The organism is Streptomyces uncialis, assembly GCF_036250755.1.
Classification (GTDB): domain Bacteria; phylum Actinomycetota; class Actinomycetes; order Streptomycetales; family Streptomycetaceae; genus Streptomyces; species Streptomyces uncialis.
Map to the genome: position 1 here is coordinate 7,310,001 of NZ_CP109583.1, position 461,373 is coordinate 7,771,373.

Sequence of the window (461,373 nt, forward strand, 5' to 3'; positions counted from 1 at the left end):
CGGTACCCGCTGTGAAGCGTCAAACATCGAATCAGGCGATGCTAAGCCCGTGAAGCCGTTCCGGACCCTTCGGGGAAAGGAAAGTGGTGGAGCCGGTGACCCGGACTTGTAGTAGGTGAGTGATGGGGTGACGCAGGAAGGTAGTCCATCCCGGGCGGTGGTTGTCCCGGGGTAAGGGTGTAGGCCGAGTGGTAGGTAAATCCGCCGCTCATCAAGGCTGAGACCTGATGCCGAGCCGATTGTGGTGAAGTGGATGATCCTATGCTGTCGAGAAAAGCCTCTAGCGAGTTTCATGGCGGCCCGTACCCTAAACCGACTCAGGTGGTCAGGTAGAGAATACCGAGGCGTTCGGGTGAACTATGGTTAAGGAACTCGGCAAAATGCCCCCGTAACTTCGGGAGAAGGGGGCCATTTCTGGTGATAGCACTTGCTGCTTGAGCTGGGGGTGGCCGCAGAGACCAGCGAGAAGCGACTGTTTACTAAAAACACAGGTCCGTGCGAAGCCGTAAGGCGATGTATACGGACTGACGCCTGCCCGGTGCTGGAACGTTAAGGGGACCGGTTAGCTCACTTTCGGGTGGGCGAGGCTGAGAACTTAAGCGCCAGTAAACGGCGGTGGTAACTATAACCATCCTAAGGTAGCGAAATTCCTTGTCGGGTAAGTTCCGACCTGCACGAATGGCGTAACGACTTCTCGACTGTCTCAACCATAGGCCCGGTGAAATTGCACTACGAGTAAAGATGCTCGTTTCGCGCAGCAGGACGGAAAGACCCCGGGACCTTTACTATAGTTTGATATTGGTGTTCGGTTCGGCTTGTGTAGGATAGGTGGGAGACTTTGAAGCGGCCACGCCAGTGGTTGTGGAGTCGCTGTTGAAATACCACTCTGGTCGTGCTGGATGTCTAACCTGGGTCCGTGATCCGGATCAGGGACAGTGTCTGATGGGTAGTTTAACTGGGGCGGTTGCCTCCTAAAGAGTAACGGAGGCGCCCAAAGGTTCCCTCAGCCTGGTTGGTAATCAGGTGTTGAGTGTAAGTGCACAAGGGAGCTTGACTGTGAGACCGACGGGTCGAGCAGGGACGAAAGTCGGGACTAGTGATCCGGCGGTGGCTTGTGGAAGCGCCGTCGCTCAACGGATAAAAGGTACCCCGGGGATAACAGGCTGATCTTCCCCAAGAGTCCATATCGACGGGATGGTTTGGCACCTCGATGTCGGCTCGTCGCATCCTGGGGCTGGAGTCGGTCCCAAGGGTTGGGCTGTTCGCCCATTAAAGCGGTACGCGAGCTGGGTTTAGAACGTCGTGAGACAGTTCGGTCCCTATCCGCTGCGCGCGCAGGAGTCTTGAGAAGGGCTGTCCCTAGTACGAGAGGACCGGGACGGACGAACCTCTGGTGTGCCAGTTGTCCTGCCAAGGGCATGGCTGGTTGGCTACGTTCGGGAGGGATAACCGCTGAAAGCATCTAAGCGGGAAGCCTGCTTCGAGATGAGGACTCCCACCCACTTGATGGGGTAAGGCTCCCAGTAGACGACTGGGTTGATAGGCCAGATATGGAAGCCGGGTGACCGGTGGAGTTGACTGGTACTAATAGGCCGAGGGCTTGTCCTCAGTTGCTCGCGTCCACTGTGTTGTTCTCAGACAACGAACAGGTTGTGCTGGCTGAACAGTTTCACTACTTAATTAAATAGTGTGCTTGTTCGCTGCCCTGTTCGTGTCCCGTGTCATAACGGGGCGAACTGATAGGGTTTCGGTGGTCATAGCGTGAGGGAAACGCCCGGTTACATTCCGAACCCGGAAGCTAAGCCTTACAGCGCCGATGGTACTGCAGGGGGGACCCTGTGGGAGAGTAGGACACCGCCGAACAATCTTTGGAGGACCTTTGGTCCCAGCGTTCATGCTGGGACCAAAGGTCCTTTTTCGTTTTTCCGAAGCGCGCCGGCCGAACGGCTGCGCGAGAATGACTGCGGTACCTAAGACAGGAGTCACCCATGTCCACCAACTCTCCCGACGACCGTCCGGAGCGCGACCCACACCGACGGGACAGCGGTGACCGAGGCGGGTACCGCGGCGGTCCTCGCCGCGACAACGACCGTGGTGGATACGGGCGTCGCGACGACCGTGACCGAGGTTCTGGCAACCGTGAGGGCGACCGCGGCCGGGGCGCCGGCGACCGTAGTGGCGGCGGCGACCGCGGCGGGCGTCCGCCGTTCAAGCGGGATGACCGTGGCGGTAGCGGCGACCGTCCCCCGTTCCGTCGCGACGACCGCGGTGGCGGGGACCGTCCCGCGCACCGCCGTGATGACGACCGTGGCGGCTTCCGCCGCGATGACCGTGGCGGCAGCGGAGAGCGTCCCCCGTTCCGCCGTGATGACCGCAGCGGTGGTGGGGATCGCCCCGCACATCGCCGTGATGACGACCGCGGTGGTTTCCGCCGTGACGACCGGAGTGGTGGCGGCGACCGTCCCCCGTTCCGGCGTGATGACCGGAGTGGTGGCGGCGACCGTGGTGGTTACCGAGGTGGCCGTGACGACCGCGGTGGTAGCGGTGAGCGTCCGCCGTTCCGCCGCGACGACCGTGGCGGCAGCGGTGGCGGTGACCGTCCGGGCTTCCGCCGCGACGACCGCGGTGGCAGCAGTGACCGTCCCCCGTTCCGCCGTGATGACCGCAGCGGTGGTGGGGATCGCCCCGCGCACCGTCGTGATGACGACCGTGGCGGTTTCCGTCGTGACGACCGGAGTGGTGGCGGCGACCGTCCCCCGTTCCGGCGTGATGACCGCGGGGGTAGCGGTGGCGGTGACCGTCCGGGCTTCCGTCGTGACGACCGTGGTGGCAGTGGTGAGCGTCCGCCGTTCCGCCGCGATGACCGCAGTGGTGGGGACCGTCCTCCGTTCCGCCGTGACGAGCGCGGTGGTGGGGATCGTCCCGCGCACCGTCGTGATGACGACCGTGGTGGTTTTCGCCGTGACGACCGGAGTGGTGGCGGCGACCGTCCGCCGTTCCGGCGTGATGACCGCAGTGGTGGCGGTGACCGTGGTGGTTACCGAGGTGGCCGTGACGACCGCGGTGGCAGTGGTGACCGTCCCCCGTTCCGCCGCGACGACCGTGGCGGCAGTGGCGGCGGTGACCGTCCGGGCTTCCGCCGCGACGACCGCGGTGGCAGCAGTGACCGTCCGCCGTTCCGGCGCGACGGCGACCGGCCGGCCCATCGCCGTGATGACGACCGTGGTGGTTTCCGCCGTGACGACCGGAGTGGTGGCGACCGTCCCCCGTTCCGTCGTGATGACCGCAGCGGTGGCGGGGATCGCCCCGCGCACCGTCGTGATGACGACCGTGGCGGCTTCCGTCGCGACGACCGGAGTGGTGGCGGCGACCGTCCCCCGTTCCGGCGCGACGACCGTGGCGGCAGTGGCGGCGGTGACCGTCCGGGCTTCCGCCGTGACGACCGCGGTGGCAGCAGTGACCGTCCCCCGTTCCGCCGCGACGAGCGCGGTGGCAGTGGTGAGCGTCCGCCGTTCCGGCGCGACGACCGCAGCGGTGGGGACCGTCCTCCGTTCCGTCGGGACGAGCGGGGCGATGACCGTCGGCACGACCGCCGCGACGACCGTCCCGGCGGCTTCCGCCGTGACGACCGCAGCGGTGGCGGCGACCGTGGCGGCTACCGAGGTGGCCGTGACGACCGGCGCGGTGACGACGACCGCCGTGGTGGCGGCCGGTTCCGTGATGAGCGGGAGCGGGAGCCGATCAAGCGGCTGCCGATCCCGGAGGACGTCACCGGTGAGGAGATCGACAAGGATGTGCGGCAGGAGCTCCTGAGCCTGCCGAAGACCCTCGCCGAGGATGTCGCACGGAACCTGGTGATGGTCGCCCGTCTCATCGACGAGGACCCCGATGGCGCCTACGAGTACTCCAAGATCGCTCTGCGGCTCGCGTCGCGGGTCGCCGCCGTACGGGAGGCCGCTGGTTTCGCCGCGTACGCCACCCACAAGTACAGCGAGGCACTGTCGGAGTTCCGGGCCGCACGCCGGATGACCGGCAACGCCGATCTGTGGCCGCTGATGGCCGACTGCGAGCGTGGCCTCGGCAGGCCGGAGAAGGCGCTTGAGATGGCCGGCGCGCCGGAGGTGCAGAAGCTCGACAAGGCGGGTCAGGTCGAGATGCGGCTCGTCGCCGCCGGTGCCCGGCGGGACCTGGACCAGATCGACGCGGCCATCGTGACGTTGCAGAGCCCTGAGCTGGCGTCCAGTTCCATCCAGCCGTGGACCGCGCGACTGCGGTACGCCTACGCCGACGCCCTGCTGGCCGCGGAGCGTGAGGACGAGGCGCGTGAGTGGTTCGCCAAGGCCGTCGAGTCCGACAAGGACGGGACGACCGACGCGTCCGACCGTCTCGCGGAGCTGGACGGGGTCGAGTTCGTGGACGCCCTGGACGAGTCCGCTGACGACAGCGAGCAGGACGCGTCCGAGAAGGCCGGGTCGGACACCGTCGTGACCGATGCGTCCTCCGATGAGCCCTCCGATGAGCCCTCCGACGAGGACGACATCGCTGACGAGGACGACATCGACGATGAAGACGACATCGATGACGACTCCGATGACGACTCCGATGACGAGGTCGCCACGGACGAGCTCCGCGAAAACGGCGACGCCGTCGCCGACGCTGAGGTCGACGCGGATGACGCCGGGACCGAGGGTGTCGCGGACCGTCAGGCCGACGAGGACGCCGACAAGGCCGGCTCCGGGGACCGTGAGAGCGGTCGTACGGAGCGGGACTCCGACTGACGTTCCGTAGGACCGTCGCTCCGCGTCGGGCGCATGGGTAAGGGGCAGGCTCCATGGAGCCTGCCCCTTACCCATGTCCTAATTGCCGTGCCCCGGCTTCTCGGCGAGGGTGCGCAGCACCAGTCCGGTCGCGGGCTTCGGTCCGAACGATGTCGACTTGCGGGGCATGGTGACACCCTGCTGTGCCAGCTCCCGGACGACCTCCTCGCGGACAGGATGCAGCAGGACCGCCGTACTGCCGTCCTGCTCCGCCTTGGCGACGGTGGCCGCCGTGTCGTGGATGTAACCGATCCGGTCGGCGCTGTCCGGGATGCCCCACACCTGGTCGAGCAAGGTCGAGTGCAGCACCGTGGCGTCGAGCGCGCGCCAGGCCGCGGGCCGGTCCGCGGGGACCGTCCGGGCCAGCAGGCCGGGATCCGGCCGGTCGACCAGATGGAACGCGCCGTCGCCGGTGATCAGGAACGCGTTGCCCTTGGCCGATGCCTCGCCGAGCGTCTCCATCGCGTGTGCCAGCGGGCCCTCGACCGTCCGCACCCGGAAGTGGCCGTCCAGCGCGGCGAGGGCCTTCCCCACCGGGAGCCCGTGCAGCAGGCGGTGGATGGCGCGGACCCGCAGCGGATAGCGGACGGTGTCGACGAGGAGCACCAGGCCGTAGTCCCAGGGGCTCGGCGACAGGTGCTCCGCGCGGAGCTTCAAATAGGTCGCCCACCGGTGATGGCCGTCCGCGATGAGGGCCTGGCGGCGGGCGAGGTCGGCCTGGATCCGGGTGATCTCCGTCGGGTCCGTGACGTTCCACAGCCGGTGATGGACCCCGTCCTCCGTGACGGTGTCGAGCAGCGCCGGGCGGTCGATCACGCTCTCGACGACCTCGGCGGTCCCCTGACCGCTGTCGTCGCCCCGGTAGGTGAGCAGGAGCGGCTCCAGATTGGCGCTGGTCGCCCGCATCAGTGCCGCCCGGTCGGCGACGACCGGCGCCATCACGTCCTCATGGGGCAGCACCACGCCGTCCGCCGCCTCCGACAGCCGCAGTGCGCCGATGACGCCACGCTGGAGGTGCTCGCCCTGCCGCTGCTCGTACACGTACAGGCCCGGGTCAGGGTCGACCGCGAGGACGCCTTCGGAGAGCCAGCGGCCGAGGGTGTCGGCGGCGCGTTCCGTGCGGGCGCTCGGGGAGACGGCCTGGGGGAGGATGAGCCGCACGATGTTGTGGGGGTCGGCCGACTCCAGGTGGTGCAGTCCGTCGGGGCGGACCACCACGTCGTACGGAGGTGAGGTCACCGCGGAGAGGCTGCCGACCCGCTCGGGGACGTAGCGCACCCCCCGGAACGGGACCAGGTCCAGGCCCTGGGCCGTTGGTTCGTCCACCCGAGGCTGCCCGGGACCCGCGTCGCTCATTGGGGCATCGTAAGTCTGTCCCCGGGGTGCGGGATGATCGGGGGAGTGCGACCGACCGAGGAGCGATGCGTGATGAGCCAGACCGTCAGGACCCGGCCCGAGGGCAGTGCGCGTGCGCTGAACGAGGCGTACGACACCGCGCTGCTCGATCTGGACGGAGTGGTGTACGCGGGCGGCAACGCCATCGCGTACGCCGTCGCCTCCCTGGAGACGGCGCGTGACGCGGGGATGCGGCTCGCCTATGTGACGAACAACGCCCTGCGTACTCCTGACGCGGTCGCCGCGCACCTCACCGAGCTGGGCATACCGACCGGCGCGGGAGAGGTCATCACTTCGGCGCAGGCGGTGGCACGGCTCATCAGTGAGGAGGTGCCGGCCGGTGCCCGGGTGCTGGTGATCGGCGGTGAGGGGCTGCGGGTCGCGCTGCGGGAGCGGGGACTGACCCCGGTGGAGTCGGCGGACGACGACCCTGCGGCGGTCGTCCAGGGGTTCGGAGGGCCTGAGCTGCCCTGGGGGCGGTTCGCCGAGGCCGCCTACGCCGTGGCGCGCGGGGTGCCCTGGTACGCGTCGAACACCGATCTGACGATCCCGAGCGGACGGGGCATCGCCCCCGGCAACGGTGCGGCGGTGGAGGTCGTACGGATCGCCACCGGGGCCGAACCCCGGGTCGCGGGGAAGCCGTTGCCGCCGATGCACCGGGAGACGATCCTGCGTACCGGCGCCCGGCGGCCCTTGGTGGTGGGTGACCGGCTGGACACCGACATCGAGGGCGCGTTCAACGGCGATGTCGACTCGCTGCTCGTCCTCACCGGGGTGACCGACGGGGCGGGGCTGCTGGCCGCGCCGCCGCAGCATCGGCCCACCTATGTCGACGCGGATCTGCGGGGTCTGCTGACCGGGCAGCCGGAGGTCGTGCCGGGGGAGGCCCCGGCGGGCGTCGAAGGGGCGGCGGGTCCGGTCTTCCGTTGCGGTGGCTGGATCGCGTGGGCCGGGCCGGACCGGCTGGAGGTGGCCGAACAGGGGAGCGGCAAGACCCTGGACGGGCTGCGGGCGCTGTGCGCGGCGGCCTGGACCGCCGCCGGGGACGGGGTCTGCGAGCTGGACGGTGGGAAGGCCCTGGCCCGTATCGGCCTGTGAGGCGCGGCCCTGGGTGAGCGGCCGGTCCTCGGTGCGTGCCTGGGGCCCGGCGCGCCCGCGCTGAACCGGCGGGACACCTCGGGCTGTTCGGCCCCCGCAGTCGTGCCGCTGGGCCGGGGCGTCCTGCCGTGCCCAGGTGGGCTCCGGTGCCGGGGCCGACCGTGATCGCGGTGCCGGGGCCGGTGTCGGCACCGGCATCGGTGCTGGTCGCGGGGACAGGACAGGGCGCTGTGCCGGGCCGGCCTGTGGTGTCAGAGCAGGGTGCGCAGTCGCAGCAGATCCCGGAAACCGGCCTCCAGTTTGATCCGGCCGGTGCCCCATGCCTTGGCGAAGTTCAGCCGGCCGGCCACCAGGGCCACCAGATCGTCGCCGGTCATGGCCAGCCGGATCTGCGCCCGGTCCGGGGGAGCGCCCCGCACCGTGTCCACCACATGGATCCGGCCATCCGTGAGTCGCCCCACGAATGTGGTGTCCAGGTCCGTGATGTGGCAGCTCAGCGAGCGGTCCATCGCCGTGGCCGCGCGAACACCGCCGTCGGCGGTCGCCAGATTGTCCGAGAGTGTGTCGAGTGCCGTACGGCACTCCTCGATCGTCGCCATCGGGACCGACGTTACCCCAGTGCTTCGGGGTAGCGTCGGGGCATGAGCAGTGACTTCGCGGGCCGACACGTGGCGTTCCCCACGCCGTCCCCGGCCGGGCCCCGTGATCCGGTGGCCACGGCACCGTCCGCCGGTGCGCCGGGCGCGGCGCCCTCGCACGCCCCGGCCACCCTGGCGGCCGGGGTCCCGGAGGACGGCACGCCCGCGGACGCGGCGCCGCTCGGGGTCGGGCGCGCGCCCACCGGGCATCCGGAGGTCGACGCCCGGCTCGGCCGGCTGGCCGACGCCGACCACCTCGCGACCGAGGGGCATCTGGAGGTGTACGAGGATGTACACCGGGCCCTGCGGGACACACTGACCGCACTCGACAGCCGTCCCGGCCCACCGGTCCCCGCACCCCAGCGGACGCCCGCGTCCTCGTACGACCACAGGAGCTGAACCGAACGTGGCAGGAGTGGCACGCCGCCGCCTCGACGCCGAACTGGTCCGCCGCAAGCTCGCCCGCTCGCGTGAGCAGGCCAGCCAGTTGATCGCCGACGGCCGGGTGACCGTCGGCGGCGCCATCGCGGTGAAACCCGCGACCCAGGTGGAGACCAGCGCCGCCATCGTCGTCAAGCAGGACGACAACGACCCCGACTACGTCTCGCGCGGTGGCCACAAGCTCGCCGGGGCGTTCGGCGCCTTCGTCCCCCTGGGGCTGGTCGTCGAGGGGCGCCGCGCTCTTGACGCGGGTGCCTCCACGGGGGGTTTCACCGATGTCCTGCTGCGTTCGGGCGCCGCTCATGTGGTGGCCGTCGACGTCGGGTACGGACAACTCGCCTGGTCGCTCCAGAGCGATGACCGGGTCACCGTCAAGGACCGGACGAATGTGCGGGAGTTGACGCTGGAGGCCATCGACGGCCGGCCGGTGGGCCTGGTGGTGGGTGACCTGTCGTTCATCCCGCTGGGGCTGGTGCTGCCCGCCCTCGCGCGCTGCGCCGCCGCCGACGCCGACCTGGTGCTGATGGTGAAGCCGCAGTTCGAGGTGGGCAAGGAGCGGCTGGGCAGCGGCGGGGTGGTGCGCAGCCCGGAGCTGCGCGCCGAAGCGGTGCGCGGCGTCGCGCGGCAGGCCGCGGAACTCGGCCTCGGGGTGCGCGGGGTGACCGCCAGTCCGCTGCCGGGTCCCTCGGGGAACGTCGAGTACTTTCTGTGGTTGCGGGCGGGAGCACCGGCACTCGACCCGGCGGATGTTGATCGGGCAGTGGCGGAGGGGCCGCGTTGACGCAGAACCGGATTCGTACTGTTTTCCTTCTGGCGCACACCGGACGGCCCGCCGCCATCCGCAGTGCCGAACTCGTCGTCCAGGGGCTGCTCCGGGCGGGGCTGCGGGTGAGGGTGCTGGAGGCGGAGGCTTCCGACCTGCCGTTGCCTTCGGAGGTCGAGCTCGTCCAGGAGGCCACTCCGGCGTCCCTCGACGGGTGCGAGCTGCTGATCGTGCTCGGCGGGGACGGCACGCTGCTGCGGGGTGCCGAGTTCGCCCGGGCCTCCGGGGTGCCGATGCTCGGGGTCAACCTCGGGCGGGTGGGCTTCCTCGCCGAGGCCGAACGCGACGATCTCGACCGGGTGGTCGACCGGGTGGTCACCCGCGCCTACGAGGTCGAGGAGCGGATGACCATCGATGTGGTGGTCCACCGCAACGGCGATGTCGTCCACACGGACTGGGCGCTCAACGAGGCCGCGATCCAGAAGGTGTCGCCCGAGCGGATGCTGGAGGTGGTCCTGGAGGTCGACGGACGGCCCGTGACCGGCTTCGGCTGCGACGGCATCGTCTGCGCCACGCCCACCGGCTCCACCGCCTACGCCTTCTCCGCCGGTGGACCTGTCGTGTGGCCAGAGGTCGAGGCGCTGCTCATGGTCCCGATCAGCGCGCACGCGCTCTTCGCCAAACCGCTGGTGACCTCCCCGAACTCCGTGCTCGCCGTCGAGGTGCAGCCGCACACCCCGCACGGAGTGCTGTGGTGCGACGGCCGCCGGACCATCGAGCTGCCCGCCGGTGCCCGGGTCGAGGTGCGGCGGGGCGCGGTGCCCGTACGGCTCGCGCGGCTGCATCACGCGTCGTTCACGGACCGGCTGGTGGCGAAGTTCGCCCTGCCCGTGTCCGGTTGGCGGGGCGCCCCGCAGTGATCCGCGGGGCCGGCCGGGCCCACGACCGGGCACCGGCCGGGCGGCGCGGGTGGCGTGGGTGGCGGCGGGGTCATGGCGGGCCGTCGTGGCCGGTCGGCTGTTCACGCTTCCCGGACTGCGGCCCGGCCCCCTCCCGCCACCATGAGGTGTCCCGCAGTGTTCACCTGCGGAAAACCACACCCCGTGCGCTTCCCGGCTCCCTCGCCGGGCACCTGGCACCGGCACCCCGCGACATGTCCGGGTCCGGTCGGGCGGCGGCGTCCCCTTCCGTCTCCCCGGCGCCGTACGGACCGTGCCGTGCGGGGCCACTCCCAGGGGTGACAGCCGCCTCGGAGCGGACCTTCGCCACCTGCGTCTTCCCCGAACCGGGGCAGGTGCCGTCGCACATCGGGTCCGGGACCTCGTAAGGTCATGTCCGTGTTGGAGGAGATGCGGATACGGTCGCTCGGGGTCATCGACGACGCGGTGGTCGAGCTGTCGCCCGGATTCACCGCGGTGACGGGTGAGACCGGCGCGGGCAAGACGATGGTGGTCACCAGCCTGGGCCTGCTGCTGGGCGGGCGCGCGGACCCGGCCCTCGTACGGATGGGCGCGAAGTCGGCGGTCGTCGAAGGCCGGATCAGTGTGCCCCCGGGCGCCGCGGCGGCCCGGCGGGCCGAGGAGGCGGGGGCCGAGCTGGACGACGGCGTCCTGCTCATCAGCCGTACCGTTTCCGCGGAGGGCCGCTCCCGGGCCCATCTGGGGGGCAGATCCGTTCCGGTGGGCCTGCTCGCCGAACTCGCCGACGACCTCGTCGCCGTCCACGGGCAGACCGATCAGCAGGGGCTCCTCAAGCTCAGCCGTCAGCGGCAGGCCCTCGACCGGTACGCGGGCGACGCGGTGGCCGTCCCGCTCGGCACGTACAGCGCCGCCTACCGCAGGCTCCGTGCCGTGGCCGGGGAACTCGCCACCCTCACCACCCGCGCGCGGGAACGCGCTCAGGAAGCCGATCTGCTGCGTTTCGGACTGGACGAGATCGCCGCCGTGGAACCGCGCGCGGGCGAGGACACCGAGCTCGCCGCGGAGGCGGAACGCCTCGGGCACGCGGAGGCGCTCGCCTCCGGCGCGACCGCCGCCCACGCGGCGCTCGCCGGGAACCCCGAGGACCCGGAGGACATCGACGCGGCGGCGCTCGTCGCGGGCGCGCACCGCGCGCTGGACAGCGTCCGTTCGTACGATCCCGCGCTGGCCGCGCTCGCCGACCGGATCGGGGAGATCGGCATCCTGGTCGGTGATGTGGCGGGGGAGCTCGCCGGATACGCCGACGACCTCGACGCCGACCCGCTGCGGCTGGCGGCCGTGGAGGAGCGCCGTGCCGCGCTGGGACAGCTGTCCCGCAAGTACGGCGGCGCGGAGCCGGGCGTGGCCGCCGTGCTCCGCTGGGCGGAGGAAGGCACGGCCCGGCTGCTGGAACTCGACGGCGACGACGGCCGGATCGGTGACCTCACCACGGAACGGGACACCCTGCGCGCCGAACTCTCCGGCCTGGCGCAGACCCTGAGCGACGCCCGGCGGGAGGCGGCGGCCCGGTTCGCGGACGCCGTCACCGCGGAGCTGGCGTCCCTGGCGATGCCCCACGCGCGGGTGACCGTCGACATCCGGCACACCGACGACCCGGAGGGCGTCGAGGTCGGCGGCCGGACCGTGGCCTGCGGCCCGGCGGGCGCCGACGAGGTCGAACTGCTGCTGGCCCCGCACCCCGGTGCCCCGCCGCGGCCCATCGCGAAGGGCGCGTCCGGGGGTGAGCTGTCCCGTGTGATGCTCGCCGTGGAGGTCGTCTTCGCGGGGACGGACCCGGTGCCCACCTATCTGTTCGACGAGGTCGACGCGGGCGTCGGCGGCAAGGCGGCCGTCGAGATCGGGCGCAGGCTCGCCCGGCTCGCCAGGTCCGCGCAGGTCGTCGTCGTCACCCATCTGCCGCAGGTCGCCGCCTTCGCGGACCGCCAGCTCCTGGTGGAGAAGACCAGCGACGGCTCGGTCACCCGTTCCGGGGTGAAGGTCCTGGAGGGCGAGGAGCGTGTCCGGGAGCTGTCCCGGATGCTCGCCGGGCAGGAGGACTCGCAGACCGCCCGCGCGCACGCGGAGGAACTGCTGGCCACCGCCCGCGCGGACGCCTGACCGCACGGCGACACGCGCGCACGCGCGTCCCGTACGAGAGGCCACGCGGACGCCCGCGCGTGAACGGCGTCCGCGCGGGCGAACGGGAGGGTCCCGGCCCTCGGTCGGGGCACTGTCCGCCAGGGGCCGGGACGTGTCCCTGTGAGGTGTCCGCCGGTGATGCGTTGGTCACAGCGACGGTCCCGCGGCGGTGGTGCCACCGGTGCGGCACCCGGCATGTGCCGTTCCGGTGGCGGGTGAAGCGTCCCAGGCGGCGGCGGTATGACGGCATGTCACCTGAACGGGTGACGGTGTTCGGCGTGACCTCGGCGCCGACACCTCACGGAGTCGAACCGTGACGGAACGCTCGTACGGGATGGCATCCTTGGCGCGGCGCCTCTTTGCGTACGACGTGCTGTACGTTCCTTCGCGTCGCTCACTTCCGTGACCGTTCCACCCATGTTCCTCCCGCGACCTTCCCCTCGTGACGCGACCCTTGTGGCCGTCGCCCGCCGAAACAGGAGTTCCGCCGCCGTGAGCAGCCATGCGCCGCACGGTCAGACCCCGCTGCGTACCGTGCAGGTGCTCGGTGGCGGGAGTGCGGGCAGCGGCGCGCATGTGCGGTCGCTGTCGGCCGGTCTGGTCGCGAGGGGCGTGCGGGTGACGGTGTGCGCCCCCGCCGAGGTGGGGGAGAGCCATACGTTCGACGCGGTGGGTGCCCGGTACGCGCCGGTGGCCCGGCGCGGCGACCCCGCGTCCGTGGCGGCGCTGCGGGCCGAGTGCGCGGACGCGGACCTCGTACACGCGCACGGGGTGAACGCCGGGCTGCGGGCCGCGCTCGCCCTGCGCGGGCTGAGGGTGCCGCTGGTCGTCACCTGGCACGCGCGCGTGCACGCGCAGGGGCCACGCGCGCAGGTGGTGCGGCTGATGGAGCGCCGGGTCGCGCGGGCCGCGTCCGTGGTGCTCGGTACCTGCTGCGATTTAGTGGACCGGGCCCGGCGGCGGGGTGCCAGGGACGCGCGGTTGGCGGCCGTGGCGTTCCCCGCGCGGGACACGGACCCGGCCGAGGACATGAGCCCGGAGGACCGTGAGGTCGTCCGGGGCAAGGCGCGGGCCGAACTGGGCGCGGTCGGACGGCCGCTGCTCGTCGCCGTCGGCTCCCTCGACGCGCACCGGGGCTACGAGACCCTGCTGGACGCCGCGCACACGTGGCTGGGGCTGGACCCCGTGCCGCTGCTGGTCATCGCGGGGGAGGGGCCGCTCAGGGGGCAGCTCCAGCGGCGGATCGAGGCGGAGCGGCTGCCGGTCCGGCTGCTGGGCCGCCGGGACGACTCGCCGGAGATCCTGGCCGGGGCCGACGCGGCGCTGCTGACCAGTCGCTGGGAGGCGCGCTCGCCGGTGGCACAGGAGGCGCTGCGGGCGCGGGTGCCGCTGATCGCCAGCGCGGTCGGCGGTACGCCCGAGCTGGTGGGGGACGCCGCGTCGCTCGTGCCCTACGGTGACGCGGGCGCCCTCGGGGACGCCGTCGCGCGGGTCCTGGGCGACGCCGCGTACCGTGACGCGCTGCGGGACCGGGGGGTCGCCCAGGCGGCGACATGGCCCACCGAGGACGAGACCGTGGCGCAGGTCCTCAGCGTGTACGACGAGCTGACCCGGCCGCTGGTGCTGCGCTGAGCGGACGCGTCCTCAGCCGACGTGCCGACGGGCCCGCAGGGCCAGGCTCAGCGCCAGCACGGTCTGCGGGTCGTCGAGGTCGGTGCCGAGGAGTTCCCCGATGCGGGCGAGCCGGTTGTAGAGGGTCTGGCGGTTGAGGTGCAGTTCGCGGGCGGTCTCCGCCTTGCGTCCGGCGTGCGCCAGATAGGTCTCCAGGGTGGGCAGCAGCGGCGGCTTCGCCCGGCTGTCGTGGGCGCGCAGCGGGCCGATGGCGCGGTCGACGAACGCGGCGAGGTCCGGGTGGTCCCGCAGCCGCCACAGCAGCAGGTCGATGTCGAGTCGCCGCGCGTCGTACCAGGGGCGTTCGCCGAGGCCCTGGGCGGCGGTCGCGGTCTCCGCGGCGTGCCGCAGCCCCGCGGAGGCGGCCGTCCAGCCGCCGGTGGCGCCGACGACCACGGTCGGGGCGCGGGTGCCCGTGTGCCGCAGTCCCGCGCGTTCGACGCCCGCGCGCAGGGCCGCCGCGACCCGGTCGGCGACCGCCTCACGGTCCTCTTCGGTCCGTAGTGCGACGAGCAGCGGGACCCGTCCTTCGACGGGGCGGACCCCGAGCAGGACCGGGACCCCGACGGAGGCGAGTTCCTCGTTGACCGCGCGGGCGAGGACGGCCCAGCCGCCGCCCGCGGACAGTCCGCTGCCCTCGGGGAGCCTCATCACCACCGGCAGCAGGGGGGAGGCGCCGGGCCGGAAGCCCAGGACCTGGGCCTGCGCGGGGGCGTCCCCGGGGGTGACGCGGCCCTCGGCGAGGTCGGTGAGGAAGTCGCCGCGGCCCCGGGCGGCCAGTTCCTCGTCCTGCCGGGCCTGCATCAGGACCACGGCGAGGGAGGCCGCCGCGCGTTCCGCCGCCATCCGGTGGACGGGTGCGGGCGGGCCCGTGACGGGCAGCAGGACCAGCCGCGCGCGGGGGGAGGCGGGCCCCTGGCCGCCGGTGCCGCCGCCGGGGACGTCGATCACCACGGCGCCGCCGGGCGGGTCCTCGCGGGCGGCCCGCCCACCGCGCAGCTTGTCCCACACCTGGAGCGGGTCGGCGCCCTCGGTCCCGGCGCCGGCCGCGTACAGGAGCCGGCCGTCCGGGGTCTCCAGGAAGACGGGGTTGCCGCCGAACCCGGCGAGGATGGTGAGCACCTGGGGCACCCCGCCGCCGTCGAGGAGTGCCTCGGTGCAGCGCCGGGAGACCTCCTCCGCGCGCTGGAGCAGCGCGTAGTGGCCGTTGACGATCTCGGTGTGGACCTCCTCGGTGACCGTCACGAACGGCACCTCGCGGTGGAGCTGGACGAGGGGGAGTCCGGCGGTCCGCGCGGTATCCACCAGGGCGGGGGGCAGCCGGGGGAAGCGGGGGCCGAGTTCGACGACGAGGGCGGCGATGCCCCGTTCGGCGAGTCCGCGGACGAAGACGCGCTGTTCGGCGGGGCGGGTGCTCAGGCCGAGGCCGGTCGTGAGGAGGAGCTCGCCGCCCTTCAGCAGGGAGGCGATGTTCGGGGCCTCGCCCGCGTGGACCCAGCGGACGGTGCGGTGGAGGCGGTCCGCGCAGGCGACGACCTCCGGGAGGCCGCCGCGCAGCCCCGGTAGTTCCAGGGCCCGCTGTACGGTGATTCCGCCCGTGGTGCCCAGCACGTCCTGTCTGTCCATGCTGGGACGCTACCCGTCCGGTGGCGCCGGGCCCAGTGTGGACCCTGAGCAGCGGTGATCCCCGACCTCCGGGGCCCGTGGTGTGCGAGGCACGGAACACGGGGCACGGCGGCCGGGGATCGGCGGGAGCGCGCTCAAGCGCGCGGGGTCAGCCTCCGTAGGCGCCCGACGCGGTGAGCCTGAGGGCGGTGTCGATGAGCGGAACATGGCTGAAAGCTTGCGGGAAGTTGCCGACCTGACGCTTCAGATGGGGGTCCCATTCCTCGGCGAGCAGGCCGAGGTCGTTGCGCAGGGCGAGCAGCTTCTCGAAGAGCTTGCGGGCCTCGTCGACCCGGCCGATCATCGCGAGGTCGTCGGCGAGCCAGAAGGAGCAGGCGAGGAAGGCGCCCTCGTCGCCCGCGAGGCCGTCCACACCGGCGTCGTCGCCCGCGGTGGGGTAGCGCAGGATGAAGCCGTCGGAGGTGGACAGCTCGCGCTGGATGGCCTCGATGGTGCCGATGACGCGCTTGTCGTCGGGCGGCAGGAAGCCCATCTGGGGGATGAGGAGCAGGGACGCGTCGAGTTCACGGGACCCGTAGGACTGGGTGAACGTGTTGCGTTCCTTGTCGTAGCCCTTCTCGCAGACATCGCGGTGGATGTCGTCGCGCATCTGCCGCCAGCGCTCCAGGGGGCCTTCGGCGTCCCCGGACTCGATGAGCTTGATGGTGCGGTCGACGGCGACCCAGGCCATGACCTTGGAGTGGACGAAGTGGCGGCGCGGGCCGCGGACCTCCCAGATGCCCTCGTCGGGCTCCGTCCAGTGCTTCTCCAGGTAGCCGATGAGGCGCAGCTGGAGCAGTGAGGCGTAGTCGTTGCGGGCCAGCCCGGTCATATGGGCCAGGTGCAGGGCCTCGGTGACCTCGCCGTAGACATCGAGCTGGAGCTGGTGGGCGGCGCCGTTGCCGACCCGTACGGGGCCGGAGTTCTCGTAGCCGGGCAGCCAGTCCAGCTCGCTCTCGCCGAGTTCCCGTTCCCCGGCGATGCCGTACATGATCTGGAGGTTCTCCGGGTCGCCCGCGACGGCCCGCAGCAGCCACTCGCGCCAGGCGCGGGCCTCCTCGCGGTAGCCGGTGCGCAGCAGCGAGGAGAGGGTGATCGCGGCGTCGCGCAGCCAGGTGAAGCGGTAGTCCCAGTTGCGCACCCCGCCGATCTCCTCCGGGAGGGAGGTGGTGGGGGCGGCGACGATCCCGCCGGTCGGGGCGTAGGTGAGCGCCTTGAGGGTGATCAGGGAGCGGACCACGGCCTCGCGGTAGGGCCCGTGGTACGTGCAGTGCTCGACCCACTCGCGCCAGAAGTCGGCGGTCGCCTCCAGGGCCGCCTCGGGTTCCCCGACGGCCGGGGCCTCGCGGTGCGAGGGCTGCCAGGACAGGGTGAAGGCGACCCGTTCCCCGGCGGAGACCGTGAAGTCGGCGTAGGTCGTCAGATCCTCGCCGAAGGTCTCCACGTCGGTGTCCAGCCAAACCGAATCGGGTCCGGCGACGGCGACCGTGCGGTTCTCGACCTTGTGCACCCAGGGCACGATCCGGCCATAGGAGAACCGCATTCGCAGCGCCGAACGCATCGGAACGTGTCCGGATACGCCTTCGACGATGCGGATCAGCTGTGGTGCGCCGTCCCGGGGCGGCATGAAATCCGTCACACGGACGGTTCCGTCGGGTGTGTCCCACTCGGATTCCAGGATGAGCGAGTCGCCGCGGTAGGTCCGGCGGTCGGACCTGGGGGGTGCGGCGTCGCCATGTGCGGGGCCCAGCCGCCAGAAACCGTGCTCCTCGGTACCGAGCAGCGCGGCGAAGACGGCATGGGAGTCGAACCGGGGAAGGCACAGCCAGTCCACGGTTCCGTCCCGGCAGACCAGGGCGGCGGTCTGCATGTCCCCGATGAGTGCGTAATCCTCGATGCGCCCGGCCACGTGCAACTCCAGTAGAACGGCCGCCGCCCGGCCCCCGGAGCGGGGGCTGGCTCTGCGGTCAGATGATCCAGTCAAGGGCGTGCCGACGGGCTCGTGTTACCGGGGGACGGGCGGGGGTGGTGCCGTTTTGCCGGCCTGGCTCGGCAGCAATGTCCGAAGAGGATACGACGCGCTCAGGGGTTGCGGTGCCCGCTCAGGTGAACAGGTTTGCGCCATCGGGGTGAGCGTCCGAAGCGTGTCGCTCGACTGCGGTGCGAAGGGTGTGCGGGGCTGGTGTGACTTCTGTGGTGGGCTGGAAGCGGAGTGTGGCCGGACGCGGTCGCCTCGTGTCGCTGATACCCTGGTAGCCCGTGGACCGGTGGGCTCGCAGGAGTCCCAGCGACAGCGACGAGACCCCCGAACCGCAGCGCAGGCACCTCCCGATTCTTCCGGGCCGGGCGCCGATCCGCATCTCAGACCGCGACCACGGGAGCCCCCTCTTGCCCATGCCGAACCGATCCGCGAACTCCTCGACGACCAAGCATCTCTTCGTCACCGGAGGAGTCGCCTCCTCCCTCGGCAAGGGCCTGACGGCCTCCAGCCTGGGAGCCCTGCTCAAGGCGCGGGGTCTGCGGGTCACCATGCAGAAGCTCGACCCGTATCTGAACGTCGACCCCGGCACCATGAACCCGTTCCAGCACGGTGAGGTGTTCGTCACCAACGACGGCGCCGAGACCGACCTGGACATCGGGCACTACGAGCGATTCCTCGACGTCGACCTCGACGGCACCGCCAATGTCACCACCGGCCAGGTGTACTCGCAGGTCATCGCCAAGGAACGGCGCGGCGAGTACCTGGGCGACACCGTCCAGGTGATCCCGCACATCACCAACGAGATCAAGCACCGCATCCGCCGGATGGCCACCGACGACGTGGACGTCGTCATCACGGAGGTCGGCGGCACGGTCGGCGACATCGAGTCGCTGCCGTTCCTGGAGACGGTCCGCCAGGTCCGCCACGAGGTCGGCCGGGACAATGTCTTCGTCGTCCACATCTCGCTGCTGCCGTACATCGGCCCGTCCGGTGAGCTGAAGACCAAGCCCACCCAGCACTCGGTGGCGGCCCTGCGCAACATCGGCATCCAGCCCGACGCGATCGTGCTCCGCGCCGACCGCGAGGTGCCGGTGGCGATCAAGCGCAAGATCTCCCTGATGTGCGACGTGGACGAGGCGGCCGTCGTCGCCGCGATCGACGCGCCGTCCATCTACGACATCCCCAAGGTGCTCCACACCGAGGGACTGGACGCCTATGTCGTCCGCAAGCTGGACCTGCCGTTCCGGGATGTGGACTGGACGCTCTGGGAGGACCTCCTGGACCGGGTCCACAACCCCGACCACGAGGTGAACGTCGCGCTGGTCGGCAAGTACATCGACCTGCCCGACGCCTATCTCTCGGTCACCGAGGCGCTGCGCGCGGGTGGCTTCGCCAACAAGGCCCGCGTCAAGATCAAGTGGGTCGCGTCCGACGACTGCCGCACCCCCGCCGGGGCCGCCCAGCAGCTCGCCGACGTGGACGCGGTCTGCATCCCCGGCGGCTTCGGCGACCGGGGTGTCAGCGGCAAGGTCGGCGCGATCCAGTACGCCCGAGAGAACAAGATCCCGCTGCTCGGTCTCTGCCTGGGCCTCCAGTGCACGGTGATCGAGGCCGCCCGCAACCTCGCGGGCATCCCCGACGCCAACTCCACCGAGTTCGACGCCGCCACCGCCCACCCGGTGATCTCCACCATGGCCGAACAGCTCGACATCGTCGCCGGCGAGGGCGACATGGGCGGCACCATGCGGCTCGGCATGTACCCGGCGAAGCTCGCCGAGGGCTCCATCGTCCGTGAGGTCTACGACGACAAGGAGTACGTGGAGGAGCGCCACCGCCACCGCTACGAGGTCAACAACGCCTACCGCGCGGAGCTGGAGAAGAAGGCCGGACTCCAGTTCTCCGGCCTCTCCCCGGACGGCAAGCTCGTGGAGTACGTCGAATACCCGCGCGAGGTGCACCCGTACCTCGTGGCGACCCAGGCGCACCCCGAGCTGCGGTCCCGCCCCACCCGCCCGCACCCCCTGTTCGCGGGCCTGGTGAAGGCGGCCGTGGAGCGCAAGACCGCGAAGTGACCCACCGCCGTCCCCTCCGCCCGGCCGGGCGCGGGGACGGACGGCGACCCGCGATACGGTGAGCCGGGGCGCGTGCCTTCACGGGCACGCGCCCCGGTTTTTCGTCGACGCCGGTGACGGTACGGAGGACAGCTCGAAATGATCATCAAGGACACCCCGGAGGAGTGGGAGACCCGGGCGAGCGTGACCCCGTTCACCGGTGCCAAGACCTCGGTGCGCACCGACGACGTGGTCATGCCCGACGGCTCCGTCGCCCGCCGCGACTACCAGGTCCACCCCGGCTCGGTCGCCGTCCTCGCCCTGGACGGCCAGGACCGGGTCACGGTCCTCAACCAGTACCGCCACCCCGTACGGCAGCGGCTGTGGGAGATCCCGGCCGGACTGCTCGACGTCCCCGGCGAGAACCCGCTGCACGCCGCGCGCCGCGAGCTGTACGAGGAAGCCCACATCAAGGCCGAGGACTGGCGCGTCCTCACCGATCTGTACACGACACCCGGCGGCTGCGACGAGGCCGTCCGGATCTTCCTCGCCCGGGAGCTCTCCGAGGCCGAGGCCGAGCGGTACGCCGTCGAGCACGAGGAGCTCGACATGGCGGTCACCGCGGTCCCCCTCCAGGATCTCGTCCGGGGCGCCCTCGCCGGGGACCTGCACAACAACTGCCTGGTCGTGGGCGTGCTGGCACTGGTCGCGGCCCGCGCCGGCGACGGACTCGACGCGCTGCGCCCCGCCGACGCGCCCTGGCCCGCCCGGCCCTTCGAGGTCTGATCCGCCCGGCCCCTCGCGTTCCGCTCCGCGGCCGGGCCGCCCGCCCCGGAACCAGGCGGTCCGAACATCCGTCCGGCCACCGGCCCGGATGAATCGCCCGATCGGCTGATCATCCGATCGGGCGACGCTCCCGCCCCGCCCGCCGTGCTCCTCACTGTTCGTCGCAGAGCGTGAACTAGGCTCTGAAAGCACCCCGTCCGGAGCCCCGGCGGGCACCTGCGCGCAGTGGAACGGGAGCGTGGCCCGTGACGGATCAGGCGGTGGACACCGACGGCACCCGGCTTTCCGGGGGCGGGCGGCCCCGTGCGTCGGCGACCGCCCCCACGGAGAGTCAGTTCCTCGGACGGACCCGGGAGTTGAAGGAGCTGCGCGCCGACATCGAACGCGCCGGCCTCGACACCATCGCCGGGAAGAAGGCGCCACGCGCGCGCGTGCTGCTCATCGCCGGACGCCCCGGCTCGGGCCGCACCGCCCTCGCCGACGAACTCGTCCGGCAGGTCGCGCACCGTTACCCCGACGGGGTGCTCCGGGCCCGGCTCACCGAACCCGACGGCACCCCCGTCCCCACCGACCGGGCCGCCCGCGCGCTCCTCGACGCATTCGGCGTCCCCGCCCCCGCGGGGGCGTCCGCCGACGACCTGACCGCCGATCTGCGCGAAGCCCTCACCGACCGGCGCGTACTGCTCCTCCTCGACGGCGCCGCCGACGCCGAACAGGTCGACGAACTGGTGCCGCCCACCCCGTCCAGCCTGGTCCTCGCCGTCACCGAGGGCCCCCTGACCGGCGTCGCCGACGTACGGCCCTGCACCCTCGGCGGCCTCGACACCAAGTCGGCCGTGGAGCTCCTCACCCGCTGGACCGGCTCCGTACGCGTCACCGTCGACCCGCTCGCCGCCGAAGGACTCGTCGAGGAATGCGGCGCCCAGCCCGCCGCGCTCGTCCTCGCCGGCGGCTGGCTCGCCGCCCGCCCCAAGTCGTCCGTCGCGGACCTCGCCAAACGGCTGCGCGCCCGGTCCGAGGACGGCCCCGTCCTGGCCCGGATCTTCCACCACTCCTACGAGGCCCTGCCCGCCGTCGCGGCCCGGATACTGCGACTGCTCAGCCTCACCCCCGGCGGCCTCGCCGACCCGCACACCGCGTCCGCCCTCGCGGGCTGCTCGGTCTCCGCCGCCCGGTCGACCCTCGACGACTTCACCGCGCTCGGCCTGCTGCGCCGCGTCGACTCCCCGCTCCCGCAGTACGAGGTCCCCGACTGCCTCGTCCCCCTGCTGCGCAACCTCACCGAGACCAAGGACCGGCCCGCCGAGGTCCAGCTCGCGCGGGCCCGCATGCTGGAGCGGACCGTACGGCTGCTCCAGTCCTGCCGCGCGATCACCCAGACCGACGACGCCCTGGCCCAGAGCCGGCTCGCCGGGCTCCCGCGCGCGCTGCGCTTCCCCAACCCGCGGGCCGCCGCCGACTGGCTGCGCATCCGGCGGCCCGCGCTGCTCGCCGCCGCCCGGACGGCCGTCGCGGACGGCGAGCTGGACACCCTGGCCCGCCGGCTGATGGCCGCGCTGACCCGGGCGCTCGTCGCCCATGAGGGCACCGGGGCCGCCGCCCCCGATCTGTACGGCATCCACGCGCTGGTCCTGGACGTGGCCGAGCGCCGCGACCTCCCGCGTGAACGGGCCGCCGCCCTGCTGAACCTCGCCGACCTGGACGCCCGGACCGGCCGCACCCAGGACGCCCTGGTCCGCTACCGGGCCGCGCTGGACGCCGGACGGCAGGCCCGGGACCCGTACGCGACCGGCCGCGCGATGGAGTCCGTCGGCGGCGCCTATCAGGAACTGGGGGACTGGTACCGGGCCGCCGACTGGTACGGACGCGCGCTGGCCCAGCGGCTGGCCCGCGGTGAAGGGGAGGACGCGGCCCGGCTGCACGGCCGGATCGCGGGCGTGCAGACCTACGCGGGCCGCTACGGCGACGCCCTGCGCAACTGGCGTTCGGCGGTGTCCGGGCACCGCAGGACCGGGGACATCCCCGCGGTGGCCCGCGCGCTCAGCGAGCTGGCCCGGGTGCAGGAGTACGCGGGCCGTCCCGACGAGTCGCTCGGTACCTGCCACGAGGCCGTCGAGTGGGCACGCCGGGCCGACGACGCCCGGCTCCAGGCCGCGCTCCAGCTCCGGCTGGCGGACACCCTCGACCGGCTCGGGGACTCCTCGACCGCGCAGCTGCACCGCAACGCGGCCGAGCGGATGCTGGGCGAGGACCCGGCCGGGCCGGACGGGTACGAGTACGGGGGCACGGGCACGGGCGTGGCGACGGCCGGCCGGACGGCGGGGAGCACGACGGTGTCCGCCCCTGGTGGTGGGATCGGCCCGGACGACCCGGTCACCCCGCACGACGGCCCGGACAGTCCGGACAGCCAGGACGGCCTAGGTGTTCAGGTCGCTGTGGGTGCTGTGGGTGCTGTGGGTGCTGTGGGTGCTGTGGGTGCTGCGGGTGCTGCGGGCGGTCAGGGCGCTCCGGGTGGTCAGGCTGGGCAGGGTGTCCCGCAGGTGCTGGACGTCTCGGGTGTCCCGGACGCCGCGCACGCCCCGCGGGCCTCTGATGCGCCTCAGTCGCTGGATGCCTCAGGCGCATCGGCCGCCTCGGGTACCTCGGATGCCCTGGCCGCCTCGGGTGTCCAGGACGGTCCGGACAGCGGCGGCACCGGGTCGGACGGCAGCCGGACGAGCCGGGACGAGCACGCGGCCTCGGTCGACCTGGGCGGGCCGGACGACCTGGGCGGGCCGGGTGGCCTCGTCGGGCCGGAACCGGAACTGCTTCGCGAGCCCGCCGCGGAGCCCGTCGCCCCGACGCGGGCGGAGGCCGTCCCGGAGCCGGTGGCACGTCCCGGTGCCGACGGCGCGGACAGCGCGCCGGACAGCGCGCCGGACAGCGCGCCCCGACCCGACGCCCGGCCCGCCGCGCCCGCCGCGCTCGTCGTGGAGGAACCCGGTGCCGCACCGGCCGCCGGTGGCGCGGACCAGGCGAGGCCCGCGCTTGACGTGAGCGGACCTGCGGCCGGGGCGGGTGCTCCCGGACCCGCCGTGGCGCCGGACCCGGGCGGGGCGGGACCCGGCGAGCCGGAGACCGTGGAGCGCGCGGGGGACGCGGCCGCGGAATCCGTCGTGGTACCGCTCACGCCGATCGCCCCCGCCCCGGAAGCGGAACAGCGGTCCGGGCCGACGCGCAGGCGGAGCTCACGCGGTGGCAAACCGCGCGGCCGGTCCTGAGCCGCCTGGCGCTTCGGGTGCCGAATGCCGGGGGCCGGTTCTGAGCCCTCCGGCACACCGGGTGCCGTCGCCCGTCCTGCGACCCCCGGCATACCGAGAGCTCACCGCAGCCCGGCCGACCGACTCGCCGGCCGACCGACTCGCCGACCGGCCGGACGGGCTGGTCGAGCTGGTCGGGCCGGGTGGTCGCCCGTGACGGGTCGGAGCGGGGTGGGGCGTGGCGGGGCGCAGGGTGGCGTGCGGGGGCGCGTGGGGCTGTGTTCCGGCGGCCCTCTACCGGGGGCCGTGGGGCACCGGAACGCCGTGCCGATGACGGTGATCGGGCCCGTAATCAGGGAGGTGTAAGGCGGAATCACCGATTCCACCTACGAAATCCGCAGTGCATCCAGGAAAGATTGATGCTTTGGAAGGCTAGACAGCTGGAAGTCCTTCATTAGACTGGCTCCGCCGCGTTCTTTCGTGGTGCCGCTCGATGTGCCCACGCATATCCGGGTGTGTAGTGCATTGCCCCGAAAAAACCCCTGAGTCAAGGACCGTGATCGACGATGAAGGTCGGCATCCCCCGCGAGGTCAAGAACAACGAGTTCCGCGTCGCCATCACCCCCGCCGGTGTGCATGAGCTGGTGCGCCACGGCCACCAGGTCGTCGTGGAGCAGAACGCCGGTGCCGGGTCGTCGATCACGGACGCCGAGTACGTCGCCGCCGGGGCCGTGATCCTCGCCACCGCCGACGAGGTGTGGGCCACCGCCGACCTGCTGCTCAAGGTCAAGGAGCCCATCGCCGAGGAGTACCACCGGCTGCGCAAGGACCAGACGCTCTTCACGTACCTGCATCTGGCGGCCTCCAAGGAGTGCACCGACGCCCTCGTCGCCTCCGGCACCACCGCGATCGCCTACGAGACCGTCGAGCTGCCGAACCGCGCGCTGCCGCTGCTCGCCCCGATGTCCGAGGTCGCGGGCCGGCTCGCCCCGCAGGTCGGCGCCTACCACCTGATGCGCCCGGCCGGTGGCCGCGGTGTGCTGCCGGGCGGGGTCCCGGGTGTGGCCGCGGGCAAGGCCGTCGTCATCGGTGGCGGGGTCTCCGGCTGGAACGCCGCGACCATCGCCATCGGCATGGGCTTCCACGTCACGCTGCTCGACCGTGACATCAACAAGCTCAAGGAGGCCGACAAGCTCTTCGGCACCCGCATCCAGACCGTCGTCTCCAACTCCTTCGAGCTGGAGAAGGCGTGCCTCGACGCCGACCTCGTCATCGGCGCGGTCCTCATCCCCGGCGCCAAGGCCCCCAAGCTCGTCACCAACGAGCTGGTGTCCCGGATGAAGCCGGGAAGTGTTCTTGTCGACATCGCGATCGATCAGGGCGGCTGCTTCGAGGACTCGCGTCCCACCACGCACGCCGAGCCGACCTTCCCGATCCACGGCTCGGTCTTCTACTGCGTCGCCAACATGCCCGGCGCGGTGCCCCACACCTCCACCTACGCCCTCACCAACGCGACGATGCCCTACATCGTGGAGCTGGCCAACCGCGGCTGGGTCGAGGCGCTGCGCCGTGACCCGGCGCTGGCCAAGGGCCTGAACACCCATGACGGCAAGGTCGTCTACCGCGAGGTCGCCGAGGCCCACGGGCTCGACCACCTGGAGCTCGACACGCTTCTCGGCTGAGCCCGACCGCGCCCGGCGGCGCGGCCGGTGACCTGCGGCGCCGCGCGTCGCGGTCAACGGATGCCGCCAAGCTCACGCGTACGGCCGGACCTTGTGGACGAGGTCCGGCCGTAGGCATGTCGATGTGTGGATCGCGCCACTGTGCGAAGCGCTGTGAGGTGTTCGTACCGACCGGTCCAACTCGCCTCGAACGTAACCCTTTAACCGATTCGTACACCCGTGAACAGCGGTGGAGAGCCGCCGTACGCCCTTGACAGGGGCGGGTTCCGATGCCGACACATCGTGCCGGGTCCGGCGGATTGTGTTGCTGCGGAGCGGTGACACGCCATAGAGTCGCCAACCGTCGGCATGGTGCCACGCTGACCTATCGAGAAGTTTCCTGGTCACCAAGGAGGTAAGACGACTTGTGAATGAGTCGACATTTACTCCCGGGGGTGGTCAACCAGGAATCCCTGGGCGGGGCCAGGGCCCCGTGGGGTTCGAGGCTGTCGGCTCGGTCGCTGTCCGCACCTTCGCAGCCCACCAGCAGAGTCCCCAGCGGATTCAGACAGCACACCAGAGCATGGATGGCCCTCACGTGAACGCCATGGCCGGCGACCGAAACGGCGACAGCCACTTCGCCGACTACGACCTGCCCGACGGGCACTTCTACGACCCCGACGCGGAGTACGAGCCCGACCCGGAGTACGCGGCCACGCTCGCGCCCGACGCGGCACGGCAGCGCCGGGAGCGCATCGGCCCCACGGGCCGCCCGCTCCCGTACTTCCCGATCCCGGGCCCGCTCACCGAGCACGGACCCGCGAAGATCATCGCGATGTGCAACCAGAAGGGCGGCGTCGGCAAGACCACGTCGACCATCAACCTGGGTGCCGCCCTCGCGGAGTACGGACGCCGGGTCCTCCTCGTCGACTTCGACCCCCAGGGCGCCCTTTCGGTCGGCCTCGGGGTGAACCCGATGGAGCTGGACCTGACGGTCTACAACCTGCTCATGGAGCGGGGCATGTCGGCCGACGAGGTGCTGCTCAAGACGGCCGTTCCGAACATGGACCTGCTGCCGAGCAACATCGACCTGTCCGCGGCCGAGGTGCAGCTCGTCTCCGAGGTGGCGCGCGAGTCCACGCTCCAGCGGGCGCTCAAGCCGCTGCTGCCGGACTACGACTACATCGTGATCGACTGTCAGCCCTCGCTCGGTCTGCTGACGGTGAACGCGCTCACCGCGGCGCACAAGGTGATCGTGCCGCTGGAGTGCGAGTTCTTCGCGCTGCGCGGTGTGGCCCTGCTCACCGAGACGATCGAGAAGGTCCAGGAGCGGCTCAACCCGGAACTGGAGCTCGACGGCATTCTCGCCACGATGTACGACTCCCGCACGGTGCACAGCCGCGAGGTCCTCGCGCGCGTGGTGGAGGCGTTCGACGATCACGTGTACCACACGGTGATCGGCCGGACGGTCCGCTTCCCGGAGACCACGGTCGCCGGTGAGCCGATCACCACGTACGCGTCGAACTCCGTCGGTGCCGCCGCCTACCGCCAGCTCGCCAGGGAGGTGCTCGCCCGGTGTCACGCCGAGTGAGTCTGCCGGGAGCCGACGAGTTGTTCCGTACCACCGGGGGGACGGCGCTCCAGTCGTCCTCCCCCAGGCGCCCGCCGAACGGCGGGGCCAGGGTGCCGGGTCCCGCCGCCGAGGGTGACGGGACCGCCGCCGACGGGAGCACGGAGCCGTCGGCGGCTCAGCCGTCCGTACCGTCGCCCGCCCGCTCCCCGCACACGCCGCAGCAGAACGGGCGGCACGGCGAGGGCGCGGCCGAGCACGGTTCCGCGGCCGACGCGGAGGCCGGGGAGTCCCGCACCCGGGGCGCTGAGCGCTCGTCTGACGGCATGGAACAGTCTCCAGGGCATCCTGGGCGCCGTACGGCCCCGGAGGCCGCCACAGGGGCGACAGGGGCCACCGCCACGGCCGGCCGGGGCGCGGTCGCGCCCGCGTCCGGCAGCGCGGCCCGGCGGCGGGGCCGCGCGGCGCGCAGGCCCAGCGGCCGGGAACGCCACGACGAGAAGATCACCGTGTACGTGTCCGCCGAGGAGCTCATGGACCTGGAGCACGCCCGGCTCGTGCTGCGGGGCGAGCACGGTCTCGCGGTGGACCGGGGGCGGATCGTGCGGGAGGCGGTCGCCGTCGTCCTGGCCGATCTGGAGTCACGGGGCGACGCGAGCATCCTGGTACGGCGGCTTCGTGGTCGGTAGCCCTCGGCGGGGGCGACGTGTACTGGGTACGGGACCCGCGGGGTCCGACGGCCACGACGGGTCCGACGGGCTCGGTGGGTCCGAGGCGTCCTGGCGGCCCGGGGAGCCCGGTGGGCCTGCGGAAGAAACGCCTGATGACGCGCTCGTGTCCGATGACGCGCTCGTGCGTGAAGAGGTGCCGGAGGCATCCGGCGGCACGGGCGCCGCGAGCGGGGGCGACACCCGCTTCCAGGTGCGGCTGGTCAACTTCGAGGGGCCGTTCGATCTGCTGCTCCAGCTGATCGCCAAGCACAAGCTGGATGTGACCGAGGTCGCGCTGTCCCGGGTCACCGACGAGTTCATGGCGTACATCCGGGGCCGCGGACCTGACTGGGACCTGGACGAGACGACCGAGTTCCTGGTCGTCGCCGCGACCCTGCTCGACCTCAAGACGGCCCGGCTGCTGCCGACCGCGGAGGTTGAGGACGAGGCGGACCTGGCGCTCCTGGAGGCGCGGGACCTGCTCTTCGCCCGGCTGCTCCAGTACCGCGCCTACAAGCAGATCGCGGACATCCTCGGTGCCCGGCTGGAGGCCGAGGCCCTGCGCCGGCCGCGCACCGTCGGACTGGAACCGCACCACGCGGAACTGCTGCCCGACGTGGTGATCAGCATCGGGCCCGAGGGGTTCGCGCGGCTCGCCGTCAAGGCGATGCAGCCCTGCCCCGAGCCCCAGGTGTACGTGGACCACATCCACGCCCCGCTGGTGAGCGTGCGGGAACAGGCCGCGGCGGTGGTGGCACTGCTGCGGGAACGCGGCGAGACGAGCTTCCAGGAGCTGGTCGCGGACGCGGGCGACACGCTCACGGTGGTGGCGCGGTTCCTGGCCCTGCTGGAGCTCTACCGGGAGAAGGCCGTGGCGCTGGAGCAGGAGGAGGCCCTCGGTGAACTCCTGGTGCGCTGGACCGGCGGCGACGGGGACGAGCCGCCCCGGGTCACGGACGAGTTCGACCGCCCCGCGGACCCGGACGCCCGTGGACGCGCCACCGGCCGATCGGACGGCGACGGTACGGCGGGCGGCGAGGGTGACCAGGGCGGCAGACGCGACAAGGCTGGGAGTGCGGTGTGAGTGACAGGGACGACCACATGGCGGCCGGGGGACCGGCGGGGGCCCGGGACGTCGCCGCGCTGGAGCTGAGGCCCGCGCTGGAGGCCGTCCTGATGGTCGTCGACGTACCGGCCACCGAGGAGCATCTGGCGAAGATCCTCCAGCGGCCCCGGCGGCAGATCGCCGACACCCTTCGGGAGCTGGCCGACGAGTACACCGTCCAGGGGCGCGGCTTCGAGCTGCGCCTGGTCGCGGGCGGCTGGCGCTACTACACCCGGCCGGCCTACGCGGCGGCCGTCGAGGGCTTCGTCCTGGACGGTCAGCACGCGCGCTTGACCCAGGCGGCGCTGGAGACCCTGGCGGTCGTCGCGTACCGGCAGCCGGTCAGCCGTTCCCGGGTCTCCGCGGTGCGCGGGGTGAACTGTGACGGGGTGATGCGGACCCTGCTCCAGCGGGGTCTGACCGAGGAGGCGGGCGCGGAACCCGAAACAGGTGCGATCCTGTACAGGACGACGGACTACTTCCTGGAGCGGATGGGCCTGCGAGGCCTGGACGAGCTTCCGGAGCTCGCGCCCTTCCTCCCGGAGGCGGCGGCGATCGAGGCCGAGACCCAGGAGGGTGTCCCGTCGTTCGATCCGGATGCACCCGATTCCGGGACCTTCGAGCACGCAGACGACAAGACGGAACTTTGATGCGAAGCAGCGGCAGCGGTGGCGGCAGGACCAGCGGACGCGGTGACAACCGCGGCGCGGGTGACGGGCGCGGTAACAGCCGCGGCGCGGGTGGCGGACGCGGCACGGGCGGCGGACGCGGTAACAGCCGCGGCGCGGGCGACGGGCGCGGCGACAAGCAGAAGCGGACCGGGCCCCCGCGCCCGGAGGAGCGGCGCTACGAGGCGGGCGGTTCCGGCGGGTCGGGAGGCGGCTCCCAGGGCGGCGGCACCGGTCCCCGGAGCGGCAAGGGTGCCGCCGCGCGCGGTGGCGCCAAGGGCGGCCCCCGGCAGTCCCCCCAGCCGCGCGGCGGCCGGACGGCTCCGGCGCGCTCCCGCGAGTACGACGCGCGGGCGGAGGAGCGCAACAGGGAGCGGTACGCCGACAAGAAGGACGTGAAGCCCCCGAAGACGTTCCCGGGCGCCGAGCAGGAGGGCGAGCGGCTCCAGAAGGTGCTCGCGCGCGCCGGATACGGTTCCCGGCGGTCCTGCGAGGAGCTGATCGAGAACTCCCGGGTCGAGGTCAACGGCTCCATCGTGATCGAGCAGGGGCTCCGGGTGGACCCCATGAACGACGAGATCAAGGTCGACGGGCTGACCGTGGCCACCCAGTCGTTCCAGTTCTTCGCGCTGAACAAGCCGGCCGGTGTGGTCTCGACCATGGAGGACCCCGACGGCAGGCAGTGCCTCGGTGACTACACGAACAACCGGGAGACCCGGCTGTTCCACGTGGGCCGCCTCGACACCGAGACCGAGGGTGTCATCCTGCTCACCAACCACGGCGAGCTGGCCCACCGGCTGACGCACCCCAAGTACGGCGTCAAGAAGACCTATCTGGCGCACCTCGTCGGACCCATCCCGCGGGACCTGGGCAAGCAGCTCAAGGACGGCATCCAGCTGGAGGACGGCTACGCGCGCGCGGACCACTTCCGGGTCGTGGAGCAGACCGGCAAGAACTACCTGGTCGAGGTGACCCTGCACGAGGGGCGCAAGCACATCGTGCGGCGCATGCTCGCGGAGGCGGGCTTCCCCGTCGACAAGCTGGTGCGGGTGGCCTTCGGGCCGATCACCCTGGGCGACCAGAAGTCGGGCTGGCTGCGCAGGCTGTCCAACACCGAGGTCGGGATGCTCATGCAGGAGGTCGACCTCTAAGGTCCACCGAGTTCCACGCCTGGTGGCGGTACACCGCCCGAGGTGTCCGAAGGCCGGGTCCGGGGAGTTCCCCGGGCCCGGCCTTCGGCGTGTCCCGGCCCGGGCGGGCCCCGCGCACGGGCGGGACCCCACCCGAGGTCCCGCGCGCGGGCGGGCCGGCGGAATTTCCGGTGTGCCGACGGAAATCCCCCGGGCAATCGCCTTGTGGCGGACCCCTCTCCCTCTTTATAGTCGAAGCGACCATTAAGGAGGCGGGTGTGGAACTCGCGAACCTCGTCGAGCCGTTGCAGCGTCCGCTGTTCACCCTGCTCGGCACCCCTGTGAGCTGGACCGAGGTGCTCGGGTTCGGCAGTGGCGCGCTGTGCGTCTGGCTCGTCACCCGGCGGCACATCGCCAACTGGCCCGTCGGCATCGCCAACAACCTGTTCTTCGTCCTGCTGTTCAGCGAGGCCGGGCTGTACGCCGACGCCGGACTCCAACTGGTCTTCATCACCCTCGCCGTGTACGGCTGGCGGACCTGGGCCCACGGGGGTGGTCCTGGCTCCGGCCCCGTCCGGGTGCGGCGCACGAGCCGTACCGAAGGGGTCCTGCTGCTCACGGCGGGGGTGGTGGGCACACTCGCCCTCACCCTGCTCCTGGACCGGGCGACCGACTCCACCGTGCCCTTCTGGGACGCCCTGACGACCGCGCTGTCCCTCACGGCCACCTACGGCCAGTGCCGGGGGCTGGTCGAGTCCTGGTGGCTGTGGATCGCGGCGGACCTCGTCTACATCCCGCTCTACGCGCACAAGGAGCTGTATCTGACATCACTCCTGTACGCCGGATTCCTCGCCCTGTGCGTGATCGGGCTGCGCAACTGGCGGCGCGCCCTGCCCGCCCCCGCGCGCGTCGCCGGGGCCCTGGCATGAGCGCCCGCGCGGGAGGGGCCCACCGCTACCGGCACGGCCTCGTGCTCGGCAAGTTCTATCCACCGCACGCGGGCCACCACCATCTGGTCCGCAGCGCGCTGGAACACTGCGCGGAGGTCACCGTCCTGGTGTGCGCCGCCTCCGTGGAGTCCGTCCCGCTCGACGCGCGCGTGCGCTGGATGGCCGAGGCCCATCCCCGCGCGCGGGTCGTCGGCGTCGTCGACGACATCCCCATGGACACCGGCGACCCCGCGATCTGGGACGCCCATATGGCGGTCTTCCGCTCCGGGCTGCGCGGACTGCCGCACCCCGTGGACGCCGTCCTCACCTCGGAACGGTACGGCGACGAACTCGCCCGCCGGTTCGGCGCCGCGCATGTCTGCGTCGACCTGGAACGCACCGCCTTCCCGGTCTCCGGCACGGCCGTCCGCGCGGACCCGGTCGCCCACTGGGACCGGCTGTCCGGCCCCGTACGGGCGTGGCTGGCCCGCCGGGTCGTCGTGCTCGGCGCCGAGTCCACCGGCACCACCACCCTGGCCCGCGCCCTCGCCGCGCACTACCGGGACCGGGGCGGCGTATGGGCGGACACCCGGTGGGTGCCCGAGTACGGCCGTGAGCACAGCGCCGCCAAGCTCGACGCGCTCCGCGCGCGGTGGGCCGAGGCCCAGTGGGAGGACGTCGAGTTCACCTCCGACGAGTTCCCGGTCATCGCCCGGCGGCAGAACGAACGCGAGGAGGAGGCGGCCCGCGCGGGCTCACCCGTCCTGTTCTGCGACACGGACTCGTTCGCCACGACCGTCTGGCACGAGCGGTACATCGGCGGACGCCGCCCCCAGGTCGAGGAGATCGCCGACCAGGTCGACCACCATCTGTGGCTGCTCACCGACCACCACGGGGTGCCGTTCGAGGACGACGGGCTCCGGGACGGCGAAGAACTGAGACCGTGGATGACTGAACGTTTCCGCGCGGAACTTCTCCGTACCGGACGGAAGTTCATCCAGGTGACCGGCTCGCACGAGGAGCGCGTACGCACCGCCGTGACGGCGGTCGACGCCCTGCTCGCGGCGGGCTGGGACCTCGCCGACCCGCTCCCGGAGAGACAACGATGACGACGCGCCCGGACCAGTCCGCCAGCCGCTCCGACGACCGGAACCCGGCCGCCCGCCCCGACCCCGCAGCCCGCCCCGGCGACCTCGGCGACGCCGGTGACGCCGGTGACGCCGACGGCAGCCCCGGCAGCCTCGGTACCCCCGGCGCGTCCGACGGTGGCCCCGGCGCGCCCGAGGGCGTCCGAGCCCCCGAGGGGTACGACAAGTACGCCTTCGAACCCTTCGCCGTCACCGTCGACCTGGCCGTCTTCACCGTCCGGGACGGCGCGCTCCAGATCCTGCTCGTCCAACGCGGCCAGGAGCCCTATCTGGGCCGCTGGGCGCTGCCCGGCGGCTTCGTCCTGCCGCGTGAGTCCGCCGGGGTGGCCGCCCGGCGCGAGCTCGCCGAGGAGACGGGACTGGCCGCCGACACCGTCGCCGGACTCCACCTCGAACAGCTGCGGACGTACAGCGACCCCGACCGGGACCCGAGGATGCGGGTCGTCTCCGTCGCGTACACCGCGCTCGTCCCCGACCTGCCCGAGCCGCGCGGCGGAGGCGACGCGGCACACGCCCGCTGGGTACCGCAGGGCCGCTGGGAACCCCTCGCCTTCGACCACGACCGCATCCTGGCCGACGCGCGCACCCGCGTCGGCGCCAAGCTGGAGTACACCTCCCTCGCCACCGAGTTCTGCCCGCCCGAGTTCACGCTCGGGGAGCTGCGCCGTGTCTACGAGACGGTCTGGGGCACCTCGCTGGACCCCGCCAACTTCCGCCGCAAGGTCCTCGCCACGCCCGGCTTCGTGGCACCCGTCCCCGGCGCCGCCAGACTCACCGGCGGCCGGGGAAAGCCCGCCGCGCTGTACCGCGCCGGTACGGCCACCGCCCCGCACCCACCTCTGCTGCGCCCGGAAGGACGGCCCGTATGACCGCCTCACCGACCATCACCCCGACATCCCGTGGCCCGCAGCCGGCAAGCGCCGCCACCGGGGCCCTCGTCGGCCTCGCCCTCGGGGACGCCCTCGGCTTCCCCACCGAGTTCAACGACGTTCCGTCGATCCTCGCCAAGTGCGGACCCTGGCGGACGATGGAGCTGCCCACCCCCGCGTTCATCACCGACGACACCCAGATGACGCTCGCTCTCGCGCGCGGGCTACGCACCGCCCAGGAGGGCGGCACCCTCGGACCGCTGCGGATGGAGCGCCCGGTGCGGGAGGAGTTCGTCGACTGGTACCGGTCGCCCGACAACAACCGCGCCCCCGGCCGCACCTGTCTCCAGGCCTGCGACCTTCTCAAGACCGAAAGCCGCGCCTGGCAGGACGCCAGCCAGATCCACTCCAAGGGCTGCGGCGCCAACATGCGCGTCGTGCCCGTCGGACTCGTCCCCGGACTCGACGACGAACAGCGCGCGGGCGCGGCCCAGTTGCAGGCCGCCCTCACCCACGGCCACCCCACCGCGCTCGCCGCGTCCGACCTCACGGCCCACGCCGTACGGCTCCTCGCCCGCGGCGCCGAACCGGCCGGACTCGTCGGGCGCTTGCGCTCGTACGTGTACGAGAACCGCACCCGCTACCACGAGCGCTGGCTGGGCGATCTGTGGAGCCGCGCCGACGACCGGTCACCGCAGGAGTTCATCGCGCGCGGGTGGGACGAGTGCGCGGCCGTGCTCGACCGGCTCCGTGCCGCGCTGCGGTCGCCCTCCCCGGAGACCGACCCCTGCCTCGCCACGGGGGAGGGCTGGATCGCCGAGGAAGCCCTCGCCACCGGACTGCTGTGCTTCCTGCTCTTCCCCGACGAACCGCTGACCGCGCTGCGCCGGGCCGCCTGCACGTCCGGCGACTCCGACTCCCTGGCCTGTCTCACCGGCGCGTTCGCGGGCGCGCACCTGGGCGCCGGTGCGTGGCCCGCGTCCTGGGCCGACCGGGTCGAGCACGCGGGTGAGCTGCGGGAGTTCGGTGCGCTGTGGGACGACGCGGGCTGAGTGGGCCGTAGCCGGTTCGTGCCGGGGCGGGGGCGGCGGGGGTCGCGCCACCCGGACCGGCCGCGCCACCCGAGCCACCTGGACCGCCGTACGTCCAAGCCGTCGGGCCGGGCCGCCCGGCTAACCGGCTGTACCGGCTGCCTCGCTACCTGCCTGAACGCCGGACCGGGCGGACCGGGCGCGGGTCCGGACCAGGAAGTCCTCCACCCGCGCGCGGTCCGGCGCCTCGGGCAGCGGGCTGCGGGACAGCGCCTCGTCCGCCCGGGCCGTCAGACGGTTCATCCGGGCCTGCACCTCGGGCCAGGGCACCTCACCGCGCCGGACCGCGAGCAGCGGCTCGCGGTCCTCCCCCACGTCGAGGGTGAGGGCGCCCGTGCGCAGCAGGGCCTCGCAGCTGCTCAGCAGCCGCAGCAGATGCATCGCGTGCTTCCAGCGCGGCTCACCGTGCCGCCGGACACCCGCCATGAGCTTGTCGCGCTGCCCCAGCGCGTACCCCGTGAACGTCACATGGACCTGCCGGGACAGGAACGCGTCCCGCAGGGACAGCAGCTCGCGTCCGGTGTCGTCCAGCCGCTCGACCAGCGGGGAGTGCAGGCACTCCAGGATGTTGGGATTGGCGCGCAGCGCCAGCTCGCAGAAGCGTTCCAGCTCCCAGCTGAACTGCTCCTCGGCGGGTCCGTCGACATGGGTGGGCGGCTTCTCGAAGCGCCAGAACAGCGGGGTCGGGGCGAGGAACACCCCGCGCCGGTCCGTGTCGCTGGCCCCGGTCGCCAGCCCGAAGGCGCGGGAGCCCATCACACAGGAGTAGATCGTGTGGTCGCGGATCAGGTCTTCGGGCGCCATGCCGGACAGGCTACGGCGTGCGTTCCCCCAGGTGGCGGAGCGGGAGGGATCGGGTGACATTGGCAGGGTCCGCGGCCGGTGTCCCAGTCCAGTGGCCCGGCCCCTCTCGGAAGGCGTGGTCATGGCGGGAAACGATCTGGGAAGCCTGCTCGGCGGACTCCTCGGAGGTGGTCAGAGCGGTCAGGGCGGCTCCGGTGGGGCCGGGAAGATCCTCGGCGCGCTGCTCGGCGCGCTCAGCAGTGGCGGCCAGGCGGGCCAGGCGGGCCAGGCGGGACAGGCGGGACAAACCGGCCAGGCGGGCCAGGTGGCACAAGCGGGACAGGCGGCACCGAGCGGGGCGGCGGGCGGCGGGGGCAATCCGCTGGGTGGTCTGCTCGACCTGCTCCAGAAGTCGGGCCTCGCCGATCAGGCGAGATCCTGGATCGGGACGGGGAACAACCAGCCGGTGAGCGGCGCCCAGGTCAAGGACGCCCTGCCCGACGACACCCTCCGCAAGGTCGCGGACGAGACCGGGGTCAGCACCGACCAGGCCGCCGACCGGATCGCCGAGTCCCTGCCGCAGGCCGTCGACAAGCTCACACCCGAGGGACAGGTCCCGTCGGGCTCCCTGGAGGACGCGATCCGGACCCAGCGGCTGTGACCCCACCGGCGGTGACCCACCGGCGGTGACCCACCGGCGGTGACCCACCGGCGGTGACCCACCGGCGGTGACCCACCGGCGGTGACCCACCGGCTCTGATCCGGCGGCTCTCACCCAGCGCCTGTGACCGGGCGTCCGTGACCAGGCGCCCGTGACCGGGCGGCTCTGATGCGACCGGGCTGATCCGGCCCACAGGCAGTGCCCCACCGGCTGTGCCCCGGGCGCAGACCGGGGCTCCCACCCACCCGGCCGCCGCGACCCGGCCGCCGCGCCCGGACCCGCGACCCGGACCCGGGGGGGGTGCCCGTCTCGGCACCCGGTCGCCCGAACCGGCCCGCTCCCACCTGGCTAGGCTTGTGGCATACGGCGGGCCCCGCCGGGCCGATCCAGGGCCCCAGGTCCGGCCCAGGTCCGGCACCGGGCCTCCCGGCCCGGTCACCTGACCACGGGCGACGGCCCGATCAGCGCCGGACGGACGACAAGGAGCGGTGAGCGTGGCGGTACGAGCGGTCCGCGGAGCGGTCCAACTGGAACGCGACGAGGCCGGGCACATGGCCGAGCGGGTCGGTGAGCTGCTGGGGACGATCCTGGAGCGCAACCGCCTCACCGCGGACGACCTGATCAGCGTCTGGTTCACGGCCACCCCCGATCTGCACAGCGACTTCCCCGCGGCCGCCGCGCGGGGCATCGGCATCCTCGACGTCCCGCTGATCTGCGCCCAGGAACTCGACGTCACCGGGGCGATGCCCCGGGTCGTCCGTGTCCTCGCCCACATCGAGTCCGACCTGGCCCGCCCCGACATCGCCCACGTCTACCTGGGCGCCACCGCTGCCCTGCGCAAGGACATCGCCCAGTGAGAACCGCCCTTGTCATCGGTACCGGTCTGATCGGTACCTCCATCGCCCTCGCCCTCGCGGGCCGGGGCGTCACCGTCCACCTCATGGACCACGACCCGCAGCAGGCGCGTACCGCCGCCGCGCTCGGCGCGGGCACCGACGACCCGCCCGCCGGGCCGGTGGACCTCGCGATCGTCGCCGTCCCGCCCGCGCACGTGGCCGCGACCCTCGCGGGCGTGCTGCGCGACGGGGCCGCGCGGGCCGCGCTCGACGTCGCCAGCGTGAAGGGCGGGCCCCGGCGCGAGCTGGAGGCCCTCGGGGTCGACCTCTCCGCGTACATCGGCACGCACCCCATGTCCGGGCGGGAGAAGTCGGGGCCGCTCGCCGCCACCGACAACCTCTTCGAGGGGCGCCCCTGGGTGCTCACCCCCACCCGGGACACCGACACCGAGGTGCTGAACGTCGCGCTGGAACTGGTCTCGCTGTGCCGCGCGGTGCCCGTCGTGATGGACGCGGACGCCCATGACCGGGCGGTCGCGCTGGTGTCGCACATGCCGCATCTGCTGGCCAGCCTGGTGGCTGCGCGACTGGAGCACGCGGAGGAGTCCGCGGTACGGCTCAGCGGCCAGGGCATCCGCGATGTGACCCGGATCGCCGCGTCCGAGCCCCGGATGTGGATGGACATCCTGGCCGCCAACCCCGGCCCCGTCGCGGATCTGCTCTCGGAGGTGGCCGCCGATCTCGACGACACGGTACGGGCGCTGCGGGCGCTCCAGTCGTCGGACCAGGAGAAGCGGCTCGGTGGCGGGCTCGCGGTCGAGGGTGTGCTGCGCCGGGGCAACGCCGGGCAGTCCCGGGTGCCCGGCAAGCACGGGTCGGCCCCCGCGTCGTACGAGAGCGTCGTCGTGCTGATCGGGGACGAGCCGGGCCAGCTCGCCCGGATCTTCGCGGACGCCGACCGGGCCGGGGTGAACATCGAGGACGTCCGGATCGAGCACGCCACCGGGCGCCAGGAGGGCCTGGTCCAGCTGATGGTCGTCCCCGCCGCGATGCCCGCCCTGATCGTGGCCCTGCGCGAGCGCGGCTGGTCCCTGCGCCAGTGACCCCGCGTCCCGCCCCGGGTGACCCGGCACCGGGTACGGGTGACCCGGCGCGGCGGGGGCGGGCGGGTCCGGCGCGGCGGGGCCGGGCGGGCGTGGCCGTCCCCGGGGTGAGCGGTCAAGGCGTCCCCGCCGGAACCAGTAACCTTGTGCGAGGCCGACGATCGGCCCACCCACCCCGCTCCACACCTGGAAGGTGCCCCGTGGAAACCGTCGCCGGAAGCCCCGCAGTCATCGTCGCGATCGACGGTCCGTCCGGCACGGGCAAGTCCAGCACCTCCAAGGCCGTCGCCGCCCAGCTCGGGCTCCGCTACCTGGACACCGGTGCCCAGTACCGGGCGATCACCTGGTGGATGGTGCACCACGGCGTCGACATCACGGACCCCGCGGCGATCGCCGCCGTGGCCGGGCAGCCGGAGATCGTGTCCGGTACCGACCCGGCCGCCCCGACGATCAGCGTCGACGGCACGGATGTCGCCGGGCCGATCCGTACCCAGGAGGTCACGGCGAAGGTCAGCGCGGTCAGCGCGGTGCCCGAGGTGCGCACCCGGATCACCGAGCTCCAGCGCACCATCGCCCGCGCCGCCGAGGGCGGCATCGTGGTGGAGGGCCGGGACATCGGTACGACCGTCCTGCCCGACGCCGATCTCAAGATCTTCCTCACCGCCTCCCCGGAGGCCCGCGCCGCCCGCCGCAGCGGGGAGCTGAACGGTGCCGATGTGAAGGCCACCCAGGAGGCCCTGGTCAAGCGGGACGCGGCGGACTCCAGCCGGAAGACGTCCCCGCTCGCCAAGGCCGGCGACGCGGTCGAGGTCGACACCACCGACCTCACCCTCCAGCAGGTCATCGAGTGCGTCGTCACCCTGGTCGAGGAGAGGCGCGAGGGGAAGACCCTCGTCGAGGGCAAGCGGGCCGCACGGTGACGCCCGGGGTCCAGGTCCCCTCGACGCGGAGCGCCGATCTCGGCCGCCGGATCGGGGTCGGCCTGATGTACGGGCTGTGGAACCCGAGGGTGCTCGGCGCCTGGAAGGTGCCCGTCGGCGGTCCCGTGATCTTCGCGGTCAACCACTCGCACAACATCGACGGTCCGATGCTCATGGGCACCGCGCCCCGGCCCGTGCACTTCCTGATCAAGAAGGAAGCGTTCATCGGCCCGCTCGGCCCCTTCCTGGAGCGCATCGGCCAGCTCAAGGTGGACCGCTCCATCGCCGACCGGTCCGCGATCACCCGGGCCCTCGGGGTGCTGGAACAGGGCGGCGCCCTCGGGATCTTCCCGGAGGGCACCCGGGGCGAGGGCGACTTCGCGTCGCTGCGCGCGGGGCTCGCGTACTTCGCGGTCCGCAGCGGTGCCGCGATCGTCCCGGTCGCGGTGCTCGGCAGCACGGAGCGCCGCAGCAGACTGATACGGGCGGTGCCCCCGCTGCGCAGCCGGGTCGACCTGGTGTTCGGGGACCCGTTCCAGGCGGGCGACGGCAGTGGACGGCGGACCCGCACGGCGCTCGACGAGGCGACGGTCCGCATCCAGGAGCACCTGACCACCCACCTGGAAAACGCCAGGCGGCTCACCGGCCGCTAGGCGACACTTGAGTAGTGGATCTCCCGGAACGGGCCGGTCCACCGATCACCACGATGAACGAGGTACGGACTTCATGAACGAGCACATTCCCTCCGAGGGCGCGGGCGACGGGCACGACCACGGGGCGCTCGGCGACGCCGAGTACGCGGAGTTCATGGAGCTCGCCGCCGTCGAGGGCTTCGACCCCGAGGATGTCGAGGGCGCGATCGACGAGGCCGGACACGGTCCGCTGCCCGTCCTCGCCGTCGTCGGCCGCCCCAATGTCGGCAAGTCGACCCTGGTGAACAGGATCATCGGCCGCCGTGAGGCCGTCGTCGAGGACCGCCCCGGGGTGACCCGCGACCGGGTGACCTATGAGGCCGAATGGGCCGGCCGCCGCTTCAAGCTGGTCGACACCGGCGGCTGGGAGCAGGACGTCCTCGGTATCGACGCCTCCGTGGCCGCGCAGGCGGAGTTCGCGATCGAGGCGGCCGACGCGGTCGTCTTCGTCGTGGACGCCACGGTCGGCGCCACCGACACCGACGAGGCCGTCGTCCGGCTGCTGCGCAAGGCGGGCAAGCCGGTCGTCCTGTGCGCCAACAAGGTCGACGGGCCGAGTGCCGAGGCCGACGCCGCAGCGCTGTGGTCGCTGGGGCTCGGCGAGCCGCACCCGGTGTCCGCGCTCCACGGCCGGGGTACGGGCGACATGCTCGACGCCGTGCTGGACGCGCTGCCCGAGGCGCCCGCGCAGACCTTCGGCACCGCGATCGGCGGGCCCCGCAGGATCGCGCTGATCGGCCGCCCGAACGTCGGCAAGTCGTCGCTGCTGAACAAGGTGGCGAACGAGGAGCGGGTCGTCGTCAACGAGATCGCGGGCACCACCCGGGACCCGGTCGACGAGATCATCGAGCTCGGCGGCAAGACCTGGAAGTTCGTGGACACCGCCGGTATCCGCAAGCGGGTCCACCTCCAGCAGGGCGCCGACTACTACGCCTCCCTGCGCACCGCCGCCGCGGTCGAGAAGGCCGAGGTCGCGGTGATCCTCATCGACGCGTCCGAGAGCATCAGCATCCAGGACCAGCGCATCGTCACCATGGCCGTCGAGGCCGGGCGCGCGATCGTCCTCGCCTACAACAAGTGGGACACGCTGGACGAGGAGCGGCGCTACTACCTGGAACGGGAGATCGACACCGAGCTCGCGCAGGTCGCCTGGGCCCCGCGGGTGAATGTCTCCGCGCGCACCGGACGGCATATGGAGAAGCTCGTCCCGGCGGTCGAGGCGGCCCTCGCGGGCTGGGAGACCCGGGTGCCCACGGGCCGGCTGAACGCCTTCCTCGGTGAACTGGTCGCCGCCCACCCGCACCCGATCCGCGGCGGCAAGCAGCCCCGCATCCTGTTCGGGACGCAGGCGGGGACCAAGCCCCCGCGGTTCGTGCTCTTCGCCTCCGGCTTCATCGAGCACGGCTACCGCCGCTTCGTGGAGCGCAGGCTGCGGGAGGAGTTCAGCTTCGAGGGCACCCCGATCCACATCTCCGTGCGGGTGCGCGAGAAGCGCGGCCGGAAGAAGTAGCGGGAAGAAGCGGTCGGGCGGGCCGGGGCGGCCCCGCCCGCCCGGACCCGGGTCAGGACTCCCGGCGCGGGGCGGGCGGCAGGGCCGGCAGATGCGAGCCGCGCCCGCCCTGCCACACGGGAACCATCCCGGTGGGATGGGCCTGCGGCGCCGGGCCCTGACCCTGTCCCTGTCCCTGGCCCGGCCCCCCGTTCTGACCGTGGCGCTGTTGCTGCTCGGGCCGGTGCTGCTCCGGCCGGTGGTGCTCGGGCCGCTGATGGTCCGGCCGGGCGTCGTAGCGCGGTCCGGGACCGGGGTCGTAGCCGGGGCCGTGCCGCAGCTCCGGCTGGTACATCGTGCCGTGCTGGGTCATGCCGTAGCCGACGGACGACAGCCCGCCGGTCATCCCCGAGGGCGTGCCGCCGTACGACATGCCGTAGCGGAGATCGGGGAACGAGCCGTGGGGGCCGGTGCCGAACGCGGTGAACCCCATCCCCTCCTCGCCGTGGCGGTCACCGGGCAGGGTCCGGAACAACCGGCGGTACTCCGCGTACAGCGCGTCGTAGATCGGCGTGGCCGATACACCGCCCGCCTGTTCATGCGCGGGGCGCATGGACGGGATGGGGCTCTGCTGCGGCGGGCGGCGGGTGGGGTCGTAGGTGTGCACGAACTGCCAAACGACCCCGGGCCCGGACGGATGCGGCCATCGCGCACCATTTCGCCGACCGCGGCGGACGTACCCGGCGGGGCCCGGTCCGGGCCGGCAGCCCGCTCCGGACCGGCCGAGCGTGACGGCCGTGCGGGACCGCGGTGCGTACGGCCGTCACGCACCCGCCGTCGCGCACGGCCCGCGGGGCTCCGGCTCAGGTGCCCGCGAGGGGCATCGCGCAGCCGACGAGGGCGCCGTTGACGGCTGCCTTGTCGAGGGCGTCCCGCAGCAGGTCCTCACGCGGCTGGCGGCCGATGGCGCCCACCGGCGCGGCGAACACCAGTACCTGCTGGAGCTTGTTCGCCGCCGCCCGCCAGCCCTCGGTGACCTGGAGCGGCCGGTGGGCCTGCCACCAGGCGACGGGCTGGCCGCCGGTCGGGCCCGGCTGGAGCACGGCGTGCAACTGGCCCATGGCCAGCAGCACCGACCAGCCGTGCAGCACCGGCGGTACCGAGTCCACACCCGACGCGGGATGGAAGCCCTGCTCGACCAGCAGGGCCAGGAACTCGTCGCCGTTCTCCCCGGTGGTACCGGCCCGCGCGATGGGCGCGGTGGGTTCGACGACCAGTGCCGGGTGCAGTTCGCCCTCGATGAGGACCAGACCGCTGGTGATGCCCAGGACGGCCTGCTCGGGTCCGGTGTCGCCGGGCCCGGCCCCGTCGCCGTCCCCGGTGATGGAACGGACGGCCCCCTGGAGCTGCTCCTCGCTGACCTTGACGATCTGTGAGGGCAGGCAGGTGGCATGGGCGAAGGCGAGGACGGCGGTCTCCTCGCCGATGAACAGGACGGTGCTGGTGCGTTCCTGTTCCGAGTCGCCCGGGGTGCGGCAGGACGTGCAGTCGTAACTGCCCGGGTCGTTCTCTCCGGCGAGCAGCCGGTCGGCTTCTGCGTCGCCGATCTCGGCGCGTACGTCGTCGCTGACGTCGAGCATGCGCGGCACGGTGGCTCCTCGGGATCTCTGTGTGCGTCGCCGGGTGGCTCCCGGCCCGTGCCGGGCGGTCCCCGGCTCATGACAGGGACAACGGGGAAGCTGTGGCCATGGTCACGCCCGGCGGTCAACGGAATCGAACCATCCGGAGCGGAGCGTGAGATGGGCCGCCGATCCGGCTACACCGCGTCAACTTGTTTACGCCCAAGGTGTGTTGAGCCGGTGAAGTGAGTCACAGGCCGGTTGACCGGGTGGCGGGAAAATCCCGATATGGGATGAAGAAGGGGTTGACCGGAAAACGCCGCTACCCGGGGTAACTATGGACTGGCCTGGCGGGACAGGCCGTTGGTTGATGCCGGACCGTCCGCTTCCCTAGGTTCCTCGGCGGTGCACCGAGCACCACTCGGGAATGTCCACCAGCCGGTTCGACCGGCGAGCCCGGCGCCCAGCGCCGGGTGGCGGACGGGGTGGAACGGGCCTCCGCACGCCGAACGCGTGAGGGAGCCCGCGACATCTCGGGGGAACCCGGGGCTTCGGAAAGGGAACCTCATGTCCGGACATCCCGTTTCCACCCGCAGGATCGCCGCGTTCGCCGGGGCCGCGCTGCTCGCCCCGCTGGGGCTGCTCGCGGCTTCGGGCACCGCCCAGGCCGCCGACGGCGGGGTCTGGGACCGTATCGCCCGGTGCGAGAGCGGTGGGAACTGGTCCATCAACACCGGCAACGGCTATTACGGCGGGCTCCAGTTCGCCGCGAGCACCTGGCGGGCCTACGGCGGCACCGCCTACGCCCCCACCGCCGACCGGGCCACCCGGGCCCAGCAGATCGCCGTCGCCACCCAGGTGCAGCGCGGCCAGGGCTGGGGCGCCTGGCCCGTGTGCTCGGCCCGCGCCGGAGCGACCGGCGCCGCCCCCTCCGCCGCGAAGCCCCCCGCCCCCGCCGCCCCGAAGCCCGCGGCCCCCGCGCCCGCCAGGCCCGCGGCCCCCGCCGCGCCCGCGCCGGCCGCCCCGGGTTCCGCCGCCGCGCCCCCTCCCACGGCGAGCGCTCCGCGCCCCGCGCCGCGAACACCCCCCAGCGCACCGCCCCGGCCGCCGCCCCGCGCGCCCCGGAGCGGGCCGCCGACGGCGCGAGCCGCGGCCACCACACCGTCCGCGACGGCGACACGCTCAGCGCGATCGCCGAGCGGTACGCCACCGACTGGCGACGGCTGTACGACGCCAACCAGCGGGTCATCGGCGCCGACCCGCATCTGATCGTGCCGGGCCAGCGACTCGACATCTGACCGGGTCGCCCCCCGCACGCACGGCCCCGCCCCTGGGCTCGGAGGCGGGGCCGTCCGCATGCCCGCGGCCGGGCGTGCGGGGCATCTGTTCGGGGTACCCCGGGTTGGCCTATCGTCCGTCAGGCGGTACCGGCGCGCGCCGGTCGCGGGAATGGTTCCCGTCCGGCGCTATCGATCAGGCAACTCTTGCAGCACAAGATGATGTTCCTCGCCGAGCGGACGACGTGGGAGCGATTCCAAACCTACGGTAGGCGGAGGAGCGGGACGGTTCGGCGGGGAACCGTCCCAAGCGGGAGGAGAGCGGGGGAACGGCAGAGACCGGGAAAGCCTGGTCAATCCTTGGAAACCGCCCGGACGGTCCGCCGTACGGGGGCCGACGGAAGCCGCAGAGAGGGGGAGAGGAGACGCGGATGCACATCTCCTTCCCGACCCAGCACGCCCACGGCACAGCCCGCACACTCCACACAGCCCGCACACTCCGCGCGACCCGCACCGCACCCGTCCGCCACGCGTTCCCCGGCCGCGCCGTCCCGCACCGCGCCCGCCGCACCGGGAGCGTCCCGCCCGCCGCCCCTGACCCGGGCGGCGCCGTCCCGAGAGCCGTCCACAGAGAGGCACGTCCCGTATGACGACGTTGGTCCCCGCCGCCGAGCGGCCCGACGGCGACGGCCGGGAACGGACGCCCCGCGCCCACTGCATAGCCGACTCCGCGGGCGGCCTCACCTTCGACGTCCGCGACCCGGGAACGCCCGGCGACGCCCATCTGGTGCTGCTGCGCCGGGGCTCCGGACACCCCGCCGAGGAGGTGCGGCTGCCCCTCACCCCCGCCTCCGGCGGCAGTCTGCGGGCCGCGCTGCCCAGCGGGGTCGCCCTCACCGAGGGCCGCTGGGACGTCCACGCGCAGGTCGCGGGCGGACGGCTGAGACGGCTGGCGCCCGGCGCGCACGATCTGCGGTCCCTGCTCGACCGCGTCCCCAGCGGCGCACTCGGCCATGTCGCCGTCCGTATCCCCTACGCCACCAAGAACGGCAATCTGTCCGTGCGCAGCTGGTGGCGCGCCCCGCACGCCGAGGCCGGGGAACTCCTGGTCGCGGACCCCGGTCTCACCGTCAGCGGCCGGATGTACGGCACCGTCCCCACCACCGCGGCCCACGCCGAGTCGGTGTTACGCGCCGATCCGTCCGTCCTCGTACGCGCCGGGGTCACCGTGCGCCAGCGGGACTTCGTCTTCACCGTGCCGTACGCCGAACTGATGTCCCGGCCCGGACTGTGGGACCTGTGGCTGTGTCCGGACGGGGCGGACGGGCCCCGGGTGCGGATCGCCCGGATCATCGACCGGGCCGCCGACATCGCCGACCGCCGGGCCGTCCACGGCTACCCCGCCGTCCGGCCGGCCGCCGGGCAGGGCGTGTTCGAGGCCCGCGCCCTGTACACCCAGGACAACGATCTCTCGGTACGGGTCACGCCCGTGCGCTGACCCCGCGCCGGGGCGGACGATCCCCGGGCAGCCCGCCGTCGGGGTACCGGGACCCGCCGCGCCCGTTCGCCCCGTCAGCCCCGCCCGGGACCCGCCGGTCCGGGTGCCGGTGCGCTCCGCCGGGTGTCCCGGGGGCCGCCGGGGAACTCCGGATGGGCCAGGTCGAACGCGGGGGACTCCGAGCGGATCACCGGCATCGTCACGAAGTTGTGCCGGGGCGGCGGGCAGGACGTCGCCCACTCCAGCGAACGGCCGTAACCCCAGGGGTCGTCCACGGTGACCCGCTCGCCGTGATGGGCGGTCCGCCAGACGTTGTAGAGGAACGGCAGGGTCGAGGCACCCAGCAGGAACGCGCCGATGGTGGACAGGGTGTTCAGCGCGGTGAAGCCGTCGGCCGACAGATAGTCCGCGTACCGCCGGGCCATGCCCTCCGCGCCCAGCCAGTGCTGCACCAGGAACGTCAGATGGAACCCGGTGAACAGGGTCCAGAAGTGGATCTTCCCGAGCCGTTCGTCCAGCAGCTTCCCGGTGAACTTCGGCCACCAGAAGTGGAACCCGGCGAACGTCGCGAAGACCACCGTCCCGAAGACCACGTAGTGGAAGTGCGCCACGACGAAGTACGAGTCGGTGACATGGAAGTCCAGCGGCGGCGACGCGAGGATCACACCGGTGAGCCCGCCGAAGAGGAACGACACCAGGAACCCGGTCGCCCACAGCATCGGCGTCTCGAACGACAGCGATCCCTTGAGCATGGTCCCGGTCCAGTTGAAGAACTTCACCCCGGTCGGCACCGCGATCAGGAACGACATCAGCGAGAAGTAGGGCAGCAGCACCGCGCCCGTCGCGAACATATGGTGCGCCCACACCACCATCGACAGACCGGTGATCGTCATCGTCGCCCCCACCAGCGTCACATAGCCGAAGATCGGCTTGCGGCTGAAGACCGGGATGATCTCCGAGACGATCCCGAAGAACGGCAGCGCGATGATGTAGACCTCGGGGTGCCCGAAGAACCAGAACAGGTGCTGCCACAGCAGCGCGCCCCCGTTCGCGGCGTCGAACACCACCGAACCGAAGCGCCGGTCCGCCTCCAGGACCAGCAGCGCCGCCGCGAGCACCGGGAACGCCATCAGGACCAGGATCGAGGTGAACAGCACGTTCCAGGTGAAGATCGGCATCCGGAACATCGTCATCCCCGGGGCGCGCATCACGATGATCGTCGTCAGGAAGTTCACCGCGCCGAGGATCGTCCCGAACCCGGCGAGCGCCAGCCCCATGATCCATATGTCGGCGCCGATCCCCGGGGTGCGCTCGGCGCTGTTGAGCGGCGCGTAGGCGAACCACCCGAAGTCGGCGGCCCCGCCCGGGGTGAGCAGCGACCCCAGCACGATCAGCCCGCCGAACAGGAACAGCCAGTAGGCGAACATGTTCAGCCGGGGGAAGGCCACATCGGGAGCGCCGATCTGGAGCGGCACGATCTCGTTGGCGAACCCCGCGAACGTCGGGGTCGCGAACAGCAGCAGCATGATCGTGCCGTGCAGGGTGAACAGCTGGTTGAACTGCTCGTTCGACACCAGCTGGGTGCCCGGCCGGGCCAGCTCGGCGCGCATCACCATCGCCATCAGGCCCGCGATCAGGAAGAACACGAACGACGTGATCAGGTAGAGATGGCCGATCTTCTTGTGGTCGGTCGTGGTCAGCCAGTCGACCACCAGCCACCCCCGGCGCGCCGCCCGGTCCTTCCCCGCCGCCTCGTGGCTCTCCGGGGCCCCGGAGCTCCTCGGCTCTTCGGCCGTCCGCGCGCTGCCGGTCACCATCGTCTGCCCCCTTTGTGGTCCGCGCCGGGCCCGCGTGCGGGGATGTCCGGCCTGACCGGCCATGGCCCCGAGCCCGCTGCCGGACGGATGGTGTTCCGGGCTTCCCGGAGCTCACGTCATGATGCGCGGGAAGCGGCCCCCACCCCTTGAAGGCGTCCGGGTGTTGTGTGGGGAAATCGTGAAACTCCGGCACTCGTTCAGCTTTTCCGAAGAGCTGTGGAATGCCTCGTCCCGCTCCTCCTTGAAGGGGCCGGAGCGAATCCTTGCGAAGATATTCCGAGTGCTTTCCCGGAAGTCCGCTAATAGGCGGCGGATGACCGGAGGAAGGAATGCGTATGGCGTATGACCGCCAACTACGAGAAGTCGGCCGCGCGGAATCGGGCGTCGTGATCCTGTGACCCAAGCGTGACCCCGCAGGGACGACCCGGCCCCTGCCGGAGTCGACGCGCGGTTAACGTGGCGGGCATGGCACCCAATCCGCAGACACCCGAAGAGCCCCAGGACGACCCGGCCGCCTACGCGGGTCTCGACGCCGAGTCCGCCGAGCGACTGGCCCGTGAACGCGGCTGGTCGAGCGTCCGGTCACTGCCCCCGGGCGCCCTGATCACCATGGAGTACCGCTTCGGGCGGCTGAACTTCGAGGTCGCCGACGGTGTGGTGCGCCGCAGCTGGAAGGGCTGAGGCCACCAGGACGCTCCAGGGCACCGCGAAGGCCCCGGCAAACCCGTGGTGGGGTTCGCCGGGGCCTTCGCGGCGCGGGGCGGGCTGTGCGTACCGTGCCCCGCTGTCCCTGGGCCGTCCGTCAGGGGCGGGTGCCGCCGGGCGGACCGCCCGCCGGTACGGCCGCCGGTGGTGTGCCGTGCCCCGGGCGCTCCTGGTGGTGCGTTCCGCGCCGCCCGCCGACGGGTGTGCCCGGGGCGCGGTCCGGGCGCGGGGTGTGCCCGCCGGGCGCCGGCCGGGGCTGCGCCCGGCCGGTGTGCGGGGCGCCGACGGTCTCCGGCGTGGCGGGCTCCTGGGCCGGACCGGGAATGCGTACCGGCGGTGGGCCGTCCGCGGGGTCCGGTGTGGCGACGGGGGCCGTGGAAGCGGGGGCACCGGCTGCCGCGCGGCGGCGGCGCCAGGTGTCCCGGAGTCCGAAGAGCCAGCGCTCCGCCCGTGCCACCAGCGGCTCGAACCACGGCAGCGCGAGCAGGATCAGCAGCCCGGCCGCCCAGCCGAGCAGGACATCGCTGAGCCAGTGCGTACCGAGATAGACCGTGGTCAGACCCACCCCGAGCGAGACGACGGCCGACAGCGCCGACAGATACCGGCGGGCGCGCGGGGTCGCCGCCAGATACGCGAGGATTCCCCAGGTCACCACCGCGTTCGCGGTGTGCCCGGAGGGGAATATGTCCCCGCCGAGCCACATCTCGTTGGAGCCGATCACGGTCGCGTAGTGCGGACCGAGGCGGCCCATGCCCAGCTTGGCCGCGCCCACCGTCACATTCAGCAGCAGCAGGGACATCCCGAGCGTCAGCATCGGACGCAGGGTGCGCTGGCGCCATGACCGCCAGCCCAGCCACGCGGCGACCATCACGGCGGTCGGGCCGCGCTGGCCGAGGACCACGTAGTAGTCGAGGTAGGCGTGCAGCTCCGGCCACTGCTGGTACGGCCGGAAGAACATGACCTGCCAGTCGAGGCGCACGAGCCAGGACGTGGTGAGCACCGCGACGACGATCGCGGCGTAGAAGCCCAGGGTCGCCGAGAAGAGGACGACCCTGTGCCGGCTCATCCCCGGTACGGAGACATGAGCCGGTCGTTCCGGCTCACGGTCCAGCCGGGCGAACACCCGGTCCAGACGGGTGGGGTTTGGTTCGGTACGCACGCAATCGACGTTACAGGGGCGCGCACCCGGCGACGTCCAATCCCTCGCTTTGTGATGACCATGTGATGTGGCATTCCTCTCAGTTGCCACTGTCAATACGGCATCGGCCTTATTGCATGAGGGACTTCTCATCTATTTCCGCCGCACTATGACAAGCGGGCTTTATGGGCGGGACGAATTCTGTTCACCGGCCGCCGGCCAGGAATTCCCCGGCCGCTCACCGGCGATCTTGGACCGCCCGCTCCTCGTGTCCGCCGGCGCGGCACGGGGCGCACCGGCGGACACGAGTGGCGCACGCCACACGCGCCGACCCGGACGGGGGGAGGTCCGCCACCCGGGGCCCCGGGTGACTCGCGTACGCTGGCCGCTCACTCGCTCTGTGTGACCGGACCGGGAGCGTCCCCACTCCCGACGCCGCGGGAAGCCCCTCCCGCGGGTCCGCCGAGGGTGAGCGACCATCCGGGAGGTACCGCATGCCAGGGACGACCACGGCCGCCGCACGGGCAGCCGCGGACGCGCTCGGCGAGCGTCTCGGCAGGCTGCGCGACACGCTCCTCGCCCGGCCGGGCGACCCGAAGGACCCCGGCGCCAACCGCTGGCTCGTCCTGCTCGTCCTCTGCGTCAGCCTGCTGCTCGTCGCCGTCGACGCGACCGTCCTGCACGTCGCCGTCCCCGCCGTCACCGAGGACCTGCGGCCCAGCGGTGTCGAGCTGCTGTGGATCGTGGACGTGTACCCGCTGGTCTGCGCCTCGCTGCTGATCCTCTTCGGCACCCTCGGCGACCGGGTCGGCCGCCGCCGGGTGCTGCTCCTCGGCTACGCGCTGTTCGGGGTGGCCTCCGCGATCGCCGCCGTCGCGGACGACGCGGGCGTACTGATCGCGGCCCGCGCCCTGCTCGGTGTCGGCGGCGCGATGATCATGCCCGCCACGCTCTCGATCCTGCGGCAGATCTTCCCCGACCGCCGCGAACGCGCCCTCGCCATCGGCGTCTGGAGCGCGGTCGCCGCCGTCGGCGCGGCGATGGGCCCGCTCGTCGGCGGCTTCCTGCTGGAGCACTTCTGGTGGGGCTCCGTCTTCCTGATCAACATCCCCCTGATGCTGATCAGCCTTCCGATCGGGCGGCTGCTGCTGCCCGAGTCCACGGGCGACCGCGACGGACCCTGGGACGTGGTCGGCGCGCTGATGGCCGCCGCCGGACTCTTCGCCCTGGTCCTCGGCGTCAAACAGCTGGGCGGCGAGGGCGCGGACGGCGGCCCGCTGACCCTGCTGCCGCTGATCGGCGGCGCGGCCCTGCTCGTCACCTTCGTACGGCGCCAGCGCCGCCGCACCTATCCGCTGGTCGATCTGCGGCTGTTCGCGCGGCCCGCGTTCAGCACCTCGGTCGGGTGCATCGTGCTCGCGATGCTCGCCCTCGTCGGCCTCGAACTCGTGGCCGCGCAGTACTTGCAGCTCGTCCTCGGGCTGTCCCCGCTGGAGACCGGGCTGCGGCTGCTGCCGCTCACCGTCGCCGCGATGGCCGCGGGTCTCGCCGGAGCCCGGATGCTCCAGCGCTTCGGCCCCCGCACCATGGTCGCCCTCGGCTTCGTGCTCACCGCCACCGCCGTGCTGACCCTGACGTTCATGGGACACCAGGACAATCGCGGTCTGCTGCTCTGCGGATTCCTGATGCTCGGCTTCGGCCTGGAGACCACCCTGTTCGGGGCGTACGAGTCGATGCTCGCCGAGGCGCCCGAGGAACAGGCGGGCGGCGCCGCCGCCATCGGGGAGACCTCCTACCAGCTCGGCGCGGGCATCGGCATCGCCCTGCTCGGCAGCGTCATGAACGCGACGTACGGACACGGCCTCAGCGTGCTGCCCGGGGTGCCCGGCGGCGCCCAGGAGGCGGCGCGCCACTCGCTGGGGGAGGCGTACGAGGTGTCCGAGCGGCTCGGCCCCGGCGCGGGGGAGACGCTGCGCACCGCCGCGCGCGACTCCTTCGTCGACGGGCTGCACATGACGCTCGCGGTGAGCGCCGCCCTGCTGGTGCTCGGCGCGCTGGCCGCGCTGCGGCTGCCGAGGGACATGGAGTGCCCGGCCCCCGCGGCGAAGCCCGTGACGTCCGGTCCGGGCGCGGAGCTGCCCTCGCCCCGCAGCGCGAGCGGCTCGCGCACCTCCGCCGACGCGACGGTGTGACGCTCCGGCCCGGTCGCCGTTGCCACCGGGAGGACCCCCGGCTAACGTCGGCCCCCGAGCCTGGTTACCGCTGCTAGTTTCCGCCGTCGGAGGTACACCCATGTCCGCGCCGCCCAAGCCGCCGCCCTTCGACCCCGCCGACCCGCTCGGCATCGACGACCTCCTGGAGCCCGAGGACCTCGCGATCCGGGACACCGTCCGGGCCTGGACCCGCGACCGGGTGCTGCCGCACATCGCCGAGTGGTACGAGAGCGGCGAGCTGCCCGTCGTCCGGGAACTGGCGCGGGAGCTCGGCGCGCTCGGCGCCCTCGGGATGTCCCTGGAGGGGTACGGCTGCGCGGGCGCGAGCGCGGTGCAGTACGGCCTCGCCTGTCTGGAGCTGGAGGCCGCCGACTCCGGCATCCGCTCCCTGGTCTCCGTGCAGGGCTCGCTCGCGATGTACGCGATCCACCGCTACGGCTCCGAGGAGCAGCGCCGGGAGTGGCTGCCCGGGATGGCCGCGGGGGAACTCATCGGCTGCTTCGGACTGACCGAGCCCGACCACGGCAGCGACCCGGGGTCGATGCGCACATACGCGCGCCGCGACGGTGACGACTGGGTGCTGAACGGCCGCAAGATGTGGATCACCAACGGGTCCGTGGCGCAGGTCGCCGTGGTCTGGGCGCAGACCGACGGGGGAGTGCGCGGCTTCGTCGTCCCCACCGGCGCCCCGGGGTTCAGCGCGCCCGAGATCAAGCACAAGTGGTCGCTGCGCGCCTCCGTCACCAGTGAGCTGGTGCTGGACGACGTACGGCTGCCCGCCGACGCGGTGCTGCCCGGGGTCACCGGGCTGCGCGGTCCGCTGGGCTGTCTGTCGCACGCGCGCTACGGGATCGTCTGGGGCTCGATGGGCGCGGCCCGGTCGAGTTTCGAGACGGCGCTGGCGTACGCCGGGTCACGGGAGCAGTTCGGCAGGCCCATCGGCGGCTTCCAGCTCACCCAGGCCAAGCTCGCCGACATGGCGGTCGAGCTGCACAAGGGCATTCTGCTGGCCCATCATCTGGGCCGCCGGATGGACGCGGGGACGCTGCGGGCCGAGCAGATCAGCTTCGGCAAGCTCAACAACGTGCGGGAGGCGATCGAGATCTGCCGTACCGCCCGGACGATCCTCGGCGCGAACGGCATCTCGCTGGAGTACCCGGTGATGCGGCACGCCACGAACCTGGAGTCGGTGCTCACCTACGAGGGCACCGTGGAGATGCATCAGCTCGTGCTGGGCAAGGCGCTCACCGGACTCGACGCCTTCCGGTAAGGCCCCCCGGCCCTTCCGTCGCCCGTCCGGGTGATCCCCGGTACGGGCGGTGACGCCCCGGCCGAACCGGCCGGTGAGCGGCCCTGCCTCAGCTCTGGTTGAAGAAACCGTCGCTGCGACGGCCCTGGGCCTCGCCGCTGACGATCTCGGTGTGCGAAGGGGTGAGCAGGAAGACCCGCGTGGCCACGCGCTCGATCGAGCCGCGCAGTCCGAAGGTCAGACCGGCCGCGAAGTCGACGACGCGCTTGGCGTCGCCGGGCTCCATGGCCGTGAGGTTCACGATGACCGGGACACCGTCCCGGAACAGTTCACCGATGGCGCGGGCGTCCCGGAAACTGTCCGGGGTGACCGTGCCGATGCGGCGGCCGGTCTCCTCGGCGGTGTCCGTGGCGACCTTCACCCGCGGGTCGGTCACCCAGGCGTTGCCGTGGCTCCCGGTCGCGTCGGTCGTGTCGTCCTCGTAGCTGTCGTAGTAACGCTCATCATCGTTGTCGTCGACGAGGCCAAGCCAGGCACTCGCCTTGCGCACCGATCCCATGGACGCCTCCTCTCACAGCGGTCTTGCGTGGTTCCGCCCCCCTATGGTCGACCATGATGCTGACAACGCGCCAAGGGGTTGGTCGCCGCGCTGGGTTTTCGTGACGGTACTGGTGCACAGCAAATCGGTAGAGGTCCCCTGATTCCAAGGGTCTTGCGGCACAACGCTGCTGACTGTGAGTGAAATATGATTTCTCGCGGCGTTTGGGTGATGCCCGGTGCGTCCGGGTGAACGGACCGGCCGGTAGCATGCGCCGATTCGGTTACGGCACGGGGGGAGCGTCGTCATGTTCGGCATTGTCAGGCCCTGCAAGCATCGCTTGGGGGAGCGGCTCGGAGCCGCGTGGATGGCTCATTTGTGCGGCCTGTGCCTCGCTCTGCGAAGGGATCACGGGCAGTTCGCCCGGCTTGTCACCAACTATGACGGTCTGCTGGTCTCGGTTCTGACGGAAGCTCAGGCCGAGCGGGCCGAGGAGGGCCGGCGCCGGGCCGGACCCTGTCCGCTGCGCGGGATGCGTGGTGCCTCAGTGGCCCGTGGGGAGGGTGCCAGGCTCGCCGCGGCGGTCTCCCTGGTGCTCGCCGCGGCCAAGATGCGGGACCACGTCCTGGACGGTGACGGACTGTTGGCTCGAAAGCCCATAGCGGTCGCCGCACGGCGTGTCGCGGCCAACTGGGACAAAGCGGGTCAACGTACCGGTACGGCTGTGGGCTTCGACACCGCGCTCCTGCTCGACGCGGTCGACCGCCAGCCGGGCATCGAGGCACTCGCGGGCCCCGGCACCCCGCTGCTCACCGTCACCGAACCCACCGAGACCGCGACGGCCGCCGCCTTCGCGCACACCGCCGTCCTCGCCGGCAGACCCCACAACGCCGCGCCGCTCGCCGAGGCCGGACGCCTCTTCGGCCGGCTCGCCCATCTCCTGGACGCCGTCGAGGACCGGGACACCGACGCCGCCACGGGCGCGTGGAACCCGCTCACCGCCACCGGCACCGACCTCACCGAGGCCCGCCGCCTCGCCGACGACGCGCTGCACGGGATACGTCTGGCCCTGCGCGAGGCCGACTTCACCGACGGCGGACTCGCCCATGTGCTGCTCGCCCATGAACTGCGGAACTCGGTGGACCGCGCCTTCGGGTCGCGCTCCTGCGGGCACCCGGGCGCGGGGGACGAGGCCGCGCCGGGCACGCACGGGACCCTGTCCGGACCCGGCGCCGCCCACACGGTCGGCGCCCACACACCCGGCGGGCCGAACGGGCCTTACGCGCCGAACGGACCGTACGCCCCGAACGGGCCTTACGCGCCCGGCGGACCCGGTGACCCCGGTCCGGGTGGTCCCTTCCCGCCCGGACCGCCGCGCCGGGACCGGCGGGGGATGCTCGCGGGCTGTCTGGTCTGGGCCGGACTCGCCTGCACGTGTCAGCTCTGCTGCGGCGAGTACGAGGACCCCTGGTCGCGTGAGCGCCGTCCGTCACCGTGCGGGAACTGCGACTGCGGGGTGTGCGGCGAATGCTGCAACTGCTGTAGCTGCTGCGGCGGGGACGGCGAGGGCGGCTGCTGCGACTGCGGGTGCGACTGCTGATCCTTCCGTCGCCCGGTTCGCCTCCTGCCCGGCCGGATACGGTCCCGTACGTGGGCGGGCAGGCGTGCGGGACCCGTCCCTGGGCGGGCGGGCGTGCGGGACCCGTCCCTGGGCGGGCGGGGCGCGGGTGCGGGACCCGCACCCGGGCGGGAGGGGTACGGCACCCGCACCGGGACGGCAGGGGTACCGGTCCCGTACCCCGGGTCGCCCGTACCTCGGGTCGCCGGGTCGCCGGGGTGCCGGTCCCGTACCCAGGGCCGCCGGGGTGCCGGGGTGCCGGGGGTGTCGGGTGGCCCTGGGTACGGGACCGGCGGCCGGGGTGTGCTCAGCCCTTGGACTCCGGCGGGGAGATCTCCGAGGTCTTGATGGCGGAGCCCTTCGTGCCCCACTTCGCCAGGATCTTGTCGTACGTCCCGTCCTCGATGAGCTTGTTGACCGCGGCCTGGAAGGCGGGGGCCAGCGGGGTGTTCTTCTTGAAGGCGAAGCCCACGTCCAGCCGGTGGAACTCGCTCAGGAACTTCAGCCCCTTCTGATGGGACACCGCGTACCGCAGACCGTTGATGGTGCTCATCACCACATCGGCGCGGCCCTGCTGGAGCGCGGACCAGATCGCGCTCTGATCGCTGTACGTCTGGACGCTGTACGCCTTCTGCCCGTCGCACACCTTCTTGTTGTCCTGGAGCGTCGCCTCGAACGTCGTGCCCGCGCTCGTCGCGACCTTCAGCCCGCAGAGCTGCTTGAGATCGTTGATCTCGGGCAGATCGCTGTCCTCGCGCGCGGCGAAGCCCTGGCCGTCGTTGATGTACGTCACGAAGTCGATCGTCCTGCGGCGCTCCTCCGTCACCCCGAAGTTGCCGGTGCCCAGGTCGTACTTGCCGCTGCCGAGCGCGGGCAGGATCGCCTCGAAGCTCGCCACCTCGCGCTTCAGCTCGATGCCCAGCACCTTCGCCACCGCGTCCGCGAAGTCCACGTCCTGACCGACGAGCGTCTTCCCGTCGTCCAGGTACGCCGAGCCCGGCGGGTTGCCGCCGACGCTGGTCGCGAGGGTCAGTTCACCGTTCCCGCGGACCTCCGCCGGCAGCAGCGCCGCGGCGGCCGGGTCCTTGGCGAGCGAGGACACCACATCGGTCGTCGGGAGGTCCGCGTTCTTCGCGGCGCCCGTCCGGGTACCCGGGTCCGAACCGCCCGACCCGTCCGAACCGCACGAGGTGAGCGTCAGCGCGGTGGCCGTGATCAGGGCGAAGGTGGCGAAACTGCGATGGCGGGACAGCGTGGACGTACTCATGGTGTGGCGTTCTCCAAGTACCGACAGATGAGACGGACGACCGGAAGGTGAGAGGCCCGGCGGGAAGGCGGTGCGCGCGGCCCGGCCCAGGCGCGGCCGGCCGGCCCGTCCGGGGTCGCCGGTCGGGCCGCGCGGGGCGCGGCGGAGCTGTCGGGAAGCGGTCGGGAAGCGGCCGGCCGCGGGTCCCGCCGGAGCGGGTCACCCGCCGGCGGTCACCGAGGGCACTGCGGGAAGGGCACTGCTGAGGGGAGGGGCCGAGCTGGCGAACGTGTGTGAAGGCACTGCGGGCACTGCGAAAAGGGAAAGGGCGCCGGAACGGCGGGAACAGCGGGAACGGCGGGGCGGACCGTGCGCGGGACGCGGAAGGTGGCCCGGTGCCTCGGAGAACGCGTGACGGCCGTCGCGCGGAGAGAGAACCGCGGGGCCGGGCAGCGTGGCGTCAGCTCAACAAGACGCCGACCACACTCGACCGAAGTCGATGTGGGAGCGTGTGACCAGCCACTGCTGCGGATGCATGGTCACAAGTGGAACAGGCATCCGGGTCGCCGTCAACCGACTTGAGACGTACGGCTCAGAGTGTGGACACCCTTGACAGCGTGGCGGACAACACCCTTAGTCTCAAGGCGTATTGGGACGCCCGCCGCTGCTGAGGGGCTCGGTCGGTGTCCATGTGTGAAGGCCAGTCCGTGCCGACTTCCCGTGCCCGCGGAGCCTTCGCATGTCCTTGCCCACGCTCACCAAGAGCTCCCCCGCCCGACCACGTGATCCGTCCGGCGGCCCGCCTCTCACCCTGTCGATCGTGCGCCGGCCCAAGGCCGGTCAGTGGATCGCCGCCGTCGTCCTGCTCGTCCTGCTCGCGGCCGCCGTCCGGTCCGTGGTCCGCAACGACGCCTTCCAATGGGGCGTCGTCGGTGAGTACTTCACCTCCGCGTCCGTACTGCGCGGCCTCGGTCTCACCCTGTGGCTGACCGCCCTGGTGATGGTCCTCGGCTTCGCCCTCGGCACCCTGCTCGCCGTGATGCGCCTGTCCGACAACCCGGTACTGCGCGCCGTGAGCTGGGGATACGTCTGGCTGTTCCGGTCCATGCCGATCCTCGTCCAGCTGCTCTTCTGGTTCAACATCGGCGCCCTGTACCCGCAGATCCTCGGGGTCAGCACCGTCAATCTGCTCGACCCCATCACCGTCGCCATCATCGGGCTGACCCTGCACGAGGCCGCGTACGCCGCCGAGGTCGTCCGCGGCGGCATCCTCTCCGTGGACCGCGGACAGATCGAGGCCGCGCAGGCGCTGGGGCTCGGCCGGGGGCGGCGCTGGCGGCGGATCGTGCTGCCGCAGGCCATGCGGGCGATCGTGCCACCGGCCGGGAACATGCTGATCGGCACCCTCAAGGGCACGTCCATCGTCTCCGTGATCGCGGTCGCCGATCTCCTCTACTCGGTGCAGCTCGTCTACCACCGCACCTACCAGGTGATCCCCCTGCTGCTCGTCGCCACCGTCTGGTACGTGGTCGTCACCTCCGTGCTCAGCGTCGGCCAGTACTACGTCGAACGGCACTACGCCCGGGGAACGGAGACCCGCCGATGAGACCCACCCTGGTCATCGTGGGCGCCGGCCCCCGGACCACCGGCCTGCTGGAACGCATCGCCGCCAACGCGCCCGGACTGCTGTCCGGCGACGGCGCCGACGCGCTGGACATCCATCTCGTGGACCCCTATCCGCCGGGCAGCGGCCGGATATGGCGCCAGGACCAGTCCCCGCTGCTGTGGATGAACTCCATGGCCGAGGACGTCACCATGTTCACCGACGAGACCGTCCCCCTGGACGGGCCCGTCCGCCCCGGACCCACCCTCCACCAATGGGCGGGACTCGACGGCGCCGCCTTCCCCGGCCGCCGGCTCGGCGGTTCCTATCTGCGCTGGGTGTACGAGCGGGCCGTGGCCGCGCTGCCCCCCGGGATCACCGTCCACCACCACGCGCGCCGCGCGACCCGCCTCCAGGGGGACCGCGACGGCAGCCAGCGGGTCTGGATCGAAGGACGCGCCGAACCGCTCACCGCCGACCTGGTGATCCTCGCCCTCGGCCATGTCGAAGCCGAACTCGACGCCGAACAGCGCGGGTTGCGCGCCTACGCGGACCGCCATGGCCTGCTCCATCTGCCGCCCGACTACACCGCCGACATCGATCTGTCCGCACTCGCGCCCGGCGAACCGGTACTGGTGCGGGGCTTCGGTCTCGCCTTCGTCGACCTGATGGTCCTGCTCACCGAGGGCCGCGGCGGACGGTACGAGGAGGGCCCCGGCGGGGAGCTGACGTACCTGCCCACCGGACGGGAACCCGTACTGCACGTCGGTTCCCGGCGCGGGGTGCCGTACCACTCGAAGATCGGGTACTCCTGGTCGGGGGAGCGCCCGCCGCTGCCCCGGTTCTTCGGCCCCGCCGAGGTGGACGGGCTGCTGGCCCGGCCCGGTGGCGCCGACTTCGTCCGCGACGTGTGGCCGCTGATCGACAAGGAACTGGGCTTCGCCCACTACCACCGGCTGTTCGCCACGCACCCCGAACGGACCCGGGTCTCCTGGACCGACTTCGAGGAGAAGTACGCCGCCGCCGGGCCGCTGAGCAAAGAACTGCGCGCCCTGGTGGCGTCCTCGGTGCCCGACCCCGCCGACCGGCTCGACCTCGCCGCCCTCGACCGGCCCCTCGACGGGGTGCGCTACCCCGACGGCGACGCGCTCCAGGACGGGGTACGCGCCTACATCACCGCCGACCTCGCCCGCCGGCACGACCCCGCGCACAGCCCCGACCTGGCGGTCTTCCTCGGACTGCTGTCGGTGTACGGGCAGCTCATCCGGCTCGGCGACACCGGTCCCTGGTGGCACGGCTTCTTCAGCTACCTCGCCTCCGGACCGCCCGGACCCCGGCTGCGGCAACTGCTCGCGCTCTCCCGGGCCGGGATCGTCCGGTTCCTCGGACCCGGTATGACCGTCACCGCCGAGGACGGGGTCTTCCGCGGCTCAGGCCCCTCGGTGCCCGGACGGTCCGTCACCGCCCGCGCGCTCATCGAGGCGCGGCTGCCGCACCCCACCCTCCAGGACACCAGCGACTCCCTGCTGCGCGGGCTGTACACGGAAGGCGTACGGGTCACCTCCGCCGGACTGCTCGCCGTGGACCCGGCGGACGGCCGGGTCCTGGACCGGGACGGCGTACCGCATCCACGGAGGTTCGCCCTCGGCCCGCACACCGACGCCCGGGGCTCCGGGGCGTTCACCCGCCCCTGCACGGGCGGCCCCTCCTTCCGTCAGAACGACACCACCGCGCGCACCGTGCTCGCCTTCCTGCGTGACGTGTCCTGTCGCGCCGCCGCCTGACGGCACCGGCCCGTCCGGCCCTACGCGAACCCTCCCGCGCGCGTGCGCGAACCCACAGGCCCCGAGGAAACCTCATGTCCCTGACCAGCGATCCACCTCTCGACACCACGACACCACGACCCGTCCCGGCCGACGACGGCTTCGCCTCGCTCAAGGTCGTTCCCGTCCGGCATCCCTGGCGCTGGGCCGCGGTCGTCGCCACCGCCGTGCTCCTGGCCCAGTTCGTCCACGGGCTGGTCACCAACGCGGGCTGGGAATGGGAGGTGTTCGCGGAGTTCTTCACCGCGGACGTGGTCCTCAGGGCGGTGTGGGTCACCCTTCAGCTCACCTTCTACGGCACCGCCCTCGGCTTCGCGCTGGGGATCGTGCTGGCCTTCATGCGGCTGTCGGCCAGCCCGTTCCTGAAGGCCGTCGCCTTCGGCTACATCTGGGCGTTCCGCTCGATCCCGCTGATCGTCCAGCTGCTCTTCTGGTTCAACCTGGCCTATCTGTACAAGGAGTTGCAGTTCGGTATCCCGTTCGGGCCCGGCTTCTTCACCTTCGACACGATGGGCCTGGTCGGCGCGATGAGCGCGGCGGTCCTCGGACTCGCGCTGCACCAGGCCGCGTACGCCGCCGAGATCGTCCGCGGCGGGGTGCTCGCCGTGGACACCGGGCAGCTGGAGGCGGCCGCCGCGCTCGGTATCCCACGGCTGCGGCAGATCCGCCGGATCGTGCTGCCGCAGGCGATGCGGTCGATCCTGCCCAACGCCGCCAACGAGGTGATCTCCCTCTTCAAGGGCACCTCGATCGTCTCCGTCATGGCGATCGGCGAGCTGTTCTACCAGGTCCAGGTCATCTACGGCCGCAACGGGCGCGTGGTCCCGCTGCTGATGGTCGCCACGGTCTGGTACATCCTCCTGACCACCGCGCTGTCCGTCCTCCAGTACTACGTCGAACGACACTTCTCGAAGGGGGCCACGCGATGAGCGCGCCCGTACCCGCTTCCGCGGTCACGAAGACCGCAGGCACGGTCGGTCCGGCCGGCACGGTCACGAGCACCACAGGGGAACCCGCCGGGGGTACCGCCGGGGAGGCCGGCGGCAAGGTGGCCAGCGACAACGCGGCTGTCGGCAAGGCGGCTGCCGGTGAGGCGGTCGTGGCGGACGGCCCCGGCGACCAGGTGGCCGTCGAGGAGGAGTCCGGGGCGCCGGTCATGGTCGAGATCCGCGGTGTCCACAAGAGCTTCGGGACGCTGGAGGTGCTCAGGGGCATCGATCTGGACGTCCCCGTGGGCGAGGTCACCGTGATCCTCGGCCCCTCCGGCTCCGGCAAGTCGACCCTGCTGCGGACCATCAACCATCTGGAGAAGGCCGACAGCGGCTGGATCAGCGTCGACGGCTCCCTCATCGGCTACCGCCGCTCCGGCGACAAGCTGTACGAGCTCCGCGAGCGCGAGGTACTGAGGCAGCGCACCCGGATCGGGTTCGTCTTCCAGAACTTCAACCTCTTCCCGCATCTCACCGTGCTGGAGAACATCGTGGAGGCTCCCGTCTCCGCGCTGAAACGGCCCCGCAAGGACGCCGTCGCGGCGGCCCGGCGGCTGCTGTCCCGGGTGGGGCTCGACGACAAGGCCGACGCCTACCCCAAGCAGCTCTCCGGCGGTCAGCAGCAGCGGGTCGCGATCGCCCGCGCGCTCGCCCTCGAACCGAGGCTGCTGCTCTTCGACGAGCCGACCTCCGCGCTCGACCCCGAACTCGTGGGCGAGGTGCTCGACGTCATCAAGGACCTCGCCCACCAGGGCACCACGATGATCGTCGTCACCCATGAGATCGGCTTCGCCCGCGAGGTCGCCGACACCGTCGTGTTCATGGACGAGGGCCGGGTGGTCGAACAGGGGCCGCCCGCGGCCGTCCTCGACGCGCCCCGGCACGAGCGCACCAAGGCGTTCCTGTCCAAGGTCCTGTGACCTGCCCGTAGCTGTCCGGTCCGTATCCGTACCGTCCGCTGATCGTTTTCGCAGCTCCCTTCTCCCTTCTCCCTTCTCCCTTCTCGCTTCTCAGGTCCTTTCGCTGTTCCCGCCGCTGTTCCGTTCGCGCGGCGGCTGCCCGGTCCGTCCGGGTCCGCCGCGCGTGGAACCGCCTCATCCCACCCTCATCGGTCACCAGTTCAGGAGTACGACTGTGTCTTCCCGTTCCCCTCGTGGTCCCCGGTCCGTCCGGCGGCCCCGCCGCGCTCTCGTCCTGTCCGCCGCCGCGCTGGTGGCCGCACCGCTGCTGGCCGCCTGCGGAGGTGACAGCGACGCCGCGTCGTCCGCGACGGGGCAGGCCAAGGGCGACAAGGCCGGCGGGATCAACATCGGCCCCGACCAGAACCGGGTCAGAGGCACCAAGGACGAGAAGATCGCGGCCCTGCTGCCCGACGGCATCCGCGAGAGCGGTCTCCTGCGGACCGGGCTGGGCGCCGACTCCTCCCCGCCGCTCGGCTTCTTCGCGACCGACGACAAGACCCGGATCGGCTCCGAGATCGACATAGCGACCCTGGTCGCCGACACCCTCGGACTCAAGGTCAAGCCCCAGACGGTGTCCTGGGAGAACCTCTTCGTCGGCCTCGACAGCGGCAAGTTCGACGCCGTCTTCTCCAATGTCACGGTCACCGAGGAGCGCAAGGAGAAGTACGACTTCGCGACCTACCGGCTCGACAACATCGCGTTCGAGGCGAAGAAGGACGCCGACTGGAAGATCACCGGCCCGAAGGACGTCGCGGGCCGGACCATCTCGGTGTCCTCCGGCACCAACCAGGAACGCATCCTGATCGACTGGAGCGAGCAGAACGAGAAGGCGGGCCGCAAGCCCGTCGACATCAAGTACTTCCAGAAGGACACCGACTACTACCTCGCCCTCCAGTCGGGACGGATCGACGGCCACCTCGGCCCCTACCCCACGGTCGCCTACCACGTCGCGACCTCCGGACAGACCAAGGTCGTCGGTTCGCTGTCCGGCGCGGGTGACGCCCTCCAGGGCAAGATCGCCGCCACCACGAAGAAGGGCAGCGGGCTGGTCGACGCCTATGCCGCCGCCCTCGACCACGTCATCGCCGACGGCTCGTACGCCAAGGTCCTCAAGCGCTGGGGACTGTCCGGTGAGGCCGTGAAGAAGTCCGAGGTCAACCCGGAGGGGCTGCCCCGGACCTGACCCGGTGCCATGCGGGGCCCGTCGGCCTACCCCCGACCGGTCCGGCGGCCCGTCCGCCGGCCCGGTCCGCCGCCGGGCCCCGCGTGGGACCCCCACCCCCACCCGAGAGGTACACCGACATGACCGCTTCCACCGGCCGGGGGCTGCTGCACCTGGCCGCCGCCCTCGATCTGCCAGGCGCCTACGACCCCCAGCCCTACACCGAACTGGTCCGGCTCGCCGAACGGGGCGCCCTGGACTTCGTGACCCTCGGCGACTCCTTCGGCCGCCCCGGCCCCGACGCGCTCGCCGTGCTCGCCCGGCTCGCCCCGGTCACCGGGCGCGTCGGACTGGTGCCGACCGTGACGACCACCCACACCGAGCCCTTCCACCTCCAGGCCGCCGTGGCCACCCTCGACTGGGTGAGCCGGGGCCGGGCCGGCTGGCAGGCCGAGGTCTCGCAGGGGGAGCACGAGGCCCGGCTGTTCGGCCGCCGCGACGCCGCGCCCCCCGAGGCACTGTGGCGGGAGGCGGCGGACGTGGCCGAGGCGGCCACCCGGCTGTGGGACAGCTGGGAGGACGACGCCGAGATCCGCGACACATCGACAGGGCGCTTCATCGACCGCGACAAGCTGCACTATGTCGACTTCCAGGGCGCCACCTTCTCCGTGAAGGGCCCCTCGATCGTGCCCCGGTCCCCCCAGGGCCACCCCGTCATCGTCGTCGACGCCACCGACCCGCACGCCCGTGACACCGCCGCCCGGTACGCCGATGTGGCGCTGGTCCGCGCGGCGGGCCCCGCGCAGAGCGCTGCCCTGCGCACCGGACTGCGTACGGCCGCCGCCGCCCACGGCCGTGACCCCGACACCCTGCGGGTCCTCGCCGCCCTCGCCGTCGACCTCGGCGAGGGCGAGTACGCGGCCGAACCGGGCCACGGCGGCGGAGGCCCCCGGCCCAGCCCGTACGGTCCGCTCTACCGGGGCGGGCCCGTCGACCTCGCCGAGCTGATCGCCGCCTGGCACTCCTCGGGCGCCGCCGACGGCTTCCACCTCACCCCCGTCGAACCGCGCCGTGACCTGGAGCGGCTCGTCAACGGAACCGTCCCGCTGCTCCAGCACCGCGGACTGTTCCGCACCTTCTATCCGGGCAGCACGCTCAGGGAGCACCTGGGACTCGCACGGCCCGCCAACCGCTACGCCCTCGTGGGGGACCCCTCATGACCAGCACCCACCGCGGCCCCGGCCGCGCCCGCAGGCGGATGCATCTCGCCGCCCACTTCCCCGGCGTCAACAACACCACCGTGTGGTCCGATCCGCGCTCGGGTTCGCAGATCGACTTCGCGTCCTTCGAGCATCTGGCCCGCACCGCCGAGGCGGGACTGTTCGACTTCTTCTTCCTCGCCGAAGGGCTCAGGCTCCGCGAGCACAACGGACGCGTCCACGACCTGGACGTGGTGGGCCGCCCCGAGTCGATCACCGTGCTCAACGCGCTCGCCGCCGTCACCGACCGGCTGGGGCTCGCGGCCACCGTCAACGCCACCTTCAACGAGCCCTTCGAACTGGCCCGCCGACTGGCCACCCTGGACCATCTCAGCGGTGGCCGCGCCGGATGGAACGTCGTCACCTCCTCGGACGCCTTCACCGGCGAGAACTTCCGGCGCGGCGGCTACCTCGACCGGGCCGACCGCTACACCCGGGCCGCCGAGTTCGTCGCCACCGCCCGGGAGCTCTGGGACTCCTGGCCGTCGTCCGACGAAGCGCCACGGCCCTTCGTCCACCAGGGACGGCAGTTCGACATCGCGGGCCGCTTCACCGTGCCGCGCTCCCCGCAGGGCCACCCGGTGGTGATCCAGGCCGGGGACTCCTCGGACGGCCGGGAGTTCGCCGCCTCCTCCGCCGATGTGATCTTCAGCAGACACGGAACGCTGGAAGGGGGCCGCGCCTTCTACACCGACGTCAAGGACCGGCTGGCCCGCTACGGCCGGGAGCGCGACGAGCTGAAGATCATGCCGGGAGTCACCGTCGTCCTCGGGGACACCGCCGCCGAGGCCCAGGAACGCGCCGCCGAGATCCGGCACCAGCAGATCTCCCCGCAGAACGCCCTCCACACCCTGGAACAGGTGTGGGGCGTCGACCTCTCCGGCCACGACCCGGACGGCCCGCTCCCTGCGTTCGACCCCGATCCCGACTCCGCGCTGGTGCAGGGCCGGGTGCGGCTCGCCGACCCGGTCACCGCCGCCGCGAAATGGCGCGCGCTGTCCGAGGAGAAGGGGCTGTCGATCCGGCAGACCGTCATCGAGGCGACCGGACGGCAGTCGTTCATCGGGACGCCCGAGGCGGTGGCCGCCGAGCTCGTCGAGTTCGTGGACTCGGACGCGGCCGACGGATTCATCCTCGTCCCGCATCTCACCCCGGCCGGGCTGGACGGGTTCGTCGACCGCGTGGTGCCGCTGCTCCAGGAACGGGGGGCGTTCCGCACGGAGTACTCGGGCCGCACCCTCCGGTCCCACCTGGGGCTGAAGGCGCCCGCCGGGGAACGGGCGACGGAACCGGTGTCGGAACGGGTGGAGGATTCGGTGACGGAGCGGGTGGGGGAGTCGGTCTCCTGAGCAAGTGCCGGAAGCGGGATTCCTGAACGGGGCCCGGGTGCCGGTGCCGGAGACGGGTTTCCTGAGCGGGTGCCGGGTGCCGGGTGCCGGGTGCCGGGTGCCGGGTGCCGGGGGTGCGTGAGGTGGGAGCTGCGGGCCGGATGCCGGATGCTGCGGGGCGGACTGGGCCGGGGCCGGGGCCGGGGCCGGGGTCGGGGTCGGGGGAAAGCGGTCGGTCGCGGTGACGTGAAATGTGTCATGAGGACCACATAAGAGGACGGAGCGACAGATGAGTGACGAGGGACAGCAGGGGTCGGCCGAGGACGCCGTGCACGAGTGGAAGACATGGCACGCACGGCGGACCGAATCCGTCGCCGCGCCCTACGGACCCCTGGCGTTGAGGGGTACGCACTGGCTCCAGGACCATCCGGAGGGCCTAGTTCCGGCCATCCCCGGTCGATGGAGCACCGCGTCGGACGGCACGGGAGTGGTTCTCGACGCCACCGCCGACGACGGTCTGACCCTCGACGGGCGGCCGTTCGCCGGTGAGGTCGTACTCACGGCCGACCCGGGCGGCCCCGACACGGCCCGAATCGCCCAGGGGGACCGCCGCTTCGTGGTCCTCGTACGTGAGGGGCTCTGGGCGGTACGGGACTTCGACCCCGCCTCGGACGCCCGCACCCGGTTCCGGGGGATCGACGCGACCCCGTACGCGGCGCGCTGGTCGGTTCCCGGGCGCTTCACCCCGTACAGCGGGGACCGGCGGACGGTTCGGGTCGAGAACGCCGACGGGCGCAGCCGTGGCCTGGGGCTCGACGGTGAACTGGCCTTCTCCCTCGACGGACGGGAGCACACGCTCCAGGCGGGCGTGGAGGCCGACGGCTCGCTGTGGGCCGTCTTCGCCGACACGACCAGCGGCAAGGCTCCGGAGGCGGGCGGCAGCCACCGATTCCGGTTCCTGCGCCCCGGGCCGCCCGACGCCGAGGGGCGTGTGACGGTGGACTTCAACCGCGCGCAGCTGCCGCCGTGCGCCTTCGCGGACCATTTCCTCTGCCCCTTCCCTCCCCCTGGCAACGCCCTCCCCGTGGCGGTCGCCGCAGGGGAACGGAACCTGCTGGGGCGGTAGTCCGTCTGTGGGGACAGTGGGCCCCGGACCGTGAAGAGCGTTCCGTGCGAAACGGGTGCGAAAGGTCCGGGGATGCCACCGGGGTTTGTCGGCATGTCTATGGTGGACGGCTGAAAGGTGCCCTTGTCCGTGACTGTTGAGGCTCGAAATACTCCCGGCAGCGCTTGTCAGGGACACGGCGTGTTCGGATAGCGGACGCACTCGCCCCTGACTGCGCCTCACGGGCCCAAACCCCACGCGGGCCCCAGACTTCCCTCGGGAGGAACGACAGTGAGGAACAAGCGCACCACCCCCCGCAGTACGACCACGAGACGCACCCGGCTCGTGGCGATGACCACCGGACTCGTGGCCGCGGCCGCGATGGCCCTGCCCTCGGCGGGCTCCGCCAGCGCGGACACCGCCCGCGCCTATGACGCCGTCGAGCTCGCCAAGGCGACCAACTCCGTACTCGAAGCCGATGTGGCGGGCACCGCCTGGCATGTCGACCCGGCCACCGGCCGTGTGGTCGTCACCGCCGACAGCACCGTCTCCGCGGCGGAGATAGCCGGGATCAAGCGCGCCGCCGGGGACTCCGCCGGTGCCATCACGGTCAAGAAGGTCAAGGGGACCTTCAAACCGCTCATCTCCGGCGGCGACGCCATCTACGCCAGCGGCTGGCGCTGTTCCCTGGGCTTCAACGCCCGCCGGGGGACCACCCAGTACTTCGTGACGGCCGGCCACTGCACCGAGGGCGCCGGTACCTGGTACTCCAACTCCGGACGTACCACGGTCCTCGGCACCAGCGCCGGGACCAGCTTCCCCGGCAACGACTACGGGCTGGTGCGCTACACCAACACCTCCGTCAGCAAGCCCAGCGCGGTCGGCGGCCAGACCATCACCCGCGCGGCCAACCCGACCGTCGGCACCGCGGTCCAGCGCCGCGGCTCCACCACCGGTCTGCACAGCGGCCGGGTCACCGCGCTCAACGCCACCGTGAACTACGGCGGCGGCGATGTCGTCTACGGCATGATCCAGACCACGGTCTGCGCCGAGGGCGGCGACTCCGGCGGCGCGCTCTTCGCCGGTACCACCGCGTACGGACTGACCTCCGGCGGCAGCGGCAACTGCTCCTCCGGCGGCACGACCTTCTTCCAGCCGGTCGTGGAGGCGCTCAACGCCTATGGCCTCACCATCGGCTGATCCCGGTGGCCGACGGGGTGACCCTCCAGCGATCGGCTGACACCCCGTAGCATCGCGAGCCTCCGCCGGGCCGTCCCGGCGGAGGCTCGTCGTGTGCCAGGTGTGCCGGTTGCGCCCGGTAGCGCAGGTGCGCCGGGACAGGTCCGGGGACGGCGGGCGGAGGCGGGGCGGGCTGCCGACGGGCCGGTCGGTACGGTCATGCGCCGCGTCCCGGGTCCCCGGGCCGCTCTCCAGGGCGGTGCCCCGGGCGCCGGGCCGACTCATTACCCTGGCGCCATGACACCGGTCGCCGCCAGAGACGTCCCCCGGGGCGACGAGCTGCTGCTGCTCATGCGCTGCACGGGCTACCGCTTCAACCGCAACGGTGTGGCGACCGGGGCCACCGCCCCACCGCACGAGGACGACCTGGCCGAGGCCCACCGGCTCGGCAGGCCGATCGGGGTCAAGGAGGAATGGGCGGCTGGCGAGATCGTCGCCCGCTCGGTCGCAGCGGCCCGCGCCCTGGACCCCGATGCCGTGCTGTCGGCCTTCGTCGCCGGTGTCGGCGGCAGCGCGCCGCGCGGCAGGCAGATCCTCATCTCCTACGCGTGGGCGCGGCATCTCGCCGAAGCGCCTCAAGGGCCTCACGGTGTGCCCGATTGCGGGCTGAGCGAGGCCGAACGCCTCGATGTGACCGAGGAACTCGTCCGTATCGCCTGCGGATGGGCCTGGAACGAGATCCCCGCGCGCTGTCTGCCCGATCTGGAGGCGGCGGCGTCCCATGGACTGCCTGAGGCGACCGGCGCGGACCTCGACGCGCTGCGCGCGCTCCTGGACCTGGTGGCCGCGCAGCCGCAGGGCACCACGCCCGGCCAACTGGAACGGACCGTCGCCAGGGCCGGTCTGCTGGCACGCACCGACAAGTACCAGCGCTACGGCATCCTCATCGGACTCGCCGAACTCGGTGTGCTGCCGAACCCCCTGCTCGCACCCTCCTTCGACCGGTTCGTCCCCCGGGCCGAGGTCCATGAGGCCCACCGGGGGATGCGGGGCGCGCCCCGCTCGGACATCACCCTGCCGCTCGCGGCCTGGCGTGGCGGAGTCGACGCGGCCCGTGCGGCCCGGCTGACCGACGCCTGCCGCTGACCGGCGCCTACGGCTGATCCGCGCCGGACCCCGCGCTTCCCGGGGCGGCCCCGGCGGAGCCGTTCTCACCGGAACCGCCCGCTGCGGGGGTCGCGCGGAGCTGCCGCTCCTTGTTTCCGGGACGGTTCGATGTGCCACTTCAGCCTCCTTGTCCACACAGTGAATTCCGGTCTCAGCAGGGCGAGAACAAGACAGGACTAGTCCTCACCCTCTGCCGAACCATTCGTCGCACGCGGTGTTTGCACAGGGAATCGCGACCGCGTGACCAGGGGCGCCCGATGCGCGAGGAGCGCGTATCGCCTCTCGTGCGCGCGTCCTGAAGTCGACCTTGTGTGCTACCGGGCGGTATCGGAATAGTGGGCTCCGCCAGTTGGCATGGACGCGGCTAGTTCTTGTTCGCCGGTTTCCTGCCTTTATGCCCTTCGGTTCCGGAGGCCCCACGCACTCCGGGACCGACCCCCCACAGGAGGACGTGAGTTGACGCACCGACGTATACCCAAGCGGCGGGCCGCCCTCGCCGGCGCGGGTGTTCTCGCACTCGTGGCCGGAGCAGCTACTTTCCAGAGTGCGAACGCGAGTACGGAACGACCCCTCGACACCCCGAAGACACTCTCGGCCGTGACGGCCGGAAAGCTCTCCAAGACCCTGTCCCGGGATCTCGGCGCCGACGCGGCGGGCTCGTACTACGACAGCGGGACCAGGCAACTCGTCGTCAATGTGGTCGACAAGGCGTCGGTCAGGACGGTCGAGGCCGCGGGGGCCAAGGCCAGACTCGTGGAGAACTCGCTCGCCGAACTGAGGAGCGCGCGCACCACACTCACCGACAGGGCGAGCATCCCCGGGACCTCCTGGGCCGTCGACCCGACCACCAACAAGGTCGTCGTCACCGCGGACCGCACGGTCCGCGGGGCTGAGCTGAACAAGCTGAACCGTGTCCTCGAAGGGCTCGGCGGCACCGTCGAACTCCAGCGGAGCGCGGGGGAGTTCAAGCCCTTCGCCGCCGGTGGTGACACGATTACCTCCGGCGGAGGGCGGTGCTCGCTGGGCTTCAACGTCGTCCGCGACGGACAGCCCTTCTTCCTGACGGCCGGGCACTGCACCAACGGCACGACCGCCTGGTCGGACAGCTCCGGACAGCGGATCGGGCAGACCGCCGAATCCAGCTTCCCGGGTGACGACTACGGGCTTGTGCGCTACGAGTCCGGTGTCGCGCATCCCAGTGAGGTAAACCTCTACAACGGGGCCACCCAGCCGATCGCCCGCGCGGGCGACGCGACCGTCGGTATGCAGGTGGTGCGCAGCGGCTCCACCACACAGGTGCACGAAGGGGCGGTCACCGGGCTGGACGCCACCGTGAACTACGGCAACGGAGATGTCGTCAACGGGCTCGTCCAGACCGATGTGTGCGCCGAGCCGGGAGACAGCGGAGGGTCGCTCTTCTCCGGTGACACCGCGATCGGGCTGACCTCCGGGGGCAGCGGCAACTGCTCCGCCGGGGGGACGACCTTCTTCCAGCCTGTGACCGAGGCGCTCCAGGTGCTCGGGGCGCAGATCGGCTGAACCAGGGGGCCTGGTGAAGCGGTGCGCGAGGCTGTCCGAGAGCCTGCGTGCGAGGTCCGCCACCGGGCCCCTTCCGGCTGCCCGCACGAGCATTCGTCCGGTCCGCCCGAGCATTCGCCCCGCCTGCCCGAGGGTCCGTCCGGCCCGCCCGCCGAGCATCTGTCCGGCCCGCCCGAGTCCTCGTCCGGCCCGCTCGGCCCCTCCGGTCCGCCCTGCCGTCCGACCCGGCCTTCGCCCAGCCGCCCCAGGCGCCCCCTGGACCCTCCGGCCACCGATGTCCGTGACCGCTCCCCGGCTGCTTCGCCCCGCCCTCGACCGACCCATGAGGTGCCCCCTCCCTCGTGACCCGGACGGCCCTTCCGCACCGCGTCACTTCTGGTACACCGCCCACCACCCTCAGGTTCCCGACCCGGGCCGACCTGTTCCACCGGCACCCGCCCCACCGCCACCCGTACCCGTACCGCCTGTACCGCCCGTACCGCCCGTACGGGCACCCATGCCCGTACCGGCACCCGTACTCGTACCGCTCGTACTGCCACCCGTACTGGCACCCCCACCCGTACCGCCGCCCCCACCCGCCCCCGAATCCGGGGTGCCCGCGCCCGTACCCCCACCCGAATCCGGGGAACCCGCCCCCGGCGTAGCCCCCGCCGCCCCCGGCTTCCGCCGCACCGCCGTCAGCATCGTCAGGCCCGAGCCCGCCACCGCCCACGCGGACAGTACGAGCAGGGGGCCGGTGACCGCGTTGCCGTGGAAATAGGCGATCGAGCGGGCCACCCAGGTACCGGCGCCCGGTGGCAGGGCGGGGCCGATGGCCTTCCAGAACGGGGGCAGCATCGGCGACGGGAACGCGCCGCCCGCGCTGGGGTTGCCCGCGATCACCACGATCAGGATCGCGAGCCCGATACCCACGATGCCGGTGAGGCCCTGGAGGGCGAGGGTCGCGGCGCCGACCGCGAAGGTCACCAGCGCGCCCAGTCCCCACAGCGCGAACACACTGCCGGGCAGCGCCCCGAGGATCGGCCCGATGATCACCGCCCCGCCGATCCCCCCGGCGAGCGAGGCGAGGGCGAGGGCGCCCAGCCGGATCACCGCGCGCTGCGCGTTCGCGGGGCGCGCGCCCGCGCTGATCGCCAGGATCGACGCGCACAGATAGCCGCCGACGCACCAGCCGACGACCAGATAGAAGGACGACAGTCCTTCGAAGTCCTCCGGTGACGCGGGCGCCACGTCCTCCGTCCGGACCTCCCGGTCCTGCGGCGCCAGGGCCTCCGTGACCAGCTTGACCAGCGACGCGGACAGTGCGGCGCCACCGCCCGACGCCACCAGCAGGGTGTCCGTCCGCCCCGCCGGATCGACCACCAGGGCGCCGTCGATCTCCCGCTCCATGATCTGCGCGCGGGCCTGCCCGGCGTCCCGCACCGTACGGGTGTCCAGCGGATCGCCGGGCAGCGCGTCGAGCCGCGCCATGGTCCGCTCGGCCGCCCCCGCGGGCGCGGCCACCCCGAAGGCGACGTCCGTCGGCTTCGGGTGGTGCAGGGCCCCCACGTAGGAGGCGATGAAGAGCAGTTGCAGGGCGACCACCCCGATCACCAGCAGAGCCGCTCGCGGGGTCACCGCACTCTTCAGTTCGTCGACGAAGCGCATGCCCTCACCGTCCGGCCGGGCCGCCCCTCCCGCAGTCGGGGCACGGCCGAATGGCGCAGCCCCGTACCGCCGCGGCTCCCCCGTACCGCTGCGGAGCGGTCCCGTACGGGCCTCTCGCGGGCCTCGGCCCACCCCCTGATCGATATCGTACGTGCGTTCGAAAAGTGGTCTATGGTGGAAGACGGGGGTCGTTGCCGGAGCGGAAACGGAACAGGAACAGGAACTTTCAGGAGGTGCGTGTGCCAGGGTTCACGCATCTGCACACCGCCTCCGGCTTCTCCCAGCGTTACGGCGCCTCCCACCCGGAGCGGCTCGCCGAACGCGCCGCTGAGCGGGGCATGGACGCCCTCGCCCTCACCGACCGGGACACCCTGGCGGGCAGCGTCCGGTTCGCCAAGGCGTGCGAGAAGGCCGGGATACGTCCGCTGTTCGGCACGGAGCTCGCGGTAGCGGAACAGGAAGCGGAATCCCCGCGCCGGGCGACGGCCGGCCCCAGGTCCGCACCGCGCGGCGACCGCACGACACCATCCGGCCGCACCGCGCCCGCCGACGCCCGCGCCGCGTCACCCGGCGACCGCACCGCACCACCGAGCACCGCGTACCCCCCAGGCGCACGGACCGCGCGGGCCACCCGCGACGCGTCCCCCCATACCTCCCACGCCCCCCATACCTCCGACCCCGCCCGCCGGACCCCGGTCCACGGGGGTGCCTTCGTCGACGAGTCCGCGTCCCGTGTCACCTTCCTCGCCCGCGACGGCGCCACCGGCTGGGCGGAGCTGTGCCGGCTGGTCACCGCCGCGCACGCCACCGGGGGCGGCGGTCCGCTCCTCGACCGCGCCGCGCTCCCCGCCGACGGGGTGACCGTACTGCTCGGACCCGCCTCCGACGTGGGCCGCGCCCTCTCCGCCGGACGTCCCGACCGTGCCGCCCGGCTGCTCACGTCCTGGCGGGAGCTGTACGGCGACGCCCTCCGGCTGGAGGCCGTCTGGCACGGCCGCGAGGGCACCGGACCCGGCTCGCTGCGGCTGGCCGCCCGGACCGTCGGCCTCGCGGCCGAGCAGCGGGTGCGTCCGGTGCTCAGCAACGCCGTCCGGTACGCGGACCCGGGCATGGGCCCCCTCGCGGACGTCCTGGACGCGTCCCGCCGGCTGGTGCCCGTCGGCGCGCTGGGCGGGCCGGACAGCGGTGAGCGCTGGCTCAAGGACGAGGGCGCCATGCTGGCCGCCGCCGAGCGCGTCGTGGAGGCCGCGGGGTTCCGCCGCGACACCGCGTACCGGCTGCTGGAACAGACCCGGGCGACCGCCGCCGAGTGCCGGGTGGACCCCGGGGACGACCTCGGGATGCGGTCGGTCCACTTCCCCGAACCGGGGATCGTCGGCGCCGGACGCCGTACCGCGCAGCGGGTGCTCGCCTCCCGGGCCGCGGCGGGCATGGTCCTGCGCGGTTACGACCGGGGGCCGGGCGCGCGCGCCTACTGGGAGCGGGTGCACCACGAGCTGGACATCATCGCCCACCACGGTTTCGCCTCGTACTTCCTGACCGTCGCCCGGGTCGTCGACGATGTGCGCGCCCTGGGGATACGGGTCGCCGCGCGGGGTTCCGGCGCGGGCTCGCTCGTCAACCATCTGCTGGGCATCGCGCACGCCGACCCCGTCGAGCAGAACCTCCTGATGGAACGGTTCCTCTCCAAGCGGCGGTTCGTCCTGCCGGACATCGACATCGATGTGGAGTCCGCCCGCCGTCTCGACGTCTACCGCGCGATCATCGGCCGCTTCGGCACCGAACGGGTCGCCACCGTCGCGATGCCCGAGACGTACCGGGTCCGGCACGCCGTCCGTGACGTGGGCGCCGCGCTGTCCATGGACCCCGCCGACATCGACCGGATCGCGAAGTCCTTCCCGCACATCCGGGCCCGGGACGCCCGCGCCGCCCTGGACGAACTGCCGGAGCTGCGGGAACTCGCCCGGGAGCAGCGCGAGCGGTACGAGCGCCACGAACGGCCGGGGCCGACCGGCGGGCAGGCCGGTGGACAGAACGGCGGACCGGGGAAGTACGGCAGGTTCTGGGACCTGGTCGAGGGGCTGGACGCGCTGCCGCGCGGGATCGCCATGCACCCGTGCGGGGTGCTCCTCTCGGACGCCTCCCTGCTCGCCCGGACCCCGGTGGTGCCGACCAGCGGCGAGGGCTTCCCCATGTCCCAGTTCGACAAGGACGACGTGGAGGACATGGGGCTGCTCAAACTCGATGTGCTCGGGGTGCGGATGCAGTCGGCGATGGCGCACGCCGTCGGGGAGATCGAGCGGGCGAGCGGTGTCCAGGTCGATCTGGACGACCCCGGGCAGGTGCGGCCCGGTGACCCGGCGACCTATGAGCTGATCCGCAGCACCGAGACGCTCGGCTGCTTCCAGATCGAGTCGCCGGGCCAGCGCGACCTCGTGGGGCGGCTCCAGCCCGCGACCTTCCACGATCTCGTGGTCGACATCTCGCTGTTCCGGCCCGGCCCGGTCGCCGCCGACATGGTCCGGCCCTTCATCGAGGCCAGGCACGGCCGCGCACCCGTCCGCTATCCGCACCCCGATCTGGAGGGACCGCTGAAGGAGACCTACGGTGTCGTCGTCTTCCATGAGCAGATCATCGACATCGTGGACATCATGACCGGCTGCGGACGCGGCGAGGCCGACCGGGCGCGCCGGGGGCTGTCGGACCCGGAGTCGCAGGGCCGTATCCGCTTCTGGTTCGCGCAGCGCGCGGCGGAACGCGGCTACAGCACCGAGGTGATCACCCGCACCTGGGAGATCGTCGAGGCGTTCGGGTCGTACGGCTTCTGCAAGGCGCACGCGGTCTCCTTCGCCGTCCCGACCTATCAGTCGGCCTGGCTGAAGGCCCATCACCCGGCCGCCTTCTACGCCGGGCTGCTCACCCATGACCCCGGGATGTACCCGAAACGGCTGCTGCTCGCGGACGCCCGGCGGCGCGGGGTGCCCGTACTCCCGCTGGACGTCAACAGGTCGGCGGTCGCCCACCGTATCGAACTGGTGTCCGGTTCGGGTGGGGGTGCGGACCGCGACGGCGGGCCGGAGCGCTGGGGGCTGCGGCTCGCGCTCGGCGATGTGCACGGCATCAGCGGGGCCGAGGCCGCGCGGATCGCGGACGGACAGCCGTACGCCTCGCTCCTCGACTTCTGGGAACGCGCCCGGCCCGGCGCGCCGCTGGCCCGGCGGCTCGCCCAGGTCGGCGCGCTCGACGCGTTCGGCGCCAACCGGCGGGACCTCCAGCTCCATCTCGCCGAGCTGCACCGGGGCGCCCGGGGCTCGTACGGGGCGCAGCTCCCGCTCGCGGGCGGGCGGCGGACGGCTCCGGCGGGACTGCCCGACCTGGACGACACGGAACGTCTCAGCGCCGAGCTGGGGGTGCTCTCCATGGACGCCTCCCGGCATCTGATGGACGATCACCGGGCCTTCCTGGACGAGCTGGGCGTGCGTTCCGCGCGTCGGCTGCGCACCGCGCGGCACGGTGAGACGGTGCTGGTCGCGGGCGCCAAGGTGGCCACCCAGACCCCGCCGATCCGCTCCGGCAAGCGGGTCGTCTTCACCACCCTGGACGACGGTACGGGCCTGGTGGACCTGGCCTTCTTCGACGACTCCCACGAGCGTTGCGCGCACACCGTCTTCCACTCCTGGCTGCTCCTGGTCCGGGGCACGGTCCAGCGCCGGGGCCCGCGCAGCCTCAGCGTGGTCGGCTCGGCCGCCTGGAACCTCGCGGAGCTGACGGAGGTACGGGACGCGGGCGGCCTCGACGCGGTGGCCCGCCGGCTGGCCGTGGACCCCGACGGCCGGGGCCCGGGACGGCCGGGCACCCCGGTCGCGACCGCCACGACCGCGACCGCCGTGTCCGGAACCGGTACCGAGGGCCCTGGCGCGGAGGGACCCGGTACGGAGGGTGCCGGGGACGGGACGGGCGACCGTCGTATACGGATGTCCACCGGGTACGAGATGCACGCCTGGGCCGATCTGCGCCCGGCGGGCGAGGACCCGTCGAAGGCACCGCGCGGCCCCGTCCGGAAGCTGTGGCACCAGAGCCAGGGGAGCGCGGGATGACCGGTACGAACGTCCTGTACATACGCTTCCGGCTCCCCGAGCCGGACATCACGGGCACGGGCACGAGACCGGGTGCGGGCACGGAGACGCGCGCGGGCGCGGGTGGTCCGGGGACCGCGCTGCCGCCGCTGCTCGCGCTGCTCGGCACGGTCAGCCCCGTCGTCCAGGCGGTCCCGCCCGACGCCGCGTACGTGGACCTGCGGGGCGCCGAACGGTACTTCGGACGGGACGCCGCCGGGCTCGCCTCGCTGATCCGGGTCCGGGCGCTGGCCCTGTACGGGGTGGAGTGCGCGATCGGCGCCGGACCCGGCCCGATGCTCGCGCGGATGGCCGCCCGCGCCGCCGGTCCGGGGGCCACCCTCACGGTCCCCGGGGAACCGGACGCCGTACGCGGGTTCCTGGCCGGACGGCCGGTCGGCGAGCTGCCCGGCGCGGGCGCGGCGGCTGTCCGCACCCTGCGCTCCTACGGCCTGGACACCGTCGACCGGGTCGCCGCCGCCCCGCTGTCCACCCTGCAACGGCTCGTCGGCGCACGCGCCGGGCGCGAACTGCGCGAACGCGCCCGGGGGACCGACCGCACCCGGGTCGTCCCGGACGCCGTGGCCCGGTCGATCGCCGCCGACCGCTCCTTCGACCGCGACGAGCTCGACCCCTTCCGGCACCGGCGGGCCCTGCTCTCCCTCGCCGGGGAACTCGGCGCCCGGCTGCGCGCCGAGCAGCTGGTGTGCCGCTCGCTGACCCTCACCCTCCGGTACGCGCGGCGGCCGGACCGGGCGGGCCCGCTGGACCCGGTACGGCGGCCCGGGACCGCGCGCACCCGCACGCTCGCGGAACCGACCGCGCACTCCGCCGCGCTCACCGACGCCGTGTACCGGATGTACGGGGCGCTGGGCCTCCAGCGGGCCAGGGTCCGGGGGATGACACTGCGGGCCGAGGGGCTGATCCCGCGGGAGCGGGCGTCCCGTCAGCTCACCTTCGACCCGGTGGACGAGAAGGCCCGCCGGCTGGAGGAGGCCGCGGACCGGGCCCGGGCCCGGTTCGGCCCGCACGCGGTCCTGCCGGGCACCCTCGCCGCGTGACCCGCCACCGGGGGACGTACCCCCGTACCCCGTACCCCCGGACCCCCGGACATACGAACGGAGGTGGCGCACGCCGCGTCCGGCGTGCGCCACCTCCGTGGTGCGGGGTCGTCGTCGTCATTCACCTTCCGGGGGCGGGCGGGTCGCCCCGCCGCCCCGGAAGGTGGTTCCGGGTGGCCGCTCGTTTCAGCGGCCACCCGACCCGGTAGCCATCCCAACCCCGGAGGTGGCCACCCGGCGCCGCGGTCGTCCCTCAGCGACCGCTGCGACCGCCGCCCGTCGCCGCACGGCGGCGGGCGGAGGCGAAGAGACCCGCGGCACCCAGCGCCAGCACCGCCGCACCGCCGACGGCGATGTACGGGGTGGTGCTGGTGCCACCGGTCTCGGCCAGGTTCTCGGTGGTGCCGCCCTGCGCCCTGGCGCCGGCGTCCGCCTTGACGGCGGTGCCCTGGGCGCCGCCGTTCTCCACGGCCGTCACCGAGCCGGGACCGTCCGTCGCCGAGGCGTTCTGCGGACCGTCCTTGATCGTGGAGCTGAGGTCGCCGTGGCCGTCGTGCTCCACGGTGGAGTTGTCGCGCTCCTTCTCGATCAGCTTGTTGCTGGGCGCGGAGGCGACGGGCGCGGCGGCGCCGCCACCGGCGTTGCCGAACACGACGTCCGAGCAGGTGTAGAACGCCTCGGGGGAGTCGGACCGCTGGTAGACCGAGTAGACCAGGTGGCGGCCGGTCCGCTGCGGGACGGTGCCGTCGAAGATGAAGGAGCCGTTCGCCAGCCGCGGGTTGGTCACCTTCGCAAACGGCTGCGACTCCAGGTCCGACCACTTCAGGGCCTTGGTCGGGTCGTAGCCCACCTTGGTGATGTACAGCTCGATGCTGCCCTTGTGGGGCGCGGTGACCCGGTACTGGAACGTGTGCTGACCCGACTTGAGCTGCGAGGACGGCCAGTCGGTGCGGGGAGCGTCCAGGCCCGCGTACTTCGAGCGGTTGGCGCTGCACAGCTTGCCGTCGGGAATGATGTCCCGGTGGGCGCCCGCGGCGTTGGCGATGTTCACCTCGTTCCAGTCGTACAGCGGCTGGGTGCCGCTCGTGGCGACGAGGGCCTTGCAGGCGGCCGAGTCGGGGCTCTCGGGGCCCTCGGCGAAGCAGGCCGAGACCCGGCTGACCGGGTCGCTCATGGACCCGTGCGCCGCCGCCGGCGAGGCGGTCAGGACGGTGAGGGCGAGCGGGGCGACACCCAGTGCGGCGATCGCGGCTACCGTGCGGCGAGCGGTCATGGACGGACTCCTCAGTCTTGCTCAGCGGGGGGACCCGGGAGTCGTACGGGCGGTGTACGGGGCTCCCGGGCGACTCGAAAACTAGCTCGTCCAGACGTTCGATCCAGCCTTCCCGGCGCCCCGGAGGTGATCTTTATGGCGCTCTTAAGGGAGCCATCGGACTCCCCTCAGCTCACGCCCCGATACGCCCGAATCCTCACACCCCGGCCCCGCCGGACCCGGCGCCCCGCCACCCCGGGACCCGGTGCCGCCGCGGCCCGCCAGGGCCCCCGTACCGGGCAGGCCCCGCCATCCCGGAGCCGTTCGCGCAGGTCAGAGGGGTGACGGAAGCGCCCCGACAGGGCCCGGATCAGGAACGCGCCCGGCGGGGGCGCTCGATCCACTGGTAGCGGCGCTCGGGCCGACCCGCTCCGCCGTACCGGAGGGACACCTCCACCCGGCCCGTCTCCGCGAAGTACTCCAGATACCGGCGGGCGCTGACCCGGGACAGCGAACCGGCCAGCGCGCACTCCGACGCGGACAGTCCCGCCGGATGCTCCCGCAGGGTCCGCTCGACCAGATCCGCCGTGGGCGCGGCAAGACCCTTGGGCAGCTCGCGCGAGCCCGGTGGACGGCTCCCGAAGAGCTCGTCCACGTCCTGCTGGCGGGCCTGGTCGAGACCGTCGAGCCGGGCCCGGACCGCCGCCACATGCCGCAGCTGCTCCTGGAGGGTGCCCCGCTCGAACGGCTTGATCAGATAGTGCAGGGCCCCCGCGCGCAGCGCGGCGCGGACCGTCACGGCCTCCCGCGCGGCCGTGATGAACAGAACGTCCACCGGGACCCGCCCCGGATCGATCTCCTCGGCCGACCGGATACCCCGCAGCACACCGATACCGTCCATGTCCGGCAGATACACGTCCAGCAGCACGAGATCGGGCCGCAGCGACTCCACCGAGCGCAGCGCCTCTACCCCGTTGTGGGCCACTCCCACCACCGTGAATCCAGCCATTTCGGACACGTACCGGCTGTGCAACTTGGCGACCATGAAGTCGTCGTCCACTACCAGTACTTTCGTCACCGCCGCAGGCTAAGCGCGTGAACACAAGGACCACAACGTCCGTTGGTTGCGGAAGAGAGACAGGCTCTTAACGCCCAGGCAACATGTGGGCCACCTCACACATAAATATCGTGTGAGCTTCCCATTGGCTCCCCTTGACGAACAGGTGGTGGCACGCGTGCGCCTGCGCACTCCTCTCGCCCTGCTCGGGGCAGCGGTCCTGGTACTCACCGGGCCACCGCTGCTCACGACGGGTAGTGGCGCCGAGACCGGCACGCAGATACCCGGGCTGCGGTTCATGGTCCCCAACACTCCCGGCGGCGGTTACGACATCACGGCCCGTACGGCCGCCAAGAACGCCGAGGACGCCGGACTCACCCACGACATCGAGGTCTTCAACCTGCCCGGCGCGGGCGGCACCGTCGGCCTCGCCCGGCTCGTCAGCGAGCACGGCAACGGCAAGCTCGCCATGTCGATGGGGCTCGGCGTCGTCGGCGCCGTCCACTCCAACGACGCGCCGAAGACGCTCGCCGACACCACCCCGATCGCCCGGCTCACCGAAGAGCCCGACGTGGTGGTCGTCGCGAAGGACTCCCCGTACAAGGACATCAAGCAGCTCATCGACGCCTGGAAGGAGAACCCCGGGAAACTGCCCGTCGGCGGCGGCTCCTCCCCGGGCGGCCCCGACCACCTCGCGCCGATGCTGATGGCACGGGCCGGCGGCCTCACCCCGAAGGACGTCAACTACATCCCCTACGACGGCGGCGGCGAACTCCTCGCCTCCATCCTCGGCAACAAGGTCGCCTTCGGCGTCTCCGGCGTCGGCGAGTACCTCGACCAGATCAAGTCCGGTGAACTGCGGCTGCTCGCCGTCACCGGACCCGAGCGGGTCGACGGGCTCGACGCGCCCACCCTGCGCGAGGCCGGCTACGACATGGACTTCACCAACTGGCGCGGCATCGTCGCCCCGCCCGGACTCACCGACGCGGAACGCGACAAGCTGACGAACCTCGTCACCGAGCTCCACGACTCCAAGGAATGGAAGGAGTCGCTGAAGAAGAACGGCTGGCACGACGCCTTCCTCACCGGCGACAAGTTCGGTGAGTTCCTCGACGCCCAGGACAAGCGGGTCGTGTCCGTACTGAAGGAGCTGGGACTGTGACGACCACCGAACCGCCCGGCCGTCCGGACCCGGGCGCGGGAACCGACGCCGCCACCCGGGCGCCCGCCGGGCAGCAGCCGGGCCGCCGCTCCTGGCTGCGCGAGCACTCCGAACTCGGCGTCAGCCTGCTGCTGCTCGCCCTCGGCGCACTCGTCCTCACCGACGCCCTCACCATGGACGTCGACATCTCCCAGCGCGGGCCCATCGGCCCCAAGACCGTCCCGATCGCGGTCGGCATCGGGCTGCTGGTGATCGCCGTCCTGCTCGCCATCGACGTCCTGCGCGGCGGCCACGGCGAGGCCGAGGGCGGCGAGGACATCGACCTCAGCGAACCCGCCGACTGGCGCACCGTCCTGCTGCTCGCCGGGGTCTTCCTGGCCACCGCTGTCCTGATCGACCCCCTCGGGTTCCCCGTCGCGGGCGCCCTGCTCTTCTGGGGCGCGGCCTACGCCCTCGGCAGCCGGCACTTCCATCGTGATCCGCTCATCGCCGCTGGAATCTCGCTCGCCGCCTTCATCGTCTTCGACCGTCTGCTCGGCGTACCACTGCCCGGCGGACCCCTGATGGGAGTGCTGTGAGATGGATGCCTTCAACTCCCTGATGGACGGGTTCGGCACGGCCCTGTCCCCACTCAACCTGCTCTGGGCCGCCATCGGGGTCCTCCTCGGCACCGCCATCGGCGTCCTGCCCGGCATCGGCCCCGCCATGGCCGTCGCCCTGCTCCTGCCCGTCACCTACGGACTCGACCCCACCGGCGCGTTCATCATGTTCGCCGGTATCTACTACGGCGCCATGTTCGGCGGTTCCACCACCTCGATCCTGCTGAACACCCCGGGGGAGAGCGCGGCCGTCGTGGCCGCCATGGAGGGCAATCCCATGGCGAAGGCGGGGAGAGGCGCACAAGCCCTCGCCGCCGCCGCCATCGGCCACTTCGTGGGCGGCATGATCGGCACCCTGCTGCTCGTCGCCCTCGCCCCCACCGTCGCGGACCTCGCCGTCGACATCGGCGCACCCGACTACTTCGCGATCATGGTGCTGGCGTTCATCGCGGTCACCTCGGTCCTCGGCTCCTCCCGCATCCGCGGTCTCGCGTCCCTGCTGATCGGTCTCACCATCGGTCTCGTCGGCCTGGACCAGATGACCGGACAGCAGCGCCTCACCTTCGGCTCCCTGCAACTCGCGGACGGCGTCGACGTGGTGATCGTCGCGGTCGGTCTCTTCGCGATCGGCGAGGCCCTGTGGGTCGCCGCCCATCTGCGCCGGGGCAACCCCGAGCCCATCCCGGTCGGCCTTCCCTGGCTCGGCCGCGACGACGTCAAGCGCAGCTGGAAGCCCTGGCTCCGCGGTCCCGTCATCGGTTTCCCGTTCGGGGCGATCCCCGCGGGCGGCGCCGAGATCCCGACCTTCCTCTCGTACGTCACCGAGAAGCGGCTCTCCAAGGACAAGAAGCAGTGGGGCAAGGGCGCCATCGAGGGCGTCGCCGGACCGGAGTCCGCGGCCTCCGCGTCCGCCGCCGGAACCCTCGTCTCCATGCTCACCCTCGGCCTGCCCACCACCGCGGTCGCCGCCGTGATGCTCGCCGCCTTCCAGCAGTACGGCATCCAGCCCGGACCCATGCTCTTCGAGCGCGAGCCCGACCTGGTGTGGGGCCTCATCGCCTCCCTCTTCGTCGGCATGGTCCTGCTGCTCGCCCTGAACCTGCCGCTGGCGCCGCTGTGGGCCAAGCTGCTGCGCATCCCCCGGCCCTACCTCTACGCGGGAATCCTCTTCTTCGCCGCGGTGGGCGCCTACGCGGTCGGCGGCGAGTCCCTCGACCTGGTGATCCTGCTGATCATCGGCCTCATCGGATTCGGAATGCGCCGCTACGGCCTGCCGGTGCTCCCGGCGGTCATCGGTGTCATCCTCGGCCCGAACGCCGAGCAGCAGCTGCGCCGCGCCCTCCAGATCAGCGACGGCAGCGCCTCCGGCCTGGTCAACACGCCGTTCTCCGTGACGGTGTACGTGATCATCCTGCTGATCCTCTTCTGGCCGCTGGCCGCGAAGCTGATCCGCAAGCCGGCGGCGGCACCGGCTCCGGCCCGGGTGAAGACCTCGGTCGGCGCCCCGGACCCGGACGCCTCACGCGGCGACGCCACGCGGACCCCGTCCGACGACTCGTCGGACACCCCGTCGGAGCCGGACGACACCCCGCGCGGCCCCGGGGACGACCCGGACGGGAAGGGACCCGGCCCGCGGTCATGAACGGGAGACAGCTCCCCGCGCGCCAGGACATCCGCCACGAACGGCCCGTCCGAAACGCCCCATGACCGAAACGCCCCATGACACGAGGTGCCCGGCGGCACCTCGTGTCATGGGGCGCACGGCGTTTCCCGGCCCCTCGCGCTCACCCCTCGGGCCACCAGGTGCGCTGGATGTCCTTGCGGACCTCCGGACGCTCCCGGGGCAGTTCCTCGGTCTCCTCCCGCCGCACGCGGCGGGTGCTCGTCCTGCTCGGCGTCTTCTGCACGGTCACTCGGCGCATGACTGCCTCCTTGAGGACTACCTTTTCCCGCGATCACACGGAGCTAGACCCGTTGGGGGACAGTGACTCATCCACGTCCCGTTGTCAGTGGTGGATGTCACCCTCGTCGGTGTGAAGCACAACGACCCCGCGCCCCCTTCCGGCGCCGCCCCGCGACCGCCCGCCGACCCCCCGTACCACCGCCCGCGGCACTCCGAGATCGTCGACGTCCATCTGATCGTCCGCCGCGGTCCGGACGTCCTGCTGGCCCGCCGGGCGAACACCGGATACGGCGACGGACTGCTCCACGCACCCTCCGGCCATGTCGAGGCCGGGGAGGACGTCCGCGCCGCCATGATCCGCGAGGCCCGCGAGGAGACCGGTCTGCGGCTCGCCCCCGGGGACCTGAGAGTCGCCCTGGTCATGCAGCACCGCGGCCCCGGCGGCGCGCCCCGGACCGGCTGGTTCTTCGAGGCGGAGCACGGCGCCGGCGGCGAACCCGTCAACGCCGAGCCCGGCAAATGCTCCGAGCTGGGCTGGTTCCCCCTCGACGCCCTGCCCGCCGACCTCGTCGGCTACTGCCGCGCCGGGCTCGACGCCTACCGCGCGGGCGAACGCTTCGTGCTCCACTGGCACCACGACGACGACCCCATCGCGTACGACCCGGCCCGCGACCGCGCCGAGCACCTGCCGGCCACCGTCCCCCGCGCCACGCCCTAACCGGCGGGCCACCAGGGGGCATGGACGGCCGCGGGGTCGTGCGGCGCGCGGGCGAGCCGCTCCAACTCGTCCAGCGCGCGGACGGCATGGTCCGCCGCGACCGGATCGGTCCGGTCCAGCCCGCTCGCCGCGAACTCGTCCTCGTCCAGCCGCAGGACCGCCGACCGGTCGGCGGACACCCACAGATCCAGCTCCAGGTCCGTCACCACGATCTCCCCGGACGGCACGAGCGCGGGCCGCGTCACATCGCAGTACCAGCCCTTCAGCCGCCCCTCCGACGTCCACACCTCCTTCACCGCGTACCAGCGGGTGCGCCAGTAGTGCTCCGTGAACACATCGCCCGGCTCGAAGCGGACGAACCCGAAGTCCCGTACGCCGTCCCCGGCCCACGGCGCGCGTACGCTCACCCGGTCCCCGTCGTCGTCCAGCACCACCGCGGGGTAACGGATCTTCGTACGGCCGCCCTTGACCAGCACCACGTCCACGGTGCGGACGGCCTCCTGCTCAGCCGAGTTCACGGACATACCGCACCTCCGTCGCGCCGATCGCGTACCCGAACCACGTGTTGACCGCGAGCATCGGGGCGTTGCCGGTGTCGTTGCCCGTGAACGCCTCCGTGATACCCGCTTCCCGGGCCCGGTGCAGGGAGTCGTTCTTCACGAGCTTGGCCAGCCCCTGGCCCCGGTGGGAGCGCGCGGTGCCCGTCATCGCCGTCGCGTACCGGGAACCCCCGTCGGTACGGGCCGCGGTGAACGCGACCGGCCGGCCGCCGGCGACGGCGACCGTCGTCAGCGACCGGTCCAGCAACGGGTGACGCCAGGTGTCTTCGAGCCACTGCTCGTAGTCGTCGAACTCCGCCGGGATGTCCCCCGGCTCGTCCAGGACGCACTCCGCGTCCAGCTCGAACATCGGACGCGGGTCGTCCGCGAAGTCGGCCGCCGTCCGCAGCTCCACCCCCTCGGGTACGGGGGCCAGGGGCGGCAGCGTGCCCTCCGCGAGGTCCAGCCGCAGGAAGTGCGCGGTGCGGCTCGGGCGGTAGTCCCTGCGCTCCGCGAACGCGCGGTTCTCCGGCTCGTCCAGGACCCAGGAGTACACCGTCCGCACCCCCCGCTCGGCCAGATGCGCCTCGGCCGTCCGCGCGAGAAGGGAGCCCGCGCCCCGGCGGCGGTGCTCCGGGTGGACGTAGACGTTCAGGAACCCCTGCCCGGGAAGCGGGCTGTCGTACGCGACGCCCGACTGCACGGTGCCGATGATCTCGCCGTCCAGCTCGGCGAGCAGCGGACGGTAGTGGGCGTCCGGGTGGATGTGGGACACGTCGAAGAGGACGGACTCGGCGGTGGCCAGCATGAACGGGACGGCCGCGCGGCGGACCCGGGCGAAACCCTCGGCGTCCGCCGGGGAGGTGGGGAGGAGCTCACGGATGACGACACTCATGCCCCGAACGCTAGGACCCCGCGCCCTGCCCCGCCTCCCAATTTCGCGGCCGTACCTGTGGCCGTGCGGGTGGGGCGGGGGTGGTCTGGTTCGATGGAGGGTCGGTTCCGCCTGCTCTCCTTCCGGGGGTCCCCATCCTGAACGCGTCATCGGCGGAAGCCCTGTCCGTCGTTCTGCTGCTGGCTGTGCTGGCCTGTGCCGTGATGCGGCCACGGGGCTGGCCGGAGGCCGTCGTGGCGGTGCCGGCCGCCGTCGTCGTGATCGCCACCGGGGCGATCTCCCTCGACCACGCCCGCGCGGAGGCGGAGCAGCTCGGACCGGTGATCGGATTCCTGGCCGCGGTGCTGGTGCTCGCCCGGCTGTGCGACGAGGAAGGGCTGTTCCACGCCTGCGGTGCGTGGATGGCCCGCACCTCGACGGGCCGCCCGCGCCGACTGCTGGCACAGGTGTTCGCCGCCGCGTCGCTGATCACCGCGGTACTCAGCCTGGACGCCACGGTGGTGCTGCTCACCCCGGTGGTGTTCGCCACCGCCGCGCGGCTGGGCGCCCGCTCCCGGCCGCATGTGTACGCCTGCGCCCATCTGGCGAACTCCGCGTCGCTGCTGCTGCCGGTCTCCAACCTGACCAATCTGCTGGCCTTCGCCGCCAGCGGACTCAGCTTCACCCGTTTCGCCGCGCTGATGACCCTCCCGTGGCTGGTGGCCATCGGTATCGAGTACGCGGTGTTCCGGCGCTTCTTCGCCGCCGACCTGGACGCCGGCGCGTCCGCGCCGCCCGCTGTCGCGGCGCCCCCGGTACCGGTCTTCGCGCTGGTGGTGGTCGCCTGCACGCTGGCCGGCTTCGTCATCACCTCCGCGTTCGGGATCGGACCGGCCTGGGCCGCCCTGGCCGGCGCGGTGGTCCTCGCGGTCCGCGCCCTGGCCCGGCGCCGCACCACCCCCGCCGCGCTGGTCCGGGCCGCGGACCTCCCCTTCCTCGCGTTCGTCCTGGCCCTCGGCATCGTGGTCCGCGCGGTGGTGGACAACGGCCTCGGCGAAGCGCTCGGTCATCTGGTGCCCGACGGCGGCACGCTGCCCGCCCTCCTCGCGATCGCCGCGCTGGCCGCCGTACTGGCGAACCTCATCAACAACCTGCCCGCAGTCCTGGTGCTGCTGCCGCTGAGCGCCCCGCTCGGCCCCGGTGCCGTGCTCGCGGTACTGATCGGCGTGAACATCGGGCCCAACCTCACCTACGCCGGTTCGCTGGCCACCTTGCTGTGGCGCCGGATCGCGCGCGAGCACGACAGCGACCCGGACCTCAAGGAGTTCACCCGCCTAGGCCTCCTCACCGTCCCCGCCACCCTCGCGGGAGCGGTGACAGCACTATGGCTCTCCCTCCACGCCATCGGAACCTGACCCAGCCCACACCCGAAGAACAACGCACCGGGGCAGCACCCAAGGCGCGCGGACAACCGCGCAATGGACGAGGGCAGCCCCGCACCCGAAGAACAACGCACCGGGGCAGCACCGAAGGGGCGCGGGGAACCGCGCGAGCAACCACGGGCCACCCGCACCCGAACGGGAACCGCAAGGGGCGCGACCGAAGGGGCGCGAGGAACCGCGCACCCACGAGCGACCCGCACAGGAACAAGCACGCCCAGGTGTGGAACCCCAGGGGCGCGAGGAACTGCACAAAGACGAGGGCAGCCCCGCACCCGAAGAACAACGGCTCGGGGCAGCACCGAAGGGGCGCGGGGAACCGCGCACCCCACGAGCGACCCGCACGGGAACAAGTACGCCCAGGTGTGGAACCCCAGGGGCGCGGGGAACTGCGCGAGCAACCAAGGGCAACCCGCACCTGAACGGGAACCGGAAGGGGCGCGACCGAAGGGGCGCGGGGAACCGCGCACCCCACGAGCGACCCGCACAGGAACAAGCACGCCCGGCACAGGAACCCCAGGGACCCGGGGAACAGCGCAAAGACGAGGGCAGACCCGCACCCGAAGAGCAACGGCTCGGGGCAGCACCGAAGGGGCGCGGGGAACTGCGCACCCACGAGCGGCCCGCACGGGAACAAGTACGCCCAGGTGTGGAACCCCAGGGGCGCGGGGAACCGCGCGAGCAACCACGGGCCACCCGCACCTGAACGGGAACCGGAAGGGGCGCGACCGAAGGGGCGCGAGGAACCGCGCACCCCACGAGCGACCCGCACAGGAACAAGCACGCCCAGGTGTGGAACCCCAGGGGCGCGAGGAACCGCGCAAAGACGAGGGCAGCCCCGCACCCGAAGAACAACGGCTGGGGGCAGCACCAAAGGGGCGCGGGGAACTGCGCACCCACGAGCGGCCCGCACGGGAACAAGTACGCCCAGGTATGGAACCCCAGGGGCGCGGGGAACTGCGCGAGCAACCATGGGCAACCCGCACCTGAACGGGAACCGGAAGGGGCGCGACCGAAGGGGCGCGAGGAACCGCGCACCCCACGAGCGACCCGCACAGGAACAAGCACGCCCGGCACAGGAACCCCAGGGACCCGGGGAACAGCACGACCCGCACAGGAAGGACGTACGCCCAGCGACGACAACCTCGCAAGCGCAAGCGAAGGCGACCCGTGGGGGACAATCACCCCGTGAACCCCCTGAAGGTCGTGATCGACCAGGACACCCCCACCGCCCCCTTCGAACAACTCCGCGCCCAGATCGCCGATCAGGCCCGCTCGGGCACCCTGCCGACCGGCTACCGGCTCCCCACCGTCCGCGCCCTCGCGGAGACCCTCGGCCTCGCCGCGAACACCGTTGCGAAGACCTACCGGGCCCTGGAGGCGGACGGGGTCATCGAGACCCGGGGCCGCAACGGCACCTTCGTCGCCGCGGCGGGCGACGCCGCCACCCGGGAGACGGCCGTCGCCGCGATGACCTACGCGGAACGCGCCCTGCGCCTGGGTGTACCCGAGTCGCAGGCCCTCACCGCGGTCCGGGAGTCGCTCCGCGCGACATACGGCCGCTGAGCACGGCCGCCGACCGGCCTCGCGACCGACCCGGCCCCCGACCCCGTACGACCTGTTCCGGCGTCCGGCCCGGCGCCGCCCCGGCTACCGGTGGAGGTCGATGAGCTGCGCGAGGTGACGCCCGGCCAGCTCCAGCGGCACCCCGCTGCGCGAGACCTGCGCGGCGAGCTCCGCGCCCTCCAGCGTGCTGATCACGGTGTGCGCCAGTTCCCCGGCGACCTCCTCGGCGAACCCCGCGTCCCGGAGCCGGACGGCGACCAGCTCACGCCAGCGCGCGAACGCCTCCGCCGCGGCCTCCTGGATGTCGGGCGCCCGGCTCGCCGTACCCAGCGCGGTCGAGGTGACCGGGCAGCCGTCCAGCCACCCGGACTCCCGCAGCCCGGCCGCGAGGCCCACCGCGCACGCGGCGACGCCCTTCGCCGGATCGGCCTCGCTGTCCAGCCAGACCCGCAGCGCGTCGCCGAACTCCGCGTCGCCGTGCCGGATCGCGGCGACGGCGAGTTCCTGCTTGCCGCCGGGGAAGAAGTGGTACACCGAGCCGAGCGTGGCCGACGCCTCCAGGGAGATCTGCTTGATCCCCGTGCCGTCGTAGCCCTGCCGCTGCATCAGCTGTGACGCGGCCCGCACGATCCGCTCGCGCGTCCCGACCGTCCCGCCGGAACTTTCGGGGGCTGTGCTCGTCGTCTTCACGACGCGATTCTATCGAATAGAACGTTCGCTACAGAGACTCTGCTACGGTCCTCTCTAGATAGAGCGCTCGTTCTAGAGCACCCAAGGCCAGTCCTGGGGCTTCCGGGGCGCTCCATGCAGTCGGCAGTCGTCCACGTATGCGTGAAGGGATCCGGACATATGGACAAGCAGGCGGTCACCCTCATCGGACTCGGCCCCATGGGGCAGGCGATGGGCGCGGCGTTCCTGGACCGGGGGCACGCCCTCACGGTCTGGAACCGCAGCCCCGGCAAGGCGGACGGCCTGGTGGCGCGGAGCGCGGTCCTCGCGGACAGCGTCGAAGCGGCGCTGCGGGCCAACGACCTGGTCGTGCTGAGCCTGACCGACTACGAGGCGACGTACGGGGTCCTCGGTCCCGCGCAGGACGCGCTCGCGGGCCGGGTCGTCGTCAATCTCAGCTCGGACACCCCCGACCGGGCCCGCGAGGCGGCGGCCTGGATCGCGGAGCGCGGCGCCACGCATCTGACGGGCGGGGTCCGCGTACCGCCGTCCGGGATAGGGCAGCCGGGGACGTCGACCTTCTACAGCGGCCCCCGGGAGGTGTTCGAACGGCACAAGGAGACCCTGGAGACGCTGACCGGCGCGGACTACCTCGGTGAGGACCCGGGCCGGGCGGCCCTCTTCTACCAGCTCCAGATGACTGTCTTCTGGACCACGATGCTGAGCTGGCTCCAGGCGGTGGCCCTGGCCGGGGCCCATGGCGTCACGGCCGAGGAACTGGCCCCGTACGTCAAGGACACCGTGGACATCGGCCAGTTCCTGGACTTCTACTCCGCGCGCGTCGACCGGGGCGAGCACCCCGGTGACGTCGACCGGCTCACCATGGGCGTCGCCAGCATCGAGCACGTGGTGCACACGGCCCGCGACTCGGGCGTGGACAGCACGCTGCCGTCGGCGGTCCACGACATCTTCCGGCGCGGAGTGGCGGCGGGCCGCGGTGCCGACAGCTTCACGAGCCTGCTGGAGGTGCTGAGGAAGCCTGCCGCGTGACGGCGACGCGCTCCGCGAAGGCGGGCGGGGCGGACCACCGCGGTCCGGGGCGGTGGCGGCGGTGGTGGCGGCGGGAGGTCAACGGCCGGGGCCCGGCCGGGTGCCAGGGGTGCCCGCCGGGCCGGGACCCGGCACCTCGCCCCGCGCCCGGGGCGGCCCGCCCCGGGGCTCCTCCGGTTCGGGGTTCCTCCCGGTCCGGTCGCGGGAGCGGTCCATCTCCCGCCACTCCGGCCGCAGTCCGGTCAGCGTGGTCGTCAGGAAGTACGCCGCCCCGCCCGCGAGCAGCACCGGAGCCAGTCCGAACGCGGTGACGGCCGCCCCCGCGATCAGCCCGCCGAGCGGGATACCGGCCCAGGCCAGCGAGGCGACGAGCGCGCTCACCCGGCCCAGCAGCGGCCGGGGCACCCGCTCGTAGCGGATGGCGCCGAGGATCGGGTTGAGGAATCCGCTGCCGAAGCCGTCGACCAGGAAGACGGCCAGCACCACCCACATCGGGGCACCGGACGCGAGGACCACGAAGCGGGGCGCCCCGGCGCACAGGAAACCCACGAAGAAGACCGGCCTGCGCGGCATCCGGTGCGCGACGGCCGAGGCGATCAGTCCCGCGCAGATCGCCGCCACGCCGCCGGTCGCGGCCAGCAGTCCGATGGTCGCCGGACCGTTGCCCGACTCCTTGGCCCAGACCGGCAGCAGCACGGTGACGAAGCCGCTGGCCAGCAGATTGGTGACGGCGATCATGCCGGACAGGCTGAGCAGCAGCCGGTCACCACGCAGAAAGGCGAACCCTTCCCCGAACCGCCGCCAGTACCCGGCCTCGACCCCCTTCCCCGCGCCGGACCCCGTACCCTTCCCCGCGCCGGACCCCGTACCCGACCCCGTACCCGACCCCGCGCCGGACCCTGCACCCGACCCCGTACCGGATTCCGCGCCGCGATGCTCGCCCAGGAGGGCCGTTCCCCGGCCCATTCCGCGCGGCAGCGTCACCGCGATGATCAGGGAACCGGCCGCGAAGCACACGGCGTTCACGGCGAGCCCGGCCATCGGCCCGGTCACGGCGATCAGCGCGCCGCCCGCCGCCGGGCCCAGGGTGGAGGCGAGCCGTTCGGTCACCCCGGCCAGCCCGGAGGCACGTTCCAGCGGGACCGCGCCGCGCTCGGCCGCCTCGGGGATCAGCACCTCCTTGGCCAGGTCCCCGGGCCCCCGCGCCGCTCCGATCACCGCGACCAGCGCCAGCAGCAGCCACAGGGGCAGGGCGTCCAGATGGTGCAGCACCGGGACCGCCACCGCGGCCGCCGCGCTGACCAGGTCGGTCGTCCAGGACACGGTGCGCGGCCCGGCCCGGTCGACCAGTGGCCCGGTGAACGCCTTGACCAGCACGTACGGCGTCATCTCGGCGAAGGCCACCAGCCCCGCCCGGGTCGCGCTGCCCGTCGTGCTGAGGACGAACCAGGGCAGCGCGATCGCGGATATCCGGGTGCCGACGACCGAGACCGCCATGGCGGCCAGGACGCCCCCGAGGGCACCGGAGGGCCACCGCCCCGGGGCGGCGGTCACGAGGACCCCGCTCCGGGGGACTCCGGTTCCGGCGGCGGACGGGTCACCAGCGAGATCCTCTCGGCATCCGACAGGGCGCCCACGGCGCCGGCCGGGGCGTCCCGCAAGCTACCGGTCCACGGCGGCGCGTGGTTCGCCCTGGTGAAAGACTGCTTCGACAAGGACATCTTCGCGAAGAGGTTCCGTCGGTGCCGTCGTGACTCTTCGCGAAGAACTCTTCGCGGAGATGGGTGCGCGCTACAGATACAGTCCCGCGTCCGCGCCGTCCCGGGCTCCCGGTACCGCCGCCGGGGAACTGCCCCGCCGCAGCGCGAACAGCTCCGCCAGCGTCGCCCCCTCGCGTCCCACGCCCTCCTCCGTACCGAGCCAGTCGACGGCCTCCGGGCGGGTCAGCGGACCGACCTCGATCCGGGCCAGGCAGCGTCCGGGCCGTACGACGGCCGGGTGCAGCCGCTCCAGGTCCTCGTTGGTGGTGACCCCGACGAGGACGTTGCGGCCCTGGCCGAGCAGACCGTCCGTCAGGTTCAGCAGCCGGGACAGGGCCTGCCCCGCCGTGTGCTTCGCGCCGCCCCGGATCAGCTCGTCGCAGTCCTCCAGGAGTAGCAGCCGCCAGCGGCCGTTCCCGGAGCCCTCGTCCTCACCGATCGCGATGTCCATCAGATAGCCGACATCGGAGAACAGCCGCTCCGGATCGAGCACGCAGTCCACCTGGCACCAGTCCCGCCACGAACGGGCCAGGGTGCGCAGCGCGGAGGTCTTGCCGGTGCCCGGCGGGCCGTGGAGCAGCAGCAGCCGCCCCGCGATGTCGTCCGCGGTCAGCTTCATCAGCCCGTCCATCGCCTCCGCGACGGGCGCGGTGTAGTTGGCGCGCGCCCCGGCCCAGGTGTCGGCGGAGATCTGCCGGGTGGTGCGGTGCGGACCGCGCCGCGGCGACACGTACCAGAAGCCCATCGTGACCGTCTCCGGCTGCGGCTCCGGCTCGTCGGACGCGCCTTCCGTCGCCTGCTCCAGCACCCGTTCCGCCAGCTCGGCGCTGGTCGCGGTGACCGTGACGTCCGCGCCCTGCCGCCAGCGGGACACCAGCAGGGTCCAGCCGTCGCCCACCGCGAGGGTGTTGCCGCGGTTGTCGTCGCGGGTGGCCCGCACCACGGTCGCGCCGGGCGGCAGCAGGGTGGCCCCGGCCCGGACCCGCTCGATGGCCGTCCGGTGCGAGAACGGCTGCTCACCGTTCGCGAACCGCCCCAGGAACAGCGCGTCCACCACGTCGGACGTGCTGTCCTCGTCGTTCAGGGCGACCTGCATCGGCAGGACGGCGGCGAACGCGTCCCCCGGTACGGCGGCGGTGCCGGTGCCGGTTACGGTGCCGGTGAGGCCCTCCGGAGGGCCGTTGTCGGCGGTGCCCGCGGTATCGAGGTCGGGGGTGTTCAGGGGGGCATCGGTGGGGCGGTCGTCGTCCTGAGGCTCGTACGTCAGAGTGTGCTCCGTTCGGGTGGGCATGCCGGACATGATGCGGCACCCGACTGCCCCGCGCATCCAGGTTTCCGGCCCGGCCCACCCGTACAGCCCCGCCCGCCCGACGGCCCGGAGTCACGCACGGCCGTCCCGTCGGCACCACCCGGCGCGGGCGTCGGGACGCCCGCTACCGCCAGGGAGTTCCCCGGTGGTCGTGGGCCTCCGGGGAACCCCCCGGTGTCCGGGTGGGGTCGGCTCCCCGGACACGGAGCAGGGCCGCCCGTGGTGAAGTGGGGGGAGGCGGCCCTGCGACGATCGTGCGGGAGTGCTACGGAACCAGCCTGAGCAGCTTGTTCGGGGAACCGGAGCCGGGCGTGGTCACCACGCTGTTGGTGGCGCCGTTCACCAGTGCGGTGGAGACCTGGGCGGGTGTCGCCGTGGGCCTGCTGGACAGATATACGGCGGCGGCCCCGGCGACATGCGGCGCGGCCATCGACGTACCGGAGATGGTGTTCGTGGCGGAGTCACCGGTGTGCCAGCCGGCCGTGATCGAGACACCCGGCGCGAACAGGTCCAGCACACTGCCGAAGTTGGACCAGCTCGCCTTGGCGTCGGTGTTGCTCGTCGCCCCGACCGTGATGGCCTGGGTGACCCGCGCGGGTGAGGTCGAGGACGCGTTGACGCCGCTGTTGCCCGCCGCGACCGCGTAGGTCACCCCGCTGGCGATGGAGTTGCGGACGGCGTTGTCCAGGGTGGTGCTCGCGCCACCGCCGAGCGACATGTTCGCCACCGAGGGGCCGCTGTGGTTGCGGGTCACCCAGTCGACGCCCGCGATGACCCCGGCGGTGGTGCCCGAGCCGTTGTTGTCGAGGACGCGGACCGCCACGATCCGCGCCTTCTTCGCGACGCCGTACGTCGATCCCGCGATGGTGGTGGCCACATGGGTGCCGTGGCCGTTGCCGTCCTGGGCCACCGTGTCGCCCTCGATCGCGTCGTAGCCGTTGCCGGCCCGCCCGGTGAGCTGCGAGTGGCTGATCCGTACGCCGGTGTCGATGACGAACGCGGTCACCCCGGTGCCCGCGCTGTCCGGGTAGGTGTAGGTGCCGTTGAGCGGGCGGGCGGCCTGGTCGATCCGGTCCAGGCCCCAGGGCGCGTTGGTCTGGGTGGCCTGCACCCGCACCCGCTGGTTCTGCTCCACCGACGCCACCTTGGGGTCGGCGGCGAGCCTGCGGGCCTCGGTGGCCGAGAGGGTGGCAGTGAAGCCGTTGAGGGCGCTGCGGAAGGTGGTGCGGACCGTACCGCCGTAGCCCGATATGAGCTTCTTGCCCTGCGGTGTGGAGGCCCGCAGTCCGGCGTCCTTCTTGAGGGTGACGATGTAGCTGTCCTTGACTGCCGTCGGCGAACCGGCCGCGAGGACGGTGCCCTCGGCGGGGGCGGCGTGCGCCGGGAGCGCGGTCAGCGAGCCCATGAGACCGGTGGCTGCCGCGACGGCGACGGCCACCGCGATCCGGGCGGTACGCGTGGTGCGGGGGGTGCCGTGCGTGGTGGTGCTTCGCTGCTGTGCCATGACGAGGGAGCCCTCCTCCGGGCGGGCGCGTCGTGGGACGCGCGGTGTGGGGGGTGTGCGCGGGAGCGCGCACGGCGGCCCGGACGGACGCGTTCCGTTCGGGCCGTTCAGCAGCGTGCGTCATCCGCCCTGGCAGAGCAAGGGTGTTGACGACTTGTCATGGCGTCGTCATCTGAACGTAATTGAATGCATGGCGAATAAGGTGGGTTTGTTTCGGGGAGAATTGACATGGACACTTCCGGTTGAAAAGGCGTCCTGGTACGAAAGTTGAGCCAGAGATCCTGCTAAAGGGTGGTTCCATGAGACGTTCCCGACTTACGTCGTACCTGTCCGCGCTCCTCCTCGCCGTCGGCCTCACCGTCACCGGTGCCGCCACGGCGCAGGCATCCCCCCAAGCCGCCCCCACCGGCTACGTAGCGCTCGGCGACTCCTACTCCTCCGGTGTCGGAGCGGGTGCCTACGACAGCTCAAGCGGCTCCTGCAAGCGCACCCCGCGCGCCTACCCGGCGCTCTGGGCCGCGGCCAACTCACCCTCGTCCTTCCACTTCACCGCGTGTTCGGGCGCTCGTACGGGTGATGTTCTGGCGAACCAGCTCGGACCCCTGGGTTCCGGTACGGGTCTCGTCAGCGTCACCGTCGGCGGCAACGACGCGGGCTTCGCGGATGTCATGACGGCCTGCGTCACCGGCTCCGAGAGCTCCTGCCTGTCCCGGGTCGCCTCCGCGCGCTCCTACGTCGACTCGACGCTGCCGGGTCTCCTCGACCGGGTCTACACGGCGATCGGCGACCGGGCACCCGCCGCCCAGGTCGTCGTCCTCGGCTACCCCCGCTTCTACAAGCTGAGCGGCACCTGTGTCGCCGGGCTCTCCGAGCGGGAACGCTCCGCGATCAACGCCGCGTCCGACCATCTCAACGGCACGCTCGCCAAACGCGCCGCCGACCACGGCTTCGCCTTCGCCGGGGTCGCCGACCGGTTCGCGGGACACGAGATCTGCTCCGGTGACGCGTGGCTGCACAGCGTCAACTGGCTCAGCATCGGCGAGTCCTACCACCCCAAGGCGAACGGCCAGTCCAGGGGCTATCTGCCCGCCCTGACGGCCGCCGCCTGACAATGAGGATGTTCGTGAGCGTTCCCCGGCGGGGTCTGACCCACCGCCTGACTGACTCAGGGTCCTCAACGGGATCTGTCGGCCCCGTTCGGGGGGCGCTCGTGTGCATCCGTCGGGCCGGGGGACGTGACTTCATAAGAGCCTGGCCAGAGGCCCCATCACTGTCTTGTCCGCCCTCCCGGCCGACGGGTGCCATCCCACCCGGTCGAATGGACAGGACGGCACAACCCACGATGGCACAGCACCAGGTCGAGGTCACCGGCGGCGTCGACACCCACAAGGACACCCACACCGCGGCGGCGATCGATTCGGCGGGCCGGGTCCTGGGCTCGGCCCAGTTCCCCGCTTCCGCGCTCGGCTACCGCAAGCTTCTGACCTGGCTCTCTTCCTTCGGCACCCTGCTGATGGTCGGGGTCGAGGGCACCGGCGCCTACGGCGCCGGCCTTGCCCGCTACCTGCGTGAACACGACGTGAGGGTGGTCGAGATCGACCGCCCGGACCGCAAGACACGCCGCTGGCAGGGCAAGTCCGACCCGGTCGACGCCGAGGCGGCGGCGCGGGCCGCGCTCGCCGAACGCCGCACCGGCACCCCGAAGTTCCGGGACGGCCGGGTCGAGGCCCTGCGGGCGCTGCGGGTCGCCCGCCGCAGCGCGGTCCAGCAGCGGGCCGACGTCACCCGGCAGATCAAGAACCTGATCGTCACCGCGCCGGAAGGCGTCCGCACGATGCTGCGGTACCTGAAGGACAAGGACCTCCTGGCCGTCTGCACGGGCTTCCGCCCGGGCCTGGACCAGGCGGGCGATCCGGTCACCGCGACGAAGATCGCCCTGCGGTCCCTCGCCCGCCGCCACCGAGGCCTGGGCCAGGAGATCGACGAACTGGACGAGCTGATAGCCCCGCTCACCCAGAAGATCAACCCTGCCCTGACCGAACTGAACGGCGTCGGCCCGGACGTCGCGGGCCAGCTGCTGGTCACGGCCGGGGACAACCCCGACCGGCTCCGCTCGGAAGCGGCGTTCGCCATGCTCTGCGGCGTCGCCCCGCTGCCCGCGTCATCCGGCCGAACCCACCGCCACCGCCTCAACCGGGGCGGCGACCGGGCCGCGAACGCGGCCCTCTACCGGATCGTTCTCTGCCGCCTGCGCTGGGACCAGCGCACCCGCACCTACATGGAACGTCGCACCAGGCAGGGCCTGTCGAAGAAAGAGATCATTCGCTGCCTCAAGCGGTTCGTCGCCCGCGAGATCTACCACGCCCTGACCACCACGAACGCCACAGCAGCGGCCCCAAGCCACCTCACAACCGCTGCTTGACATCCATAAGAGCATCCTCCGCTCACCCCGACCGCGACGCGGGGGAGGTTCCGTCCGTCGACGGGACCTCCCCCGCGCACGTCACCGTGAACGCCACCTCGTCCGACTCCTTGCGCACCGGCGCGCGCACCTCGACCCGCAGCGCGTCCCGGTACGTGGACCACAGGTCCCGGCGGACCGGCTCCAGGTGCTCCACCCGCCGGGTGAGGTCGCCGTCCGCCGTGAACGTCAGGGCCTTCCAGCCCGGGTCCGACAACTGCCCCGACCGGGCGTCCCGGGCTTGATGTCCCGGTGCGGCACCCCCGCCCCATCGGCTGTCCGCAGCGCGTTCAGCGCCTCGGCGCCGATCCGGGCGGCCCGCGGCGGCGGCAGCGGCCCCTCGGCGTCGAGGACGTCCGACAGGGCGAGCCCCTGGACCAGTTCCCTCACGATCCACGGCCGGCCGGCCGGCCGCCGTCCACGGCCACGTCATGGACGGTGACCACACCCCGGTGCGACACCCGGGCCGCCGCCCACGCCTCGCGCTCCAGGCGGGTGTGCAGCCGTGCCGCCTCGGCCGCCGGGAGCCCGGCCGGGGCCCGGACCTCCTTCACGGCGACCTCCCGGTGCAGCGCCTCGTCCCGGGCGTGCCGCACCGCGCCCATCCCGCCCTCGCCGAGCGCGGACAGCAGCCGGTAGCGCCCGCCGACGAGCCGCTCGGGCACCCCGCCGCCCGCCGGATCACCTCCGGGCGCCCCGCCGCCGCGCTCCTGACCGTCACCGCTCGGTCCCCGGGTCACCGGCGTCCCCCTTCGCAGCGTGCGATTCCTCACAAAAGCAGCCCAGCGGGGGCCGCTTGCGACCCCCTCGGAAGGGTGGGGTCGAGGCGCCCGTGACCTGCGCCGGACCCCGGACGGGTGTGCGGGGTCCGGCGTGGTGTCCGACCGGCGGGCACCGTTCGGGCGGGGCACGGTGCGGACGGGTGCGCTTTCCGGAGGTTTGACGGGGTCGGCCGTGGGGGAATGTCCAACTTGCCCGGTAATCAAGGCGATTGGGGACCGAGGTGTGCGGAGAGCGTCAACCGGGCACCCGAGAGGTGAATCCCGTGGGCGGGATACACGGGTGTCACGGTGGGGCGATAGGGTTAACCTGCCCGGGTCGGGTGCCCTCGTACGGGTGGGGAGAGAAATGGAACAGATAACGATGCGAAGCAGGGCTCGCGTACCCGCGATCACCTGCGGGAGCAGCGCGACCAGCTCGCGTCTCGACCGTCATCTGGCGGTGCTGGGCGGTCCCGCCGTCCCGCAGCGCGAGACGGCCGAGGCGACCTCGCTGATGCGTGAACTGACGACGCGTGACACCGCTCGTGAGCCCAGCGTGCGCAAGGCGCGGGTCCGGCGTGTGTCGCTCTTCGCCCCACTGAGGAGGCTGCGCCGGTCGCTGTTCGGCGACCGCTGAGCGGGCCGCCCCGGCGGCCCCTGCTCGACGGCCCACCCCCGTAAGGCGCCGCGCCGCCATCCCGAAACCGTCATCCCCACGGTGCGCGGCGCCCTTCGGCACCCCCGGCGAGCACGGGTCACACCTGTGCTCACCGTTTCGACATCACCGGCACGGAGCGCCGGTCCGTCACACCCCGCGCGGCGCGGTTCGGTCCCTCCCCGGCCGATCCGCCGCCCCCGGGCCTGTGTCGCGAACCCTCTCCCTCCTCCGTGCCGGACCGGCCCGCGCGCCGCGTCTCCCCACGCCGCCGTGCCCGCTTCCCCCGTACCCGGCGCCCGCACCCGCCGCGCCCACCGGAGGCCGGCCGTGTCTCACAGCAGCGCGAACTGCCCCTCCGGGCCCTCCTCGTGATGGTCGAGCACCGAGGCCGGACGGCGTGCCGCCTCCGGCGGCGGGAGCACCCCGGCCCCGCGCAGTTCCGCCGCCGTGAGCGGTGCGCCGCCCGGGTCCGGGACGCTCGCGCGCAGTTCCGCGAGCAGCGCCAGGACGGTGATCAGCTCCAGCAGCTCCGAGGTCCATGACCGCTGCCAGCCGGCCGCCCGGATCGCCGCCAGCGCCCCGGACCCCTCCGGGACGACTGTCCGCCCCGCGAACCACGACTCCAGGACCCGGGCCCCGCCGACCGTGAAGTCCCAGGCCCCGGCCGGGACGGGGGAGATCCGACCCTCGCCCGCACACAGCGTCTCCCCGTCACGGTCGTAGCGGAGTTCCCCGGGCCGGTCCGGGAGCGGCACCCGGATGTACGGGCGCCGGCCGCCCGGAAGCTTCGGACGCCCGCCCTCCGGGCGGCACATCACCCGCAGCAGCCGGTGGCCCGTGGCGGTGCCGCGCGCCCAGGCGCCGGCATCGGTGGTCAGTGGGACGACACAGCCCCCGGGAGCGGGCCGGGCATACGCCACGATCCACGCGAGGACGTCCACCGGGGCGGGGGAGCCGCGCAGCCGGTCGGCCAGCCGCCCCAGCAGGCCCGGGGCGAGATTCGGCTCGGTGCCCCCGGGCCGCCGGAACAGCGGACGGACCCGCGGCGCCGGGCCGGACGCCGGCGCGGAGACCGGCAGCAGGACGGACACCAGCAGGGCGGGCCCCGGGTCCCCGGACGGCACCCGCTGCTCGACGGCGAAGAGCTGGGCCGGGTCCGCGACCCGCCACAGCTCCGGCCGGGCCGCGTCGATCAGCCGGTGGTCCGGGAGCAGCCACTGTTCGTCGAACGGGCCGCACAGGACCCGCAGCGGCCCGGGGAGCGGACCCGGGTCGCGCGCCAGCCGGGCCGTGGACGTGCGCTGGCCCGGCAGCTGGGCGACCGCCGAGTGCGGGTCACGGGCCCGGGACACCTCGAACAGGGCCGCGCGCTCCGCTCCCCGCGCCCGCGTCAGGGCGTCCCAGCGGGCACCGAGGGTGTCCGGGTCCGGGGCGAGCGGCCAGCTCCGGCCGAGCCGGGGGGCGGCGACGGACCACGGCATCAGGTCCGCCAGCCGCGGAGCTTCGTCGTTCGTCACGCCCGGCATCGTAACGGGGCCCGCCCGGCGCGCCCCAGGTGTCCGCACGGGTGTGCGGGGCCCGCGCGGACCGGGACGGCCGGGTCAGTGGGCGTCCAGGGTGACCGTGAAGGAGAAGCGGTCGCCCCGGTAGTGGATGACGGCGAGGTCGAGCACCCGGCCGTCCTCGCCGTAGGTGATGCCCGTGTAGTGCAGGATCGGGCTCAGCAGCGGCACGTTCAGCAGCCGGGCCGTCTCGGGGTCGGCGAGCCGGGCCTCCACCGTGTCGGTGATCCGGCTGATCCGCGCCCCGACCACGTCCCGCAGGACCTTGGTCATCGGCCAGCGCCCGAGATCGGCGGGGTCCACCCGCGCGGCCAGCTCCGGACGCACGTAGTTCCGGGCGTGGTTGGTCGGCTCCCCGGTCTCCTCGTCGCCGCGCAGCCGGTGGTACATCACGACCTCGGCCAGATCCGGGAAGTGCTCCGCGTACGCGTGGGGCACCGGAGCGCTGCCGTGCTCCAGCAGCCGGATGCCCATGCCCGACTGCTGCGCCACGATCGCGTCGACCGAACCCAGCAGCCGCACCGGGGCCCCGCGCTGCGCCGCCGGTTCGATGAAGGTGCCGCGCCGCCGGTGCCTGCTGATTAGGCCCTCGTCCTCCAGCTCCTTGAGGGCCTGGCGCATGGTCAGCACGCTGACGCCGTAGTGGCCCGCGAGCTGCTCCTCGGTGGGCAGCCGCAGCGGGTCGTCCGCCGACCGTCCGAGTATCGACGCGCGCAGCGACTGCGACACCTGGTACCACAAGGGCAGTTTGCGATTCAGGACGATCGAGTCCGGGGCGAATGCGGTCACGACGCTCTCCGAATCGGTGCAGTGGCCCCGCCGGTCCGGGGGGCCGGTCGCCCGCTCTCTGCTAGGCGTTCCTGAAATGGCGCTCCAGACCTTGCCACACATCGTCGTATCCGCGCTGGAGATGGTCCCCTCCGACGGCCTGCGCGGTCGCGACCACGGGCCAGCGGGTCTCGAACATGAACGCCAGCCCGTCGTCGACCCGCTGCGGGACGAGGGTGGCGGCGCTCGCCCGCTCGAAGGTCTCCCGGTCGGGACCGTGGGCCGACATCATGTTGTGCAGGGAGCCGCCGCCCGCCACGAACCCGCCCTTCCCGCCGGTCTTCGCGTCGTACGCGCCCTCGATCAGACCCATGTACTCGCTCATCACATTGCGGTGGAAGTACGGCGGCCGGAAGGTGTCCTCGCCGACCAGCCAGCGGGGCGCGAACACCACGAAGTCCACCGCCGCGAGCCCGGGGCTGTCCGAGGGCGAGGTGAGCACCGTGAAGATCGACGGGTCCGGGTGGTCGTAGCTGATCGACCCGATGACGTTGAAGGTCCGCAGGTCGTACACGTACGGCGTGTGGGTGCCGTGCCAGGCGACGACGTCCAGCGGGGAGTGGTCGTACGTCGCGGTCCACAGATTGCCGCAGAATTTGTTGATCACCTCCACGGGTCCCTCGGTCGTCTCGTACGCGGCGACCGGGGCCCGGAAGTCCCGGGTGTTGGCGAGCCCGTTGGCGCCGATCGGGCCGCGTTCGGGGAGCTGGAAGGGGCGGCCGTAGTTCTCGCAGACATAGCCGCGGGCCGTCGCGTCCAGCAGTTCCACCCGGAAGCGGATGCCGCGCGGGATCAGGGCCACCTCCCCGGGGCGCACGGCGAGCAGGCCCATCTCCGTGCGCAGCAGCAGACCGCCGCGTTCGGGGACGAGGAGGAGTTCGCCGTCGGCGTCGCTGAACACCCGCCGGGTCATGGAGGTGTTGGCGTGGTAGAGGTGCACCGCCATACCGCTCCGCGTCGCCGCGTCACCGTTGCCGCCCAGTGTCCACAGCCCGGCCACGAAGTCCGTGCCGGGTGAGGGCTTCGGCAGCGGGTCCCAGCGCAGCCGGTTGGGGTCGGGGACCGTCTCGTTGAACGGCGCCGAACGCAGTGCGCCGTTCGCGGTGCGGGAGAACGCGGGGTGCGCCGCGGAGGGCCGGATCCGGTAGAGCCAGGAGCGGCGGTTGTCCGCCCGGGGCTCGGTGAAGGCGCTGCCGCTGAGCTGTTCCGCGTACAGCCCTAGCGGTGCCCGCTGCGGTGAGTTTCTCCCGAGCGGCAGGGCGCCCGGCACGGCCTCGGTGCTGTGCTCGTTACCGAAACCCGTCAGATAGATCAGGCTCTCCGCGGTCTTCCGGGCGGCTTCCCCGCTCATGGGCGCTCCCTCGTCAGCTATTCCTATGCATCACCGTAGGATTCGGTTCCCCCGCGCGCAAGAGCGATCCAGGGCGTGAGACCCGACCGGCCCCGCCGGACCGCTTCCCGCCCGGCCGGACACCCCCGCTCCCGCCCAGGTGAGGGCGTCGCCTAGGCTCCTGTGCCATGTCTCCGGCGTCCTCGGCACCGCGCCCCGTCCCACGACCGGGCGGGCGGCCCGCCCGTGCCGCCCGGGCCCTCCTCGTGTGCGCCGCGCTGCTCGTCACGGCCGCCTGCGGCGGCGGCTCCCCCGACCCCGACCCGGGCCCCGGCGGGACGTCCACGCCGTCCCCGGCCGTCGGCACCCTCCTCGACACCACCGACCCCTCGGGCAACCGGCTGCGGGAGGTCCCCGAGGAGGAGGCGCCCGGGGTCCGGATCGCCGTCCGGCCCGGCTCCGCCGACACCTGGGACGTCCGGCTGACCGTCACCGGCTTCCGCTTCAGCCCCCGGGACACCCGCACCGGGCCCGTACCCGGCCGGGGCTACGCCGTCCTCTTCCTCGCCGACCGCAGGCTCGCCGAACTGCGCGAGCCCGGCTACCGGCTGCCGGACGCGGCCCTGGAGCGCGGCACCCATGAACTGACCGTCCGGCTGCACGCCGACGACGGCACCGTGTGGGCGGTCGACGGCGAGGCCGTGGAGGACATCGCCCGGGTCACGACCGCGCCGCGCAAGGACCGCGCGGCCGGCGAGCGGGCCCGCTCGGCGGCGCCGACAACCGCAACACCTTCGTGACCTGGACTTTCGCGCATATTGCTCGCATGTCAACATCTTGTTAACGCCAAGCAACGCGCCCTAACGTCGCGCTGACCGAAGGCCCTGGTGTGAGAGCCACACGGTGTCAAGGGCGAACGTTAGGTATCCACTCAATGCTGACCATCCTGGGCTTTGCCATGATCGCGACCTTCCTGGTCCTGATCATGATGAAGAAGGTCTCGCCGATCGCGGCGCTGGTGCTCATCCCCGCACTCTTCTGCGTGCTGGTCGGGAAGGGGGCCCACCTCGGCGACTACGTCATCGAGGGCATCGGCGACCTCGCCCCGACCGCCGCGATGCTGATGTTCGCCATCGTCTACTTCGGGGTGATGATCGACGTCGGGCTCTTCGACCCGATCGTCCGGATGATCCTCCGGTTCGCCAAGGCGGACCCCCTGCGGATCGTCGTCGGTACCGCCCTGCTCGCCGCGATCGTCTCCCTCGACGGTGACGGCTCCACCACCTTCATGATCACCGTCTCGGCCATGTACCCGCTGTACAAGCGCCTCAACATGAGCCTCGTCGTGATGACCGGTGTCGCCGCCACCGCCAACGGCGTCATGAACACCGTGCCCTGGGGCGGCCCGACCGCCCGCGCCGCGACCGCCCTGAAGCTCGACGCGAGCGACATCTTCGTCCCGATGATCCCGGCCCTCGCGGTCGGACTGCTCGCCGTCTTCGCCCTCGCCTACGTCCTCGGCCGCCGCGAGCGCAAGCGCCTCGGCTATCTCTCCCTGGACGAGGCCGTCGAGGCCACGACCACCACCGACGAGAAGGTCCTGGTCGGCACGGGCGACGGCAAGAACACCACCGGCGCCGCCAAGCGCACCGGCGGTACGGGCACCGGCACCGGCGCCACGGGTACCGCGGGCGCGCCCACCAAGGGCGCCACCGGAGCGGACGAGGACGACGACGAGCACGAGGGCTTCCATGTCCTCGACCCCAACCGCAAGACCCTGCGCCCCAAGCTCTACTGGTTCAACGCGGGCCTCACGGCCGCCCTGCTCACCGCGATGATCATGCAGTGGATGCCCATCCCGGTCCTCTTCATCCTCGGCGCGGCCCTCGCCCTCACCGTCAACTTCCCCCACATGCCCGACCAGAAGGCCCGGATCGCCGCCCACGCCGAGAACGTCCTCAACGTCTCCGGCATGGTCTTCGCCGCCGCCGTCTTCACCGGGGTCCTCCAGGGCACCGGCATGGTCGACGAGATGGCCAAGACCGTGGTCTCCGCCATCCCCGACTGGATGGGCCCGCACATGGCCCTCGTCACCGGCGTCATGTCGATCCCGTTCACGTACTTCATGTCCAACGACGGCTTCTACTTCGGCATCGTCCCCGTCCTCGCCGAAGCGGGCGCGGCCCACGGCATCTCCCCGGTGGAGATCGCCCGCGCCTCCCTCGTCGGCCAGCCCCTCCACATGTCGAGCCCGCTCGTCCCGGCCGTGTACGTCCTGGTCGGCATGGCGAAGGTCGAGTTCGGCGACCACACCCGCTTCACCGTCAAATGGGCCGCGCTCACCTCGCTCGTCGTGCTCGGCGCCGGATTCCTCTTCGGCATCCTCTGAGCCGGCGGTGGACGGGCACCGGGCGCATCCGTCCGCTGCCGCCCGGTGCCCGTCCGCCGTCTTCCCCACCGCCCGGGTGACCGTGCCGCACCTACCCCGGAGGACCGGTGTCCCTGCCCCCTGACATACCGACGCCCGGCGGGAGCCGCGGCTGGCTGCTCCGCCTCGTCATCGCCTTCAGCTTCGCGCAGGCGGCGGTGTCGATGGCCCGGCCCGCCGTCTCCTACCGGGCGCTCTCGCTCGGCGCCGACGAACGCGCCATCGGCGTCATCGCGGGCGCCTACGCCCTGCTGCCGCTGTTCGCGGCCGTCCCCCTCGGCCGCCGCACCGACCACGGCCGCTGCGCCCCGCTGCTGCCCGCCGGCATCGTCCTCATCGCGGTCGGCTGCGCCCTCGGCGGTACGGCGGACTCCCTCGGCGCGCTGGCCGCGTGGAGCGGGGTCATGGGCCTCGGACACCTCAGCTTCGTGATCGGCGCCCAGTCGCTCGTGGCCCGCCGCTCGGCGCCCGACGACCAGGACCGCAACTTCGGGCACTTCACCATCGGCGCGTCCCTCGGCCAGCTGATCGGCCCGATCGCCGCCGGACTCGTGATCGTCGGGGACGCGGGACAGGACGGCGCCCTCGCGAGCAGCAGCGCGCTCGCCCTCGTCGTCGCGGCGGGGGTCGGCACGATCGGGCTCACCTCGCTGTGGCGCGTGGAGCCCCGGGGCCTTGCCGCTTCCCGGCCCGCGGCCGGTGCCCGGGTTCCCGTCCACCGCATCCTGCGGGCCCGGGGGGTGCCCGGCGGCATCTTCATCAGCCTGGCCGTGCTGTCCGCCACCGACATCGTGATCGCCTATCTCCCGGTGATCGGCGAGGAACGGGGCATCAGCCCCTTCACCGTCGGCCTGCTGCTCAGTCTGCGGGCCGCCGCGACGATCGCCTGCCGGGTGGTGATGGCGCCGATGATCCGGGTCGTCGGCCGGACCCCCCTGCTGGTGACGAGCTGTCTGGTCGCGGGGGTCCTGTGCGCGGGGGTCGCGGTGCCGGTCCCGGTGTGGGCCCTCGCGGTGATGCTGGCGCTGCTCGGCTTCTGCCTGGGCGTGGGCCAGCCCCTGTCGATGACCACCGTCGTCCGGGCGGCCCCCGAGGGCGCCCGCTCCACCGCCCTCGCGCTGCGCCTCACCGGCAACCGCCTGGGCCAGGTCGCGACGCCCGCGGCTGGCGGCCTGGTCGCGGGGTTCGCGGGCACGGGCGCCCCCTTCGTCCTCCTGGGCACCCTCCTCTGCGCAGCGGCCACCCTGGCCGTACGTCCCCCGGAGTAACCCCCACGGGTCGCCTTCGCTCGCGCCTTCGAGGTTTCCTGTGCTGGGCGTACTTGTCCCGGTGCGGGTCGTTCGTGGGTGCGCAGTTCCCCGCGGGTCGCCTTCGCTCGCGCCGCCGGGTTCCTTGTGCTGGGCGTACTTGTTCCTGCACAGGTCGTTCGTGGGTGCGCAGTTCCCCGCGCCCCTGAGGTCCCCCACCTGGACGTACTTGTTCCCGTGCAGGTCGGACGGGGGTGCGCGGTTCCCCGCGCCCCTGAGGTCGCGCCCCTTGCGGTTCCTGTTCGGGTGCGGGTCGCCTGTGGTTGCTCGCGCAGTTCCCCGCGCCCCTGAAGGGGCGCCCCCTGAGGCTGTCCCCCGGCTGCGGGCTCATCGCCTGCGGAACCCTCCTCCTCGCGCACTCGCCCGGCAGCCGAAGGGGGTGGGCGGGAATCTCTGCCCGCAGACTCCGACGCCCCCAGTGCGGCCACTGAACGTCCGTACCGAGCGCGTTGGAGCGAGGACGGAGAATCCCGACCGGCCCCGCCCCGAAGAACCGGCGGAAGGCGCCCCGAAAGGGGCGCGGGGAACTGCGCGAAGACGAGGACCGGCCCGCACCCGAAGCAGCGACCGCAAGAGGGCAGCATCCGGGGGCGCGGGGAACTGCGCAAAAAGCGAGGGCGGCCCCGCACCCGAAGCAGCGGCCGTAAGGGGGCAGCACCCAGGGGCGCGGGGAACTGCGCACCCCACGAGCGACGGCACAGGAACGAAGTGCGCCCACCCGGACAGACCCAGAAGCGCAAGCGAAGGCGACCCGCAGGGAACCGCGCACGGAAAGCCCCCCTACGCCCCCCGGGAGGCCGCCGCCGCGAACTGGACCGCCAACCCGTCCAGCAACGCGGACAGCCCCGTCTCGAACGCCCGCTCGTCGATCACCTGCTGACGCTCCGCGAGAAGATGCGCCTGGCCGAGCCGCGGATACTCCGCCGGATCGTAGGCGCTCTCGTCGTCCACGAACCCACCCGCGAACGACCCCAGCGCCGCCCCCATCACGAAGTACCGTATGAGCGCCCCGATCGACGTGGCCTGCGTGGGCGTCCACCCCGCGTCCACCATCGCCCCGAACGCCGCGTCGGCGACCCGCAGCGCGGCCGGCCGCCGCCCCGGCCCCCGCGCGAGCAGCGGCACCATGTGCGGATGCGCGCTCAGCGCCCGCCGGTACGACACGGCCCAGTCGCGCAGCGCGGTACGCCAGTCCCGCACGTCGTCGAACATCGACAGATCGACCTGCGCGCTCACCGAGTCCGCGACCGCCTCCAGGATCTCGTCCTTGGTCCGGAAGTGGTTGTACAGCGACGGCCCGCTCACCCCCAGCTCCGCGGCGAGCCGGCGGGTGGACAGCGCCGCCAGCCCTTCCGCGTCCACCAGCGCACAGGCCGTCTCGACGATGAGGTCCCTGCTGAGCAGCGGCTTACGGGGTCTGGCCATGCGCCACATAGTAGAGCGGAGGTATCCTCCCGGACCCCTCGCCGGGATACCCCGCAGGGGTCTGAGTACCGAACTGAGTACCCGTACCGATCCGGTCCGCCCCGGGCCGGGCGACCCTGTGCGACATGAGTGACTCACCGGTCAAGCAGCAGTCGACGGCGGCGTTCCACGTTCAGGCCGTCGTGTCGTTCGTCATCGCGATCGCCGCCACGGGCATCGGTATCGCCCGCCTGGACGCGAACTCCTGGGTGCGGGGCTTCCTCGCCATCGCCGTCCTGTATCTCGTCACCTCGTGCTTCACGCTCGCCAAGGTGATCCGTGACCGGCAGGAGGCCGGTCAGCTCACCAGCCGGGTCGACCAGGCCCGGGTGGACAAACTGCTCGCCGCCCACGACCCTTTCGAGAAGCTCTGAGTCCCCGAGGGGGCGCCGGGGTCCGGCGGTGTCCGCCCTCCGTTCGCTAAGCGCTTGCTCACCCGCAAGGGTAAGGTGGCCTCCCTGACCTGCGGAGAGGAGTACGCGATGACTGCGGAGGAGACCGGCCGTGACGCCCAGCCCTGGGGCGAGGTCACACCGGACGCGGCCAGACGGCTGCTGGTGGCGGCCGTGGAGGCGTTCGCCGAGCGCGGCTACCACGCGACGACCACCCGGGACATCGCGAGCCGCGCCGGGATGAGCCCGGCGGCGCTCTACATCCACTACAAGACCAAGGAGGAACTCCTCCACCGGATCAGCCGCATCGGCCACGACAAGGCGCTGGACATCCTGCGCACGGCGGCGGACGGCGCCGGCACCCCGGCCGAGCGGCTCGCCGTCGCGGTCCGCTCGTTCGTCGGCTGGCACGCCGCGCAGCACACCACCGCCCGGGTCGTGCAGTACGAACTCGACGCGCTCGGCGAGAGCGCGCGGGCCGAGATCGTCGCGCTGCGCCGCCGGACGGACGGGGTGATCCGCGAACTCGTCGACGACGGCGTCCGCGCGGGGGAGTTCGACGTGGCCGACCCGGCGGGCACCACGGTCGCCGTGCTGTCGCTGTGCATCGACGTGGCCCGCTGGTTCAACGTCGGCGGACGGCGGACACCCGACGAGGTCGGGGCGCTCTACGCCGAACTGGTGCTGCGCATGGTGGGGTTCCGGGGTGACCCGGCAGAGGTGGCCGGCGCTCAGAAGTAGTACCGGGACACCGACTCCGCGACACACACCGGCTTGTCGCCGCCCTCGCGCTCGACCGTCACCGCCGCGGTCACCTGGACGCCGCCGCCCGCCTCGGCCACCTTCCGGAGCTCGGCCGTGGCCCGCAGCCGGGAGCCCACCGGTACGGGAGCGGGGAAACGCACCTTGTCGGTGCCGTAGTTGAGCCCCATCCGCACCCCCTCGACCTGGAACACCTGGGGCACCAGCACGGGGAGCAGCGACAGGGTCAGATATCCATGGGCGATCGTCGTGCCGAACGGCCCGGCCGCCGCACGCTCGGGGTCGACATGGATCCACTGGTGGTCGCCGGTCGCGTCGGCGAAGAGGTCGACGCGCCGCTGGTCGATCCCCAGCCAGTCGCTGTACCCCAGCCGCTCACCGACCGCGGCGCCCAACTCCCCGGCGGATCGGAAGATCCTCGGCTCTGCCATGTCCCTGTGCCTTCCCCGTACCGCGCAGACGGTTCCGGTCGAACGATCTGCCTAAGCGCTTGCTCAGAATGCGGGTACGGGCGGGCCGTGTCAACGGTGACGCGTTCCCGGCGTTCCGCCGCGTTCCGGGAGCGCGCGGTGCGCGGCGGGCCCGGATGACGCCGTGCCGTACGCCCCGCGGGATCGGTAGGCTGCGAAGGGTGTCCCAGATCCCGGTGAAGATCCATGAACTCACGGTCGGCCAACTCGCCGCCCGCAGCGGCGTAGCGGTGTCCGCCCTGCACTTCTACGAGTCCAAGGGGCTCATCCGCAGCAGCCGCACCTCCGGCAACCAACGCCGCTTCCACCGGGACGCGTTGCGCCGCGTCGCCTTCGTCCGGGCCGCCCAGCGCGTGGGCATCCCGCTCGCCACCATCAGGGACGCCCTCGCCGAGCTGCCCGAGGAACGCACCCCGAACAAGGAGGACTGGGCCCGGCTGTCCCAGGCATGGCGCAGGGAGCTGGACGAGCGGATCAAGCAGCTCGGACGGCTGCGCGACCATCTCACCGACTGCATCGGCTGCGGCTGTCTCTCGCTGGAGACCTGCGTCCTGTCCAACCCGGGCGACGCGTTCGGCGAGGACCACACCGGTTCACGGCTGCTCCCCGCCCGGCTCCAGAAGGCGCGGCCCCCGATGGGCCGTGTCGTCGAACCGGCCCAGGAGACCTGCGACCCGCAGGACGAGAGCTGCTGACGCGGCGGGCCACCCGCACCGCCCGTACGGTGCCCCGGCGCCGCACCCCGGCCCCGGCCCCGTGCCCGTGCCCGGTACCGTCGTCACACCGACACGAGCAGGGCTCCCCGGCGGGCCCGCAGCAGCGCGCCACGGGTCAGTACCGGCTCGGGCACCACGATCCCGCACTCACCGCACACCGGCCCGGAGGACGGCTCGTGCGCCAGGCTCTCCGACCACACCAGACGGTCGCCCGCGCACACCGGGCACCCTTCGCCCGGCTCCCGCTCCAGCGCGGCGATCAGCCGCCGCAGCACCTCGCCCAGCGACTGCCGGGGATGCCGCCGGGGGTCGTCGCACCAGGCGACACCGAAGCCGCCCCAGGTCAGCCGGTGCCAGTCGTCCACACTCCCGGGCCTGCGCAAACCCCCGTGCTTCTCCTTGCGCCGGCGCTCCGCGAACTGCGCCTCGTACGCGAGCCAGACGGCCCGCGCCTCCTCCAGCTCGTCGAGCGCGGCCACCAGCCGCGCCGGGTCGGGTGACCTGTCCTCCGGCCCGAAGCCGGCCCTGGAGCACAAGTGGTCCCATGTCGCGCGGTGTCCGTAGGGGGCGAACCGCTCCAGGCACTTGCGCAGCGAGTACCTTCGCAGCGCCAGGTCGTTGCGCGGGTCGCGCACCTGTCTCGCGAGACTCCGGAATCCGGCCATCGTCCTGCACCTCCGTCACATGTGCGCCAGCACGTGGTCGACGTCGTTCGGGCGTTGAGGAGTAGACGAACGAGCGACCGGATTGGCTCCCTCTCATTTTCCGGGTGGGCGAACGATTGGCTGGAAGGAGGCGTTTGGTCCGGCGTTCATGCCGGTCAAGGCGCTTAACTCAAGGGGAAGTTGACCCGCGCTCTCCTTCGGCCGCCGGTATACGGCCGGTAACGTGCGTCGTGTCACACCCGTGGCGCCAGTGGCTGATGTTCCCGCAGGTCAGGGAGTTGTGGCCGACCCATTGGCCCGCCTATGGGCGATGCCGTCCCGCCGGTCGGGGGGACCTGGCCCCGGCCGACCGGCGGGACGGGCCCTGTCGATGCCCGCCGGGTCCGTCAGCGGTACGCCAGGTACCGCCCGCGCACCGCGCGGAACGCCGACAGCTCGTGCCGCCAGCCGGCCACCACCTCGTCCGTCCCCGCACCCGCGTCGATCATCGTGCGGACCCGCGTGGACCCGGTCAGATGGTCCACCCAGTACGACGACGTGCCGTCCGGCCGCCGGTCCAGCCGCCACACGAAGCCGTCCCAGACCTGCTTGGCGGTCACCAGCAGCCCGATCCCCGTACGCACCGGATCGAACGCCTCGCGGTCGTCCACATGGACCTGGACCCCGCCGATGGTCTGGCCCGAGAACTTGCCGAACGTCGGGGCGAAGTACGCCTCCCGCAGCCGTACCCCCGGCAGCCCGAGGGCGTTCGCGGCGGCGGCCCAGCGGCCGTCCAGCCCCTTGGCCCCGATCATTTCGAATGGCCGGGTCGTGCCCCGCCCCTCGGAGAGGTTCGTCCCCTCGAACAGACAGGTGCCCGCGTACACCAGCGCCGTCTCGGGCGTGGGCATGTTCGGGCTCGGCGGCACCCACGGCAGCCCGGAAACGTCGTAGAAGTCGTCGCGCCGCCAGCCCGACATCAGTACGGTGTCCAGCTCCACCGGCCGCTCCAGGAACTCCCCGTTGAACAGCCGCGCCAGCTCCGCGACCGTCATCCCGTGCGCCTGGGCGATCGGCTCCCGGCCCACGAAGGTCGCGAACTCCGGCCGCAGCAACGGCCCGTACGCCCCACGCCCGGTCATCGGGTTCGGCCGGTCGAGGACCACCATCCGCTTGCCCGCGAGCCGGGCCGCCGCCATGCAGTCGTACAGCGTCCAGATGTACGTGTAGAACCGCGCGCCGACGTCCTGGATGTCGAAGACGACAGTGTCGACCCCGGACGCGGTGAACACATCGGCGAGCTCCCGCCCGCTCAGCCGGTACGTGTCGTAGACGGGCAGCCCCGTCGCCGGGTCGTCGTGACGGCCCTCCGAACCGCCCGCCTGCGCGGTGCCCCGGAAGCCGTGCTCGGGGCCGAACACGGCGGTGAGTTCGACCCGGTCGTCCACATGCATCACGTCCACGATGTGCCGGACGTCCCGGGTGACGCCCGTCGGGTTGGTGACGACACCGACCTTGTCCCCCGCGAGCAGGGCGTAGCCGCTCGCCTGGAGCCGCTCGAAGCCGGTGCGCGTACGGCGACGGGACCGGCCGCGGTCACCGCCGTCCGCCGCGGCGGGGGCCGCCACCGCGGCTCCGGCCGCCACCGTGCCGCCCGTGGCGGCCAGCAGTCCGCGTCTGGAGAGGGTCATCGGAGTACCTCCAGGTTCGAGCGATTCCGCACAGAATCCGTCACATTCGAACCCTGTGGTGATCGCGAAACGGTCATGATCACGCACGGTAGCGCGGGCCGCGGCGCCGCGGAACGTCCCGGACACAAGTGATCGGCCGAGCGGACCGCCCACACCCGCCGGACCGCCCCCCGGCCCGACCGCAGCCGCGTACGCCCCCGCCACGCCCCGCCGGACGCCCTCCCGCCCCTCCCGCCCCTCCGCGTCCGTACGGCCCGGGGCCCGGGACGTGGGGCGATACCGTCCCGCCGGTACGGACCCCGCCGCCGTCCCCCTCGGGGCGATATCCCCGCGCCCACCGCGCCGGCAGATGGGAAGATCCTCCGGCGGGAGCCGAACGGCACCCGGGCGAGCCGGACCGGTGGTCCACGACAACAGGAAGGCGGGCGGCCACGTGCCCAGGACGACGGACACGGACGGGGCGACCGTCCCGCAGCGGCTGCTGGCGGCGGCCACCCGGCTCTTCGCCGACCAGGGCTACGACCGGACCTCGGTCCAGGAGATCGTGGAGGCGGCCGGAGTCACCAAGGGCGCCCTCTACCACTACTTCGGTTCCAAGGAGGACCTGCTCCAGGAGATCTACTCCCGGGTGCTGCGCCTCCAGCAGGAACGCCTCGACGCGTTCGCCGCCCGCGACGCCCCCGTGGAACGGCGACTGCGGGACGCCGCCGCCGATGTCGTCGTCACGACCATCGAGAACCTGGACGACGCGGTCATCTTCCAGCGCTCCATGCACCATCTGAGCCCGGCGAAGAACAAGCGGGTACGCGCCGAACGCCGCCGCTACCACGAACGGTTCCGCGCCCTGATCGAGGAGGGCCAGGCCGCCGGTGTCTTCTCCACCCGCACCCCGGCGGACCTCGTGGTCGACCACCACTTCGGCTCGGTCCACCATCTGCCCACCTGGTACCGGGCCACAGGCACCCTCACCCCCACGCAGATCGCCGACCACCTCGCCGACCTGCTGCTGCGGGCCCTGCGCCCCTGACCCGCCGGACGACTGCCCGAGGCGCCGCCCCGCCGGAACGCGCCCCCGCTAGAACACGACGGCCGCCGCGCACACCGCGAGACCCACCGCGCACAGCGTGCCGACCGCCGCCGCCCACACCATCAGCCGGGGCGGATCCACGGGATCGCCCGTCAGCTCCTGTATCCGCCGGTGCGCCACGGCCAGCAGCCCCAGCCACACCAGCACGCACAACGCGCAGGCGACCGGACCCACCGCGCCCTCCCCGTCCTGGAACGCCGAGCGCGCGGCCAGTACGGTCACCACCGTCGCCGTCAGCGTCGTACGGCGCCACGCCAGCCTGGTGCGTTCCGGCTGGAGCCCCGGGTCGCGTACCCCGGCGCCGGTCATGTCAGCCCGCCCAGCCCGCGAGGACGATCACGACCATCGCCAGGGCCACTATGGCGATGACGACGCTCAGCAGCGCGGGGAACCGCGACACCGGCAGGTCCTCGCCGCGCCGCATCGCCCGCTCGCAGCGCACCCAGTGGTTCACGGCGCGCAGCGCGCACAGCACGCCCGCCGCGAGCAGGGCCAGCGCCAGCCCGACCCGCCAGCCCCAGCGCAGATCGGGCAGGAACTGGTCCACCGCGAAGCCGCCGCCGATCAGCGCGAGGGCGGTACGGAGCCAGGCCAGGAAGGTGCGTTCGTTCGCCAGCGAGAAGCGGTAGTCGGGGGTACGGCCCTCCTGTGCGAGCCGGGCCGGCGCGAACCAGAGCCGTACGGAGGAGAACGCCCGGCCGCCCGGCCGGTCCCGTCCCCCCGGTCCGGTCGGCGCGTTCACGGGGACACGTCCCGCGCGGCCCGGAACGCCTTCAGCCGTCGGTACGCCTCCAGGCCGTCCGGCACCCAGTCCCAGGAGCCGAGCCGGGCGTCGATCTCCTCCTCCGGGACGAAGTCGTGCCAGGCGACCTCGGAGAGCTGGGGGCGCACGGGCAGCGCGCAGCGCACCTCGTACACCGCCGACCACCAGCCGCCCTGGCCCTCGCCCCGGTACAGGAACCGGAACAGGGGGGTGGGCCGGGGGAGTCCGCTGACCCCCAGCTCCTCCTCCGCCTCCCTGAGGGCCGCGTCGTCGTAGGACTCGCCCGCGCCGACGACGCCTCCGACGAACATGTCGTAGCGCGACGGGAAGATCAGTTTCGACGCCGTGCGGCGGTGGACGAAGACACGGTCGCCGGGGTCCCGGGCGAGGACGAAGACACAGCGGTGCAGAAGGCCGCGGGCGTAGACCTCGCCCCGGGGTACCCGGTCGACGACCTGGTCGTCCTCGTCCACCACGTCCAGGACCTCGGCCCTCGCGTCGGCCGCGCCGTCCGTGTCCGTGCCAGCTGCACCCATCCCCCCATCCAACCACCGCCCACCTCCGCTCGCGCCTCCGGGCTACCTGTGCGGGTCGCCTTCGCTCGCGCCTCTGGGTCTGTCCGGCTGGGCGTACTTGTCCCTGTGCGGGTCGTTCGTGGGTGCGCAGTTCCCCGCGCCCCTTAGGTCGCGCCCCTTGCGGTTCCCGTTCGGGTGCGGGCCCTCCGTGGTTGCTCGCGCAGTTCCCCGCGCCCCTTTGGCGGCGCCTCCTGAGGCTGTCGGTCAGGTGCAGGTCCTTGGGGTTGAACCCTCCTCCTCGTGCAGTCGCATGGCTGCGGGAGGGGGTGGGCGGGAATCTCTGCCCGCAGACTCCGATGCTCTTCAGTCGAGTCACGGAACGTCTTACCGAGCGTGTCGGATCGAGGACGGAGAATCCCGACCGGCACCGACCCGAAGAACAAGCAGATGGCGCCCCAAAGGGGCGCGGGGAACTGCGCGAAACCACCGAGCGACGGCACAGGAAGAGGTACGTCACGCCGGACGGACCTGGGAAGCGCAAGCGAAGGCGACCTGCGGGGAACTGCGCGAAACCACCGAACGACGGCACAGCAACGAAGTACGCCCAGCCGGACGGACCTGGGAAGCGCAAGCGAAGGCGACCCGTCCCGTTCACCCCCCATGGAGCTCACCCGCCCGCTCGAACCGCCCCGCCCCCCGGGGCATCGCCGGGTGCAACCCGAGCAGCACGATCCCCCCGACCACCGCGAGCAGCCCCACCACCTCCCCCAGCAGCGCGAGCGGGTCCGTCCGCAGCCGGTCCCCGAGGAACCCGACCCCGCAGACGATCCCCGCGATCGGCTGCGCAGCCGTCAACGCGGGCAGCGACATCCGCAACGGCGCCATCTCGAACGCGCTCTGCACCAGCAGCAACCCGGTCACCCCCAGCACCAGCACCGCGTACGGCTGCCAGGTCGCGACCACCACGGTCCAGCCGTCCTCGGCGAACCGCAGCGCGCTCACCCGGGTGAGCGCGTCCTGGAGCCCGTACAGCAACCCCGCCGCACCCCCCAGCAGTACCGGTGCCATGACCAGCCGGGCCCGCAGGGCCAGCAGTACGAGCAGCGCCGCGAGGCCCGCCACCGCCCCGATGATCAGCCACTGCCGGAGCGGGTCGGTCACGGCCTCCCCGGCCTCCGGCTGCCCCGCGACGATGAACAGCGTCACCCCGCCCGCGAGCACCGCGAGCCCGGACCAGCCCTGCGTACCCAGCGGCTGCCCGGTCACCGCACGGGACAGTGCCAGCGCGAACAGCAGATTCGTGGCGAGCAGCGGTTCGACCAGACTCACCTGGCCATGGGCGAGGGCCAGCGCCCCGAGGACCATCCCGCACACCATCAGCGCGATCCCGCCGAGCCACCGCGGCATCCGCATGAGATCCAGCAGCAGCCGGAACGACAGGAAGTCGCTCAGGGGCGCCCGCTGCGCCGCGTCCTGCTGGAGGACGAACCCGAAGCCCAGGCAGCAGGCGGCGCAGACCGCCAGGACGACAACGAGTACCGACACGTCGTTACCCCTCACGACAGCCGGGCCCGAGCCAGCCGGGCCGCCGGGTACGTGGCCGGTGAGTCACGGCCCCGGGACGGTTGACGCCGGTCACGCCGTCCCCAAGGATCTGACCCACCAGTAACCCCAGTATCCCCATGGGTGCGCCGCCCCGCCGGTGCGGCAGGCGGGAGCGCGGCTGAGAAGAGGGACGGCCCATGGCGTACGACGCCGATGTGATCGTGATCGGTGCGGGTCTGGCGGGCCTCGCGGCGACGGCGGAACTGGTCGACACGGGTCGCAAGGTCGTCCTGCTGGACCAGGAGCCGCCGCAGTCGCTCGGCGGTCAGGCCCACTGGTCCTTCGGGGGTCTGTTCTTCGTGAACTCCCCGGAACAGCGCCGGATGCGGATCAAGGACAGTCACGACCTCGCGCTCCAGGACTGGCTCGGCACCGCCGGATTCGACCGTGCCGAGGACCACTGGCCGAGGCGCTGGGCCGAGGCCTACGTCGATTTCGCGGCGGGGGAGAAGCGGGCCTGGCTGCACCGCCAGGGGGTGCGATTCTTCCCCGTGGTCGGCTGGGCCGAACGGGGTGGTTACGACGCCACCGGCCACGGCAACTCCGTCCCCCGCTTCCACATCACCTGGGGCACCGGCCCGGGGCTGCTCGCCCCGTTCGCCCGCCGGGTCCGCGCGGGTGCCGCCCGGGGGCTGGTCGATCTGCGGTTCCGGCACCGGGTCACCGCGCTGTGCGGCGCGGCGGGCACCGTGGACACGGTGGGCGGCGAGATCCTCGACCGCTCCGAGGTGGCCCGTGGCAGGCCCAGCGGCCGGGATGTCGTCGGCTCCTTCGAGCTGCGGGCCCAGGCCGTGATCGTCACCTCCGGGGGGATCGGCGGCAATCACGAGCTGGTCCGCCGGAACTGGCCCGCGCGTCTCGGCCGGGCGCCCGAGCGGATGGTCGCCGGGGTCCCGGCCCATGTCGACGGGCTGATGCTCGGTGTCACCGAGGCCGCGGGCGGCCGTCTGATCAACGGTGACCGGATGTGGCACTACACCGAGGGCCTGCACAACTGGAACCCGATCTGGGAAGGTCACGGCATCCGGGTCCTGCCCGGCCCGTCCTCCCTGTGGCTCGACGCGCGCGGCAACCGGCTCCCCGTACCGCTCTTCCCCGGCTTCGACACGCTCGGCACCCTCGAACACCTCATGGACACCGGCCATGAGCACAGCTGGTTCGTCCTCAACCGCCGTGTGATCGGCAAGGAGTTCACGCTCAGCGGCTCGGAGCAGAACCCCGATCTCACCGGACGGTCCGTCCGCGGGGTGATCGACCGGGCCCGCGCCGACGTGCCCGCGCCCGTGCGGGCGTTCATGGACCACGGCGAGGACTTCGTGGTCGAGCACGACCTGGCCGCCCTCGTCCGGGGCATGAACGCCCTCACGGGTGAACCGCTGATCGACGAGACGGATCTGCGGCGGGTGATCACCGCGCGGGACCGTGAGGTGGCCAACCCCTTCACCAAGGACTCCCAGATCACGGCGATCCGCGGCGCGCGGTCCTTCCTCGGGGACCGGCTGATCCGTACGGTCGCCCCGCATCCGATCCTCGACCCGAAGGCGGGTCCGCTGATCGCCGTCCGGCTCAGTGTCCTCACCCGTAAGAGCCTCGGCGGACTGGAGACCGATCTGTCCTCCCGTGTCCTCACCGAGAGCGGCGAACCCCTCGGCGGGGTCTACGCGGCGGGCGAGGCGGCGGGGTTCGGCGGTGGCGGGGTGCACGGATACCGCTCGATGGAGGGCACCTTCCTCGGCGGCTGCCTGTTCTCCGGCCGGACCGCCGGCCGTGCCGCCGCCCGCGCGACGGGCTGACGCCTCCCGAGCCCGTACAAGTGCGCCTGGAATCGGGGGAGTACGGGAGGAACCGGGCGCAACGGGATACGTGCTCCGGCCACGCATAGCGTCGGAGGGGTGGGGTAGGACCACTTCCGAACCCCGGGTCGGCGCCTCCGCGGCCCCCGTTCCCGTCGCCCGTCCCGCATGATCACGGGCGCAACGATCAAGCCGCCACGCCGATTACGCCCCCCGGATCGCGGGCGCACTTGGGTAATAAGTGGCATCGAAGGGACAACTCGACCGTCCGATCAGGCACTTGACACGTGTAGGTGGGCTGGTGGCCCTTGACTCGGAGCACCCCCTACCGGTTTGCTGTCCGTGATCATTCGCTCAACACACCGTGTCGGGGAGGAAGTCCCGCGGTGACGCCACCCCCACCGCCACTGGGCCGTTCGCGCAAGCGGGGCTCTCATGTCTTCGACGCGGCCCTCGACGACACGGCACTCGCGACCGCCCGTACCGCGCTCGGTCAGGGCCGCTGGTCCGTCGTCCGCGGGCTGCTCGTCGACACCGGCGACGACTGGGACCGCCGCGGCCACCGCGTCACGGCGCTCGCCCAGGAGACCACCACCTCGGCCTGGGCCCAGGACTGGCGGATCGCCGAGCCCGAGTCCGCCGACGCCGCGGTCCTGTTCGCCCTGGCCGCCGTCCAGCGCGCGCTGAACGGCAAAGCGCGCCCGGACGCGGCGCGCGCCGCCTGCCGCACCGCCGCCGGGCTCGTCCCCGCCGACCCCACGCCCTGGCTCGGACTGCTGATGCTGGAACGCACGGTCGGCACCGAGGAGGACGTCGTCCAGCTCTTCGACGAGGTCCGCCACCGGCACCCCGACCACCACCACGCCCACCATCTGATGATCGCCCGGCTCGCCGAGCGCCGCGCCGACGCCGGACAGGACCCCATGCACGAGGTCTACGACTTCGCCGCCTGGGCCGCCGAACAGGCCCCGGCGGACTCCCCGCTGGCGATCCTGCCGGTCGTCGCGCACGCCGAGCGGTACCGCGTGCTGGCCCTGGCCGGCCGGGAGCCCGCCGACCCGCTGTCCTCGGGGCACTGGGTCGGCCGCCGCGCCCGCCAGGTGATGAAGGCGGCGTTCGACTGGTGGCTGGAGTGGGAGCGCGAGGACCACCCGCGCAACCGCGTCGACCTCAACTTCCTCGCCCACGCGAAGTACTGCGGAGGCCGCGCCGCCGAGGCCGCGGCCCTCTTCCACCGCATCGGCAACCACATCACCCCCGCCCCCTGGTCGTACCCCGACCGGGACCCGTCCGAGGCGTTCAGGGAAGCGCGCAACGCGTCCCTCGGCACCGGATGACCCCCACCCCACATCCCCGCGCCCACCGGCGGTAGGCGCGGACGCACCACCAGTGTCACCAGCACCACCGCAAGCACCATCGCGGAAGAAGGCACCACCGCGCGGAACCGGCACCTCGGGTGCGAACCAGCGGTTCTGCGCGCTGCACGATCGGCGGCAACAGCATTGGCAACACCAGCACCACCGGTGACGTCGTCCTTATCGGCGTCACCCGTCACCACCCGCACCACAGGTACGACGGGCATCACCCGGCACCACACGTACGACTCGCACCACCCGTACCACCGGGTCGTGCACCGCTCGGCCGTACCCCGGTACGGCCGCGGTCCACGTCGGCCGCGCCCGCACGAACCGGAACACGCCTGACCCGCCCACCCGAAAGGACAAACCCCGCCATGACGACGGGCAGTTCGAGCACGAGCGAAGCCAGATCGACCACCGGAGCGAAGTCCGGCGGCGGGATCAACACCTTCAAGGGCCAGGACCGCGCACTGCGCGCGGACCGGCTCGGCACGGCGGGACTCCTCCTGTCGGTGCTCGCCGCGACGGGACCGCTCATGGTCGTCGCGGGGGTCATGCCCACCACCTTCGCGGTCATGGGCATCGTGGGGCAGCCACTGCTCTTCGTCATCCTCGGCGTCGTCCTCATCCTCTTCTCCTTCGGATACGCGGAGATGAGCCGTCATGTTCACAACGCGGGCGCTTTTTACGCGTACATTTCCCGCGGCCTCGGCGGAACCGCCGGAGCGGGCGCCTCGCTCGTGGCGCTGGTCGCCTACAGCGCACTCCAGGTCGGCCTCTACGGGCTCCTCGGCTTCGAGGTCTCGCTGCTGCTGAACGCCCACTTCGAGGTGTCCGTCCCCTGGTGGATACCCTCCCTCGCGGGCGCCGCGATCGTGGGCTTCCTCGCCCTGATGAAGATCGACGTCAACGCGCGCGTCCTCGGTGTGCTGCTGCTGATCGAGGTCGCCCTTGTCGTCGTCTTCGACATCGCCGCGCTCTCCGAGCCCGCCAAGGGCGGTGTGTCGCTCGCCGCGTTCAACCCGGAGACCCTGACCGGCGCGGGCATCGGCACCGCGCTGTGCTTCTGCATCGCCGCCTTCACCGGCTTCGAGCAGGCACCCGTGTACGCCGAGGAGACCAGCCGCCCGCAGGTCGTGGTGGCCCGGGTGATGTTCCTCGCGGTGACCTTCGTCGCGCTGTTCTTCGCCTTCAGCTCCTGGGCGCTGACCGTCGCCGCCGGGCCGGACGGGATCGTCCCCGCCGCGCAGGAGCACACCGCCGGACTGCTGTTCGTGCTGACCGAGAGCAGGCTCGGGGAGACCTTCGCCGACCTCATGCACATCCTGCTGGTGACCGGTGTGTTCGCCGCGACGCTCAGCTTCCACAACGTCGTCTCGCGCTACGCGTTCGCCATGGGACGCGAAGGGCTGCTGCCCGCCGTCTTCGGCCGCACCAACAGCGCCAGCGGCGCCCCCGGCACCGGCGCGCTGCTCCAGACCGGTATCTCCGTCGTCGTGATCGCGGCCTTCGCCCTCACCGACACCAAGGAGACCGGCGACCCGACCGCGCCGATCCTGCGGCTGTTCACCTGGATGGGCAACGTGGGCGCCTTCGGGGTGATCCTGCTGATGGCCACCGCCTCGCTCGCGGTCATCGTCTTCTTCGTGCGCCGGGGCGCCGCCCGCGCACAGCTCTGGCGGCTGATCGCGTCCGGCGTCGCCGGGGTGTCGCTGCTGGTGATCGCCGGGTACACCGCCAAGGACTTCTACCTCCTCGTCGGCGCGGGCCCCGACTCGGCGCTGCGCTGGGTCCTGCCCGGGATCATCTTCCTCGCCGCCGCCGTCGGGCTGTCCGTCGGCGCGTACCTCAAGGCACGCAAGCCCGAGGCGCACGCCCGGATCGGCCTCGGCAACGAGGCGTTCCAGCTGGAGAAGGCGGCCGAGGAGGGTTCCTGACCCCCGGGGCGCACGTCCGGTGACGCAGGGAGGGGCGGTCCGTCGTACGACGGACCGCCCCTCCCGCACATCCCGGCCTTCCCGGTGACCGGCCTCAGACCCCCGGGACCACCCGGGCCACCTGGGCCGTCGAGACCACCTGGACCGTGCGGACCACGTCGGCCACCTGGATCACCTGGATCACCTAGATCACCAAGGACAGCAGCAGGACGATGGCGCCCGCGACCACCGAGATGATCGTCTCCATGACCGACCAGGTCTTGATGGTCTGGCCGACGCTCATCCCGAAGTACTCCTTCACCAGCCAGAAACCGGCGTCGTTCACATGGCTGAAGAAGAGGGAACCGGCGCCGATCGCCAGCACCAGCAGTGCCAGGTGGGTGCTCGACATATCGGCGGCCAGCGGGGCGACCAGACCGGCGGCCGACACCGTCGCGACCGTCGCGGAGCCCGTCGCCAGCCGGATCACCACGGCGATCAGCCAGGCCAGCAGCAGCGCGGGGATGGACCAGTCCTCGGAGATCTCCAGGACCATCTGGCCGACGCCCGAGTCGATCAGCGTCTGCTTGAAGCCACCGCCGGCGCCGACGATCAGCAGCACACCGGCGATCGGGCCGAGCGACTTCTCGACCGTGGTCGACAGCCGGCCCTTGGTGAACCCGGCGGCCCGGCCCAGCGTGAACATCCCGACGATGACCGCCGCGAGCAGCGCCATCAGCGGCGAACCGATCACGTCGAACACCCGCTGCACCATGTTGGCGGGGTCGTCGATGATGATCTCGACCAGCGCGCTGCCGAGCATGAGGACCACGGGCAGCAGCACGGTGAAGACGGTCGCGCCGAAGCTGGGGCGCTTGTCCAGGTCCTCGGAAGGACGCGCCTGGATCATCTTCTCCGGCACCGGCACATCGACCCAGCGGGCCGCGTACTTGGCGAAGACCGGACCCGCGATGATCACGGTCGGGATCGAGACGAGGACACCGAGCGCGAGGGTGAGACCGAGGTTCGCCTGGACGGCGTCGATCGCGACCAGCGGGCCGGGGTGCGGGGGTATCAGCCCGTGCATCACGGACAGACCGGCCAGCGCGGGGATACCGATCCGCATCAGCGAGTAGTTGCCGCGCTTGGCGACCATCAGCACGACGGGGATCAGCAGCACGATGCCGACCTCGAAGAACAGCGGCAGACCGATCACCGAGGCGATCAGCACCATGGCCCACGGCATCGAACGGCCGCTCGCCCTGGCGAGGATCGTGTCGACGATCTGGTCGGCGCCCCCGGAGTCCGCGAGCAGCTTGCCGAGGATCGCGCCGAGCGCGATCAGCACACCGACACCGGCGACCGTGTTGCCGAGGCCGGTGGTGAAGCTGGGGATCACCTTGTCCAGCGGTGCCCCGGCGAAGGCGCCGAGGGCGAGCGAGCCGATGGTCAGCGCGAGGAACGCGTGGACCTTGAACTTGGTGATGAGCAGGACGATGACGGCGATGCCCGCGAGAACGGCGATCCCGAGCTGGGCGTGGCCCGCGGAGGTGATCGGCGCGACGGGGTCCGCTGCCAGCATCTCGACGCTGAGACTGGTCACGGTCGGTTTCCTTGGGGACTCGGTCGTACGGGGAGGTACGGCGGTGAACGGGGCAGGGGGTGGAGCGGGGGGAGCGGGGGAGCGGATGCGCGGAGGACCGGTCGGGTGGGGTCGGGACGGTCCGCGCGGGTGGGGGTGCCGGGAGCGGCGGGTCGCGGGGCGGGGCCCGGACCCGGGGGTCAGCCCTCCGTACCGGCGGGGGCCGGACCTGCGGCGGCCGGGTCGGTGGCGGGCCGCAGCGCCTCGGCGGCCCGGCGCGCGATGTCGGCGGGGGTGCCCGTCACATCGACGGCGACGCCCGCCTCGTCCGGCTGGAGCGGCTGGAGCGTGGCGAACTGCGAGTCCAGCAGGGCCGTCGGCATGAAGTGCCCCTGCCGGTGGCTCATCCGGTCCTCGATCAGCGCGCGGTCGCCCGTCAGATGCACGAACACGAGCCCGGGAGCGGCCGACCTCAGCCGGTCACGGTAGCCGCGCTTCAGCGCCGAACTGCTGACGACCCCGCCGAGCCCGTCCCGGGTGTGGGCCCATTCGCCGATGGCGTCCAGCCACGGCCGGCGGTCCTCGTCGGTGAGCGGGGTGCCCGCGGTCATCTTCGCGATGTTCGCGGCCGGGTGGAAGTCGTCGCCCTCGGCGTACGGGACGCCCAGCAGCTCCGCGAGCAGCGGACCGACTGTTGTCTTCCCGGTCCCCGCCACGCCCATGACCACGATGACATGGGGGGTCGGCGGTGTGTTCTTCACGATCTGGGGTCCTCGTGTCGATGGATGTCCTTGTTGACCTGGCCGAGACCTCGTCGGCATCACCCGTTTTCAACCGGTTCGTTGGCTTCCAAGGGGTCTGGCGGCGAGGTGTCACGACACTGAAACCTATTAGGTCTGATGAATTCAAGAGTCTGTGACATAAAAGTCTGACTTTTCGACTTCGTCTCGCCCGGGGTCAGCTCGTACGCTGAGCGGCATGACCACACCGGGCCGCGGCCTGCACGCCCATGTCCTCGACACCCTCGGCCCGGCGATCACCGCGGGCGAGTGCCCGCCGGGCAGCGTGCTGCGGACCGACGAACTGGCCCAGCGCTTCGAGGTGTCCCGCTCGGTGATGCGCGAGGCGGTCCGGGTACTGGAGTCGATGCGGCTGGTGGAGTCCCGCCGCAGGGTCGGCGTCACGGTCCGGCCCACCGAGGAGTGGAACGTCTACGACCCCCAGGTCATCCGCTGGCGGCTCGCGGGCGCCGACCGCCCCCGCCAGCTGCGCTCCCTGACCGTGCTGCGCTCCGCCGTCGAACCGGCCGCCGCCGCGCTGGCCGCCCGCCACGCCACCGCCGAGCAGTGCGCGGAACTCACCCGGTGCGCCCTCGGGATGGTCGCCACCTCACGCGGACGGCAGTTGGAGGGGTACCTCGTCCATGACATCGCCTTCCACCGGGTGATCCTCACCTCGTCCGGCAACGAGATGTTCGCCCGCCTCGGCGATGTCGTCGCCGAGGTCCTCGCGGGCCGCACCCATCACCAGGTCATGTTCGAGGACCCGGACCCGGCGGCCGTCACCCTGCATGTCCGGGTCGCGGAGGCGGTACGCGAGGGCGACACGGTCCGCGCGGAGGAGCTGACCCGCCAGATCGCGGTGGGCGCCCTCCAGGAGCTGGACATCCTCGCCCCCTGACCCGCGCCCGCCCCGGGTCCACGGCCCCGTACGGCCCGGAAGCAGGACCCGCCCCGCTCGGTCCTCCCCTCAGCCCTCCCCGAACTCCCCGTCCACGTAGACCCACGCGCCGTCCACCCGCGCGAACCGGCTGCGCTCCACCAGCGCCCCGGCCCGGCCGTCCTCCAGGTACGAGGCCCGGAACGACACCGTGCCCACCGCGTGGAACGCCGACCCCTCGCCCGTCCCGGTGATCTCCAGCCCCGTCCACCGCAGCGCGGGATCGAACTCCACCACCGGCGGCCGGGTCGACGGGTGCCAGGTCCGCAGCAGATATCCGGCGTCCCGCACGACGAACGCCGCGTACCGCGACCGCATCAGCGCCTCCGCGGTGGCCGCAGCCCCCTCACCCCGGTGGAACCGCCCGCAGCACTCCGCATACGCCGGGCCGGCGCCGCACGGGCAGTCCACGGGAGCGGCCGGGGCCGGCCCGGCGCCGAGGCCCGCCGCGGCATCACGGGCCGGGCGGGAACGGGCATTGCGCGAGGGTCGTCGAGCCATACGCCCATTGTGCCCGCCCACATCACGCCGACTGTTCCGGCGCCGGGCCCGTCCGGTCGCCGGGGCAGCGTTCTCCCGCGTGCTTGCGGCGACGGGGGAGCCGCGGGCACGACACCGAAGTGACCCGGTAATGGAGTCACTGCCCGAAAATGCAGAAGACCCCTGATCATCAGGGGTCTCAGCTGGTGTCCGAGGGGGGACTTGAACCCCCACGCCCGTTAAAGGGCACTAGCACCTCAAGCTAGCGCGTCTGCCATTCCGCCACCCGGACCGGTGGTGTGTCGCGGTTTCCCGCGGCGACGTGGGAAACCATAGCAAAGAATCCGGACCCTGATCACGCGGGCCGTCCGGTACCCGCGGCCCGGCCGGGGGCGCCCGCCGGGGTGACCCCCGCGGCAGCGTGAACGGCGCATGTCGGGCCGGGCCGGCCCTTGGGGGAGACGGGCAAGGAGGGAGAGTATGGAGGGGAGAGCAGCAGGCAGCGACAGTGGGAGGAACCGCCGTGAGCGAGTCGAACAGGGCCGCCGGGCCCCGGACCGTCACCGGAGAGGACGAGGTCGTCGATCTCTGCCGCGACCTGATCCGGATCGACACGAGCAACTACGGTGACCACTCGGGCCCCGGTGAGCGGGGTGCCGCCGAGTACATCGCGGAGAAGCTCGCCGAGGTCGGACTGGAACCCCGCATCTTCGAGTCCCACCCGGGCCGCGCCTCCACGGTCGCCCGGATCGAGGGCGAGGACCCCTCCCGCCCCGCACTGCTGATCCACGGCCACACCGACGTCGTACCGGCGAACGCCGCCGACTGGACCCACGATCCCTTCTCCGGCGAGATCGCGGACGGCTGCGTATGGGGGCGGGGCGCCGTCGACATGAAGGACATGGACGCGATGACCCTCGCGGTCGTCCGGGACCGGCTGCGCAGCGGGCGCAAACCGCCCCGCGACATCGTCCTCGCGTTCCTCGCGGACGAGGAGGCCGGTGGCACGTACGGCGCCCGGTACCTCGTCGACAAGCACCCGGACCTCTTCGAAGGGGTGACCGAGGCGATCGGTGAGGTCGGCGGTTTCTCGTTCACCGTCAACGAGAATCTGCGGCTGTACCTGGTGGAGACCGCCCAGAAGGGCATGCACTGGATGCGGCTCACCGTCGAGGGCACCGCGGGCCACGGCTCCATGACCAACAACGACAACGCCATCACGGAACTCTGCGAGGCCGTCGGCCGGCTCGGCCGCCACCAGTGGCCGGTCAGGGTCACCAAGACCGTACGGTCCTTCCTCGACGAGCTGTCCGACGCGCTCGGCACCCCCCTCGACCCCGAGGACATGGAAGCCACCCTCGCCAAGCTCGGCGGTATCGCCAAGATGATCGGCGCGACCCTGCGCAACTCCGCCGCGCCCACCATGCTCGGCGCCGGGTACAAGGTGAACGTCATCCCCGGTGAGGCGACCGCGCACGTCGACGGACGCTTCCTGCCGGGGTACGAGGACGAGTTCCTGGCCGACCTCGACCGCGTTCTCGGCCCGCGCGTCCGGCGGGAGGACGTGCACGGGGACAAGGCCCTGGAGACCACCTTCGACGGCGACCTGGTCGACGCCATGCAGACCGCGCTGCGCGCCGAGGACCCCATCGCCCGGGCCGTGCCCTACATGCTGTCCGGCGGCACCGACGCCAAGTCGTTCGACGACCTCGGCATCCGCTGCTTCGGCTTCGCGCCGCTCAAGCTGCCGCCGGAGCTGGACTTCGCGGGGATGTTCCACGGGGTGGACGAGCGGGTCCCGGTGGACGGCCTCAAGTTCGGGGTCCGGGTGCTGGACCGCTTCCTCGACGCTTCCTGACGGCGGCCGGAGCGGCCGGTTCCGTTATTCGGGCGTATGTACGGAGCCGCTCCGGAAAGAGTGAATCCGAAGATAAGCTCGTAGCTCCATTGCGCCCTCCTCGTTACAGGTGGTGCGGTCCGCGTGCTGGGGACCGTTCTGCCAACAAGGAGGAACTCATGATCAAGAAGGTCGTCGCCGTCGCGGCTGCCACCGGTGGCCTCATGCTCGCGGGTGCGGGCCTCGCCATCGCCGACGCCGGTGCCCAGGGTGCCGCCGTGGGGTCCCCCGGCGTGCTCTCGGGCAACGTCGTCCAGGTGCCGGTCCACGTGCCGATCAACGTCTGCGGCAACACCGTCAACGTGGTCGGTCTGCTGAACCCCGCCTTCGGCAACACCTGTATCAACAGCTGATTGCCGCGCCTCCTTCCGTGAGGCCCTGAGGTCCTGGCCCCGGAGTGCCATCCATGCACTCCGGGGCCATCGCTTTTGGGGGCCGGGGGAGGGGCGGGGACGGTACGGCACCAGGCATGGCACAGCGAGTACGGAGCAGGGGCAGGGAACAGGTGGTTATGCGACAGGTCACGCGCAAGGGACTGATCACGATGGTGGCCGCGACCGGCGCCTTGGCGACCGGGGGCGGATACGCGCAAGCGGACTCCGGCGCGCACGGTACGGCGCCCGGATCTCCCGGTGTGCTCTCCGGGAACACGGTCCACGCGCCCGTGGACGTCCCGGTCAACGCGTGCGGAAACACGGTGAACGCCGTGGGGCTCCTCAATCCCGCGTACGGGAACACCTGTGTGAACGCCTCCGCGCGGGGCGGCCCGCAGCGGCCCGGCGGAGCGCACGCGGGCGGACGGACCACCGACTCACCGGGGGTGGCCTCCGGGAACACCGTCGAGGCCCCGGTGCACGTCCCGGTGAACGCGTGCGGCAACAGCGTCGACGTCATCGGTGTCGGCAATCCGGCCATGGGCAACGACTGCGGCAACGGCGACGCGGGCACCCCGCCCGGGCGGCCGACCGAGCCGACCGAGCCGACGGAACCTGGTGGGCCTGGTGGGCCCGGGAACCCGGGGGGTCCCGAGGCGCCCGGCACTCCTGGGAACCCCGGCACTCCCGGGAACCCCGGTGGTCCTGAGGGCCCCGGCACGCCCGGTGGGCCCGGCACCCCTGGGCAGCCGGGGACGCCCGGGACGCCGGGGAGCCCCGGTACCCCCGCGACGCCGGGTACCCCCGGTGCGCCCGGTACTCCGGGTGCTCCCGGGGGGCCCGTCGCCCCGGAACAGCACACGAAGCCCGGGACGGAGACCCGCGGCTGGCCCGCCGGGCCCGCCCGTCACACGGTCGGCTCCTCGGACCGCGGCGCGGCCCGCGCCGCGGAATCCCGCACCGGGGGCAGCCTCGCCGAGACCGGCAGCCCGCTGCCGATCGGAGCGGCCGGACTGCTCGCCGCGGGCGCGGCGCTCGGCGGCGGAGTCCTGTACCGCCGGGGGCGTGTGGGTGCGTGAGGGGCGCGCGCCCCGGCGCCCGTCACCCCGGTGACAGTCGTCGCACGACCGGGCGTCGCCCGTGCGGGGGTCATCCGTACGCCCTGCGGGGTCTGACGGCCCCGCTGTCACGGACATCACACGGCGCGCTCACGGCGGCCGGAACCCCGCAGGTCACCGCCTTCGGCGACCGCGCGGTACCGGGATCTCGTCGCTCTCCGTAAAACACTGAGTGGGCCCCGCGAACGCGGGGCCCACTTCCCTTTCGCCGTGGTCCGTCACCATGTGGCGCGCACCTGGCGGATGATCCGGCGCCGCAACCGCACCCTGCGGCTGCCGTCCGGGTGCAGTCTCAGACGGTCCAACTCCCAGTGTCCGTACTCCGCGTGGTCGGTCAGCAGGCGGGTCGTGTCCTTGCGGGTCACCCCGCGGGGGACATACACGTCGACAAATTCGTATTCCGGCATCGCATCTATTGTGCGGGCACCGGCCCGGTACGGATAGCGTCTGCACTATGTCTGATGCTGCGCAGCCCACGGTTGCCGAGGTACGCGCCGCCGCCGAGGCGGTCAAGGCCGCGCTCGACCGCCACCTTGCCGCGGTCGAGCGGAGGTCGGGGGAGGATGACCCGGCCGTCTACGAAGCGTTCAACGAGTTGGCCGTCGCGGCCGAGGAGTACGACGAGCTGCTCTACGACCGCTACGACGAGGTCACCCCCTTCGAGATCCCCGGTTCGGAGGACGCCCTTCCTCCGTACACCGGCCCCGAGGAGCCGAACGCGGTCAGCGTGCTGATCCGCCGCGACTACTCGGTGGTGGAGCCGCAGCGGCTCATGGCCCAGGCCCAGCGCGTAGAGGCCGCCGAGGCGGACGGCGCGCCGCTCGTCGACACGGCGGGCACCACCGTGCACGGCGCGCTCGGCGTCCTCTTCGGGGAGTTCGAACCCGACGAGATCGCCTCCCGGCACAAGGAGTTCGGGCTGGAGGAGGGCGACTCCACGCTGTGGGTGACGGCCACCGACGACCCGGAGGACCCGGGCGTGTGGCTGGAGAGCCCCTTCGAGCACGCGGACCCGCAGCGGGTGGTGTGCCGCTTCGATGTCAGCGCCGTCTTCGACGACGAGGACATCGTGGACATCGACGATCTGGACGACGACATCGAGGACACCGTGCGGACCGGGGCCGTCGAGCCCCGCACCGACACGGCGGACGCCCTCACGGACCTCGTGGACGCGGCGGTCGACGACGACCGCCCCGGGCTGGAGGACGACCTCGACATCGAGCCCACCTCCGGTCGCGACGACGACCCGGACGACGACCCGGACGGCGAACCCGATCCGGACGGCGGCGATCCCGACGGCGAGGGGCCGCAGCGGCGCGACGGGGGACGCTGACCCGCTGCCCGCACCCCACCGCCACGCACAACCCACCGGCCCCCGGGCTCCCCGTAGAGGGACCCCGGGGGCCGGTCGCCGTTCCACCCTGACGCCCTGACGCCCTGACGCCCTGACGCCGTGACGCCGTGACGCCGTGACGCCGTGACGCCGTGACGCCGTGACGCCGTGACGCCGTGACGCCGTGACGCCGTGACGCCGTGACGCCGTGACGCCGTGACGCCGTGACGCCGTGACGCCGTGACGCCGTGACGCCGTGACGCCCGTTCCGGGCCGAGCGCCGCCGCCGTACGAGGGGTCGGCCCCTCGCGCGCGGCCCCGCGGTCCTACTCCGCCGCCGGTACCTGGCCGCGCAGCAGGTCCGCCAACCGTGTCGTACGCGGCTTGGGCGCGCCCTCAGCCACCGCGCGGGGCAACGCCTGCTCCACCCCGTGCACCACGGACAGATGCCGCTCGCCCCGGCCGAAGGCGGTGTACACCCACGCCCGGCTCAGGGTGTGCGCCGCGTCCCCCGGCAGGACGACGACGGCGGCGGGCCAGCGGCGCCCCACGGCCTGGTGGGCGGTCATCGCCCAGCCGTGCCGCACGCTCTGCTCGACCCGTTCCCGGGCCACCACGACCGGCGCACCGTCGCACTCCAGCCGCAGCCCTTCCGCGTCGGCGCCCACCACGCTGCCCGGGACCGCGCGGCCCGGCACGGGTGACCACACCACCCGGTCACCCGGGTCGAACCCGCCGAACCTGCCCGGACCGGGGTTGAGCCGCTCCTTGAGCGCGGTGTTCAAGGCGCGGGTGCCCACCGCGCCCCCATGGCCCGGAGTGATCACTTGAGTGTGCTCGGCCGGTACCTCGAGGGCCCGGGGGATCGAGTCGGCGACCAGTTGGACCGTGCGGTGCACCGCCTCGCCCGGGTCCCGGACGGGGACGATCATGACTTCCTTGCCGGGGGCCTCGACCTGGGTGAGCTCACCGAACGCGATACCGGAGATCAGTTCACCGATCGGGCCCGGGTCCGGGGTGCGGGAAGCGATCTGGGGGCAGACCCGGGCCGCCAGCAGATCCGCGAAGACCCGGCCGGGACCCGCCGACCACAGCACGGCCGGATCACCGCTCAGCACCAGACGTGCCCCGTCCGGCAGCGACTCCACGAGCATCGCGGCGCTCTCCACGTCCAACTGTGGCGCGTCCAGCACCACCAGCAGATCCGTGACCAGCGCGCCCTCGCCGTCCCGGCCCGGCCCCTCGGCACCGGACAGCAGCCCGGCGACGGTCACCGCGACCCCGGCGGCCCGCGGGTCCGGCCCGTCCCCCTGAACGCCCTGAGCGCCCCCCGGGGCGCCGGCCGCCGCGAGGAGAGCGGCGAACCTGTCGCGTCCGTCCGCGGTGTGCGTGGCCGCGATCACCCGTCGGCCCCGCGCCAGCTCCGCGGTCACCAGGGCGGCGACCTCCGCGCGCGCGGCCTCGCCGCCGGTGTGTGCCACAAGGGCGTGCGTCGCGCAGGCGCGGATCAGCTCGGCGGCGGCGCCGCGCGCCGCTCCGGCGGCCGGTCCCGGCTCCGTGGGCGCCGCGCCGCCGTCCACCGGTGAGTTCACCAGTCGGGCGAGCCCGTCGGCCAGGCTCTCCTCGGCCAGCGCGAAGCGCTCCAGCCCGATGAGGACCCGTACCGGCCGCTCCGGTTCGCCCTCCTCGGCGTCGGTCCCGTCGGTCCCGTCGTTTCCTTCGGGACCCTCGCCCGCCGGTCCGGCCTCGCCCGCCGGTCCGGCCTCGGTCGCCGGGCGCGGTGTCTCACCGGGGGTGGCGCCGGGGATGTCCAACACGTCCTGGAAGACCAGCACCTCGCCCTCGGCGATGGCGCTCTGCACCGCGGAGTCGGGCACCGGAACGGACCGCTGCTCCAGCGCCGCGCTCAGCGCGGGCGCGTCGAGCGCGGTGTGTCCCGCCAGCGCCGCCTGATCCAGCAGCCAGACGGTGACGGCCCGGCCCCGGCGCTCGTCGGCCGGGCCGCAGTCGGGCCCGAGGCAGGCCCGGGCGAAGCTGTCGGCCTGCTCGGGACGGACACCGGGGACCCGGAGCAACTGCCACGGATCGTCCCGCAGCCGCTCGGCCGCGTCCTCCCCGAGCGTGGCGGCCACCGCACCGGCCAGCGACTCCGGGGCCCCGCCCTCGGCCAGGACCGTACCGATCCCGCCCACGGTCGCGGGCGGCGGAGCGGGCGCGGAGGGGCCCGGCGCCACGACCGGACGCGGCGCGGGTGCGACGGGCGGCGCGGCGGGCCTGCGCGGGGCCGCGGCCGGTTCGCCGAAGGTCTTCGCGGGCTTCTCACCGCTCTCGACCGCGCGCACGGCGGCCAGCAGTTCGGCGGCGGTCCCGCTCAGCTTGGCGCCGCTGTCGACGGGCCCCGCCTTCTCGGCCTTGCGCCGCTCGATCCGCTCACGCACCTCGCGCTGCGCGGCGAGTTCGGCCTCGGCCTCGGTGGCCTCCGCCGCCTTCTCGCCGTCCGTACCGGTTGCGACGGCGGCGACGGTGGCTTCACCGGCTTCACCGGCCTCGTCACCGTTCTCACCGCTGGTGCCCGCCGAGCTGTCGCCGTCCGCCGGGGCCGCGTCGTCGCCGGACCCGACCGCGTCCGCCATGTCGTCCGTCGTGCCGTCCGTGATGTCCGCCGCCTCCCCGTCGCCGGGGGCGCCGGCCGCTCCGCTCGCCGGACCGTCCCCCTGCTCGCCCTGGCCATCAGGGTCGCTCCGGCTGACCTGCTCGTCCTGGCCGACCTGGTCGTCACCGAGGCCGTTCCCCCGCGCCCCCGGACCGGACCCGTCCCGGGGTCCGGGCGCGTCACCGTCCTGGCCGCCCGCCCCGCTCGCGGCCTCGGTCTCCGGCGCGGGCCCTGCGGCCCGGGGGTGCGCGGCCTCCGTGTTCACAACGTGCTCCAGTCCTGGTCGGGATAGCGGTGGATGGGCGCCGACACATCGTCGAGGGCCCGGCGGATCTCGTCAGGAAGACTAAGGGTCTCCACTGACAGCGCTGCCGTGAGCTGCTGCGCGTGGCGCGCGCCGACGATCGGGGCCGTCACGCCCGGGCGGTCCCGCACCCAGGCGAGGGCCACCTGGAGCGGGGTGACGGCGAGACCGTCGGCGGCGGTCGTCACGGCGTCCACGATGCGGGCGCCCTCGTTGTCCAGGTACGGCTCCACGAAGAGCGACAGATGCTCGGAGGCGCCGCGTGAGTCCGGGGGAGTGGTGTGCCGGTACTTCCCCGTGAGCACCCCGCGGCCGAGCGGGGACGAGGGCAGCAGCCCCACGCCCAGGTCCAGCGCGGCGGGCAGCACCTCGCGCTCCACCCCGCGCTGGAGCAGCGAGTACTCCATCTGCGTACTCGCCAGCCGGGCCCGGGTGCCGGGGGCGGCGAGCTGCCAGGTGGCGGCCTTCGCGAGTTGCCAGCCGCAGTAGTTGGAGACGCCCGCGTACCGTGCCCGGCCGCTGCTGACGGCGATGTCGACGGCCTGAAGGGTCTCCTCCAGCGGGGTCGTCGGGTCGAAGGCGTGGAGCTGCCACAGATCGACGTGGTCCGTGCCGAGACGGGCGAGGGAGGCGTCCAGGGCACTCAGCAGATGCCCGCGCGAGCCGTCGAAGCGCCGTTGCGGGTCGGGCACGCTGCCCGCCTTGGTGGCGATCACCAGATCCCGCCGCGGCACGAGGCGTTCTATCAGGCGCCCGAGCAGATACTCCGCCTCCCCGTCGCCGTACACATCGGCCGTGTCGACCAGGGAGCCGCCCGCGTCCCAGAACAGCTTCAACAGGTCGGCGGCGTCGCTCTCGTCGGTGTCGCGGCCCCAGGTCAGGGTGCCGAGCCCGATGCGGGACACACGCAGGCCGGTACGGCCGAGATACCTCTGCTCCATGGGCGTTGACACTACTGGCCGGATGTCCGGCGGCGCGGAGCCTGTGGACAACCCACGCCGAACCGGCACGGCCGTCCCCACCACGGGTGACTCCCCAGGTGGCGGGGGACGGACGGGAGCGCGGCGCCCACCGGTCCTGACGGATCGCCCGCCGCGCGCTAGGGTCAGCCGCACAGCCACGTTACTCGTCAGTAAGGGGAATCGGCCATGCAGCTCGGGATCAACCTCGGCTACTGGGGCGCGGGAATGGACGCGGACAATCTCGCGGTCGCCCAGGAGGCGGACCGGCTCGGCTACGCCGTCTGCTGGGCCGCGGAGGCGTACGGCTCCGACGCGCCCACCGTGCTGTCCTGGGTCGCCGCCCAGACGGAACGTATCGACGTGGGCTCCGCCATCCTCCAGATCCCGGCCCGCCAGCCCGCGATGACCGCGATGACCGCCGCCACCCTGGACTCCCTGTCGGGCGGCCGGTTCCGGCTCGGCCTCGGTGTCTCCGGCCCCCAGGTCTCCGAGGGCTGGTACGGGGTGAAGTTCGACAAGCCCCTCGCCCGCACCCGTGAGTACGTGGAGATCGTCCGCAAGGCCATGACCCGCGAACGTCTCTCGTACGAGGGTGCCCACTGGACACTGCCGCTGCCCGGCGGCCCCGGCAAGCCTTTGAAGCTGACCGTCCACCCCGAGCGCGAGCACATCCCCCTGTACATCGCCGCGATCGGCCCGAAGAACCTGGAGCAGACCGGCGAGATCGCCGACGGCGCCCTGCTGATCTTCTCCTCGGCCGACCATCTGGAGGACACCGCGATCCGGCATCTGCGCGCGGGACGCGAGAAGGCGGCCCTGACACTCGACGGCTTCGACGTCTGCCCCACGCTGCCGCTCGCCCTCGGTGATGACAAGGACGTGACCGCGCTCGCGGACACGTTCCGCCCGTACACCGCGCTCTACGTCGGTGGCATGGGCAGCCGCAAGCAGAACTTCTACAACCAGCTCGCCCAGCGCATGGGCTACGAGCGCGAGGCCGCCGAGATCCAGGACAAGTACCTGTCCGGCGACAAGGTCGGCGCCGCCGCGGCGATCCCGCACGAGCTGATCGACTCCACCACGCTCCTCGGGTCCGTCGAACGGATCGCGGACCGGATGAAGGCGTACGCCGCGGCCGGGGTCACCACCCTCACACTGGCCCCCGCCGGGTTCACCCTGGAGGAGCGGATCGCCGCGCTGCGGGCCGGGTCGCAGGCCCTGGAGCACGCCGGCCTCGGCTGACCCCCGGCCCGGCCGTGGTGGGGGCTCGGGGGTCTTCCCCGCCACGGCCGTCACCCCGTACAACGCCTCCGCGCGCTCCTGGTTACGCCCTCACCGGCGGGTCCCCGCGCGCGTGGGGGGTCCTTCGTTCGGCCGAGTGGGCGCCCAGAGCTGTTGCCGTTCGGCCCGTCCCGCATTTGACTCGTGGTGCGCGGACCCCTGCACGGAGGTGGCAGTCATGCTCTCGGCCAAGAGCCTGTTCCAGGAGATCCTCGACAACGACGAGTCGTTCCGCCTGTTCTGCTCCATCGCCGCCAGCGGGGAATCCCAGGGCGGCTGGGAGAACGGTCGGATCGCGGCCCTCGTGCCCGTCACCGAGCGCGACATCGCGCCCAAGGTCGTCCGGCACGGTGCCGACGAGGACAAGCACGGGCGGATCTTCAACGCGCTCATCAAGAAGCGCGGACTGACCCCCGTCGACGTGCCCCAGGACACCGACTACACGATGCTCCTGGAACGCCGGGGCATCGGCCTCGCCCACGACAAGCTCCACCGGGACGAGCCGCTCACCGTCCAGGACATCGTCACCTACCTCGCCCACAGCAGGGTCACCGAACAGCGCGCCTCCGAACAGATGCGACTGCTGCGCAGGTACTTCGCCGACCATCCCGACCTCGGGCGCGCGGTCAGGATGATCTCCAACGACGAGGACAACCACCTCGCGTACTGCCACGAGGAACTGCTGAGGTTCGCCTACGCCGGACACGGCCGTGCGATCCAGCGCACCCTCGAACAGTGCGCGCTCGCCGAGATCCGGATCTACCGTGACGTCAGCCTCGCCGTGATGGCACACATGGGCCGTATCCTCGGCTGGCCCAAGGCCAAGAGCGCGGCCCTCGCCGCCGGTATCCACGCGGTGTACGTCTACGAGCGCGCCTTCGGCTGGCGGCGCATGGTGTCCCTGGCGATGCCCGAACGCCGCGACGCGCTGGGCGGTCCCGCGACCGCCGCCCCCGAGTTCGCCTGAACCCATGACGGACGGTCCGTGATCCGGAGGACGCCGCACGCGCGCGCGTGCGGCGTCACTCCAGAAGGCGTCCGCCGTGAGCCGTCCGCCACAGGTCGGCCGTCGTCAACCGTCAGCCGTCCGCCACCAGCCGGTCACGCGGCTCGCCGCCCCCGCTCGGCGTCACTCACAGCCAGCCGCGCCGCTTGAACGTCCGGTACAGGACGATCTCCAGCCCCACCATCAGCGCGATCACCGCCGGGTACGACCACGTCCAGTGCAGCTCCGGCATATGGTCGAAGTTCATGCCGTAGACGCCCGCGATCATCGTCGGGACGGCCGCCATCGCCGCCCACGCGGAGATCTTGCGCATGTCGTCGTTCTGCCGGACGCTCATCTGCGCCAGATGCGCCGACAGGATGTCCGACACCAGCCGGTCCAGCCCTTCCACGGACTCGTTCACCCGGGTCAGATGGTCGCTGACATCGCGGAAGAACGGCTGTGCGGACTCCGCCACGAACGGCACCGCCGCCGCGAAGGGCCCCGTGCCCGCCAGCCGCCCCAGCGGCGCCCCCAGGGGCACCGTGGCCCGCCGGAACTCCAGGATCTGCCGCTTGAAGTTGTAGATCCGCATCGCCGTGTGCCGGGACCGCCCGCCCTCCGGTGAGAAGACCTGCGCCTCCAGCTCCTCCAGGTCCGTCTGGAGCTCGGTCGCGACATCCAGATAGTGGTCCACGACCGCGTCGGAGATCGCGTACAGCACCGCAGTGGGCCCCTGCTTCAGCAGCCCCGGCTCCGCTTCCAGACGCTGCCGCACCGACCCGAGCGGCGAACCCTCACCGTGGCGCACGGTCACCATGAACGAGTCCCCGAGGAACAGCATCACCTCGCCCGAGGACACGGTGTCGCCCTCCGGCTCGTACACCACCGGCTTCAGCACCACGAACAGCGAGTCGTCGTACACCTCCAGCTTGGGGCGCTGGTGGGCGTTCAGGGCGTCCTCGACGGCCAGTGGATGCAGCCCGAACTCGGTCCTGACGTGCTCGAACTCCTCCTCCGTCGGCTCATGCAGCCCTATCCACAAGAACGCGTCACCCTCGGCGCGGGCCCGCGCGAGCGCGTCGGAGAGATCGGCGGGCCCCGCCATACGGCGCCCGTCCTGGTAGATGGCAGAGTCCACGATCACGCAGCACGTGTTCCCCTCGCCCGAGGAGCGCACACCCCCCACGCCTAGGCTGTCGGTATGCCCACGCTGATCCTCGTCCGTCACGGACGCTCCACCGCCAACACCGCGGGCCTGCTCGCGGGCTGGACGCCCGGTATCTCCCTCGACGAGCGCGGCTCCGCCCAGGCCGCCGCGCTCCCCGGCCGGCTGGACGGCGTCCCCGTCGCCGCGGTCGTCACCAGCCCGCTCCAGCGCTGCCAGGAGACCGTCGCGCCCCTCCTCGCCGCCCGGCCCGGACTGACCCACCACACCGACGACCGGATCGGTGAGTGCGACTACGGCGACTGGACCGGCCGCAAACTGTCCGAGCTCAACGACGAGCCGCTCATGGACATCGTCCAGCAGCACCCCTCCGCCGCCGCCTTCCCCGGCGGCGAGTCGATGCGGGCCATGTCCACCCGCGCCGCCGAGGCCGTCCGCGAGTGGAACGCGCGTGTGGCCGACGAGCACGGCGATGACGCCACGTACCTGATGTGCTCGCACGGCGACATCATCAAGTCGCTCGTCGCCGAGGCCCTCGGACTCCACCTGGACCTCTTCCAGCGGGTGTCCGTCGAACCCTGCTCGGTGACCGTGATCCGCTACACCCGGCTGCGGCCCTACCTCGTCCGCCTCGGGGACACCGGCGACTTCGCGTCGCTGCTGCCCCGGGACGACACGGACGCCGCCCCCACCGACGCGTCCGCCGCCACCGCCGAGGTGGGGGGAGGAGCGGGCGCGCCGTGATCGCCGACCGCAGTAGGGTGAAGCGGTCGGAACCAAGCCAGTGAACCCGGGCGATCCCTTGATCGACCCGTCGATCCCAAGGGAGATCCGGACGTGTCGCGTCAGGTGTTCCTCTACGACCCGCCGGAGCGTTTCGTGGCCGGTACGGTCGGACTGCCAGGGCGCCGTACCTTCTTCCTCCAGGCCTCCTCCGGGACCCGCGTCACGAGTGTCGCCCTGGAGAAGACCCAGGTCGCCGCGCTGGCCGAGCGCATGGACGAACTCCTCGACGAGGTCGTCCGGCGCAGCGGCGGCAGCGCCTCCGTCCCCGCGATGGCACCCACGGAGATCTCCGACACCGCGCCCCTGGACACCCCCGTCGAGGAGGAGTTCCGGGTCGGCACCATGGCCCTCGCCTGGGACGGCGAGGAACAGCGCATGATCGTCGAGGCGCAGGCCCTCGTCGAGCTGGACGCCGAGTCCGACGAGGATCTGGCCGAGGCGGAGGAACGCCTCCTCCAGGACGAGGAGAACGGCCCCCCGATGCTCCGGGTCCGGCTCAGCGGCGTCCAGGCCAGGGCCTTCGCCAAACGCGCCCTGGACGTCGTCAACGCGGGCCGTCCGCCCTGCCCGCTGTGCAGCCTGCCGCTCGACCCGGAAGGACACGTATGTCCGCGCCAGAACGGATACCGCCGCGGCGTATGACCGTCACCGACCTGCTCACCCACGGTGAGCTGACGGTCCGCGGCCGGGTCCAGGAGGCGTCCAACGCGGTCCTGTACTGCACCGTCGAGCACGAGGGCGAGCGGGTCCACTGCGCCTACAAGCCCATCGCCGGGGAGCGCCCCCTGTGGGACTTCCCCGACGGCACCCTCGCCCAGCGCGAGGTCGCCGCCTACGAGGTGTCCGAGGCCCTCGGCTGGGGACTCGTCCCGCCCACCGTGCTGCGCGCCGGACCCTACGGCGAGGGCGTGTGCCAGTTGTGGATCGAGGGCTCGGCCGCGACCCTCGCCGTCCCCGGCACCCCCGACGGCCCAGGTACGGACGACGACCCCGGTACGGGACTGCTCGCCCTCCTCGACACCGAGGAGCCGGGGCCCGGCTGGAAGGCCATCGGCTTCGCCGACGTCGGCGGCGGCCGCACCGCACTGCTCGTGCACGCGGACGACGACCGGCTGCGCCGGCTGGCCGTCCTCGACGCCGTGATCAACAACTCCGACCGCAAGGGCGGCCATCTGCTGCCCACCGCCGCCGGACGCCTCTACGGCATCGATCATGGAGTGACATTCCACACGGACGACAAGCTCCGCACCCTGCTGTGGGGCTGGGCGGGCGAACCCCTCCCCGAGGACGCGCTGACCGCCCTGACGGCCCTCGAAGCGGCCCTGGAGCCCGGACAGGCCCTCGCGGCCCGGCTCACCACCCTGCTCACCGAGACCGAGATCGCCGCCACCCGCGCGCGGGTGGCCGCCCTCCTGGCCGCCGGTATCCATCCCAAACCGGGCGGCGAATGGCCCGCGATCCCCTGGCCGCCGGTTTAAACACCTGGCCACCGGTGTACCGGACGCACCGTCCGGTTACGCTCAAGACATGCATGCCTGGCCCGCTTCAGAGGTACCCGCCCTGCCCGGACAGGGCCGCGACCTCAAGATCCACGACACCGCGACCGGCGGCCTCGTCGCTCTCGACCCCGGTCCCGTCGCCCGTATCTACGTCTGCGGCATCACGCCGTACGACGCGACCCATCTGGGTCACGCGGCGACCTACAACGCGTTCGACCTCGTGCAGCGCGTGTGGCTCGACACCAAGCGCCAGGTCCACTACGTCCAGAACGTGACGGACATCGACGACCCCCTACTGGAACGCGCCGCACGTGACGGCGTCGACTGGGCGGGGCTCGCCGACCGCGAGACCACCCTCTTCCGCGAGGACATGACCGCCCTCAGGATGCTCCCGCCGCGGCACTACATAGGAGCCGTCGAGGCCATACCGGGCATCGTCCCGCTCGTGGAACGCCTCCGGGACGCGGGCGCCGCCTACGAACTCGAAGGCGACGTCTACTTCTCCGTCGAGTCCGACCCGCACTTCGGGGAGGTCTCCCGGCTCGACGCCGCCGCCATGCGGCTGCTGTCCGCCGAGCGCGGCGGCGACCCCGACCGGCCCGGCAAGAAGAACCCGCTCGACCCGCTGCTGTGGCAGGCCGCGCGGGAGGGCGAGCCCGACTGGGACGGCGGCTCCCTCGGCCGGGGCAGGCCCGGCTGGCACATCGAGTGCGTGGCCATCGCCCTCGACCACCTCGGGATGGGCTTCGACATCCAGGGCGGCGGCTCCGACCTGGCCTTCCCGCACCACGAGATGGGCGCCTCGCACGCCCAGGCGCTGACCGGCGAGCACCCCTTCGCGAAGGCGTACGTCCACGCCGGGATGGTCGCCCTGAACGGCGAGAAGATGTCGAAGTCCAAGGGCAACCTGGTCTTCGTCTCGGCCCTGCGCCGCGCGGGCGTCGACCCCGCCGCGATCCGGCTCGCCCTGCTCGCCCACCACTACCGGGCCGACTGGGAGTGGACGGACTCCGCGCTGGAGGAGGCGGTGGCCCGCCTCGCCCGCTGGCGCGCGGCAGTCTCCCGCCCCGACGGCCCGCCCGCCGACGACCTCGTCGAGGAGATCCGCGCGGCCCTCTCGAACGACCTGGACGCGCCCACGGCCCTCGCCGCGGTCGACCGCTGGGCCGACCGCCAGACGGCGGACGGCGGCCAGGACGAGGGCGCACCCGGAGTGGTCTCCCGCGCCGTGGACGCCCTACTGGGAGTGGCCCTCTAACCCTCCCCCCGAGCCAGTAGGTCCCGGCCTCTCCCCCCGAAGAGGCCGGGACCTACCCCACACCCCGGAGTACGCCGAGCACAGGCAACCTCAGGGGCGCGGGGAACTGCGCACCCACGGAGTACCCGCACAGGAACAGGTACGCCCGGCACAGGCAACCTCAGGGGCGCGAGGAACTGCGCACCCCACGAGCGACCCGCACGGCTCGGAGTACGCCGAGCACAGGCAACCTAGGGGCGCGGGGAACTGCGCACCCCACGAGCGACCCGCACGGCTCGGAGTACGCCGAGCACAGGCAACCTAGGGGCGCGGGGAACTGCGCACCCACGGAGTACCCGCACAGGAACAGGTACGCCCGGCACAGGAAACCTCAGGGGCGCGAGGAACTGCGCACCCCACGAGCGACCCGCACAGCCCGGAGTACGCCCAGCACAGCCAACCCAGGCCCGAGCCGAGCGCCTAAGCCCCGCCGGACGGACCGGACGGACCCGATGGACCGGGTGGGCCAGGCGGACCCGATGGACCGGGTGGGCCAGGCGGACCGGACGGATCAGGCGGCCCGGACCGACCGGTCGCCCCGATGGCCGCAAGCTTGCCCCGCAGATGCGCCCGCTCAGGCTCCGTCCCAGCGAGCGCCAACGCCACCCGATAGGCCGCCCCGGCCTCCCGCAGTCGCCCGAGCCGCCGCAGCAGATCGCCCCGCGCCGCCGGATACGGATGATGCCCCCGCAGCCGCGGCTCGTCGGCGAGCGCGTCCAGCAGCGCCAGCCCGGCCGCGGGCCCGTCCCGCATGGCCACCGCCACCGCCCGGTTCAGCGCGACGACCGGCGACGGCGCCAGCGCCAGCAGCACGTCGTACAGCGCCACGATCTGCGGCCAGTCGGTCGCGGACAGATCCGGCGCCTCGTCGTGCAGCGCGGCGATCGCCGCCTGCACCCCGTACGGCCCCGGCGGCCCCGCCGCCAGCGCCGCGGGCACCAGCGCCAGACCCTCGTCGATCATCGCGCGGTCCCAGCGTCCGCGGTCCTGGTCCGCGAGCAGCACCAGCGCCCCGTCCGGCGCCGTCCGGGCCGCCCTGCGCGCGTGCACCAGCAGCATCAGCGCGAGCAGCCCGGTGACCTCCCGCTCCGCGGGCAGCAGCCGACGCAGGACCCGCGTCAGCCGGATCGCCTCCTCGGCGAGGTCCAGCCGCTGCAACTCGGGGCCCGAGCTGGCCGTGTACCCCTCGGTGAAGATCGAGTAGAGCACCTGGAGCACCCCGGGCAGCCGCGCGGGCAGCTCGTCGGCGCCCGGCACCCGGAACGGGATGCGCGCCTCACGGATCTTCCGCTTCGCCCGGACGATCCGCTGCGCCATGGTCGCGGACGGCACCAGATAGGCCCGTGCGACCTCGGGGGTGGTCAGCCCCGCCAGGCAGCGCAGGGTGAGCGCTCCCCGGGCCTCGGCCGGCAGGGCGGGATGGGCGCAGGTGAAGAACAGCGTCAGCCGCTCGTCGGGGAGCCCGCCGCCCGCGTCGGCGGGGGGCGCCGGGGCCGCGCGGTCGGCCTCCACCTGGAGGACGGCGAGCCGGGCGGCGTACGCCTGGTCCCTGCGCAACCTGTCGACGGCCTTGCGCCGTGCCGTCGTCAGCAGCCACGCGCCGGGCCGGGTCGGCACCCCGTCGACCGGCCAGCGTACGAGCGCCGCCTCCAGCGCCTGCGAGGTGACCTCCTCCGCCAGGTCCAGGTCCCCGAAGCGCGCCACGAGCGAGGCCAGCAGCCGTCCGTGCTCCTCGCGGAACACCGATGCCACCGCCTCGTCGGCGGCCGTCGGACCTCCGTGGTCCCAGGACTCCGGCGCGGCCATGACTCAGACCCCGAAGTCCGCGATCGGCCGCACCACGACCGCGCCGGTGCCCCGTGCGCCCGGACAGCGGGCCGCCCAGTCCAGCGCGGTGTCGAGGTCCGGTACGTCGATGACGTAGAACCCGCCGAGCACCTCACGGCTCTCCGCGAAGGGGCCGTCCGTCACGGTCCGCTCGCCGTCCTCGGAGACCCGGACCGTGGTGGCGGTGACCAGGTCGGCCAGGGACTCGCCCGAGACATGGATACCCGCGTCCCGTACCGACTTGTCGTAGGCGATCCAGTCGGAGACCTCGCACCCGGCGGCGCCGCCCTGTGCGTCGACCGCGCCGGCCTGGATCAGCAGCATGTACTTCATGGTCCGTACTCCTGTCATGTGTCCCGTTCATGTGCGGCGACTGCCGCGCACCATGACGACGAACGGGACCGGGCCCGATCGACACCCGGAAGAAAATTCTTCCGCCCGGGAACGGTACGGGCATCCCGGGCCCCGACGCCGCGCCCACGGGCCGGACGACCCCACGCATCCCGGACCCGGCGACCGGCCTCATACGACCGGCCTTCCCCGGGGCGGGCCGCACAGCGCGACCGGCCTCGCTCGCCCGCCCCCGGGGAAGGCCGGAACACGCCACGGGCCGGAACCAGGGGACGGGCCGGAACACGTGCGTGGCCAGGAACACGGGCGCGGGCCGCCGCACCGGGAGGCTGTCCCGGTGCGGCGGCCCGCGTCGATCGCTGTACCGCCGGTGCGCCCCGGTGGGCTCAGCCCAGCTCCGGGGCCGGGCCCGGACCCGCACCGGGGCCCTTGTCCCGCTTTCCGGCGCCGCCCGTGCCCGGGGAGCCTTGGGCCCCCTCGGAGTCACGGCCGCCGTCCGAGCCGTCCGCGTCATCGGTGTCGCCACCGTCGCCGGAGTCTTCCGTGTCCTCGGCGGTGGCGGTCTCGCCGTCCTCCGTGGTCTCCTCCGCGGCGCCGGTGTCCGCGACATCGGTGTCAGGTTCGACATCGCTGTCCGGTGCGGCCTTCCGGCGCGCGGTGCCCCCGGCCGCCTCCGGCGCGGACTGCTCGCTGTCCTCGGCGTCCGTCTCCGCCTCCGGGGTGTCGGACGTGTCCGTGCCCGGGTCGGCCGCGCGCTGGGGGCGGGGCTGGCGGACCCGCTCACCGGACGGCTCCCGCAGGTACGACGTGGTCTCGCCGCCGTCCGTGGCAAGCCCCGGCGCGGTGGCCGCGCCGGGCCCCGCGGGCCCGGGACCGCCACCGTCCCGGCGGCGCAGATAGCGCTCGAACTCGCGCGCGATCGCCTCCCCGGTCGCCTCCGGCAGCTCCGCCGTGTCCCGGGCCTCCTCCAGCGTCTGGACGTACTCGGCCACCTCGGTGTCCTCGGCGGCGAGCTGGTCCACACCGAGCTGCCAGGCGCGCGCGTCCTCGGGCAGCTCACCGAGCGGGATGCGCAGGTCGATCAGGTCCTCCAGGCGGTTCAGCAGCGCCAGGGTCGCCTTCGGGTTCGGCGGCTGGGACACGTAGTGCGGCACCGCCGCCCACAGCGACACGGCCGGGACGCCCGCGTGGGTGCACGCCTCCTGGAGGATGCCGACGATGCCCGTGGGGCCCTCGTACTTGGTCTCCTCCAGATCCATCGTGCGGGCCAGATCGGGATCGGACGTGACCCCGCTGACCGGCACCGGACGGGTGTGCGGGGTGTCGCCGAGCAGCGCGCCGAGGATGACCACCAGCTCCACGCCCAGCTCATGGGCGAAGCCCAGCAACTCGTTGCAGAACGACCGCCAGCGCATCGACGGCTCTATGCCCCGCACCAGCACCAGGTCCCGCGGCTTCTCACCGCCCACCCGGACCACGGACAACCGCGTCGTCGGCCAGGTGATCTTCCGGACGCCGCCGTCCAGCCACACCGTGGGACGGTTGACCTGGAAGTCGTAGTAGTCCTCCGCGTCGAGTGCGGCGAACACCTCGCCCTTCCACTCCCTGTCGAGATGCGCGACCGCGGCGGAGGCTGCGTCGCCCGCATCGTTCCAGCCCTCGAACGCGGCCACCATGACCGGGTCGATCAGCTCGGGTACCCCGTCGAGCTCGATCACCCAGCGCCTCCTTCCGACAAGCCGTCACGTACGCCCCAACCTTACGGCCATCGAGGGGGCCCTCCGCAGCCCCCTCGCACGGGGGAGTGAACGGACACTGCCCCGGTCAACGGCCCGTGACACCCGCTCCGGGGAGGGAGCCCGTCACGGAAGCGGAACCCGGCTCCTGAGCCACCGGCGCCAGGTGGACGGACACCCATGACCTGGCCGCCTCGGCGTCCCGCTCCCGCAGGGCCGCGAGGATCGCCCGGTGTTCGCGCAGGGCGTGCGCGGCCACGCCGTGGCCGGTGGCGGCAGGGCCGGTCCGGGGAGCGGTCCTGGACAGCGCGTCGAGCAGCGCGCAGAGCACCGGGTTCCCCGCGGCGCGGGCGATCCTCCGGTGGAACTCCAGGTCACGGGCGAGCAGTTCCGCCTCCGGCACGGTGTCCGCCGGGACGTCCAGCAGCGCGTGGAGGGCGTCGAGCTCGGGCTCGGTGATCCGGGCCGCCGCCAGCGCCGCCGCGGCGGGTTCCAGGATGCGGCGCACGGCCAGGAACTGGGGGGCCGTGTGGGCCGGGTGGAGGTCCACGGCGAACCCCACCGCCGTCAGCAGCAGCTCCGGGCCGAGGCCGGTCACATAGGTGCCGTCGCCCTGCCGGACGTCGAGGACCCGGATCAGGGACAGCGCCCGGACCGCCTCGCGCAGCGAGTTGCGGGAGAGACCGAGCGCGCCCGCCAGTTCACTCTCCGGGGGCAACCGGTCCCCGGGTCGCAGCGCACCGGTGACGATCATGCTCTTGATCTTCTCGATGGCCACGTCGGTGACCGCCATGGGGACCTCGCCTCGCGGCCGTCCCGCGCGGTGGACGGCCAGGGTGTGGGGACGACGTGGACAGAACCGTGGCGCGGCCCGCGACGAGCCGGGCCGCGCGGTCATTCCCACAGCGTGGAAGGGGCCTCCCGGCGGACCACCGGGGCGATCTCCTCGGCGAATCGTTCCAGCGTCTCGATCTGCTCGCCCCGGGAGAGACCGAAACCGTCCACGGTGACCGACTGGAGGTCGTGCCGGTACGCGGAGTGGTAGCCGAGGATCTTGTCGATGATCTGCTGCGGCGATCCGATGAGCTGGGGGCCGTCCGCGATGGCGTCCTCGATGGTCCGGAAGGGCGTGTTGTAGCCCGCCTTCCCCTCCAGCCGGGGCTTGAAGTTCTGCCGCACCCGGGCCTCGTACAGCTCCTTGTACCGGGACACGGCCCGCTCATGGGTGTCCGCTATCAGCAGTCCGCCGGAGCCCGCCGCCACATGGGCGCGCGCGGGGTCGTGCCCGTACGCCGCGAAGCGTTCGCGGTAGTGGTCGATCAGCCGGACGTACGCCGCGCGCGGCTGGACGGCGTTGGCCGTGAACAGGGGATCGCCGTGCCGGGCGGCGAGTTCGGGGGAGTTGAGGCTGGTGGCGGAGCCGTGCCAGACGCGCGGGGGGCCCGCGTAGGGGCGGGGCACGGTGGTGACGTTCTTCAGCGCGGGCCGGAACTCGCCCGCCCAGTCGACGCCCTCCTCCCGCCACAGCCGGCGCAGCAGTTCGTACTTCTCCTTCTGGAGGTCCCACTGCCGTTCCTCGTCCAGTCCGAACAGGTCGAAGTGGCCCGCCTCGGCGCCCTTGCCGATGACGAGCTCGATCCGGCCCCGGGAGAGCTGGTCGAGGGTGGCGTAGTCCTCCGCGACCCGTACGGGGTCGAGGATCGCGACCACGGTCACCCCGGTGAGCAGCCTGATCCGGCTGGTCCGCGCGGCGAGCGCCGCCAGCAGCACGGTGGGGCTGGAGGACAGGAACGCGCCCGCGTGCCGTTCCCCGATCGCGTAGGCGTCGAAGCCGAGCCGTTCGGCGGCCACCCCGGCGTCCAGCACCTCGTCGAACCGGTCGGCGGGGGAGAGGAGTTCACCGGTCAGCGGGTGCGGCGCGTGGCCGACGATGGAGAGCACCTGGAACTTCATACGACCACTGTCGCCGCGGGACGTTGCGGGCGTGTGTACGTGATGTGGCAGGGGTCCCAGGGGTCCGGGAGACGGTCAGGGCGGTCGGGAAAGCCCGTACAGGCCTTCCCGACCGCCCTGACCGTCGTCGTGCGCGGGGGCCGCTGTCCCCGGACGTCTTCCTAGCGGTCGCCGCCGAGTATCTTCTCCACCCCGGCGCGGACCTCGTCGGTGGCCAGGCCGCGGATGGTCAGGGTGGTGCGGCGGCGCAGCACGTCGTCCGCGGTCTCGGCCCACTCGTGGTCGCGGGCGTAGACGACCTGGGCCCAGATCTCGGGCGCGTCCGGGTGGACGCGCGCGGCCAGCGCGGGGTCCTCGTTGGCCAGCCGCGCGATCTCGAAGGACAGCGAGCCGTAGTGGGTGGCCAGGTGCTTCGCGGTGTCGGCGGCCATCCGGGGGCCGGGGGTCCCGCCGTCCACCAGCAGCCGGTGCGCGACCGCCTGCGGGTTGGCGACGCCCGGCAGCGGCAGCCGCTTCGGGAGCGAGGACATGGGCTCCATGTCCTCGCCGAGCGGCCGTCCGGGCAGCACGGCGAGCTTGTTCACGATGGTGCGCCCGATGTGCCGGAACGTCGTCCACTTGCCGCCCGCGACGGACAGCATCCCGCCCCGGCCCTCACTGACGACGGTCTCCCGCTTGGCCTTGGAGGTGTCACCCGGACCGCCGGGCAGCACCCGCAGCCCCGCGAACGAGTAGGTGATCAGATCGCGGTCGAGCTGCTGGTCGCGGACGGAGAACGCGGCCTCGTCGAGGATCTGCGTGATGTCGCCCTCCGTCGCGGACACGTCCGCCGGGTCGCCCTCGAACGCCTCGTCGGTGGTGCCCAGCAGCAGCATGTCCTCCCAGGGCAGGGCGAAGGTGATGCGGTACTTGTCGATGGGGGTGGCGAGGGCCGCCTTCCACGGCGAGGTCCGCTTGAGGACCACGTGCGCGCCCTTGGACAGCCGGATCGACGGGTCGGCGCCCGCGTGCTCCATCCGCCGGAGGTGGTCCACCCAGGGGCCGGTCGCGTTGAGCACCAGCCGTGCGTCGACCCCGAACTCCGTGCCGTCGAGACGGTCCTTCAGCTCCGCTCCGGTGACCCGGCCCCGGGTGAAGCGCAGTCCGGTGACCTCGGCGTGGTTGAGGACGACGGCCCCGGCCTCGACGGCCGCGCGGACCGTCATCAGGGCCATCCGGGAGTCGTTCATCTGCCCGTCCCCGTACACGGCGACGGCCTTCAGGTTCTCCGTGCGCAGCTCCGGCACGTCCTGCTGGGCCCGCGCGGGCGACAGCAGATGGCCGACGCCGTCCCCGAACGCCGACAGCGCCGAGTACGCGAAGACACCCGCGCCGAGCTTCGCGGCGCCGTGCGGTCCGCCCTTGTACACGGGCAGGTAGAAGGTGAGCGGGTTCGCCAGATGGGGCGCCACCTGACGGGAGACCGCGCGCCGCTCGAAGTGGTTCTCGGCGACGAGCTTCACGGCTCCCGTCTGGAGGTAGCGCAGCCCGCCGTGCAGCAGCTTGGACGAGGCCGACGAGGTGGCGCCCGCGAAGTCACCGGCGTCCACCAGTGCCACCCGCAGCCCCGACTGGGCCGCGTGCCAGGCCGTGGAGATGCCCAGGATGCCGCCGCCGACGACCAGCAGGTCGTACGTCGCCCTGGACAGCTGTTCCCGGGTCTCGGCGCGGCCCGGGTGGGAACCGGCGGAGGGATGCAGCCCGAGCGTGGGGTAGGCGGGGCTGCTGGGCTGGGTGGTCATGGTGTGGTGCTCCTCGTCAGCTCTCGTGCTCGGCGCCGCCGGTGGGTCGGCGGCGCCGCTGTCCTGTCAGCTCTCGTCGTCCTCGATCCAGCCCATGGTCCGCTCGACGGCCTTGAGCCAGCTCTTGTACTCGCGGTCCCGCTTGTCCGCGTCCATGCGGGGTGTCCACTCGGCGGCCCGGCGCCAGTTGGCGCGCAGCGCGTCGGTGTCCGGCCAGAAGCCGACGGCGAGGCCGGCGGCGTAGGCCGCGCCGAGGCAGGTGGTCTCGGCGACCATCGGGCGCACCACGGGTGCGTCCAGGACGTCCGAGAGGGTCTGCATCAGCAGGTTGTTGGAGGTCATTCCGCCGTCGACCTTGAGCGCGGTCAGTTCGACACCGGAGTCCTTGGTCATCGCGTCGGTGATCTCCCGGGTCTGCCACGCGGTGGCCTCCAGGACGGCGCGCGCGATGTGCGCCTTGGTGACGTACCGGGTGAGGCCCGCGATCACACCGCGCGCGTCGGAGCGCCAGTACGGGGCGAACAGCCCGGAGAACGCGGGGACGAAGTACGCGCCGCCGTTGTCCTCGACGGAGGACGCCAGCGTCTCGATCTCGGCGGCGGACTTGATCAGCCCCATCTGGTCGCGCATCCACTGCACGAGCGACCCGGTGACCGCGATCGACCCCTCCAGCGCGTAGACGGGCTCCTGGTCGCCGATCCGGTAGCCGACGGTGGTCAGCAGCCCCGAGTACGAGTTGATGATCTTGTTGCTGGTGTTCATCAGCATGAACGTGCCGGTGCCGTACGTCGACTTGGCCTCGCCCTCGCTGAAACAGGTCTGGCCGAAGAGGGCCGCCTGCTGGTCACCGAGCGCCGAGGCGACCGGGATACCGCCGAGGAGCTCGCCGAGCGAGCCGCCCTTGACCTCGCCGTAGACCTCGGACGACGAGCGGATCTCGGGGAGCATCTCCATCGGCACCCCGATGGAGGCGGCGATGGAGGGGTCCCACTCCATGGTGTGCAGGCTCATCAGCATGGTGCGGGAGGCGTTGGTGACGTCGGTGACGTGCCGGCCGCCGTCGGTCCCGCCGGTCAGGTTCCAGATGACCCAGGAGTCCATGGTGCCGAAGAGGATGTCGCCCGCCTCGGCGCGCTCGCGCAGGCCCTCGACGTTGTCGAGCAGCCAGCGGGCCTTGGGCCCGGCGAAGTAGCTCGACAGCGGCAGCCCGGTCTGGCGGCGGAAGCGGTCCTGGCCGACGTTGCGGCCGAGCTCCTTGCAGAGCCCGTCGGTACGGGTGTCCTGCCAGACGATCGCGTTGTGCACCGGCTCACCGGTGTTCCGGTCCCACAGCAGGGTCGTCTCGCGCTGGTTGGTGATGCCGATGGCCAGGACGTCGTCCCGGGTGATCCCGGCCTTGCGGATCGCTCCGGCCACGACCTCCTGGACGTTGGTCCAGATCTCGGTGGCGTTGTGCTCGACCCAGCCCGGCTTGGGGAAGATCTGCTCGTGCTCCTTCTGGTCGACCGAGACGATCCGGCCGTCACGGTCGAAGACGATGCAGCGGCTGGACGTGGTGCCCTGGTCGATCGCGGCGATGAACGGGCCGGTGCCGTGCGAGTGGGCGCCCTCGCCCTGGGCGGGGGCGCTGGAGGTGGTGGCGTCGGTCACGGGTCTGCTCCTGGGGATTCCGGGGCCGCGAGCGGGTCGCTCGGGCCGGTGGGGCGCGCGGGTCGTGGTGCGCGGCGGTGGTCGGCGGTGACCTTAAGTGAAGGCGATGTTGTAGATACCGCCCGCGAGTACCCCGCCAATCAGCGGACCCACCACCGGCACCCACGCGTAGCTCCAGTCGGAGCCCCCCTTGTGGGGCAGGGGGAGCAGGGCGTGGACGATACGGGGGCCCAGATCGCGCACCGGATTGATCGCGTACCCCGTGGGGCCGCCCAGGGACAGACCGATACCGACGACCACCAGGGCGGTGATGAGGGCGCCGAGGACGCCGAGGCCGTTGCCCTCGTCGTTCAGGCCCTGGGTGAGGATCGCCAGGACCAGGACGACCGTCGCGATGACCTCGGTGGTGACGTTCTGCACCGCGTTGCGGATCTCCGGAGCGGTGGAGAAGATCCCGAGCACCGGGCCGGGGCCGCTGTCACCGGGGGCCGGGGGCGTGCCGACGATCTCGGGGTCGGTCAGATGGGCCCGGAACTGCCCGTAGTACGTGATCCACACAAGTACGGCGCCGATCATGGCGCCGAGGAGCTGGGAGCCCAGGTAGACCGGGACATCGGCCCATTCCGTCCCGCCCTCCACGGCGAGTCCGAGGGTGACGGCCGGGTTCAGATGGGCGCCGGAGACGCCGCCGGCCAGATAGGCCGCGGTGAGGACCGCGAAGCCCCAGCCGAAGGTGATGGCCAGCCAGCCCGCGCCCCGGGCCTTGGAATGCTTCAGCGTGACGGCGGCGCAGACCCCGCCGCCGAGCAGGATGAGGACGGCGGTTCCTATGGTCTCGCCGATGAAGATGTCGGAGGTGGACACCCGCGACTCCTTTGTTGCTTGTGTCGCCACACTCTAGCGCGTATTGCCGTTAGGTGTTCGACAATGCCGACCGATGGACGGGAGTCTTTCCCTGGGGTTACCGGCGAGTCAAGGGTTGTGTAATCGAGAACACGATCGTTACTGATCGCGGCCGCCTATCGATCGGCCCCGGGCGGCCCCGACGGCCCCGATCGGCCCCGGGCGCACCCTTGGCGGGCCCGCTTCGCGCGCGCGGGCGTACGAGCGCGCGAAAGAACTAACGGCAGGACGCGGCACGACACGGCAGGACGACGGCAGGAAGCGGCCGAAGCCGTCGCCGGGCAGCGCGGAACCCGGGGTGGCGGATCAGCGGGGCGGTGGATCAGCGGGGTGGCGGATTACGCGGGGCGGCGCGGGCGCGGAAGGGCACGGCGCACCCCGGACCAGGGCACCCCGGCGGAGGTGCGGTGCGGTATGGGCGCGGCGGGCCAGGAACCGGACGGGCGGCCAGGACCCGGACGAGTGCCCGACCGGCCGCCGGCAGGCTTTAGAAGCGGCCCGCGCCCAGGTCGCGGGAGACGGACCGCGCACACGCGCGTACCGCCGCGATCAGCTGGGGCCGCAGCTCGCCGTCCTCGCCGCACACCCGCTCCACGGCACCGGTGATCCCCACCGAGCCGACCGGCATCCGGCGCCGGTCGTGGATGGGGGCGGCGACCGACGCGACGCCCTCCCAGGTCTCCTCGACGTCGGACGCGTACCCGCGCGCGCGGGTGAGCCCCAGGGTCTCCTCGAAGGCGTCCGGCTCGCTCACCGTCCGCGCCGTGAACGACTTGCGGTCGGCCTCCAGCGCCTCGCTGTGCGCCACCGGGTCGTACGCCGCGAGGACCTTGCCCAGCGCGGTGGAGTGCAGCGGCTGCATCGCCCCCACCTCCAGCACCTGACGGCTGTCGTCCGGGCGGAAGACATGGTGCACGATCAGCACGCCGTGCTGGTGGAGCACCCCCAGGTAGACGCTCTCCCCGCTGGAGCGGGCCAGGTCGTCCGCCCACACCAGGGCGCGCGCCCGCAGCTCGTGCACATCGAGGTAGCTGTTGCCCAGGCGCAGCAGTTCGGCGCCCAGCTGATAGCGGCCCGAGGCGGGGTCCTGCTCGACGAAGCCCTCCGCCTGGAGGGTCCGCAGGATGCCGTGCGCGGTGCCCTTCGCGAGGTCCAGCGAGGAGGAGATGTCGGACAGGCCGAACCGCCGCTCACCGCCCGCGAGCAGACGCAACATCGCCGCGGCCCGTTCGAGCGACTGGATGTTCTTCGCCATCGCCGCGCCTCCTTGCGTCCTCTGGGTGCTCCACGCCGACCACATGCCGTAGGGCGTTCGGCAATGCTGAACAGTATCGGTCCTTGCCGACCGATTGCCTCCGGGCGGTGAGCGTATGTTTCCACCCGCGGCGCCGCTCCGGGCACATTCGCCGCCGTCGCCGTCCGCGCCGCCCCGGCGAACGGCCCCCGCTCCGCCGCCCCCGGCCGCCCGCGCGCTGCGAAACCACCCGGGCGGCCCAGCGGGACCGCTCACCCGGCCCAGCGCGCACGACCCCGCGCGCCCCGCCGCCCCGCGCACCCGCGGGACCGGACCGGGACCCGTGCGCCCGGGGCGGTCGCGGGGCGAACCGCCACGAACCGGTCCGCCCCCTGGACGCTACGGGCGCACCGGGCGGCGGCCCCGCTACCCTGGGCGGGTGCGCCTTCCCGGAGGAGCCGCAAAGCCGACAGCCGTCGCAACCAGGGAGCCCTTACATGGCCTCGTCGCCGACCCCGCCGACCGCGCCCGTTGACAGCCGTACCCGCATCGACGCCCTGCGCGAAGCACTCGCCACCAGAGTCGTCGTCGCCGACGGCGCGATGGGCACGATGCTCCAGGCACAGGACCCGACCCTTGAGGACTTCGAAGACCTTGAGGGCTGCAACGAGATCCTCAACGTCACCCGCCCGGACATCGTCCGGTCGGTCCACGAGGAGTACTTCGCCGTCGGTGTCGACTGCGTGGAGACCAACACCTTCGGCGCCAACTTCGCCGCGCTCGCCGAGTACGACATCCCCGAGCGGGTCCACGAACTGTCCGAGTCCGGGGCCCGTATCGCCCGTGAGGTCGCGGACGAGTTCACCGCGTCGACCGGTCAGCAGCGCTGGGTCCTCGGCTCCATGGGCCCCGGCACCAAGCTCCCCACCCTGGGCCACGCCGCGTACACCACCCTGCGCGACTACTACCAGAGCAACGCGGAGGGCATGATCGAGGGCGGCGCCGACGCCCTCATGGTGGAGACCACCCAGGACCTCCTCCAGACGAAGGCCGCCGTGCTCGGCGCCCGCCGTGCCCTGGAGGCCACCGGCGCCAATCTGCCGGTGATCTGCTCGGTGACCGTCGAGACCACCGGCACCATGCTCCTCGGCTCGGAGATCGGCGCGGCGCTCACGGCCCTGGAGCCGCTCGGGATCGACATGATCGGTCTCAACTGCGCCACCGGCCCCGCCGAGATGAGCGAGCATCTGCGCTATCTCGCCCGCCACTCCCGTATCCCGCTGTCCTGCATGCCCAACGCGGGACTGCCGGTCCTCGGCAAGAACGGCGCCCACTACCCGCTCGGCGCCCCCGAACTCGCCGACGCCCAGGAGACGTTCGTCCGCGAGTACGGACTGTCCCTCGTCGGCGGCTGCTGCGGTACCACCCCCGAGCATCTGCGCCAGGTCGTGGAACGCGTCCGCGGCCTCACCCCGCCCGGCCGTGAGCCCCGCCCCGAGCCCGGCGCCGCGTCGCTCTACCAGACCGTGCCGTTCCGGCAGGACACCGCGTACCTCGCGATCGGCGAGCGCACCAACGCCAACGGCTCGAAGAAGTTCCGCACCGCGATGCTCGACGGCCGCTGGGACGACTGCGTGGAGCTGGTCCGCGAACAGATCCGCGAGGGCGCCCATATGCTCGACCTCTGTGTCGACTACGTCGGCCGGGACGGCGTCGCCGACATGGCCGAGCTGGCCGGACGCTTCGCCACCGCCTCCACCCTGCCCATCGTCCTCGACTCCACCGAGGTCGAGGTGCTGCGCGCGGGCCTGGAGAAGCTCGGCGGCCGGGCCGTCATCAACTCCGTGAACTACGAGGACGGCGACGGCCCCGAGTCCCGCTTCGCCAAGGTCACCGCGCTGGCCAAGGAGCACGGCGCCGCCCTGATGGCCCTCACCATCGACGAGGAGGGCCAGGCCCGTACCGTCGAGACGAAGATCGCCATCGCGGAACGCATCATCGACGACCTCACCGGCAACTGGGGCATCCACGAGTCGGACATCCTCATCGACACCCTGACCTTCACCATCTGCACCGGTCAGGAGGAGTCCCGCAAGGACGGCGTCGCCACGATCGAGGCCATCCGGGAACTCAAGCGGCGCCGCCCGGACGTCCAGACGACCCTCGGTCTGTCGAACATCTCCTTCGGCCTCAACCCGGCCGCCCGGCTCGTCCTCAACTCCGTCTTCCTCGACGAGTGCGTCAAGGCCGGACTCGACTCGGCCATCGTGCACGCGTCGAAGATCCTGCCCATCGCCCGGCTGGAGGAGGAGCAGGTCAAGGTCGCCCTCGACCTCATCTACGACCGGCGCGCCGAGGGCTACGACCCCCTTCAGCGCCTCCTCGAACTCTTCGACGGCGTCGACACCAAGTCGATGAAGGAGGGCAAGGCCGAGGAGCTCGCCGCGCTGCCCCTCGACGAGCGGCTCAAGCGCCGCATCATCGACGGTGAGAAGAACGGCCTGGACACCGACCTCGCCGCCGCCCTCACCGAGCGCCCCGCCCTCGACATCGTCAACGAGACCCTGCTGGACGGGATGAAGGTCGTCGGCGAACTGTTCGGCTCCGGCCAGATGCAGCTGCCGTTCGTCCTCCAGTCCGCCGAGGTGATGAAGACCGCGGTCGCCTACCTCGAACCGCACATGGAGAAGACGGACGCCGACGGCAAGGGCACCATCGTGCTCGCCACCGTTCGCGGCGACGTCCACGACATCGGCAAGAACCTCGTCGACATCATCCTGTCCAACAACGGCTACAACGTCGTCAACCTCGGCATCAAGCAGCCCGTCTCCGCGATCCTGGACGCCGCCGAGGAGCACCGCGCCGACGTCATCGGCATGTCCGGCCTCCTGGTGAAGTCCACCGTGATCATGAAGGAGAACCTCCAGGAGCTGAACCAGCGCGGGATGTCCGCCGACTACCCCGTCATCCTCGGCGGCGCGGCGCTCACCCGCGCCTATGTCGAGCAGGACCTCCACGAGATCTACCAGGGCGAGGTCCGCTACGCCCGTGACGCCTTCGAGGGCCTGCGCCTCATGGACGCCCTGATCGCCGTCAAGCGCGGGGTGCCCGGCGCGACCCTGCCCGAGCTGAAGCAGCGCCGGGTCCGCGCCACCGCCGCGCCCGCCGTGGAGGAGCAGCCCGAGGAGGGCACCGTCCGCTCGGACGTGTCCACCGACAACCCGCTGCCCACCCCGCCCTTCCTCGGCACCCGGGTCATCAAGGGCATCCAGCTCAAGGAGTACGCCTCCTGGCTGGACGAGGGCGCCCTGTTCAAGGGCCAGTGGGGCCTCAAGCAGAACCGCAAGGGCGACGGCCCCACGTACGAGGAGCTCGTGGAGTCCGAGGGCCGCCCCCGGCTGCGCGGCTGGCTCGACAAGCTCCAGACGGAGAACCTGCTGGAGGCGGCCGTCGTCTACGGCTACTTCCCCTGTGTCTCCAAGGGCGACGACCTGATCATCCTGGACGACGAGGGCAACGAGCGCACCCGCTTCTCCTTCCCCCGCCAGCGCCGTGGCCGCCGGCTGTGTCTCGCGGACTTCTTCCGCCCCGAGGAGTCCGGCGAGACCGATGTGGTGGGCCTCCAGGTCGTCACCATGGGCTCCCGGATCGGGGAGGCCACCGCCGAACTCTTCGAGGCCAACGCCTACCGCGACTATCTGGAGCTGCACGGTCTCTCCGTCCAGCTCGCGGAGGCCCTCGCCGAGTACTGGCACGCCCGGGTCCGCTCCGAGCTGGGCTACTCCGCCGAGGACCCCTCCGACGTCGAGGACATGTTCGCCCTGAAGTACCGGGGTGCCCGTTTCTCGCTGGGCTACGGTGCCTGCCCCGATCTGGAGGACCGCGCGAAGATCGCCCGGCTGCTGGACCCCGAGCGCATCGGGGTGGTCCTCTCCGAGGAGTTCCAGCTCCACCCCGAGCAGTCCACGGACGCGATCGTCATCCACCACCCGGAGGCGAAGTACTTCAACGCACGGTGACCACCGGGGCCGGGCGGTCACCCGTGGCCACCTGCCCCGGCAGTCACGGGTGACGGCCCGGCCCCGGGTGTCCCGGGCGCCCGCCCGCCCCGGACCGTCACCGTGACGGGCGCGGCCCCGCCCGCCGGGAAGCCGCACCGTTCGCAGAGCCATTCCGGCCGCCAAGTCGTACACTGGTCGGTCCAGCGCAGGCCGGCTGCTGTTCCCACGGGAGCGGCGGTCGGCCTCTTCGTCCCTCATGGAGGTGTGCCCGGATGACCAGTACGGTTCCCGCCCTCGGTACCAGATCCGCCGACGGCTCCCCGCTCCAGGCCGTCCTCCTCGACATGGACGGCACTCTCGTGGACACCGAGGGCTTCTGGTGGGACGCCGAGGTCGCGGTCTTCGCCGGGCTCGGGCACCGGCTGGACGACGCGTGGCAGCAGGTCGTGGTCGGCGGCCCCATGACCCGCAGCGCGGGCTTCCTCATCACGGCGACCGGCGCGGACATCACCCTCGCGGAGCTCACCGTCCTGCTCAACGACGAGTTCGAGCGCCGTATCGGCCGCGCCCTGCCCCTGATGCCCGGCGCCGCCCGGCTGCTCGCGGAACTGGCCGCCCACCGCGTCCCCACCGCCCTGGTCTCCGCGTCCCACCGCCGCATCATCGACCGCGTCCTGCACTCGCTCGGCCACGCCAACTTCGCCCTGACCGTCGCCGGGGACGAGGTGGAGCGCACGAAGCCGTTCCCCGACCCGTATCTGCTGGCCGCGGCCGGGCTGAACGCCGAACCCGCGCGCTGCGCCGTCGTCGAGGACACCGTCACCGGGGTCACGGCCGCCGAGGCGGCCGGCTGCCGGGTCGTCGCGGTGCCCTCCGTGTCACCGATCGAGGCGAGCCCGGGGCGGACCGTGGTGACCTCGCTGGAGCAGGTGAACCTGCCGTTCCTGCACGGTCTGATGAGTCTCAACTGACCGGCCCGCACCGCGTCTGATCAGCGGCCCCGCCCCTCGTGGGCATCCCGTCCGGCGGGGTGCTCCTCCGTACCCGTGACCCGCCAACTGTGCGGCCCCGCCGCCCGGTTCGGGTGAATTGCGTCTCACCCCACGCGGCCCCGGACGCTCCGCACTCAAGTCTCCCGTGTGAGCTTTGCCACCCCTAGGGGGGTCGACAGGGGGCCCGCCCCGTGCCGGTACCGCCCCGGTACGGGACGGAGTCGGGGCTATGTGTCCCGATTGGTGAAAGCGTGGACGGATACCTTCCTCCATCGGTCTTTCGGTGTGTCCGCGCCCCGTTCCGGAGCGTGATGGACGGTCATGGGCCGCCCGGTCGGGGCCCCGTCGGCAGCCGCACTAATCTCGTGGCGAGAACATCGCCGGAACCCCGGACACCGCCCTCACACCCCCGTCGCCGGTGTCATGGGATCAACAGCTCTGGAGAATCCCGCCCATGAACCGCAAGACGTTGGTGCTGCCGGCCGTGATCGGTCTGCTCGCCCCGGTGCTCGCCGCGTGCGGCGGGTCCGACGACGGCGGCCGGGCGGGCGGCGCGATCACGGTCGGCACCACCGACTCGTACACGGCCTCCAAGGAAGCTCCGGCACCTCTCGACCCGGCGTACGCCTACGACGCGGGCTCCTGGAACCTGCTCCGGCAGACCCTCCAGACCCTGATGACCATGCCCCGCGGCGGCGGCGAGCCGGTCCCGGAGGCCGCCAAGGAGTGCGGTTTCACCGACAGCGGCAACGAGCGCTACGAGTGCACCCTGCGGGACGGTCTCAAGTTCGCGAGCGGCGACGCGATCACCGCGACCGACGTCAAGTACTCGATCGACCGGGTCCTCGGCATCAAGGCGTCCACGGGCGTCTCGGGCCTGCTGAGCACCGTCGACACCATCGAGACCCAGGGCTACAAGAAGGTCATCTTCCATCTGAGGACCCCTGACGCGACCTTCCCGTACAAGCTCGCCACCCCTGTCGCGGGCATCGTCCACCCCGAGGAGTACCCCCGGGACAAGCTCCGCACCGGGTTCAAGGTCGACGGCTCCGGCCCCTACACCCTGCGGGCCGAGGTCAAGGGCGACACGATCGCCAAGGCCGTGTTCACCAAGAACGACCGCTACACGGGCCAGCTCACCCCCAAGAACAACAGCATCGAACTCCGTCCCTTCGCCGACGCCGACGCCATGGGCGCCGCACTCGACAAGGGCGACATCGATCTCATGACCCGCACCATGACCCCGGCACAGGTCGAGAAGCTCTCCAGCGCTACGACGGGGGATGTCAAGCTGACCGCGACCCCCGGGCTGGAGATCCGCTACCTCGGCTTCAACACCGAGGCGCCGGTCGTGCGCGACAAAGCCGTCCGCCAGGCCATGGCCCAGATCATCGACCGCGGTCAGCTCGCCTCCACCGTGTACGGCGAGATGGCCGAACCCCTCTTCTCCCTCGTTCCGGCCAACATCACCGGACACTCCAACGCGTTCTTCAACAAGTACGGCGCCCCCAGCGCCGACAAGGCACGCCAGATCCTGAGCAAGGCGGGTGTGACCACACCGGTCAGGCTCACCCTGAACTACACCACCGACCACTACGGCTCCGGCACCAAGAAGGAGTTCGAGGTGCTGAAGACGCAGCTCGATCGCAGTGGTCTCTTCAAGGTCGAGATCAAGGGCACGAAGTGGACCAACTTCCGTGCTGATGGGCTCGACGGCAAATACGCGGTCTACGGCCTCGGTTGGTTCCCTGACTTCCCCGATGCCGACAACTTCCTCGCCCCCTTCCTCGACGAGGGCAATTTCCTCGCGCTGCCCTATGTGAACAGCGCCATCCGTGACGACCTGATCCCCCAGTCGCGCCGGGAGGCAGACCGGCTGATCGCGTCGGACAGCATCGAGGAGATCCAGAACATCGTCGCCGACGACGTACCCGTCCTGCCCCTGTGGCAGGGCAAGCAGTACGTCGCCGCGCGCGACGACATCCAGGGAGTCGAATGGGCACTCGACTCCTCGTCGAACCTTCAGCTGTGGGAGCTCAGCCGGGGAGTCAGCGGCTGATCTCCCTTGGACCGACAAGGTAGATCGTGAATAAGCGCACCCAGTGGTCGGTCCTGTCCATAGCGACAGGACTGGCCGCCGCCACGCTGACCGGCTGCGGTACGGAGGACGGCGACTCCGGCAGTGGAGCCTCGGTAGTGGTAGGCATGTCCGACGACGTCCAGACCACCGATCCGGCCTCCGGTTACGACCCGGGGTCGTGGCTGCTGTTCAACAACGTGTACCAGTCATTGCTGAGCTTCCCGGTCGGCAGCACCGAGCCGGAGCCCGAGGCGGCGCGCAAGTGCGGGTTCACGGACACCCGGACACAGGTGTTCACCTGCACCCTGCGTGACGGACTCAAGTTCAGCAACGGCAACGAACTCACCTCCGCCGATGTGAAGTTCTCCTTCGACCGGACCCTGCGCATCAACGACGACGCGGGCCCGGCGATCATGTTCCCGATGCTCGAAAAGGTCGAGACACCCGACGAACGGACGGTCGTCTTCCACCTCAACGTCCCCGACGCCACCTTCCCCAGCAAGATCGCCTCCGGCGCGGGATCGATCGTGGACCGCCGCGAGTACCCCGCCGACAAGCTCCGCACCGACGGAAAAGCCGTCGGCTCGGGCCCCTACAAGCTCGACTCGTTCTCCAAGGAGCGCGCCGAGTTCTCCCGCAGCGGCTCCTACAAGGGCCCCGCGGAGATCAAGAACTCCCGTGTCGTCCTGCGTCTCTTCGACGGTGACCAGCCGGCCCTGAAGAAGGCGCTCCTCGCCGAGGACGTCGATGTCGCCTACCGCGGCCTCGAAGCCCAGGACATCGCGGAGATCGAGCGCGACACCAGCACCGGATCCGGGATCGACATCGTCCCCGGCACCAGCGCCGAGGTCCAGCACCTGGTCCTCAACATGAAGCACCCGGTCACCCGCAAGGACGGCGTACGCAAGGCGATGGCGTACCTCATCGACCGGGAAGCCCTGGTCCAGCAGGTCTACGACTCCACCGCCGCGCCGCTCTACTCGATCATCCCGGCCGGTATCACGGCGCACAACACGGCCTTCTTCGACGAGTACGGGTCGCGCCCCGAGCCGGAGAAGGCCAAGAAGGCACTCCGGGACGAGGGCATCACCGAGAAGGTGGACATCACCCTGTGGTCGACGCCGTCCCGCTACGGCCCGTCCACCGACAAGGAGTTCCGGGCGATAGCCGAACAGCTCAACGCCAGCGGTCTCTTCGACGCCAAGGTGCGCTCCGTCGAGTTCGCCGAGTACGAGAAGGGCATCGCCGCGGGCGAGTACGGGGTGTACGTCAAGGGCTGGGTGCCGGACTACCCGGACCCGGACAACTTCACCCAGCCGTTCTTCGGCAAGGGCAATGTCCTGGAGAACGAGTACGTGAACCGCGTCATCACGGAGGAGATCATCCCCGCGACGGCCGCCGAGAACGACCGTTCGGCGACCAGCGGCGACTACGCCAAGCTCCAGAACGCGGTCGCCCGGGACGTACCGATCATCCCGCTGTGGCAGGCGAAGCAGTACGCGGTGGTCCGTGACAGGGTCTACGGGCTGGAGAAGTGCCTCGACGCGTCGACCGTCTTCCGCTTCTGGGAGATCAGCAAGGGCTGACCCCGACCGACCGGGGGCACCACAAGCGCGCCGGCCCGGGCCGGGGGGCTACTGCGCCCCGGGCCGGACCAGTCCGCTCTCATAGGCGTACACGGCCGCCTGCACCCGGTCCCGCAGGCCCAACTTGGTCAGCACATGCCCCACATGGGTCTTCACGGTGGTCTCGCTGACGAACAGGTCCGCCGCGATCTCCGCGTTCGACAGTCCGCGCGCCACCAGCTTCAGCACCTCCACCTCCCGGTCGGTGAGCGTGTGCAGGGTGTCCGGCACGGGCTCGTCACCCGAAGGCAGATGGTCGGCGTACTTGTCGAGCAGCCGCCGGGTGATGCTCGGCGCGAGCATCGCCTCACCCGCCGCGACGACACGGATGGCCTGCACCAGCTCGTTCGCCGGGGCGTCCTTCAGCAGGAACCCGCTCGCCCCCGCCCTGAGCGCCTCGACGACGTACTCGTCGAGGTCGAACGTCGTCAGGACGAGCACCTTCGCCGGACCGTCCCGGCCGGGACCGGTGATCTGGCGGGTCGCCTCGACACCGTCCATCCGGGGCATCCGGATGTCCATGAGGACCACATCGGGCTGAAGCGCGCGTACCTGGTCGAGAGCCTGGAGGCCGTCTCCGGCTTCGCCGACGACCGCGAGGTCCGCCTCTGCCTCCAGGATCATCCGGAAGCCGGTGCGCAGCAGCGGCTGGTCGTCGACCAGTAGGACACGGATGGCCACGTAAGTCTCCTTCGCTAGTCCCCGCCCATTCTGCCCTGCTCCGGGCTCGCCGCCCCCGGCGCCCCGGGCTCGGCCGGCGGCGGCACGACCGGCAGCGGATAGGGCGGGGGAGTGCCGCCGAACTCCGGGCACACGGCCCGGTGGTCGCACCAGCCGCACAGCTTCGTCGGCCGGGGGCGCCACTCCCCGCTCTCCGTCGCCGCCCGGATCGCCTCCCACAGGGTGAGGACCTTGCGCTCGACCCGCTCCAGATCGGCGATCACGGGGTCGTACGTGATGATGTCGCCGCTGCCGAGGTACACCAGCTGGAGACGGCGCGGCACCACACCCTTCAGCCGCCAGACGACGAGCGCGTAGAACTTCATCTGGAACAGCGGGCCGTCGGCGTACTGCGGACGTGGCGCCTTGCCCGTCTTGTAGTCCACGATCCGGACCTCACCGCTGGGCGCGACATCCACCCGGTCGATGATCCCGCGCAGCTTGAGGCCCGACGACAGCTCCGTCTCCACGAAGAGCTCCCGCTCGGCGGGCTCCAGCCGGGTCGGGTCCTCCAGCGTGAACCAGCGCTCCACCAGCTGCTCGGCCTCCGTCAGCCACTGGGCGAGCCGCGCGGCCTCGACGGGCCCCCCGTCCTCCGCCGCGGCGGCGGACGCGTCCGACCCGGCCGCGGCGCCGCCGGCATCGTCCTTGAAGAGGCCGGCCAGCTCAGGTCTGGCCTCCCGCAGCCGGTCCCACTGGCCGGGGATCAGGGCCTTGGCGCGGGGCGCGGTCCGCTCGGCGGCCGGTGCGTCGAACAGCTTTTCGAGTACGGCGTGCACGAGCGTCCCGCGGGTCGCCGCGGCACTCGGCTTCTCGGGCAGCTTGTCGATCACCCTGAAGCGGTACAGCAACGGGCACTGCATGAAGTCGCTCGCGCGCGACGGCGACAGCGACGCCGGACGTGTGGGTGCCACGGCATCGCCGGTACGGGTCTCCATGAGGACAGACCCTACGACCCGCCACCGACACCGATCCGCATACCATCGACGGCAGACCCCTCCGCCCTGCATGATCGGGAGTGAGGGAACGCCGAACGAGAGGAAACCGTGGACGAGAGCGGCGGGAGCGGTCAGCCGCAGCCGGACAGCGAATCCGGGGCCGGGCACCGCCCGGATCCGGAGGACCGGGACACCACCCCGGACCCCCGGGACGGTGTCGCGCGCGGCGACGCGCAGGCTGACGGCCCGCCCGGCCACCGATCCGCCGAGGAGCGTCCACCGGCCCCCGACGCCCCCACCGGGGACGCCGCACCGGCCCCCGGCGCACCGCGCCCACCCCGCGGCACCGCGACCCCGGACACCCCGCCCCAGGACGTCCCCGGCACCCCCGGTGCCCCGGCCGCTCCGGACGCCCCGGTGACTCCGGACGCTCCCGCAGCCCAGGGCGTCCCGGCCACCCCGGACACTCCCGCCACTCCGGAGGCCCCTGGCACACCCGCCGCCCCGGACGCTCCCGGCGCCCACGTGACCCCGCCTCCGGCCGGTGACGACGACCGGCCCGCCCGGACCTCCCTCACCAAGCCGCACGTCCGCGCCCCCCAGCACCCCTACGCCCACAGCGGTGACCCGGACCGCCCGGCCCACGACGGCCAGGACGCTCCCGTCGGCGGTCCGCCGCCCGCGCACACCCCGGGCTCCCCCGGACACCAGCCGTTCGGCTCGGGCGACGCCCCCGCCCCGGCCCCCGGCCCCGGCAAGGCGCGGCGGCCCAAGGAACCCGGTGGCGGCATCCTCATGGGCCGCCCCTTCGGGGTGCCGGTCTACGTCGCCCCGAGCTGGTTCCTCGTCGCCGCCCTGATCACCTGGGTCTTCGGCGGCCAGCTGGACCGGGTGCTCCCGGAACTCGGCGGACTGCGCTACCTGGTCTCCCTCTTCTTCGCCGTCGCGTTCTACGCCTCGGTGCTCGTCCATGAACTGGCCCACACCGTGGCCGCGCTCCGCTTCAAGCTGCCCGTCCGCCGGATCCAGCTCCAGTTCTTCGGCGGGGTCTCCGAGATCGAGAAGGAGTCCGAGACGCCCGGCCGCGAGTTCGTCCTCGCGTTCGTCGGCCCGCTCCTGTCGCTCGTCCTCGCCGCCCTCTTCTACGGCGGGATGCTGCTCGTCGAACCCGGCACCGTACCGGGGGTGCTGCTCGCCGGACTGATGATCTCCAACCTGATCGTGGCCGCGTTCAACCTGCTCCCCGGGCTGCCGCTGGACGGCGGCCGGATGCTGCGCGCCGTCGTCTGGAAGATCACCGGCAACCCCATGAGCGGCACCGTCGCCGCCGCGTGGGTGGGCCGCGCCCTCGCCGTCGCCGTGCTGATCGGGCTGCCGCTGCTCACCCACTCCGGAGTCCTCGGCCCCGCCTCCGAGGTCAACGGCATGGACACCGTCACGGACGCGCTGCTCGCGGCGATCCTCGCCGCCATCATCTGGACCGGCGCGGGCAACAGCCTGCGGGTGGCCCGGCTGCGCGAGCACCTGCCCGAGCTGCGGGCCCGCACCCTCACCCGGCGGGCCGTCCCCGTGGAGAGCGCCACCCCGCTGTCCGAGGCCCTGCGCCGCGCCAACGACGCCGGGGCCCGCGCGCTCGTCGTCGTCGCCCCCGACGGGGAACCCGTCGCCGTGGTCAGGGAGGCCGCGATCGTCGGGGTGCCCGAGCACCGGCGCCCCTGGGTCGCCGTGAGCGGGCTCGCCCAGGAGCTGACCGACGGGATGCGCGTCTCCGCGGAGCTGGCCGGCGAGGAACTGCTCGACGTCCTGCGCGCGACCCCCGCGACCGAGTACCTCGTCACCGAGGACTCCGGCGAGATCTACGGCGTGCTGTCCGCGGCCGACGTGGAACGCGCCTTCGTCAAGGCCATGGCCCGCCCCAGCTGACCAGGCCCCCGCCCCGGGCGGTCCGCGCCGCGGCGCGGACCGCCGTGGTCCGAGCGTCTGCCGGCGACCGGTAGGCTGGTCACATGTCCGAACCGACCGGTGCCGCCCGCCGCCGCGGGCCCTTCGAGGTCGGGGACCAGGTCCAGCTCACCGACCCCAAGGGACGCCACTACACGTTCACGCTCGAAGCCGGAAAGAACTTTCATACCCACAAAGGTTCCTTCCCGCACGACGAGCTGATCGGCTCCCCCGAGGGCAGCGTTGTCCGCACCACCGGAAACGTCGCCTATCTGGCGCTGCGCCCCCTGCTCCCCGACTATGTCCTGTCCATGCCCAGAGGCGCGGCCGTCGTCTACCCCAAGGACGCGGGTCAGATCCTGGCCTTCGCCGATATCTTCCCCGGCGCGCGCGTCGTGGAGGCGGGCGTCGGCTCCGGCTCGCTCAGCAGCTTCCTGCTGCGTGCCATCGGTGACCAGGGCATGCTCCACTCCTACGAGCGCCGCGAGGACTTCGCGGACATCGCCCGGGCGAACGTGGAGCGCTACTTCGGCGCCCCCCACCCGGCCTGGCAGCTCACGGTCGGCGACCTCCAGGACAATCTGTCCGACACGGATGTCGACCGGGTGATCCTGGACATGCTGGCGCCCTGGGAGTGCCTGGAGGCCGTCTCCAAGGCCCTCGTCCCCGGCGGCATCCTCTGCTGCTACGTGGCGACCACCACCCAGCTCGCCCGGACCGTCGAGTCCATCCGCGAGATCAGCTGCTTCAACGAGCCGACCGCCTGGGAGTCGATGGTCCGCAACTGGCACATCGAGGGTCTCGCGGTCCGCCCGGACCACCGGATGATCGGCCACACCGGCTTCCTCCTCACCGCCCGCCGCCTCGCGGACGGCGTCGAGCCGCCGATGCGCCGCCGCCGCCCCTCCAAGGGCTCCTACGGTGACGACTACACCGGACCCAACGCCGACGGCGGCACCCCCCGCTGATCCCGGCGCGACCCCTCGCGCCCGGTACACCCGACCCCCTTCGGCCCTCGCGGACCGGAGCGCACCGGCCCACGGACCGGTGTCCGGACGCCCCGCGCGGCCGGACCGGGGTCCGTACCGACTTCAACGCACCGGCGCCTTCGCCGAGTTCCCGGAACGCTCCGGGAACTCGGCGAAGGCGCCTTTTCGTTGGCCCGGGAACCCGGGCGGGGTCCGGCGATCCGTGTCGCGGGCCCGGCGGGAATCGCCGGACCCGGCCCAACCCCGGCCCCGCCGTTCCCTGTCCCCGCGCGGTGTGGCACGATGCTGGCCACCCCACCGGCACAGCCCTCACAGGAGACACTCCTCGTGCAGCAACTCGCCGTTCCGGAACTGGCGCACACGCACACACGCCCCATCCACTGGGTGGCCACCGCGGCGGCCCTCGCCGCCGTCGTCGCGGGCTCGTCCTTCGTCCAGCCCGACGCGGCGACCGCGGTCCAGAAGGACGGCCCCGAGGCCGTCGCCAAGAGAGCTCCCGGGCCCGCCCCCGACGCCGCCGACGTGACGTTCCCGATCGACTGCGGGCCCGTGCGGGCCGTCGTCGTCAGAACGGCCGCCGGTGACCTCGACGGCGACGGCACCCCCGAGACCGTCGCGGTCGTCCGCTGCGACTCGTCGATGGGCACCCCGCCCAACGGCGTCTACGTGATCACCCGCTCCACCCGCCCCGACACCGCCCCCCGGGTCGTCGCCACCCTGGTCGCGCCCAAGGACCGGCTCAATGTCATGGACCTCGCGATACGCGGCTCGGCCGTCGCCGCGACGCTCCTCGGCTACTCCTCGTCCGACATACCCAACTGCTGCCCCGACGAACGCCGCCGCACCACCTGGAAATGGCGGGACGGCCATTTCATCGCCTCCGACCCGGCGGACGCCCGCAGCGTCTGACCCGCGCGGGCCGACCCGCGCGCCGAAGGGGCCCGCGGCACCCCGCGCGCGTACCGCGCGTCAGGCGGCGTCCGGGCCGTACACCTCGACCTGGTCCGCGACCCGGCGGACATGGATGCAGTCCCCGGGGCACTCCTTCGCGGAGTCCGCCACGTCCCGCAGCAGCGGCAGCGGCACCCGGGTCGTCGCCCCGGGCTGCTGGAGCAGCTCGTCGTCCGAGCCCTTCACATACGCCAGCCCGTCGATGTCCAGCTCGAAGACCTCCGGGGCGTACTGCACACAGATGCCGTCGCCCGTGCACAGATCCTGGTCGATCCACACCTCCAGATCCGCGCCGTCCTGTGCGCCGGACCGGTCCTCTTGCCCCACCGTCGTGTCTCCTGACCCATGAATGTGCGCCTGCCGGACAGCGGCCGTGCCGGCCACCGTCCCGCGTCCCGCTCGTGCCGGACGACTCGACGATACAACCGCCGGTGCCGGCACCACGGAGCCCGTAGGCGGCATACGCAGCGTCACGGCGGAGTCCGTCCCGCAACCCGCCCTCCTGGCCGAAAACCATGACGGAACACCCACCCTGTACATGTGTCGGCCGTCACACACCGTGCCCCGATCCGGCCGTCGAAGGGGGCGACCACGTCACAAGTCGGCCGCGCCCTGTTGGGTGTTGAACACTTCCCGGGCATACGCGGCCGCTTTCAGACGTGGTTCCTTGGGTATCCCCCTGGCGTGAGGGAGAGCGCAAGGGTGAAGATCGGACACACCCCCACGGTCTTTGTGATCTAGGGGTTTCAATCGACACCCACCCAGGTAGGGTCAGGAAGCGTCCAGCTCCCCTTGGAGGAGGTGAGGACCGTGGCAGCCCACGACGACGACATGAACCGCGGCATCCGCCCGGGTCGAGGGTCCGATGACCCGGCCGGTCAGATCGCTTATCTTGAGCAGGAGATCGCCGTCCTGCGACGCAAGCTCGCCGACTCTCCGCGGCACACGAGGATTCTCGAAGAGCGGATCGTCGAGCTTCAGACCAACCTGGCCGGCGTGTCCGCGCAGAACGAACGGCTCGCGAACACGCTCCGTGAGGCCCGCGACCAGATCGTGGCCCTCAAGGAAGAGGTCGACCGGCTCGCACAGCCGCCCGCCGGCTTCGGTGTCTTCCTCGTGGCCAACGAGGACGGTACCGCCGACATCTTCACCGGCGGCCGCAAACTCCGGGTGAACGTCAGCCCGAGCGTCGAGCTCGACGGGCTCAGGCGCGGCCAGGAAGTCATGCTCAACGAAGCGCTCAACGTGGTCGAGGCCATGACCTACGAGCGCGTCGGCGACATCGTCACCCTCAAGGAGATCCTGGAGGACGGCGAACGCGCCCTGGTGGTCGGGCACACCGACGAGGAGCGCGTCGTGCGCCTCGCGGAACCCCTCCTCGACATCACCATCCGCCCCGGCGACGCCCTCCTGCTCGAACCCCGCTCCGGCTACGTCTACGAGGTCGTGCCGAAGAGCGAGGTCGAGGAACTGGTCCTCGAAGAGGTCCCGGACATCGGCTACGAGCAGATCGGCGGTCTGGGCAACCAGATCGAGATGATCCGCGACGCGGTCGAGCTCCCCTACCTCTACCCCGACCTGTTCAAGGAGCACGAACTGCGCCCGCCCAAGGGCGTCCTCCTCTACGGCCCGCCCGGCTGCGGCAAGACACTGATCGCCAAGGCCGTCGCCAACTCCCTCGCGAAGAAGGTCGCGGAGGTCACCGGCCAGGCCACCGGCAAGAGCTTCTTCCTCAACATCAAGGGCCCGGAGCTCCTCAACAAGTACGTCGGGGAGACCGAGCGGCAGATCCGTCTCATCTTCCAGCGGGCCCGTGAGAAGGCCAGCGAGGGCACCCCCGTCATCGTCTTCTTCGACGAGATGGAGTCCCTCTTCCGCACCCGTGGATCGGGCGTCAGCTCGGACGTGGAGAACACCATCGTCCCGCAGCTCCTCGCCGAGATCGACGGTGTGGAGGGCCTGGAGAACGTGGTCGTCATCGGCGCCTCCAACCGTGAGGACATGATCGACCCCGCGATCCTGCGTCCCGGCCGCCTCGATGTGAAGATCAAGATCGAGCGCCCCGACGCCGAGGCCGCCAAGGACATCTTCGGCAAGTACCTGACCGCGCGGCTCCCGCTGCACTCCGACGACCTCGGGGAGCACGGCGGCGACCGCGGGGGCACCGTCCACGGCATGATCCAGACAGCCGTGGAGCAGATGTACGCGGAGACCGAGGAGAACCGCTTCCTGGAGGTCACCTACGCCAACGGTGACAAGGAGGTCCTCTACTTCAAGGACTTCAACTCCGGCGCCATGATCGAGAACATCGTCGGACGCGCCAAGAAGATGGCGATCAAGGCGTTCCTCGAACACAAGCAGAAGGGCCTCCGGGTCGCCCACCTCCTCCAGGCGTGCGTGGACGAGTTCAAGGAGAACGAGGACCTCCCGAACACCACCAACCCGGACGACTGGGCCCGGATCTCCGGCAAGAAGGGCGAGCGGATCGTCTACATCCGCACCCTTGTCACCGGGAAGCAGGGCGCCGACACCGGCCGCTCCATCGACACGGTGGCGAACACCGGCCAGTACCTCTAGGGCAGGGCGGCCGCGGGTGCCCGTGGGTACCCGCGGCCGGCTGTCCCCCAGGCCGCCGCACCGCGACACGGCAATGACCGGAATGATCTCCCCACCAGCGCGGAGGCGTCATAGGCTCTCGGGTACCGCCGCGTCGCGCAGTGCGGGGACGGGCACCGCACACGCACCGGAGCACCAGCGGTACTTGAGCGCCGCCCCCGCCCGGGGGCGCCGCCGGGCAAGGAGGGCCGCATGACCGTACGGAGAGTAATGGGCATCGAGACGGAATACGGGATCTCGGTCCCCGGCCACCCCAATGCCAATGCCATGCTCACCTCGTCCCAGATCGTGAACGCCTACGCGGCGGCGATGCACCGGGCACGCCGGGCCCGCTGGGACTTCGAGGAGGAGAACCCGCTCCGGGACGCCCGGGGCTTCGACCTCGCGCGTGAGTCCGCCGACTCCAGCCAGCTCACCGACGAGGACATCGGGCTCGCCAACGTCATCCTGACCAACGGGGCGCGGCTCTACGTCGACCACGCCCACCCCGAGTACAGCTCCCCGGAGATCACCAACCCCCGGGACGCCGTCCTGTGGGACAAGGCCGGTGAGCGCATCATGGCGGAGGCCGCGGAGCGCGCGGCCCAGCTCCCCGGTGCCCAGCCGATCCATCTCTACAAGAACAACACCGACAACAAGGGCGCGTCCTACGGCACGCACGAGAACTATCTGATGAAGCGGGAGACCGCCTTCTCGGACATCGTGCGCCATCTGACGCCGTTCTTCGTCTCCCGGCAGGTCGTCACCGGCGCCGGACGGGTCGGGATCGGCCAGGACGGGCACGAGCACGGCTTCCAGCTCAGTCAGCGCGCCGACTACTTCGAGGTCGAGGTGGGGCTGGAGACCACCCTCAAGCGGCCCATCATCAACACCCGCGACGAGCCGCACGCCGACGCGGAGAAGTACCGCCGCCTCCATGTGATCATCGGCGACGCCAACCTCTCGGAGATCTCCACCTACCTCAAGCTCGGCACCACCGCGCTGGTGCTGTCCATGATCGAGGACGGTTTCATCGCCGTGGACCTCGCGGTGGACCAGCCGGTGCGCACCCTGCACCAGGTCTCGCACGACCCCGGACTGCGACGCCTCATCACGCTGCGCAGCGGCCGGACGCTCACCGCCGTACAGCTCCAGATGGAGTACTACGAGCTGTCGCGCAAGTACGTGGAGGAGCGTTTCGGGTCCGACGCCGACGAGCAGACCAAGGATGTCCTCAGCCGTTGGGAGGACACCCTGAACCGGCTGGAGAACGACCCGATGAGCCTCTCGGGCGAGCTGGACTGGGTCGCCAAGCGTGAGCTGATGGAGGGCTACCGCCGGCGGGACGACCTGGACTGGGACGCGGCGCGGCTGCATCTGGTCGACCTCCAGTACGCCGACGTACGGGCCGACAAGGGCCTGTACAACCGTCTGGTGGCCCGCGGCAGGATGCGGCGGCTGCTGGACGAGACGGAGGTCGAGAGGGCCCGTACGAAGCCCCCGGAGGACACCCGGGCGTACTTCCGGGGCCGCTGTCTGCAGCAGTACGCCGACGACGTGGCGGCGGCCTCCTGGGATTCCGTGATCTTCGACCTGCCCGGCCGGGACTCGCTCCAGCGGGTCCCCACACTGGAACCGCTACGCGGAACGCGTAATCACGTCAAAGAGCTGCTCGACCGCTGCCGTACGGCCGAGGATCTCGTCAAAGTCCTGTCCGGCGGCTGACCCGGGGCTGAAAGGGACCGCCACCGGGAATCATGGAAAGGGGCCCCCGACGGTGCAGGAAACACGGGGGCCGATGTCGGACCCTGCTTGTAGGGTCTGATCTTGACCGATCGAACTGAGTCGGGCGAACCGAGCGGGGTGAGGGTTGATGGCGACCAAGGACACCGGCGGCGGACAGCAGAAGGCCACACGAACCAGTGAGGAGACCGAGGAGCAGGCGCAGGACGCGCAGGTCTCCGAGGACCTCAAGGAGCGCCAGGAGAAGCTGAGCGACGATGTCGACTCGGTCCTGGACGAGATCGACGACGTGCTTGAGGAGAACGCCGAGGACTTCGTCCGGAGCTTTGTGCAGAAGGGCGGACAGTAGTTCGCACCATCGGGGCCGGGAGCCGCTGCCGCTCCCGTACCCGGGAGGTCCGGGGTGGGGTGCCCGCACCCGTGCACGAGGCACCCCACCCCGGGCTCGTGGTCCCTTCCGGGGCGCCGCTCGCGCGCCCCGGCCGGGGCGCGGCACCTCCCGGCGGTCCGGCTCGGCCGTCGCCGCTCCCGGTGGGGCGCGTGCCGTCCGGCGGGGCCGGCGGATGATCGTCCGACGACCTCCGCCACTCATGTGGATCAGTGCCCCGCGACGGGTAGGGTCCGTGGCGTACCGTGCTTCAACTGCAATTCGGCCATCGGCAAGTTGGGAGATGATCCCGACGCTGTTCGTCGGGCTGCCGCCTATTTTGGAGGGAATCCCGTGGAAGCCAACAGTCGTAGCACCGGGCGTCTACCAGCGGCCTTCCTGACGCCTGGATCGTCGTCCTTCGTGGACTTCCTCTCCGACCACCAGCCCGGGCTGCTCCCCGGCGGGCGGAACCTGCCCCCGATCCAGGGTGTGATCGAGGCGCCGCACGGCACCACGATCATCGCCGTGACCTTCCCGGGCGGCGTGGTGCTGGCCGGTGACCGGCGGGCCACGATGGGCAATCTGATCGCCCAGCGCGACATGGAGAAGGTCTTCCCGGCGGACGAGTACTCCGCCGTCGGTATCGCCGGTTCGGCCGGTCCCGCGGTCGAGATGGTGAAGCTGTTCCAGCTGGAGCTCGAACACTTCGAGAAGGTGGAGGGCACCCGCCTCTCGCTGGAGGGCAAGGCGAACCGGCTCTCCACGATGATCCGTTCCAACCTCGGTATGGCCATGCAGGGCCTGGCCGTGGTGCCGCTGTTCGCCGGGTACGACGTGGACCGCGAGAAGGGCCGTATCTTCTCGTACGACGTGACGGGCGGCCGGAGCGAGGAGCGCGGCTACGCGGCCACCGGCTCGGGTTCGCTGTTCGCGCGCGGGTCGATGAAGAAGCTCTACCGCGAGGACCTCACCGAGCAGCAGGCCACCACGCTCGTGGTGCAGGCGCTGTACGACGCGGCCGACGACGACTCGGCGACCGGTGGGCCGGACGTGGCCCGGCGGATCTACCCGATCGTCACCGTGATCACCGACGACGGATTCCGCAGGCTGACGGAGGCCGAGTCCTCCGAGATCGCCCGCTCGATCCTGGAGCGGCGTATGGAGCAGCCCGACGGCCCGCGGGCCGCCCTGCTCTGAACCGCCGGCCGAAACCGTTGATCGATACTCACAGAAAGGGACGGACAGCCGGTGTCTACGCCGTTCTATGTCTCACCCCAGCAGGCCATGGCCGACCGGGCGGAGTATGCGCGCAAGGGCATCGCCCGGGGCCGCAGCCTGGTCGTCCTCCAGTTCGCCGACGGCATTGTCTTCGTCGGTGAGAACCCGTCCCGCGCGCTGCACAAGTTCAGCGAGATCTACGACCGGATCGGTTTCGCCGCCGCCGGTAAGTACAACGAGTACGAGAATCTCCGGATCGGCGGTGTGCGTTATGCCGATCTGCGTGGATACACCTATGACCGTGACGATGTGACCGCCCGTGGTCTGGCGAATGTCTATGCCCAGACCCTCGGCACGATTTTCTCCAGTTCGGCGGAGAAGCCGTACGAGGTGGAACTGGTGGTCGCCGAGGTGGGGGATTCCCCCGACGGTGACCAGATCTACCGGCTGCCGCACGACGGTTCGATCGTGGACGAGCACGGCTCGGTCGCGGTCGGCGGCAACGCCGAACAGATCAGCACGTATCTGGACCAGCGCCATGAGGACGGTATGTCCCTGGCGGCGGCGCTGAGACTCGCCGTGCAGGCCCTGTCGAGGGACACCAACGGCACGGAGCGGGAGATCCCCGCGGAGCGGCTGGAGGTGGCGGTCCTGGACCGTACGCGCCCCCAGAAGCGCAAGTTCCAGCGGATCGTCGGCAGTCGGCTCTCCCGGCTGCTGGCGGAACGCGCGGACGGTTCCGCCCCGGACGCCGGCGCGGCCCAGGACGACGCGGACAGCACCGAGGGCACCGACAGCACCGGCGGCTCCGGGGACACCGGTTCCCCGTCGGCCGACGGCACGGACCCGAAGGACTAGCGCCCTCCCGCGCGCGGGAGCAGCGGGAGCACATGCAGTACCGGACCCCGGTCGGCAGCCGCCGGCCGGGGTCTTCGTCGTGCCCTTGAGCCGGTGTCCGGGCCGGTGCCCGCCGTCAGCCGGACCGGCCGGGGGGCGGTGCGGTCGAGGCGCGGACGACCAGCTCGACGGGCAGCGTGGTGGACGGCGGCCGGTGACCGTCCAGGACGGCCAGCAGGGCGCGCATCCCATGGGCGCCGACGTCCTCGGCGGGGAGCCGGACCGTGGTCAGCTCGGGCTCCACGGCCGTCGCCAGGGTCAGATCGTCGACACCGGCGACGGAGAGGTCACCGGGGACCCGCAGGCCCAGCGCGCGGGCCGCCTTGAGGGCACCGACGGCCAGGACGTCGTCGTCGCACACGACGGCGGTGGGTCGCCGCCCCGGAAGGCGCAGCGCGGCCGTCGCGGCGTCGCGGGCCGCGTCCACCCGCAGCGGGGCGGCGATCGTCCGGAGGGCCGCCCGTGAGCCGCTGAGGGCGTCGGCGAGGCCGTCGGCGCGCTGGTGGAAGGTCCAGGAGTCGATGTCCGCGGCGAGATGCAGGAAGTCGCGGTGCCCGAGGGCGAGGAGATGCCGGGCCACCTGGCGGAGCCCGTCGGCCATGTCGAGGTTGACCGTGGTGGCGCCGGGGCCGCCGCCCGGGTCGGAGTCGAGCATCACGAGCGGCAGCTCGTCGCCGCGGATGGCCGTGAGGGTCCGCGCCGACATGGACGACGCGATCACCCCGTCGAGGGCGGTCCGCGCGGACGCGAACGGGTCGGGGGCCGGGCCCGTCCCGATGGGGGAGGGGTAGAGGATCACGCCGAAATCGTGCTCGGCGGCGACCCGGGCGGCGCCCGCGTACACCCCGGCGAAGAACTCGCTGGTCAGGGCGGGCACCACCAGCAGTGCCGTACGGGTCCTGCCGAGCCGCAGGGTCCGCGCGGCGAGATTGGGCCGGTAGCCGAGGTCCCGCGCGGCGGTGCGCACCCGCTCGGCGGTGGTCTCCGCGACCCGGCCGCGCCATTTGTCACCGAGGACGAGCGAGACCGCGGCCTGCGAGACACCGGCGGCCCGTGCCACGTCCCGGCTGGTCGGGCGGGTGCCCCGGCCCGCCGCGGAGGGGCCGGACGGGGGTGTGCCGACGAGGGAGCCGGTGGCCGGTGGCCGCGGCCCGCCGCGCGCGGGGCGCGCCGTCCCGTCGCCGTCCGGGCCTGGTCCGCCGGTGTCCAACGCTGCCTCCACTGTGCCGCCCACCGGGCCCGGCGACGCGCGGGGACCGGGTGGCCGCTTTGTCGCCACGGCCGCTTTCACCGAGGTCCACGGGGTGGACCGGCGGGTGGGGCCATGGTACGTATGACGGGCTTCGTTATACGTAACACTTCTGAGGAGAGGGCACGCATGGCCTCGGGATTCGCGGAGATCCTCCGCACACGGCACGCCGGACGGCTGCTGACCGGCACCCTGGTGGGGCGGCTGCCGAACGCCACCGCCCCCATCGCGATCGTGCTGTTCATCCGTGACGCGGGCGGCAGCTACAGCCTCGCCGGGGCCCTGGCGGCCGTCTACGGACTCACCAACGCCGTCGGGCAGCCCCTGCTGGGACGGCTGGTGGACCTGCGCGGCCAGCCGCGCGTACAACTGCCCGCCGCGCTCGCGTCGGCCCTCGCGATGGCCGTCTTCGCGTTCACCGGACCCGATGACCTCGCCCTCGCGTACACCGCCGTCGCCGCCGCCGGCCTCTTCACCCCGCCCCTGGAGGGCGGGCTGCGGGCGCTGTGGCCGAACGTGCTGCGCCGCGAGGACCAGGTGCACACCGCGTACGCGATGGACGCCATCGCCCAGGAGGTGATGTTCACCGTCGGACCGCTGCTCGTGACCCTGTGCGTGTCGCTGTGGTCCCCGCAGACCGCCCTGCTGGTCATCAACGCCGTCGGGGTGCTGGGCGCCCTCTCCGTGGTCGTGTCGAAGCCCTCGCGCGCGTGGCGCTCGGCGCCGCGCGAGGCCCACTGGCTCGGCGCCCTGCGCTCACCCGGACTGCTGGCCCTGCTGGGGGTGTTCCTGTTCATCGGCGCCGCCCTCGGCTCCATCACCGTCGCCGGGGTGTCCTACGCGGACGGGCACGGCGGTGACGCCGTGTACGGCTGGCTGATGGCCGCCCTGGGACTCGGCGCGCTCATCGGCGGCACGGCGTACGGCTCACGCCGGTGGACCGGGGCGCCGGAGGTGCGGCTGCGAGTCCTGACGGTGTTCCTGACCCTGTGCTACGTACCGCTGGTCCTGGTCCCCGGGCCGGTCGGTATGACGCTGCTGTGCGCGCTCGCGGGAGTGTTCCTGGCACCCGCCATCGCCTGCGCCTTCGTGGTGGTGGACCGGCACGCCCCGCGCGGGACCGTGACGGAGGCGTTCTCCTGGCTCGTGACCACCTTCACGGTCGGCGCGTCCGCCGGAACCGCCGTCGCGGGCCCGGTCGTGGAGTGGGGCGGCACCCGCTGGGCGTTCGCCGTCCCGGCCCTCGTCGGGGCCGCCGCGCTGGTCGTCCTGACGGCCACCCACCGGGTCCTCGCCGCTCCCGGTGACACGGCGCGGGTCACCGGGTCATCGGAAAATGATCGGAACGGTGCGGCCCAACCCGGTTTCAGTACAGGGCATCAGGCGTAATGTTCAGTCATGGACCGCCGCATTTTCGGGCTGGAGAACGAGTACGGCGTCACATGTACGTTCAGGGGACAGCGCCGCCTGTCTCCTGACGAGGTGGCGCGGTACCTCTTCCGCCGTGTCGTGTCATGGGGCCGGAGCAGCAATGTCTTTCTGCGCAACGGCGCCCGCCTGTACCTCGATGTCGGATCACATCCGGAATACGCCACCCCGGAATGTGACAATGTGACCGAGCTGGTCACTCACGACAAGGCCGGTGAGCGGATTCTCGAAGGACTGCTCGTCGACGCCGAACGCCGTCTGCACGAGGAGGGAATCGCAGGCGACGTCTATCTCTTCAAGAACAACACGGACTCGGCGGGAAACTCCTACGGCTGCCACGAGAACTATCTGGTGTCACGGCACGGCGAGTTCTCCCGGCTCGCGGACATTCTCATCCCGTTCCTCGTCACGCGCCAACTGCTCTGCGGCGCGGGCAAGGTGCTCCAGACCCCGCGTGGCGCGGTGTACTGCGTCAGCCAGCGCGCCGAGCACATCTGGGAGGGCGTCAGCTCCGCGACGACGCGTTCCCGCCCCATCATCAACACCCGCGACGAACCGCACGCGGACGCGGAGCGCTACCGCAGGCTCCATGTCATCGTCGGCGACTCCAACATGTCCGAGACGACCATGCTCCTCAAGGTCGGCGCCACGGACCTGGTGCTGCGCATGATCGAGGCCGGCACGGTGATGCGGGACCTGACCCTGGAGAACCCGATCCGGGCGATCCGCGAGGTCAGCCATGACATCACCGGCCGCCGCAAGGTCCGGCTCGCGAGCGGGCGCGAGGCGTCCGCGCTGGACGTCCAGCGCGAGTACTACGAGAAGGCCGTCGACTTCGTCGAGCGCCGGGGCATCCGCACCGGCACGGTCGACCAGGTCCTGGAGCTCTGGGGCCGCACCCTGGACTCCATCGAGAACGACGACCTGGACAAGATCTCCACCGAGATCGACTGGGTGATGAAGTACCAGCTCATCGAGCAGTACCGGGCCAAGAACAACATCACCATGTCCCACCCCCGGGTCGCCCAGATAGACCTCGCCTACCACGACATCCACCGCCGCCGCGGCCTGTACTACCTGCTGGAGAAGCGTGGCCGGGCAGCCCGTATCTGCAACGACATGAAGATCTTCGAGGGCAAGTCGGTGCCCCCGCAGACCACCCGCGCCCGACTGCGCGGTGACTTCATCCGCCGCGCCCAGGAACAGCGCCGGGACTTCACCGTCGACTGGGTGCACCTCAAGCTCAACGACCAGGCGCAGCGCACCGTGCTGTGCAAGGACCCGTTCCGCTCGGTGGACGAGCGGGTGGAGAAGCTGATCGCCGGAATGTGAGCGGATCGCGGCCCGGCGGCAGGTCCGCCGCCGGAACGCTCCAGGGGCGTCGTACGTTTTCCCGTACGGCGCCCCTTCCCGTGGTGGCTCCGCGGCCCCGGGGCGACCCTTCGGGACCGGTCCGTTCCGGCCGCGGGCCGGAGCGCCGGGGCGCGGAGGAACCTCAGTAAGGTGGCGCGCACGCCATCCGCAAGATCGACCGATACGAGGCCCCCACCGTGCGCCGACGCTCTCTCCTTCTCGCTGTTCCCGCCGGACTGCTGACACTCGCCGGATGCGGTGACGACAAGCCCGACAAGAGCAGCGCCAGCAGCAGTTCCAGCCCGTCGCCGGCGAACTCGGCCGCCCCGTCCGCGAAGATCGTGTCCGGTCCCGTCCCGGACATCACCAAGGGCACCAAGTTCGGTGAGAAGCCGACCGTCGCCAAGGGCACCGGCAAGCCGTCGTCGGACCTCGCCGTCAAGACGGTCGTCCAGGGCGACGGGGTGACGGTCGCCAAGAGCGATTTCCTCCAGGCGAACTACCTCGGTCAGATCTGGGACACGGCGAAGGTCTTCGACAACTCCTACGACCGGGGCGCGCCCGCGGTCTTCCAGATCGGTGTCGGCCAGGTCATCCCCGGCTGGGACCAGGCGCTGGTGGGCAAGAAGGCCGGTTCCCGGGTCGAGCTGGTCCTCCCCCCGGCGCTCGGCTACGGCGAGCAGGGCAATCCGCAGGCCGGTATCAAGGGCACCGACACGCTGGTGTTCGTCGTCGACATCGTGGACTCGTTCAACGGCAAGAGCTCCGCCAAGGGCGACACGGCCGCGCAGGACGACAAGGCCCTGCCGAAGGTCGGCACCGACACCGACGGCAAGGCCCCCTCCATCGACGTGCCGAAGACGGCCGCGCCCACGAAGCTGGTGTCCGAGTACGTCATCGAGGGCGACGGCGCCGAGCTGAAGGCCGACGACCAGGTCCTCGTCCAGTACAAGGGCGTGCTGTGGGCCGACGGCAAGGAGTTCGACTCCTCCTACAAGCGCGGGCAGCTCACCCAGTTCTCGCTCCAGCAGGTCGTCAAGGGCTGGGCGCAGGGGCTCACCGGCAAGAAGGTCGGCAGCCGTGTGCTGATCGTCGTCCCGCCGGCCCTCGGGTACGGGGACAACCCGCCGAAGGACTCGCCGATCAAGAAGGACTCCACCCTGGTCTTCTCCGTCGACATCCTCGCGAAGATGTGACAGCGGGGATGGCACACTGTGCGGGTTGCTGATCCATCCTGAGCAGGAGCAATTGACGTGAGCATCGAGAAGCCCGAGATCGACTTCCCCGAAGGCCCGGCCCCCACCGCCCTCGACATCGTCGAGGTCTGGGAGGGCGACGGCACCGAGGCCAAGGCCGGCGACACCGTCTCCGTCCACTACGTGGGCGTGGCCTTCTCCACCGGTGAGCAGTTCGACGCCAGCTGGGACCGCGGTCAGCCGCTCCAGTTCAAGCTCGGCGCCGGCCAGGTCATCGCGGGCTGGGACCAGGGCATCCAGGGCATGAAGGTCGGTGGTCGCCGCAAGCTGACCATCCCGGCGAACCTCGCGTACGGTGACCGTGGCGCGGGCGGCCGGATCGCCCCCGGCGAGACGCTGATCTTCGTGTGTGACCTGATCTCGGTCTGAGAACGCCGGAACTGATCACATCCGATCAGGAGCGGGCCCACGCCTCCGGGCGTGGGCCCTCGGCTTTTCCCGCGACACCCCGGGGCGGTACGGTCGACGGGCGGGTGGGGCGAACGAGAGGACGTAAGGCGTCGATGGCCATCTCCAAGGCCGAGCGGCTGATGAATCTGGCGCTGTGTCTCCTCGGGACGCGGCGGCCGCTCAGCAAGCGGGAACTGCGGGGCTCCATCGAGGCGTACGTCGAGACGTTCGGCCCCGGTGACGGCGGACCCGGTTCCGACGACTCGTTCAACCGGATGTTCGAGCGCGACAAGGACGATCTCCGCGAGCTCGGCCTGGTCATCGCGACCGTGGAGAGCGTCGACGGCGACGTCGGCTACCAGGCGCGCCGTGACAGCAACCGGCTGCCGCCCCTCTCCCTCGACGCCGAGGAGGGCGCCGCCCTCGGGCTCGCCGCCAAGGTGTGGCAGCAGGCCCGGCTCGCCGGGGCCGCCAGCGGCGCGCTCCAGAAGCTGCGCGCGGCGGGACTCCCCGAGGAGGTCGACCCCTACGAGGGCCATGGCGCCCTGGAGCCGCGCATCCCCGTCCACGAGGCCGCGTTCGAACCGCTGATGCTGGCCTGCCGCGACCGGCGGCCCGTCCAGTTCGACTACCGCAAGGCGAACGCGGCCCGGCCCGAGCCCCGCCAGGTGGAGCCGTGGGCCCTGGAGTGCTGGCGCGGCCACTGGTACCTCGCGGGCTGGGACCGCGACCGGAGCGCGGAGCGGGTGTTCCGGCTGTCCCGGATCACCGGGCGGGTCCGCAGCCGCGCGGGCGCCTACCGCGTCCCCGTCCCCGATGTCGTCACCGTCCGGGAGACCGTCGCCAGCTGGGCGGGGGAGAGCGCCGACCGCAGCGCGCGGATCAGGCTGCGCGCCGGGTCCGGGTACCCCCTGCGGGCCAAGGCGGAGAACGTCCGGGAACTCGGGAACGGGTGGGACGAGTTGGAGATTCCGTACGGGCACGGGCTGGACGCGTGGCTGGTCGAGTTCGGACCCGACGTGGTGGTCCTGGAACCCGCCGAGCTGCGGGCCGATGTGGTCGACCGGCTGCGTGCCGTGGCCAAGGGGTAGGAGAGACGACCGTGGCAGCGAAACCCGCCAGGCCCGCGCGCCCGGTGAACGCCATCGACCAGACCCGCCGCATGCTGTCGCTGGTGACCTATCTGCGGGAGCGCCCGGGAGCGCGGGTCGAGGACGTCGCCCGTGCCTTCGGGATCACCGAGGACGAGCTGATCTCCGACCTCGACGTGCTGCCCATGTGCGGGACCAGCTTCCGGGGCGGTGACCTCCTCGACATCGACACCGACGGCGACCGCATCTGGTGGCGCAACCCGGGCGCGCTCAGCGCCGAGGCCGCGGCCCCGCTGCGGATCTCCGCCGACGAGGCGACCGCCCTGCTCGTCGCCGCCCGCGCGGTGGCCACCCTGCCCGGACTGCGGGAGAGCGACCGGCAGGCCCTGCTGCGGGCCACCGCCAAGGTCGAGACCGCCGCCGGGGAGGCCGCGGGGCCCAGCAACCGGCTGTCGGTCACCTTCGAGTCCGAGGGCGGTGTCTTCGCCGATGTGGACCGGGCGATCTCCGAGCGCCGCCGGTTGTGGATCAAGTACTACTCTCCCGCCCGCGACGAGGTCACCGAACGCGAGATCGACCCCATCCGCCTGGTCAGCGTCGGCCACACCTATGTGGAGGCGTGGTGCCGCCGCTCCGAGGCGCGGCGCACGTTCCGGCTGGACCGCGTCGCGGAGATCAAGGTCCTGGACGAGCCGTCCGCGCCGCCCGAGATAGAGCTGCGGGACCTCTCCCAGGCTCTGGTGCAGCCCGCCGCCGAGGACCCCGAGGTGGTGATCGAGGTGGGCCCCGGAGGCCGCTGGGTGGCGGAGTACTACCCGCACGACAGCGCGGAGGAACTCGGGGACGGCGGACTGCGGATCACCCTGCGCACCCCGGAGCCGGCCTCCCTGCGGCGGCTCGCCCTGCGGCTCGGCCGGGACGGACGGATCGTCGCCCCGAAGGAGCTCGCCGACAGCGCCCGGCACGCGGCCCGGGAGGCGCTCGCCGCATACGACGGGTACGACGCGGCCGACGTGTCCGGCGACCGTCGGGAGCGACCGTGACCGTGCCGCCCGGCCCCGTCCCACCTGCTTCCGTCCCGTCCGGCGCCGTCCCGTCCGGTTTCGTCCCGCCCGGTGGCCCGGCCGCCGATATGTCCTCCGACATCCCGGACATCTCCAGTCTGGAGCGGGTGACGCCCATGGTCTTCAAGGCGGGCTGCCCCGACTGCCGGGCCCGCTTCGAACTGTCCGCCCCCGCTCTGCGGCTGGCGATCGGCGGCTCCGCGACCACCACCTTCTACTCCTTCACCTGCCCCGAGTGCGGCGCCGGTGTCCGCAAGCCCGCGGGCGAGCGCATCGTCGAACTCCTCATCCGCGGCGGGGTGCGGACCCTGCGTCTGCACTCGACCGTCTAGGCTCGGGCACATGTTCTGGGCCATGCTCGCGATCGCTGTCGGCTTCCTCGGTCTGCTCGTCCTCGGTGTGCTCGCTGTCCGGGTCTTCGTGGCCGCGGACCGGCTGGGCCGCCAGGTCAGCGAGGCCGCCCGGCTCGTCGGCGGCGCCGCCGAGGATCTGGAGCGGGCCGCCGAGGGCGCCGCGCGGGCCGGGAGCGATCTGCGGCGCTGACCGGGCCGTCCCGGGGCACACTCCCCGGGCACTTCCCCGGCCCGTACCGGGCCCCGGGGCACCCCCGGCGGACGTCCGGAAGCGGCGGAGCCGGAGATACCGCTGATCAACCCGTGGTCTTGACCTGTCGGGGGCGGAGGGTGTGCGGGTAGGCTGCTGACACGGTCCGGAGAGCGAGGCGCGGGCCGGCAACCGGGAGTACGTACGGGGATTGCCTCTCGTTCACCCCCGAGCGTTACGATCGCTGCCAGCACGGCGGCCGGACATCGGTCCGGCCGGTCGGGCAGCAACCGCCCAAGGCCGCCTCGGTGAGAAGGTATACGTAGATGTTCGGTGGACGGATCGGCCCGCTCGAGATCACTCTGATCCTCGTCATCATCCTGCTGCTGTTCGGTGCGAAGAAGCTCCCCGACATGGCGCGATCCCTCGGCAAGTCGGCCCGCATCCTCAAGAGCGAGGCCAAGGCGATGAAGTCGGAGGGCGAGCAGCCCGCCCCGGCGGAGCCCGCCGACAAGGAGCAGCCCGTCACGGCCCCGCGCACCATCCAGGCCGCCCCGGGCGATGTGACCAGCTCCCGCCCGGTGAACGAGCCCACGGACACCACGCAGCGCTGACCCACGGCCGGAAGACCACCGGCCCGCCGCACGAGATGAGGACGTGGGTTGCTCAAGTCTGCCCGCAAGAAGGAAAAGGACCCCGAGGGGCGTATGCCCCTCGTGGAGCACCTGCGTGAGCTGCGCAACCGGCTGGCGAAGAGTGTGGTGGCCATCCTGGTCGTCACCATCGTCGCCGCCTTCTTCTACAAGGACATCATCGAGTTCATCACCGAACCGGTGCTGCGCTCGGTGGGCTGCGACGACAGCTTCGCCGAGATCGCGGAGAAGCTGGAGAACAAGGAGGACACCTGCGCCCGGATCACGCTGAACGGTCTGCTGACGCCGTTCACCCTGGCGCTCAAGGTCTCCCTGATGGCCGGTGTCGTCCTGTCGACCCCGGTCTGGCTCTACCAGCTGTGGGCCTTCATCGCCCCCGGTCTGCACCGCGAGGAGCGCAAGTACTCGCTCGCGTTCGTCGGTCTCGGTGTCCCGCTCTTCCTCGGCGGCGCGTACTTCGCGTACTCCAGCCTTCCCACCATGGCCGAGGTGCTGCTGGAGTTCTCACCGGCGTCGGTCGACAACCAGCTGCCGCTCGACGACCTGCTCGACCTCGTGACCCGCATGGTGATCGTCTTCGGGCTGTCCTTCGAGCTCCCGCTGGTCCTGATCATGCTCAACCTCACCGGGGTGCTCACCGGTAAGCGCATGCTCAGCTGGTGGCGGGCGATGATCATGGGCATCACGGTCTTCGCCGCGGTCGCCACCCCCAGCACCGAGCCGCTCACCATGATGGCGCTCGCCGCGCCGATCTGGGTGCTGTACTTCGGCGCCACCGGCTTCTCCCTGCTGAACGACAAGCGCAAGGCAAGGATCGAGGCCGCGGGCCCCGACGACGACGAGGCGTCCGACCTGGACCTCACCCCGGAATCCGTGGACGACGTGGAGCCGGTCAGCGCCGCCCGGGGCCTGCCCCGGCAGGCGTCCACCGACCGGGACCGGATCAACGGCTACGACGACGTCACCTGAGGCCCGGACCTGACGTAGTGCCCCGGCATCGGACCTGATCGTGCCTGGGGGACACCCGACCGGCGAGACCACTCCGCTCGCCGATCCCACCGCGTGACGCGGCCGGGGCGCCCGTACGGCGCGACCGGCCGCTTCCGCGTTCCGGGGCCACCGTCTTCCGGCCACCGTGTTCGGGGCCCGCGCGTTTCGGGTACGGACCGTCCTGGGTACGGACCCCGTCGGCGCGACCGCGCGGACGCTCCTCGGCGTGCCCGGGGCGCCGTCCGCGCGGGTGCCCGGGGCGTCCAGGGTGGCGCCGGTGACCCCGGGGGCCGCTGAGGCCGCCGCGCTGACCAGCGCGGATACCGCTTTCCCGATAATGATCGCCCTCTGTCAGAGGTGGCGGGTAATCTCGAAAGCACGATGACAGAGGATCTCTCCCCGGCCGAGCGGTACGCGGCGGCACGACTGCGCGCCGCCGAGCAGGCCACCGCGCTCGCCGCCTTCCGTGACATGTACGAATTCGATCTGGACCCGTTCCAGACAGAGGCGTGCAAGGCGCTCGAAGCGGGCAAGGGCGTGCTTGTCGCGGCGCCCACCGGCTCAGGCAAGACGATCGTCGGCGAGTTCGCCGTGCACCTCGCCCTCGGGCAGGGCAAGAAATGCTTCTACACCACGCCCATCAAGGCACTGTCCAACCAGAAGTACAGCGACCTCGCCAAGCGCTACGGCGCCGACAAGGTCGGTCTGCTCACCGGTGACAACAGCGTCAACTCCGACGCGCCAGTGGTCGTGATGACCACCGAGGTGCTGCGGAACATGCTGTACGCGGGTTCGCAGTCCCTGCTGGGCCTCGGCTATGTGGTCATGGACGAGGTGCACTACCTCTCCGACCGCTTCCGGGGCGCGGTCTGGGAGGAAGTGATCATCCATCTCCCCCCGTCGGTGACCCTGGTCTCCCTGTCGGCGACGGTGTCCAACGCCGAGGAGTTCGGCGACTGGCTGGACACGGTCCGCGGTGACACCGAGGTGATCGTCTCCGAGCACCGCCCCGTACCCCTGTTCCAGCATGTGCTCGCGGGGCGCCGGATGTACGACCTCTTCGAGGAGGGCGAGGGCCGCAAGCGGGCCGTCAACCCCGATCTGACCCGGATGGCGCGGATGGAGTCGGCCCGCCCCACCTGGGGCCGCGACAAACGCCGCGGGAAGAACATCCGCGAGGCCGACCGCGAGCGCGACCGCCGGCAGCGCTCCCGGGTCTGGACACCCGGCCGCCCCGAGGTCATCGAACGCCTCGACGCCGGCGGACTGCTGCCCGCCATCACCTTCATCTTCAGCCGCGCGGGCTGCGAGGCCGCCGTCCAGCAGTGCCTCCACGCGGGACTGCGGCTCAACGACGACGAGGCCCGTGCGAAGGTCCGGGAGATCGTCGAGGCCCGCACCTCTTCCATCCCCGACGAGGATCTCCATGTCCTCGGCTACTTCGAGTGGCTGGAGGGCCTGGAGCGGGGCATCGCGGCGCATCACGCGGGCATGCTCCCGACCTTCAAGGAGGTCGTGGAGGAGCTCTTCGTCCGGGGCCTGGTCAAGGCCGTCTTCGCCACGGAGACCCTCGCCCTCGGCATCAACATGCCCGCCCGGTCCGTCGTGCTGGAGAAGCTCGTCAAGTGGAACGGTGAGCAGCACGCCGACATCACCCCCGGCGAGTACACCCAGCTCACCGGCCGCGCCGGCCGCCGCGGTATCGACATCGAGGGCCACGCCGTCGTCCTGTGGCAGCGCGGGATGAACCCCGAGCACCTCGCCGGTCTCGCCGGTACCCGTACGTATCCGCTGCGCTCCAGCTTCCGCCCCTCGTACAACATGGCCGTCAACCTCGTCGACCAGTTCGGCCGGCACCGTTCGCGGGAGCTTCTGGAGACGTCGTTCGCGCAGTTCCAGGCCGACCGCTCGGTGGTCGGGATCTCCCGCCAGGTGCAGCGCAACGAGGAGGGGCTGGAGGGCTACAAGGCCTCCATGACCTGCCACCTCGGCGACTTCGAGGAGTACGCCCGGCTGCGCCGCCAGCTGGGGGACCGGGAGACGGAGCTGGCCCGGCACGGGGTCTCCCAGCGGCGGGCCGCCGCGGCCGGGGCGCTGGAGAAGCTCAAGCCGGGCGATGTCATCCATGTGCCGACCGGCAAGTACGCGGGTCTCGCCCTGGTCCTGGACCCGGGGCTGCCGGCCGGGCGTTCCCACGGCCACCGCGGCTTCGACCACCAGGACGGTCCGCGCCCGCTGGTCCTCACCGCGGAGCGGCAGGTCAAGCGGCTCGCCGCGATGGACTTCCCGGTACCGGTCGAGCCCCTGGAGCGGATGCGCATCCCGAAGTCGTTCAACGCCCGCTCGCCCCAGTCCCGTCGCGACCTGGCGTCCGCGCTGCGCAGCAAGGCGGGGCACATCGTGCCGGACCGGCACCACAAGCAGCGTGCCGCCGCCGCGGACGACCGCGAGATCGCCCGGCTGCGCACGGAGATCCGCGCGCACCCGTGCCACGGCTGCTCCGACCGCGAGGACCACGCGCGGTGGGCCGAGCGCTACCACCGGCTGGTGCGGGACACCACCCAGCTGGAGCGCAAGATCGAGGGTCGCACCAACACCATCGCCCGTACCTTCGACCGGATCGTCAAGCTGCTCACCGAGCTGGACTATCTGCGGGGCGACGAGGTCACGGAGAACGGCAAGCGGCTCGCCCGGCTCTACGGCGAACTCGATCTGCTCGCCAGTGAGTGCCTGCGGGCCGGGGTCTGGGAGGGCCTCAGCCCCGCGGAGTTGGCCGCGTGCGCGTCCGCCCTGGTCTACGAGTCCCGGTCGGGGGACGACGCGCTGGCGCCCAAGGTGCCCTCCGGGAAGGCCAAGGAGGCACTCGGCGAGATGGTCCGCATCTGGGGCAGGCTCGACGCCCTGGAGGAGGACTTCAAGATCAACCAGACGGAGGGCGTAGGTCAGCGCGAGCCTGATCTCGGGTTCGCCTGGGCCGCGTACATGTGGGCCTCCGACAAGGGGCTGGACGAGGTGCTGCGTGAGGCCGACATGCCCGCGGGGGACTTCGTCCGGTGGTGCAAGCAGGTGATCGACGTCCTCGGGCAGATCTCCGCGGCCGCTCCCGTGAGCGGTACGGAGGGGTCCACGACGGTCGCCCGGAACGCGCGGAAGGCCGTGGACGGCCTGTTGCGGGGTGTGGTGGCGTACTCGTCGGTGGGGTGACCCCCTGCCGTGGGGTCACCCCACGGTGTCGGTGGCCCGGTCGTCCCCTTGTGCGGGGCGGGCGGGCCCCTTTTTGCGTTCCGGGGGTCTGGCGTTTGCGGGCGGGTCTGTTGCCTGCGGGTCGCCTTCGCTTGCGCCTTCGAGGTTTCGTACCTGGGCGTGCTTGTTCCTGTGCGGGTCGCCTTCGCTTGCGCCTTCGGGGTTCCATGCCTGGGCGTGCTTGTTCCTGTGTGGGTGGTCCGTGGGTGCGCGGTTCCTCGCGCCCCTGGATGCTGCGCCGGTTCGTTGCTCCTCGGGTGCGGGTCGCCTTCGTCGCGCAGTTCCTCGCGCCCCTGGGGGTGCCCCGGTGCGTTGTTCGTCGGGTGCGGGTGATCACTCGGCGTGTGTGTGTGATGGCCCTGTGTGTAAAAGAGGCGAGTCTAGCGGGGTGGGCGGCCTGGTTTCAGGTGCTTGCGGAATATGACACAGCGAAGATGCGGCCGGACTAAGCTCGCCCGCAGCGCGCTGAGTTGAGACGAAATCGGGCGTTTGTTCCCGGGCTTCCCGTTGGTGGGAATCATCCCGGACGCTCCCGCACGTCCAGCACCCGGAAATCACACTGGAAACATCCCTGACCGCTACGAAACCGCGAAGTTCCCCGCAATCCCCGACAACTCCACGAGTCGACTGTCTTAGAGGGCATACATGGTGAGTGTTCAAGCGCCTCCCGGTGGCCGAGAAGTCCCGCGTCTCCGCGTCCAGGTGCTGCCGACCGTCCTGATGGCCGCGGTGACCGGGGGCTGTGTGGCCGCGGTCACGGAACCGGCCCGGCTGGTCGTCGCCCTGTGCGGGGTGATCGGCACCGTGCTGGTGGCCGCGATCGGCGCCGAGACCGTACGGCGCGGACGGCGGCTGGAGGCCCAGCGTGTCGAGCACGCCCGCCAGATCGACTGTCTGGAAGGGCGGATCGCCGCCCATGACGCCGAACTGATCCACCTCGGCAGCCAGCTCCTGCCCGACGCGCTGTTCCGGCTGCGCCAGGGCGAGTCGCCCGCCGAGGTGATGCGCGCGGTCGTCGACGCCGACCCCGCCTACCGCGACCTCCCCGACGCCCAGCGCACCCTGCTCAAGGACGTCCTGACGATCGTCGACAACGAGGAGGCCATGCGGGAGGCGACCCAGCGTGCCTTCGTCAACATCGCCCGCCGGGTCCAGGCCATCGTCCATCAGCAGGCCGCCGAACTGCGGGAGATGGAGGAGGACCACGGGCGCAACCCCGAGGTCTTCGACGACCTGCTCCGCATCGACCACGGCACCGCGCTGATCGGCCGTCTCGCCGACTCCATCGCGGTACTCGGCGGCGCCCGGCCGGGACGTCTGTGGCCCAAGCCCGTACCGCTGTTCAGCGTGCTGCGCGGCGCCATGTCCCGCATCCTGGAATACCGGCGCGTGGACCTGCATTCCATCGCCAAGGTCGCCATCAAGGGCACCCATGTGGAGCCCCTGATCCACGCCGCCGCCGAACTCCTCGACAACGCCACCCGCTACTCGCCGCCCCACACACGGGTGCATGTCACCGCCGTCGAGGTGCAGACCGGTATCGCCATCGAGATCGAGGACGGCGGGGTCAGTCTCAGCGAGGAGGCCCGGCTGCGGGCCGAGCGGATGGTCGCCCAGGCGCAGGCCGGTATCGACCTCAAGGACCTCGGCGAGACGCCCCGCCTCGGGATGGCCGTCGTCGGCAGGCTCTCGCAGATGTTCCATATGCAGGTCTCACTGCGGCAGTCCGCGTACGGCGGTGTCCGCGCCGTACTCGTCGTGCCGCGCGACATGCTCACCTCGGGGCCCGCGCCCGGACTCGCCCACGGTATCGGCGCCACCGCCGTACCCCGGGTGAACGACGACGGCACCCCCATGCAGGAACTGAAGCGGAAGGCCAAGAAGCGCCGTCCGACCACCGGCCCGCGCCGCCCCTCCGACGATCTGACGCCCACGGGCGCCACCGACGACGACGTACCGGTCGTCACCGAATGGACGGCGAACGGGCTGCCGCAGCGCCGCAGCCGGGTCAAGACCCCGCTCAGCCAGCGCTACGCCGAGGCCGCGGCGTCGGCCGCCGCGGAGGCCGCCGGGGAACCCGACCCCTGGCGGGTCCCCGTACCGGCCCAGGCCGAGAAGCCCGACGAGCCCGAACCGGGCCTGTGGGTCGAGGCGTTCATGAACGGCATCAAGGGCGCGCCGACCACCCCGGACACGGCGGGTCCCGACGGCACCGGCCCGACCGGACCGGACGCCTCCGGCGACCCCGCAGCGCACCACGGCCCCGGGGGCACCCGCCCCGGTACCGCCGTCAACGGCAGCGGTGGTGTCGTCAACGGCACCGCACAGGGCCATCGCACCGGCCCGCACCCGCAGGCACGCCCGGAGACCGACGACCTCATGGACGAGGGGGACCGCAAGTGATCCAGCAGCGCGCCAATTTCGACTGGATGCTCAAGGAACTCGCGGACGGAGTCCCGCACACCCGGCAGGTCGTCGTGCTCTCCGCCGACGGACTCCGGATCGCCCGCTTCGGCGGCGAACCCGACGCGGCCGACCGGCTCGCGGCGGCCTGTGCCGGACTCCAGAGCCTCGCGAGCGCCGTGGCCGCCGAGATCCCCGACAGCGACGGCCGGATGCGCATGGTCATCATCGAGGTCAGCGGCGGCTACTTCTATCTGATGGCGGCCGGCGCGGGGGCCTTCCTCGCCGTCCTCGCCGACGAGACCGTCGACGCGGGTCTGATGAGCAACCGCATGCGTGACCTGGTGGTACGGATCGGCGCCCATCTCACCAGTCCCCCGAGGCGGGACGGGCAGGCCGTATGACTCCTCCGCAACGCGAACGCCGCGCCCCCCGATCCGCCCCGGAGAAGGACCCGGAGCGCCTCTACGTCATCGCCGGCGGCGCAGAGGGGACCGAACGGGCGGAGGTGGACCTGGTGACCCTGATCGTCACCCGCTGCGAACCGCCGCCCACCGCCCAGCCCGAACAGGCGGCCGTGCTCCGGCTGTGCCGCTCGCCTCTGTCCGTCGCCGAGATCTCGGCCTATCTCAACCTGCCGTTCAGCGTGGTGACCGTGCTGCTGACCGAACTACTGGCGGCGGATCTGGTCCAGGCACGCGCACCGATCGTGCGTTCCGCGCTGCCCGACCGTTCCCTTCTCGAAGCGGTGATACATGGACTTCAACGACTCTGACAGCATCGGCACGATCACGGGCCCACGCGCAGAGGATCACCTTCCGGACACCGCGACCGCGGCCGTCAAGATCGTGATCGTGGGCGGCTTCGGGGTCGGCAAGACCACCATGGTCCGCGCGGTGAGCGAGATCCGGCCGCTCACCACCGAGGAGACGATGACCCAGGCGGGCATCGGTGTCGACGACAACTACGGCTCCGAGACCAAGACCGCCACGACGGTCGCCATGGACTTCGGACGGATCAGCATCACCGAGCAACTGGTGCTGTACCTGTTCGGCACCCCTGGCCAGGAACGCTTCTGGTTCCTGTGGAACGGCCTGTTCGAAGGGGCGCTGGGCGCCGTCGTGCTGATCGACACCCGGCGGCTGGAGGTCAGCTTCGACGTGATCGGGCGGCTGGAGGAACGCGGGGTGCCGTTCGTGATCGCCGTCAACGACTTCCCGGACGCCCCGTGCTACCCCGTCGGGGAACTGCGGGCCGCGCTCGATCTGTCGGAGGACATCCCCATCGTCAACTGCGACGCCCGGCAGCGGGCGTCCAGCCGGGACGCGCTGATGACCCTGATGCACTTCCTGCACTCACTGACCCGGACCCCCGCCTGACCGGCACCCCTGTCCGACCGGCACCCCATATACGACCGGCACTCCGCCCGACCCGGGCCGCTGTCCGACCCGGGCGGTCACCTGCCTGAACCCCTTCTCCGCCTGCCCCGGACCGCTTGCCCCGGACCGCTTGCCCCGGACCGCTTGCCCGGGAGCGCCCACCCGGGGCGGACCTCCACCTGGGCCGGGCGGTCGGTCCGCCCGCCGCCGCCCGTGCCCGCCCCCCTTCCCGAAACGCTCTTCCCGGCACGCCCTTCCCGCCCCCCTGCCCGTACCCCGCCACCGGCCCGGACTTCTCGGAGCGACCACCGTGATGACTCCCCCTCACCTCCCCGGCACCGACGATCCCGCCGCGTCCCCGCCGCCCGGCTGTCCCGCCCACGGCCTCGCCGCGGGCAGACGCAGGCTGTACGGGCCCGAGGCCGACGCCGATCTGGCCGGCCTCTACGAGAAGCTGCGCGCCGAGCACGGCCCGGTGGCCCCCGTACTGATCCACAACGACGTCCCGATGTGGGCCGTCCTCGGCCACGGCGAGAACCTGCAACTGGTCCGTACACCCTCGACGTTCAACCGTGACGCCCGGGAGTGGCACGCCGTCAAGGACGGCACGGCCGGTCCCACCCACCCCCTGGCGCCGGTCTTCTCCTGGCAGCCCATCTGTAGTTTCGCCGAAGGCGCCGAGCACCAGCGGCTGCGCGGCGCCGTCACCGGCGCCCTGTCGGGCATCGACGCCCGCGGGGTCCGCCGCTACATCAACCGCTACAGCCAGCGCCTGGTCAACGACATCTGCGAGGACGGCCGCGCCGATCTGGTGAGCCAGTTCGCCGAGCAGCTGCCGATGGCGGTGATGTGCGAACTCCTCGGTATGCCGGAGGAGTACGACGAGCGCATGGTGCAGGCCGCCCGCGACATGATCAAGGGCACCGAGACCGCGATCGCCAGCAACGAGTACGTGATGAGCGCGCTGATGAGCCTGGTCCTGCGGCGCCGGGCCCAGCCGGAGGAGGACTTCACCAGCGCGCTGCTCGCCCATGGGTCGGGGCTCACCGACGACGAGGTCGCCCAGCACCTGCGGCTCGTCCTCATCGCCGCGTACGAGGCGACCGCCAATCTCATCTCGAACGTACTGCGGATGATCCTGACCGATCCGAGGTTCCGGGCCCAGCTCGGCGGCGGCCAGATGACCGTGCCCGAGGCGGTGGAGCAGATCCTCTGGGATGAGCCGCCGTTCAGCGCGATGGTGGGCTACTTCGCCAAGCACGACACGGAGCTGGGCGGTCAGCGCATCCGGGCGGGGGAAGGACTCATCTTCGGGATCGCGCCGGGCAATGTGGACCCGGAGGTCCGCCCGGACCTGGAGGCCAATATGCAGGGCAACCGCTCGCATCTCGCGTTCGGCGGCGGCCCGCACGAGTGCCCCGGGCAGGACATCGGCCGGGCCATCGCCGACACGGGGGTGGACGCGCTGCTGATGCGGCTGCGGGACGTGCAGCTCGACATCGGCGAGGACGAGCTGCGCTGGCGTTCGTCGATCCTGTCGCGGCATCTGGTGGAACTGCCGGTGACCTTCACCCCGCAGCCCACCCAGGACGTGATGACCCGGCCCAGCCTCGGGGTGCCCGCCGCGGCGGGCGGCGACTGGCAGGTGTCGTCGCCCGCGCCGCTGTCGGCGCCCGGTCCCGTGGTGGCGCCCGACCGGCCGGCCGGGGCGGCCGGTCCGCTGCCGCCGCCCGCCGAGCCGGTGGCCCCCGCTCCCCAGCCGGTGCCGCGCGGGCTGTGGCGGCGGCTCGCGCGCTGGTGGCGCGCGGCCTGAGCGGGGAGGACGGCGCGGGCCGGGGTTCAGCGCGCGGGCGGTTCCGGTGGCCGCGCGGGGGCCCCGTCGAGCCGCCGGGCGCTGACGAAGCGGTGGCGCAGGCCCGTGACGGGATCCGTGAACCCCAGGACCCGGGCCAGCAGCCGCAGCGGTGCACGGAAGTCGCCGTCCGCCACCGGGTCCAGGACCACCGGGTACAGCGGGTCACCGATGAGGGGGATGCCCAGGGAGTTCATGTGCACCCGCAGCTGGTGGGTGCGGCCGGTGCGGGGCAGCAGCCGGTAGCGCGCCGCCGAGTCCGGTCCGGCGTTGCCGATGAGCTCCACCCGGGTCTCCGCGTTCGGTTCGCCCGGCACCTCGCGGGCCGTGAGGACGCCCCGTTCCTTCTCGATACGGCTGCGGACCGTGCGGGGGAGCTCCAGATCGTCGCGGTACGGGGCCAGCCCTTCGTACTCCTTGTGGATCCGCTTGTCGCGGAACAGGGTCTGGTACGCGCCGCGTTCCTCCGGGCGGACCGTGAACAGGACCAGCCCGGCCGTCAGCCGGTCGAGCCGGTGCGCGGCGCCCAGGGCGGGGAGGTCCAGGTCGCGGCGCAGCCGGGCGAGCGCGGTCTCGGTGATGTGGCCGCCGCGCGGGGTGGTGGCAAGGAAGTGGGGCTTGTCCACGACGACGATGTGCTCGTCCCGGTACACCACGGGAAGCGGGAACGGGACGGGTGTCTCCGGTGTCCGGGGCCGGTGGAACCATACGTACAGCCCTGGGACGTACGGGGTCAGCGGGGTGACGGGAGTGCCGTCTGCGGTGACGAAGGCACCGGCGCCGAGCAGGGCGTCGATGGTGTCGGCGGACGGGGCGAGCCGGTCCACGAGATGGTCCCGTACTGTCGGCCAGTTGGCCGTGTCGGGTCCGGCGGCGGGCAGTCGCAGACGTACCGGGTCGATCCCGTCGCGCTGGGGGAGCGGGGCGGGCGGGGGCGGGGTGCGGCGCCTTCGGCTCATCGGGGTCGAGGGTAGTCCCGGACCGGGTCCGCCTCGCGGCCGGGGCGGGTCGCGCCGGGCGTGGCCGGGGTCCCCGGGGCGGGGCGGCCGGGCTGGGAAAAGTGGTGGTCGGGGCCGGGTGGGTTAGGCAGGATGGGGGGATGCCTACTCTGGTGAACGACGTGGTGGCCGCGGGCACGCTCGCGAGGGTTCCCCAGCCCTCGATGGAGGTCGAGGGCGGGCTGGTGGCCCGGCCGTGGGCGGATCACGACGCCTCCGCCGTGTTCACGGCGTTCCAGGACCCCACTCTGCATCAGTGGCATGTCCGCAGCGCCGACTCACCGGACGAGGTGCTGCGCTGGATCGCCGGCTGGCGGGCCGCCTGGGCCGGTGAACGCGACGCGCAGTGGGCGGTGGCCGACGCGCACAGCGACGAACTGGTCGGCCGGGTGGCCCTGCGGAGCATCGAGCTGGGCGACGGCGTGGCGGAGGTCGCGTACTGGACCGTGCCGTCGGCGCGGGGGCGCGGTGTCGCGCCGCGCGCGGTGCGGGCGCTCAGCCGCTGGGCCTTCGGGATCGGCTTCCACCGGCTGGAGCTCATGCACGCGATCGGCAACGACGCGTCCTGCCGGGTGGCGGCCAAGTCCGGTTTCGTGGAGGAGGGCACCAAACGCTCGGCGGCCCTCCACCAGGACGGCTGGTACGACATGCATCTGCACGCCCGGGTGGCCGGGGACCCGGTGTGAGGGGCGGGCCCGGTCAGGCCGTCTTCTCCTGCTCGGCCTCCACCTGCGCGTTCCACTCGGGCTTGGACGCCTGCCAGCCGTCCTCGTTGTGCCCGAGGCGCCAGTAACCGGAGATCGACAGGTCCTCGCGGGGCACCTGGTGCTCGATCCGCAGCATCCGGCGCAGCTCCTTCACGAAACCGGCCTCGCCGTGGACGAACGCCTGGAGCCGGCCCGCCGGGAACCGGAGGGCTCGCACCGCTTCGAGCAGGGCCTGACCGACCGGGCGCTCGCCCCGGTGCAGCCAGACGACCTCGGCGTCGGTCGCGATCTTCTGCTCCTCCTCGGGGCCGGGGACCTCCACGAAGGCATGGACGACGGCACCCGCCGGAAGGGCCTCCAGCGAGGCGGCGATCGCGGGCAGGGCGCTCTCGTCACCGGCCAGCAGATGCCAGTCGGCGTCCGCCTGGGGGGCGTAGGCGCCGCCGGGGCCCAGGATGCGGACGGTGTCGCCGGGGCGGGCGGCGGCGGCCCAGGGGCCCGCGATGCCCGCGTCGCCGTGGATCACGAAGTCGAAGACGGCTTCACGTGTCACCGGGTCCCACGACCGCACGGAGTACGTGCGGGTCACGGGCCACTGCTCCCGGGGGACCTCCGCGCGGATGCGCTGGATGTCGAACGGCTCGGGATAGCTCACCCCGGCCGGGGGGAACAGGAACTTCACATAGTGATCGGTCCACTCGTCCGCCGCGAAGTCGGCGAGCCCCTCGCCGCCCAGCACCACCCGGTGCATGTGCGGGGTGATCCGCTCCGTGCGCACGACGCGTCCCAGATGGGTCGCCGGTGCTTGGCGTACAGGTCGCTCGGCCATGAGGACTCCCCTGATCACTGGTACTTAGGCTTACCTAAGTTAGCATCTCACGACTGGAGAGTGGAGAGCAGGCGGGCCAGTGATCCACCGAGCCCCCAGCGCTGCGCGAGCGCGTCCAGAGCCGCCGGGTCGCGCGGGGCGCGCGGCAGCGCCGGGTCCACCCGCGGCAGCGGTACGTCCAGCGCGACCCCGACGACCTTGGGGGCGACGGCGAGATAGGGCCGGGACTCGTGCAGCCGCTTGCGCTGGGTCGGGGTCAGCCGGGCCGCCGGACTGTCGATCGCGGCCATGATCCCGGCGAGGTCGCCGAACTCCGCCAGCAGTTTGGCCGCCGTCTTCTCGCCGATGCCGGGCACCCCGGGCAGTCCGTCGGAGGGGTCGCCGCGCAGCAGCGCGAGATCCGCGTACCCGGCGCCCCCCACGCCGTACTTCTCGCGCAGGACCGCCTCGTCGGTGAGCTGGAGGGTGCCGACGCCCTTGAGCGGGTACAGCACGCGCACGTCCCGGGCGTCGTCCACCAGCTGGTAGAGGTCGCGGTCACCGGTCACGATGTCCACCGGGCCCGTCGCGTGGGCGGTGAACGAACCGATCACGTCGTCGGCCTCGTACCCCTCGACCCCGACCCGGGCGATCCCCAGCGCGTCCAGCACCGCCTCGATGACCGGCACCTGCGGGGACAGGGTGTCGGGCACCTCCTCCTCGTCCGGACCGGCCGGGGTCTCCCGCGCCACCCGGTGCGCCTTGTAGGAGGGGATCAGGTCGACCCGCCACTGGGGCCGCCAGTCGGCGTCCATACAGGCGATCAGATCGTCCGGGTGATGGTCCTTGACGAGCCGGTCGATGAATTCGAGCAGACCGCGCACCGCGTTCACCGGGGTGCCGTCCGGTGCCTTCACCGACTCCGGGACGCCGAAGTAGGCCCGGAAGTAGAGGGAGGCGGTGTCGAGGAGCATGAGCCGTCGGGTTCGCTGAGTCACGAGCGCATCATGCCGCACGGCACTGACGGTCCGGGGTGCCCGACGCCCCGGCCGCACCGGACGTTCCACCCGAGGGGGGCGGCTCGGGACGAGTGGCGCTCCCAGGGACGGACCGGGCGAAATGTGACCCGCGCCACTTCTGTGTTTGGTACATGCATCTACGGGCAGGCGCGCTCCCGGAGCGAACCGGGCCCGTCCATCTCCACCGGACGCGCGCACCGGCAGCGGGCCGACCCCGCGTCTCCACGGCCCGCCCGGGGGAAAGGCGGGCCGTATTGGTTCGACCCGAGAGGTTCATGTGTCCAGGCTTGAGGCCGCGCACCTGTACAAGGTGTTCGGCAGACGACCCGATGCCGCCGTCGAGAGGCTCCGCCAGGGAGCGGACCGCGAGGAGCTGCGCGCCGACGGGGCCACCGCCGCCGTCATCGACGCCTCCTTCACGGTCGATCCCGGCCAGATCTTCGTCGTCATGGGTCTCTCCGGCTCCGGCAAGTCCACGCTGCTGCGCATGCTGAACGGACTGCTGGAGCCCACCGCCGGACAGGTGCTCTTCGACGGTCAGGACCTCACCGCGCTCAGCCCCCGCGAGCTGCGCGAGGTCCGGGCCCGAAAGATCAGCATGGTGTTCCAGCACTTCGCGCTGTTCCCCCACCGCAGCGTCCTGGAGAACGCCGCCTACGGCCTGGAGGTCCAGGGCGTGCCCCGGGCCGAACGGGAGGAGCGCGCCGCCGAGGCGCTGGGCCTCACCGGGCTCGCCGGCTGGGAGAAGTCCTGGCCCGACGAGCTGTCCGGCGGGATGCAGCAGCGGGTGGGCCTGGCCCGCGCGCTCGCCACCGACGCCGATCTGCTGCTCATGGACGAGTCCTTCAGTGCCCTGGACCCGCTGATCCGCCGCGATATGCAGGACCAGCTCCTCGAACTCCAGAGCCGCCTCAACAAGACGATCGTCTTCATCACCCACGACCTCAACGAGGCCATGCGGCTCGGGGACCGGGTCGCCGTCATGCGGGACGGCCGGATCGTGCAGACCGGCAGCGCCGAGGACATCCTGATGACCCCGGCCAACGACTACGTGGCCGCGTTCACCCAGGACGTCGACCGCTCCCGCGTACTGACCGCGTCGGCCGTGATGGACGGGGAGCTGCGCGGCAACGAGGCCGACTGCGGCTGCGAGACCGCGTACGCCGACACCGCCTTCGCCGACCTGTGCGGCATCAGCGCCCGGGTGCCGCACGCGGTCGCCGTGCTCGACAAGAGGAAGCAGCTGATCGGGGTGGTGCCCCAGCAACGGCTGGTGGGCTTCCTCGCGGACGGCGACGAGGCGGTACGGGCCGAGGTGCCCTGCGACGGCGCGGGCAAGGCCGCCGCGACGACCGGCAAGGCGGTGAGCACCGATGCCTAGGCTGCATCTCGGTGACTGGGTCGACAGCGGTGTCGAATGGCTGGTCACCCATATGGCGTGGCTCTTCGACGCGCTGAAGAGCCTGGTCGAGGGCATGTACGACGGCACCAACGCCGTTCTCACCGCCCCGGAACCCCTGCTTCTCGCGGGCATCCTCGCCTTGTTCGCCTGGTGGCTGCGCGGACTGGTCGCCGGTGTCCTCGCCTTCGGCGGCTTCGCGCTGATCGACTCCATGGAACTGTGGGACAAGTCGATGTCGACGCTGTCCCTGGTGCTGGTCGCGACCGTGATCGCCCTGGTCATCGGGGTACCGCTCGGTATCTGGGCGGCCCGCTCGCAGACGGTCAGCTCCGTCGTCCGGCCGGTCCTCGACCTGCTCCAGACCATGCCGTCGATGGTGCTGCTGATCCCGGCGATCCTGTTCTTCGGCATGGGCGTGCCCGCCGGAGTCGTCGCCACCCTGATCTTCGCGCTGGCACCCGGGGTACGGATGACCGAACTCGGCATCCGCCAGGTCGACGCGGAACTGGTCGAGGCGGCCGAGGCGTTCGGCACCACCCCCCGCAACACCCTGCTGCGGGTGCAGCTCCCGCTCGCGCTCCCCACGATCATGGCGGGCGTCAACCAGGTCATCATGCTGGGCCTGTCCATGGTCGTCATCGCGGGCATGGTCGGCACCGGCGGCCTCGGCGGCGCGGTGAACGAGGCCATCGGCCAGCTGAACATCGGACTCGGTTTCGAGGCCGGCCTCGGCATCGTCGTCCTCGCCATCTACCTCGACCGGATGACCGGCGCCCTCGGTGACCAGATATCGCCGCTCGGCCGCCGCGCCGCCGCCAAGGCGCGGGCCGCCGGTGAGCTGCGGATCTGGCAGCACCGCCCCCGCCCGGCCGTCGCGGTCGTCGGTGTGGTCGTCCTCGCGCTCGTCGCGGGCGGCATGGGCATCTTCGGCACCCCCGGCGACAAGGGGACCACCGACTCCGCCACGGACGTCGGCAAGGGCGACACCGTCAAGATCGGGTACATCCCCTGGGACGAGGGCATCGCCACCACCTTCCTGTGGAAGGAACTCCTGGAACGCCGCGGCTTCGAGGTCGAGACCACCCAGTACGCCGCCGGACCGCTGTTCACCGGTCTGGCCCAGGGACAGATCGACTTCCAGACCGACGGCTGGCTCCCCGTCACCCACGCCGAGTACTGGAAGAGGTACGGCAAGCAGCTCGAAGACCTCGGCGCCTGGTACGGACCGACCTCACTGGAGATCGCCGTCCCCGGCTACGTCAAGGGCGTGGACTCCATGGCCGACCTCAAGGGGCAGGGCGACCGCTTCAAGGGCCGGATCATCGGGATCGAGCCGAGCGCCGGGATGATGGGCCTGCTCAAGAAGGATGTCGTCGGCGCCTACGGTCTGGGCGACGAGTACAAGGTCGTGGACGGCTCCACCCCCGCGATGCTCGCCGAGCTCAAGCGCGCGTACGCCAAGAAGGAGCCCATCGCCGTCACCCTCTGGTCCCCGCACTGGGCGTACAGCGACTACGACCTCAAGAAGCTCAAGGACCCGAAGGGTGCGTGGGGCGAGGGCGACGAGGTGCACACCCTCAGCCGCAAGGGCTTCAGCGACGACCACCCGGAGGTCGGCCGCTGGCTGAAGGACTTCCGGATGACCGAGAAGCAGCTCACCGACCTGGAGTCCGCCATCCAGAAGGCGGGCAAGGGCAAGGAGCAGCAGGCCGTCCGCGACTGGCTGGAGAAGCACCCGGACACCGTCGACAAGTGGGCACCGGTGCCCGGTGACCGGGCCGCCGCCGAGTAGAGCGCCCGGCACCCACCGCCCGGCACCCACCGCCCGGCGTCCTCCGCCCGGTGTCATCCGCCCGGCTGTGAAATGGCCGGAAATCCGGCTCCGGCGAGCCGAACCGCCGATCATGTCCGACCATGAGGGGCGGGCCCCGTCGCACGACGGGGCCCGCCCCTCACGGGTGATCCCGGCGACGGCCGTTTGCCGAACACGCGTAGGGTGCAGAAACCCGACGGAGACCCCGGTCGGGTCACACGGCACCACGGACACGGGAGGGAGCCGGAGCGATGGACGAGAAGGAGACCCTTCGGGTGGGCGCCGCCGTACGGCGGCGGCGACGGTCCCTGGAACTCACCCTCGCCGTGGTCGCGGAGCGCAGCGGGCTGTCCGTCCCCTTCCTCAGCCAGGTGGAGAACGAACGGGCACGGCCCAGCCGCGCCTCCCTGGAGAAGGTCGCCGACGCGCTCGGCACCACCGCGGTCGAGCTGCTCGCCGCCGCCGATCCCGCCTGCACGGTCGATGTCGTCCGCGCCGACACCCCGCCCGGCCAGGACCTCCGGTCCCCCGGCGGGGAGCGCAGCAGGGCCCGCTCCCTGGTCCGCGGCCACCACCAGCTGCACGCCACCGAGTTCACCGGCGACCATGACACGGCCCGTGAATTCCAGCACCGCAACGACGAGTTGCTGTACGTCGCGGACGGCGCCGTCGAGATCGAGGCGGAGGGCCGGGCCCACCGTCTCGGCCGCGGGGACACCCTGTACCTGACCGGGGGAGTGCGGCACCGCTGGCGGGCCACCGAACCGGACACCCGGGTCCTGGTGGTGGCCGTCGCCGAGCACATCGACGCTGTGCAGGACCGGAGGAGATGAGATCGACTCCCTCCCGTGGCACATTCCGGCTGACTAGTCTGATCCCGTGAAATCTGCCCGGATCGTCTCCCTGGTGCCCTCACTGACCGAAGCCGTCGCCGCCACCCTGCCCGGGACCCTCGTCGGCGTCACCGACTGGTGCACCCACCCCGACGACCTCGGCGCCGTCCGTGTCGGCGGCACCAAGAACCCCGATGTGCCGCGGATCGTCTCCCTCGCCCCCGACCTGGTCGTCGCCAACGAGGAGGAGAACCGCCGCCCCGACCTCGACGCCCTTCGGGCGGCCGGCGTAGAGGTCCTGGTCACCGAGATCCGCACGGTCCAGCAGGCGTTCCGCGAACTGGAGCGGGTGCTCAAGGCGTGCGGCGCCGACGGACGGCCCGCCTGGCTGGATCTCGCCGAGTCCGTGTGGTCCGGGCTGCCCGAACCCTGGGAACGCGTCACGGCCGTGGTACCGGTGTGGCGGCGGCCCTGGATGGTCCTCGGCCGCGACACCTTCGCCGGGGACATGCTGGCCCGCCTCGGGGTCGACAACCTGTACGCGGGCCATCCCGACCGCTATCCCCATGTCCCGCTCGACGAACTGCGGTCCTGCGGCGCCGATCTGGCGGTCCTGCCCGACGAGCCGTACCCCTTCGGCCCCGACGACGGACCCGACGCGCTGCCGTTCCCCGCGGCGTTCGTCAGCGGCCGTCATCTCACCTGGTACGGGCCGTCGTTGGCGGAGGCGCCGGGGACCGTCGGCGCGGGGCTGCGGGAGCTGCTGCGCCGCAGATGACACCCGGCCGGGCCCCGGACACCCGTACGACCCGCCCGGTCAGCGGGGCGCGGCCGGGAGGCTTCCGAGCGCCAGCCCCTGGACCGTCCGGACGGCCGCCACCGTCCAGGCCCCGGCCAGCGTGACGAAGAGCAGCACCGCCAGCGCCCCGAACACGGCCAGTCCCGTCCGGTCGGCCAGCGCCGCCGCGCCCGTCACACAGGTGCCCACCGGGAAGGTGAACGCCCACCACGTCATCGTGAACCGCATACCGCGCCGCCGCGCCCGCACCACCAGCGCGCCCGCGAACGCCAGCCACAGCAGGGCGAACCCCGTCACGGGCACGCCGTACAGCACCGCGAACGCCTCGAACCCGCGCGCGTGGGCCGCCGGGACCGCGTCCGGCGCCAGCTCCGCGAACCGTCCGGCGGCCGTCGTGGACTGCCCCAGCGGCCCCAGCACCAGGAACAGCGTCGGGGTCAGCGCGAGCGGCGGCGGACCGTCCGCCACCAGCGTCGCGAAGACGGCCGGAAGCATCATCAGGGTGCCCAGCAGCCCGATCCCGAACAGCGCGGCACAGCCGAACAGCAGCGTCCCCCGGGCCGCCCCCGCCGGCAGGTACGGCACGAACTGCGGACCGGTCGCCGCGGCCACCATCGGGGCCACCACCGGCAGCAGCCACACCGGCGCCGGACGCGCCGGGGGTGTATGCCGCACCACCACCAGCAGATACGGGATCACCACCGCCACCGCGAGAGCGGTCACCGTCCCCACGGTGAACAGCGCCGCGCCGAGGACCACCGCGACCCGCTCGCCGAGCACGTCCCGGCCCACCGCGACCGTCGAGGCGCCCACCGCGAGCAGGGCCATCGACAGACACCCGTAGAACGGCGCCATCGCCGGGTCACGCAGATGCGCGCGGGCCTGGTCCCCGTGCCGCCGCCAGTGCACCGCGCGCGCGGCCGTCACCGCCGCCAGCGCGAGCACCGACAGCGCCCACACCGCCACGCACACGGGCCGCAGCCCCGGCACCCGGACGGGGAGCGCGGCCCCGGCGGTGGCCACGATCGCGGTCCCCATCACACACGCGTACCAGTTGGGCCCGAGATGACGGGTGCCGGGCCGGACCGCGGCCCCGGCGGCGGGCGGTCCGGCGGGCGGCGGGGACATCCGGGGACGGGCGGCGGTATGGAGCATGGGTCCACCGTCGCGGGGCGGCCGACCGCCCACCAGGGGTGTTGTTGCTATGAGGGCATAAGCTGGATTTATGGGTCAAGGGAGCAAAAGCGGGCAGCGGAGCGGTCCGCTCGCGCACCGGGTGCCGGACCTCGGGGCACTGGAACTGCTGCTCGCCGTGGCCCGGCTGGGCAGCCTCGGCCGGGCCGCCCGGGAGCTGGGCATCACCCAGCCCGCCGCCAGCAGCCGCGTCCGCGCGATGGAACGGCAGCTCGGGGTGGCCCTGGTGGACCGCTCCCCGCGCGGGTCCCGGCTCACCGACGCCGGAGCGCTGGTCACCGACTGGGCGCGGCGGATCGTCGAGGCGGCGGAGGTCTTCGACGCGGGGGCGCAGGCGCTGCGCGACCGGCGGGACTCGCGGCTGCGGGTCGCCGCGAGCATGACCATCGCCGAGTATCTGCTGCCCGGCTGGCTGATCGCGCTGCGCGCGCGCCACCCGGACACCGCGGTGTCCCTGCTCGCGGGGAACTCCGCCGCGGTCGCCGGGCGGCTGCTGTCCGGCGAGGCCGACCTGGGGTTCGTCGAGGGGGTGGGCGTGCCGCCCGGCCTGGACTCGGTGGTCATCGGACACGACCGGCTCGTCGTCGTCACGGCGCCCGGGCATCCCTGGGCCCGGCGCGGACGGCCGGTGGCCGGGGACGAGCTGACGCGGACCCCGCTGATCCTTCGGGAGGAGGGCTCCGGGACCCGGGAGGTGCTGGCCGCGGCGCTCGGTGGGCTGGCGCGGCCCCTGATCGAGCTGTCGTCCACCACCGCGGTCAAGGCCGCGGCGGTGGGTGGGGCGGGGCCCGCGGTGCTCAGCGAACTCGCGGTCGGGGAGGAACTGGCCGCGCGCCGCCTCGTCGCCGTCCCCCTCCAGGACATCGCCCTGACCCGCGCCCTGCGTGCGACCTGGCCCCGGGGCCCCCGCCCCACGGGTCCGGCCCGGGACCTCCTCACCCTCACCCACTGGTGACCCGTGCGGGGCCCGTGCGGGTGGCTGTGCAGGGTGCTGGTCGTCCGCTTCTCGCACGGTTCCCCGCGCGCCTGTGGGTCTGCCCGGCTGGACCCACTTGTCCCTGTGCGGGTCGTTCGTGGGTGCGCAGTTCCCCGCGCCCCTTTCGGGGCACCCCTGGTGCTTGTGTCTTGTTCGACGGGTGCGTGTTGCCCTCGTTTTCGCGCGGTTCCCCGCGCGTCTGGGTCTGCCCGGGTGGGCGTACTTGTCCCTGTGCGGGTCGTTCGTGGGTGCGCAGTTCCCCGCGCCCCTGACGGGCCGCTTCCTGGTGCTGTTGCCTTGTTCGCCGGGTGCGGGTCGCTGTCGTCCTCGGAGGCAGGCGGCGCCGGGGGTCGGGATGCGGAGGCCGTCGGTCGCCTTCCCGGTGGTAGGCATCGGGCGGTCCGACTCCCCAGCGGCGCAAGGTCGCCGAAGTGCTACAGATGGACCTTGAAGAACTCGACGCTCTGCTCACCCCGGCTGCGGTGCCGCCGGAGCCCGGACGGTTCGCGTCGGGTGCCTACTACGGCCCGGGGGACGCTGACGCGATGATCCGACGTGAGTTCCTGCACCTCATGGCGGTTTCGGGCCCGCTCGCCGCCGTGCCCGCGGGCGGGGCAAGTGCCCTGGAAGGCGGTGCCGGTGGCTTCGAGCGGATGAACGGTCATCTGTGGCAGGTCTACCGGCTCGCTCGCGCCAAGCACTCGGTGTACCCCGCGGTGCAGTCGCAGCTCATCGCTTTGAACGATGCGCTGCGCGACGGACGAGGCCGGGCAGGTTCGCTCCGTGTCGCGGCCGGGGACCTGTTCCAACTGGCGGGCGAGCTCGCCTTCGACGCCGATCGGAACCACGACGCCGCCTCCTCCTACGCGTTGGCGGCCAGTGCGAGCAAGGAGGCCGGGGCCTACGACCTGTGGGCGTGCGCCCTGATCCGCAGCGCCTACGTGGATCTCTCCGAGCGTCGCTACCGGCGCGCCGCTGACACCTTGGGGGCCGCGCGGCGCGTCGCCCTGCGCGGGGACAGCGGCCTTGCCACCAAGTACTGGGCCGCGGCGGTGCAGGCCGAGGCGTCTGCCGGCCTCGGAGACCTCAACGCCTGTGAGGCGGCCCTGGACGAAGCCGAGAAGGTGGCCGACCTCGGTGACCGGGAGCCGGCCGCCGGATGGTTGCGCTTCGACGGTTCGCGTCTGGCGGAGGAGCGCGGAGCCCGGTATTTCCAGCTCAACCGCCTCGACCTGGCCGAGGCGGCCCTGAAGGACGCGCTGGAGCTCGGTCCGCCGGCCGTCGGACCTTCCTTCCGGCGCCGGGGCGCGGTACTCGTGGATCTGGCGGCGATCGGGGCCAGACGGAAGGACTCGGAGCAGGTCGTGCGGTACGGACGGGAAGCCCTGGCGCTGGCGCGGGCCTCCGGGTCGGGGTATGCCATCCGTAGACTCTCGACCCTGACCGCCGAGCTGGACGACGTAAGGCGGGACCGGGGTGTCGCCGAACTGAAGGCCGAGATCGGCGGTCTGTCGGCGTGACGAGAGGGGATGGCATGACCACCGAGGGCGCGCGGGTCTTTCGTGAGGCGTGGATCGCGGGAGTGCGCAAGCACTTCCCCGGCGAGCCGAAGCCGGGCTACGTGACTCCATGGGAGCAGACGCCGGACTGGGAACGTGAGGCCGCGGGTGCCGTCTACGAACAGGTGCGCCAGCTGCTCGAACTGAGTGGTGGTCACGCTTCCCGTCTGTCGCGCGAGCAGAAGAGCCGGTTCGTCGCCACGAGCTGGACGGCACAGATGTTCAAGCACTTCGAGGACCCTAAGCCGGGATACGTGGCCGACTGGCCCGACCTGCCGGACTGGCAGAGGGAGACCGACTCGGACATCTTCGATGCCGTCGAGAACAGCCTGGAGTAGGTCCCGGTTCCGCAAGCAAGGGTCCCTGACCGGAAGGCCGGGTGCCTCGTCGGGTGTGGCGGCCCCGCCCCGGTCCACCGGTGACAGGGATTCCCGTTCGCGCGGATGACGCCCCGAAGGGGATCAGCCGCGGCCTTCCGCCGCCGCTGAGACCAACCCCCGTACCACCCGGAGATCGTCCCCCATCTCCGGGTGCCACTGCACCCCCAGCACCCACGGCCCGGCCTCCGGTGCCTCGACCGCCTCCACCGTGCCGTCCTCCGCGAACGCCGAGGCGACAAGGCCCGTCCCGAGGCGGTCCACCGCCTGGTGGTGGTACGTCGGCACCACCGACACCCCGGGGGCCAGCGTCCCGTACAACGTGCCCGGCACCGCCGTGACGGGATGCGTGCCGAACGTGCCGACCCGCTCCACATGGCCGTCGAGATGCTGGACGAGCGTCCCGCCGAGCGCGACGTTCAGCAGTTGCATCCCCCGGCACACCCCGAGCAGCGGTGTCCCGTGGGCGAGCGCCGCCTCGATCAGGGCGAGTTCCCAGGCGTCCCGTTCCCGCGCGGGAGGGCCGGTCCGGGGATCGGGCTCCGCCCCGTACCGCACCGGCTCCACGTCCGGGCCGCCCGCGACGACGACCCCGTCCAGCCGGGCCACGGCCGCCGCCGCGTGCGCCGGGTCGTCGGGCGGCAGCAGTACGGCGAGGGCTCCGGCGGACTGTACGAGCCGGGGATAGCCGATCGCCAACAGCGCCACCTCCAGCTCCCACACCCCCCACCGCGCGCGCTCGCGGTACGTGCTCACTCCGATCAGCGGCCTGCTCACCGGGCACACTCCTTCTGACGGTCCATCACTCCATGGAGTGAACTCGGCGGGGGGACGCGGTCCGGCGGATCGTCCAGGGCGGCGCGGAGCGTGGCGTTACCGGCGGGGTGGCCGGGGGAGCGGACCGGTTCCGACGGGGCAGGATCGGGGAACGTGTCGTGCAGCCGGTACCCGCCCGGCGGCGCGCCGCGGGTAATACCTTAGGCGCCCGGCGCACCGAAGGAGGCCGTCCCCGTGGCAGACCGCACACCCCCGCTCGGCGTCGAGGAACTGCGCGCCCTCGTGGCGGACGGCGGGATCGACACCGTCGTCCTGGCCTTCCCCGATATGCAAGGACGGCTCCAGGGCAAGCGGTTCGCCGCGCGCTTCTTCCTGGACGAGGTCCTGGAGCACGGCACCGAGGGCTGCGACTACCTGCTCGCCGTCGACACCGAGATGAACACCGTCGACGGCTACGCCATGTCCTCCTGGGACCGCGGCTACGGCGACTTCGCCATGCGTCCCGACCCCGCCACCCTGCGCAGGATTCCCTGGCACCCCGGCACCGCCCTGCTGCTCGCCGACCTCGCGTGGGCCGACGGCTCACCGGTCGCCGCCGCGCCCCGCCAGATCCTGCGCCGGCAGCTCGAACGGCTCGCCGGACACGGCTGGACGGCCCAGGTCGGTACCGAGCTGGAGTTCATCGTCTTCGAGGACACCTACGAGCAGGCGTGGGACGCCGACTACCGGGGCCTCACCCCGGCCAACCAGTACAACATCGACTACTCGATCCTCGGCACCGGCCGGGTCGAACCCCTGCTGCGCCGGATCCGCAACGAGATGGCGGGCGCCGGACTGGCCGTCGAGTCGGCCAAGGGCGAGTGCAATCCCGGCCAGCACGAGATCGTGTTCCGCTACGACGAGGCGCTGGTCACCTGCGACCAGCACGCCGTCTACAAGACCGGGGCCAAGGAGATCGCCGCCCAGGAGGGCCGCTCGCTGACCTTCATGGCGAAGTACGACACCCGGGAGGGCAACTCCTGCCATATCCATCTCTCGCTCACCGACCCCGACGGCCGACCCGTGATGGCGGGGGACGGGCCCGACGGGATGTCCGCGGTGATGCGGCACTTCCTCGCCGGTCAGCTCGCCGCGCTGCGGGACTTCGCGCTGCTGTACGCGCCGAACATCAACTCGTACAAACGCTTCCAGCCCGGCTCGTTCGCGCCGACCGCCGTCGCCTGGGGCCATGACAACCGGACCTGTGCGCTGCGGGTGGTCGGCCACGGCCCCGGCACCCGTTTCGAGAACCGGCTCCCGGGCGGCGACGTCAACCCCTACCTCGCCGTCGCCGGGCTGATCGCCGCCGGGCTGCACGGGGTGGAACACGGGCTCGAACTCCCCGAACCCTGCACCGGCAACGCCTACACCGCCGGACACGCCCGGGTCCCCACCACCCTCCGCGAGGCCGCCGGGCTCTGGGAGAACAGCACGATCGCCCGCGCCGCCTTCGGGGACGAGGTGGTCGACCACTACCGGACCATGGCCCGCGTCGAACTCGACGCCTTCGACGCCGCGGTGACCGACTGGGAACTGCGCCGCTCCTTCGAACGCCTGTGAGGAACGCCTTGCCGCACGAGCACGAGGACGACCCGCTCCGCCCGCCCCGCGACCCCGGCGCACCGTACGAACTGACGGTGCTGAACCCGGCGACCGAGGAAGTCGTCGCTACCGTCCCCGGCGCCACCGCCGCCGATGTGGACCGGGCCGTCACCCGGGCCGCCGCCGCCCAGCGCGGCTGGGCCGCCCTCGCGCCCGCAGACCGGGCCCGCGCCCTGCGCCGGTTCGCCGCCGCCGTCGACGCGCGGATCGGGGAACTCGCCGCACTGGAGGTCCGGGAGGCCGGACACACCATCGGCAACGCCCGCTGGGAGGCGGGCAATGTCCGCGACCTCCTCGACTACGCCGCCGGGGGAGTGGAACGCCTCACCGGGCGCCAGATCCCCGTACCCGGCGGGATCGACCTCACGATCCTCGAACCGCTCGGGGTGATCGGGGTGATCGCCCCCTGGAACTTCCCCATGCCCATCGCCGCCTGGGGCGTCGCGCCCGCCCTCGCCGCGGGCAACGCCGTCCTCCTCAAACCCGCCGAGACCACCCCGCTCACCGCGCTGCGGCTCGCCGAACTGGGCCGTGAGGCGGGGCTGCCCGAACATCTCTTCCAGGTGCTGCCCGGCACCGGACCGGTCGCGGGTGACGCGCTGGTCGCCCATCCCGGGGTCGCGAAGATCGTGTTCACCGGCTCCACCCGGGTCGGCAAGGCGATCATGGCGAAGTGCGCCGGACGGGTGAAACGGGTGACCCTCGAACTCGGCGGCAAGAGTCCCAACATCGTCTTCGCGGACGCCGACATCGAGGCCGCCGCCGCGAGCGCGCCGATGGCCTTCCTCGACAACAGCGGCCAGGACTGCTGCGCCCGCACCCGCATCCTCGTCCAGGACACCGTGTACGACCGGTTCCTGGAACTGCTCGCCCCCGGGATCGAGGCGGTCCGGGTCGGTGACCCGGCCGACGAACGCACCCAGATGGGGCCGCTGATCTCCCGCGCCCAGCTCGACCGGGTCCGCGGGTACGTCCCCGGGGAGCTGCCGGGGGTCCGGGGCGACTGCCCCACCGGACCGGGCTTCTGGTTCCCGCCGACCCTGCTGACCGGTCTCGCCCCGGACGCGCCCGCGGCCGTCGAGGAGGTCTTCGGGCCGGTCGCCGTGGTGCTCCCCTTCACCGACGAGGACGACGCGGTACGGCTCGCCAACGCCACCGAGTACGGGCTGTCCGGTTCGCTGTGGACCCGGGACCTGGGACGCGCGCTGCGGGTATCCCGGGCGGTCGCGGCGGGCAACCTCTCCGTGAACTCGCACTCCAGCGTCCGCTACTGGACCCCGTTCGGCGGCTACAAACAGTCCGGGCTCGGCCGTGAGCTGGGGCCCGACGCGCTGACCGCCTTCACCGAGACCAAGAACATCTTCCTCAGCACGGAGGTCTGACCGCCCATGACCGACACCCCCGGGGCCGGCCCCGCCCGCACCGACGACGACAGGCCCGCCGCGGCCGTCTGCCGGCGGCTGGTGGGCCGTACCGCCGTGATCACCGGAGCGGGCAGCGGTATCGGCCTCGCCACCGCGCGCAGACTCGCCTCGGAGGGCGCGCGCGTCGTCTGCGGCGACATCGACGAGCAGTCGGGCCGCGCGTCGGCCGACGCGGTCGGCGGCACCTTCGTCCGGGTCGACGTCACCGACGCCGGGCAGGTCGACGAACTCTTCCGGACGGCGTACGACACCTATGGCTCGGTCGACATCGCCTTCAACAACGCCGGGATCTCGCCCCCCGAGGACGACTCGATCCTCACCACCGGGCCGGCCGCCTGGCGGCGGGTCCAGGAGGTCAATCTGACCTCCGTCTACCTCTGCTGCAAGGCCGCCCTGCCCTATATGCGGCGCCAGGGCCGGGGCTCCATCATCAACACCGCGTCGTTCGTCGCCCGGATGGGCGCCGCGACCTCGCAGATCTCCTACACCGCGTCCAAGGGCGGCGTCCTCGCCATGTCCCGGGAACTGGGTGTGCAGTTCGCCCGGGAGGGCATCCGCGTCAACGCCCTGTGTCCCGGGCCCGTCAACACCCCGCTGCTGCGGGAGCTGTTCGCCAAGGACCCCGAGCGCGCGGCCCGGCGGCTGGTCCACATCCCCGTGGGCCGCTTCGCCGAGGCCGACGAGATCGCCGCCGCCGTCGCGTTCCTGGCCAGCGACGACTCGTCGTTCGTCAACGCCACCGACTTCCTGGTGGACGGCGGGATCTCCGGCGCCTACGTCACCCCGCTGTAGCGCGCCCCGGGGACGCGGCGGGACGGCGTACCGGTCCTGTCCACCGGTACGCCGTCCCTTCGGGCCGTGGGGTCAGGCCCCGCCGAGGTCCGCGGACATCCAGCGCTCGGGACGCATATGGAAGACCACCTGTTCGCCCTGCTCGCTCTCGGCGTGGGCGAGATAGGCGTCCACGCTCTCGGCGGGCAGATAGCGGGACGCCATCTCGTGGTAGTGGTCCCGGGTCGCGGGCATCGTCTTGATGACGGGACCCTCCACCGACACATAGCGCGTGGTCGGCGTGGTCCGGTCCACCAGCAGGGTGAAGCGCCCGGCGGCGGCGATCAGGGTGCTCTTGCGGGACGTGGCACCGGTGATGATCCAGATGTCGCCGCCCGGCTCGTACTGGTACCAGACGGGGACGGTGACGGGGGCCCGGTACGGGTCGCCCGAGTCCAGCGCGATCGCCGCGACATGGGCTTCGGCGAGGAACACTTCGCGCTCTTCACGGGTAAGGGGCATGGGGTCTCCTTGGTCTCGGTACGGGTCGGTCCGGCCCGTCGCGACCGGACCGCACCGGCTCCCGCCGCGCGCGGCGCGGTCCGCCATGGCCCCGGGCGCTCGGCCCTGGGCGCGCCGGGTGGGACCGGCGGGACATGACGGGGAGGGGGACGGTGCTGTCCGGAGCACGGGCGTGCCGCAGGGGCACAGCCGTGCGCGACGGGGTGATGAAAGGTGACGGTGGTGGGGGGAGGGCGCGCGGAACGCTCCGTGCGCGGGTGGCGATCGAGGTACGACGTCCGGTCGGCGGTCACGGACCCGGTGGTGGGCGGGTCCGGCCGGCCGTCGCACAACGGCCGTGGCGTGTCGGGCCGGTGGGTCGTCCGGGTGGGGGGTGGGGCGCGCGCCGGCGTCAGTGGCGGTGCGGGGCCTGTCTCGGCGGGTGGGGGGTGGCGGCCGGGGCCCCGGCGATCGCCGGGGCCACAGGGCGCGGGCGAGCGGGACGGGCCGTCCGGCTCCGTCCGGTGGGGTGGGGTGCTCCGGCGGCGGAAGGGTGGGGCCGCCCCGCCGCCGGAGCCGGTGTCGCGTGGTACATGGGCCGTTCTCTCTCGCTCGTCAGGCGTGATCGAGTTACCGTACGACCGTACCAGCTGTCCATACGGTAGATCGAAACAACTCCGCCGTACGAGTGAGTGCGCGGTTAACGACTTGTGGAACGGGGCTTGACACCGACCCCCGCGGCCCCGTGCACCCGGGCCGCCAGTTCGCGCTCCTCGGGCGTGCCGTCGGGGCGCCACTCCATCAGCTTCGCCAGACCCGGCCTGACCAGGTCGAAGCCGTCGAACAGACCGAGGACGAAGTCCCGGCTGCGGTAGCGGATGGGGTTGGCGCTGCGGGAGTAGATCTCGGTGATCTCCGGTGCCTGCGCGGTGAGGCCCTCGTCGGTGGCGTGGGACAGCGCCAGATGGCTGCCCGGCGCCAGCGCGTCGCGGTACCGGGCCACCAGCGCCCGCGGGTCGTCCTCGTCGGGGATGAACTGGAGCACCGACAGGAACAGCAGCGCGACCGGCTCGTCGAAGTCGATCAGCCGCCGTACCCCGGGGTGGCCCAGTACCCCGTCCACATCACGTAGATCGCCCTGGACGGCCTCCGACAGGGGGTCGTCGGCCAGCAGTTCGGCGGCGTGCAGCGCGGCGGCGTCGTCGTTGTCGACGTACACCACCTTGATCCCGGGGTCGGTCGCGCGCGCCACCTCGTGCACCGGGCCCTGCGTCGGGATGCCCGATCCGATGTCGAGGAACTGGCGTATTCCCGCCCCGGCGCAGTACCGCACGGCCCGCTGGAGGAAGGCGCGGTTGGCGCGCATGATGAGCGGTGTCTCCGGCAGCAGTTCGACGACCTGGCGCGCCAGTTCCACATCGGCGGGCAGATGATGCGTCCCGCCCAGGTAGTAGTCGTACATCCGGGCGGCGCTGGCCCGGCTGGTGTCGATCCCCTCGATCCCTTCGATGGCCTCGATCCCCCGTGGTGTTCCGGGGGCGACGCGGGGTGAGCTCTCCACGGACGGTTCTCCTCGGCTCGGCGTTGCTGATGGGGTTGGCGCGGTCGCGGAACGGGCCCGCGGACCCGGGCGCCGGGCCGGTCGGCCGGCCCGGCACCCGGAGGTTCAGGCGCAGGTGGGCACCGAGGTGCCGGCGGCGCGCCCCTGGGGGGCGGGCGCCCGGCTCGCGTACGGGTCCGCGCGCATCCCCCACTCCGCGGCGAACCGCCGGCCGAACAGGGAATCGCCGCCCGCGACCAGCAGCAGCTCGTTCAGCGCGGTCAGTACGCAGCGGGAGCGGCGCTCCGGCGGCAGCGCGAACACCGGCTCCATCACCTCGTGCGCCTCCGAGGGTTCGCCCAGGGTGAGGAACGCCCTGGCCGTGTCGATCCGGCTCAGCGCGTGCTCGGCGTAGGCGCGTACCTCCGCGGGCGCCTTGTCGAACAGGTCCAGGGCGGTGAGGAGTTCCTGGAGCGCCGGGTGGATGTCGCGGACGTCCAGCAGGGCCGCCCCGACGAAGTAGCGCTGCTGGGCGCTCTGGAGGTGGAAGATCCCGTCGGCCCCGTTCCCGGTGCCGAAGTACATCTGTTTCCTGTTGCCCTCCTCCCATGCCCGCAGGGCCTCGCGTGCCTCGTCGTCCTGTCCGGCGCGGGCGAGCGCGCGGGCCCGGCGCAGCAGCAGATGCGACTTGATGCCGTCGGGCCACTCGCCGCGCGCGCCGTCGTCGGCGATCCGGGCGGACTCCACGAAGTCGCCGTCGGAGAAGGCCAGCCGGGAGCGGACCACGCTGACCCAGCGCCGCGCGTCGTCGTGCTCGGCCTGGCCCGCGAACATGGAGGCGGCCCAGAGGTGGGCGCGGGCGGCCGAGGTGCCGCCGAGGTCGTCGCAGACCCAGGCCGTCAGCGCGGAGCAGCGGGCGGCGAGGGCCTGGAGGCGGACGGTCTGGCTGGGGCGCTGCTGGCCGCGCAGCAGTTCGGCCATGCGCTCGCCGAGCTGGGTGAGCTGGAGCAGCACCGGGGCGGGTGAGGCGTGCAGATAGGCGCGGCCCGCGTCGCGCAGTTCACGGTCGAGTTGTTCGACCGTGACGTCGTCGACATTGGTCGTCGTCACATGGCGGGCGGTGCCCAGCGCGTTCTCGCCGCTGACGGCCATGAGTTCGGCGGTGCCGGTCTCGCGCAGGCGTAACGGGCGGTGCGCGGGGTCGGGCGGGCCGGGGTGCCCGGGGCAGCCGGCGGTCGCCGTCCCCGCGGTCCGCGGGCGGGAGGCGGGCGGTTGCTGGGGGTCCGCGTCACCGGCGAGCCGTCGGTGGTACAGCTCGCGGTCCTCCTCGGGCATGTGCCGCAGGTCCTCGATGTCGACGAGCTGGACCCAGCTCGTGCCGTAGATGTCGGCCAGGGTGCGCAGGGTGCGCACCGTGGGATGCACCCCACGGGCGGGCCACTGCTCGAAGTCCCATATGCGGCTGCCGCGCATCCGGGACTCGGCGTCGTTGCGCAGGGCGCTGTAGCGGGCGGCGACCTCGTCCAGCGAGAGTTCGCAGGCGAGGCGGCGCGCGGTGCGCGGGCGCATATGGCAGAGCTGGGCGAGTGCCGTGGCCACGGCGTCGTTGATCCGGTCCGCGGGGAATCCGAGGGCCTTCAGTTGTTCCCGCAGTTCCCTGCGGTAGGGCTTGCTTCCTGGCTTGTGCTGGAGCTCTTTCACGTAGCGTTCTCCCCCTTGGTGCATCACATGACTGCGTGCAGATGTCGCGGAAGTGCGCTGGACGACCCGTCCCCCGGGCCCGGAAAGGTCAGCAGGCGACCGCCTCGATCAGGGAGATCCGGCCGGTGTCCTGGACGCCGCGGACCGTGAACCCGGCCTCGGACAGCAGGGTGCGGTAGTCGTCCGCGGACCGCTCCCGGCCGCCGATGAGCAGCAGCAGATGGAGATCGAGCAGTCCCCGGGCGCCCGCCGGGTCGGCGGGGCGGGCGAGTCCTTCGGCGATGAGCAGGACGGCGCCCGGCTCCATCGCGCGGCGGCAGGTGGTGAGGATGCGGCGGGCCCGGTGGTCGTCCCAGTCGGCGAGCACCCGGCACAGGATGTGCACGTCGTGGCCGCCGGGCACCTCGTCCAGGAAGTCGGCCGGGGCGAGGGTGAGCCGGTCGCCCCAGCCGCGCGCGCCGAGCGGTCCGGCAGCACGTGTCACCACGTCCGGCAGGTCCACGAGGGTGACGTGGAGCGTGGGGTGGGCGTCGAGCAGGGCGGCGGTCAGGGCGCCGCGGCCGCCGCCGATGTCGGCGACGCGCCGTGCCGTGCCGAAGTCGTGGCCGGTCACGACCAGGTCGCGGGCCTGGCCGATGGAGTCGGCCATACCGGCGTCGTAGGCCGCGGCGGCCGTGTCGTGCTCGCGCAGGTACTGCCAGAAGCCGGTGCCGAACGCCTGCTCGAAGGCGGAGCCGCCGGTGCGCACCGTGTGCAGGACATGGCCCCAGGCGAAGAACTGCTCCTCGCAGACCGTGACCACCCACGCGGCGAGCGAGCCGGGGGCGTCGGAGCGCAGCGGGGCGGCGTGCGGGGTGAGGGAGAACCCCCCACCGGCGGTTTCGGCCAGGAGGCCCTCGGCGACCAGGACGCGCAGGAACCGGGGCAGGACCGCGGCGTCCGCTCCGCAGTGCCGGGCGAGTGCGGCGGCGGACCTGGGCCCGTCGGCGAGCGCGTCCACGACGCCCAGTTTGACCGCCGCGTAGATCACCTGCGAGCGGCGGTATCCCGTCACGGCGTCCCTCAGGTGCAGGTCGGACGCGGGCGGACTGATCAGGGTGTGGTCGGACAAGACAACCCCTTCGTTACCGATGCGTACGATACCGTATGACAGTACGGTACGGCCTACCGGGGCTGCAATACCGGTCGGTCGTATGGTAGGGTTATTGGAACTATTAGGGAGAAGTGTTGGAAAAGGGGCAAATGCGTCGGCGTCGGGCTGGAGGCGAAAGACGGGGCGAGGTACTGCGCGTGGCGGTCGGTGTACTGGCCGAACGCGGCTACGACCGCACCCGTTTCAGTGATGTCGCCACCGCCGCGGGCGTCGCCGTGAGCACACTCCAGTTCTACTTCGGCTCCCGCGACGACATGCTCATCGAGGCGCTGCACCAGTCCACCGAGGAGGAGGTCTGGGCCATGGAGCAGGCCGCCGCCTCGGGAAGCACTCCATGGGAGCGGCTGGTCCAGCTGCTGGAACGGGGCCTCGCCATCCTCCCGGTGCAGACCTGGCGCATGCTGCTGGAGTTCTGGTACGCGGCGGCCCGCGACCCCGAGCTGCGCGCGCACAGCGTCGACATCCAGCAGCGGTACCGCAGGCCGTTCATCGAGGCCATCCGGGACGGCATCGCCAGCGGTGAGTTCACCACCGAGGAGGACCCGGAGGACCTGGTCACGGTCATCCTGGCCATGCTCGACGGCATGCTCATCCCGCGTGTCTGCGATCACGCCTACTTCCGGGAGGACCGGGTGCGCGAGGTCGCCGTCAGCACCGTCGCGTCCCTGCTCGGCGTCAAGAAGAACGTCTCGTACTCGGCCACGTGACGCCTCGCGCGTCATGTCCCGTCCACCGGCACCATTCCTCCGCACGAACCAAGGAGACAGCCATGTCCTCGCGTCCAGGAACCCCGGCCCTGATCGACGTCACCTCCGCCGACCTCGACGCCAGCAAGGAGTTCTACCGCGGCCTCTTCGGCTGGGAGTTCGACGGTTCGCTCGACCCCTCGGGGACCTACACCTACGCGGTCGACGGCGGGAACACGATCGCCGGACTGCGGGCCGCGCAGCCCGGCCAGCCCCCCGCGTGGACCCTCTATCTGCACTCCGACGCCGCCGACGCGACCGCGCAGGGTGTCAAGGACCTCGGCGGACAGGTCGTCTACCAGAACGAGGCGCCCCAGCAGGGCCACGTGGTCATCGCCGCCGACCCGACCGGCGCCTTCTTCGGGGCGTGGCAGTCGCTGCGCGACGCGGAGTTCCGCACCGGCGCCCCCGGCACCCTGGCCTGGGCCGAGCTCAACACCCGCCAGGGCTCCGCCGCCGACGAGTTCTACCGCGGCCTGTTCGGCTACGAGCAGCAGCAGATCGGTGACGGCGTCACCTACGACTACAGCGTGTGGGGCCACGGCGCGGCGCCCTTCCTCGGCCGCCTCCAGCTCCCCGACGCCGTCCCCGCCGAGGTCCCCCCGCACTGGACGGTGTACTTCGGCGTCGACCCCGCGTCCGGCACCGACAAGCTCATGGAGCGCGCGGTCGGCCTCGGCGCCACCCTGGTCTCCGCGCCCGAGGACATCCCGGCCGGCCGCAAGGCCGTCCTCACCGACGTCGCCGGTGCCGTCTTCGCCGTGATCGACGGCTCGAAGGCGACCCGCTGACCGACACCCCGCACGGCGCACCGAGGACCCCGCCCGGACCGGACACCCCGGCCCCGGGCGGGGTCCCCGCCGTACGGGGGAGCGGCCGGCGGGCAGCCGCGCCGGACCACCGCGGCGGCCGGTCGCGCCGATCAGGGACCCCCTACCCGGCCCGCGGCGCGCTCCCGCACCCCGGCCAGCAGCAGCGCGCGCGCCGGGCCGTCCAGCGCGGCGGACGCCGCCGTCCACGCCAGCGCCACCGCACCGTCCAGCACGGCCCGGTCCCCGGACGGCCCCGCGCACACCTCGGCGAAACCCGGCTGATGATTGACGGCGGACCCGCAGTCCACCCCGATGCTCGGCTGGATCGCGGGCAGCGCCCGCGACACATTGCCCATGTCCGTCGACGCCGGGGTCAGCCGGCCCGCCTCCTCGGCGAACGGCACCGGCGAGCGGCCCAGCGCCGTCACCGCCGAGCGGTACGCACCCGCCAGCCAGGGATCGGACACCAGATCCGCGTACGCCGGTGACACCTGCCGCACCTCCTCGGCGCAGCCCGTCGCCACCGCACCGGCCCGCAGACAGTCCCGGATCCGCCGCTCCAGCCCCTCCAGCGACTCGTACGAACCGGCGCGCAGATAGTAGAGGGCCCGGGTGTCGTCGGGGATCACATTCGGTACGGCGCCGCCGTCGGTGACGATGCCGTGCACCATCTGACGGTCCTCCAGATGCTGCCGGGCCAGCCCGATCGCGACCTGGGCGACCGTCAGCGCGTCGGCGGCGTTCACCCCGTGATGCGGGGCGAACGCGGCATGCGCCGCCCGCCCCCGGTAGCGGACCTCCAGGTCGGTGACCGCCAGCGTCCGCGGGGCGCACAGCTCGTCCGGCGAGGGGTGGATCAGCAGCGCGAACCCGACATCGTCGAACACCCCGCGCTCCAGCAGCAGGATCTTCCCGCCGCCGGTCTCCTCCGCCGGGGTGCCGATCAGCTTCACCGTCACACCCAGGTCACCCGCGACATCCCGCAGCGCGAGCGCCGCGCCCACCGACGCCGCCGCGATCACGTTGTGGCCGCACGCGTGACCCAGCCCCGGCAGCGCGTCGTACTCCGCGCACACCCCCACCACCAGCTCACCGTCGCCGTACGTCGCCGTCAGCGCGGTGTCCAGACCGCCCACGCCCCGCCGGACCGTGAACCCCTCCGCCGCCAGCACACCGGCGACCCGCGCCGCCGCGCGATGCTCCTCGAACGCCGTCTCCGGATCGGCGTGCAGCGCGTGCGACAGGGCGAGCAGCCGCTCACGGTGCCCCTCCACCGCGGCCCGGCAGCGCTTGCGCAGTCCCGCCGGCACCGCCTCCCACGCCGCCCCGCCCGCCGCGTCGGCGCGCTCCCGCGCCCCGCCCACGGCCGCGCCCCCGCCCTGCTCCGCCCCGGCGCCCGGTCCGGTGTCCGGCCCGCTCACCGCCGGGCCCCGACGACACAGCCCAGCCGGAACTCCGCGCACTGCGCCCCACCGTCCGACTCCCACCACAGCTCGTCCGGGGCGGGCAGCATCTCCGACACCACGCACTCCCCGCCGCCCAGCCCCGCCACCTCGGCCACGGACAGCGGATCGGCGAAGTCCACGTACAGCGGCTTCGGTTCGGAGGCGTGCCGCAGGAACACATGCCGGGGCAGGGAGTGCCCGGAGCGCCAGCGCTGCACCGCCAGCCAGCGGTCGTACGGCTCCGGGCCCGGCGCGTCCGGCAGCGGGACCCGCCAGCGGGCCCGCTGGTAGACCACCGAGTCGATGACGATCCGGGGCGTGCGCGCGCCCGTCTCCACCGTGACCGGCACCACCGAGGGCAGCGACACCGCCCGGTGCAGCGGGGACCGCAGATCCCCCGGGTACAGCAGCCGCCGTTCGCCCCGCACCTCGATCGCGTCACCCGCCGGGGCCACCGAGACCTCCGCCACCGGCGCCGTCTCCGTCCGCGGCTTGCCCGACAGGCCGCTCAACTCCACCGAGAGACCGGGCAGTTCCGGGGTGACATGCGCGCTGCGGCGGCGCGAGACGATCGTCGCCAGCCCCTCGGGCGGCAACCGACCGGCGATCCGTGCGGTGAACTCCTCCCACAGGCAAGCCGGGTCGCTGTGCGCGCGGTTCTCCAAGCCCCCGTAGACCGAACTCGCGTCGTCGTGCAGCTCCGACAGCAGCCAGGTCGCGCTCCCCGGGTCCCGCCCCACCGCCATCAGGTCCGGACTCGGCAACGACGCCTCGTACCGGTCGGCCTCCGGGACCAGCCGCCACAGCCCGGCGGTCGCCGCGCCGATCTCCTCGGCCGTCAGCTCCACCACCCCGTCGCACGCCGTACGTTCCGCGACGAGATCCCGCAGGGCCGTCCGCAGCAGTTCCGTACGGGGCCGCTCATCGGGCAGTTCCGTCGTCGCGAGCCGCGCCAGCGGCTTCCCCGTCCCGCCGGTCGCCCGGCGCACCACCTCCCGGGCGTCCTCCCGGGCCAGCAGCGCCCCCAGATGGCACACGGGCAGCACCGCCGACAGCGCCCGGCGCATCCCGTCCAGGACCGGGGCGCCGAACGTGACCCGCTCGCTCCAGGGACTCGTCCGGTCCTCGAACACCACCTCCCGGTCCGCGTAGTGCTCGCCCGCGCCCCGCCGCACCACCCCGGTCAGCTCCGCCGCCCGCTCCTGGACCCGCTCGTACGCCGCCGTCCGGCCGGGCCACGGCTCCGTCGCGTACGCCGTCCGCGCCGCCGCGAGCCGTGCCGCGGTGCCCGTCGGGTCGTGCGGGGCGAGCCTCGCCAGTGGACGCAGTTCGGTCGCGGGCAGCGGACGGCCCGCCACGATCAGCGCGGGTCCGAGCGCCCGCGCCGCCGTGTCCGCCGCCGCGATGTCCAGCCCCAGCAGTTCCGCGAGGGCGCCCAGCGTCAGTGTCCCGTCGGCGGCCCGCCACAGCGCCAGCGGCCCGGCGGCCACCCGGAACGCCTTCCCGTCCACGACCCGTTCCAGGACACCGCCGACGCCATGACCGTGGTCGCTGCTACCGCCGCCGCCGCCGTCCCGTTCGCGGAACAGCGGGCTGCGCCGGGCCACCCGCAGCGCCGGGTCCAGCCGCTCGGTCACCGCCCGGCCCAACGCGTCGGTGAGCCAGGTGCTCGCCTCCACCAGGACCCGCTCCGCCCCGGGCTCCCCCCGGACCACCGCCCGGTCCGACTCCCCGTCGAGCGCCGCGAACAGTACCGGGCCGAAGAACGAGATCGTCTCGCAGCGTGTCGTGAACCGCCGCAGATAGCGGTGCGCGGTCGTCAGGGTGCGGCGCAGTCCCCGCGGCGGCACTGCCTCCGTATCGCGGTCCGGCACGTCCCACGCGTCGAGCCGCGGGCCCAGCGGACGCTCCAGCGCGGTACGGAAGAAGGACGGGTTGGAGACGAACACCGCGTGCCGCATCCGCTCGTCGTCCACGGTGCGCGCCGTGTGCCGCCACGCGGCGACCGTCGCCGACCGCAGCTGCGCCGCCGCCCCGGCCCGGAACGCCGCGTCCGAGCGGACCCGCGCGTTCCACGACTCCGCCCAGATCCGGGTCCGCGTGCCGCCGACCGACTCCAGCGCCGCCAACTGCGGCTCGCCCAGCGCCTCGTACCCCTCGATCCGCCGGTGCGCGCGGAGCAGCGCCCGCCACGCCGGATGCCGCGCCGCGTCCGCCGGACGGGCCGCCGCCCGCAGCGCGGGCCAGCGGCCGGTCAGGAAGTCCGCGCGGGCGGCCCGCGCGACCCGGGCCCGCGCCGCCGCGCGCGCCGCGAGGTCCAGGGTGGCCGGGCTCGCCGTGCCCGCCAGCAGCGCCACCGGAAACCCCGGGGTGCGCAGCAGACACGGTGAGAGCAGCTCGACGGCCAGTTCCGCCGGGCCGTGCGGCACCGTCCACCGCAGGGGCGCCGCGACCGCGGGCGCGTGGTTCACCGCACCCCTCCGGCCCGCACCGCGGCCGGGGTGACGCCCGCCGGCTGCGCAGCCGGGACGGTCCGCTCCGCGCGGGCCGCGCGGCGGCGGGCGTTGAGCCGGGCCATCGTCATGACCTGGCCGAGCATCACCGTCAGCTGGGTGTGCGCCTGCTGGTCGACCGGGGAACCGTCGTCGGTGAGGTCCGCGCGGCCCTGCGACAGCGCGACGCCCATCGGGGTGGGCCAGCTGCGCAGCGCGTGCCCGACCGTGCGCAGGGTCTGGAGCGTGGACGACGCGCCCTGTTCGCCCAGCCCGATGGAGACACAGCCGAGCGCCCGGCCGTCGAGGTACGGCTGGGGCGCCCCGGCCAGTTCGTTGACATAGTCCAGGGCGTTCTTCAGCAGCCCCGACAGGGTGCCGTGGTACACCGGCGACACCAGCACCACCCCGTCGGCACGCTCCAACGCGGCCAGGTACCGGGCCGGACGCGGGCCCGGTGGCGGGCTGCCGGGGCGGTAGAAGGGCAGATCCAGCTCGGCGCCGGGGAACACGGTGGTCCGGGCCCGCGGCGCGCACTGGTCGGCGCACCACTGGGCCAGCCGGTTCGTCCGGGACAGCTCGCCCAGTGAACCGCTCAGGAAGACGATCTCGGGGACGGATGCGGTCATCGGTGCTGTTCCTCCTGGGTGGGGGCCACGGAACGGCCGCGGCCTCAAGGACTGCTGTCGTCGGCGGGGCGCCCGGCCGCGAGCGACGGCCGGTGCGGTGCTGCGCGGTGCGGTGCGTCGGGGGGAGGTGTGCCGTGGTGCGGTGCCGCGCGGTGCGATGGGTCGCGGGACGCTGTGTCGTGGTGCGGTGCTTCGTGGTGCGGTGCTTTGTGGTGCGGTGCTTCGTGGTGCGGTGCTTCGTGGTGCGGTGCTTTGTGGTGCGGTGCTTTGTGGTGCGGCGGGGCGTCCTCGTACCGGGCGGTGTCCCCGTTCCGGGCGGGTACGGGCGGTGCGGCGGGGGGACGTGGCGGGAGGTGGGGGCCGGGGGTCGGCCTGAGGGCGGGCGGCACGTCCGGACGGGCGGTCAGCGCCGCCCAGACGGAACCCCACGCGAAGGACCGGGCGTACTCGGCGCTCGGCCCCGGGGGGTGCGGCGGATACAGGCCCTCGGTCAGGACGCTCGCACCCCAGGACCGCAGCCGGGCCACGGACTCCACGAGCGCGGGGTGCGCGAGATGGGCGTCGTTGGAGAACGGGGCCAGGACCAGCGGGGCACGCCGTCCCACGGCCTCCACCAGCACCCCGAGGGCGAAGCTGTCGGAGATGCCCGCGGCCAGCTTGGCCAGGGTGTTGCCGGACGCCGGGGCCACCACCAGCGCGTCCGGCGGCGGCAGCCGGGGCGCCTGGCCCGGCCGGTGCCAGCCGCTCACCACCGGGTACCCGGTCGCCGCGGCCAGCGCGTCGCCGTCGAGGAACCGCTCCGCGTCCGGCGTGGCCACCACGCACACCCGCCAGCCGTCGCGGCACGCGAGGTCCACCAGGGCGCCGACGTCCTTCGCCGGGGGCGCCCCGGTCACCACGGCGTACAGCACCGGGCCCGTCACGGCAGCTCCAGGACCCGCGGCCCGGAATCAGTACGCACCTCGACCGCGCGCACCGCCTCGTGCGCGGACGCCTCGACGGTCACCGGCAGGGCGTCCGTACCGAGCCAGACCGGCAGATCGGCCCGTGAACTCACCACCGTCACCGAGGCGATACCGGTCGGGAGCGTGTCATGGGCGGCGGCGGCCAGATCGCCGGGGACCCGGGCGCGGCGGGCGGGCCAGTTCTCGTACGCCAGGAAGAACGGCCGCGACGGCACCTCCCAGGACGCCGCGAACGCGGCCTCCGCCCACGGCACCACCTGTCCGTCGGCGCGCACCGACTCACCGCGCAGCAGTTCCGGGTCCGCGCCGGTGAGTTCCTTCACCCGGGCGGCGTCCGCGTCGATGTCGTCCGACAGCGCGGCCCAGTTGAGGAAGGCCGGGCCGTCCGCCGTGCGGTCCAGAAACACCCGGCCGAAGTCCGATTCCGCCAGGGCCTGTTCGTCGTGCACCACGAGCAGTTCGAGGTACTGCACCAGCGGGGTGTCCATCGGGACGACCCAGCTCGCCGTGCCGTCCGGGTTCGGGCTGCCGTCGGTGATGCCGAAGCCGTGCGCGTCCCGCAGCCACGCGCGCAGCGGGGCGACGTCCCGCGCCCCGAGGATCATATGGTCGATGTTCACCGGTGCCCCTCCTGGTCGTTCCCGGCGGCCAGGGCGACGGCCGGGCACATGCTCTCCGGGATCTCCTCCCACGCGTCACGCACCAGCCCCGCCGTCATGCCCCGCGCGGACAGCCGCGCCGACAGCAGCCCGTGCCCCGCGTGACCCGCCGCGACATAGGTGCGGCTGCGGTCCGGTATCCGGCCCAGCAGCGGTTCCCCGCCCCGGGTCGCGGGCCGCAGCCCCGCGCGCAGCTCGCAGGGGGTCGCGCCCGAGAGCCCCGGCACCGCGGACACCGCGAACATCAGCAGCCGGGCGACCCCGGCCGCGGTCATGCTCTCGTCGAACCCGGCGTCCTCCTCGGTCGCGCCGACGATGACCCCGCCGTCCACGCCCGGCGCCAGATAGAACGCCGACGAGAAGATCAGCGGCACCTCGGCCGCCGGTTTCAGCACCACCAGCTGACCGCGCTGCGGGAACACCGGCAGCGACGGCGCGAGCGGCCCGCCCGACCAGGCACCCGCGGTGACGACCACCCGGTCCGCGCGGAACGAGCCCCGCGAGGTCGCCGCCACGGCGTACCCGGTGTGCTCGGTCAGCGCGCGGACCTCGGTGTCCTGGTGCCAGGACACCCCGGCCGCGTCGCACCGGGCGCGCACCGCCGCCAGGTACCGGGCGCCGTCGACCATCAGGCCCCCGGGATCGAGCAGGTACCGGCGCTCCGCGGGCAGCTTCATCCCGGGTGCCACGCCCGGCAGATCCTCCGCGCCGACCCACTTGGCGTCCGCCAGCAGGTCCAGCCGTCCGGCGTGGGCCTCCGCGTCGGACGCGCGCAGCGCCCGCAGGATCGGCCGCGCCACACTGAACGGGCCGTGCTCCGGCTCCAGCCGCCGGATGTCCTCGTCCAGCCGCGCCCGCCCCTCGCACAGCCACCGGTACAGCTCCGGGCGGCCGAGGTAGCGCAGCGACGGCACGGCGACCCCGGCCGCCTGCCGGGTCGCCCGTCCCGCCTCGGTCCCGGCGTCGAGCACGGCCACCGAGGCACCGGTCCCCGCGAGTTCCTCCGCGAGACACGCGCCGACGATGCCGCCGCCGACGAGCAGGTAGTCATATGTGGTCAAGGGAGCCCGTTCCTTTCTCCGTCAGCGCGGCGGCGCCCGGCAGGACCAGGGCGGCGGTGGTGACGGTGTGGTCGGTGTGGACGGCGGCCGGGGGACCGGTGAGTCCCCGGGCCGCCTGGAGCAGCCGCAGCGGCCGGCCCCGGAGCTGGAGCATGAACCAGCGGTCCGGCTCGTCGGCGGTCCGGGCCGGACAGGCCAGCCGCAGCACGCCGTCGGCGTGGTAGCGCTGGAGCCCCTCGACGCACACGGTGAGTTCCAGGGCGTCCGCCGGGAGGGGCACCTCCGGTCCGGTGAGCCGCAGCGACGCCGGGAACCGGGCCGCGCAGCCACGGGTGTCGTGGTCCCAGACCATCCGTCCGGCGAGCAGCCCGGTGTCCGGGTCCCGGGGCAGGGCCCGCAGCACCCCGCCCGAGACGACGGCGAGGGCCCCGGCCGGATGGCCGCCGTCGTCGGAGCCGTCCGGCGGTTGGTCCCCGGCCGTGTCGAGCAGATCGAGCCCCGGCAGCACCCGCCGCCCCGCCAGCTTCGCGAGCCGTTCCCGGCTGCCGCCCGAGGTGAACGCCAGCCACGCGGCCGTCACCAACTGGGCGGCGACCGCCGGGCCCAGCAGCAGCGGACGCCGCCGCCAGTGCGCGGGCGGCTCCGGCGCCAGGTCCGTCGACGGGAGTGGCGGCAGCGGCGGTCGGGCGGCGGGCGGGGAGCCGGTGAGCCCCCGGCCGACCGTCCCGGCGCCGATCAGGACCGGGCCCGCGACCGTCTCCAGCCGCGCCAGCACCGACGCCGACGCCCAGGCGCCGTCGCCGTGGTCGCCGGATCGGGGGTCCCGCCGGGTCTCCCGGACCCGGGCCACCGCGCTCTGCAACGGCGCCCCGGGCACCGAGCCCCACGCCCGCTCCGCGCCCGCCAGCAGCTCCCGGACGTACGCGGTGACCCGGGCGCCCGAGCCGTCGTCGCCGGACAGGCGCCGGGAACCGCTGACCCGCTGCCGGTCGTCCCGCAGGACGGTGACGGTGTCGAGGCTCTCCGCCGTGTGCGCGCCGGACGGGGTCGGGGTGAGCAACCCGGTCCCGGTGAGCCGCTGTTCAGCCATCCCGGGCCTCCCGTACGCCGACCAGTCCGGAGGGGATGCGTACCCCCGCGTTGGCGAAGGTCACCACCAGCGGGAACTGTCCGAGCTTGCCGCAGCCCTTGGTCGCCCGCCCGTACTCCACGGCACGGGTGGTGACCGGTGCGAGACCGGCGAGCACGGTGAGCCCGTCGCCGCGCAGATCCAGCGGGGGCAGCCGCCGGACCGTACCGTCCGGGCGGTGGTGCAGCGGGGTGTACGAACGGAACACGAAGGCCCCGGTCGCGATGTTCATCACCTGGAGCTGGAGATCGAGCGGCGCGATCCACTCCCCGCGCGGCACCGGCCACCGGCGCCCGGCCCCGGCGGGGCCGATCCCGCCGGGCGCGTCGCCCACGGCGGTACCGCCAGGCGCGTCGCCCACCAGCGCGGCCGTGTGCGTCATCCGGGGGATCGCCGGATGCCGGTAGTCGAGCCGCCGTCCGTGCCCGGTCGGGGCCGTGCCCAGCAGCCCGGCCGTCGCCAGGTCCGTCATCGGCTCACCGACCCGGCCCCCGTCGATCAGTACGGCGTCCCGGCACGCAGTGCCCTCGTCGTCGACGGCCGACCGCAGCCCACGGGCCGCCCGCCCGCCGCCGTCCACCACCGTCAGCCAGCCGGGCGCGACCGGCAGATCCGCGCGCCGCCCGAGATAGCTGGTGCCCGACGCCACCACGTCGGCCTCCATCGGATGGCCCACCAGCTCATGGAAGAACGCCCCCGCCCGCCCCGGGTCCAGCACCAGGTCGCAGCCCTCGGGCACGGTGTCCGCGAGGGGCAGCGCCAGCCGGGACCGCAGCGCCGCGACGGCCGCCCCGACCCGTTCGGCGCCCTCGGCCGCGTCGCCGTCCACCGGCCACGGCACCACCTCCGTCCCGTGCGTGCCGTCCGCCGCGCGGGCACCGACCTCCACCGTGCACCACAGCCGCTCGTCCACGGTCACCCACGCGTCGTCCCCGGCGGCCACATGCTGGTGCAGCACCCCGAGGGTGAGCTCCGTGCCGTCCCGGGCGAGGTCCCGCAGCACCTTGTCCGCCGCGTCGTCCGGCGCGAACAGCGGACGGTCCGCGAGCCCCCGGGCCCGCTGGGCCACCCGCGCCCCGACCGGCCTGGTCCGGTCCGCGAACAGGTCCGCCCCGTCCGCGAACCGATGGGTGACATGCCCCCGTCCGTCATGGGTCTCCACGCACGCGCCCCAGCGCCGTTCGGTCCGCGCCTCGTCGGCGCCCCGCTCCCGGTACACCCGGCGCAGCCGGTGGGAGTGCTCCGCGAACACCCGGGTCCGGCGGCTCATCCGGTCACCTCCCGGCCCACGACCTGCATCCGCAGCTCGCACGTGTAACGCCGCCCTTCCGCGTCGCGCAGCCACAGCTCCTCCGGACCGGGGGACATGGCCTCCGCCGTCAACCGCCCCGCGTCCCGCGCGACATGGGCCACCAGGTCGGCCGCCAGCGGTGACGCCAGGTCCAGGAGGTACGGCTTGCGTTCCCTCGGCGAACGGCAGAACAGGAACCGCTGCCCGGTGCGGCGCGCGATCCGCCGCAGTTCCAGGAACCGCGCGTGCGGGGCGGGCAGCCCGAGCCGTCCGGTGTCCAGCGTCCAGCGGGCCCGCTGGAGGACCACCCCGTCGACGGTGACCTCGGGCACCTCGGTGATCACGCCTTCGGGTGCGGTGATTCCGGACGTCGTGATCCCGGGTGCGGTGACCTCGGGTGTGGTGACCTCGGGTGTCGCGCTTTCGGGTGCGGTGCTCTCGGCGGTCGCGCCCCGGGACGCGGCTTCCCCGGGTGTCGCGCTCTCGGACGCCGTGCTCCGGGACGCGGCTTCCCCGGACACCGTGCCCCCGGACACCGTGCCCCCGTCCGCCGGTTCCCCGTCCCCGGGGACGAACGCCGGGTGCGCCACCTGCGGATGGGACAGCGCGGCGAACGGCGCGTACTTCACGAAGTCGTTCAGCGGCAGGTACGCCGAGACGGGTTCCCCCGCCGGGCCGGACATCCGCACCTCGGCCCGCCTTCCGTCGCCCACCGCCCGCCCGTCCACGGCCGGGCCGCTCCTGGCCGGGCCGTCCGAGGCCGGGCCACCCCCGGCCGATCCGTCCGGGGCCGGTCCGTCCGTGCCGGGGCCGACGGTCACCGTCACGTCCTCCGGCCGCCAGGGCGCCCGCTCCGCGTCCGCCCAGGAACCCGGGCGCAGCGCCACCTCGCGGCCCGGGAAGCGGTAGTACCCCTTGTTGCGCCGTCCGAAGTCGAAGCCCACCAGCCGCCCGTCCTGTTCGGCCACCCAGCGCTCGGCGTCGGCACCGAAGGGGCGCGGGCCGGAGTGCATCGTGCCCAGCCAGCCGGGCACCAGCAGATGGTGATGGACCCGGGCCACCACCAGCGCCGCGCCCTCCAGTTCCGCCGGGCCGGACGCCTTCACACACAGGTCCACCAGCGCGTAGCGGTCCCCGGTGACCCGCCGCGCGGCGGCGCCCAGCCGGGCCAGTCCGGCCGCCGCGTCCGCGACCGGGTACGTCGGCGCGTACGGCACCGCGAAGGCGCTGCCCGGCGCGGGGAACGCCTCGGCGGCCCGTGCCGCGTACGCGGTGAGGCTGAGCGGTCCCGTGTCACCGAGCGCCGCCCGTACCGCGTCGGTCGCCGCCCGCTGGGTGGCGGCCCCGTGCGCGACGCACACCTCCAGTACCGCGCGCAGCCGTTCGTGCCAGTGCCGGGCCGCCGCCGTGCCCACCCGCAGCGCGAACGGCGAGGCGCCCTCCTCGTAGAACACCGCCCGGTCGGCGTAGGTCGCCCCGGCCGCACGACGGGCGCTCTCCCCGGTCGCCGCCGTGAACGCCGCCTCCAGCGCGGCGATCCGTTCCGCCCGTGGCCCGGGCCCGCCGTCCAGGGGCCCGGCCTCCAGCTCGGCGCGGCACGCCTCCAGCCCGGCGATCCGCTCCAGCCAGACCTCCCGTGCGCCGGAGGGCGGCAGCTCCGCGAGCTGACCGCGCAGGGTCCGCAGCGGCTCCAGGTCGTACGGGCCGCCCCCGAGCCGGACATCGGCCGCCCCGGCGGAGAGCAGCAGCCGCAGCCCCCGGGCCAGGTCCCGGGCGGGCAGCCCGGTCGCCCGGACCAGTCCGCGCAGCGTCGCGCCGTCCGCGCCGAGCCGCCCGTACGCGGCCCCCGCGGCCCGCGTCAGCTCCGGCGCGGTGCCCTCGGGCAGCTCGGGCGGGACCCCGTCCGGGCCGCCGGGGCGCGCCCGGTGGAACACCAGGTCGGGCAGGAGCGCGCCGTCCCGGGCGACGGCCCGGGCGAGGGCGCGGCCCGCCCAGTGGGACAGGAACACCTTCCGGCGGCGCGGCAGATCGGTGCGCAGGGAGGTCGTGACGTCGACGGAGCCGTCGGTGCCGGTGCCGGTGCCGGTGCCGGTGCCAGGGCCAGGGCCGGTGTCGGCTTCGGCTTCGGGGCCGGTTTCCGCGAGGGTGCCGTACGCCATCGGGCCGAAGAAGCTCACCGTCTCGTTCTTCGCGCAGAACCGCTGGACATAGGTGTAGAGCTGACGGCGGGCCCGGCGCCTGCGGGAGTTCAGCGGTCCGTCGGCGGTGAGCAGCGGACGCAGCATGTTGCGGTAGGCGTCCGGGTTGGACAGCAGCACGGCCTCCGCGACCCGCGGCCGCTCCAGCACCACCCGCAGCTCCTTCGTCGCGTCGGCGTCGGCGCCCTCGTACAGGTCCCGGTAGCGGTGTGCCGCGCCGCGCCAGCGGTCCGCCGCGGTCCGCAGCGCGGCCGGGACGGACGGCAGCCGCTCCGGTTCGCAGCCCTCCACCGCCCGCGCCAGCCGTCCGAAGCCCGTCCCGGCGGCGGCCCGCAGGGCGTCCTCCGCGTCCAGCAGCTCGCGCGCGGCGGCCAGCGGGCCGTCCGGCGCGCCGAGCGCTTCGAGCCAGTCGAACGGCATGCCCGCGTGGCGGACCACGAAGTCGCCGCCGAGGGTCCACTCACGGCTCATGGGGTCCTCCCTGGGGCCAGGGCCCCGGCCCGGGTGAGCAGGCCGAGGAGTCGGGTACGGGTAGCCGGGGACAGCCGGTCGAGTCGGTCCGTGCCGCCGGCCGCGAGGTCCGTCACGACCTCGACGAGCCGGGGGTGCAGCCGGAAGGCGCTGCCGGTGCGCAGATGCGCGACGAACGTGCCGGGCCCCTTGCCGTCCACCGCGGCCCGCGCGGTCGAGGCGACCCGCGCCGACGGGTCCCAGACCGGCGGCCCGTCCGCCGGCGGCCCGACCGCGTGGGCGGTCGCGGCGGCTCCGGCGAGCCTGCCGGGGTACAGGTCGGTGTCCCGTGTCAGGTCGCCCAGCAGGGCGTGGATCGTGGCCGAGCGTTCGGCGGGGGCCAGGGTGCCCGGCGCGTCGAAGTCCGTCCAGCGCGGCAGATCGTGCTCCGGACGCGGCCGGAGGCGCAGCGGCACCCCGTCCCAGCCCGCCGGGGGCCTCCCGCCGCCGGACGGCCGGGGCAGCCGGAACGGCCGCAGCCCCGCGAGGACCGGCCGCACCCCGGGGCGGGCCCCGGGCCGTCGGCGATCAGCGCCACGGCCGCCGCCGCGTCCTTGGCGTCGGTGCCGGGCGCCCCGACCAGGAGTTCCACCGCGAGCGGGGTCCCCGGCCGCAGCCGCGCGCACAGCGCCGCCAGATCCGCCCGGCCGCCGCGCGCGCCGACCGCCGTCTCCCACGAGTCGAGCCGTGCCACGGTCACCGTCAGCCCCCGGCAGCACGCCCAGTGCCCGTCGGCCGACGCCGCCGCGTCCACCACGTCCAGCCACCCCAGCCAGGGCGCCCCGGGCGTCCGCTCCCCGGGGACGGTCACCCACCGCACGTCCTCCGTACCGGGCAGCCACCCGGGCCGGACCGTCCGCGCCGGGACCGCCGGATCGAACCGCGCGCCCGCCGCCGACGGCAGCTGCCCCAGGACCGCCCGGTGCTCCCAGGCGAACCGCCCGCACAGCGTCACCCGCGCCGGACCGAGGGCCCGGACCAGGGCGAGCGCGGCGGGCAACTGCTGGTCGGTGTCGACCAGTACCCGCACCGTACGGTCCCCGGCCCACCGCAGCGCCAGCTCCACCTCCGGACCGAACAGCCGGGTGCGGCGCGCGGCGGTGTCCGTCGCCGGGGCGGACTCCGTGGTCCCGTCCCGCAGTTCCAGGTCGTCGACCGCCAGGGTCAGCGCCGGATCGGCGTCACCCGCGAGCCGCAGCGCCATCCCGGTGGCCCGCAGCGCGGCCCGGTCGGCGCGGCCCCGCCGCAGCGCGTCGGCGGCGGCCCGCGCGAACAGCGCCCGCAGCGCGTCGGCCGAGGTGCCGCGCCCGGTGTCGAGCCGCTCGGCACGGGCCAGCAGCTGCTCCGGATCGGCCAGCCTGCGCACGAAGTGCGCCCCGAGGTCGAGGAGGTCACCGCCGGACGCCGCGGAGACGGCCGTCGTAAAGTCGGTCAGCGGCGGGACGATCAGCGGCCCGTCGCCGCCCGGACCCGTGCCGCTCATACCGCCCCCCGCAGATACACGCACCGCAGCTCCGCCGCGATCCGCTCGTCCCCGTCCCGCAGCCACGACCGGCCGGGACCGGGCAGCGTCTCCCCGAGCACCAGCCGCTCATCGGTGGTCGCGAGCCGCACCAGGCAGTCGAGGAGCGCGGGGGACGCGGTGTCCACGTACACCGGCTTGCGTTCGTTCGCGGACTTGGCGAAGAACGTGTCCGGCAGGCCGTGCGCCGCGCACAGCCGGGCCGCCGCCAGCAGCCGCTCCGCGTCGCCCGCCGCCTTGCCGAGCGTCGCCACCGCCTCGGACGGCACCGTCCAGCGGCGCCGGGACAGCACGGCGTTGCCCCAGGTCAGCCGGGGCACATGAGGCAGGTCCGGCAGCCGTGGGCGACGGATACGGGGCAGCGCCAGGGCCGTGTGGAAGGCGGTGTCCAGTTCGCCGTTGTGGAGCATCAGCGGCCGGTCGTGCCCGGTGGCCCGCAGGGTGACACGCTCGCCGTCGCTGTCGACGTACAGCCGGTCGAGGCCGATCCGCGGGGCGTCGTCGCGTTCGCTGGTGCCGCCCAGTTCGAGGACCAGACCCGGGAACTCCAGCGGCGGCAGCCCCGTCGTACGGCGCGCGATCACACTGACCATGTCCTGGTCGCCGAGCACCCGGCGGATCGCCGCGTCCCTCCCCGCCCGCAGCGCGGCCCCGTCCGGATGGAACTGGAGGGCCCAGGGCGTCAGCAGCGCGGCGTCGTGGATGTCCCCCAGCACCAGCGGGGTCCGCCCCGGGACGTAGTCGTCCAGTCCCGCCGTGTCGATCATGACGTCGACGGAGCACAGCACCGGCGGACCGGCGGGCGCGGGGCGCTCCAGCAGGTCCGCGAGATCCACTTCGGCGGTGTCCGCGGACATGCCCGTCAGTATGTCCAGCAGCCTTGAGGGAAGCCCCTCGCTGCGCTCGAACGCCAGCCCCTCGCACCGCCGCATCGCGGTCAGCAGCGGGAACCGGCCGGGGCCCAGCCGCCCGGCCACCTGCCGGCCCGCGAGCGCGCGGGTCAGCTCCGCGTCCTCGGCCAGCAGATCCAGGACCGGGGCCACCCGCTCCCGCAGATCCCGGGCGAGCCCGCCGCCGAGCCGCAGGTCCAGCGTCCCGGCGGCGGCCTCGTGGACGATGACCCGGTCGTTGTAGAACCGTCCGCGCCCGGCGATCGCCCGCTCGTCCCGACCCGGGTCCGCCCCGGGCCCGTCGCCTGGGACCGCGTCCCGGGCCAGCCCCAGGAGCCGGGACTGGAGTTCGACCTTGTGGTCCGGCGCCGCGTCCGGATAGCGCGCCAGCACCTCCCGTACCCCGGCCACCAGCGCGCGCAGCGCGGGGCTCAGCGCGTCCGGCTCCCGGGCGAGCCGCCCGGCCAGCCAGCCCACCGGGTCCGCGACGGTCGCGGGCGGCGCGAAGGAATGCGTGAGCAGCCCCCGGGCCACCGCGTCCCGGAACGCCTCGACGGCGACCGGCGGTTCCAGGTCCAGGGCCCGCGCCAGCGCGGCGACGTCCCGGACGCCGTCGGCCGCGCCCACCAGCCGCGCCCGGACCGAGGCCCCCGGCGCGGTACCGGTCGGCGCCAGCCACGACTTGCGGTCCGGCACCAGCGCGGCGACCACCGCGGGGTCCGCGAGCACGGCCTCCTGTATCCGGTCGACGACCCGCGCCGCGGTGAACGCCGTACGCCACGGCACCCGCTCATGGCCCTCCCACGACCAGCGCGCCACAGCGCCCGGAGCCGGGTCCAGCCGCCCGTAGTTGATCGGCCCGAAGAAGCTCATCGTCTCGCACTTGGCGGCGAACCGCTGGGCGTACGAGGCGCTCTGACGGCGCAGCCGCGCCCCCTTGGCCCCCTTGCGCAACTCCCGGTAGGCGGGCGGCGACGAGCACACGACGGCCTCCAGGAACCGCTCGTCGGCGGTCATCCGGGCCAGCACACCGGTGACGGCGGCGGACTCCTCGGCGACCGCCGCCGTGAACAGCTCCCTGGTCCGGGCCAGCCGCCCGGTCAGCTCGTTCCACCCGGCCAGCCACTCCTGCGGGAACGGCGCGTCAGCGGGCATCGGACGCCGATTGCGCAGCCTGGCCGCGAGCGCGCGGGGCAGCCGCCGCTCCGGCGCCGCCCGCCGGGCCAGCGCGGCGGCCCGCTCCTCCAGTACGACGAGCTCCGCCGCGAGCCGACGGGCGGCGCCGTACCCGAGACGCTCCACCAGCCGCCACGGGAACCCGGCGGTCCGCACCACGAACGTGGGCAGCGTCTCCCACTCCCCGGCCGCCGCCGGGGCGGCCGTCCGGACGGGGGAGGACCGCCGGGACGGTGCCGGGGCGGGGGACGAGGAGCCGGACGGGACGGGGTCCGGGGCGCGGGAGTCGGGCGGGAGGGACGGGGTGGGGGAGGGGTGCGAGGTCGTCGGGGAGGGGTGCGAGGTCGTCATCGAACCTTCCGAAGGGGGGTTCATCCGGGTTCCCGGTGCAGGGCCAGCCGGAACTCCGAGGTCACGGCACGGCCCTGCCTGCGCAGCCACAGCCGGTCCGGCGCCGGACGCATCTCGGTGAGCGCGATCCGCTCCGTGCCCGACGCCGTGGCCAGTGCCGCGAGGGTCTCCACCGCGAGCGGGGCGTCGAGATCGACGCCGACCGGCTTCGGCTCACCGCTGATATGGGCGAAGACGTACCGGGGCAGACCGAGGGCCACCCGCAGCCCCTGCACCGCCCGGAACACCTCGTCCGCCGACGGCTTCCCCGCCCCGGGGCCGAGATCGGCGGGCGTGATCCACCAGCGGGCACGCTGCGCGATCAGCGCGCCGACACCCCAGCGCGGCATCATCCCGTCGACCACCACCGGCGGCAGCACCGCCGTCGGCGCGGCGAACGCCCGCAGATGGACATGGTCGTCCTCGCCGGCGTACAGCACGAGTTCACCGTCCGGACCCATCAACCTGGCGCGTGAGCCGTCCAGTTCGACGCTCAGTGCGGTGACCGGCACGGCACGCGACCGGTCGTCGGTGGCGACCGCGGTGATCTCCACGAACCGGCCCGGGAACCACTCACCCACCAGCCCCTTGTGACGGCGCCTGCGGATCACGGTCGCCAGCCGCGCCGCGCCGCCCCACGGGGCCAGCCGGTCCCCGAACGCCGCCCGCGTCCCCTCCGGGTCATGGTCGAACAGCCCCTGGGAACCCCAGGCGAAGACATACGGATGCAGCTCCCCGAGCACCAGCCCCTCCGGCTCACCGCCGGGCCCCGCGGCCTCCAGCATCAGATCGGGGCTGACGAACCGCGCCCGGTCCCGCGCCGGGGCCAGCGGCGCCAGCTCCTCCGCCGTCAGCACCGCCGCCGGCGGACCGCCCCCGTCGGTGCGCACCGCGTCCGTGACCACCCGGGCCACCTCCGCGGCGAACGCGTCGGCCCGCGCCGTGTACCGGTCGAGCCGCCCCTCGGCGACGGCCGCCGCCGACCGGCGGATCAGCTCGTCGTACGGCATCCGGCCGACCCCGGCCTCCCGCAGCAGATCCGCGCACAGCTCCGCGCACGCCGACTGGAGCAACTCGCCGTACCGCGCCGCCACATCGAGGACCGGCGTCAGCTCACGCTCCCAGCGCGCCGCCGTCCCCGCGCCCACCCGGACCGGACCCTGGTCACCCTTCGCGTCCAGCGACACGACCATCCGGTCCGCGTACATCCGCCCACCGGCCCGCCGCGCCTCACCCCCCGTCAGCTCGCTGAACGCCGACTCCACGGCCTCCAGCGCCGCCCGCCGCTTCACCGGACCCTCCGCCTGGGCGTACAGCGCCGCCCGGTGCGCGAGACCCCGCAACGCCCCCGGCCACGGCGTGTCCGCCGCGTACCGGTCGGCGCGCGCGGTCAGCCAGTCCAGCGGACGCGGCGCGGTCGACGGCGGCTCCGGCCGGTGCCGCAGCGCCCCGGCCCGCTGGAGCCGCTCCACCACCTCCGTCACCTCATCGGTGCCGAGCCCCGCGCCCCGCGCGAGCGCCAGCACCGAACGCTCCCCGTCGACCAGGTCCACCACCCTGCGCTGCGCCCCGGTCAGCCGCACCCGGCGCCCGTCGGGCAGCGTCAGCGAGTCACCGTCATGACGGCACGCCGCGATCCACGACACCGGCAGCCGCCGCGCCACCCGGGGGTCCCGGGCCAGCACCGCAGCCAGCTCGCACACCGCCCAGAACGCCAGGAACGCCTCCGTCTCCACGGTGCCCGACGAGGTCTCCGGACCCGTCACGACGCCCGCCGCGCCATTGCCCGCGTCACCCTCCGGCGCGCCGGTCACCTCACCGTGCACCAGCGGACCGAAGAAGCTCGTCGTCTCGTTCTTGGCGCCCAGCCGCTGGCAGTAGAGGTACACCCGCCGCAGGAACGCGCGGTCCTTCGCCGTCGGACCTCCCGCGCGCGGCGGCGCCGCGGCGAACCGGTCCACCTCCGCCGCGAACGACGGCGCCAGTTGCAGCACCGCGTCCAGCAGCCGCTCGTCGTCCAGCACCCGGCGCACCTTCGCCGTCCTGCCGTCCCGCTCGGCGGCGAGCGCCCCGGCCAGCGTGGACCAGGCCGCCTCACGGGCCCGCCACGCCCCGGTGTACCCGAGGGCGGCGGGCCCGCACCCGGCGAGCGGGCCGTCCAGCGGCCGGCTGCCGGCCGATCCGGCCGCGCGCCCGGGACAGCAGCCGCAGCAGCTCCCGGTCGCCCGACCCGGCGGCCGAGTCCACCTCGGCGCGCAGCGCGGCCAGCGACAGACCGCGCCGCGCCTCGAACTCGTCCGCCCGCAGCCGGTAGTCCGCCGCGGCGCCCGCCACGGCCCCGTCCGCGAGATCCGTGAGGAGTTCGACGCCGAACCCCGCGCGCCGCAGCAGCAGCCGGGGGTACAGGCGCCAGGACGATCCCTCCGCGTGGGTCCCTCCCGTCTTCACTCCCGCATCACTCCTGGAAGTTGATCAGGTCGAACGGCCGGTTGAGTTTGGTGCGCACCCGGGGCAGCAGCCCCGCCGTGTCGCCCTTGGCGATCCGCGCGGCCAGCTCCGCCCCGTCCCCGGGACGGGTCAGACCGCGCAGCGCCAGCTCACCGAGCGAGCTGTCCGGCGCGGTCCCCGCGGCCTCCGCCCGCCCGACACCCGCGAGCGCCATCCGGTACGGGTCCCCGAGCCGGGCGGTGAGCTCGACGGCCCGCTCGAAGTGCCCGGCCGCCTCCGCCCGCTGCCCGTCGGCGAGATGCAGCGTCCCGGTCTCCAGCCGGATCTCGGCCTCGTGGAAGTCGTCGTCGAACTCGGCGGCGCACGCCACCGACCGCGACAGGTCCTCCAGCGCGGCGTCCCGGTCCCCGCACAGCAGGGCGAGCCCCGCCGCCCGGTACGCGTGGTGCTTGACGAACGTCGCGTTCCCGGACCCGGCCGCCTCCTTGAACCGCGCCCAGGTGCGCGCGGCCTGCGGATGCCGGCCCGCCTTCTCCTGGAGCACGCTGATGTTGGAGAACAGATTGACCCGCAGATGGATCGAGCTCGCGTCGTCCAGGCCCTCGATGCACGCCAGCGCCTGCTTCTCGTGCCCGAACGCGTCCCGCAGCTCCTTCTGCGCGAAGTGCGTGAGCGCGCGCAGATTGTGCAGCCAGCCGCGCTCGCGGCGCACGCTCTTCTCCTCGCCCTCCCGGTGCGGTACGGCCGCGAAACCCTGCTCCAGCTCCGCCACCGCGTCCCCGACGTGCCCCAGCCGCTTGGTCAGGGTCAGCGCCGCGTACAGATGCGACTGGGACCGGACCTCCGGCGACAGCCGCTCGCCCTCCCGCATCGCCCGGAAGTACGCCAGCGCCTGGTCCTGCCGCCCCCGGAAGGTGGCCTGCACCCCGAGCACCTTGAGCAGGAACGCCCGTACGTCGTCCGCGGTGCGCAGGATGCCCGGCTCGAACTCGATGGCCTCCGCCTGGAGGTCCTGTTCCCGGGCCGCCGTCAGCAGATCACCGACCGAGGCGTCGGGGAAACCGTCGAGCAGCCGTCCGCCGAGCCCGGCGAGGGCCGCCATGGCCTCCCAGTTGCCGGTGAAGAACCCCCGGCGGCAGCCCGCGAGGACCGCGGTGAGCCGGTCGAAGGCGGTGCCGTCCCCGAAGGCCGCGGCGAACAGCGCCGCCTCCTGGCCGCCCACCGGGTCCGGCCCCGGCCGGTACGCGGGCAGCTCGGTGCGCAGCGAGGCCACGTCCACGGGCACCCCCATCCGGCGCAGGCACCGGGCGCGTTCGGCCCGGTAGTCCGCCTCGGGGAGCACCGGCGGCGCGACCCGCTCCGGCGCGTCCAGCCGCAGCTCGGCACCGGGGCGGGTACGGGAGTGCTCCACCGCGCGCATGAAGCCCCGCAGCGACGAGAGGTCCGTACCGCCGACCCCGGACAGCTCCAGGGGCCGGCCCAGCTCCTCGGCCCCCGCGCACAGCGCCGCCGCGGCGGTGGCGAGCACCCGGTAGTTCTGCTCGGACTCCCGGTGCAGCCGCCGCTCGGACGGCGCGAGCGCGATCTCGGCGATCCCGAGGGCGTCCGGTGCCCCGTCCCCGCCCGGGAACAGCTCCGCCCACTCCGCCGCGTAACGCTCCGGCAGGCCGCCGAACGTGGCCCCCCGCGAACGGAGTTCACCCAGCGCGACCCGCAGCCCCGTGAACGAGGCGGCGGGCCCGGTGGCCACGTCCACCCGGACGGCGCCCGCACCCACCGGGGGGGAGGTGCGGGCGCCGCCGAGCAGACCGGCCGCCGACGGGTCCGGCGACGGCCTCACCATGAACGGGTCTCGGCGAGCGCCAGGGCCAGCGGAGCGATCTTGTTCTCCACCTCGTCCAGGTCGAAGTCGATGTCGTCCAGATCCGCGAGCTCGTCGGTCCCGGTCTCCGCGTCCGACGTCTGCTCGGTCAGTTCAAGCTCGCTCATGACGGGTCCATCCCTTTCGATCGCGTTCCAGTGGTTCGGGATCATTGGCCGAACCACGTCGGTTGGGGCTCTCCTATCGTGTGCAAACGGCTTCCGCGGTCCCACCGCAATCCAGGGGGAACTTTCTCCTCCGGCGCACCCGCTCCCGACCAGCGGTTCTCTCCGCCGCCGCGGATGAACTACTCACCTCGCCCCGATGGATTCCACCCAGCGGCGGCGCGGGGTGACGCGCGTCGCCACACCCGCGTTCATCCGCCCGTCACCGTGGGGCGCGCTTGGCGGAAAATGAGAAGCTCCCCTCCGCGAGCAGCCCCCGCCCACGAACGGCGGCACAGGAACAAGGGCCGCCAACCGGGGAGTACCCAGGGGCGCGAGGAACTGCGCACCCACCGAGCGACGGCACAGGAACAAAGTGCGCCCAGCACAGGAAACCCAGGGGCGCGAGGAACCGCGCACCCCACGAACGACGGCACAGGAACAAAGTGCGCCCAGCACAGGAAACCCAGGGGCGCGAGGAACCGCGCACCCACGAACGACGGCACGGGAACGAAGCGCGCCCAGCACAGGAAACCCAGGGGCGCGGGGAACTGCGCACCCACGAACGGCGGCACAGGAACGAAGCGCGCCCAGCACAGGCAACCCAGGGGCGCGAGGAACCGCGCACCCCACGAACGGCGGCACAGGAACAAAGTGCGCCCAGCACAGGAAACCCAGGGGCGCGAGGAACCGCGCACCCCACGAGCGACGGCACAGGAACAACGTGCGCCCGGCACAGCGAACCCGGGGGCCCGGCCCGGAGAGGGGGCCGGACTACCGCCCCCTCACCCCCACCGGGCGGACCCGCACCACGGCCGGGTGCCCCACCCGGAACGCGGAGGGCCCGCCCATGATCCGATCGATGTCGTCCCCGTACTTCGCGAGAAACCCCGGAAGCGTGGGCGGCACGCCCACCAGCACCTCGGCCCGCCCCCGGAACACCACGATGTCCCGCCCGAACTCCCCACCGTCGAAATGCAGGGTGACCTCCGGCCGGGCCCGGATGTTCCGGACCCGGCGCGACCCCGTGTCGTTGTACACGGTGAACCCGTCGTCCTCGTCCCAGTGGAACCACACCGGATTGGGCTCCGGGAACCCCTCGTCGGACACCGTGGACAGCCACACGACCCGCTCCCGCGCGAGCCGCCGCCGCACCCGCGCCCCGTACTCGCCCGAGGCGTCCGGCAGCACCCGCTCCAGCGGCCTGGTCATCCGTCCGTCCCGTCGCCCCGCGAAGACCCCGTCCCGGCCAGCGCGCCGCCAAAGGCCCCTTCGCCGGGGGCCCCGTCGGCCGACCCGGCCCCCGCCGACCCACGAGCCGCCGGCGCGTCCGGATCCGCGCTGACCAGCCGGTTCGTACCGGTCCTGACGACCCAGCTGTCCGGATCGCCCACCAACTGCGCGTTCAGCCGCGGGTCCTGGTCGAACGCCGTCAGCGCCTCCGCCGCGGTCAGCGCCCGGTCCACGAGCACATCGGCCGCCGCCTTGCGGGCCCGCCACGCGTCGACCGGTTCCGTCATCGGCAGCAGCCGGGTCGGATGCCCCTGCCCGAGCAGCAGACAGTCCACCCCGTCCAGTCCGTAGAACGTCGGCGCGGTCGATTCGAGGAACCCCCGGACCACCGGGTCCCGGAACCGCAGCGGGGCGCCGCCCGCGAACACCTCAAGCAGCGCCTCCAGACCGGAGACATCGGTGTCCGCCCGGCAGGCCCGCCAGAAGGCCGTGTCCTTACGGGTGTTGAACCGGTAGTGCATCGCGAGGAACCAGCGGATCTCGTCCCACTTCTTCGCCAGGGCCGCGTTCACGACCTTGCGCGGGCACGGCTCGTCCCACGAGCCCGGCAGCGAACCGACCAGCGACAGGATGCCCAGCGTGATCATCATCAGACCGCTGGACTCCAGCGGCTCCACGAACGCGTACGAGTTCCCGATCGCCATCACGTTCCCGATCCACGCCTCCTCATGGCGCCCGGAACGGAAGTGCACGGTACGGAAGGTGTGCGCCTCGGGGTAGAGGCGCTGGAGCTCGGCGGTGGCCTCCTCCACGCTGATGAACCCCGAGGAGTGCACGTACCCGACATGGTCGTCGTCCCGGGTGGGGATGGTCCAGCACCAGCCCGCGTCCATCGTGGTGGCCCGGGTGTACGGCTTGATCCGGCCGTGGTGCGGGACGATCGCGGTGACCGCCCGGTCGGTGAACAGACTGTCGGCGAAGCTGACGTACGGCGAGTCCAGCGCCTTGCCGAGCAGCAGCGAACGGAACCCGGAGCAGTCGACGTACAGGTCGAAGTCGAGGCGCTCACCGCCGTCGGTCACCAGATGGTCCACCCAGCCGTCCGCGCCGAGGACCACGTCGTCGATCTTCGCGTCGATATGACCCACCCCGCGCCGCTCCGCCAGCTCGGTGAGGTAGCGGACGAAGCGCGCGTTGTCGAGGTGGTAGGCGAACGGCAGATGCTTCATCAGCGACAGCCGGCCGTCGTCCCCGGACCGGAACACGGGCGCCCGGTCGCGCTCCATCAGCAGCGACTGGAACGTGAAGGCGTTGATGTCGTCCTGGGTGGCGAGCGAGCCCAGTACGCCCACCGAGTTGGAGCCCCAGTCGAACGGCGCCATGAACCCGCCCGGCTTGCCGCCCCAGTCGAAGCGGATGCCCAGCTTCCAGGTGGGCGCGACCGCCTCGTACAGCTCCTGCGGATCGATCCCGAGATAGTGGTGCAGGAACGGCACCATCGACGGGGTGGTCGCCTCGCCGACCCCGATGATCGGGATGCCCTTCGCCTCGACGAGCGTGACCTCCAGCCACGGCCGCTTGGCGCGCAGCGCGAGCGCGGTCAGATATCCGGCGGTGCCCCCGCCGATGACGCCCACCCGGCGCACCGCGCGCGGGTCGCCCTGCCGCGGCCGGCTCGCCGGGTCGATACCGGCGTCCCGGGGCCCGCCCTCCCCGTCCTCGAACAGCGCCGTCAGCTCCGGGGTCAGCCCCTCACCGGGACCCGTGGCCGGGGAACCGCCGAACCAGCCGAGGACCGCGTCCGCGTCCCCGCGCGGCAGTGAGCCGAGGAACCCCCGCAGATCACCCGCGAAGTCCCCGCCCGTACCCGTCTCGTGGGGAGTCCCACCGTCCTGCGAAGCCATGTCCGTCACGCTGTCTCACGCTTCCTTCCTGGTCGGTTGGTGCGGTACGCCGCCCAAGGCGGCGGACGTGTCCGGGCCCTTGCGCCGGGTGGGCGGGGCCGCGAGGGTGCCGTCCCGGCCCCGTCCGAGCCGTCCCGCCACCGGCCAGGTCATCGCCGTGCAGACGAAGGCCATCACGACCAGCGCCGTGAACATCTCCGTGCTGAGCACACCGAGGTCGAGCCCGACGTTCAGCACCACCAGCTCCGTCATGCCCCGGCAGTTCATCAGCGCGCCGAGCCGCAGCGAGTCCCGCCAGCCGGACCCCGCCGCCCGCGCGCCCAGCGCCGTGCCGCCGAGCTTGCCCGCGACCGCCACGGCGATCGCCACCAGGCACCACAGCCACACCGCGCCCGACCCGGCCAGCGAGCCGAGGTCGGTGCGCAGCCCGCTGTACGCGAAGAACAGCGGCAGCAGCAGCGCCCCGGCGACGGTGCCCAGCCGTTCCGCCGACTCCTGGACCACCGTCCGGTCACGGGGGACGGCCAGCCCGAACAGGAACGCGCCGAAGATCGCGTGCACCCCGATCCACTCGGTCACCGCGGCCGACGCCAGCGCGCCGAGCAGCAGGACACCCGTGCGGGTGGTCGCGCCGAACCGGGGCTCGGCCAGCATCCGGGCGAGCGCCGGACGCACCACGAACACCAAGGCCGCGGTGAACGCCACCGTCAGCGCCACGGTGAGCGCGGCACTCGGCGCGCTCGCCGCGACCATGCCCGCGACCACCGCCAGCAGCGACCACGCCACCACGTCACCGACGGTCGCGCAGGTCAGCGCCACCGTGGCGACGACCGTCCCGCGCAGCGGACCGTCCTCCAGGATGCGGGCGAGCACCGGCAGCGCGGTGACCCCCATCGCGACCCCGAGGAACAGCGCGTACGGCACGGGCCCGGTGTCCCCGCCCGCGAACCGCTCGTGCGTCAGCACCCCGAAACCCACACCCAGCAGCACCGGGATCACGATGCTGGTGACACTCACGTACGACGTCAGCCTGCCCTTGCCGCGCAGCAGCCGCAGATCCACCTCAAGACCCGCGAGATAGACGAACAGGACCACGCCCAGCTGCGACAGCACATGCAGCGGGGCCAGTACCTCCGGCGGGAACAGCGCGTCCATCGCCTCCGGCCACCACGCGCCCAGCACGGAGGGCCCGAGCATGAGCCCCGCGGCGATCTCCCCGATCACCACGGGCTGCCCCAGCCGACGGGCCAGCGCGCCCACGGACTTGCAGCACACCAGGATCACGACGACGGCGAAGAGGACCCCGTCGAGGGGAAGCGGCGCTGCTCCGGGCGCTGCGCTGACGTCCATGGCACCTGCTTTCTGACGCGGGGGCCGAAAAGGGCCTCTTTGCAGACGCTCCCCATCGTGTGCCAGTTCCCGGGGCACCATCCAGCGCCCCCCGCCGGAAACTTCTCCCCGCCACGCGCCCCCTGTGACCTGCGGAAACGCCGTCCGGTACGGGAGAACTACTCACCGGTGCGGCGCGGCACTACCCAGCGGGCACCCCGGAGGCGACCCGTCCGCCCGCTCTCCCGCCGCCCCGCCCGCCCGCTCCCGTCGGCCCGACCGCCCGCGGACAGCGCTCCACCCCGCCACCCGCGCCGGAGACCACGCACGCCACCCACGCCACTCGCGGGCCCGTACACCCCGCCCGTACGCCTCGCCCACCCGCGCCGCCCGCGCCCACCCGCGCCGCCCGCGCCCACCCGCTCCCGCCCGCCCGCTCCGGGCCGAACGGAACGGGACCCGCTACAGGAAGGTGTGCCCCTCACCGCGGTACGTGGGGACCGTCGCCGTGACGGTGTCGCCCTCGACCAGCCGCAACGCGTCGAACCGCTCGCACAGTTCCCCGGCCTTCGCGTGCCGGAACCACACCTTGTCGCCGATCAGCAGATCGTCCGCGGGCCCGCCCAGCAACGGCGTCTGCACCTCACCCGCGCCCTCCTGGGAGGCGTACCGCAGGCCCTCCGGCAGCCACGGCACCGGCAGCCGGTCCGCCCCGGCCGGACCCGAGGCCGGATATCCCCCGCCCAGCACCGTCACCACCCCGACCCCCGGGCGCCGCACCACCGGCAGCGCGAACAGCGCGGCGGGCCGGCCCCGGAACGACGAGTAGCCGTCGAACAGCCGGGGCGTGTACAGCCCCGACCCCGCCGCCACCTCCGTCACCGCGTCCTCCGCGACGGTGTGCTGCACGCTCCCGGTCCCGCCGCCGTTCACGAACTCCAGGTCCGGGACGACGGCCCGGACCGCCCGCACCACCTCGGCGCGCCGCGCCGCCAGCTCCCGCCGCGCCGCGCGCTGCATCAGCCGTATCGCGCCCGAGAGCACCGGACGCCCGGCCACCACGTCCCCGACCCCGGCCACATGCCCCTCGTACGCCATGATCCCCACCAGCCGGAACCCGGGCGTCCGGGCCACCGCGCGGGCCAGCTCGGCGGCCTCGGCGGGGGAGTGCACCGGCGAACGGCGTGACCCGATCCGCACCCGGCCGCCCAGCAGCCGCAACGACGTGTCGAGTTCCAGACAGACCCGTACTTGCTCCCGGCCACCGCCGCGCGACGCGTCGATCAGCCGCAGCTGCGCGGGGTCGTCGATCATCACCGTCACCGCCGCCGCGAGCTTCGGATCACCCGTCAGCTCCGCGAACCCGGCCCGGTCGGCCGACGGGTACGCGAGCAGCACGTCCCCGAAACCGGACCGCGCCAGCCACAGCGACTCCGCCAGCGTGAACGACATGACACCCGCGAAGCCGTCCCGGGCGAGGACCCGTTCCAGCAGGGCTCGGCAGCGCACCGACTTGCTCGCGACCCGCACGGGGGTGCCCGCCGCCCGGCGGACCAGATCCGCGGCGTTGGCGTCGAAGGCGTCCAGGTCCACGATCGCGACGGGCGCGTCGAACGAGGCGGTGGCCCGGTCGTACCGGGCCCGGTCGGCGGCGCGAGCACTCATGTCCGCAGCCTGCCAGACCCGGTTACCGGAGGGTAGGGGGATGTACCGGGCAGATGCCACCGCTGCCCGGACCGCCTCCCGCACGGTGGTCGCCAGCCCGTAGAGTGACGCGAACGCAAACGGAGGAACCGGTCCCGGGCCCGCGCCCGGACCGGCTGGGACCCCGCCGTGACCGCCTTCCCGGGGTCGCGGAAGGAGCCCGCCCCGACCGCGCGGACGACCCGGGCGCCGGCCCGGACGCCCGCACCGCGGCCCGCCGTTCGTACGGGCGGCCGCACGGCCCGCCCGGCAGGGGACGGTGCTCCCGGACGCGGTTGCGGACAGGTCCGGGCGCTTCCGGGCGCGGCGCGTGTCCCGCCCGGGGAGCCGGACAGGGCATGGCCCGGCGCCGGTTCGGACCTGGTCCGGACCCGGCCCGGTGACGACGGACCCGGGCATCACCCCCGGGAACAGCTGACCCGGTCCGAGGGGGACCGGCCCGGAGGCGAGGGGCGTATGACCACGGAGACGGACGAGCCCTCGTCACCCCCTTACCCACCCCCGCCCCCCGTCCCGCCCCGGCCTCCGGCACCGCCCGGTTCCCCGGCCCCGCCGCGTCCCGCCGCCCCGCCCCACCCCGTGCGGCCCCCGGTCGCGCCACCCCCGTACCCCCCGAGGCCCGCCACCGCGCCCCCGTCCGCCCGGCCCTCGTCCGCCCGGCCGCCGTCCGGCCCGGACCGCCCCCCGCCCGAGCCCGCCCGCGACCCGGGCCGCGGCCCCGGCCACCAGCACGGTTCCGCACCGGGGTCCGTCCCCACGCCCCGGACCGCGACCCCGCCCGCCCCGGTCGCGCCGAGTGCCCCGACCGCGCCCGCGCCGGTCGGGAGGACGGGTACTCCGATGCCACCTGCCCCGGTCCGGACCGGCGTTCCGGCGGCACCTGCCCCGGTCGCGTCGGGTGGCCCGACGGCCCCCGCCCCCGCCGCGCCGACCGCCCCGGCCCCGACCGCCCCGGCCCCGGCCGCGCCGGGCACTCCGACCGCCCCCGCCGCGTCGAGCGCCCCGACCGCGCCCGCGCCGGGAGAACCCTGGCGCCCCGTCCCGCCCCCGTCCGCCGTGCCTCCCGGGGCCGCGACTCCCCGCCCGACGGCCCCCGGAACGGCCCGACCGGCCGCCCCCGCACCGCCCGGCGAGCCATCCGGAATGCCCGCCTCCGCGGCCAGTTCCGGGGCACCCGGGACCCGGACGGCCAAGTCACTGGATACTCAAGGGGTGTTCGACGTTCGCGGGATGGCCGACAACGACCCGGGACCGGGTTCGCCCGGACCCCGCACCAGCATGCCCGGACACCCCGGGCGGGACACCGTCCCCGGCCCGCCGGGCCCCCGGACCCCCGCCCGCCCCGGCACCACCCGCCCGGTCCCGGGGAATCAGCCGCCCCCGCCCCCGGCCTCCGCCCGGTTCCCCGACGAACCGCCCCCCGAACCCCGTCGCCCCGTCCCGCCCCGCCAGGTACCCGCCCCGCCGCAGGGCGCCGACCTGCCCGGCGACGGCCCCCGCCACGAAGGCGGCGGCCCCCGCCGCGGCGGCCCGCCCGCCCCGGGCACCGGCCACCCGGGCCGCCCCCCGTACCCCGCGCACGGCCACCCCGGCCGACCTGCCCCGCCCGTCGGCCCGGAGCACCCCGGGTACCCCGGCGCGGACCACCCGGGGTACCCCGGCCCGGAGCACCCCGGATACCCCGGCCCCCACACCCACCCGGGACCCCGTCCGCCCCAGGCCACGCGCGCCCCCGGCCCCGCCCACCACCTCGGCGCGCCCCCCGCGTTCACCACGGCCCCCCGCCCCACCGAGACCACCACCCGGCTCAGACCCATCCGTGACGACGACCCCCTCGACCGTCCGCCGCCCCGCTCCTACGACCCGTTCGACGACCCCCCGGGACACCGCGCCCGGCCCACCGGCCACTGGACCGGACGCCGGGCCGCCGCCGCGGTGGCCTGCGCCGTCCTCGGACTCGGCCTCATCGGCGGTGCTGTCACCGGCAGCTGGCTCACCGGTGACAGCACCGCCGCGCCCGGCCCCGCCGACCGCTTCGCCGCCGCCGGGGAACGCTGGCACAGCACCCCCGTCGACGACCTGTTCCCCCGGACCGTCCGCGGTGAGGGCGCCGGACCGGGCGGCGCCGACCGCACCTGGACCCGGGTCGCCGTCGCCCCCGACGGCACCTGCGCCCAGGGCCTCGACCCGCTGCTGCGCCGCGCCCTCGCCCCGGCCGGCTGCGTACGGCTGCTGCGCGCCACGTACACGGACGCCACCCGCAGCCATGTCACCACCGTCGGGATGCTGTTCACCAAGACGGACGCCGACGGGATGCGCGCCCTGCGCGCCCGCTTCACCAAGGAGCAACTGGACCGCCGCCGTGATCTGATGCCCCGTCCGTACGCGGCCGAGGGCACCGTCGCCGAAGGATTCGGGGACCGTCAGCGCACGTCCTGGACCGTGTCCGTGCTCACCGACGCCCCGGTCGTCGTCCTCGCGGTGTCCGGCTTCGCCGACGGCCGTACCGTCACCGACCCGGAGCCCGCCACCGACGCAGCCCGCTCCGACAGCACCACCACCCCCGCCCAGTCGGGCCTCGGCCATGAGGCGAAGGGCCTCGCCGACCGTGTGGAGCGCGTGTTCCGCAAAGGCGCGAGCGCGACCCCGGAGAAGACATCATGACGCCCCGACAGCTCCCCCCACCCCACCGCACGGCCCCTCACTCCAGGCCCGCGCGCCACGCCGCCACCGCCCTCGTCTGCGCCGGACTCACCACCGCGCTCGCCCTGCTGCCCGCCACCTCCGCCCACGCCGACGGCATCCGCGCCCGCCAGTGGAGCCACCAGGCACTCGGCGTCGAGGAGGCCTGGCGCACCACCAGGGGCGACGGCATCACCGTGGCCGTGCTGGACACCGGGGTGGACGACAGCCACCCGGACCTCACCGGCAGCGTCCTGCCCGGCAAGGACCTGATCGGCTTCGGCGCCCGGCGCGGCGACCGCTCCTGGGCCCGGCACGGCAGCGCCATGGCCGGGATCATCGCGGGCCACGGACACGGCGCGGGCAACACCGACGGTGTCCTCGGTATCGCCCCCGAGGCCGAGATCCTGCCGATCCGGGTGATCCTGGAGGACGGCGACCCCTCCCGCAAGGAGGCCCGCGACACCCGGGGCACCGCCCTCGCCGAAGGCATCCGCTGGGCGGCCGACCAGGGCGCCGACGTCATCAACCTCTCCCTGGGCGACGACTCCGCCTCCGCCCACCCCGAACCCGCCGAGGACGCGGCCGTCCAGTACGCCCTGAAGAAGGGCGCGTCCGTCATCGCCTCGGCGGGCAACGGCGGGGAGAAGGGCGACCATGTCTCCTACCCGGCCGCCTACCCCGGGGTCATCGCGGCCACCGCCGTGGACCGCTTCGGCGCCCGCGCCCCGTTCTCCACCCGCCGCTGGTACGCCACCGTCAGCGCCCCCGGCAAGGACATCGTCCTGCTGGACCCCGACCGCCAGTACTACACGGGCTGGGGCACCAGCGCCGCCGCCGCGTTCGTCTCCGGCGCGGTCGCCCTGGTCCGCGCCGCCCACCCGGACCTCAGCCCCGCACAGATCAAACGGCTCCTGGAGGACACCGCCGGGGACGCCCCCGAGCAGGGCAGGGACGACTCCCGGGGCTTCGGCATGATCGACCCGGCCGCCGCGATCCGCGAGGGCGGCACCCGGGAACCGGAACTGCGCGCGGCGGTCTACGGAAAGCGCTACTTCGGGGCGGGCCCGGCCGTCCCCGTGAAGAAGAAGGACAACGGCTGGGCGGGCCCCCTCGCCGCCGGAACGGGCGTCGCCCTGCTGGCCGTGGCCGTCGTCCTGTGGCGCGGCCGCCGAAGCACCCCCGCCTGACCCGCACCCCGGCCCCCCCCACAGTCCCGGGACCCCCACCACCCCGACGCCCCAGCCGCCCCGATGCCCCCACCACCCCGACATGTCACCGTCCCTGGGACCCCACCACCCCGGCACCCCGCGACTCCGGGACCCGCACCACCCCGACAGACAAGGCACCGCACCGTCCCGACGCGACACCTCACCGTCCCGGGTGGCCCCGGGCGTACACGCACCCCAGCGGCACCCCGGGCGTCACCGGCCGGCCACCGCCCCCACGGCCCCCCGCGACACCCGCTCCACCAGCGTGATCCCCTCGTGCATCGACGTATGACCGTCCGACAGCACCGCCAGCAGATAGCGCCGTCCGTCCACCGAGACGCATCCCGTGCTGTTGATCACCCACAGCCCGGTCGTGCCACGCGGCAGCCAGCCGTTCTTCAGCGCCGCCGGCTGCTCCCCGTCACCCGCCGCCGACACCCCCCAGTCCTGCCCGGCGACCACCCCGGCCATCAACTCCCGGGCGTAACCGCGTGACTCCCCGTTCAGCTCCGGGTCCGCGCCCGCCACGAACACCGCCCGCAGCAGCGCTATCCGGTCCACCGCCGTCGTCCGGGTCAGCCCCCACAGCCCACCCGTGCCCGCGGTCGTGCCGGTCAGCCCGAACCGCGCGTTCGCCGCGTCCAGCCCCGGCGCTCCGCCCAACGCCTCCCACAGCGTGGTCGTCGAGGCGTTGTCGCTGTGCCCGATCATCGCCGCCGCGTGCTCCCGTTCCCGACCGGTCAGCCGCCGCCCCTTGTCCTGGGCCCCCAGCAGCAACGCGGCCAGTACGTCGACCTTCACGACGCTCGCCGTGACGAACACCGACGCCCCCCGGTACGCGACGGGCGCCCCGTCGTCGTCCACCGGGACCACCGCCACCGAGAACCGCGCCCCGCCGCTCACCCGCACCCCGGCCATGGCCCGGTCGAGCCGCCGCCCGGCCTGTGCGGCGGCGGCCTCCTCCGCCCGGGCCGCCTCCTCCGCCCGGGCCGCGCCCGGTGCCCGCGACATGTCCGGCGTGCCCGCCCCGGCCGTCCGGGCCGCCGGACCCCCACCGGCCCGCCCCGCGCCTCCCTCGTCCCGTACCGCCACGAACCCGCTCCCCGCCCAGCCGACCAGCACAAGAACCCCCACGAAGACCGCCACCACCACACCCCGGGACCACGACATGCCGGGCATGCTCCGTGCCCATACTGGGGAACCTCTGAGACGAACCTCAGCTTCCGCTGAGAATCCCCGGCGCCCTCCCATCGGACGTCGGCACGGGAGCGGGGACACCGGTACCGCCACCGCGACCGGTCTGGACACCGACCGGCCGCCGTCCGCGCGGAGCCGAAACCCGGTGTCCATGTCACCTTGAGATGGCTAGCGTGGCGTCATATGGACCGAACCGATCTTCCCCCACGCCTGACCCGGCTCACCTTCCACGGCCCCCTCTCCGAGGCCAGGGCCGCGCGGATCGTCACCAGACTCGCCCGGACCGGCCCCGCGACGGTGCTGGACATCGGCTGCGGCTGGGGGGGAACTGATGCTCCGGGTCCTTGAGGCGACGCCGGGCGCCACCGGCCTGGGGATCGATCTCAACGCCGAGGACATCGCCCGGGGACGCGCGAACGCCGTGGCCCGGGGGCTGGCCGGTCGCGTCGAGTTCGTCGTCGGGTCCGCCGCCGGGACACCCCGCGGCCCCGCCGACCTCGTGCTGTGCCTCGGGGCCAGTCACGCGCTCAGCGACGAGACGCCGCCCAAGCACACCGCCGCCGCGCTCCACGCGCTGCGGGAGCGGGTCGCGCCCGGGGGACGGGTCCTGCTCGGCGAGGGCTTCTGGCAGCGGGCCCCCACCCCCGCCGAACTGACCGGGATGTGGCCGGACGCCCGCGCCGACGAGTACCACGACCTCGCCGCGCTCGTCGCTCTCGCCGTCGAGGCGGGATTCCGGCCCGCCTGGATCGAGAGCGCCGACAGCGGCGAATGGGAGGAGTTCGAGTCCGGATACCTCTCCGACACCGAGGAGTGGCTGGCCGCCCACCGTGACCACCCGCTGGCCGACGAGACCCGCGCCCGCGCCGACCGGCACCGCGCGAGCTGGCTCGACGGCTACCGGGGAGTGCTCGGGCTGGCCTACCTCACCCTGGTCCCCGTGGACTGACCTGACCTGACCTGACCTGACCTGACCTGACCTGACCCGACCCGACCCGACCCGACCGGACCCGGCACCGACGGTGCGGGTACCGCACACGGCGTGAGCCGCCCGCACCGGGACCCACCCACCCACCGCACCGCTCCGCACCGCTCCGCACCGCTCCGCACCGCTCCGCACCGCTCCGCACCGCTCCGCACCGCTCCGCACCGCTCCGACCCCCGGGACCCCACCGCACCGCCGCGCGGCGCGCCGATAGGCTCGGGCACCGTGGCGAACAAGAACATCCCCCAGCCCGGCTACTCCGACGACGACGGCTCCGCCGACCCCGTGCTGAGCGCCGCGCTCGCGGCCTGGGCCGCCGACCGGTCCGCCGAGGGACCCCTTCTCGAAGCGCTCAAGGGCACCCGTCTCCTCGTCCCGATGGTCGCGCTGCTCGGCGAGGTCGAGGAGGACGCGAACGGGCTGCGCCGCGAGAAGACCAGCGACATGGCGGTGCCCACCCTGAAGGCCCGGGGCCGCACCGCCCTGCCCGCCTTCACGTCCACCGACGCGCTCACCCGCTGGGACCCGGCCGCCCGGCCCGTCGCCGTCCCGCTGGAACAGGCGATCCAGGCCGCCGTCCACGAGAAGGCCGACACGATCGTCATCGACCTCGCGGGCCCCGTCGCGTACGAGCTGACCGGCCGCGCGCTGCTCGCCCTCGCGGAGGGCCGCACCACGCTCGACCCGCTCGCCGACCCGGTGGTCACCGACGCCGTACGAGCCGTCCTCGCCGCCGAGCCCGATGTGGTCGGCGCGTATCTGGGGCCGGGCCGCGCCGACGGCATCCTCGCCCTCGTCCTGGACCCGGCGGCCGTCCCCGCCGAGGCCATGCGGGCCGTCGCCGAACGCCTCGCCGCCGATCCGGCGCTGCGCGCCCGGCTCGTCCACGGCCTGGACCTCGCCCTGCTGCCGCCGGGCAGCACCCTGCCCGGCCGGCCCCTGTACCTCCGCGGCTGACCGCCCTGTCCCACCGCACAACGCGAAGGGCCCCGCCGGACGGCGGGGCCCTTCGTCCACGTTCCTGCGTGCGCGGGCGGATCTAGCCGTAGAGCGCTCCCGTGTACTTCTCGCCCGGCCCCTGGCCCGGCTGGTCGGGGACGACGGACGCCTCGCGGAAGGCGAGCTGGAGCGACTTCAGACCGTCACGCAGCGGAGCCGCGTGGAAGGAGCTGATCTCCGTGCCGCCCGCGTCCACCAGCCCGGCCAGCGCGTGGATCAGCTTGCGGGCCTCGTCCAGGTCCTTGTGGTCCGAGCCGTCCTCGGCGAGACCGAGGTTCACCGCGGCGGCGCTCATCAGATGGACCGCCACCGTCGTGATCACCTCGACCGCCGGGACATCGGCGATGTCCCGGGTCAGGGTGTCGAAGTCGGGGGCCGCGCCGTCGCTGTCCGCTGCGGCCGTGCTGTCAGGGGTGGCGTCACTCATGCCTCACACGATAGGCGCAGTCCCGTCCGGCAGGGGAGTGAGGCCCCGGCGGCGCGAATTAGCCGTGCCGTCGCGGAACTGTTAATCTGGGGCAACGACCGGTCGGGCATTCACGTGCCCGGCCCACAAGTGGAGGCTCCGCTCTCCCACCTGGCCGCTCCTAGGAGTGGCGGGTCACCGGTCAGGCGGTCATGTCGAGAGACATGGCACGCCCGAAGTCACGCCCCGCGATGTGTCGCGGCGGTGTTCCGGTATGCAAGGAGCCCCGCCCGTGATCGTCCGGGGCATTTTTCATGTACCGGCGCGGTCAGGTCGGACGAACACAGACTTTACGCGGCTGTCCGCCAGACCGTCGCGTGGTGCTACCGAGGAGGATCCATCAGCGCCGAGCCCCGCATCAACGACCGGATTCGCGTTCCCGAGGTTCGACTTGTCGGTCCCAGTGGCGAGCAGGTCGGAATTGTTCCGCTTGCCAAGGCCCTGGAGCTTGCGCAGGAGTACGACCTCGACCTGGTCGAGGTCGCGGCGACCGCCCGTCCGCCGGTCTGCAAGCTCATGGACTACGGGAAGTTCAAGTACGAGTCGGCCATGAAGGCCCGTGAGGCGCGCAAGAACCAGGCGCACACGGTCATCAAGGAGATGAAGCTCCGGCCGAAGATCGACCCGCACGACTACGACACCAAGAAGGGTCACGTCGTACGGTTCCTCAAGCAGGGCGACAAGGTCAAGATCACGATCATGTTCCGTGGTCGTGAGCAGTCCCGTCCGGAGCTCGGCTACCGCCTGCTCCAGCGCCTCGCGGAGGATGTCGCGGACCTGGGCTTCGTGGAGTCCAACCCGAAGCAGGACGGCCGGAACATGATCATGGTTCTTGGTCCGCACAAGAAGAAGACCGAGGCGATGGCCGAGGCCCGTGAGGCCCAGGCCGCCCGCAAGGCCGAGCGCCAGGCCCTCCAGCCCGGCCGTGTGCAGCACTCCTCGGCCGACGGCGAAGAGCTCCTGGACGCCGACGAGGCCGACGAGGCCCCCGAGGCTCCCGAGGCCGCCGCCGAGGAAGAGGCTCCGGCCGAGGCGTCAGCCGAGGCGTGATCCCTGGGCCTCGTGTCCGGGGATGTCCATCGATAACACAGGACGCTCCACAGTGCCCGGTCCCCGGACCGGGCACCGGGGCGCCACCGACGAGGAGAGAACGGCGCTATGCCGAAGAACAAGTCGCACAGCGGTGCCAGCAAGCGCTTCAAGATCACCGGCTCCGGCAAGGTGCTCCGCGAGCGTGCCGGCAAGCGCCACCTGCTTGAGCACAAGTCGTCCCGTGTGACGCGTCGCCTCACCGGCAACGCCGAAATGGCTCCGGGCGACGCCAAGAAGATCAAGAAGCTTCTCGGCAAGTGATGTCGCGGCCCCCGCACACCGGGGCCGTACGACGTCAGGACCGGGACCCATTCGATACCGGGCCGTGTGAGGACCACCACGGCCCCGCTACAAGGAGTTAACAAGTGGCACGCGTCAAGCGGGCAGTCAACGCCCACAAGAAGCGCCGGGCGATCCTGGAGCAGGCCAGCGGTTACCGCGGGCAGCGTTCGCGCCTGTACCGCAAGGCGAAGGAGCAGGTCACCCACTCCCTCGTTTACAACTACAACGACCGCAAGAAGCGCAAGGGCGACTTCCGTCAGCTCTGGATCCAGCGGATCAACGCCGCTGCCCGTGCCAACGGCATCACCTACAACCGCTTCATCCAGGGGCTGAAGGCCGCGAACATCGAGGTCGACCGCAAGATCCTCGCGGAGCTCGCCGTCAACGACGCCAACGCCTTCGCGGCGCTGGTCGAGGCCGCGCAGAAGGCCCTGCCGAGCGATGTGAACGCGCCGCGCGCCGCCGCCTGATCGCTGCGCTCGCTTTCCGTGGTGACGTCCGGACCCGTGGACCTTCCGAGGCCCACGGGTTCGTCCGTTCCCCGCCCTGTCACCCCCGGGCCGTCCACCGCCGCCGCGCTGCCCGCCCGACCGCCAGCGGAAAGCCCGCTCCTCGCCCCTCGGCCTATCCCGCACCCGGGAACCAGCCCCAGCCAGGCAGCGCCGGGCCCCGTCCAGGGGCGCGAGGAACTGCGCAAACAACGCAGCACCCGCACCCGGGAAACAGCCCCAGCCAGGCAGCACCGGGCCCCGTCCAGGGGCGCGGGGAACTGCGCAAAAGCGCACCACCCGCACCCGGCGATCAGCCCCAGCCAGGCAGCACCGGGGCCCCGATCAGGGGCGCGGGGAACTGCGCGAAAAACGCACCCTCCGCACCCGGGGAACCACACCAGCCGGGCAGCATCCCCCGCCGCAGCCCCGCGCAGCCCCCGCGCCGACCCCGAGGAGAGGCAACCATGACCCCGGCCCCCGAGCTGATCTCTCCCCGCTCCCCGCGGGTCTCCGCGGCCAAGCGCCTCGCCCGCCGCAACTTCCGCGGCAAGGAGCGGCTCTTCCTCGCGGAGGGCCCCCAGGCCGTACGCGAGGCCGCGGCCCACCGCACGGGCGGCGCCCCGACCCTCGTGGAGCTCTTCACCACCCCGGACGCCGCGGACCGCTACCCCGACATCCTCGCGGCGGCCCACCGCGCGGGCGCCCGCGTCCACCTCGCCGACGAGACCGTCGTCGCGGAGATCTCCACCACTGTCACCCCGCAGGGCCTCGTGGGGGTGTGCCGCTTCCTCGACACCCCCTTCGAGGAGATCGTCGCCGCCCGGCCCCGGCTCGTCGCGGTCCTCGCCCATGTCCGCGACCCGGGCAACGCGGGCACCGTACTGCGCTGCGCGGACGCGGCCGGCGCCGACGCCGTGGTCCTCACCGACGCGTCGGTGGACCTCTACAACCCGAAGGCGGTCCGCGCGTCGGTCGGCTCGCACTTCCATCTGCCGGTCGCGGTAGGCGTCCCCGTCGAGACGGCCGTCGGCCGGCTGCGCGAGGCGGGCGTACGGATTGTCGCCGCCGACGGCGCGGGTGACGACGACCTTGACACGGAACTCGACCGGGGCACCATGGGCGGACCCACCGCCTGGGTCTTCGGCAACGAGGCGTGGGGCCTGCCCGAGGAGACCCGCAGCCTCGCGGACGCCGTGGTCCGCGTCCCGATCCACGGCAGGGCCGAGAGCCTGAACCTCGCGACGGCCGCCGCCGTCTGCCTCTACGCCTCGGCCCGCGCCCAGCGCACCACCGGCGGCTGCCGGGCCTAGGCACCCGCCGCCCCGGCACGCCGACCCGCGCACCCATACCCGCCCATATCCGTACCCGATCCGCGTACCCGCTCCGCGCACCCGTACCCGACCCGCGTACCCGCACCCGCCTCCGTACGCGCTCCGCGCACCCGGGTCCGCCCGCGTGCCCCCGGGGCACATGCGCCCGGCACGCGCACCGGGGCGCACGTCCGCACCACCCCCGTCGGTCCCGCGCCGCCCAAGATCCCTGTAGGCCACCGGTGACTGGTAGTAGGGGACCGGGGGCTAGTAGGGTGACGAACTCGGGGGCCCACTGCACCAGTTCGAGAGGTGGGATACGGGGACATGGCTGTCGGCACCAGCGGCACGGCGGACGCGGACGGCGTGCGCGATCCGGCCGCCGCGTCCTGCCAGGACGCACAGGGCGTAGAGGAAGCACCGGGCGCGTTCGGGATCACCGCGGACGATCTGCCCGACGGACTCGTCGTCGCCGACGAGACCGGCCGGGTCATCTGCTTCAACGCCGCCGCCGCCCGGATCACCGCCGTCAGCCCCGCCGACGCCCTCGGCGCCCCGCTGGAGCTCGCGCTCCCGCTGGAGGACCTGGAGGGCCGCCGCTGGTGGCGGCTCACCGACCCGTACGGCGGACTCGTCATCCGGGGCGGCCAGCCCGAGCGGAACCTGCTGCTGCCCGGCGGCCGTGAGGTCATGGTCACCGCGCGCTACGTCCGTACCGCCCCCAAGGGCCCCGTACGGCGGGTGGTCGTCTCCCTGCGGGACACCGAGGGCAGGCGCCGCACCGAACGCAGCCACGCCGAACTCATCGCGACCGTCGCCCATGAGCTGCGCTCCCCGCTGACCTCCGTCAAGGGGTTCACGGCGACCCTGCTCGCCAAGTGGGAACGCTTCACGGACGAGCAGAAGAAGCTGATGCTGGAGACCGTCGACGCCGACGCCAACCGCGTCACCCGGCTCATCGCGGAACTCCTCGACATCTCCCGGATCGACTCCGGACGCCTGGAGGTGCGCCGCCAGCCGGTCGACATCGGCGCCGCCGTAGGGCGCCATGTCCAGGCCCATGTGGCCGCCGGGCAGCCCGTCGACCGATTCCTGGTCCGGCTGCGCCAGCCGCTGCCCGCCCTGTGGGCCGACCCCGACAAGGTCGACCAGGTCCTGAGCAACCTCCTGGAAAACGCGGTGCGCCACGGCGAGGGAACCGTCACCATCGAGGTGGAACCCTCACCGGGTCCGCGCGAGCCGGGCATCACCGGCACCGCGGTCACGGTCAGCGACGAGGGGCCAGGCATCCCGGAGGAGTCCATGAACCGTGTCTTCACCCGCTTCTGGCGGGGCAGCAAGCGCGGCGGCACCGGGCTCGGCCTGTACATCGTCAAGGGCATCGTCGAGGCCCACGGCGGCACGATCACCGTCGGACGCGGCCCCGACGGCGGCGCGCGGTTCCGATTTACCCTGCCCGTGGCGACCCCGGCCTATCTGGTCTGAGGAACCACGGGCGCCCCCACCCGCGGCCGGGAGCACCGGCCCGCGGCCAGGGAAGCCGCTCCGCCCCGTCCGGGGCCACCGGGCCACGGCGCGGGCGCGCCTCCCGACCCCGTTAGAATCGGCCCCTGGCACTTTTGCGTCCCCACTTCCGGGACGACACGTCGCCCCAGCGGGACGAGGCGTCCATGAGCCGGGACGGGGACCATCCGCCAGCCAATCGGAAGCACGGGAAGAGATGTCGGCACCGAACAAGTCGTACGACCCGGTCGAGGTCGAGGCACTGAAACCGCAAGAGATCGAGCGCGCGCGGGACGAGGCGCTCGCCGCCTTCGCCGCCGCGGGTGACCTCGCCGAGCTCCAGGAGGCCAAGGTCGCCCACAGCGGCGGCACCTCCCCGCTGGCGCTCGCCAACCGCGAGATCGGCGCGCTCCCCCCGCAGGCCAAGGCCGAGGCGGGCAAGCGCGTCGGCCAGGCCCGGGGAGCCGTGAACAAGGCGTTCGCCGCGCGGCAGACCGAACTGGAGGCCGAGCGGGACGCCCGGGTGCTCGTCGAGGAGGCGGTCGATGTCACGCTGCCCTTCGACCGTGTCCCGGCCGGCGCCCGGCACCCGCTGACGACCCTCATGGAGCGCGTCTCCGACGTCTTCGTGGACATGGGCTACGAGATCGCCGAAGGCCCCGAGGCCGAGGCCGAGTGGTTCAACTTCGACGCGCTCAACTTCACGCCCGACCACCCCGCCCGGCAGATGCAGGACACGTTCTTCGTCGCCGGCCCCGAAGGCGCCGACGCCGCGGAGGACGCCTCCGGGATCGTCCTGCGCACCCACACCTCGCCCGTGCAGGCCCGCGCGCTGCTCGCCCGTGAGCTGCCCGTGTACGTGGTGTGCCCCGGCCGCGTCTACCGCACCGACGAGCTGGACGCCACGCACACCCCGGTCTTCCACCAGATCGAGCTGCTGGCCGTCGACGAGGGCCTGACCATGGCCGACCTCAAGGGCACCCTGGACCATATGGTCCAGTCGCTGTTCGGCTCGGACATGAAGACCCGGCTGCGGCCGAACTACTTCCCCTTCACCGAGCCGTCCGCCGAGATGGACATGCTCTGCTACGTCTGCCGCGGCGAGTCCGTCGGCAACCCCGACCGCCCCTGCCGCACCTGCGGCAGCGAGGGCTGGATCGAGCTCGGCGGCTGCGGCATGGTCAACCCCCGGGTGCTCACCGCCTGCGGCGTGGACCCGGAGAAGTACAGCGGATTCGCCTTCGGGTTCGGCATCGAGCGGATGCTGATGTTCCGCCACAACGTCGAGGACATGCGAGACATGGTCGAGGGTGACGTCCGGTTCACCCGGCCGTTCGGGATGGAGATCTGATGCGGGTCCCGCTTTCCTGGCTGCGGGAGTACGTCGATCTCCCCGCCTCCGAGACCGGCCGTGACGTACAGGCCAGGCTGGTCTCCGCCGGCCTTGAGGTCGAGAGCGTCGAACAGCTCGGCGCGGGCCTCAAGGGCCCCCTCGTCGTCGGCCGTGTCCTGACCATCGAGGAGCTGGAGGGCTTCAAGAAGCCCATCCGCTTCTGCACCGTCGACGTCGGCACCGCCAACGGCACCGGCGCCCCGCAGGAGATCGTCTGCGGCGCCCGGAACTTCGCCGTCGGCGACAAGGTCGTCGTCGTGCTGCCCGGCGCCGAGCTGCCCGGCGGCTTCGCGATCGCCGAGCGCGAGACGTACGGCCGGGTGTCGCGCGGCATGATCTGCTCCAGCGACGAGCTGGGCATGGGCGACGACGGCACCAAGGGCATCATCGTCCTCCCGCCCGAGCACGAGGTCGGCACCGACGCGATCGAGCTCCTCGAACTCGTCGACGAGGTCCTCGACATCGCCGTCACCCCCGACCGCGGCTACTGCCTGTCGCTGCGCGGGGTGGCCAGGGAGACGGCCACCGCCTACGGGCTGCCGCTGCGCGACCCGGCGCTGCTCGACGTGCCCGGACCCAACGCCTACGGCTACCCGGTCCAGGTCACCGACCCCCGCGCCTGCGACCGCTTCACCGCCCGCACGGTCACCGGACTCGACCCCGAGGCCCGGTCCCCGATCTGGCTGAGCCGCCGCCTCCAGAAGGCCGGGATGCGCCCCATCTCGCTGGCCGTCGACATCACCAACTACGTGATGCTGGAGCTGGGCCAGCCGCTGCACGCCTACGACCGCGGCCGGGTCGACGGCCCCCTCGGGGTCCGCCGCGCCACCCCCGGCGAGAAGCTGACCACCCTCGACGGCGTCCAGCGGGTCCTCGACGCCGAGGACCTGGTGATCACCGACGACCGCGGCCCCATCGGCCTCGCGGGCGTCATGGGCGGCGCCCACACCGAGATCGCCGACCCGGTCACCGACCCGTCCACCGGTGAGGTCACCGGCACCACCGAGGTCGTCGTCGAGGCCGCCCACTTCGACCCCGTGACCGTCGCGCGGGCCGCCCGGCGGCACAAGCTGTCGTCCGAGGCGTCCCGGCGCTTCGAACGCGGCGTCGACCCGCTCGCCGCCTCCGCCGCCGCGCAGCGCACCGTCGATCTGCTGATCCTCCTCGCGGGCGGCAGCGCCGACGCGGGCGTCACCGAGTTCATCGGCCCGGACGCCCCGCACACCATCCGGATCTCCGCCGACCACCCCGACCAGGTCGCGGGCGTGACCTACGGCCGGGAGACGGTCGTCCGCCGCCTCCAGGAGGTCGGCTGCGACGTCTACGGGCAGGACGAGCTGATCGTCACCGTCCCGACCTGGCGGCCCGACCTCACCGACCCCAACGACCTCGCCGAGGAGGTCATCCGGCTGGAGGGCTACGAGAACCTGCCCTCCACCCTGCCGCGGCCCCCCGCGGGCCGCGGGCTCACCGACCGCCAGCGGCTGCACCGCCGCGTCGGCCGGGCGCTCGCCGGGGCCGGATACGTCGAGGCGCTCAACTACCCCTTCCTCGGGGAGCGCGCCCTCGACCAGCTCGGACTCACCGCCGACGACCCGGACCGCCAGGTCGTCACCCTCGTCAACCCGCTGTCCGACGAGGAGCCCGCGCTCCGTACGACGCTGCTGCCGGGCCTGCTCGCCGCGCTGCGCCGCAACGACGGACGCGGCAGCCACGACCTCGCGCTGTTCGAGACCGGGCTGGTCTTCCACCCCCGCGCCGAGCAGCACACCGCGGACCGCCTCCCGGTGGACCACCGCCCCACCGACGAGCAGATCGTGTCGCTGACATCGGCGCTGCCCGTCCAGCCCCGGCATGTCGCCGTCGTCCTCGCGGGCGCCCGCGAACAGGCCGGCTGGTGGGGCAAGGGCCGTCCGGCCGACTGGGCCGACGCCGTCGAGGCCGCGCGCACCGTCGCCCGGGAGGCGGGCGTCGAGCTCGCCGTCGAGAGCGGCCGGTACGGGCCCTGGCACCCGGGCCGCTGCGCCGCGCTTTACGTCGTGGCCGACGGGGTCAAGACCCTGATCGGGCACGCCGGTGAGCTGCACCCCCGGGTGGTCAAGGCGTTCGGCCTGCCCGCCCGCACCTGCGCGACGGAACTGAACCTGGACGTCCTCCAGCAGGCGGGCGAAAGGGTGCTCCAGGCGCCCCGGATCTCCACCTTCCCGGTGGCCACCCAGGATGTCGCGCTCGTCGTGGACGACGAGGTCCCGGCCGCTTTCGTGGAGCACCAGCTCCGGCTGGGCGCCGGACCGCTGCTGGAGGACGTGCGGCTGTTCGACGTCTACACCGGCGACCAGCTCGGCGCGGGCAAGAAGTCCCTCGCGTACGCGCTGCGGTTCCGGGCGGCCGACCGCACGCTGACCGTCGAGGAGGCGTCGGCGGCCCGTGACGCGGCCGTCGCGCACGCGGCCGAGGCGGCGGGCGCGGTGCTGCGCGGCGCCTGACCCGCCCGGCGCGCGGGCCCGGCGAACAGGCCGCCCGCCGCCGCGAAACGCCTGATGAGGGGCGCGTCCGGAGTTCCGGACGCGCCCCTTCGGCGTGGCGCGGCACCGGCCTCACTCGTTCGGGTGGCAAGTCCGGCCGATCGCATCCAGCCGGGGCACCCGGTCGCGAGAATCGATCCGGCCCGTAAGGGTCGGCCGCGCGCGGCAGAGGCTACAAGGGGGCCGTCGGCATGATCCGTATCAAGGCCGGGGTTCCCCCGTGGCTCCGGTCCTCCGCGCGGGCGCTGGGCCTGCCCATGCTGTGGGGCGCGGTCGCGATCACGTACAAGCTCGTCTGTCCGCTGGCCCATGACGCGGGCTTCGGGGCCCGGCTCGTCACCGGCGCCGTGTTCTTCGCCGTGGGCACCGGGCTCGTCGTCCATGTGCGGTACGCCCTGCTGCGCGAGGTCCGCCAGATACGCAAGGTCGCCGCCGCCGCGCAGAACGTCCTGCTGCGGCCCCTGCCGCCCCGGGTCGCCGGGCTCGCCCTCGCGGGCGGTCAGCTCTCCGCCGAGCGGGGCGCGTCCGTGGGCGGCGATCTGTACGACGTCCTCGCCACCGAGCACGGGGTGCGGATCGTCATGGGCGATGTCCGGGGCCATGGACTCGCGGCGCTCTCCACGGTCGCCGCCGTGCTCGGCAGCTTCCGCGAGGCGGGCCACGACGAATCCGAACTCGCCGGGGTCCTGCGCCGGCTGGACCGTGCGCTCGCCCGTCATCTGGGGGAACGCGCGCGCTGCGAGCGGCCCGGCGGCGACCCGGGGTCGGACAGCCCCGTCGCCGAGGAGTTCGTGACACTGCTGCTGGTGGAGATCCGCGCCGACGGTGGCATCGTCGCCCTCAACTGCGGCCATCCCTGGCCCTACCGGCTGCGGTCGCTGAGCGGCCCCCGGGGTGTACGGGGCCGGGCCTTCCCCGTCACCGAGGCCGACCCGCTGCCGCCGCTCGGCCCCTTCCCGCTGCCCGCCGAACCGGCGCTGGTGCCCTGCGGGCCGCTGCTGCCCGGGGAGGCGCTGTTCCTGCACACCGACGGGGTCGCGGATGCCCGGGACGCCCGCGGCAGGTTCTTCCCGCTGGAGATCGCCCTGATCGAGGCCATCCGCTCCGACCCCCTGGCGCCCGACGCCGTGATCCGCGCCGTCTTCCGCCAACTGCTGCGGCACACCCGGGGACTGCCCACCGACGACGCGGCGGTCCTGGTGCTCCGCAACGACCGCGGCCGCACCCGCGCGGGCCGGGGCACCTACCTGCCCCGGCCCGCGCACCGGGTCGTCTGAACGGACGGGCACCCGTCCGGCCACGCGGTCCGGTCGGCCGCCGAGCACGCCGAGGCTGCGGTGGACACCCCGGCGCACGACCGGGGCCGGGTGGACCGGCTGGCCATGCTCAGCCGCGTTTAGCTCCGCCAGGGCCGGGTCGTCTTCGCTTGCGCTTCCTAGGTCTGTCCGGGTGGGCGCGCTTGTTCCTGTGCCGTCGTTCGGTGGGTTTTGCGCAGTTCCCCGCGCCCCTTTGGGGCGCGTTCTGTCTGTTCTTCGGGTCGGTGCCGGTCGGGATTCTCCGTCCTCGATCCGACACGCTCGGTACGACGTGTCGTTGCCCTACTGAAGAGCATCGGAGTCTGCGAGCAGAGATTCCCGCCCACCCCCTTCGGCAGCAGCGCGACCGCGCGAGGAGAGTGGTTTGAACCCCGGCCACGGTTGCTGACAGCCCGCAGACGGAGGACAGCCCCAGTTGGGCGCCCCTTCAGGGGTGCGGGGAACTGCGCACTCCCGTCCGGCCCGCAGGGGCGAAGGTGCGTTGAGGTGGGGAGACCTGGTGCCGCAGGCGAAGGCGACCTGCACAGGGACGAGTGGGCTCAGGTGCGGTTGCCCAGGGGTGCGGGGAACTGCGCACTCCCGTCCGGCCCGCACGGGCGAAGGTGCGTTCAGGTGGGGAGACCTGGTGCCGCAGGCGAAGGCGACCCGCTCAGGGACGAGTGGGCTCGGGTGCGGTTACCCAGGGGCGCGGGGAACTGCGCACTCCCGTCCGGCCCGCACGGGCGAAGGTACGTTCAGGTGGGGAGACCTGGTGCCGCAGGCGAAGGCGACCCGCACAGGGACGAGTGGGCTCGGGTGCGGTTGCCCAGGGGTGCGGGGAACTGCGCACCCCCGTCCGGCCCGCACGGGCGAAGGTACGTTCAGGTGGGGAGACCTGGAGGCGCAAGCGAAGGCGACCCGCACAGGGACGAGTGTCCAACGGCCTCACCGACGCCGTGCACCACGTCTACTGGACCGAGGAGGCCACGTACACCGGCCATCCCGTGGACGACTTCGAGTCGGACCGCCGTGAGCGGGTGCCGCTGAAACTCGTCCCCGATCTGGTGGCCCGCGGCGAGGTCCCGGCGGCGAACATGGCCGCGGCCCTGCTGCTCCTGCACCATCTGCGGCTCGGCCAGGACACCGTGTCCCGCTGACCGCCGTGGCACCCCCGACCGCCCCCGCACGTCCCGCCGGGCACCGCGCCGTCACGGTCCGGGTCCGGCAGAACGGGCCGCCGCCCCCGTACAGGGAGCGGCGGCCCGAAACCCGCGAGCACGCGCCGAGCGGTCGGCGGCGGAACCACCGGCCGCGGAACCGTCAGCCGTAGGGGTAGAAGCCCGACCCCGACTTACGGCCCAGCCGCCCCGCGTCGACCATCCGCTGGAGCAGCGGCGGCGCCGCGTACAGGGGCTCCTTGAACTCGGCGTACATCGAGTCCGCGACCGACGCGACCGTGTCCAGCCCGATCAGGTCCGCGAGCCTCAGCGGGCCCATCGGGTGGGCGCAGCCCAGCTCCATGCCGTTGTCGATGTCCTCACGGCTGGCGATGCCGGACTCGAACATCCGCACCGCCGACAGGAGGTACGGGATGAGCAGCGCGTTCACCACGAAGCCGGAGCGGTCCTGCGCCCGGATCGCGTGCTTGCCGAGCGCCTTCTCGACCATCAGCTGGGCGCGGCTGATCGTCGCCTCGGAGGTCGTGAGCGCCGGGATCAGCTCGACCAGCCGCTGCACGGGCGCCGGGTTGAAGAAGTGGATGCCGATGACCTGGTCCGGCCGGGAGGTGGCGACGGCCAGCTTCACCAGCGGGATGGAGGAGGTGTTCGACGCCAGGATCGCGTCCCGGCGGGTCACCACCTGGTCCAGCACCTGGAAGATCTCCGTCTTGACCTGCTCGTTCTCGACCACGGCCTCGATCACGAGATCACGGTCGGCGAACTCGCCGAGGTCGGTGGTGAACCCCAGGCGGGACTCCGTGGCGGCACGCTCCTCCGCGCTGATCTTCCCCCGCTCGGCGGCCTTCGCCAGGGAGCTGAACAGCCGGGTGCGGCCGAACTCCAGTGCCTCGCCCGTCGTCTCGGCGACCTTGACATCCAGGCCCGCGCGGGCGCAGACCTCGGCGATGCCCGCTCCCATCTGGCCGCAGCCCACCACTCCGACGCGTGTGATGTCGGTCAGCGTGTCCGTCACTTCGTCCCTTTCGTGAACTTCGATCCGACAGGACCCCGTATGGAGCAGGCGCCTGCCTCCGTCTGCACGGTACTCCGGAACGAACCGGGACCCGGCCGCCGGGTCGGGCATTCTGTCCGGAGGGACGGCCGGACCGGCGTGGACGACGGCGGCGCGGAAGAACGGAAGGAACGGGATGATCGCATGGGGCATCTGAATCGCAGGGGTTTCACGGTGGGCTCGATGACGCTGCTCGCCGGGCTGACGATCGCCGGTGACCACCAGCCCGCCACCGCCACCGCCCGGCCGCACCCGGCCGGGCCCGCGCGGGACGGCCACGCGATCCGGGGCATGTGGGTGGCCAGCGTCACCAACCGGGACTGGCCCTCCAAGGCGGGACTGTCCGCCGCCCGGCAGCGTGACGAGCTGCTGGGCTGGCTGGACCTGGCCGTCGAGCGGCGGCTCACCGCCGTGATCCTCCAGGTCCGTCCCACCGCCGACGCGCTGTGGCCCTCGACCCATGAGCCCTGGTCGCAGTACCTGACCGGTACGCAGGGCCGTGACCCCGGCTGGGACCCGCTGGGCACCGCCGTCGCGGAGGCCCATGACCGGGGGCTCGAGCTGCACGCCTGGTGCAATCCGTACCGTGTCGCGCATCACACCGACCCCGCCCGGCTCGCCGCCTCGCATCCGGCGCGCCGCAATCCCGGCTGGGTCGTCCCGTACGGCGGCAAGCTGTACTACAACCCGGGGCTGCCGGAGGTCAGGGCGTTCGTCCGGGACGCGATGCTGGACGCGGTCCGCCGCTATCCCGTCGACGCCCTCCACTGGGACGACTACTTCTACCCGTACCCCGTCGCGGGCGAGGACTTCGACGACGACGCCGCGTACGCCGAGCACGGCGACGGCTTCCCCGACCGGGCCGCCTGGCGCCGCCACAACACGGATCTGCTGGTCCGGGAGACCGCCGCGCGTCTGCGGGAGCTGCGGCCGGGGGTCCGGCTCGGCATCAGCCCGTTCGGTGTCTGGCGCAACGCGGCCACCGACCCCCGCGGCTCCGACACCCGCGCGGGCGTCCAGACGTACGACGATCTGTACGCGGACACCCGGACCTGGGTACGGGAGGGCTGGATCGACTACATCTGCCCGCAGCTCTACTGGCACATCGGCTTCGAGGCCGCCGACTACGCCCGGCTGATGTCCTGGTGGGCCGGGGTGGCCGAGGGGACGGACACCGACCTCTACATCGGGGAGGCGCTGTACAAGTCGGGCGACCCGGCGCAGCCCGCGCCCTGGCAGGACCCCGCCGAACTGTCCCGTCATCTCACCCTGGCGAAGAAGAAGCATCCGAGGGTGGACGGGCATGTCTTCTTCTCGGGCCGCGAGGTCCGCGACGACCCGAGTGGCGCCATGGCCAGGGTCGTCGCGGACCACTACCCCACGCGGGTCCGGGGCTGACGCGCGGTCACCGTGGCGCGGCGGGGTCCCGGTGCCGGACCACACAGTCCGGACCGGGCGCCATCACCGACTCATGACCGTTCTCGTGGCGGACGCGGTACGGCGGGGTGCCCGCGTCGCCCATGACCTCGACGATCTCCGCGACCTTGTCGCGCCGGCCGACGGTCCTGCCGTGCACCAGCAACCGGTCGCCCTTGACTGCTTCCATGACGGGCCCTCCTCGTCCTGCCCGGGCGCGCGCCGCACCCGGGGGACCCGGCGTACCGTCCATGCGGGGCCGCCCGGCCGACGATCCGTTCCCTACCCGCCAAGTCTACGACCGGGGGCCGGACGGCGCCGTCAGGTCCGGGCCCGCTGGGTCACCGCGATACAGACCAGCACCGCCACGGCGGTCACCGGCGCGGCCACCGGGAGACGCTCGCCGAGCAGGAACACCGACCACACCAGGGTGAGCAGCGGCTGGGCGAGCTGGAGCTGACTGGCCCGGGGCACCCCGATCACCGCCATTCCCCGGTACCAGACCACGAGCCCGAGGAACTGCGAACCGACCGCGACCCACAGCAGCCCGGCGACCCCGTGCGCGGTGAGCGCCACCGGCTCCCGGGACAGCGCGACCAGCGCCCCCGGGACGGCCAGCGGCAGACACATCACCAGGGCCCAGGAGATGACCTCCCGGCCGGGCATGATCCGCGCGAGTCTGCCGCCCTCGGTGTACCCGGCGGCGCAGATCAGCAGCGCGCCGAACAGATACAGATCGGCGGTCGTCAGGGCGCCCCCGCCGCGTCCGAAGGTGAACACGGCCACGGCCGCCGCCCCCGCGCCCGCGGCGGCCCAGAACGCGCGCGACGGGCGGGCACCCGTGCGCAGCGCCGCGAAGACCGCCGTCGTCAGCGGCAGCAGCCCGACGACCACCGCGGCGTGCGCGGTACTGGAGGTCTCCAGGGCCAGCGTGGTGAGCAACGGGAAGCCGAGTACGGTGCCCGCGGCGACCACCGCGAGACCCGGCCAGTGCCGTCGCGCCGGTACCGGCGCCCGGGTCAGCAGCAGACAGCCGCCCGCGATCACGGCCGCCAGCACGCTGCGCACCGTCACCAACGACCAGGGGCCGAACCCTTCCAGCCCCCACGCGGTCGCCGGGAAGGTGAGCGAGAAGGCGAGCACGCCGAGGGCCGCGAGCAGGGTGCCACCGCGCCGGGACCCGGGGGAGCGGGTCCCCCCGGCGTCCCCGGTCGCCCCGGAGGCCGTCACCTCGCCGACCGGAGCGTGCACCGCTATCGTCCCAGCCGAAGTAGCGCTATCTTGAGCTCTCATGTATGAGCGTAGCAGCGCCGATGAACTGGTGAATCGCCTCCGTGACGAGGTGAAGCGCTACTCCCCGGGTGAGAAGCTGCCGTCCAGCAGGGCCCTGGTCGAGCGCTACCGGATCAGTCCGGTGACCGTCTCCCGGGCGCTGGCCCGGCTCGCCGCCGAAGGGCTTGTGACGACCCGGCCCGGCGCCGGGGCCTTCCGCGCCGGACCCGACCCCCGTACCGCCGGCCGGGACACCCCCGCCGGGGACACCTCCTGGCAGGAACTCGCGCTCAGCGCCGACGCCACCGCCGACGCCGTACCCCGCTCGGTCGACGCCTCCGGGGTCCTCGTCACCCTCGCCGCGCCTCCCGCCGGGGTGGTCGAGTTCAACGGCGGCTACCTCCATCCCTCCCTCCAGCCCGAGCGGGCGATGGCCGACGCCCTCGCGCGGGCCGGACGCCGCCCCGGGGCCTGGGGCCGTCCGCCCGTGGACGGACTGCCCGAGCTGCGCGAATGGTTCGCGCGCGGGATCGGCGGGTCCATGACCGCCGCCGAGGTGCTGATCACCTCCGGCGGCCAGTCCGCGCTCACCACCGCCCTGCGCGCGCTCGCCCCGCCCGGCGCCCCGGTCCTGGTGGAGTCACCGACCTACCCCGGCATGCTGGCCATCGCCCGCGCGGCCGGGCTGCGGCCGGTCCCCGTCCCCGTCGACACGGACGGGGTGCGCCCCGCGCTGCTCGCCGACGCGTTCCGGGCCACCGGCGCCCGGGTCCTCGTCTGCCAGCCGCTCTTCCAGAACCCGACCGGCGCCGTACTGTCCGCCGAACGCCGCCCGGAGATCCTGCGGATCGCCCGCGATGCCGGGGCCTTCGTGATCGAGGACGACTTCGTACGGCGGCTGGCGCACCAGGACTGCGGGCCGCTGCCCCCGCCGCTCGCGGCCGACGACCCGGACGGGGTCGTCGTCCATGTCGGCTCGCTGACCAAGGCCACCTCACCCAGCTTCCGGGTCAGCGCGCTGGCTGCCCGGGGGCCCGTGCTGGAACGGCTGCGCGCCATCCAGGTCGTCGACACCTTCTTCGTACCGCGGCCCCTCCAGGAGGCCACCCTCGAACTCGTCGGCTCGCCCGCCTGGCCCCGCCATCTGCGAGCGGTCGCCGTCGAACTGGGGGCCCGGCGCGAGCGGATGCGCCACGCGCTGAGGCTCGCGCTGCCGGGGATCGCCGCCCCGCACCTGCCCGCCGGCGGCTATCAGCTCTGGCTGCGGCTGCCCGACGGCACCGACGAGAACGCGCTCGTGGCCGGGGCGTTGGCGCACGGGGTCGCGCTCGCTCCGGGGCGGCCCTACTTCTGCGCCGAACCCCCCGCCCCGCATGTGCGGATCAGTTTCGCCGCGGTCGCGGATCTGGCGGAGATCACGGAGGGTGTGCGGCGGTTGCGCGCCGCGTGGGAGGAGTTCCGCTCCTGAATGCCGCCGGTCGTGGCGCGCATTCTCGTGGGCATGCCCTGGGGACACTCTCCCGGAGTCATTCCCTTGGTGGGTGGGGGAGTTGGGGAGGCCGCCGTCCGTATCGCGGGCGCGGCGCCCGGAGGGTCGGCAGCTTGAGCCGGAAGGTCACCCTCTGTCAAGCCTTGACCTGGGCCTGTCCGGGCTCCACGATCGCGGCATGCAGGTTCGGGTCACGCTCATCGCCGCCGCCCGCAGTTCCCCGCTGCTCGCGGAGCGTTTCGACGAGGACCGGCCGCTCGACGAGGCCGGCTGGTACGAGGTCCGGCTCGCCGCGCCGGTGCTCGTCCCGCTGGGGGCGGCCGAGTTGCGCTACTGCTCGCCGACCCCGCGCAGCCGCGCCACCGGGACCGCCCTCGGGTTCGCGCCGCTCGCCCAGCCCGCCCTCAGCGACTGCGACATGGGGCGCTGGCGGGGACGCACCCTGATGGAGGTCGCGGCGGGGGAGCCCCAGGCGTTCGACAGCTGGCTGCGCGATCCGCGGTCGGCGCCGCACGGGGGCGAGTCGTTGCTGAGGTTCATCACACGGGTCGGTCACTGGCTCGACACCCGGCCCGCCGACGACGGGGTCCGTATCGTCGCCGTCGCCGAACCCGCGGTCGTCCGCGCGGTGCTGGTGTACGCGCTTCATGTGCCCCCGGACACGTACTGGAGCATCGACGCGCCGCCGCTGTCCACAGTGACCCTGGCGGGTGGCGCGGGCCGGTGGAGCCTGCGGCTGGACGAGGGCTCCCGCCGGTAACGGTCCCCGTCGGCCCACCGACGCGACGGCTGCCGCGGGCCCCGAATTGGGCACAGAGAACCGCGCAAAAGACGAGGGCGGACCCGCACCCGTCGGACAGCGGGCAGGCGCAGCACCCGGGGGCGCGGGAAACCGCGCAAAAGACGAGGGCGGACCCGCACTCGACGGACAGCGGGCAGGCGCAGCATCCAGGGGCGCGGGGAACTGCGCAAAAGACGAGGGCGGACCCGCACTCGACGGACAGCGGGCAGGCGCAGCACCCGGGGGCGCGGGGAACTGCGCAAAAGACGAGGGCGGACCCGCACTCGACGGACAGCGGGCAGGCGCAGCATCCAGGGGCGCGGGGAACCGCACCCCACGAGCGACCCGCACAGGAACGAGTGGGCCCAGCACAGGAAACTCAAGGGCGCAAGCGAAGGCGGACCGTGGGGGACAACGGCTCACGGCGCCGTACGTCCCGGGGCGCGGGGAAGTCGCCGTGCGGGGGTTCGCGGGCGGGCCTAGCCTGGTCCGAAAGGGTGACGTCGTCTTGTGGGCCGTACGGGCCACAACAGACGGGAGGGCCACTGTGAAGCGCTCACCGATACGTTGGCGCAGGGCGTGCGTAGGGCTCGCCGCGGCCGGGATGCTGGTCGTCCCGGCCTCGACGGGGGTCTCCTCCGCACAGACCCTGTCCCCGGAGCGGACCGTCTCCGCCCCACCGTCCGCGACGGACCCGGCCTTCCCCGACCTCGACGGTGCCACGGCCGCCCAGCTCGACTCCGCGGTCAAAAAGGTCATGACGGAGGCCGGGGTACCAGGTGTGACGGTCGGACTCTGGGCGTCCGGCAAGGGGAGTTACGTCCGCTCCTTCGGTGTCGCCGACAAGGACACCAAGGCGCCGATGGACCCCGACCTGTACATGCGCATCGGCAGCGAGACCAAGACCTTCACCGTGACCGCCATGCTCGAACTGGTCGACCAGGGCAAGATCGGCCTCGACGACACGATCGGGAGATACATCGACGGCGTCCCGAACGGCGACAGGATCACGCTGCGGGAGCTCGCCGGGATGCGCAGCGGACTGTTCAACTACTCGATGGACGAGGACTTCTTCAAGGCGCTGACCTCGGATCCCGACCGCCCCTTCACCCCGCAGGAGTTGCTCGACTACTCCTTCAAGCACCCGGTGCAGTTCCAGCCGGGCGAGGAGTTCGAGTACTCCAACACCAACCTCATCCTCGTCGGGCTGGTGGTGGAGAAGGTGAGCGGAACGCCGATCAACGAGTTCATCCAGCGAAACGTCCTGGACCCCGCGGGGATGCGGCACACCTCCTTCCCCACGGACGCCGCGTTCCCCAGCCCGCACGCCCAGGGCTACACCGACCAGACCGCCAACGGGAAGGTCGAGGACTCCGCCGACTGGAACCCCTCGTGGGGCTGGGCCGCCGGTGCGATGATCTCCAACCTCCGGGACCTGCGGATCTGGGCGCCCACCCTCGCCAACGGCACCCTGCTGACCCCCGAGACCCAGGCCGAGCGGCTGAAGACCGCTCCCACGTCGATCCCGGGCGCCGGATACGGACTGGGCATCTTCAACGTCCAGGGGTGGATCGGCCACAACGGCTCACTGCCCGGGTACGAGTCCCTGACGATCTATCTGCCCGGGCCGAAGGCGACGCTCGTCGTCCTCCTCAACACGGACATCCTGCACGACAAGCAGGAACCGAGCACGCTGTTCGGTCAGGCGATCACCGAGATCGTGACCCCGGACCATGTGTTCAACCTCCCGGTCCCGAAGACGTCCCCCTCACCCTCGTCGTCCCCGTAGCGGGTGAGCGGGGCGGGCGTGGTCGGCCGGAGTGGGCCGGCCGGAGCCGAACAGGCCGGCCGGAGCCGATCGGTTCCGGTCAGCGGTTCGGCCGGCCGACCGGCAAGGAGTCCACCGGCCGGACAACCGTCAGGCGTCGAGCCGGTGCAGGGCGGCCCGCAGGAACCGGTCCCGGCGCTCCGCCACCGTGGCCCGGTCCAGCGCGGGGCCGCCCTGTTCCGTGAGCGCGGGGAGCCACATCGCCAGGTCCGGCGGGGTGCTCAGCGCGGCGACCAGGTCCCAGTACGCGGTGTCCCCGGCCGCGCGCCCCGACGCCTCGCACCAGCCGGACAGCACCTCGTTGGCGGCCCGTTCGCCGAAGTAGAGCGCCGCGTCGCAGCGGAGCGAACCGAGGTCCACCCCGGGGTGACCGACACCGGCCGAGTCCCAGTCCACGATCCCGGTCAGGGTGTCGCCGTCCCACATGGTGTTGCCCTGCCACAGATCGCCGTGGACCAGCACACCCGCCTCGTCGGGGACCGCGGCCCGCGCGAACGCCTCCGTGGCCCGCCGCCAGAGCGGCGACGGGCCATGGGACCGGCGCAGCGCCCCGAAGTCCACGTCCGCCAGCGGCCGGGAGCGGCGCGGCAGCGCGGCGCGCGGTGTCATCGGCAGTGAGTGCAGCGCGGCGGCGGCCGCCCCCAGGGCCCGCATCCGGGCCGGGTCGGCCGCCGTCGGGACACGACTGCTGCCCGGTACCACGCTGGTCAGCAGCGCGGGCCGGCCGGCGGCCGTGCCGTCCAGGTCGTACGCGATCACCCTGGGCGCGGCGACACCCCGCTCCGCGGCGGCCTCCAGGGCCGCCACCTCGGTGGCGAACCGCTCGCGCACCTCCCCGCCGGGCCCGCCGGTCCGCAGGACCACGGTCCGCGCGCTCCCGCCGCCCGCCAGCCGCAGCCGCCAGGGCCCCGACCCCTCCCGCAGCGCGTCGGCCCCGGTGACCGGGGCGCCGACGACGGACGCCACCCAGTCGAGGGCCGCCGGGGCCGGGCGGGTCATGAGCCGTCCGCCCGGTCGACGCACGCGCCGCACGACAGTCCGGAACGGTCGGCCCGCGCCCCCTGCTCGGGCCCGGTCGCCTCCACGGGTACCCGCCGTCGTTGACGCATCGTCAATGTCCCCTCCCCATAAGTGGCTTGATGGCACCGTCTCCCCGACCGGAACCGGCTCCCCGGCATTCCGTGGAACGTGGCGCGGGGCTGGTTCGTTCCACCGGCATGGAGAACTGGGTGGTGACGGCGGCCGTCGTCGCGGGCGCCGTCTGCCTTGTGCTGCTGGACCGCGCGCTGCTGGGCGCGGAGCGCCGGGGCTGGCTCTACTACCGCAGGACGAAGGGCCGGGCGGCGGCGTTCGTGGAGGAGTTCTCCCCGGCCGCGCAGGCGGTGCGGCGGGCCATGGAGCAGGAGAGGGTGCGCAAGAACGTCCGTCCGGCCGAAGGACCGCCGCTCGGGGTGGACCTGGACGCCCGTGTCGCGCGCATCCCGTCCGGTGGGTCCGGGCGGAACCGCTCGTCCGCCGGGCGCCACGCCCACGGACCCGGCGAAGGGAACGGCGAAAGACGGGGAGACGGTGGGAGACCGGCAGGTGAGGCGGGCCGCGCCCCAGCCGGAGTCCGAGGGGTGCGGGCGCCCGGCCGTCCCGGCGGGGGTGGGAGCCAGCCCGTCCCCGTACCGTTCCGCTACGCGGGGATCCCGGGCGTGACGAGGGCGTCGAGCACCCGGCGCATCGTCCGCCGGAACCGCCCGTGCGGGTCGTCCTCGGTCGTGCCCGCTTCCGTCACCCCCTGTCCTTCCACCCGCTCCGCCAGGGCGGCCGCGAGCCGGGGGTGATTCCCCTGGGCTGCCGCCCCGTTCAGATACGCGGCCTGCGCGGCCCGCCGACCGCTGCTCGCCGGGGTGTTCCCCGCCTCCGTCCGGACGAACTGCGCGATCAGCGCGTTCATCACGGCGAGCGCCTCCAGCTTGGCGGGGCCGGGCAGCCGGACGCTCTCCATGGCCCGCAGCGCGTACTCCAGGTACGCCAGTCCGCACGGGCCCAGCCGGAGAGGCTCGGGGGGGATGTCGGTCAGCCAGGGGTGCCGCAGTTGGACGGCCCGGGTCCGGAGCGCAAGTTCGAGCAGGTCCTCGACGGGATCGCCCCGCAAGGGGACACCGAGGTCGGTCTCCCCGGCCGCCGCGTCCGTCATCAGGTCGAGCAGGTCCTCACGGCTGGAGACATAGCGGTACAGGGACGACTGGCCGACCCCGAGCTCCTTGGCGACCTGACGCATGGACACCGCCCCGAGACCGCTCCGGTCGGCCACCCCGACGGCGGCGGCGGCCAGCTCCGCGTGACTGACTCCGGCCGCGGGGCCACGGGCGCCCCGGCCGGGCCGCAGCCAGACGATCACAGGCTCCTGCGTCAACTCGTCCACCCGTCCTTTCAGTTCTTGGGGCACAGCCTCTATCATAAAACTGAGAACGCCGATCGCAGTAAGTGGAGGTCGCTCATGTCCCCATCGCCGTCATCCCTCTGGAGCCCCACCCGCTGGGCCGGTGACGGCCCCGTGCGGCTGGCCTACGACCGGTTCACCGAAGGGGCGGGAGGCGAACCGCTCCTCGTGGCCACGGGTCTGGGCGCCAATCGCCGCTGGGTACCGGACGGGCTGTGCCGGACGCTGGCCGGGCAGGGCTTCGCGGTGGCCCGCTACGACCAGCGCGACGGAGGCGAGTCGACCCGTCTGCCGCCCGTCTCCACCCGCGACCCCGTCTCCGCGCTGCTCACCCGGCACCCGCGCGCGTACACGGCGGAGGACATGGAGGACGACGCGGTCGTGGTCATGAACGCCCTGGAGTGGCCCTCGGCGCATCTCCTGGGCTTCTCGCTGGGTGGTGCCGTCGTGCAGCGGGTGGCCCTGCGCCACCCGGACCGCGTCCGGTCGCTCACGTCCATGGCCGCCGTCCCCGCCGACATCGCGGGGCTGCGGACGATGCGGTACATACGGATGGGCACCCTGGCGAGGTTCGGCCGTCTGAGGTTCCCCGACACCCGGGAGGGCGCGGTCGAGGCGGGGGTCGCGGTGTCCCGTCTCCTGGCCTCGCCGAACCGTCCGTTCGACGAGGCGGCGGCGCGTGCCGCGGCCGAGCGCAACGCGGACAGCGGTGTGCACGACCGGCGGGCGCAGAGCCGTCAGATCGGCGCGCGCTGGCACGGCCCGCCGATCTGCGCCATCACCCGGCCCGCCCTGGTGCTCCACGGAGCGGACGACCCCCTCGTCAAGCCCCGCGCGGCCAGGGCGATCGCCGCCCGGATCCCCGATGCTCGGCTGATCCTGCTGCCCGGGGTCGGCCATGACCTTCCCGTCTCCGCCTGGGACACCGTCGCCACCGCGATCCGCGCACTCGCCGACACCTCCCGCGACCGGCCCCTCCCCGCGACCGGCTGAACCAGGACGGCCGCCCCGCGTGCCTGTCCGTCCGCTCACCCGGCCGTGGCCGCTCCTTTCCCGACCGGACCCGGTCGAGGAGGGAGGCGCCCCACCGGTCAGACCCCGGGACCGAGGTCTCCGTGGAGGAGCGTCTGTACGATCCGGGGCCGGTTCCAGAGGGCCAGGATCTCGTTGGCGAGGGGCACGACGGGCAGGTGGTGCTGGTCGCGCACCGTGATGGCCGCGGCTTTCAGAGTGCGGGGGACGGCTCCGGCGTCCAGGAGGACGCGCCATTCCCGCGCGCCGAGTTCCAGGAACTCCAGTCCGGTCAGCCCAGCGACCTCCAGCGGGTCGGTCAGCGTGCCGGGCGAGGCGGTCAGAGTGCGCAGCCGGGGCAGTCCGGCGACCGGCGCGAGGCTGTACGTTCTGCCGTCCCCAGGGCCGACGGACAGCACCTCCAGGGCGGGATGGGCTGCGGCCTCGACGGTCTCAAGGTGTCCGACCCCGACCCCGACCCGGACCCCGACCCCGACCCGGACCCCGACTTCGGCGGGAAGCTGACTCCCGCCGTGGTCACGACCCTCCGCCCGCGTCCGGCCCAGGACGAAATCGGTCAGGGAATCGGCCACGAGCTCGGCACCGAGGCTCTGCTCGTGGTCGATCAGGATGATCTGTCCGAGGTGTCCGGCCGGGCCGGGAGTCAGGTCGACGGCGAACTCGTCGCCGCCGTTGGTCCCGAAGCGGATCCAGCCCGGTGAGCCTGCCAGGCCCTGCACCGCGGTGTCGGGTCCGGTGCGGACCGCACGCTTCGCGCCGGGGTTCCAGCCGCGATGACGCCCCGCCGCGTCGACGGCGCCCAGGTGTTCCAGGCCGAAGAGCTCGCAGCCGACCGCCTCCCCGGCACGGTCCGCCGCCTCGAAGTCGTCGCCCTCGTCCACCCGGGTGACCCGGTAGAGCACCTTGAGCTCATCGGGCAGCGGCACACCGAGGCGTACTCCGGCCGCTGATATCTCCTCCTCCGTCGCGCCGATGGCGTCAGGCAGTCGTTCGCGGAGCGTCCGCTCCAGCAACCCCGGATCCGCCGACGGTGCCGGCATCGCCCCGGGCACCGGCTCGGGACGGCGGAGCCACGGCTCGGGAAGGGAGTCATCGGCCAGGAGGAGCACCCCCAGGTCCGGGTAACCGACAGCCGGTTCCACGACCGGGCTCGGCCAGACCAGGCCCAGCGTGGTCGTCCCGTCCGCTTGGACCTCCGCGCTGAACGCGACCTCCTGGGCCCCGCCGCGCGCGAGCGACCTCTGTATGTCCTCCACCGCGCTCCGCGTCGACGCCAGGGACCCCTGATGGCCGAGGCTCCAGCCGTATCGGCTGATACGTCCCGCGACACGGGCCGACCGGTCGGCGGACCGGTACGTGTCGTCGGTCAGCATGAGCCGCAGCACGGGCTCCCAGATCGCGAAATCGCTCACCGACGCTAAAGCAAGTCTCTGATCAACCATTTCCAGACCGTACGCGGAGCCGATGACAGCGGAAGCCGTCCGGCCGCCGCTCGCCGACAGGCCACCCGGGACGCGAACACCGGCGCACCGGCTGTCGCTCCGCCGCTTCGGCCGACGGGATTCGCCCTCCGGAACGCTTACCGGGCATGCCCCGTTCGGCCTCTCTACGGCCGTATGTCAGGGGCGGGCCGCGGATCGAGCCGGTCGAGGAAATCCACCACCCGTGCCCAGGTCAGCTCGGCCGCGGCTGCGTCGTGTTCCGGTGATCCGGGGTCCGTGTAGAAGTGGCCGACGCCGGGGTGGCGGAAGATCTCCAGGGCGGCTCCGTATCTCCTGGCCGCCACCTCCAGGGCGGCGACGCGTTCCGGAGGGGCGAAGGGGTCAGGGTCGGCGGCGTGCAGCTGGAGGGGCAGGCCGGGGCGGGAGCCGGCCGGGAGTTCCGCGGTGGCGTGCAGCAGCAGAACCCCGGCGGTAGCCGTCCGTTCGGGCAACAGGGCGCTGACCACTCCGGCGCCCATGGAGACTCCGGCCAGCACCGTGTCCACGGGCATGTCCTCCAGTGCCGACCGGGCACGCCGCGTCACGGTGTCCCAGCCCACTCGGTTCAACAGCCCGAATCCCTCGTCAAGGGTGTTCGCCGCCACGCCACCGAAGAGGTCAGGGGCGACGACATCGTGCCCGGCCCGGCGAAGGCGCTCGGCGGCAAGAAGCTCCACGGGGCGCAGGCCCAGCACGGAGTGGAGGAGTACGACGTGCGTCATGGCGGCCATCGTGCCCGACAGTCGCCACCGCGCGCCGCCGTCCGCCGACGAAGGTGACGATCACTCCGCTGAACCGGGGTCCTTGCGCTGGCTGGCGTTGAAGCGCGCCTTCTTCTGGCGATTCCCGCAGGTGTTCATGTCGCACCATCTGCGGGTGCGGCTCCGGCTGGTGTCGAAGAAGGCGGCCAGACAGGTCGGCGAGGCGCACAAGGCCAGTCTTCCGTCCCGTTCGCCCGCGATGACGCTGATCGCGTCGGCGGCGATCACACCGAGGGCGTCCTCCACGCAGGAGGCCGGGCTGAGCCGCCACCGCCGTTCGCCCTCGGGCGTCAGGACGGCCGCGGCCCGACCCTGGGCGCTGCGGTCGTTGATGACCTGCACAGCGGAGGCAGGGAGGGTCTCCTGGAGCGCCGCCGCCGTCGCGGCGACGTGGATCGACTCCCTCAGTTCCCGGGCGAGTTCGAGCTGGGCGCTGGTGCAGGACGCCACGGCGAGGTCGTAGACCTTCAGCCAGTCGACAAGTCGGTGCGGGGTGGGAATGCGCTCCACCGCGTTGCCGTGACGCTCCGACAGGGTCCCCGTGAAGCTGGTCGCCAGCACGCTGCCGAGACGGAAGTCGGGGAACCCAGTACGCATGGAACCACCATAGCCGGTTGCGGGTGGACGGGAAGGCATAGTAGAACCGTCATTGCCGGTTCGCTGCTGCCCGCAGCCGGTTCCGCGAAGGCCAGGAGGTTCCATGCCCCGCCCGACCAGCGACGACGTGCAAGCATTCGAAGCCCGCGCGACCGACGCCGACCTCGACGATCTGCGCGCGCGACTGGCCGCGGCGCGGCTGCCGGAGGCCGAGACGGTCCATCCCGCCGCGCCCGGTCCTCGCCGATGGGCACAGGGTGTTCCGCTCGCCGACCTCGTCGATGTCGTGAACCACTGGCGCACCGGGTACGACTGGCGGTCGTTCGAGGAGCGCCTCGACCGGATCGGTCAGTTCCGTACGACCGTCGACGGTCTGGGAATCCACTTCCTGCACCGTCGCTCCACGCGCGCGGACGCCACTCCTCTCGTCCTGACGCACGGCTGGCCGGGCAGCGTCGCCGAGTTCACCGATGTGGTGGACGAGCTGGCGGACCCGAAGGACCCGGACGCGCCCGCGTTCCACGTCGTCGTCCCGTCGCTGCCGGGCTTCGGCCACAGCGACAAGCCGGCCACCACCGGGTGGGGCACCGAGAGGATCGCGGCCGCATGGGTGGAACTCATGGGAAGGCTCGGCTACGCCAGGTTCCTGGCCCATGGCGGCGACTGGGGAGGCAACATCACCACCGTTCTCGGCGGCAGGTTTCCGGCGCATGTGCTCGGCATCCACACCACGTTCGCGGAGGGGCCGCCCGGATTGACGACGGACGGACTGACGGCGGACGAGCGCGGGTGGGCCGAGGAGACCCACCACTTCTGGCGCCACCGCGCGGCGTACGCGAAGCAGCAGGCGACCCGGCCGCAGACCATCGGCTACTCGCTCGTCGACTCACCGGTCGGGCTTCTCGCCTGGATCCTCGACAAGTTCGCCGAGTGGTCGGACACCGAGGACAGCCCGTTCGAGAAGATCCCCATGGACAGGGTCCTCGACGACGTCACCCTGTACTGGCTGACGCGGAGCGGCGCGTCGGCGGCCCGTATCTACTACGAGAGCCACAACTCGCTGGACCCCGGACTCCGGGTCGACGTCCCATCGGCGATCACCATGTATCCCCGCGACGTCGAGAAGTGTCCGCGCCCGTGGGCGCGGGAACGCTACCGGCGGATCGTCCGATGGGGGACGCCCGAAGCCGGTGGGCACTTCCCGTCGCTGGAGGTGCCCGAGCTCTTCGTCAAGGACCTGCGGGAGGGCCTCGCGGCAGTGCTGGCCGCTCCTCGCTGAACGCGGCGATCGGCGCCCGCACGCCACGCCGAACTCCACGGACGCGGCCGGCCGTCCCCGAGCGGCACCGCCCGCTCGCACCGGCTGTGACCGAGATCTTTAGTTGGCGAATCATGAACTGAGACGCGCAGGTGGGGAGCGCGTGGAGAACCCTTGTTGGCAAATCATGAGAGGCATAGTTGGCGAATCATGAGCTTGGATGCTCACTGTGAGTGAGGGATGGGGTGAGCCAGTTCCTCGTCGGCGATGCCGAGCGCCTGGTGAACTCGATCCCGTAGGCGTCGGACGTTCGGGGTTGGGAAGAGGCGTCCGTTGTCAGTCCTGGGCGCTACCGTGACGTACGGAGGCGCCAGTTGCTGGTCGCAGTAAATTCTTCGGCCGCATCATGGATCGTCCGCCCGCCCTAGGAGACGTGCATGACTGCTGCCCGTTTGACCGGCCGCCCTTGGCACGATGTAGACGGCCCCGTGCTTGTCGCGTCGGCAGCCGCTCTGCAGTTGATTCCTCAGAACATTCCGCGCCTTGTGAGGCTTCAGCGCCTTGCTTCCATCGGCGCGTGCCTCCCCAGCCGTCCGGATGCACCCCGGCTGTCACCCAGCAAGCTCCGGGCGCTGCTCAAGGATCCCCTGGTCAGCGGCTCTCAGATCCGTGCCCAAGAAGACTTGTACGACGACCTGTACACCGCCGAGGTTTCCTTCCACGGCGGGCCATGTCTCGTCGCGCAAGGACTGACATCACGGTGTGCTCACACCCTCGATCTCATGCTGCGGAGTATCCTCGGGCCTGATGGACAGGCTGGATTGCCGGCGCAGTTCGTCAAGGCGACACAGCTGTGGGCGCACACGGCATTGAGGTTGAGCGACGCCACGCTGTGTCGGGCCGGGCTCCACCGGGGTATCGCTCCGCCGCAGCAACACGGCGACGAGGTGTTCGTTCCGGGAGAGAAGAACCTCACGGCCCTGCGGGAAGCCGTCCGCTATCGCTTCACCGACCTGTCTGACCTGCTGCCAGCCAGTTCCGCCGATCTCCTCGCTGGATGGGGTATCCGACCAGGCGAACACACGTTCACCACGGGGCCCGGGCCGGACGATGGACTCGTACTCAAACCTCTTCTCCTCATGGAAGACGGCTTGATCGTTGCAAATCCGTCCGAACTGGTTACGTCGCTGCGCCATGAACTCATCGTTCAAGCCGGGTTGCACGAGTGTCGACCCCAGCTTGCGCGCCTACTGCACGATCAGACGATGAGAGACACCAGCCGCCTTTTGACGTTGTGTGGTGCGGCCCCGACAGAGCCCGCTCAACATGTGGGTGACGACCTGATCACCCGCCGCACCTTCACGTTTGCTGAGGACAAGATCCTTGACCTTGCCGTGGTCATGGATGACCTGTCCGACTACGACGACACCAATCCGGCAGGTCACTGGCCCGTCCGGGATCTCGGTCTGCGGGTGCAGAACGTTATTGACCCTGTCGGCCCGCCTCTTCCCGAGGACGCGTGCACTCTTCGCCTCATCATCAACGAAGGCGTAGGCCGATCCTCGTTCTTGGGACTCGCCGCCCAGCGTCGCACCGGCCCGGTCGTCGTGACCTCTCTCAGCGACCTTCAGGTCATGGCAGAGCTGGACGGCTCAGACCCCTTGTTCCTATGGCGATTTGCGCAAGCGGAAACGGAGCTGCACGAGACGACTCGTGTGCAGTCGTGGAGCGCACTGGACAACTACGGGCTCTACCGGAACTGCGAGTACAGCTACTACCTGTCAGACGACGCGAGACCTACGATGCTTCTCGTCGAACAGGACCACTCTCGAGCGCTGCGCATTGAAGTTCAGCAACGCTACGATCGTCATGACGTTCCCAGCCCGCAGAGGCATGCCTTCGTGCCGGTGGTCTCCGTATACGGCACGTCTACGGCGCCGATCTATCGACCTCTTGCAGACGTACCCGAGGTGGGGAGACTCGTCGAAGTCCCAGACATAAATGTGTGGTTGGGCGCTGGCGACTATGAAGTTGCTGACAGACTGGAGGATTTCCATCACCTGACGGTAGAGGCAGCAGCCTTCTGGACCTGGCAGATTTCCACCGCCCGTCCCGAGCTCTTGCCGCTAGCCGCGTCTACGGGCGAGCTGTACGTGAGCCTTTCCTTCGACGATTCCTCAGCATGGCAGGCCGCGTTGGACGGCAATCCTGGTACAGAAAGTGAACGTCCCTGGGTCGGCGTCCGTGGCGCCAAACCTGGGCTCCTCGATCTGCGCCTCTACGCGGAGGGCATGGCCAGCCTTCTCGCAGACGCAAATGGAGCCGACCGCATCTTGCTACGAGCCCTGCTTGAAGGCATCGCGCAAACCGCCGGATTGGTGGAGGAGGATCTTGACGCGCTCATCGATCAACTGGCGCCCGAGGGTCCCAAACAGATGATGCACGTCGAACTGAACCCACGCCTTCCGCTGCGTCCCGGTCCACTCCCTACGGCTCGACTGGTACAACCTGCCGCTTCCGCCACGGTTCTTGACGTATTGGGCCGGTACCTCGATAGCGCCGGTACGCCAGTGGAGACCATCCCCTCGGAGAAGCGTACCCAGGTTCTGCAGAAGGTCGTGGGGCACTACTTCGCGCTCATCGAGGATATGGTGGCCGGTCTGGCGGCCGAGGGACTCATCGAGTCGCTGATTTCGCGGCACGAAGCGCTCCTGTACGACGAGGCTTTCAATGACCAGATCCTCCCATCGCGCATCGCCTGCTTCGGAGAGGCAAGCCAGCCGGCCGAGAACCTTGTCAGGACCACCAAGCGCCAAGTGGAAGCTGCTCAGGCCAGCCGATTCCTCATCGAATACGTCGCTGCCCAACCTCCCAGTGGGGACTCGTCACTCACCCTGGACACGTACGACCACCTCATGGCGTTGTCTGCAGAACTCATCTCTCGTGCCACTCTCTCGGAAGCCATTCACCACGACTTCTCAGAGGCTCAACTTGCCTTGTTGCCCTCCGGCCGACTCGGTGTCTCCCGCGGCGACCAATACGAATCAGGCTCCAACGCCCTTGCTACAGCCCGAGCAGAGGCACTCCTGCTTGCGGCACCGACTCGTCATTCCCGCCGGGGATCCGAGCCCCAAGGGCCCACCGCACAGGTAGAGGAAGCAATGGTCACCGAGTTCGGCTTCTCTCTCACCGACTTGGCCCAGGGTGTCGGCGAGGTCATCGCCCTGGGGGATGAGCGCTGCCAATCAGAGCCCTACACCCTTTCAGAGTCGGTTGTTGCCAATCACTTGTCCACGACGCTGCACTGGGAACATGAGAAAGCGCAGACCTTCCTCGATCGGCTCGCACTGCGTCCCCGGGCCAAGTTCCTTTCTGTCAAATCCGATGCGTGGCCGTGGCGCTACAACCGTGAATGGTCGTACGTTCGACGCCCGCTCATCCGTGTGGGCACAGGGGACGGCTCTCAACTCGTCTGGGGAGCTAGACACACTTGGAGCAGTGGCTCGTATTGGGTCAACCTCATCTACTCCGGACGGTTGCGCAGCACGTCATCGTCGATGAAGAAACTGCTGGGAGTGATTCGGCAGGACGAGAACAAGGCCTTCGAAGCGCGTGTCGTCGACACACTCAGGGCTGGAGGCTGTTCCCTCGCTGTCAGGGGTGTCTCCAAAATCGCGGGACGTAGACTCACGTCAGTCGAGGGTCACGATCTGGGCGACATCGATGCGCTTGGTATCAACGCGGCTAGACGCGTGATCATCGTTATCGAAGCCAAGGACTTCGAGATGTCACGTAATCCGACCGAAATGGCCAACGAAGCCGATGCTCTACTGCGCGGCGACAAAAGTGCTCTCTTCAAGCTTGGTCGCCGCACAGAGTGGGTACGCCAAAACCTTGCGGAAACGTTGACTCACTTCCTTGGGGATCGCGATAGCACCAGCTGGACTGTTACATCCGCCATCGTCACCAGCAGGGATCTTATGGCTCCCCGAGTGCTTGCCTCCAACGTGCCAGTGGTCCCTATCAGCGAATTCGAGCAGTGGGTCGCCGCGGAGCTCGTTCGGGGTAAGCGAGGCAATGGGCGACGCCGCTCTTGATCTGGACCCATATGTATGGGATTGAGGGGGGCGCCGTCCAAGCGAACCGCCATGTGGCCGAGGGTGCTGTCTGAGGTTCTTCCGGCGTGCGGTGGGTACTTTTATCGGATGGTCAGAGCGGGTTGTCGGTTTTCAGGTGCGTTCGGCCGTTGCCTGGCCGGTGTGGTGCTTCCCTTCGAACTCGGTGGGCTGAGGTAGCGGAGCCATTTCTGGCTGTGCCGGGAGTTGTAAATGCCCTCCATCTACCCGAACAGCGCGATGCTCGCCTCGGTCGTTGATGAGACTCGTTGGATTTGATTCAAACCGCAATTCCGTGAATGATCTTGGGATCCGCCGGTCCGCAGGCATCACGCTAGGGCCCATCTCAAGGATGGATGATCCCTGAAGCGAACCAGTCTTGAAGAGTGGACTCCGCCCCTTCCGGGAGATCGTTGACGAAAACCACGGCCAGGCCGCGCTGGGCTCGCGAGCAGCACACGTAGAACAGGTTGCGTGAGCGCTCGGTACGGTCGGGTTTGTCGGTGCCTGCGAGCATCTTGCCGATGTTGTACCTGTTCCAGGCGCTGTCGTCGACCACCACCACGACGTTCTCGAATTCGTCGCCCTTGACGCCGTGCTGGGTTGAGAACGGGGTGAGTTCGTCGATGAAATTTGTGACGCTGATCACTTCCCGGTAGGACACGTTGCGGAGGTTGTTCGAGAAATCCGCTCGTCGCTGGTCGCGCTCATCGAGACCCGTTGCGGTTCTGCGGCGTTCGAGGCTTTTGAGCTTTCCGGGCGTGGCGAGGAGGTGGCCGTCGCCCATCAGGTCGAGCACGTCGCCGATGGTGCCGCTCGTACGTACGGCGTCGAGTGCACGGATGGCCTGACTGATGGCGCGTTTGTCGGAGTGACGGGTAATCCGTGTCCATCCCTCGTCTAAGAGGCTGGTCAGCTCCGCGAAGTCGTTGTTGCGGAAGGCCGTGCTCACGGACTCGACGCGCGTCAGGTACTGGATGTAGGGCTCATTGCGTGCCATGAGGTCGTCGGGGCCGTACCGGCTCAACTTTCTGTACTGTTCGAGGAGGTTGGCGTACTCCAGTGTGCCCGCGATCCTGCGGTGAGTGAGCAGGAGATATTTGCTGTTCTCCCGAGTCCAGCCGTTCTGGGCAAGTGTTGCTTCGGCGGCGGTGAGTCGCTCAGGGCCGGCTGGGGTGCCGGTGTTGAGGAACAGGTGGACCTCGCCTGTCTGCTGGTCGCCGATGGCGTCCTGGATGAGGTCGGGACGCATCCGGTTGAGCACCTCGACGACGGGAGGTGAGCACCGGTAGTTCTCGTGCTTGGTGATCTCGGTTAGGAGGCCGGGGCGTTTCACCGCTCCGACACCGGACTCGTAGATCTTCTGCATGGAGTCGCCGAAGAGGCCGACCACGCAGTTCTCGTGGCCGGCGCCCGCCAGGTGGTCCAGCAGGAGCTGGATCGTTTTGGGTGAGGTGTCTTGGTACTCGTCGACGAAGATGATGGGGTACTTGCTGGCGATGATGCGTATGAGCTTGGGGTGTGCTGTTACGAGGCGGAGCGACAGCGCGATGACGTCGTCGTGGGAGATGCGCCCTTCGCTCAGCCTGCGCCCGCGGTCGGAGTACTCGATCACTGGGGGAGCGGTGACGTCATCGAGGTCTTCGGGCTTGGTCAGGTCCTTGTTGTAGTCGAGGATCTGCAGCCAGAGCTCACGCTGGTAGGGCTGGATGGCACTCCAGAGGAATTCGTGGATGGTGCCGACGTCGATGAGGGGGTCCGCGGCGATGCGTTCGTGGATCTTCTTCTTGGCGACGTTCGTGTATGTAATGCAGGCGATCCGCCGACCGTGTGCCTCCAGGTCTGTGCGGTGGTGGTTCAGGAGGTGCTGCAAGGTGCGGACCAGGGTGGTCGTCTTGCCGGCGCCGGCTCCTGCTTCGACGAGGAAGCTGCGCCGGGCCTCCATCTCCGTGGCGACGGCTTCGAGGGTGTCTAGGCGAGCCACTGCAGTCCTTCGGCGATGTAGCGGGGAACAGCCCAGTCCTCCACGAGCATGACGTCGAAGGCGAAGTCGGTCTTGTGGTCGCTGAGTTGCTGTGCGATGTCGTAGGCATTGGCTTCGATGTGGTCAGCGGTGGGGTCGGCCCCGACCTCCTTGGCGAAGGCCGCCTTCAGAGCGAGCTGGCGGAAGTCACGCGCGAGGGGTTCTGCGTTGGCGATGATGAAGGCATCCTCGAAGCTCCGCGCGCAGACTCCCGAATCTCTCTCCGGGATCTGGTAAGCGACGCGGACGTGTCCCTGCTCCTTCTCGGCCGGGTCGGTGGCGAGCAGCTCGGCGATGCTGGACTTTGCGGGCAGCCAGTTCTTGAGCGTCTGGTTCGAGGTGACCGTCTGTCCCTGGCCGGGTGGGCAGGCCTTGCGGTGTTTGGGGCATACGGAATCAATGTCGGTGATGACGAGGGTCTTGACGTTCAGGAAGGCGAGCAGTTCCCGGAAGCGGACGGCGTAGGCGTCGCCGACCTCGATTACCGATACGTACTGGTGCAGCAGCGCCTTGGCGCAGCGTCGGACCATCTCGGGCAGCAGCAGGCGTTCCGCGGTGCCCTCGATAAGGATCACCTTGTCGGCGAAGAACATGTCGCACCGGTGCAGGACCATGTACTGGCGCAGGAAGCGCAGGGTCTCGTCGCCCTGCGGGGTGGCCTTGACGTTTGCCTGGAAGGTCGAGAGGTCCTTGACCGTGAGCTGCGGCTCGGAACGGTCGAAGTAGCGCACGGTTTGGAAGCCGCTGCTGGCGACGATGTGGGAGGAGTGCGTGGTGATGAACACCTGCACCTTCCAGCCCGTCTTGCGGTCGATGAAGTCCTGGATGTTCTTGATGAACGTCTCCTGCATCTGTGGATGCAGATGGGCTTCCGGCTCCTCTATGAACAGCACCTGCAGCGCCGGCTTGGGCGTGGTGCGTTCGTAGGTCTGGTGAAAGCTGATGACCTGCAGGATCGTGAAGATCAACTTGCTGTAGCCCAGCCCGTTGTGGCCTTCGGGAAGGTGGAAGTTGTCGTCCCCGGACGGGTACTGGATGCGGGTACTTCCGCGCAGGATTCCTGAGGCCTCGATGAGGGAGACGATGCGGGGCTTCTGGACTGGGGTGATGGTGCCCACCCCGAAGGTGCGCAGGTCCTCGAAGATCGGGTCGAACAGCGTGGCGTAGTTGTCGTCGAGCTGCTGCGAGGCGGACGCCAGAGCGGTCTCGATCTGCTCGATGCTTTGGTGGCGGTCCTCTTGCCCGCTGTTGACTTTGTAGTAGGCCTCGAACGTCTTCGACAACGTGCGGGCCTTGTCGGTCGGCGTGTCGTCCACCTTGGTCTGCGCGTAGACGAACTTCACCGACAGGATGGATTCGGCGGCGCCGCGCTTGATCTCCTTGCGGACGTTCTCATCCAAGGGACTGACCGCTCGGTAAGCCGTGGCGACGTAGTCCGAGAAGTTCTTGCGCAGCCACTTGATGCGATCGAACGGCTTCCTCTGGCTGGCCGACCAGAAATCCTTGAGGAAGTCGTGCGGGCGGGCAACCTCCAAAGCCGCCTCGATCTTGACCTCGAAGCAGGCATCGTCCAGGTCGAGGATCACACCCGTGAGTGGCGCGAGGTCGTCGTCTTCCGTGTACTCGATGGTAAGGACCAACCGGATGGCCGGGACGAGGTCGTACGCCTTGGCCAGCAGGTCCTCGCTCGTCTCCGTGTCGCCCCGGTCAGCCTCCGTCTGCGCCTCGCCGAAAATCTGCCGCGCTTGCTCGATGTCGGCGATACGACAGGTGGAGAAGTCCTCCAGGACAAACCTCGTGTCCTCCTCACCGAAGAACTTCTCGAAGAGATTGACGAATGATGTCTTGCCGCTGTTGTTGCGTCCAACAATCAGGGTGGCCTTCGGATCAACCCGGACGTCCACTCTCTCCAAGGCGCGAAAGTTGATCACTTCGGCACGGGTCAGCTGCATCTCACTCCCGACATCGTCCCCAACCCAGCTCCCGGGGCGACTTATGCCTGTAACTACCGAGAGTCAGAGCAGTATCTGATACGGAAGGAACGGGGATCCCTACTTGGCTCAAAGTGGTCAGTGATGCGAAAAACTACGTCCAGTTCGGTCCTGACCGGTCACTCGGTCGTTGATCCCGCCCAGGTGCTTTCACGTGCGTGCAGGCGTTGGGTACGGGACGGCGCTGGCAGTCCGTTGCAGGCGTCCGGGCTCACCGACCACTGGGGGGAGGGCATTCCCGTGACAGCCGTACCGTAGCCTCCGACGGCCGGCTCCGCTTCGGGCACAGCGGATCGGGTCGTATGCCAAGGCTTTCCAGGACCAGACGGCGGGGCGTCTGCGATCCACTCGCCGACCGCCAGCAGGGAGGCCGCTCCGGTCAGAACCGCGTACGCGGTCAGTGCGGGTACGACGGCCCGAGCGTGCCGCACGCCGCGGATCTCGGGGATCGGGCACCTCGGCCAGTCGCTCCAGCAGGCCCGGGATCTCCTCAGCGTGGACCGGCAAGCTCACCCGCGCCTACGGCCGCAGACCAACGGCAAGTCGAACGCTTCAACCGCACCCTGCTCGACGAGTGGGCCTACCTGCGGCCCTACACCAGCAACACCGAATGCACAGAGGCCCTGGAAGACTTCCTACACACCTACAACCACCACTGCTGCCACACCGCACTCGGCGGCCAGCCACCGATCAGCCGCGTGATCAACGCTGCGGCTCAATACAGCCAGAACCTGCGACGGAAGGCTGTGGCCAGGGTGTCTTCCTCTCTGAGTGTGGGCCTGTGCCGTCTCGTGATGCGCCGTGCTGCAGCGGCTGATCCGTTCATAGCCCGGCAGGACCGAGAGAGAGGCACACCGGACTGTCTTCATGTCCGGAAATGTTTGTGCGCGAGTCCCCCACATTGCCTGGCGTGCAGCAGTCATGGATCCTGAAAGGCTTGCCACAGTGGTAGGCGTTTGGGGGATGTGATGGCCCGCCCGGCAGTACGAGATGGCAGCGATCCCAAAGCCGTCCGTGACACTCGCGTCTTGATCGACTGTCTGCAGGAGCTGGTGCGGGGCGCCGTCTCCAAGACCATCCGCGACTGTGCCAAGTACCCGGAAACGGTATGGCTCGCGGACGCTCCCGATGGGACCGTGCGCCCTGCTGCGGACGCTGATCCTCGCATCATGGTGGTCAAGCACCGTCCGCCCCAAGAGGCACCGCGGCTGCCGGCGATCCTGCATGGCAGGGTCTCCGCCGAGGCCGCCGCCACCGCCGGACCACAACCTCCCGGCCTGATCGACAGCACCCCGAATGATCGAATGGCCGACTTCCAGGCGGTTGTGGAGGAGAACCAGCCGGCATTGGAGAGCGGCAGCTCCGAAGAACGCAAGGCGTACGAGACGTGGGCCGGCAAGTGGATGCGATGGTCGCAGGAAGAGCTGGCGGCCGAGCCGCAGCGGCGACTGCACCGGCAGCTGTACCGGATGGCCAAGAAGATCGATCAGGACAGTGACACCTTCGAAGTAGTCCTGGCTGTAGGTCTCTTGCAACTCGGAGCCGGTCGTCCCTCGGCCCGGGTCCGCCGGCGCATCGTGACCACACCGGTGACCCTCACCGTTGAACCGGCATCGATCAACGTGACCGTTTCTCTCGTGCCGGAGCACCCCGGCCGTCTGGAAGACACCGACTTCCTCAGCGAGTCCGACGGCTACACGTCGGAGCTGCTGGGGGTCGTGCGCTCCGCTGTCGAGGACGTCCCCTTCCACCCGCTGTCGGACCGGGCTGCACAGGCCGTGCGCTCGTGGGCGCAGCGGGCTTTCGGAGTCGACCGCGTGCTCCCGTTCGACCCCACCGGCCAGCACCCCGACCGCACCGCTGAACCCCAGACGCGGTCACTGCATCTCGCGCCCGCGCTCATCCTGCGCGAACACAGCCAGCGCTCCGTCCTCGGCTTCTACGAGAGCATCGCCCGGGCGCTGAAACGTCCCGAAGCACGGGCTCCTTTGGGGCTGGCGCAGCTGCTGTATGACCTTGAACCGGAGCACCGGACGGCCTGGGGGAGCAGGAATGGCTCCGTGCCGCCGGCACTGGGACCGGATCCGCTGTTCCCGATGGTCACCAACGCTGCCCAGCGCGATGTCCTGGACCGGCTGCAGCGCGACACCAGTGTCGTGGTCCAGGGCCCGCCGGGCACCGGAAAGACACACACCATCAGCAACCTGATCGCCGCACTCCTCGCGGACGGCAAGCGAGTCCTGGTCACCAGCGCCAAGAGCCAGGCTCTGAACGTGCTGCGCGACCAGCTGCCGTCCAAGCTGCGCAGCATGTGCGTGATCCAAGGCGATCAGTGGCAGGGCGGTAACTCCGATCTGAGCCAGTCGCTGGGAGCATTGGCCCACCTGAACGCGACAACGAACCTTGCTCGGCTCCAACAGCGCATCGACGACCAACAGACGCAGCGGCACCAGCTCATGGCAGAGCAGGCCAAAGTCCAAGACCGTCTGCGTCAGGTACGCGAGGTCGAGTGGTACGAGCACCCCGAGATCGCGCCGGGCTACCGAGGGCGGCTCGACGACATCGTGCAGGCAGTGGAACACGGCGCAGCTGAATATCAGTGGCTGCCGCCCCTGGATGTCCAGGCCCCACAGGTCCCGCCCCTGACCACGGACGAAGCTGAGCGACTGTGGCTGCTGGTTGCCCAACACGGCCCCGGAATCCTCGACGCCCGCATCCAGTACTGCCCGGACCCGGCAACGCTGCCGGACTCGACGGAGGTTTCCCGCCGCATCACGGAACTTCAAGAAGCCGAGGAAGCCGTCGGCCGCGAGCCGGTCACACCGCTGGCGCAGGAACTGGCGGACCACGGTGACGCGCGGCTCATGGTGCTGGAAGCGCTCCTGGACCGAGCTCAGCAGGCCCTGCAGAGGGTCGGGTTGTCCGCGGACCCCACCTCCTGGCAGGCGAATGTCTGGTCCACGCGTGCGCTGCAGGACGGCATCGCCCAGCGATGGCAGCAGCTGTGGGACAGCATCCGAAACGCCTCACAGCGTGCACAGCAGACCCACGACGAGATAGCCGCCGCCTCCTTCTTGGAAGTGGAGATCCCGCGCCTGTCTGAAAGCGAGGAGAAGGAGTTCCTGATCGCGGGCCGCAATCTGGAGCAACACGTCCTGCGCACCGGAAAACTGAACACGCGATGGCCCCGACCGGCCGTCGTCAAGCAAGCCCGATTCCTCCTCGAACAGTGCCGGGTAGAAGGCATGGCGCCGGCCAGCCGGGCGCACATCACCGCGGTCGTACGGCAACTGGAGATGCGTGCCCACGCCCGCACCCTGCGCGGCCGGTGGACCGGCGTCGGATCGGCCGTCGGACAGGACACCGCCGAACTGATGACGTCCGAGCTCCTGGACAGGGCCGTCATCCTGCAGGCCATCGACACCTGCGTGGAGGTCATCCGCCAGCTCCACGCAACCCTGCTGGCCGACGGCATTCAGACACCGGTCACCACCGCCGAGCAGTGGCGCGACATCCGCCAGGCCACGGCCCAGGCCCGTCAACTCCTGCACATCAGGACCGCAACACAACGCTTCGAAGAGCTTCTCAAGAGTCTTCCGCCGCCTCACCCGCATGGCGTGGAAGAGCTGCAGCGCGCGGTGGATGCCGTAGCGGCCCGTGATGCGCAGGCCTACGCGCAGGCGGTGGAGGCACTGGCTGCGGCATACCAGCGTGAGGCAGACCGGCGCGAGACCGGGAAACTCTTCGAGTGCCTTGCCGATGCCCACCCCGAACTCGCCAAGGACTTCGCCGGCGATCCCCTCGCCCCGCACTGGCGCTCCCGGTTCGCCGTGCTGCCCCAGGCCTGGGCATGGAGGCAGGCTCAGGACTTCCTCGACACCCACCTGCTCCCAGGACGCGAAGAGCAACTCGAAGGCGAACTGGCCCAGATCCAAGGCCGGCTGCACGACCTGGTGGAACAGCTGGTCTGCGACCGCGCAGCACTCCATTGCGTCAGCCGCATGACCACCAAGCACAAACAGGCCCTTGCTGCGTACGCCAGCGCCGTGGCCAATGCAGGCAAGGGAACCACCGAGTACGGCAAACGCCACCAGCGTCACGCGCGCTCAGCCATGCAGACAGCGCAAGGAGCGGTACCGGCGTGGATCATGCCGCTGAACCAGGTAGCGGAAACGATCAGTCCAGAGCCGGACTCCTTCGACGTCGTCATCGTCGATGAAGCAAGCCAAGTGGGCCTGGACGGCCTGCTGTTGCTTTGGCTCGCACCCCGCATCATCGTCGTCGGCGACGACCGGCAATGCGCCCCGTTCTACAGCGGCAGCAAGCATGACCGGATCACCCAGATCTTCGACGAGCGCATGGCCGGCCTCGAACCCTGGCAGCGCGAAGGCTTCGACCCCAAGTCCAACTTGTACGAACTGCTGCAGTCCCGCTTCACTGAAGTGATCCGTCTCACCGAGCACTTCCGGTGCATGCCGGAGATCATCAAATGGTCCTCCATGCAGTTCTATCCCGACAACCAGCTGGTCCTGCTGCGCCAGCACGGCTCCGACCGCCTCCCGCCGCTGAAGGTCGTCCATGTGCCCGAAGGGTACTGCGAAGGACGCCGGGACAAACTCATCAACCGGCCGGAGGCAGAGGCTGTCGTCAACGAACTGCACCGCCTCACCCAGAACCCTGCCTACGCCGACCGCAGTATCGGCGTGATCATCCTGCGCCACGGCGACCAGACCCGCCTGGTACAGGACCTCGTCGACCAGCGCATCGACGTGTCGGCCCGCGAACGCCACAGCATCCTCGTCGGCACACCCGAGCAGTTCCAGGGAGACCAGCGCGACGTCATTCTCCTGTCGATGGTCGTCGACGGAGCCAACGTCATCGCCGCGACCGGCCGGAACAATGAACGACGTTTCAACGTGGCCGCCAGCCGGGCCCGCGACCAGATGTGGCTCTTCCATTCCCTGACCGTCGACCAGCTCAGCAGCAAAGACCTGAGGCGCTCCCTGCTCACCTACATGGTGAGCCCGCCACCGCCCTACACACACCCACACCAGCCCGCCCACGTCAGCGCAGACCGACGCTGCGAGCCCTTCGACTCGCTCTTCGAGCAGCGTGTCTTCCTGCGCATCAAGGAACGCGGCTACGACGTGGTGCCCCAGTGGGAAGTCAACGGGAAACGCATCGACCTCGTGGTCACCGGAGGTCACGGACGCCTCGCAGTGGAGTGCGACGGAAGCCCTCACCACTCCACCCCGAAGCAGATCCACGACGACGCCGAGCGCGAGCGGGAGCTTCGCCGCGCCGGCTGGACGTTCTGGCGCATACGCAGCAGCGCCTTCGCCCTCTCACCAGACGAGGCCTTGGAACCTCTGTGGGAACGCCTGACCGAGCTGGGCATCCATCCCCGAACGGTCCGCGAGTCATCCATAGATGACGCGCCGACTGACATGCCCTGGACGCCGGTCGGCCTGGCCGAGGCCGAACCCGACGAAGACGCGGACCCCTACGACGGAGAGCCGGACGAAGACAGCGAGGAACACTGACATGGACAACTTCGACGACAGCACCCTTGAAGAACTGGCCGCCATGATCTGCGGTGACGAGCCGGGCATGAAACGCCGAGCGGGCTGGGAACTGGCTCCATTCCTCCGCCGGGCCGGCTGGGAAGACGTCCCCGACCACGACGGAAGCCCTCGCCACCGCTGGGTCCACACCATCCTGTGCGAACGGCAGGAAGACCAGACAGGAGACACCGAGCGCGTCATCCTGCGCCTGGCCAACCGACGGGAATACCAACAACAACCCGCCGACTACGACGCCGTCATCCAGCGCCTCCAGGAAGTCCTCGCCCTCGAAGGCCGCCGCATCGACTACCGCAAGGGGCAGCCGTTCCTCATCGAGTACGACCCCGACGAACCCCCTCGCCCGCAGCGCGTACAGCTGAAGGTGGCCATCACAGACATCGTCTCCGATCCCGACCTGGCTCGCGCCGTTCAACTTCGCCTCGACGAAGCCCGCATCTGCCAAGAACACGGCGCCTACACCTCCGCTGTCATCATGCTCGGGAGCCTCCTCGAAGGCGTCCTCGTCCACGCCGCCGACGTCAGAAACGCAACCGTGCCGCTGACCCGCCCCGCCCGCGACACCCGGCTGCAGGACCTCATTCAGCATGCCCACACCAACCAGTGGATCGACCAAGACGCAAAAATGGCTTCGGACCTGCTACGGACCTACCGCAACCTGGTCCACCCCCTCGCGGAAAAGCGAGCCAAACACAGCGCAGACTTCGACACGGCCGACCTCTGCTGGTCCACAGTAAACGCCGTGCTCAACGACCTGGCAGCAAGCCACCCTCATTAACCTCGAAGTTTCGTGACGAGTGAGAATGCCTTGGCCAGGTCGTGGCCGGAGCAGTACTGCTTTCTCTCTGTGACGCGTGCGAGCCCTGCCTGCAACGCTGTAACCGGAATTCTTGGTGGGCAGGTCACGCTCTGAACGCGTCGGACTATTGGTTGACTGTAAATGACCCGCCTGTACCCGAGTCGATGCCCCGGGCGAGCTGTTGGGCATATCCGGCGAGGAGTTTCCGTAGGTCGGCATAGTGTCGAAAGGTATTTGGCCGGACGAGGTTATACCAGGTGGTGTTGCGGCGAAGAGCCCATTCGCGTTGGACGTCTTGAGGCTGTTCGGCCTCGATGGGGCGTGGGGCGAAGAGGTGCTCGCCTTGTGTGACCTGTACCCAGATGTAGACGGAGGCGTCCTGGCGTTTGCGGTCGCCGACCGGTGGCCGGATGGGGCCGGGAAGCGGTGGCAACTCGCTGACCAGGGCGTCCCATTCATCCGGAGGAAGGGACCAGTCCCTGAGCGCCTCGCGTCGGCGCTGGTAGTCGATGAGTGGTCGCCGGGGTGCTCGGAGTTCGGCACCGAGTTCGCGGAGGACTCGTTCGAACTCGGCTGGACTGCGTCCTGCGCGCTCCCAGCGTTTGAAGTCGGTGTTGGTTCTGAACCGCACCAGGCTTGGGGTGATGCCGAGGTAGGCCGCGGCCTCGTCGAGAGGTCCGCCTATGGCCCATTGGACGAGCCGGACTGCAGCGGTTCGGCGTAGCACCTTCGGGGCAATGCCGGTAATAGGTGCGAAGTATCTTTCATACCAGTCCAGTTCCAGGTATGCGGGGATGTGTTCTGGTCGGTAGTCGTCCCGCAGTGGTGCTCGGAATCCCTGTGGGCCGCCGATTTTGCGGTAGGTGCGGGTCAGGGGTTCGGCTGCGTCTCGGAATCGCGGTGAGCACGAGTTTTCATGTCGGGCGTAGATGCGTACCCAGGGCGTACGTGTCGGCCGTTCCCCGGGGGTGTGGACGATGTGGGAAAGGTGTTCGGACAGATCGTCTGCTTCGAGTAAGGCGTGTGCGGCGCGTCGGAGTCCGGCACAGGCGATCGGGTCACGGGGCGGTACATCGCGCAAGCGAGAGTGCTGCAAATCGTTGCTGGTACTCGAATTCCCTGAAGCGGAGTGGACGTACGCGGCCACATGCCCGGTGAAGGTGGTGTCGAGAAGATGTTGCCCTACTGGCCAAGTAGTAGCGATCAGTGCGGTGGCCAGCCGGAGATCAGTGAAGTACTCGGATGCGTCCGAGGCCGGAGTCAGCGGTTCTAGGCGGGCAAGCAGGGACTGCTGGAACCGAAGGATGTCCGATGTTGGGTGTGGCCGACGGTAAGGATCTGTAGCAACTCGCTGATCGAGTCTGCCGCCGCAGGCGCGGGACTTTCGTTTCCGGGTTGGGGTGCCGATCGTCCACCGGCATTGCGCTGGGTGCAGGGTGTGATCGTTGGCCCGCTCAATCAGGCGCCCTGATATGGCGCGCGGCTGCCCACAGCGCGGGCAGCTTGCTTCCAGATAGGTCTGGTGTTCTACGCAGCTGAAGACAAAGGGTAGGTGCCATAGCTTGCGCCAGGGACCGCCGTGGAATCGCTGGGCTGGGGTGCAGTCGCCCGCCAGACAGGTGGGGCAATACCGTGGGGAGCCGACGAAGAGCCATGGGTCCGGCCTCTGTCCCGGTCCCGGTCCGGACACGGAAGACCAGGCGATGGGGGGATACCGGTCTCGCCACTGTGTCAGTGTCAGTGCCGACACTTCCTCGGCTGTCTGGCGGGTCAGTCGGGCGAATCCTTGGGCCTCCGGCCCGGTGAGATTCAGCAGCAGACTGCCTGGGATGTGATGGGCTTGGACGCGATCGGTCCAGCCCGCCGCACGGATCAGTTGCAGAGGCGGGAGGCTGAGGCGATGCCCTAGCCGAAGCAGGTAGCTGACAAGGGACTCTCCTGAGGCAGGTTCGAGATTCCGGGGCAGTGGATGCATCGTGGCTTCTCCGTCAGGCGCCCGCGCGGGCAGCGGGGCCAGGGTCATCGAAAACGGTGTTCCGGGGTCGTTTCGCCTGCGTGGGCTTCTTGACGGCGGTCCGCGGGGCGGCCGGAATGACGGGCTCGTCCGGCGGCTGTTCGGGCTCGTCCCGCCGGAGCACGATCTCGTCCAGCAGGCTCTCGTCGATCATTTCCTTCCCGGAGTCCATTGCTTCCTGGGCGCCGTCTTCGAGCAGGCGTCCCAGCAGGCCGATGACACCGCCGGTGCGACGCATCAAGTACTCCGGCATACCGCCGCCGGTGAGCATGCCCTGCGTCGCGTTCATCAGCCGCAGGTGCTTCTCGATTCCCTTCAGGTGATTGACGAAGGCCGCGATCTGTTTCGGGGTCGTGTAGCGGAACCGGTCGATCTCGATGAGCTCGAAGCGGTGTTCCGTCTGGGTGACCTCCAAACCGTGGATGCGGGTCGACTCCAGCGGTGGCATCTCCCATTGCCGGGTCTTCTTGTTCCACTTGGCCTCACGCAGCAGCCCGATGCCGGAGATGTTGACGCCGGTCAGGATCAGAGTGACGTCCAGGCTCATAAGGGCCCGCATCAGGTCGAGGACGTCCTGGTCGTCGGCTCTGTGCATCCGCAGCCGGCTGATGTCGTCCAGAATCAGAGCTTTGACGCCATGGTCGTAAAGGGAGTCGGCGACCTGCCGTACCAGTTCCGGCAGCGTGGCCGACTTGCGCGTCGGGGCCCGGAAGAAGCCTAAGATCGACGTGCAAAGGCTTTTCGGCGTTGCTGTCACCGGGGTCGAGACATAGACGACCGGTGCGTGGAGATCGCGGGTGCCCGGCAGAGCCTGGGGGTTGAGGTAGCTGTGGAGTTCAAGCCACTGCTTTTCGAAGACGGCCCCGGCTGAGCAAACAGACGCGGTCTTGCCGTAGTTGCCCCAGCCGCTGATCATGACGCCGGCGCGGGTCGGGTCGTTCTTCTACCTCGTGTTGCCGCTCAACCGGCGCCGGATCAGCTTGCCGACCTTGTCATGCATGGGGGTGTCCTGCAGCGGGAGGTTCGCGTTCGTCAGCTCCCGGTAGAGGTCGTAGTCGTACCGGCGGCTCTCAGGGAGCATCGACCACTTTTGCGGGGAGATCGTCGGAGCGGGGACGAGTAGTTCGTAGTGGGTGCGGTAGTGCTGCCAGCCAACGTAGGTGTCGAGGGGCGGGCGGCTGCCCAGGATCAGCTCGGCGATCCTGGCTCGTGAAGGCAGACCGTCCAGCGGATCATCGTGAGAGAGGGCTCGGGTCACGTGTGGTCCTCCTGGACAGGTGTATCGGCTTCCGAGTCGTCGGGGGGCGGAAGCCGGAACATGGGACGCCGGTTCAGGGCCTCCTGCAGCGTTGCCGGGGCCACGGGCTTGACGTCGGCGAGGGCTTCTTCGCGTCGTCGACGGCGGTCGGCGTCGACCGCGTGGTCGATCGTGCGGGCGTGCTCGGCCCAGGCCGCGGGCATCTCAGCCGGAGCTAGCTCATCCGCGATGGCGGGTGCGGCGGGGCGGTCAGCGGCCGCAGCCTGTGCGCGGGTGATCTCGCGGGCTTGGGCGACGCGCTGCTTCTTTCCGGCCTTCCTCTTGGCCTGGCTGGGCCATTGGTCGACTGGGGTGACCGAGCCGAGGATCCCGAGCAGATGTTCCAGGAGCTCGCTCTCGGAATGGATCCTGATCTTGTTCGCCCTCACGCGTGTCAGCAGGGCGTCGGCAGTCTTGTCCGAGAAAGCAGGGATCTCACCTTCGGGCGGCAGCCCTCTCCAGCGCAGAATGTGCCAGGTCTCGTGGTCGGCAGGGTCCTGGAAGAACACCTGCCGGCGGTCCCTCCGGTCACTGCGGACAACCCACTTGCCCGCGTGTTTGCCGCCCCGGGCGGAGGGTTGCTGGAAGCGCGGCTCGTCGAAGACCGGGTGGTGATACCAGAGCCCGAGGATCTTCACCCCGCGACGAGGATGGATCTTCACGTGGTGTTTGCGCAGGACCTTGTAGTAGAAGCTCGGTTCGGGGAAGTCCAGGTCGAAGCCGCCCTGTTCCATCGCGGCAGCGAACAGGGTGTTGGGGCTGTGGTCTTCACCCGGTGCCCAACTCGGTGCGTATTCGCCTAGTTTACGGTTCTGCCAGATCTGGACGATCCAGGTCGCGATGATGTGCTCGGCTTGCGTGAGTGTGAGGCTCGCATCGCGTTCCGGGTCGGCCCCGCGCTCCGCGACGTCACCGCCGGTGAATCCCAGCAGGTGCTCGAAGAGCATGGTCTGGATGGTGAGGAACTGGCGCTCGACCGCGAACTTGTCGGTCTGCCGCAGGACGCGAGCAGGCAGGATCCGGCAGCCGATCTCCGTTTCGGCTTCCACCAGGTCGTGATTCTTGTAGGGGCCGCCGTGGTCGGTGGTGACTGTCTCCGGGGCAAAGAACGGCAGAGCGGCGACCCGGTGCCCGGTGAACTCGGCGATCACCTCGGCCGGCACCCCTGCGTAGGGCCATTCCATGTCCTCGCCCCAGCCGTCCCGCATCGGAAGCGGCAGCATCACGTCCCGCAGCAGCATCGCGATGTCGACCGAGGTGTCGGACTGGAGCGTGAGCCGGAAGGCCGGCAGTCCGTGCGTGTAGAGATCGAGTGCGAGGGTCAGCGTCGCGGTGATCGCGTCGCCGAACACGGTCTCGCGCAGCTTCACCGGCATCGGGGTCGAGTCCAGCACCAGAACCTGGCCCGGCCTGTGGACCACCACCCGGCCGGAGACCCCGGCCTCCGCGGCCGCCTCCGCCGTCCGCCCGTAACGCGGCCGGGCTCCGCTGGGCCCGAACCACTCCTTCCAGACGGCCGCGAGCGTCCAGCGTGAAGGAATCTTCTCAGTGGGAAACGTCGGGAACCGCTCACGCATGTACTGGTGCATCAACCGGTGCTTGGCACCCTGGCTCAGGCGGGCGCGTGGGCCGCACTCGGCCTTTACTGCGAAGATCGCCTCCCGGACCTCCTTCGTGATGGTGCGGTGCCCGCTGCGTCGCCGCGTCCAGCGCCCGTCTGCGCAGGCCAGCAGGAGACTGTCGCCCGCCAGTCCCGACAGACGTACCAGCGTCCGGTAGCTGAGGTGCTGCAGACCGCACCGGACCGCCTCCGGACGGGGCATCGCCTCTATCTCCGCAGCCTTCGCGTACCGACGCTGAGTCAACGTCGTGCGGTCCGGGTCGTAGGCCGGCCGGGGCTCACCCGGCAGGGCCCGAGCCGGGTGGCCCTCCCGGAACCCCGTCTCGGCCTCCAGCACGTGCGCCGCCCGCAGCCGGGCCCGCTCTAACTGGTCCTTGGTCAAGTCGGCCATTGTCCTCGGCTGCCGGGCGACCGGCGGCGGGCGCCCTGACTCGACTACCGGAAGAAGCCGCAGGTCAGCATGGTTGATGAGCCAACGGAACGAGCGGGTCTCCGCGCGGCCGTCGTCATCCACGAGGACGAGCCGGCCGAGTTGACCGTGGACGTCGTCAACCGTCCACTCGACGCCATTGAGCGCGACCCGCCTACCCGGCGCGATCTGCAAGAAGCGCCTCGCTGCCATCACACCGCCCAGATCAGTGAGCTGTGGCGCAAGGGACTGCCCAGGTCAACGCCGAGCTCGCGGTGCCAGAGCAGCCGGACGATGTTCGCCCGGCCAACGGAAGGCACGCTGGTCGCCTCCGCCAGGTCGGAGAACGTCATCGCCTGCCCCTTCTGCCCGCTGATAGCGGTGAGCAGCTGCTCGCGCATGCCGAGAAGGTCCCTAGCCGGCCGCCGGCGCGAGGACAGGTGGTCAAGGACGCTCCAGACATGCGGTCGCCAGCCCGCGACCACCGAGTACCGCCAGCCGCAGGCAGCCGCCACTTCCCTGGCCGCCGCGAACTTCAGCGCGTCCTCTTCCTTGATCAGCTCCATCGGGCGGACGTCCAGCAACCACATCCCACCGCCGATCACGGCCAGGAAGTCCGGGATGTGCCAGGCACGCCCGCCCGCATGCTCGAAATCAAGCCGGAACGGCTGCGACAGCACTTCCGATGCCTTCAAGAAGTCCAGCGCGACCAGCAGGCTCACTTCCTTCAGCGACTCGAAGCCATGCTTCCCGCCCGCTGACGCCATCGCCTCCAGGCCGGGGCGGTGCCGCTGCTTCGCCCGCCACGTGAACCCCCGCATCGGCCGGGACGACATCACCGGTACGTGAGCCATGTCCCGGACCGGCCAGCAGACCTCGTCGGCGCCCACCTGCCACGTCGAACTCCACCGACGCGGCCAGTCGTCCCCGAGCCGCAGCCGATCCCGCAGTCCGGCGTCCCCGTCGTACGCCGTGACAAGGTGGTCCAGCTGACTTGAATCCGACGGGATCTTCGCTCTCGCTGCCTCGCCCACTCATCCAGAGAAGCACCACTCGACCGGCGACGGGGGCGTTTCGCTGGTACTGCCCGCAACACAGCGTGAGGGGATCAAGATTTGCCAACCAGCGTTCTCCATGTGCCAACTAAAAATCTCCGTCGCAACCGGCACGCCAGGCGGCGTCGCCCCACCGTTGCATAAAACTGCGGCGCTGCGTATAGTCATGCCCTCCAGGAGGAGGAGTGGTATGTCGGTTCGCGTGGCGGTTGCCGGGGCCAGTGGGTACGCCGGGGGAGAGGTGCTGCGGCTGCTGGCCGGGCATCCGGGGGTCGAGATCGGGGCACTGACCGGGAACTCCAACGCCGGACAGCGGATCGGCGCGCTCCAGCCGCATCTCGTGCCGCTCGCGGACCGGGTGCTGGAGGTCACCACCGCCGAGGTGCTCGGCGGGCACGACGTGGTGTTCCTCGCGCTGCCGCACGGCGAGTCCGCCGCGGTCGCCGAGCAGCTCGGCCCCGATGTGCTGGTCATCGACATGGGCGCCGACTTCCGGCTGACGGACCCGGCCGACTGGGAGCGGTTCTACGGCTCCCCGCACGCCGGTACCTGGCCGTACGGGCTTCCCGAGCTGCCGGGCGCCCGTGTGGCGCTGGAGGGGTCCAAGCGCATCGCGGTGCCCGGTTGCTACCCCACCGCCGTCACCCTCGCCCTGTTCCCGGCCTACGCCGCCGGACTGATCGAGCCCGAGGCCGTGATCGTCGCCGCGTCCGGCACCTCCGGCGCGGGCAAGACGCCCAAGCCGCATCTGCTCGGCAGCGAGGTCATGGGCTCGGCCTCCCCGTACGGGGTCGGCGGCGGGCACCGGCACACCCCCGAGATGAGCCAGAACCTCGGCGCGGTCGCGGGCGAGCCGGTGAGCGTGTCGTTCACCCCCACCCTCGTACCGATGTCCCGGGGCATCCTCGCCACCTGCTCCGCCCGCGCCAAGGACGGCGTCGACGCCGCCGCCGTGCGCGCCGCGTACGAGAAGGCCTTCGCCGACGAGCCGTTCGTACGGCTGCTGCCCGAGGGCCAGTGGCCCGCCACCGCGTCCGTGCACGGGTCCAACGCCGCGCACCTCCAGGTCGCGTACGACGAGGCCGCGCGGCGGGTCATCGTCATCAGCGTCATCGACAACCTCACCAAGGGCACCGCGGGCGGCGCGATCCAGAGCATGAACATCGCCCTCGGCCTGCCCGAGACCACCGGCCTCTCCACCGTCGGGATCGCCCCCTGAGCCGGACGGCGGCCCCCGCCCGAAGGAACCCTTACCCTCCCCGCCCGCTCCGGGCGACGGGACACCCGCCGCCCCGCGCGGCCGACAAGGAGCAGCAGTGAGCGTCACCGCAGCACAGGGATTCACGGCGGCCGGGATCGCCGCTGGGATCAAGTCGAACGGCAACCCGGACCTCGCCCTCGTGGTCAACAACGGGCCCCGACTCGCCGCCGCGGGCGTGTTCACCTCCAACCGCGTCAAGGCCGCCCCCGTCCTGTGGTCCGAGCAGGTGCTCAAGGGCGGCCAGGTCTCCGCCGTCGTCCTCAACTCCGGCGGGGCCAACGCCTGCACCGGCCCCCAGGGGTTCCAGGACACCCACGCCACCGCCGAGAAGGCCGCCACCGTCCTCGGGCTCAACGCCGGGGAGGTCGCCGTCGCGTCCACCGGACTGATCGGGCTCCTCCTCCCGATGGACAAGCTGCTGCCCGGGGTGGAGACGGCCGCCGCCCAGCTCGACGAGGACGGCGGTGAGAAGGCCGCCATCGCCATCAAGACCACCGACACCGTCCACAAGACCGCTGTCGCCCGGGGTGACGGCTGGACCGTCGGCGGGATGGCCAAGGGCGCCGGGATGCTCGCGCCCGGCCTCGCCACCATGCTCGTCGTCCTCACCACCGACGCCGACGTCGACAGCGCCGCACTCGACGGGGCACTGCGCGACGCCACCCGCGTCACCTTCGACCGGGTCGACTCCGACGGCTGCATGTCCACCAACGACACCGTGCTGCTGCTCGCCTCCGGCGCGTCCGGGGTCACGCCCGCCACCGCCGCGTTCGCCGAGGCCGTCCGCGCGGTCTGCGACGACCTCGGCCGCCAGCTCATCGGGGACGCCGAGGGCGCGAGCAAGGACATCCGGATCGACGTCGTGGGCGCCGCGACCGAGGCCGACGCCGTCGAGGTGGGCCGCTCCATCGCCCGCAACAACCTCCTCAAGTGCGCCATCCACGGCGAGGACCCCAACTGGGGCCGCGTCCTGTCCGCCATCGGCACCACCTCCGCCGCGTTCGAGCCCGACCAGCTCAACGTCGCCATCAACGGCGTCTGGGTCTGCAAGAACGGCGGCGTCGGCGAGGACCGCGACCTGGTCGACATGCGCTACCGCGAGGTCGTCGTCACCGCCGACCTCGCCGCCGGGGGCGAGAGCGCCACCATCTGGACCAACGACCTCACCGCCGACTACGTCCACGAGAACAGCGCGTACTCCTCCTGACCGGACCGACCCCGGACGGCACCCGCCCGACCCGGACGGCACCCGCCCGGCCCGGCCCGCGACCGGCCCGCCGGACGTCCGGGCGCGACCGGCCCGCGCACGACCCCAGCCGAGCCCGCCACGCGCCCGCAGGGGCCGCGCCGGGCCGAGGACACCCGAGGAGCCATGAGCACCCGCAAGCACACCGCCCTCCCCAAGGCGCAGATCCTCATCGAGGCACTGCCCTGGCTGACCCGCCACCACGGCAAGGTCGTCGTCATCAAGTTCGGCGGCAACGCCATGGTCGACGAGGACCTGAAAGCCGCCTTCGCCCAGGACGTCGTCTTCCTGCGGCACGCGGGCCTGCGCCCCGTCGTCGTGCACGGCGGCGGCCCCCAGATCAGCGCCCAGCTCGACCGGCACGGACTCGTCAGCGAGTTCAAGGCGGGCCTGCGGGTCACCACCCCCGAGGCCATGGACGTCGTCCGGATGGTCCTCGCCGGACAGGTGCAGCGCGAACTCGTCGGACTGCTCAACCAGCACGGGCCGCTCGCCGTCGGCCTGACCGGCGAGGACGCCCACACCATCACCGCCCGCAAGCACCGCCCCGAGATCGACGGGGAACTCGTCGACATCGGCCGGGTCGGTGAGATCACCGAGATCGACAGCGGGGCCATCGAGGCACTGCTCGCCGACGGACGCATCCCCGTCGTCTCCTCCATCGCGCGCTCCGCCGACGACGGCCATGTCTACAACGTCAACGCCGACACCGCCGCCGCCGCGCTCGCCGCGGCCCTCGGCGCCGAGACGCTGATGGTCCTCACCGATGTCGAGGGCCTCTACGAGGACTGGCCCAAAAGCGACGAGGTCATCAGCCGCCTCACCGCCCGCGAACTGGAGAAGCTGCTCCCGGACCTGGCCAGCGGCATGGTCCCCAAGATGCAGGGCTGTCTGTACGCCGTCCGCAACGGCGTGCACACCGCCCGCGTCATCGACGGCCGGGTGCCGCACTCGATCCTGCTGGAGATCTTCACCGACGAGGGCATCGGCACCATGGTCGTGCCCGACGGCACCGCGCCGTCACCCCGCAACAGCGCCGAAGGAGGAGCACGGTGACCACCGCCAACGAGGAACTGACCCGGCGCTGGCAGGGCGCCCTCATGGACAACTACGGCACCCCCCGGCTCCCCCTCGCGCGCGGCGCGGGCGCCCGGGTGTGGGACGCCGACGGCAACGAGTACCTCGACCTGGTCGGCGGCATCGCGGTCAACGCGCTCGGCCACGCCCACCCCGCCGTCGTCGGCGCCGTCAGCACCCAGATCGCCTCCCTCGGCCATGTCTCCAACCTCTTCGTCGCCGAACCGCCCGTCGCCCTCGCCGAACGCCTCCTCCAGCTCTTCGGCCGCGAGGGCCGGGTGTTCTTCTGCAACTCCGGCGCCGAGGCCAACGAAGGCGCCTTCAAGATCGGACGGCTCACCGGACGCGGCCATATGGTCGCCACCACCGGCGGCTTCCACGGCCGCACCATGGGCGCCCTCGCCCTCACCGGCCAGGCCGGCAAACGGGAACCGTTCCTCCCGCTGCCCGGCGACGTCACCCATGTCCCGTACGGGGACGTGGACGCGTTGCGCGCCGCCGTCACCGAGGACACCGCGCTGGTGATCATCGAACCGGTGCAGGGCGAGAACGGCGTCGTCGTACCGCCGCCCGGCTATCTCGCCGCGGCCCGCGCGATCACCGAGGCCACCGGCACCCTCCTCGTCCTCGACGAGGTGCAGACCGGCGTCGGCCGCACCGGCCACTGGTTCGAGCACCAGGCCCACGAAGGGGTGCGCCCCGATGTCGTCACTCTCGCCAAGGGGCTCGGCGGCGGGCTCCCGCTCGGCGCCACCGTCGCGTTCGGCCCCGCCGCCGACCTGCTGAAGCCCGGCCACCACGGCACCACCTTCGGCGGCAACCCCGTCGCCTGCGCCGCCGGACTCGCCGTCCTCGACACCATCGGGGCCGAGGGACTGCTGGACAACGTGAAGCGGCAGAGCGGGACACTCCGGGACGGAATCGAGTCGCTCCGACACCCGCTGGTCCGCCGGGTCCGGGGCGCGGGGCTCCTGCTGGGTATCGTGCTCACGGAACCGCTCGCCGCCCAGGTGCAGCGCGCGGCCCAGGACGCCGGTCTCCTCGTCAACGCGCCCGCCCCCGATGTCGTCCGGCTGATGCCGCCGCTGAACTTCCGCGACGACGAGGCGGAGACGTTCCTGCGGGCGCTGCCGGGTGTTCTCGACGCAGCCCACGGGGACGGACGAGCCGGAGAATGAAGCGACGATGACGCACGCGCAGGACAACGAGCAGGCCGGGCCCGCGGTGCCGCAGACCCGGACCGCGCGGCACCGCCGGATCGTGGACATCCTCAACCGGCAGCCGGTCCGCTCCCAGAGCCAGCTCGCGAAGCTGCTCGCCGACGACGGGCTGAGCGTCACCCAGGCGACGCTCTCCCGGGACCTCGACGAGCTGAACGCGGTGAAGATCCGGGACACCGACGGGGACCTCATCTACGCGGTCCCCAGCGAGGGCGGGTTCCGGACGCCCCGGGCACCGCTCGGGGAGTCCGCGAAGGAGGAGCGGATGCGGAGGCTGTCCGGGGAGCTGCTGATCTCCGCGGAGGCGTCCGCGAACCTCGTCGTCCTGCGGACGCCGCCCGGCGCCGCGCAGTTCCTCGCCTCCGCGATCGACCAGGCCGAGTTGCACGACATCCTCGGGACGATCGCGGGGGACGACACGTTGATGCTTATCAGCAGGGATCCGCTGGGGGGGCAGGCGCTGGCCGAGCACCTTTTGCGGCTGGCGCAGAACACGGGGTAGCTGCGGGTCGCCTTCGCTTGCGCCGCCGGGTTTCTTGAGCTGGGCGTACTTGTCCCCGCACAGGTCGTTCGTGGGGTGCGCAGTTCCCCGCGCCCCTGGATGCTGCCCCCTTGCGGTCGCTCTTCGGGTGCGGGTCCGCCCTCGTCTTTCGCGCAGTTCCCCGCGCCCCTGAAGGGGCGCCCACCTGGGGCTGTCGGCAGGCTGCGGGCTGTCGGCGAGCGGGGGCCGGGGTTCATACCCTCCTCCTCGCGCGGTCGCGCTGCTGCGGGAGGGGGTGGGCGGGAATCTCTGCTCGCAGACTCCGATGCTCTTCAGTAGCTCCGATGGACGTCGTACCGAGCGTGTCGGATCGAGGACGGAGAATCCCGACCGGCACCGACCCGAAGAACAAACAGAACGCGCCCCAAAGGGGCGCGGGGAACTGCGCGAAACCCACGAGCGACGGCACAGGAACGGAGTACGCCCAGCCGGACGAACCTCGGAAGCGCAAGCGAAGGCGACCCGCGGGGAACTGCGCGAAACCACCGAGCGACAGCACAGGAACGGAGTACGCCCAGCCGGACGAACTCGCGGCCACCGTCCTGACGGCCTGCGCAGAAGGCTGTGAACCCGGCTAGTAGCGGTACAACGCCGTGGCCCCGGCCTCGGTGCCGATCGCGATATGGGGGCGGCGGGCCGGGTCCGCCCAGCGCAGCAGATCCGCCATCGCCTGCCGGGGCACCGACACACAGCCCGCCGTCGGACCCGCGCCGTCCACGTGCAGGAAGATCCCCGCGCCCCGGCCCCGTACCGGCCGGTCGTAGTTGAAGGCGACGACGAGCGCGTGGGCGTACTGCGTGCGGTAGTCGGCGAGGCGTTCGGCCTCCGTCGGCCGGCAGTCGGCGGGACGGGGGTCGGTCCAGCGGTTGTACGCGGCCGAGTCGTTGTCCTGGCACCACCAGGAACTGTCGCGCACCGGGCGGTGCGGCATCCGAGTCCCCCCGGGCGGCGGCGCGGTCCCGAAGGCGTAAGGGAGGCCGTACAGCCCGGTCGGGGTGGTGCTGGTGCCCTGCTCGCGGACGCCGCCCTCCACCAGGCCGTTCGCGCCGAACCGGGCGGGCGCGGTCCCGGCGGCCCTCCAGCGACCGCCCCGCCGGTCCCACCAGGTGACGGTGCCCGTGGTGGAGCGGATACCGGGGGCGGTCGCGGTGATGAGCTGGCTGCCGCCGCCGGTGTCCGCCATCAGCGCGGGCAGCGGGAACGGGAGCGGCGCGGCCCCGGCCGGGGCCGCGGGAAGGGCGAGGGCGAGGAGGACGGCGGACACAAGGGCGACGGCACCGGTGCGCATGGCTCAGAACGTACGGGGCGGCGGCTTCGGCGGCAGGTCGGGTGGTCCGTTCAGGCAGGTCGCGGGGGACTGGACCGGGGAGGTGGCGGACCCAGGCCGGGCGGGTCGCGGGGGCCTGGATCGGGGTCCGCCGGGGCTACCCGAGGGCGAGATTGACGAAACATGCGGAAGACTGCATACTCATGCATATCAGCGAATGCACTGTGAGGAGAAAACCCGTGACCGAGCGCGTCGTACTCGCCTACTCAGGCGGCCTGGACACCTCCGTCGCCATCGGCTGGATCGCCGAGGAGACGGGCGCCGAGGTCATCGCCGTCGCCGTGGATGTCGGCCAGGGCGGCGAGGACCTGGACGTCATCCGCAAGCGCGCGCTCGCCTGCGGTGCGGTCGAGGCCGAGGTCGCGGACGCCAAGGACGAGTTCGCCGACGAGTACTGCCTCCCGGCGATCAAGGCCAACGCCCTCTACATGGACCGCTACCCGCTGGTCTCCGCGCTGTCCCGGCCCGCCATCGTCAAGCACCTGGTCGCCGCCGCGAAGAAGCACGGCGCCACCACCGTCGCCCACGGCTGCACCGGCAAGGGCAACGACCAGGTCCGCTTCGAGGCCGGTATCCAGGCCCTCGGCCCCGACCTCAAGTGCATCGCCCCGGTCCGCGACTACGCCATGACCCGCGACAAGGCCATCGCCTTCTGCGAGGAGAACGACCTCCCGATCGCGACCACCAAGAAGTCCCCGTACTCCATCGACCAGAACGTCTTCGGGCGCGCGGTCGAGACGGGCTTCCTGGAGGACATCTGGAACGCGCCGATCGAGGACATCTACGAGTACACGCAGAACCCGGCGCTCACCCGTGAGGCCGACGAGCTCGTCATCACCTTCAAGGAGGGCGTGCCCGTCGCGATCGACGGCAAGCCCGTCAGCGTCCTCCAGGCGATCCAGCAGCTCAACGAGCGCGCGGGTGCCCAGGGCGTCGGCCGGATCGACATGGTCGAGGACCGCCTCGTCGGCATCAAGTCCCGTGAGGTGTACGAGGCGCCGGGCGCGATCGCGCTGATCACCGCGCACCAGGAGCTGGAGAGCGTCACCGTCGAGCGTGAACTCGCCCGCTACAAGCGCCAGGTCGAGCAGCGCTGGGGCGAGATGGTCTACGACGGCCTGTGGTTCTCCCCGCTCAAGCGCGCGCTCGACGGCTTCATCAACGAGGCCAACCAGCATGTCTCCGGCGACATCCGGATGACCCTCCAGGGGGGCAGGGCCGTCGTCACGGGCCGTCGTTCCGAGGAGTCGCTGTACGACTTCAACCTCGCCACCTACGACTCCGGCGACACCTTCGACCAGTCGAAGGCGCAGGGCTTCATCGACATCTTCGCGCTGTCCGCGAAGATCGCCGCCAAGCGGGACCTCGGCTGACCGCCCCCCGCCGGCGCCTCGTCCGCGACTGAGCCCGCCCAGCGGCTCGTCCACGGCCGAGCAGCCTCCCGCCCGCAGCCGGGTCCCGGCCGCGGGTGCCCACCGCCTCCTCGCCGTACCCGGCCGGGAGGCGGTCGCGCATCACCACCGGCCCGGCGGCGCAAGGGTCGCGAAGGCTCTCCGGGAGGGTCCGCAGGTGTGGGTGTCACCCCCTACGATCGCCGTGGATCCGGTAGATCCAGCAGATCCGGTAGGTCGAGCAAGTCAGCAGGACAGCAAGTCAGCAAGTCCAGCGAGTCCAGCAAGCCGAGGAGCAAGTGCAGTGAGCAGCAACAGCGGTGATGTCCGGCTCTGGGGCGCCCGGTTCGCCGACGGCCCCGCCGAGGCCCTGGCGAAACTCTCCGCGTCCGTCCACTTCGACTGGCGGCTCGCCCCTTACGACATCGCCGGGTCCCGGGCCCACGCCCGCGCCCTGCACAAGGCGGAACTCCTCACCGCCGACGAGCTGGAGCGGATGCTCGCCGGACTGGACCAGCTGGAGGCGGATGTCGCGGACGGCTCGTTCACCGGGACCGTCGCCGACGAGGACGTGCACACGGCGCTGGAGCGGGGGCTGCTGGAGCGGCTGGGCCCCGACCTCGGGGGCAAGCTTCGCGCGGGCCGTTCGCGCAACGACCAGATCGCCACCCTCTTCCGGATGTATCTGCGCGACCACGCGCGGATCGTCGGCGCGCTGATCGCGGACCTCCAGGACGCCCTGGTCGGTCTGGCCGAGGCGCACCCGGACGTGGCGATGCCGGGCCGTACGCATCTCCAGCACGCCCAGCCCGTGCTGTTCGCGCACCATGTGCTGGCGCATGTGCAGGCCCTGTCCCGGGACGCGCAGCGGCTGCGGCAGTGGGACGAGCGCACGGCGGTCTCCCCGTACGGTTCCGGGGCGCTCGCGGGGTCGTCGCTCGGGCTCGACCCGGAGGCGGTCGCCCGTGAGCTGGGCTTCGAGCACGGGTCCGTCGCCAACTCGATCGACGGGACCGCGTCCCGGGACTTCGTCGCGGAGTTCGCGTTCATCACCGCGATGATCGGCATCGATCTCTCCCGGATCGCCGAGGAGATCATCATCTGGAACACGAAGGAGTTCTCCTTCGTCACCCTGCACGACGCGTTCTCCACCGGTTCCTCGATCATGCCGCAGAAGAAGAACCCGGACATCGCGGAGCTGGCCCGGGGCAAGAGCGGGCGGCTGATCGGCAATCTGACGGGCCTGCTGGCGACCCTGAAGGCGCTGCCGCTCGCGTACAACCGGGATCTCCAGGAGGACAAGGAGCCGGTCTTCGACTCCTGCGACCAGCTGGAGGTCCTGCTGCCCGCGTTCACCGGGATGATGGCGACGCTCACCGTCAACCGGGAGCGGATGGCCGAGCTGGCCCCCGCCGGGTTCTCGCTGGCGACGGACATCGCCGAGTGGCTGGTCAAGCGGGGTGTGCCGTTCCGGGTGGCGCACGAGGTCGCGGGGGAGTGCGTCAAGGAGTGCGAGGCGCACGGCATCGAGCTGGACGAGCTCAGCGACGAGCAGTTCGCGAAGATCTCCCCGCATCTGACGCCCGACGTCCGGGTGGTCCTCGATGTGTCCGGCGCGCTCGCCGCGCGCAACGGCCGGGGCGGGACCGCGCCGTCCGCTGTCGCCCTCCAGCTCATGGAGACCAAGTTCGACCTCACGGTCCAGCGCGCCTGGGCCGGTGACGCCTCGGGCACCGAGGCCGGGTAGCGGGGCCGGGCGCCGAGTCCGGGTACCCGGGCCGGGCGCCGAGTCCGAGATCACCGCGCGGCGGCCCTGCCGCGCGGTGACAAGGGTCCGTCGATCGTTCGACGGGCCCTTCGCCGTTCCCGCAGCCTTTCCCGGCCCCAGAAAACCTGTGCGTATCTCCCGGTCTGTCCGGTACCTCTGACAATGATGATGTTCGTGGTGACGCCGCTGGTGGGTCTGACCTGGGCATTCACCCCTCGCCTGGGACCTCGACGTTCAGGATGAGACAGTGCTGTCTCACATGGGCTACCCTCGTCTCATGTCAGTCGACCGAGAAGACGTGCTGCGCAGCGCCGCCGCGTTGCTCACCCGCCGGGCCACCGCCACCATGGACGAGGTGGCCAAGGCCGCGGGTATCAGCCGGGCCACCCTGCACCGCCATTTCGCGGGCCGGGACGCGCTGATCCGCGCGCTGGAGGACCTGGGCCTGCGGGAGTTCGAGGCGGCGCTGGACGAGGCGCGGCTGGGTGAGGGCGACGCCCTCGGTGCCCTCCGCCGGCTCGTCGCCGCGGCCGAACCCTCGGCCGGACTGATCGCCTTCCTCGTCACGGAGAACGAGCTCTTCGAGGACGGGCAGAACGAGGGCTGGAACCGGCTCGACGCGCGGATCTGCGCGTTGTTCCGCCGGGGCCAGGAGAGCGGTGAGTTCCGTATCGACCTGAGCACCGTCTGGCTCACCGAGGCGTTCTACGGGCTGCTCGGCTCGGCCGCCTGGGCGGTGTCGAGCGGCCGGCTGGCCCCCAAGGACTTCCACTTCATGCTGGTCGAGCTCCTGCTCGGCGGCGTACGACGGAGCGTGACATCATGATCGGCAGCAAGAACGCGGCACCAGGGGCCCTGGAGCGCGGCCCCGGACGGTGGCTCGCTCTCGCCGTCCTCGTCCTGGCCGTACTGCTCGTCGCGGTCGACGCGACGGTGCTCGGCCTCGCCACCCCGTACATCAGTGAGGACCTCGCGCCCACCGGTACCCAGCTGCTGTGGATCGGTGACGTCTACTCGTTCGTGATCGCCGGTCTGCTGGTCTCGATGGGCAGCCTCGGTGACCGGATCGGCCGTAAGAAGCTGCTGCTCATCGGCGCGGTCGCGTTCGGCGCGGTATCGGTGCTCAACGCGTACGCCAGTACGCCCGAGATGCTGATCCTCGCCCGCGCGCTGCTCGGTGTGGCCGGTGCGACGCTGATGCCGTCCACGCTGGCCCTGATCCGCAACATCTTCCACGACCCGCGTGAGCGCAGTATCGCCATCGGTGTCTGGGGCGCCGCGGCCTCCGCCGGTATGGCCGTCGGGCCCGTGGTCGGCGGGTTCCTGCTCGAACACTTCTGGTGGGGCTCGGTCTTCCTGATCAACCTGCCCGTGATGGCCGTGCTCGTCGTGGTCGGCATCAAGCTGCTGCCGGAGTCGCGCAACCCCGCTCCGGGGCCGTGGGACCTCATCAGTGTCGTGCTGTCGCTGATCGGCATGATCGCCGTCGTCTACGCGATCAAGGAGGCCGCCGCGCACGGCGTGGGTCCCGTGCCGCTGGGCGCCGCCGTGCTCGGTGCCGCCGCCCTGGTCTGGTTCGTGCGCCGTCAGCTGTCGCTGCCCGCTCCGCTGCTGGACATGCGGCTGTTCAAGAACCGGGGTTTCTCCGGCGCGGTCCTCGCGGACCTGCTGACCATCCTCGGTATGGCCGGACTGATCTTCTTCCTGTCCCAGTTCCTCCAGCTGGTCCAGGGACGGCCCCCGCTGGAGGCCGGTCTCGCCGAACTCCCCGCCGCGGTCGGCGCGGTCGCCGCGGGACTGGCCGCCGGTACGGTGGCCCGCCGGTTCTCCGTACGCTCCGTGGTGTCCGCCGGTCTCGCCGCGATCGGTCTGGCGCTGGCCGCGCTGACGGTCCTCCAGCAGTCCACCGGCTATCCGGTGCTCGGCGCGGTGCTGCTGACGGTCGGTATCGGCTCGGGTCTCGCGTTCACGGTCACCGCGGACGTGATCCTCTCCAGCGTGCCCAAGGAGCAGGCGGGGTCCGCCTCGGCGGTCTCCGAGACGGCCTACGAACTCGGCGCGGCGCTCGGTATCGCCCTGCTCGGCTCGATCGTGACGGGTGTGTACCGCGACTTCACGGTCCCGGCCGGGACCCCGCCCGAGGTGGCCGCGGCGGCCCATGAGTCGCTGGGCGGCGCGGTCCACTCCGCGACGGCCCTGCCGCCGCAGACGGCGGACGCCCTGGTGTCGGCGGCGCAGGCGGCCTTCGTGGACGGGATGCGGCTCGCGGCCGGTGTCGGCGCGGTGGTCCTGCTCGCGACCGCGGTCGCCGCCTGGTTCATGCTGCGCGGCCAGCGGCTGGAGAGCGTCGAGGAGCAGCCCGAACGCGAACCCGCGCACCACGCGTGACCCGCGCGCGGGTGACCCGGTGAGGGCGTTCCGTCCGGGACTCCCTCACCGAACACATCTGCGGCCGGGCGAGGATGACGCCGGTCCCCGGCGTTGACGGAACGATCCGGACGGAGGACGGGCCCGGCGTCGACATGACGCCGGGCCCGCCGCGTGTCCGGGCCGCCGGGAGCGTCCTGGCCCGGTGACCGGGCGGCCCCCCGTCCGCTGCGTCCGGCCGATCGGCGTACGCCGACCCGGCTTCGCCCGGTCCCGTCGTCACGCCGGGCGCTGCCCCGGGCGGATACCAACTACCCTTCTCCCTGGGGTGAGTTGTGTCACGGGAACCGTTCGCCGTCGCCCGGCCGTGTCCAGGGTGGGGGTGCGGGGGCGTGCGGGGGCGTATGCGCGGGTCAGGTCCGCGCGGACGGCGCTGCCGCGCCGGGGGACGGGCTTCGGTGGCCGGGGGCGAGAAATTGCCTCGCTCTTGAGATTCCCGGACCAAGCGGTCATTTTAGATCAGGGGTCGTCGTATGGAGGGGGAACCGGAGATGACGATGTCGGTGAAGCCGGGTGGAGCCCGCTTTTCTTGCGGCATGATGGGCTGCTCGTACAGTCGGCGACCGGTTCATTCCAGCCGGTGCGGCCTTTCCTTCGGGCCGTCTGGCATATGCGTGTCCGGGACGGGTCCCGCGTGGCCCGCGGTCATTCGCTGATCTTGTGCGACGGGACCGCAGGCGGGGAAGGGGGACCGGCTCGTGAAGGCACGCCGTTTATTACGCCGTGACGGGGAGAACTCCTTCCCGCCGGCCCTTGTCGCGGCCATCTGTGCCGTACTCGCCGGACTCACCGCCGGACAACTCCTCGGTTCCCGGGCCCTGACCGAAGCCTCCTGGTATTCGGCGATGGCGGGACTTCTGCTCGCCGTCGGGCTCTACGGCAGTACGCATGAGATCGACCCCGGGGAAATCCGGCAGGATCTGCGGGCCCTTGTCTGGACGGTCACCCTCGGCGTCCTGCTCAAGGCCGTACTGATCGCGGGCGTCATGATCGCCGCGTTCCGGGAGCCCGAGTACCTCGTCCTCGGTATCGCCGTGGCACAGATCGACCCGCTGTCGGTCGCCGCGATGAACCGCAGCAGCCGGATGTCGCCGCGCGCCAAGAACCTGCTGTCGGTCTGGGCGTCCTTCGACGACCCGGTCACCGTGCTGCTCACCCTCTACTTCTCCGTCCTCGCCTTCCGGTTCTCCGGCCGCTCCGGTTCTCCGGCCGCCGGACCCGCCGGGGACGGTCTGGCGGCGTACGCCCTGAGCCTCGGCGGGAACCTGCTGCTGTTCGCCGTCGCCGCGGGCCTGTGGTGGGTGCCCCGGCGGCTGTGGCGCCGGGCCCTGGACCGGGAGCGGACCCGGGCGGCGATGCCGCCGCCCGGCCAGGACACCCCGCTCGCCTCGCCGTTCCCGCGCCTGACCGATCTGCTGTGCCTGCTGCTGGTCGCCGCCGTGGTGGCCGTCGCCGCGCAGACCATGCTGATGCTCGCGGTCGCCGTGCTCGGCCTGGTCGTCCGGGTCGGCCGGTACGCGGCCCTCGTCAACCGTTCCGTCGCGGTGGCCTTCTCCGTCGCGGCCTTCGTCCTCGGACTGCTGCTGGTGGACGGGGTGTCCCCCTGGCGCGGCTTCGTGCTGGGGGCCGCCGCGTTCGGCGCGCAGATCCTCATCGGGCTGTTCGCCGTGCCCCGGCTCTTCCCGGACCTCGACCGCGCCGACCGCGTCCAGCTCGGGCTCGGCCAGCAGAACGGCATCACCGCCATCATCCTGGCGCTGGCCCTGGAACCGGACTTCCCGGGCACCGTCGCCGTCGTCGGTCCGGCGATCCTCACCATCAACACCCTGCACTACACGGCCAACGGCGTCTGGCGCCGCCGTCAGGACAAGGCCGACCGGCGTGCTCCCGACGACGAGCCGACGACCCAGCACCACCGGGCTCCGCACCCCGTCCCCGGCGACCCGGCGGGCCGGCACGACGACCCGCGCCCCGGACCCCTCCCGCCCGCCGCCCCGCCCCGCTCCCGTGCCACGGCCCCCGAGCACGGCTGGCGGTTCATCGGCACCACGGACGCCTTCGCCGCCGCCTCCCCGGAGCCCGACGCCCCCGCGGCGCCGACCACGCGTCCCGCTGCGGACCCCGCCTCCCGCCCGGCCGACGACACCACGTGTCCGTAGCCGGCCCACGGGGAGGGGAACGATGAGACACGGGGGACCACGGGCCGTGGCGGGCCTGCCGGTGGCCGCCACCGCCCTGCTGCTGCTCTGCGCGCCGCCCGCGCACACCGACTCCCGGGAGGACGACGTCCACACCGTCCACTGCCTCGCCGACGACCGCCGCGCCGAAGTGGTGTCGGCGGCCGTCCTGCTGGGCACGGCCACCGCCGTGCGCGGTGAGCCCGGCCAGCTGCGCGCGGGCCCCGGCCACGGCCGGGAACTGACCGTCGACCAGTGGGCCGAGCGGCACCGCCCCGACTTCCGCCGGGTGTGCCGCGCCGTCATGACCGCCTCGGGCGACGCCCCGGACAAGGGCGGCGGCGAGAGCCCCGGCGCACTGACGAACGGGCTGCTGCTGGCGGGTGTCGCCGCCGCCTTCACCGTGCTCGGCAGCGGGGTCGAACGCGGCTCGGCCCACCGCCGCCAGCGCGCCGACACGCTCTCCGGCGCGACCCACGCCTACTCCTACGCCGCCGCGCTGTACCTCGCCGACTGGGAGACCGGGGCCGCCACCCCGTACGACGAACTCGGCCGGGCCCGCGCGGAACTGGCGACCGCCCTGCGCGGTGTCCGGGACGGCGGCTCCCGTCGCCGCCGGGCCGTGGCGCTCGCGGAATCCCTGCCGCTGCCGGATGAACTCCCCACCCAGGTACGCGCCGGGGCGGGCGGATTCGTCCGGCGCACCGCACGCGACATGGGCGAGGAGGCCGTCCGCCAGCGGCGGTCGCTCGCCGACGCCGTGGCCCGGGTCGAGCAACTGCACGCGTCATTCCTCGGCTGGCAGGCGCGCCGGGCGGGGCGCGCCGCGACGAGGGCGTGGTCCCGGGTGGGCGTATCGCGCTCCCGGCGGGGGAACCTCACGGGGGAGGAGGACGGCCGATGAGTCCATCCGAGGAGAGCGGTCCGCCGGCGGACGCGCAGCCTGTTTCGTTCAATCCGTTCCGGGTACCCGTCCCCTACTCCCGCGAGGGACTTCCCACCGTCGTCAAGTGGGAGGTCAACGCCCCGCTCGCCGCGTGGCTGGTGCACGGCCACAGCGAACTGTGGGTGCCCGTCGACCACACCGAGGCGCAGTTCGACTGGTTCGTCGAGACGGGTCCCGATCCGGACGTCCTCGCCTACGGGCAGGACCACGGCCATGTCGTCGTCGTGAACGGCGCGCAGGGCACCGGCAAGACCTCGTTGATCAACCGCTGTGTGGACGATCTGGGGCGGCGGCTCGCCCCGCTCGCGCCGGACGGCGTCGCGGCGGCGGCCGGTTACGCGGCGGACCAGCTGCCGGGCGCGGAGAGCGGCCCCACCCTGTGGGTGCCCCGGGGCGGATATCCGGGTGTGGAGATCCTGCCCATCGGTGACTTCCGCAACGTCGACAACGGGTACAGCAGGAACAACGGCAGGAAGACGAGTGTCGAGGAACTGAACCGGAAGATCGCGAAAACCGTGCTCAGGAAACTCGCCATGGACAAGGGATTCGAGCAGGGATTCGATGATCCCCGCAAGGAATCGGAAGACCTCGGTGAGGTGTACGAGGCCATCAGTACGCGACTCGGTCTGATGAACCGTATTCTGCTCGTCATCGTGCCGGACATGATGTGGCTCGGTGACGGGCTCACCACTCAGTTCATCAGTAGTTTCCACACCTATGCGCATCCCTCTGTCGTGTTCTTTCTGGAAACCTCGCACAAGGGGCTCAGGGGAGAACTGGAGAAGGAGTTCAGGGGTGTGTACGAACCGCATTACACGCTGCTTGAGATGAGTTCGGTGAATGCGGAGGACTGGGATATCTTCATCGGGCGGCGTACAGTTGTGAATGGACTTCCGGGGGCCAGCATAGTATTTGCGGATGAAGTCATTCAGAACCGCCCAGAACGGCATCTGTACAGAAATGTCAGAGATTTGCAGGGATTCCTGCACGACATGTCGAGCGAGGCGATCGAGCACCGGGAGAACGCGGTCCGGCTGAACCGGTTGGAACTCGTCAGCCGCCGCCGTGCCGCGCTCAACCTGTCGGCCTTGAAGTTCTGAAGCCGACCGCACGGCCCCCAGGCCCAGGAGGACCACCACGATGAGTCAGACCGACGCCATCTTCGGCAAGGGGAACCCCTTCCCCTTCAGCCCGGTCGTGCAGTTGGGCGGCTTCGCCGACGCGGTGCGCGTGGGCGAACACCGGCCCAAGCGATATCCGACGATCGTCACCGACGCGCTGACCCGCCTGCGACGCCAGGTATCCGACTATCTGGAACGGCCCGAACCGGGCGGCGACCTGGGCCGGGCGATCGCACTCGTGGGTGAGTTCGGCGTCGGCAAGAGTCATATGGCCCGTGAGGTCACCTCCGCGATCCGGGCCGACCACTCGATCCCGCTCTGGGTGATCAATCAGCCGAGCCTCGACCTCAGCGCCGTCTACCGCAATCGCATGCTCGGTCTGAAGGACGACCAGGAGGCCAGCGCGGCCTTCGAACGGGTCGTCTCCACGTACTACGCCAACATCGTCGTGGAACTGCTCAACAGCTCCGACGCGGACGAACTGCACATCGGTCCGCAGCAGCACGAGGTCGTCGCGGGACTCAAGGAGGGCACCTTCGATCCGCGCAAGGTGATCCAGGCGTTCGGAATCGACCGTGAACTGATGCACCGGCATCTCCGGGAACATCTGAGGGTCGCCGTCGACCACCGGCGCTTCGCCGTCGGACTGTCCCTGCTGCTGGAAGGGCCGTTCAAGCAGGACGTGTGGGACTGGCTCGCCGCGAAGGAACCCAGCGCGGCGCTCAAGGAACGCGGCATCACCTCCGCCATCGACACCACCGAAGGCGTCTTCGACGCGCTGTGCGTCCTCAGCTTCCTCTACGGCCGGGTCGGACAGCGTTACGTCCTGGTCATCGACGCGCTGGAAAGCGTGCTCGGCTGGCGCCGCCGTGACTACAGCCAGTTCATGAACGGGTTCGAGAAACTCGTCAACACCTTTGTGAACCAGGACGGTCTGCTGGTCCTGTGCATCCAGCCCGAGCCCTGGAGCCGGATGCCCCAGGGACTGCACGAACGTGTCCTCCAGATCTGGCCCACCGGCCTCACCGGGCCCGAGACCGCCCGCCTGGTCAGCGGCTACCTCCGGGTGGGCGCGGCCCGCGCCGGCACACCCGCCGGGCCCGGCGCGGCGGCGGGCACCGGCCCCGTCGAGGAGCGCCCCGACACCTCCGGGCGCCCCGCCGACTACGACACCGTCGTGCCCCCCACCGACGACGAGACCGGTGAGATCGTCCTCGGGCCGTTCGAACCGGACGCCGTCGACGAGATCGCGGAACTGTCCAACGGCATCCCCCGCGAGATCCTCAGGATCTGCCGCCGCTCCTGGAAACGCGTCAAGAAGGAGGCGACCGCCGCGCGCGGGCGGACCGCCCTGGAGCCCGCCCGCGCGCAAGCCCCCGCCACCCCCGTCATCGACGTCCCCCGGGTCCACACCGCCGTACGGCGGATGTACGAACAGCGGTCCCACTCGGACGTCCTGCTGGCCGTGGAACGCGCGCTCGCGGCCGGGCAGTGGCGCCGGGAGGCACCCCCACCGGAACTCGGCGATCCGCCCGAGCCGGCCACCCGGGACATCGCCTACTGGGTACGGGTGGGCGCCGGCGGGGCACTGGGCGTACTGCCGTTCACCTCCGTGCTGGAGCACGCCGAGATCGAACGGATCGGCCGGATCACCCGGGCCGCGCACCGGGCGTTCCCCCGCGGGGAGTGCGAGATCCTCGTCGTCGTCAACGGCTATGTGTCCCGGCGGATGCGCGACCGGGTCGCGGAGGTCACCCGCACCTCACCCGTCGTCGTCACCGACCCCGACTTCACCGAACGCCTCGACCGCTCCCTCGAACTGCTCGCCGCCCGGCTGGAGGCCGCCCAGCGCGAATCGACCCTCGACCAGGTGCGCGCCCGGCTGACCCGGGTCACCGAGCACCAGAGCGGGGTCCTGGAACGCATCGAGCGGCTCGACACCCGGCTGGACCGCCTCGCGCACACCCAGACCCTCCAGCCGCCCGCCCGCGCCGAGAGCCCCCGGCTGCCGCTGACCGTCGCCCGGCTGTTCGCCGAGGCGTCCGGCACCCTGGAACGGCTCCTCGACCGGCCCGCCGATCTGCGGGAGGCGCTCGGCGTCGACAGCAGCGGGATGGCCGAACCCGGCGGACGGCCCCGCCGGGTCACCTTCTCCGCGCCGCAGTTCGAGGCGATCGGCCTGGCCACCCTGCTGGGGATGCTGCTGGACACGTTCCACGACAGTGTCGGCGACTGGATCGCCACGGTCACCGCCGACCGCGAGGGCGGCCTCACCGAGGACCAGCGCAACAGCCTCTTCGTCATGTGCCGCAGCTTCGAGATCACCCTGGAGGTGCTGCCCGAGCTGCGGCCCGACGCCCTGCCCGGCGCCCCGGGGAAGGGCGCCGGCACCCGCGAGGTGCGGCGCGCCCAGGTCACCGAGACACTGAGCACCCTCGCGGAACGCGTGCAGCAGACCGTGATCCAGCTCACTGACGGCGGGAACGGGGGCGTGGGATCGGCTGCGGGAGCTCGGTGAGCAGTTCCCGTATCCGCCGCTCGGCGTTGTCGACCTGGTGCTGGTCGAGGGTGACCCCGCACACGAAGTCGCCGTTGTGCCCGTTCGGCAGCCAGTGGAAGTAGATCGCGCCCTCCTGGACGTCCAGCACGAGCCGGGTCATCGGCTCCCGGCTCACCGGCTGGAGGAGGTTGCGCAACTGCGCGATGGTGTCCCGCAGCTGGTCGGCGGTGTCCCGGTACTTGCGCCGCCGGGTCGCGGGATCGATGTTCAGGAAACGCACCCCGATCGTGGGGTCCTCGAACGCGTCACCGACACAGACCAGGTTCCAGTTGGCGAACAGGGCCGCGTACTGGAGATCCACCGGGTTCAGGAAGCGGTGCCAGATCCCGCGCAGCCGGGCCACCTGCGGCTCGTCCATCTGACGCCCGGCCGTGAAGTGCAGCCGCTCGCCGCCGCTCAGCCGGTGGTACGGCTTGTCCAGCCCGCCCGGGTGCTCCTCCGACAGGGACAGCAGATCGACCCGGATGTCGGTGATCAGCGCGTTCAGCGCCTCGTCCATCGGGGGGACCCCGGCACCGTCCAGGGTGACGCCGACGATGTGCTGCGCGGCCTTGACCCGTCCGCAGTACAGCCCGCCGGTGGGGGTCTCGACCACCATCCGCATCAGCGCACCGGTCAGCAGCGGGTCCAGCGTCTTCTCGAACTGCTGCATGCTCAGCACCAGTTGGGCCCCCGAGCGGCCCTCCCGTTCGATCTCCAGATCCCCGGCCCGGCCCCCGGGCAGCGGCGCCACCCCTGCCGGGCGCAGCGAGAAGTCCACGACCCCGTTGCTGAAGTGGCTCAGGGAACGCAGATCGGGGCAGGTGGCCGCCACCTGCTCGCTCAGCTCGTTGATCAGCCCGAACCGCTGCGCGGACCAGTGCTCCGCGTACAGCCTGTCGATCGCGATCAGCCGCTCCTGGTCCGGACGCATGTCGCCGCTCAAGTCCCGTCACTCCCCTGTGCTCTCACGTCCGTGGCCCGGCCCCGTACTCGCGGGGCGTGCCGTGGGTCCCGCCGCCCGCCGCCGTCACACATCGGACATCTCCAGATCGATGTCCCCGCGCGGGGCGCCGCCGGCCCCCGGTGTCCCCTGGCCGGTCCGGGCCAGGGAGTCCAGGAGATTGGCGGCGACCAGCGCCCGGTCCGGGTGTTCGCCCAGCCCGATCTCGTCGTAGCCGTCCAGGGCCAGCTCCTCCAGCCGTACGGCCTCGTCCGGGTCGTTCAGCGCGATGTGGACGTTCCCCAGGCACGACAGCGCGGTCAGCGTCCACGGATGGGTCGGCCCGAGCCGCGCGTTCAGTTCCTCATGGGCGGCCAGGGCCCCCTCCAGGGCCTGCTCGGGACGTCCGGCGGAGCGGTGGTGCGTGGCGAGCTGCATCTGGCCGAGCTGGGTGAACGGATGGTCCGTGCCCACCAGGGTCCGCAGCAGTTCCACGCACCGCGCCGACTGCTCCGCCGCCGCCTCGTGCTCGCCGAGCGCGTGCAGATCGCCCGCCAGGCTGAACCGTGAGCGCAGGGTGACCGGGCTGGTCGGGCCGAGGAACCGCATACAGTCCGCGAGGACCCGGCCGTCGCGCTCCCGGGCGCCCCGGGGGTTGCCGAGCCGCCGTTCGCTCACCGCGAGCCCGGTCTCCGTGACGGCCCGCTCGCTGAAGGTGGCGCTCGCGCCGCCGGGCCCCGCGAGATACTCCTTCAGCAGGTCGAACGACTCCCGGTGCTGCCCCAGCACCCGGTGCGCGGAGGCGAGGGTGATGACCACCCCCCAGGCGCGTTCGTCGTCGGGACCGCCGATCGCCCGGCGCCGTCCCAGCTGGTCCTGGAGCCGGTCGAGGGCCTGCGCGGCGTTGCCCGTCAGCAGCTCGCTCACCGCGAGGTTGTGCTCGACCTGCGCGGTGAGCAGGTGCTCCGGCCCCAGGATCTCCCGCAGACCCCGCACCACGGAACGGCCCTGGGCGAGCGCGTCCGCGAAGTGGCCGTCCGCCCGCAGGATCGCCCCGTACGCGTCGAGGGACAGCAGGGTGCGCGGATGGTGCGGGCCGAACGCGGCACGGTAGCCGCGCAGGGCGGTCCGGGCGTGCCGGGACGCCTCCGCGTACCGGCCGAGCAGCCGCAGCGCGGCGGCCATCACCTGGTGCAGCCGCAGCAGTTCGGCGGACGAACCGGACGTCCGCCAGTGCGCCTCGGCGCTCGCCCCGAGCTCCAGCACCTCCCGCAGCCGCAATTCGTCGCGGGTCCGCGCCAGGGTCAGCAGATGCTCGATGAGCCGCTGGCGCACCTCCGGCTGGTCGTCCTCCCAGAACCGCAGCGCGGTCAGCTGACGGGCCAGCTGGTCGCTCGCCTCGGCCGTGGGCCGGCCCGGCGGCCCGCCGAAGGAGTACTCGGCGATGGCCGCGCGCAGCTCGATCTCGCGGGCCGCACGGGTGGCGCCCATCCGCTCCAGGACGGTGTCACGGAGCACCTGGTGCTGGCGCACCGGGCGGTCCGGGCGGGCGAAGTCCACCTCGACGAGTCCGTAGCGGGCCATCGTCCACAGCGCCACGTCGACCATATGGGCGTCACTGACCAGGGAACTGAGCCTGGTGTGGTCGGCGGGCCCGTCGCGGTCCGTGGTGTGCCGGGCGATCGCCGCGCGCATCTGCTGCGAGCGCAGCAGAGGCAGGCTCGCGCCCGACTCGGTGAGCAGCGCGCAGCACTCCAGCAGCCACACCATCACCGAGCTGTCGCCGCGCTCCTGGCTCCACGCCTCGGCCCCCGGTGAACGCCGCAGGGAGGCGAGGGCGACCTCCAGCATCACCCGGGCCAGCGGCACCGAGCGGTGCTCCTGGAGCAGCCGGTCCTGCTCCGCCGTGAACTCGACGTTGAACTGCCCCGCGGCCTCCTTGACGGCCGCCGCCCGGGGCCGGTTCAGGGCCATCACCCGGGTGGCCGCGTCCTCCAGCCACGCCGCGGCCAGCCGGACCATCAGCGGTACATGCCCGACGGCGGCGCTCACGTCCCCGGCGTCCTTCGTGGACAGCCCCCGCACGGCCCTCGTGAGCAGGGCGCGGCTCTCCTCCCGGGAGAACGGCGGCACCTCCACGAGATGGCCGCCGTGCGGCCCCTCCGTGGGCCGGGTGGTGACCAGGACATGGCCGCCGTCGGCGTTGCCCGGGGCGAGCCGGGGGTCCGCGAGCAGCGCCGGGTCCCGGACGTCGTCGTAGACGAGGAGCCAGCTGCCGTGGTCCCGGGCCCGCAGATGCGCGAGCACCGTGGCGGGCACATCGCCCACGGTCGGCAGCCCGAGGCGTTCCGCGAGCCGGGTCAGACCGCGCCGGACCGCCCCCGCGGTGTCGGCGCGCACCCACCACACGATGTCGTAGTCCCCGCTGAAGCGGTGGCAGTACTCCATGGCGGTCTGGCTCTTGCCGATACCGGGCGGCCCCATCAGCACACAGCGGGTGCGGGTTACGGCGGCCGTCGCGAGCGCGCCGCGCAGCTTCTCGAACACCGGGTCCCGCCCGATGAAGGCCAGGTTGCGGGGGCGCAGATTGGTGTACGGGGGCAGCCGGGGGAAGCGGCTCACCGCGCCCGGCAGTTCCCCGCCGGACGGCAGATGCAGACCGCGCCGCAGGGCGCGCAGCGCCTCCGGTTCGGTCAGCCTGCGCAGCACCACCTGCTCATGGTGGGACAGCCCGCGCGGCAGGGGCTCGGCGTCGACCAGCACCATCCGGATGTCGGGGTGCGACAGCGCGGCGAGGGCGTCGGCCTGCTCCGGGGTGACACCGATGGGGGAGAGGGCCAGCAGCATCGAGCCCTGGCCCGGGGCCTCCCCGGTGAACCTGTCGAACCCGGAGCTGTTGACCCGCACCCCCGAGGACTCCAGCTGCGCCTCGATCCACTCGGCCCACGCGATGTGCCGGGGGGTGTGCAGCAGGGTCACCTCGCTCAGCCGCGCCGGGCGGGAGCGGGCGAGTTCGGCGGCGAGCCGGACGAACCGGGGGCGCAGCCCCTCCTGGGTCCCGGGCGGTTCCGCCCCGACGGCCAGTACGTCGGACTCGGTGTACTGGGGGTCGTAGGGGAACTCCACGTAGTGGGCGCCGGGGCCGTCGCTGAGGTCCTCGAAGCAGTCCCGGATCAGGGCCCGCGAGGTGCGCAGCTGGTCGTTGGCGCGGCTGTCGGCCTTCAGCCCCACCGCCAGCACACCGATCCGGTCGGTGGCGCGCCTGCGCAGGTCGCGGGCGAGCGCGGCGGCGCCCTCGATCAGCCAGGAGCTGAGGGTGAAGCAGGTGACCAGCACATGCGGCAGCGGGGCGAGCGCCGCGCGTTCCCGGGGTCCGCGCGGGGCGGGCGCGTCGATGAGGATCTCGTCGTAGCGCTCGAAGTACGGGTGCCCCGGGGTGAGGCCGGGGTCCCGCCCGAACAGCGACGCGAGCGTGCGGACATCGGCGACCGCGAGCGTCGACAGCTGAAGGCCGCAGCCGTGCGCCCGCAGATCCCACACACTCGGCCGGCGCACCCCCGTACCCGGGATGTCGGGGGCGCCCGTGTCCCGGGGCGGCCGGTCGGTCAGCGCGCCGAGATACCGCGACGCCCGTACCCCGGTGCCCTGGACCTCCACGATCAGCACCCGCCGCCCCGACTCGGCGAGGATCAGGGCGGCGTTCAGGAGGGTGGTGGTCTGACCGATGTTCTCCGCCGCCGAACAGAAAAGCGTCACACGTGAACGGGATTCCCGGTCTTCCTGGGCGGTCATTGTCGCTCCACTTCTGGGCCGCTCCTTCGTCCCGGCTGCTCGGCGGCCGGATAACGCGCGGGTCCGGGGTCATCGGGGGTTGCCGGGAAACTCACCGTCCAGGACGCTAATGGAATCCTTGTAGTCCGCGGCGAAGGTACGGTCCGGCGCGTGCGCGGCTTCATGAAGTCTGCGCAGCACACAGCCGAGTGCCGAATCGGGCAGCCGTGCCACATCGTCGAATGTCAGCTCGGACAGGTTCACCAGCAGGGAATCGAGATCGTCGAGCATCTTGGCCGGATCGGCCATGTCGGGATCGCCCACCCTTCTCGCACGGGGAAGAACACGGCACGCGGAGCAGCGGAGCAACCAGGGTAAGCCCGGACGGGGCGGATCAAGTGCCTTATGGCGAAGGGGATTCATCGTAGCCAACCGCCCGGCCCGGCGGCCAGCCGACGCCCCCGCCGGCCGACGCCCGACCGCCGCACGGTCCGGCCCGCCTGTCCGCCCGGCGTGCGCCGGGGCGGCGGTGGCTCCTTGTCCGACGGCTCCGGGCGAGCCTCCCGTTTCCCCGGCCACGACGGCCGATTTGCCGTCTTGACGCTGGCACGAGCCACTGAAAATACTGAATCCGCAGTTTCCGGCGGACACGGCGAGCCACGATCGTCTTGAGGAGTGCACGCCTGGTGCAGGACGCGAATCCGGTCCGACCCGACGAAGCGGGGACAACGGTGACCCGGGGAGATGTTCCCGGGAAGTCCACGAGTGGCACGGAAAACCCTGTTCCCCCTTTTCATTCCTTTATTCTCAAGATCCACAGCAGATGCGACCTCGCCTGCGATTACTGCTACATGTACCGCAGCGTCGACCAGAGCTGGCGCACCCAGCCCCGCGTCATGGCACCCGCCGTCGTCGACCGCACCGCGGACCGTATCGCCGAACACGCCGCGGCCCACCGGCTCGACGCGGTCACCGTCGTCCTGCACGGCGGCGAGCCCCTGCTCGCGGGCCCGCCCGCCCTCACCCGCACCGTCCACGTCCTGCGCCGGGCACTGGACCCCGCGATCCGGCTCGACGTCACCGTGCAGACCAACGCCGTCCGCCTCGACGAGGCATACCTCGCCGTCCTCGCCGGACTCGGCGTCCGGATCGGCGTCAGCATGGACGGCGACCGCGCCGCCCACGACCGGCACCGCCGCCGCGCCGACGGCCGCGGCAGCCACGACCAGGTCGCCGCGGCCGTGCGGCGGCTCGCCGACGGACCGTACCGCCCCCTCTTCGGCGGGCTGCTCTGCACCATCGACCTGCGCAACGACCCCGTGGAGACCTACCGCCATCTGCTGAGCTACGACCCGCCGATGGTCGACTTCCTGCTCCCGCACGGCAATTGGTCCATCCCCCCGCCCGGCCGCCGCCCCGGTGGCACGGACACCCCGTACGCCCAGTGGCTCATCGCCGTGTTCGAGGAATGGTTCGGCGCGCCCGTCCGCCGGACCCGGGTCCGGCTGCTGGAGGAGCTGATCACCCTGCTGCTCGGCGGCCGGGCCCGGGTGGAGGGCCTCGGCCTCGCACCCGTCGGCTACGCCGTCGTCGAGACCGACGGCGCCATCGGACGCGACGCGACCCTGCGCACCGCCTACCCCGGCGCCATCACCACCGGACTCCATGTCGCCCGCGACCCCTTCGACCGCGCCCTGCGCCCCGCCGCACCCGGCGAACCCCTCCCCGGACCCGCCGGGCTCTCCGGCACCTGCCGGGCCTGCCCGCTGCACCGGGTCTGCGGCGGCGGCCACACCACCCACCGCTACCGCGACGACGGCTCCGCCTTCGCCAACCCCAGCGTCTACTGCCCCGACCTCGCCGCCCTCATCGGACACGTGGGCGCCCGGCTCACCGGGGACCTCGGACAACTGCTCGCCCACCGCGGCCCGGCCGGCCCGGCGGACGGGCCGTGACGCCGTCGCCCCACCGGATGAGCGGTGCCCTGTTCGACCGGATCGCGTCCGGCGAGGGCGGCCGGGAAGCGGCCGTACTGCTGCGCCGCGCCGAGTACAGCCGCCGGCTGATGCTGGTCCGCGAGGTCGTCGCCCGCGCGCGGGACCACTCGGCCCCCGTCGCCGCGGCGGCCCTGACGGCCTGGTCGCTGCTGTCCCGCGTCCACGGCACCGCGCCGGACGTGGCCCGCGAGGTACTGACCTACCCCTCCGTCGGCCCGGCCCAACTGCGTTCCCTGAGCGTGCTCGTCGGCGCCACCGACGCCGTGCCCTGCGCCGACCCGCTGCTGGCCACCGCCGTCGCCGGGGCCCTGCGCGCGAACCTGCCCGTCACGGTGACGCTCCCGGTCCGCCACGGCCGGGTGCTGCTGCCGTCCCTCGGCGCCGCCCTGTTCGACGGCGTGCCCGACGGCGAGCCCGCCACCGTCCGCGTCGGCCCCGGCGGCGCGAGCGTGACGGCGGCCGTACGGCGGGTACGGGTCCCCCGGACACCGGCCGCCCCGGCCCGGACCCCGTGTCCGGCACGGGGTGGCTGGGGCTGCGGCCACTGCTGACGGCACCCGGCCGGACACCGCTGCTGCTGGACGACATCGACCCCGACGCCTTCCCCGCCGCGCCCGGCACGGGGCGGCTGCCCGCCGCTCAATGGGCCCACTGGCGGCGGACGTTCGCCGACGCCCGGCGGCTGCTGCGCGCCGCGCACCCGGGCCCGCTCGCCGAGACGGAGGCGACCTTCCGGGCCGTCGTCCCCGTCCTCGCGCCCCCGGGCCGGGACGCCGCCGGGAGTTCCGACGAGACCTTCGGCTGCACCGGGCTGTCCACCCCGCGCGACGCCCGGGACCTCGCGCTGGCCCTCGTCCATGAGCTCCAGCACAACAAACTCGCCGCCGTCACCCATCTGTTCGACCTCACCGCCGAGCGGCCCGGCGAGTACTTCTACGCGCCCTGGCGCGAGGACCCCCGCCCGCTGGGCGGACTCCTGCACGGGGTGTACGCGCACCTCGGGGTCGCCCTGTTCTGGCACCGGCAGAGCGGCGCCGAGCGGACCGCGGACGGGCGGCGGCTGGCCTGGGTGGAGTTCGCGCGGTGGCGGGACGCCTCACGGGAGGCGTGCGGGACGCTGCTCGCGAGTGGGCGGCTGGCCCCTGTCGGTGCCCGGTTCGCCATGAGGATGGCGGACGCGCTCGACGAACTGGGTGCGCGGAGTGTGCCGCCGGTGGCGGCGGCTCGGGCCGCGGCGTTGTCGCGGGCCCACAGGGGGCGGTGGGCCGCCCGTCATTCCGGGGGGGCGTCCCGGGCCGGTCATCCGTCCGCGCCCTCGCCCTCGGCCTCGCCCGATTCCTCCGGGGGGACCCGTCGGTCCTGAACCTGGGCGGGGTCCCCTCCGGGTGCCGGGTGCCGGGTGCCGGGTGCCGGGTGCTGGGTACTGGCCGGGTCGTTGGTCCCGTGCGGGGGCGTTGTGGCTCGGGCCCCTGGGGTTCCATTCCTGGGCGTACCTGTTCCCGGTGCGGGCCGGACGTGGGTGCGCAGTTCCCCGCGCCCCTGGATGCTGCCCGGCTGGGGCTGATCTCCGGGTGCGGGTCCGGCTGTGGGTGCGCGGTTCCCCGCGCTCCTGGGGTTCCACTGCTGGGCGTACCTGTTGCGGTGCGGGCTGTTCGTGGGTGCGCAGTTCCCCGCGCCCCTGGGTGGTGCCCGGTTGGGGCTGGTTTTCGGGTGCGGGTTCGGCTATGGGTGCGTGGTTCCCCGCGCCTCTGGGGTTCCACTGCTGGGCGTACCTGTTGCGGTGCGGGCTGTTCGTGGGTGCGCGGTTCCTCGCGCCCCTGAGTGGGTGCCCGGTTGGGGCTGGTTCTCGGGTGCGGGTTCGGCTGTGGGTGCGTGGTTCCCCGCGCACCTGGGTGCGGGTGCGGGGGTGGTCAGGCTGCCTTGGCCTTGGTGGCGTAGATGTCCACGTACTCCTGGCCCGACAGACGCATGACCTCGGTCATCACCGAGTCGGTGACCGCCCGCAGCACATAGCGGTCGCGGTCCATGCCCTCGTAGCGGGAGAACTCCATCGGCTCACCGAACCGGACCGTGACCTTGCCCGGGTGCGGGATACCGCTGCCGCCGGGCTGGAGCTTGTCCGTGCCGATCATCGCGAACGGGACGACCGGCGCCCCCGTCATCAGGGTCAGCCGGGCGATCCCGGTCCGGCCCCGGTACAGCCGTCCGTCGGGGGAGCGGGTGCCCTCCGGGTAGATACCGAAGACCCTGCCGTCCTCCAGCACCCGACGCCCCGTCATCAGCGCCGCGACCCCGCCCCGGCCGCCGTCCCGGTCCACCGGGATCATGCCGACCCCGGTGAAGAACCACGCCATCAGGCGCCCCTTGAGCCCCCCGCCCGTCACGTACTCGTCCTTGCCGATGAAGAAGACCTGGCGGTCGCAGACCAGCGGCAGCACCATCGAGTCGATGAAGGTCAGATGGTTTCCGGCCAGGATGACGGGTCCGGTCCCGGGGATGTTCCCGGCGCCCTCGACCCGGAGTCGGAACATCAGGCGCATGATCGGTCCGAGCACTGCCTTGATGAGCGCGAAACGGGACAACAGGCCCTCCGGGGTCAGGGTTCGACGACTGCGCAAGTCACGGTCTGTCGAAGTCCGTGCAGGTGAGGACGATACTCGCGCGGCCCCGGCCCGCGCACATCGGGTTCACCGAACAGTGACGTGTCGTTGATCATCCGTCGCCCGCTGTCACTACCCGTTCGTCCGCCCGTCACACCTCCCACGGCGGGCGATCAGCGGCCCGACCCGCACCGATCGGCCATCACACGGCACGCTCCGGTTCGGCCGTACGTTCCTCTCCCGTCATCACCTCCTCCCTACGATCGGCACACCTCCTGGCCGACAGCGGGCCAGGAGCCAGACCGTGCCGAAGGACGGCGCGGACCGTCGGGAGGAGCGCTCATGGGAATCCGCACGGGGACGGGCGAGGCACGGCACCCGGACCGGCCCGCCCGGGGCACCGCCCCCGCCCGCCGCGCCCTGCTCGGCGCGGCGGCCACCGCCGGGGCGATCGGCGCGGTGGGCGCGCTGCCCGCCAAGGCCGTCACGGCGCGCGGGGCCGGGCGCCCCGGGGCGGGTGCGCTGCCGGTACCCGCCGTCATCGGCCACCGGGGTGCCAGCGGCTACCGCCCCGAACACACCATCGGCGCCTATCAGCTCGCCCTCGATCTGGGCGCCGACATCGTGGAACAGGACATCGTCCCCACCCGGGACGGCCATCTGGTGTGCCGCCACGAGAACGACATCAGCGGCACCACCGACGTGGCCGACCATCCCCGCTTCGCCGGCCGCAGGACCACCAGGTCCATCGACGGCACCCGTGTCACCGGCTGGTTCACCGAGGACTTCACCCTTGCCGAACTCAGGACCCTGCGCGCCAAGGAACGCATCCCCGCCAACCGCCCCCACAACACCCTCCACGACGGCCGATGGCCGGTCCCCACCCTGGAGGAGGTGCTGCGCTGGGCCGACCGCGCGGGCCGCGAACGGGGCGCCCCCGTATGGCTGCACATCGAGACCAAGCACCCCACCTACTTCCGCGGTATCGGCCTCGCCCTGGAGGAACGTCTCGCCCGGCTGCTGCGCCGCCACGGCCGTCACCGCCGTGACTCGCCCGCCTTCGTCCAGTCCTTCGAACCGACGAGCGTCCAGCGGCTGAGCCGACTTGTCGACACCTCGGGTGTCGTCCTGCTGTCCGCCGCCGGGACCCGCCCCTGGGATTTCGTCACGGCCGGGGACCCCCGCACCACCGACGACCTCGTCCGGCCCGCGGAGCTGCGCCGGATCGCCTCGTACGCCCGGGGCATCGGACCCACCCTCGACCTCGTCATCCCCAAGGACGCGGGCGGACGGCTCACCGAACCGACCACCCTTGTCGCCGACGCCCACCGCGCCGGACTGGTCGTGCACCCCTACACCCTGCGCAACGAGAACCCCTTCCTGCCCGCCGAGTACCGCGTGGGTACCGAGCCCGACGGCTACGGGGATGTGTTCGGCGCGTACCGCCGCTATTTCGCCACCGGTATCGACGGCATCTTCACCGACCACCCCGACACCGCCCTGCTGGCCCGCGCCGACTTCCTCGACCGCTGACGGGTCCGGGCGGGACCGGATATAGCACGGCCGGGTCCCGCCGGACATGTTCCCGTCCGGGTGACATCCCGCCGTCCCGGCAACCCGCCCCGGGGCGGCGGCGTTCCGGTCCGTATGACATCTCGCGTCATGACACCCCGCGTACCGCCCCGGCTCGTGGCCACCCTGGGTCCGCTGCTCATGGCCGCGGCGGCGGCCGAGGCGCTGGCCGCGGACACCGAGCCGGACGATCTGGCCCAGACCCTCTGGCTGCGGCTGGCCGAGGACACCCGGGCCGCCGGACCGCCCCCCGACCCGGTGCGCTGGCTGCGGGACGCGCTGCGCGCGGAGCTCCGCCGCGCCGAAACGGCGCCCCGCCAGGGTCGTCCCGGTCCCGCCGAGGCGGCCGACCCGCTCCAGCCGGACCCCGCCGAACTCGCCCTGACCGCCGAGCGTCACCGGGCCGTGCGCGCCGCCGTCCACCGGCTGCCCGGCCGCTGCGCACGACTCATGACTGCCTTTCTGTCGCCCCGGGACCTGACGTACCGCGAAATCGCAGGGGAGTTGGGTATCTCACAAGGGAGCCTGGGACCGGAACGTTCCCGATGCCTGGGATGTCTGCGCAGAATGCTGGCGGCGGAGGTTGCGGCTCCTGACCCATGGGGAAAGGAGCGTTAGACAACCGGTGGAACAGGTGAGCGGGAGGCATGCGCACATGGGCATGAGCGTGACCATCTCTGCGGCGACCGAGCGGGACGCCGAACAGATCCTGAAGTTGCAGTACCTGTGCTACCAGAGCGAAGCGGAGGTCCGCGGCGACTACTCCATCGAGCCGCTCACCCAGCCGCTCGACTCCATCCGGGCGGAACTGAACGCCGGCCAGGTGCTCGTCGCCCGGCTCGGCGAGGAGGTCGTCGCCTCGGTACGCGGCACCGTCGACGAGGACGGCGTCGCCCATATCGGCAAACTCATCGTGCACCCCCGGATGCGCGGCCACGGTCTCGGCGGACGGCTGCTCGGCGCCATCGAGGAGCGGCTGCGCACGGCACGCGAGGCCAAGCGCTTCCAGCTCTTCACCGGTCATCACTCCGACCGGAACCTGCGGCTGTACCGCAAGCACGGCTACGCCCCCGTGGGGTCGCACCAGGTGGACGACCGTCTCACCCTGGTCACCCTCACCAAGGACGTGGGTCTGCTGACGCGGACGGCCTGACCGCGGGTGGCCGCGCCTCCGCCGAAGGCGATCCGGGGGCGCGGTTGCAGGTACCGGCGGGCGTCGGCCCGGACGGTGGTGGGCGTCGGCTCAGGTGGTGGCGTGGGTCGCCGCGCCGCGGCGCAGCCAGTACATCGCGGTCAGGGGCAGCAGCACCGGGATGAACAGATAGCCCATGCCGTACTCCGACCACACGGTCGTGTCGGGGAACGCGGACGGGTCGAGCAGCGTCCAGGTCCCCACGACCAGCACCCCCACCAGCTCCGCCGCGCAGCACACCAGCGCGGCCCGCCGGGCCCGCTCGCCGCCCCGGACGAGCGAGTACGTGATGAAGCCGTACACCAGCCCGGCGACCGCCGAGAGCGTGTAGGCGAGCGGCGCCCGGTCGAAGTCCGTGGCGATCTGCACCGCCGAGCGGGACACCGCGCCGACGACCATCACCCCGTACAGCCACACCAGCAGGGTGCCCGGTCCGCTGATCAGCCGGCGGCGCCCGTCCTCGGCGCGCGGTGCTCCGGTCACGGTCATCTCAGCCTCCCCAGATGTCGTAGAGCCGTACCTGGAGGACCGCGAGGACCACACCGCCCGCGGCGACCGTCACCGAGCCCCAGCGGGTGCGCTCCCCGAGGGACAGCAGGGCGGCGGCGGGGACACAGCACACGGTGCCGATCAGATACCCGACGAAGATCGCCGTGCCCTGCTCCGGGCGCTCCCCGCGCGCGAGCTGGACGATCCCGACGACCAGCTGCACGAGTGCGAGCAGCGACACCACGGCCATCCCGATGAAGTGCCAGTCCTTGGTCGGCTGGTCGCGGTAGGCGGCGAAACCGCACCACGCGGCGAGCACGAGCGCGGCCACCGCGGTCGCGATCGTCAGGGCAGCAAGCATGCCGACGACCTTATTACGCGAGGCGGCCCGTACCGTATCCGCCCCCATCGGCCCGGGCCGTGTCCGGACGGCTCGCGTCGCGGGCCGGGCGGGAATCGTCGGACACGGCCCGGGCGGGACGATCGTGGTGTTGGCCACATATCGGCCAGGACCGCCGGGGCGCGGCGGGCGGTGTCGACGGGCGGCCGGGGTGCCGCCGCCCCCTGTCCCGGCTGGTGGCGGGCGGCGCCACGGGGTGTCCGTCGGGCGGGCCGGGGCCGCCGGGCGGGTGTCCAAGGAGTGTCCAGGGATGTCCGCTATACGGACAGCGGGGGTGGACAGCGGGCGGAGGTCTGCTTTACTTGCCGACATGACCACGACGAGCAGCCGCACCCTTGCGACCGAGGCGATGATGACGCCCGGTGCTGCTTGTATGTGTCGAATGTGCGCCTTCTGAGGGCCCCCGCACCGCCATCGGCCTCGCGCCCCGAAGCGAGACAGCTGAGCCGTGTCCCCGACCACGAGTCGTCCGGCACGCACGCCCCGAGCGCACGTTTCTCCCCCCCCGCGCCACCGCCACACCGAGAACCGTGCCGCGTTCCGAAGATGAATGCCCCGTGCCCGGCGTCCACCATGGCGCCCGCACTCGACAGTGACGGAATCCCAGTGATCACCACCCAGGGCCTCACCAAGGTCTACCGCTCCCGCGGACGCGAGGTCACCGCCATCGACGGCGTCGACCTGCATGTACGCGAAGGCGAGGTGTACGGCGTCATCGGCCAGAGCGGCGCCGGCAAGTCCTCCCTCATCCGCTGCGTCAACCTCCTCGAACGCCCCACCTCCGGCATCGTGACCGTCGACGGACAGGACCTCACGGCGCTCGCCGGACGCGGCCCCCGCGCGGGCAAGGCGCTGCGCGAGGCCCGCAGCCGGATCGGCATGGTCTTCCAGCACTTCAACCTGCTGTCCTCGCGGACCGTCCAGGACAATGTCGAGCTGCCCCTGGAGATCCTCGGGGTCTCGGGCAAGGACCGCTCCCGCAAGGCCCTCGAACTGCTGGACCTGGTCGGGCTCGCCGACAAGGCCCGCGCCTACCCGGCGCAGCTGTCCGGCGGCCAGAAGCAGCGGGTCGGCATCGCCCGCGCCCTCGCCGGCGACCCCAAGGTGCTGCTCTCCGACGAGGCCACCAGCGCCCTCGACCCGGAGACCACCCGCTCCATCCTCCAGCTGCTGCGCGACCTCAACCGCCAGCTCGGACTGACGGTCCTGCTCATCACCCATGAGATGGACGTCGTCAAGACGATCTGCGACTCCGCCGCCCTGATGGAGAACGGACGGATCGTCGAGTCCGGGACGGTCAGCGAACTGCTCGCCGTGCCCGGCTCCGAACTGGCCGCCGCGCTCTTTCCGGTCGGCGGCGACGCCACCGGCCCCGACCGGACCGTCGTGGACGTCACCTTCCACGGGGAGGCCGCCACCCAGCCGGTCATCTCGCAGCTCTCCCGTACCTACAACATCGACATCTCGATCCTCGGCGCCGCGATGGACACCGTCGCCGGGAAGCAGGTCGGCCGGATGCGGATCGAACTGCCGGGCCGCTACGAGGACAACGTCGTGCCGGTGGGCTTCCTGCGCGAGCAGGGGCTCCAGGTCGACGTGGTCGACGCGCAGATCCCCGAGCAGCCGTCCGCCCTGGTGAAGGAAGGTGCCAAGTGACCTGGTCCGAGATGTGGCCGCTGCTGGAGCAGGCGTGTTGGGACACCCTCTACATGGTCGGCTGGTCCACGGTGATCGCCGTGGTCGGAGGACTGCCGCTCGGTGTCCTCCTCGTCCTCACCGACCGGGGCGGACTCCTTCAGAACACGGTCGTCAACAAGGTCCTCGGGCAGATCGTGAACATCGCCCGGTCGATGCCGTTCATCATCCTGATGGTCGCCCTGATGGGTCTCACCCGGGCGATCACCGGTACCACCATCGGCCGTGAGGCGGCGATCGTCCCGCTGGCCGTCGGCGCCGTCCCCTTCTTCGCCCGGCTGGTCGAGACCTCCGTACGCGAGGTGGACAGCGGTCTGATCGAGGCCGTCCAGGCGATGGGCGGCAACACCTGGACCGTCGTCCGCAGGGTCCTCGTACCCGAGTCGCTGCCGTCGCTGATCTCCAGCGCCACCACCACCGTCGTCGCCCTCATCGGCTACAGCGCGATGGCGGGCACGGTCGGCGCCGGCGGACTCGGTGACATCGCGATCCGCTACGGCTATCTGCGCTTCGAGAACGAACTGATGTGGATCACGGTGGGTGTCCTCGCCGTCGTCATCTCCCTCATCCAGCTCGCCGGCGACCACGCCGCCCGCACCCTGCACCGCAGGGGCGGACGCGGCGGCGGCGAACCCCGGCTGCGCTTCCTGCGCACCTCCCGGGTCGTGTCGCCCGCGTCGGACGTGACCCGCGAACCCGACCCCGTCAAGGTCCCCTGACCCGTCCGCCGACGTCCCGGTCACCGGCCCGCCCCGCGCGGGCCGGCGGCACCCGGGCGCGCACCGACCTCCCTCATCCGTGTCCCGCACAGAACGCGCGGGAGCGGTACCACCCATGGAGAAAGGCACTTTTCGTGCGTAACGCCGCCAAGATCACCACCGCCGCCCTCGCCGCCGGAGCCCTCACCCTCGGGCTCACCGCCTGCGGCGCGGACCAGGACTCCGGCTCGGACGGTCCCCTGCGGATCGCCGCGACCGCCACCCCGCAGGCCGAGATCCTCGCGTACATCAAGGACAACCTCGCGAAGAAGGCCGACCTGGAGCTGGAGGTGAAGGAGTTCACGGACTACGTCGCCCCCAACACCGCCGTCCAGCAGGGCGAACTCGACGCCAACTACTTCCAGCACAAGCCCTACCTTGACGACTTCAACAAGGAGAACGGCACCGACATCGTCCCCGTGCCCGGCGCGACGGTGCATCTGGAGCCGCTCGGTGTGTACGCCAAGGATCTGAAGGACCTCGCGGACCTCAAGAAGGGCGCCACCATAGCCGTCCCCAACGACACCACCAACGAGGCCCGCTCCCTTCAGCTCCTCGCCGAGAACGGCGTCATCGAGCTCAAGGAGGGCGTCGGATTCGCGGCGACCCCCAAGGACATCACCGCCAACCCGAAGGACCTCAAGTTCAAGGAGCTGGAGGCCGCCGTGGTGCCCCGCTCCCTGGAGGACGTCGACGCCGCGGTGATCAACGGCAACTACGCGATCGAGGCGGACCTGAGCCCCGCCAAGGACGCCATCGCCGCCGAGAGCGCGAAGGACAACCCGTACGGGAACTTCCTCGCGGTCAAGAAGGGCGACGAGGACGACCCCCGGGTCAAGAAGCTCGCCGGCCTGCTGACCTCGCCCGAGGTGAAGAAGTTCATCGAGGAGAAGTACGACGGCGCCGTCCTCGCCGCCTTCTGACCGGACCGTCCCCCGGCCGTCCTTCCCCCGGTCCGTCGGTCCCCCCCCGGCCTGTCAGGTCCCCGGCCCGCCGTCCCCGCGGCGGGCCGGTCCCCTCGTACCCCCTCGTATCCCTCGCACGCGGAGAACCACCCATGCGCACCACCCGAGCACTGACCGCCGCCGCGGCCGTGACCGCCCTCGCCGTCGCACTCACGGCCTGCGGTTCCGGCTCCTCGGACGGCGGTGACGACGGCACCCTCGTCGTCGGCGCCACCGCCGTCCCGGCCGGTGAGGTCCTGGCCTACGTCAAGGACAACCTCGCGAAGAAGGCCGGTCTCGACCTGGAGATCAAGGAGTTCACGGACTACGTCCTGCCGAACACCGCCCTCCAGGAAGGCTCCCTCGGCGCCAACCTGTACCAGCACAAGCCGTTCCTCGACGACTTCAACAAGTCGAAGAACACCGACCTCGTCCCGGTCACCGAGGTCTATCTGCCGCCCATGGGCCTGTACTCCGAGAAGGTCGGCGACATAGCCGACCTGCCGGACGGCGCCACCGTGGCCGTCCCCAACGACACCACCAACGAGGGCCGCGCGTTCCAGCTGCTCGCCGCCCAGGGCCTCATCGAACTGAAGAAGGACGCGGGCCCCACCGCCGGCCCCTCCGATGTCGCCGTGAACCCCAAGAAGCTCGTCTTCAAGGAACTGGACCCGGCGCAGCTGCCGCGCTCCCTGGGCGATGTCGAGGCCGCCGTCGTGAACAACAACTACGCCCTCGACGCGGGCCTCAGCCCCAAGAAGGACTCCATCCTGCTGGAGAGCGCCGAGGGCAACCCGTACAACAACGTCCTCGCGGTGAAGAAGGGCGACGAGGACGACCCCCGGGTCAAGAAGCTCTCCGACCTGCTGACCTCGCCCGAGGTCGCCGCGTTCATCGAGAAGAAGTACCAGGGCTCCGTGCTGCCCGCCGGGAAGAACTGACACCGGCTCAGCAGGCCCCCTGACCACGGCTCCCCGCGCACCGGGGGCCGCGACCGCACCACGGGTTCCGTCCCGCCTTCCGGCGGACCCCGTGGTGCGGTTCCGCGTTCCGATGCTGCATGCTGGTCAACTCAGCGGCAGACCTGAGGATTCCTGAAGGTTACGGAGCGCGTCATGACAACCACCTTCCCCGACATCTCCCTCAGCACGGAACGGTTGGTCCTGCGCCCCTTCGAGGAGGCGGACGCACCGGCCCTCACGGAGATGATGAACGACGAACTCGTCACCATGTGGACCTCCGTCCCGCACCCCTACACCGCGGACGACGCCCACGCCTGGATCACCGAAGGCGCCCCCGGCGAACGCACCTCGGGGGACGGGATCGTGTTCGCCGTCACCGAGTTCCTCACCCAGCGGCTGGTGGGCATCGTCCACCTCCGGCACGCCGACTGGCGTCTGCGCGCCGCCGAACTCGCCTATGTCGTCGCCCCCTGGGCGCGCGGTGAGGGCTACGCGTCCGAGGCGTCGCTCGCCACCGCCGGGTGGCTGTTCCGCGACCAGAAGTTCGAGCGCCTGGAACTGCGCACCGCCGCCGACAACGCCGCCGCCCAGCAGGTCGCGCAGAAGATCGGCTGCATCAGCGAGGGCGTCCTGCGCGGCGCCTGGATAGCACGGGCGCGCACCGACGACGGCGGCGGCTGGACCGAGCAGCGCACCGACCTGATCGTGTGGAGCCTGCTGCCCGAGGACCTGGAGGGCGCGGGCGAGCAGTTCGCCGGGGCGAGCGAGTACACCGCCTTCTCCGACTGGAACTGACGGCGACCGACGGCGACAGCCCGCGATCGACGGCAACCGGCGAGCCCCCCGTCCGCTCCGCCGCCGTCCGGCGCTCCCGCGGCCCCGTTCCCACCGCCTCCGCTCCCGCCGCCCCGGTGCCGTCCGCCCCGGTGGCATCCGTCCCGCGCCCGTCCGCGGGCCACGGCCCGCCCGCCTCACCCCGCCCTGAGCGGCCCGGCGGCCCCGGCGAGCGGACGAACCCGTTCCGCGCCCCGGTGCGGCACCCGGTGCCCGGACCCGGCCCGGAACCCCCCGCACCGCTGGGGCGCCACCCCCTTCCAGCGGGTACGCTCACGGTGCGCGGCGCCGTCCCGCCACCTGTGCGGGCCCCGCGCGCTGCCCGCGCGACCGACCGCACCGGACCTCCGTCGTCCACCGACGGGCCGCCGTACCGCCGACCGGCCGCCCCCGCGGCACCGCCGCACCACCCGACCCCTGGAGACTGACGACGATGGCCGACCGGGTCACGGTGATCGGCTGGGACGGCTCACCGCTCGGCGCCGGGGCGCGCTCGGCGCTCGCCGCCGCCACCCTGGTCGCCGGAGCCGCGCACCACCTCGCCTTCCCCGAGGTACCCGAACGCGCCGAACGCGTCCGGCTCGGCAGCGTCTCCCTCGCCGCCCGCCGGATCGCCGCCCACCGCGGCACCGCCGTCGTGTTCGCCGACGGCGACCCCGGCTTCTTCGGGGTCGTACGGGCCCTGCGCGACCCCGAGTTCGGCCTGGAGGTCGAGGTCGTGGCCGCGCCCTCGGCCGTCGCGCAGGCGTTCGCCCGCGCGGGCATGCCCTGGGACGACGCCGAGGTCGTCGTCGCCCACCGCCGGACGCTGCGCCGGGCGGTCAACGTCTGCCGTGCCCACACCAAGGTCGCCGTCCTCACCTCGCCCGGCGCGGGCCCCGCCGAACTCGGCCTGCTCCTCGAAGGCGTCCACCGCACCTTCGTCGTCTGCGAGGAACTCGGCACCACCAGCGAACGCGTCACCGTCGTCACCTCCGACAAGGCCGCCGACCGCACCTGGCGCGACCCCAACGTCGTCATCGTCATCGGCGGCACCGCCGCCCCCGGCTCCGGCTGGATCGCCGGCCGCGACCCCGCCGCCGGCCCGCGCGGCTGGGCCCTGCCCGCCCACGTCCACGGCCCCGGACTGCGGGAGAGCGAGAACGACCGGCTGCGCGCCGCCCAACTCGCCCGTCTCGGCCCCCGGGTCGGCGACCTCGTCTGGGACATCGGCTCCGCGAGCGGCGCCTTCGCCGTCGAGGCGGCCCGCTTCGGCGCCGCCGTCATCGCCGTCGACCAGGACCCCGACGCCTGCGCCCGGACCACCGCCGCGGCCCGCCGTTTCGGCGTCCAGATCCAGACCGTCCACGGCCGCGCCCCCCATGTACTGGAGAATCTTCCCGAACCCGATGTCGTGCGTGTCGCGGGCGGCGGACCCGCCGTGGTCTCCGCCGTCGCGGACCGCCGCCCCGAGCGCATCGTCACCCACGCGGCCACCCGCGACATCGCCGAACGCCTCGGCCGTGACCTGGTCGAACACGGGTACGACGTCGAATGTGCCCTGCTCCAGTCCGTGGAACTCGACACCCGGGTCTGGACGGAGAAGGAACGGACGGTCGGATTCCTGCTCTCCGGCAGCCTTCCCGACCGCGCCCCCTGACCGCCGCCCGGCGACGCGCGGGGTAGGCTGGCCGATCGTTGTACCGCACCGGGCCCCCAGCGCTTCATGGCTCAATGTCCGGAAATCCCGCCCGTTTTGGGTGGAGTGTGGTACGGCGGGACCGCAGGACGCGCGACGTGGCGCAGTCCACAGGAGACCGTGCCGGAACTCAGGTGCCGCGGTGGGGGCCGACCGGGACAATGCCAGTGGTCGGTGTTCGCCGGTGCGACCGGCGCCGCCGACGGGACGTGCCGCGCGGCGCCTCCGCTCGTTCTCATGGACGGGTGGTCGGTGCGCCGCCCGGGGTACACGGGCCGCTCGGCGGGGGCCGGGACGGTCGAGGAAGCACTACCGATGGGCGAGGGGTACGCATGACCGACACCGGCCGGATTCCGGGCGAGGCACTGCCGGACAACGCCGGCGAGGGGGTCGCTGCCGGGTCCGTCCAGGGCCGGGCGGCGGAGCGGCACGGCCCGGACACCCCGGGCCCGTACCCGTACCCGGGCCCTGCGGAGCCCCCCGCCGACGACGATCAGCTCCTGATGCCCGGCTCCCAGGGCGCCTGGAGCGACACCCCGGGCGGTACGGGACTCTTCCCGTCCGCCGACGCCTACCCGCCGGTCGTCCACACCACCAGCGCACCCCCCGTACCGGTCCAGCAGACCCCGCCGCCGGACGCCCGGTACCCGGCGCCCGTCCCCGGGCCTCCGGTGCCGGAGCCTGCGCAGGCACCCGTGGGGGAGAACGTCCACGCCGTGGCGCCCGCCCCGGTCCTGTCGGTGCCCACCTCGCTGGAGACACCCGACGACGACGAGCCCCCGAACCCGTACGAGGCCGAGGCACCCGTGACCGCCGAGCACCCCGCCACGCCCACCGCCACCGCACCGGCCCCCGGACAGCCGTCCGGCGCCGCCGCCGTGGCCCAGGAGCAGACCGCCGAGCCCGCCGCGCAGGAATCCCCCGGGCATGAACCCGGTCCGCACGAGACGGGCGGCCGGGACAGCGGCGCCGTCGATCTGACGGACGTCCGCACCCCCGGCGCGCACGCCGCCTCCGCGCCGGGGACCGCCCGGCGCCCGCTGCACCTCGGCCCGCCCACCCCGGACACCGCCTCCAGCCCCGTACGCTCGCTCTCCGACCGGGGACCGGCCGGTTCCCGCCGGGGGTCGGTCAAGGTCCGCAGGCAGGCCGAGCAGGCACCGCAGTCCGAGCCGTCGCAGGCGCAGCAGACCGGCGCGCCCGAATACCTCGACGCGCCGCACCCCGGCGCCCCGCTGCCCGGCCCCCAGCTCGCGGAGATCCCGCCGCAGGGCGGCGCCCCCTGGGGTCCCGCGCCCGGCGCTCCGGAGACCCAGGCCGGGGAAGCCGCCGCGCAGAGCGCACCGGTGGCCCCGTCCACCACACCGTTCCCCCCCGCCCCCGACGCCACGACCGCCGTGCCGACGATGGACGGCGACCAGGTGATGGCGTCCCCCGCCGACACCGGGGCCGTGCTGGTGCCGGACGCCGCGTTCGCCGCGCCGGGCGCGCTGCCCGCCGAGGACCCCGCGCCCGAGGCGCCCGCGTACGCCGTCGCCGAGGACCCGGCCGCCGCGCCGACCGCGCCGACCGCAGCGGACGCGTCCGCCGTCGCCGCCGTGCCGTCCCAGGGACCGCAGAGCATCGGTGACGCCCCCGTGCCCGACGCGGACGCCATCGCCCCGCCGCTGCCCACCGGCACGACGGGGACACCGGCGGGCGAGCTCACCGACGGCCGAGGACTCCAGCTCGACCTCCAGGAGCAAGAGCGCGCGCCCGCCGCCGGTGCGGCCACCGACGGCACGCCCGTCGACGGTACGAGTGGCGCCCAGGCCGGGCCGGTCACCGCGCCTGTGGCCGAGCCCTCGGTGACGGAACCCCCGGTGACGGAACCGACCGGACAGTTCGTCCCGGTCGAGGGCTTCGTCCCGACCACCCCGCACCTCGCGCCGACGCCGCCGCGCGGGACTCCCCTGCCGGTCCCGGCCCAGGCCGGAGCCCCCGGGAGCGCGCCGTCCCCCTTGGCCCCGGCCACGGACGGCACCGCCGCACCCGCCGCCCCCGAGCCGGACCCGGCCGTCACCCCGGACGCCTCCGTGCCCGCCGAGGCACCCGTGCCGACCGCGTCGGACGAGGCCGAGGCCGCTCAGGCCGTCGAACCGCAGCCGGACGGTACGCCCGTGGCGGGAACTCCCGCGCCGGACGCTCCGCGGGCACCGGAACCGACGGTGGACGCGGTCGTGGTGGAACCGGCGGTGGACACGGCTCCCGTGCCGGATGAGACGCCCGTGGCGAACGGGACGCCCGTGGCCGATGCGGCCGACGTGGTGGACCAGGTCGACGTGGTGGACCAGGCTCCGCCCGCCCCGGACGCCCCGACCCCGGACGCCGTCCAGGTGACGGAACCGGACCCGACGGCGGACCCGACGGCGGACCCGACGGCCGAGGTACCTGGAGGGCCGACCGCCGCTGTTGATGCCGCTGTTGGTGCCGGTGCCGGTGCCGGTGCCGATGTCGATGTCGATGTCGAGCAGAGCGTGGTCGAGGCCCCGGCGCCCCAGGAGCAGCCCGTTCCGCTGCCTGACACGACCGTCACCGAGGCGACCGTGCCTGACCCGACCGTGCCCGAGGCGACCGTCGCCGAGGCGCCGGTCACCGACGCGGAGCCGTCCGCCGTCGAGGGTCCCGTCACCGCGTCCGTGACCGGGCCCGGCGAGGCCACGCCCACCGAGGACCCCGTCGCCGGGACAGCCGCACCGACCCCGGCACAGGCGCAGGCCCCGGCACAGGCGCAGGCTTCGGACCAGGCACTGGCCGGGACCGAGGCCGTCGGCCCCGAAGCAGCCGACCAGCCCGCGTCCGCCCCGGCCACCGTGGAGACCACGGAGACCGTCGCTCCCGAGGCAGAGACCGTCCCCGGTGCCCCCACGGACTCCGCCGAGGACCCCACTACCCCCGTCGTCACGGACACGGTGACCGGCACCACCCCCGCCGCGACAGCCGACTCGCCGGACACCCCCGACGCACCGGCCCTCCAGCCCCACCCCCACCCGCACCCGCACCCGCACCCGCAAGAAGCCGACAGCGAAGTGACCCACGCAGCCCCCCGGACGGACCCGGAGACCCCGGAGTCCGGGTCCGGCCTCGCACCGGACGCACCCCTGCCCGCCGCCGCACCGCAGACACCCGTGGCGCCCGTGGCGCCCGACGCGACGGCCGGTACCCCCGCGTCCCCGTCCGTCACCTCCGTCACCGGTACGAACGCCCCCGAGCCGTCCACCGACGCCGTCACGGACGGTCCGACGGAGGCCCAGGACGCCCACGAGGCCCCGGACCCCGCAGGCACCCCGGACGCGCCTGGAACCACCGAGGCCACGCAGCCCGCCGCCGGGCCCGCGCCGACGGACGAGGTCACCCAGGCCCCCGCCCAGGCGGCACCGGAGACAGCCGCCCCCGAGGAAGCCGACGCAGCCGCCACCGCCCCGGCCGCCGACGCGACCACCGAGGACGCGACGCCCCCCGCCGCGGAGACCGTCACCCCGGAGCCCGCCGCCCCGGCCACGGTCGAAGCCGAGGCCCCGGACGGCAGCGCCGAGATGGCATCCCCCGAGGAAGCCGCCGCGACCGCCCCGGAGACCCCGGAGACCCCGGAGACCCCGGAGAAGGCGGACAGCCCGGACGACACCCCCGGCGCCGAGCAGCCGTCGTCCCGTCCCGCCGCCCCCGCCTACGACGACGCCGAACGCGACGCCGTACTGCGGGTCATGCGGGAACGCCGCGACATCCGCAACGGCTTCCGGCCGGACCCGATCCCGCACGAAGTCCTGCTGAGGGTGCTGGAGGCCGCGCACACCGCGCCGTCCGTCGGGCACTCGCAGCCCTGGGACTTCGTCGTCATCCGGTCCGCCGAGACCCGGCAGGCCATGCACGAACTGGCCGAGCGCCAGCGCGACGCGTACGCCAGGTCCCTGCCCAAGGGCCGTGCGAAGCAGTTCAAGGAACTGAAGATCGAGGCGATCCTCGACACCCCGGTGAACATCGTCGTCACCGCCGACCCGACCCGGGGCGGCCGGCACACCCTCGGCCGCCACTCCCAGCCCCGGATGGCGCCCTACTCCTCGGCGCTCGCCGTCGAGAACCTCTGGCTCGCGGCCCGTGCCGAGGGCCTCGGTGTGGGCTGGGTCAGCTTCTTCGACGAGCGGGAGATGGTCCGCGCCCTCGATCTGCCCGAACACCTGGAGGTCGTCGCCTACCTGTGCGTCGGGTACGTCGACGAGTTCCCGGAGGAGCCCGAGCTCGCCCAGTCGGGCTGGGCCAAGCGCCGCCCGCTGTCCTGGGTCGTCCACGAGGAGACGTACGGCCGCCGCGCGCTGCCCGGCGAGGACCCGCACGACCTGCTCGCCGAGACCGTCGCCGCCATCCGCCCGCTGGACGCCAAGGCGCTCGGCGAGGCATGGGAGCGGCAGAAGCGGATGACCAAGCCCGCCGGGGCGCTCGGCATGCTGGAGATCATCTCCGCGCAGCTCAGCGGGCTCTCCCGGATGTGCCCGCCGCCCATCCCGGAGCCCGCGGCCGTCGCGGTCTTCGCGGGCGACCACGGTGTCCACGCCCAGGGTGTGACGCCCTGGCCGCAGGAGGTCACCGGCCAGATGGTCGCGAACTTCCTCGGCGGCGGCGCGGTCTGCAACGCCTTCGCGAACCAGGTCGGCGCCGAGGTCTGCGTCATCGACGTCGGGGTCGCCGCCGACCTGCCCGCGACCCCGGGGCTGCTGCCCCGCAAGGTCCGGGCCGGTACGGGCGACATGACCACCGGGCCCGCGCTCACCCGCGAAGAGGTCAAGGCCGCCGTCGAGGTCGGCATCGAGACCGCCCGCGACCTGGTCGCGGCGGGCAACAAGGCACTCCTGACGGGCGAGATGGGCATCGCCAACACCACCGCGTCGGCCGCCCTGATCGCCGTCTACACCGGCGCCGACCCGGCCGAGGTCACCGGCCGCGGCACCGGCATCAACGACGAGACCCTGGCCCGCAAGACGGATGTCGTCCGGCGCGCCCTGGACCTGCACCGGCCGGACCCCGCCGACCCCATCGGCGTCCTCGCGGCCGTCGGCGGTCTCGAACACGCCGCCCTCGTCGGTCTGATCCTCGGCGGAGCCTCGCTGCGCACCCCCGTCATCCTGGACGGGGTCAGCGCGGGCGCCGCCGCCCTGGTCGCCCGCGCGGTCGCCCCCGAGGCGCTGGCCGCCTGCATCGCGGGCCACCGCAGCGCCGAACCGGGCCATGTCGCGGCGCTGAACAAGCTGGGTCTGCGCCCGCTGATCGACCTGGACCTCCGGCTGGGGGAGGGCACGGGCGCGCTGCTCGCCCTGCCGCTGGTGCAGAGCGCGGCCCGCGCGATGCACGAGGTCGCCACCTTCGACTCGGCCGGGGTCACCGAGAAGTAGCCCCACCGGCACCCGCCCGCGCCGGGCACCCGCACCGGGTGCCCGGCCCGGCCGCGTCCGGCCCGAAGCGGCCGTCCAGCACCGTCCCCGTCCACCGCCCGTCGGCCGCGACTCCCGGACCCCCGCCCCCGGCGACGACGCCCAGGCCCCGCACCCGCAGGGCCCCTCCGCCGCTGTGACCAGCGGAACCGTATCGTTGCCGCCGGGACCCCCGTCCCCGACCGTCGACCCACCGACAGGAACCGTCCGCCGCTCCACCGTCGCAGCGGCCCATCCGAGGAGCCGCCATGCCCAGCCCCGCCAGTGACCCGGCGTACCCCGTCGGGCTCCGTCTCACCGGTCGCCGTGTCGTGGTGCTCGGCGGTGGCCAAGTGGCCCAGCGGCGGCTGCCGGCGCTCATCGCGGCGGGCGCCGACGTCCAGCTGATCTCCCCCTCCGCGACCCCGTCCGTCGAGGCCATGGCCGACACGGGGGAGATCACCTGGCACCGCCGCCGCTACGAGGACGGGGACCTGGCCGACGCCTGGTACGTCCTGGTGGCCACCCAGAACCGGGACGCCAACACCCGTGCGTCGGCGGAGGCCGAGACCCGCCGCGTCTGGTGCGTCCGCTCCGACGACGCCGACGCCGCCACCGCCTGGACCCCGGCCACCGGCCACAGCGCGGGCGTCACCGTCGCCGTCCTCACCACCGACGCGCAAGGGCGCGACCCCCGGCACACCGCGGCGATCCGCGACGCCGTGGTCGAGGGGCTGCGGGACGGCACCCTCGTCGCCCGGCACCACCGCGCCCGCGCCGCGTCGGTCGCCCTTGTCGGCGGCGGCCCCGGCGACCCCGACCTGATCACGGTACGAGGCCGCCGGCTGCTCGCGGAGGCGGACGTCGTCATCGCGGACCGGCTCGGCCCCCGCGACCTGCTCGCCGAACTGCCGCCGCACGTCGAGGTGATCGACGCGGCCAAGATCCCGTACGGCCGGTTCATGGCCCAGGAAGCCATCAACCAGGCGCTGATCGACCACGCCAGGGCGGGCCGGACGGTGGTCCGGCTCAAGGGCGGTGACCCGTTCGTCTTCGGCCGGGGCATGGAGGAGGCCGAGGCCCTGGTCGAGGCCGGTATCCCGTACACCGTCGTCCCCGGTATCTCCAGCTCGATCTCGGTGCCCGGCGCGGCGGGCATCCCCGTCACCCATCGCGGGGTCGCGCATGAGTTCACCGTCGTCAGCGGCCATGTGGCCCCCGACGACGAACGCTCCCTGGTCGACTGGGCCGCGCTCGCCGCCCTGCGCGGCACCCTGGTCGTCCTGATGGGCGTCGACAAGATCGGCCGGATCGCACAGACGCTGATCGCGCACGGCCGGGCCGCCGACACCCCCGTCGCCCTGGTCCAGGAGGGCACGACCGCCGCCCAGCGGCGCGTGGACGCGACGCTCGCGACCGTGGCGGAGACCGTGGTCCGTGAGGGGGTGCGCCCGCCCGCCGTCATCGTGATCGGTGAGGTGGTCCGCGTCGGCCCCGACGCCCCGGTCGCCCCCGGACAGCACCCCGTCACCTGACCCGGGCGACCCGCCCCGAACCCAGCCGCCCGCTCCGCTCCGCACCGACAAGGCAGTATCACCCTGTGGCCGAACTCATCACCGTCGAGGACCCCGACGACCCCCGCCTGCGTGACTACACCGGGCTGACCGACGTCGAACTGCGGCGCAGACGCGAACCCGCCGAAGGACTGTTCATCGCCGAGGGCGAGAAGGTCATCCGCCGGGCGAAGGACGCCGGGTACGAGATGCGCTCCATGATGCTCTCGACCAAATGGGTCGACGCCATGCGCGACGTGATCGACGAACTCCCCGCCCCCGTCTACGCGGTCACCCCGGAACTGGCGGAACGCGTCACCGGCTACCACGTCCACCGGGGCGCCCTCGCGTCGATGCAGCGCAAGCCCCTGCCGACCGCCGCCGAGGTCCTGGCCGTCACCCGCCGGGTCGTGGTCATGGAGTCCGTGAACGACCACACCAACATCGGCGCGATCTTCCGTTCGGCGGCGGCCCTCGGCATGGACGCCGTCCTGCTCTCCCCGGACTGCGCGGACCCGCTCTACCGCCGCTCGGTGAAGGTGTCGATGGGCGCGGTGTTCTCCGTCCCCTACGCCCGTCTGGAGAGCTGGCCGCGCGGGCTGGAGGAGGTACGGGGAGCGGGCTTCGGGCTGCTGGCGCTCACCCCGGACGAGAAGGCCGTCACCCTGGACGAGGCCGCCCCGCACCGGATGGACCGGGTCGCCCTGATGCTCGGCGCCGAGGGCGACGGACTCTCCGCCAGGGCCATGGCCGCCGCCGACACCCTGGTCCGCATCCCGATGGCGCACGGGGTGGACTCACTGAACGTCGGCGCCGCGGCAGCGGTCGCCTTCTACGCGGTAGCCACCGGCCGCCCCACCCCCTGACACCCCAAAGGAACACGAGGAACCGCGCACCCACGACGGACCCGCACAGGATCAAGTACGCCGAGCCGGGCAGACCTCAGGGGCGCGAGGAACCGCGCACCCACGGGCAACCCGCACCCGACCGAGAACCTGTGGACCCACAGACCCAGGGGCGCGAGGAACTGCGCACCCACCGAGCGACGGCCCAGGAACAAGTAGGCCCAGCCGGGCAGACCTCAGGGGCGCGGGGAACTGCGCACCCACGGGCAACCCGCACCCGACCGAGAACCTGTGGACCCACAGACCCAGGGACACGAGGAACCGCGCACCCACGACGGACCCGCACGGGAACAAGTACGCCCAGCCGGGCAGACCTCAGGGGCGCGAGGAACCGCGCACCCACGGGCAACCCGCACCCGACCGAGAACCTGTGGACCCACAGACCCAGGGGCGCGGGGAACTGCGCACCCACAACGGACCCGCACAGGAACAAGTACACCCAGGTGGGGAACCCGGCGACACGGGCCGCCAAGAACCCGCACAGGAAAGCCCCGCGAGCCTCAGCCCGCCACGAACCCCAAGCCGCTCCCCGCCACGGCCGAACCGACCGTGACCCCCGAGGCCCCCGGCGGCCCACCGCCGGAGCCACCGAACCCCCGGGCGGGCCCCTGGCACCCCTGAGCCGCCGCGATCCCCAGCGCGACCAGCAGCGTCACGACCACGAACACGATCAGCCGCTGCCGCAGCAGCCGGGGATTGGCCGGGCGCAGCCCGGTCCCCGTGGTGCGGGGCCCGCCCGGCCGCCCCGCACCGCTGCGGGGCGCGGACCTGCCGCCCGAGCGGCTGGTGCGCGACGAGCCCCGGGACCCCGGGGAACCGGCGGGCCGGGCCCCCGGACGCGACGAGGGCGCCTTGGCCGACCGGGTCGGCTGCGACGGCGACTGCCCCGTACGGCCCGGCCGCCCGGACTGCGACCGGGGCGGGGGAGTGCCCTGCGGACGCCGCTGGGTGCGCTGCGCCGCGTACTCGTCGGCGAGCCGCCCCGACGGCCGGTCCGGCTCACCGCGCGGGCCGGGCGGCCGGGGGTCCGTCAGACCCTGCGCCTCACGCGCGGCGATCTCCTTGAGCCGCAGCGACAGTTGCAGGGTGCTCGGCCGCTCCTCCGGGTCCTTCGCCAGACAGGCCCGCACCAGCGGAGCCAACGCGTCCGGCACCCCGTGCAGATGGGGCTCCTCGTGCACCACGCGGTACAGCATCACCTCGGAACTGCCGTGCCCGAACGGTGAGTCGGAGGTCGCCGCGTACGCCAGCGTGGCGCCCAGCGCGAACACGTCCGTGGCGGGGGTGACCGCGACCCCGCGCACCTGTTCCGGCGCGAGGAACCCCGGCGAGCCCACCGCCGTACCGACATGGGTGAGGGTGCTCGCACCGGTCGCCCAGGCGATACCGAAGTCGATGATGCGGGGGCCCTTGGGCGACAGCAGGATGTTCGACGGCTTCAGGTCCCGGTGCACCACCCCGGCCTCATGGACCGCGACCAGGCCCTCCGAGAGTGCCGCGCCGATCGACGCCACCTCGGTGGCGGGCAGCGGCCCTTCGTCGGCGACCCGGTCGTGCAGCGAGGGCCCGGGGACGTACTGCGTGGCGAACCACGGCCGGTCCGCCTCCAGATCGGCGGCCACCAGCCGCGCCGTGCAGCCGCCGCGGATACGGCGGGCCGCCGACACCTCACGGGCGAAGCGCGAACGGAACTCCTGGTCCTCGGCGAGATCCGGGCGGATCACCTTCAGCGCGACCCGCTGGCCACGGCGGTCCGACCCCAGATAGACGACTCCCATGCCGCCCGCCCCGAGCCGTCGGTGCAGCCTGAACGAGCCGACCACACGCGGGTCCTCACGCCTCAGGCGCATCATCGCCATGTTCATCCCCGCTGCCCGGTCCGGTTGACGAGCCACAGCTTACGTACCCGGGGCCGGGAGCGCGCAGAGGCCGCGCCCTCGCGGGCCCGGGGATTGTCCGTGCCGGGCGTACGGGATGAAGGAGGGTCAGGGCCCCAGGGCCGGGACGCCCCTTGCTCCGGCCACCCGCCCAACCCCATTGCGGGGAGGGCGGATTGACGCCCGGCGGGGTGACCGGATCGTGACCCCCGGCCGGTTCCCGGACGGCGTGCGCGTGGCCGCCCCGGCGGCGGCCGGAGCCCGACGCCGGGGCCGGCCCGCGGGGCCCGGGGGCCGGGCCGAGTGAGCGAAGTCACCAGAGCGCCCCACGGGCCCGCCGCGCCCGCCGACGGCGGCCGCCCGGCTTCCCGGCGGCCGGGCGGCGGCGGACCGTCCGGCCGGAGGGGTGCCCGGCACGGGGCCCGCCACCTGGTGGGTTCCCGGATACGTGTCCCCTCCGGGAAGACCCCGAGACCCCGGCGCACGTCTCCACCCTGGGGAGTACATGTCCGCCCGGCGGTCATCCTCGGGGAGGCCAGGCAATAGGTACGAGGGCATGACGACCGGGGTCCCGCCGGGCCGTAGATTTGAGGTCAAGCGGCGGGTGCGGTACTCGTCCCCCGAGGTCAAGCGCCCGCCGCCCGCATCACCACATGTGCGACGGGGCTCCGGCAGCGGGACCCCGTACGGAACGACCAGGAGAAGGACCATGGCGGACACGGCCACGCGGACGATGATCCGCGCACGAGGACGCAAGGCGTACGCGGCGTTCGACGGCCGGTCCGGTCAGCGTCACCCACTGGTGGCGATGGCCATGGTGCTCCCCCTGGCGGCCCTGCTCGTGGTCGTCTTCGGCGGCTGGGAGGCAGTGGTCACCCAAGCGTCGTCCGTGGTCGAGATGCTGGGGCGCTGAGCGGCGCCCCAGGCCCGGAAGAGCGGTCCGGGCGGGGACATCGGACCATGAAACCCCGTGGGGACGGGGGTGCGGCGGACGGCACTGTGCCCGCGCAACCTGGGGAGGTTGCGCGGGCATTTTTCTGTGTGTCCGTAGGCTGGGGCGCTCGTGGTCCGGGCCCGTCCGGACGGGCGGGTCCTCGGCTCAGGGGTGGGGTTCGGTGCGCGGTGGTGTGGTGGGAGGTCTGCGGACGCGGGCCAGGGGAGCGGCGCACGGCACGGCCGGTGCGTGTGTCTGCGGCACGGCCGGTGACGTGCTCGCCGAGCGGCACGACGGGGTGGTGGTCCGGCACGGCGGAGTCGTCGCCAAGGCGCACGCGGGCGACACGGACACCGGCGACCTGGCCGTCCGCCTCGCGCTGGCGTCCCACCCCGCCCTCCACGGCATCCTGCTCCCCCCGCTGACCGGCCCCACCGACCCGACGGCCCTGCCCGAACCGACGGACCCGCCAGGTCCGACCGACCACACCGGTAAGCCCGACCCGCCCAACCGGACCCGGACCGACCCGCCCGCCCGGACCTGGCCGCCCGACCCGCCCGGTTCCACCGGACCGCTCGCGGGCCGCCCCGTCAGCCTCTGGCCCTACGGTGCGCCCGTCGACCCCGCCAGCCCCGAGCTGGCCCCCTGGGAGGCGGCCGGTGATCTGCTGGCCCGGCTGCACCGGGTGGACACCGCCCGGCTGACGGCGCTGCCCGGCCCGCTGCCGCCGATGCGCGGCCCCGCGAAGGCCGCCCGCGCCGTCCGCCGGATGCGCGCCACGACGCCCGAGCCCCTGGACGCCCTCGCCCGGTACGGTGACGCCGACGCGGTCACCCGGGTCGAGGCCGCCTGGCGGACCCTCCCGCCGTGGGCGCGCGACGAGGCGCCCCCACCGCCCTCCCGCACCCTGTGCCACGGTGATCTGCATCTCGGCCAGCTCGTCCGGGCCCCGGCCACCCCCGCGCCCCAGGGCGGCGGCCCCTGGCTGCTGATCGACATCGACGACCTCGGGGTCGGCGACGCCGCCTGGGACCTCGCCCGGCCCGCCGCGTGGTTCGCCTGCGGGCTGCTCGGGCCGGGGGAGTGGGCCCGCTTCCTCGGCGCCTACCGGAGCGCCGGCGGTCCCGCCGTTCCGGCCGCCGCCGATCCCTGGCCCGCCCTGGACGTGGCGGCACGGACCCTGACGGTGCAGACGGCGGCCCTCGCGGTCGTCAGGAGCCGCCGGGAGCAGCGGCCGCCCGACGAGGACGAGCGCGCGGTGATCGACGCGTGCACCCGGATGGCCGGAACACCCATGGCCGAATGAGGCCCGGTCCGGCGCAGTTGGCGAGGAGTGGGGCGAAGTAGGGTGCATCCACAGGAGAAGCCGGGCAGTATTCCGGCGAAGCCGTACCGAACGTGCAGGAGTTGAGCCCACGCATGCAGTGTCCCAAGTGTCACGCGCCGATGAACACCTACAACCGCAACGGCATCCAGATCGAGCAGTGCGGCGGCTGCCGCGGGATATTCCTGGACTACGGCGAGCTTGAGGCCCTCACCCGGCTGGAGTCCCAGTGGTCGCAGCCCGCGCCCCCGCCGCCCGCCCCGCAGCAGGGCTACCCGGCCGCACCCGGCCCGCAGCAGGGCTACCCGGCGGCGCCCGCGCCCGCCTGGGGCGCCCCGCACGGCGGCCATGGCGGTCACGGTGGTCACGGTGGTCACCACGGCCATCACCGCAACAAGGGTTTCGGCCGGATGCTGTTCTCCTCGTGAGCCGCTGACAGCCCCGTGACCCACTGAGGCACGGCGAAGCCCCCGGCGTCCAGGACGGCCGGGGGCTTGCGGATGGTGCGCGATACTGGGATTGAACCAGTGACCTCTTCCGTGTCAGGGAAGCGCTCTCCCGCTGAGCTAATCGCGCGGGACTTCGGGGAGACTACCAGTACCCGCGCCGCTGGGCGCCGACCGGGGTCTCACGAAGGGTGATACGGAGAGTGGTACTGCGTGCGCGATACTGGGATTGAACCAGTGACCTCTTCCGTGTCAGGGAAGCGCTCTCCCGCTGAGCTAATCGCGCGGGCCCCCGTTACCGGGGCAGTGGACGATACTGGGATTGAACCAGTGACCTCTTCCGTGTCAGGGAAGCGCTCTCCCGCTGAGCTAATCGTCCTTGGAGGTGGAGACGGGATTTGAACCCGTGTAGACGGCTTTGCAGGCCGTTGCCTCGCCTCTCGGCCACTCCACCAGGAGTCACGGCGGGTCCCTGAGGACTCCCCGCTCCTGAGCGGACGACGAGGTTCGAACTCGCGACCTCAACCTTGGCAAGGTTGCGCTCTACCAACTGAGCTACGTCCGCCTGTCGTTTCGGTGCGCTTGCGCGTCCCGGCGACGTGTTGAACTCTAGCGGATTCCTGGGCGAGCACAAAAACGCGTTTACGCAGCGTGCTGCCCCACGACCGCCCCGGGGCAGCCGCGGCCCGGCCGTCCTAGACTCGCAGCCGTGCGCATCCTCCCTCCTCTGGCCCGCTTCGGTGGTCTTCTCGCCACCGGGCTGCGTGACGTGACCAGCGACGCTGCCGCGCTGGACGGCCGCGGCTTCTGGGCCGTGTCCGCCGACTTCGAGGGCCGGCTGGTGTGCGCGCGCTTCGACGACGTCCGCCCCGACCCGGTCCCCGCACCGGTACCGGGCGCGTGGCGCGGCCCCGCCCGCGGTGACTGGGTGTCCTCCCTCGACCGCGCCGCGTACACGGCCGGGGTGCGGCGGATACGGGAGCACATAGCGGCGGGTGAGGTCTATCAGGCCAATCTGTGCCGGGTGCTCTCCGCGCCCGTCGACCCGGACGCCGATGTGGACGCGCTGACCGCGCTGCTGGCCCGCGGCAACCCGGCCCCCTACGCCGGAACGATTCGCCTGCCCGGTCACGGGGTGGAGATCGCCACCGCGTCGCCCGAGCTGTATCTGCGCCGCACGGGCCGCGTCGTCGAGTCCGGCCCCATCAAGGGCACCGGCCGCACCGAGGCCGACCTCCTGGAGAAGGACCACGCCGAGAACGTCATGATCGTGGACCTGGTCCGCAACGACCTCGGGCGGGTCTGCGCCACCGGAACGGTCACCGTCCCCGACCTCTGCGTGGTGGAGAAGCACCCCGGACTGGTCCACCTGGTGTCGACCGTCCGCGGGGAGCTGACCGCCGGCGCGGGCTGGGCGGCGCTGTTCGCCGCGACCTTCCCGCCCGGGTCCGTCACCGGCGCCCCCAAGTCCAGCGCGCTGCGGATCATCGACGCCCTGGAGACGGCGCCACGCGGCCCCTACTGCGGCGGGATCGGCTGGGTCGACGCCGACCGCGGCACGGGTGAGCTGGCCGTCGGTATCCGCACCTTCTGGATCGACCGGGCCGCCGGACGGCTACGGTTCGGCACCGGGGCGGGCATCACCTGGGGCTCGGACCCCGAGCGCGAGTGGCGCGAGACCGAGCTGAAGGCGTCCCGGCTGCTCGCCGTCGCCTCGGGCACCTGCCCGGACCCGGACGGGACACCATGACCGGCGACCGGCGACCGGCCGGCGCACCGCACAGCCATCCGCCGCGCACCGCGGCGGCCACCGGGGAAACCCGCCGACGAAGGGGAGGGGCTCCCTCGTGAAGCTCTGGCTCGACGGAGAACTGCGCGACAGCGCGTCCGCACGTGTCTCGGTGTTCGATCACGGACTCACCGTCGGTGACGGTGTCTTCGAGACCATGAAGGCCGTGGACGGGCAGGCGTTCGCCCTGACCCGGCACCTCGACCGGCTCGCCCGCTCCGCCCGGGGCCTCGGCCTGCCGGAGCCCGACCCGGACGAGGTCCGCCGGGCCTGCCGCGCCGTCCTCGACGCCAACCCGATGCCGCTCGGCCGGCTCCGGATCACCCTCACCGGCGGCGACTCCCCGCTCGGCTCCGACCGGGGCGAGGGAGGGCCGACCCTGGTCGTCGCGATCGGCCCGGTCACCCGCCGCGCCGACACGACCGAGGTCATCACCGTCCCCTGGACCCGCAACGAACGCGGCGCCCTCGCCGGGCTGAAGACCACCTCGTACGCGGAGAACGTCGTCGCGCTCGCCCGCGCCCGTGAACAGGGCGCCACCGAGGCGCTGTTCGCCAACACCGTCGGCCGGCTCTGCGAAGGCACCGGCTCCAATGTGTTCGTCGTCCTCGACGGTGAGATCCACACCCCGCCCGTCGCCTCGGGCTGCCTCGCGGGCATCGCCCGCGCGCTGGCCGTCGAGTGGACCGGCGCCCGGGAGACGGAGCTGGCGATGGACGTCCTCGACCGGGCCGACGAGGTCTTCCTGACGTCGACCCTGCGTGACGTCCAGGCCGTGCGCCGGGTGGACGGCCGTGAACTGCCCACCGCGCCGGGCCCCGTGACCGCCAAGGCCATGCGGATCTTCGACGAGCGGGCCGCCGACGACCTCGACCCGTAGACCCGGACATCCGCGGCCGGCTCCCGCCGAATCGAGGATGACGCTCCCGTCCCCGTCGGGTAGACATCCTTGATGACCACCACGCTGCGGCCGACCGGGCCGCTCCAGCACCGGGCCGACGGCGGCCGTTCGCGCCACTTCCTCATCTGTGTGAACAGCCGCCCCGTCGGGGAGATCGAACTCGCCACGCACGAGGTGTACGGGCCGAAGGTCGCCCGGCTGCGGGGACTGCGCGTCGACGAGGCCGACCGGGGGCGCGGCCGGGCCACGGTCGCCGCCCTCGCCGCCGAGGAGGTGGCCCGCGGCTGGGGCTGCCACCGGATCGAGGCGTCGGTCCAGGCCACCGAAGCCGCCGCCCTGCGGCTCGCCACCGCCCTCGGCTGGACCGAACGCAACCGGGGCATGGCCAAACACCTGGGCATCGCTGCCCCGGCCGCGCCGACCGGCTCCGTCGTCCGGCCGATGACGGCCGAGGAGTACGGTCCCTGGCTCGCGGCGGGCAAGGAGGACTACGCCCAGGGCTGGATCGGGCGCGGGGTGCCGGAGGCCGAGGCGAGGGCGAAGTCCGAGCGCGACCACGCCGGGCTGCTGCCCGACGGCCTCGGCACACCCGGCACGGTCGTCCGGGTCCTCCACCACGAGGGCTCGGCGGTCGGGACGGTGTGGGTCGCCATCCGCGACGAGGACGCCTTCGTCTTCGATGTGAAGGTCGACGCCGCGCACCGGGGCCATGGCCACGGCCGCACCCTGATGCGGCACGCCGAGACCGAGGCGACCGCCGCCGGGCGCACCGTCCTCGGCCTGAACGTCTTCGTCGGCAACACCCCGGCCCTGCGCCTCTACGAGTCCCTGGGCCACGAGCCCGTCAGTCACCATCTGTACAAGCAACTGGCGTAGGCCGGTCCGGACGGGTTCCGGGCGGGCCCTGACCGGCGGGGCTCAGCCCAGCAGCCGGTCCACGACGGCCTCGATCCGCTCCCGCAGCCCGTCCTGGCGCCGGCCGCCGTCCAGCCGCTCGCCGTCGATGACGTACGTGGGGGTGCCGGTCACCCCGATCGCCTTGCCCTCCGCCTGGTCGGCGTCCACGATCAGGATGTGCCGGCCGTCGATCAGCGCGGTCTCGAACTCGTCGGCGTCCAGCCCCAGCCCGCCCGCGATCTCGACGAGCAGCGTCTCGCCCCCGCGCTCCAGCTCCCCGACCCGGTCGAGGACCGCCTCGACGTAACTCCAGCCCTGGCCCTGCGCGGCGGCCTCCTCCGCGGCCTGGGCGGCGGCGAAGGCGTGCTTGTGCTTCGCCAGCGGGAAGTGGCGCAGCCGCAGTTCCAGCCGGTCGCCGTAGCGGGCCCGCAGCGCGTGGACGTCGTCCAGCGCCGTACGGCAGTCCGGACACTGGAGTTCGTACCAGATGTCCAGGACGGGGCGGCCTTCGGTCTGCGCGGCGGTGGAGTCACTCATGGGGCAAGTCTCGCAGCTCACCGGGGGTGCACCGGCGCCGGTCCGGCACCTGGGGAGGAGATCGGACCCGGAGATCTCCCTGAGGAGCGTCGGGGCCGTGGCCCCGAGGGCGCCGGTCGGTGCAGGATGGATGGGGACGAACCGTTCGACCGTTCAGCAGCAGGAGGCCGGAATGATTGCCGAGACCGTGTGTTCCGCCGTGGCCGTGGCGGGCCTGGGCATCGCGGCGGTCACCGCCTACCGCAAGCGATTCCTCGCGGCGACCCGCCTCGCCGCATACTCGCTGGTGCCGCTGGGCCTGGTGATGACCGGGGCGGTGCAGTGGGTCGTGGACACCGCGTTCAGCCCGGTGGCCTGGGCCGGGTTCGGGGTGCTCGGCCTCTCCTGGGCGCTGTTCATGACGACCCGCGCCGTCGAACGCCGCCGCGGGGTGAGCCGCCAGGACCGCAAGGCCGCGAAGACGGCGCGGCGGGAGGCCGTCGAGCCGGGGGCCTCCGCGCCCGCGACCGGCCGCCCGTCGCTCAAGCCGTCGGCCCGGAAGACCGGTCCGGCCCCCGCGGCCCCCGCGAAGAGCGGGGACGACTTCAGCGACATCGAGGCCATCCTGAAGAAGCACGGGATCTGACGCGGTACGGGATCCGGGGAAGCGGAGGGGCGCGGGGGAGCGCGGGAACGGGAACGTGCGGGGGATCCGACGGTCGTCCCGTTCCTCCGGGATCGTCCCACGCGGGCGGATCGCGGATTCGTACGGATGCTCGGGCGTCTCAGCATATGGGCGGGCGGCTCGCCGCGAGCTGGGACGTCTCAGCATGTGGTCGCGGATTCCGGCGAACTCCCGCCCAATACGGGCGTGTTGATCGCGCGGGGGTGCTCCTCTGCGTCATCATCTGCGCGAGATGCTCGACACCACGCACAGCGGCGCCCCCCGCTCCGGCCCGGCCGCGCACCACCAGGCCGACCCGGCCCTCCGGGACGACGGCGCCATCAGGAACCACCCCGCTCCCCCCACCACCGGCACCGTGCGCCCCCACGCACCCCGAGCGCGAAAACGGCGCGCTCCCGCACCCGGCGCGCGGCCTGTCGTCCCCGAGACGTTCCGCCCCACGGCGACGGGGACACCCCAGGCCCCGCCCGCCTCCCCTCGCGCGCACCCCCACGCGGTCCCCCGCAAGGAACCCGTCCGGCCCTCGCACCCGACGCCGTCAGGGCACCCGGAGCCATGTCCGGGGCTCCACCCAGCCTGCCGCCCCGAAACGGCGCGAGAGCCGTGCCAGACGGCCGTGACGGCACCATGTCCGGCGCCACCCGCCCGTCCCGCGCCGAAGCAGCCGAAGCCGCCGACACCGCCGGGGTCCGTGACGCCGCCCGGGAAGGTCGCCGCGGCGGCCGGGACCGGGTCGGCGGCGGCCGGGACGGTGACTCCGCGTGGTCCGCTGGTGCCCGCGCCCCGGCCGCCCGGGAGCGGCGGCAGCGCCGCCGGGGCCCGGCCGCCCGGAGCGGGCGCGGTCCCGGAGGAGCCGAAGGGATGTCTCTTCGCGCTCTCGCAACCACCACTGATGATCTTCCTGGCGGTGATCGGAGGGCTGCTGATGATGGGCGCCGTGCACGACCTGTTCCTGCTGGGACGGTGATCCCCGGACGACCCCGGAGGGCGCCCCGCGACGCCCGACCCGCCCGGCCCGCCGACGGGCCGCGCGCGCCGCGCGGGCCCGTCGGTCAGCCCGCCGCTTCCTTGCGGCGCGCCCGGTACGCGGCGACATGCAGCCGGTTCCCGCAGGTCCGGCTGTCGCAGTAGCGGCGTGAACGGTTGCGGGAGAGGTCCACGAAGGCGCGGCGGCAGTCCGGCGCCTCGCAGCGCCGCAGCCGCTCCTGCTCCCCGGCCACGACGAAGAACGCGAGGGCCATACCGCAGTCGGCGGCCAAGTGGTCCGCGACGGACGCGCCGGGCGCGAAGTAGTGCATGTGCCAGTCGTAGCCGTCGTGGTCGGTCAGCCGGGGCGTGGTGCCCGCCGCCGCGACCAGCTCGTTGATCAGTTCCGCCAGTGCCGCCGGGCCGGTCCCGGCGAACGCCTCGGTGAACCGGCCGCGCACCCGGCGCACCGCCGCCAGGTCCTCGTCGGTCAGCTCCCCGACATCGCTGATCTCGTGCTTGCGGACGAACGCCCGCAGCGCGGCCAGATCGGTGAGGGAGTCGGCCTCGGCGCCCCGTACCGCGCTCCCGCCGTCTTCCTGTGGCGCGGAGTTCACCAGGGCCACCACGGTGTCGAGGGCGCACCCGGTGTCATGGGTGATCAGCACGATTCGCTCCCTGGGGGCACTCGGCTCGGGGCGGGCCGCTCGCCCGCGTGCTGGCCGATGCTACTGGCTCCCCGCACGCCGGTACGGGGCCCGTCACCCTGTGTGCCCACCGCCACCGGGGCGCGCACGCGCCGGCGCCGCCGCGCGGAAGATCCGCGGCGGCGGCGCCGGTACGTGCCGTGATGCCGTGATGCGCTTGTCGCGGCCCGCACCGTCTCCCCGAGTCGGACGGTGTCGGGCGCGCGTTCGGTGACCGGCTGTTCCGGTTGGTCGCTCCTTGCTCCCGGTCAGCTCTCGGCCAGGATGTGGGAAAGCTCCGTGTCGAGGTCGAAGTGACGATGCTCCGTGCCCGGGGGCACGGCGGCGTCCGTCCGCTTCAGGAACGATTCCAGGGCCCGCGCCGGGGCCTCGAGCAGAGCCTCACCCTCGGGGGAGCTCAGGGCGATGCACACGACGCCCTGACCGTGGCTCCGGGACGGCCAGACTCGGACGTCGCCGGTACCGGTGGGCCGGTGCAGGCCCTCGGCGAGGAGATCGCGGGCGAATACCCACTCGACCGTCTCCTCGGCTCCGGTGTGGAAGGTGGCGTGCACGGCGTAGGGATCGGCCGTGTCATACCGCAGTCCCGCGGGAACAGGCAGTGAGGACTCGCTCGACACAACGAGGCGCAGGTGCAGCTCGCAGCTGACCGTGGTGTTCATAAGCGCCAGGGCCTTTCGCTCAGTGTGCGCTCGGGGATTCGCACGTCGGCGAAATCGACATGCCACCTACGGTGTCGTTGTAAACCCCTCTGAGGGTTTTGCGTGTCTTTAGGTACCCCGTACGGCGGAGTCATTGTTCGTACCACGGGACCATTCCGGTGACCGGATTCCTTCAGGTAGGTTTGTCCGTATGAATACGGGGAGTGACGGAACGGGGAAGGTGGCCTTGGCAACCGACGACGCGGAAGACGAGCAGCCGGAGCGCCCGCTGGGCTCTCGGGCCCCCGAGTACGTCCAGCGCCGCAAGGTGCTGCATCTGAGCTGGCAGGTCGGGGTCTTCGTGGTGGGCCTCGCGGTCGTCGGCGCGGGTGCCGCGATGCTGGTCCTGCCGGGTCCCGGCTGGCTGGTCATCTTCGGCGGCATGGCGATCTGGGCGACCGAGTTCGTCTGGGCGCAGCTGGTGCTCCGCTGGACGAAACGCAAGGTCACAGAGGCGGCACAGCGTGCTCTCGACCCGAAGGTGCGCCGCCGGAACATGATCCTCACCGCGCTGGGTCTCACGATCATCGCCGTGCTCATGGGGGTCTACCTGTGGAAGTTCGGGCTGGAGCTGCCCTGGAAGGTCAAGTGGTGACGACCCGGTCCCGGCCCGCCGCGCCCGGTGCGGCGGGGTCCGGGGCGGGGCTGGTCCGGGGCACCGGCTGACGTGCGGTAATGTTCTCCGTGCGTCCGGGCGATTAGCTCAGTGGGAGAGCGCTTCGTTCACACCGAAGAGGTCACTGGTTCGAACCCAGTATCGCCCACCCCGGACCCGCGGCCCGAAGGCTTATCGCCTTCGGGCCGCGGGCATTTGTCGCGACTCTTCACCGTGCGTGTTCGTCATGGAATTGCCACCGTCGATTTCCGGCGAATTCCATCGCCCGGAACTCTGCTGGTCCGCAGGGATTCTGACCGGTTATCAGTTCACCCCGGCCGAACGGTTCATGGGGCCGACACCTCCGGTACGCCCGATCGATATGCCGGATTCACCCGTTTCGACGGACGGGATTCGGACAGCGGCTTCCAGCCGCGTCCCCCAGTCATGCCCCGGCACGTCACCCTCCGTCGCCACGGCGCGAAGCCGCCGCCCGAAGTCACGCCCCGCGCACACCGACCGCCCCGCCGTCGACGCCCGCGGGACCGCGTCCGGGAGCCGGCCGGTCTCAGCGGGGAGCCGTCGGACCTCGCCGGGAGCGGTGGGACCCGGGCCGGAAGCCGCCGGACCCCGCCCGCGCCCGGCACCTCACCCCAGCCGGCCGAGCGCGTCCTTGGCCCGCCGTACGTCCCGCAGCCGGTGCTCGTACGTCGCCCCCACCGCGAGCAGCAGCAGCCCGGCCAGCGCCGGGGCCAGCCAGCGCGGCAGCACCCCCGCCAACTGGACCAGGTGCGGGGCCAGTTCATGCAGGGCCACCAGGCCGAGGGTGACGCCGCCCAGGGCCAGCGGAGCCTGGAGCCGGTGCCGGGCGCCGAGCAGGGTCACGGCGAGCGCCGCCGTCCCGAGCAGCAGCGGACGCGGCCACCCGGGGTCGCTCCAGGCCGTCGCCAGTGACGGCAGCAGTGTCGCGGCGAGGCCCGGTCCGTACGCCCTCCAGGACGTGGTCCCCGGGCGCCGTCGCCGCAGCAGCCCGACCACCAGCGCGGGCACCGTCACCGGCAGTGTGTACGCCTCCGGGGTCCCGACCTCCCACGCGGCCAGCCGGACCCAGGCCGCCAGCAGGAACAGCGCCGCCGCCGCGTACCCCACGGACCGCCGGCCGGAGCGCAGCGCGGTGGCTCCGGCGAGCACCCCGCACAGCCCCAGGACCAGCGCGAGCGCGGGTGCGTGGGGCATCGCGACACCGACAGCGAAGAGCGCCGCCACCGCACCGGTGATCTCGACCGCCGGGGTCAGCGGATCGTCCCCGAGCCACCCGGCGAGCACGACCGCGGCCGTGGGCGCCACCAGGAGCAGCAGCGCCGTTCCCGCCGGCCCGAGCTCCAGGGAGGCGGCGACCGCGCCCAACAGCCCGGTGCCGTACGCGAACGCGGCCACCGCCGCGACCGGCGCCGCCGTCGGCGCGGGACCCGCACCGGAGCGCAGGGCCGTGCACGTAACCGCGAACAGCGCGGTGAGCAGGGCCAGGACCGTGAGGGTCGCCGCCTCGGCGGCCAGCGCCAGGAACGCGGTGCTGAGCGAGGTCAGCACCGCGAGCGCCAGCGCCGGGTGGGGGAACGGTGGCACGGCCGGGGCCGCGCCCGGACCGGGAGCGGTGACCGGGCGCCCGAACCTGGCGAGCGCGAGCAGCACGGTCGTCAGCACGAGATACGCCGCCACCGCCGCCCAGTACGGCAGCCGCAGGGTCAGCGGCAGCACCAGCGCCGCGCCCCAGGCGAGGACCAGCGCACCGAGCGACGGCCAAGGACCGTGACCGCCGCGCCGCCGCGCCAGCACGGCGTACCCGTACAGCGCGACGGCGAGCGCGCCGAGCACCAGGAGCACGACCAGCGGGTCCGGGAGCCTCGCGTCCAGCGGCGACGGCAGCGGATCGGCGCCCGCACCCGACCAGACGTCCTCCGTGTTCCGGACCGGTCCGACCAGGCCCACCGCGACCACCGGGGCCGACCACAGCGCCGTACCCGCCGACACGATGCCCGAGGCCAGCAGCAGACCGCGCCGCACCGGGCCCGGCGGCAGCGGTGACGTCCCCGGCAGCAGGACGGTCACGCCGAGCGCCAGGGCGCACAGCAGCCAGCCGGCCGCCGGCCAGTCGCCCGGCAGGGCCTTCGCCGGAACGACACCGAGCGCGGCCACCGCGAGCAGACCGCCCGTCAGGGCGCCGGTGAGCGCGATCCCGGGACGGCCCGAGGCGTGGGCCACGGCCACCGCGAGGACCGCCACCGACGCCAGCAGCACGGCCCCCGCGGCGATGTCCGGGCCCGAGGTGGCCGACCACGCCTGCCACCCGCTCGCCAGCACGGCGCCCAGACCGCTCGTCAGGGCGGCGACGGCGGCGGTGGTCCGCAGCGCGGGCGTCATCACGCGCAGGGCGAGCGCCGCGCCGGACGCGCTGGTCACCACGATCGCTCCGGCGACCACGGGGAAGTCCGCCGCCGAGGCCAGTGCCCACAGCGGCAGCGCGGGCTGCACGACCAGCACGGCGGCCGGCAGCGGCAGCCGCAGCGCACGCCACCGCAGCCCGTACCCCGCCCACAGGGCGCCGAGCGCCGCCGCCGACGCGGCCGTCCATTCCGTGCCCGGCACCCCCGGCAGCGCCACCCGGTGCAGGGCGTACGCGTCGAGCACGGTGAGCGCCAGACCGATGCCCGCGACGGTCTCCGCCGTCGAGCGCAGCCCCCTGCGCAGCAGCAGCACCGGCGCGCCGAGCGCGGCGACCGTCACCGCGCCCAGCACCGACGACCGGCCGACGATGCCCATCCGACCCCAACTGACCAGCGTGAACGCGATCGCCGCCACCGTCAGCAGCACACCGCCGAGGACCAGCAGCGTGTTCTGCACCCCGCTGGCCCGCGCCTCGGGACGCCGACCCGCTGCCCCGGCGGGCGCGGCGGCGGACGGACCCGCGGGCGCGGCGGCGGCCGCCCCGATGGCGGCCACCAGCCACGCGCGGCGCATCAGGAGCTGGGCCCGCCGGGCGTCCAGATGCCCCAGCTCACGGTCCAGGTAGCGCAACTCCTCGGCCGGGGTCGGATTGTTCGTCATAGCGGTGAGTGTGATCGTGGCCACCGGGCCCGGCATGAGTGCGCGTACTCAGGGCGTACTCAGGTTCTGGCAACGAATGTCCGGATACGCCCGACGCCGGGAACGGGCCGCCGGACACCCCGGGGCGTTCCGAGGGATGGACGGCCGGCGCCGGACAGGTACGGGGAGGGGTCCGGCCAGGCAGACTCCCCGTATGGACTGGTGCCGATACCGCTTCCTCAGCCGCTGGGACCTGCCCGCGCCCCCCGACGCCGTGTTCGCGGTACTGGAACGCGCCGAGGACTACCCCCGCTGGTGGCCGCAGGTCCGCTCGGTGACGGGCAGCGGTACGTCCGGCACGGGCGGTACCGGACGGTTCCGCTCGTTCCTGCCCTACGAACTGGTGGTCACCGCCACGGAGACCCGGCGGGACCGCGCGGCCGGTGTCCTGGAGATCGCCATGAGCGGGGATCTCGACGGCTGGGCCCGCTGGACCCTGCGGCCCGGCGGAGCGGGCACGATCGCGCGCTACGAGCAGGAGGTCGAGGTACGCAAACCCCTGATGCGCGGGCTCGCGGTGCCCGGACGGCCCCTGTTCCTCCTCAATCACGCGTGGATGATGCGCGGCGGACGGCGCGGCCTCACCGCGCTGCTGCGCTCGCCCTGACCGCACCGGTCACCGTCCCGGCCGACCGGTTTGAACGAGGAGCGCGGAGACCTGTATTGTTCAGCTCGTTCCCGGGCGATTAGCTCAGTGGGAGAGCGCTTCGTTCACACCGAAGAGGTCACTGGTTCGAACCCAGTATCGCCCACCCGGAGACAACCGGTCCGTCAGCAGACGGGCCGGTTCTTCTGTGTCCGCACGCCCCCCACGTCCATGGCACCCCGCTCAGACCGCCGCCCGCAGTCCGGTGCGCAGCGGCCACGCGGGGTCCACCGCCTCCTCGCTCCCGGTACGGGCGAACCACGCCTGGAGTCCGCGCGCCTGCGTCGCGTGCCACACCGCCTGCAAGGTGTGCAGCTCCGCGGGGGACAACCGGCCCAGCCGGGACGCGAACCGGCGCCCCACCGCCCGGACCACCTCCGTCGCCGCCAGCGCGTCCGCCGCCGCGTCATGGGCGCCCGTCAGCTCCACCCCGTACAGCGCGCACAGATCCGTCAGGGTCCGGCGGCCCTTGCGGTAACGGTCGAAGTGCTTGTCCAGGACCCGGGGGTCGAGGACCTGCAAGGGGCTCGTCTCGACATAGCGCCCCAGGCTGCTGGCCCGGTGACGGCGCAACTCCCGGTCCAGCAGCGTCAGGTCGAACGGCGCGTTCATCACCACCAGCGGGCGGCCCGCCGCGCTGTGCCCGCTCAGCTCCCGCGCTATCTCCTCCATCACCGGGGCCGGCCACCGCCCGGTCCGCCCCACCTGCTCGTCCGTCAGACCGTGCACCGCCGTCGCCTGCTCGGGGATCGGCACCCCGGGATTCACCAGCCAGCGCCGGACCCGGGGACGGCCGCCCGGCGCGTCCTGGCAGATCACGGCCGCCGACACGATCCGGTCGGACTCGACGTCCACACCCGTGGTCTCCGTGTCGAAGGCCACCAACGGACCCTCGTACCAAAGCGTCAAGGCCACCCAACCCCTCCCGCGCCTCCAGCAGTTGCCCCAGTGCCGCTGCTGCTGGCGTGATACCCGGGCCGTCCACGCGATACGCCGAACCGGACCGCGGGACACGGGCGTTCACACCCCGGCCATGAGCGCCCGGGGCGGGGAAGAGGAACGACCGGGCGACCGCGCGCGACCCCCGCCGCCGCACCCGGCACCCACGGGGCCCCGCCGGGGGAGACGGAGCCCCCGCGCCGCGCCCCACGGACGCTCCGCCCCCACCCGCCGAACACCCTCCGTACCGCGACCGTCACCCGGGACCGCCCACGCTCCGGACCGCCGTTTCGCGGTGGACGCCCCCCGCTCGGTACGATCCGGGGGAGCGCGTACCCGCATGCGGTACCGCCCCCACCTTCAGGCAGGAGAGTCCGGTGTCAGACGTCCGTGTGGTCATCCAACGCGATTCCGAGCGGGAAGAACGCGTGGTGACCACGGGCACTACGGCCGCCGACCTCTTCCCCGGGGAGCGCTCCGTCGTCGCCGCCCGGGTGGACGGCGAGCTGAAGGACCTGGCGTACGAGCTGCGCGAGGGGGAGAGCGTCGAGGCCGTCGACATCTCCTCCGAGGACGGCCTGAACATCCTGCGCCACTCCACCGCCCACGTCATGGCCCAGGCCGTGCAGGAGCTCTTCCCCGACGCCAAGCTCGGCATCGGCCCGCCGGTCAAGGACGGCTTCTACTACGACTTCGACGTCGAGAAGCCGTTCACGCCCGAGGACCTCAAGGCCGTCGAGAAGAAGATGCAGGAGATCCAGAAGCGCGGCCAGCGGTTCTCCCGCCGCGTCGTCAGCGACGACGACGCCCGCGAGGAGCTCGCGGACGAGCCGTACAAGCTGGAACTGATCGGCATCAAGGGCTCCGCCTCGCACGACGACGGCGCGGACGTCGAGGTCGGCGCCGGCGAGCTGACCATCTACGACAACCTGGACGCGAAGACCGGCGAGCTGTGCTGGAAGGACCTCTGCCGGGGTCCGCACCTGCCCACCACCCGGAACATCCCCGCGTTCAAGCTGATGCGCAACGCCGCCGCGTACTGGCGCGGCAGCGAGAAGAACCCGATGCTCCAGCGCATCTACGGCACCGCCTGGCCCTCCAAGGACCAGCTGAAGGCCCACCTCGAATTCCTCGCCGAGGCCGAGAAGCGCGACCACCGCAAGCTCGGCAACGAGCTGGACCTCTTCTCCATCCCCGACCAGATCGGCTCCGGCCTCGCCGTCTTCCACCCCAAGGGCGGCATCATCCGCCGGGTCATGGAGGACTACTCCCGGCGCCGCCACGAGGAGGAGGGGTACGAGTTCGTCTACACCCCGCACGCCACCAAGGGGAAGCTCTTCGAGACCTCCGGGCACCTCGACTGGTACGCCGACGGCATGTACCCGCCCATGCAGCTCGACGAGGGCGTGGACTACTACCTCAAGCCCATGAACTGCCCGATGCACAACCTGATCTTCGACGCGCGCGGCCGGTCCTACCGTGAACTGCCGCTGCGCCTGTTCGAGTTCGGCACCGTGTACCGGTACGAGAAGTCCGGCGTCGTGCACGGACTGACCCGGGCCCGCGGCTTCACCCAGGACGACGCGCACATCTACTGCACCAAGGAGCAGATGGCGGACGAGCTCGACTCGACGCTGACCTTCGTGCTGAACCTGCTGCGCGACTACGGACTCACCGACTTCTATCTGGAGCTCTCCACCAAGGACCCGGAGAAGTTCGTCGGCTCCGACGAGATCTGGGAGGAGGCCACGGCGACGCTGCGCGAGGTCGCCGAGAAGCAGGGCCTCCCGCTGGTCCCGGACCCGGGCGGCGCCGCCTTCTACGGGCCGAAGATCTCCGTCCAGGCCAAGGACGCCATCGGCCGCACCTGGCAGATGTCGACCGTCCAGCTCGACTTCAACCTGCCCGAGCGGTTCGACCTGGAGTACACCGGCCCCGACGGCTCCAAGCAGCGCCCGGTCATGATCCACCGTGCGCTGTTCGGGTCCATCGAGCGCTTCTTCGCGGTCCTCCTGGAGCACTACGCGGGCGCCTTCCCCGCCTGGCTCGCACCCGTCCAGGCGGTCGGCATCCCCATCGGCGACGGGCACGTGCCCTATCTGGAGGACTTCGCGAAGCAGGCCCGCAAGCAGGGGCTGCGCGTCGAGGTCGACTCCTCCTCCGACCGGATGCAGAAGAAGATCCGCAACGCGCAGAAGCAGAAGGTGCCGTTCATGGTCATCGCGGGCGACGAGGACATGGCGAACGGCGCCGTGTCCTTCCGCTACCGCGACGGCTCCCAGGAGAACGGCATCCCCGTCGGGGACGCCCTCGCGAAGATCGCCCAGGTCGTCGCGGAGCGCACCCAGATCTGACGGGCCCCGCGCCCACGGCCCCCGGGCGGCTCGTCCGCCCGGGGGTCCTATGCTGCTTGGCATGACTTCGCGTGAGCCGGAACAGCAGATCGGAGTGGGTGTCCCGGACGCTTTCCAGCGACTGTGGACGCCCCATCGGATGGCGTACATCCAAGGGGAGAACAAGCCGACCGGCCCCGGGGTCGACGACGGCTGTCCGTTCTGCGCGATTCCCGCCAAGTCGGACGAGGACGGGCTGATCATCGCCCGCGGCGAGCGGGTGTACGCCGTGCTGAACCTGTACCCGTACACCGGCGGCCACGCCATGGCCGTGCCCTACCGGCACGTCGCCGACTACACCGAGCTCGACGAGGCCGAGACGCTGGAGCTCGCGGACTTCACCAAGCGGTTGATGACCGCGTTGCGGAGCGCGTCCGGGGCCCACGGTTTCAACATCGGGATGAACCAGGGGACGGTCGCGGGGGCGGGGATCGCGGCGCATCTCCATCAGCATGTGGTCCCCCGCTGGGGTGGTGACACCAACTTCATGCCGGTCGTCGGCCACACGAAGGTGCTGCCGCAGCTGCTGGCGGACACCCGGGCGATGCTCGCGGACTCCTGGCCGAAGTAACCCCTCCGCCCCGTCCCCACAGGCCCCCGCAGTCCGCGGCCTCGCGCAGTTCACCGCACCCCCAGGTCTCTCCGTCCCCAGGTCCCCGCGAGGGTGCGGGTGGGTCCGTGGGTGCGCAGTTCCCCGCGCCCCTGAGGTCGCGCCTCTTGCGGCTCCCGTTCGGCTGCGGGTGGCCCCTGGTCGCTCGCGCAGTTCCCCGCGCCCCTGGATGCTGCCCCCTTACGGCCGCTCTTCGGGTGCGGGTCGGCCCTCGTCCTTCGCGCAGTTCCCCGCGCCCCTTCGGGGGCGCCTCAGCCTCCTGAGGTTGTTTTTCACCCTCCTCCTCGCGCAGTCGCAGGACTCACGGGAGGGGGTGGGCGGGAATCTCTGCCCGCAGACTCCGATGCTCTTCAGTCGAGTCACTGGACGTCGTACCGAGCGCGTTGGAGCGAGGACGGAGAATCCCGACCGGCACCGACCCGAAGAACAAACCGGATGCGCCCCAAAGGGGCGCGGGGAACTGCGCGAAAACGACGAGCGACAGCACAGGAACGAAGTGCGCCCAGCCGGACAGACCCAAAGGGGCGCGGGGAACTGCGCACCCACCGAGCGACGGCACAGGTACGAAGTGCGCCCAGCCGGACAGACCCAAAGGGGCGCGGGCCACCAAGGACCCGCACCGACCGCCCCGCTCACCCCCGCCGGACGGCGTCACGCATCGTAGACATCCGCCTTCCGAGGCGCCGGGTCCTGCACCGCGCCCGACAGGAACGACGACCGCGCACCGAACTTGTCGGTGTCGACCCCGTTCTCCTTGAGCACCTTCAGCGCCGCCGAGTGCACCACACGCAGCACCGGCGTCGCCGCCCGCAACGCGTCGTCCGCCATGAACCGGTGCCGCCACGGCTGCGAGGCCCACGCGTGCCGCAGCCCGAACGGCTCCGGCAGGACCAGCTTGCCGCCCAGCCAGTCCAGCAGCGGCGGGTACCAGGTGAACGGCGCCCGCGCGGCCAGCCGCACCACCTCGTCCGGCTCGATCAGCGGCAGCGACACCGTCCTGGTCTCCCAGAACCTGATCGCCTTGGCGACCGACTTCGTCTTCGGCGACGACGACGTGGTGAACAACCCGTGCACCGGACCCAGCGCGTGCCCCGTCACCTCGATCCGCAGCGTCTCGTGCAGCACCGTCACGGTGATCATCATCGTGATCACCAGCTGACCGTCCCACAACGTGAACTGGACGCCCAGATAGTGGCGGTCACCGCTGCCGAACTGCTGCTCGTTGCAGATCCGCTGTATCTCGTGCGGCTTGAGCTGGTACGCCTCGACGTCCGTACCGCTGGGGCGGGAGACCGACTTGGCGCCCTCCCCGACCGGGGTGACGATCCAGTGCCGTATCGACGGCGTTGGGAACCCGCCCGTGTGCAGCGGTCCGCGCGTCAGCATCCGCAGCTGGTCATGGATGGACCGGATCACGTCCCAGCTGCGGAACGGATTGATCTCCTTGCCCTCCTCGCGGGGGATCAGATCCTCCGCGAGCTGCCAGCTGCCCCAGCGGGTGCCCATCCCGAGGATGCCCTTGGGGCCCGCGTAGAACACGGAGTTCGACTGCTGCTCCGCGCCGAGCCGGGCCAGCCCCTGGCGCAGCGCCTCCGCGGCCGTCTCGTTGGGGGAGGTCGGCACCGACTCGGGGATCTTCGCCCCGACCCCGCCGCCCGACAGCAGCCCGTCCCAGCGCGAGCGCAGATCCACCGCGGTCTGCTCACAGATCCGCTTCGCCCACAGCCAGCCGATCACCGGCGCGACGATCGCGGCCCGCGTGTACCAGGGCCAGAAGCCGTGCAGCGGCAGCCGCCACAGCATGATCACCGCGAGCACCCCCACCGCGAACAGCAGGGTCGTACCGAGCGCGGACATCCTCTTGTTGGTGGAACCGGAACTCCACCTGCGGAGCTGGAAGACCAGCAGCCAGCCGAGCAGCCCGGGCAGGAACACCACCCCGCACAGCACCATGATCGCCGTGAGCCAGCTGTCGCGGTGCTTGCGGATACGGGTCGCCGCCAGACAGTGCTCGACGACCGCCTGCGGATCGATCCCGAACGACTGGATCAGCGGCGCCCGGCCGCCGCCCAGCATGCGCGTCTGGACGGCCCGCGAGAACGCCTCACCGAGGTTCGGCGTGAACAGGGACGCCCACTTGCGGCCCCCCGCGATCGTGGACTGGTACAGGTCGTTGTCCGCCTGCTTGATGTCCGCCAGGTCGCTGTCGCGGTACGCGGCCGACGCGAGTGCCGTGGTCGCCGCGGTCTGACCCGACGCACCCGAGAGCGGAACCTGTGCCCCCGGCCTGAAATCGAAACCCTCGTCCGCCACCGCAGAACCCCCTCGCCGCCGCGCCTTCGCTTCTGCGGCCCTTCCCGACTTGCCTGTCCCGCACACCTGTTGATCAGGTCTGCGACCGGATCGCACACTGGTACGCACCGTCGATCTGATCGGGACTCAGCGTATCCGGCGCCACCGTCATCCGTCAGCGGTCGGCGGAAGGCCGCCCGCCCGGGGGACGGCGCACGGCCCGGCGCACCCGGCCCGCGACCGGCCCCGGCCCACCGCACCCGCACCCGTACCCGCCCCGCGACCTGCCGCGGCACCGTTCCGTGCCGGGCGTACGCCGGGCGCGGACCCGCGGGGTCGCCTACGAAGGGTCCGCCGCGGTCCGTGCCCGCGGTTCCTCCGGACGTTCACTCCCGTCACGGTGCGTCCATACGTCGTACACGCGCACAGGGGCACACGGTGCCCGGGGGGAGCAACCGCCCGCGCGTGGCTACGATGGGCCAGCCGGGGGCCAGCAAGGGCCACCCGGTCCTCCGACCCTCCGGGAAGGCCATGCTGAACAAGTACGCGCGTGCATTCTTCACGCGTGTCCTCACACCGTTCGCCGCGTTTCTGATCCGCCGCGGGGTGAGCCCTGACACGGTCACCCTCCTCGGAACCGCCGGAGTGGTGGTGGGCGCGCTGGTCTTCTTCCCCCGGGGCGAGTTCTTCTGGGGCACGATCGTCATCACGCTGTTCGTCTTCTCCGACCTCGTCGACGGGAACATGGCCCGCCAGCTCGGCCGCTCCAGCCGCTGGGGTGCCTTCCTCGACTCCACCCTCGACCGGGTCGCCGACAGCGCCATCTTCGGCGGCTTCGCCCTCTGGTACGCGGGCCAGGGCGACAACAACATCCTCTGCGCGGTCTCGATCTTCTGTCTGGCCAGCGGCCAGGTGGTGTCGTACACCAAGGCACGGGGCGAGTCGATCGGGCTGCCCGTCGCCGTGAACGGCCTCGTGGAGCGCGCCGAACGCCTCGTCGTGTCCCTCGTCGCCGCCGGTCTCGCCGGGATGCACACCTTCGGCGTACCCGGTGTCGAGATCCTGCTGCCGATCGCGCTGTGGATCGTCGCCGTGGGCAGCCTCGTCACCCTCGTCCAGCGGGTCGTCACCGTCCGCAGGGAGGCCGCCGAGGCCGACGCCGAGCAGCCCCGGGTCCCCGGCGACCAGAAGCCGCAGGGCAGCGGAGCCGCCTCATGAGCACCGCCGGGCGCCTCACGGACACCCTGTACGGCGCCGGCTGGGCCACCGCCAAGAAGCTCCCCGAACCGGTCGCCGTCCGGCTCGGCCGCACCCTCGCGGACCTCGTCTGGAAACGCCGCGGCAAGGGCGTCCTGCGCCTGGAGGCGAACCTCGCGCGCGTGGTCCCGGACGCGGGACCCGAACGGCTCGCCGAACTGTCCCGCGCCGGGATGCGCTCCTATCTGCGCTACTGGATGGAGTCCTTCCGGCTGCCCGCGTGGAGCGAGCAGCGCGTCCGGTCCGGGGTCGACGTCGCCGGTCTCCACCACCTCACCGACGGACTCGCCACCGGCCGCGGCGTCGTCCTGGCGCTGCCCCACCTCGCCAACTGGGACCTCGCCGGGGCCTGGGTCACCACCGAGCTGAAGACCCCGTTCACCACCGTCGCCGAACGCCTCAAGCCCGAGACCCTGTACGACCGCTTCGTCGCCTACCGCGAGAGCCTCGGCATGGAGGTCCTCCCGCACGAAGGCGGCGCCGCCTTCGGGACCCTCGCCCGGCGGCTGCGCGCGGGCGGCCTGGTGTGCCTGGTCGCGGACCGCGACCTGTCCGCGTCCGGGGTCGAGGTCCAGTTCTTCGGCGCCACCGCCCGGATGCCCGCCGGACCCGCGCTGCTCGCCCAGCAGACCGGCGCGCTGCTGCTCCCCGTCACCCTCTGGTACGACTCCTCGCCCGTGATGCGGGGCCGGGTCCACCCGCCCGTCGAGGTGCCCGGCTCAGGTGACCGGGCCGCGAGGACGTCCGTCATGACACAAGCACTCGCGGACGCCTTCGCGTCGGGGATCGCCGAGCACCCGGAGGACTGGCACATGCTGCAACGGCTGTGGCTCGACGACCTCGACCCCGCGCACCCGCGAAGCGGGGCCACCGCATGAGGATCGGCATCGTCTGCCCGTACTCCTGGGACGTGCCGGGCGGCGTCCAGTTCCATATCCGTGACCTCGCCGAGCATCTGATCCGGCTCGGCCACGAGGTCTCCGTCCTCGCCCCCTCCGACGACGACACCCCCCTGCCCCCGTACGTCGTCTCCGCCGGCCGCGCGGTCCCCGTCCCGTACAACGGCTCGGTCGCCCGGCTGAACTTCGGGTTCCTCTCCGCCGCGCGGGTCCGCCGCTGGCTGCACGACGGCACCTTCGACGTGATCCACATCCATGAGCCCGCCGCGCCCTCGCTCGCCCTGCTGACCTGCTGGGCCGCCCAGGGGCCGATCGTCGCCACCTTCCACACGTCCAACCCGCGGTCCCGCGCGATGATCGCCGCGTACTCGATCCTCCAGGCCGCGCTGGAGAAGATCAGCGCCCGGATCGCGGTCAGCGAGTACGCCCGCCGCACCCTGGTCGAGCACCTCGGCGGCGACGCCGTCGTCATCCCCAACGGCGTCGATGTCGACTTCTTCGCGCACGCCGAGCCCCGCCCCGAGTGGCAGGGCGGCACCATCGGCTTCATCGGACGCATCGACGAGCCCCGCAAGGGCCTGCCCGTCCTGATGAAGGCCCTGCCCCGCATCCTCGCCGAACGCCCCGGCACCCGGCTCCTGGTCGCCGGCCGGGGCGACGCCGAGGAGGCCCTCGCACCGCTCCCCGCGGAGCTGCGGTCCCGGGTCGAGTTCCTCGGCATGATCAGCGACGAGGACAAGGCACGGCTGCTGCGCAGCGTCGATCTGTACGTGGCGCCCAACACCGGCGGCGAGAGCTTCGGGATCATCCTGGTCGAGGCCATGTCGGCGGGCGCGCCGGTGCTCGCCGCCGACCTCGACGCGTTCGCGCAGGTGCTGGACCAGGGTGCGGCGGGGGAACTGTTCGCGAACGAGGACGCGGGGGCGCTGGCGGGTGCGGCGGTGCGGTTGCTCGGGGACGAGGAGCGGCGGGCCGAGCTGAGCCGGCACGGCAGCAAGCATGTCCGTCGGTTCGACTGGTCCACGGTCGGGGCGGACATCCTGTCCGTCTACGAGACGGTGACCGCGGGGGCGGCGGCCGTCGCGACGGATGAGCGGGCCAGCGGGCTGCGGGCCCGGTTCGGCATCGGAACATAATCCCTTCCCGGGGGGTGCGGGTACTCGCCGGTGGACGCCCCTGGGTCTCTTGTGCAGGGCGTACTTGTCCCTGTGCCGTCGTTCGTGGGGTGCGCAGTTCCCCGCGCCCCTTTGGGGCGCGTCCGGTCGGTTCTTCGGGTCGGTGCCGGTCGGGATTCTCCGTCCTCGATCCGACACGCTCGGTACGACGCCCCCTTACCCGACTGAAGAGCATCGGAGTCTGCGGGCAGAGATTCCCGCCCACCCCCTCCCGCAGCAGCGCGACTGCGGGAGGAAGGGGGTGCCCCTTCAGGGGCGCGGGGAACTGCGCAAAAACGAGGGCAGACCCGCACCCGAAGAGCGACCGTAATGGGGCAGCATCCAGGGGCGCGGGGAACTGCGCAAAAGACGAGGGCCGACCCGCACCCGGAGAACAACCGATCGGGGCAGCATCCAGGGGCGCGGGGAACTGCGCACCCACGGACGACCCGCACTGGGACGAGTACGCCCAGCACAGGGAACCCCGGAGGCGCGAGCGAAGGCGACCCGCTCGGGTACGGGCGGGGGAACGGGTGGCGGACCGGCGGTTAGCCTTGCGGGGTGACCTCGACACTGATCTGGATCGCCACCGCACTCGTGGCGATCGCCCTCTACCTCAGCTGGACGGCGGGCCGCCTGGACCGCCTGCACACCCGTATCGAAGCCGCCCGGGCCGCCCTGGACGCCCAGCTCCTGCGCCGCGCCTCCGTCACCCAGGAGCTGGCCACCTCCGGGGTCCTCGACCCGGCCGCGTCGATCGTGCTGTACGAGGCCGCGCACGCCGCCCGCCAGGCGGAGGAGGACCAGCGCGAGGTCGCGGAGAGCGAACTGAGCCAGGCCCTGCGGGCCGTGTTCGGCGAGACCCAGCAGGTGGAGGCGGTCCGCGAGGTCCCGGGCGGCGAGGAGGCGGCCGGGGAACTGGCGCAGGCCGTCCGCCGGGTCCCCATGGCGCGCCGTTTCCACAACGACGCCGTCCGCGCGGCCCGCGCCCTGCGCCGGCACCGCAAGGTCCGCTGGTTCCGGCTGGCCGGCCACGCCCCGTTCCCGCTGGCCTTCGAGATGGACGACGAACCCCCGGTCGCCCTCGCCGACCGCCCCAACCGCTAGGTCCTGCCGGCGCCGACCGGCAGGGCACGCGTGGCCACTCCGGGTACCCCTCGCACGGTCCACCGGGGCGCCGTTCGGGGGCCACCGGACCCCGCCGCGGGCGAAAACGATCCACGGGCTGTTCATTGGCCCTTGTCGGCCGCCGGACCGGAAGGGTTTCCTCGGTGGAGCACACACCTTCTTCACCGAGTGAGGTCACCCCGTGTCCAGCACCCCTGTCAGCACCGACCAGACCGTCCCCGCCACGGGCACCGCGCGCGTCAAGCGCGGTATGGCGGAGCAGCTCAAGGGCGGCGTGATCATGGACGTCGTCACCCCCGAACAGGCGAAGATCGCCGAGGACGCGGGCGCGGTCGCCGTCATGGCCCTGGAGCGGGTCCCCGCCGACATCCGCAAGGACGGCGGGGTGGCCCGGATGTCCGACCCGGACATGATCGAGGGCATCATCGCGGCCGTCTCCATCCCCGTGATGGCGAAGTCCCGGATCGGCCACTTCGTGGAGGCCCAGGTGCTCCAGGCCCTCGGCGTCGACTACATCGACGAGTCCGAGGTGCTGACCCCCGCCGACGAGGTCAACCACTCCGACAAGTTCGCCTTCACCACCCCGTTCGTCTGCGGTGCGACCAACCTGGGCGAGGCGCTGCGCCGGATCGCCGAGGGCGCCGCCATGATCCGCTCCAAGGGCGAGGCCGGCACCGGCAACGTCGTCGAGGCGGTCCGGCATCTGCGGCAGATCAAGAACGAGATCGCCCGGCTGCGCGGCTACGACAACAACGAGCTGTACGCCGCCGCCAAGGATCTGCGCGCCCCCTACGAGCTGGTCAAGGAGGTCGCCGAGCTCGGCAAGCTGCCCGTGGTGCTGTTCTCCGCCGGTGGGGTCGCGACCCCCGCCGACGCCGCGCTGATGCGTCAGCTCGGGGCCGAGGGCGTCTTCGTCGGTTCCGGCATCTTCAAGTCCGGCGACCCGGCCAAGCGCGCCGCGGCGATCGTCCGCGCGACCACCTTCTTCGACGACCCGAAGGTCATCGCGGACGCCTCCCGTGATCTGGGCGAGGCCATGGTCGGCATCAACTGCGACACGCTGCCCGAGTCCGAGCGGTACGCCAACCGCGGCTGGTGAGCGTCCCCGTACCGTCCCCACCGAGCAGCGAGGCACAGGTCAGCAGGACATGACGAGCCCGTCCACGACGATCACGACGGCCCCGGGAGCGGTACCCGGGGCCGGGGCGCCGGTCATCGGCGTCCTCGCCCTCCAGGGCGACGTACGGGAGCATCTGACCGCCCTGGCCGCGGCGGGGGTGACGGCGAGGACGGTCCGCCGTCCGGAGGAACTGGCCGCGGTCGACGCCCTGGTCGTCCCGGGCGGCGAGTCCACCACCATCTCCAAACTCGCGGTCCTCTTCGGCATGATGGAACCGCTGCGCGCGCGGGTGCGCGACGGGATGCCCGTGTACGGCACCTGCGCGGGCATGATCATGCTGGCAGGCAGGATCCTCGACCCGCGTTCGGGCCAGGAGACCTTCGGCGGTATCGACATGACCGTGCGCCGTAACGCCTTCGGGCGGCAGAACGAGTCGTTCGAGGCCGCGGTCGCCGTCAAGGGCGTGCCCGGGGAGCCCGTGGAGGGTGTCTTCATCCGCGCTCCCTGGGTGGAGTCCGTCGGGGCGGGCGCCGAGGTGCTGGCCGAGCACGGCGGGCACATCGTCGCCGTGCGCCAGGGCAACGTCCTGGCCACGTCGTTCCATCCGGAGCTGACGGGCGATCACCGGGTGCACGCCCTCTTCGTCGCGATGGCGACGGCCGCCGTCACCCGCTGACGGCCGCACCGGGGCACCCGACGCGGTGCGCCCGGTGCGCGAGATACGGGCGGCGCGATCCTTGTAGGATCGCTGGCGTTCGTACGGAGATGGGTTACGCGAAGGAGACAGGCAGATGTCCGGCCACTCTAAATGGGCCACGACGAAGCACAAGAAGGCCGTGATCGACGCCAAACGCGGCAAGCTCTTCGCGAAGCTGATCAAGAACGTCGAGGTCGCCGCCCGGATGGGCGGTGTCGACCTCGAAGGCAACCCGACGCTGTACGACGCCGTGCAGAAGGCCAAGAAGCAGTCGGTGCCCAACAAGAACATCGACTCCGCGATCAAGCGCGGTGGTGGCCTTGAGGCCGGTGGCGCCGACTACGAGACGATCATGTACGAGGGCTACGGCCCCAACGGTGTCGCGGTCCTCATCGAGTGCCTCACCGACAACCGCAACCGCGCCGCCTCGGACGTGCGCGTGGCGATGACCCGCAACGGCGGCTCCATGGCCGACCCGGGCTCGGTGTCGTACCTGTTCCACCGCAAGGGCGTCGTCCTGGTGCCCAAGGGCGAGCTCAGCGAGGACGATGTGCTCGGAGCCGTCCTCGACGCGGGCGCCGAGGAGGTCAACGACCTCGGTGAGTCCTTCGAGGTGCTCAGCGAGGCGTCCGACATGGTCGCGGTGCGCACCGCCCTCCAGGACGCGGGCATCGACTACGACTCCGCCGAGGCCAACTTCGTCCCGACCATGCAGGTCGAGCTGGACGAGGAGGGCGCGCGGAAGATCTTCAAGCTGATCGACGCCCTGGAGGACAGCGACGACGTGCAGAACGTCTTCGCCAACTTCGACGTCCCCGACGACGTGATGGAGAAGGTCGACGCCTGACGCGCCGGACCCACCCGCGGGACGGGCCGCCGGGGAGCCCTCCCCGCCGGCCCGTCCGTGCGTCGGCCCCGATTGTCGGTGGGAGCCGATAGCCTGCGTGAACAGGTGAGCGAAGGGAGCGGTCGGGGTGCGTGTACTGGGGGTGGACCCCGGGCTGACCCGCTGCGGGGTCGGGGTGGTCGAGGGCGTCGCGGGGCGGCAGCTCACCATGATCGGCGTCGGAGTGGTGCGGACGCCCGCCGACGCCGAGCTGGGGCAGCGGCTCGTCGCCATCGAGCAGGGCATCGAGCGCTGGCTGGACGAGCACGACCCGCAGTACGTCGCCGTGGAGCGCGTCTTCAGCCAGCACAACGTCACCACGGTGATGGGCACCGCCCAGGCCAGCGCCGTCGCGATGCTCTGCGCCGCCCGCCGCGGGCTGCCCGTCGCCCTGCACACCCCCAGCGAGGTCAAGGCCGCCGTCACCGGCAGCGGCCGGGCCGACAAGGCGCAGGTGGGCGCGATGGTCACCCGGCTGCTGCGGCTCGACGCCCCGCCCCGCCCCGCCGACGCGGCCGACGCCCTCGCCCTCGCCATCTGCCACATCTGGCGCGGCCCCGCGGTCAACCGCCTCCAGCAGGCGCACGACGAGGCCCGCCGTGCCCGCCCCCTCGCCCGGAAGGTCACCCGATGATCGCCTTCGTCAGCGGACCCGTCGCAGCCCTCGCCCCCGACGCGGCCGTGGTCGAGGTCGGCGGCCTCGGCATCGCCGTGCAGTGCGCGCCGAACACCCTCGCCACGCTCCGCGTCGGCACCCCCGCCCGTATCGCGACCTCGCTGGTCGTCCGCGAGGACTCGCTGACGCTGTACGGCTTCGCCGACGACGACGAGCGCCAGACGTTCGAGCTGCTCCAGACCGCGAGCGGCGTCGGCCCCCGGCTCGCCCAGGCCATGCTCGCCGTGCACAGCCCGGACACCCTGCGCAGGGCGGTCGCCACCGCCGACGAGAAGACGCTCGTCGCCGTGCCCGGTATCGGCAAGAAGGGCGCCCAGAAGCTGCTGCTGGAGCTGAAGGACCGCCTCGGCGCCCCCCGGGGCACCGCCCCGGTCGCCGCCGCCGCGGTCAGCGGCTGGCGCGACCAGCTCCACGCCGCCCTGATCGGCCTCGGCTACGCGGGCCGCGAGGCCGACGAGGCGGTCGCCGCCGTGACCCCGCAGGCCGAGGCCGCCGACGGCACCCCCCAGGTGGGCCCGCTCCTGAAGGCCGCGCTCCAGACCCTCAACCGGACCCGCTGAGCGCCCCCGCACCGCCGCCCCCCGCCCCACCGAACCGCGAGGCACACACCTGATGAACCGGGACGACACGACCGACGAGGCGCCCGACACCGAGGCCGACCGGCTCGTGGGCGCGTCCGCGGACCGTGAGGACCAGGCCGTGGAGGCCGCGCTGCGGCCCAAGGACCTGGACGAGTTCATCGGCCAGGAGAAGGTCCGCGAGCAGCTCGACCTCGTCCTGCGGGCGGCCCGCGCGCGCGGCGCCACCGCCGACCACGTCCTGCTCTCCGGCGCCCCCGGCCTCGGCAAGACCACCCTCTCCATGATCATCGCGGCCGAGATGGAGGCCCCGATCCGGATCACCAGCGGCCCCGCCATCCAGCACGCGGGCGACCTCGCCTCGATCCTCTCGTCCCTCCAGGAGGGCGAGGTCCTCTTCCTCGACGAGATCCACCGGATGTCGCGGCCCGCCGAGGAGATGCTCTACATGGCGATGGAGGACTTCCGGGTCGACGTGATCGTCGGCAAGGGCCCCGGCGCCACCGCGATCCCGCTGGAGCTGCCGCCCTTCACCCTGGTCGGCGCCACCACCCGCGCCGGGCTGCTGCCCCCGCCGCTGCGCGACCGCTTCGGATTCACCGCGCACATGGAGTTCTACGAGCCCGCCGAGCTGGAGCGGGTCGTGCACCGCTCCGCCGGACTGCTCGACGTGGAGATCGACACCGCCGGCGCCGCCGAGATCGCCGGCCGCTCCCGCGGCACCCCCCGGATCGCCAACCGGCTGCTGCGCCGGGTGCGGGACTACGCCCAGGTCAAGGCCGACGGGGTGATCGACCGCGAGATCGCGCGGGCCGCCCTGCGGGTGTACGAGGTGGACGCGCGCGGACTCGACCGGCTGGACCGCGGTGTCCTGGAGGCCCTGCTGAAGCTCTTCGGCGGTGGCCCGGTCGGTCTGTCCACGCTGGCCGTGGCGGTGGGGGAGGAGCGGGAGACCGTCGAGGAGGTCGCGGAGCCGTTCCTGGTCCGGGAGGGACTGCTGGCGCGCACACCCCGTGGCCGGGTGGCCACGCCCGCCGCGTGGGCGCATCTGGGACTGACGGCTCCTGAGCGGGCCCCCGGCGGTTTCGCGGGCGGAATCGGACAACAGGACCTGTTCGGGGCGTGACGGCGCGCGCTCACCCCGGGCCGGGAACCCCGGTGCCATGCTGAGCGTTGTTCCATGAGCGCGGACTCGCTTAGACTCCGCCGATGCCCCCCTTATCGGGACGGCGATCACACACCCCCAACGATCAGGCCGCTCAGCAGCGGCGGTCCCTTGAAGGAAGTTCCGACCCGTGAGTCTCGTGACCCTCCTCCCGTTCATCGTGCTCATCGGGGCCATGTTCCTGATGACCCGGTCTGCGAAGAAGAAGCAGCAGCAGGCCGTCCAGATGCGGGACCAGATGCAGCCCGGATCAGGTGTCCGCACGATCGGTGGCCTGTACGCCACCGTCAAGGAGGTCAGTGACGACACGGTCCTCGTCGAGGCCGCCCCCGGCGTCCATCTGATCTTCGCCAAGAACGCCATCGGCGCCGTGCTGGACGACGACGAGTACAACCGTCTCGTCCACGGCACCGAGTTCTCCGACGACGACGCCGACGAGATCACCGGCTCCGCCGTCCCCGACGACGCCTCCTCCCTCACCGAGGCCGACGGCGCCGGTCCCCGGATCGACCTCGGCAAGTCCGACGCCGAGGCCAAGGACAAGCCGGACACCGAGGACACGCCGGCCGCCCAGGCCGAGCGGCCGGCCGACGCCGAGCCGAAGAAGACCGACGGCGAGTCGGACGCGAAGTAGTCACGCCCGGGAGTCCCGCCGAGACCGCTCACGAGCGGCGGCTCCCGGGTCGTGCTGGCTTCACGCCGCATCTCTCCACACCAGTGACCGGCCGTCGGCGCCCGACCCGCGTGGGACGGCTGGAGAGGGAGAAACGACAAGGTGGCAGCACCCAAGAAGGGCCGTAAGCCGAGCGCACAGGGCAGGCCGGGGCGCACGCTGGTCCTGACCCTGATCGCCATGGTGGCGCTCACCGGGGGAATGTTCCTTTCGGGGCACACTACTCCGCGGCTCGGGATCGACCTCGCCGGTGGTACGAGCATCACGCTCAAGGCGAAGAACGAACCCGGTCAGAAGAACGCGGTCAACAAGACCAACATGGAAACCGCCGTCGGCATCATCGAGCGGCGGGTGAACGGTCTCGGTGTCTCCGAGGCCGAGGTGCAGACCCAGGGCAACGACAACATCATCGTCAACATCCCCAAGGGGACCGACGAGGAGTCCGCCCGTGAGCAGGTCGGCACGACCGCGAAGCTGGCGTTCCGCCCGGTGCTCGCCGGGATGCCCGCGGTAGCGGGCGGCGAGGCCACCCCCAAGCCGTCGCCCAGCACCTCCGGTGAGAAGGCCGAGGGCGACAAGAAGGACAAGGGCGCCAAGGCCGAGCCGTCCGGCTCGACCTCCGCCGACCCCCCGGGTTCGCCGTCCCCGTCGGCCACCACCCAGGGCCGCGCGGTCACCAGTGGTCTCGCCGCCCAGGACGAGACCCCAGCCCCCAGCGGTTCCACGAACCCCGGTTCGTCCGCGCCCAGCGGCAGCCCCTCCGCCGTGGCCCCCGAGGCCCCCGCGGCGGCCCCCGGCATCCCCGCAGACCTCCAGAAGAAGCTCGAAGCGCTCGACTGCTCCACCGCCCCTGCCCGCGCCGACGCGGGCTCCAAGGCCGGCGTGGCGAAGAACGGCGAGAGCATCGTCTCCTGTGACCCGGAGTCCCAGTTCAAGTACGCGCTGGGGCCGGTCGCCGTCGAGGGCAAGCGGATCAAGGAAGCCAGCGCGGCCATCGACCCCCGGGGTGTCGAGGGCTGGATCGTGCAGATGACCTTCGACGGCAAGGGCGCCGACCAGTTCGGCGACATCACCGGTCAGCTCGCCGCCAAGCCCGCCCCCGAGAACCAGTTCGCGATCGTCCTCGACGGTGAGATCGTCTCCGCGCCGTCCGTGAGCACCGCGATCTCCGGTGGCAACGCCCAGATCTCCGGTGGCTTCAACCAGAAGTCCGCCGAGGCGCTCGGCAACATGCTCTCGTACGGTGCCCTGCCGCTCACGTTCGAGGAGCAGAGCGTCACCACCGTCACCGCCGCGCTCGGCGGGGAGCAGCTCGAAGCGGGTCTCATCGCCGGTGCCATCGGTCTGGCGCTCGTCGTGATCTACCTCGTCGTGTACTACCGCGGTCTGGCGCTGATCGCGATCGCCTCCCTGCTGCTGTCCGCGGCGCTGACCTATGTGCTGATGTCGCTGCTCGGCCCGGCCATCGGCTTCGCGCTGAACCTGCCGGCCGTCTGCGGCGCGATCGTCGCCATCGGTATCACAGCCGACTCGTTCATCGTGTTCTTCGAACGGGTACGGGACGAGGTCCGTGAGGGCCGCACGCTGCGTCCCGCCGTCCAGCGCGGCTGGCCCCGCGCCCGGCGCACCATCCTGGTCTCGGACTTCGTGTCCTTCCTCGCCGCCGCGGTGCTCTTCGTGGTCACGGTCGGCAAGGTCCAGGGCTTCGCGTTCACGCTGGGTCTGACCACCCTGCTGGACGTGTTCGTGGTGTTCTTCTTCACCAAGCCGCTGCTGACCCTGGCCGCCCGTTCCAAGTTCTTCTCGGACGGTCACCCCTGGTCCGGCTTCGACCCGAAGCGGCTCGGCGTCAAGCCCCCGGTCCGCCGCTCCCGTCGCCCCGTCGCCCCGCTGACCGACCCGAAGGAGGCGTGACATGTCGCGACTCGGCGAACTTGGCGCCAAGCTGTACCGCGGTGAGGTCGGCTACGACTTCGTCGGCAAGCGCACGTTCTGGTACGGCGTCTCGATACTGATCACCATCGCGGCGATCGTGGGCCTCGGGGTGCGCGGTCTCAACATGGGCATCGAGTTCCAGGGCGGCGCCGTCTTCACCACGCCGAAGACGAGCGTGTCCGCCGGCCAGGCGGAGAAGGTCGCCGAGGAGGCGGCCGGGCACGACGCGATCGTGCAGGAGCTCGGCACCGGTGGTCTGCGTATCCAGATCAGCAACGTCGACACCACCAAGGCCGACCAGATCCGTCCCATGCTCGCCAAGGAACTGAACGTCGACCCGAAGGTGATCAACGCCGAGCTCGTCGGTCCGAGCTGGGGCGAGCAGATCGCCAACAAGGCGTGGACCGGTCTCGCGGTGTTCATGATCCTGGTGGTGATCTATCTCGCCATCGCCTTCGAGTGGCGGATGGCGCTGGCCGCGCTGATCGCCCTGATCCACGACCTCACCATCACCGTGGGTGTCTACGCCCTCGTCGGCTTCGAGGTGACCCCGGGTACCGTCATCGGTCTGCTGACGATCCTCGGCTACTCGCTGTACGACACGGTGGTGGTCTTCGACTCGCTCAAGGAACAGTCGAAGGACCTCGCCAAACAGACCCAGTTCACCTACAGCGAGGTCGCCAACCGCTCCATCAACAGCACCCTGGTGCGGTCGATCAACACCACGGTCGTCGCGCTGCTGCCGGTCGCCGGTCTGCTGTTCATCGGTGGCGGTGTCCTGGGCGCGGGCATGCTCAACGACATCTCCCTGTCGCTGTTCGTCGGCCTCGCGGCCGGTGCCTACTCGTCGATCTTCATCGCCACGCCGCTCGTCGCCGACTTCAAGGAGCGCGAGCCGCAGATGAAGGCCCTCAAGAAGCGGGTCCTCGCCAAGCGCGCGCAGGCCGCCCGTGACGAGCGGGTCCCCGGTGAGCAGGGCGACGACGAGGGTGACCCGCAGGACGTCCTGCCGGGTGAGGCGCAGGCCGCCGTCGTCGGCCCGCGTACCCAGCCGCCGTCCCGTGGCCGTGGCCGCGGCCGTCCGTCGGGCAAGCGCCGATGACCGGGATCCGCGAGCTGCTGCTGAGCCGTATCCGCGATGTGCAGGACTATCCGGAGCCGGGCGTGGTGTTCAAGGACATCACCCCGCTGCTCGCGGACCCGGCCGCGTTCACGGCGCTGACGGACAGCCTGGCGGAGTTCACCGTCCGCCACGGGGCCACCAAGGTCGTGGGCCTGGAGGCCCGTGGCTTCATCCTGGGGGCCCCGGTGGCGGTGCGCGCGGGTGTCGGCTTCATCCCCGTCCGCAAGGCGGGGAAGCTGCCCGGTGCGACGCTCAGCCAGGCGTACGCCCTGGAGTACGGCACCGCGGAGATCGAGGTGCACGCCGAGGACCTCAGCCCGGGCGACCGGGTCATGGTCATCGACGACGTCCTCGCGACGGGCGGCACCGCCGAGGCGTCGCTGTCGCTGATCCGCCGGGCCGGCGCCCAGGTCGCGGGGGTCGCCGTCCTGATGGAGCTGGGCTTCCTGGACGGCCGGGCCCGGCTGGAGGCGGCGCTGGACGGCGCTCCGCTGGAGGCACTGATCAAGGTCTGACCGTACGAAGGTGCACGAAGGTGCACGAAGGTGCACGAAGGCGCTCCGGGAAGGAATTCCCGGGGCGCCTTCTTCGTGCCCGGTGAAGAGAGTTTTCCGGCCACTCCCAATGGTGGGGGAATAAACGGGCGGTGGTATTCGCCTGGCGGATATCAACTCCCGTCATCTGGTGGACGACCCGTGGTGGGTTAAGAAAACATGCAGGTCAGAGCGGATGTCAGCCCTGTAATGTTGAAACGGATAACGGAATTGGGAAGTGGCTCAAATGTTCCTCAAGTCGCTTGGTGGCCGAAGTGAATACCGGCCATGATCTGAGGCGACCCACCCCGCAAGGGGAATGAAAAAACGGAGGAACACCATGCAGCTTTCCCGAAAGCTCGCCACCGGCGCGCTGACCCTGGTCTCCGTGGCCACGATGTCGTCCCTGGCCTCTCCCGCCGGCGCGGCCCAGCCCGCGCCGAAGGCGGAGAAGCCGGTCGAGATCACCCTCACCGCCGTCCCCGACGTCGGCGCCCAGTGCGGCGGCGACTGGAAGCGCGCGGTCGGCGTCCCGCTCCGCTGGAAGAAGATCACCTCCAACTGCTCGACCTGGGGGAGCCCCAGCTACAAGGCCGCCTACCAGTGGAAGGCCGAGCGCGGCGCGCCCTGCATCAAGGTGAAGGGCTTCCAGAACGGCCGTGAGAAGTGGTTCAACGCCGGCTGCGGCCGCAGCGGCCAGATCCGCAATGTGCCGTGGGGCAACGTCGCCGCCAAGAAGGCGATCCAGGTGAAGGGCGCCTCGCTCTTCCGCTGGCGCTGATCACCCCGTCCGCCGGCCGCTGACCACGTGCCGACGGACGGACACCCACGGGGTACGACGGGGCACCGCTGATCCGCGGGCCTCGCACAGCACACATGAGACGGGCCCGGAGGAATTCCGGGCCCGTCCCTTGCGTTCCACCGCTCCCAGGCTGTCCGATGGACGGCACGGGTCACCCGACCCGCGACGGCCCACCGGCCGCGGTCCCGCCCGCGCACCACGCCCGCGAGCCCCCGGCACCGGGCCGTCACCCCCCCCGCCCCGGACACCCGGGCCCGGCGGCCCCGGTCCGGGGAGCCGCCCGGTCCCGGCCCCGAGGCGCACAAGGGGAGGACACGGCCCAGGGTCGATACCATGGGCCTTCCGGGGCCCGACCCAGGGACCCGGAAGCGCACGAGGAGCGCACTTGCCAGACGAGCCCCAGCCACTCGCCGCCACGCCCGACACGCAGGCCGACCGGGCGGCGGCCCCCGCGACCGCCCCCGTGGCCCACGCGCAGAGCGCGCCGCACGGGAAGCCCGCCGAGCACACGCGAAGCGCCGGCCAGGCGGCGGAGCCGTCACGCCCCAAGCCGCCCGAGCGCCCCGCCGCCGCGCCCGCTCCGGCCGCCGCGCCCGCGCCCGCTCCCGTGAAGCCCGCCCCGGCCCGCGGCGGCGCCGGTCAGTCCGTCGCGCGCTCCGCCTCGCCGAACCGTGTCCGGGCCCGGCTCGCCCGGCTCGGCGTCCAGCGTTCCAACCCGTACAACCCGGTCCTGGAGCCGTTGCTGCGGATAGTGCGCGGCAACGACCCCAAGATCGAGACGGCGACGCTCCGCCAGATCGAGCAGGCCTACCAGGTCGCCGAACGCTGGCACCGCGGCCAGAAGCGCAAGAGCGGCGACCCGTACATCACCCACCCGCTCGCGGTCACCACGATCCTCGCCGAGCTGGGCATGGACCCGGCGACGCTGATGGCGGGCCTGCTGCACGACACCGTCGAGGACACCGAGTACGGCCTGGACACCCTGCGCCGTGACTTCGGTGACACCGTCGCCCTCCTCGTGGACGGCGTCACCAAGCTGGACAAGGTCAAGTTCGGTGAGGCCGCGCAGGCGGAGACCGTGCGCAAGATGGTCGTCGCCATGGCCAAGGACCCGCGCGTCCTGGTCATCAAGCTCGCCGACCGGCTCCACAACATGCGCACCATGCGCTACCTCAAGCGGGAGAAGCAGGAGAAGAAGGCCCGCGAGACGCTGGAGATCTACGCCCCGCTCGCCCACCGGCTGGGCATGAACACCATCAAGTGGGAGCTGGAGGACCTCGCCTTCGCGATCCTCTACCCCAAGATGTACGACGAGATCGTCCGGCTCGTCGCGGAGCGCGCCCCCAAGCGGGACGAATACCTCGCCATAGTGACCGACGAGGTCCAGGCCGATCTGCGCGCCGCCCGTATCAAGGCGACCGTCACGGGCCGCCCGAAGCACTACTACAGCGTCTACCAGAAGATGATCGTCCGCGGCCGGGACTTCGCGGAGATCTACGACCTGGTGGGCATCCGTGTCCTGGTGGACACCGTCCGCGACTGCTACGCGGCCCTGGGCACCGTCCACGCGCGCTGGAACCCGGTTCCGGGGCGCTTCAAGGACTACATCGCGATGCCCAAGTTCAACATGTACCAGTCGCTGCACACCACGGTGATCGGCCCCAACGGCAAGCCCGTCGAGCTCCAGATCCGTACGTTCGACATGCACCGCCGCGCCGAGTACGGCATCGCCGCGCACTGGAAGTACAAGCAGGAGGCCGTGGCGGGCGCGTCCAAGGTACGCACCGACGCGCCCCGCAGCCCCGCCGGCCGGTCGGGCAAGGACAGCGCCGCCGTCAACGACATGGCGTGGCTGCGCCAGCTCCTCGACTGGCAGAAGGAGACCGAGGACCCGGGCGAGTTCCTGGAGTCCCTGCGCTTCGACCTGTCCCGCAACGAGGTCTTCGTCTTCACCCCCAAGGGCGACGTCATAGCGCTGCCCGCGGGCGCCACCCCCGTCGACTTCGCGTACGCCGTGCACACCGAGGTCGGGCACCGCACCATAGGAGCCCGGGTCAACGGCCGTCTCGTGCCGCTCGAATCGACGCTCGACAACGGCGACCTGGTGGAGGTCTTCACCTCCAAGGCGACAGGCGCGGGACCCTCCCGCGACTGGCTCGGCTTCGTCAAGTCGCCACGGGCCCGCAACAAGATCCGTGCCTGGTTCTCCAAGGAACGCCGCGACGAGGCGATCGAACAGGGCAAGGACTCCATCGCCCGCGCGATGCGCAAGCAGAACCTGCCCATCCAGCGCATCCTCACCGGCGACTCCCTGGTCACCCTCGCGCACGAGATGCGCTACCCCGACATCTCGTCGCTGTACGCGGCGATCGGCGAGGGCCATGTCGCCGCGCAGAGCGTCGTCCAGAAGCTCGTCCAGGCCCTCGGCGGCGAGGAGGCCGCCAGCGAGGACATCGAGGACGTACCGCCCGCGCGCGGACGCTCCCGCAAGCGCCGCTCCAACGCCGACCCCGGGGTCGTCGTCAAGGGCGTCGACGACGTCTGGGTGAAGCTGGCCCGCTGCTGCACCCCCGTACCCGGCGACCCCATCATCGGGTTCGTCACCCGGGGCAGCGGTGTCTCCGTGCACCGCGCGGACTGCGTCAACGTCGAGTCGCTGTCCAAGCAGCCCGAACGCATGCTGGACGTCGAGTGGGCACCCACCCAGTCCTCGGTGTTCCTCGTCGCCATCCAGGTCGAGGCACTGGACCGGTCCCGGCTGCTCTCCGACGTCACCCGCATCCTGTCGGACCAGCACGTCAACATCCTGTCGGCGGCCGTCCAGACCTCCCGCGACCGGGTCGCCACCTCCCGGTTCACCTTCGAGATGGGCGACCCCAAGCACCTCGGACACGTCCTCAAGGCGGTCAGAGGAGTGGAAGGCGTCTACGACGTGTACCGCGTCACCTCGGCCCGCAGGCCCTGAACCGGACGCGCACAGGGGTGGGCCCCGGCACCGAAAGTGCCGGGGCCCACCCCTGTGCGGTTCCGTGCCGGAGGGAGATCAGCCCCCGAACTCCTGGAGGCCCTTGAGCGCCTGGTCGAGCAGCGCCTGCCGCCCTTCCAGCTCCCGCTCCAGCTTGTCCGCCTTGGCGTTGTTGCCCTGCGCGCGCGCCGCTTCGGCCTGCCCGCGCAGCTTGTCCACCGCGGCCTGGAGCTGACCGGTCAGACCCTCGGCACGCGCCCGTGCCTCCGGGTTCGTCCGGCGCCACTCGGTCTCCTCCGACTCCGCGAGGGCCCGCTCCACCGCCTGCATCCGGCCCTCCACGCGCGGCCGGGCGTCCCGGGGCACATGCCCGACGGCCTCCCAGCGCTCGTTGATCGACCGGAACGCGGCCCGCGCGGACTTCAGATCGCCCACCGGGACGAGCTTCTCGGCCTCCTCGACCAGCCCCTCCTTGACCTTCAGATTCTCCGACTGCTCCGCGTCACGCTCCGCGAACAGCGAACTGCGCGCCGCGAAGAACACGTCCTGCGCACCCCGGAAGCGGTTCCACAGATCGTCCTCGTGCTCCCGCTGGGCGCGGCCCGCGGCCTTCCAGTCGGCCATCAGATCGCGGTAGCGGGCCGCCGTCGGACCCCAGTCCGTGGAACCCGACAGCGCCTCGGCCTCCGAGACCAGCCGCTCCTTGGTCCTGCGGGCCTCCTCGCGCTGCGCGTCCAGGGACGCGAAGTGCGCCTTGCGCCGCTTGGAGAAGGCCGAGCGGGCGTGCGAGAAGCGGTGCCACAGCTCGTCGTCGGACTTGCGGTCCAGCCGCGGCAGACCCTTCCAGGTGTCCACCAGCGCCCGCAGCCGCTCACCGGCCGACCGCCACTGCTCGCTGGCCGCCAGCTCCTCCGCCTCGACGACCAGGGCCTCCTTGGCGTGCCGGGCCTCGTCGGACTGCTTCGCCTTCTGGACCCGGCGCTCCTCGCGGCGCGCCTCGACGCTCTCCACCAGCTTGTCGAGCCGTACGCGCAGCGCCTGGAGATCGCCCACCGCGTGGTGCGCGTCCACCTGCTCCCGGATATGACCGATCGCCGTCTGGGCGTCCTTGCTGGACAGATCGGTCGTCCTGACCCGGCGTTCGAGGAGGCCGATCTCCACGACCAGGCCCTCGTACTTGCGCTCGAAGTAGGCCAGAGCCTCCTCGGGGGAGCCTGCCTGCCAGGAACCGACGACCTGCTCACCGTCGGCCGTACGCACGTACACGGTCCCCGTCTCGTCGACGCGGCCCCACGGGTCGCTGCTCACAGCGCCTCCTCCACATGATGTCCGCGGGGGCCTGTCGGGCCCCCGGGCATCGTCCACAGTTTCGTCACGGCCAATCTAGGCGACCGGCGGGGCGGCTGTCCGCATCCCGCGCGACCGAAATTACGCGGTGGGGATCACGACTTCGTGACCGTCGCCTTGTCGATGACCACGGTCGCGTTGGGGGCCCCGTCACCCATCCCGGAGTTCTCCCCGGCCTTCGAGATCTTCGACAGGACCTTCATGCCCGACTCGGAGAGCGTCCCGAACGGCGTGTAGTGCGGAGGCAGCTGACTGTCCTGGTACACCACGAAGAACTGGCTGCCGCCGGAGTTCTTGCCCTCCTTGGTCTGGGCGTTGTACCGGTTCGCCATGGCGACCGTGCCCGCCGGGTAGACACCGCCCTTGAGCCGCTTGTCCTTGAGGTTCTCGTCCGGGATCGTGTAGCCCGGGGTGCCCTCGCCGGTGCCCTTGGGGTCGCCGCACTGGAGCACGTAGATGCCCGAGGTGGTGAGCCGGTGGCACTTGGTGTGGTCCAGATACCCCTTCCCGAGCAGGAAGTTGAAGGAGTTCACCGTCCGCGGCGCCGCCGCCGCGTCCAGCTCCACATCCACCGCGCCGCAGGTGGTGTCCAGCTTCATGGTGTACTTCGCCGACTTGTCGATCGACAGCGCCGGTTCCTTCTTGTACGTCTTCGTGGAGGGCTCGCCCGCCGCGGGCTTCTCGCACGGATCGGGCGCCTTCGACGGCGACGGGCTCGCCTGCGAACCCGCCGAGTCCTTCTCGCCGTCGCTCCCGTCGAACGCTCCCGCCGCGTACGACACCGCGCCCCCGGCGACCACCACGGCCAGTGCCGCCGCGATCACCGCGTTCCGGGTGCGTGCCCTGCGCCGGGTGCCCTCGCGCCGCTGCTGCTGCCGCAAGAACTTCTCCCGGGCGAGCTGCCGCCGCCGCTGCTCCTGGCTGACCACCGGGTTGTCTCCTCGTACGTCTCGAAAGCCTGACCGTCTGGGTGTGTCCCGTACCGTATATGGGTTCGCTGTGGAAACGGCACCGCCGGTAGGCTCGGGGGAGCCGCGTCCCGCGGGAGCCGGGACGCCGGACGCGTCTCATCCGTACGGGAACGTCCCGGGAACGCCCCGGCACAACCGGGGAAGACCGGACAGACCCTCCCGGCGGACCCGCCGCGAGACATCCGAGAGACATTTCGAGAAGCAGAGGACGATCGTGCTCATTGCGGGGTTCCCCGCCGGGGCCTGGGGCACCAATTGCTATCTGGTGGCCCCCGCCGCGGGCGAGGAGTGCGTGATCATCGACCCGGGGCACCAGGCCGCCCCCGGGGTCGAGGAGGCAATCGCCAGGCATCGGCTCAAGCCCGTCGCGGTCGTCCTCACCCACGGCCATATCGACCATGTCGCCTCGGTCGTCCCGGTGTGCGGCGCGCACGACGTGCCCGCCTGGATCCACCCCGAGGACCGGTACATGCTGAGCGACCCCGAGAAGGCGCTCGGCCGCGCCATCGGCGCCCCGCTCATGGGTGAACTGACCGTGGGGGAGCCCGCGGATCTGCGGGAACTGACCGACGGCGCCTCGCTGGAGCTCGCCGGACTCGACCTCACCGTCGCACACGCCCCCGGCCATACCAAGGGGTCGGTGACCTTCAGGATGCCCGAGAACGCGGACGTCCCGTCCGTCTTCTTCTCGGGCGACCTGCTGTTCGCCGGCTCCATCGGACGCACCGACCTGCCCGGCGGCAGCCACCCCGAGATCCTGCGGTCGCTGGCCCGGGTATGCCTGCCGCTCGACGACTCGACCGTGGTGCTGTCCGGCCACGGCGCCCAGACCACCATCGGCCAGGAACGCGCCACCAACCCGTATCTGCGGCAGGTGGCCGCCGGCCAGGGAGCCCCCTCGGCTCCCCGACGAGGAATGTGACCAGAGACCTTCGTGAGCACCTTCAAGGCCCCCAAGGGCACGTACGACCTGACCCCGCCCGACAGCGCGACGTTCCTCGCCGTCCGTGAGGCCCTGGCCGCGCCCCTGCGCATCGCGGGCTACGGCTACATCGAGACGCCCGGCTTCGAGAACGTCGAACTGTTCGCCCGCGGTGTCGGCGAGTCCACCGACATCGTCACCAAGGAGATGTACACCCTCACCACCAAGGGCGGCGACGAACTCGCGCTGCGCCCCGAGGGCACCGCCTCCGTGCTCCGCGCCACCCTGGAGGCCGGTCTGCACAAGGCGGGCAACCTGCCGGTCAAGCTCTGGTACTCCGGCTCGTACTACCGCTACGAGCGCCCCCAGAAGGGCCGCTACCGCCACTTCTCGCAGATCGGCGCCGAGGCGATCGGCACCGAGGACCCCGCCCTCGACGCCGAGCTGATCCTGCTCGCCGACCAGGCGTACCGTTCCCTCGGGCTGCGTGACTTCCGCATCCTGCTGAACTCCCTGGGCGACAGCGAGTGCCGCCCCGCCTACCGCACGGCGCTCCAGGACTTCCTGCGCGGCCTCGACCTCGACGAGGAGACCCGCCGCCGGATCGACATCAACCCGCTGCGGGTCCTCGACGACAAGCGCCCCGACGTCCAGAAGCAGCTCGTCGACGCGCCCCTGCTGCGTGACCACCTGTGCGACGCGTGCCGCGCCTACCACGCCGAGGTCCGCGCGCTGCTCACCGCGCAGGGCGTCGCCTTCGAGGACGACGCCAAGCTGGTCCGCGGCCTCGACTACTACACCCGCACCACCTTCGAGTTCGTCCACGACGGTCTGGGCTCCCAGTCCGCGGTCGGCGGCGGCGGACGCTACGACGGGCTCTCCGAGATGATCGGCGGCCCCGCGCTGCCGTCCGTCGGCTGGGCACTGGGTGTCGACCGCACGGTCCTCGCGCTGGAGGCCGAGGGCGTCACCCTCGACATCCCGCCCGCCACCAGCGTGTACGCCGTCCCGCTCGGCGAGCAGGCCCGCACGGTCCTCTTCGGCGTCGTCGCCGAACTGCGCCGGGCCGGGGTCGCCACGGACCTCGCGTACGGCGGCCGGAGCGTCAAGGCCGCCATGAAGGGCGCCCACCGCTCCGGAGCCCGCTTCACCCTCGTCGCGGGTGAACGGGACCTCGCCGAAGGGGTCGTCCAGCTCAAGGACATGGAGTCGGGCGCACAGGAGCCGGTGGCCCTGGCCGCCGTCACCGACACGCTCCGCTCCCGGCTGGGCTGACCGCGCGGGACCTCCACCGGGTCCCCCGCGAGGGTGAGAACCGATGTCGAGGGGGTCGCGCGGCCAGGTGCCGCGCGACCCCCTCGTCGTCCGCCGGGACCGCCCGCCACCTGGGGCGGGACCCCTTCCCGCCGGACCGGCGGGATCCGGTCCGCCGGACGGGGGGCACACAGACACGTACGGCACAATGACGATGCCCTGGCCCGCGACTCGACTGACGGAACGGCGTGATGACCGAGACGATGACAGCAGACAACGACGTGTCCTCCGCTTCCCCCCGGTCCGACGCCCCCGGCAGCGTCGGCGCCGGTCGCGGACTCGCCCTGCTCCTGGTGATCACCGGCGCCGCGGGGCTGCTCGCCGCGTGGGTCATCACCATCGACAAGTTCAAGCTCCTGGAGGACTCGGGTTACGTCCCCGGGTGCAGCCTCAACCCCGTGGTGTCGTGCGGCAACATCATGGAGAGCGAGCAGTCCCATGTCTTCGGGTTCCCCAACCCGATGCTCGGCCTGGTCACCTACGGCATGATCATCTGCGTGGGGATGACCCTGCTCGCGGGCGCCCGCCTCCCCCGCTGGTACTGGCTCACCATGAACGCCGGGATGCTCTTCGGCGTGGCCTTCTGCGGCTGGCTGATGTTCCAGTCGCTCTACCGCATCCACGCGCTGTGCCTGTGGTGCTGTCTGGCCTGGGTCGCGACGATCATCATGTTCTGGTACGTGACCTCGTTCAACGTCCGCGCGGGACATCTGCCCGCCCCGGGCTGGCTGAAGAGCTTCCTCGGCGAGTTCACCTGGGTGCTGCCCGTCCTGCACATCGGCGCCATCGGCATACTGATCATGACCCGCTGGTGGGAGTTCTGGACCAGCTGAGCCGCCCCCGCACCCTTCGACGCCCCGGCCGGGCACCGCGCACGACGGTGCCCGGCCGGAGTGTCGGTGGTGTGGCATAGGGTTCCCCGGGTGGAGCCCGATCTGTTCACCGCCGCCGCCGAGGAACGCCAGGAGAAAGACCCGGCGAGCAGTCCTCTCGCCGTACGCATGCGCCCGCGCGTGCTCGACGAGGTCCTCGGCCAGCAGCATCTGCTCAAGCCCGGCGCCCCCCTGCGCCGGCTCGTCGGCGAGGGCGGCGGCGGTCCCGCCGGCCCCTCCTCGGTGATCCTCTGGGGCCCGCCCGGCACCGGCAAGACGACCCTCGCGTACGTGGTCTCCAAGGCCACCAAGAAGCGTTTCGTGGAGCTCTCCGCGATCACCGCGGGCGTCAAGGAGGTCCGCGCCGTCATCGAGAGCGCCCGCCGCGCCACCGGCGGATACGGCCAGGAGACCGTGCTCTTCCTGGACGAGATCCACCGCTTCAGCAAGGCCCAGCAGGACTCGCTGCTGCCCGCCGTGGAGAACCGCTGGGTCACCCTGATCGCCGCCACCACCGAGAACCCCTACTTCTCGATCATCTCCCCGCTGCTGTCCCGCTCCCTGCTGCTCACCCTGGAACCCCTCACCGACGACGACGTGAGCGGACTGCTGCGGCGCGCCCTCACCGACGAGCGGGGCCTCGGCGGCGCGGTCGCCCTCGCCGAGGACGCCGAGGCGCATCTGCTGCGGATCGCGGGCGGCGACGCCCGCCGGGCACTCACCGCACTGGAGGCGGGCGCGGGCGCCGCCCTCGCCAAGGGCGACGACACCCTGACGCTGAGCACCCTGGAGGAGTCCGTCGACCGGGCCGCGGTGAAGTACGACCGCGCCGGTGACCAGCACTACGACGTGGCCAGCGCGCTGATCAAGTCCATCCGCGGCTCCGACGTGGACGCCGCCCTGCACTATCTGGCCCGGATGATCGAGGCGGGGGAGGACCCCCGCTTCATCGCCCGGCGGCTGATGATCTCCGCCAGCGAGGACATCGGCCTCGCCGACCCGACGGCCCTGCCCACCGCCGTGGCCGCCGCCCAGGCCGTCGCCCTCATCGGCTTCCCCGAAGCCGCCCTCACCCTCAGCCACGCCACCATCGCACTGGCCCTCGCACCCAAGTCGAACGCCGCGACGCTCGCCATCGGCGCCGCCATGGAGGACGTCCGCAAGGGCCTCGCCGGTCCGGTGCCGACCCATCTGCGGGACGGGCACTACAAAGGCGCCGCCACCCTCGGCCACGCCAAGGGGTACGTCTATCCGCACGACGTCCCCGGCGGTATCGCCGCCCAGCGGTACGCCCCGGAGGCCGTCGACGGCAAGCGGTACTACCAGCCCACCCGGTACGGTGCGGAAGCGCGCTACGCCGATGTCGTGGAGCGGGTCCGTGAGCGGCTGCGCGGGGAGCAGGGCCCGGCCGCCCCGCCCACCGGGTCCGGGCCCCGGTAGCAGGCACCCCCGGACACCCGGTAAACTTCCCCGAGCGCTGCGTCCCGTGTCCGGCCCCGGCCGGTTCACCAGAACGGGACAAGCAGCCGGAGCCCGCGCCCTCACGGGCGGGTTCCAGGAGCGTCGCGCACCGTCGAAAGGTGTCGCGGGCAGCCCACCACCCCAGCGGTCGGTGGGCCACTCGCGTGCTGCACGTATGTGCCCAGTCCAGGGAGCGGCTGCCCAGGGGTCCAGCGGACCCCCCGGGTTTCCCCGGGCTGCGGATGCGACCTCCCTTAACCCTGGTGAGCCGTATTCGTTCAAAGTGAGAGAGGTTGGTTCGTGCCGAACCAGTCCCGTCCCAAGGTCAAGAAGTCGCGTGCCCTCGGCATCGCGCTGACCCCCAAGGCCGTCAAGTACTTCGAGGCCCGCCCCTACCCGCCGGGCGAGCACGGCCGCGGCCGCAAGCAGACCTCGGACTACAAGGTCCGTCTGCTGGAGAAGCAGCGTCTGCGCGCGCAGTACGACGTGTCCGAGCGTCAGCTCGTCCGCGCCTACGACCGCGCCAGCAAGGTCCAGGGCAAGACCGGCGAGGCCCTGATCATCGAGCTGGAGCGCCGTCTGGACGCGCTGGTGCTGCGTTCGGGCATCGCCCGCACGATCTACCAGGCCCGCCAGATGGTCGTCCACGGCCACATCGAGGTCAACGGCAAGAAGGTCGACAAGCCGTCCTTCCGTGTCCGTCCCGACGATGTCGTCATGGTCCGCGAGCGCTCGCGCGAGAAGACGCTGTTCCAGGTCTCCCGCGAGGGTGGCTACGCCGCCGACGGTGAGACCCCCCGTTACCTTCAGGTCAACCTGAAGGCCCTGGCGTTCCGCCTGGACCGGGACCCGCAGCGCAAGGAGATCCCCGTGATCTGCGACGAGCAGCTCGTCGTCGAGTACTACGCCCGCTGATCCGGACGTAGCGCTCTCCCGCGTCACCACGCCTCAGCCCGTCGTCTCCCCGCTCCCCGGAGCGGGCGAGGCGGCGGGCCGCGGTGTTCCCGGACCCGTGCCGCCGCCGTCCCCCGGCCCCACGGACGCCGCGCCCCCGTCCGGCTCCACGCTCCGCGGCCCGCCGCCGCCCGGCTCCACACCGTCCGTCCGCGCCGCCCCCGTACCGTCCGCCCCGGCATCCGGTGCGCTGTCCGGCGCCCCCGGTCCCGCGACCGGCACCACCCCGGCCGCCCCCGGCCCGTCGTCCGGCGCCGGCCCATGGCCCAGGGCCCGGCCCACCGCCGCGTCCATGCCCAGCCGGGCGCCCTCCCGCACGCACTCCTCGTACCGGACGTCGCCCAGCGCCGCCCGGGAGCGCTCCTCGCACAGCTCGTGCGGCGCGTTGTAGTGGCGTGAGCCGAACAGCGGCAGACCCACCGACGCCCACATCCGGCCCGCCGCGCCCTGGAGCACCGCCGCCTCCGCCGGATCGCCCTCGTCCACCGTGACCAGCGCCAGCAGCTCGATCGCGAGGACCGCGCCCAGCAGGTCCCGGAACGTGTGGTCGATGACCAGGCACTCCTCCAGCAGCCGCCGGGCCCGCGCCGGATCACCCTCGCAGCGGGCCGCGTACCCGAGGACGAACAGCGCGTACGCCCGGGTCCAGCGCTCCCCGTGGTCCTCGCACACCTCCCGGACGTCCTCGCACAGCCGTACCGCGTCCCCGAGCTCGCCCTGGAACGCCAGCGCCATGGCCAGCTCCACCCGGGCCATCAGGACATTGCTGTTCAGCTCCCCGATCTCCTCGTAGCGCTCCAGCGCCGAGCGGAGCAGCACCTCGGCGCGGCGGACATCGTCACCGACCAGCGCCAGACAGCCCCTGCGGTGCTCGACGTACGCGACGGCGACCGCGTTGTCCGTCCGCTCCGCCTCGTCCTGGCACTCATGGAGCGCCGCGAGCGCCGGGACCGGGTCGCCCTGGAGGATCGCCACATAGCCCAGCACCCACAGGGCCTTGAGCCGGGCCTGCGGGAAGTCGTCGGGCTGCTCCGGCGCCCCCGCGTCCAGCTCCACGCTGCGCTGGAGCCAGTGCCGGCCCTCCGAGAGCCGCCCGCAGCCCACCCAGTAGAACCAGAGGGTGCCCGCGAGATGCTGGCCGAGCCGGGTGTCGCCGGGCTCGGTGAGGCAGTGCTCCAGGGCGGTACGCAGATTGGGCAGCTCCGCCTCGATCCGCGCGGCCACCTCCGCCTGGCGCGGGGAGAACCACTCCAGCTCGCACCAGGTCGCCAGCCCCATGTACCAGTCCCGGTGGCGCCGCCGCAGCCGTACCGCGTCCCCGGAACCCTCCAGCCAGTCGGCGCCGTACGCGCGGACCGTGTCCAGCATCCGGTAGCGCACCCCGGCGGCCCCGTCCTCACGGCCCACCACGGACTGTTCGAGCAGGGCCGACAGCACATCGAGGACATCGTCCGCGTGCAGCCCGTCCCCGCCGCACACGTACTCGACGGCGTCCAGGTCGAAGGCGCCGGAGAACACCGAGAGCCGCGCCCACAGCAGCCGCTCCCGCGCGGTGCACAGCTCATGGCTCCAGCCGATCGCCGTCCGCAGCGTCTGATGGCGGGGCAAAGCGTCCCGGCCGCCCCCGGTGAGCAGCCGGAAACGGTCGTCGAGGCGGTGCAGCAGCTGACCGGGGGACAGCGCGGTGAGCCGTCCCGCCGCCAGCTCCAGCGCGAGCGGTATGCCGTCCAGCCGGCGGCAGACCTCCCGCGCGTCGTCCGCCGCCGCGTCGTCCAGCGCGAAGCCGGGCACCACGGCCGCCGCCCGGTCCGTGAACAGGGCCAGGGCGTCCGGCTCGCCCAGCGGGGCGAGCGGCACCACCCGCTCCCCGCTCAGCCCCAGCGGACGCCGGCCCGCGGCGAGGACGGTGAGCCCCGGCGCGGCCCGCAGCAGCGCCCCGACCAGCGCCGCGCACGGGTCCACCAGATGTTCGTAGCCGTCCACGACGAGCAGGACCCGGCGGTCCGCGAAGTGCTCCAGCAGCACCTCACGGGCGGGCCGGGCGGTGTGGTCGGTGAGCGCCAGGGCCTCCACGACCGCGTACTCCAGCAGATCGTCGGCGGTCACCGCCGCCAGCTCCACCAGCCGCGCCCCGCCCGGCGGAGCGCACACGGCCGCCGCGCGCGCCGCCAGCCGGGACTTGCCGACCCCGCCCATACCGGTCACGGTCACCAGCCGGGATTCCTCCAGCGCGCCCGCCAGACAGGCCAGCTCGGGAGCGCGTCCCACGAAGGCGTTCAGCTCCAGCGGCAGGGCACCGGACACCCCCGGGAACTGCGCAGAATCGTCTCTTCGGGCCCCGGGCCGCGATGTGCGTCGCATGAGAGACGGAGCGTACCCAGGCATAAGCGGTCCGTACAATCAGCCCGCACGGGCCGCCCCGTCGCGGATCCCTCGCCCGCCCGCCCGGACCCGCACCGGCACACACCGTGACGGGGGGCCGTAATCCGGTACGGAGGCGGGCGCGTGGCGCGATAGGCTCGGGCCATACTTGTCGACCGCCGGGCACCGGCGAAGGACCGCCGCAGGGCCGGCGCGGTCGACGTACGGGCGTCCCGGTCACCCCGGGCGAAGATCTCAGGGAGCGGTGCACTGTGTCCGGTGGAGAGGTTGCCGGGATCCTGGTGGCCGTCTTCTGGGCGATCCTGGTCTCCTTCCTCGCCGTCGCGCTGGCGAGGCTGGCCCAGACGCTCAGGGCGACCACCAAACTCGTCGCGGACGTGACCGACCAGGCAGTCCCGCTGCTGGCGGACGCGGCCACGGCCGTGCGCTCGGCACAGACCCAGATCGACCGGGTCGACTCCATCGCCTCCGATGTCCAGGAGGTCACGTCGAACGCCTCCGCGCTCTCCACCACGGTCGCCGCCACCTTCGGCGGCCCCCTGGTGAAGGTCGCCGCGTTCGGCTACGGCGTCCGCCAGGCCATCGGCCGCAAGGGCGCGCCCGCCGCCACCCCGCCCACCGAACAGGCCCGTCGCACCGTGATCCTCGGCCGGGCCGTCCCGGCCAAGCGGCGCGGCAGGCGCAAGAAGGACTGACGCAGCGATGTTCCGCCGTACGTTCTGGTTCACCGCGGGCGCCGCCGCCGGGGTCTGGGCCACCACCAAGGTCAACCGCAAGCTCAAGCAGCTCACCCCGGAGAGCCTCGCCGCCCAGGCCGCGAACAAGGCCGTCGACACCGGCCACCGGCTCAAGGAGTTCGCCCTCGACGTCCGCGCCGGAATGATCCAGCGCGAGCACGAACTGGGCGACGCGCTGGGCCTGCACGCCCCCGTCGACGGTGAGCTCCCCGCGCCGCGCCGCGCCGCCGCCCTGGAAAGCCCCTACCACCCCGACCACCCGAAGGCCGCGAAGTACGCCGAGCACAGGACGCACTCGCACAACCGGAATGAGGACCACTGATGGAGTCGGCTGAAATCCGCCGCCGCTGGCTGCGCTTCTTCGAGGAGCGCGGGCACACCGTCGTTCCGTCGGCGTCGCTGATCGCGGACGACCCGACCCTGCTGCTGGTCCCCGCGGGCATGGTCCCCTTCAAGCCGTACTTCCTCGGTGAGGTCAAGCCGCCCTACGAGCGCGCCACCAGCGTCCAGAAGTGCGTCCGCACCCCGGACATCGAAGAGGTCGGCAAGACCACCCGGCACGGCACCTTCTTCCAGATGTGCGGCAACTTCTCCTTCGGGGACTACTTCAAGGAAGGCGCCATCAAGTACGCCTGGGAGCTGCTGACCGGCTCCCTCGCGGACGGCGGCTACGCCCTGGACCCCGAGCGGCTGTGGATCACGGTCTACGAGCAGGACGACGAGGCCGAGCGCATCTGGCGGGACGTCATCGGGGTGCCCGCCGAGCGCATCCAGCGCCTCGGGATGGGCCCCAACTTCTGGTCCATGGGCGTCCCCGGCCCCTGCGGCCCCTGCTCCGAGGTCCACTACGACCGCGGCCCCGAGTTCGGCGTCGAGGGCGGCCCCGCCGTCAACGACGAGCGGTACGTCGAGATCTGGAACCTCGTCTTCATGCAGTACGAGCGGGGCGAGGGCACCGGCAAGGAAGACTTCGAGATCCTCGGAGACCTGCCGAACAAGAACATCGACACCGGTCTCGGTCTCGAACGCCTCGCCATGATCCTCCAGGGCGTGCAGAACATGTTCGAGATCGACACCTCCCGTGTCGTGATCGAGAAGGCCACCGAGCTGACCGGTATCGCCTACGGCAAGGCCCACGACAGCGATGTCTCGCTGCGCGTCGTCTCCGACCACATGCGCACCTCCGTGATGCTCATCGGCGACGGCGTCACCCCCGGCAACGAGGGCCGCGGCTACGTACTGCGCCGCATCATGCGCCGCGCCGTGCGCAACATGCGGCTGCTGGGCGCCACCGGCCCCGTCGTCGGTGAGCTGGTCGACACGGTCATCCGCTCGATGGCCGACCAGTACCCGGAGCTGGAGAGCGAGCGGGCGCGCATCGAGACCGTGGCCCTCGCCGAGGAGGCCGCGTTCCTCAAGACGCTGAAGGCCGGCACCAACATCCTCGACAGCGCCGTCTCGGAGACCAAGGCCACCGGCGGCACGGTGCTCACCGGTGACAAGGCGTTCCTGCTCCACGACACCTGGGGCTTCCCCATCGACCTCACCCTGGAGATGGCCGCCGAACAGGGCCTCGCCGTGGACCAGGACGGCTTCCGGCGGCTGATGAAGGAGCAGCGGGAGCGCGCCAAGGCCGACGCCCGCGCCAAGAAGACCGGTCACGCCGACATGGGCGCCTACCGCGAGATCGCCGACCGCGCGGGCGCCACCGAGTTCACCGGGTACGCCGACACCGAGGGCGAGTCCCGGATCGTCGGCATCCTGGTGGACGGGGTCTCCTCCCCGGCCGCCACCGAGGGCGACGACGTCGAGATCGTCCTCGACCGCACCCCCTTCTACGCCGAGGGCGGCGGCCAGATCGGTGACACCGGCCGGATCCGCCTCGACTCGGGGGCCGTGGTCGAGATCCGCGACTGCCAGAAGCCGGTGCCGGGCGTGTACGTCCACAAGGGCGTCGTCCAGGTCGGTGAGGTGACCGTCGGCGCCGCCGCCCACGCCACCATCGACGTGCGCCGCCGCACCGCCATCGCCCGCGCCCACTCCGCCACCCACCTCACCCACCAGGCGCTGCGTGACGCGCTCGGCCCGACGGCCGCCCAGGCCGGTTCCGAGAACCAGCCCGGCCGCTTCCGTTTCGACTTCGGCTCACCGGCCGCCGTGCCCGGCACCGTCCTCACCGACGTCGAGCAGCGGATCAACGAGGTCCTCGCCCGGGACCTCGACGTCCAGGCCGAGGTCATGAGCATCGACGACGCCAAGAAGCAGGGCGCCATCGCCGAGTTCGGCGAGAAGTACGGCGAGCGGGTCCGGGTCGTCACCATCGGGGACTTCTCCAAGGAGCTCTGCGGCGGTACCCATGTCCACAACACCTCGCAGCTCGGCCTGGTGAAGCTGCTCGGGGAGTCGTCCATCGGCTCCGGGGTGCGCCGTATCGAGGCCCTGGTGGGCGTCGACGCCTACAACTTCCTCGCCCGTGAGCACACCGTCGTCGCCCAGCTCCAGGAGCTGGTCAAGGGCCGCTCCGAGGAGCTGCCCGAGAAGATCGCCGGGATGCTCGCCAAGCTGCGGGAGGCCGAGAAGGAGATCGAGAGGTTCCGCGCGGAGAAGGTCCTCCAGGCCGCCGCCGGGCTCGCCTCGTCCGCCAAGGACGTGCGCGGTACCGCCCTCGTCACCGGCCAGGTCCCCGACGGCACCACCGCCGACGACCTGCGCAAGCTGGTCCTCGACGTCCGGGGCCGTATCCAGGGCGACCGGGCCGTGGTCGTGGCCCTGTTCACCGCCGTGAACGGCAAGCCGCTCACGGTGATCGCCACCAACGACGCCGCCCGCGCGCGCGGTCTGAAGGCCGGTGAGCTGGTCCGCGCCGCCGCCAAGACCCTCGGCGGCGGCGGTGGCGGCAAGCCGGACGTCGCCCAGGGCGGCGGCCAGAACGCCGCCGCGATCGGTGACGCCATCGACGCCGTCGAACGGCTCGTCGCCGACACCGCCGCCTGATGCGCCGGGGCCGCCGACTCGCGCTCGACGTGGGGGACGCCCGGATCGGTGTCGCCTCCTGCGATCCGGACGGCATCCTCGCCACGCCGGTGGAGACCGTGCCGGGACGTGATGTCCCGGCCGCCCACCGGCGGCTGCGGGCCCTCGTGGAGGAGTACGAGCCGATCGAGGTCGTCGTCGGGCTCCCGCGCTCCCTGCGCGGCGGCGAGGGCCCGGCGGCGGTCAAGGTCCGGGCCTTCGCCCAGGTCCTCGCCACCGGTATCGCGCCCGTCCCGGTGCGCCTGATGGACGAGAGGATGACCACAATCACGGCCAGTCAGGGACTGCGCGCCTCGGGCGTGACGTCCCGAAAGGGCCGGTCTGTCATCGACCAGGCTGCCGCTGTGGTGATCCTCCAGAACGCTCTGGAGTCCGAACGGGCGTCAGGCGCTGCACCCGGTGAGGGCGTCGAAGTGGTCATCTGATCGCGATACGGTAACGTTCCGCGCGATGCGACGGGGTTCGAACAGCCGGCGCACAGCAATTGAGGTGGATGCGACGCCGCGCCGCGAGTGCTCAGCGGACCCCGCCTCGCGGCACTAGGGGACAGATGACTGAATATGGCCGGGGCCAAGGCTCCGAACCGTGGTATCCGGAGGACCCGTTGTACGGGGACGTCGGATGGGAGGGCTCGCAGGGCCACCCCGGCCAGTCCCCCCAGACCGGTCAGCAGTACCCGCACGGGCAGCAGCACCAGCAGCAGGGCCACCAGGACCAGCACCAGCAGGGCCAGCAGCACCAGTACTACGAGCAGGGCCAGCCGCAGCAGTCGTACCCGCAGGACCAGGGCCAAGGCCAGGGCCAGGGGTACGACCCGCAGCAGTATCCGCAGGACCACACCCAGCAGGCGTACCCGCAGCAGGGCCACGCCCCGCAGCACGCCGGGCAGTCCCCGCAGTACGACGAATGGCACAACCAGCCCGCCCCCGGGCAGGGCGACGCGCACGGCGGCCAGTACCAGGGCGGCTGGGAGGCCGCGCAGCCCGGCCAGATCCCCTACGGCACCGACCCCGCGGGCACCTACGCGGGACAGCCCGAGGCGTACGGCGCCGAGCAGCCCGACCACTACGGCTCGGACGCGGCGTACCCGCCGCCCGAGCCTCCCGGCCGGCGGCGCGCCGCGCCCGACCCGGACGAGGCCACCGAGTGGGACGCCGGTCAGGAGGGCGAGGACCACGCCTTCTTCACCGGCCAGGACGCGCCCGACGGCGACGGATACGACGACGAGGAGCCCGAGGGCCGTTCCGGCGGCCGGGGCGGTGACCGGCGCGGTCGCGGCGGCAAGAGCAGGAAAGGCCGCAGCGGGGTCGCGTGTCTGCTGGTCACCGCGGTCTTCGCGGGCGGTATCGGCGCGGTCGGCTACTTCGGGTTCCAGTTCTACCAGGATCGTTTCGGCACGGCCCCGGACTTCGCGGGTGACGGCACCGGCGAGACCGTCTCCGTGGACATCCCCAAGGGCTCGCTCGGCTCCGGCATCGGCCAGAAACTCAAGGAAGCCGGCGTCATCAGGAGCGTCGACGCGTTCGTGTCGGCCCAGCAGCAGAACCCCAAGGGCAACACCATCCAGGACGGCGTCTATCTGCTGCGCAAGCAGATGTCGGCGGCCAGTGCCGTCGAACTGATGCTCAGTCCCAAGAGCCGCAACAACCTCATCATCGCGGAGGGCCGCCGCAACGCCTGGGTCTACTCGCAGATCGACAAGCGCCTCGAACTGCCCGGCGGCACCACCAAGGAAGTCGCCCTCAAGGAGTCGAAGTCCCTCGGTCTGCCCAGCTGGGCGAACTCGGACAAGGACATAAAGGATCCGCTGGAGGGCTTCCTCTACCCGTCGAGCTACTCCGTCGCCAAGGGTATGAAACCGGCCGCCGTGCTCAAGAAGATGGTCGCCCAGGCGGTCGAGCAGTACGAGACCTACGACCTGGAGGCGAAGGCCCGCGAGCTGGGGCTGAAGGATCCGCTGGAGGTCGTCACCGTCGCGAGCATGGTCCAGGCCGAGGGCATGACCCACGACGACTTCAAGAAGATGGCGGCCGTCGTCTACAACCGCCTCAAGCCGACGAACGTGGTCACCAACCAGAAGGTCGAGTTCGACTCCGCGTACAACTACGTGAAGAACCAGAGCGAGATCGACATCTCCACCAAGGAGATCCGGAACTACGACGACCCGTACAACACGTACTTCTACGCGGGACTGCCCCCCGGCCCGATCGGGAACCCCGGCAAGGACGCGATGCAGGCCGCGGTCGAGCCCGACACCGACGGCTGGATGTTCTTCATCTCCATCGACGGCAAGACGACCACGTTCACCAAGGAACTGGCCGACCACGAGGAACTGGTGCGCGAATTCAATGAGCGACGGAAGAACGGCGACTGAGCACGCCGGGCGGCGCCGCGCGGCGGTCCTCGGCTCACCGATCGCGCACTCCCTGTCCCCGGTGCTGCACCGGGCGGCCTACGCCGAACTGGGACTGACCGGCTGGAGCTACGACCGCTTCGAGACCGACGAGGCGGCCCTGCCCGGCTTCCTCGCCGGGCTCGGCCCCGAGTGGGCCGGGCTCTCGCTGACCATGCCGCTCAAGCGCGCGGTGATCCCGCTGCTCGACGAGGTCAGCGACACGGCCGCCGCCGTGGAAGCCGTCAACACCGTCGTCCTCACCGAGGACGGCCGCCGCACCGGGGACAACACCGACATCCCCGGGATGGTCGCCGCGCTGCGGGAGCGCGGCGTGGAGTCCGTGGAGTCCGCGGCGGTGCTCGGCGCCGGGGCCACCGCCTCGTCCGCGCTCGCCGCCCTCGCCCGGATCTGCACCGGCGAGGTCGTCGCCTACGTCCGCAGCGCCGCCCGCGCGGCGGAAATGCGGCAGTGGGGCGAACGCCTCGGCGTCGAGGTCCGCACCGAGGACTGGGACGACGCGGCCCGCGCGCTGCACGCCCCCCTGGTGATCGCCACCACGCCCGCCGGGACGACCGACGCCCTCGCCGCCCGGCTGCCCGAACGCCCCGCGACGCTGTTCGACGTGCTGTACGAGCCCTGGCCCACCGAGCTCGCCGCCCGCTGGTCGGCGTACGGCGGCGCCGTCGTCAGCGGCCTCGACCTCCTCGTCCACCAGGCCGTGCTCCAGGTCGAGCGGATGACCGGGCGCGGCCCCGCGCCGCTGGCCGCGATGCGCCGCGCCGGAGAGCACGCGCTCGCCTCCCGCTGACCCGCCGGACCCGGGGGCGTCCGCCTGATGGACCTTCGAACAGGCACGGGTCCGGGGCATGGGAGGATCAGGGGTGGCGGGCCAGGGCCGCGCACCCGGTCGCGCCGTCGCAGTTCGGGCGCGAGCAAGAGGAGCACCGTTGAGCAGGTTGCGCTGGCTGACCGCGGGGGAGTCGCACGGCCCCGCCCTGGTGGCGACACTGGAGGGTCTTCCCGCCGGTGTCCCGATCACCACGGAGATGGTGGGGGACCACCTGGCCCGGCGGCGCCTCGGCTATGGACGCGGTGCCCGGATGAAGTTCGAACGTGACGAGGTCACGTTCCTCGGCGGGGTACGCCACGGTCTCACCCTGGGCTCCCCGGTCGCGATCATGGTCGGCAACACCGAGTGGCCCAAGTGGGAGAAGGTCATGGCGGCCGACCCGGTCGACCCGGCCGAACTCGCCACCATGGCCCGCAACGCCCCGCTGACCCGCCCCCGCCCCGGTCACGCCGACCTCGCGGGCATGCAGAAGTACGGCTTCGACGAGGCCCGCCCCATCCTGGAGCGCGCCTCCGCCCGGGAGACCGCGGCCCGGGTCGCGCTCGGCGCGGTCGCCCGGTCCTACCTCAAGGCCACCGCGGGCATCGAGATCGTCAGCCATGTCGTGGAACTGGCGGCGGCCAAGGCCCCGTACGGCGTCTACCCCGTCCCCTCGGACGTCGACAAGCTCGACGCCGACCCGGTGCGCTGCCTCGACAGCGCCGCGTCGGAGGCGATGGTCGCCGAGATCGACCAGGCCCACAAGGACGGCGACACCCTCGGCGGGGTCGTCGAGGTGCTGGCCTACGGCGTGCCCGTCGGCCTCGGCTCCCATGTCCACTGGGACCGCCGTCTCGACGCCCGGCTCTCCGCCGCCCTCATGGGCATCCAGGCCATCAAGGGCGTCGAACTCGGCGACGGCTTCGGCCTCGCCCGCGTCCCCGGCTCGCAGGCCCATGACGAGATCGTCCGCACCGCCGACGGCATCAAGCGTGTCACCGGCCGCTCCGGCGGCACCGAGGGCGGTCTGAGCACCGGGGAACTGCTGCGGGTGCGCGCCGCGATGAAGCCCATCGCGACCGTCCCGCGGGCCCTCGCCACCGTCGACATCGTCACCGGCGAGGCCACCAAGGCCCACCACCAGCGCTCCGACGTCTGCGCGGTCCCGGCCGCCGGGATCGTCGCCGAGGCCATGGTCGCCCTGGTCCTCGCGGACGCCGTCGCGGAGAAGTTCGGCGGCGACAGCGTCCCCGAGACCCGCCGCAACGTCGAGTCCTACCTCGACCACCTGCGCATCCGGTGACGACGATGCCCGACACACCCGGACCGGCCGGGCCCGCCGTCGTCCTCGTCGGACCGATGGGCGTCGGCAAGTCCACCGTCGGGGCGCTCCTCGCCGAGTGGCTGGGGCGCCCCTACCGGGACACCGACGACGACATCGAGGCCGCCGAGGGCCGCCCGATCTCCGACATCTTCGTCAACGACGGCGAACCGTACTTCCGCGCCGCCGAGAAGGCCGCCGTCCGGGACGCGCTGCGCACCCACGACGGTGTCCTCGCCCTCGGCGGCGGCGCCGTCCTCGACGCCGACACCCGCGCCCTGCTCGCCGGGCGGCCCGTCGTCCTGCTGACGATGGACGTGGACGAGGCGGTACGCCGCACCGGGCTGAACGTCGCCCGGCCGCTGCTCGCCGTCAACCCCCGCCGTACCTGGCGCGAGCTGATGGAGGCCCGCCTCCCGCTCTACACCGAGGTGGCCCGCGCGGTCGTCACCACCGCGGACCGGGACCCCGAAGAGGTGGCCCGCGCCGTCCTCGAAGCGCTGGGCCTCACGGCCGGCCCCGGCGCACCACCCGTCCCGGACGGCCCCGCCGCCCCGGACGACGACCCGCACGACCCCCGCCAGGAGACCCCATGAGCGAGCAGGCACCCACCCGTATCCAGGTCGCAGGTTCGGCCGGCACCGACCCGTACGACGTGCTCGTCGGGCGGCAGCTCCTCGGTGAACTGGGCGCCCTGATCGGGCCGCGGGTCAAGCGGGTCGCCGTGATCCACCCCGAGGCGCTGGCCGAGACCGGGGAGGCACTGCGCGCGGACCTCGCCGGACAGGGCTTCGAAGCGGTCGCCATCCAGGTGCCCAACGCCGAGGAGGCCAAGACCGCCGAGGTCGCCGCCTACTGCTGGAAGGCGCTCGGGCAGTCCGGCTTCACCCGCAGCGACGTCATCGTCGGCGTGGGCGGCGGCGCCACCACCGACCTCGCCGGGTTCGTGGCGGCGAGCTGGCTGCGCGGCGTGCGCTGGGTCGCGGTCCCGACCACCGTCCTCGGGATGGTCGACGCCGCCGTCGGAGGCAAGACCGGCATCAACACCGCCGAGGGCAAGAACCTCGTCGGCGCCTTCCACCCGCCGGCCGGGGTGCTGTGCGACCTCGCCGCGCTGGAGTCGCTGCCCGTCCACGACTACGTCTCCGGGCTCGCCGAGATCATCAAGGCCGGGTTCATCGCCGACCCCGTGATCCTCGACCTGGTCGAGGCCGACCCGCAGGCCGCCCGGACCCCGGCGGGCCCGCACACCGCGGAACTCGTCGAGCGGTCCATCAGGGTCAAGGCGGAGGTCGTCTCCGGCGACCTCAAGGAAGCCGGGCGCCGGGAGATCCTCAACTACGGCCACACCCTCGCGCACGCCATCGAGAAGAACGAGCGCTACCAGTGGCGGCACGGCGCCGCCGTCTCCGTCGGTATGCACTTCGCCGCCGAGCTCGGCCGGCTCGCCGGACGCCTGGACGACGCCACCGCCGACCGCCACCGCACGGTCCTGGAGTCCGTGGGGCTGCCGCTCAGCTACCGCTACGACCAGTGGCCCAAGCTCCTGGAGACCATGAAGGTCGACAAGAAGTCCCGGGGCGACCTGCTGCGGTTCATCGTGCTCGACGGCCTCGCGCGGCCGACTGTCCTGGAGGGCCCGGACCCGGCGGTGCTGCTCGCCGCCTACGGCGAGGTCGCGGGCTAGTCCCCGCTCCCACGGGACGCGGGGCCGATGGACCGGCCCCGCGTCCCTGAGCGCATCCTCCGCCGTCCGCCGTCCGTTCACCCGGCCCGTCCCCACGGGGACCGCCCGGGAAGGTACCGTTCGGTGGATGTTCCCCGGCCGCCACGGCCGCGGGGAGCGGCGCCGCCCGGCCGGGAACTCCGGCGGGGTCGCCGCGAGTTGTCTGGACGACACGACACGACCCGACGCGCCGGTACGGCCTGTACGAGACGGAGTGGCACCGGATGCAGCACGCAGGGGGAGCACCGCTGCCGCCGCCCGAGCGGCCGGGCGGGGAACCGGCCGCGGGCTGGCCGGCCCCGCACCACCTGGGCACGCACCGCCCAGGCACACCTCACCCGGGCCCCGTACCCACCGGGCCGCCCCCTCCCGTGCCCTACCCGTCCGTCCCCCCGCCCCCGCACTCGGGCCACGCCGCGCCCCCGCCCCCCAGCGGCCCCCCACCGGCCCCCCACCCGCACCAGGGCCCGCCCCCGGCGCCGCACTCGCCCCCGCACCAAGCCCCGCCACCGCCCCCCACGCCGCAGCAGGGCCCGCCACAGCGTCAGGGCCCGCCGCCGCCCCCGGCGCCGCGGCAGGGCCCCCCGCCGCACTCGCCTCCGCACCAGGGCCCGCCCCCGCATCCCGCACCCCGCCAGGCCCCGGCCGCCTCGGCGCAGGCCCCTGGCGGCCCGCCCCAGGCCCGTCCGGACAGCACCGGCCATGTCCGGCTGCCCCCCGGCGGCCCCGTCGCGCTCCCCAGCCCGCCACCCGCCCACGGCGGACCCGACACGACCGGGATCACCCTCGCGGTGCTGCTGATCGGCCCGGCGGGCGCGGGCAAGACGAGCGTCGCCAAGTACTGGGCCGAGCACCGCCGCGCCCCGACCGCGCACATCAGCCTCGACGACGTCCGGGAATGGGTGCGCTCCGGCTTCGCCGACCCGCAGTCCGGGTGGAACGACCACTCGGAGGCCCAGTACCGGCTGGCCCGCCGCACCTGCGGCTTCGCCGCGCGCAATTTCCTCGCCAACGGCATCTCCTGCATCCTCGACGACGCGGTCTTCCCCGACCGCCCGGTGGTCGGCCTCGGCGGCTGGAAGCGGCATGTGGGGCCCGGGCTGCTGCCCGTGGTCCTGCTGCCGGGCCTGGAGATCGTCCTGGAGCGCAACGCCGAGCGCAGCGGGAACCGCCGTCTCGCCGACGAGGAGGTGGCCCGTATCCACGGCCGGATGGCCGGCTGGTACGGCTCGGGCCTCCCGATCATCGACAACTCCCACCTGGACATCCCCAGCACGGCCCAGGCCCTCACAGAAGCCCTCACCCGCTCGGTAGCCAGCCCCCCACAGTGGTAATCCCTGCCCGGACAGGACGGACGACGCCCAGGTTCGCCCCGTAAGGGCCGCGAGGAACGGCGCGAGCAACCCCGTACCGACCCGCAGGTGAGGGCCCACGCCGGGAGGCGCCCCGCAAGGGGCGCGGGGAACGGCGCACCCCCGTGCGACCCGCACAGAAACAAGTGGGCCCAGGCGCGGAGACCTAAGGGGCGCGAGGAACTGCGCGAGCAACCCAGGACCCACCCGCAGGTGAAGGCCCACGCCGGGAGGCGCCCCGCAAGGGGCGCGAGGAACTGCGCACCCCCGTGCGACCCGCACAGAAACAAGTAGGCCCAGGTGCCGAGACCTAAGGGGCGCGAGGAACTGCGCCCCACGTCGGACCCGCACAGGAACAAGTAGGCCCAGGTGCGGAGACCTGAAGGGCGCGAGCAACACCGCGAGCAACACCGCGAGCACCCAGGACCCACCCGCAAGGGAGGACGGCCAGAGGCACGCCGAACCCAGCCGCCGGACGGGGGACCCCCCCCGTCCGGCCGCGCAGACCGGGCCCCCGCGCCAGGTCACTCGTACGCTCGGACCATGGCAGAGGCGTACGCGTCCCGAAGACACCGCCTACGGGAACGCAACACCGCAGGTGGCCCCGCGGCGGCACTCATCTCCCGCCCCGCCAACGTCCGCTACCTCACCGGCACCGCGCCCCCCGGCGCGGTCCTCCTCCTCGGCGAGAGCGAGGACGACGGCGGCGGCGAGGGCGGCAACGGCGACCTCCTGGTCTGCGCGCACCCGCCCAGCGGCCGCCCGGACGAGGGCCGCCCCGACGAGACGCTGCTCACCAAGACCCTCCCCGACCCGGGCGGGGACCCCGCGGTGACCGCCGCGGGCATCGCCGCGGCCCGGGGCACGGACGCCCTCGCCGTGGAGGAGCACCATCTGACGGTCGCCCGCCACCGGGCGCTGCGGACCGTCGCCCCCGGTCTGCGGCTCACCGACCTCGCGGGAGCCGTCGAACAGCTCCGGCTGATCAAGGACGAGGAGGAGATCGGCTGTCTGCGGATCGCCGCGGAGATCGCCGACCAGGCCCTGAGCGAACTGCTCGAATCGATCCTGGTGGGCCGCACGGAGCGGCATCTCGCCCTGGAGCTGGAACGCCGGCTGGTCGACCACGGGGCCGACGGCCCCGCTTTCGCGACCTCGGTGGGCACCGGCCCGCACGCGGGTCTCGGTGAGCACCGTCCCACCGACCGCAGGGTCGAGGAAGGCGATTTTCTGTCCGTGGGCCTGGGCGCGTCCTACCGCGGCTATCGTTGCGAGATCGGCCGGACCTTTGTCATCGGGACCTCGCCCGCGGACTGGCAGATCGAGCTGTACGACCTTGTCTTCGCCGCTCAGCGGGCCGGACGGGAGGCCCTGGTGCCCGGCGCCGCCTGCCGCGATGTGGACCGCGCGGCCCGCCAGATCCTGGAGTCCGCGGGCCACCGGGAGGGCCTTCCGCCGCGCATCGGGCACGGTGTGGGGCTCGAAAACGACGAGGACCCGCAATTGGCGCCCTCGGCCATGGGTAAACTGGACGCTTGTGTGCCGGTCACCGTCGAACCGGGGGTTCACCTCCCTGGCCGGGGCGGGGTCCGGATCGATGACACGCTCGTCGTGCGCCCAGAGGCGGACGGCGGACCCGAGCTACTCACCATCACGACCAAGGAGCTCCTGGCGCTCTAGCCTCAGCCCACCGCTGAGCTGCCGGACGCGGGCCCCCGCTGGTCGTCCACGTCAGTCCAGGAGATTCCGCAACCGTGGCTTCCACGAACGACCTCAAGAACGGCCTGGTACTCAAGCTCGACGGGGGCCAGCTCTGGTCCGTCGTCGAGTTCCAGCACGTCAAGCCCGGCAAGGGCCCTGCCTTCGTGCGCACCAAGCTCAAGAACGTGCTGTCCGGGAAGGTCGTCGACAAGACCTTCAACGCCGGCGTGAAGGTCGAAACGGCCACCGTCGACAAGCGGGACATGCAGTTCTCCTACATGGACGGCGAGTACTTCGTCTTCATGGACATGCAGACCTTCGACCAGCTGCACATCGACCGCAAGACCGTCGGTGACGCCGCGAACTTCCTCCTTGAGGGCTTCTCGGCCACCGTGGCGCAGCACGACGGCAGTGTCCTGTTCGTCGAGCTGCCGACCGCTGTCGAGCTGGTCATCGCCGAGACCGAGCCGGGCGTCCAGGGCGACCGCTCCACGGGCGGCACCAAGCCCGCGAAGCTGGAGACCGGGTTCGAGATGCAGGTTCCGCTCTTCATCACGACCGGCGAGAAGATCAAGGTCGACACCCGCTCGGGCGACTACCTCGGCCGGGTGAACAGCTAACCGTGGCTGCCCGGAACACGGCCCGCAAACGCGCCTTCCAGATCCTCTTCGAAGGCGATCAGCGCGATGCCGACGTGACCACGGTCCTCGCGGACTGGGTGCGTCATTCACGTACGGACACCCGGCAGCCGCCGGTGAGCGAGTACACCATGGAGCTGGTCGAGGGGTACGCGCAGCACGCCGCGCGGATCGACGAGCTGCTCGCGCAGTACGCCGTGGGATGGACGCTGGACCGGATGCCCGTGGTGGACCGGAACATCCTGCGGCTCGGCGCCTACGAGCTGATCTGGGTGGACGGCACACCCGACGCGGTGGTCCTCGACGAGGCCGTCGAGCTGGCGAAGGAGTTCTCCACCGACGACTCGCCGAACTTCGTGAACGGCCTGCTCGGACGGCTCAAGGAGCTGAAGCCCGGTCTCCGACGGGACTGACGCCGCCCGACCGGCCGTGCCGCCCCCGCCGCCCGCGGCGGGGGCCGCCGCTCATCCGCCCGCCCGTACCCGCGGGGGCCCTGCCCCCGGCGTGGTGCGGGCGGTCGGTCGTTGTCCGGCCCGGTCGTTGTCCGGGCCGCCGGACTCCGCACGACCCGGTGATCCGGCGGCCGGTCCGTCCGGCGCCGCACGACCCGGGGACTCGTCCGCCCGGCCGTCTCACCGCCACGCGGTCCGGCCTCTGGGGGCCCGACCGTCCGACCGCCGCCCCATACCGTGCCGCGCATACCGCGTCCACCGTGCGACCCGCGCACCGACCGCTGGGCCGTCCGGGTGAACGCATGCCGGGGTGGCGCGGGACCCTGAGGTCCGCGCCACCCCGGCGGCACGTTTCTGCTGGTGGGTGAGGGGTCAGTTGTCCTCGTGGGCCACCGCGCGACGGGCGTCCGCGTCCAGCACGCCCCAGCCGATGAGCTGCTCGGTGAGGACCGAGGGGGACTGGTCGTAGATCACCGCGAGGGTTCTCAGGTCGTCCTGGCGGATCGACAGGACCTTGCCGTTGTAGTCGCCGCGCTGGGACTGGATCGTGGCGGCGTAACGCTGGAGCGGGCCCGCCTTGTCGGCCGGGACATGCGCCAGGCGCTCCAGGTCCAGGACGAGCTTCGGCGGCGGCTCGGCGGCGCCGCCGGGCGTGGTGCCGGGCAGCAGCTCCTGGACCGGGACCCCGTAGAAATCCGCCAGCTCGGCGAGACGCTGGACGGTCACGGCACGGTCCCCGCGCTCGTAGGACCCGACCACGACGGCCTTCCAGCGGCCCTGGGACTTCTCCTCGACGCCGTGGAGAGACAGGCCCTGCTGGGTGCGGATGGCCCGGAGCTTGGCCCCGAGCTGTTTTGCGTATTCGCTGGACATATAGCTCCCCGGACGAAGGCTGGTGACTCACTGTGAGGTTACGCAGCGTGACTTGAATGCGTCAAGCCGAACGGTCAGCACCGACTCTTCCCTGCCTCGGCCCGGGGCGCACGGTGAGGGGGTGAACTGGGGGAATGGGCGACCTGCTATCGTGCAGGGCGCAATTCCGACGTCCTTTAAGGTCCGTCCCGTGAGGCGGAGAAGGAGGTCCGTTTCTTATGGACACCAGCGGTACGAACCACCCCGAACCGGCCGGCCCCGCCGCCGGTCCCACCGGACCCGTCCACGACGGCACCGGCGCCCCCGAGGGCGCCGCGCGGCCTGTCCTGGAGGCTCCCGACATCGCCCGGATGCTGACCCGTATCGCCCACGAGATCGTGGAGCGCGCCAAGGGCGCCGACGATGTGGTGCTCCTCGGCATCCCCACCCGCGGGGTCTTCCTCGCGCAGCGGCTCGCCGCGAAGCTCGCGGAGATCACCGGGCGCGCGATCCCCGTCGGCTCCCTCGACATCACCATGTACCGCGACGACCTGCGGATGCACCCGCCGCGCGCCCTGGCCCGCACCGACATCCCCGGCGACGGGGTGGACGGCCGGCTCGTGGTCCTCGTCGACGACGTGCTCTTCTCCGGGCGCACCATCCGCGCGGCCCTCGACGCCCTGAACGACATCGGGCGCCCCCGCGCGGTGCAGCTCGCCGTCCTCGTCGACCGCGGCCACCGCGAGCTGCCGATCCGCGCGGACTACGTGGGCAAGAACCTGCCGACCTCGCTGCGCGAGACGGTCCGGGTGCAGCTCGACGAGGAGGACGGGCGCGACACCGTCCTGCTCGGGCTGAAGCCCGCGGGCCCCGCCGGATGAGCCGCACCGTCTGACCCTGGCCCGGACGGGCCGCGCCGCCACCGCTCCGCGTCCCGCGGTGCGCCGCCGCGCGCCCGCCCCCGGCCGGCCCCGCCCCGGTGCCGCCCGCCGCACCCCCCTCCGGGACCGCCCGGACCTCCGACACGCCGAACTGCCCTACGGAGCCATACAGATGCTGCGTCATCTCATCTCGGCCGCCGACCTCTCCCGTGACGACGCCGTCCTGATCCTCGACACCGCCGAGGAGATGGCCCGGGTCGCCGACCGGCCGATCAAGAAGCTGCCGACCCTGCGCGGCCGTACCGTCGTCAACCTGTTCTTCGAGGACTCCACCCGTACCCGGATCTCCTTCGAGGCCGCCGAGAAGCGGCTGTCCGCCGATGTCATCAACTTCACCGCCAAGGGCTCCTCGGTCTCCAAGGGCGAGTCCCTCAAGGACACCGCGCAGACCCTGGAGGCGATGGGCGTCGACGCCGTCGTCATCCGGCACGGCGCCTCCGGCGCCCCCTACCGCCTCGCCACCTCCGGCTGGATCGACGCCGCCGTGATCAACGCGGGCGACGGCACCCACCAGCACCCCACCCAGGCCCTGCTGGACGCCTTCACCATGCGCCGCCGCCTCGTCGGCCGGGACACCGGACTCGGCCGCGACCTCGCCGGGCGCCGCATCACGATCGTCGGCGACATCCTGCACAGCCGGGTCGCCCGCTCCAACGTCGACCTGCTGCACACCCTCGGCGCCCAGGTCACCCTGGTCGCCCCGCCCACCCTGGTGCCCGTCGGCGTCGAGCGGTGGCCCTGCGACGTGTCCTACGACATCGACACCGTGCTGCCCGGGTCGGACGCCGTGATGATGCTGCGCGTCCAGCGCGAACGCATGAACGCCGCGTACTTCCCGACCGAGCGCGAGTACGCCCGCAGGTACGGGCTCAACGGCGACCGGATGGCCCGGATGCCCGGACACGCGATCGTGATGCACCCCGGGCCGATGGTCCGCGGTATGGAGATCACCGCGGAGGTCGCCGACTCCGACCGCTGCACCGCCCTGGAACAGGTCACCAACGGGGTCTCCATCCGGATGGCCGTGCTGTACCTGCTGCTCGGCGGCAACGAGCCCGCCGTCACCCACACCCGTACCGAGGAGAAGTAACCGACATGAGCAAGATCCTTATCCGCGGTGCCCGGGTGCTCGGCGGCGACCCCCAGGACGTGCTGATCGACGGCGGGACCATCGCCGCCGTCGGCACCGGCCTCACGGCCGGCGACGCCACCGTCGTCGAGGCCGCCGGACAGGTCCTCCTGCCCGGCCTGGTCGACCTGCACACCCATCTGCGCGAGCCCGGCCGCGAGGACTCCGAGACGGTCCTCACCGGCACCCGCGCCGCCGCCGTCGGCGGCTTCACCGCCGTCCACGCCATGGCCAACACCTTCCCCGTCGCGGACACCGCCGGCGTCGTCGAGCAGGTGTGGCGGCTCGGCCGCGAGCACGGCTACTGCGACGTCCAGCCGGTCGGCGCCGTCACCGTCGGCCTGGAGGGCAAGCAGCTCGCGGAGCTCGGCGCCATGCACGACTCGGCCGCCGGGGTCATGGTCTTCTCCGACGACGGCAAGTGCGTGGACGACGCCGTGATCATGCGGCGCGCCCTGGAGTACGTGAAGGCGTTCGGCGGGGTCGTCGCCCAGCACGCCCAGGAGCCCCGGCTCACCGAGGGCGCCCAGATGAACGAGGGCGTCGTCTCCGCCGAACTCGGACTCGGCGGCTGGCCCGCCGTCGCCGAGGAGTCGATCATCGCCCGCGATGTGCTGCTCGCCGCGCACGTCGGCTCCCGTATCCACATCTGCCATCTGTCGACCGCCGGGTCCGTGGAGATCGTCCGCTGGGCCAAGTCCAAGGGCTGGGACGTCACCGCCGAGGTCACCCCGCACCATCTGCTGCTCACCGACGAGCTGGTCCGCAGCTACGACCCCGTCTACAAGGTCAACCCGCCGCTGCGCACCGAGGCCGACGTCCTCGCCCTGCGCGAGGCGCTCGCCGACGGCACCATCGACTGCGTGGCCACCGATCACGCCCCGCACCCCCACGAGGACAAGGACTGCGAGTGGGCCGCCGCCGCCATGGGCATGGTCGGCCTGGAGACCGCGCTGTCGGTGGTCCAGCACACGATGGTCGACTCCGGACTCCTCGACTGGGCGCAGGTCGCCGACCGGATGTCGTTCCGGCCCGCCCGGATCGGCCGGCTCGCCGGACACGGCCGTCCCGTCTCGGAAGGTGAGCCCGCCAACCTGACGCTGGTCGATGCCGCATACCGTGGAGAGGTGGACCCCGCGGGCTTCGCCTCCCGCAGCCGCAACACCCCCTACCGGGGCCGTGAGCTGCCGGGACGCGTCACCCACACCTGGCTGCGGGGCCGTGCCACGGTCGTCGACGGGAAGCTCGTGTGATGCCTCACCCCCTCCGCAGTGCAGAAGCCCTCTCCGTGCTCGCCGCCGAGCAGAAATCGGCCGAGGTCACCGACTGGGCCGCCCGGATCGGCTGGCTCGTCGGCCTCATCCTCTTCGTCGTCCTCGTCTACTGGCTGATGCGCGAGGGCTGGCGCTGGCGCGGCACCCTCCAGGGCGACCTCCCCGAGCTGCCCACCGCCCCGGACGACCCGGGCGCCCCCCGGCTCACCCTGCGCGGCCGCTACCACGGCTCCACCACCGCCGGACAGTGGCTGGACCGGATCGTCGCCCGCGGTCTCGGCACCCGCTCCCGCGCCGAGCTGACCCTGACCGACGCGGGACTCGACGTCGTACGCCCCGGGGCCACCGACTTCTTCGTGCCCACCGCGCAGCTGCGCGGGGCCCGCCTCGACAAGGGCATCGCGGGCAAGGTCCTCGCCGAGGGCGGACTGCTCGTCGTCACCTGGGCGCACGGCGACCGGCTGATCGACTCCGGGTTCCGCTCCGACACCGCCGCCGAGCACACCGCCTGGGTCGCCGGGATCAACGCCCGGACCACCGTCCACCAGGACACCCCCCAGCACACCACCACCACGGAAGGCGCGGAACGATGAGCGCGCAGACAGCGCAGCCGACCTCCTCCACCAGGGCGGCCCAGGTCCCCGCCGTACTCGTCCTGGAGGACGGCCGCCTCTTCCGGGGCCGGGCCTACGGGGCCACCGGCCAGACCTTCGGCGAGGCCGTCTTCTCCACCGGGATGACCGGCTACCAGGAGACCCTCACCGACCCCTCGTACCACCGCCAGGTCGTCGTGATGACCGCCCCCCATATCGGGAACACCGGCGTCAACGACGAGGACCCCGAGTCCGGCCGTATCTGGGTCTCCGGCTACGTGGTCCGCGACCCCGCCCGGAAGCCCTCCAACTGGCGCTCCCGGCGCTCGCTGGACGAGGAGCTCGCCGCCCAGGGCGTCGTCGGGATCTCCGGCGTCGACACCCGCGCCCTCACCCGGCATCTGCGCGAACGCGGCGCCATGCGCGTCGGGATCTTCTCCGGCAACGCGCTGCCCGACGAGGGCACCATGCTCGCCGAGGTCCGCCAGGCCCCCGAGATGAGCGGCGCCGACCTCTCCGCCGAGGTCGCCACCAAGGAGGCGTACGTCGTCCCCGCGATCGGCGCCAAGCGGTTCACCGTCGCCGCCGTCGACCTCGGCATCAAGGGCATGACCCCGCGCCGGATGGCCGAACGCGGTATCGAGGTGCACGTCCTGCCCGCCACCGCGACCGTCGAGGACGTGTACGCGGTCGCCCCCGACGGCGTGTTCTTCTCCAACGGCCCCGGCGACCCCGCCACCGCCGACCACCCGGTGTCCGTGATGCGCGCCGTCCTGGACCGCGGCACCCCGCTGTTCGGGATCTGCTTCGGCAACCAGATCCTCGGCCGCGCCCTCGGCTTCGGCACCTACAAGCTGAAGTACGGCCACCGCGGCATCAACCAGCCCGTGCAGGACCGCACGACCGGCAAGGTCGAGGTCACCGCGCACAACCACGGCTTCGCCGTCGACGCCCCCCTCGACCGGGTCAGCGACACCCCCTACGGCCGCGCCGAGGTCTCCCACGTTTGTCTGAACGACCAGGTGGTCGAGGGGCTGCGGCTCCTCGACAAGCCCGCGTTCAGTGTCCAGTACCACCCCGAAGCCGCCGCGGGCCCGCACGACGCCGCGTACCTGTTCGACCGCTTCGTCACCCTGATGGAGGGCCAGCGTGCCTAAGCGCACCGATATCCAGTCCGTCCTGGTCATCGGCTCCGGCCCGATCGTCATCGGCCAGGCCGCGGAGTTCGACTACTCCGGCACCCAGGCGTGCCGCGTCCTCAAGGCCGAGGGCCTGCGGGTCGTGCTCGTCAACTCCAACCCGGCCACGATCATGACCGACCCGGAGATCGCCGACGCCACCTACGTCGAGCCGATCACCCCCGAGTTCGTCGAGAAGATCATCGCCAAGGAGCGCCCCGACGCGCTGCTCCCCACCCTCGGCGGACAGACCGCGCTGAACACCGCGATCTCCATGCACGAGAACGGTGTCCTGGAGAAGTACGGCGTCGAGCTCATCGGCGCCAACGTCGAGGCCATCAACAAGGGCGAGGACCGCGAACTCTTCAAGGGTGTCGTCGAGGCCGTCCGCGCGAAGATCGGCCACGGCGAGTCCGCGCGCTCCGTCATCTGCCACACGATGGACGACGTCCTCGCGGGCGTCGACACCCTCGGCGGCTACCCCGTCGTCGTCCGCCCGTCCTTCACCATGGGCGGCGCCGGGTCCGGCTTCGCCCACGACGAGGACGAGCTGCGCCGCATCGCCGGACAGGGCCTCACGCTCTCCCCGACCACCGAGGTGCTCCTGGAGGAGTCCATCCTCGGCTGGAAGGAGTACGAGCTGGAGCTGATGCGCGACAAGCACGACAACGTCGTGGTCGTCTGCTCCATCGAGAACTTCGACCCGATGGGCGTGCACACCGGTGACTCGATCACCGTCGCCCCGGCGATGACCCTCACCGACCGCGAGTACCAGCGGCTGCGCGACATCGGGATCGCGATCATCCGCGAGGTCGGCGTCGACACCGGCGGCTGCAACATCCAGTTCGCGATCGACCCCGCCGACGGCCGGGTCATCGTCATCGAGATGAACCCCCGGGTCTCCCGCTCCTCCGCGCTGGCGTCCAAGGCCACCGGCTTCCCCATCGCCAAGATCGCCGCGAAGCTCGCCGTCGGCTACACCCTCGACGAGATCCCCAACGACATCACCGAGAAGACCCCGGCCTCCTTCGAGCCGACACTCGACTACGTCGTGGTGAAGGCGCCCCGCTTCGCCTTCGAGAAGTTCCCGTCCGCCGACTCCACCCTCACCACCACCATGAAGTCGGTCGGCGAGGCCATGGCCATCGGCCGCAACTTCACCGAGGCCCTCCAGAAGGCCCTGCGCTCGCTGGAGAAGAAGGGCAGCCAGTTCACCTTCGTCGGGGACCCCGGCGACAAGGCCGAACTGCTGCGCGAGGCCGTGCGGCCCACCGACGGCCGGATCAACACCGTGATGGCCGCTATCCGCGCCGGAGCCACCCAGGAGGAGGTCTTCGACGCCACGAGGATCGACCCCTGGTTCGTCGACCAGCTGTTCCTCATCAAGGAGATCGCCGACGAGCTGGCCGCCGCCGACAAGCTCGCCCCGGACCTCCTCGCCGAGGCCAAGCGGCACGGCTTCTCCGACACCCAGATCGGCGAGATCCGGGGCCTGCGCGAGGATGTCGTCCGCGAGGTCCGGCACGCCCTCGGCGTCCGCCCGGTCTACAAGACCGTCGACACCTGCGCCGCCGAGTTCGCCGCCCGCACCCCGTACTTCTACTCCTCGTACGACGAGGAGAGCGAGGTCGCGCCCCGCGAGAAGCCCGCCGTGATCATCCTCGGCTCCGGGCCCAACCGCATCGGCCAGGGCATCGAGTTCGACTACTCGTGCGTCCACGCGTCGTTCGCGCTGCACGACGCGGGCTACGAGACCGTCATGGTCAACTGCAACCCCGAGACCGTCTCCACCGACTACGACACCTCCGACCGGCTCTACTTCGAGCCGCTCACCCTGGAGGACGTCCTGGAGATCGTCCACGCCGAGTCGCTCGCCGGACCGATCGCGGGCGTCATCGTCCAGCTCGGCGGCCAGACCCCCCTCGGACTGTCCCAGGCGCTCAAGGACAACGGCGTCCCCGTCGTCGGCACCCCCCCGGAGGCCATCCACGCCGCCGAGGACCGCGGCGCCTTCGGCCGGGTCCTCGCCGAGGCCGGACTGCCCGCCCCCAAGCACGGCACCGCCACCACCTTCGCCGGGGCCAAGGCCATCGCCGACGAGATCGGCTACCCCGTCCTGGTGCGCCCCTCGTACGTCCTCGGCGGCCGCGGCATGGAGATCGTCTACGACGAGACCCGGCTGTCCTCGTACATCGCGGAGTCCACCGAGATCTCCCCGTCCCGCCCGGTCCTCGTCGACCGGTTCCTCGACGACGCCATCGAGATCGACGTGGACGCGCTCTACGACGGCGAGGAGCTGTACCTCGGCGGTGTGATGGAACACATCGAGGAGGCCGGCATCCACTCCGGCGACTCGGCGTGCGCCCTGCCCCCGATCACCCTCGGCGGCTTCGACATCAAGCGGCTGCGGGCCTCCACCGAGGCCATCGCCAAGGGCGTCGGCGTCCGCGGACTGATCAACATCCAGTTCGCGATGGCCGGGGACATCCTCTACGTCCTGGAGGCCAACCCGCGCGCCTCCCGCACCGTGCCCTTCACCTCCAAGGCGACCGCCGTCCCGCTCGCCAAGGCCGCCGCGCGCATCTCGCTCGGCGCCACCGTCGCGGAGCTGCGCGCCGAAGGACTGCTCCCGGCGAACGGCGACGGCGGCACCCTGCCGCTGGACGCGCCGATCTCCGTCAAGGAGGCCGTCATGCCGTGGTCGCGCTTCCGCGACATCCACGGCCGCGGCGTCGACACGATCCTCGGCCCGGAGATGCGTTCCACCGGCGAGGTCATGGGCATCGACACGGCCTTCGGCACCGCCTACGCCAAGTCGCAGGCCGGGGCGTACGGGCCGCTGCCCACCAAGGGCCGGGCCTTCATCTCCGTCGCCAACCGCGACAAGCGCTCGATGATCTTCCCGGCCCGGGAACTCGTCGCCCATGGCTTCGAACTCCTCGCCACCTCCGGCACCGCCGAGGTCCTCAAGCGCAACGGCATCAACGCCACCGTCGTCCGCAAGCAGAGCGAGGGCGAGGGACCGAACGGCGAGCGGACCATCGTCCAGCTCATCCACGACGGCGAGGTCGACCTCATCGTCAACACCCCCTACGGCACCGGGGGCCGCCTCGACGGCTACGACATCCGCACCGCCGCCGTCGCGCGGTCCGTGCCCTGTCTGACCACCGTCCAGGCGCTCGCCGCCGCCGTCCAGGGCATCGACGCGCTGAACCACGGCGACGTGGGCGTCCGCTCGCTCCAGGAGCACGCGGAGCGGCTGATCGCGGCCCGCGACTGACCGCACGGCCCGGTGCGGCGGACACCCCGCCGCACCCGGCCCGCACGCCGCCGGACCCGGGGGCACCGGAAACGGTGCCCCCGTCCCATGGCCCGCGCCCCATCCCGCCCCCGGCCCGAGGACACCAGCCCCATGTACCAGCTTCTCTTCCAGCTCCTGTTCCGCCGTATGGACCCCGAGCGGGCCCACCATCTGGCCGTCGGCTGGATCATCCGCGCCGCGCGCGTCCCGGTCCTGCGGACCTACCTCGCCGCCTTCCTCGCCCCCCGCCACCCGGAACTGCGCACCGAGGCGCTCGGACTGCGGATGCACGGCCCGTTCGGGCTCGCCGCCGGGTTCGACAAGAACGCCGTTGCCGTCGACGGCATGGCCATGCTCGGCTTCGACCATGTCGAGATCGGCACCGTCACCGGCGAACCCCAGCCCGGCAACCCCCGCAAGCGGCTCTTCCGGCTCACCGCCGACCGCGCCCTCATCAACCGCATGGGCTTCAACAACGAGGGCTCCGCCGCCGTCGCCGACCGGCTCGCAGGCCGCCGCGAGGTCTTCCGCACCACCGTCGGCGTCAACATCGGCAAGACCAAGGCCGTCCCCGAACAGGAGGCCGTCGCCGACTACGTGACCTCCACCGAACGGCTCGCCCGGCACGCCGACTACCTCGTCGTCAACGTCTCCTCGCCCAACACGCCCGGACTGCGCGACCTCCAGGCCGTCGACCAGCTGCGGCCCCTGCTCACCGCCGTCCGCGAGGCCGCCGACCGCAGCGTCCCCGGCCGCCGCGTCCCCCTCCTGGTGAAGATCGCCCCCGACCTCGCCGACGACGACATCGACGCCGTCGCCGACCTCGCCGTCGACCTGGGCCTCGACGGCATCATCGCCACCAACACCACCATCGCCCGCGAGAGCCTCGGCCTCACCAGCGACCCCGCCGTCGTCGCGGAGACCGGCGGCCTGTCCGGCGCACCCCTCAAGGAGCGCTCCCTGGAGGTGCTGCGCCGCCTCTACACCCGGGTGGGCGACCGCATCACCCTGGTCGGTGTCGGCGGCGTCGAGAACGCCGAGGACGCCTGGCGGCGCATCCTCGCCGGAGCCACCCTCGTCCAGGGCTACAGCGCCTTCATCTACCAGGGCCCCTGCTGGTCCCGCGCCGTCCACCGGGGCCTCGCCGCCCGCCTCGCCTCCTCCCCGTACGCCACCCTCGCCGAGGCCGTCGGCGCCGACACCAGGAAGCCCGTATGACCCACAGCCCCGCACCCACCGGTCCCGCGTCCACCGGCCCCGTCCCCTTCGGCACCCGGCTGCGACACGCCATGGACGAGCGGGGCCCGCTGTGCGTGGGCATCGACCCGCACGGCTCGCTGCTCACCTCCTGGGGCCTCACCGACGACCTCGCCGGACTGGAGCGCTTCAGCCGGACCGTGGTCGAGGCACTGGCCGACCGGGTCGCCGTGCTGAAGCCGCAGAGCGCCTTCTTCGAGCGCTTCGGCTCCCGGGGCGTCGCCGTCCTGGAGACGACGGTCGCCGAGGCACGCGCGGCGGGCGCCCTCGTCCTGATGGACGCCAAGCGCGGGGACATCGGCTCCACCATGGCCGCGTACGCCGACACCTTCCTGGCTCCCGGCGCGCCGCTGTTCTCCGACGCCCTCACCGTCTCGCCCTACCTCGGCTACGGCTCGCTGAGCCCCGCGGTGGACCTGGCGCGGGCCTCCGGCACCGGCCTGTTCGTGCTCGCGCTGACCTCCAACCCGGAGGGCGCGGAGGTGCAGCACGCGCTGCGCGCCGACGGACGGAACATCGGCGCGACCATGCTGGCGCGCCTCGCGCGGGAGAACGCGGCCGAGGTGGCCGCGGGCGCCGCGCTCGGCTCCTTCGGGGCCGTGGTCGGGGCGACCCTCGGGGACCTGTCCTCCTACGACCTGGCGATCGGCGGGCCGCTGCTGGCCCCCGGGATCGGCGCGCAGGGGGCGACCCCGGCGGATCTGCCGAAGGTGTTCGGCGCGGCCGTGCGCCAGGTCGTCCCGAACGTCAGCAGGGGAGTCCTGCGGCACGGGCCCGACACCGCCGCGCTGCGCGGCGCGGCCGAGCGCTTCGCGGACGAGGTACGGGACGCGGTCGCGGCGGTCTGAGCCGTCCCGGCGGCACCGGATGCCCCTTTCGCGGGTGGATCGAACGAGGAGTCGGTTTCGCGGGGTCCGGGCCTGGGCAGTCTCCGGTTTTCGGGCCCGCGTGAGCCCTCCGCGGGCCCCTTCGGAGGCTCCTCGGCGGATCTCCATTCTGAAAGAGTTCTCAGATCCGGGGTTTTTTGCCCCAGAATGTCGGACTCGGTTGAGGCTGACCAGGACTTTTCCGCTGTTCTCGCTGACTCGGAGGGCCTTGGCCGCTAGTCTCCGTCGAGAGCGAACGGGCAGCGCGTTGCCCGTTACTCCCCAGGTGTGGGGCGACCGAGTTCCCCACCGGGCCGCTGTACCTGACAGACATCCGACAGTTCGACATCCGAGGTGACGTAGGCGTGGCTCTTCCGCCCCTTACCCCTGAACAGCGCGCAGCCGCGCTCGAAAAGGCCGCCGCGGCTCGCCGGGAGCGGGCCGAGGTCAAGAATCGACTCAAGCACTCCGGCGCCTCCCTCCACGAGGTCATCAAGTCGGGCCAGGAGAACGACGTCATCGGCAAGATGAAGGTCTCCGCCCTCCTTGAGTCCCTGCCGGGCGTGGGCAAGGTCCGCGCCAAGCAGATCATGGAGCGGCTCGGCATCTCCGAGAGCCGGCGAGTCCGGGGGCTCGGCTCCAACCAGATCGCGTCCTTGGAGCGCGAGTTCGGCGGCGGACCCGCCTGACGTTCCCCGGCACCCCCGCGAAGCGGGATAATCGCTCCATGGCTGCAACATCCCGGGGGACGACCCCCGTACCCCCGGACGTACGTCCGCGGCTGACCGTGCTCTCCGGCCCCTCCGGGGTCGGCAAGAGCACGGTCGTCGCCCATATGCGCGAGGAACACCCCGAGGTCTGGCTCTCGGTCTCCGCCACCACCCGCAGGCCCCGGCCCGGCGAGCAGCACGGTGTGCAGTACTTCTTCGTCACCGACGAGGAGTTCGACAAGCTGATCGCCAACGGTGAGCTGCTGGAGTGGGCCGAGTTCGCCGGAAACCGCTACGGCACGCCCCGCGGGGCCGTCCTGGAGCGGCTGGAGTCCGGGGAACCGGTCCTGCTGGAGATCGACCTCCAGGGTGCCCGGCTGGTGCGCGAGTCCATGCCGGACGCCCGGCTCGTGTTCCTCGCCCCGCCGTCCTGGGAGGAGCTGGTCCGCCGGCTCACGGGCCGCGGCACCGAGTCCCCCGAGGTGATCGAGCGCCGCCTGGAAGCGGCCAGGACCGAACTGGCCGCCGAGTCGGAGTTCGACACCACCCTGGTCAACACCTCCGTCAAGGACGTGGCCCGTGAGCTGCTAGCCTTGATGGACGTTGTGTGATCTTCACTGATCCCATCCACACCTTCGGAAGGTAGAGCGTGTCCTCTTCCATCACCGCGCCCGAGGGCATCATCAACCCGCCGATCGACGAGTTGCTTGAGGCCACCGACAGCAAGTACAGCCTCGTGATCTACGCCGCCAAGCGCGCGCGCCAGATCAACGCGTACTACTCCCAGCTGGGCGAGGGCCTGCTGGAGTACGTCGGCCCCCTCGTCGACACCCACGTCCACGAGAAGCCGCTGTCGATCTCCCTGCGTGAGATCAACGCGGGCCTGCTGACCTCCGAGGCCATCGACGGCCCCGCGCAGTAACCACCGCTTCATCCACCAAGGGCCCGGCAGCCGAGCTGTCCGGGCCCGTGGTGTGTCATGGGTACGTACACATACGCAGACGCGACTGCGCAGGATGCGTACGGCGGCACGGCCGTGCGCGCACCGAGTCCGGGGAGCGACATGCCGGTGAGCGACAAGAACGAGGCGGCCAGGCCCAGGGTCGTCCTGGGGGTGAGCGGCGGTATCGCCGCCTACAAGGCGTGCGAGCTGCTACGCCGCCTCACCGAGTCCGGGCACGACGTCCGGGTGGTCCCCACCCAGTCGGCGCTCCACTTCGTCGGCGCCGCCACCTGGTCCGCGCTGTCCGGGCACCCCGTCGCCACCGAGGTCTGGTCGGACGTCCACGAGGTGCCCCATGTCCGCATCGGCCAGGGCGCCGACCTCGTCGTCGTCGCCCCCGCCACCGCCGACCTGCTCGCCAAGGCCGCCCACGGCCTCGCCGACGACCTGCTGACCAACACCCTGCTCACGGCCCGCTGCCCGGTCGTCCTCGTGCCCGCGATGCACACCGAGATGTGGGAGCACCCCGCCACCCAGGAGAACGTGGCCACCCTGCGCCGCCGGGGCGCCGTCGTCGTGGAACCCGCCGTCGGCCGGCTGACCGGGGCCGACACCGGCAAGGGACGGCTGCCCGACCCCGGCGAGATCTTCGAGGTCTGCCGCCGGGTCCTCGCCCGCGGCGTCCGCGAACCGGACCTCACCGGACGGCACGTCGTCATCAGCGCGGGCGGCACCCGCGAACCCCTCGACCCGGTCCGGTTCCTCGGCAACCGCTCCTCCGGCAAACAGGGCTACGCCCTCGCCCGGACCGCCGCCGCCCGGGGCGCCCGCGTCACCCTCATCGCCGCCAACACCACCGCGCTGCCCGACCCCGCCGGGGTGGACCTGGTGCCCGTGGGCACCGCCGTCCAGCTCCGCGAGGCCGTGCTGAAGGCCGCCGCCGACGCCGACGCGGTCGTGATGGCCGCCGCCGTCGCCGACTTCCGGCCCGCCGTGTACGCCGCCGGAAAAATCAAAAAACGGGACGGACAGGACCCCGAGCCCATTTCGCTGGTACGGAATCCGGACATCCTCGCGGAGATCTCCCGGGACCGCGACCGGCCCGGCCAGGTGGTCGTCGGCTTCGCCGCCGAGACCGACGACGTCCTGGCGAACGGCCGCGCGAAACTCCGCCGCAAGGGCTGTGACCTGCTCGTCGTCAACGAGGTCGGGGAAAGCAAGACCTTCGGCGAGGCGGAGAGCGAAGCCGTCGTCCTCGGCGCGGACGGCAGTGAGACCCCCGTGCCCTTCGGACCGAAGGAAGTCCTCTCCGACACCGTGTGGGACCTGGTCACCGACCGGTTTTCCGGCGCGTCCGCCGAGTGAGCCTCGAATCCTGCGCGACAATCGCTTGTGCGGGACGCCGGTATCGGCGCAACCCGCACATTCGGGTGGTGCCGGTCTGGTGGAGAGCGCCCACGTGGCCCAGAATGCCAGTGCCGCAGCTCACCGCCCTCCCAAGTGGCGAGACACGTGACCTGCCGACCGAGCGCGACCGATAAACTGATGACGGACCACGCCGGGCGCAGCCTCCGGCCGGTCCGCCAATGAACAGCCAGCAGCCGCTGCAACCACAGGGAGCGATGTGTCCCGCCGTCTCTTCACCTCGGAGTCCGTGACCGAGGGTCACCCCGACAAGATCGCCGACCAGATCAGCGACACCATCCTCGACGCGCTACTGCGGGAGGACCCGAAGTCCCGGGTCGCCGTGGAAACACTGATCACCACCGGCCTGGTCCATGTGGCCGGCGAGGTCACGACGAAGGCGTACGCGCCCATCGCGCAGCTCGTACGCGACACGATCCTCGCGATCGGCTACGACTCCTCGAAGAAGGGCTTCGACGGCGCCTCCTGCGGGGTCTCGGTGTCCATCGGGGCCCAGTCGCCCGACATCGCGCAGGGTGTCGACACCGCCTACGAGCAGCGGGTCGAGGGCGACGAGGACGAGCTGGACCGGCAGGGTGCCGGAGACCAGGGCCTGATGTTCGGATACGCGTGCGACGAGACGCCCGAGCTGATGCCGCTCCCCATCCACCTCGCCCACCGCCTGTCCCGGCGGCTGTCCGAGGTGCGCAAGAACGGCACCATCCCCTACCTGCGGCCCGACGGCAAGACCCAGGTCACCATCGAGTACGACGGCGACAAGGCCGTCCGCCTCGACACGGTCGTCGTCTCCTCGCAGCACGCCTCGGACATCGACCTGGAGTCGCTGCTCGCGCCCGACATCCGCGAGTTCGTGGTCGAGCCGGAGCTCAAGGCACTCCTCGACGACGGCATCAAGCTGGAGACCGAGGGCTACCGCCTGCTGGTCAACCCGACCGGACGCTTCGAGATCGGCGGCCCCATGGGCGACGCCGGCCTCACCGGCCGCAAGATCATCATCGACACCTACGGCGGGATGGCCCGCCACGGCGGCGGCGCCTTCTCCGGCAAGGACCCGTCCAAGGTCGACCGCTCCGCCGCGTACGCGATGCGCTGGGTCGCCAAGAACGTCGTCGCCGCCGGACTCGCCTCCCGCTGCGAGGTCCAGGTCGCCTACGCGATCGGCAAGGCCGAGCCCGTCGGCCTGTTCATCGAGACCTTCGGCACCAACAAGGTCGACACCGAGCGGATCGAGAGCGCCATCAGCCAGGTCTTCGACCTGCGCCCGGCCGCCATCATCCGCGACCTCGACCTGCTGCGCCCGATCTACGCCCAGACCGCCGCGTACGGCCACTTCGGCCGTGCGCTGCCGGAGTTCACCTGGGAGCGCACGGACCGCGTCGACGCGCTGCGCGCCGCCGCCGGACTGTGATCCGCGTCAGCACCCGCTGACACCAGCGTCACGGAGGGCCGGGACCCGCATCGCGGGCCCGGCCCTTGGCCGTGCCCGGCGGACCGCCCGGCACGGTCCGCGCGTTGTCGGTGGCGTCTGGTAGGAATGCGGATGTGAGCAGCGGAAACAGCGCCGACGGCGACGACACCACCCCGCCCGAGCAGCTCGCGCTCATCCGCGAGACGATCCGCCAGGCCAAGGTGCCCAAGGCCAAGCCCCGCACCTGGCGCGGCGCACCCCTCGCCCGCGAGCTGCCCGTGGCCCGGGTTCTGGTGGACAAGGGCGTCCTGCACCTCGACCGGTACTTCGACTACGCCGTACCCGAGGAGATGGACGCCGACGCCCGGCCCGGGGTCCGGGTCCGGGTCCGGTTCGGCGCCGGCCGGGGCCAGGTCCGGGACGGCCGCCGCGAGGGCGGCGGCCTGGTCGACGGATTCCTGGTGGAACGCGTCGCCGAGTCCGACTACAGCGGCCCCCTCGCCGCCCTCGCCCAGGTCGTCTCCCCCGAACCCGTCCTCGGCCCCGATCTGCTCGGCCTCGCCCGCGCCGTCGCCGACCGCTACGCGGGCAGCCTCGCCGATGTGCTCCAGCTCGCCGTCCCCCCGCGCAGCGCCCGCGCCGAGAAACGCCCCTCACCCGAACCACTGCCCCCGCCCCCCGCGCCCGCCCCCGGCCCCTGGGAGCGGTACGGACAGGGACCGGCCTTCCTGCGGGCCCTCGCGGACGGCGCCGCCCCCCGAGCCGTGTGGCACGCGCTGCCCGGCCCCGACTGGGCCGACGCGATCGCCCACGCCGTCGCCGCGACCCTGGCCTCCGGCCGGGGCGCCCTCGTCGTCGTCCCCGACGGACGCGTCGTCGCCCGCGTGGACGCCGCCCTCGGCGCGCTGCTGGGCCCCGGCCGGCACGCCGTGCTCACCGCCGAGGCCGGCCCCGAGAAGCGCTACGGCCAGTGGCTCGCCGTACGGCGCGGCTCGGTGCGCGCCGTCGTCGGGACCCGCGCCGCGATGTTCGCCCCCGTCCGCGACCTCGGACTCGTCGTCCTGTGGGACGACGGCGACTCCAGCCACAGCGAACAGCACGCCCCGCAGCCGCACGCCCGCGAGGTGCTGCTGCTGCGCGCCGCCCACGAGGGCTGCGCCTTTCTGCTCGGGGACATCGGCTGCACCGTCGAGGCCGCGCAGCTCGTCGAGACCGGCTGGGCCCGCCCCCTGGTCGCCGACCGGGACCGGGTCCGCGCCGCGGCCCCCCTGATCCGCACCGTCGGCGACGGGGAACTCGCCCGCGACGGCGCCGCCCGCGCCGCCCGCCTCCCCTCCCTCGCCTGGAAGACCGCCCGCGAGGGACTCACCCGGGGCCCCGTCCTCGTCCAGGTGCCGCGCCGCGGCTATGTCCCGAGGCTGGCATGCGAACGCTGCCGGGCCCCCGCCCGCTGCCGGCACTGCGCCGGACCGCTGGAGGCCCGTGAGTCGGGACCGCTGGGCTGCGGCTGGTGCGGGCGCGAGCAGGGCGACTGGCACTGCCCCGAATGCGGGTCGTTCCGGCTGCGCGCGCAGGTCGTCGGCGCCCGGCGGACCGCGGAGGAACTGGGCCGGGCGTTCCCCGCCGTCCCGGTCCGCACCTCCGGGCGGGAACAGATCCTCGACACGGTGCCGGACACCCCGGCCCTGGTGGTCAGCACACCCGGCGCCGAACCCGTCGCCGAGGGCGGGTACGCGGCGGCCCTGCTGCTCGACGGATGGGCGATGCTCGGGCGGCCCGATCTGCGGGCGGGTGAGGAGGCCCTGCGGCACTGGCTCGGCGCGGCGGCGCTGGTGCGCGGGCAGGAGGCGGGGGGCACGGTCGTGGTGATAGCCGAGCCCTCGCTGCGGCCCGTGCAGGCGCTGGTGCGGTGGGACCCCGTGGGTCACGCGGTCCGGGAGCTGGCGGAGCGGGCCGAGCTGGGGTTCCCGCCCGTGTCCCGGATGGCATCCGTGACCGGCCCGCCGGACGCTGTCGCGGACTTCCTGGCGTCGGTGGAGCTGCCCGGGGACGCGGTGCTGCTCGGGCCGGTCCCGGTGCCCGTCCCCGCGGGCGCCTTGGCGGCGGGCGAGGGGGCGGTGTGGGAGCGGGCGCTGCTGCGGGTGCCGCCCGGGAGCGGGGCGGCCCTCGCCGCGGCGCTCAAGGCCGCGCAGGCCCTGCGGACGGCCCGGGGGGCCGGGGGCGCGGTGCGTATCCGGGTCGACCCCCCGGACATCGGCTAGCCGCCTTCGCTAGCGCTTCCGAGGTCCCTTGTGCTGGACGTACCTGTCCCTGTGCGGGTACGTCCGGGGGTGCGCAGTTCCCCGCAGGCCGCCTTCGCTCGCGCTCCCGAGGTCTGTCCGGCTGAACGCACTTGTCCCCGTGCGGGTACGTCCGGGGGTGCGCAGTTCCTCGCGCCCCTGGGTTTCCTGTGCTGGGCGTACCGACGTCCGTGCGGGTACGTTCGGGGGTGCGCAGTTCCCCGCGCCCTGGGTTTCCTGTGCTGGGCGTACCGACGTCCGTGCGGGTACGTCCGGGGGTGCGCAGTTCCTCGCGCCCCTTGGGTCGCGCCTCTTGCGGTTCCCGTTCGGGTGCGGGTGGCCCTTGGTGGGTGCTGCCCTCTTGCGGTTGCTCTTCGGGTGCGGGTCCGCCCTCGTCTTTTGCGCAGTTCCCCGCGCCCCTTTGGGGGCGCCCAACTGGGGTGGTTCTCCGTCTGCGGGTGGGGTCAGACAGCGGGCCGGCGTCAGCCCGGGCGGGGTTGAACCATCCTCCTCGTGCAGGCGCTTGGCTGCGGGAGGGGGTGGGCGGGAATCTCTGCTCGCAGACTCCGATGCTCTTCAGTCCGGCAAGGAAACGTCGTACCGAGCGTGTCGGATCGAGGACGGAGAATCCCGACCGGCACCGACCCGAAGAACCGGCCGGATGCGCCCCAAAGGGGCGCGGGGAACTGCGCAAAACCACCGAGCGACGGCACAGGGACAAGTGCGTCCACCCGGACAGACCTCAGACGCGCAAGCGAAACTGCGTCAGCCGTTTCGGGGGGCGGGGAAGACCGGCGGGCGGGGATCGTCGCGGAGAGCCGGACTGCCCCCGACGGGCTGGGTCGGCATGGAACGCGCCGCGGGCACGGACGGCAGCGGCCCGGCGACCCCCACCGCCCCGCGCGCAGCGGCCGGCTCCGCCCCCCGCTCCGCCTCCGCGGCAGCCTGCGCCGCGGCCCGCCGCGCCCCGTACCGCCGGTGCACCGCCTGCTTCGTCACACCCAGCGCGGAACCCACCGCGTCCCACGAGAAGCCCAGCGACCGGTCGAAGTCCACAGCCGCGGTGACCAGGGTCTCGACACTGTCCCGCAGCTCCTGCGCGAGACGGACGGTGGGTGCGGGCGCGCGGCCGTAGACGACGAAGCCCGTGGACGGGCCCGAACGGCGCGGGCGGTACACATTGCCCAGCTGGGCGGTGAGCGTACGCAGGGCGTCCACCTGGCGGCGGACCCGCTCGATGTCCCGCACCAGCAGGTGCAGACTGGCTCGGGCCTGTGCGTCGTGGGTTGCGTGGTCGGCCATCAAACAAGCCTCTCGAACCGGCGGAGGGGGAAAGAACCGGACCGCGTCCGCGGTCCGCAGAGTCAACTCTTCCTTGACCAACGCGCCACGCGGGCAGGGGTCACGGTGCCAGGGCGCACGGATCGTGGTGCGGGGCGTGAAGCGCGCCGTACGCCCCCGGCGTGCCCCGCCCGGTCACTCCTGGCTCCGCCCCCCGCTCCGCACCCGCCCAGGGACCCGTTCCGGGGTCCGCCCGGGGGCACCCGTGGCGGGCACCGGGCGGGCGACCCCGGCGCGGGGGACACGATCTAGACTGGTGCGCTGCCCCGTGACGCCGTACCGATCACGACCGGAATCCCGCCCGAGAGGCCCACAGCCACTGATGAAGCTCGTCTTCGCAGGCACCCCCGAGGTCGCCGTTCCCGCCCTGGACGCCCTGATCGCCTCCGACCGGCACGAGGTGGCCGCCGTCGTCACCCGGCCCGACGCCCCCGCCGGCCGGGGCCGTCATCTCGTCGCGAGCCCCGTCGCCGAGCGCGCCGAGGAAGCCGGGATCGAGGTGCTGAAGCCGCGCAGGCCCCGGGACGAGGACTTCCTCGCCAGGCTCCGCGAGATCGCGCCGGACTGCTGCCCGGTCGTCGCGTACGGCGCGCTGCTGCCCAGGACCGCGCTGGACATCCCGGCCCACGGCTGGGTGAACCTCCACTTCTCGCTGCTGCCCGCCTGGCGCGGCGCGGCCCCCGTCCAGCACGCGGTCATGTCCGGTGACGAGATCACCGGCGCCTCCACCTTCCTCATCGAGGAGGGGCTGGACTCGGGGCCCGTGTACGGCACCGTCACCGAGCTCGTACGGCCCACCGACACCAGCGGTGATCTGCTGACCCGGCTCGCCTTCGCGGGCGCGGGACTGCTCGCCGCGACCATGGACGGCATCGCCGACGGCGGACTCAAGGCCGTCCCGCAGCCCGCCGACGGGATCACCCTCGCGCCGAAGCTCACCGTGGACGACGCCCGCGTCGACTGGACGGCGCCCGCGCTGCGCGTGGACCGGGTGGTACGGGGCTGCACCCCCGCGCCCGGCGCCTGGACGGTGTTCCGGGGCGAGCGGCTCAAGCTGGTCCAGGCCACCCCCGCGCCCGCCCGGACCGACCTCGCCCCCGGGGAGCTCGGGGTCGGCAAGAACAGCGTGCACGTCGGCACCGGCTCGTACGCGGTGGAGCTGATGTGGGTGCAGGCCCAGGGCAAGAAGCCGATGCGGGCCGCCGACTGGGCGCGGGGCGCGCGGATCACGGCGGGGGAGCGGGTCGGGGCCTGACGGCTCGCGGACCGCGCCCGCGCGGGGGCGACGTACGCTTGACGGAGCCGGTGCGGCCGTCCCGGGTACGTCGCCCGGTGCCCCGGCACCACGTCCGTACCCGGCGGTCCCCGAAACCCCGCAGTCCTCACCACCGCGCAGTCCCGATTCTCCCCGGAGCACCTTTTCGTGAACGATCAGCGGCGCAGGCCGACGCAGTCCACCTCCCGGCGGCCGGGCGGCAAGGGCGCCCCCCAGGGCCGCCCCTACCGCCGTCCGCAGAAGGACCCCGTACGGATGCTCGCGTTCGACGCGCTGCGGGCCGTGGACGAGCGGGACGCCTACGCCAACCTCGTGCTGCCCCCGCTGCTGCGCAAGGCCCGGGAGAACGGCGACTTCGACCACCGGGACGCGGCCCTCGCCACCGAGCTCGTGTACGGCACCCTGCGCCGTCAGGGCACGTACGACGCCGTGCTGGCCCGGTGCGTCGACCGGCCGCTGCGCGAGGTGGACCCGCCGGTCCTCGATGTGCTCAGCCTCGGCGCCCACCAGCTGCTCGGCACCCGTATCCCCACCCACGCGGCGGTCTCCGCGTCCGTCGAACTGGCCCGCGTCGTCCTCGGTGACGGCCGCGCGAAGTTCGTGAACGCGGTGCTGCGCAAGGTCGCCCAGCACGATCTCGACGGCTGGCTGGAGCTGGTGGCGCCGCCCTACGACGAGGACCCCGAGGACCACCTCGCGGTCGTCCACTCGCATCCCCGCTGGGTGGTCTCCGCGCTGTGGGACTCCCTCGGCGGCCCGCGCGCCGGGATCGAGGACCTGCTCGAAGCCGACAACGAACGCCCCGAGGTCACCCTCGTCGCCCGCCCCGGCCGGATGACCGCCGACGCCCTGCTGGACGGGCTGCCCACCGAGGGCGGCCTGCCGGGCCGCTGGTCCCCGTACGCCGTACGCCTCACCGAGGGCGGCGAGCCCGGCGCGCTGGACGCCGTACGGGAGGGCAGGGCCGGGGTCCAGGACGAGGGCAGCCAGCTGGTCGCCCTCGCGCTGGCCGCCGCACCCGTCGAGGGGCGGGACGAGAAGTGGCTCGACGGCTGCGCCGGGCCCGGCGGCAAGGCGGCCCTGCTCGCCGGACTCGCGGCCGAACGCGGCGCGTTCCTCCTCGCCGCCGAGAAGCAGCCGCACCGCTCCGGACTCGTCGCCCGCGCCCTCAGCGGCAACCCGGGCCCGTACCAGGTCATCACCGCCGACGGCACCCGCCCGCCCTGGCGCCCCGGCAGCTTCGACCGGGTCCTCATGGACGTGCCCTGCACCGGCCTCGGCGCGCTGCGCCGCCGCCCGGAGGCCCGCTGGCGGCGCCGCCCGGAGGACCTCGCGGGCTTCGCGCCCTTGCAGCGCGCGCTGCTGGAGCGGGCGCTGGAGTCGGTACGGGTCGGCGGGATCGTCGGCTACGCCACCTGCTCGCCGCACCTCGCGGAGACCCGCGCGGTCGTCGACGACGTCCTGCGGGACTTCACGGGCGCCGCCGAGCTCGTCGACGCACGCCCCCTGATGCCCGGCGTCCCCGCGCTCGGCGAGGGACCCGACGTCCAGCTGTGGCCCCATCTGCACGGCACCGACGCCATGTACCTCGCCCTGCTGCGCCGCACCGCCTGACCGCCGTGCCCGCCCTGGCCCCTCACTCGGGCCAGGGCGAGTCCTGGATCACCTCGACGAAGTCGCCGGGCGTGAAGCCGGGGACGAAGTGGCGCAGGACATCGGCCTTCACATTGCCGAAGGCGGTCTCCGGCTTGGGCGCGATGCCGTCCGTGAACGCCTTCAGGATCGCCCGCTTGAAGTCCGGCCGCGGATGGGCGGCGACCACGGCCTCCCGGGCACCCGGGCTCAGCTCGTCGTAGCCGATCCCCAGCACGTCGTACTCGACGCCCGCCGTGACCAGCGCGACCTCCGGTTCCATGTACTGCGGGATGCCGGGAGTGGTGTGCAGGGCGATGGCCGTCCAGACCCGGCGGACACTGTCCTCGGGGACGTCGTACCCGCGCAGGAACGCGCGGGCCGCGTCCGCCCCGTCCACCTCGAAGCGGCGTCCGCTGCCGCGGTGCTCGGCGCCGAGGCCGATGTCATGGAACATGGCCGCCACGTACAGCAGCTCCGGGTCGAAGCTCAGCCCCCGGCGCCGCCCCTGGAGGGCACCGAAGAAGTACACCCGGCGGGAGTGGTGGTAGACGAGGTCGTCGGTGGTGTCCCGGACGAGTTCCGTGGCCGCCACCGCGATCCTGGTGTCCGGTACGGACACATCCGCCACCGTCGCGTGCGGGTCGCTGTGCGTCATGTCGTTCGCTCCCTGGGTCGAGGGCATGCCGTACCGGTCCGAGCGCCGGTTCCGGCACCGTACGCCGGTCCGCGCCGCCGCCGCTGTCCCGCCGTGCGGCGGTCCGTACCGGTCTGCGGGGTTCCGGTCCGGACCGCGGCGGGCAACCGCCGCGCGGCATGGCAGTCTTGGACCATGGCCGTGCAGATCAATCCCAGTATTCTCTCCGCAGACTTCGCCCGCCTCGCCGACGAGGCCCGTGCGGTGGACGGCGCCGACTGGCTCCACGTCGACGTGATGGACAACCACTTCGTGCCCAACCTCACCCTGGGCGTACCGATCGTGGAGTCCCTGGCGCGCGCCACGGACATCCCGCTCGACTGCCACCTCATGATCGAGCAGCCCGACCGCTGGGCCCCCCAGTACGTCGAGGCGGGTGCCGGGTCGGTCACCTTCCACGCGGAGGCCGCCGCCGCTCCCGTACGGCTGGCGCGCGAGATCCGCGCCAAGGGCGCCCGCGCCTCGATGGCCCTGAAACCGGCCACCCCCATCGAGCCGTACGAGGACCTCCTCCCCGAACTCGACATGCTGCTGATCATGACGGTCGAGCCGGGGTTCGGCGGGCAGTCGTTCCTCGACATCATGCTGCCGAAGATCCGCCGCACCCGTGAGCTGATCGCCAAGCACGGCCTTGAACTGTGGCTCCAGATCGACGGCGGGGTCTCGGCCACCACCATCGAGAGGTGCGCCGAGGCGGGCGCGGACGTGTTCGTCGCGGGCTCCGCCGTCTACGGCGCGGACGACCCCGCGGACGCCGTGCGCGGGCTGCGCACCCTGGCGGAGTCGGCCACCGCCGGTGCGGCCTGGGCCTGCGACCACTGAGCCACCGAATAGTGAACGGCGTTCGTCCGAGCTGTTCGGCCGGTCCGGATCTGCGAGGATGAACGGCAATACCCAGGTTGTGAACAGAAGTGAACAGCAGTGAGGAGATCGCCGTGACTGGCTTCTCGGCGGGCAGATCAGCCTTGCGGATGGGACCCGCTGAGCTGGTTCAGGCCGCCGCCATGGCCCGCCGCTTCTATCTTGAGGGCAAGTCCAAGATCCAGATCGCCGAGGAGTTCGGCGTCAGCCGCTTCAAGGTGGCCCGGGTCCTGGAAACCGCCCTTGAGCGTGATCTCGTGCGGATCGAGATCCGGGTACCCGCCGAGCTCGACGCGGAACGCTCCGACGCCCTGCGGGCCCGCTACGGTCTGCGGCACGCCGTGGTCGTCGAGTCGCCCGCCGAGGCCGCCGAGTCGCCGGACCCGGAGAACCTCGGCGAGGTCGCCGCGGACCTTCTCGGCGAGCTGGTGGCGGAAGGCGATGTCCTCGGGCTCGCCTGGGGGCGCTCCACCATCCATATGGCCGCCGCCCTCGACCGGCTGCCGCCCTGCACGGTCGTGCAGCTCACCGGTGTCTACGACGCGGGGACCGCCGAGCGCGGGTCCGTGGAGGCGGTACGGCGGGCGGCCCAGGTCTCCGGGGGCGACGCGCACCCCATCTACGCGCCGATGCTGCTGCCCGACGCGGCGACGGCCAACGCGCTGCGGCAGCAGACCGGGATCGCCCGTGCCTTCGAGTACTTCGACAAGGTGACGGTCGCCTGTGTGTCGATCGGCTCCTGGGAGCCCGGGATCTCCACGGTGCACGACATGCTCACCGACGAGGAACGCGCGCATTACGCGTCGCTGGGGGTCGCCGCGGAGATGTCCGCGCATCTCTTCGACGCGGACGGGCGGCGGGTCGGGCGGGACCTGGGGGAGCGGTGCATCACCGTCGAGGCCGATCGGCTGCGGCGGATTCCCGAGGTCATAGCGATTGCCGGGGGGCGGCGGAAGGCGGCGGCGATCGACGCGGTGCTGCGGTCCGGGTTGGTCACGAGTCTCGTGACCGATACGGCTGCGGCGGATTCGTTGCTGGCGGCGGGGAGTGCGCCGTCGCCCGCGCTTGAGCGGGTCGACCCCGACGACTGACGCCGTCGGGGTCGGGGGGCTTTTCCTCCGGCCCCGGCGGTCGCGGTTGCTTGCGCCCGCCTGGGTTTCCTGCGCTGGGCGCGCCTCGTTCCTGTGCCGTCGTTCGGTGGTTTCGCGCGGTTCCCCGCGGGTCGCCTTCGCTTGCGCTTCCGAGGTCTGTCCGGGTGGGCGTACTTCGTTCCTGTGCCGTCGCTCGGTGGGTTTGCGCAGTTCCCCGCGCCCCTTTGGGGCGCGTTCTGTTTGTTCTTCGGGTCGGTGCCGGTCGGGATTCTCCGTCCTCGATCCGACACGCTCGGTACGACGTACATGTGGTCCTACTGAAGAGCATCGGAGTCTGCGGGCAGAGATTCCCGCCCACCCCCTTCGGCAGCCGTGCGAGTCCGCGAGGAGGGTGGTTGAACCCCGATCCCGCAGACTGAGAACAGCCCCAGGTGGGCGCCCCTTCAGGGGCGCGGGGAACTGCGCACCCCCGGACGTACCCGCACGGGCGTTGGTACGCCCAGCACAGGAAACCCAGGGGCGCGGGGAACTGCGCACCCCACGAGTGACGGCACAGGGACGAGTGCGTTCAGTCGGACAGACCTCGGGAGCGTGAGCGAAGGCGACCCGCCCGGGCGTCGGTACGCCCGGCACAGGGAACCCGGACGCGGGGGCGAATGACGGGCTGGGGAGGACAAGGGGGCTTCGGGGCGGGAAGCTGGTGCGGGTGGGTGCATCCGGTGGGCGGGGCGGGACGGAAGTCCGGGTGAGGGAGGACGCAGAGCGGTGCGGCGGCAGGCCGACCGCGTGAGCACGGGAGGCCACGATGCCCGACGGGACCCCACCGCTGCGCTGCCTCGTCACCGGGGCCAGCGGATACATCGGCGGACGGCTCGTCCCCGAACTCCTGGACGCGGGTCACCAGGTCCGCTGCCTGGCCCGCAACCCCGCGGCACTGCGCGACCACCCCTGGTCCGCCGACGCGGAGACGGTCCGCGGCGACGTCACCGACGCCGCGTCGACCCGTGCCGCGCTCCAGGACATCGATGTCGCCTACTACCTGGTGCACGCCCTCGGCGGCGGCTCCGGCTTCGAACGCACCGACCGTGACGCCGCCCGCAACTTCGGTGAGCAGGCGCGTGCCGCGGGCGTCCGCCGGATCGTCTACCTCGGCGGACTCACCCCCGCGGGCGTACCCGAGCACGATCTCTCGCCCCATCTGCGGTCCCGCGCGGAGGTCGGCCGCATCCTGCTGGAATCCGGCACCCCCACGACGGTGCTGCGGGCCGCCGTCATCATCGGCTCCGGCTCCGCCTCGTTCGAGATGCTGCGCTATCTGACCGAGCGGCTGCCGGTCATGGTCACCCCCAGCTGGGTCAGCACCCGCGTCCAGCCGGTCGCCGTCCGGGATGTGCTGCGCTACCTGGTCGGCAGCGCCCGGATGCCCGACGACGTCAACCGCTCCTTCGACATCGCGGGGCCCGACATCATGACGTACCGGGACATGATGGCCCGCTACGCCGAGGTCGCCGGACTCCCGCGACGGCTGATCCTGCCCGTGCCGATGCTCTCGCCGGGGCTGTCCAGCCACTGGATCGGACTCGTCACCCCCGTCCCCCGGACCATCGCGCGTCCGCTCGCCGAATCCCTGCGCTACGAGGTCGTCCAGCAGGACCACGACATCGCCCGCTACGTACCCGACCCGCCGGGCCACCCCCTGCCCTTCGACACCGCGCTGTCCCTCGCGCTGCGCCGGGTCAAGGAGGCGAACGTCACCACCCGCTGGTCGTCCGCCTCGACCCCCGGTGCCCCCAGCGACCCGCTGCCCACCGACCCCGACTGGGCGGGCGGCAGCCTCTACACCGACCGCCGGGAAGCCGTCGTCGACGCGTCTCGGGACGCGCTCTGGCGGGTCATCGAGGGCATCGGCGGGGACAACGGCTGGTACTCCTTCCCGCTCGCGTGGGCCGTGCGCGGCCAGCTCGACCGGCTCGTCGGCGGGGTGGGGCTGCGCCGGGGACGCCGGGACGCGGACCGGCTGCGCGCCGGGGACTCGCTGGACTTCTGGCGGGTCGAGGAGATCGAACCGGGACATCTGCTGCGGTTGCGCGCCGAGATGCGGCTGCCGGGCCTCGCCTGGCTGGAGATGACCGCCGACCGCACCGACGACGGCCGCACCCGCTACCGGCAGCGCGCGCTGTTCCATCCGCGCGGCCTGCTCGGGCACCTCTACTGGTGGAGCGTCTCCCCGTTCCACTCCGTCGTCTTCGGCGGGATGGCCCGCAACATCGCCCGGACGGCGGAACGCGCGCCGAAGGCCGTCCCTGACCCCGCGGGCACACCTCCCACCGGCTGACCGCCCGTCCCGGTGCATCCAGGGACCGGGGCCCGGCCGAACAGGGCGTACCCGACCCGGCCCGACCAAGGAATGGCGCCATGACCGTCTCCGTCGTCCTGTTCACCTCCGACCTCCGACTGCACGACCATCCGCCGCTGCGCGCCGCGCTCGACGCGGCCGAGGAGACCGTGCCGCTGTTCGTGCTGGACCCGGGTGTCGAGGCCGCGGGATTCGGCGCGCCCAACCGGCGGGCGTTCCTCGCCGACTGCCTCCAGGATCTCGACGCCGCGCTGCGCGACCGGGGCGGTCGGCTCGTCGTCCGCACCGGTGACCCGGCGGACGTGGTGCGCGAGGTGATGGCGGCCACGGACGCCCGGGAGGTCCATGTCGCGGCGGGTGTGAGCGGTTACGCGGCCCGCCGGGAGCAGCGGCTGCGGGAGACGGTCGAGGCCGCGGGCGGGCTGCTGCGGGTCCATGACGCGGTCGTCACCGCGCTGCCGCCGGGCGCCGTCACCCCGCAGGGCTCCGACCACTTCGCCGTCTTCACGCCGTACCACCGCCGCTGGGCCGAGCAGCGGCTGCGCGGTCCGCTGGCCGCGCCCCGGAAGGTCCGGGTGCCGCGGGATGCGGGATCGGACCCCGTCCCCACGCGTGCGGCGGTGACCGGGGTGTCGCCGGGACTCACCGAGGGCGGGGAGCGCGCGGGACGGGCGCGGGCCTCCCGCTGGCTGCGCGGACAACTCGCCGGTTACGAGGACGGGCACGACGACCTGCCCGGCGACCTCACCTCACGGCTCTCCCCCCATCTGCACTTCGGCACCCTGTCGGCCACCGAGCTCGTGCACCGGGCCCGCAAGGCGGGCGGGCCGGGTGCCGAGGCCTTCGTCCGCCAGCTGTGCTGGCGGGACTTCCACCACCAGGTCCTCGCGGCCCGCCCCGGCGCCGCGACCGGTGACTACCGCACCAAGCACGACCACTGGCGCACCGGAGCCGGCGCGGACCGGGACGTGGCCGCCTGGAAGGCGGGCCGCACCGGCTACCCCGCCGTGGACGCGGCCATGCGTCAGCTCGCCCACGAGGGCTGGATGCACAACCGGGGCCGACTCCTCGCCGCGAGCTTCCTCACCAAGACCCTGTACATCGACTGGCGGACCGGCGCCCGGCACTTCCTCGACCTGCTGGTCGACGGTGACCTCGCCAACAACCAGCTCAACTGGCAGTGGGCGGCCGGGACCGGCACCGACACCCGGCCGGGCCGCGTCCTCAACCCGGTCCGCCAGGGCAGACGCCATGACCCCGACGGGGTGTACGTACGGCGCTGGGTGCCCGAACTCGCCGGGCTCACGGGCGCCGCCGTCCATGAGCCGTGGAAGCTGGCGGCATCCGAACGGGCCCGCTACGACTACCCCGAGCCGATCGTGGAACTGGCCGACGGGCTGGACCGCTTCCGGGCGGCCCGGGGCAAGGACTGAGCGGGGGACGGCGGATCAGTCGAGTACGCGTCCGCCGTGGTAGACGAGTTCGTACGCGCGGGTGCCGTCGGGCAGCGTGATGTGCTCGGTGCCCCGGAAGCGGTTCACCTCGCCGGTGGTCTCGTCGTGATAGACGAAGCCGCCGACGGTGTACCGGAACCCTCCGAGGAAGCGGCCCTCCGCGTAGAGGGCGGTGAGCGCCTCCTGGATGACCTCGCCCGCCGTGTGGGCGTCGATTCCCCCGGTCAGCAGGTACCCGTGGTAGTTCATGCCCCAGACCGGCAGGTCATGGGAGTGGACGGTCTCCTGCCCGAGGAAGTCGGTGCCCCCGAAGTAGCTGTCCCGGTAGACGAGTCCGTCCTCCCGGTACTCCAGGTCGTGCGAAGCGGTGCGGACCGGTGCGATCCTGCCGCCGCCCGCGGCGTACGTGGCGGACTTGGCCCGCACGATGAAGGACTCCAGCTCGGAGGGGGTCGGTGCGGCGTGGGTCTGAGTGCTCATGGCCGGAAGTTGTAGCAGAGGGGTGTGACAACGCCCCGCGGGTCAGGCGGCGGTCCGCAGGGCGGGGCGCTCGTCCGGTGCCAGGCTGCCGCGCAGCCGGTGCAGGCCCCGGCGGACATGGCTCTTGACCGTGCCGAGCGGAAGCCCGGTGCGCCGGGCGATCTGGGCCTGGGTCAGATCCTCGTAGAAGGCCAGGCACAGCAGATCCCGCTGGACGGGTGTCAGACCACGCAGCGCCTGGGTCACCAGCACCCGGTCGAGAGCGGACTCCGGGTCCGCCTCGGGCCGGGACGGCTCGGGGGCCGCGACGGCCGCCGCGGCGGCGGCCAGGGTGCCCCGCCGGGTCCGCGCGGACAGCGCGTCGGCGGTCTTCCGGCGGGTGATGCCCACGATCCAGGCCACCAGCGGTCCGCGCTCCGGACGGTATCCGGCCCGGCCCCGCCACACCGCGAGGAACACCTGCTGGGTGACGTCCTCCGCCTCCCTGGCGTCACCGATGGCGCGGGTCGCCAGGGTGTGCACCAGGGTTCCCCAGCGGCGGTAGGCATCGGTGAGGGCGTCCGGGTCGCCCGCGACCAGAGCGGCCGACAACCGCTCGTCCTGCCCTGTCTCCTCGGCCGGCGCACGCCGGGGGAGCGCGCTGGGTGCTTCGCGCGGTACGTCGGTGGCCACCACGGTGACTCCTCTGAGCTGGCGTGCGGAATACGGATGACGGCGCGCTCGGGCGCCGCCGCCCGGTCCGACCCTCGGGTTCCCCGTACATCCGGCGCAACACGCGTCGTTTGTGCGTCGGTCCTAGGCTGTGGGCATGCCCCACCGCACTCCGTCGTCCCCCGCGTCCCGGCGCACCGCCCGCCCGTCCACGACGATCACCGTCGCGGCGGCCGACCCCGACCCGGTATCCGCCGCCGTCACCGGGGACGGCGGTCCGGCCGCCGTGCCCGACACCCCGTACGGCGCCGCGCTCACCACCGGTGCCGTCGCCCGTCGGCTGGGTGTCGCCCCGACCACACTGCGGTCCTGGGACCGCCGCTATGGGATAGGACCGGTCCACCACGAGGGCGCCAAGCACCGGCGCTGGACCCCGGCGGACATCGCCGTCCTGGAGACCATGTGCCGCCTCACCGCGGCCGGCGTGCCCCCGGCGGAGGCCGCACGGACGGCCCGGTCCGCCGCGGTGGCCCCTTCCGGTCCGCCCGGCGCCGTCGCCGCGGCACCCGCCGAGGCTCCCACCGGCCCCGACGCCCCGCCGGACGGTCCCGCCGACGGCCCCGCGCGCCGTCCGGCCCGCCCGGGCAACTGGGGCGCGCTGCCGCTCGGCCGGGTGCGTCCGGAGTGCCGGGGCCTCGCGCGGGCCGCCGTCCGGCTGGACTCCGGGGCCGTCGACGCGCTGCTCGGCGAGGTGCTCGCCGCACACGGACTCGTCACCGCCTGGGACGAGGTGATGATGCCCGCGCTGCGCGCGGTCGGCCGGAAGTGGGAGACATCGGGGGAGCGGTACGTCGAGGTGGAGCATCTGCTGTCGTGGCACATCTCGTCCGCGCTGCGCCGGGTCCCCGCGCGGCCCGTCCCGCCGCAGCCCGGTCCGCCCGTCGTGGTCGCGTGCGCGCCGGGCGAGCTGCACACCCTGCCGCTGGAGGCGCTCACGGCGGGCCTGGCCGAACGGGGCGTGCCGGTAAGGATGTTCGGCGCGGCGGTGCCCGCGGACGCCCTCGACGAGGCGGTCCGGCGGGCGGGTCCGGCCGCGGTGGTGCTGTGGTCGCAGTCCCGTGCGACCGCCGGCCGCGCGCTGGTCCGGCGCGTCGGCGGTATGACCTGGGGCGTACGGGGCGCCCGCACCCGGGCGACGGTGATGGCCGCCGGGCCCGGCTGGGCGGGTGCCCCGGTCGAGGGCGCCGTACAGCCGACGAGCCTCGGCGAGGCGCTGCGGATGCTCGGCGCACTGTACGGGCGGGACCTGCCCGGGTGAGCGCGGAACCCCCCGAACGGGGGTTCGCCGCTCTCGAAGCCGCTGTTAGCGTGGCCGCTTGAGCGAAAAGGGAGCAGCACCGCACATGAATCCGACCACATTCCGCATCGGCGGGGACCTGACCGTGCGCAGGCTCGGCTTCGGCGCGATGCAGCTGCCGACCGAACCCGCCGCCGACCGGGCCACGTCCCTCGCGGTCCTCCGGCGGGCCGTCGACCTCGGCGTCACCCTGATCGACACCGCCCATATGTACGGCGGCGGCGCCAACGAGGAACTCGTCGCCGAGGCCCTGCACCCCTACCCGGACGGACTGCTCGTCACCACGAAGGTCGGGCTCGCGCGTTCGGCCGACTCGGGGGAGTGGGGCCTGGACGGCCGCCCGGCCGTGCTGCGCGACCAGGTCGACCTGGCCCTGCGGCGACTGCGTACCGACCGGATCGAGCTGCTCCAGCTGCACCGCGTCGACCCGGAGGTCCCCTTCGCCGATCAGCTCGGCACCCTGGCCGACCTCCGTACCGAGGGGAAGATCGGCCGGGTCGGACTGTCCGAGGTCACCGTCGCGGAACTCGCGCGCGCACGGGAGATCGTCGACATCGCGAGTGTCCAGAACCGCTACAACCTGCTCGACCGTGAGCATGACGCCGTGCTCGACGCGTGCACGGCCGCGGGCATCGCGTTCCTGCCGTGGCGGCCGATCGTCTGGGGTGGCGCGGGGGAGCGGGAGGAGGTCGCCGCGGTGGCCGCGGAGCTCGGCGCCACCGCCACCCAGGTCGCCCTCGCGTGGCTCCTGGACCGCTCGCCCGTGGTCCTCCCGATCCCGGGCACGTCCCGGATCACGCATCTTGAGGAGAACGTGGCCGCGGCCGGGCTGACCCTGGACGCGGACCAGCGGCGGCGTCTGACGGAGCTCGCCCCGGGTCCCTGACCCGCGTCTGACCGTCTTGCGCTCCCCAGGTCTCCGGTGCCGGGCGTACTTGTCCCGGCCCCGTCACTCGGTGGGTGCGCAGTTCCCCGCAGGTCGCCTTCGCTCGCGCTTCTGGGGTTCCACCCCTGGGCGTACTTGTGCCCGTGCGAGCCGTCCGTGGGTGCGCAGTTCCTCGCGCCCCTGGATGCTGCCCCTTCGGGCTTGTTCTTCGGGTGCGGGGCTGTCCTCGTTATTGCGCAGTTCCCCGCGCCCCTGACGGGGCGCCTCATTGCTGCTGTCTTTCGGGTGCGGCCCCCCTCCTCCCGCAGTCGCGCTGCTGCGGGAGGGGGTGGGCGGGAATCTCTGCTCGCAGACTCCGATGCTCTTCAGTCGGGTAACGACACGTCGTACCGAGCGTGTCGGATCGAGGACGGAGAATCCCGACCGGCACCGACCCGAAAGACGGCAGAACGCGCCCCAAAGGGGCGCGGGGAACTGCGCGAAACCCACGAACGACGGCACAGGAACGGAGTACGCCCAGCACCGCGTACCCAGGGGCGCGAGGAACCGCGCACCCCACGAGCGACGGCACAGGAAACAAGTACGCCCAGCCCAGGAAACCTCAGAAGCGCAAGCGAAGGCGACCTGCGAGCGCACCCCCGATGGGCCGGTGGTGTGGAACGTGGCCCACCCCCGGTGGGTTTCGGGCCGCCCACCGCACCGCGCTGGTAGGCCAGACGCGTGGCACCCGAACAGCTTGCCGCACGGCACCCCGCATCCAAACGAGGCCCTCGTCCCGAACAGGTCCCGGGAGACAGCCGAACCACGCGACGAGAGGATGCGCGATGCGTCGCACCGCAGCGCAGGACCACCCCGCCGCCGCCCCCCGCCCGCCCACGGGCCCCGCGTCGCTGCGCGAACCCCCGCCCGGCCACCGCCGCGTACCGTCCCCGGAGAGCGAGGCACGGCTGATCGACTCGGACGTGCCCGCCGCCGTCGGACGCACCCTCGCCGCCGTGCTCGGCGAGCGGCGCCGGGAAGCCGCGCACCTCGACCCGCTCTTCGCCCGCGACCTCGCGGAACGGGTCGCCCGCTTCACCCTGGACGGCGGGAAACGGCTGCGGTCCCAGTTCCTGTGGTGGGCCCTGCGTACCTGCGGGGCCCACCCCGGCACCGTCGCCCCCGCGCTGCGGTTCGCGGCGGGCCTCGAACTCATCCAGACCTGTGCCCTCGTCCATGACGACGTGATGGACGGCTCACCGCTGCGCCGGGGCCGTCCCGCCCTCCACACCGCCCTGCGCGAGCAGTACGGCTCCGGCGCGCGGCGCCCCGGCGGCACCGACTTCGCCAGCTCGGCCGCCGTCCTCGCCGGGGACCTCGCACTGGCCTGGGCCGATGACACCGTCGCCGACACCGACCTGCCGGACGCCGTACGTGCCCGGGTCCGTGCCGAATGGCGGGCGCTGCGCACCGAGATGGTCGCCGGGCAGTACCTCGATCTGCACGGCCAGGTGACGGGCGCCCGATCCCGCGCCCAGGCACTGCGGGTCGCCCGGCTCAAGAGCGCCCTCTACACGGTGGAACGGCCCCTCGCGCTGGGCGCGGCGCTCGCCGGGGCCGACGAACGCACCGCGCGGTCCCTCGGCGCGGCGGGCCGCTGCGCCGGGATCGCCTTCCAGCTCCGCGACGATCTGCTCGGGGTGTTCGGGGACCCGGAGGCCACCGGCAAACCGTCCGGTGAGGACATCCGGGAGGGGAAGCTGACCTATTTGACGGCGGTGGGCCGGGCTCGCGCGCAGTCGTCCGGGGACCGGGCGGCGGTGGCCGTCCTCGACGCGGCACTCGGGGACCCGCAGCTCTCGGCCGACGACCTCGACCGGGTCCGCGCCACGCTCGTGATGACCGGGGCGCGGGAGGTCGTCGAGGCCCGGATCGACCACCTCGTCACGCTCGCGGGCCGCCATCTGGCGGCCGTGACGGGCGGCTCGCCCCGGGCCGCCGAACGCCTGGGGCACCTGCTCGCCACGATCGCCCGCGGCGACCCCCCGCCCGACCGCCCCCCGGCCCCCGACCCGCTTCCCCCACCCGTCTCGAACGAGCCCGCCCCCGCCCCGGACGAGCCCGCCCCCCGCGGCGGCCCGTCGGACCCGCCCCGCCCCCCGGCGCGTCCCGCGTCCGTCGCCGGGCGCCCCCGCACCGCACCCCACGAAGGAGCATCCCGATGAGAGCCCTGAAGGGACCCACCGACCATGTCGTCGTGGTCGGTGCCGGACTCGGCGGGCTGGCCGCCGCCCTGCATCTGCTCGGCGCCGGACGGCGGGTGACCGTCGTGGAACGGCACACCGGGCCCGGCGGCCGGGCCGGGACGATGACCCGGTCCGGGTACCGGATGGACACCGGGCCGACCGTCCTCACGATGCCCGACCTGATGGCGGAGCCGTTCGAGGCCGTCGGGGAGAACCTGCGCGACCGGCTCGACCTGATCCCGCTCCACCCCGCCTACCGGGCCCGCTTCGCCGACGGCTCCGCCCTCGACGTGCACACCGGAGCGGCGGCGATGGAGGCCGAGATCCACCGGTTCGCCGGAGCCCGCGAAGCCCTCGGATACCGGCGGCTGCGGAGCTGGCTGGAGGCGGTCTACCGGGCGCAGAAGGCCCGGTTCATCGACACCAACTTCGACTCGCCGCTCGGTCTGCTGCACCCCGACCTCGTACGGCTCGCGGCCCTCGGCGGATTCGGCCGCCTCGACGCCCGGATCGGACGGTTCCTCTCCGACGAACGGCTGCGCAGGGTCTTCTCCTTCCAGTCCCTGTACGCGGGTGTCGCACCGGCCCGCGCGCTCGCCGCGTACGCCGTCATCGCGTACATGGACACCGTCGCCGGGGTGTACTTCCCGCGCGGCGGGGTGCACGCGCTGCCCCGGGCCATGGCCGACGCGGCGGCCGACGCGGGCGCCGACCTCCGGTACGGGAGCACGGTGACCCGGCTGGAGCGGCGCGGCGAGCGGATCACCGCCGTGCACACCGAGGACGGCCGGATCGCCTGCGACGCCGTCGTCCTCACCCCGGACCTGCCCGTCAGCTACCGGCTGCTCGGCCGCGCCCCACGGCGTATCCGCCCGCTGCGGCACGCCCCGTCCGCCGTGGTGCTGCACGCCGGGACGGACCGCACCTGGCCGGACCTCGGGCACCACACGATCTCCTTCGGCGGCGCCTGGAAGGAGACGTTCCGTGAACTGACCCGCACCGGGCGTCTGATGAGCGACCCGTCCCTGCTCATCACCCGGCCCACCGCCACCGACCCCTCCCTCGCCCCGCCCGGCCGCCATCTCCACTATGTGCTGGCGCCCTGCCCCAACACCGACATCGGACCGGGCACCGACGAGTGGCGGCGGCTCGGACCCCGCTACCGGGACGCCCTGCTCACCGAGCTGGAGGGGCGGGGGATGCCCGGCCTGGCCGCCGCGATCGAGGAGGAGTGCCTGGTCACCCCCGTCGACTGGACGGCCGAAGGACACGCGGCGGGCACCCCGTTCGCGGTGGCGCACACCTTCGCGCAGACCGGCCCGTTCCGCCCCCGGAACCTGGTGAACGGCACCGCCAACGCCGTACTCGCGGGCTGCGGCACCACCCCCGGGGTAGGCGTACCGACGGTGCTGCTCTCCGGCAAGCTCGCCGCCGCCCGGGTCACCGGCCCCCGTCCGGTCCGTCCCGGCCGCCCCTCGACCGTCACGGCCCCCCGCTCCCCGTCCGCCAAGGAAGGCCACCGCGCATGACGGACCGTGAACTGGACGCCGCCGGGATCACCGACCCCGCCCTGCGCGCCGCCTACACCCGCTGCCGCACGCTCAACGCCCGCCACGGCAGGACGTACTTCCTCGCGACCCGGCTGCTGCCCGCCGCGCGCCGGCCCGCCGTGCACGCCCTGTACGGCTTCGCCCGCCGGGCCGACGACATCGTCGACGACCTCGGCGCCACCGCCACCCCCGGTGAACGGGCCGACGCCCTCGACGCCCTGCACCAGCGGCTGCTGGCCGGGCTGCGCGGCGCACGCACCGGGGAACCGGTCGTCACCGCCCTCGCCGACACCGCCGCCCGGTACGCCATCGACCCCGGCCTGTTCAGCGACTTCATGACGTCGATGCGCAGCGACCTCACCGTCACCGACTACGCCACCTACGCCGAGCTGCGCCGCTACATGCACGGGTCCGCCGCGGTGATCGGCCTCCAGATGCTGCCCGTCCTCGGGACCGTCGTCCCCCGCGCCACGGCCGAGCCGTACGCCGCCGACCTCGGGGTCGCCTTCCAGCTCACCAACTTCCTGCGGGACGTGGGGGAGGACCTGGACCGGGGCCGTGTGTACCTCCCCGCCGATCTGCTCGCCGCGCACGGCGTCGACCGGGACCTGCTGGGCTGGAGCAGGACCACCGGGCACCGCGACCCGCGGATCACCGCCGCCCTCACCGACGCGGAGGCGCTGACCCGCCGGGTCTACACCGCCGCCGCGCCCGGCGTCGACCTCCTCGACCCGGTGTCCCGGCCATGCGTGCGGACGGCGTTCGTGCTGTACGGGGAGATCCTCGACGCCATCGCGGCCGACGGGTACGCGGTACTGCACCGCAGGGCCGTGGTGAGCGACCGGCGGCGGGCCGCCGTCGCGCTCCGGGGATTCACGGGCGCCCTGTTCGCCCGGGGCCGCGCCCGCTTCCGGACGGCGCCATCCCCGTCGCCCGCCCCGATGCCCTCCGCTTCGGCAGGCTCCGGGAGGGGTGCCGCGTGACGGATCCGTCCTCCCCCCGGCGGCCCCGGGTCCCGCTGCGGCTGCGCCGTACGGTCGTGCCCTGGGAACACATGCGTCCCACCTGGCGGGACGCGCGGCCCGCGCTGATCGCCCAGGCCCTCGAACGGGCCCAGGCCCGCCCCTCCGGCAACTGGTACGTCGTCGGTGCCTCCCGTGACGTGCCCCGGGACCGGCCGCTCGGCCGGACCGTGGAAGGCACGGAGATCGTCGTCTGGCGGGACGCGACGGGCGGGCTGCGGGCCGGGCCGGGCGCGTGTCCCCATCTCGGGGCACCCCTCAAGGACAGTCCGGTGCGGTGCGGCACGCTGGTGTGCCACTGGCACGGGATGGCCCTCGACGGGCGGCCGTTCGCGGGCTGGGAACCGTATCCCGCGCACGACGACGGGGTCCTTGTCTGGGTCCGGCTCGACCAGGTGGGCGGCGAGCCCGCCACCGAACGCCCCGTGGTGCCCCCTCGGCCGGACCTGGCGCGGGGCGTGGTGGACGCGGTGTACACCGCCGTCGGCCGCTGCGAACCCGAGGACATCGTCGCCAACCGGCTCGACCCCTGGCACGGTGCCTGGTTCCATCCGTACTCCTTCGTGGACCTCACGGTGGTGAGCGCGCCGACCGACGGGGCGGCGGAGGACGACGACGCGTTCGTGGTGGACGTCTCGTTCAAGGTCGCCGGGCGGGCCGTCGTCCCGGTGCGGGCGGAGTTCACCGCGCCCGAGCCGCGGACCGTCGTCATGCGCATCGTGCGGGGGGAGGGGCTGGGGTCGGTCGTGGAGTCCCACGCGACACCGCTCGGGGCGGACGCGGCGGGGGTGCCGCGTACGGCGGTGGTGGAGGCGGTGATCGCGGCGTCCGACCGGGCCGGGTTCGGGGTGGCGCGGGCCGTGGCGCCGGTGCTGCGGCCGCTGGTGCGGAGGGCCGCGGGGCGGCTCTGGCGGGACGACCTGGCGTATGCGGAGCGCCGCTGGCGCCTGAGAGCGGCGGGCCGCTTCCCGGGCTGACCCCGCCCCCCACGGGTGTCCTCCCCCCGCCCCTGGGTCTCCTGTGCTGGACGTACTTGTCACTGTCCAGGTCGTCCGTGGGTGCACAGTTCCCCGCGCCCCTGGGTTTCCTGTGCTGGACGTACTTGTCCCTGTCCGGGTCGTCCGTGGGTGCGCAGTTCCCCGCGCCCCTGGGTTTCCTGTGCCGGGCGCACTTGTTCCTGTGCCGTCGCTCGTGGGGTGCGCAGTTCCCCGCGCCCCTGAGGTCGCGCCCCTTCCGGTTCCCGTTCGGCTGCGGATGGCCCGTGGTTGCTCGCGCAGTTCCCCGCGCCCCTGGATGCTGCCCCTTCGGGCTTGTTCGTCGGGTGCGGGTCTGCCCTCGTCTTCGCGCAGTTCCCCGCGCCCCTGAGGTCGCGCCCCTTCCGGTACCTGCTCGGCTGCGGATAGCTCTTGGTTGCTCGCGCAGTTCCCCGCGCCCCTGACGGGGCGCCCCATTCCCGTTGTCTTTCGGGTGCGGGCCCCCCTCCTCGCGCGGTCGCGCTGCTGCGGGAGGGGGTGGGCGGGAATCTCTGCCCGCAGACTCCGACGCCACCAGTGGGGTCACCTTCCCGTCCCTACCGAGCGCGTTGGAGCGAGGACGGAGAATCCCGACCGGCACCGACCCGAAGAACCGGCAGAAGGCGCCCCAAAGGGGCGCGGGGAACTGCGCGAAAACGAGAACAGGCCCGCACCCGACCGACAGCACCAGGCAGGCAGCGCCCCCAAAGGGGCGCGGGGAACTGCGCGAGACCACCGAGCGACGGCACAGGGACGAAGTACGCCCCGCCGGACGGACCTGGGAAGCGCAAGCGAAGGCGACCCGCGGGGAACTGCGCGAAACCCACGAGCGACGGCACAGGGACGAAGTACGCCCCGCCGGACGGACCTGGGAAGCGCAAGCGAAGGCGACCCGCGGGGAACTGCGCGAAACCCACGAGCGACGGCACAGGAAAGCAAGTACGCCCAGCCGGACGGACCCCGAACGCACCAGCGAACGCCTACGCGGAAAACGCTCGGGTCAGGGCGCGTAGGGCCGGGGTGCGGCCTTGGGTGGGGACGGACCAGAGGTGCTGCCCCCCGACCCCCCACCGAGCCAACTGCAAGTTCGCCGCCAGGAACCCACTGGTCGCGGCCCGCTCCATCAGCGCCACCGGCAGCCCCGTCCGCACATGATCCCCCGCCAGGCTCACCGCAGGGTCCGGCGTCCGCACCGCGGGCCGCTCCCGGTACCCCCCGACGGGGAACAGCGGACAGTCCGCCCGCCATTCATGCCGCTGGTCGACGACCCGGGCTTTTGAGGTCTCCGGGTAGACCCGGTGCAACTGCCTGATCAGCGCGCGTTCCTCCGTCGCCCGGTCGGCCCCCGGATCGAGGGCGTACGCGTGCAGCTCCACCACCGCCCCGCCCCGCCGGGCGGCCCACCGCGCGGCCTCGCCCTCCCAGCGGTCCAGCACACTGATGTTGTCCAGCGAGCCGAACCCGCTGGTGCCCAGGAACCCGGGCCGGTCCGCGGCGACCGGCCGGTCCAGCCACAGCCGGGAGACCAGGAACGGCGGCGCGGTCCGCAGCGCGAGGACCCGTTCCCGCCAGGGGCCGTCACCGAGGCGCGGCGAGGCGGCGACGAGCCGGGTGAGCCCCGCGGGGTCCAGCGCCAGCACCACCGCGTCGTACCGGGTGCTCCGGCCGTCGCCCGTGACGGACACCCCGCCGTCGTCCAGGGGCGTCACCTCGTCGACGCCCGACCCGGTGCGCACCTCGGTGCCGTGCCCGGTCAGATATCCGGCGAGCGGGTCCCACAGCGCCGCCGGGAACGGCTCGGCGGGCACGTCGAACAGCAGGCCCTCGCTGGAGCCGAGGAAGTAGATGTGGAACATCAGGGCCAGCTCCGCCGCGGACAGCTGCCGGGGGTCGGCGAAGAAGCTGCGGGAGAACACCTCGAACGCCAGATGCCGGGCCGCCGCCGGGAACCGCACCTGCTCCAGGAAGTCCCAGGCGCTGATCCCGTCCAGCCGGTCGTACACCCCGGGCACCCCCACGTCCAGCAGCGGCAGCGCGGCCCGGGGGTTCATCCGGGCCAGGTCCCGCCAGCCGAACGACGGACTCAGCGCGACGAAGCCGAGCGCGCTGAACGGCGGGGTGCGCGGGACCCGGGCGAACCCGTCGGTCTGTCCGTCGCTGTGCAGCAGCGGGTAGTCGGGGAGCGGGCGCAGCACGTCCAGTCCCGGGTCGACCCGCCGCAGCAGCCCCCGCAGGTTGTAGTACTGCCGGAAGAACGCGTGGAAGCCGCGGCTCATGGTCGCGGTGGACCCGTCGGCCAGCCGGACCGGCCAGCCCGCGAGCCGTCCGCCGAGGACGGGCTCGCGCTCGTACAGGGTGACGCGGACCCCCCGCTCGGCGAGCGCGGTCGCCGCGGCGAGCCCCGCGATCCCCCCGCCGACCACGGCCGCCCGGGGCGCGGGCCCCTCGACCCGGGGCCGCCCGGCGGCGGCGCGGACGACCACGGCCCGGCGGTCGCGGCCCCGGCGCGGCGCCGGACGGCGGATGCCGCCGGCGCCGGTGAGATACGTGTTCACGCCGCTCCTCCGCCCGGGGCCGCCGCGACGACCGTGTGGACGACACCGGTCTGCCAGCCGGACACGGGCAGCACCCGCACCCGCTCGAACCCGGCCCGCCCCACCCGCTCACCGAACGCGGGCGCCGTGTCGAAGCGGGTGACACTGCTCAGCAGATGCTTGTACAGCACCCGGTCGCCGGTGAGGGTGCCCGCGGGCAGGACCACCCCGGCGCACACCGCCCGCCACACGGCGCGGTGCGCGGGACGGCCGCTCAGCGTGTACTCGTGCGCCGCGAAGCGCCCGCCGGGCGCCAGCAGGGCGCGCAGCGAGGTCAGTACCCGGTCGGGGTCGGTGAGATTGCGGAACAGATAGGCCGCGAACACCGCGTCGAAGGGCCCTCCGACCTGGTGGTCGCAGAGCGCCTCGGCCGGTGAGCGGACGAACGACACCGACGGCGGCCAGCGTTTCGCGCGGGCCCGGTCCAGCATGCCCTCCGACACGTCGACGGCGGTGATCCGGGCCCGGGGCGCCACGCTCAGCAGCGCGGCGGTGGACGCGCCGGTGCCGCATCCCAGGTCCAGTACGCGCAGCCCGGCGCCCCCGTGGGGCAGCCCGAGGCGCCGCGCGGAGCGCCGCAGCTGGGCGTGGTAGCCGGGGTTGACGGCGACCAGCCGGTCGTAGGTGCGGGACGCGTGGTCGAACGCGTCCGACAGGTCGTCGTCGCGCAGCAGTGTCATCACGGTGACCCTTCACGGTGGGGGGTGGGAGGGGGCGGGGACGCCGGTGCGGCGGGTGCCCCGGGATGGGGGCGGCGCCGCAGCAGCGGGAGTTCCAGGGCGGTGCGCAGCATCGGCAGGACGGGGGTGCGCAGCCCGATCGACACATCCCGTACGGGCCCGGTCCCCCCGTCGAGGAACCGCAGCAGGACCGGGGTGGGGACGGTGCGGAACAGCCGGGCGAAGAAGTCGGCGCCCCCGACCCGTCCGGTGTCCAGGGCGCGCAGCAGCACGGCGTCCATGGCCCGGGAACGGGCGCCGTGCGCGGGCGGCGGCAGGGGCGTGCGGCCGGAGCGCAGCGCGGCGGCGACCGCGCGGGTCTGGCGCTGGGTCCCGGCGAAGGTGTACCCGGTCGCGGGCCGGGTCGCGCCGCCCGCGGCCCCGATCGGGAACACCGAGGCGCCGGTGCGGCGCGGCAGCCGCGCGTCCGTCATCGGGATCACCCCGTGCTCGGTCCCGGTGACCGTGTAGCGCCCGACCCCCAGGACCGTGCCGAGGTAGTGCCGCAGCGCCCGGTCGTACGCCGCGTCGCCGATCACCCCGGGGGAGAACTCCGTGTACTCGACCAGCGCGGTCCGGGGGCCGGTGGGCAGGACGTACCCGAAGGACAGGCCCCGGTCGGGCTGCGGGGTCCGGAAGTCCATCAGGTCGGCGGTACCGGGGCGGAACACCGGGTCGTCCGTCGTCACGAACCAGCCCCGGAAGTGCTGGAGCAGCACGGTACGGGCCGGGGGCAGGACGCGCGGCGGGCGGGAGTCGAGGACCCAGCGGGCCCGCAGCCGCAGCGGGGAGCCGTCCGCGCGGGTGCCCACCACCTCCGCGCCGCCGGGCGAGTCCACGACGGTGTCGACGGTGGCCGTCACCCGGCGTACCCAGGGCACCTGTGCGAGCCGGGCGCCGACCGCCGCCTCGAAGTCGGTGGACCGCAGCATCTTGTACCGCAGCGGGTCCGTCCGCCGGACCTCGCCGCTCCCGTCCGGCGCCCGGACCCGCAGCCGGTCCCAGGACGCGGTGAGCAGATGGTCGTAGGGACCGCCGGGCGGCTCCCAGTAGCACCAGGTCCGGGGCGCGGGCCGCAGCGGACCCCCGGGGGCCTCGACCAGGGTCACATCGAGCGGCCCGCGATCCGTCCCCGTACCGCGATCCGTACCGGAACCCGTCCCCGTCCCCGTACCCGGGCCGCTGCCCGGCGTTCCCGGCGCGGTCAGCCAGTGCGCCAGGGAGAGCCCGGCGGCGCCCGCCCCCACGATCACCACGTCCGTACGGGACATCCCGACCCGCCTCCCCTTCCGCTCGCCCCGGGGTCCCGGGCCGCCGCCCAGGCCACGGCGTGCCTGCCGCTCACGGTGATCCCCGTCCGGCCCGTCCGCCGACCATTCCGGCCGCGGCGGCGCACCGGATGCGCCGCACGGCACACGATTCCGTGCCGGACCGCTCCGGGCACGACGACGTGCCGGGGCCGGGGCACCGGAACGGATCGGAACGGAACCGGACCGGACCGGGCAAAGCCGGGCGGCCGGGATGTGAACCGTGAACCGCGGAAGCAGGGGCTTGCGGGAATCCGGGCTTGAGGGAGTCCGGGCCGGGGAAGGTGCAAGTCGGCAGCGGAGTCCTGGCCTGGGGGAGGTCCGGGCTGGAGGAAGTGACGAAGGGGGCGTCGAGGGCCCTGGATGATCGTCCCAGGTCGGACGGGACCCCCGTCATGGGACACTGAAGTACGTGCTCTTCCCCCCGGCTGACCTGTCCGGGGGCCACCTCTGATCGACTGGGATGAGCAGCACGTGCGTTTCCTCAATGATCTCCAGCCCCCGTACGACCTGACCTACGACGACGTCTTCATGGTGCCGAGGCGGTCCGCCGTCGGCTCCCGGCAGGCCGTGGACCTGGCGTCGCCGGACGGTACGGGCACCACCATCCCGCTCGTGGTCGCCAACATGACCGCGATCGCGGGCCGCCGGATGGCGGAGACCGTGGCCCGGCGCGGCGGGCTCGTCGTGATCCCCCAGGACATCCCGATCGAGGTCGTCACCGAGGTCGTCGGCTGGGTCAAGAGCCGTCATCACGTCCTGGACACCCCCATCGTGCTGGCCCCGCACCAGACCGTCGCCGACGCGCTGGCGCTGCTGCCGAAGCGGGCCCACAACGCCGGTGTCGTCGTCGACGAGCACCACCGGCCCGTCGGTGTGGTCACCGACACGGACCTCACCGGGGTCGACCGGTTCACCCAGCTCACCGAGGTCATGTCCCGGGACCTGCTGCTCCTCGCCGCGGACATAGACCCCCGTGAGGCGTTCCACCAGCTCGACACCGCCAACCGCCGCTACGCGCCCGCCGTGGACGCCGAGGGCCGGCTGGTCGGCATCCTCACCCGCCGCGGAGCCCTGCGCGCCACGCTGTACACCCCGGCGACCGACGACCGGGGCAGGCTCCGGATCGCCGCGGCCGTCGGGATCAACGGCGATGTCGCGGGCAAGGCGAAGCAGCTCCTCGACGCGGGGGTCGACACCCTCGTCGTGGACACCGCGCACGGCCACCAGGAGTCGATGATCGCCGCGGTCCGCGCCGTACGGGCCCTCGGCCCCGCGGTCCCGGTCGTCGCGGGCAACATCGTGGCCGCCGAAGGGGTGCGTGACCTGATCGAGGCGGGCGCCGACATCATCAAGGTCGGGGTGGGCCCCGGCGCGATGTGCACCACCCGGATGATGACCGGAGTGGGCCGCCCGCAGTTCTCCGCGGTGCTGGAGTGCGCCGCCGAGGCCAAGAAGTACGGCAAGCACGTCTGGGCCGACGGCGGGGTCCGGCACCCCCGCGATGTGGCGATGGCGCTGGCCGCCGGGGCGTCGAACGTGATGATCGGCTCCTGGTTCGCCGGTACGTACGAGTCTCCGGGCGACCTTCAGCAGGCCGCCGACGGACGGCTCTACAAGGAGTCCTTCGGCATGGCGTCCGCCCGCGCGGTCCGCAACCGCACCAGCGAGGAGTCCGCGTACGACCGGGCCCGCAAGGCCCTGTTCGAGGAGGGCATCTCCACCTCGCGGATGTTCCTCGACCCGGCCCGGCCCGGTGTCGAGGACCTGATCGACTCGATCATCGCGGGCGTCCGTTCGTCCTGCACCTACGCGGGCGCGGGCTCCCTGGAGGAGTTCGCCGAGCGGGCGATCGTCGGGGTGCAGAGCGCCGCCGGGTACGCCGAGGGCAAGCCGCTGCACGCGAGCTGGAACTGATCCCGGGCCGACGGCCCGTCCGGACGGCTCCCCGCCGCGTTCGGGGAGCCGTCCGGAGCTGTTCGGATGTCGTCCGGGAGCCGTCCCGCGCCGGCACCCGCCGTCCCTGGGCGGCTCCCGGGCGGTAGCCGGCCGTCCCGCGGCAGGCGCCGGACGACACCGGGCCGGCCCGGCAGGCGCTTTCCGGCGGCCGTGTTCTACTGCGGGTACGGCCCACCGCCGTCCCCGTGTCCCCGGGGCCAGCGAAGAGAAGCGAACGACCCCCGTGCGACTGAACGACCTCGACGAAGCCATCGTGCACGCCCTCGCCCAGGACGCCCGCCGCTCCTACGCCGACATCGGCCAGCAGGTGGGCCTCTCGGCGCCCGCGGTGAAACGCCGTGTCGACCGGCTCAGGGCGACGGGTGCGATCACCGGGTTCACGGTGCGCGTCGACCCGGCGGCGATGGGCTGGGAGACCGAGGGGTTCATCGAGATCTACTGCCGCGGCAACACCTCGGCGGACGAGATCCACCGGGGCCTCGAACCGTACGCGGAGGTCATGGCCGCCTCCACGGTGACCGGGGCCGCCGACGCGATCGTGCAGGTCCTCGCCTCCGACATGCGGCACTTCGAGCGGGTCCTGGAACGGATCGCGGCGGAGCCCTTCGTGGAGCGCACCAAGTCGGTGCTCGTGCTGTCCCCGCTGCTGCGCCGCTTCGCCTCCGGCACCCCGGGCTGAGCGCCGGGGCCCACCGCCGCCGACCTGCGGTGACACCCCCGTAGGGGCTGGCACGGGTGTGGCCGCCGTCACCCTTTCCCCGTTCTTTCCCCGCCACGCAACGAATCGCCGCACGGGCGTCGCCGTACGCAATGAATCACCAGGTGGAGCGCAACGGACGCGTCTTGTCCCGGTGGAACGCCGGAACGTACCGTCGATGTCGTCCCCGCGCCGTTCAGCGATCCCCCCGCGCCCGGCCGGGGCCGTCCCGCCCCCTCGCGCCCCGCGCGGCTTTCCCGTGCAAGGAGTCCCCGCCCCATGACGTCCACGGTGCCCACCGCCGTCCAGCACACCGACGCGCAGCCGCCGATCACGATGTTCGGCCCGGACTTCCCGTACGCGTACGACGACTTCCTCGCGCACCCGGCCGGGCTCGGGCAGATCCCGGCGACGGAGCACGGCCGTGAGGTGGCCGTGATCGGCGGCGGGCTGTCCGGGATCGTCACCGCGTACGAGCTGATGAAGATGGGGCTGCGGCCCGTCGTCTACGAGGCGGACATGATCGGCGGGCGGCTGCGGACCGTCGGCTTCGACGGCTGCGACCCGGAGCTCACCGCCGAGATGGGCGCGATGCGGTTCCCGCCGTCGTCCACCGCGCTCCAGCACTACATCGACCTGGTGGGCCTCACGACCCGCCCGTTCCCGAACCCGCTGGCCGAGGTCACCCCGTCCACGGTGGTCGACCTCAAGGGCGAGTCGCACTACGCGCGCACCCTGGACGACCTGCCCGGGGTGTACCGCCAGGTCGCCGAGGCGTGGAGCGCCTGTCTGGAGGAGGGCGCCGACTTCTCCGACATGAACCAGGCGATGCGTGAGCGCGACGTCCCGCGTATCCGCGAGATCTGGGCGAAGCTCGTGGAGAAGCTGGACAACCAGACCTTCTACGGCTTCCTCTGCGACTCGGAGGCGTTCAAGTCCTTCCGGCACCGGGAGATCTTCGGCCAGGTGGGCTTCGGGACCGGTGGCTGGGACACCGACTTCCCCAACTCCATCCTGGAGATCCTCCGTGTCGTCTACACCGAGGCCGACGACCACCACCGGGGCATCGTCGGCGGCAGCCAGCAGCTTCCGCTGCGGCTGTGGGAGCGCGAGCCGGGCAAGATCGTCCACTGGGCGCAGGGCACCTCGCTGTCCTCGCTGCACGGCGGCACCCCGCGTCCGGCGGTGACCCGGCTGCACCGTACGGCGGGCAACCGGATCACGGTCACCGACTCCTCCGGTGACATCCGGACCTTCCCCGCGGTCGTCTTCACCGCGCAGTCCTGGATGCTGCTGTCGAAGATCGAGTGCGACGACGAGCTGTTCCCCATCGACCACTGGACCGCCATCGAGCGCACCCACTACATGGAGTCCAGCAAGCTGTTCGTCCCCGTCGACCGGCCGTTCTGGCTGGACAAGGACGAGGAGACCGGCCGGGACGTGATGTCGATGACGCTCACCGACCGGATGACCCGGGGTACGTACCTGCTCGACGACGGCCCGGACAGGCCCGCCGTGATCTGCCTCTCCTACACCTGGTGCGACGACAGCCTCAAGTGGCTCCCGCTGTCGGCCCACGAGCGGATGGAGGTCATGCTGAAGTCGCTCGGCGAGATCTATCCGAACGTCGACATCCGCAAGCACATCATCGGCAACCCGGTCACCGTGTCCTGGGAGAACGAGCCCTACTTCATGGGCGCGTTCAAGGCCAACCTGCCCGGCCACTACCGCTACCAGCGGCGGCTGTTCACCCACTTCATGCAGGACCGGCTGCCCGAGGACAAGCGGGGCATCTACCTCGCGGGCGACGACATCTCCTGGACCGCGGGCTGGGCCGAGGGCGCCGTGCAGACCGCGCTCAACGCCGTATGGGGTGTGATGCGCCAGTTCGGCGGCGCCACCGACGCGACCAACCCGGGCCCGGGCGACCGGTACGACGAGATCGCCCCGGTGGAACTCCCCGACGACTGACCCTCCCCGCGGACCCGGACCCGGACCCGGACCCGGACCCGGAGCCGGAGCCGGACCCGGACGCGAAACTGGACCCGGACCGTTTCCCCGCCCGTTCCCGACGGCGCCCCCGCTCAGCCGGTGGGCGCCGTCACCGCGTCCCAGGCGGCCAGCGCGCGGTCCGCGATCCGCTCCAGCTCCGCCCGTCCGGCGCCGTCCCTGGCCTGCACCGACATGCCCTGGAGGACGGCCGTGTAGAAGGCGGCGGCGCTGCCGGTGTCGGTACCGGGCGCCAGTTCGCCCTCGCGCACCCCCTGGTCGAGCCGTGCGCGCAGGGCGTCGGCCCCGTCCCGGCGGATACCGGCGAGATGGTCGCGGGCGCCCGCGCCGGACTCCGAGCAGTTCAGCGCCGAGAGCACGATCATGCAGCCGGTCGGATGCCCGGGCCCGGTGTAGTCCCGGGCGTTGGTCCGCAGCATGGCGGCCACGGCGTCGTACGCGGTGGGCTCCTCGACCAGGGCGCGGCTCACCGGCTCGCCCGCCGTCCGCTCGTACAGCTCGACGGCCTCCCGGAACAGCCGCTCCTTGGAGCCGAACGCCGCGTAGAGGCTGGGCGAGCTGATGCCCATCGCGGCGGTGAGGTCGGTCATCGAGGTGGCCTCGTAGCCGTACTCCCAGAAGGTCTCCATGGCGCGGGCCAGGGCGATGTCCCGGTCGAAGGCCCGGGGGCGTCCGCGTGCCGGGGGCATGGCGCTCCTCCTCCGCTGCTCGCCGTGTCCGGTCCGCCGTCGCGCGTACCGGTCGGCTGTCTTTCTGTGTCGAGTGACAAATATATGCCTTGACGTGCCGGGGTGGCGCGTGAATATATTCTGTGTCGACCGACACAGAAATAGTGTCCGAGGTCGTGGGAACGATCAGGGGAACAGGGGAGTGGGACATATGGACGCGCTGCGGGGCAAGGTCGCGCTGGTGACGGGTGGCAGCCGGGGGATCGGGGCGGCGGTGGTGCGGCGGCTCGCCCGGGACGGCGCGGATGTCGCGTTCACGTACGTCAGTCCGCTCGGTGCGGAGCGGGCCAAGGACGTGGTGGCCGAGGTCGAGGCGATGGGCCGGCGCGCGGTGATGCTGGAGGCGGACTCGGCCGACGCGGCGGCGGTCGTGGCGTCGGTGGAACGCGCGGTGGCGGAGCTGGGCGGGCTGGACATCCTCGTCAACAACGCGGGCATCTTCCCGTTCGGACCGGTCGAGGACGTGACGCTCGACGAGCTGGACCGGGCGCTGGCGGTGCACGCGCGCGCCGCGTTCCTCGCGGCCCAGGCGGCGTCGCGGTATCTGCCGGAGGGCGGCCGGATCATCAGCGTCGGCAGCAGCCTGGTGGAGCGCGCGCCGTTCGGCGGGATCGCGCTGTACTCGATGACCAAGGCGGCCCTGAGCGGTCTGACCCGGGCGCTGGCCCGGGAGTTCGGCCCCCGGGGGATCACCGTGAACGTCGTCCACCCCGGGTCCACGGACACCGAAATGAACCCGGTGGACGCCGAAGGCGCCGACGAACAGCGGGCGCTGGCGGCACTCGGACGCTTCATGGACCCCGACGACGTCGCGGCGACCATCGCGCATCTGGCGGGTCCCGGAGGCCGCAACATCACGGGCGCGGCGCTGACGGTCGACGCGGGCAGCAACGCGTAGGCCCCGGGGCGGGGCGGGGCGGGCGGTACGGGCGGTGTGTCCGGGGCGGGGCGTGCGTGCGGGCCCGCCCCGGTGCTGGTGGCGCGTGCCGGGCGGGCCCGGGGTGAATGGTTGCGCCCCGGAGTTCCCGGTCGCGGGCCGGGAGCGAACGGGGAGGTGCCGGGCCCGGAGCGAACGGGCGGCGCCGGGCCCGCGCCGCCCCCGCACCCGCCCCCGCGCCGCCCCCGCACCCGCACCCGGGTCCGCGCCGCACCCGTACCCGCACCCGGGTCCGCGCCGCCCCCGCCCCCGCCCCCGGGCCCGTGCCGCGTTCGCCGGGGTGGACGCGCGGCGCCGTCCGGTCCGGCCCGCGTGGGGCCGGTGCCGGACGGCGCCGTGTTGTGCCCGGTGCCATGACCGCTGTCCCTTCGGCGGCACCGGGGGCTTCGGGTGGCGTCAGCCGTTGTTGTTGCCGCTCGCCGCCGAGTGGCTGGCGATGACCGCGCCGTAGAACGGCATGGCCAGGTTGGCGAAGATGTCGGCCGTACCCGGACCGCCGGGGTTCTTCCAGTCCCGCAGCAGCTCGGATATCACGCCGACCGTGCTGTTGAGGGTGGCGCCCGCGTTCTGGAGGCGGAGCAGGGAGGTCTCGCGGGCCAGCTTGTTGGTGGTGCCGGAGGCGTCCGTCACGGAGTGCACGTGGTAGCCGTGACCCAGGGCGGACAGCGAGGCGAACATCAAGCAGACGTCGGTGATGACACCGGCGATGACCAGGTTCGGCCGGTCCATGGCGCGTACGGCGGCCTCGAACGCCGGGTCGTCGAAGGCGTCGACCTCACCGGAGCGGTGGATGACCGGCGCCCCGGCCGGCAGCTCGGCGGCCAGTTCCGGCAGCAGCGGGCCGTTGGGGCCCTGCGGCGCGGAGGTGGTGGCCACGATCGGCAGGCCGAAGACCTTCGCGGTACGGGCCAGCGCCTGGGCGTTGCGGCGGACCTCGTTCTGGTCGTGGTCCTGGACGCCGAGGAGGAGTCCGCTCTGGTGGTCGACCAGCAGGATGCCCGTGTTCTCGGGTGTCAGCCGGTTCGTCACGTAGCTGTTGCCGCTCATGTCGTCGTGTCTCCCTCGGGCTCCGGGCGGGTGCTCCGCGAGGCTCCCTGTCGATGGGGTTCCGCAAGCCCCGTTTGTTGCTTGCGCAATCACCTTAACCGAGACAGTGCCGTTCCTATTTCCGCCTTCCGGCGGGAAGGTCAGGTGATCCGGGTCACACCTCGGTGTCGCATGCCTCCGGGCCCTCGCCGCTCCTCAGCCGGCCCAGGACACCGCCGAGCATCCGCAGCTCATCGGGGGTGAGCCGGTCCGCGAACATCCGCTCCACCACCTCGGCATTGGTCCGCACGGCCGCCCGCAGCAGCTTCCGGCCCTCGTCGGTGAGCTGGATCAGCGCCCCGCGCTGGTCCTCCTCGACGGGCGTACGGGTCACCAGGCCCCGTTGCGACAGCCGGTCGCACAGCCTGCTCACGGCACTCGCCGTCAGTACGATCCGGTGCTTGAGGTCCTTCATCCGGGTCCCCGCCAGGGGGATGTTCACCAGCGCGTCGAACTCGCTGACGGACAGCCGGTGGCGGTCCGCGAGCTCCCGCTCGATCTCCCGCAGGACCTCGTTGTGGACCTCCATGAGCGTGCGCCAGACCCCGACCTTGAACGGCCGGGACATCGCGTCGGCATTCGTCCGCGCCATCCCTCGTGCCTCCTCCGTGTGTGTACGCACTCATCCATGTCGCGTCCCGCCATTCTCCCAGGTGGCGGGCGGGAGCGGGGTGCGCCGACGCGGGGGGCGGGGGAGCGGGGCCCGGGAGGGCGGCTCAGCGGGCCGGGGTCAGCAGGAATCGGGACACGAGGCCCACCGCGGAGTCGAGACGGACGGCCGTCTCCGCGGCGAGCGAGGGCAGCCCGCGCAGGGCCCACAGGCCCCGGGCCGCCGCCCAGGCCGCGTCCCGGGCCCGGTCCAGGCTCCAGGAGGCCATGAGATGGGTCAGCGGATCGGCGAGTTCGAGTACATCGGGTCCGGGCATCAGTTCCTCGCGGACCCGTTCCTCCAGCAGGGCGAGCAGTTCGCCCACCCGCTCGAACTCGTCCTCCAGGTCGGCCGGTTCGCAGCCCAGCGTATGGCAGGTGTCGACCACGGCGAGCGCCAGGTCGTGCCCGATATGGGCGTTCACGCCCGCGAGGGCGAACTGGACGGACCGTACCCCCGGATGACCCCGGAGCTGGAACAACGGCCGCCAGCACGCGGGCGCCCGTCCGCCGCCCGCCACCGTGTCCACCGCCGCCAGGTACCGCTCCGCGAACCGGACGTCCAGCGTCACGGCGGCCCGCCGGTCGGCGAAGCCGCCGCCGTCGATGTCCCGGCCGATGGCCTCGGTGACGGTCAGATACAGCCGGTTGAACACCGCGACCCCGTCGTCCGGCCGCCACCCGTCGCCCAGCGCGCGCATCCTGCGCACCACCCCGTCGATCCCGTGCGCCGGGGCGGGGAACTCCTCCAACCGCGTCATGGACGCAGCGTCGCAGCCGTCGTGCCCGCGCGGGCGCCGAAGGGCCGCCGCTTCGCCGGAACGGGGGTACGCCGGTCGGGGGAGCGGGTGCCGTCAGGGGGCCTCCGGGCGCCGGTTGTACCGGTTGAGCGTCGCCTTGTTGGTCGAGGTGTCCTGGAACACCAGCTCCCAAGGGCCGGTGTTGACGTCGAAGTCCTTCCCGAAACCGACCCACTTGCCCGCGATACGGCGTCCCGTCGGCTCGACGAGCAGCTGGATCGCGCCGTGGTACCGCGCACCCGAGTAGTAGCCCTCCCGGGCGGTCTGCTCGGTCCAGGTGCCCGTGACGACGGCTCCGTCGAGCTCCAGATCCATGGTGAGAGGACTGTCGGAGGACCCGGGGAGGCTGCGTACCGTCAGCCGGTTCCCGTGCTGGAGCACGACGACGTGATGGAGCCCGGTGAACGTCCCCTCACGGCCACTGGAGAAGTACTCGTAGCGGCTCAGCCACACCCCGGAGTACTGGCCGTGCGGGGCGACCGGCTCGGCGCGCGGCGAGGCGGCGGGGGCCACGCCGTCGGCCGACGGCGCCAGATCATGACCGCCGTGCCCGTCACCGGAGATCCGCACGGAGGGGCTGAGGCCGGCGAAGCCCGGATTCTCGTTCATCACTGTTCCGCCTCGCATCGCTGGACGAGCCGTTCCGATGTCACCTCTGGTTCTGCCCGCCGCCATCCGCTCCGTACCGCGCTCAACTCGCCCGGAGGGACGAGGTCTCGGTGGTCCGTCGGCGTCGGGAATCACCCTTGACCGCGCGGCGTGGGATGACCAACATGACTACTGGACCAGTCCACTAGTCAGGGGAGACGCGAAATGGCGCTGCCGAAGTACGACCAGATCGCTGCTGACCTTCGCGGTCAGATCGTTCGTGGTGATCTGAAGCCCGGGGACGTGCTGCCGTCGGAGCGGGAGTTGACCGAACGCTGGAAGGTGGCGCGGGCCACGGTCGTCAGGGCGATCCAGGTGCTGCGGCAGGAGGAGTTGGTGGAGACCCGCCAGGGCGTCGGCACCCTGGTCCGCGAGCGGCTGCCGCTTGCCCGTACGGCGGGCGAGCGCTACCGGACCGCTCGGGCGACCGGCTTCATCTACACCGCGGGAGAGCACGCGGACATCCTCTCCGCCGAGATGGTTCCCGCCCCGGAGGATGTCGCGACCGCTCTCGGGGTGGCTGCCGGTGATCAGGTGGCCCGCAGGCATCGCGTCACCCGGGAGGGTGAAACGGCCACGGCGACATCGTTCTCCTGGTTCACCGCCGAGGTTGCCGGGGCGGCTCCTCGGCTGCTTCAGGCGGAGCGCGTGCGTGAAGGTACGACCCGCTACGTCGAGATGCAGACCGGCCGGACCCCTCACACGGGTCGGGACTGGTGGACCGCGCGCCTGGCGACGGCCGATGAACTGCGGATTCTGGAGCTTGAGGGTCCCCAGGCGGTGGGCGAGGTGCGGCACATCGCGTACGACGCGGACGGCCTGCCACTGGCCTACGAAGTGGGTGTGGCCCCCGCCGGACGTTGGTCCCGGACCGAGGAATACCCCATGGGGAACTGACTGCTGACGCTCCCTCAACGGCCCCTGTCCCGGCAGGGGTCGTTTTTCCGCACCTCTTGACCTGACTAGTCCACCGGTGGACCATGCCAG

At 72.5% G+C, this 461,373-nt stretch carries 363 protein-coding genes, 8 tRNA genes, 2 rRNA genes and 15 pseudogenes (1 of these 388 cut by a window edge); 253 read left to right on the top strand and 135 right to left on the bottom strand.

The genetic code is table 11. The features are described from left to right. From OG711_RS30590 to OG711_RS30605, 4 genes and pseudogenes are all read left to right on the top strand, one after another. Positions 1 to 1,608, top strand: a 23S ribosomal RNA gene (locus tag OG711_RS30590); it begins 1,513 nt to the left of the window's first position. Between the two features lie 138 nt (positions 1,609 to 1,746). Then, positions 1,747 to 1,863, top strand: a 5S ribosomal RNA gene (rrf, locus tag OG711_RS30595). 125 nt (positions 1,864 to 1,988) lie between these two features. Further along, positions 1,989 to 3,326 (top strand): annotated as a pseudogene (locus tag OG711_RS30600) (hypothetical protein); the annotation flags it as partial. A gap of 468 nt (positions 3,327 to 3,794) precedes the next feature. Continuing rightward, a pseudogene (locus tag OG711_RS30605) lies at positions 3,795 to 4,434 on the top strand (hypothetical protein); the annotation flags it as partial. A gap of 422 nt (positions 4,435 to 4,856) precedes the next feature. Here the strand turns inward: OG711_RS30605 and OG711_RS30610 are convergent. Continuing rightward, complete coding sequence (locus tag OG711_RS30610) at positions 4,857 to 6,173, bottom strand: DUF1015 domain-containing protein (protein ID WP_329561729.1); 1,317 nt, start codon at positions 6,171 to 6,173, stop codon at positions 4,857 to 4,859. 72 nt (positions 6,174 to 6,245) lie between these two features. Between OG711_RS30610 and OG711_RS30615 the strand changes: the two genes are divergently transcribed. After that, positions 6,246 to 7,310, top strand: coding sequence for an HAD hydrolase-like protein (locus OG711_RS30615; protein WP_329561731.1), 1,065 nt, complete (start codon positions 6,246 to 6,248; stop codon positions 7,308 to 7,310). A gap of 251 nt (positions 7,311 to 7,561) precedes the next feature. Here the strand turns inward: OG711_RS30615 and OG711_RS30620 are convergent, their stop codons facing one another. Then, positions 7,562 to 7,909: an SCP2 sterol-binding domain-containing protein gene (locus OG711_RS30620; protein WP_073792366.1), complete on the bottom strand. Its 348-nt coding sequence runs from the start codon at positions 7,907 to 7,909 to the stop codon at positions 7,562 to 7,564. Between the two features lie 42 nt (positions 7,910 to 7,951). Here OG711_RS30620 and OG711_RS30625 point away from each other — a divergent pair, with 42 nt between their 5' ends. The 5 genes from OG711_RS30625 to OG711_RS30645 all read left to right on the top strand — a co-directional run bounded on the left by OG711_RS30625 (position 7,952) and on the right by OG711_RS30645 (position 13,882). Further along, the gene (locus OG711_RS30625) at positions 7,952 to 8,347 is read left to right on the top strand and encodes a hypothetical protein (protein ID WP_073792365.1); all 396 of its coding nucleotides are present in this window, start codon (positions 7,952 to 7,954) and stop codon (positions 8,345 to 8,347) included. Between the two features lie 7 nt (positions 8,348 to 8,354). After that, positions 8,355 to 9,170, top strand: coding sequence for a TlyA family RNA methyltransferase (locus OG711_RS30630; RefSeq protein WP_073792364.1), 816 nt, complete (start codon positions 8,355 to 8,357; stop codon positions 9,168 to 9,170). Continuing rightward, a complete protein-coding gene (locus OG711_RS30635; RefSeq protein ID WP_073792363.1) occupies positions 9,167 to 10,072 on the top strand; it encodes an NAD kinase in 906 nt (301 codons plus the stop codon). Before OG711_RS30630 ends, OG711_RS30635 begins: the two co-directional genes overlap by 4 nt. A gap of 411 nt (positions 10,073 to 10,483) precedes the next feature. Continuing rightward, positions 10,484 to 12,229, top strand: coding sequence for a DNA repair protein RecN (gene recN, locus OG711_RS30640; protein WP_329561736.1), 1,746 nt, complete (start codon positions 10,484 to 10,486; stop codon positions 12,227 to 12,229). Positions 12,230 to 12,742: 513 nt separating this feature from the next. Further along, positions 12,743 to 13,882, top strand: a complete 1,140-nt coding sequence (locus tag OG711_RS30645; RefSeq protein ID WP_329561738.1) for a glycosyltransferase family 4 protein — start codon at positions 12,743 to 12,745, stop codon at positions 13,880 to 13,882. A gap of 12 nt (positions 13,883 to 13,894) precedes the next feature. Here the strand turns inward: OG711_RS30645 and OG711_RS30650 are convergent, their stop codons facing one another. After that, positions 13,895 to 15,547 carry a PucR family transcriptional regulator gene (locus OG711_RS30650; protein WP_329561740.1) on the bottom strand — a complete coding sequence of 551 codons (1,653 nt, stop codon included), beginning with the start codon at positions 15,545 to 15,547 and terminating at the stop codon, positions 13,895 to 13,897. A 148-nt stretch (positions 15,548 to 15,695) separates the two neighbouring features. Then, positions 15,696 to 17,495 carry a glycoside hydrolase family 15 protein gene (locus OG711_RS30655; protein ID WP_073792359.1) on the bottom strand — a complete coding sequence of 600 codons (1,800 nt, stop codon included), beginning with the start codon at positions 17,493 to 17,495 and terminating at the stop codon, positions 15,696 to 15,698. Between the two features lie 485 nt (positions 17,496 to 17,980). Here OG711_RS30655 and OG711_RS30660 point away from each other — a divergent pair, with 485 nt between their 5' ends. The 13 genes and pseudogenes from OG711_RS30660 (at position 17,981) to OG711_RS30720 (ending at position 34,485) form a co-directional block, all read left to right on the top strand. Further along, the gene (locus OG711_RS30660) at positions 17,981 to 19,639 is read left to right on the top strand and encodes a CTP synthase (protein WP_073792358.1); all 1,659 of its coding nucleotides are present in this window, start codon (positions 17,981 to 17,983) and stop codon (positions 19,637 to 19,639) included. Between the two features lie 138 nt (positions 19,640 to 19,777). Next, complete coding sequence (locus OG711_RS30665; protein ID WP_329561742.1) at positions 19,778 to 20,404, top strand: NUDIX hydrolase; 627 nt, start codon at positions 19,778 to 19,780, stop codon at positions 20,402 to 20,404. Between the two features lie 245 nt (positions 20,405 to 20,649). Next, positions 20,650 to 22,671 (top strand): annotated as a pseudogene (locus tag OG711_RS30670) (AAA family ATPase); the annotation flags it as partial. 1,538 nt (positions 22,672 to 24,209) lie between these two features. Then, positions 24,210 to 25,325: an alanine dehydrogenase gene (ald, locus tag OG711_RS30675; protein ID WP_073792356.1), complete on the top strand. Its 1,116-nt coding sequence runs from the start codon at positions 24,210 to 24,212 to the stop codon at positions 25,323 to 25,325. Positions 25,326 to 25,773: 448 nt separating this feature from the next. Then, positions 25,774 to 26,895, top strand: a complete 1,122-nt coding sequence (locus tag OG711_RS30680; protein ID WP_073792418.1) for a ParA family protein — start codon at positions 25,774 to 25,776, stop codon at positions 26,893 to 26,895. Continuing rightward, positions 26,880 to 27,563: a hypothetical protein gene (locus tag OG711_RS30685; protein ID WP_073792355.1), complete on the top strand. Its 684-nt coding sequence runs from the start codon at positions 26,880 to 26,882 to the stop codon at positions 27,561 to 27,563. Before OG711_RS30680 ends, OG711_RS30685 begins: the two co-directional genes overlap by 16 nt. Positions 27,564 to 27,726: 163 nt before the next feature. Next, entirely contained in the window at positions 27,727 to 28,668 is a 942-nt protein-coding gene (locus OG711_RS30690; RefSeq protein WP_405675046.1) for a segregation and condensation protein A, read from the top strand. Between the two features lie 17 nt (positions 28,669 to 28,685). Continuing rightward, positions 28,686 to 29,339 (top strand): SMC-Scp complex subunit ScpB, encoded by a 654-nt coding sequence (scpB, locus tag OG711_RS30695; RefSeq protein ID WP_099280390.1) that lies wholly within the window; start codon positions 28,686 to 28,688, stop codon positions 29,337 to 29,339. Continuing rightward, on the top strand, positions 29,339 to 30,508 hold the full coding sequence (locus OG711_RS30700; RefSeq protein ID WP_073792353.1) for a pseudouridine synthase: 1,170 nt from the start codon (positions 29,339 to 29,341) through the stop codon (positions 30,506 to 30,508). Before scpB ends, OG711_RS30700 begins: the two co-directional genes overlap by 1 nt. A 257-nt stretch (positions 30,509 to 30,765) precedes the next feature. Continuing rightward, positions 30,766 to 31,416, top strand: coding sequence for a nicotinamide riboside transporter PnuC (gene pnuC / locus OG711_RS30705; RefSeq protein WP_329561745.1), 651 nt, complete (start codon positions 30,766 to 30,768; stop codon positions 31,414 to 31,416). Next, the gene (locus OG711_RS30710; RefSeq protein WP_329561747.1) at positions 31,413 to 32,525 is read left to right on the top strand and encodes an AAA family ATPase; all 1,113 of its coding nucleotides are present in this window, start codon (positions 31,413 to 31,415) and stop codon (positions 32,523 to 32,525) included. Before pnuC ends, OG711_RS30710 begins: the two co-directional genes overlap by 4 nt. After that, positions 32,522 to 33,433, top strand: coding sequence for an NUDIX hydrolase (locus tag OG711_RS30715; protein ID WP_329561749.1), 912 nt, complete (start codon positions 32,522 to 32,524; stop codon positions 33,431 to 33,433). Before OG711_RS30710 ends, OG711_RS30715 begins: the two co-directional genes overlap by 4 nt. Continuing rightward, entirely contained in the window at positions 33,430 to 34,485 is a 1,056-nt protein-coding gene (locus tag OG711_RS30720; RefSeq protein ID WP_329561752.1) for an ADP-ribosylglycohydrolase family protein, read from the top strand. Before OG711_RS30715 ends, OG711_RS30720 begins: the two co-directional genes overlap by 4 nt. Positions 34,486 to 34,605: 120 nt before the next feature. On the opposite strand, the gene OG711_RS30725 is transcribed toward OG711_RS30720, so the two are convergent. Further along, the gene (locus OG711_RS30725) at positions 34,606 to 35,328 is read right to left on the bottom strand and encodes a nucleotidyltransferase domain-containing protein (protein WP_329561754.1); all 723 of its coding nucleotides are present in this window, start codon (positions 35,326 to 35,328) and stop codon (positions 34,606 to 34,608) included. 121 nt (positions 35,329 to 35,449) lie between these two features. Between OG711_RS30725 and OG711_RS30730 the strand changes: the two genes are divergently transcribed. From OG711_RS30730 to der, 6 genes are all read left to right on the top strand, one after another. Beyond that, positions 35,450 to 35,968, top strand: a complete 519-nt coding sequence (locus OG711_RS30730) for a YidB family protein (protein ID WP_329561756.1) — start codon at positions 35,450 to 35,452, stop codon at positions 35,966 to 35,968. Positions 35,969 to 36,462: 494 nt separating this feature from the next. Further along, positions 36,463 to 36,825, top strand: coding sequence for a chorismate mutase (gene aroH, locus OG711_RS30735; protein ID WP_073792348.1), 363 nt, complete (start codon positions 36,463 to 36,465; stop codon positions 36,823 to 36,825). Further along, positions 36,822 to 37,907, top strand: coding sequence for a prephenate dehydrogenase (locus OG711_RS30740; protein WP_073792347.1), 1,086 nt, complete (start codon positions 36,822 to 36,824; stop codon positions 37,905 to 37,907). Before aroH ends, OG711_RS30740 begins: the two co-directional genes overlap by 4 nt. Positions 37,908 to 38,107: 200 nt before the next feature. Further along, complete coding sequence (gene cmk, locus OG711_RS30745; protein ID WP_073792346.1) at positions 38,108 to 38,827, top strand: (d)CMP kinase; 720 nt, start codon at positions 38,108 to 38,110, stop codon at positions 38,825 to 38,827. Continuing rightward, positions 38,755 to 39,480, top strand: coding sequence for a lysophospholipid acyltransferase family protein (locus tag OG711_RS30750; protein ID WP_073792345.1), 726 nt, complete (start codon positions 38,755 to 38,757; stop codon positions 39,478 to 39,480). Before cmk ends, OG711_RS30750 begins: the two co-directional genes overlap by 73 nt. Before the next feature lie 73 nt (positions 39,481 to 39,553). Next, the gene (gene der, locus OG711_RS30755) at positions 39,554 to 41,029 is read left to right on the top strand and encodes a ribosome biogenesis GTPase Der (RefSeq protein WP_073792344.1); all 1,476 of its coding nucleotides are present in this window, start codon (positions 39,554 to 39,556) and stop codon (positions 41,027 to 41,029) included. A gap of 52 nt (positions 41,030 to 41,081) precedes the next feature. Here the strand turns inward: der and OG711_RS39200 are convergent, their stop codons facing one another. Together OG711_RS39200 and OG711_RS30765 are read right to left on the bottom strand one after the other, a co-directional pair. Continuing rightward, positions 41,082 to 41,621, bottom strand: coding sequence for a hypothetical protein (locus OG711_RS39200; protein ID WP_399505208.1), 540 nt, complete (start codon positions 41,619 to 41,621; stop codon positions 41,082 to 41,084). Positions 41,622 to 41,871: 250 nt separating this feature from the next. Beyond that, positions 41,872 to 42,657 (bottom strand): hypothetical protein, encoded by a 786-nt coding sequence (locus OG711_RS30765; protein ID WP_329561760.1) that lies wholly within the window; start codon positions 42,655 to 42,657, stop codon positions 41,872 to 41,874. 537 nt (positions 42,658 to 43,194) lie between these two features. Here OG711_RS30765 and OG711_RS30770 point away from each other — a divergent pair. Beyond that, positions 43,195 to 43,925, top strand: a pseudogene (locus OG711_RS30770) (transglycosylase family protein). A gap of 625 nt (positions 43,926 to 44,550) precedes the next feature. Continuing rightward, positions 44,551 to 45,402 carry a hypothetical protein gene (locus OG711_RS30775; protein ID WP_073792340.1) on the top strand — a complete coding sequence of 284 codons (852 nt, stop codon included), beginning with the start codon at positions 44,551 to 44,553 and terminating at the stop codon, positions 45,400 to 45,402. Positions 45,403 to 45,476: 74 nt separating this feature from the next. On the opposite strand, the gene ctaD is transcribed toward OG711_RS30775, so the two are convergent. Continuing rightward, a complete protein-coding gene (gene ctaD, locus OG711_RS30780; RefSeq protein WP_329561762.1) occupies positions 45,477 to 47,219 on the bottom strand; it encodes an aa3-type cytochrome oxidase subunit I in 1,743 nt (580 codons plus the stop codon). A gap of 465 nt (positions 47,220 to 47,684) precedes the next feature. Between ctaD and OG711_RS30785 the strand changes: the two genes are divergently transcribed. Next, positions 47,685 to 47,900 carry an I78 family peptidase inhibitor gene (locus OG711_RS30785; RefSeq protein WP_073792339.1) on the top strand — a complete coding sequence of 72 codons (216 nt, stop codon included), beginning with the start codon at positions 47,685 to 47,687 and terminating at the stop codon, positions 47,898 to 47,900. Positions 47,901 to 48,021: 121 nt separating this feature from the next. On the opposite strand, the gene OG711_RS30790 is transcribed toward OG711_RS30785, so the two are convergent. Further along, positions 48,022 to 49,083: a phosphatase PAP2 family protein gene (locus tag OG711_RS30790; protein ID WP_073792338.1), complete on the bottom strand. Its 1,062-nt coding sequence runs from the start codon at positions 49,081 to 49,083 to the stop codon at positions 48,022 to 48,024. A 473-nt stretch (positions 49,084 to 49,556) separates the two neighbouring features. Between OG711_RS30790 and OG711_RS30795 the strand changes: the two genes are divergently transcribed. Both OG711_RS30795 and OG711_RS30800 read left to right on the top strand, forming a co-directional pair. Further along, positions 49,557 to 51,254 carry an MFS transporter gene (locus OG711_RS30795; protein WP_266513795.1) on the top strand — a complete coding sequence of 566 codons (1,698 nt, stop codon included), beginning with the start codon at positions 49,557 to 49,559 and terminating at the stop codon, positions 51,252 to 51,254. Between the two features lie 100 nt (positions 51,255 to 51,354). Continuing rightward, positions 51,355 to 52,545 (top strand): acyl-CoA dehydrogenase family protein, encoded by a 1,191-nt coding sequence (locus OG711_RS30800; RefSeq protein ID WP_266513793.1) that lies wholly within the window; start codon positions 51,355 to 51,357, stop codon positions 52,543 to 52,545. Between the two features lie 88 nt (positions 52,546 to 52,633). Here OG711_RS30800 and OG711_RS30805 read toward each other — a convergent pair whose 3' ends face one another. Further along, entirely contained in the window at positions 52,634 to 53,083 is a 450-nt protein-coding gene (locus OG711_RS30805) for a cell division protein SepF (protein ID WP_073792336.1), read from the bottom strand. A 286-nt stretch (positions 53,084 to 53,369) separates the two neighbouring features. Between OG711_RS30805 and OG711_RS30810 the strand changes: the two genes are divergently transcribed. Further along, a complete protein-coding gene (locus OG711_RS30810; protein ID WP_329561766.1) occupies positions 53,370 to 54,662 on the top strand; it encodes a DUF5685 family protein in 1,293 nt (430 codons plus the stop codon). A 325-nt stretch (positions 54,663 to 54,987) separates the two neighbouring features. Here the strand turns inward: OG711_RS30810 and OG711_RS30815 are convergent, their stop codons facing one another. Continuing rightward, complete coding sequence (locus tag OG711_RS30815; protein ID WP_329561768.1) at positions 54,988 to 55,947, bottom strand: ABC transporter substrate-binding protein; 960 nt, start codon at positions 55,945 to 55,947, stop codon at positions 54,988 to 54,990. 718 nt (positions 55,948 to 56,665) lie between these two features. Here OG711_RS30815 and OG711_RS30820 point away from each other — a divergent pair. From OG711_RS30820 to OG711_RS30870, 11 genes are all read left to right on the top strand, one after another. Beyond that, complete coding sequence (locus OG711_RS30820; protein WP_266513787.1) at positions 56,666 to 57,532, top strand: amino acid ABC transporter permease; 867 nt, start codon at positions 56,666 to 56,668, stop codon at positions 57,530 to 57,532. Beyond that, positions 57,529 to 59,313, top strand: coding sequence for an FAD/NAD(P)-binding protein (locus OG711_RS30825; protein WP_329561771.1), 1,785 nt, complete (start codon positions 57,529 to 57,531; stop codon positions 59,311 to 59,313). The genes OG711_RS30820 and OG711_RS30825 overlap by 4 nt, the downstream gene beginning before the upstream one ends. 74 nt (positions 59,314 to 59,387) lie before the next feature. Continuing rightward, on the top strand, positions 59,388 to 60,281 hold the full coding sequence (locus OG711_RS30830) for an amino acid ABC transporter permease (RefSeq protein WP_073792331.1): 894 nt from the start codon (positions 59,388 to 59,390) through the stop codon (positions 60,279 to 60,281). Positions 60,282 to 60,508: 227 nt separating this feature from the next. Then, complete coding sequence (locus tag OG711_RS30835) at positions 60,509 to 61,261, top strand: amino acid ABC transporter ATP-binding protein (RefSeq protein ID WP_329564158.1); 753 nt, start codon at positions 60,509 to 60,511, stop codon at positions 61,259 to 61,261. A 214-nt stretch (positions 61,262 to 61,475) separates the two neighbouring features. Further along, complete coding sequence (locus OG711_RS30840) at positions 61,476 to 62,486, top strand: ABC transporter substrate-binding protein (RefSeq protein ID WP_266513782.1); 1,011 nt, start codon at positions 61,476 to 61,478, stop codon at positions 62,484 to 62,486. Positions 62,487 to 62,605: 119 nt separating this feature from the next. Then, positions 62,606 to 63,685 (top strand): LLM class flavin-dependent oxidoreductase, encoded by a 1,080-nt coding sequence (locus tag OG711_RS30845; protein ID WP_329561774.1) that lies wholly within the window; start codon positions 62,606 to 62,608, stop codon positions 63,683 to 63,685. Then, the gene (locus OG711_RS30850; protein ID WP_329561776.1) at positions 63,682 to 65,073 is read left to right on the top strand and encodes an NtaA/DmoA family FMN-dependent monooxygenase; all 1,392 of its coding nucleotides are present in this window, start codon (positions 63,682 to 63,684) and stop codon (positions 65,071 to 65,073) included. Before OG711_RS30845 ends, OG711_RS30850 begins: the two co-directional genes overlap by 4 nt. Before the next feature lie 268 nt (positions 65,074 to 65,341). Continuing rightward, the gene (locus tag OG711_RS30855) at positions 65,342 to 66,178 is read left to right on the top strand and encodes a DUF1684 domain-containing protein (protein ID WP_329561778.1); all 837 of its coding nucleotides are present in this window, start codon (positions 65,342 to 65,344) and stop codon (positions 66,176 to 66,178) included. A gap of 270 nt (positions 66,179 to 66,448) precedes the next feature. Next, a complete protein-coding gene (locus OG711_RS30860) occupies positions 66,449 to 67,357 on the top strand; it encodes a S1 family peptidase (protein ID WP_073792327.1) in 909 nt (302 codons plus the stop codon). 276 nt (positions 67,358 to 67,633) lie between these two features. After that, positions 67,634 to 68,482, top strand: coding sequence for a hypothetical protein (locus OG711_RS30865; RefSeq protein ID WP_329561781.1), 849 nt, complete (start codon positions 67,634 to 67,636; stop codon positions 68,480 to 68,482). A 477-nt stretch (positions 68,483 to 68,959) separates the two neighbouring features. Then, positions 68,960 to 70,042, top strand: coding sequence for a S1 family peptidase (locus OG711_RS30870; protein WP_329561783.1), 1,083 nt, complete (start codon positions 68,960 to 68,962; stop codon positions 70,040 to 70,042). Between the two features lie 603 nt (positions 70,043 to 70,645). Here the strand turns inward: OG711_RS30870 and OG711_RS30875 are convergent. Next, a pseudogene (locus OG711_RS30875) lies at positions 70,646 to 71,689 on the bottom strand (DUF3533 domain-containing protein); the annotation flags it as partial. A 239-nt stretch (positions 71,690 to 71,928) separates the two neighbouring features. Here OG711_RS30875 and OG711_RS30880 point away from each other — a divergent pair. Beyond that, positions 71,929 to 75,786, top strand: a complete 3,858-nt coding sequence (locus tag OG711_RS30880; RefSeq protein ID WP_329561785.1) for a DNA polymerase III subunit alpha — start codon at positions 71,929 to 71,931, stop codon at positions 75,784 to 75,786. Continuing rightward, a complete protein-coding gene (locus OG711_RS30885) occupies positions 75,783 to 76,865 on the top strand; it encodes a DNA polymerase Y family protein (RefSeq protein WP_329561787.1) in 1,083 nt (360 codons plus the stop codon). Before OG711_RS30880 ends, OG711_RS30885 begins: the two co-directional genes overlap by 4 nt. Positions 76,866 to 77,118: 253 nt before the next feature. Here the strand turns inward: OG711_RS30885 and OG711_RS30890 are convergent, their stop codons facing one another. Then, on the bottom strand, positions 77,119 to 78,138 hold the full coding sequence (locus OG711_RS30890) for a lytic polysaccharide monooxygenase auxiliary activity family 9 protein (RefSeq protein WP_073792324.1): 1,020 nt from the start codon (positions 78,136 to 78,138) through the stop codon (positions 77,119 to 77,121). 349 nt (positions 78,139 to 78,487) lie between these two features. Further along, positions 78,488 to 79,195 carry a response regulator gene (locus tag OG711_RS30895; RefSeq protein WP_073792323.1) on the bottom strand — a complete coding sequence of 236 codons (708 nt, stop codon included), beginning with the start codon at positions 79,193 to 79,195 and terminating at the stop codon, positions 78,488 to 78,490. A gap of 157 nt (positions 79,196 to 79,352) precedes the next feature. On the opposite strand from OG711_RS30895, the gene OG711_RS30900 reads away from it, so the two are divergent. From OG711_RS30900 to OG711_RS30910, 3 genes and pseudogenes are all read left to right on the top strand, one after another. Beyond that, on the top strand, positions 79,353 to 80,336 hold the full coding sequence (locus OG711_RS30900) for a Bug family tripartite tricarboxylate transporter substrate binding protein (RefSeq protein WP_073792410.1): 984 nt from the start codon (positions 79,353 to 79,355) through the stop codon (positions 80,334 to 80,336). Positions 80,337 to 80,431: 95 nt separating this feature from the next. After that, positions 80,432 to 80,914, top strand: a complete 483-nt coding sequence (locus OG711_RS30905; RefSeq protein WP_073792409.1) for a tripartite tricarboxylate transporter TctB family protein — start codon at positions 80,432 to 80,434, stop codon at positions 80,912 to 80,914. 1 nt (position 80,915) lies between these two features. Further along, a pseudogene (locus OG711_RS30910) lies at positions 80,916 to 82,385 on the top strand (tripartite tricarboxylate transporter permease); the annotation flags it as partial. A gap of 334 nt (positions 82,386 to 82,719) precedes the next feature. Here the strand turns inward: OG711_RS30910 and OG711_RS30915 are convergent. Beyond that, positions 82,720 to 82,857 carry a hypothetical protein gene (locus tag OG711_RS30915; RefSeq protein WP_099280421.1) on the bottom strand — a complete coding sequence of 46 codons (138 nt, stop codon included), beginning with the start codon at positions 82,855 to 82,857 and terminating at the stop codon, positions 82,720 to 82,722. Positions 82,858 to 83,043: 186 nt separating this feature from the next. Between OG711_RS30915 and OG711_RS30920 the strand changes: the two are divergent. Beyond that, a pseudogene (locus OG711_RS30920) lies at positions 83,044 to 83,556 on the top strand (NUDIX hydrolase); the annotation flags it as partial. Here the strand turns inward: OG711_RS30920 and OG711_RS30925 are convergent. Both OG711_RS30925 and OG711_RS30930 read right to left on the bottom strand, forming a co-directional pair. Further along, complete coding sequence (locus OG711_RS30925; protein WP_073792408.1) at positions 83,553 to 84,080, bottom strand: DUF402 domain-containing protein; 528 nt, start codon at positions 84,078 to 84,080, stop codon at positions 83,553 to 83,555. The pseudogene OG711_RS30920 and the gene OG711_RS30925 overlap by 4 nt on opposite strands. Further along, positions 84,061 to 84,990 (bottom strand): GNAT family N-acetyltransferase, encoded by a 930-nt coding sequence (locus tag OG711_RS30930; RefSeq protein ID WP_073792322.1) that lies wholly within the window; start codon positions 84,988 to 84,990, stop codon positions 84,061 to 84,063. The genes OG711_RS30925 and OG711_RS30930 overlap by 20 nt, the downstream gene beginning before the upstream one ends. A 137-nt stretch (positions 84,991 to 85,127) precedes the next feature. On the opposite strand from OG711_RS30930, the gene OG711_RS30935 reads away from it, so the two are divergent. Beyond that, on the top strand, positions 85,128 to 86,384 hold the full coding sequence (locus tag OG711_RS30935; protein ID WP_329564160.1) for an SLC13 family permease: 1,257 nt from the start codon (positions 85,128 to 85,130) through the stop codon (positions 86,382 to 86,384). A gap of 1,212 nt (positions 86,385 to 87,596) precedes the next feature. Then, entirely contained in the window at positions 87,597 to 87,974 is a 378-nt protein-coding gene (locus OG711_RS30940) for a GntR family transcriptional regulator (protein ID WP_329561791.1), read from the top strand. Positions 87,975 to 88,058: 84 nt separating this feature from the next. On the opposite strand, the gene OG711_RS30945 is transcribed toward OG711_RS30940, so the two are convergent. Next, positions 88,059 to 88,664, bottom strand: a complete 606-nt coding sequence (locus OG711_RS30945; RefSeq protein ID WP_266513700.1) for a TetR/AcrR family transcriptional regulator — start codon at positions 88,662 to 88,664, stop codon at positions 88,059 to 88,061. A gap of 159 nt (positions 88,665 to 88,823) precedes the next feature. Between OG711_RS30945 and OG711_RS30950 the strand changes: the two genes are divergently transcribed. Then, on the top strand, positions 88,824 to 89,693 hold the full coding sequence (locus OG711_RS30950; protein WP_329561793.1) for an NAD(P)-dependent oxidoreductase: 870 nt from the start codon (positions 88,824 to 88,826) through the stop codon (positions 89,691 to 89,693). Positions 89,694 to 89,771: 78 nt separating this feature from the next. On the opposite strand, the gene OG711_RS30955 is transcribed toward OG711_RS30950, so the two are convergent. The 3 genes from OG711_RS30955 to OG711_RS30965 all read right to left on the bottom strand — a co-directional run bounded on the left by OG711_RS30955 (position 89,772) and on the right by OG711_RS30965 (position 94,266). Then, positions 89,772 to 91,190 carry an MFS transporter gene (locus OG711_RS30955; protein WP_329564162.1) on the bottom strand — a complete coding sequence of 473 codons (1,419 nt, stop codon included), beginning with the start codon at positions 91,188 to 91,190 and terminating at the stop codon, positions 89,772 to 89,774. Between the two features lie 294 nt (positions 91,191 to 91,484). Beyond that, positions 91,485 to 92,549 (bottom strand): DUF5925 domain-containing protein, encoded by a 1,065-nt coding sequence (locus tag OG711_RS30960; RefSeq protein ID WP_266518006.1) that lies wholly within the window; start codon positions 92,547 to 92,549, stop codon positions 91,485 to 91,487. Positions 92,550 to 93,027: 478 nt separating this feature from the next. After that, complete coding sequence (locus OG711_RS30965; RefSeq protein ID WP_073792317.1) at positions 93,028 to 94,266, bottom strand: S8 family peptidase; 1,239 nt, start codon at positions 94,264 to 94,266, stop codon at positions 93,028 to 93,030. A gap of 299 nt (positions 94,267 to 94,565) precedes the next feature. Between OG711_RS30965 and OG711_RS30970 the strand changes: the two genes are divergently transcribed. Further along, positions 94,566 to 95,375 (top strand): SGNH/GDSL hydrolase family protein, encoded by an 810-nt coding sequence (locus OG711_RS30970; protein ID WP_073792316.1) that lies wholly within the window; start codon positions 94,566 to 94,568, stop codon positions 95,373 to 95,375. Positions 95,376 to 95,584: 209 nt separating this feature from the next. Next, positions 95,585 to 96,688, top strand: a complete 1,104-nt coding sequence (locus OG711_RS30975) for an IS110 family RNA-guided transposase (RefSeq protein ID WP_405673086.1) — start codon at positions 95,585 to 95,587, stop codon at positions 96,686 to 96,688. A 22-nt stretch (positions 96,689 to 96,710) separates the two neighbouring features. Here OG711_RS30975 and OG711_RS30980 read toward each other — a convergent pair whose 3' ends face one another. Further along, positions 96,711 to 96,944, bottom strand: coding sequence for a hypothetical protein (locus OG711_RS30980; RefSeq protein ID WP_329561796.1), 234 nt, complete (start codon positions 96,942 to 96,944; stop codon positions 96,711 to 96,713). 20 nt (positions 96,945 to 96,964) lie between these two features. Beyond that, positions 96,965 to 97,332, bottom strand: a pseudogene (locus OG711_RS30985) (protein kinase domain-containing protein); the annotation flags it as partial. A gap of 523 nt (positions 97,333 to 97,855) precedes the next feature. Here OG711_RS30985 and OG711_RS30990 point away from each other — a divergent pair. Further along, positions 97,856 to 98,125: a hypothetical protein gene (locus tag OG711_RS30990; RefSeq protein WP_073792315.1), complete on the top strand. Its 270-nt coding sequence runs from the start codon at positions 97,856 to 97,858 to the stop codon at positions 98,123 to 98,125. A gap of 353 nt (positions 98,126 to 98,478) precedes the next feature. On the opposite strand, the gene OG711_RS30995 is transcribed toward OG711_RS30990, so the two are convergent. From OG711_RS30995 to hmgA, 3 genes are all read right to left on the bottom strand, one after another. Further along, positions 98,479 to 99,672 (bottom strand): type ISP restriction/modification enzyme, encoded by a 1,194-nt coding sequence (locus tag OG711_RS30995; RefSeq protein WP_329561798.1) that lies wholly within the window; start codon positions 99,670 to 99,672, stop codon positions 98,479 to 98,481. 75 nt (positions 99,673 to 99,747) lie between these two features. After that, positions 99,748 to 100,497 (bottom strand): GntR family transcriptional regulator, encoded by a 750-nt coding sequence (locus OG711_RS31000; protein WP_073792313.1) that lies wholly within the window; start codon positions 100,495 to 100,497, stop codon positions 99,748 to 99,750. Positions 100,498 to 100,558: 61 nt separating this feature from the next. Next, entirely contained in the window at positions 100,559 to 101,887 is a 1,329-nt protein-coding gene (gene hmgA / locus OG711_RS31005) for a homogentisate 1,2-dioxygenase (RefSeq protein WP_329561800.1), read from the bottom strand. Between the two features lie 167 nt (positions 101,888 to 102,054). Between hmgA and OG711_RS31010 the strand changes: the two genes are divergently transcribed. The 3 genes from OG711_RS31010 (at position 102,055) to OG711_RS31020 (ending at position 105,562) form a co-directional block, all read left to right on the top strand. Next, positions 102,055 to 102,666 (top strand): hypothetical protein, encoded by a 612-nt coding sequence (locus OG711_RS31010; RefSeq protein ID WP_329561802.1) that lies wholly within the window; start codon positions 102,055 to 102,057, stop codon positions 102,664 to 102,666. Between the two features lie 134 nt (positions 102,667 to 102,800). Then, complete coding sequence (locus tag OG711_RS31015; RefSeq protein ID WP_329561804.1) at positions 102,801 to 104,255, top strand: CitMHS family transporter; 1,455 nt, start codon at positions 102,801 to 102,803, stop codon at positions 104,253 to 104,255. Between the two features lie 107 nt (positions 104,256 to 104,362). Continuing rightward, on the top strand, positions 104,363 to 105,562 hold the full coding sequence (locus tag OG711_RS31020; RefSeq protein WP_329561806.1) for an MFS transporter: 1,200 nt from the start codon (positions 104,363 to 104,365) through the stop codon (positions 105,560 to 105,562). 819 nt (positions 105,563 to 106,381) lie between these two features. On the opposite strand, the gene OG711_RS31025 is transcribed toward OG711_RS31020, so the two are convergent. Continuing rightward, positions 106,382 to 107,026: a TetR/AcrR family transcriptional regulator C-terminal domain-containing protein gene (locus OG711_RS31025; RefSeq protein ID WP_329561808.1), complete on the bottom strand. Its 645-nt coding sequence runs from the start codon at positions 107,024 to 107,026 to the stop codon at positions 106,382 to 106,384. A gap of 125 nt (positions 107,027 to 107,151) precedes the next feature. On the opposite strand from OG711_RS31025, the gene OG711_RS31030 reads away from it, so the two are divergent. Both OG711_RS31030 and OG711_RS31035 read left to right on the top strand, forming a co-directional pair. Continuing rightward, positions 107,152 to 107,439, top strand: coding sequence for a YiaA/YiaB family inner membrane protein (locus tag OG711_RS31030; protein ID WP_329561810.1), 288 nt, complete (start codon positions 107,152 to 107,154; stop codon positions 107,437 to 107,439). Positions 107,440 to 107,547: 108 nt separating this feature from the next. Then, positions 107,548 to 108,198, top strand: a complete 651-nt coding sequence (locus tag OG711_RS31035) for a TetR/AcrR family transcriptional regulator (RefSeq protein ID WP_329561812.1) — start codon at positions 107,548 to 107,550, stop codon at positions 108,196 to 108,198. Here the strand turns inward: OG711_RS31035 and OG711_RS31040 are convergent. Next, positions 108,189 to 108,650: a MaoC family dehydratase gene (locus OG711_RS31040; RefSeq protein ID WP_329561814.1), complete on the bottom strand. Its 462-nt coding sequence runs from the start codon at positions 108,648 to 108,650 to the stop codon at positions 108,189 to 108,191. The two genes, OG711_RS31035 and OG711_RS31040, sit on opposite strands and share 10 nt — an antisense overlap. 200 nt (positions 108,651 to 108,850) lie before the next feature. On the opposite strand from OG711_RS31040, the gene soxR reads away from it, so the two are divergent. After that, a complete protein-coding gene (gene soxR / locus OG711_RS31045; RefSeq protein ID WP_073792305.1) occupies positions 108,851 to 109,384 on the top strand; it encodes a redox-sensitive transcriptional activator SoxR in 534 nt (177 codons plus the stop codon). An 83-nt stretch (positions 109,385 to 109,467) separates the two neighbouring features. On the opposite strand, the gene OG711_RS31050 is transcribed toward soxR, so the two are convergent. Together OG711_RS31050 and OG711_RS31055 are read right to left on the bottom strand one after the other, a co-directional pair. Continuing rightward, entirely contained in the window at positions 109,468 to 110,070 is a 603-nt protein-coding gene (locus OG711_RS31050) for a hypothetical protein (RefSeq protein ID WP_073792304.1), read from the bottom strand. A gap of 386 nt (positions 110,071 to 110,456) precedes the next feature. Next, positions 110,457 to 111,740, bottom strand: coding sequence for an exo-beta-N-acetylmuramidase NamZ family protein (locus OG711_RS31055; RefSeq protein ID WP_329561817.1), 1,284 nt, complete (start codon positions 111,738 to 111,740; stop codon positions 110,457 to 110,459). Positions 111,741 to 112,173: 433 nt separating this feature from the next. Between OG711_RS31055 and OG711_RS31060 the strand changes: the two genes are divergently transcribed. Continuing rightward, positions 112,174 to 112,767 carry a TetR/AcrR family transcriptional regulator gene (locus OG711_RS31060; protein WP_073792405.1) on the top strand — a complete coding sequence of 198 codons (594 nt, stop codon included), beginning with the start codon at positions 112,174 to 112,176 and terminating at the stop codon, positions 112,765 to 112,767. 48 nt (positions 112,768 to 112,815) lie between these two features. On the opposite strand, the gene OG711_RS31065 is transcribed toward OG711_RS31060, so the two are convergent. The 4 genes from OG711_RS31065 to OG711_RS31080 all read right to left on the bottom strand — a co-directional run bounded on the left by OG711_RS31065 (position 112,816) and on the right by OG711_RS31080 (position 115,650). Beyond that, positions 112,816 to 113,136, bottom strand: a complete 321-nt coding sequence (locus tag OG711_RS31065) for a DUF202 domain-containing protein (protein WP_073792302.1) — start codon at positions 113,134 to 113,136, stop codon at positions 112,816 to 112,818. A 1-nt stretch (position 113,137) separates the two neighbouring features. Further along, positions 113,138 to 113,569, bottom strand: coding sequence for a YidH family protein (locus OG711_RS31070; protein ID WP_073792301.1), 432 nt, complete (start codon positions 113,567 to 113,569; stop codon positions 113,138 to 113,140). Beyond that, the gene (locus OG711_RS31075; RefSeq protein ID WP_329561821.1) at positions 113,566 to 114,126 is read right to left on the bottom strand and encodes an NUDIX hydrolase; all 561 of its coding nucleotides are present in this window, start codon (positions 114,124 to 114,126) and stop codon (positions 113,566 to 113,568) included. Before OG711_RS31075 ends, OG711_RS31070 begins: the two co-directional genes overlap by 4 nt. A gap of 630 nt (positions 114,127 to 114,756) precedes the next feature. Continuing rightward, on the bottom strand, positions 114,757 to 115,650 hold the full coding sequence (locus tag OG711_RS31080) for a DMT family transporter (protein WP_073792299.1): 894 nt from the start codon (positions 115,648 to 115,650) through the stop codon (positions 114,757 to 114,759). Between the two features lie 197 nt (positions 115,651 to 115,847). On the opposite strand from OG711_RS31080, the gene OG711_RS31085 reads away from it, so the two are divergent. The 3 genes from OG711_RS31085 (at position 115,848) to OG711_RS31095 (ending at position 120,798) form a co-directional block, all read left to right on the top strand. Continuing rightward, positions 115,848 to 117,503 carry an FAD-binding dehydrogenase gene (locus tag OG711_RS31085; protein ID WP_329561824.1) on the top strand — a complete coding sequence of 552 codons (1,656 nt, stop codon included), beginning with the start codon at positions 115,848 to 115,850 and terminating at the stop codon, positions 117,501 to 117,503. A 386-nt stretch (positions 117,504 to 117,889) separates the two neighbouring features. Further along, positions 117,890 to 118,840, top strand: a complete 951-nt coding sequence (locus OG711_RS31090; protein ID WP_073792297.1) for a hypothetical protein — start codon at positions 117,890 to 117,892, stop codon at positions 118,838 to 118,840. A 395-nt stretch (positions 118,841 to 119,235) separates the two neighbouring features. Next, entirely contained in the window at positions 119,236 to 120,798 is a 1,563-nt protein-coding gene (locus OG711_RS31095) for an APC family permease (protein WP_073792296.1), read from the top strand. Positions 120,799 to 120,982: 184 nt separating this feature from the next. Here the strand turns inward: OG711_RS31095 and OG711_RS31100 are convergent, their stop codons facing one another. Both OG711_RS31100 and OG711_RS31105 read right to left on the bottom strand, forming a co-directional pair. Then, complete coding sequence (locus OG711_RS31100) at positions 120,983 to 122,380, bottom strand: GntT/GntP/DsdX family permease (protein WP_073792295.1); 1,398 nt, start codon at positions 122,378 to 122,380, stop codon at positions 120,983 to 120,985. A 179-nt stretch (positions 122,381 to 122,559) separates the two neighbouring features. After that, complete coding sequence (locus OG711_RS31105) at positions 122,560 to 123,081, bottom strand: gluconokinase (RefSeq protein WP_073792404.1); 522 nt, start codon at positions 123,079 to 123,081, stop codon at positions 122,560 to 122,562. A gap of 256 nt (positions 123,082 to 123,337) precedes the next feature. On the opposite strand from OG711_RS31105, the gene OG711_RS31110 reads away from it, so the two are divergent. Then, positions 123,338 to 124,039 (top strand): FadR/GntR family transcriptional regulator, encoded by a 702-nt coding sequence (locus tag OG711_RS31110; RefSeq protein WP_329561828.1) that lies wholly within the window; start codon positions 123,338 to 123,340, stop codon positions 124,037 to 124,039. A 69-nt stretch (positions 124,040 to 124,108) separates the two neighbouring features. Here the strand turns inward: OG711_RS31110 and OG711_RS31115 are convergent, their stop codons facing one another. Then, complete coding sequence (locus OG711_RS31115; RefSeq protein WP_073792293.1) at positions 124,109 to 124,579, bottom strand: YchJ family protein; 471 nt, start codon at positions 124,577 to 124,579, stop codon at positions 124,109 to 124,111. Between the two features lie 183 nt (positions 124,580 to 124,762). Continuing rightward, positions 124,763 to 124,850 (bottom strand) — tRNA-Leu (locus OG711_RS31120). Between the two features lie 231 nt (positions 124,851 to 125,081). On the opposite strand from OG711_RS31120, the gene OG711_RS31125 reads away from it, so the two are divergent. From OG711_RS31125 to OG711_RS31135, 3 genes are all read left to right on the top strand, one after another. After that, entirely contained in the window at positions 125,082 to 126,416 is a 1,335-nt protein-coding gene (locus OG711_RS31125) for a M20/M25/M40 family metallo-hydrolase (protein WP_329561830.1), read from the top strand. Positions 126,417 to 126,574: 158 nt separating this feature from the next. Further along, positions 126,575 to 126,808, top strand: coding sequence for a chaplin (locus OG711_RS31130; RefSeq protein ID WP_073792291.1), 234 nt, complete (start codon positions 126,575 to 126,577; stop codon positions 126,806 to 126,808). Between the two features lie 158 nt (positions 126,809 to 126,966). After that, positions 126,967 to 127,908 (top strand): chaplin, encoded by a 942-nt coding sequence (locus tag OG711_RS31135; RefSeq protein WP_329561832.1) that lies wholly within the window; start codon positions 126,967 to 126,969, stop codon positions 127,906 to 127,908. Positions 127,909 to 128,165: 257 nt separating this feature from the next. Here the strand turns inward: OG711_RS31135 and OG711_RS31140 are convergent, their stop codons facing one another. Further along, complete coding sequence (locus OG711_RS31140) at positions 128,166 to 128,354, bottom strand: DUF5703 family protein (RefSeq protein WP_073792289.1); 189 nt, start codon at positions 128,352 to 128,354, stop codon at positions 128,166 to 128,168. 47 nt (positions 128,355 to 128,401) lie between these two features. Between OG711_RS31140 and OG711_RS31145 the strand changes: the two genes are divergently transcribed. After that, on the top strand, positions 128,402 to 129,280 hold the full coding sequence (locus OG711_RS31145) for a hypothetical protein (RefSeq protein WP_073792288.1): 879 nt from the start codon (positions 128,402 to 128,404) through the stop codon (positions 129,278 to 129,280). Between the two features lie 326 nt (positions 129,281 to 129,606). Here the strand turns inward: OG711_RS31145 and OG711_RS31150 are convergent, their stop codons facing one another. After that, positions 129,607 to 132,198 carry a helix-hairpin-helix domain-containing protein gene (locus OG711_RS31150; protein WP_405674218.1) on the bottom strand — a complete coding sequence of 864 codons (2,592 nt, stop codon included), beginning with the start codon at positions 132,196 to 132,198 and terminating at the stop codon, positions 129,607 to 129,609. Continuing rightward, entirely contained in the window at positions 132,195 to 133,178 is a 984-nt protein-coding gene (locus OG711_RS31155; protein WP_073792286.1) for an aldo/keto reductase, read from the bottom strand. The genes OG711_RS31150 and OG711_RS31155 overlap by 4 nt, the downstream gene beginning before the upstream one ends. A gap of 207 nt (positions 133,179 to 133,385) precedes the next feature. Here OG711_RS31155 and OG711_RS31160 point away from each other — a divergent pair, with 207 nt between their 5' ends. Both OG711_RS31160 and OG711_RS31165 read left to right on the top strand, forming a co-directional pair. Next, a complete protein-coding gene (locus tag OG711_RS31160) occupies positions 133,386 to 134,441 on the top strand; it encodes an LLM class F420-dependent oxidoreductase (RefSeq protein ID WP_329561836.1) in 1,056 nt (351 codons plus the stop codon). 217 nt (positions 134,442 to 134,658) lie between these two features. Continuing rightward, positions 134,659 to 135,447 (top strand): ferritin-like domain-containing protein, encoded by a 789-nt coding sequence (locus OG711_RS31165; RefSeq protein WP_329561838.1) that lies wholly within the window; start codon positions 134,659 to 134,661, stop codon positions 135,445 to 135,447. A gap of 166 nt (positions 135,448 to 135,613) precedes the next feature. Here the strand turns inward: OG711_RS31165 and corA are convergent, their stop codons facing one another. Further along, complete coding sequence (gene corA, locus OG711_RS31170) at positions 135,614 to 136,612, bottom strand: magnesium/cobalt transporter CorA (RefSeq protein ID WP_329561841.1); 999 nt, start codon at positions 136,610 to 136,612, stop codon at positions 135,614 to 135,616. Positions 136,613 to 136,669: 57 nt separating this feature from the next. Here corA and OG711_RS31175 point away from each other — a divergent pair, with 57 nt between their 5' ends. The 4 genes from OG711_RS31175 to mshC all read left to right on the top strand — a co-directional run bounded on the left by OG711_RS31175 (position 136,670) and on the right by mshC (position 140,176). Then, positions 136,670 to 137,377, top strand: a complete 708-nt coding sequence (locus OG711_RS31175; RefSeq protein WP_073792282.1) for a histidine phosphatase family protein — start codon at positions 136,670 to 136,672, stop codon at positions 137,375 to 137,377. Between the two features lie 93 nt (positions 137,378 to 137,470). After that, positions 137,471 to 138,061, top strand: coding sequence for a DUF3090 domain-containing protein (locus tag OG711_RS31180; RefSeq protein ID WP_329561843.1), 591 nt, complete (start codon positions 137,471 to 137,473; stop codon positions 138,059 to 138,061). Next, positions 138,025 to 138,897 (top strand): SCO1664 family protein, encoded by an 873-nt coding sequence (locus OG711_RS31185; protein ID WP_329561845.1) that lies wholly within the window; start codon positions 138,025 to 138,027, stop codon positions 138,895 to 138,897. The genes OG711_RS31180 and OG711_RS31185 overlap by 37 nt, the downstream gene beginning before the upstream one ends. A 49-nt stretch (positions 138,898 to 138,946) precedes the next feature. After that, positions 138,947 to 140,176, top strand: coding sequence for a cysteine--1-D-myo-inosityl 2-amino-2-deoxy-alpha-D-glucopyranoside ligase (gene mshC / locus OG711_RS31190; protein WP_266513623.1), 1,230 nt, complete (start codon positions 138,947 to 138,949; stop codon positions 140,174 to 140,176). 459 nt (positions 140,177 to 140,635) lie between these two features. On the opposite strand, the gene OG711_RS31195 is transcribed toward mshC, so the two are convergent. From OG711_RS31195 to OG711_RS31235, 9 genes are all read right to left on the bottom strand, one after another. Further along, entirely contained in the window at positions 140,636 to 142,021 is a 1,386-nt protein-coding gene (locus OG711_RS31195; RefSeq protein WP_329561848.1) for an RNA polymerase sigma factor, read from the bottom strand. Between the two features lie 3 nt (positions 142,022 to 142,024). Beyond that, positions 142,025 to 142,375: a YciI family protein gene (locus tag OG711_RS31200; RefSeq protein WP_329561850.1), complete on the bottom strand. Its 351-nt coding sequence runs from the start codon at positions 142,373 to 142,375 to the stop codon at positions 142,025 to 142,027. 404 nt (positions 142,376 to 142,779) lie between these two features. Then, the gene (locus OG711_RS31205) at positions 142,780 to 144,111 is read right to left on the bottom strand and encodes a PAC2 family protein (RefSeq protein WP_329561852.1); all 1,332 of its coding nucleotides are present in this window, start codon (positions 144,109 to 144,111) and stop codon (positions 142,780 to 142,782) included. 106 nt (positions 144,112 to 144,217) lie between these two features. Continuing rightward, entirely contained in the window at positions 144,218 to 144,922 is a 705-nt protein-coding gene (locus OG711_RS31210) for a FadR/GntR family transcriptional regulator (RefSeq protein WP_329561854.1), read from the bottom strand. 101 nt (positions 144,923 to 145,023) lie between these two features. Then, positions 145,024 to 146,082 (bottom strand): LLM class flavin-dependent oxidoreductase, encoded by a 1,059-nt coding sequence (locus OG711_RS31215; protein ID WP_073792274.1) that lies wholly within the window; start codon positions 146,080 to 146,082, stop codon positions 145,024 to 145,026. Between the two features lie 161 nt (positions 146,083 to 146,243). Then, positions 146,244 to 147,863, bottom strand: coding sequence for a glycerol-3-phosphate dehydrogenase/oxidase (locus OG711_RS31220; protein ID WP_073792273.1), 1,620 nt, complete (start codon positions 147,861 to 147,863; stop codon positions 146,244 to 146,246). Between the two features lie 66 nt (positions 147,864 to 147,929). Then, positions 147,930 to 149,513, bottom strand: a complete 1,584-nt coding sequence (glpK, locus tag OG711_RS31225) for a glycerol kinase GlpK (protein ID WP_073792272.1) — start codon at positions 149,511 to 149,513, stop codon at positions 147,930 to 147,932. Positions 149,514 to 149,606: 93 nt separating this feature from the next. Next, positions 149,607 to 150,377, bottom strand: coding sequence for an MIP/aquaporin family protein (locus OG711_RS31230; protein ID WP_266513612.1), 771 nt, complete (start codon positions 150,375 to 150,377; stop codon positions 149,607 to 149,609). Positions 150,378 to 150,903: 526 nt separating this feature from the next. Continuing rightward, complete coding sequence (locus OG711_RS31235; protein ID WP_073792270.1) at positions 150,904 to 151,671, bottom strand: IclR family transcriptional regulator; 768 nt, start codon at positions 151,669 to 151,671, stop codon at positions 150,904 to 150,906. A gap of 476 nt (positions 151,672 to 152,147) precedes the next feature. On the opposite strand from OG711_RS31235, the gene metH reads away from it, so the two are divergent. The 4 genes from metH to OG711_RS31255 all read left to right on the top strand — a co-directional run bounded on the left by metH (position 152,148) and on the right by OG711_RS31255 (position 160,309). Further along, positions 152,148 to 155,669: a methionine synthase gene (gene metH / locus OG711_RS31240; protein ID WP_073792269.1), complete on the top strand. Its 3,522-nt coding sequence runs from the start codon at positions 152,148 to 152,150 to the stop codon at positions 155,667 to 155,669. 254 nt (positions 155,670 to 155,923) lie between these two features. Then, the gene (locus OG711_RS31245; RefSeq protein WP_266513605.1) at positions 155,924 to 156,622 is read left to right on the top strand and encodes an HAD family hydrolase; all 699 of its coding nucleotides are present in this window, start codon (positions 155,924 to 155,926) and stop codon (positions 156,620 to 156,622) included. 475 nt (positions 156,623 to 157,097) lie between these two features. Next, complete coding sequence (locus tag OG711_RS31250) at positions 157,098 to 158,702, top strand: ABC transporter substrate-binding protein (RefSeq protein WP_329561861.1); 1,605 nt, start codon at positions 157,098 to 157,100, stop codon at positions 158,700 to 158,702. A gap of 26 nt (positions 158,703 to 158,728) precedes the next feature. After that, positions 158,729 to 160,309, top strand: a complete 1,581-nt coding sequence (locus OG711_RS31255) for an ABC transporter substrate-binding protein (RefSeq protein WP_073792266.1) — start codon at positions 158,729 to 158,731, stop codon at positions 160,307 to 160,309. Between the two features lie 48 nt (positions 160,310 to 160,357). Here the strand turns inward: OG711_RS31255 and OG711_RS31260 are convergent, their stop codons facing one another. Together OG711_RS31260 and OG711_RS31265 are read right to left on the bottom strand one after the other, a co-directional pair. After that, a complete protein-coding gene (locus OG711_RS31260) occupies positions 160,358 to 161,029 on the bottom strand; it encodes a response regulator (RefSeq protein WP_073792265.1) in 672 nt (223 codons plus the stop codon). A 14-nt stretch (positions 161,030 to 161,043) separates the two neighbouring features. After that, on the bottom strand, positions 161,044 to 162,006 hold the full coding sequence (locus OG711_RS31265) for a RecB family exonuclease (RefSeq protein WP_073792264.1): 963 nt from the start codon (positions 162,004 to 162,006) through the stop codon (positions 161,044 to 161,046). A 108-nt stretch (positions 162,007 to 162,114) separates the two neighbouring features. Between OG711_RS31265 and OG711_RS31270 the strand changes: the two genes are divergently transcribed. The 3 genes from OG711_RS31270 (at position 162,115) to OG711_RS31280 (ending at position 165,845) form a co-directional block, all read left to right on the top strand. Then, entirely contained in the window at positions 162,115 to 163,929 is a 1,815-nt protein-coding gene (locus tag OG711_RS31270) for a site-2 protease family protein (RefSeq protein WP_329561865.1), read from the top strand. 83 nt (positions 163,930 to 164,012) lie between these two features. Beyond that, positions 164,013 to 164,915, top strand: a complete 903-nt coding sequence (locus OG711_RS31275) for a tRNA (adenine-N1)-methyltransferase (RefSeq protein WP_073792262.1) — start codon at positions 164,013 to 164,015, stop codon at positions 164,913 to 164,915. Positions 164,916 to 165,263: 348 nt separating this feature from the next. Then, positions 165,264 to 165,845 (top strand): hypothetical protein, encoded by a 582-nt coding sequence (locus tag OG711_RS31280; protein WP_329564168.1) that lies wholly within the window; start codon positions 165,264 to 165,266, stop codon positions 165,843 to 165,845. Between the two features lie 60 nt (positions 165,846 to 165,905). On the opposite strand, the gene OG711_RS31285 is transcribed toward OG711_RS31280, so the two are convergent. Beyond that, positions 165,906 to 166,214: a ferredoxin gene (locus tag OG711_RS31285; protein ID WP_073792260.1), complete on the bottom strand. Its 309-nt coding sequence runs from the start codon at positions 166,212 to 166,214 to the stop codon at positions 165,906 to 165,908. 483 nt (positions 166,215 to 166,697) lie between these two features. Here OG711_RS31285 and arc point away from each other — a divergent pair, with 483 nt between their 5' ends. The 6 genes and pseudogenes from arc to prcA all read left to right on the top strand — a co-directional run bounded on the left by arc (position 166,698) and on the right by prcA (position 172,671). Then, positions 166,698 to 168,464, top strand: coding sequence for a proteasome ATPase (arc, locus tag OG711_RS31290; protein WP_073792259.1), 1,767 nt, complete (start codon positions 166,698 to 166,700; stop codon positions 168,462 to 168,464). Between the two features lie 231 nt (positions 168,465 to 168,695). Continuing rightward, positions 168,696 to 170,207: a depupylase/deamidase Dop gene (gene dop, locus OG711_RS31295; protein WP_405674227.1), complete on the top strand. Its 1,512-nt coding sequence runs from the start codon at positions 168,696 to 168,698 to the stop codon at positions 170,205 to 170,207. 148 nt (positions 170,208 to 170,355) lie between these two features. Next, a complete protein-coding gene (locus OG711_RS31300) occupies positions 170,356 to 170,574 on the top strand; it encodes a ubiquitin-like protein Pup (RefSeq protein WP_073792257.1) in 219 nt (72 codons plus the stop codon). Between the two features lie 234 nt (positions 170,575 to 170,808). Next, positions 170,809 to 170,995, top strand: a pseudogene (locus OG711_RS31305) (endonuclease domain-containing protein); the annotation flags it as partial. Next, positions 170,947 to 171,792, top strand: a complete 846-nt coding sequence (prcB, locus tag OG711_RS31310) for a proteasome subunit beta (RefSeq protein ID WP_073792403.1) — start codon at positions 170,947 to 170,949, stop codon at positions 171,790 to 171,792. The pseudogene OG711_RS31305 and the gene prcB, both read left to right, overlap by 49 nt. Positions 171,793 to 171,843: 51 nt before the next feature. Next, the gene (gene prcA, locus OG711_RS31315; protein ID WP_099279793.1) at positions 171,844 to 172,671 is read left to right on the top strand and encodes a proteasome subunit alpha; all 828 of its coding nucleotides are present in this window, start codon (positions 171,844 to 171,846) and stop codon (positions 172,669 to 172,671) included. Between the two features lie 115 nt (positions 172,672 to 172,786). Here the strand turns inward: prcA and OG711_RS31320 are convergent, their stop codons facing one another. Continuing rightward, positions 172,787 to 173,770 carry a LacI family DNA-binding transcriptional regulator gene (locus tag OG711_RS31320; protein ID WP_329564170.1) on the bottom strand — a complete coding sequence of 328 codons (984 nt, stop codon included), beginning with the start codon at positions 173,768 to 173,770 and terminating at the stop codon, positions 172,787 to 172,789. Positions 173,771 to 174,088: 318 nt separating this feature from the next. On the opposite strand from OG711_RS31320, the gene OG711_RS31325 reads away from it, so the two are divergent. The 16 genes from OG711_RS31325 to OG711_RS31400 all read left to right on the top strand — a co-directional run bounded on the left by OG711_RS31325 (position 174,089) and on the right by OG711_RS31400 (position 191,565). Next, positions 174,089 to 175,348: an MFS transporter gene (locus OG711_RS31325; protein ID WP_329561870.1), complete on the top strand. Its 1,260-nt coding sequence runs from the start codon at positions 174,089 to 174,091 to the stop codon at positions 175,346 to 175,348. A gap of 9 nt (positions 175,349 to 175,357) precedes the next feature. Further along, a complete protein-coding gene (gene pafA / locus OG711_RS31330) occupies positions 175,358 to 176,719 on the top strand; it encodes a Pup--protein ligase (RefSeq protein WP_073792254.1) in 1,362 nt (453 codons plus the stop codon). A 218-nt stretch (positions 176,720 to 176,937) separates the two neighbouring features. Continuing rightward, the gene (locus tag OG711_RS31335) at positions 176,938 to 177,936 is read left to right on the top strand and encodes an FKBP-type peptidyl-prolyl cis-trans isomerase (RefSeq protein WP_073792253.1); all 999 of its coding nucleotides are present in this window, start codon (positions 176,938 to 176,940) and stop codon (positions 177,934 to 177,936) included. Positions 177,937 to 177,993: 57 nt separating this feature from the next. Further along, positions 177,994 to 178,365, top strand: a complete 372-nt coding sequence (locus OG711_RS31340) for an FKBP-type peptidyl-prolyl cis-trans isomerase (protein ID WP_073792252.1) — start codon at positions 177,994 to 177,996, stop codon at positions 178,363 to 178,365. 134 nt (positions 178,366 to 178,499) lie between these two features. Beyond that, positions 178,500 to 179,477, top strand: coding sequence for a helix-turn-helix transcriptional regulator (locus tag OG711_RS31345; RefSeq protein WP_073792251.1), 978 nt, complete (start codon positions 178,500 to 178,502; stop codon positions 179,475 to 179,477). 71 nt (positions 179,478 to 179,548) lie between these two features. Continuing rightward, positions 179,549 to 180,520: a helix-turn-helix transcriptional regulator gene (locus tag OG711_RS31350; protein ID WP_266517991.1), complete on the top strand. Its 972-nt coding sequence runs from the start codon at positions 179,549 to 179,551 to the stop codon at positions 180,518 to 180,520. 89 nt (positions 180,521 to 180,609) lie between these two features. Then, the gene (locus OG711_RS31355) at positions 180,610 to 180,873 is read left to right on the top strand and encodes a CpXC domain-containing protein (RefSeq protein WP_266517988.1); all 264 of its coding nucleotides are present in this window, start codon (positions 180,610 to 180,612) and stop codon (positions 180,871 to 180,873) included. A gap of 10 nt (positions 180,874 to 180,883) precedes the next feature. Beyond that, complete coding sequence (locus tag OG711_RS31360; RefSeq protein WP_073792249.1) at positions 180,884 to 181,084, top strand: hypothetical protein; 201 nt, start codon at positions 180,884 to 180,886, stop codon at positions 181,082 to 181,084. 326 nt (positions 181,085 to 181,410) lie between these two features. Continuing rightward, complete coding sequence (gene tatA / locus OG711_RS31365; RefSeq protein ID WP_266513568.1) at positions 181,411 to 181,698, top strand: Sec-independent protein translocase subunit TatA; 288 nt, start codon at positions 181,411 to 181,413, stop codon at positions 181,696 to 181,698. Between the two features lie 48 nt (positions 181,699 to 181,746). After that, positions 181,747 to 182,706 (top strand): twin-arginine translocase subunit TatC, encoded by a 960-nt coding sequence (gene tatC / locus OG711_RS31370; RefSeq protein WP_266513565.1) that lies wholly within the window; start codon positions 181,747 to 181,749, stop codon positions 182,704 to 182,706. A gap of 402 nt (positions 182,707 to 183,108) precedes the next feature. After that, the gene (locus tag OG711_RS31375) at positions 183,109 to 185,931 is read left to right on the top strand and encodes a DEAD/DEAH box helicase (RefSeq protein WP_329561875.1); all 2,823 of its coding nucleotides are present in this window, start codon (positions 183,109 to 183,111) and stop codon (positions 185,929 to 185,931) included. Between the two features lie 684 nt (positions 185,932 to 186,615). Beyond that, positions 186,616 to 188,373, top strand: coding sequence for an ATP-binding protein (locus tag OG711_RS31380; protein WP_266513560.1), 1,758 nt, complete (start codon positions 186,616 to 186,618; stop codon positions 188,371 to 188,373). Continuing rightward, positions 188,370 to 188,777, top strand: a complete 408-nt coding sequence (locus OG711_RS31385) for a roadblock/LC7 domain-containing protein (RefSeq protein ID WP_073792244.1) — start codon at positions 188,370 to 188,372, stop codon at positions 188,775 to 188,777. The genes OG711_RS31380 and OG711_RS31385 overlap by 4 nt, the downstream gene beginning before the upstream one ends. Continuing rightward, the gene (locus tag OG711_RS31390) at positions 188,774 to 189,148 is read left to right on the top strand and encodes a DUF742 domain-containing protein (protein WP_073792243.1); all 375 of its coding nucleotides are present in this window, start codon (positions 188,774 to 188,776) and stop codon (positions 189,146 to 189,148) included. Before OG711_RS31385 ends, OG711_RS31390 begins: the two co-directional genes overlap by 4 nt. Beyond that, complete coding sequence (locus OG711_RS31395; protein ID WP_073792242.1) at positions 189,129 to 189,752, top strand: GTP-binding protein; 624 nt, start codon at positions 189,129 to 189,131, stop codon at positions 189,750 to 189,752. Before OG711_RS31390 ends, OG711_RS31395 begins: the two co-directional genes overlap by 20 nt. Before the next feature lie 313 nt (positions 189,753 to 190,065). After that, the gene (locus tag OG711_RS31400) at positions 190,066 to 191,565 is read left to right on the top strand and encodes a cytochrome P450 (protein WP_073792241.1); all 1,500 of its coding nucleotides are present in this window, start codon (positions 190,066 to 190,068) and stop codon (positions 191,563 to 191,565) included. A gap of 26 nt (positions 191,566 to 191,591) precedes the next feature. Here the strand turns inward: OG711_RS31400 and OG711_RS31405 are convergent, their stop codons facing one another. After that, positions 191,592 to 192,563, bottom strand: coding sequence for a pseudouridine synthase (locus OG711_RS31405; protein WP_329561880.1), 972 nt, complete (start codon positions 192,561 to 192,563; stop codon positions 191,592 to 191,594). Between the two features lie 140 nt (positions 192,564 to 192,703). Between OG711_RS31405 and OG711_RS31410 the strand changes: the two genes are divergently transcribed. Further along, complete coding sequence (locus OG711_RS31410) at positions 192,704 to 193,288, top strand: GNAT family N-acetyltransferase (RefSeq protein ID WP_266513552.1); 585 nt, start codon at positions 192,704 to 192,706, stop codon at positions 193,286 to 193,288. Positions 193,289 to 193,301: 13 nt separating this feature from the next. On the opposite strand, the gene OG711_RS31415 is transcribed toward OG711_RS31410, so the two are convergent. Together OG711_RS31415 and OG711_RS31420 are read right to left on the bottom strand one after the other, a co-directional pair. Continuing rightward, the gene (locus OG711_RS31415; protein ID WP_073792238.1) at positions 193,302 to 194,138 is read right to left on the bottom strand and encodes a siderophore-interacting protein; all 837 of its coding nucleotides are present in this window, start codon (positions 194,136 to 194,138) and stop codon (positions 193,302 to 193,304) included. A 47-nt stretch (positions 194,139 to 194,185) separates the two neighbouring features. Beyond that, positions 194,186 to 195,091 carry a 5'-3' exonuclease gene (locus OG711_RS31420; protein WP_073792237.1) on the bottom strand — a complete coding sequence of 302 codons (906 nt, stop codon included), beginning with the start codon at positions 195,089 to 195,091 and terminating at the stop codon, positions 194,186 to 194,188. Positions 195,092 to 195,413: 322 nt separating this feature from the next. Here OG711_RS31420 and OG711_RS31425 point away from each other — a divergent pair, with 322 nt between their 5' ends. From OG711_RS31425 to OG711_RS31440, 4 genes are all read left to right on the top strand, one after another. After that, positions 195,414 to 196,517: a quaternary amine ABC transporter ATP-binding protein gene (locus OG711_RS31425; RefSeq protein WP_266513547.1), complete on the top strand. Its 1,104-nt coding sequence runs from the start codon at positions 195,414 to 195,416 to the stop codon at positions 196,515 to 196,517. Then, on the top strand, positions 196,510 to 198,330 hold the full coding sequence (locus OG711_RS31430) for an ABC transporter permease/substrate binding protein (RefSeq protein ID WP_329561884.1): 1,821 nt from the start codon (positions 196,510 to 196,512) through the stop codon (positions 198,328 to 198,330). Before OG711_RS31425 ends, OG711_RS31430 begins: the two co-directional genes overlap by 8 nt. A gap of 272 nt (positions 198,331 to 198,602) precedes the next feature. Continuing rightward, on the top strand, positions 198,603 to 199,184 hold the full coding sequence (locus OG711_RS31435; protein WP_073792234.1) for a helix-turn-helix domain-containing protein: 582 nt from the start codon (positions 198,603 to 198,605) through the stop codon (positions 199,182 to 199,184). 46 nt (positions 199,185 to 199,230) lie between these two features. After that, a complete protein-coding gene (locus OG711_RS31440; RefSeq protein WP_073792233.1) occupies positions 199,231 to 199,962 on the top strand; it encodes a helical backbone metal receptor in 732 nt (243 codons plus the stop codon). A 39-nt stretch (positions 199,963 to 200,001) separates the two neighbouring features. On the opposite strand, the gene OG711_RS31445 is transcribed toward OG711_RS31440, so the two are convergent. Beyond that, on the bottom strand, positions 200,002 to 201,138 hold the full coding sequence (locus OG711_RS31445; RefSeq protein WP_405674243.1) for a TDT family transporter: 1,137 nt from the start codon (positions 201,136 to 201,138) through the stop codon (positions 200,002 to 200,004). Positions 201,139 to 201,208: 70 nt separating this feature from the next. Between OG711_RS31445 and OG711_RS31450 the strand changes: the two genes are divergently transcribed. From OG711_RS31450 to OG711_RS31460, 3 genes are all read left to right on the top strand, one after another. Beyond that, positions 201,209 to 202,132: a LysR family transcriptional regulator gene (locus tag OG711_RS31450; protein ID WP_073792231.1), complete on the top strand. Its 924-nt coding sequence runs from the start codon at positions 201,209 to 201,211 to the stop codon at positions 202,130 to 202,132. Between the two features lie 461 nt (positions 202,133 to 202,593). Then, positions 202,594 to 203,673 (top strand): transcriptional regulator, encoded by a 1,080-nt coding sequence (locus OG711_RS31455; protein ID WP_329561887.1) that lies wholly within the window; start codon positions 202,594 to 202,596, stop codon positions 203,671 to 203,673. Between the two features lie 14 nt (positions 203,674 to 203,687). Continuing rightward, positions 203,688 to 204,050 carry a hypothetical protein gene (locus tag OG711_RS31460; RefSeq protein ID WP_329564176.1) on the top strand — a complete coding sequence of 121 codons (363 nt, stop codon included), beginning with the start codon at positions 203,688 to 203,690 and terminating at the stop codon, positions 204,048 to 204,050. Positions 204,051 to 204,173: 123 nt separating this feature from the next. Here the strand turns inward: OG711_RS31460 and OG711_RS31465 are convergent, their stop codons facing one another. Beyond that, complete coding sequence (locus OG711_RS31465) at positions 204,174 to 204,866, bottom strand: gamma-glutamyl-gamma-aminobutyrate hydrolase family protein (RefSeq protein WP_329561889.1); 693 nt, start codon at positions 204,864 to 204,866, stop codon at positions 204,174 to 204,176. Between the two features lie 234 nt (positions 204,867 to 205,100). Between OG711_RS31465 and OG711_RS31470 the strand changes: the two genes are divergently transcribed. The 3 genes from OG711_RS31470 to OG711_RS31480 are packed head-to-tail and all read left to right on the top strand — an operon-like array spanning position 205,101 to position 208,723. After that, positions 205,101 to 206,465, top strand: a complete 1,365-nt coding sequence (locus OG711_RS31470; RefSeq protein ID WP_329561891.1) for a glutamine synthetase family protein — start codon at positions 205,101 to 205,103, stop codon at positions 206,463 to 206,465. A gap of 8 nt (positions 206,466 to 206,473) precedes the next feature. Continuing rightward, positions 206,474 to 207,889 carry an aldehyde dehydrogenase family protein gene (locus OG711_RS31475; RefSeq protein WP_405674245.1) on the top strand — a complete coding sequence of 472 codons (1,416 nt, stop codon included), beginning with the start codon at positions 206,474 to 206,476 and terminating at the stop codon, positions 207,887 to 207,889. 6 nt (positions 207,890 to 207,895) lie between these two features. Further along, positions 207,896 to 208,723 carry a 3-oxoacyl-ACP reductase gene (locus OG711_RS31480; RefSeq protein ID WP_329561892.1) on the top strand — a complete coding sequence of 276 codons (828 nt, stop codon included), beginning with the start codon at positions 207,896 to 207,898 and terminating at the stop codon, positions 208,721 to 208,723. 72 nt (positions 208,724 to 208,795) lie between these two features. On the opposite strand, the gene OG711_RS31485 is transcribed toward OG711_RS31480, so the two are convergent. From OG711_RS31485 to OG711_RS31500, 4 genes are all read right to left on the bottom strand, one after another. Further along, entirely contained in the window at positions 208,796 to 209,224 is a 429-nt protein-coding gene (locus tag OG711_RS31485) for a pyridoxamine 5'-phosphate oxidase family protein (protein ID WP_073792225.1), read from the bottom strand. 679 nt (positions 209,225 to 209,903) lie between these two features. Further along, entirely contained in the window at positions 209,904 to 210,764 is an 861-nt protein-coding gene (locus OG711_RS31490; RefSeq protein ID WP_241561684.1) for an SAM-dependent methyltransferase, read from the bottom strand. Between the two features lie 105 nt (positions 210,765 to 210,869). Further along, on the bottom strand, positions 210,870 to 212,444 hold the full coding sequence (locus OG711_RS31495) for a hypothetical protein (RefSeq protein ID WP_073792224.1): 1,575 nt from the start codon (positions 212,442 to 212,444) through the stop codon (positions 210,870 to 210,872). An 88-nt stretch (positions 212,445 to 212,532) separates the two neighbouring features. Next, positions 212,533 to 213,555, bottom strand: a complete 1,023-nt coding sequence (locus tag OG711_RS31500) for a methyltransferase (RefSeq protein WP_079184877.1) — start codon at positions 213,553 to 213,555, stop codon at positions 212,533 to 212,535. A 179-nt stretch (positions 213,556 to 213,734) separates the two neighbouring features. Here OG711_RS31500 and OG711_RS31505 point away from each other — a divergent pair, with 179 nt between their 5' ends. Further along, on the top strand, positions 213,735 to 214,304 hold the full coding sequence (locus tag OG711_RS31505; protein WP_178391095.1) for a TetR/AcrR family transcriptional regulator: 570 nt from the start codon (positions 213,735 to 213,737) through the stop codon (positions 214,302 to 214,304). A gap of 62 nt (positions 214,305 to 214,366) precedes the next feature. After that, positions 214,367 to 215,134, top strand: a complete 768-nt coding sequence (locus tag OG711_RS31510; protein ID WP_329561897.1) for a VOC family protein — start codon at positions 214,367 to 214,369, stop codon at positions 215,132 to 215,134. A gap of 131 nt (positions 215,135 to 215,265) precedes the next feature. On the opposite strand, the gene OG711_RS31515 is transcribed toward OG711_RS31510, so the two are convergent. Genes OG711_RS31515 through OG711_RS31525 form a run of 3 tightly spaced genes read right to left on the bottom strand, consistent with a single transcriptional unit; the run spans position 215,266 to position 219,721 of the window. Then, positions 215,266 to 216,576: an amidohydrolase gene (locus OG711_RS31515; protein WP_329561899.1), complete on the bottom strand. Its 1,311-nt coding sequence runs from the start codon at positions 216,574 to 216,576 to the stop codon at positions 215,266 to 215,268. Further along, on the bottom strand, positions 216,573 to 219,071 hold the full coding sequence (locus tag OG711_RS31520; RefSeq protein WP_329561901.1) for a lantibiotic dehydratase: 2,499 nt from the start codon (positions 219,069 to 219,071) through the stop codon (positions 216,573 to 216,575). Before OG711_RS31520 ends, OG711_RS31515 begins: the two co-directional genes overlap by 4 nt. After that, positions 219,068 to 219,721: an NADPH-dependent FMN reductase gene (locus OG711_RS31525; RefSeq protein ID WP_073792220.1), complete on the bottom strand. Its 654-nt coding sequence runs from the start codon at positions 219,719 to 219,721 to the stop codon at positions 219,068 to 219,070. The genes OG711_RS31520 and OG711_RS31525 overlap by 4 nt, the downstream gene beginning before the upstream one ends. Positions 219,722 to 219,878: 157 nt before the next feature. Between OG711_RS31525 and OG711_RS31530 the strand changes: the two genes are divergently transcribed. After that, positions 219,879 to 220,097, top strand: coding sequence for a pentapeptide repeat-containing protein (locus tag OG711_RS31530; protein WP_329564181.1), 219 nt, complete (start codon positions 219,879 to 219,881; stop codon positions 220,095 to 220,097). Positions 220,098 to 220,281: 184 nt separating this feature from the next. Here the strand turns inward: OG711_RS31530 and OG711_RS31535 are convergent. The 16 genes and pseudogenes from OG711_RS31535 to OG711_RS31610 form a co-directional block, all read right to left on the bottom strand. Further along, a pseudogene (locus OG711_RS31535) lies at positions 220,282 to 220,644 on the bottom strand (flavoprotein); the annotation flags it as partial. Further along, complete coding sequence (locus tag OG711_RS31540) at positions 220,641 to 221,306, bottom strand: VOC family protein (protein ID WP_329561904.1); 666 nt, start codon at positions 221,304 to 221,306, stop codon at positions 220,641 to 220,643. The gene OG711_RS31540 and the pseudogene OG711_RS31535, both read right to left, overlap by 4 nt. Next, positions 221,303 to 222,406: an NAD(P)/FAD-dependent oxidoreductase gene (locus OG711_RS31545; RefSeq protein ID WP_266513498.1), complete on the bottom strand. Its 1,104-nt coding sequence runs from the start codon at positions 222,404 to 222,406 to the stop codon at positions 221,303 to 221,305. Before OG711_RS31545 ends, OG711_RS31540 begins: the two co-directional genes overlap by 4 nt. Beyond that, positions 222,393 to 223,496 (bottom strand): hypothetical protein, encoded by a 1,104-nt coding sequence (locus tag OG711_RS31550; RefSeq protein WP_329561907.1) that lies wholly within the window; start codon positions 223,494 to 223,496, stop codon positions 222,393 to 222,395. The genes OG711_RS31545 and OG711_RS31550 overlap by 14 nt, the downstream gene beginning before the upstream one ends. Next, positions 223,489 to 224,805: a metallopeptidase TldD-related protein gene (locus tag OG711_RS31555; protein WP_329561909.1), complete on the bottom strand. Its 1,317-nt coding sequence runs from the start codon at positions 224,803 to 224,805 to the stop codon at positions 223,489 to 223,491. The genes OG711_RS31550 and OG711_RS31555 overlap by 8 nt, the downstream gene beginning before the upstream one ends. After that, positions 224,802 to 227,495 carry a lantibiotic dehydratase gene (locus OG711_RS31560; protein WP_329561911.1) on the bottom strand — a complete coding sequence of 898 codons (2,694 nt, stop codon included), beginning with the start codon at positions 227,493 to 227,495 and terminating at the stop codon, positions 224,802 to 224,804. Before OG711_RS31560 ends, OG711_RS31555 begins: the two co-directional genes overlap by 4 nt. Positions 227,496 to 227,826: 331 nt before the next feature. Beyond that, entirely contained in the window at positions 227,827 to 229,017 is a 1,191-nt protein-coding gene (locus tag OG711_RS31565) for a hypothetical protein (protein WP_329561912.1), read from the bottom strand. After that, entirely contained in the window at positions 229,014 to 231,473 is a 2,460-nt protein-coding gene (locus tag OG711_RS31570; protein ID WP_329561914.1) for a hypothetical protein, read from the bottom strand. The genes OG711_RS31565 and OG711_RS31570 overlap by 4 nt, the downstream gene beginning before the upstream one ends. 20 nt (positions 231,474 to 231,493) lie before the next feature. Then, the gene (locus tag OG711_RS31575; protein ID WP_329561916.1) at positions 231,494 to 233,536 is read right to left on the bottom strand and encodes a lantibiotic dehydratase; all 2,043 of its coding nucleotides are present in this window, start codon (positions 233,534 to 233,536) and stop codon (positions 231,494 to 231,496) included. A gap of 70 nt (positions 233,537 to 233,606) precedes the next feature. Continuing rightward, positions 233,607 to 233,960, bottom strand: coding sequence for a hypothetical protein (locus tag OG711_RS31580; RefSeq protein WP_329561918.1), 354 nt, complete (start codon positions 233,958 to 233,960; stop codon positions 233,607 to 233,609). A 7-nt stretch (positions 233,961 to 233,967) separates the two neighbouring features. Beyond that, positions 233,968 to 235,803 carry a hypothetical protein gene (locus tag OG711_RS31585; protein WP_329561920.1) on the bottom strand — a complete coding sequence of 612 codons (1,836 nt, stop codon included), beginning with the start codon at positions 235,801 to 235,803 and terminating at the stop codon, positions 233,968 to 233,970. Next, positions 235,797 to 235,892: pseudogene (locus OG711_RS31590) on the bottom strand (ammosamide/lymphostin RiPP family protein); the annotation flags it as partial. The pseudogene OG711_RS31590 and the gene OG711_RS31585, both read right to left, overlap by 7 nt. An 867-nt stretch (positions 235,893 to 236,759) precedes the next feature. Continuing rightward, entirely contained in the window at positions 236,760 to 237,197 is a 438-nt protein-coding gene (locus OG711_RS31595) for a pyridoxamine 5'-phosphate oxidase family protein (protein ID WP_073792211.1), read from the bottom strand. After that, positions 237,194 to 239,122, bottom strand: a complete 1,929-nt coding sequence (locus OG711_RS31600) for a tryptophan halogenase family protein (RefSeq protein ID WP_329561923.1) — start codon at positions 239,120 to 239,122, stop codon at positions 237,194 to 237,196. Before OG711_RS31600 ends, OG711_RS31595 begins: the two co-directional genes overlap by 4 nt. Before the next feature lie 15 nt (positions 239,123 to 239,137). After that, positions 239,138 to 240,472: a cation:proton antiporter gene (locus OG711_RS31605; RefSeq protein WP_329561925.1), complete on the bottom strand. Its 1,335-nt coding sequence runs from the start codon at positions 240,470 to 240,472 to the stop codon at positions 239,138 to 239,140. A gap of 441 nt (positions 240,473 to 240,913) precedes the next feature. Then, positions 240,914 to 242,116, bottom strand: a complete 1,203-nt coding sequence (locus OG711_RS31610; protein WP_329561926.1) for an amino acid deaminase/aldolase — start codon at positions 242,114 to 242,116, stop codon at positions 240,914 to 240,916. A 1,269-nt stretch (positions 242,117 to 243,385) separates the two neighbouring features. Here OG711_RS31610 and OG711_RS31615 point away from each other — a divergent pair. Both OG711_RS31615 and mycP read left to right on the top strand, forming a co-directional pair. Then, on the top strand, positions 243,386 to 244,819 hold the full coding sequence (locus tag OG711_RS31615; RefSeq protein WP_329561928.1) for a hypothetical protein: 1,434 nt from the start codon (positions 243,386 to 243,388) through the stop codon (positions 244,817 to 244,819). After that, positions 244,816 to 246,027 (top strand): type VII secretion-associated serine protease mycosin, encoded by a 1,212-nt coding sequence (mycP, locus tag OG711_RS31620; RefSeq protein ID WP_073792206.1) that lies wholly within the window; start codon positions 244,816 to 244,818, stop codon positions 246,025 to 246,027. Before OG711_RS31615 ends, mycP begins: the two co-directional genes overlap by 4 nt. A 234-nt stretch (positions 246,028 to 246,261) precedes the next feature. Here the strand turns inward: mycP and OG711_RS31625 are convergent, their stop codons facing one another. After that, positions 246,262 to 247,218: a serine hydrolase gene (locus OG711_RS31625; RefSeq protein ID WP_329561930.1), complete on the bottom strand. Its 957-nt coding sequence runs from the start codon at positions 247,216 to 247,218 to the stop codon at positions 246,262 to 246,264. 210 nt (positions 247,219 to 247,428) lie between these two features. Here OG711_RS31625 and OG711_RS31630 point away from each other — a divergent pair. Both OG711_RS31630 and OG711_RS31635 read left to right on the top strand, forming a co-directional pair. Next, positions 247,429 to 248,194, top strand: a pseudogene (locus OG711_RS31630) (SAM-dependent methyltransferase). Positions 248,195 to 248,455: 261 nt separating this feature from the next. Further along, positions 248,456 to 249,187: an SseB family protein gene (locus OG711_RS31635; RefSeq protein ID WP_329564183.1), complete on the top strand. Its 732-nt coding sequence runs from the start codon at positions 248,456 to 248,458 to the stop codon at positions 249,185 to 249,187. An 82-nt stretch (positions 249,188 to 249,269) separates the two neighbouring features. On the opposite strand, the gene OG711_RS31640 is transcribed toward OG711_RS31635, so the two are convergent. Continuing rightward, on the bottom strand, positions 249,270 to 249,656 hold the full coding sequence (locus OG711_RS31640) for a DUF1844 domain-containing protein (RefSeq protein WP_073792202.1): 387 nt from the start codon (positions 249,654 to 249,656) through the stop codon (positions 249,270 to 249,272). A gap of 378 nt (positions 249,657 to 250,034) precedes the next feature. On the opposite strand from OG711_RS31640, the gene infC reads away from it, so the two are divergent. The 9 genes and pseudogenes from infC to OG711_RS31685 form a co-directional block, all read left to right on the top strand. Further along, positions 250,035 to 250,745 (top strand): translation initiation factor IF-3, encoded by a 711-nt coding sequence (infC, locus tag OG711_RS31645; RefSeq protein WP_073792392.1) that lies wholly within the window; start codon positions 250,035 to 250,037, stop codon positions 250,743 to 250,745. A gap of 108 nt (positions 250,746 to 250,853) precedes the next feature. Then, the gene (gene rpmI, locus OG711_RS31650; RefSeq protein ID WP_019065473.1) at positions 250,854 to 251,048 is read left to right on the top strand and encodes a 50S ribosomal protein L35; all 195 of its coding nucleotides are present in this window, start codon (positions 250,854 to 250,856) and stop codon (positions 251,046 to 251,048) included. A 104-nt stretch (positions 251,049 to 251,152) separates the two neighbouring features. Further along, entirely contained in the window at positions 251,153 to 251,539 is a 387-nt protein-coding gene (rplT, locus tag OG711_RS31655) for a 50S ribosomal protein L20 (protein WP_073792201.1), read from the top strand. Positions 251,540 to 252,024: 485 nt separating this feature from the next. Next, entirely contained in the window at positions 252,025 to 252,870 is an 846-nt protein-coding gene (locus OG711_RS31660) for a TrmH family RNA methyltransferase (protein WP_073792200.1), read from the top strand. Between the two features lie 327 nt (positions 252,871 to 253,197). After that, positions 253,198 to 254,355, top strand: coding sequence for a sensor histidine kinase (locus OG711_RS31665; protein WP_073792199.1), 1,158 nt, complete (start codon positions 253,198 to 253,200; stop codon positions 254,353 to 254,355). 235 nt (positions 254,356 to 254,590) lie between these two features. Beyond that, positions 254,591 to 255,724: a phenylalanine--tRNA ligase subunit alpha gene (gene pheS, locus OG711_RS31670; RefSeq protein WP_099283749.1), complete on the top strand. Its 1,134-nt coding sequence runs from the start codon at positions 254,591 to 254,593 to the stop codon at positions 255,722 to 255,724. Continuing rightward, positions 255,724 to 258,252 (top strand): phenylalanine--tRNA ligase subunit beta, encoded by a 2,529-nt coding sequence (gene pheT, locus OG711_RS31675; RefSeq protein WP_329561936.1) that lies wholly within the window; start codon positions 255,724 to 255,726, stop codon positions 258,250 to 258,252. The genes pheS and pheT overlap by 1 nt, the downstream gene beginning before the upstream one ends. A gap of 230 nt (positions 258,253 to 258,482) precedes the next feature. Beyond that, positions 258,483 to 259,568 (top strand): PP2C family protein-serine/threonine phosphatase, encoded by a 1,086-nt coding sequence (locus OG711_RS31680; RefSeq protein ID WP_329561938.1) that lies wholly within the window; start codon positions 258,483 to 258,485, stop codon positions 259,566 to 259,568. Positions 259,569 to 260,521: 953 nt separating this feature from the next. Then, a pseudogene (locus OG711_RS31685) lies at positions 260,522 to 260,743 on the top strand (NUDIX hydrolase); the annotation flags it as partial. Positions 260,744 to 260,906: 163 nt separating this feature from the next. Here the strand turns inward: OG711_RS31685 and OG711_RS31690 are convergent. Next, a complete protein-coding gene (locus OG711_RS31690) occupies positions 260,907 to 261,803 on the bottom strand; it encodes a 3-hydroxybutyryl-CoA dehydrogenase (RefSeq protein ID WP_073792390.1) in 897 nt (298 codons plus the stop codon). 159 nt (positions 261,804 to 261,962) lie between these two features. Here OG711_RS31690 and OG711_RS31695 point away from each other — a divergent pair, with 159 nt between their 5' ends. Next, the gene (locus tag OG711_RS31695) at positions 261,963 to 263,216 is read left to right on the top strand and encodes a glycoside hydrolase family 10 protein (protein ID WP_329561940.1); all 1,254 of its coding nucleotides are present in this window, start codon (positions 261,963 to 261,965) and stop codon (positions 263,214 to 263,216) included. Positions 263,217 to 263,223: 7 nt separating this feature from the next. Here the strand turns inward: OG711_RS31695 and OG711_RS31700 are convergent, their stop codons facing one another. After that, positions 263,224 to 263,424 (bottom strand): DUF1918 domain-containing protein, encoded by a 201-nt coding sequence (locus tag OG711_RS31700; protein WP_266513433.1) that lies wholly within the window; start codon positions 263,422 to 263,424, stop codon positions 263,224 to 263,226. A 131-nt stretch (positions 263,425 to 263,555) separates the two neighbouring features. After that, positions 263,556 to 264,527, bottom strand: coding sequence for a DMT family transporter (locus tag OG711_RS31705; protein ID WP_329561943.1), 972 nt, complete (start codon positions 264,525 to 264,527; stop codon positions 263,556 to 263,558). Here OG711_RS31705 and OG711_RS31710 point away from each other — a divergent pair. The 3 genes from OG711_RS31710 (at position 264,526) to OG711_RS31720 (ending at position 268,565) form a co-directional block, all read left to right on the top strand. After that, positions 264,526 to 265,974, top strand: a complete 1,449-nt coding sequence (locus OG711_RS31710) for an aminotransferase-like domain-containing protein (RefSeq protein ID WP_329561945.1) — start codon at positions 264,526 to 264,528, stop codon at positions 265,972 to 265,974. The genes OG711_RS31705 and OG711_RS31710 overlap by 2 nt on opposite strands. Before the next feature lie 199 nt (positions 265,975 to 266,173). Further along, positions 266,174 to 266,755, top strand: coding sequence for a histidine phosphatase family protein (locus tag OG711_RS31715; protein ID WP_329561947.1), 582 nt, complete (start codon positions 266,174 to 266,176; stop codon positions 266,753 to 266,755). A gap of 625 nt (positions 266,756 to 267,380) precedes the next feature. Next, the gene (locus OG711_RS31720) at positions 267,381 to 268,565 is read left to right on the top strand and encodes a serine hydrolase domain-containing protein (RefSeq protein WP_405675057.1); all 1,185 of its coding nucleotides are present in this window, start codon (positions 267,381 to 267,383) and stop codon (positions 268,563 to 268,565) included. 129 nt (positions 268,566 to 268,694) lie between these two features. Here the strand turns inward: OG711_RS31720 and OG711_RS31725 are convergent, their stop codons facing one another. Both OG711_RS31725 and OG711_RS31730 read right to left on the bottom strand, forming a co-directional pair. Continuing rightward, positions 268,695 to 269,603, bottom strand: coding sequence for an aminoglycoside phosphotransferase family protein (locus tag OG711_RS31725; protein ID WP_329561951.1), 909 nt, complete (start codon positions 269,601 to 269,603; stop codon positions 268,695 to 268,697). A 679-nt stretch (positions 269,604 to 270,282) separates the two neighbouring features. Next, the gene (locus OG711_RS31730; RefSeq protein ID WP_329561953.1) at positions 270,283 to 271,041 is read right to left on the bottom strand and encodes a TetR/AcrR family transcriptional regulator; all 759 of its coding nucleotides are present in this window, start codon (positions 271,039 to 271,041) and stop codon (positions 270,283 to 270,285) included. Between the two features lie 51 nt (positions 271,042 to 271,092). Here OG711_RS31730 and OG711_RS31735 point away from each other — a divergent pair, with 51 nt between their 5' ends. Continuing rightward, positions 271,093 to 272,028, top strand: a complete 936-nt coding sequence (locus OG711_RS31735) for an alpha/beta fold hydrolase (protein WP_329561955.1) — start codon at positions 271,093 to 271,095, stop codon at positions 272,026 to 272,028. Between the two features lie 98 nt (positions 272,029 to 272,126). Here OG711_RS31735 and OG711_RS31740 read toward each other — a convergent pair whose 3' ends face one another. The 3 genes from OG711_RS31740 to OG711_RS31750 all read right to left on the bottom strand — a co-directional run bounded on the left by OG711_RS31740 (position 272,127) and on the right by OG711_RS31750 (position 274,906). Beyond that, a complete protein-coding gene (locus OG711_RS31740) occupies positions 272,127 to 273,509 on the bottom strand; it encodes an SMI1/KNR4 family protein (RefSeq protein WP_329561957.1) in 1,383 nt (460 codons plus the stop codon). A 164-nt stretch (positions 273,510 to 273,673) separates the two neighbouring features. After that, positions 273,674 to 274,270 carry a dienelactone hydrolase family protein gene (locus OG711_RS31745; protein ID WP_329561959.1) on the bottom strand — a complete coding sequence of 199 codons (597 nt, stop codon included), beginning with the start codon at positions 274,268 to 274,270 and terminating at the stop codon, positions 273,674 to 273,676. A 60-nt stretch (positions 274,271 to 274,330) separates the two neighbouring features. Next, positions 274,331 to 274,906, bottom strand: coding sequence for a CGNR zinc finger domain-containing protein (locus tag OG711_RS31750; RefSeq protein WP_329561961.1), 576 nt, complete (start codon positions 274,904 to 274,906; stop codon positions 274,331 to 274,333). 103 nt (positions 274,907 to 275,009) lie between these two features. On the opposite strand from OG711_RS31750, the gene OG711_RS31755 reads away from it, so the two are divergent. Both OG711_RS31755 and OG711_RS31760 read left to right on the top strand, forming a co-directional pair. Then, positions 275,010 to 276,185 (top strand): epoxide hydrolase family protein, encoded by a 1,176-nt coding sequence (locus OG711_RS31755; protein ID WP_329561963.1) that lies wholly within the window; start codon positions 275,010 to 275,012, stop codon positions 276,183 to 276,185. 416 nt (positions 276,186 to 276,601) lie between these two features. Then, positions 276,602 to 280,261, top strand: coding sequence for a hypothetical protein (locus OG711_RS31760; protein WP_143201271.1), 3,660 nt, complete (start codon positions 276,602 to 276,604; stop codon positions 280,259 to 280,261). A 364-nt stretch (positions 280,262 to 280,625) separates the two neighbouring features. Here the strand turns inward: OG711_RS31760 and OG711_RS31765 are convergent, their stop codons facing one another. Both OG711_RS31765 and OG711_RS31770 read right to left on the bottom strand, forming a co-directional pair. After that, on the bottom strand, positions 280,626 to 282,263 hold the full coding sequence (locus OG711_RS31765) for an ATP-dependent helicase (RefSeq protein WP_073792185.1): 1,638 nt from the start codon (positions 282,261 to 282,263) through the stop codon (positions 280,626 to 280,628). After that, positions 282,251 to 284,254: an ATP-dependent nuclease gene (locus OG711_RS31770; RefSeq protein ID WP_073792184.1), complete on the bottom strand. Its 2,004-nt coding sequence runs from the start codon at positions 284,252 to 284,254 to the stop codon at positions 282,251 to 282,253. The genes OG711_RS31765 and OG711_RS31770 overlap by 13 nt, the downstream gene beginning before the upstream one ends. Before the next feature lie 561 nt (positions 284,255 to 284,815). Here OG711_RS31770 and OG711_RS31775 point away from each other — a divergent pair. The 4 genes and pseudogenes from OG711_RS31775 to OG711_RS31790 all read left to right on the top strand — a co-directional run. After that, positions 284,816 to 285,018 (top strand): annotated as a pseudogene (locus tag OG711_RS31775) (integrase core domain-containing protein); the annotation flags it as partial. Positions 285,019 to 285,321: 303 nt separating this feature from the next. Further along, on the top strand, positions 285,322 to 289,836 hold the full coding sequence (locus tag OG711_RS31780) for an AAA domain-containing protein (RefSeq protein WP_329561967.1): 4,515 nt from the start codon (positions 285,322 to 285,324) through the stop codon (positions 289,834 to 289,836). 1 nt (position 289,837) lies between these two features. Then, entirely contained in the window at positions 289,838 to 290,653 is an 816-nt protein-coding gene (locus OG711_RS31785; RefSeq protein WP_073792182.1) for a hypothetical protein, read from the top strand. A 241-nt stretch (positions 290,654 to 290,894) separates the two neighbouring features. After that, on the top strand, positions 290,895 to 291,398 hold the full coding sequence (locus OG711_RS31790) for a hypothetical protein (RefSeq protein WP_245876902.1): 504 nt from the start codon (positions 290,895 to 290,897) through the stop codon (positions 291,396 to 291,398). Positions 291,399 to 292,196: 798 nt separating this feature from the next. Here OG711_RS31790 and OG711_RS31795 read toward each other — a convergent pair. The 5 genes and pseudogenes from OG711_RS31795 to OG711_RS31815 all read right to left on the bottom strand — a co-directional run. Next, positions 292,197 to 292,697, bottom strand: a pseudogene (locus OG711_RS31795) (TniQ family protein); the annotation flags it as partial. After that, a complete protein-coding gene (locus OG711_RS31800) occupies positions 292,663 to 293,604 on the bottom strand; it encodes a TniB family NTP-binding protein (RefSeq protein WP_245876886.1) in 942 nt (313 codons plus the stop codon). The pseudogene OG711_RS31795 and the gene OG711_RS31800, both read right to left, overlap by 35 nt. A gap of 27 nt (positions 293,605 to 293,631) precedes the next feature. Next, entirely contained in the window at positions 293,632 to 293,946 is a 315-nt protein-coding gene (locus tag OG711_RS31805; RefSeq protein WP_245876885.1) for a hypothetical protein, read from the bottom strand. Next, positions 293,943 to 296,228, bottom strand: a complete 2,286-nt coding sequence (locus tag OG711_RS31810) for a transposase (RefSeq protein WP_073792386.1) — start codon at positions 296,226 to 296,228, stop codon at positions 293,943 to 293,945. Before OG711_RS31810 ends, OG711_RS31805 begins: the two co-directional genes overlap by 4 nt. Further along, positions 296,228 to 297,049: a TnsA-like heteromeric transposase endonuclease subunit gene (locus OG711_RS31815; protein ID WP_079184869.1), complete on the bottom strand. Its 822-nt coding sequence runs from the start codon at positions 297,047 to 297,049 to the stop codon at positions 296,228 to 296,230. Before OG711_RS31815 ends, OG711_RS31810 begins: the two co-directional genes overlap by 1 nt. A gap of 211 nt (positions 297,050 to 297,260) precedes the next feature. Between OG711_RS31815 and argC the strand changes: the two genes are divergently transcribed. The 5 genes from argC to OG711_RS31840 all read left to right on the top strand — a co-directional run bounded on the left by argC (position 297,261) and on the right by OG711_RS31840 (position 302,376). Then, positions 297,261 to 298,289 carry an N-acetyl-gamma-glutamyl-phosphate reductase gene (argC, locus tag OG711_RS31820; protein ID WP_329561974.1) on the top strand — a complete coding sequence of 343 codons (1,029 nt, stop codon included), beginning with the start codon at positions 297,261 to 297,263 and terminating at the stop codon, positions 298,287 to 298,289. A 97-nt stretch (positions 298,290 to 298,386) separates the two neighbouring features. Next, positions 298,387 to 299,538, top strand: a complete 1,152-nt coding sequence (argJ, locus tag OG711_RS31825; RefSeq protein WP_073792180.1) for a bifunctional glutamate N-acetyltransferase/amino-acid acetyltransferase ArgJ — start codon at positions 298,387 to 298,389, stop codon at positions 299,536 to 299,538. Between the two features lie 165 nt (positions 299,539 to 299,703). Next, the gene (argB, locus tag OG711_RS31830) at positions 299,704 to 300,633 is read left to right on the top strand and encodes an acetylglutamate kinase (RefSeq protein WP_073792179.1); all 930 of its coding nucleotides are present in this window, start codon (positions 299,704 to 299,706) and stop codon (positions 300,631 to 300,633) included. Next, positions 300,630 to 301,832 carry an acetylornithine transaminase gene (locus OG711_RS31835; RefSeq protein WP_329561976.1) on the top strand — a complete coding sequence of 401 codons (1,203 nt, stop codon included), beginning with the start codon at positions 300,630 to 300,632 and terminating at the stop codon, positions 301,830 to 301,832. The genes argB and OG711_RS31835 overlap by 4 nt, the downstream gene beginning before the upstream one ends. A gap of 7 nt (positions 301,833 to 301,839) precedes the next feature. Then, a complete protein-coding gene (locus OG711_RS31840; protein WP_073792177.1) occupies positions 301,840 to 302,376 on the top strand; it encodes an arginine repressor in 537 nt (178 codons plus the stop codon). A gap of 613 nt (positions 302,377 to 302,989) precedes the next feature. On the opposite strand, the gene OG711_RS31845 is transcribed toward OG711_RS31840, so the two are convergent. After that, a complete protein-coding gene (locus OG711_RS31845; protein WP_329561979.1) occupies positions 302,990 to 303,703 on the bottom strand; it encodes a L,D-transpeptidase family protein in 714 nt (237 codons plus the stop codon). A 218-nt stretch (positions 303,704 to 303,921) separates the two neighbouring features. Between OG711_RS31845 and OG711_RS31850 the strand changes: the two genes are divergently transcribed. The 8 genes from OG711_RS31850 to OG711_RS31885 all read left to right on the top strand — a co-directional run bounded on the left by OG711_RS31850 (position 303,922) and on the right by OG711_RS31885 (position 316,090). Then, positions 303,922 to 305,115 carry an argininosuccinate synthase gene (locus tag OG711_RS31850; protein ID WP_073792175.1) on the top strand — a complete coding sequence of 398 codons (1,194 nt, stop codon included), beginning with the start codon at positions 303,922 to 303,924 and terminating at the stop codon, positions 305,113 to 305,115. Positions 305,116 to 305,437: 322 nt separating this feature from the next. Continuing rightward, a complete protein-coding gene (gene argH, locus OG711_RS31855; protein WP_329561981.1) occupies positions 305,438 to 306,880 on the top strand; it encodes an argininosuccinate lyase in 1,443 nt (480 codons plus the stop codon). Positions 306,881 to 307,178: 298 nt separating this feature from the next. Next, positions 307,179 to 307,727 (top strand): TetR/AcrR family transcriptional regulator, encoded by a 549-nt coding sequence (locus OG711_RS31860; RefSeq protein WP_073792173.1) that lies wholly within the window; start codon positions 307,179 to 307,181, stop codon positions 307,725 to 307,727. Further along, a complete protein-coding gene (locus OG711_RS31865; RefSeq protein ID WP_073792172.1) occupies positions 307,724 to 309,289 on the top strand; it encodes an MFS transporter in 1,566 nt (521 codons plus the stop codon). Before OG711_RS31860 ends, OG711_RS31865 begins: the two co-directional genes overlap by 4 nt. A 737-nt stretch (positions 309,290 to 310,026) precedes the next feature. After that, the gene (locus OG711_RS31870) at positions 310,027 to 311,487 is read left to right on the top strand and encodes a cation:proton antiporter family protein (RefSeq protein WP_329561985.1); all 1,461 of its coding nucleotides are present in this window, start codon (positions 310,027 to 310,029) and stop codon (positions 311,485 to 311,487) included. Positions 311,488 to 311,509: 22 nt separating this feature from the next. Then, complete coding sequence (locus OG711_RS31875; protein WP_266513381.1) at positions 311,510 to 312,409, top strand: hypothetical protein; 900 nt, start codon at positions 311,510 to 311,512, stop codon at positions 312,407 to 312,409. Further along, positions 312,406 to 313,551, top strand: a complete 1,146-nt coding sequence (locus tag OG711_RS31880; protein ID WP_073792169.1) for a hypothetical protein — start codon at positions 312,406 to 312,408, stop codon at positions 313,549 to 313,551. The genes OG711_RS31875 and OG711_RS31880 overlap by 4 nt, the downstream gene beginning before the upstream one ends. A gap of 40 nt (positions 313,552 to 313,591) precedes the next feature. After that, positions 313,592 to 316,090 carry a serine/threonine-protein kinase gene (locus OG711_RS31885; RefSeq protein ID WP_073792168.1) on the top strand — a complete coding sequence of 833 codons (2,499 nt, stop codon included), beginning with the start codon at positions 313,592 to 313,594 and terminating at the stop codon, positions 316,088 to 316,090. Here the strand turns inward: OG711_RS31885 and OG711_RS31890 are convergent. The 3 genes from OG711_RS31890 to OG711_RS31900 form a co-directional block, all read right to left on the bottom strand. Continuing rightward, the gene (locus tag OG711_RS31890; protein WP_266513374.1) at positions 316,041 to 317,057 is read right to left on the bottom strand and encodes a hypothetical protein; all 1,017 of its coding nucleotides are present in this window, start codon (positions 317,055 to 317,057) and stop codon (positions 316,041 to 316,043) included. The genes OG711_RS31885 and OG711_RS31890 overlap by 50 nt on opposite strands. An 84-nt stretch (positions 317,058 to 317,141) precedes the next feature. Beyond that, a complete protein-coding gene (gene fxsT, locus OG711_RS31895; RefSeq protein WP_329561988.1) occupies positions 317,142 to 320,810 on the bottom strand; it encodes an FxSxx-COOH system tetratricopeptide repeat protein in 3,669 nt (1,222 codons plus the stop codon). A gap of 105 nt (positions 320,811 to 320,915) precedes the next feature. Next, positions 320,916 to 321,149, bottom strand: coding sequence for a hypothetical protein (locus OG711_RS31900; protein WP_143201266.1), 234 nt, complete (start codon positions 321,147 to 321,149; stop codon positions 320,916 to 320,918). Positions 321,150 to 321,556: 407 nt separating this feature from the next. Between OG711_RS31900 and OG711_RS31905 the strand changes: the two genes are divergently transcribed. Genes OG711_RS31905 through OG711_RS31915 form a run of 3 tightly spaced genes read left to right on the top strand, consistent with a single transcriptional unit; the run spans position 321,557 to position 324,185 of the window. Continuing rightward, a complete protein-coding gene (locus tag OG711_RS31905; RefSeq protein ID WP_329561991.1) occupies positions 321,557 to 322,780 on the top strand; it encodes an FxsB family cyclophane-forming radical SAM/SPASM peptide maturase in 1,224 nt (407 codons plus the stop codon). Then, positions 322,777 to 323,373 (top strand): hypothetical protein, encoded by a 597-nt coding sequence (locus tag OG711_RS31910; RefSeq protein ID WP_329561992.1) that lies wholly within the window; start codon positions 322,777 to 322,779, stop codon positions 323,371 to 323,373. Before OG711_RS31905 ends, OG711_RS31910 begins: the two co-directional genes overlap by 4 nt. Further along, complete coding sequence (locus tag OG711_RS31915; RefSeq protein ID WP_329561994.1) at positions 323,334 to 324,185, top strand: aKG-HExxH-type peptide beta-hydroxylase; 852 nt, start codon at positions 323,334 to 323,336, stop codon at positions 324,183 to 324,185. The genes OG711_RS31910 and OG711_RS31915 overlap by 40 nt, the downstream gene beginning before the upstream one ends. A 547-nt stretch (positions 324,186 to 324,732) precedes the next feature. Here OG711_RS31915 and OG711_RS31920 read toward each other — a convergent pair. Beyond that, positions 324,733 to 325,353, bottom strand: coding sequence for a lysophospholipid acyltransferase family protein (locus tag OG711_RS31920; RefSeq protein ID WP_237542937.1), 621 nt, complete (start codon positions 325,351 to 325,353; stop codon positions 324,733 to 324,735). A 411-nt stretch (positions 325,354 to 325,764) separates the two neighbouring features. Here OG711_RS31920 and OG711_RS31925 point away from each other — a divergent pair, with 411 nt between their 5' ends. The 3 genes from OG711_RS31925 (at position 325,765) to OG711_RS31935 (ending at position 328,147) form a co-directional block, all read left to right on the top strand. Beyond that, positions 325,765 to 326,955, top strand: a complete 1,191-nt coding sequence (locus tag OG711_RS31925) for a glycerophosphodiester phosphodiesterase (protein ID WP_329561997.1) — start codon at positions 325,765 to 325,767, stop codon at positions 326,953 to 326,955. 129 nt (positions 326,956 to 327,084) lie between these two features. Next, positions 327,085 to 327,612 carry a sigma-70 family RNA polymerase sigma factor gene (locus OG711_RS31930; RefSeq protein WP_329561999.1) on the top strand — a complete coding sequence of 176 codons (528 nt, stop codon included), beginning with the start codon at positions 327,085 to 327,087 and terminating at the stop codon, positions 327,610 to 327,612. A 37-nt stretch (positions 327,613 to 327,649) separates the two neighbouring features. Continuing rightward, positions 327,650 to 328,147: a GNAT family N-acetyltransferase gene (locus OG711_RS31935; RefSeq protein WP_073792161.1), complete on the top strand. Its 498-nt coding sequence runs from the start codon at positions 327,650 to 327,652 to the stop codon at positions 328,145 to 328,147. 90 nt (positions 328,148 to 328,237) lie between these two features. On the opposite strand, the gene OG711_RS31940 is transcribed toward OG711_RS31935, so the two are convergent. Both OG711_RS31940 and OG711_RS31945 read right to left on the bottom strand, forming a co-directional pair. Then, positions 328,238 to 328,675 (bottom strand): hypothetical protein, encoded by a 438-nt coding sequence (locus OG711_RS31940; RefSeq protein ID WP_073792160.1) that lies wholly within the window; start codon positions 328,673 to 328,675, stop codon positions 328,238 to 328,240. Position 328,676: 1 nt separating this feature from the next. After that, the gene (locus tag OG711_RS31945) at positions 328,677 to 329,036 is read right to left on the bottom strand and encodes a hypothetical protein (RefSeq protein WP_073792159.1); all 360 of its coding nucleotides are present in this window, start codon (positions 329,034 to 329,036) and stop codon (positions 328,677 to 328,679) included. A 645-nt stretch (positions 329,037 to 329,681) separates the two neighbouring features. Between OG711_RS31945 and OG711_RS31950 the strand changes: the two genes are divergently transcribed. The 9 genes from OG711_RS31950 (at position 329,682) to OG711_RS31990 (ending at position 343,806) form a co-directional block, all read left to right on the top strand. After that, the gene (locus tag OG711_RS31950; RefSeq protein ID WP_073792158.1) at positions 329,682 to 330,731 is read left to right on the top strand and encodes a methionine ABC transporter ATP-binding protein; all 1,050 of its coding nucleotides are present in this window, start codon (positions 329,682 to 329,684) and stop codon (positions 330,729 to 330,731) included. Next, complete coding sequence (locus OG711_RS31955) at positions 330,728 to 331,489, top strand: methionine ABC transporter permease (RefSeq protein WP_266513348.1); 762 nt, start codon at positions 330,728 to 330,730, stop codon at positions 331,487 to 331,489. The genes OG711_RS31950 and OG711_RS31955 overlap by 4 nt, the downstream gene beginning before the upstream one ends. A 134-nt stretch (positions 331,490 to 331,623) precedes the next feature. Then, a complete protein-coding gene (locus tag OG711_RS31960) occupies positions 331,624 to 332,451 on the top strand; it encodes a MetQ/NlpA family ABC transporter substrate-binding protein (protein ID WP_073792154.1) in 828 nt (275 codons plus the stop codon). A 134-nt stretch (positions 332,452 to 332,585) separates the two neighbouring features. Then, positions 332,586 to 333,413: a MetQ/NlpA family ABC transporter substrate-binding protein gene (locus OG711_RS31965; RefSeq protein ID WP_329562006.1), complete on the top strand. Its 828-nt coding sequence runs from the start codon at positions 332,586 to 332,588 to the stop codon at positions 333,411 to 333,413. Between the two features lie 174 nt (positions 333,414 to 333,587). Then, entirely contained in the window at positions 333,588 to 334,229 is a 642-nt protein-coding gene (locus tag OG711_RS31970; RefSeq protein ID WP_073792149.1) for a GNAT family N-acetyltransferase, read from the top strand. A 472-nt stretch (positions 334,230 to 334,701) separates the two neighbouring features. After that, positions 334,702 to 335,907, top strand: coding sequence for a precorrin-6y C5,15-methyltransferase (decarboxylating) subunit CbiE (cbiE, locus tag OG711_RS31975; protein WP_073792146.1), 1,206 nt, complete (start codon positions 334,702 to 334,704; stop codon positions 335,905 to 335,907). A 371-nt stretch (positions 335,908 to 336,278) separates the two neighbouring features. Further along, complete coding sequence (gene cobT, locus OG711_RS31980) at positions 336,279 to 341,369, top strand: nicotinate-nucleotide--dimethylbenzimidazole phosphoribosyltransferase (RefSeq protein WP_329562009.1); 5,091 nt, start codon at positions 336,279 to 336,281, stop codon at positions 341,367 to 341,369. A gap of 287 nt (positions 341,370 to 341,656) precedes the next feature. Continuing rightward, complete coding sequence (gene cobA / locus OG711_RS31985) at positions 341,657 to 342,922, top strand: uroporphyrinogen-III C-methyltransferase (protein WP_073792140.1); 1,266 nt, start codon at positions 341,657 to 341,659, stop codon at positions 342,920 to 342,922. 65 nt (positions 342,923 to 342,987) lie between these two features. Beyond that, complete coding sequence (locus OG711_RS31990; RefSeq protein ID WP_329562011.1) at positions 342,988 to 343,806, top strand: TrmH family RNA methyltransferase; 819 nt, start codon at positions 342,988 to 342,990, stop codon at positions 343,804 to 343,806. A 539-nt stretch (positions 343,807 to 344,345) separates the two neighbouring features. Here the strand turns inward: OG711_RS31990 and OG711_RS31995 are convergent. Next, the gene (locus tag OG711_RS31995) at positions 344,346 to 345,710 is read right to left on the bottom strand and encodes a serine/threonine-protein kinase (protein WP_329564185.1); all 1,365 of its coding nucleotides are present in this window, start codon (positions 345,708 to 345,710) and stop codon (positions 344,346 to 344,348) included. A 721-nt stretch (positions 345,711 to 346,431) separates the two neighbouring features. On the opposite strand from OG711_RS31995, the gene OG711_RS32000 reads away from it, so the two are divergent. The 3 genes from OG711_RS32000 to OG711_RS32010 all read left to right on the top strand — a co-directional run bounded on the left by OG711_RS32000 (position 346,432) and on the right by OG711_RS32010 (position 348,408). After that, positions 346,432 to 346,635, top strand: a complete 204-nt coding sequence (locus tag OG711_RS32000) for a hypothetical protein (RefSeq protein WP_073792132.1) — start codon at positions 346,432 to 346,434, stop codon at positions 346,633 to 346,635. 202 nt (positions 346,636 to 346,837) lie between these two features. Next, a complete protein-coding gene (locus tag OG711_RS32005; protein ID WP_405674257.1) occupies positions 346,838 to 347,962 on the top strand; it encodes a phosphotransferase in 1,125 nt (374 codons plus the stop codon). A gap of 113 nt (positions 347,963 to 348,075) precedes the next feature. Further along, positions 348,076 to 348,408 carry a TFIIB-type zinc ribbon-containing protein gene (locus OG711_RS32010; protein WP_073792127.1) on the top strand — a complete coding sequence of 111 codons (333 nt, stop codon included), beginning with the start codon at positions 348,076 to 348,078 and terminating at the stop codon, positions 348,406 to 348,408. A gap of 73 nt (positions 348,409 to 348,481) precedes the next feature. Here the strand turns inward: OG711_RS32010 and OG711_RS32015 are convergent. The 5 genes from OG711_RS32015 to OG711_RS32035 form a co-directional block, all read right to left on the bottom strand. After that, positions 348,482 to 348,556 (bottom strand) — tRNA-Val (locus OG711_RS32015). Between the two features lie 84 nt (positions 348,557 to 348,640). Then, positions 348,641 to 348,712, bottom strand: a tRNA-Val gene (locus tag OG711_RS32020). Between the two features lie 21 nt (positions 348,713 to 348,733). Next, a tRNA-Val gene (locus tag OG711_RS32025) sits at positions 348,734 to 348,805 on the bottom strand. A gap of 1 nt (position 348,806) precedes the next feature. Continuing rightward, positions 348,807 to 348,880 (bottom strand) — tRNA-Cys (locus OG711_RS32030). A 38-nt stretch (positions 348,881 to 348,918) separates the two neighbouring features. Beyond that, positions 348,919 to 348,991 (bottom strand) — tRNA-Gly (locus OG711_RS32035). Between the two features lie 144 nt (positions 348,992 to 349,135). Here OG711_RS32035 and OG711_RS32040 point away from each other — a divergent pair. From OG711_RS32040 to OG711_RS32050, 3 genes are all read left to right on the top strand, one after another. Then, positions 349,136 to 350,176, top strand: coding sequence for a chorismate-binding protein (locus tag OG711_RS32040; protein WP_329562013.1), 1,041 nt, complete (start codon positions 349,136 to 349,138; stop codon positions 350,174 to 350,176). 97 nt (positions 350,177 to 350,273) lie between these two features. Beyond that, positions 350,274 to 351,095 (top strand): aminotransferase class IV, encoded by an 822-nt coding sequence (locus OG711_RS32045; RefSeq protein WP_329562015.1) that lies wholly within the window; start codon positions 350,274 to 350,276, stop codon positions 351,093 to 351,095. A gap of 72 nt (positions 351,096 to 351,167) precedes the next feature. Next, positions 351,168 to 351,992: a GNAT family N-acetyltransferase gene (locus OG711_RS32050; protein ID WP_329562017.1), complete on the top strand. Its 825-nt coding sequence runs from the start codon at positions 351,168 to 351,170 to the stop codon at positions 351,990 to 351,992. Between the two features lie 42 nt (positions 351,993 to 352,034). Here the strand turns inward: OG711_RS32050 and OG711_RS32055 are convergent, their stop codons facing one another. Continuing rightward, positions 352,035 to 352,550, bottom strand: coding sequence for a DsbA family protein (locus OG711_RS32055; protein WP_073792116.1), 516 nt, complete (start codon positions 352,548 to 352,550; stop codon positions 352,035 to 352,037). A gap of 172 nt (positions 352,551 to 352,722) precedes the next feature. Here OG711_RS32055 and OG711_RS32060 point away from each other — a divergent pair, with 172 nt between their 5' ends. Together OG711_RS32060 and OG711_RS32065 are read left to right on the top strand one after the other, a co-directional pair. Then, positions 352,723 to 353,175 carry a hypothetical protein gene (locus tag OG711_RS32060; RefSeq protein ID WP_329562020.1) on the top strand — a complete coding sequence of 151 codons (453 nt, stop codon included), beginning with the start codon at positions 352,723 to 352,725 and terminating at the stop codon, positions 353,173 to 353,175. A 730-nt stretch (positions 353,176 to 353,905) separates the two neighbouring features. Further along, complete coding sequence (locus OG711_RS32065) at positions 353,906 to 354,181, top strand: hypothetical protein (RefSeq protein ID WP_266513319.1); 276 nt, start codon at positions 353,906 to 353,908, stop codon at positions 354,179 to 354,181. 85 nt (positions 354,182 to 354,266) lie between these two features. On the opposite strand, the gene OG711_RS32070 is transcribed toward OG711_RS32065, so the two are convergent. Both OG711_RS32070 and OG711_RS32075 read right to left on the bottom strand, forming a co-directional pair. Next, positions 354,267 to 354,848, bottom strand: coding sequence for a CGNR zinc finger domain-containing protein (locus tag OG711_RS32070; protein WP_266513316.1), 582 nt, complete (start codon positions 354,846 to 354,848; stop codon positions 354,267 to 354,269). A 287-nt stretch (positions 354,849 to 355,135) separates the two neighbouring features. Then, entirely contained in the window at positions 355,136 to 355,549 is a 414-nt protein-coding gene (locus tag OG711_RS32075) for an SsgA family sporulation/cell division regulator (RefSeq protein WP_003959770.1), read from the bottom strand. A 190-nt stretch (positions 355,550 to 355,739) separates the two neighbouring features. Here OG711_RS32075 and OG711_RS32080 point away from each other — a divergent pair, with 190 nt between their 5' ends. Both OG711_RS32080 and OG711_RS32085 read left to right on the top strand, forming a co-directional pair. Beyond that, on the top strand, positions 355,740 to 356,183 hold the full coding sequence (locus OG711_RS32080) for a TIGR02611 family protein (RefSeq protein WP_073792105.1): 444 nt from the start codon (positions 355,740 to 355,742) through the stop codon (positions 356,181 to 356,183). A gap of 97 nt (positions 356,184 to 356,280) precedes the next feature. Then, positions 356,281 to 356,352, top strand: a tRNA-Val gene (locus tag OG711_RS32085). A gap of 479 nt (positions 356,353 to 356,831) precedes the next feature. Here OG711_RS32085 and OG711_RS32090 read toward each other — a convergent pair. After that, a complete protein-coding gene (locus OG711_RS32090) occupies positions 356,832 to 359,288 on the bottom strand; it encodes an SCO7613 C-terminal domain-containing membrane protein (protein ID WP_329562024.1) in 2,457 nt (818 codons plus the stop codon). Positions 359,289 to 359,481: 193 nt separating this feature from the next. On the opposite strand from OG711_RS32090, the gene OG711_RS32095 reads away from it, so the two are divergent. Together OG711_RS32095 and OG711_RS32100 are read left to right on the top strand one after the other, a co-directional pair. Beyond that, positions 359,482 to 359,934 carry an SRPBCC family protein gene (locus tag OG711_RS32095; protein ID WP_266513309.1) on the top strand — a complete coding sequence of 151 codons (453 nt, stop codon included), beginning with the start codon at positions 359,482 to 359,484 and terminating at the stop codon, positions 359,932 to 359,934. Positions 359,935 to 360,007: 73 nt separating this feature from the next. Next, positions 360,008 to 360,079 (top strand) — tRNA-Val (locus tag OG711_RS32100). A 77-nt stretch (positions 360,080 to 360,156) separates the two neighbouring features. On the opposite strand, the gene OG711_RS32105 is transcribed toward OG711_RS32100, so the two are convergent. After that, a complete protein-coding gene (locus OG711_RS32105; protein ID WP_073792381.1) occupies positions 360,157 to 360,882 on the bottom strand; it encodes a 3'-5' exonuclease in 726 nt (241 codons plus the stop codon). 407 nt (positions 360,883 to 361,289) lie between these two features. Between OG711_RS32105 and thrS the strand changes: the two genes are divergently transcribed. Together thrS and OG711_RS32115 are read left to right on the top strand one after the other, a co-directional pair. Further along, positions 361,290 to 363,266, top strand: a complete 1,977-nt coding sequence (gene thrS / locus OG711_RS32110) for a threonine--tRNA ligase (protein ID WP_266513306.1) — start codon at positions 361,290 to 361,292, stop codon at positions 363,264 to 363,266. A 49-nt stretch (positions 363,267 to 363,315) separates the two neighbouring features. Then, positions 363,316 to 363,876 (top strand): HIT family protein, encoded by a 561-nt coding sequence (locus OG711_RS32115; protein ID WP_073792097.1) that lies wholly within the window; start codon positions 363,316 to 363,318, stop codon positions 363,874 to 363,876. A gap of 690 nt (positions 363,877 to 364,566) precedes the next feature. Here OG711_RS32115 and OG711_RS32120 read toward each other — a convergent pair. Beyond that, the gene (locus OG711_RS32120; RefSeq protein ID WP_329562028.1) at positions 364,567 to 366,228 is read right to left on the bottom strand and encodes a hypothetical protein; all 1,662 of its coding nucleotides are present in this window, start codon (positions 366,226 to 366,228) and stop codon (positions 364,567 to 364,569) included. Between the two features lie 453 nt (positions 366,229 to 366,681). Between OG711_RS32120 and pgsA the strand changes: the two genes are divergently transcribed. The 16 genes from pgsA (at position 366,682) to OG711_RS32200 (ending at position 383,798) form a co-directional block, all read left to right on the top strand. After that, a complete protein-coding gene (pgsA, locus tag OG711_RS32125) occupies positions 366,682 to 367,425 on the top strand; it encodes a phosphatidylinositol phosphate synthase (protein ID WP_073792092.1) in 744 nt (247 codons plus the stop codon). Further along, positions 367,422 to 368,342 carry a phosphatidylinositol mannoside acyltransferase gene (locus OG711_RS32130; protein ID WP_266513300.1) on the top strand — a complete coding sequence of 307 codons (921 nt, stop codon included), beginning with the start codon at positions 367,422 to 367,424 and terminating at the stop codon, positions 368,340 to 368,342. The genes pgsA and OG711_RS32130 overlap by 4 nt, the downstream gene beginning before the upstream one ends. Continuing rightward, positions 368,339 to 369,499, top strand: a complete 1,161-nt coding sequence (locus OG711_RS32135; protein ID WP_073792086.1) for a glycosyltransferase family 4 protein — start codon at positions 368,339 to 368,341, stop codon at positions 369,497 to 369,499. Before OG711_RS32130 ends, OG711_RS32135 begins: the two co-directional genes overlap by 4 nt. 579 nt (positions 369,500 to 370,078) lie before the next feature. Further along, positions 370,079 to 370,624, top strand: coding sequence for a hypothetical protein (locus OG711_RS32140; protein ID WP_099283805.1), 546 nt, complete (start codon positions 370,079 to 370,081; stop codon positions 370,622 to 370,624). Between the two features lie 202 nt (positions 370,625 to 370,826). Beyond that, positions 370,827 to 371,744 (top strand): pyridoxal 5'-phosphate synthase lyase subunit PdxS, encoded by a 918-nt coding sequence (pdxS, locus tag OG711_RS32145; RefSeq protein WP_329562031.1) that lies wholly within the window; start codon positions 370,827 to 370,829, stop codon positions 371,742 to 371,744. A 49-nt stretch (positions 371,745 to 371,793) separates the two neighbouring features. Next, entirely contained in the window at positions 371,794 to 372,441 is a 648-nt protein-coding gene (gene pdxT, locus OG711_RS32150) for a pyridoxal 5'-phosphate synthase glutaminase subunit PdxT (RefSeq protein WP_329562033.1), read from the top strand. Between the two features lie 115 nt (positions 372,442 to 372,556). Next, positions 372,557 to 373,309, top strand: a complete 753-nt coding sequence (locus OG711_RS32155; RefSeq protein ID WP_073792075.1) for a YebC/PmpR family DNA-binding transcriptional regulator — start codon at positions 372,557 to 372,559, stop codon at positions 373,307 to 373,309. Positions 373,310 to 373,436: 127 nt separating this feature from the next. Further along, positions 373,437 to 373,982 (top strand): crossover junction endodeoxyribonuclease RuvC, encoded by a 546-nt coding sequence (gene ruvC / locus OG711_RS32160; protein WP_099283808.1) that lies wholly within the window; start codon positions 373,437 to 373,439, stop codon positions 373,980 to 373,982. Next, entirely contained in the window at positions 373,979 to 374,584 is a 606-nt protein-coding gene (ruvA, locus tag OG711_RS32165; protein ID WP_073792070.1) for a Holliday junction branch migration protein RuvA, read from the top strand. The genes ruvC and ruvA overlap by 4 nt, the downstream gene beginning before the upstream one ends. A gap of 52 nt (positions 374,585 to 374,636) precedes the next feature. Beyond that, positions 374,637 to 375,728, top strand: a complete 1,092-nt coding sequence (gene ruvB, locus OG711_RS32170; protein ID WP_073792067.1) for a Holliday junction branch migration DNA helicase RuvB — start codon at positions 374,637 to 374,639, stop codon at positions 375,726 to 375,728. A 169-nt stretch (positions 375,729 to 375,897) separates the two neighbouring features. Then, positions 375,898 to 376,401, top strand: coding sequence for a preprotein translocase subunit YajC (gene yajC, locus OG711_RS32175; RefSeq protein WP_073792064.1), 504 nt, complete (start codon positions 375,898 to 375,900; stop codon positions 376,399 to 376,401). A 141-nt stretch (positions 376,402 to 376,542) separates the two neighbouring features. Then, positions 376,543 to 378,354 (top strand): protein translocase subunit SecD, encoded by a 1,812-nt coding sequence (gene secD, locus OG711_RS32180; protein ID WP_073792061.1) that lies wholly within the window; start codon positions 376,543 to 376,545, stop codon positions 378,352 to 378,354. A gap of 1 nt (position 378,355) precedes the next feature. After that, entirely contained in the window at positions 378,356 to 379,477 is a 1,122-nt protein-coding gene (gene secF, locus OG711_RS32185) for a protein translocase subunit SecF (protein WP_073792058.1), read from the top strand. Next, on the top strand, positions 379,474 to 380,013 hold the full coding sequence (locus OG711_RS32190; protein WP_266513281.1) for an adenine phosphoribosyltransferase: 540 nt from the start codon (positions 379,474 to 379,476) through the stop codon (positions 380,011 to 380,013). Before secF ends, OG711_RS32190 begins: the two co-directional genes overlap by 4 nt. 358 nt (positions 380,014 to 380,371) lie before the next feature. Further along, a complete protein-coding gene (locus tag OG711_RS32195) occupies positions 380,372 to 380,812 on the top strand; it encodes a hypothetical protein (protein ID WP_073792052.1) in 441 nt (146 codons plus the stop codon). Positions 380,813 to 381,218: 406 nt separating this feature from the next. Next, positions 381,219 to 383,798 (top strand): RelA/SpoT family protein, encoded by a 2,580-nt coding sequence (locus tag OG711_RS32200; RefSeq protein ID WP_073792049.1) that lies wholly within the window; start codon positions 381,219 to 381,221, stop codon positions 383,796 to 383,798. A gap of 78 nt (positions 383,799 to 383,876) precedes the next feature. On the opposite strand, the gene OG711_RS32205 is transcribed toward OG711_RS32200, so the two are convergent. Both OG711_RS32205 and OG711_RS32210 read right to left on the bottom strand, forming a co-directional pair. After that, positions 383,877 to 385,106 carry a DUF349 domain-containing protein gene (locus tag OG711_RS32205; RefSeq protein WP_073792046.1) on the bottom strand — a complete coding sequence of 410 codons (1,230 nt, stop codon included), beginning with the start codon at positions 385,104 to 385,106 and terminating at the stop codon, positions 383,877 to 383,879. Between the two features lie 134 nt (positions 385,107 to 385,240). Continuing rightward, entirely contained in the window at positions 385,241 to 386,074 is an 834-nt protein-coding gene (locus OG711_RS32210; RefSeq protein ID WP_073792043.1) for a peptidylprolyl isomerase, read from the bottom strand. Positions 386,075 to 386,330: 256 nt separating this feature from the next. Here OG711_RS32210 and OG711_RS32215 point away from each other — a divergent pair, with 256 nt between their 5' ends. The 5 genes from OG711_RS32215 (at position 386,331) to rpsD (ending at position 391,600) form a co-directional block, all read left to right on the top strand. Further along, complete coding sequence (locus OG711_RS32215) at positions 386,331 to 387,038, top strand: MBL fold metallo-hydrolase (protein ID WP_329562041.1); 708 nt, start codon at positions 386,331 to 386,333, stop codon at positions 387,036 to 387,038. A gap of 12 nt (positions 387,039 to 387,050) precedes the next feature. Beyond that, positions 387,051 to 388,313 (top strand): histidine--tRNA ligase, encoded by a 1,263-nt coding sequence (gene hisS, locus OG711_RS32220; RefSeq protein ID WP_073792037.1) that lies wholly within the window; start codon positions 387,051 to 387,053, stop codon positions 388,311 to 388,313. A gap of 230 nt (positions 388,314 to 388,543) precedes the next feature. Then, positions 388,544 to 389,185, top strand: coding sequence for a vitamin K epoxide reductase family protein (locus OG711_RS32225; protein WP_073792034.1), 642 nt, complete (start codon positions 388,544 to 388,546; stop codon positions 389,183 to 389,185). A 90-nt stretch (positions 389,186 to 389,275) separates the two neighbouring features. Next, positions 389,276 to 390,664 (top strand): replication-associated recombination protein A, encoded by a 1,389-nt coding sequence (locus OG711_RS32230; protein ID WP_073792031.1) that lies wholly within the window; start codon positions 389,276 to 389,278, stop codon positions 390,662 to 390,664. Between the two features lie 321 nt (positions 390,665 to 390,985). Beyond that, positions 390,986 to 391,600 (top strand): 30S ribosomal protein S4, encoded by a 615-nt coding sequence (gene rpsD, locus OG711_RS32235; RefSeq protein WP_073792029.1) that lies wholly within the window; start codon positions 390,986 to 390,988, stop codon positions 391,598 to 391,600. A gap of 33 nt (positions 391,601 to 391,633) precedes the next feature. Here rpsD and OG711_RS32240 read toward each other — a convergent pair whose 3' ends face one another. Next, positions 391,634 to 394,000, bottom strand: coding sequence for an ATP-binding protein (locus OG711_RS32240; protein ID WP_329562046.1), 2,367 nt, complete (start codon positions 393,998 to 394,000; stop codon positions 391,634 to 391,636). 272 nt (positions 394,001 to 394,272) lie between these two features. Here OG711_RS32240 and OG711_RS32245 point away from each other — a divergent pair, with 272 nt between their 5' ends. The 13 genes from OG711_RS32245 (at position 394,273) to nusB (ending at position 408,166) form a co-directional block, all read left to right on the top strand. Then, positions 394,273 to 394,716, top strand: coding sequence for a DUF948 domain-containing protein (locus OG711_RS32245; protein WP_073792027.1), 444 nt, complete (start codon positions 394,273 to 394,275; stop codon positions 394,714 to 394,716). A 7-nt stretch (positions 394,717 to 394,723) separates the two neighbouring features. Then, positions 394,724 to 395,080, top strand: a complete 357-nt coding sequence (locus OG711_RS32250) for a DUF6167 family protein (RefSeq protein ID WP_073792024.1) — start codon at positions 394,724 to 394,726, stop codon at positions 395,078 to 395,080. Further along, complete coding sequence (gene alaS, locus OG711_RS32255; protein WP_266513256.1) at positions 395,080 to 397,752, top strand: alanine--tRNA ligase; 2,673 nt, start codon at positions 395,080 to 395,082, stop codon at positions 397,750 to 397,752. The genes OG711_RS32250 and alaS overlap by 1 nt, the downstream gene beginning before the upstream one ends. After that, positions 397,752 to 398,216 carry a Holliday junction resolvase RuvX gene (gene ruvX / locus OG711_RS32260; RefSeq protein ID WP_073792018.1) on the top strand — a complete coding sequence of 155 codons (465 nt, stop codon included), beginning with the start codon at positions 397,752 to 397,754 and terminating at the stop codon, positions 398,214 to 398,216. The genes alaS and ruvX overlap by 1 nt, the downstream gene beginning before the upstream one ends. Positions 398,217 to 398,341: 125 nt before the next feature. After that, the gene (gene mltG, locus OG711_RS32265) at positions 398,342 to 400,165 is read left to right on the top strand and encodes an endolytic transglycosylase MltG (protein WP_329562049.1); all 1,824 of its coding nucleotides are present in this window, start codon (positions 398,342 to 398,344) and stop codon (positions 400,163 to 400,165) included. Next, positions 400,140 to 400,994 carry a shikimate dehydrogenase gene (locus tag OG711_RS32270; RefSeq protein ID WP_329562051.1) on the top strand — a complete coding sequence of 285 codons (855 nt, stop codon included), beginning with the start codon at positions 400,140 to 400,142 and terminating at the stop codon, positions 400,992 to 400,994. Before mltG ends, OG711_RS32270 begins: the two co-directional genes overlap by 26 nt. 139 nt (positions 400,995 to 401,133) lie before the next feature. Then, positions 401,134 to 402,318, top strand: a complete 1,185-nt coding sequence (gene aroC / locus OG711_RS32275; protein ID WP_266513245.1) for a chorismate synthase — start codon at positions 401,134 to 401,136, stop codon at positions 402,316 to 402,318. Positions 402,319 to 402,323: 5 nt separating this feature from the next. After that, on the top strand, positions 402,324 to 402,932 hold the full coding sequence (locus tag OG711_RS32280; protein ID WP_266513242.1) for a shikimate kinase: 609 nt from the start codon (positions 402,324 to 402,326) through the stop codon (positions 402,930 to 402,932). Further along, positions 402,929 to 404,023 carry a 3-dehydroquinate synthase gene (aroB, locus tag OG711_RS32285; RefSeq protein WP_266513239.1) on the top strand — a complete coding sequence of 365 codons (1,095 nt, stop codon included), beginning with the start codon at positions 402,929 to 402,931 and terminating at the stop codon, positions 404,021 to 404,023. The genes OG711_RS32280 and aroB overlap by 4 nt, the downstream gene beginning before the upstream one ends. A 263-nt stretch (positions 404,024 to 404,286) precedes the next feature. Continuing rightward, on the top strand, positions 404,287 to 405,396 hold the full coding sequence (locus OG711_RS32290; RefSeq protein WP_329562054.1) for an AAA family ATPase: 1,110 nt from the start codon (positions 404,287 to 404,289) through the stop codon (positions 405,394 to 405,396). Between the two features lie 561 nt (positions 405,397 to 405,957). Further along, complete coding sequence (locus OG711_RS32295) at positions 405,958 to 407,094, top strand: aminopeptidase P family protein (protein ID WP_329562056.1); 1,137 nt, start codon at positions 405,958 to 405,960, stop codon at positions 407,092 to 407,094. Positions 407,095 to 407,168: 74 nt separating this feature from the next. Continuing rightward, on the top strand, positions 407,169 to 407,735 hold the full coding sequence (efp, locus tag OG711_RS32300) for an elongation factor P (protein ID WP_073791997.1): 567 nt from the start codon (positions 407,169 to 407,171) through the stop codon (positions 407,733 to 407,735). A 2-nt stretch (positions 407,736 to 407,737) separates the two neighbouring features. After that, entirely contained in the window at positions 407,738 to 408,166 is a 429-nt protein-coding gene (gene nusB / locus OG711_RS32305; protein ID WP_073791994.1) for a transcription antitermination factor NusB, read from the top strand. 411 nt (positions 408,167 to 408,577) lie between these two features. Here nusB and bldD read toward each other — a convergent pair whose 3' ends face one another. Further along, entirely contained in the window at positions 408,578 to 409,078 is a 501-nt protein-coding gene (bldD, locus tag OG711_RS32310; RefSeq protein WP_266513227.1) for a transcriptional regulator BldD, read from the bottom strand. Positions 409,079 to 409,296: 218 nt separating this feature from the next. On the opposite strand from bldD, the gene pyrR reads away from it, so the two are divergent. The 14 genes from pyrR to OG711_RS32380 all read left to right on the top strand — a co-directional run bounded on the left by pyrR (position 409,297) and on the right by OG711_RS32380 (position 426,343). Next, entirely contained in the window at positions 409,297 to 409,938 is a 642-nt protein-coding gene (pyrR, locus tag OG711_RS32315) for a bifunctional pyr operon transcriptional regulator/uracil phosphoribosyltransferase PyrR (protein WP_272926023.1), read from the top strand. Positions 409,939 to 410,110: 172 nt separating this feature from the next. Beyond that, a complete protein-coding gene (locus OG711_RS32320) occupies positions 410,111 to 411,088 on the top strand; it encodes an aspartate carbamoyltransferase catalytic subunit (protein WP_073791989.1) in 978 nt (325 codons plus the stop codon). A 5-nt stretch (positions 411,089 to 411,093) separates the two neighbouring features. Beyond that, positions 411,094 to 412,380, top strand: a complete 1,287-nt coding sequence (locus OG711_RS32325; protein ID WP_073791986.1) for a dihydroorotase — start codon at positions 411,094 to 411,096, stop codon at positions 412,378 to 412,380. Then, complete coding sequence (locus OG711_RS32330) at positions 412,380 to 412,994, top strand: PH-like domain-containing protein (protein ID WP_073791983.1); 615 nt, start codon at positions 412,380 to 412,382, stop codon at positions 412,992 to 412,994. The genes OG711_RS32325 and OG711_RS32330 overlap by 1 nt, the downstream gene beginning before the upstream one ends. Beyond that, on the top strand, positions 412,991 to 414,151 hold the full coding sequence (carA, locus tag OG711_RS32335) for a glutamine-hydrolyzing carbamoyl-phosphate synthase small subunit (protein WP_329562062.1): 1,161 nt from the start codon (positions 412,991 to 412,993) through the stop codon (positions 414,149 to 414,151). The genes OG711_RS32330 and carA overlap by 4 nt, the downstream gene beginning before the upstream one ends. Then, positions 414,144 to 417,452, top strand: coding sequence for a carbamoyl-phosphate synthase large subunit (carB, locus tag OG711_RS32340; RefSeq protein ID WP_266513211.1), 3,309 nt, complete (start codon positions 414,144 to 414,146; stop codon positions 417,450 to 417,452). The genes carA and carB overlap by 8 nt, the downstream gene beginning before the upstream one ends. Positions 417,453 to 417,584: 132 nt before the next feature. Next, positions 417,585 to 418,691 (top strand): quinone-dependent dihydroorotate dehydrogenase, encoded by a 1,107-nt coding sequence (locus OG711_RS32345; protein WP_266513208.1) that lies wholly within the window; start codon positions 417,585 to 417,587, stop codon positions 418,689 to 418,691. Further along, complete coding sequence (gene pyrF / locus OG711_RS32350; RefSeq protein ID WP_073791972.1) at positions 418,688 to 419,578, top strand: orotidine-5'-phosphate decarboxylase; 891 nt, start codon at positions 418,688 to 418,690, stop codon at positions 419,576 to 419,578. The genes OG711_RS32345 and pyrF overlap by 4 nt, the downstream gene beginning before the upstream one ends. A 383-nt stretch (positions 419,579 to 419,961) precedes the next feature. Then, a complete protein-coding gene (locus OG711_RS32355) occupies positions 419,962 to 420,285 on the top strand; it encodes an integration host factor (RefSeq protein WP_073791969.1) in 324 nt (107 codons plus the stop codon). 38 nt (positions 420,286 to 420,323) lie between these two features. Further along, positions 420,324 to 420,917 carry a guanylate kinase gene (gmk, locus tag OG711_RS32360; protein WP_073791966.1) on the top strand — a complete coding sequence of 198 codons (594 nt, stop codon included), beginning with the start codon at positions 420,324 to 420,326 and terminating at the stop codon, positions 420,915 to 420,917. A gap of 38 nt (positions 420,918 to 420,955) precedes the next feature. Beyond that, positions 420,956 to 421,228 carry a DNA-directed RNA polymerase subunit omega gene (rpoZ, locus tag OG711_RS32365; protein ID WP_073791964.1) on the top strand — a complete coding sequence of 91 codons (273 nt, stop codon included), beginning with the start codon at positions 420,956 to 420,958 and terminating at the stop codon, positions 421,226 to 421,228. Positions 421,229 to 421,369: 141 nt separating this feature from the next. Continuing rightward, the gene (gene coaBC / locus OG711_RS32370; protein WP_405674276.1) at positions 421,370 to 422,614 is read left to right on the top strand and encodes a bifunctional phosphopantothenoylcysteine decarboxylase/phosphopantothenate--cysteine ligase CoaBC; all 1,245 of its coding nucleotides are present in this window, start codon (positions 421,370 to 421,372) and stop codon (positions 422,612 to 422,614) included. 259 nt (positions 422,615 to 422,873) lie between these two features. Next, the gene (metK, locus tag OG711_RS32375) at positions 422,874 to 424,082 is read left to right on the top strand and encodes a methionine adenosyltransferase (RefSeq protein WP_073791957.1); all 1,209 of its coding nucleotides are present in this window, start codon (positions 422,874 to 422,876) and stop codon (positions 424,080 to 424,082) included. A gap of 134 nt (positions 424,083 to 424,216) precedes the next feature. Continuing rightward, positions 424,217 to 426,343 carry a primosomal protein N' gene (locus OG711_RS32380; protein WP_266513193.1) on the top strand — a complete coding sequence of 709 codons (2,127 nt, stop codon included), beginning with the start codon at positions 424,217 to 424,219 and terminating at the stop codon, positions 426,341 to 426,343. A gap of 783 nt (positions 426,344 to 427,126) precedes the next feature. Here the strand turns inward: OG711_RS32380 and OG711_RS32385 are convergent. Then, positions 427,127 to 427,663, bottom strand: a complete 537-nt coding sequence (locus OG711_RS32385; protein ID WP_073791952.1) for a hypothetical protein — start codon at positions 427,661 to 427,663, stop codon at positions 427,127 to 427,129. Between the two features lie 361 nt (positions 427,664 to 428,024). On the opposite strand from OG711_RS32385, the gene fmt reads away from it, so the two are divergent. Next, positions 428,025 to 428,957: a methionyl-tRNA formyltransferase gene (gene fmt / locus OG711_RS32390; RefSeq protein ID WP_266513188.1), complete on the top strand. Its 933-nt coding sequence runs from the start codon at positions 428,025 to 428,027 to the stop codon at positions 428,955 to 428,957. 168 nt (positions 428,958 to 429,125) lie between these two features. After that, entirely contained in the window at positions 429,126 to 430,592 is a 1,467-nt protein-coding gene (locus tag OG711_RS32395) for an RsmB/NOP family class I SAM-dependent RNA methyltransferase (protein WP_073791946.1), read from the top strand. Between the two features lie 22 nt (positions 430,593 to 430,614). On the opposite strand, the gene OG711_RS32400 is transcribed toward OG711_RS32395, so the two are convergent. Next, positions 430,615 to 431,268, bottom strand: coding sequence for an HD domain-containing protein (locus OG711_RS32400; protein ID WP_073791943.1), 654 nt, complete (start codon positions 431,266 to 431,268; stop codon positions 430,615 to 430,617). A 174-nt stretch (positions 431,269 to 431,442) separates the two neighbouring features. Here OG711_RS32400 and rpe point away from each other — a divergent pair, with 174 nt between their 5' ends. From rpe to OG711_RS32420, 4 genes are all read left to right on the top strand, one after another. Continuing rightward, positions 431,443 to 432,129 (top strand): ribulose-phosphate 3-epimerase, encoded by a 687-nt coding sequence (rpe, locus tag OG711_RS32405; protein WP_073791942.1) that lies wholly within the window; start codon positions 431,443 to 431,445, stop codon positions 432,127 to 432,129. 89 nt (positions 432,130 to 432,218) lie between these two features. After that, on the top strand, positions 432,219 to 433,259 hold the full coding sequence (locus OG711_RS32410; RefSeq protein WP_073791939.1) for a sugar-binding transcriptional regulator: 1,041 nt from the start codon (positions 432,219 to 432,221) through the stop codon (positions 433,257 to 433,259). Between the two features lie 805 nt (positions 433,260 to 434,064). Further along, a complete protein-coding gene (locus tag OG711_RS32415) occupies positions 434,065 to 435,594 on the top strand; it encodes an SDR family oxidoreductase (RefSeq protein WP_073791936.1) in 1,530 nt (509 codons plus the stop codon). Positions 435,595 to 435,674: 80 nt separating this feature from the next. Next, positions 435,675 to 437,048 carry a cryptochrome/photolyase family protein gene (locus tag OG711_RS32420; protein WP_329562073.1) on the top strand — a complete coding sequence of 458 codons (1,374 nt, stop codon included), beginning with the start codon at positions 435,675 to 435,677 and terminating at the stop codon, positions 437,046 to 437,048. Between the two features lie 15 nt (positions 437,049 to 437,063). Here OG711_RS32420 and OG711_RS32425 read toward each other — a convergent pair whose 3' ends face one another. Together OG711_RS32425 and OG711_RS32430 are read right to left on the bottom strand one after the other, a co-directional pair. Further along, positions 437,064 to 437,549, bottom strand: a complete 486-nt coding sequence (locus OG711_RS32425; RefSeq protein ID WP_329562075.1) for a DUF5680 domain-containing protein — start codon at positions 437,547 to 437,549, stop codon at positions 437,064 to 437,066. Positions 437,550 to 437,591: 42 nt separating this feature from the next. Beyond that, on the bottom strand, positions 437,592 to 438,224 hold the full coding sequence (locus OG711_RS32430; protein WP_405674282.1) for a sigma-70 family RNA polymerase sigma factor: 633 nt from the start codon (positions 438,222 to 438,224) through the stop codon (positions 437,592 to 437,594). A gap of 133 nt (positions 438,225 to 438,357) precedes the next feature. On the opposite strand from OG711_RS32430, the gene OG711_RS32435 reads away from it, so the two are divergent. The 6 genes from OG711_RS32435 (at position 438,358) to OG711_RS32460 (ending at position 446,217) form a co-directional block, all read left to right on the top strand. Beyond that, entirely contained in the window at positions 438,358 to 439,518 is a 1,161-nt protein-coding gene (locus tag OG711_RS32435) for a MerR family transcriptional regulator (protein ID WP_329562079.1), read from the top strand. 85 nt (positions 439,519 to 439,603) lie between these two features. Next, positions 439,604 to 440,443, top strand: a complete 840-nt coding sequence (locus tag OG711_RS32440) for an aldo/keto reductase (protein WP_329562081.1) — start codon at positions 439,604 to 439,606, stop codon at positions 440,441 to 440,443. An 824-nt stretch (positions 440,444 to 441,267) separates the two neighbouring features. Then, positions 441,268 to 442,647 (top strand): polyprenyl synthetase family protein, encoded by a 1,380-nt coding sequence (locus OG711_RS32445; RefSeq protein ID WP_329562083.1) that lies wholly within the window; start codon positions 441,268 to 441,270, stop codon positions 442,645 to 442,647. Continuing rightward, positions 442,644 to 444,197 carry a phytoene desaturase family protein gene (gene crtI, locus OG711_RS32450; protein WP_329562085.1) on the top strand — a complete coding sequence of 518 codons (1,554 nt, stop codon included), beginning with the start codon at positions 442,644 to 442,646 and terminating at the stop codon, positions 444,195 to 444,197. Before OG711_RS32445 ends, crtI begins: the two co-directional genes overlap by 4 nt. Then, the gene (locus tag OG711_RS32455; RefSeq protein WP_329562087.1) at positions 444,194 to 445,201 is read left to right on the top strand and encodes a phytoene/squalene synthase family protein; all 1,008 of its coding nucleotides are present in this window, start codon (positions 444,194 to 444,196) and stop codon (positions 445,199 to 445,201) included. Before crtI ends, OG711_RS32455 begins: the two co-directional genes overlap by 4 nt. 71 nt (positions 445,202 to 445,272) lie before the next feature. After that, entirely contained in the window at positions 445,273 to 446,217 is a 945-nt protein-coding gene (locus OG711_RS32460; protein ID WP_405675061.1) for a DUF5914 domain-containing protein, read from the top strand. A 1,016-nt stretch (positions 446,218 to 447,233) separates the two neighbouring features. Here the strand turns inward: OG711_RS32460 and OG711_RS32465 are convergent. From OG711_RS32465 to OG711_RS32475, 3 genes are read right to left on the bottom strand one after another with little or no spacing between them, the layout of a single operon-like run. Then, positions 447,234 to 448,808 carry an FAD-dependent oxidoreductase gene (locus tag OG711_RS32465; RefSeq protein WP_329562091.1) on the bottom strand — a complete coding sequence of 525 codons (1,575 nt, stop codon included), beginning with the start codon at positions 448,806 to 448,808 and terminating at the stop codon, positions 447,234 to 447,236. After that, positions 448,805 to 449,527, bottom strand: coding sequence for a class I SAM-dependent methyltransferase (locus OG711_RS32470; RefSeq protein WP_329562093.1), 723 nt, complete (start codon positions 449,525 to 449,527; stop codon positions 448,805 to 448,807). Before OG711_RS32470 ends, OG711_RS32465 begins: the two co-directional genes overlap by 4 nt. After that, on the bottom strand, positions 449,527 to 450,837 hold the full coding sequence (locus tag OG711_RS32475; protein ID WP_329562095.1) for a lycopene cyclase family protein: 1,311 nt from the start codon (positions 450,835 to 450,837) through the stop codon (positions 449,527 to 449,529). The genes OG711_RS32470 and OG711_RS32475 overlap by 1 nt, the downstream gene beginning before the upstream one ends. Positions 450,838 to 451,347: 510 nt before the next feature. On the opposite strand from OG711_RS32475, the gene OG711_RS32480 reads away from it, so the two are divergent. The 3 genes from OG711_RS32480 to OG711_RS32490 all read left to right on the top strand — a co-directional run bounded on the left by OG711_RS32480 (position 451,348) and on the right by OG711_RS32490 (position 455,500). Beyond that, positions 451,348 to 452,790, top strand: a complete 1,443-nt coding sequence (locus OG711_RS32480; protein WP_073791898.1) for a GuaB1 family IMP dehydrogenase-related protein — start codon at positions 451,348 to 451,350, stop codon at positions 452,788 to 452,790. A 265-nt stretch (positions 452,791 to 453,055) separates the two neighbouring features. Next, positions 453,056 to 453,511, top strand: coding sequence for an Lrp/AsnC family transcriptional regulator (locus OG711_RS32485; protein ID WP_073791895.1), 456 nt, complete (start codon positions 453,056 to 453,058; stop codon positions 453,509 to 453,511). 297 nt (positions 453,512 to 453,808) lie between these two features. Beyond that, the gene (locus OG711_RS32490) at positions 453,809 to 455,500 is read left to right on the top strand and encodes a flavin monoamine oxidase family protein (protein WP_329562097.1); all 1,692 of its coding nucleotides are present in this window, start codon (positions 453,809 to 453,811) and stop codon (positions 455,498 to 455,500) included. A 113-nt stretch (positions 455,501 to 455,613) separates the two neighbouring features. Here the strand turns inward: OG711_RS32490 and OG711_RS32495 are convergent, their stop codons facing one another. After that, the gene (locus tag OG711_RS32495; protein ID WP_073791889.1) at positions 455,614 to 456,228 is read right to left on the bottom strand and encodes a TetR/AcrR family transcriptional regulator; all 615 of its coding nucleotides are present in this window, start codon (positions 456,226 to 456,228) and stop codon (positions 455,614 to 455,616) included. A gap of 190 nt (positions 456,229 to 456,418) precedes the next feature. Here OG711_RS32495 and OG711_RS32500 point away from each other — a divergent pair, with 190 nt between their 5' ends. After that, on the top strand, positions 456,419 to 457,165 hold the full coding sequence (locus OG711_RS32500) for an SDR family NAD(P)-dependent oxidoreductase (protein WP_329562099.1): 747 nt from the start codon (positions 456,419 to 456,421) through the stop codon (positions 457,163 to 457,165). 435 nt (positions 457,166 to 457,600) lie between these two features. Here the strand turns inward: OG711_RS32500 and OG711_RS32505 are convergent, their stop codons facing one another. The 4 genes from OG711_RS32505 to OG711_RS32520 form a co-directional block, all read right to left on the bottom strand. Then, positions 457,601 to 458,251, bottom strand: coding sequence for an isochorismatase family protein (locus OG711_RS32505; protein ID WP_073791883.1), 651 nt, complete (start codon positions 458,249 to 458,251; stop codon positions 457,601 to 457,603). 154 nt (positions 458,252 to 458,405) lie between these two features. Then, positions 458,406 to 458,882 carry a MarR family winged helix-turn-helix transcriptional regulator gene (locus OG711_RS32510; protein ID WP_245876880.1) on the bottom strand — a complete coding sequence of 159 codons (477 nt, stop codon included), beginning with the start codon at positions 458,880 to 458,882 and terminating at the stop codon, positions 458,406 to 458,408. Positions 458,883 to 459,006: 124 nt separating this feature from the next. Beyond that, positions 459,007 to 459,699 (bottom strand): DUF5995 family protein, encoded by a 693-nt coding sequence (locus tag OG711_RS32515; protein WP_329562102.1) that lies wholly within the window; start codon positions 459,697 to 459,699, stop codon positions 459,007 to 459,009. A 93-nt stretch (positions 459,700 to 459,792) separates the two neighbouring features. Beyond that, the gene (locus tag OG711_RS32520; RefSeq protein ID WP_405674289.1) at positions 459,793 to 460,347 is read right to left on the bottom strand and encodes an XRE family transcriptional regulator; all 555 of its coding nucleotides are present in this window, start codon (positions 460,345 to 460,347) and stop codon (positions 459,793 to 459,795) included. Positions 460,348 to 460,551: 204 nt separating this feature from the next. On the opposite strand from OG711_RS32520, the gene OG711_RS32525 reads away from it, so the two are divergent. Further along, a complete protein-coding gene (locus OG711_RS32525; protein WP_329562104.1) occupies positions 460,552 to 461,283 on the top strand; it encodes a GntR family transcriptional regulator in 732 nt (243 codons plus the stop codon). Positions 461,284 to 461,373: the final 90 nt, after the last annotated feature.

What these genes read in the sequence shown, in the direction of transcription:
- OG711_RS30610 (WP_329561729.1), bottom strand. Translation starts at nt 6,173, where the DNA reads ATGAGCGACGCGGGTCCCGGGCAGCCTCGGGTGGACGAACCAACGGCC.
- OG711_RS30615 (WP_329561731.1), top strand. Translation starts at nt 6,246, where the DNA reads ATGAGCCAGACCGTCAGGACCCGGCCCGAGGGCAGTGCGCGTGCGCTG.
- OG711_RS30620 (WP_073792366.1), bottom strand. Translation starts at nt 7,909, where the DNA reads ATGGCGACGATCGAGGAGTGCCGTACGGCACTCGACACACTCTCGGAC.
- OG711_RS30625 (WP_073792365.1), top strand. Translation starts at nt 7,952, where the DNA reads ATGAGCAGTGACTTCGCGGGCCGACACGTGGCGTTCCCCACGCCGTCC.
- recN (WP_329561736.1), top strand. Translation starts at nt 10,484, where the DNA reads ATGTCCGTGTTGGAGGAGATGCGGATACGGTCGCTCGGGGTCATCGAC.
- OG711_RS30650 (WP_329561740.1), bottom strand. Translation starts at nt 15,547, where the DNA reads ATGGACAGACAGGACGTGCTGGGCACCACGGGCGGAATCACCGTACAG.
- OG711_RS30660 (WP_073792358.1), top strand. Translation starts at nt 17,981, where the DNA reads ATGCCGAACCGATCCGCGAACTCCTCGACGACCAAGCATCTCTTCGTC.
- OG711_RS30665 (WP_329561742.1), top strand. Translation starts at nt 19,778, where the DNA reads ATGATCATCAAGGACACCCCGGAGGAGTGGGAGACCCGGGCGAGCGTG.
- ald (WP_073792356.1), top strand. Translation starts at nt 24,210, where the DNA reads ATGAAGGTCGGCATCCCCCGCGAGGTCAAGAACAACGAGTTCCGCGTC.
- scpB (WP_099280390.1), top strand. Translation starts at nt 28,686, where the DNA reads ATGGCGGCCGGGGGACCGGCGGGGGCCCGGGACGTCGCCGCGCTGGAG.
- OG711_RS30700 (WP_073792353.1), top strand. Translation starts at nt 29,339, where the DNA reads ATGCGAAGCAGCGGCAGCGGTGGCGGCAGGACCAGCGGACGCGGTGAC.
- OG711_RS30710 (WP_329561747.1), top strand. Translation starts at nt 31,413, where the DNA reads ATGAGCGCCCGCGCGGGAGGGGCCCACCGCTACCGGCACGGCCTCGTG.
- OG711_RS30715 (WP_329561749.1), top strand. Translation starts at nt 32,522, where the DNA reads ATGACGACGCGCCCGGACCAGTCCGCCAGCCGCTCCGACGACCGGAAC.
- OG711_RS30720 (WP_329561752.1), top strand. Translation starts at nt 33,430, where the DNA reads ATGACCGCCTCACCGACCATCACCCCGACATCCCGTGGCCCGCAGCCG.
- OG711_RS30725 (WP_329561754.1), bottom strand. Translation starts at nt 35,328, where the DNA reads ATGGCGCCCGAAGACCTGATCCGCGACCACACGATCTACTCCTGTGTG.
- OG711_RS30730 (WP_329561756.1), top strand. Translation starts at nt 35,450, where the DNA reads ATGGCGGGAAACGATCTGGGAAGCCTGCTCGGCGGACTCCTCGGAGGT.
- der (WP_073792344.1), top strand. Translation starts at nt 39,554, where the DNA reads ATGAACGAGCACATTCCCTCCGAGGGCGCGGGCGACGGGCACGACCAC.
- OG711_RS39200 (WP_399505208.1), bottom strand. Translation starts at nt 41,621, where the DNA reads ATGCGCCCCGCGCATGAACAGGCGGGCGGTGTATCGGCCACGCCGATC.
- OG711_RS30775 (WP_073792340.1), top strand. Translation starts at nt 44,551, where the DNA reads ATGACGACGTTGGTCCCCGCCGCCGAGCGGCCCGACGGCGACGGCCGG.
- ctaD (WP_329561762.1), bottom strand. Translation starts at nt 47,219, where the DNA reads ATGGTGACCGGCAGCGCGCGGACGGCCGAAGAGCCGAGGAGCTCCGGG.
- OG711_RS30785 (WP_073792339.1), top strand. Translation starts at nt 47,685, where the DNA reads ATGGCACCCAATCCGCAGACACCCGAAGAGCCCCAGGACGACCCGGCC.
- OG711_RS30795 (WP_266513795.1), top strand. Translation starts at nt 49,557, where the DNA reads ATGCCAGGGACGACCACGGCCGCCGCACGGGCAGCCGCGGACGCGCTC.
- OG711_RS30800 (WP_266513793.1), top strand. Translation starts at nt 51,355, where the DNA reads ATGTCCGCGCCGCCCAAGCCGCCGCCCTTCGACCCCGCCGACCCGCTC.
- OG711_RS30805 (WP_073792336.1), bottom strand. Translation starts at nt 53,083, where the DNA reads ATGGGATCGGTGCGCAAGGCGAGTGCCTGGCTTGGCCTCGTCGACGAC.
- OG711_RS30810 (WP_329561766.1), top strand. Translation starts at nt 53,370, where the DNA reads ATGTTCGGCATTGTCAGGCCCTGCAAGCATCGCTTGGGGGAGCGGCTC.
- OG711_RS30815 (WP_329561768.1), bottom strand. Translation starts at nt 55,947, where the DNA reads ATGAGTACGTCCACGCTGTCCCGCCATCGCAGTTTCGCCACCTTCGCC.
- OG711_RS30820 (WP_266513787.1), top strand. Translation starts at nt 56,666, where the DNA reads ATGTCCTTGCCCACGCTCACCAAGAGCTCCCCCGCCCGACCACGTGAT.
- OG711_RS30825 (WP_329561771.1), top strand. Translation starts at nt 57,529, where the DNA reads ATGAGACCCACCCTGGTCATCGTGGGCGCCGGCCCCCGGACCACCGGC.
- OG711_RS30830 (WP_073792331.1), top strand. Translation starts at nt 59,388, where the DNA reads ATGTCCCTGACCAGCGATCCACCTCTCGACACCACGACACCACGACCC.
- OG711_RS30835 (WP_329564158.1), top strand. Translation starts at nt 60,509, where the DNA reads ATGGTCGAGATCCGCGGTGTCCACAAGAGCTTCGGGACGCTGGAGGTG.
- OG711_RS30845 (WP_329561774.1), top strand. Translation starts at nt 62,606, where the DNA reads ATGACCGCTTCCACCGGCCGGGGGCTGCTGCACCTGGCCGCCGCCCTC.
- OG711_RS30850 (WP_329561776.1), top strand. Translation starts at nt 63,682, where the DNA reads ATGACCAGCACCCACCGCGGCCCCGGCCGCGCCCGCAGGCGGATGCAT.
- OG711_RS30855 (WP_329561778.1), top strand. Translation starts at nt 65,342, where the DNA reads ATGAGTGACGAGGGACAGCAGGGGTCGGCCGAGGACGCCGTGCACGAG.
- OG711_RS30865 (WP_329561781.1), top strand. Translation starts at nt 67,634, where the DNA reads ATGACACCGGTCGCCGCCAGAGACGTCCCCCGGGGCGACGAGCTGCTG.
- OG711_RS30885 (WP_329561787.1), top strand. Translation starts at nt 75,783, where the DNA reads ATGACCGGTACGAACGTCCTGTACATACGCTTCCGGCTCCCCGAGCCG.
- OG711_RS30890 (WP_073792324.1), bottom strand. Translation starts at nt 78,138, where the DNA reads ATGACCGCTCGCCGCACGGTAGCCGCGATCGCCGCACTGGGTGTCGCC.
- OG711_RS30915 (WP_099280421.1), bottom strand. Translation starts at nt 82,857, where the DNA reads ATGCGCCGAGTGACCGTGCAGAAGACGCCGAGCAGGACGAGCACCCGC.
- OG711_RS30925 (WP_073792408.1), bottom strand. Translation starts at nt 84,080, where the DNA reads ATGTCCGTGAACTCGGCTGAGCAGGAGGCCGTCCGCACCGTGGACGTG.
- OG711_RS30930 (WP_073792322.1), bottom strand. Translation starts at nt 84,990, where the DNA reads ATGAGTGTCGTCATCCGTGAGCTCCTCCCCACCTCCCCGGCGGACGCC.
- OG711_RS30950 (WP_329561793.1), top strand. Translation starts at nt 88,824, where the DNA reads ATGGACAAGCAGGCGGTCACCCTCATCGGACTCGGCCCCATGGGGCAG.
- OG711_RS30955 (WP_329564162.1), bottom strand. Translation starts at nt 91,190, where the DNA reads ATGGCGGTCTCGGTCGTCGGCACCCGGATATCCGCGATCGCGCTGCCC.
- OG711_RS30960 (WP_266518006.1), bottom strand. Translation starts at nt 92,549, where the DNA reads ATGCAGGTCGCCCTGAACGACGAGGACAGCACGTCCGACGTGGTGGAC.
- OG711_RS30965 (WP_073792317.1), bottom strand. Translation starts at nt 94,266, where the DNA reads ATGGCACAGCAGCGAAGCACCACCACGCACGGCACCCCCCGCACCACG.
- OG711_RS30970 (WP_073792316.1), top strand. Translation starts at nt 94,566, where the DNA reads ATGAGACGTTCCCGACTTACGTCGTACCTGTCCGCGCTCCTCCTCGCC.
- OG711_RS30975 (WP_405673086.1), top strand. Translation starts at nt 95,585, where the DNA reads ATGGACAGGACGGCACAACCCACGATGGCACAGCACCAGGTCGAGGTC.
- OG711_RS30990 (WP_073792315.1), top strand. Translation starts at nt 97,856, where the DNA reads ATGGAACAGATAACGATGCGAAGCAGGGCTCGCGTACCCGCGATCACC.
- OG711_RS30995 (WP_329561798.1), bottom strand. Translation starts at nt 99,672, where the DNA reads ATGCCGGGCGTGACGAACGACGAAGCTCCGCGGCTGGCGGACCTGATG.
- hmgA (WP_329561800.1), bottom strand. Translation starts at nt 101,887, where the DNA reads ATGAGCGGGGAAGCCGCCCGGAAGACCGCGGAGAGCCTGATCTATCTG.
- OG711_RS31010 (WP_329561802.1), top strand. Translation starts at nt 102,055, where the DNA reads ATGTCTCCGGCGTCCTCGGCACCGCGCCCCGTCCCACGACCGGGCGGG.
- OG711_RS31015 (WP_329561804.1), top strand. Translation starts at nt 102,801, where the DNA reads ATGCTGACCATCCTGGGCTTTGCCATGATCGCGACCTTCCTGGTCCTG.
- OG711_RS31025 (WP_329561808.1), bottom strand. Translation starts at nt 107,026, where the DNA reads ATGGCCAGACCCCGTAAGCCGCTGCTCAGCAGGGACCTCATCGTCGAG.
- OG711_RS31030 (WP_329561810.1), top strand. Translation starts at nt 107,152, where the DNA reads ATGAGTGACTCACCGGTCAAGCAGCAGTCGACGGCGGCGTTCCACGTT.
- OG711_RS31035 (WP_329561812.1), top strand. Translation starts at nt 107,548, where the DNA reads ATGACTGCGGAGGAGACCGGCCGTGACGCCCAGCCCTGGGGCGAGGTC.
- OG711_RS31040 (WP_329561814.1), bottom strand. Translation starts at nt 108,650, where the DNA reads ATGGCAGAGCCGAGGATCTTCCGATCCGCCGGGGAGTTGGGCGCCGCG.
- OG711_RS31050 (WP_073792304.1), bottom strand. Translation starts at nt 110,070, where the DNA reads ATGGCCGGATTCCGGAGTCTCGCGAGACAGGTGCGCGACCCGCGCAAC.
- OG711_RS31055 (WP_329561817.1), bottom strand. Translation starts at nt 111,740, where the DNA reads ATGACCCTCTCCAGACGCGGACTGCTGGCCGCCACGGGCGGCACGGTG.
- OG711_RS31065 (WP_073792302.1), bottom strand. Translation starts at nt 113,136, where the DNA reads ATGACCGGCGCCGGGGTACGCGACCCGGGGCTCCAGCCGGAACGCACC.
- OG711_RS31075 (WP_329561821.1), bottom strand. Translation starts at nt 114,126, where the DNA reads ATGGGTGCAGCTGGCACGGACACGGACGGCGCGGCCGACGCGAGGGCC.
- OG711_RS31085 (WP_329561824.1), top strand. Translation starts at nt 115,848, where the DNA reads ATGGCGTACGACGCCGATGTGATCGTGATCGGTGCGGGTCTGGCGGGC.
- OG711_RS31095 (WP_073792296.1), top strand. Translation starts at nt 119,236, where the DNA reads ATGACGACGGGCAGTTCGAGCACGAGCGAAGCCAGATCGACCACCGGA.
- OG711_RS31105 (WP_073792404.1), bottom strand. Translation starts at nt 123,081, where the DNA reads ATGGGCGTGGCGGGGACCGGGAAGACAACAGTCGGTCCGCTGCTCGCG.
- OG711_RS31110 (WP_329561828.1), top strand. Translation starts at nt 123,338, where the DNA reads ATGACCACACCGGGCCGCGGCCTGCACGCCCATGTCCTCGACACCCTC.
- OG711_RS31115 (WP_073792293.1), bottom strand. Translation starts at nt 124,579, where the DNA reads ATGGCTCGACGACCCTCGCGCAATGCCCGTTCCCGCCCGGCCCGTGAT.
- OG711_RS31130 (WP_073792291.1), top strand. Translation starts at nt 126,575, where the DNA reads ATGATCAAGAAGGTCGTCGCCGTCGCGGCTGCCACCGGTGGCCTCATG.
- OG711_RS31135 (WP_329561832.1), top strand. Translation starts at nt 126,967, where the DNA reads ATGCGACAGGTCACGCGCAAGGGACTGATCACGATGGTGGCCGCGACC.
- OG711_RS31140 (WP_073792289.1), bottom strand. Translation starts at nt 128,354, where the DNA reads ATGCCGGAATACGAATTTGTCGACGTGTATGTCCCCCGCGGGGTGACC.
- OG711_RS31145 (WP_073792288.1), top strand. Translation starts at nt 128,402, where the DNA reads ATGTCTGATGCTGCGCAGCCCACGGTTGCCGAGGTACGCGCCGCCGCC.
- OG711_RS31155 (WP_073792286.1), bottom strand. Translation starts at nt 133,178, where the DNA reads ATGGAGCAGAGGTATCTCGGCCGTACCGGCCTGCGTGTGTCCCGCATC.
- OG711_RS31160 (WP_329561836.1), top strand. Translation starts at nt 133,386, where the DNA reads ATGCAGCTCGGGATCAACCTCGGCTACTGGGGCGCGGGAATGGACGCG.
- OG711_RS31165 (WP_329561838.1), top strand. Translation starts at nt 134,659, where the DNA reads ATGCTCTCGGCCAAGAGCCTGTTCCAGGAGATCCTCGACAACGACGAG.
- OG711_RS31175 (WP_073792282.1), top strand. Translation starts at nt 136,670, where the DNA reads ATGCCCACGCTGATCCTCGTCCGTCACGGACGCTCCACCGCCAACACC.
- OG711_RS31185 (WP_329561845.1), top strand. Translation starts at nt 138,025, where the DNA reads ATGTCCGCGCCAGAACGGATACCGCCGCGGCGTATGACCGTCACCGAC.
- mshC (WP_266513623.1), top strand. Translation starts at nt 138,947, where the DNA reads ATGCATGCCTGGCCCGCTTCAGAGGTACCCGCCCTGCCCGGACAGGGC.
- OG711_RS31195 (WP_329561848.1), bottom strand. Translation starts at nt 142,021, where the DNA reads ATGGCCGCGCCGGAGTCCTGGGACCACGGAGGTCCGACGGCCGCCGAC.
- OG711_RS31200 (WP_329561850.1), bottom strand. Translation starts at nt 142,375, where the DNA reads ATGAAGTACATGCTGCTGATCCAGGCCGGCGCGGTCGACGCACAGGGC.
- OG711_RS31210 (WP_329561854.1), bottom strand. Translation starts at nt 144,922, where the DNA reads ATGGCGGTCACCGACGTGGCCATCGAGAAGATCAAGAGCATGATCGTC.
- OG711_RS31215 (WP_073792274.1), bottom strand. Translation starts at nt 146,082, where the DNA reads ATGAAGTTCCAGGTGCTCTCCATCGTCGGCCACGCGCCGCACCCGCTG.
- OG711_RS31220 (WP_073792273.1), bottom strand. Translation starts at nt 147,863, where the DNA reads ATGACCACCCAGCCCAGCAGCCCCGCCTACCCCACGCTCGGGCTGCAT.
- OG711_RS31235 (WP_073792270.1), bottom strand. Translation starts at nt 151,671, where the DNA reads ATGGCGAAGAACATCCAGTCGCTCGAACGGGCCGCGGCGATGTTGCGT.
- metH (WP_073792269.1), top strand. Translation starts at nt 152,148, where the DNA reads ATGGCCTCGTCGCCGACCCCGCCGACCGCGCCCGTTGACAGCCGTACC.
- OG711_RS31245 (WP_266513605.1), top strand. Translation starts at nt 155,924, where the DNA reads ATGACCAGTACGGTTCCCGCCCTCGGTACCAGATCCGCCGACGGCTCC.
- OG711_RS31250 (WP_329561861.1), top strand. Translation starts at nt 157,098, where the DNA reads ATGAACCGCAAGACGTTGGTGCTGCCGGCCGTGATCGGTCTGCTCGCC.
- OG711_RS31265 (WP_073792264.1), bottom strand. Translation starts at nt 162,006, where the DNA reads ATGGAGACCCGTACCGGCGATGCCGTGGCACCCACACGTCCGGCGTCG.
- OG711_RS31275 (WP_073792262.1), top strand. Translation starts at nt 164,013, where the DNA reads ATGTCCGAACCGACCGGTGCCGCCCGCCGCCGCGGGCCCTTCGAGGTC.
- dop (WP_405674227.1), top strand. Translation starts at nt 168,696, where the DNA reads ATGACCGTACGGAGAGTAATGGGCATCGAGACGGAATACGGGATCTCG.
- OG711_RS31300 (WP_073792257.1), top strand. Translation starts at nt 170,356, where the DNA reads ATGGCGACCAAGGACACCGGCGGCGGACAGCAGAAGGCCACACGAACC.
- OG711_RS31325 (WP_329561870.1), top strand. Translation starts at nt 174,089, where the DNA reads ATGGCCTCGGGATTCGCGGAGATCCTCCGCACACGGCACGCCGGACGG.
- pafA (WP_073792254.1), top strand. Translation starts at nt 175,358, where the DNA reads ATGGACCGCCGCATTTTCGGGCTGGAGAACGAGTACGGCGTCACATGT.
- OG711_RS31345 (WP_073792251.1), top strand. Translation starts at nt 178,500, where the DNA reads ATGGCCATCTCCAAGGCCGAGCGGCTGATGAATCTGGCGCTGTGTCTC.
- OG711_RS31350 (WP_266517991.1), top strand. Translation starts at nt 179,549, where the DNA reads ATGCTGTCGCTGGTGACCTATCTGCGGGAGCGCCCGGGAGCGCGGGTC.
- OG711_RS31355 (WP_266517988.1), top strand. Translation starts at nt 180,610, where the DNA reads ATGTCCTCCGACATCCCGGACATCTCCAGTCTGGAGCGGGTGACGCCC.
- OG711_RS31360 (WP_073792249.1), top strand. Translation starts at nt 180,884, where the DNA reads ATGTTCTGGGCCATGCTCGCGATCGCTGTCGGCTTCCTCGGTCTGCTC.
- tatA (WP_266513568.1), top strand. Translation starts at nt 181,411, where the DNA reads ATGTTCGGTGGACGGATCGGCCCGCTCGAGATCACTCTGATCCTCGTC.
- OG711_RS31375 (WP_329561875.1), top strand. Translation starts at nt 183,109, where the DNA reads ATGACAGAGGATCTCTCCCCGGCCGAGCGGTACGCGGCGGCACGACTG.
- OG711_RS31380 (WP_266513560.1), top strand. Translation starts at nt 186,616, where the DNA reads ATGGTGAGTGTTCAAGCGCCTCCCGGTGGCCGAGAAGTCCCGCGTCTC.
- OG711_RS31390 (WP_073792243.1), top strand. Translation starts at nt 188,774, where the DNA reads ATGACTCCTCCGCAACGCGAACGCCGCGCCCCCCGATCCGCCCCGGAG.
- OG711_RS31395 (WP_073792242.1), top strand. Translation starts at nt 189,129, where the DNA reads ATGGACTTCAACGACTCTGACAGCATCGGCACGATCACGGGCCCACGC.
- OG711_RS31400 (WP_073792241.1), top strand. Translation starts at nt 190,066, where the DNA reads ATGACTCCCCCTCACCTCCCCGGCACCGACGATCCCGCCGCGTCCCCG.
- OG711_RS31405 (WP_329561880.1), bottom strand. Translation starts at nt 192,563, where the DNA reads ATGAGCCGAAGGCGCCGCACCCCGCCCCCGCCCGCCCCGCTCCCCCAG.
- OG711_RS31410 (WP_266513552.1), top strand. Translation starts at nt 192,704, where the DNA reads ATGCCTACTCTGGTGAACGACGTGGTGGCCGCGGGCACGCTCGCGAGG.
- OG711_RS31415 (WP_073792238.1), bottom strand. Translation starts at nt 194,138, where the DNA reads ATGGCCGAGCGACCTGTACGCCAAGCACCGGCGACCCATCTGGGACGC.
- OG711_RS31420 (WP_073792237.1), bottom strand. Translation starts at nt 195,091, where the DNA reads ATGCTCCTCGACACCGCCTCCCTCTACTTCCGGGCCTACTTCGGCGTC.
- OG711_RS31430 (WP_329561884.1), top strand. Translation starts at nt 196,510, where the DNA reads ATGCCTAGGCTGCATCTCGGTGACTGGGTCGACAGCGGTGTCGAATGG.
- OG711_RS31435 (WP_073792234.1), top strand. Translation starts at nt 198,603, where the DNA reads ATGGACGAGAAGGAGACCCTTCGGGTGGGCGCCGCCGTACGGCGGCGG.
- OG711_RS31445 (WP_405674243.1), bottom strand. Translation starts at nt 201,138, where the DNA reads ATGCTCCATACCGCCGCCCGTCCCCGGATGTCCCCGCCGCCCGCCGGA.
- OG711_RS31450 (WP_073792231.1), top strand. Translation starts at nt 201,209, where the DNA reads ATGGGTCAAGGGAGCAAAAGCGGGCAGCGGAGCGGTCCGCTCGCGCAC.
- OG711_RS31455 (WP_329561887.1), top strand. Translation starts at nt 202,594, where the DNA reads ATGGACCTTGAAGAACTCGACGCTCTGCTCACCCCGGCTGCGGTGCCG.
- OG711_RS31460 (WP_329564176.1), top strand. Translation starts at nt 203,688, where the DNA reads ATGACCACCGAGGGCGCGCGGGTCTTTCGTGAGGCGTGGATCGCGGGA.
- OG711_RS31480 (WP_329561892.1), top strand. Translation starts at nt 207,896, where the DNA reads ATGACCGACACCCCCGGGGCCGGCCCCGCCCGCACCGACGACGACAGG.
- OG711_RS31485 (WP_073792225.1), bottom strand. Translation starts at nt 209,224, where the DNA reads ATGCCCCTTACCCGTGAAGAGCGCGAAGTGTTCCTCGCCGAAGCCCAT.
- OG711_RS31510 (WP_329561897.1), top strand. Translation starts at nt 214,367, where the DNA reads ATGTCCTCGCGTCCAGGAACCCCGGCCCTGATCGACGTCACCTCCGCC.
- OG711_RS31525 (WP_073792220.1), bottom strand. Translation starts at nt 219,721, where the DNA reads ATGACCGCATCCGTCCCCGAGATCGTCTTCCTGAGCGGTTCACTGGGC.
- OG711_RS31530 (WP_329564181.1), top strand. Translation starts at nt 219,879, where the DNA reads ATGGGTCGCGGGACGCTGTGTCGTGGTGCGGTGCTTCGTGGTGCGGTG.
- OG711_RS31550 (WP_329561907.1), bottom strand. Translation starts at nt 223,496, where the DNA reads ATGGCTGAACAGCGGCTCACCGGGACCGGGTTGCTCACCCCGACCCCG.
- OG711_RS31555 (WP_329561909.1), bottom strand. Translation starts at nt 224,805, where the DNA reads ATGAGCCGCCGGACCCGGGTGTTCGCGGAGCACTCCCACCGGCTGCGC.
- OG711_RS31560 (WP_329561911.1), bottom strand. Translation starts at nt 227,495, where the DNA reads ATGAGCCGTGAGTGGACCCTCGGCGGCGACTTCGTGGTCCGCCACGCG.
- OG711_RS31565 (WP_329561912.1), bottom strand. Translation starts at nt 229,017, where the DNA reads ATGAGCGGCACGGGTCCGGGCGGCGACGGGCCGCTGATCGTCCCGCCG.
- OG711_RS31570 (WP_329561914.1), bottom strand. Translation starts at nt 231,473, where the DNA reads ATGACGACCTCGCACCCCTCCCCGACGACCTCGCACCCCTCCCCCACC.
- OG711_RS31585 (WP_329561920.1), bottom strand. Translation starts at nt 235,803, where the DNA reads ATGGTGAGGCCGTCGCCGGACCCGTCGGCGGCCGGTCTGCTCGGCGGC.
- OG711_RS31595 (WP_073792211.1), bottom strand. Translation starts at nt 237,197, where the DNA reads ATGACCAGGCCGCTGGAGCGGGTGCTGCCGGACGCCTCGGGCGAGTAC.
- OG711_RS31600 (WP_329561923.1), bottom strand. Translation starts at nt 239,122, where the DNA reads ATGGCTTCGCAGGACGGTGGGACTCCCCACGAGACGGGTACGGGCGGG.
- OG711_RS31605 (WP_329561925.1), bottom strand. Translation starts at nt 240,472, where the DNA reads ATGGACGTCAGCGCAGCGCCCGGAGCAGCGCCGCTTCCCCTCGACGGG.
- OG711_RS31610 (WP_329561926.1), bottom strand. Translation starts at nt 242,116, where the DNA reads ATGAGTGCTCGCGCCGCCGACCGGGCCCGGTACGACCGGGCCACCGCC.
- OG711_RS31615 (WP_329561928.1), top strand. Translation starts at nt 243,386, where the DNA reads ATGGCCGACAACGACCCGGGACCGGGTTCGCCCGGACCCCGCACCAGC.
- mycP (WP_073792206.1), top strand. Translation starts at nt 244,816, where the DNA reads ATGACGCCCCGACAGCTCCCCCCACCCCACCGCACGGCCCCTCACTCC.
- OG711_RS31625 (WP_329561930.1), bottom strand. Translation starts at nt 247,218, where the DNA reads ATGTCGTGGTCCCGGGGTGTGGTGGTGGCGGTCTTCGTGGGGGTTCTT.
- OG711_RS31640 (WP_073792202.1), bottom strand. Translation starts at nt 249,656, where the DNA reads ATGAGTGACGCCACCCCTGACAGCACGGCCGCAGCGGACAGCGACGGC.
- rpmI (WP_019065473.1), top strand. Translation starts at nt 250,854, where the DNA reads ATGCCGAAGAACAAGTCGCACAGCGGTGCCAGCAAGCGCTTCAAGATC.
- OG711_RS31660 (WP_073792200.1), top strand. Translation starts at nt 252,025, where the DNA reads ATGACCCCGGCCCCCGAGCTGATCTCTCCCCGCTCCCCGCGGGTCTCC.
- OG711_RS31665 (WP_073792199.1), top strand. Translation starts at nt 253,198, where the DNA reads ATGGCTGTCGGCACCAGCGGCACGGCGGACGCGGACGGCGTGCGCGAT.
- pheS (WP_099283749.1), top strand. Translation starts at nt 254,591, where the DNA reads ATGTCGGCACCGAACAAGTCGTACGACCCGGTCGAGGTCGAGGCACTG.
- pheT (WP_329561936.1), top strand. Translation starts at nt 255,724, where the DNA reads ATGCGGGTCCCGCTTTCCTGGCTGCGGGAGTACGTCGATCTCCCCGCC.
- OG711_RS31680 (WP_329561938.1), top strand. Translation starts at nt 258,483, where the DNA reads ATGATCCGTATCAAGGCCGGGGTTCCCCCGTGGCTCCGGTCCTCCGCG.
- OG711_RS31695 (WP_329561940.1), top strand. Translation starts at nt 261,963, where the DNA reads ATGGGGCATCTGAATCGCAGGGGTTTCACGGTGGGCTCGATGACGCTG.
- OG711_RS31700 (WP_266513433.1), bottom strand. Translation starts at nt 263,424, where the DNA reads ATGGAAGCAGTCAAGGGCGACCGGTTGCTGGTGCACGGCAGGACCGTC.
- OG711_RS31710 (WP_329561945.1), top strand. Translation starts at nt 264,526, where the DNA reads ATGTATGAGCGTAGCAGCGCCGATGAACTGGTGAATCGCCTCCGTGAC.
- OG711_RS31705 (WP_329561943.1), bottom strand. Translation starts at nt 264,527, where the DNA reads ATGAGAGCTCAAGATAGCGCTACTTCGGCTGGGACGATAGCGGTGCAC.
- OG711_RS31715 (WP_329561947.1), top strand. Translation starts at nt 266,174, where the DNA reads ATGCAGGTTCGGGTCACGCTCATCGCCGCCGCCCGCAGTTCCCCGCTG.
- OG711_RS31720 (WP_405675057.1), top strand. Translation starts at nt 267,381, where the DNA reads ATGCTGGTCGTCCCGGCCTCGACGGGGGTCTCCTCCGCACAGACCCTG.
- OG711_RS31725 (WP_329561951.1), bottom strand. Translation starts at nt 269,603, where the DNA reads ATGACCCGCCCGGCCCCGGCGGCCCTCGACTGGGTGGCGTCCGTCGTC.
- OG711_RS31735 (WP_329561955.1), top strand. Translation starts at nt 271,093, where the DNA reads ATGTCCCCATCGCCGTCATCCCTCTGGAGCCCCACCCGCTGGGCCGGT.
- OG711_RS31740 (WP_329561957.1), bottom strand. Translation starts at nt 273,509, where the DNA reads ATGGTTGATCAGAGACTTGCTTTAGCGTCGGTGAGCGATTTCGCGATC.
- OG711_RS31745 (WP_329561959.1), bottom strand. Translation starts at nt 274,270, where the DNA reads ATGACGCACGTCGTACTCCTCCACTCCGTGCTGGGCCTGCGCCCCGTG.
- OG711_RS31750 (WP_329561961.1), bottom strand. Translation starts at nt 274,906, where the DNA reads ATGCGTACTGGGTTCCCCGACTTCCGTCTCGGCAGCGTGCTGGCGACC.
- OG711_RS31755 (WP_329561963.1), top strand. Translation starts at nt 275,010, where the DNA reads ATGCCCCGCCCGACCAGCGACGACGTGCAAGCATTCGAAGCCCGCGCG.
- OG711_RS31760 (WP_143201271.1), top strand. Translation starts at nt 276,602, where the DNA reads ATGACTGCTGCCCGTTTGACCGGCCGCCCTTGGCACGATGTAGACGGC.
- OG711_RS31770 (WP_073792184.1), bottom strand. Translation starts at nt 284,254, where the DNA reads ATGCAGCTGACCCGTGCCGAAGTGATCAACTTTCGCGCCTTGGAGAGA.
- OG711_RS31785 (WP_073792182.1), top strand. Translation starts at nt 289,838, where the DNA reads ATGGACAACTTCGACGACAGCACCCTTGAAGAACTGGCCGCCATGATC.
- OG711_RS31800 (WP_245876886.1), bottom strand. Translation starts at nt 293,604, where the DNA reads ATGATCAGCGGCTGGGGCAACTACGGCAAGACCGCGTCTGTTTGCTCA.
- OG711_RS31810 (WP_073792386.1), bottom strand. Translation starts at nt 296,228, where the DNA reads ATGGCAGCGAGGCGCTTCTTGCAGATCGCGCCGGGTAGGCGGGTCGCG.
- argC (WP_329561974.1), top strand. Translation starts at nt 297,261, where the DNA reads ATGTCGGTTCGCGTGGCGGTTGCCGGGGCCAGTGGGTACGCCGGGGGA.
- argB (WP_073792179.1), top strand. Translation starts at nt 299,704, where the DNA reads ATGAGCACCCGCAAGCACACCGCCCTCCCCAAGGCGCAGATCCTCATC.
- OG711_RS31840 (WP_073792177.1), top strand. Translation starts at nt 301,840, where the DNA reads ATGACGCACGCGCAGGACAACGAGCAGGCCGGGCCCGCGGTGCCGCAG.
- OG711_RS31845 (WP_329561979.1), bottom strand. Translation starts at nt 303,703, where the DNA reads ATGCGCACCGGTGCCGTCGCCCTTGTGTCCGCCGTCCTCCTCGCCCTC.
- OG711_RS31860 (WP_073792173.1), top strand. Translation starts at nt 307,179, where the DNA reads ATGTCAGTCGACCGAGAAGACGTGCTGCGCAGCGCCGCCGCGTTGCTC.
- OG711_RS31865 (WP_073792172.1), top strand. Translation starts at nt 307,724, where the DNA reads ATGATCGGCAGCAAGAACGCGGCACCAGGGGCCCTGGAGCGCGGCCCC.
- OG711_RS31875 (WP_266513381.1), top strand. Translation starts at nt 311,510, where the DNA reads ATGAGACACGGGGGACCACGGGCCGTGGCGGGCCTGCCGGTGGCCGCC.
- OG711_RS31880 (WP_073792169.1), top strand. Translation starts at nt 312,406, where the DNA reads ATGAGTCCATCCGAGGAGAGCGGTCCGCCGGCGGACGCGCAGCCTGTT.
- OG711_RS31885 (WP_073792168.1), top strand. Translation starts at nt 313,592, where the DNA reads ATGAGTCAGACCGACGCCATCTTCGGCAAGGGGAACCCCTTCCCCTTC.
- OG711_RS31920 (WP_237542937.1), bottom strand. Translation starts at nt 325,353, where the DNA reads ATGTTCCGACTCCGGGTCGAGGGCGCCGGGAACATCCCCGGGACCGGA.
- OG711_RS31925 (WP_329561997.1), top strand. Translation starts at nt 325,765, where the DNA reads ATGGGAATCCGCACGGGGACGGGCGAGGCACGGCACCCGGACCGGCCC.
- OG711_RS31930 (WP_329561999.1), top strand. Translation starts at nt 327,085, where the DNA reads ATGACACCCCGCGTACCGCCCCGGCTCGTGGCCACCCTGGGTCCGCTG.
- OG711_RS31935 (WP_073792161.1), top strand. Translation starts at nt 327,650, where the DNA reads ATGGGCATGAGCGTGACCATCTCTGCGGCGACCGAGCGGGACGCCGAA.
- OG711_RS31940 (WP_073792160.1), bottom strand. Translation starts at nt 328,675, where the DNA reads ATGACCGTGACCGGAGCACCGCGCGCCGAGGACGGGCGCCGCCGGCTG.
- OG711_RS31945 (WP_073792159.1), bottom strand. Translation starts at nt 329,036, where the DNA reads ATGCTTGCTGCCCTGACGATCGCGACCGCGGTGGCCGCGCTCGTGCTC.
- OG711_RS31965 (WP_329562006.1), top strand. Translation starts at nt 332,586, where the DNA reads ATGCGCACCACCCGAGCACTGACCGCCGCCGCGGCCGTGACCGCCCTC.
- OG711_RS31970 (WP_073792149.1), top strand. Translation starts at nt 333,588, where the DNA reads ATGACAACCACCTTCCCCGACATCTCCCTCAGCACGGAACGGTTGGTC.
- cbiE (WP_073792146.1), top strand. Translation starts at nt 334,702, where the DNA reads ATGGCCGACCGGGTCACGGTGATCGGCTGGGACGGCTCACCGCTCGGC.
- cobT (WP_329562009.1), top strand. Translation starts at nt 336,279, where the DNA reads ATGACCGACACCGGCCGGATTCCGGGCGAGGCACTGCCGGACAACGCC.
- cobA (WP_073792140.1), top strand. Translation starts at nt 341,657, where the DNA reads ATGCCCAGCCCCGCCAGTGACCCGGCGTACCCCGTCGGGCTCCGTCTC.
- OG711_RS31995 (WP_329564185.1), bottom strand. Translation starts at nt 345,710, where the DNA reads ATGAACATGGCGATGATGCGCCTGAGGCGTGAGGACCCGCGTGTGGTC.
- OG711_RS32000 (WP_073792132.1), top strand. Translation starts at nt 346,432, where the DNA reads ATGGCGGACACGGCCACGCGGACGATGATCCGCGCACGAGGACGCAAG.
- OG711_RS32010 (WP_073792127.1), top strand. Translation starts at nt 348,076, where the DNA reads ATGCAGTGTCCCAAGTGTCACGCGCCGATGAACACCTACAACCGCAAC.
- OG711_RS32050 (WP_329562017.1), top strand. Translation starts at nt 351,168, where the DNA reads ATGACCACCACGCTGCGGCCGACCGGGCCGCTCCAGCACCGGGCCGAC.
- OG711_RS32055 (WP_073792116.1), bottom strand. Translation starts at nt 352,550, where the DNA reads ATGAGTGACTCCACCGCCGCGCAGACCGAAGGCCGCCCCGTCCTGGAC.
- OG711_RS32060 (WP_329562020.1), top strand. Translation starts at nt 352,723, where the DNA reads ATGATTGCCGAGACCGTGTGTTCCGCCGTGGCCGTGGCGGGCCTGGGC.
- OG711_RS32075 (WP_003959770.1), bottom strand. Translation starts at nt 355,549, where the DNA reads ATGAACACCACGGTCAGCTGCGAGCTGCACCTGCGCCTCGTTGTGTCG.
- OG711_RS32080 (WP_073792105.1), top strand. Translation starts at nt 355,740, where the DNA reads ATGAATACGGGGAGTGACGGAACGGGGAAGGTGGCCTTGGCAACCGAC.
- OG711_RS32090 (WP_329562024.1), bottom strand. Translation starts at nt 359,288, where the DNA reads ATGACGAACAATCCGACCCCGGCCGAGGAGTTGCGCTACCTGGACCGT.
- OG711_RS32095 (WP_266513309.1), top strand. Translation starts at nt 359,482, where the DNA reads ATGGACTGGTGCCGATACCGCTTCCTCAGCCGCTGGGACCTGCCCGCG.
- OG711_RS32115 (WP_073792097.1), top strand. Translation starts at nt 363,316, where the DNA reads ATGCTGCTTGGCATGACTTCGCGTGAGCCGGAACAGCAGATCGGAGTG.
- pgsA (WP_073792092.1), top strand. Translation starts at nt 366,682, where the DNA reads ATGGGCCAGCCGGGGGCCAGCAAGGGCCACCCGGTCCTCCGACCCTCC.
- OG711_RS32130 (WP_266513300.1), top strand. Translation starts at nt 367,422, where the DNA reads ATGAGCACCGCCGGGCGCCTCACGGACACCCTGTACGGCGCCGGCTGG.
- OG711_RS32135 (WP_073792086.1), top strand. Translation starts at nt 368,339, where the DNA reads ATGAGGATCGGCATCGTCTGCCCGTACTCCTGGGACGTGCCGGGCGGC.
- pdxT (WP_329562033.1), top strand. Translation starts at nt 371,794, where the DNA reads ATGACGAGCCCGTCCACGACGATCACGACGGCCCCGGGAGCGGTACCC.
- OG711_RS32155 (WP_073792075.1), top strand. Translation starts at nt 372,557, where the DNA reads ATGTCCGGCCACTCTAAATGGGCCACGACGAAGCACAAGAAGGCCGTG.
- ruvA (WP_073792070.1), top strand. Translation starts at nt 373,979, where the DNA reads ATGATCGCCTTCGTCAGCGGACCCGTCGCAGCCCTCGCCCCCGACGCG.
- ruvB (WP_073792067.1), top strand. Translation starts at nt 374,637, where the DNA reads ATGAACCGGGACGACACGACCGACGAGGCGCCCGACACCGAGGCCGAC.
- secF (WP_073792058.1), top strand. Translation starts at nt 378,356, where the DNA reads ATGTCGCGACTCGGCGAACTTGGCGCCAAGCTGTACCGCGGTGAGGTC.
- OG711_RS32190 (WP_266513281.1), top strand. Translation starts at nt 379,474, where the DNA reads ATGACCGGGATCCGCGAGCTGCTGCTGAGCCGTATCCGCGATGTGCAG.
- OG711_RS32195 (WP_073792052.1), top strand. Translation starts at nt 380,372, where the DNA reads ATGCAGCTTTCCCGAAAGCTCGCCACCGGCGCGCTGACCCTGGTCTCC.
- OG711_RS32225 (WP_073792034.1), top strand. Translation starts at nt 388,544, where the DNA reads ATGACCGAGACGATGACAGCAGACAACGACGTGTCCTCCGCTTCCCCC.
- OG711_RS32240 (WP_329562046.1), bottom strand. Translation starts at nt 394,000, where the DNA reads ATGCGACGCACATCGCGGCCCGGGGCCCGAAGAGACGATTCTGCGCAG.
- OG711_RS32250 (WP_073792024.1), top strand. Translation starts at nt 394,724, where the DNA reads ATGTTCCGCCGTACGTTCTGGTTCACCGCGGGCGCCGCCGCCGGGGTC.
- alaS (WP_266513256.1), top strand. Translation starts at nt 395,080, where the DNA reads ATGGAGTCGGCTGAAATCCGCCGCCGCTGGCTGCGCTTCTTCGAGGAG.
- ruvX (WP_073792018.1), top strand. Translation starts at nt 397,752, where the DNA reads ATGCGCCGGGGCCGCCGACTCGCGCTCGACGTGGGGGACGCCCGGATC.
- mltG (WP_329562049.1), top strand. Translation starts at nt 398,342, where the DNA reads ATGACTGAATATGGCCGGGGCCAAGGCTCCGAACCGTGGTATCCGGAG.
- OG711_RS32270 (WP_329562051.1), top strand. Translation starts at nt 400,140, where the DNA reads ATGAGCGACGGAAGAACGGCGACTGAGCACGCCGGGCGGCGCCGCGCG.
- OG711_RS32280 (WP_266513242.1), top strand. Translation starts at nt 402,324, where the DNA reads ATGCCCGACACACCCGGACCGGCCGGGCCCGCCGTCGTCCTCGTCGGA.
- aroB (WP_266513239.1), top strand. Translation starts at nt 402,929, where the DNA reads ATGAGCGAGCAGGCACCCACCCGTATCCAGGTCGCAGGTTCGGCCGGC.
- OG711_RS32290 (WP_329562054.1), top strand. Translation starts at nt 404,287, where the DNA reads ATGCAGCACGCAGGGGGAGCACCGCTGCCGCCGCCCGAGCGGCCGGGC.
- OG711_RS32295 (WP_329562056.1), top strand. Translation starts at nt 405,958, where the DNA reads ATGGCAGAGGCGTACGCGTCCCGAAGACACCGCCTACGGGAACGCAAC.
- bldD (WP_266513227.1), bottom strand. Translation starts at nt 409,078, where the DNA reads ATGTCCAGCGAATACGCAAAACAGCTCGGGGCCAAGCTCCGGGCCATC.
- pyrR (WP_272926023.1), top strand. Translation starts at nt 409,297, where the DNA reads ATGGACACCAGCGGTACGAACCACCCCGAACCGGCCGGCCCCGCCGCC.
- OG711_RS32320 (WP_073791989.1), top strand. Translation starts at nt 410,111, where the DNA reads ATGCTGCGTCATCTCATCTCGGCCGCCGACCTCTCCCGTGACGACGCC.
- OG711_RS32325 (WP_073791986.1), top strand. Translation starts at nt 411,094, where the DNA reads ATGAGCAAGATCCTTATCCGCGGTGCCCGGGTGCTCGGCGGCGACCCC.
- OG711_RS32330 (WP_073791983.1), top strand. Translation starts at nt 412,380, where the DNA reads ATGCCTCACCCCCTCCGCAGTGCAGAAGCCCTCTCCGTGCTCGCCGCC.
- carA (WP_329562062.1), top strand. Translation starts at nt 412,991, where the DNA reads ATGAGCGCGCAGACAGCGCAGCCGACCTCCTCCACCAGGGCGGCCCAG.
- OG711_RS32345 (WP_266513208.1), top strand. Translation starts at nt 417,585, where the DNA reads ATGTACCAGCTTCTCTTCCAGCTCCTGTTCCGCCGTATGGACCCCGAG.
- pyrF (WP_073791972.1), top strand. Translation starts at nt 418,688, where the DNA reads ATGACCCACAGCCCCGCACCCACCGGTCCCGCGTCCACCGGCCCCGTC.
- gmk (WP_073791966.1), top strand. Translation starts at nt 420,324, where the DNA reads ATGGCTGCAACATCCCGGGGGACGACCCCCGTACCCCCGGACGTACGT.
- coaBC (WP_405674276.1), top strand. Translation starts at nt 421,370, where the DNA reads ATGCCGGTGAGCGACAAGAACGAGGCGGCCAGGCCCAGGGTCGTCCTG.
- OG711_RS32385 (WP_073791952.1), bottom strand. Translation starts at nt 427,663, where the DNA reads ATGGCCGACCACGCAACCCACGACGCACAGGCCCGAGCCAGTCTGCAC.
- fmt (WP_266513188.1), top strand. Translation starts at nt 428,025, where the DNA reads ATGAAGCTCGTCTTCGCAGGCACCCCCGAGGTCGCCGTTCCCGCCCTG.
- OG711_RS32400 (WP_073791943.1), bottom strand. Translation starts at nt 431,268, where the DNA reads ATGACGCACAGCGACCCGCACGCGACGGTGGCGGATGTGTCCGTACCG.
- rpe (WP_073791942.1), top strand. Translation starts at nt 431,443, where the DNA reads ATGGCCGTGCAGATCAATCCCAGTATTCTCTCCGCAGACTTCGCCCGC.
- OG711_RS32415 (WP_073791936.1), top strand. Translation starts at nt 434,065, where the DNA reads ATGCCCGACGGGACCCCACCGCTGCGCTGCCTCGTCACCGGGGCCAGC.
- OG711_RS32420 (WP_329562073.1), top strand. Translation starts at nt 435,675, where the DNA reads ATGACCGTCTCCGTCGTCCTGTTCACCTCCGACCTCCGACTGCACGAC.
- OG711_RS32425 (WP_329562075.1), bottom strand. Translation starts at nt 437,549, where the DNA reads ATGAGCACTCAGACCCACGCCGCACCGACCCCCTCCGAGCTGGAGTCC.
- OG711_RS32435 (WP_329562079.1), top strand. Translation starts at nt 438,358, where the DNA reads ATGCCCCACCGCACTCCGTCGTCCCCCGCGTCCCGGCGCACCGCCCGC.
- OG711_RS32440 (WP_329562081.1), top strand. Translation starts at nt 439,604, where the DNA reads ATGAATCCGACCACATTCCGCATCGGCGGGGACCTGACCGTGCGCAGG.
- OG711_RS32445 (WP_329562083.1), top strand. Translation starts at nt 441,268, where the DNA reads ATGCGTCGCACCGCAGCGCAGGACCACCCCGCCGCCGCCCCCCGCCCG.
- crtI (WP_329562085.1), top strand. Translation starts at nt 442,644, where the DNA reads ATGAGAGCCCTGAAGGGACCCACCGACCATGTCGTCGTGGTCGGTGCC.
- OG711_RS32455 (WP_329562087.1), top strand. Translation starts at nt 444,194, where the DNA reads ATGACGGACCGTGAACTGGACGCCGCCGGGATCACCGACCCCGCCCTG.
- OG711_RS32460 (WP_405675061.1), top strand. Translation starts at nt 445,273, where the DNA reads ATGCGTCCCACCTGGCGGGACGCGCGGCCCGCGCTGATCGCCCAGGCC.
- OG711_RS32470 (WP_329562093.1), bottom strand. Translation starts at nt 449,527, where the DNA reads ATGACACTGCTGCGCGACGACGACCTGTCGGACGCGTTCGACCACGCG.
- OG711_RS32475 (WP_329562095.1), bottom strand. Translation starts at nt 450,837, where the DNA reads ATGTCCCGTACGGACGTGGTGATCGTGGGGGCGGGCGCCGCCGGGCTC.
- OG711_RS32490 (WP_329562097.1), top strand. Translation starts at nt 453,809, where the DNA reads ATGACGTCCACGGTGCCCACCGCCGTCCAGCACACCGACGCGCAGCCG.
- OG711_RS32495 (WP_073791889.1), bottom strand. Translation starts at nt 456,228, where the DNA reads ATGCCCCCGGCACGCGGACGCCCCCGGGCCTTCGACCGGGACATCGCC.
- OG711_RS32500 (WP_329562099.1), top strand. Translation starts at nt 456,419, where the DNA reads ATGGACGCGCTGCGGGGCAAGGTCGCGCTGGTGACGGGTGGCAGCCGG.
- OG711_RS32505 (WP_073791883.1), bottom strand. Translation starts at nt 458,251, where the DNA reads ATGAGCGGCAACAGCTACGTGACGAACCGGCTGACACCCGAGAACACG.
- OG711_RS32510 (WP_245876880.1), bottom strand. Translation starts at nt 458,882, where the DNA reads ATGGCGCGGACGAATGCCGACGCGATGTCCCGGCCGTTCAAGGTCGGG.
- OG711_RS32515 (WP_329562102.1), bottom strand. Translation starts at nt 459,699, where the DNA reads ATGACGCGGTTGGAGGAGTTCCCCGCCCCGGCGCACGGGATCGACGGG.
- OG711_RS32520 (WP_405674289.1), bottom strand. Translation starts at nt 460,347, where the DNA reads ATGAACGAGAATCCGGGCTTCGCCGGCCTCAGCCCCTCCGTGCGGATC.
- OG711_RS32525 (WP_329562104.1), top strand. Translation starts at nt 460,552, where the DNA reads ATGGCGCTGCCGAAGTACGACCAGATCGCTGCTGACCTTCGCGGTCAG.